We start from the raw sequence: 461,373 nt of genomic DNA, 5'->3' as shown, positions 1-461,373 counted from the left end.
ATACTTGATCACCAATGTCATGACCATAACTATCATTAAACTTTTTAAAATGATCGATATCGAGCATAGCCACGGTATATTTGCGACCTAACGATAACGCACGCTGATTAAGTGCCCGCCGCGAAGGCAAGCTAGTTAGTTCATCACGATAGGCTAAAAGGTATGAGTCTATAAACACCACGCACAAGTAATGCACCATTAACATGCTTAACAGTACGCTCCAAGGTAATGTGATCAACTGATAGTAATGACCTAGCCAAATACAATAGCTACTTAACAGTGCCGTTGTAACTAAGTTTTTTTCTCGTACGCCTCGCCACAATAACAGCAAAGTAAAGCACACTAACGACAACTCAATAGTTAAATATTGCAGATAAGGCGTCAACTGAGCAATATGCCCTAAGCGTGTTTTTAACATATCAACAATATCAAACCAATAATAACTGGCAACAGCTAGGCTAGATAGTAGTGCAAGACGATAAACACCATGAATAGACAGTAGGCCTCGGTCTTTAAGCACACTCAACAATGACAATATGCTTGCGCCAGTTAGCAGCAACCAATCACCATGAGATAACAACCATTGCTGCCAAGGAATAAAATTCGTTAGAACTAAATAAAATACACATAAGGCTATTGCCGCTAACGTTAGTCGGCTGCGGTTGAAGTAACTAGAAAGTATAATGGTGAGCGTAAATAAACCATAAAGTACTTGTTCAATAAGATTTATTCTTACTAACCAATAACTTGGGTACTGATAAACAAGGATGAAAAAAGCAGTAAAAACGCTCAAACTGATAATACTGCTTTTTAAGCCGCTGAAAAAATGAATCAAGCGTAACTCCGAAATAAAATGTTGACCAATTCAACGCTTTTCTGCTTAGTCGTTGTGCATTTTATAGCAACTGCTGGCAAAGTTAGTACCAAAGAAGCGAAATAAGGTCTTAAGTGACTTTGCCTAGCAAGGTATAAGGTTAGCTAGTTTTTTTATCTGCAGATATAGCAAGGCTTTCATCTTCTTGTTTTAATTCAACTTGCTCTATTTTTTCAAAACGATTGCTAATTTTATCAGCCGAGGTATGAATTTGTTTAACGTCACTTGCCGCTTGATCAATATGTTTAGCTAAATTAGCAAAACGGCCTTTAAAGCGAGAAAAGTCAGCCGACAAGTGCGACAAATGCGCCTGAATGACATGAATTTGCTTACGGGTTGCCTCGTCTTTTAACACTGAACGGGCGGTAGTTAAAATAGCCATTAAGGTGGTTGGCGATGCTAACCAAACACGCTTTTTATTGGCATAATCAACTAAGTCACTGTGATGAGCATGAATTTCCGCGAAAATAGCTTCTGCTGGAATAAACATTACCGCACCATCTGCCGTCTCTTTTTCAATTAAATATTTATCACTAATGTCATTAATATGCTTTTTAATATCGAGCTTGAATTGTCGCTCTGCCGCTTTGCGTTCAAATTCACCTAAGCTATTGTCAGCCATTTTTTTATAACTTTCGAGCGGAAACTTAGAATCAACCACGACATTACCGGTTGGCTCAGGTAAGAATAAAATACAGTCAGCAATTTTACCATTGGATAGCGTGTGTTGCAGTGAGAAATGCTGTTCAGGCAAAACATTGCGAATTAAAGCGTTTAACTGCACTTCGCCAAAGGCACCACGCGAGCGTTTATCTGATAGCACTTCTTGTAAGCTGACAACATTACTGGAAAGCTCAGTAATTTTTTTCTGTGCATCATCAATAAGCGCCAAACGCTGTAAAATATCGTTGAATGTTTTCGTTGTTTTCTCAAAGCCGTCAGCTAAACGTTTTTCAACTTGACCGCTAATATCTTTTAGTCGGTTATCGGTTGAAACCGTTAATTCATCAATTCTTTTTGCCACTTGTTGACTGGATAAATGCAACGATTTGGCCATTTCTTCACGACCTAACTTAGATGTTGCAGTAAGTTGTGTTGTCAGTTGTTCGGCGGCTTTACGTTGGTTATCGCTGAAAGTAACGTGGTGTTCATATAAGGTTTTTTTAAGCTGTTCACTGTTACTAGAAAGTTGCTGTGCTTGTTTTTCACCTTGCTCGCCATGTTGACGCAATAACTTCAACTTAAAGTCGGATATTTGCTGCTCAAAGTAAGTTTTTAACTCGCTTTGCTGGTTGGCGAGTTGTTGATGATTAAAGCTTAACTGTTGCTGAAGTTGTTGCTGATTACTGGCATTAACTTCATAACTCAAATTCACTTTTTCAGCTAACTGCTGCAAAAGTTGTTGTTGAGTAATAAAAGATGAGCGATTTTTCACCACTTGGCGAAGTAACGCCAATGTAATAAGAATTAGGCTAATGAGTAACACTAATGCTATTGCGATTAAGGTCGGAAAGTTATCTAGAGCTAACCAAGGAAAATTAAGTAATGAATTCATAGTAACGCCAAATACTGTAAATATTAACAGTTATTAGAGCATATTTTACTGATAAGGTTAATCATTTTTTAAAACTCCACATCAGCTAGTTATGATATTTATCAAAAGCTAAATGCTGCTTGTCATTTTCTATTTTAATTCTTTGAGGTTTTTTGTTATCAATAGTCGTAGCTCAAGCGCATGCAGAGAAACGACAACTGCAATTTTAGTCATTTTTTAATCATTTATACGATATTCGCCTCAAATAAATGTGCTTGTTCATTCAGCAATAAGCGTTGACGGTAGGCTAGAGCTACCATAGAATAATTGTAATTAAAATGTTAACAGAATATCAATAACATACTCACTTAGGGAAAAGTAATGCGATTAAAAAACATAGTTCGTTGTTTGAGTTTATCCGTCATATTAATTATAACGACTGCATGTGGAGGCGGAGGCGACGCATCAACTAAAAAGGTAGTAGAGCCTATACCTGTTCCAACACCGATACCGGATCCAACACCTGTGCCTGAGCCTGAGCCAACCCCGCCAGTAACACATGTTTTTTCAGGTAAAGTGATTGACGGTTATGTCTCAGGTGCTAGTGTGTGGCTTGATCTTAATGGCGATAAACAACATAACAATGATGAGCCTATTACCGTATCAGGTGATGCTGGCGACTATACATTAGAGCTTAGCGATGATGAAAAAGAATGCCTAACCTATGCTACTTTATATGTTGATATACCTGTTGGCGCAATTGATGAAGACTTAGGTGAAGTAACGCAAGCTTATCAGATGTCGAAACCACCAACATTATTGCCGATCACTGATATTGACTTACTACATATTTCGCCTCTCACAACAGTGCTTTGGCAACAGCTGCAAGATAAATTATCTGCAAGTAGCAAATCAGCTATGAGCTGTGAAATATTGAAAAATAATTATAGTTTACGAACAGAATTAGCCACAGAAATCAACTCAGTGATCAGAAATTTAGTTAGTCATTATAATATCTCTGCACAGGATATTTATGCTGACTTTATTGCCTCGGAAAATGCAGAAGCGTATCAAGCAGCACAAAATATTGTCACGGGATTAAAAACCTCATATGCCCATCAGTTAGATCTTGAAACACAGTACCCGAACGCTATCGAAATTAGAGTCACGGTGTACCAGAATGAATTCTATGATCAAGGCACTGGTTTCCCTGACGCTTGGTATCGAGAAAGTATTATTTTTCTCCCGACAGGTTATCTCATTGAAACTGTTAGACTTAATGATGATCATAGTGCGATTGATCTGGTTATTTATGACCGAGAAGAAACTGTTTCACCATGGAACGACGGTATATTAAGCATACAAAAAGACATTTATACCAGTAACGGTGGTCAAGAGTATATTTGTATCAATAACGAGTCTGCATCATTCACCGAAGATGGCGTAAAGTACCAGTTATCAAACAGCAGTCCGTATAGCATCACGGCTGATTTTGAGACTTGTAATAGCCAAGGTTTCGACAACTCGGACAGAAAATATTACGCGATCACTTATCAAGTGTCGAATATCAGCTACGATGCTAATTTTACTATCTATGACGATTTAGCTGAATTTGATACCTTGAGTCACTGGAAGTCATTAGCAGATAAAACGAACGACCTTGATAGCACAGAATTAATCACTCACCTAAAACAACTACCTTATCTGTTTGATGATGAAGTAACCGTAGAGGTTACTGACTGGCATAAACGAATTACTGATGATAGTAAAGCAACCCGAGTGCAAACAGATAAGTACTCTAGTGGTCTTTGGGAACGTCTTACATACAGTGAAGATTATACCTATATTAAGGAATGTAGTACTGATGGCGTTGACTGGCAGGAGTGTAATTAGATTAATTAACGCCATAGAAACTAAAAATTTATGGCTTATTGATAAATATGCCTTATTGAACGTTACTCATTAAGTGTAGTTGCATACTAGTATCAGCACTACACTGACTAACCAGTAAAGCGCTCTTTTATATAGCTGATATTGCAGCCTAGCACCATAATGAAACACCATAATGAAACACCATAAGGCATAATAAATGGGCTAGTACTGCTTATTCAAGACATAAAAAACGGCAATGCTTGCAATAGCATTACCGTTTTTTTACCTTACAAGCTCTTCATTTAACACCAAGTCTATTAACTTTGTTCGCTGAGAGGGAAACTTAGTAGAATTGGTATAAGATTAATGCAGAGTTTAGTAGTCATAACGGTGCTATATGCACCGCCCCCCGTGATAAGATATTTTACTTAGTATACTTTTTCATCCAGTTAAACACTTCTTGATACCATACTTTCAAGTTATCCGGATTGCGAATATGATGATCTTCATCTGGAAACATCACCAAACGACTTGGAATGCTTTGACGTTGTAAAGCGGTAAACGCTCCTAAGCTTTGCGCGTAAGGTACACGATAATCTAGCTCACCTTGAATGACTAACATCGGCGTTTGCCAGTTTTTAACTAAAGCCGCAGGGTTAAATTTATTATAGTCTTCACTACCTTGCCAAACGGGGCCGCCCATATCGTGTTCAGGGAACCAAAGCTCTTCTGTTGAGCCGTAAAAGCTTGGCATATCATACAAACCAGCATGATTAACAATACATTTAAAACCATCAGACCAATTACCTTGGATCCAGTTCATCATGTAACCACCATACGATGCTCCGAGTGCGCAAGCGTTATCAGCATCCATCCAAGGTTCTTGACTGGTGATATCAGCAAGGCCTTTTTGTAAGTCTTCTAGTGGCTTTCCGCCCCAATCACGCGCGATTGAATCGGTAAATTGTTGTCCATAACCAATGGAGCCATGAAAATCGATCATCACAACAGCATAGCCTTGCGCCGCCCATAACTGTGCATTCCAACGATAATGAAACATATTACCGAAACTGCCTTGTGGTCCACCATGCACTAAAAAAGCAATAGGGTATTTGTTACCCTCTTGGAAGTTTGCTGGCTTTAACCAGTAACCATGTACCTCTTCATCGTTCCAGCCTTTAAAATTGAACTGTTCAAACTCTGAAAGTGAAATATTACTCAGTTTATCGGCATTGACTTGCGTTAGCTGCTTTAACTGCTGACCGTCACGGTCAATGGCGAAGATATCGGTTGGCGCATCAAGCGCGTGACGAGTAAAAAACACTTTCTCTGCTGATACAGCTATTTTCCCTGCCGTGCCATCATTATATACGCGACGAACATCACCAAACTCTGGGTTTATTTCAAAAATGCTTTTTTGACCCATATCATTGGCGGTAACATACAAAGTACGGTTATCATCAGCAAAAACTAACTCGCTCACCGAGCGATCCCACTGTTTGGCAACAGCACGCGTTTTACCGGTTTTTCCATCACGGATCATCACCGTAAACTTATCTGATTCATAGCCAGGCACCGACATGGCTTTATAGGCTAAATAACGACCATTAGGAGAATAAACCGGTTTTGCATCCCAAGCGGTATTTTCTTCGGTAATATTAGTGAGTTCTTTAGTGGTTAAATCGACTTCAAAAATATCGAAGTTAGTATTCCACGCTTGTTTTTTGCTTGGCAGCTTTGCTGAAAAGCTTAAGCTTTTACCGTCAGGATGAAAACTCACCTCACCTGCGCCGGCAATATCGCCCTGCCATGAAGGTATTAAATCAGTCGCTTGTGTAAACGCACCACTGTCATTTTTTTCTGCCACAAATAAATGTGACTTATAAGCGCTATTCCATGTATCCCAGTGACGAATCATTAATTGCTCGTACACTCTAATATTATGCTTTTTCTTGGCGTCAGTAGCTTTGGCATCAAGCGTACACTGCATAGTTTCACAGCCCGGCATAACCGTTAGCTCAACGGCAAAACGTTTACCATCATTAGACATTTGAAAACCGTTAATATCAAGAGGCAACGCTGATACTTGCTGAGCTTCACCACCGCTCAGTGGTAATTGCCATATTTGTGAGCTACCACTGCGCGCAGAAAGAAAATAAATACTTTTTCCATCTTGTGCGTACATGACATTGCTTTCACCACTTGAGTTGCTGGTCAGCTGCTGCGCCTTATTTGAATTTACGTTTTGCAAATAAAGGTGGTTATCTGTAGAGCGAATGCCTTTTTTTAGGCGATATATAAAGCTGTCACCTTGCGGAGAAACGACAAAATCATGAATTTGATTAAACTCTGTTAATGCCGTGACATCTAACACCTTTGACTCGACTGTGCTCGCAGCACTTGTCGCACTGGCAAAGGCCAACGTAGTAAGCGTTGCCATGCTGCCTATTTTTTTATTCATAACATCCTACTTTTGTTTATATGCTTTTATTAATATTTTTACTATACATTCTGAACATACACGCGCTTTCACATCGACATATAAGGATATATTAATGCGTGATGCCATGGGTGGCAAGGAACGACCATGTGACCGCGACATACCGTACATCCTGTACATACACGCTCTTTCACATCCATGTGACCGCGACATACCGTACATCCTGTACATAAAAAAACGCCCGGATGGGCGTTTTAATAACAGTGAATTACTCGCCTTTTAATTTACTATCGAGTTCTGCAATCTTCGCTTGCCAGATAGCAGGCCCAGTAACATGTGCTGATTCACCTAAGCTATCAACGGCAACCGTAACGGGCATATCTTCGACAACGAATTCGTAAATCGCTTCCATACCCATATCTTCAAAAGCCACAACTTTGGCTTTTTTAATGGCTTTAGACACTAAGTATGCCGCGCCACCGACGGCCATTAAATAAACTGACTTATGATTTTTAATGCACTCAACCGTTTCAGGGCCACGTTCAGCTTTACCGATAGTACCTAATAAACCTGTTTTCGATAGCATCATTTCAGTAAATTTATCCATACGTGTTGCTGTTGTTGGTCCAGCTGGGCCTACAGCTTCATCACCAATAGCATCAACAGGACCTACGTAGTAAATAAATTTGTCAGTAAAGTCTACCGGTAATTCTTCACCTGCGGCTAGCATATCCTGAATACGTTTATGCGCAGCATCGCGACCAGTTAAAATTGTGCCACTTAACAGTACCGTTTCACCTGTTTTCCATGAACTAACATCAGCTTTTGATAATTCATCAACATTAACACGACGCACATTTTCACCAACTTCCCAAGTAATCTCAGGCCAATCTTCAAGTTTTGGCGGCGTTAAATCAGCAGAGCCTGAGCCATCAAGATGGAAATGCACATGACGAGTCGCAGCACAATTTGGGATCATCACTACGGGTTTTGAAGCGGCGTGGGTTGGTACTGAATTAATTTTAATATCAACCACCGTGGTTAAACCACCTAGACCTTGCGCACCGATACCTAGCTTATTAACACGGTCATAGATTTCTAAACGTAACTCTTCTTCTGCACTTTCAGGGCCTCGGTCAATCAGATCCTGAATATTGACGGGATCCATCAAACTTTCTTTTGCTAATACGCCTGCTTTTTCAGCCGTACCACCAATGCCTATACCTAACATGCCTGGTGGACACCAGCCTGCACCCATTGTTGGTAAGGTTTTCACCACCCAATCAGCAATAGAGTCACTTGGATTTAGCATGGCCATTTTAGATTTGTTTTCGCTTCCGCCGCCTTTAGCAGCAATCATCACTTCAATGTGATCGCCAGGCACCATATCAATATGAACTACTGACGGTGTATTATCTTTGGTATTAATTCGCTTGCCAGCAGGATCAGCAACAATTGACGCGCGTAATGGATTATCAGGGTTTAAATATGCACGACGCGTACCTTCGTCTACCATTTGTTGCACCGTCATGTCAGTCTTATCCCACTGCACAGCCATACCAATTTTGACAAAACAGGTAACAATACCCGTATCTTGGCAAATTGGACGTTTACCGTGTGCCGACATACGCGAATTAATCAGAATTTGCGCAATAGCGTCTTTCGCCGCCTGGCTTTCTTCTTTGTGATAAGCCTTTTCAAGTGCTTGAATAAAATCTAACGGATGATAGAAGGAAATATATTGTAGCGCGTCTGCAACGCTTTCGATTAGGTCTTGCTGTTTTATAATAGCCATAACGGTCTCTTTTTTTATCAATTGGGCGAGAGATAAGTTGAAAGTTATAAATTTGCCGATATCATACATCGGTTGTTAAATCCCTACCAGTATCAAATGGTCTAATATAGTGACCCAGATACAGAGACCTTGACTTAATTTCTATCGATTAAATAGTGTGAGAATACTTTGCCAACAAATTCCAGAAGACGACTGTCCGCACAATTACTGCAATTAGACACGCCATATGATAGCCAAAGCTTATTCTCGCTTATTGCTGAGCAGCCTTGGGCAATGTGGTTAGATTCTTGTGAGAGTACGCATATTGATAGCCGTTATGACATTATGGTCTGGCAACCCAGTATTACGTTAACCACCTTGGGTGATACCACTAGCGTTAAACATATGCGCGATAACAGCCAATATCAAAGTAATGAAGACCCACTGTTACTCTTAAAGCAACAGCAAAAAGCTTGTTTTGAGGATGTTGATATTGCCCCTTGTGCATTACCCTTCAAAGGTGGCGCGGTTGGCTATTTCGCTTACGATTTAGGTAAACGTTTTGAGGTTATCAAGCAGCAAACGCATAAAGATATCGCCATTCCTGAAATGGCCATTGGCATTTACCAACACGCGGTTATTTGTGATCGAAAATTACAACAATACTGGTTACTATGTTTTGATGAACACAGAGCATCATTTATTGACTTTTTTAATCATGCGTTAACAAAAAAATCGTCACAAGCCACTGTCGCTAATGATTTAAATTTAGAAACAAGTACCGGAGCAACAAAAAATTTCAAATTAACCACACCATGGCAATCTAATATGCCACAGGCACAATATCGTGAAAAATTTCAACAAGTGCATGATTATTTATTGTCTGGCGATTGCTATCAAATTAATTTAGCTCAACGTTTTAGCGCACAATATAGTGGTTGTGAATATCAGGCTTATTGTGCCTTGAGAGCCGAAAACAAAGCGCCTTTTTCTGCTTTTTTGCGTTTTGATGATAGTGCGATCTTGAGTATTTCACCTGAACGTTTTCTGCAAAAAGTCGGCAATAAAATACAAAGTAAGCCGATTAAAGGCACCCGACCTCGCAGTCAAGACCCCGTGACAGATCAGGCCAATGCCAATGAATTACGACAAGCGAGTAAAGATAGAGCAGAGAACTTAATGATTGTTGATCTGCTGCGTAACGATATTAGCCGCGTGTGTGTACCAGGTTCAGTAACTGTGCCAGCATTATTTGCCATTGAAAGCTTTCCAGCCGTGCACCACTTAGTCAGTACCGTTGAAGGAGAGATAGCAGCACAATACGATGGTAGTGATTTATTGCGTGCGGCGTTTCCTGGAGGCTCCATCACTGGCGCGCCAAAAATTAGAGCCATGGATATTATTGAAGAATTAGAACCAAACCAACGAAGTGTCTATTGTGGCTCTATCGGTTACTTATCTGCTTGCGGTAATATGGATACCAGTATCACCATCAGAACCTTAGTTTGTCACAAGGAAAAAATACACTGTTGGGCGGGTGGTGGCCTCGTTGCTGATTCAAACGTTGACAGCGAGTATCAAGAAACTTACGATAAAGTGAATAAAATCTTACCGGTATTAAGCAAGCTAAACGCAACTAAAATATCTAACAGTTGATCTAGCACTTAGCCTTTGACAAATAACTTTTGAAGGTATGTATGACTAAAGAAGAATTTATACAGCGCTTTCAAATGCGAGCTTTACCTGCCTCTGTGCATAATTTTAGCTATCCGCAACAACTTAAAAGTGCCGCGGTATTGATCCCCATTATTAGCTATCAAAATCAGCTTGATGTTTTATTGACTAAGCGCGCAAGCCATCTTACCCATCACCCAGGACAAATCAGTTTTCCGGGCGGTAAAGCCGAGCCATTTGATAGTGACTTGACCGCCACGGCATTACGTGAAACTGAAGAGGAAATTGGTCTTCGAGCTCCTTTTATTAATGTCCTTGGCCAACTAAACCCTTACCAGACCATTTCAGGCTATGAAGTAACCCCCATTGTTGCTATCGTACCTAACAGTAAAAGTTATCAAATTGATGAAAATGAGGTTTCTGAAGTATTTCAAGTCCCTCTGACACATTTTTTACAACGTCAACACCATATTCAAGTGCCCTTTTACCACAAAGGCAAGCACCACAATGTCCATTTCATGCCTTATCAACAATATAATATTTGGGGAGCAACAGCCGCTATGTTGCATGACCTGAGTGTGTTGCTAAATTAATTTATACCTTGGTGAGTTACTGGCTATAATAATAGCGAAGTAAGTAATATTTTGTTTTGCATGCTGAAAGCTTTCAGCTACAATCACCGAACAAAATTTTACTTTCACCTACATTTAACAGTGTTTATTCAGGTTTTCTTATGATTAGTGTATTTGATATGTTTTCGATTGGAATTGGCCCTTCCAGTTCTCATACCGTTGGCCCGATGAAAGCTGCTAAGCTATTTGTTGAAAATCTTATAGCAGCAGGTAAATTAACCAACACAGATCGGGTTAAATGCGAGCTGTTTGGGTCACTAGGGCAAACAGGAATAGGTCATGGCACAGGTAAAGCTGTGATATTAGGGTTAACAGGGCAAAGTCCGGAAACAATCCCTGTTGACTCTATCGAATCAACCTTAGCTGAAGTTGTTGCCAGTGAAAAAATAAAACTTAATATGCAGCACCTTATCGCGTTTCCAAAGACGAACGCGATTATATATCATCGGAGGAAAACACTACCTGCGCATGCTAACGCTATGACCCTGTTTGCTTACTCTGATGACACAGTGATCTTCGAAGAAACCTACTACTCTATCGGTGGCGGATTTATTGTTAAAGATTGTGATTTTGAAAAAGAAAAAGATAAAGCTTTATCAACACATGCCAACATTGACCGGCCTCATCGCTTTACTAGCGCTGACGAATTATTGCAAATAGCCAATGAAAAAGGCTTGAGCATAAGTAGCATCATGATGGATAACGAAAAGTGTTTGCAAGCTGAAACAGATATCCGCTCTGGTTTGATAGATATATGGGAGGCAATGAAAGCCAGTATTGCTCGCGGCATAGTCACTGAAGGTATTTTGCCAGGCGGTTTAAAAGTCACCCGCAGAGCGCCCGCTTTACACCGAGCACTATCGGTTGAAAAAAGTAACGATCCGCTTTCAGCTATGGATTGGGTTAACTTATTTGCCTTAGCAGTAAATGAAGAGAACGCTGCCGGTAGCCGAGTCGTCACCGCGCCAACCAATGGTGCTGCTGGTATCCTGCCAGCGGTTTTATCTTACTATGATAAGTTTATTAAACCTGTCGATGAAGAAGACTGTATTCGTTACTTATTAACTGCCGCTGCTATTGGTATCTTATATAAAACTAACGCGACCATTTCAGGTGCCGAAGGTGGCTGCCAAGCAGAAGTAGGCGTTGCCTGTTCGATGGCTGCGGGGGCATTAACTGAAATTATGGGTGGCTCACCGGTACAAGTAGAGAACGCCGCAGAAATTGGTATGGAACATAACTTAGGTCTTACTTGTGACCCTGTCGGCGGTTTAGTGCAAGTACCTTGTATTGAGCGTAATGCCATGGGCTCAGTTAAAGCCATTAATGCTTCACGTTTAGCGTTACGCGGTACAGGCAAGCAGAAAGTGTCATTAGATAAAGTGATAAAAACTATGTGGGATACTGGTAATGACATGAAAACCAAATATAAAGAAACCTCTCGTGGCGGTTTAGCGGTTAATATTATTGAGTGTTAATAAGCTGTTACTCTGAATATTGTAAAAGCAAAAAGCCGTATTAAAATTAATACGGCTTTTTATTATCTGTTTGATAAAAGCTAGATGGAAGAAACTAAGACTAACGAATAGGTAATTTGATATTAGCGAACATTTCATCTATTTCAGCGTTGTTTTTCAATAAAATAGCTCTGGTAACCAAATCACGGTTTAAGTGCGGAGCGAAGCGTTCGATAAAATCAAACATATAGCCACGTAAGAAGGTGCCGCGTCTAAAGCCAATTTTAGTCGTGCTTGGGCTAAATAAATGGCTCGCATCAATAGTGACGAGATCATGATCAATTTTTGGATCCATCGCCATCGTCGCAATAACGCCAACACCGACGCCTAATCTGACATAGGTTTTAATCACATCAGCATCTGTCGCAGTAAAAGCAATCTTAGGCTCAACACCGACTTGATTAAAGGCTGCATCTAACTCTGAACGGCCAGTAAAACCAAAAACGTAAGTCACTAAAGAGTATTTCGCAATATCTTCAATAGTAATATTTTGTTTGCTCGCTAAAGGGTGATCGGCTTTAACAATAATACTACGGTTCCAGTGATAACAAGGTAACATCACTAAGTCGTTATAGAGGTGCAAAGACTCGGTGGCAATAGCAAAGTCAGCTTCACCTTTACTTGAGGCATCGCTAATTTGTGCAGGCGTCCCTTGATACATATGTAGCGATACTTTTGAATATTTCTTCATGAAGCCTTGAATAACTTCCGGTAAAGCATAACGCGCTTGCGTATGCGTGGTAGCAATACGTAACTTACCTTCATCGGGTTGCGTGTGTTCACGAGCAACGGCTTTAATTGCTTCAACCTTTGATAATATTTCTGTCGCTATGTTTATCACTTCATTGCCCGCGGACGTAACATGAGTGAGATGTTTGCCACTGCGGCCAAAAATTTGAATGCCCAGCTCATCTTCTAGCATTCGTACTTGTTTGCTAATACCAGGCTGTGAAGTAAAAAGACTTTCAGCGGTAGCGGAAACATTTAAGTTATTATTCAGTACTTCGACGATATAGCGGAGTTGTTGCAGCTTCATAATTATAATTCAGAGGTTTCTTATTCGAAAAATATATACTTATAATAACATTTATACCATATTAATTTTTGAATTGTGGGGAAATTAGCGACTAATTAACAATTTAAACGATTATTTTTACAGCAAAAATGTCATCTTTAGCTATTACATATCAGCAAATACATGAAAACTCGGAAAAGAAAACGCTTTATCCTTTGCTTCATCGAACAATTTTTGTAGACTGCTACATTAGCAATTAATATTTTTCATAATAGAGAATTAAACATGGGCATTATCATCGCTTTAATTATCGCTTTAATTATCATTGTCGTGGTAGTCAATGCAATACAACAGCATAAAGAAAAATTAGAACATGAAAAACGTGCTAGAGCAGCAAAGCAAAAAGCTATAATTGATGAAACAGAAGAATTACTGTTAAGTTTAGGTAATTTACCTAACAATCCGAGTTTAATAAAAATTCTCAATAACCGCAGTTTAAATGCCGCGAAATCTATGGCAAAAATATTGCCAGAAAACAAGTCTTTAGTTAAACGTGTGCAAGAAATGGAAGCGCGAGTAAATGCTAGTAATGATAACAATAGCCAAACAGCAAGTGAGCAAAGCTTTACTTTACCTGATAACGAACAACATTTAGTCGGCATTTTACAGTGTATAAAAAAATTACGTGCAACATTAAAGTCAGAGCAAACTAAAGGTAATTTAGATGCCCAAACCTTTACCCAAGAAGATCATAAATTAGCAGCAATGCAGCTAAAGATTGGCGTAGAAAGCCTGCAAAAACGTGGCATGATGGCTTATCAAAAAGAAATGTTAGGCTCTGCTAGACAGTACCTTGAAAAAGCATTACAAACCATATCAGAAAGCCCCGTTCAAACAGAGTACTGTACCAGTAAACGTGAAGAAGTCGAAAATATACTAGAAGACATTACTTCGTCACTAAAAAATACCAATGCAAAGGATGCGGCTAAAAAAGCTAAAGCGGAAGAAGATGATTTAGATTTATTATTTCAACCGAAGAAAAAATGGTAACCTAACCTCTAAACGACTAAACCAGCTGCAATGCTGGTTTTTAGTTTCTATAAGTAATGAAAACAGCCAAAAATAAAACACCCAATATTACCCTACCTGCTTTTTTACGTCGTGTACTAAAATCCTCCGTACTTAAATCTCTGATCCGCGAACAAGGTGGGGAGCTTAACCGTATTGGTCGTTCTCGCAATTGGCAACTCAACGCTAGCTTTGAACAAATAGAAGCAATAATAACGGCAATTGAGGCTAGTGAAGAGCAAAGTTGGCAGTGGTTGGTCACACACTTGTCTAAGCAACACAAAAACTTAAGCTTTGATATGTTGATCAGCATTGTGGACAAAAAGCCGGGGATAACCGTGTCTGAGCTCATGCTTCGCACTGACTGCACCATCGCTGAGGCACGAAGAGTGATAGATACACTAGAATTTGCTGATTAACCTCAGCTCGGGATAAGAATTAATTAAATTGAACTAAGTGCCCGTTCCACGATCCGATCTTTCGACCAAGAAAAAACAGAAAGATAATAAGGAACGGGCATGAATAAACTAGTTGAAATATTCTGTGATGTCGATGATTTTTGTCGCGTATTTATCCCACAATGGGAGAAACAATTAATTGCTGATGGAAGTATCAAGCGAAATCGTCCATGCCGTATGGCTATGAGTGAGATAATCACTATATTAATTGCTTTTCATACATCAAATCATCGCGACTTTAAAAATTATTATAAAGGTTATATTGCTAAGTTTTATCGTTCACATTTCCCTAGCTTATTGAGCTACACTCGATTTTTAGAAGTGATGCCTAAAGCGGTCGTTCCACTTTCTAGCTACTTTTCAATACTTAAAGGTGAGTCTACAGGTATTGAGTTTATTGACTCTACAAGCATAAAAGTATGCCATAACTTAAGAATTCCTAGACATAAAACATTTGACGGTATAGCCGAACGGGGCAAAGGAACAATGGGTTGGTTTTATGGGTTCAAACTACATTTAGTCACTAACTTTAGAGGTGAAATAGTTGAGGCTAAATTAACTACTGGCAATGTTCACGACACAAAGCCCGTATTAGCCTTAGCTAAAAACTTAAAAGGGAAGTTATATGCAGATAAAGGCTATATAAGCAAAAAAATTAACAGTTGGTTTGAAGGAAAAAGGAGTTGATTTGATAACAACCGTGCGCCGTAATATGAAAGCCAAAGCTATGTCGTTATGGGATAGAGCAATGTTATCTAGACGGTTTATTATTGAAACGATAAATGATCAATTGAAGAATATATCTCAAATAGAGCATTCGCGTCATCGTAGCCCTAATAGTTTTATGTTGAATTTACTGGCAGGTTTAGTGGCTTATTGCCTTAAAGAAAATAAGCCAACCCTTAATATTAGTGACGTAGAGAAGAATGCTATGGTTAGGGCTTAACCCGATCTGAGGTTGATTAATACTATTTAGACAACGTTACTCAGCTGCTTCCAACTCAATGTAATTTAATCGCTTGAAGATTATCAAACCGCTGCAGATAAACAATCGATATAACGCTAAGTTATTCTGAAACATTAGCAATAAAAAAAGCGCTCAAGAGCGCTTTTATTCTATCAACTTGCCCATACTAGAATGGGCAAGCTAAGTTAGGCTGACTTTTTTTCTTTCGGCTTTGCTTTTGGTTTCGCTTTAGCTTTTGCCTTAGGGGCTTTTTTCTTCGCTAACTCTTCGACCCACTTGCCTTCAATATATTTAGCATTCCAGCCAGTCGCTTTACCTTCAACTTCCGTCATTACATACTGTGATTTAGTTTTTCGGCTATAACGTACTACAGCAAGGTTACCCTCAGGATCTTCTGCTGGAGCATCGGCAAGATAATAGAATTTTTCTGAAATTCTATCGCGAAAACGCGCCAACTCAACCACTTTCGGTGCCCGTGTTTCTCGTGACTTGGGAAACGTATTTGCCGCTAAGAAAATACCTGCCGCACCATCACGTAAAACAAAGTGCGCTTCAGATTTTTCACATGGCAATTCAGGTAATTGTACCGGATCTTCTTTCGGTGGCGCAGCTTCACCACTAGCCAATAGCTTACGGGTATTTTTACATTCGCTATTCGTACAATCAAAATACTTACCAAAACGGCCAGACTTAAGCTCCATTTCGGCTTCACAACGATCACATTCTAAAATAGGACCATCGTAGCCTTTGAGCTTAAATTCACCTTTTTCTAACTCTAAACCATCGCAGACAGGGTTATTACCACAAACATGTAACTTGCGCGTTTCATCGATCAAGTAACTGTCCATAGCCGTGCCGCATTTGTTACAACGGTGCATAGCACGTAGCGCTTCAGTTTCTTGGTCTTCAGCTAAAACGCTAACCGCTTCTTCACCTGGCGTTAAGTTCATGGTGGTTGTGCAGCGCTCTTTTGGCGGTAATGCATAACCAGAACAACCTAAGAATACGCCAGTAGAACCGGTTCTGATACCCATTTTACGACCACAGGTTGGACAATCAATATCAGTAACAATAGGTTCATTATTACGCATACCACCTTCATCAGAAGGCTTGTCCGCAAGCTCTAACTGCTGAGTAAAGTTTTTATAGAAACCGTTTAATACGTCTTTCCAGTTACTTTTTCCTTCAGCAACTTCATCCAGCTCCTGCTCCATATTGGCAGTGAAGTCATAATTCATTAGCTTTTGAAAGCTGCCGGATAAACTATCCGTAACGATTTCACCCATTTTTTCGGCATAAAAACGTTTTTTATCTAAACGTACATAACCGCGATCTTGAATAGTTGAAATAATTGACGCATACGTTGATGGGCGACCAATTGAGCGTTTTTCGAGTTCTTTTACTAATGATGCCTCACCAAAGCGAGCCGGTGGCTTAGTAAAGTGCTGAGCAGGATTCAATTGTTGTAACGTTAACGCTTCACCCACGGCTAAGTCAGGTAAATGTTTATCATCACCTTTTGATAATTGCGGATGAACACGGGTCCAACCATCAAACTGCATTACACGCCCTTTAGCTTTTAAATCAAAACCAGAAGCATCAACGGTAATCGTACTTACTGTATAACGTGCAGCGGTCATTTGACAGGCGACAAATTGGCGCCAAATTAACTCATACAATTTTTTCGCATCAGCATCAACATCAGTGATAAAAGCAGCTTCAAGTTTAACATTCGATGGACGAATAGCCTCATGCGCCTCTTGAGCATTACCTTTACTGCTATATATCTTAGCGTTTTCTGGTAAGTAGTTATCACCAAAGCTATCACTAATATAAGCACGACAAGCTTCAACCGCATCTTTACTTAAATTAGTTGAGTCAGTACGCATATAAGTAATATGCCCAGCTTCATACAAGCGCTGTGCTAAGCCCATAGTACGTTTAACACCAAAGCCTAATTTAGTACTCGCAGCCTGCTGTAATGTCGAAGTAATAAACGGTGCAGATGGTGTACTCTTTGATGGTTTATCTTCACGTTTACTGACGGTATAGGCTGACGATTTTAGAACCGCTAGGGCTTTATTCGTATCAGCTTCATTCGTTGGCTTAAATGGTTTCCCCTTTTCATGAGTAACATCAAGTGCGAAATCATTACCGGCAGCAGTGTGTGTATCGGCACTAACTTCCCAATACTCTTTCGGATCAAAGGCTTTAATTTCACGTTCTTTTTCAACCACAAGTTTTACCGCAACCGATTGTACTCGACCTGCAGATAAACCTCTGGCAACTTTTTTCCATAACAATGGGCTAACCATAAAACCAACAACACGGTCAAGAAAGCGTCGTGCTTGCTGAGCATTAACCCCTGGCATACTCAATTCACCGGGTGAAGAGAAGGCCTGTTGAATTGCATTTTCAGTGATTTCATTGAAAACAACACGTTTAAATTTCGCGTCATCACCACCGATGATCTCTTTTAAATGCCAAGCTATCGCCTCTCCCTCTCTATCCAAATCGGTTGCGAGATAGATGGTGTCGGCGGTACTAGCAAGCTTGGTTAATTCACTAACCACTTTTTCTTTGCCGGGTAATATTTGATAATTCGCTTCCCAATTATTATCAGGATCGATTCCCATACGGTTAACCAGTGCAAGCTTATCGCGCTTCTGCTTATATTTGGCTTTCGCCGCAGGTGCCATTTTTCTCACTTCAGCAGGAGATTTAGCTGCCACTTTTTTACCGGTACTGCCATGGGGTAGATCACGTACGTGACCAACACTCGATTTTACAATAAAATCTTTACCAAGGTACTTGTTAATTGTTTTCGCTTTGGCTGGCGATTCCACAATTACCAGAGATTTTGCCATATTATTTTATATTCCTACTAAGCTGACTATTGCCAGTTTCGTCACAGTTAGTTGCGCTGAATTACTTGATATTGCGCGAGCAAAATATTAAGTAAAAATTGTATGTATCAATAAAACTGAGACTTAAAATTAAATTTGAGACTAAAATTACTATTAGATATATCTGTAAATTAGCAAGCTGACAAGCAAAAAATTTTTATATATGTGCCTTTTTACAACTTTTAGCTATAATGATGCGAATTTTTCGGCGCCATCATAATCGACTTTATGATAAAACTTAAGGGCTGAGACCGAAATAACTTCAGTTTATCATCAGTAATAACAATTTATTACCATCACTCCAGGTAGTTTGCGTTCATTTAAGTGAATTTCAATACCTTTTAATAGGAAGAGAATATACATGACAATCTCATGGTCAACATTTAAAAATAAAATCAGCCAGTGCTTATGTCCACCAGGCAACGGAGTTTTTACCGTTAACACCGCAAAAGAACGTAAAGAGCGTTTGCACCAAGCGTTATTTGGCCAATCAGATAATATTGAAGCCCTATGGCAGCAAAGTATTGAAAAGCTGCCAGAATCGACTAATGCGGTTATTCTAGGTGTTGCTTCAGATTGTGGTGGTGGTATTTTACGTGGCGCAAACTGGGGACCGTTATTTGTTCGCTCGACATTGCTAGAGCAGTATCCTGATTTAACCGCCTTTGATTTAGGTGACGTACGCGTTATTCCGCATTTATTACACGATAAGTATTTAAATGAGGCCACTATTGCCAATTGTCGTAAAGCACTCTACCAAGATGAGAATAGTAAATTCGCGGTTAGCCCTTTAACGATAACAGAAGACGTTTTACACGACTTTTATGCTGAATTTCCAAACAAAGGTATTTTTGGTATTGGCGGTGATCATTCGGTAAGTTACCCATTAACAAAAGCCTATTTACAGGCAAAGAAAAAGCAAGGCGTACGTGCCGCAATTGTTCATTTTGACGCTCATACTGATTTGCTCGTCGAACGTTTAGGTATCGATCTTTGCTTTGGCTCTTGGTGTACACACATTTTAGATGATTTAACTGAGCATCGTGATTTGATTCAAGTTGGAATTCGCTCAAGCGGCAAGCCTAAGTCACATTGGGAAAGCACCTTTGGAGTTAAACAACATTGGGCTCATGAAGTTAAAGAGCAAGGTGTTGAAGCGGTTATTAAAAAAATTATTACTCAGTTAAAGGCTGATAATATTGATGAAGTTTATGTCAGCTTTGATATTGACGCACTTGACGAAACTTATGCTTCGGCAACAGGTACGCCAGAGCCTGACGGTTTGTCACCAGATGAAGCAATGCAAATACTACGTGCTGTTGCAACTCAATGTCCGATCACAGGTGCCGACATGATGGAAATAGCCCCATTTACTGACAGCACTGGTTTAGGTGAAGTTAGCCGTGACAGAACGTTAGCGGCTGGCGCTGAAATTTCAGCATTCTTAATTAAAGAAATGAATAAGTAATATAAGAATATACGATTTAGCCTACAGTGTAGTATATATGATCCATCCTAGCATGTGGCAATAGCCGAAAACAAAAAAGCCGCTAATTTTGCGGCTTTTTTATTCTGCAATTTGACAACTAATTTACATCAGTACAGTCATTTGAAAATCCAAATGGGCTTAAACCTTGAGGCGGTGGCGCATCCTCATTTAATACATCCTCCAATAGCGCAGGTAGTATAAAAGTCGTCTGTCTTAAGCTTTCTGTTCCGCCTACTTTCGCGCTAACAACCAAATTGATGTTTATCCACCCACCAAAATTTTGTGGATATTTAATGTCTATTAATGCACTACCTTGATCATCAGTAGTAACTTCGCCAATCACAGCAGCTACATTCCCTGGAGTTAATTGACTATCACCGTTAGTGTCTTCACCTACGTCTAACACACCATCAACGTTTAAATCTTCGTTACCGCATGTAGCAGTTACATTGGTAAACCAACTTTCGAAACTACCATTTTCATCTAGTGCCTGGCTCCAAACTCCTTTTCTATATCCCTGAGGTACTGCCGAGATAGTTAATACAGTATTCTTTGCAGGAGATGCAGAGTCAACATCAGTAACAAATGCCACATATTGCTTATTAAACGTTGTGCTATCTACTTCTATTAACTCGTTTCCTGTTCCTAAAGTAATAAATAAATCTCGATCTGCAACCGTTAATGTCACAGTATCAGAAATAGATGGCTCTTCTTTTACTGTTGCAGTAATAGATATACCATTTTGAGATGACACGGTATTAGAGGTATAAACCGTACTGGCACTACCATTACTGTCTGTTACAGCACTTGCTGGCAAAATATCACCGCCACTAGTGCCAGTTAAAGAAAAATCAATTGTTTTTCCTTTCACTAGATTACCATTTACATCTTTAACAATAACGGAAATAGTTGAGGTATCACCGTTAGGCGCAATTGAGCTTGGTGATGCTTGTGCATCTATCGTAGCAACGTCCTCAGCAATAAACTCAAACTCTAGCTGATTACTTAATGTCACTCCATTATCATTCCCCGTCACTGTCACCAATGCTTTACCTGCATTAGAAGAACTAATAGTGGCCGTTATTTTCCCATCTTGGGTGGTGTTAGAGTCTTGGACCACTGTTCCGCGTGTTGAGGTAAAGCTGACAATAGTACCATCAGCAATCGGTGTATTGGATTGCGTCCAAGTTAACTCTATAGTTGCAGAATCGGATAAAAAGACATCTGGTAATGTAGAGTCAGGAACGACATCCCCCTGTCCACTTCCATTATTAAAGCGACTGAATAAAAACGAATCGGCTTGAACTGTCATTGGATGTTCAGAGGAAACTCCCACTGCCGTTGCAATCAATGTATTAGAACCACCACTGGTCCCTGTTACAGTGAAGTTTGCTTGACCGGTCATATCAGTTACAACTGAGCTTACAATAGTAAGAGCGGCCGCGGTACCTGTCGTAGGAGGTGACAACGTCAAATCAACAGTTGCATTAGAAATACCTACACCGTCAGAGTTAAGCACTTGAATAAAAAAGTTATTAGCATCATTAATGGCTAATGACGACGAGCCAGTAAGGTTAATTGATGTACCTATTACCTGAACATCAACCGTATCGTTAATTTCCCCACTAATTGAGGTAACTGAAATAGTCCGATTTGTCGGCTCATTATTTGTTTTTAATACTGCCGTTGCTTGACCATCAGCACCAGTTACAGCATTAACAACTTCTATCTGTCCGGATGTAGCACTAAAGGTGATTGTAACCCCTTCAACAAGGTTATTGTTTTTATCTTTAGCAATAGTCGTCAAATTAACAGTATCACTGCCACTTGATGCAATTTGTTGGCTACTGGCAAATAAACTTATCGCTGCTGCAGTAGGCTCTCCAACGTCACCACCATCACCGGCACTATTAAAGTTAACAAAAACAAAATTAGTATTATTGATAGTCGCAGAAACCTGACCTGCACCACTACTAGAGCCTGCCAACAAACCAATACTCGCTTTACCTTCTACGTCGGTTATGCTTGTACTGATATCTGTTGCAAAGCTAGCTAAATCCTCATTATCAATAGAGAATGTAACAAGTACACCTGGTACAGGAGTACTTCCTTGCATCAAAGTTAAAACTAAAGTTGCTGGTGTTGCTCGTGCTACATCAATATTCGATATTGCCAAATTAAGTGTAACTTGATTAGAGCTACCATCATCACCATCACCTGCGCTCGTAAAGGTAACAGCATTTGAATCTATACCGTCCACGGTTGCAGTAATACTACCCGAACCACTACTTAAGCCCGCTAATAATATTATTTCAGCTTGGCCGTCAGTATTTGTAGCACTTGAACTTACATCTGTTTCAAAGTTTGCAAGTTCAGCCTTATCAATAGAAAAAGTGACCAATTTACCTGATAATGGCGTTGTTCCTTGCATAACAGTTGCCGTTAAAGTAGCAGGAACTGCTTTTTCCACATTAACATTTGATATTGATAAAGTTATTGTAACTGGTTCAGGTGTACCTTCACCCTCATCTGGGGTTTCATCAAAGCCACCACTACTACCGCCACAACCGGTCAAAGTTGCAAACAGTAAAATAAAACTAAAGCGTTGAAGTAGCGCCATAAAAAGCATCTCCCTGGTAATTTTTATCATCAACTTATCTCATCTTAACCGAATTTTTCAGAAAAGGTCAGTGATTAAGAAAAAAAACATACTTTGCTTGATAACGGTTATTTTTCAGCAGGATAATTTATTTAAAACTTAGTGATTTTAATCACAATCGCAAGTGTTTCAAACCTTTACGGGACATATATGGACGCTTCCTTGATGTCAACCCAAGTGAATACGAAAACATAACAAAACGGGCTTATGTTTTTGATTACTGAGCATTACTCTTTTCATACTTTTGTTCATGATGACAGGCGCTTTCGCTTGCTTAAAGCAAACTGTACTGACATATATTCGAGCTATGGTTTGTTATCCATGCTCCAGATAAGTTGCGAACTAGAAATACCTTAAAACATTGTTCACCCAAACGTGATAGATACACTTGTCCTCTCACAGGCTTTGTTCTAGTTGGCTAGTGCCTTTTTTTTTCATCTTATCAACAACAGTCTTGAAAAGTTTTCTGGATAAATTAAGTCCCCTCTAGCAGCCTAAACACCCACACAGACTCATGGCCTTTGTCCTGCACAGGCTTACTAGAGGGTAAAACGGGTCGTCAATCATGTGATTACCTTAACCGGTTGAGGCGTGTAATGGCATTGCTTTTGTAACAATGTCCACATGATGCGTGCTAACTTGTGCGCAGTGGCAACCGCGGTACAATTGAACGGTTTTCGTGCACTTAACTGGGTTATCCACACACTCAATGCATCGTGTTTCTTTCTGGCATGAACGATGATGGCACGCGCACCATGGATAAGCTGTTTACGCAGGTATTGGTCTCCACGTTTACTGATGCCGCCCATCACGCTTTTATTGCCTGAGGCAAATTGTTTGGGTGTAATGCCTAGCCAAACAGCAAAGTCGCGTGCACTGGTGAAGGCTTGTCCACTGCCTATAGAGGCAATAAAGGCAGAAGCATTGAGGTAACCAATGCCAGGGATACTCAATAGTATTTGCCCTAATGAATTGGCTTCAATGTCAGTTTTTAATTGTTTTTCAATCGCTTTAATACGTAGGTTTAAGGTTTTGAATTCTTGATAAACATCGTTAACTAGCCACTGAACTGATACCGATAACGTGGTATCAAGTGATAATGCTTGCATACTTTCATTAAAAGCAGGTATGCCTAACGGGAAAACAAGGCCAATGTCAGCTAATAAACCACGTAGTTGATTAGTGACCGCTGTACGTGTTTTAAGTAACCTTTCTCGCAAGCGATGTAGCATTAACGTTTCTTGCTGAGTTTGGGTTTTGATGGGGACAAACCGAATGAAAGGTCGCCTACTTGCTTCGAATATGGCCAGTGTATCGTTACTGTCATTCTTGTTTCCTCGCACAAAAGGTGTCACGTGTTGCGCAGGAATTAAGTGCACAGTGTGACCGATGGATTCAAACAACCGGCCCCAATAATGAGAAGAATAACAGGCCTCCATCACAACACGACATGGGGGTTGCATTTGCATAAAATGCTTCAGTTGAGCGCGGTTCAAGCGCTTATTAAAAACGCCTTTATTAGCCTCAGTAAACCCCATGAGTTGAAAAACGTTTTTTGCTAAATCAATTGATATTGTGCTAACTTTCATGACGGACGTTCCTTAAATTAACTGATTGTTTTTAACCAGTTTGGCGCATTGACGCCGTAATTGGGAGCGTCCATCACATCACCCAGCGTAATGAAAAATAAAACCCAGTTTAAAGCTAAGTAACGATAGTATTCATTTAACATATAATCATGACATATTATCAATCTTGCCTGACTATAAAATAAACCTTGGTAAAATAATCTCTAAAATCAACAATCCCAAGCCCTTAATCATTTGATTTATACTCCTAGCAACAACATAATAAGTCATCGTTTAATAAAACTAGAATAATATGACTGAAAAAAAGCAAGCAAGTTTAACCACCAGAATTGTTACCGGTATGGTTGCAGGTATTCTCGTTGGTGCCATTTTACAGTGGTTAATGCCCGACGGCTCTGATGCCGTCATTCCTTTATATCTCTTTGACCTTTCATTACGTGGTTTTTTAGTTGATGGTGTTTTTGAGGTTGGTGGGCAAGTATTTATCTCCAGTTTACAAATGTTAGTTGTGCCTCTGGTCTTTGTTTCATTAATTTGTGGTACCTGCTCGTTAAAAGATACCACTAAGCTTGGCAGAATAGGCGGAAAAGCCATTGGGTTATATCTATTAACAACCGCAATTGCCATTAGCTTTGCCATGTCACTGGCTTTACTGATCAGCCCTGGTGAAGGGGTAGATATGGTTGCCGGCACTACATTTACTAGCCGTGAAGCACCGTCACTTGCACAAGTGCTTATTCAAATGTTTCCAAGTAACCCATTTGCCGCTTTCGCTAAAGGTAATATGCTACAAGTCATTATTTTCGCTTTATTGTTTGGCATCGCTATCGCGCTTTCAGGTAAAGCGGGTGAGCGTATTGCTTCATTATTCGAAGATTTAAGCGAAGTTATTATGCGCCTTGTAACAATATTAATGAACATTGCACCTTATGGCGTATTTTGTTTATTAGCGGGTTTATTTACTGACGTTTCTCTCAGCACTTTTGGCAATTTATTAAAATATTTTTTTGTTGTGGTATTTGCCTTATTACTACATGCTTTTGTTACTTACCCGGTATTACTTAAATTATTAACCGGCTTAAACCCAATAATCTTCTTAAAGAAAATGCGTGATACCGCCATTTTTGCTTTTTCAACCTCAAGCAGTAATGCAACATTACCTATCACCATGGAAACTACGACGAAAAAAATGGGGGTGAAAAATTCTATCGCCTCATTTACCGTACCATTAGGTGCCACCATCAACATGGATGGAACCGCAATAATGCAGGGTGTTGCTACGGTTTTTATCGCACAAGTATTTAGTCAAGACTTAACACTCGCTGATTATTTAATGGTAATTCTTACGGCAACGTTAGCTTCCATTGGCACCGCCGGAGTACCGGGTGTTGGCTTAATAATGTTAGCGATGGTGTTAGAACAAGTTGGTTTACCTGTCGAGGGCATTGCCTTGATTATTGGTGTTGACCGTTTATTAGATATGACCCGAACAGCAGTAAATGTTACTGGTGATAGCATGGTCACCGTGATTGTTGGTAAGTCTGAACAGCAGTTTGACGAAGCCGTATTTAACGATCCTAACGCCGGTAAAAATATCGAAGATATCGACTTCCATCATTTAAACAAACAATAATAACGATAATGTGCCGTATTGTTTCATTAACAATACGGCATGTACCATAATCCCCTCTCTAGCTCTATCAAATACTTTCAATATCTCTCAAAGGTTTGTATTTAATGATGGATATCTAAACCGTTATACCAAGTTTATTAAGTTTGATCCCACTCAGAGCTTAGTAAAATTGGTATTAGTTTTCCGATATTTAAAACAAATAGTAATAACAAAAAAGGCGCTAATTAGCGCCTTTTTATTAATCCGTTATCATATAACACGTTTTTATGTTACCCAGTAATTAATGGCTCAAAACCTTTAACTAACTCATCAATAGCTTTCATTTGCACTAAGTAAGGCTCAAGCTTATCTAGTGGTAGTGCACAAGGACCATCACACTTCGCCGTTAATGGATCGGGGTGGGATTCAATAAATAACCCTGCTAAGCCAAGTGCCATACCACTACGGGCTAACTGCGCAGCTTTAGCGCGACGTCCATCAGCAGAGTCAGCACGACCACCCGGTTGTTGTAATGCGTGGGTAGCATCAAACATCACCGGGGCATAGTCTTTCATCTCATCCATCGCTAACATATCAACAATTAAATTGTTGTAGCCGAAACAGCTACCACGTTCACAAAGAATGATGTCTTCGTTGCCTGCTTCAGCAAATTTATTGATGATATGGCGCATTTCATGAGCAGCAAGAAACTGTGGCTTTTTAACGTTAATAATTACACCGGTTTTTGCCATGGCAACAACCAGATCAGTTTGACGGGCTAAAAAAGCAGGTAACTGAATAATATCAGCAACTTCAGCAACAGGAGCTGCTTGATAAGGTTCATGTACATCGGTAATGATCGGCACATTAAAAGTTGATTTTATTTCTTGAAAAATCTTTAAACCTTCATCTAAGCCAGGACCACGATAGGAGCTAACAGATGAGCGATTAGCTTTATCAAATGAGGCCTTAAATACATAAGGAATATTGAGCTTTTGTGTCACTTCAACATAGTGCTCTGCAATGGTCATTGCTAGATCACGTGATTCCAGTACATTCATACCACCAAACAGTACGAAAGGCTTATCGTTTGCGATCTCAATATCGCCCAGTGAAATTAATTGCTTTGTCATAATATTTCCAAATGTATTTCCAGGTTATCGCTTTAGCTACCTACAATTCTCAATAACTGCCCACATAACCATGCCATGTAAGTGCCAAGCGCATAACCAAATACCGCCAATAAAACGCCAACAGGAGCAAGTGACGGATGAAATGCTGAAGCAATAACAGGAGCAGATGCTGCACCACCAATATTAGCTTTACTGCCCACTGCTAAATAAAATACCGGCGCCTTGATAAATTTGCCAACAGCAAAGAGTAAGATGACATGTACTGCCATCCAAATTAAACCAATAACCATATATTTAGGCGCTTCAACAATTTGCGTAATATCCATATGCAAACCAATAGTCGCTACTAACACATAAAGGAAACTACTACCCACTTTAGAGGCACCAACCGCTTCTAGCTTTCTTACTTTTGTGAAAGAAAGTGCTAAGCCTATAGTAGTAACAAGCACAATAATCCAAAAGAGTTTGCTGTGTAAACTAAATTTCTTTAAGTCAGGATAGTTATTTTGAAAGAATGGTACTAAATAATCAGCGGCTAAATGTGCCATACCTGCAGCACCTAAGCCAACAGCTAAAATAAGCATATAGTCTTTTAGCTCAGGCTGTTTTGAGTTCGCGCGGCTTTCCGCTTCTACCTTTTCAACCAGTCGATCGATACTCGTGGTATCAGCACCATTTTTGGCATCAATACGTTTATGATTTGCCGCCATATAAAGCAAAGCAGCCATCCAAATATTTGCCACTACAATATCAACCGTCACCATGATGGTAAATATTTTACCATCAGCACCATAGATTTCTTTCATCGCTAACATATTAGCGCCACCGCCAATCCAGCTCCCCGCAAGAGCGGCCATACCACGCCATACGGCATCAGGACCAGAGACACCAATTAACTCAGGCCAAATAGCTGAAACGATAAGTAGCGCTAATGGCCCACCGATGATAACACCCGCGGTACCGGTTAAAAACATAATAACGGCTTTACTACCAAGCCCAGCAATCGCTTTGATGTCAATACTTAAGGTTAATAAAACCAAACAGGCAGGTAACAAATAATACTTTGCAACTTCATCAACGTGGCTAACTTCTGCACTAACAATACCAAAAGTGTTTAACAGTGATGGTAGTAAGTAACACATAAGTAGTGCAGGCACATATTTATAAAACGAACGACAGGCAGCATTACTGCTATTAGAGGTATAAAATACTAAACCTAAAATTAGTGCTAAAATACCGAGTACAGTTGCATCGTTAGTGATCAATGGCACGCTAGCCATAACAGAATCTTGCATTATTTATCCTTTTAATTCTCAAACTTATTTATTATTTTTATAATTTTTAAAACTATTTGTGGTATTTCGTTTACTCAATTTTTATTAATGTAATACCGTATCTGCAATTGAAATTTTATCTAATTGTAACTTTAATAACTGTGCTGCGGGATCTTTTGGGCATTGCTCAACAAAATATTGATAGTCATCATAAGCCACTTTAAAACAATCAAGCTGATGTAATAAAAAGCCACGGTCACGGCGTTCAAACGGATCATTGGGGTTTAATGCCAGTAGCATATCAACACATTTTAACGCATTATCGTATGCTTGTTCTTGTATAAATGCCGTTTTTAGACTAGTGATATGCTCAAGCACTAGGCTTTCTTGATTCATCGTATCTAAGGTTATTTCAAACGGATCGCCAGACATTTCATTCATACGACTATCTAACTCGTGCCAATTCAACGATTCACCGGTGACGGGATCAAAAATAATGGCGTAATTTTCGTCGCAAACAATTCTTAACATGGCTTTTTCTGGCACAAAAACAATATCTGCCTGACAATCACAGGCGTTAGCTACATAAGCAATCAACACTGCTTTTAAGGTCGGTGAAATTAACTTATGCGCTAATGCTGACGATACTTGATGTGAAATAACTGGCCAATTTTGCTGCTGTTTATCGATAAATAACTGATCAATAAACAAAGCATTAATTAACACTTCTGCGCGTTCTACAGGCTCTGGAACTTCGTCAGTTTCAGCTTGGCAATATGCCACCAGATCGTCCAGTTCACTTTGGGTATCGGTTGCTTTACCAAAAATATACTCTTCTACTAATAAAAAAGTTTGTAATAACTCATTTTTTTCAGACTTTATTTCTGACAACAACAGATCGTTCATGAATACTCTATTAATATTAAATCTTTAATTTCTACTACAAACCGGCAAAAAATACCGTTTCTTTACTCATAGCGATACGGACAATTAACATGATCCAGCCCATAGCACCCAAAAAGCCAATAATTTGCATGGTACGGTTACGCGCTAATTTCAAGGTGTAATAACCGGTGAAAATATACGCAACAACAGCAAATAATTTTTCAGCTAGCCATAATTGCTCAGCAGGGTTTATCGCTAACTTAATCGATAAAGCAATACCAAGGCCAAGCAATAAGGTATCGACAATATGTGGGGCAATTTTCAACCATTTCAATGTTAATTTTTCTGAATTAACTAAAGTTAAAGCAAAACGAAAAGTAAAAAGCAAAATACTGATCGCAGCAACGGTCATGTGTAAATGTTTAAGCACGATAAACTCCATTAAATTATTATTGGTATTACGGTTATTTAAATTGAATAACAAGCCCAAGTAACTCGGTCGTTATCACTATAATCTTTTATTGTTTGAATTTCGCTATAAGCTAAATCGGTTAAAATGGCTTGCACAGCATGACTTTGTTCAAAACCGTGCTCAATATACAAGAATCCACCGAGCTTTAAAAATTTAAGCGCCTGGCGGGCAATTATTTTAATATCAGCTAAACCATTATCGAGTGCAACCAGAGCCGTTTTTGGCTCAAACTGAACATCGCCCTCATTAAGGTGATGATCATTTTCATCGATATACGGTGGGTTACTGACAATAACATCAAAGCATTTTTCACCAGATACTTGACTAAACCAATCACTTTGATAAATATTCACCTGAGTTAAATTCAAGTTATCAGCATTGCGCTTGGCAAGCGCTACCGCCTCATGACTATAATCTACCGCCTCTATCTGCCATTGAGGATGTTCAGACGCTAACGCCAAAGCAATAGCGCCTGTGCCGGTACCTAAATCTAAACAGCGAATAATCTGATCTTGATGATGACTTAATACCAGTTCAACTAATACTTCAGTATCTGGACGCGGAATTAAGGTAGCAGGTGAAACTTGCAGTGGCAATGACCAAAACTCACGTATTTTGACGATGTAAGCAATGGGTTCGCCTTGAGCTCGGCGTTGTATTAACGCCGAAAATTGCTGTGATTGCTGCGGTGTTAACTTATGCTCTGGCCAAGTTAATAAGAAACTTGCTGACTTATTCATCACAAAGCAAAGTAAAATTTCAGTGTCTAACTTCGCGCTGTCAGAATGAGGCAGCAGAAATTGCTGACCAAAAGCAATTAACTTAGCAATGGTCAGCGATGATAATTTTTCAAATGATAGTAATGGTGTTACGGCAGGTTCAGACACTAATGTTGCTCAGATAACTCTGCTAATAAATCAGCCTGACTCTCTTGCATAATAGGCTCAAGTACCAAATGTAAATTACCTTCCATAATTTCATTCAAACGATAAAGCGTTAAGTTAATACGATGATCACTCATCCGTCCTTGTGGGAAATTATAGGTACGAATACGCTCAGAGCGATCACCACTAGCCACCAAATTACGTCGTGAAGACTCTTCAGCACTTCGACGCTTTTCATCTTCAGCTTGTTGTAAGCGTGCTTGCAATACTGACATCGCTTGTGCACGGTTCTTATGTTGCGAACGCTGATCTTGACATTCAACCACCACACCACTTGGGATATGAGTAATACGAATGGCGGAATCAGTTTTGTTAACATGCTGACCACCAGCGCCTGAAGCACGGAAAGTATCCACTTTTAAATCCGCTTTATTAATTTCGATGGCTTGTGATTCTGGAATTTCAGGCATAACAACCACAGTACAAGCTGAGGTATGAACTCGCCCTTGTGATTCAGTTTCTGGTACACGTTGTACTCGATGACCGCCAGACTCATATTTCATCTGACCATAAACACCCGCACCGTTAATTTTAGCAACTATCTCTTTAAAACCGCCCTGCTCACTCTCATTGGAATTCATCAATTCAATTTTCCAACCTTGCTTTTCAGCATAACGGCTATACATACGGAATAAATCACCAGCAAAAATAGCCGCTTCATCACCGCCAGCACCAGCACGAATTTCAACGAAACAGTTATTATCGTCTTTCGGATCACGAGGCAAGAGCAATATCTGTAGCTCTGCAGTCATATTCTCTACGGCTTTTTTGGCTTCTTTGAATTCTTCTTGCGCCATTTCACGCATATCAGGATCATCATCTTTAAGCATTTCTTCAGCGGTAGCAAAATCACTTTCAGCTTCTTGATAAGCATGAAAGGCTGAAGTGACCACTTCTAATTGTGAGAATTCTTTCGATAAAGCTTGGAACTTTTCTTGATCAGAAATGGTTTCAGGATCAGAAAGCAACGCTTGCACTTCTTCAAAGCGTTCGACAAGTATTTCAAGTTTTTGGTAAACAGATTTATTCATTAAATGATCTTATATAGTCAATAATTGATGAATTACCCGCGCATTATATTCGACTCGGCTGATAATTAGCAGTAGTTTATAGCAAATGGAATAAATAATTACTCACAGCAGGCAAATTAAAAGCTTTAGAGACGTAGATTCATGCCTCTAAAGTCGTGCGGAACAACATTAAATAACCGCAAGATAGACAAGTCATGGACAGGTTAAGGACGGCTGGTTAGCTAGGCAGATCCATATACAGGCTTGATAAAACGGAAGAGTTATTGATACAGATGGTTAATTTTTATCCTCACTATGCTTGGTGATCAATGTCGAAAATATCACGCAAGTAAACGAGTCTATCTAACTGACCACCTTGTGCCGCTGATTGAATGGCACTGGTCGGGGCATGCATAAATTTATTGGTTAATTTAGTAGCAAGTTCAGCGATGACAGCTTCAGGCTTTTTATTTGCTGCTAATTGTTGCATCGCTTTTTCGAGCAATAAATCACGATTTTCTAGACACTGTTTACGGTAAGAAATCACCGTATCCTGAGTATTTAAGCCTCGTAGCCATGACATAAAACTCGTTGATTGCTCAGAAACGATGCCTTCAGCTAATACCGCTTCTTTACGACGATTATCGAGATTTTTGGCAATAATGTTTTGCAGGTCATCAACGGTATATAGAAAAACATCTTCAAGATCAGAAACTTGCTCTTCAATATCTCGCGGAACCGCTAAATCAACCATAAACATTGGGCGATGCTTTCTTTTCGTTAAGGCTTTCTCCACCATACCTTTGCCGATAATAGGCAAAGTACTACCGGTCGAGCTGATCACGATGTCGGCATTAGCCATCATTTCTGGAATTTGCGCTAGAGTGATAACATCAGCACCAAATTGCTTCGCCATATTCTCCGCACGACTTATAGTACGGTTAGCGACAGTAATATGACCAACATTATTTTCGTATAAATGTTTAGCAACCAACTCAATAGTTTCTCCTGCTCCAACGAGTAGAACGCGGGCTTTATCCAAACTGGCGAAAATATGTTTTGCAAGATTAACGGCTGCGAAAGCAACTGAAACAGCACTTGCACCTATTTCGGTATCGGTTCTAACTTGTTTAGCAACACCAAAAGTTCGTTGAAAAAGTCGATCCATCACCAAGGCCATAGAACCAGCCGCTTTTGCTTGATTATAAGCTTGCTTCATTTGTCCTAGAATTTGCGGCTCGCCAAGTACTAATGAATCTAGGCCACAAGCCACACGCATCATGTGATTTACTGCTTGTTGATCTTGATGCCAATATAAACTTGGGGTAATGATTGATGCAGGTACATTATGATGCTGCTCTAACCAACGCACGACACGCTCTTGCGTTAACCTTACATCGCCTTCTTGCACTATATAAAGTTCGGTTCTATTACAGGTAGATAAAATCGCGGCTTCTTTGCAGTCGGCTGAATCTAATAGCTCTTGCAAAGCCATACTCAGGTTATCAGGGTTAAAAGATATTTTTTCCCTAACGGCAACCGGAGCGGTTTTATGATTGATACCTACTGCAACTATTGACATATGAGTATATTAAATCCAAAAAATTTAAATGGCAGGCAAAGTCTGCTGCGAATAACCCAGTTTATTTACGTATATTATACGCAGTTAATGACGGGTTAGCTCTATTATCAGCCAGACAATGAAAAAAACCTATGATCTGTGACAAAAAATCGCGATAATTTTACGAAATATCACATTAAATTGAAAGCGCCGAGTGAATGATTAGCTATATGTTTTGGTTATTTGTTATTATTTTCATTCGTGAAGTCAGCTTTTTAATGTAATTACTCAGGAATGCTATGCTCAGCAAGTCTCTCATTGTTCTATTTTTTGCCAGTATACTAAGTGCTTGTAGTAGCATTAGCGACAGGCCAGTAGAAAACAATAAAGCAAAACAAGATATTGACAGCCGTAATAAACAAATATCACTACTTACGCGCTGGACCATTAATGGCAAAATCGCTTTTATCAATAATCAAGCACGCCAAAGTGCAACACTGCATTGGCAAAAAAACGAAGCTAAAAAAACAGAATCATTAAATTTATCCACCTTGTTTGGTATTAAAGTTTTAGAACTTAACCAACAACAAGACAACTTCACCTTAGAAGTTGATGGCGAACATTACCAGACTCAAGACTTAGACTATTTGATCTATTCATTAACCGGCTTGGATTTACCGACACGTGCGATGAGCCATTGGTTAAAAGGCATTGCATTTTTACCGACCGATCAACTGACATATCATAAAACCACTCAACTACCTGAGTCTTTAACCAGTTTCTATAACAATAAAGAATGGCTAATTAAATACAGTAAATATCACCATATTGGTCAATATCAATTGGCTAAGCAACTGACGATCACGCAAGGCGATTTACGGATAAAAATAGCCATTCATTCATGGAAAATTTAACGAGGCCGTTTTGAATAAACACGTATTTCATTCATTTCCTTCACCAGCAAAACTGAACTTGTTCTTACATATCGTTGGTAGAATGGACAATGGTTACCACCAGCTAGAAACCGTTTTTCAATTTCTTGACTATCATGACACCCTAGATTTAAAAGTCACCAAAGATAAAACAATAACGTTATTAACGCCAATCCCGGGGGTCGAGAATAGCGATAATTTAATCGTCAAAGCGGCCTTACTTTTACAAGACCATAGCCAATGTCAGCAAGGCGTAGAAATTAAGCTAGAAAAATTACTCCCTATGGGTGGTGGCTTAGGTGGCGGTTCATCAAATGCTGCAACAATATTATTAGCACTCAATGCACTTTGGCAGACCCAACTTACGGTTGTTGAGCTTGCAGAGCTAGGCATTACCTTAGGTGCTGACGTACCTATTTTTGTCCATGGTTTTGCTGCCTTTGCTCAAGGAATTGGCGAACAACTTACCCCGGCTTCACCAAAAACTTATTGGTATTTAGTTGCTAAACCTAATTGCAGTATTTCTACACAAAATGTTTTCACTGCCAAAGATTTAACCCGTGACACACCCGCTATACGTTACAACGATGCCGATATCGAAAATTATCATAATGATTGTCAAACTTGGGTAATAAAACACTACCCCGAGGTTGCCAAACTACTGGCTTGGTTGGTAGAATACGCGCCGTCCCAAATGACTGGAACTGGTGCGTGCATATTTTCACGTTTTAGCTCTAAACAAGACGCGTGCTACGTACAATCTTTACTGCCAAACGGCATAGAGTCATTCGTAGCAGAAGGACTCAATCAATCGCCCTTACATGCTGCAATTGCGGCAGTAAACGAAAATTAAGTTCGGATGAAATTTCATATATATGCCATTAAAACTGGCAAAAATAAAATAATTTGCTGATATTTAACTTACCGTTTAATTCAGTATCGTAATTTAGATGTCAAAAATTTCTGAGGAACTGACAGTGCCTGACATGAAGATTTTTGCGGGTAACGCCACCCCTGAACTGGCCAAACAAATAGCTAATCGCTTATACATCACCTTAGGCGAAGCCAAAATTGGTAGTTTTAGTGATGGTGAAATTAGTGTTGAAATTACTGAAAACGTGCGTGGTGCCGATGTTTTTATTATTCAATCAACCTGTGCCCCTACTAACGATAATTTAATGGAACTAATCGTGATGATTGATGCGCTACGTCGTGCATCAGCCGGACGTATTACTGCCGTTATGCCTTATTTTGGTTATGCGCGTCAAGACCGTCGTGTACGCAGCGCTCGTGTGCCAATCACTGCGAAGGTTGTTGCTGACTTCTTATCAAGTGTAGGTGTTGACCGTGTCTTAACGGTTGATTTACACGCAGAGCAAATTCAAGGCTTTTTTGATGTACCAGTAGATAACGTTTTTGGTACACCTATCTTACTTGAAGATATGTTAGAGCGTAACATTGAAAATCCTGTGGTGGTTTCTCCTGATATTGGTGGTGTTGTACGTGCGCGTGCCGTCGCTAAATTATTAGATGATGCTGACCTTGCGATTATCGATAAACGTCGCCCTAAAGCGAACGTAGCTCAAGTTATGCATATTATTGGTGATGTTAAAGGTCGCGACTGTTTCATCGTTGATGACATGATTGATACCGGTGGCACGTTGGCAAAAGCTGCTGAAGCTTTAAAAGAACACGGTGCTAAACGCGTATTTGCTTATGCTACTCATCCGGTCCTTTCTGGTAATGCTGCTGAAAACTTGAAAAACTCAGTTATTGATGAAGTGGTAGTCACTGACTCAATTCCATTATCTGATGAAATTAAAGCACTAGGGAAAGTTCGTCAACTTACCTTAAGTGGCATGTTGTCAGAAGCGATTCGTCGTGTTTGTAACGAAGAATCAATTTCTGCCATGTTTGATGCCTAATCAAATTTAGCAAATTTCTGCACAGCATGAAAAAAGCACCCTAGGGTGCTTTTTTATTACCCACATATTTTGTCATCATACAGCTGATGACACCAATGTAGTGTCAGTTAAATTACTGCAACATTGTTGCTATCTCAAGTCCAGCATGACGACTATGCTGCGTTATCATATTAGCAAGTTCAGGCTTACAAGAGCCACAATTAGTACCACATTTTAAGCTTTCCCCCAATTGTTCAACGGTCGTCGCTCCTGCCTTTATCGCGTCAACAATGGTGTTTTGTGCAACATTAAAGCAGGAACAAACTTGCTTACCTAGACTAAACTCACTGCTTGCTTGACCAATCAACAACGCCTGTATATCACTAAAATCTAAAGTCTCTTTGCTAAACAAGTGCTGAAACCAAGCATTTTCAAATTCAGGCCATTGCGTTGAAACATAACAAGCAAATAGCAATTTTTTATCCGCTAACAAAATAATGTACTGGGTTGCGGCATCACCAAAACTCAACCACTCTAGATTTAACGACAATGTCGGCGCCGCGGCTTTTGTCGTAGCTGTTTTACCGTCAATTTTCTCGCTAATCAATTGCTGACACCATAACATTAAATCAGTTATTGGGGCCTTATTCGCCAGGCTTAATTGCATACCATAATTGGTCTTATTTTTTAGCCAGAAATCCATATTGTGCAATCTTGACTTAACATCAACCTGAGCTAAAAGTGCATCATCAAGATGACATTCAATAAACTGCTTGAACTGAGTGCTCTTAATTGCTATCGGCACTTGTTTACTTTCCGGTTGCCCAGATATAGCGTCAACAATACTTGGATACAAACGGCTAGCATTAGCATGAGAAGCAAATTGTTCATTCCAATGGATCGGCATAAAACACTCGTTATCACGTATGCCCTCATCCGCCTGAATTTGCAGTAAAACAGGTTCATTTCCAGAGCAAACTGAGTGTATCGCTACGATGTCATTTTCCATGACATCAAGTGCGGTGAGATCACGTGGGTTAAGGTATAAATACGGCTTAGTGGTATGTTGAGTTAATTCTGATGCTAAACCTGTGCGCGTCATACTATGCCAGTGATCTCGTAAACGACCGCTATTTAAGCTAAAAGGGAAGTCTTTATCGGTTGCTAGTGCGGAGAATTGGGGCGTAACAGCAAAGAGCTGTGCTTTTTGGCTCTTAGTAGCAAAACATCCATTTTCAAACACTTGTGAACACCCTGCTGGATAGTCACGATTGATTGGCCATTGCATCGGTCTGAGCTTATCGTATGCCTCAGGAGATAAACTCGCTAAGCCGGAAATATCAAAAATACGATTTGACTGTTGATTGACGGCAGTTAGGCCGGCAAACTCAGTGAATACATCGCTAACATGCTGATAGTCAAAGCCTGAAAATCCCATACTCTTTGCAACATCAGCTATAATTTGCCAATCATGGCGAGCTTGACCCTTCGGTGCTTGCACCGATCTTTGTCGAGAAATACGACGCTCGGAGTTAGTCACAGTGCCATTTTTTTCTAACCAAGGCGTGGCTGGTAATTTAATATCAGCAAGTGCTAACGTGTCATTATCACTAACACAATCAGAAACTACCACCAATGGACATTGGCTTAGCGCGCGCTTGATTTTATCACGCTCTGGTAAGCTCACCATAGGATTTGTCGCCATGATCCAGACGGCCTTGATTTCACCTTGTTCGATTGCATCAAACATCGCGACTGCACTTTTACCTGCCGAGGTCACCATGGTCGGCGATTGCCAATAGCTTTGCACATGGTCACGATGAGCTTTATTGTCAATATCAAGGTGTGCCGTTAACTGGTTAGCTAAGCCGCCAACCTCTCGACCGCCCATGGCATTGGGCTGGCCAGTAATAGAAAATGGCCCACAGCCCGGTTTGGCTATTTTTCCACTGGCTAAATGACAATTAATAATACTCTGGCATTTATCAACCCCGCTACTGGATTGGTTAATACCCATTGAATACAGCGTGATAGCCGAATAACTGTCAACAAATAATTGATAAACCTGCACAAGCTGACTTTGCTTAATATCACAATAACGAGCAACACGCTCTACCGGCCATAATGATGCTTGAGCTAGGGCATCATCAAAGCCTTCAGTATGATCAGCTAAATAGTTTTGATCTACGCCGCCATGCTGAGATAAGTAAGATAATAAACCATTAAAAAATGCCGCGTCGGTGCCGGGTTTAATAGCAAGATGATAATCTGCCGCGCCACTGGTTGCTGTAGCACGCGGGTCAATAACCACTAATTTCATATTAGGGTTAATTTTTCTCGCTCGCTCAATACGTTGAAATAAAACAGGATGTGTCCACGCGGCATTTGAACCGGTGATTAATAGCAGCTCAGTAGTTTCTAAATCACGATAATTACACGGCACAACATCTTCGCCAAAGCTGCGTTTATAAGCAGCAACCGCAGATGACATACAAAGCCGTGAATTAGTGTCAATATTGCCCGAGCCGATATAACCTTTCATGAGTTTATTGGCGAGATAATAATCTTCGGTTAATAATTGCCCTGAGACATAAAACGCCACTGAGTTTTTACCGTACTTTTTAATGGTGTCAGCAAAACCTCTGGCAACTTGCTCAATAGCATCAGACCAAGGCACTTGTTGACCATTTATCTCAGGCACAAGTAAGCGCCCGCTCTCGCTGATCGTATTGAGTAGATTACTACCTTTAACACAAAGCCGACCAAAATTTGCTGGATGATCTGCGCTGGCTTGCAGCTTCTTAGCTTTTTCGCCTTGCTTAGTAATATCAATGCCACAACCGACGCCACAATAAGCACAGGTACTTTCGATGATTTGCTCAGCTTGCACTACTATCCCCTAAAAGGCATTGTGCTTTCACAATGCCTGCTTACCTATGAATTACATGACTGCGCTTAACCAGCGCTACTTAGAAAGCTTGTTAATAAACTCAAACCAACAACTGTACTTGCTGTTCCATAATCCTTACGGGGTAATGCTTTACACTGATATCTTGCTGTAAACACTGGCCAGTTTGCAGTGAAAAATGCTGTTTAAACAATGGTGAGGCGACAACAAGATGCTCACCAATGCTGCCAACAATACCGCGATAAAGCACATTAGCTTTGCCAATAGGGTCATAATTACCAATAGCATAGACTTGTTGCTCAGTATTCGGCAAATGAAAAATAGCCACCTGTTCATCAACGATTGCTTTATCACTTTGCTCAATAAGCGCACAAACGCCGGAGTTGGTAATCAAGTCTGCCATCTGACAAACCGTTTGCCATTGCTGACCTTCTGCTGAATTCGACCATTGAGTTGCTGTTTTTAACGACATATATTTCTCCTTATGCAGGTTCAACAATTTTAGGGCTTTGTGTTGCTGAACTTTCAGACATTTTCACTGCGATACGTTCGTGCTGATAAGCTGGTCTAATTTGTTGACGCTCCTCAACAAATTGAATATTTGTATCCGGCTTGTCAGAATTTACAAAAGGTTTAAAACGTTTTAAGGCTTGCGGATCAGCCAATGTCGTTTTCCACTCACATTGATAGCTACCGACGATAAGCTGCATTTGTTTTTCAAGTTCATCAGCAATTTGCAAACTGTCGTCAATAACAACATTTTGTAAATAACTCAACCCGCCTTCTAAGTTATCCATCCACACAGAGGTACGTTGCAACCTGTCACCGGTATTAACATAAAACATCAAAATTCGGTCGATATATTTAATCAATGTTTCGTCATCTAAATCTGTGGTAAATAAATCACCATGACGCGGTTTCATACCACCGTTGCCGCAAACATAAAGGTTCCAACCTTTCTCTGTGGCAATAATGCCAATGTCCTTACTTTGTGCCTCAGCGCACTCTCTTGTACAACCTGATACGGCAAATTTAATTTTATGTGGGGCACGTAAACCTTTGTAACGATTTTCCAATAATATCGCCATACCAATACTGTCTTGTACACCGTATCGACACCAACTCGAGCCAACACAAGACTTTACGGTTCTTAGCGACTTGCCATAGGCATGGCCAGTTTCAAAACCGGCGTCAATGAGTTCTTGCCAAATAGGCGGTAACTGCTCTACGCGTGCGCCAAATAAATCAACGCGCTGACCACCGGTAATCTTGGTATATAAATTATATTTTTTTGCTACCTCACCCAACACTATCAACTTATCGGGCGTAATTTCACCACCGGCAATACGCGGAACAACCGAGTAAGTGCCGTCTTTTTGCATGTTAGCAAGATAGTTATCGTTGGTATCTTGTAGACCGACATGAGACTTTTCTAAAATATAATCATTCCAAACGGAAGCTAAAATAGATGCCGTTAATGGTTTACACACTTCACAGCCCAAACCTTGACCGTGTGACGATAATAATTGTTCAAAGGTGGTGATTTTCTCTACTTTGACAATATCGAACAACTCTCGGCGTGAATGAGCAAAGTGCTCACAGATATCTTTTTTAACCTCAACGCCACGTTGCTCAAGTAAGCTGTCGGTGACATTTTTCACTAGCGCGGTACAACCACCGCAGCCCGAGCTCGCTTTGGTACAAGTTTTAATATCGCCAACACTACAAGCACCGTTATCAATAGCACTGACAATGTCGCCTTTAGTGACGTTATGACAAGAACAAATGGTCGCGCTATCTGGTAAAGCATCAACCCCTAAGGCCGGTTTATCAGCCGCCATCGGCAAAATCAACGACTCTGGTGACGCCGGTAAATCAATAGCATTGAGCATGTATTGTAACAAGGTGTCGTATTCACTGGTGTCACCAATAAGGACCGCACCGAGTAGCTTAGTTTTTTCGGCATTAACAACAATTTTTTTGTAAACACCATTCGGCTGATTTTCATAGGTATAACAGAGTGAGCCTGATGTTTTCGCATGGGCGTCACCAATGGAGCCAACGTCTACCCCCATTAGCTTAAGCTTGGTACTCATATCAGCACCGGTGAAATGTTGCTCTTCACCCAGAATATGTTTTGCCGTTACTTTTGCCATGGCATAACCAGGCGCAACTAAACCAAAAATAAAGTTGCTCCACAACGCACACTCACCAATAGCGTAGATATTATTATCAGAAGTTTGACATTGATTATTAATAACAATGCCGCCACGTTCACCAATAGCGAGATCAAAGTCACGAGCGAGGTTATCAAAGGGCCTGATACCGGCTGAAAATAAAATCAAATCAGTTTCTAGTTCACTGCCATCACTAAAACAAAGCTTGTAGCGACAATGATCACCATCAACAATTTCATTGGTGGCTTTTGACGTATGCACTTGCACACCTAACTGTTCAATTTTACTTTTCAGTAATCGTCCACCGCCTGCATCAACTTGCACCCCCATCAATTGTGGGGCAAATTCAACTACATGAGTTTTTAAGCCTAATTGTTTCAGAGCATTAGCAGCTTCTAAACCAAGCAGCCCGCCACCAATAACAACGCCAACCTTACTTTTATCGGCACTTGCTTGAATAGCATCAAGATCATCAATGGTACGATACACTAAGCAATGTTCGCGATCTTTACCTGGGATAGGTGGCACAAAAGGATACGAGCCCGTAGCAAGCACTAATTTATCATAGTGATAGCGCTCTCCTTGCTCTGTTTCAACGAAGCCTTGCGCTTTGTCGATATGACTAACCTTAGCATCAACGGCGAAATTCACTTGCCATTGTTGATAGGTTTTTTCGTCTGTCATGGCTAAATCTGCCGCCGATTTACCGGCAAAATACTCCGACAGATGTACGCGGTCGTAAGCCAGTCTCGATTCAGCACAGAGTACGGTTATCTCTACCGCTTGTTCGCTATTACTTAGCTCAACAAGTTGTTCAACAAAGTGATGACCAACCATACCATTGCCAACAACAACAACTTTTGTTTTTACCACTGCCTGATTATCTATATCCATCAACCTACACCTACTTATTTATGACTCGTGTTAAACCGAAAAACTTACTTTTAGTCAGATGACCGCCAAAGAAAAATCACTTATCTTAAGTGCTTTTAATTTACCTTGGCTGAACTTAATAGATCTAGTTGCAAAGCTGGTGCCAGTTAACTTTTAACTTTAAAAACAATAACTAAAATATTTATCAAACAATTATGGCGTGCTAATGCACTAGTATGATGATGCAGCCGCACCACTGCTGTGCAGTTAATCGCCCTTGTTATATTGATGCAGTAATGTACTACGATTAAAAAGCGATAACGCCTAGCAGTGTGATCAACAAAATAAATGTCGTCGCTTGCCAAAATTGAATTGGGTAACGTTTTATAAACGGTAGGTTTTGATATGCTTGCAACACATCAAGGTTAGGCTTATTAAGATCAGTGAGAAATTCAGAAAAGGCATGATAACGATCCTTTGGATTGGCTTGTAAGGCTTTTTTCAAGGTTAAATCTAGCCACAAAGGTAATTCATTACGGTAATCTTTAATACTGCGATATTGCCATAAAGGGTAGGCTTTTACTTTTTCATGGCTCGACGCCATCGGCTTATAAGGTAATGCTCCCGAAAGCATTTCATAACAAACAACAGCAAGTGAAAATAAATCACTTTGGTGGTCGGCATGCATCGTCAGTAATGTTTCAGGTGCAATGTAATTCAGCGTACCTTGCGGCACCGTTTCTGGCAGGCCAGTTGTTACTTCATCTTGCGCGGCAATTAAAACCGTACCGTAGTCAATTAGCGTGATCTGCCCAGAGGCATTAATCATAATGTTGTCAGGCTTTAGGTCTCGATGAACTAAATCAAGACGCTGAAATGCCCGCAGCGCACTCACTATTTGACTAACGATATCACGTACCTGAGCAATAGTTGGTTTGGGATTATCGTGCATCCATTCACTTAAGGGTTGGCCATCAATAAACTGACAGACATGATATAACGCCTTGCTAGGATTCGGGTTAGTAATAACCTGCATAACATTACGATGCTTTATCCGCTCCCCCACCCAACCTTCTCGTAAAAAGCCCTGAATATAGATAGCGTCGTCGATAAAGTTCATCGAAGGCACTTTTAACACTAATGGCTGTTCGTGATCTGCATGTTCGACTAAATACAAGTGCGATCGCACACTGGCATGCAATATTTTCTTTACCTTATAGCCATCGAGTTTCTGCCCAACTTGCAGCGCTGGAGGTATTATTCTCGTCAACAAGTCTTGTTCAATTTCGGCTAATTCTCGCTTAGGTGTAGCATCAATATAAACCAGCACACAACTTACGTTGTCCTCACTACCCGCGGCAATTGCTTGTGTAACAATTTGCAAACTCACTTGCTCAAGCATGACTTTATTGGGCTGCTTTGGTATTGCAGATAATATCTTGGTCAGTTGTTGTCCAGGTATATGTTCATGGACACCATCACTGGTCAACATAAAAATATCACCGACATTGACGCCGAGCTGATATTGGTCCACTTTTAAATGGCTATCAGCCCCCAACGCTCGGGTAAGTAAACTGCCACTGAGCCCTTGTTTTTGATTATGATCACGAGTAATAACGTGATATTCGCCATGACGATATTTACCTACACGTGTGTCGCCAACGTGGAAAATATAAGCACTAGATGATTTAACAATTAATGCCGTGAAGGTGGTTAACCATTGTGCAGTTTGCTGTTGAGTATTTTCATGGTGACATTTAGAGTCAGTAACAGACCCAGTTACTCCTTGAGAAAATAACCACTGGTTTAAACTTTTTAGTACTTTAGCTGCTGATTTATTCGTTGACCAAGATGCTGTTGTCGCATAATACTCTTGAATAAACTGTGTGACCGACAATTGTGCAGCTTGCGCCGCATGGCTAGCACTTGAAACGCCATCGGCAATCGCAACAACGATGCCTTTTGACTCTCGTTCAGCGACACTCGGTTGCAAGGCAGCAAAAGCATCTTGGTTTTCAGCTTTTGTACCGGCTTGAGATGCGCCGCCAATAACAACGGCTAAAATAACAGGTAGCTTGGAGCGCGCCACACTGGTTTGCGTTGCGCTACTAGCTTTTACTGGCTTATTATCTATTGGGCTTTTCATCATTTGACTAGCTGACACTAATAAGCTCTACCGTACCATCTTCATGGACCTCAGCAATACTGCCTTTAGGTTCTTCCATAAATAATAAAGCGACAAAGCCTATCACCGCGGTTGCTGCAATGACTAAAAAGAATTGGCTATACGGTACAAAAGTTAACACCGTTAAATAGACAACAGCGCCAACATTACCATAAGCACCAGTCATGCCAGCAATTTGTCCGGTTAAGCTACGTTTGATTAATGGTACCGCCGCAAAAACAGCCCCTTCACCCGCTTGCACAAAGAATGAACATAGCATCGCTGTTACTACCGCTAATGCTAGTGGCCAAGCCCCTGAAATCAACGACATAGCAAAATAGCCACAGGCTAAACCCGCCGTCAGAATTAATAAGGTTTTCTTGCGACCAAATTTATCGCTTAGCCAACCACCACCAGGACGTGACATTAAATTCATAAAGGCATAAGTTGACGCCAACATGGCGGCAAACACCATATCTAAAGCAAAGGTTTCAGCAAAAAATAATGGCAACATAGAAATCACCGCAAGCTCAGAGCCAAAAGTAGCAAAATATAAAACATTCAGTACCGCAACTTGTTTAAATTTATACTGTTGCGCAGATGGTATAGTTGACTCAAAAACCTTGATATTCACTTTATAGGTTTGAATTAACTCGATAATGAATAAAGCAAATAGTGCTAAATAAACCAAAATAGCACTTTGCTCTGACAGTAAGCTCACACCACTTGGCGACAACTTCCATGTAAGCAGCGCTAACGCACCATACATAGGTAGTTTCATTAAAATTAGAAGATAAAAGTCATTGCGACTAGTGACCAACATTGCACCACTACTTTTAGGCTTAAAATAAGTAGAGCCTTGCGGAGTATCCCTAACATTAACATACCAGATAACACTAAAAACTAAACTCAGCACGCCCGTCAATGCCACGGCGTAGCGCCATCCATCTTCACCACCAAAAAATAACGCTAAACTAGGGAGTAACATAGCTGCAGCGGCTGAACCAAAGTTGCCCCAACCACCATAAATCCCCTCAGCTGTGCCGAGTTCATTGGCTGGAAACCACTCACTGACCATGCGAATACCGATAACAAAACCGGCACCAATAAAGCCCAGTAAAAACCGTGATAACGCCGCTTGCTCAAAATCGGAAGCGAGTGCAAACATAAAACAAGGAATGCTACACAATGCCAACAATATTGCATAAACAAGCCGTGGACCATACTTGTCAGTTAGCATACCGATAATGACTCGCGCAGGAATGGTCAATGCGACATTTAATAATAATAACGTTTTGATTTCAGCACTGGATAAATTAAGGCTATCCGCTATGACAGAAAGTAATGGCGCGTGGTTAAACCACACGGCAAAGGTAATAAAAAATGCCATCCAACTTAGGTGCAGCACTTTCATCTTACCGACAAATGAAAATATTTTAATCCCTGCAGGATCCGACATGTAAAATTCCTTGAGTAACTGAGCAAAATGAACCTAGGGCTAAGCAATCTTAATACCAGTAAGGAAATAAAAAATTAAACTATAAAATTCAGTACGATAAAGAATACCTTGGGTTGCAACGTTAAAGGTACAATAATCATTAATCCCCTTAATAGGGCTTATTGCACATCCAAGGTGCAGGCCGTTACTCTAAAAACATTCAATTTTTATGCTTTTATTAGCAGCCAACAAACAATTAAATTAGCATTTTGTCATAAGCCTTAGCGATAATATTGGATCTCCATTAGTGGGGGTGTTATCATGCCGCGCCTTTTTTAGCTAATTATTATCGGTTAGAAATAGGAACAGGTTGTTTTTGGTCGCAAAAAACAACAACTTTTAATTATTAAATAATGGATATTACCATGACTGATTTATTTACATTGGATGCTGAAGTACGTACAGATTTAGGGAAAGGTGCGAGCCGCCGCCTACGTCACGCGAACAAAGTTCCAGCGATTTTATACGGTGAAGGCCAAGAGCCTGTTTCTTTAACGTTAGAGCACAAAAATGTTTTCCGTGCACAACAAGAAGAAGCATTTTACTCACACGTTTTAACGATCAACATTGACGGCAAGCCTGTTGAATGTCTTTTAAAAGACATGCAACGTCACCCGTTCAAGCAAGTTGTAATGCACTTAGATTTCTTACGTGTTGATGCAAAACACGCTGTGCAAGTTAACGCTCCAATTCACTTCATCAACGAAGATGTTGCAGAGAAGTTAGGTGGCACTATGGCTCACCACGTGAATGAAATTGCAGTAACATGTTTACCTGCTAACATTCCAGAGTTTATCGAAATTGATGTTGCTAACTTAGAAGTTGGTCAAACATTGCATTTATCAGACGTTACTTTACCGAAAGGCGTAACATCTGACGAATTAGCAAAAGGCGAGAGCCATGACCAAGCTGTTGCTACATTGAATGCGCCTAAAGGTGTAAGCGATGACAGTGCAGAAGAAGCAACAGAAGAAGCTTCAGCCGAGTAAGTATTAATTTACTCCTGATGATAAAGCTTAAAGGGACAATGTTTTTACAACATACCCTTTAAGCTTTTTAGATTTATAGCAAATAGATTAATTGTTCTTAAGTTTGTATAACAAGAGTAAACTATTAGATGACGATTCAATTAGTAGTCGGCTTAGGTAATCCAGGTGCTGAATACAGTAAAACCCGTCATAATGCCGGTGATTGGTTCGTCCAAGAGCTTGCATCACGTTACAACATTTCACTAAAGCCAGAAAAAAAATACTCAGGTCTCTACGGTAAAGGATTAATTGCCGGACAATTAGTTCATCTTCTTATACCAAGCACTTTTATGAATTGTAGTGGTAAAGCCGTCGCACCATTAGCCAACTTTTTTCGTATTCCCGTTGAAAATATTTTAGTCGCTCACGATGAGCTTGATATGTTGCCTGGTGTTTGCAAAATCAAACAAGGTGGCGGACACGGTGGCCACAATGGCTTGCGCGATATTATTTCCTGTCTAGCAAATAACAAAGAATTTTATCGGTTACGCATTGGTATTGATCATCCAGGTCATCGCGATCGCGTCACTGGGCATGTGCTTGGTAAAGCACCTGCCAATGAACAAAACTTAATTGACCAAGCGATAGACGAAGCTGCGCGCTGTTTTGAAATTTGGCAGAAAGACGATATTAAAAAAGCTCAAAATCGTCTACATTCTTTTAAAGCGCAATAATCGCTATTGCGCCAACATTATAGGGTAACATCATGGGATTTAAATGTGGTATTGTTGGCTTGCCCAACGTCGGGAAATCAACACTTTTCAACGCGCTAACTAAAGCGGGTATTGAAGCTGCTAACTTCCCTTTTTGTACAATTGAACCTAATACAGGTGTTGTACCCGTACCGGATCCTCGCTTAGATGCGCTAGAAAAAATTGTTAATCCTGAACGCGTTTTAGCAACTACAATGGAATTTGTTGATATTGCTGGATTAGTTGCCGGTGCATCTAAAGGTGAAGGTTTAGGTAATAAATTTCTAGCCAACATTCGCGAAACTGATGCTATTGGTCATGTGGTGCGTTGTTTTGATAATGAAAATATTATTCATGTTGCTAATAAAGTCAGTCCTGCTGACGATATTGATGTTATCAATACTGAATTAGCCCTGTCGGATATGGATACTGCAGAACGTGCTATTTTCCGCTTAGCTAAAAAAGCTAAAGGCGGAGATAAAGACGCTAAATTTGAAATGCCCGTATTAGAGAAAATATTAAAGCATGTTGAAGATGGCCACATGGTGCGTTCTTTAGCGTTAACTAAAGAAGAAAAAGCAGCCGTTGACTACTTAAATTTTTTAACCCTCAAACCAACCATGTACATTGCCAATGTTAATGATGATGGCTTTGAAAATAACCCTTATCTTGATGCTGTACAAAAAATTGCCGATGAAGAAGGTGCTATCGTGGTTGCGGTTTGTGCTGAAATTGAAAGCGAGTTATCTGAAATGGATGACGAAGACCGTGTTGAGTTTATGGCTGATCTTGGTTTAGAAGAACCTGGCTTAAATCGTGTTATCAATGCTGGTTACTCTTTACTTCACTTGCAAACTTACTTTACCGCTGGTGTAAAAGAAGTACGTGCGTGGACAGTAAAACAAAATGCTACCGCACCACAAGCTGCCGGTGTTATTCATACAGACTTTGAGAAAGGCTTTATTCGTGCTGAAGTCATCGCTTATGAAGACTTTATCGAATTTAATGGTGAGTCTGGCGCTAAAGAAGCTGGTAAATGGCGTTTAGAAGGTAAAGAATATCGCGTAAAAGATGGTGATGTTGTTCACTTTAGATTTAACGTTTAAATCTTCTACATAAAAACAACAAACCAAAGAGAGCTAAGGCTCTCTTTTTTATTAGCACTGTTCCCCACCTTGACTATAAAAACTTAACCTACGAGAATTATCGTAATAAAGCTATTCTGATAAGCCTAACTACCTTAAAATAGCACTCAGTTTTATTCGGCACGAACAATCATTCACCAATAATACTGGCAAAGTTTACCTTTCAGGTTAGACTTTTCTAAAACAACAATATAAATATTTTAGGAATACGATGAAAACAACTATTTTAGCTTCAGTAGTACTTGCAACAGCAATGTTTTATGCCCCACAAAGTTTAGCTTTTGATCAAAGTATGTCATTACGTATCTGTGAATACGTATCAATTAATGATAAAAAACGCTTACGTAATTATTTAAAGTCAAATAAAGTTAAAATTCGCTCTATATTTGACAGTGTTCAATGTAATGGCAGCAACTTACTTGAATTTGCCGCCACTTCAAATGCGCTAGATGTTGGAGAATACTTAATAGGTAAACTTCCGGTAAAAACAGTAACAGAGAATTTAGCTGCTATTAAGACAAGCTCAGCTCACTTAGCAAAAGTAGCAAACGAAAGAATTAAATAAAGTCATAGCAACAATAATAAGCTCATTAGGTGATAACCTTAATGAGCTTATTATTTTAGGGTTATTTTTGTGCAGATATCCGACAAATTGCACAGTGAATAAGCAAACAAACAAAAAGTCTTATTTTTTTGATAAAAACGGTTGACGTAGCTCAATCAGATTTGCATAATACGCGCCACTTGCTGAGAGGCGAGATGGAAAGGCTACATAGCTCAGCTGGTTAGAGCACATCACTCATAATGATGGGGTCCCAGGTTCAAATCCCGGTGTAGCCACCAATCTATCTCTAAGTAAGAATTGAAATGCGGGGTTGGCGGAATTGGTAGACGCGCTGGATTTAGGTTCCAGTATCGCAAGATGTGAGAGTTCAAGTCTCTCACCCCGTACCATTTCAATGTAACTAGTTATGAAAGTAAATAGTTACGAAAGTAAGTACATTGCTGGGGTATAGCCAAGCGGTAAGGCAGCGGGTTTTGATCCCGTCATTCTGAGGTTCAAATCCTCATACCCCAGCCACTTTCTTTTATTCTCTGTATTATTCGAAAGTCCTCAATGTTACTCACTTTGTCATAGAATATCCTGTTGGGGTATAGCCAAGCGGTAAGGCAGCGGGTTTTGATCCCGTCATTCTGAGGTTCAAATCCTCATACCCCAGCCACTTTCTTTTGATTACATTACAACTCATTATTTATGAGATTACTACCTGGTATGCGGGGTTGGCGGAATTGGTAGACGCGCTGGATTTAGGTTCCAGTATCGCAAGATGTGAGAGTTCAAGTCTCTCACCCCGTACCATTTGTTATCTCTTTATCTGCATAACTAAACTTCATTAAAATATCTTTTAATATCCTCTAAAAATTATCTTTTTATTTTTTCTTCGTTTATTCATATAAACAATGCTTAACTTCAATGCGATTTTATATGAACTTAAGAGACCTGGTATAAAGTAGCTGAACCCGAGTTGGGGGAAAGTGAAGTTCTATAGCATAAATGATGAGGCAGACTTAAATACCACAAGCATAAGCCAGTGCTTTGTTCTTTAACTTTGGTAGCTTATTTACCATAGTCAAACCGGCATTACGAGCTAACTTGACTAAAGGTGAAACATGACCAAATGATAAATATAATGCATCCATTGCCGTCATCATCAATAAATTATCTGTCCGTCTCTTTTGCTGGTAACGAGCCAAAACATCTGCTTGTTGCCATGATTCGCCGTTCCCAATAGCTTGTGCAATAACATGCTGCAAGGCTTTAACATCTTTAAAACCTAAATTAACGCCTTGACCGGCCATAGGGTTTATCGTATGTGCGGCATCACCAAGCAGCAAAACACGACCTTTATGGTATTGATTGGCGTGACGCCTAGTTAATGGGAATGCGGCTTTATTAATAACTTCAATACGACCCAGTTTACTAGGGAAATGTTGCATGACTTCCTGTTCTAAACTGCTATTAGCTAATGCTGATAGACGCTTTATCTCATCTTTAGTTTGATACCAAACCAGTGAGGCAAAACTTCCTGGCATAGGCAACATAGCAAGCGGACCTGTTTGGAAAAATTGCTGCCAAGTAATATCTTGTTGTGATTTTTCAGTGCGAACATTAATTAGCATGGCTGATTGCGCATAACCCCAACCTGTTGTACCAATATTAGCTAACTTACGAACATAGGAGTTCGCACCATCAGCGCCAATAACAATTTTACTCCGTAATTTTTTTGAGGTTAAGGTTAGCTCAACTTCAGTTGCGTGTTGCTCAAGTTTAATTAAGCTTTCAGGACATAATAACGTTATATTGCTGTGTTGTTGTAATCTTTGCCACAAGGAAAGCTGTATCAATCGATTCTCAATGATATGACCTAAATGCGCTTGTCCGATGTCACTAGCATCAAATTCAGTATAACTGGACTGACATTCCGACACTCCTAGACGCTTATATGGGCACATGCGCCACTGTTGCAGTTGCTGCCACGCACCTAATTGCTGTAATAACTGCTCTGAAGCTAATGAAATAGCAGATACTCTTAAATCAAATGCTTGCTCAGCAGAGAAAGCGACGGGGGTGTGTTTTTCGATAACGGCAACTTTCAGGCCTAATTCAGCCAATGACAAAGCACTCGCTGCCCCGACCATTCCTGCACCAACAACAACACAATCAAATTGCTTCATAATGATTTTCATAACCTTGTTTACATAAGGTCATTCTACCCAACCTGATATAGTAATTCGATGTTTATATACTGGATTATTCAGCAACCTGACGCTATGCGGCATCGGGTGCGATAACTTTAAAATAGTCAGGGTACTAAATTTGGGGGTTATAACTCGCTTATAGAATTTGATCTTTCTTGGATAAAGTTCTAATTGGCCACCAAACCGCTCTTGCCATCCTATTGATAATTGATAAATAAAAGCATATTTTCCAGCACCTCCGTCAGTATGGTAGCTGATAAATTGCCCTTTATTAAATAACGCAAAAAATGAATCCTGCAGCTCCCCCGCTATTAAATCACAGCTTTTAAGCAGTTCAATAACTTTATTACCAATGGTTTGATGACAAAGTGACTGACCATGCTGCTGTTGATGTTTGTTACTTGAACGATAAAATGAGAAAGAAAATCGCCTTCGCTTCAGTGCTTTAATTGCTTGCACATGTTTACTTTTATCAATTACCTTAGTAGAAATATTATTTTTTATTCGACTAAGCGGTTGAGATGGAGCGGTTAACAGATTCCATTTTTTAATATGATGAAGCTTAATAATTTCATTTCTTAATTGTAAGGCTTCATTGTAAGGCTTCATTGTAAGGTAAAAAATTATTACATATCACAAAACCATTCTTTGCTAACTTTTCAAGCCATGGCATTAATAACAGACCTCAATAACATTACAGAACCCTAGACAACTATCGGCTACGAATAAACTTAGTGCGAAAAGATATCTTGAATTGACTAAATAGTAGCAATTGGCAACTATTTAATATTAACACAACCTAGTCGCGTGCCTATCGAACCAGAGATAGTTCAAATTTATCTAACACTACTTTATACCAAGTTTATTCCCACTCAGAAAACTTAGTAAAATTGGTATTACAAGCTATCAAGTGCCAATGAATGGCTCTCAATAGTTTAATAATAATGTTAATACTAGCATTAACACTTTTGTTCGTTATAATCAAAAAGTCATTAACAGTAAATTATATAAAAATACAACTAAAACAAGGGAATGATTATGTCTGCATTACAAAAAGAAAGACGTGTTGCTAAAGATATTAACTTAGTCTATGACTTATCGGAAAAACCTAATTTAAGCCAACTTAAAGCGCATCAAGATCGAGCTGTTGTTGCTAAGTTAAAGGCGGATCTGGTATTACCTAACGATAAGATTTTAACTGTTGATATAGATTTTGATAGCACAAGTGGCTACCATGACAATGCCATCATGGTGATGGATGATTTTGGGGTCGAAATAATTGCCACGGCATTTGAAGTAAAATATGGAAAAGAGCATGCGAAAAAAGTGCGTAAAGCATGGGCAAATAAACAGCATGATAGCGACCCTCGCAAGCCTACTTATCTGTTGGTACAAAAGCCTGAATCTGTTGAGAAAATACCAAAAATCTATGCTTCATGTGGCCAAGAGCGCCACCCGCCTAAAGAAGCGCCAGCAAGTATTACCTAATAAAACAAGTAAATCCTTAGTGATTAAGCCTAGACAGTGGCAATTATCATTGCTACTGCCTTGGGTTTTATGCTGTTTATTAACAACAGTTTCAAGTGCACAAGAGCTAACTAAGCGCTTAATCACTAGCAATGCCATTATACAGGATAGCAAAGGCTTTATTTGGTTATCAACAACAAATGGATTAATTCGCTATGACAGCGAAGATAAGATCATTTTCAATAGCAATAATAAAAATTGGCCTTTACCCTTTAATTGGATAAATGATATTTATCCCATTGATGATGACAAATTATTAGTCGCTACTGAAACCCATAAATTATGGTTGTTTAACACCTCAAACGGCAGTGCTACGCAAATTGCTCTAGATATTGAGGAAAATAGTATTTATCAACTGATTGAGCACTATGGTTATTACTATCTTTCTGTTAAAGATAAGCTCTATCAAGTTAATTCAAGGTCACTAAAACCCCAATTACTTTCAGCCAACATTGATATAAAAAAAATAAAAAAAACTAAAAAAAACATCTACTTTTCAACAACAAAAGGTGTTTACAAGCTACTTGATGGCAAGTTGTTTTTAATTGAAGCTGGTAGTGCTACCGCAATTACATCATCTGAAAATACTGTAGTTATTGCCAAAAACAGTAAGCTAATAACTATAAATGATCAGAATAATCGTCAAGAGGTTTCCGTTGATAGTCCCATTTCGACCTTAGCTATTGCTAATAGTCGTAATAGTATTTTCGCGATCAATGAACTAGGTTATATTGAGCATTATGCCCTAAGTGATTTCACTAAATTATCACATGCATTCCCAAATAATAAGTTACCTTTTGTTGATGAATTATTTCATGATAATACCGGTGTTTTATGGCTTTTAACCAGTCAAGGAGTGAAAAGAATGACACCGTCATTCAATAGAAATCATCGTAAGATATTTAATACTTCAATTAATTCTCTCGCTTTAACCGCTCACAATGAACAAATTTTTATAGGCAGCTACGGGACAGGTTTACATGAACTGATTAAAAATAAGTCGGTACTACCTAAAGATATTAATAAGAGCTTTAGCGCTAAAGGTAAAATAATTACCGACCTCTATAGTCATAAAAATAATATCTATATCGCAACTTTTGATGGTTTATGGCAATACAGTGTTAATAAAAAATTACTCGCACGAGTCAACTTTCCAGATAACAATATGCTATTACTTGATCTTAGTTTTAAAGATAATAAACTTTATTTAGCAAGTGATAATCAGGGCGTCTATATTTACGATTTAAGCTCAAAAACTATCGTAAAACATCTAGCCGATAGTCATTTAAGATCAAACGAAGCGATTAATTCTCTACCACTAGCAAATGACATGGTATGGGTTGCAACACCCGCCGGCATAGATATCGTTAACACCCGTAATAATCTTAGTCAAAAGATACAAAATTTAGGTGAAAACAAAGTAATATCTTTATTGGCTTATAACAATAAAGTTTATGTTGCCACTAAAGGTGATGGTTTTTTTGTTTATAATTTATCTGGTGAGCTATTGGCCCATTTTGCCAAAAACATCATTTTTGGCTATATGAGTGTTATTAATGATGAAATTTGGATATCAGGTCGACCTGGTTTATATCAACTCAATCCTGATAGCTATGAACTAAAAATGGTTGCTAATACTGAGCAATACACTTTCACTAAGAAACCCATACTACTGGATAACATGGTTTATGCTGCCCATTATGGCGGGGTATTAGAAGTTTCTTTACTACAAGAAGAAGCCATTAATCCTAACATTTATATCAGTAAAACTATCGCATCAGGTAAATCACAGCTATTAAGTCACACTATTGAAATAGATTCATCAAATGATGTTGTTACATTAGAGCTTGCTAGTTTAGATTTTAGACCCGGACAAGAAAAACAGTTTAAATATCAACTTAACAACGGTAAGTGGCATGGTATTAATGGCAACCAGTTAACATTAACGGGCTTGTCTTCCGGTAACTATCACATTGAAATCATGGGAACCAATAGTTTAGGGCAATGGAGTAATTTTAAAGCCTATACCGATATAAAAGTTGCTTATCCTTGGTATTGGCACCCGAATAGTAGAATAATCTACTTCACGCTTTTTACCTTAAGTTTATTATTCATTATCTGGTTATTGTATCTACGTAGCCGTTCAATCAGTCATATCCATCAACTATTAAATGAAGAGATACAAACCCATGGTCAATCTACTGCACTCATCCGCCGTAAATTAAAGAAAATTAAAACATTAATTGATCAAGACATTAAAGCACAAACCATTATAAATAATGAGCTAAAGCAGCCAAGTAGCGATCATAGTCTGGAAACATTAACCCTGATAAATGATTGCCTAAAGGAACTTAAAGTACATCATAGCCACACTGAGCCTAGCAATCTATCTGGCAGCTCTTTAACGGTAGCCTTGCCTTATCTAGCCGATTACTTTCATCAGCAGTATCATGTGCTAGTGTCGGTACAACTGGGGATTGCCTGTGAAAAGATCGATTATGCAATTCAGAGCGCTATTTATAGTATTATTTACGAAGCGATATTAGCCGCGATAAACAATGGTGATGGTGGGATTTTCGCGATACATATTAATGAAACTAAAGATAAAGTTTGGTTAAAAATAACTGACAACGAGCAAAGTTTTGCACAGTTTAATAGCAAAATTAATTTTGACATGGCGATGTATTATATTCGTCAAGTTGCGAAAAAATTTAATGCGACATTTCACACTTATGATAATCAAGAGCACGGCAGTGAAATTATCATCTCTATTCCATTAATGGCTCTCAATTCAGCATAAACACCTTCATTAAAGCGAGTGAAAAATCGACTAACAATAACCTAACGCTCACGGCATATTTTTCACTAATATTTTCTAAGCTAGCATCAAAGGCAAAGAAAGAGTAAAATACGCCCCCTTAAATTCTCTAGCAAAAACTAGAATCAATTTCATAGAAAAGATTAGGCGCGAATAAATGAGTAAAAAGCTATACATCAAAACTTGGGGCTGTCAAATGAACGAGTATGACTCGCAGAAGATGGCTGAACTTTTAGACTCTACCCACGGGTTTGAGCTGGCTGAAGAGGCTGAAGACGCAGATGTGATCTTGCTAAATACTTGTTCTATTCGCGAAAAAGCCCAAGAAAAGGTCTTTCATCAATTAGGTCGTTGGAAAAACTTAAAAAACGACAAACCTGAGCTTATTATCGGTGTTGGTGGCTGTGTTGCCTCTCAAGAAGGCGAGGCAATTCGCAAGCGTGCTCCTTATGTTGATATGGTTTTTGGCCCACAAACCTTGCACCGTTTACCTGAAATGATCCAGCAAGTGACCGGTAATAAAGGTTCAGTCGTTGATGTCAGCTTCCCAGAAATTGAAAAGTTTGACCGTTTGCCTGAGCCAAAAGCCGATGGCGCAACCGCCTTTGTTTCTATTATGGAAGGTTGTAGTAAATATTGTACCTTCTGCGTAGTGCCTTACACTCGTGGTGAAGAAGTTAGTCGCCCGCTAGATGATGTTTTATATGAAATTGCGCAATTAGCAGAACAAGGGGTTCGCGAAGTCAACCTATTGGGACAAAACGTTAATGGTTACCGTGGTGATTCGCATGACGGCAGTATTTGTCGTTTCTCAGAGTTATTACGTTTAATTGCCACTATTGATGGTATTGACCGTATTCGTTACACCACTTCTCATCCGATTGAGTTTACTGATGACATCATTGATGTTTATGCCGATGTGCCTGAGCTAGTCAGCCATTTACATTTGCCAGTACAAAGTGGCTCTGACCGTATTTTAACGCAAATGAAGCGTGGTCATACGGCAATAGAGTATAAATCTCAAATTCGTAAATTGAAGAAAGTACGTCCTGATATTTGTATGTCATCTGACTTTATTATTGGTTTCCCCGGTGAAACCGATGCAGATTTTGAAGCAACAATGAACTTAATCAAAGCCGTTGATTTTGATTTAAGTTTTAGCTTTATTTATAGTGCCCGCCCAGGTACGCCTGCGGCCGATATGATTGACGATATTAGTGATGATGTTAAAAAGCAGCGTTTACAAATATTACAAGACCGCATCAGCCAACAAGCGTTACATATTGCTCGTCAAATGCTCGATACCGAGCAACGTATTTTAGTTGAAGGGCCGTCAAAGAAAAATCCGATGGAGCTACGTGGTCGTACTGAAAACAACCGCATTGTAAACTTTGTTGCACCACACACCGTTATTGGTCAATTTGTAGATGTAAAAATCACTGATGTTTATGCTAATTCACTACGTGGCGAGTTAGTACGCCAAGAAAGTGAAATGGGTTTACGTATAGCACATTCTCCAGCCGATATATTAGCAAATAGCCATCACCAGCCAGGTGAAGTTTCAGTAGGCGAAAGACCAGCCGATGAATTAGGTGTTGCCACCTATATCCCTTAACGATGATAACAACGGTAAATGGATAACTTATTTACCGCTTTCAGTCGATATTACACACAGCAGGAATAACTTTTGAGTAAAAATACCAACATTAATTTTGAGCTTTCTCCGGCTGATAATAATCGATTAGCCAATTTATGTGGCGCTATCGATGACAACTTAAAAACTATCGAGCGCCGCATGGGCGTTGAAATCAGTTATAGAGGCCATGAATTTAAAATTACCGGCAAAATATTACATTGTCAGGCGGTTAAGAAACTCTTAATCGACTTATACCTTGAAACAGAAACCGTTAAAGGTAAAAGCAATAGTATTTCTGCTGAAATGGTACATTTAGCTATAGTTGATGCCGGTGTGTTAGCCGTCGCCCCAAGTAAAATTGATGCTAAATACGATGACATGGTGACGATAAAAACCAAGCGGGGCTTGATAAAGCCCCGTAACGAAAATCAGCAAAGCTACGTGCAAAATGTTATTACCAACGATATTAGTTTCGGTGTTGGCGTTGCCGGTACAGGTAAAACTTACCTTGCAGTTGCTTGTGCCGTAGACGCCCTAGAACGTCAAGAAATTAGACGCATTTTATTGACTCGCCCGGCTGTAGAAGCAGGTGAGAAATTAGGTTTTTTACCCGGTGATTTGTCGCAGAAAGTCGATCCTTATCTGCGCCCACTATACGACGCCTTATTTGAAATGCTTGGCTTTGAAAAAGTTGAAAAACTGATCGAACGTAATGTTATTGAAGTGGCACCGTTAGCCTATATGCGCGGTAGAACACTAAACGATGCCTTTATTATTCTTGATGAAAGTCAAAATACTACCGTAGAGCAAATGAAAATGTTCTTGACACGTATTGGTTTTAACTCACGCGCCGTGATCACAGGTGATATTACGCAAGTTGATTTACCACGTGGACAAAAATCAGGCTTACGCCATGCCATTGAAGTATTGGTAGATATTCCAGGTGTTAGTTTTAACTTTTTTCAAGCAAAAGATGTCGTACGTCATCCTGTTGTAGCACACATCGTTGAAGCATATGAAGCTTTTGAGCAAAAAGAAAATATTTTGAAAAAAGAAAAACAACAACAGCGCGAACAGCAGCAAGCACAGCTATTAATTCAAGCGAGTGAAAGTAATAATGATCAGTAACGGTCCTACTATTACCGTTGATTTACAAGTTGCTTGTGATAATAAAGTCGTGCCTGAAAGTCATGATTTTCAGCGCTGGGCCGAGGCTGCACTTACGCCTTATCAAAAACCCTTTGAGCTAACTATTAGATTAGTCAATAACGATGAAGGCCGCCAACTTAATCATCAATATCGCGGTAAAGACAAAGCCACCAATGTTTTATCATTTCCATTTGAAGTACCCGATGGCATTGAGCTTGATCTATTAGGTGATTTAGTTATTTGTGTTGACGTTGTAGAGCAAGAAACCATTGAACAAAATAAAACCGCCAATGCACACTGGGCACATATGGTTGTTCATGGCTGCTTACATTTATTAGGTTTTGATCATATTGAAGATGATGAAGCAGAAGAAATGGAAGCACTAGAAACAAAAATAATAACTGCTTTAGGTTTTGCTGCACCTTATGATGTCAATTAGCCGTAAATGTGTATATCATCCAGAGCATTATTTGATCTACTTCAGTAAAATGCTTACTGAAGAGAGTAAACAACAATTTAGTACTTGAAATTAACCCTGTTCGGTTACAAACTAACCAAATAATTAAATACAACTAAATTAAACTAACAAGGAATTAAAAAGGCTCTATGAGCGACGACCAACCCCACTCTAGTAACGGTTCTTCAAACAAGTCAATCTTGGATAAAATTATGCAAGTATTTACTGGGGAACCGAGAAGCATAGACCAACTCGCTGATGCATTAAATGATGCTGAAGACCGTGAACTTATTAATCCTGAAATTAAGCAAATGATCGAAGGTGTGCTCGAAGTATCTGATATGCGAGTACGTGATATCATGATCCCTCGCTCACAAATGGTCACGCTAGATATTAATGACCCGTTAGAGAAATCTCTCGCCATCATCGTAGATTCGGGACATTCAAGATTCCCAGTGATCAATGATGATATTGACGATGTTGAAGGTATTCTATTAGCAAAAGATTTATTGGCATACGGCTTTAATCAAGTTGAAGAAGAATTCACTATCGCACAAGTGATCCGTCCGGCGATTATCGTGCCTGAAAGTAAAAAAGTTGATCCGCTATTAAAAGAGTTTCGTCAGCAACGTTATCATATGGCTATTGTGGTTGATGAATACGGTGGCGTTTCTGGTGTTGTTACCATAGAAGATATCTTAGAGTTGATTGTGGGTGAAATTGAAGACGAAACCGATGACGCGATGGAAGAAGATATAAAATACCTTGCCGGCCAAGTTTATCAAGTAAAGGCTTTAACCGACTTAGCTGATTTTAACAGTTACTTTAATTTTCAATTTAATGAAAGTGACGCTGACACCATAGGTGGTATTGTTATACAACACTTTGGTCACATGCCGAAGAAAGGCGAAAAAATCACCATCAATAAAGTTATATTTAAGGTCACTGCAGCAGACAAACGACGTATTCAAACCTTGCAAATAACACTATCAAAAGAACACGTTGTAACAGGCAAAGTTACTGATTAAACTTTATGCTAAACAACATTGCTAAACGAATTTATCAAAATATAACCCATAAAGAAAATGTGCTCAGTTTTATCTTGGGACTGGCATTAGTTCTGTGTTACGCACCGTTTTCTTATTACTGGTTAGTGGTGATAATATTGCCAACTTGGTTATATTCGTTGCAAGGCAAATCAAGCAAAGATGCCACTAAGCAAGGCTTTATCTTTGCTTTTGGCTGGTTTTCTGCTGGTATCAGCTGGGTACATGTCAGTATCGACCAGTTTGGTGGTTTACCCTTAGCAGTATCATTACTATTAATGGTACTACTATGCCTATATTTAGCATCATTTCTTGCACTTGCCTGCTATTTAGCCGCTCGTTTTTCTTATCAAAAACAACTCAACCTTTGGCTTTTGCTGCCATTCTGGTTGCTTAGCGAATTTTTACGTGGTGTATTGCTGACCGGCTTCCCTTGGTTAACCTTAGGTTACAGCCAAATTGATGGGCCTTTAGCAACCTTTGCTCCAATTATTGGTGAAAAAGGCCTGAGTGCTTTGATTCTCATTGTCAGTATTGCGGTGGTTTATATTATTAAACGCCGTCGAGTTATGGTTAACATTGCCTTACTTATTGCGATTAGCAGTACCTACCTAGCGTTACATAATGCCACTTGGGTTTCTCTCACCGGTAAATCAGTGAAGGTTATGATGGTGCAAGGTAATATAAAGCAGGAAATGAAATGGGCGCCAGAACTCACTTGGTCATCGATGTTAAGCTACTTAGATCTCACCCGTCAACACTACCCTGCTGATCTTATTATTTGGCCTGAGTCTGCTATTACCGCAGTAGAGCCCAGTAAACAAGCACAAGATTTTTTACAAATAGCGCAAAGTTCAGCCGTGCTTAATAACAGTGCTATTATTACCGGTATTATTGATTACAACATCAATAGCAAAAATTACTACAATAATTTAATTGTGCTCGGAAAAGGCTCAGCAGATGATCAACAGGGTAATTATCAATATAATAATTTGAATCGTTATAGTAAACATCACTTACTACCCATCGGGGAGTTTGTCCCCTTTGCTGACTGGTTAAGACCCTTAGCACCGTTTTTTAATTTGCCGATGTCATCTTTTAGCCGTGGTGCATACGTGCAAAAAAACCTAATTGCCAATGGTTATCACTTACTACCATTAATTTGTTTCGAAGTTGCCTTTTCAGAGCAACTTAGTGCTAACTTTTCTAACCAAACAGACTTACTGTTAACCGTCAGTAATGACGCTTGGTTTGGTGACTCACACGGTCCACATCAACATTTAGACATTGTCAGAATGCGTGCACTAGAATTTGGTCGACCATTTCTGCGTGCAACAAATAATGGCATCACTGCTGCAATTGATCACCAAGGTAAAATAATCAAACGAATACCACAATTTGAAGAAGCGGTATTGAATGTTCAGATCCCGCTCACTACCGGGCTAACGCCTTATGCTAGTTACAACCGAATTATCGATTTTACTATTCCTTTGCTACTTTTAGTATTAGCACTAATGCGTCAATGGTTTTATAAAAGTCGTCAGTGTTAGGCCTTTGGCTATAAATATTCGCGATTAAAAGCACAAGAATACCTCGCTTCTCTCTACCTTCCATTATCACTTTTAGCACGTAGAGTTCCTTAGATATCTGCATAAACTAAACCGGCTTAACAATTTAGAATGACCTGAAATTTGCCACCTGAGTACTACAGTTATTCAAAATATTGCTCTAACCAGAAAAATAATATTAATTGCTTTTAAACCTTTTTCGTTTTTCACACGACTTAGTTTATATCAGTGCACTTTAGCAAAAGGTTTTGCAAAGCGCTGATTTGACATTCGGGGGAAAAGTCATGTCGATCAAAGATACCAGTGCACAAGACAGTAAAGTAATAATAAAAAAATCAGCCAGTAAACGCTGGGCAATCATCACATTAATCCTAGTAATAAGCGCTTGTGTTATCTGGCAAGTGGCACCTTCGGCATCTCGTTGGAGTAAAGCAGAGCAATCAATAGCATTAGACAGAGTTCGCATCGCAACAATTAACCAAGGAGACTTCACGCGCGATATTTCCGTGTTAGGACGAGTTGTTGCTGCGGTAAGTCCTACCGTTTACAGCCCTGCTGATGGCACCATTACCTTAATGATCGAAGCTGGGCATGAAGTTAAAAAAGGGCAAGTTATTGCAAAACTCGAAAGTCCTGAACTTAATAGCCGTTTATTTCAACAGCAAGCAAGCTTAGAGGGATTACAATCAAGTTTTGACCGGCAAAAAATTCAAGCAAAGAAACAACGACTGATTGACCAAAAGGCGGTTGACTTAGCCAATGTAAAACTGGTCACAGCTAACAGAGAGAAACGTCGTGCTGATTTGGGTTTCGAAAAAAGTGCCATTAGCCAAATTGACTATGAAAAAGCTCAGGATGAGCTCGAACAAGCAAACTTACAGCATAAGCATGCCGTACAAGATGCCGCCTTAAACACCGAAAGTTTAGACTTTGATAGTCAGTCCTTACTGTTAGATATTAGACGCCAAACGTTACTCGTTAAAGAGTTACAGCGTCAGGTTGATGGTTTACATATCACATCTCCAGTCAAGGGGATTGTTGGTAACCTTAGTGCAGATAACAAAACCTTTTTAAGTAAAAACCAAGCAATTTTAACCATTGTAGATTTATCACAGTTTGAAGTTGAAATTGAAATTCCTGAAAGTTATGCCGATGATTTAGCCATAGGCATGGATGTCAATATTCAATTTGAACAGCAACCTTTTCGTGCTCGCCTCGTCACGATTTCCCCCGAAATACTGAATAATCAGGTGACTGGGCGAGTGCGCTTTATTAGTAATATTCCCAAAAAACTACGCCAAAACCAACGTTTAAATAGCCAAATTATTCTTGAGCATAAAGAAAACGTTTTACAAGTACAGCGTGGGCAGTTTTTAGAAAGCAGTGGTGGTCGATTTGCTTATAAAATTGTTAATGGCTTAGCCGTAAAAACCCCAATAACTACCGGAGCGCGAAGCCTCAGCCATGTTGAAATATTACAAGGCCTTAACGTTGGCGACCAAATCATTATTTCAGGGACAGACACCTTTAATGCCGCCGAACAAGTATTACTTAGTGAGTAAATATCACTGTAGTAAACAAAATCTCAATGGCGTTACTTGGCCAATAAAAATTTAACAATAGAACAGAAAACTGTTCATTAGATACAAGGGAATTAGCTATGTTGATCATGAAAAATATTAATAAAATTTTCCAAACTGCAGATATTCAAACCCATGCGTTACGCGACTTTTGTTTACAGGTCAACGAGGGCGACTTTGTCAGTGTAACTGGGCCTTCCGGCTCAGGAAAAACAACTTTTCTGAACATTGCAGGATTGTTAGAAACTTATAGCAACGGCGAGTTCTTATTAGATGGCGAAGATGTCGGTAAACTCAACGACAATGGCCGTTCGCGGATGCGAAATGAAAAAATAGGTTTTATCTTTCAAGGTTTTAATTTAATTCCTGACCTCAATCTTTACGACAATGTTGATGTTCCGCTACGTTACCGTGGTTTTAATGCCAAAGAGCGTAAGCGTCGCATTGAACAGAACCTTGAGCGTGTTGGCCTTGCATCTCGTATGAAACATTTACCAAGTCAGCTCTCAGGCGGACAACAACAACGTGTCGCCATTGCACGAGCTTTAGCTACCGACCCAAGGTTTTTATTAGCTGATGAGCCAACAGGGAATTTAGATTCTGAGATGGCACAAAGTGTCATGAGTTTACTTGAAGACATCAATCAACAAGGTACCACCATCATTATGGTGACGCATGATGCAAAATTAGCGCAACGAGCTAAACGAACCATACAAGTGAAAGACGGAAAAGTCAGTGAGTTAGGATGCGTTGACTCACAACTTAAACAAGCCATTGCTTAAGATAATCAAACGCTAACGTACAAAAAAAGGACACATATGTTTAGTTATTATTTACGACTCGCTTGGATAAGTATTCTCAGACACTGGGGCTTAAGTCTATTAATGATTTGTGCCATCGGTTTAGGCATTGGTGCCGCCATGACGACTGTTACCGTAAACTATTTAATGTCAGCAAATCCGATCCCAGAAAAAAGCGCGCAATTATACTATGTTCAACTCGACAGTTGGGATGTTAACGATCCGTTTAATGACGGTTTAAGCCCTCCAGATCAGCTAACGTATACTGACTCCACTAACTTGATGCGCACGAAACAAGCTTTTCGCCAAAATGTGCAAGCTCAAGCTTTTGGTGTTATTGAGCCTGACGATCCTGAAATTCTGCCATTAATTGTTAATGGCAGAGCCAATTCAGCGGACTTTTTCCCAATGTTCAACGTACCTTTCATTTATGGCAGTGGTTGGTCAAACGAAAGTGATGACAGTAAAGAGTTGGTTGTAGTGCTGAGTAAAGAAACCAATGACAAACTTTTTGGTGGCACAGACTCGGTTGGTCAGTCAATTAAGCTTGAAGGTAACATGTTTCGAGTAGTGGGTGTCATTGATACTTGGCAACCCAAACCGCGATTCTATGACATAACCACCGGAGCATTTAATGACTCTGAAGATATTTTTGTGCCCTTTCATTTAATTGCCGACGAAAAAATATCGCGCTCAGGCAATACCAATTGTTGGAAACCAAGCGGAGATGGCTTTCAAGCTTTTCTAGCATCCGAATGTATTTGGACACAATTTTGGGTGGAATTAAAAACTGAACAAGATAAAGCTGATTACCAGCAGTTTCTCAATGCTTATGTACAAGAGCAGAAACAATTTGGTCGTTTTCAACGCCCGCTTGATAATCGCTTAAGTCATGTAATGCAATGGCTAGAATCACAAGAAGTAGTGGCTGATGACGCGCAAATGATGATGGCGATGTCATTGATGTTTTTACTGGTTTGCTTACTTAATACCGTTGGTTTATTACTGGCAAAATTTTTAGGTAAAGCACCAGAAATAGGGTTGCGACAAGCCTTAGGCGCCAGTAAGCGTACATTATTCAGCCAGTACATTATTGAATCTGCATGTATAGGCATATTAGGCGGCATTCTGGGTTTAATACTCGCTTATATCGGCTTAAAAGGCGTAGAAGGTCTTTATGGTGATTATATGAAAGGACTCGCAAGCCTAGACACTACCATGGCCATGTCTGCCGTAGTATTGGCACTGATATCCACCATATTCGCCGGCATATATCCCACTTGGCGTGCATGTAATATTCAGCCCGCTCAACAACTGAAAAGCCAATAAGCTTAGTAGATAAAGTAGGAAATGATTATGTTAGAAACAGGACTGATACTGCGTGCATTAGCACGTAATAAAATCGGGGCATTGCTTATCGCGTTGCAAATAGCATTAACCATGACCATTATGGTTAATGCAATATTTATGATCCAAGACCGTCAGCAACAAATGCAGCGCAAAAGCGGTTTAGATGAAGCCAACAGCTTTTATCTTACCAATACCGTTTTTGGTCAAAATTATAATATTCAAGCACACTTACAAACCGACCTACATACTATTCGTAACACCCCTGGTGTTGTCGATGCTATCCAAATCAATGCCATCCCTTTAAGTAGCAGTGGTTGGTCGATGGCCTTACAACACGAGTCCGGTGAAGATAAAGATGCTGTAGGCACAGCAATATACATGGTTGATGATCATGCCATTAACAGCATGGGCTTAACCTTGATTGCGGGTAGTAATTTTACGCCAGAAGACGTTGAATTACGTAAAGAAGGACAATCAACTTGGCCAGCAAAAACCATCATCACTCAAGCTTTTGCAGAAAATTTATATCCTGATAACTGGCAATCTGCTGTTGGAAAAACCGTTTATATATCACAAACACAACCAATACAAATTATCGGCATTATCGAGGCATTACAAGCACCATGGAATGGCTGGAATGGCGTTGAGCGTAGTATGTTAGTGCCCTTTCAACGCGAATCTAAAGGTAGTTATTATTTTATTCGCACCGAAGCAGGACGTCGTGATGAGTTAATGCCAGTAATTGAAAAAGCCTTAGCCGAGAACGATAAAGAACGTATTATTCGTCGGGTAACAACGGTTGAAGACACCCGCGAGCGTAGCTATCGTCAACATAACGCTACTAATAAAATCTTAACCACGGTAGTGATAACCTTAACCTTAATTACCGGTTTTGGCATTGTTGGGCTTGCTATTTTTAGTATCAATCGTCGTACGAAGCAAATAGGTACTCGCCGAGCTCTTGGCGCGACCAAAGGACAAATAATGCGCTACTTTATGATGGAGAACTTCATTATTTCAACGTTTGGCATCATTATTGGTTGCTTTGGTGCCGTTGCACTGAATATGTGGCTAGTTAACACTTTTAACTTATCGCCTATCAGTTTTCAGTTAGTCGCTTTTGGTGTTATCACGCTGTTTATTGTTGGGCAATTAGCTGTGCTATATCCGGCACGAAAAGCCGCAATGATCGCGCCAGCAACGGCAACCAGAACGATATAAACAATAACGTTCAAATTATAAGGGCCCTATCGGGCCTTTTATTTTTTCCTTACAACATGCCGCATTTTTACCAAAACTAAAGTTTTCATTGTTTTTCATGCTAATATTCAAAGAAAAAGGAAGCCTGATGAAAACCTTATCCTACGCAATAAAAGCCGTACTATTATTAGCGGCAATAAGCCCGACAATAGTTTTAGCAAAAACCACCTTAATTAAAAATATTCAAGGCTATACAATCACCAACAATGCCTTGGAGCGCTTTACCGCTATTACTTTTACTGACGATAAAATTGATCAGCTTTACACTGGGGCAGACCCACTACCCACAAGTAAAAATATAAACATTATTGATGGCCAAGGAAAAACCTTACTCCCTGGTTTGATTGACTCCCATGGCCATATCTTAAACTACGGCTTAAGCTTACTACGCGCAGACTTAGTTAATAGCATTTCAGAACAAGATGCGGTTAATAGAACCTTTAGCTATGCAAAATCCAACACTGAATTAACCTGGATACAAGGCCGGGGTTGGAACCAGACACAATGGCCGAGTAATACTTTTCCCAGCGCCAAAAGTTTAGATGTTTTATTTCCAAATCAGCCGGTTTGGTTAAAGCGTATTGATGGTCATGCCGGTTGGGCCAACTCAAAAGCTATGGCGATAGCTGGCATCAATAAAGCCACCTTATCACCTGAAGGTGGTGAGATTATCAAAGATGAAAATGGTCTCCCTACGGGGGTTTTCATCGATAATGCTATGGCACTTATTGACAACAGTATTGCTCCACTTAGTATCAAACAACAAAAGCAAGTATTAATCAAAGCCATGGATTCACTGGCAAGTTATGGCCTAACGAGCGTGCATGATGCCGGTATTGATACTGATAATTTAAATGCTTTTAAAGAACTTAGCCAAGAAAATGCCATGAGTATTAGGGTTAATGCCATGTTGTATTTACCGTCAGCTAATTGGCAAGAAACCTTAACAAAAGGCCAATTCCGCAGTAAAGACGATATGTTCACGTTCAACAGCGTAAAAATTCAAGCTGATGGTGCGCTAGGCAGTCGTGGCGCGGCACTCATTGAAGATTATTCTGATCATTCGGGTCATAAAGGCCTATTACTAAACACACCAAAAGAGTTTCAACAGCTAGTTAACACCTCAATGAAGCTGGGTTTTCAAGTGAATAGCCATGCCATTGGCGATAATGCAAATAAATTAGTACTCGATACTTATGAAGCGCAAATTAAAGCAACTGACACCAAAGCGCTTCGACACCGTGTTGAACATGCACAAGTATTGCGATTAGAAGATATTCCAAGGTTTTCAGAGCTTGGAGTCATTGCAGCCATGCAGGCAACACATGCCACTAGTGATAAAAACATGGCTCAAGATCGAATAGGCCCAAGTAGAATACTAGGTGCTTATGCTTGGAGAAAACTGCTTGCTGCTAATGCGATTATTGCGGCAGGTTCAGATTTTCCCGTGGAGTCACCCAACCCATTTTATGGCTTACATGCTTCGATTACTCGCCAAGATCATAGTAATAGCCCGAAAGATGGATGGTTTGCTGATGAAAAAATGACACCACTAGAAGCTTTTAGAAGCTTTACCTTAGATGCTGCTTATGCCGGTCATCAAGAACAAATCATTGGTAGTCTTGCCACAGGTAAAAAAGCAGATTTTGTTTTACTAGAGCAAAATTTATTTACCATGCCTGAGCAGGATATTTGGAAAATTACCGTCAATAAAACCTGGGTAAATGGCAAATTAGTATATAAAAAATAATTATGGTGCTTTCAATAACAAACTTTATTAAACAATTTTGGCAAGCAATAACGGTGATTATTTTAATATTAATCACCGTAGGCTCATTATTTCCGGTCGAACATCTGCCGGCAGCACCCGGTAGCGACAAAACCCATCATTTTATTGCCTACTGCGCCTTAATGCTCCCCACGGCATTACGTCGTCCTAAATACTGGCTAGCATTTGCCTTGTTTTTTATCCTATGGAGCGGATTAATCGAGTTAATTCAGCCCTATGTTAATCGCTATGGTGAATGGTTAGATATGCTGGCAAATACCGGTGGCGTATTTTTAGCGGTAATAATAGCGCAAGCCATATTGTGGTTGGCACCGACAAAGCATCAAGGTGCTTAAATTGGTCTTTGAAATGAAACATGATTTTTTAAAGTCAATTAAAAAGCCCTTACGGGCTTTTTTTGTTTTCTTTATGATTTTTTATGTACGGTGACCCTATTACGGCCATTTTCTTTTGATTTATATAAAGCATCATCAGCATGTTCAAGCCAATGTGATACCGTACTAAATGATGATTCAACCTCTGCAATACCTAAGCTAATGGTATATTTAATTTCAATATCATTATAAATAACCACAGATTCTTCAACTGTTTTACGCAGACGTTCAGCAAAGACAACCGCATCATCAAGAGCAGTATCAGCTAATAGCACGACAAACTCTTCCCCCCCATAACGCCCTGAGATATCAGTTTCTCGTACTTGTTCACGGATAAGCTTTGCTAAATGGCGTATAACATCATCCCCTACCAAATGGCCATAACTATCATTAACCGCCTTAAAGTGGTCAATATCTAGCATCACTAAACTGCTTGAGTGTTGGCTACGAGCATAGCGCTTAAACTCAGCTTCAAGGCAATGCTGCCAATGGTTACGATTGAACAATTGCGTCAAACCATCGGTTTGGCTCAAAATAGCTAAATCAGCATTAACTTTTTCTAACTGTTTCTTATGAGTGGCATTATCTGTAACATCGTAAACTAACAAGCATAAGTGAGAAACTTGCCCCGTTGTCGACATCAAAGGAATAAAGGTGGTGTTCTGATACATAAAGTCAGCGGTACCGGTGATCGGGCGATAGTTATTAAACTTAAAAACATATGGGCGTTGTTCCCAAATAGTAAAAGCTTTGTTCTTTAATAAAAAGACCGACTCTGCTTTACGACGAAACCAGTCTTCAGGGATCTCATCAAAAAGATCAAATAATACTTGGCCTTTAACCTCACGTGGCAACAAGCCACTATGGTTTTCCATAAAACCATTCCATATTTGAATACTATAATCACGATCAAGTACGACCAAGCCAACATCAATGGTATGGAGCATTTCCATTAACCAATGTAATTCATTTAACTGTTCTGTTTGCATTGACATGATTAATCCAACAAATAAGCAATTTTATTATTAAGGGTAGTGACTGACTCTTCAGTAAAGAGTAATAACAGTTCACATTTAATTGGGTAATTTTCGATACTATAGCTAATTTCTATCGCGAGAGTTTTTTTCCACTTATTGGTATTCGTGGCAATTAATTCAGCAATTTTTCTATGTTGTCCTAATACAACTGGATGGCCTTGGCTAAATGACATATCAAGTTGTGCAGAAATACCACTTAAACAAGCACCAATCAGTAAATTAGCTAAATCCATTAGTAGCTCTAATTCAATATTATTATCAAGTGCTTGATCATATTTCATTAGTGATGCGACATCTTTAAAACTTGAATCATTAAGAATAAGTAATGCCTCTCCTGAGATCCCAGCCCCGATAAACCCTTGGCAGATACCAGAGGTTTTCTCTTTACTTTCAACATCTGAAAGTGCCATGGTTAGTTCGCTAACTTCAATAAAATTAACATTAGGGATTGGAAGAACAACAAAAACATCCAGTAAACGCGCCAGTAGATCGCCGGCTCGTCCCATCGCAACATTTGCAATTTCTTGATAACAATCAAGCATATCACTATCAATTTTAATCGTTGATTGCTCAGGCTTATCCAGTTCTTCAAGCTTAATTTTATCTTTAGCCTGCTCTACTTTCGTCTCAGGGGCCAGTACCGATATAAGGTCATCGTTTACCGAACTAATGCTTTTAAGCTCAGAAGCTTGGGCTTGGGCTTGGGCTTGGGCTTGGCGAATAATAAGATCATTTTTATTAAATACCCCATAAGTAGTTAATATTTCAGTGAGCTTATTTTTATCGACTGGTTTTTTAATGAAATCTAAAGCACCTAAACTTTTCACCCGTTGATGTGCTTCTGGCTGAATATCACCAGATATAACAATAACTAAGGTTGGCAAGTCTTGTTGCAATATTGTTTCTAATACTTGATAGCCATCCATTTCTGGCATGTTTAAATCAAGCAACAGTACATCGCCTTTACCTTCCTTAATTGCCGCTATTCCCTCAACACCATTACTGGCAAAAGTTATCTCGACATCCCAACCATCAGGGAGTGAGCGCGCGACTTGTTTTCGCGCCATATTGGAATCATCACAAATGAGTAAAGCTGTTGGCATAGAGGAAAAACCCTAGGTTGCTATGTAAAAAGAGTGTTCAATCGATTTTCCCAGCAAGATATATTTAGCAATACATACGCTCGATAGGTAATGGCGCTATTATAATCAAAAATAGTACCATTTTAAAAATAAAACACCTTTTATTCGCATTTTTTATTACACAAAGGTAAGCTTGAACAATATTTTACCCTCAGTAAACTATCTAATGATGAATATTTCAAAACTACCGACAATTATACTACTTAGCGCGTTATTTATGTTTTCGGCTTCAGCCGAAGAGCTAACAGAAACCACCAATTTAGTGATGGCAGGCAATAAGTTCGTTACCTTACTTGGTAATCAAGTAAATTTAGGCGATATCGCACCTAATTTTAAAGTAGTCACTGAGTCATTTTCTCCGGTAACTTTGGCCGAATTTAAAGATAAAGCCGTATTAATTTCAGTCGTGCCGAGTTTAGATACTGGTGTTTGTTCTATTCAGACTAAACGCTTTAATGAAGAAGTCACAAATTTACCCACAGATGTAGTTATGCTAACCATTAGTAACGACCTACCTTTTGCTCAAAAGCGATTTTGTAAAACCGAAAAAGTCGAAAATATAAAAGTTTTATCTGATGCCGTATGGCGTAGTTTTGGCCAAAATTATGGCTTGCTGATTAAAGATATGGGCTTGTTAACTCGGGCAATATTTATCATAGATACTGATGGCAAAATTGCTTATAAAGAATTAGTCAGCAATATTTCTCAACACCCAGATTACGACACCGCTTTAACAAAATTAAAATCATTAAGTCAGCTAGTAGCACCTACTGAAGATGCAACGATAGAAGCATTAAATTAACTATTTAATGCTGCTATAACACAATAAGAGCTAATACAAACATTGGCTCTTACTACTAAAAAATACACTCACAAAAACAATAACTTAAAAATAATATTTGATTTATTTTAGCATTTCTCTTGAATTTAAATCCATCAATCCCATCTTTAATAGTGTAGTCGCCAATAGGGTCTACATTAACCGCCTGTTCAATATTGAAAGGCATTTTAACACTCTGAGCATTATAAATTTCAGATGTATTAATTCGCAGCATAAGCTGGTTTTAGCATCACGAACTATTGACAGAGACAACATATTGCTAAACTTTAATAGGATATGAATTATGCGTACAACTACAGATTTCAGCCCACTTTACCGCTCATTTATTGGCTTTGATCACTTAGCTGGATTAATCGATAAAGCTTCAAGAGCAGACAAACAATCTTCTTATCCTCCGTATAACGTTGAGTTACTCGCGGAAGATCAATACCGTATAACCATGGCAATAGCTGGGTTTGCAGAAGAAGAGCTTGATATTGAATCAAAGCAAGACACCCTTATTGTTACAGGTACAAAATCGAGTGATAGTAACAATACAGAACGTAAGTTTTTGCATCAAGGCATTGCCGAGCGCAACTTTGAACGCAGATTTCAATTAGGCGACCATGTAAAAGTCATCGGGGCTTTTATAAAACATGGTTTATTACACATAGATTTAGAGCGAGAAATACCGGAAGCGTTAAAGCCAAGAAAAATAGCTATTAATGGTAAAAGCCTTATGCAGCCAAAAGGCATAGAGCAAAAGAGTTAAGGCTATTATGTAATTACTTCCCTCCTTTATTTTGCCCAGTCTTTGACTGGGCTTTTTTTTTATGATTAACTGCTGTTGGTACTGATTAACGATGTATTTGCTAAATACTCTAACGATAACTCGCTATAATCTGCTCGTTTACGATTATTAAAGCTTAATGCCAAGGGATTTTTGTTTGTTCAGAACAGTCAAAAATAAACTCATCAATAGTTTTGTGTTATCGGTAATATTTTTTTGCAACAGTGTGGTTTCAGCAAATATAAATATTGTGACCGAGCATTTAGCCCCTTTTCAAATCGTCAATGGCAAAAACATTGCTGGCTTATCAACCGAGATAATTAAGGCGGTGTTAAAAGAAGCAAAGCTTCCTTATAGTTTAACTGCTAACCCTTGGTCATTGTCATATAACAGCGCATTGCACGAAAAAAACAGCTGTATTTATTCGCTTGCACATATCCCACAACGTAAAGCACTTTTTCAATGGATTGGTCATATTGCTACAAGTACTGCTTCATTATATGCTTTAAAAAGTAACAAAATTGTAGTCACCAATTTGACACAAGCCAAAAATTATAAAATTGCCGTCATAAAGGATGATGTTAGCCATCATTTCTTATTATCAAAAGGCTTTGTAGAAAATAAAAATCTTTATGTGATGAATAACTACGATTCACTACTAAAGTTACTCGAAATACCCAGTAGACAGATTGATTTAGTCGTACTTAATGACGACCTGTTGAATAATAGAGTGCAGAACTCAACCGAAGCAGCTAAATACAAAAATCAACTTTTTTTAAAAGAGTTGGCATTAGATTTTTACTTTGCATGTAGCTTAAATACGGACAAAAGCACCGTCAATATCCTGATCAATGCCATGAAAAAATTAGAGCAAAGGGGTGAAATTACGGCTATTAAAAATAAATGGCGGCCAATGATGATTAACCTTATTTAATCATCAGGCAAGCCTGACACTTACAGCAAAATAACAGAATAATCACCAGAGCAGCGCGTAAAACCTGTTTACGCGCTTAAATACAATGCCCTTATATTTGTAATCCCTCACTTACTTCACTTTGCCATCACATCCAATAAAGCATGAACCGTGGCTTCAACACCCGACTTAATCGCTGGTTCAGGGGTAATTTTAAATTGTGGACTATGGTGACTAGGCACGGCTGCACCACCGGCTTCTGCACGTTCAAAGTCTGCTTTTGGTGTGCCGCCCACTTTAAAGTAAACGCTAGGAATATAAGGATCCGAGGTGAAAAAACCAAAGTCTTCCGCGCCCATACCGGTTTCAGCGGGCTCTAGTAATGCATCAGCCCCCATTTTTTCACTCAACACACCTTTTAAACGTTTAGCGAGCTTTTGATCATTGAAAGTCGGAGGGAAAGAAAATTCACTTACCACCACTTCAGGCAAATTATCTTCTGCGATACCCGCCGTACGAGCGGTGCCAATGGCAACGCGTTTTATCGCCGATAATAGTTGCTCACGCACTGCTGGCGTTAAACTCCGTACCGTTAGCTGTAATTTAGCTTGGTCTGAAATAATATTATGCTTAGTGCCGGCATGAAATGCACCGACGGTAATAACACCGGCATAACGTGGTGCTAATTCACGACTAATAATAGTTTGCAGGTTATTAACAATTTGCGCGCCGATCACGATAGGATCCTTGCCTTGATGCGGCGATGCGCCATGCGCGCCAATTCCGTGCACCGTTATATCAACAGTATCTGCTCCAGCATAAGGCGAGCCTTCATCAACAATAATTTTACCTGCTTCTGAGTTGGCACTAACGTGAAAAGCAAAAGCGTAATCCGGTTGGCCAAAGCGTTGCCATATGTTATCGGCCATCATTGCCGAAGCGCCAGGGCCTTTTTCTTCAGCTGGCTGCCCTATCAGCATTAAAGTACCTGACCATTTATCTTTATTTTCAGCCATATAACGAGCTGTTCCTACAAGGCTGGTGATATGAACATCATGGCCACAAGCATGCATAACACCGACGGTTTCGCCATTCCAATCTTGCATTTTAACTTTTGAAGCATTCGCCAAGCCTGATTGCTCAACAACCGGTAAGCCGTCCATGTCAGCTCGCACCATCACCATAGGGCCAGCGCCGTTTTTCATAATTGCAACAACACCGGTACCACCAACCCCATGAGTCACATCAAAACCGACCGCTTTGAGTTCTTGGCCTAAACGTTTTGCCGTTTTAGTTTCCATTAATGATAATTCTGGATTGCGATGGAAATGATCCCATAACGGCGCTAAATGCTGCTGATAATCTTTAGCAATATAGTCTGTTGTAGCTTGCTCAAATGCTAAAACGGTATTCGGGATAAACGATGATATTGCCAACGTTGAGGCAATTAAAACAGCAAGTGCTTTACGATTCATTTCAGGCTTCTTATGTGGTTTATTATGGTGAACTTAATTTACCTAGCCTGAGCGTTAATGTCTTGCTGTTTTCGTTAGTCTGTATGCATTCAACGATAAGTAACGTTAATTATTGATCATTTTTTGCTTAAGTTTCACTATATATCTGCTGATAGTTAGTTCGATTATTCACTGCATAATGCTTCATCAAATAGTACGTACAATAGCCATTTCGCCTATTGAATATGCGACTACAGCACTATTTGCTTACTTATTGATTTATGAATCTCGGGGATAAGATTTTTTTAACAACAAATAAAGCTCAATAAATTAGCGGCAATTAAAGCTGACAACAACTGAGGTTATTGGGCTAATTTTTGTCAAGATTTTACTGACATTAAATTTTCTATTATGCTAAAAAAGTGTCTAAAATAAAAACAATAAGGTCAGTCATGGATATTAATTTAGCCTCTAAGAGAGCATTAGTTTGTGGTAGTAGTCAAGGCATTGGGCGCGCTTGTGCAATAGAGCTTGCCAATTTGGGTGCCAGTGTGACGTTATTTTCACGCAACCTTACTAGGTTAGAAAGCGTGAAAAATGAACTGTGCACAACACATGGTCAACAACACCAAGTGCTTATTGCTGATTTTTTTCAGCCAACAGAAGTCAATCGCATTATTCTTGACGATGTTGCGGCAAATGGTGGTTATGACATTCTGATCAACAATACCGGCGGTCCAGCGCCCGGTCCAGCAAATACAAGCGATGTTAGCGCCTTTATTGAAGCGTTTAATTTACACCTAGTGACCAATCATCATTTAGTACAAGCATTGTTACCAGCAATGAAGAAAAAGCAATATGGTCGTATCATTAACGTTATCTCTACTTCAGTGAAACAACCTATTCCTGGCTTAGGCGTGTCAAATACTATTCGTGGTGCTGTGGCGAGTTGGTCAAAAACACTGGCCAATGAGCTTGGCGCTTTTGGTATCACGGTCAACAATGTATTACCTGGCGCAACCGCAACCGCAAGATTAGACGCCATTATTGCTGGTAAAGCGAAAAAACAAGATATCTCGATAGAGCAAGCAATCATCAACGAAAAGGCCCAGATCCCAATGCGCCGTTTTGCAGCGCCTGAAGAATTTGCCGCCGCAGCGGCGTTTTTAGCGTCGCCGGCAGCCGGTTATATTACCGGAATTAACTTACCCGTTGATGGCGGTCGCACCAGCTGTTTGTAGAGGAATAATCGATGGATATCATTGCAAACTTTATTGATGGTCAATATCAAGCGCCGTGTCAGCAACAATATATTGATAATATCGAGCCAGCGACAGGCCAGGTGTATGGTCAAATACCTGACAGCGGAGATGACGATGTTGAGCTAGCGGTTGCTGCTGCAAGAAAAGCCCTACCTGCATGGCAATTGATGCCATTGGAGCAAAGAGCTGACTATTTAATCGCTATTGCGCAAGAAATTGAGCGACGTATCGATGAGTTAGCAACGGCGGAAACAATTGATAACGGAAAGCCAATATCATTAGCCCGCGAAGTTGATATTCCGCGCGCAGCCAGCAACTTTAAATTTTTTGCTCACGCCTGTTCACAATTTGCCAGTGAATCTCATGCGATGGCGGGCAATGCCATTAACTATACCCTTAGACAACCCGTTGGCATCGTTGGCTGTATTTCACCGTGGAATTTACCGCTGTATCTTTTTACTTGGAAAATAGCGCCCGCGTTAGCTGCCGGTAATTGTGTTATTGCTAAACCTTCAGAAGTCACGCCTAAAACGGCGGCATTACTCGGTGAAATATGCCAAAAAGTCGGCTTACCTAACGGAGTATTAAATATTTTGCATGGCACTGGCGCAATGGTCGGTCAAGCCATTTGCCAACATGAGGAAGTAAAAGCTATTTCTTTTACTGGAGGCACCAGTACAGGCGCCGCTATTGCACAACTTTTAGCACCAAAATTTAAAAAATTATCCTTAGAGCTGGGTGGAAAAAATCCCGCGTTGATTTTTGCGGATTGTGATTTTGACAGCACACTTGAACAGGTATTTCGCGCCAGTTTTGCCAATCAAGGGCAAATTTGTTTATGTGCTTCGCGCCTTTATATTGAGCGCCCGATTTATGAAAAGTTTAAACAGGCATTAATCGCTAAAGCACAGGCTTTACAAGTAAGTGACCCTTTATTAGAAACTAGCAAAATGGGCGCATTAGTATCAAAGGCACACTTACAAAAAGTACTGAGCTACATAGCAGCTGCGAAAAGCGAAGGCGGTGTGGTTTTAACCGGTGGCGAACAAATACAACTTAGCGGACGTTGCCAACAAGGCTACTTTTTGCAAGCAACCCTTATTGAAAATTTAGCTAATAGTGCCCGTTGTAATCAAGAAGAAATATTTGGCCCAGTGATCACACTACAGCCCTTTGATAACGACCAAGAAGCCTTAACATTAGCCAACGACAGTCAATACGGCCTAGCGGCAACGGTATGGACAAATCATTTAGCCCGCGCTCATCAACTAGCTGAAAACTTAAACACCGGTATTGTTTGGATAAACTGCTGGTTACTCAGAGATTTACGCACGCCCTTTGGCGGTATGAATCACTCTGGTCTTGGCCGTGAAGGTGGCGTAGAAGCCATGCGATTTTTTACTGAAAGTAAAAATGTCTGTGTTAAATACTAGCGTGAACTTAAGCTGAGAGCTTTATGAATCAAACCTGGACAAAGTTTAAATCATCAGGAGCAATATTTGCCAGCGCGTTAGGCTGCAAATGGAGCTTAACCTGATCCTTCCCCGCTAGGTTTTCAATTTGCTTGCTCTGTGCGCTAGCCAGTTTTTATTCACTAATAAACTGTTCTGCTCAATAACAGTGACTAAACTTACTTGCTATCAGCCGCTGTATAACGGTAGCAATTAACCAAAAAATAAGTAACAAAAACAAAAAATGGATAACATTATGTCAGAAGTATTTAATGCCGATCAGGCACCAAAATCGGTTGGTTTATACCCGCACGCAAGGCGGGTAGGAAATTTATTATTCTTATCCGGCGTCGGGCCTCGACAAGCGGGGAGTTCGGATATTCCAGGTGTAGTACTTGATGAAAATAATGATGTACTCAGTTACGACATTGAAGCCCAATGTCATAGTGTTTTCCAAAATGTCAGCACCATATTAGCCTCAGCAGGTGCTGATTGGATGGATCTGGTTGATGTCACGGTTTTTTTAACCAATATGAAAGATGACTTTGTCATTTATAATCGAATTTATGCTGAGTACTTTGCTGAAAACATGCCTTGTCGTACCACAGTTGAAGTCAATAAATTACCGACCCCCATTGCGATTGAATTAAAGTGCATCGCAGCGTTTCCTGCTAGCTCAGGTAAAGAAGGAGCATAAATCATGGCCAAATTTTCTATGCCTTTTAACTTACAAAAATGGATTGATGAACACCGCGAGCAACTTAAACCGCCAGTGTGCAACAAGCAAATATTTCAGCAAGATGATTATATCGTCATGGTGGTGGGCGGACCAAATAATCGCAGCGACTATCATTACAACGAAACCCCTGAGCTATTTTATCAACTTGAAGGTGAAATGGTGCTCTGTGTTGTTAACGAAGATATCAATAATGAAGCAGCAAGTAGCCAAACACCAAGCTTTAGCGATATCCCGATTAAAACCGGAGAGATATTCCTCTTACCGCCGAAAGTACTGCACTCTCCGCAACGCTTTGAAAATAGCGTTGGTCTCGTTGTCGAACAAAAACGGGCACAAGGCCAACAAGACGCACTGTTTTGGTTTTGTCAGCAATGTAACGCTCAGTTATACACTGAAAAATTCTGCTTAGAAAATATCGAAACGGATTTACCGAAAGTGTTCAGTAATTTTTATGACAATAACGCAAACTGCCAATGTAAAAGTTGCGGTTATCTCGCTGAAAAATAATTGGGGGCATAATGCTGAAAATAGATATTCATACCCATATTCTGCCAAAAACTTGGCCAAACTTACGTGAAAAATATGGTTATGGTGGCTTTGTCAGTTTAGATCATCATAAGTGCGGTTGTGCTCGCATGATGGTTGACGAAAAGTTTTTTCGCGAAATAGAGCACAATTGCTGGGATCCAAAGGTTCGATTACAAGACTGTCAGCAATATAATGTCGATGTGCAAGTGTTATCTACCGTGCCTGTCATGTTTAATTACTGGGCAAAACCCAAAGATACCTTAGACTTATCAAAATATTTAAATGATCACATTGCCGGCATCGTTAACGATCACCCCAAGCGCTTTATTGGCTTAGGTACATTACCAATGCAAGCACCTGATTTAGCCATAAAAGAACTAGAGCGTTGTGTAAATGATATTGGTTTAGCTGGTGTGCAAATAGGGTCGCACATTAATGATTGGAACTTAGATCACGAGCAACTCTTTCCTATTTTTGAGGCCGCCCAAGATCTTGGCGCCGCAGTGTTTGTTCATCCTTGGGACATGATGGCAAAAGAAAAAATGCCAAAATACTGGTTACCTTGGTTAGTGGGCATGCCCGCGGAGTCTAGCTTAGCTATTTGTTCAATGATCTTTGGCGGTGTACTACAACGCCTACCTAAGTTAAAAGTGGCCTTCGCCCATGGTGGCGGTTCGTTTCCAGCAACAATTGGCCGAATCGAACATGGTTTTAATGTTCGCCCCGACTTATGTGCGGTTGATTGCCCAATAAACCCACGCGATTTTCTCAAGCAAATTTATCTCGACTCATTAGTACATGACCCATTAGCACTGAAATACTTAGTCGATTTAATGGGAGCAAACAATATTGCTCTTGGCACAGATTACCCCTTCCCTTTAGGTGAGCTTAGCCCTGGTAAATTGATTGAAGATAGCCACTTTAACGATGATATTAAAGCCAAACTATTACATGGCAGTGCGCTTAATTGGCTTGGTTTAAGCAAGGAGCAGTTTTTATGATCATCGACGCTCCGCAATTAAATATCAGGAATGGAAAATGAAAATATCCATCACGCTTGGTGAACAACAGTATAATGTCAATACTGACTTTGGCCATTCGTTAGCCATCGCACTAGACTTTGACCGTAGTGAAAATCAGCCAAATCACTTTGGCGCTGCCCCTGCATTAGCAAAACCTATGCAAGCAAGCGGTTTTATTGGCGACACCACTCAAGGCGGCAGTTGCAATGTGTTTGAATTAAGCTTCAACCCACATTGCAATGGCACTCATACCGAAACTATCGGCCACATTTGCGATCAAGACAATGCCTTAGCGTTAAGTATTTCAGCACTAGAATTACCACCACTAATGCCCTGTGCGTTAATTTCACTTACCCCGATAAAGGCAAGCGACACCACTGACCAATATAGCCCAAGTTTTAGCGTGCACGACAAGGTGATCAGTCGCCAGCAACTTGAGCAAAGTTTAGCTACTTATCCTGATATTCAATTGCAAAGCGTAGTGGTAAGAACCTTACCTAATAGCGCTGATAAATGTCAGGCAAATTATAACCAGGCTAATCAACCGGCATTTTTCACTCGTGACGCTGTGCTTTATCTTAACGAACGCGGCGTTGAGCACTTAGTACTCGACCTACCGTCGTTAGACAGACTTAATGACGATGGCCTGCTGACTTGCCACCATATTTTTTGGCAAGTGAAGGAAGGGGTTCATCAACCTAGTTCCAATAGTTTGATCAATAAAACCATCACTGAAATGGCTTATATCAACAACAGTTTACACGATGGTTTTTATTTTATGAGCCTACAAATACCGGCTTTCGTAAATGACGCAGCGCCTAGTCGGCCGATGTTATATCAGGCCGAACGATTAAGTTAGCAACACAGTTTGAAGCACTGAACGGGCTAAAAAATCGATGCAATAATAATTAAAATGAGTACAAGATGAGCAACGACATTAATTCAACACCACATACTGACATGAGCACTGAAATAAGCGCTGAGACAAATATATTTTCTTTAGCTTACGCGCAGAATTTAGATCAAAACGATCCACTTGCCGCCATGCGTGAGCATTTCTCCATCCCTAAACAAGCGGATGGCTCCAATGAATACTATTTCACTGGCAACTCGTTGGGCTTGCAGCCTAAGCTCGCTCGCGCCGCGGTGATTGAGCTACTTGATGCTTGGCAAACACGAGGCGTAAAAGGTCATTTTGAAGGCGAATTCCCTTGGCTGCCTTATCATGAATTTTTAACTGAACAAGCGGCTGAAATCGTTGGTGCATTGCCACAAGAAGTTGTGATGATGAATTCACTCACCGCCAACTTACATTTTATGATGGCGAGTTTTTATCAACCGACAGCAAAGCGCTCGAAAATATTAATTGAGCATCATGCCTTTCCCTCAGATCATTATGCGGTTGAGTCGCAACTAAAACATCATGGTAAAAGTGTCGACGACAATTTACTGTTATGGACACCAAGAGCACATGAAGAGTTACTAAACTATCAAGACCTTTGGCAATTGATTGAGCAACATGGTGATGAAATTGCCTTAATATTATTACCTGGCGTACAGTATTATACCGGCCAAGTTCTGGATATGGCTGGTATTACAGAAGTTGCGCATGCCAAAGGTATAAAGGTTGGTTTTGATCTTGCTCATGCCGCTGGCAATATAGAATTATCCCTGCACCAATGGCAAGTCGACTTTGCTTGTTGGTGTAGCTATAAATACCTTAACAGCGGTGCCGGCTCTGTCGCCGGCTGTTTTGTTCACCAAAGGCATGTTGAAAATACCGAACTTAATCGCTTCGCCGGTTGGTGGGGTCATGACAAATCTAGCCGCTTTAAAATGGAAAATACTTTTAAGCCCATCCCTACCGCAGAAGGTTGGCAATTATCCAATCCGCCAGTACTTTCACTTGCTGCTGTACGCGGATCTTTTGATACCATTAGCCTTGCCGGAGGCATGCCGGCACTGCGTAAAAAATCTTTGTTATTAACAGATTATATGATGAGATTAATCAAAGCTGAGTTGGGCGAAAAAATTCGTATTATCACCCCACAAGCGCCAGCAGAACGTGGCTGCCAATTATCATTAATGCTGAATGTCGACGGACTTGACGGCAAAGCTATGTTTAATGCCTTAGAAGAAAATGGCGTAACTACCGATTGGCGCGAGCCTAATGTTATTCGAGTCGCCCCCGTACCTTTATACAATAACTTTCAAGATGTTTATCATTTTGTCAGAATATTAAAGGAGTGCCTGTAATGTCGCCTAGAGAAAAAATAACCATTGCCGGGGCGGGACCCGTTGGTACCTTACTAGCGATTATTTTAGCCAGACATGGCTATCGCGTTAACTTATTTGAATCGCGGCCCGATTCACGGGTAAAGAGCATTTATCAAGGTAAATCCATTAACATTGCCCTTTCAGATAGAGGTTGGTTGGCGTTAGCATCAGTCGGTCTCAAGCAACAAGTAAAACAGCAAGCCATTGCCATGCATAAACGTGTTATGCACGCTATTGACGGTAACATTACCGAACAAGCATATGGCACACCAGAGCAAGCGATTTGGTCGGTTTCTCGTGCCGGTATTAACGAACAATTGCTTGATTTAGCTGAGCAAGAACCATTAATTAGCATAAAGTTTGATCAGCGCTTAGTCGACGTTAACTTTGACAATGCCTGCGCCAGTTTTTTACACGAACATAATATTGAAAAAGTATCTGCAGATATATTATTTGGCGCCGACGGCGCTTATTCAAAAGTACGGCGTTTAGCACAAGAAACACCACGTTTTAGCTACAGCCAGTCTTATATGCCGCAAAGCTATATTGAGCTACATATTCCAGCCAATGATGACGGTTCATTTAAGATGGCGAAAGATGCCTTACACATCTGGCCACGAAAAAAGTTTATGTTGATCGCCTTACCAAACCCTGACGGTTCGTTCACTTGTACATTATTTCTCGACTTTCAAGGTGAGGTGTCATTTTCATCATTAACTCAGCGTGATGACGTTGAACAGTTTTTCCAAGCTAACTTTGCCGATGCTATGGCTTTATTGGAGAACCCAATTGATGAGTTTATGGCAAAAACGGCTAATCCACTGTTTCTGGTTAACATTGATCCTTGGGTGATCAACGAAAAAGTTGCACTTATTGGTGATGCCGCTCATGCCATGGTACCGTTTTATGGCCAAGGCATGAACTGCGGCTTTGAAGATTGCCGTGAGCTAGGGCAATTAATTACTAAGCATAACTACGACTGGTCAAGAATATTTCTCGGCTATCAAGCGCAAAGAAAAATAAATGCCGATGCTATCACTGAACTAGCCAAACGTAACTTTGTTGAGATGAGCGAACGCTCAGGTCAAGCCAGTTTTTTACTACAAAAGCAGATTGAAGCAAACTTTCATCAGCGCCACCCAGAACTTTGGACGCCTCTGTATTCAATGGTAACCTTTTCGCCAAGCTTGCCCTATTCACAAGCCTTAGCCATTGGTGATATTCAACAAGAAATTATGCAACAAATTATGCAAATCCCCAATATTGAAAGCTGTTGGCAAGAAGACTTCGTTTATGCAAAATTACAAGAATTAGCACAAGCATCTGCTAGCGATAATAACAATGATTTATCGGCTGATAGAAAAACTGGAGAGCAAAAACATGACTAAATCCAGCGACAGTAAAGCTAAGTCGGCAAAGCTTGATTCGAAAAATACCACGGACAATCAGCGCAATGCAACTGGCTGCCCTTTTCACCAACAAACACCTAATATTGATAATAACTCTCGAGAGCTAGAACAAGACATTCATCAGGATTTCAATAATGAAATGTCTTATGGGGATTACTTGCAATTGGGACAGGTATTATCTGCGCAGAAGCCGTTAAGCGGTGAACATGATGAAATGCTCTTTATTATTATTCATCAAACCAGTGAATTATGGCTAAAGCTTGCCGGACACGAATTGCAAAGTGCCATTGCTTATATAAAGGCTGAAGATTTTGGCCCGGCATTTAAAGTCATTGCCCGGGTAAAACAAATATTTATGCAATTGACACAATCTTGGAATATTTTATCTACCCTTACCCCCAGTGATTACCTAAAATTTCGTGATGACTTAGGTCACTCATCAGGTTTTCAGTCATGCGGCTATCGAAAACTGGAATTTCTGCTCGGCAATAAAAACGCGGACATGCTTAAAATTCATCAAGCGAACAGCACAGCCTATCAAGAATTAGATACGCTGCTGAAACAAAATAGCCTATATGATGAAGTGATTATTGCCTTAGCAAAAGCTGGGTTTGACATTGACAGTACCGTCAGAGAACGTGATGTTACTCAGGCCTATCAGCGCAATGACAGCGTATTAGCTGCTTGGCTTAATGTCTATCAGCAACCAGGAATCTATTTTGAACTCTATGAGCTAGCGGAAAAATTAGTCGACATAGAAGATGCTTTTCAGCAATGGCGCTTCAAACATATGTATACAGTACAACGTATCATAGGCTATAAAAAAGGTACCGGTGGCTCGTCTGGTGTTGGTTTTTTGAAAAAGGCCTTAGATGTGAGCTTTTTTCCTGAGCTTTTTGAAGTGCGCACGCATTTATAAATCAAATTTGTAAGCCAGTAATTGTTAAACCGTCATGTAAAATTGTCATGACGGGGGACGCTCTACTGTTTTAGTGCGAACATGCGTTTTTTGAAAAGTTAACCTTCTAAAACAAATAATAATTCAGCCAAATCGGGCTGCCATTGAAAGTCTTTTAATTTAATTTTGCCGCCAATAACCACAACTTGCTCATCTTGCAGCAAGTCTCGTTGGCGCTGAAAGTTTTCTGTACCTGGCGAAAAAGAAATTTTCCCTTGAGAATTGACCACTCGATACCATGGCACAGCCTGACCACGCCAGCCATTTTTAGGTACAGAGCCTAACGCTTTACCCACTAATCGCGCACGACCAGGCAAACCGGCTAAATCAGCAATTTGACCATAATAGGCAATTTTTCCAAGCGGAATAGCCTGCACCGCCTGCCATATTTTTATATGCTTATCATTAAACTTTATTGGTGAAATTAATTGAGTGACCATCATTCATTAAAGAGTAAATTAATTATTAACTCTGCCTCGTATAGTAAATTTTGTTCTCCATCTTCCCCAAAAAATAAAGATAGACGGTATGCTTCAGAGGTTATTTTGACTTCATCACTTAAGATAAAAGCATCTGTTGAAAAGTACTCGCTAAGTTCACAAGCGCTATCTCTTGACAACAGTCCCTAAGCATTCATTAGATTAAAAGAGCTTTATCTCTCTTTAATTTTGCTAATAGTGCATTAATACTGGGAAATTGGCTTGTGAACTGCGCTTTATCATAAAATTCGTCTTTAATACTTGGCGGTGATTTAGCATTATTATCGCGAATAACCTGTTCGATGTTGTTGATACTTTGCTTAACTTTGACTGGGTAATTGGCAAAACTCTCATCTGCTTCAAGCACGTTTAATACTGTTTTTTCCCAACCTGTGTACCAACTAGCATGAATATCCTGACGGCTTGAGTTCTCTGCTAACGATATATTTTCCATTACCTGCTGATAGAGGGCATATTCATCTTTTGCCTTGATAAAAGAGCGCTGTGTAGCGTCTTTAGCCATGCTTGGGCGTACCAGAGATAACAACTCTAGACTTTCATCAGCCAGTGATTTAGCCAACGATAACAAAACTTTCGCACTGCGATGGCGAGCAAGATCAGGGAAGTAATCACGGACTTGCTGCAACTCAGTTAATTGTCTTGCAATTGCCTTTTCCCACAACAGCACTTCTGGCATTTCATTTTGCAAACCACTGTCTTGAATATACTCAAAAGCGCGATGTAATTCAGTTGTGCTTTGATTGAGTTTACTCACCAAGTTATTCGCTTGAATTAAATCCCAATCAATAACCGCTGATTGATAAAAACGTTCAAATAATGAAGTTAACCTTAATTGCCGGTATTGATATGAACGAGCAATACTTTCTTGGGCTTTTAATAAAATTAACAACTGACTGCCAGATTCAATCAATACTTTTTTACTATCTAAACTAGGAAAACTTCGATAAGAATCATGACTAGCAAGATAAGCGGCGTAATAATTATGAGTAGCAAGTGCGCGCTGTGAGGATATTAATTTCGCCTGCGAATTTTCAGCGTTCACTAATTGCTGTTGATAAGTTTCTGGCTCTAACTGTGCCAATTTTTTCAATGCTAAAGTTAATGATGAAAGCTTCTGAGATTTTTGAGCCTCTTCATAAGCACTTACTGCTTGGCTGTAATCTGTAGGTGAACACGACACAACATAAAAAAGTAACAGAATTAAAACAATTACGCTGTAATTAAAATTCACTTTTAAAAACCCTTTTATTTGGTCATTACTTAATATTAAAGCAATGACCATGTAAACACGAGAACTATAGAATTAAAAAACCACTTCAAGTGAAGTGGTTTCTAATAGCAATCAAATGAGAACGCTTAGCTACTGAGGGTAACTTTATTCACCACATTTGCCTTTGGCTTCACCTTTCATTTTACTTTCGCCACATTTACCTTTGGCTTCACCTTTCATTTTACTTTCACCACATTTACCTTTGGCTTCACCTTTCATTTTACTTTCGCCGCACTTACCTTCACCACATTTACCTTTGGCTTTATCTTTCATTTTACTTTCGCCGCACTTGCCTTCACCACACTTGCCTTTGGCTTTGTCTTTCATTTTACTTTCACCGCATTTACCTTCACCACATTTGCCTTTCTCGTGATCATCAGCGGAAACAATCGTCATGACATTTTGCACAGCAAATGGATTAGTTTCGGCTTTTACAGGCATAGTTGCCGCAACAGTTAATGCAAACAAGCCTAATAAAGCTGCTATTGAAGATTTTTTGATTAATTTCATTACTTTTTCCTTTTAATTTTTCAATTTGACACTACATCATATAAGTATAGCTATTTACAAAGACCATATTGGCTGTAAATAAATTTCAAGCGCTATAAATTTTTCTAAATTAATTTAAAGAAATTATTCATTTCTCCAACATAATTGAGCCTAGCTTTATCTTCATGAAACCACAAGTTAAAAAAATCATTCTGGCGCCGATGGAAGGTGTTGCAGACCAATTAATGCGCCAATTACTGACATCATTAAATAGCTATGACTTTTGCATCACTGAATTTGTTCGGGTGGTTGACTCATTAGTACCTAAACATGTGTTTAGAAAAACTTGTCCTGAAATCGCCAATCATTGCTACACCGAGAATGGCACGCCATTAAGAATGCAGTTACTCGGCCAAGAGCCCGATTGGATGGCAGAAAATGCGATCAGAGCAATTGAGTTAGGCTCACATGGCATTGATGTGAATTTTGGCTGTCCTGCCAAAGCCGTTAATAAAAGTAAAGGTGGCGCTGTTTTATTGAATGAGCCAGAAAAAATTTATCAGATATTAACCAGGGTCAGAGCGGCCATAGGGGAAAGCACAATATTATCAGCAAAAATTAGACTCGGCTTTAATGATGCATCAAAACTTAATGAAATTGTCAGTGCCGTTGAATCTGCCAATGCTGGTCAACTAACCATTCATGCACGTACCAAACTCGATGGCTATCGCCCTCCTGCTTATTGGCACTTTATCGCTGAATTAACGCAAAAACATAAGATTGAAATATTTGCTAATGGTGAAATATGGAGTAAAAATGATGCAATAAACTGCCTAAATCAAAGCAAAACAACTAACTTAATGCTCGGTCGAGGTGCATTAGCACTCCCTAATTTAGCCAATGTAATTAAATTTGATGAAACGCCAATGCCTTGGTCTGATCTCAGCTTATTATTAAAGCGTTATAGTGAATTAGAATTGCATGGTAATAAAAGTTTCTACTTCTCAAGCCGTTTAAAACAATGGCTACGCTACTTAAAATTACAATACATTCAAGCTGAACAATTATTTAATGCCATTAAGCTATTAAAAAATAAAGCAGATATTCTGCAGCAAATTGACCTCATCACGTCCGTACAGTCAAGTTAAGAACATTTATTCTCAAGATTCGAGTTTCAGCTGGATCCTGCATCTTGAAGTGGCATGGGTATACTTATGAGTAATAAGCATAATGTCGTAGAAATAATTATTAAACTAACGCAGCTTTTTAATATTTAACAAGGTAATATAATTCGTCTAAAAGATAATTAATCTGATGAAATAAGAAGTAATAATAGTGAAAAAAGGTTCAGAGTTAAGGGCTCGTTATAACGACATCAATCGTGGTGTATACTTTATTGGTACAACCCCACCGAAAAATGATACGCCAATTGAGCAAGTATCGGCTATTGCCGATAAATTACTTGAACGAGTCAGTGATGTCGACTTTGATGGTTTAATTGTTTATGACATACAAGATGAAGATTCTCGTACCTCACAACCGCGTCCGTTTCCTTTTAAAACCACACACGATCCTCGGCTTTACTCGTCACTTTTAAATAAAAAGTCCGCAAGACCTGTGATCACCTATAAAAGTGTTGTGCAGTCAAATGCTGATGATTTTGAACAATGGGCTAATGATGCATGGCATGACTATGGTGTTCGCGATATTGTGCTTGTTGGTAGCCCATCTAAGCAAAATAATATTAGCTTACCTTTAACTGACGCCTATAAAACCTTAGTAGCCAATGAAAATGACTTTTTTGTTGGTGGTATCACGATTGCTGAACGCCATGCAAACAAAGGCAATGAGCATGCTAAGTTAATTGAAAAGCACCAGCAAGGTTGCAACTTTTTTATCTCACAAGCTATCTACAATGCCCAGGCTACAATCGATATGTTGACCCGCTATGCTATTGAGTGTCAACAACAAGGGCTAAAACCACAACGTATTATTCTAACCTTCTCACCCTGTGGCAGCAAAAAAACTTTAGAATTTATTGAATGGCTTGGTGTTAGTGTACCTGAAGCGACAAGTTTACGCATTTTAAATGCCGAACGACCGTTATATGAATCGATTAGAATTTGCAGTAATACCTTAGTACAAATACTTGATGCCGTATTGCCATACAAGTTACCCCTAGGGCTTAATATTGAAAGCTTAACCAACCGAAAAGAAGAAATTGACGGTTCAATACTCCTTTATAAATTATTGCGCTCAACTATGGATAATTATTTAGCTAAACAAGAACTAACCGCTCTTGCCTCTGATAAATAAGCATTATTTATTTTTATTTTTATACGCTATGCTTATTTATAATGATAACTAAATTCAATATTTAATATTTAATCAATATAGTAAAGAAAATAAAAATGAGGATAAGGTATGTCTGGTACAGCAATGGTGGTAGCAATAGTATTTATTTCAGTAGGTTTCGGGGTGATATTCGACATGTATAAAAAGCATTTAGAATTTAAAGAAAAAACCTTAAACCATAACAGTCAAAGTACTGAGCAAGTTATTGCCATGAAAAAACAAGTACAAACACTGGAAGAGCGCATGCAAGTGTTAGAAAAAATTGTTACTGATGAAGGATACGATGTTCGAAAAGAAATAAATAAATTATGATACCGCTATAAGCTTTCAAAAGGCACAGTCGTAAGCTATCAGTAAAAAAATTCGAACTCCGAACTCATATTATATTTTTTTATTTTACTAGCAGCTGATAGCTTCAAACTTATCGTTATCTTTTCACTTAAAACTAACACCTGTATTTGATATGAAATTAATCATGAGATCAGCGTTTGACAACTTACGACTTAATCCATTACATGGCTTTGAAATTGATGTAAATGGTGACAAGCAAGTGGTTAAAATATTTCGAAACGAACAGTTAATTGCAAAAAAAATCACTCTCAAAAAATCAATACGTTACTTTGCCGTTAAAGGCTATCTGCGATACTTAACGGCAGAAGAAATCTAGCTTTAAACCATAGGTAAACATCAATCCAAACAAAAACCTCAAACTAATCTCGAGTGTTTAAAAGCTATCTGACAGTGACTCTAGAGTTTTTCCATGTGGAATGGGTAGCTTAGTCTCAGGATCAACTTGTACAAAAACAATATCATCAGCCAAACAGATGGTTTTTTTTGTCACCTTATTACGCATCATACAAGTAATGGTAATTGAGGTTTTTCCTACCGCTTTAGTGGTTAAACCAAATTCAACGACATCGCCCTGTTGCGCTGGCGACTCAAAGTTTATAGCGCCAATATGTTTAGTTACCAAACAATTGGTTTCAAGTTGACAAATAGCATATATCGCAGCTTCTTCATCGATCCACGCTAGTGCTCTGCCACCAAATAATGAGTTGGCATAATTTAAATCATTAGGCAAAATTAGCCGGCGAGATAGAAAGCGCATAAGTAACCTTATTTATAAGTATAAAAGATACTCAGCCAAGCTGATCTAGCATTGGCTGATAATATGAAGATAATATTTTTAAACTGATTTAGCGGCAATAATATCGTTAACCAGTTCGAGGCCGGTTTTATTGCATTTAGGTAGCTCAACATCAGACGTTGCCAAAGCGTGGGTTCTTTCACCCCATTTAACAACATGGGCGCTCCAGGTTAAACCACCGCCAAAAGCCGGTAATAGTACATAAGATTGCTTAGCAATAAAGCCTTCTTCTATTGCTTCAACAAAAGCAACCAAGGTAGTGGCCGCTGACATATTGCCGTATTTATGAATATTGACAAACACTTTGTTTTTGTCCATTTTCAAACGTTTTATCAAGGTATCTATAATACGTAAATTCGCTTGGTGGGGAACAACACTTGCCATTTGATCTGCACTAAGTTGTGCTTGTGCAAGTGCTTTTTCACACGCTTGTGCCATACCTGAAACAGCTTTTTTGAAAATTTCCTGTCCTAAAAACGCCCAGTTACTTTGGCCAAGCATACGACCTTTGTTCGCATACTTCATACCCCAACCTTGCACTGAAAGAATATCACGAGATTCACCGTAGCAACCTAAAGCTTGCGTGATAACACCAGTTTCTTCTTCACTTTCTTCCAAGTACAGCGCTGCAGAGCCATCACCAAAGAGCACCGCAACATCGCGATTATCCCAGTCCATAATCGGTGAAATAGTTTCAGCACCAATAACTAATGCCGACTTAACCACGCCACTTTTTATCATAGCTGTTGCAACACTAAGGCTATACATACCACCAGTACATGCAGTACTAACATCCATACAAGCGGCATTATCAGCCCCTAGTAGTCGTTGTACGTTAGACGCAGCATTGGGACAAAGTTCGTCAAAAGTCGTACTACCAAAGACAATCAAGTCGACATCTTTCGCGGTTTTTCCGGCTGCTGCTAATGCTCGTTCACAAGCTACATAAGCCAATTCACTGACAGAGACATGAGAAATTCTGCGTTCTTTCATGCCGGTTCTGGAAGTAATCCACTCATCATCTGTTGCTAAAAACGTTGCTAAATCATCATTACTAAGAATAGCGGGCGGTAAACATTTCCCCCACCCGGTGATTGCTGCATATGTCATATTAAACCTTACTCTGCTATTACTTTTACTTCCAACCAGTAAAAATAGTTTGTTCTTTATGACAATATCATACTACAAAAAAACACCATCTTATCGGCAATTTATCTGATTTATCGTTAATATTAGGCATTTATCTTGTCAAAATTAAATTTTTGCCATAATTATATCAAAGCTTTTGCGCCAATCTTTATAATCAACAGGTATAGATGTGAAAACTTGCTCTTTGACCAAAACTAATGCCGGAAAACCATTGATAGGCATAGATCTCATTTTACTGATCTCAGCCTTTAGCGCATCATCTACTGACTGGCTATTCATTTTCTGGAGAAAGTCATTATCATCCAAGCCAATGTCATTCGCCAGTAATTGCAAAGTATCAATATTCGAAGGATTTCTTGCTTGCAAATAATAAGCATGTTGAATAGCGGCAAGCATTTCTTGCTCTTTGCCGAACTCTCTTGCCACCAATGCGGCTCGACAAGCAGGAAAAGTTGAACGTCTTGGCTGACAATACAGCCAAAAATCAAAATTAAATTCAGTACCAAGTTGCTGAGCTATTTTGCGCCAGGTTTGCTGTAAAAATGCCTGCATTGCTTTTGGCATGATCACATCGGAATCTTCGGCTAAGCCACCAAGGCCATAGATAATATCGACGTCCGAGCCGAGTTCCTTTTGTAAACGTTGCCAAGTCGGCGTATAACCCCAGCACCAACTGCACATAGGATCGTAAATATAATATAGTTGAGCTCCCAAAAAATTATCCTTATCAAATTTGATTAATTAAGCAATCTACGTTTTATCAGGAAAGTGCCGATATAAAAAACAAAAAACCCAGCGTAGCTGAGTTTTATTAAAGTATAACGTCGAACGCTATGCTTTTATCCCTTGGATAGAGCTAAAACGGCATTTTCATCCCTGGAGGCATTTGCATTCCGCCAGTTAAAGCCCCCATTTTTTCTTTATTTTGCTCTTCAACACGACGTACCGCATCATTCATTGCTGCTGCGACTAGGTCTTCAAGCATATCTTTATCATCAGCCATTAAGCTATCATCGATAGCAACACGTCGAACGTTATGATTACCAGTCATAGTGACCTTAACCATACCAGCACCAGACTCACCAGTAACTTCCATATTGGCTAGCTCTTCTTGCGCTTTAGCCATTTTTGCTTGCATTTGTTGGGCTTGTTTCATTAAGTTGCCCATGCCACCTTTCATCATAATTTTCACTCCAAAAGTAATATGCCGCCAAAGATAGTGCTTAACGGCTAAAAATTCAAGTAGCGATTAACGCGCTACGATAGTTTCTTGATCAAGCTCAGCCTGAAATTGTTGTTGCAATGCCATAACTATTTCATCTTCTGCTAACACTCGTTTTGCATATTCATAGCGCTTAGCATTAATATTAGCTTGAATCTGATAAGGATCAGCGACAGTTCTTTCAACAATATTCAATTCAACGGTAATTTTTCGTTGTAAATATTCAGAAATCTTTGTCTCTAATTGCTTATGTGCTGCATCACTATTTAAATGCTTAATTGATTGATCTAGCTGTAGGATCAATAAATCAGCGGTCGAGTTTTCATCAATGGTTGCATGAATAGCCAGTTGTCGAAGACGAGCAGCTAAGGACATACTATCAATCATATGCGCCCATTTATCGACTTGGTTCGCCAGTTTTATTGTCGCTGGGTCAATAAAATCTTCGCTATAAGGTTGTTCTGGTACCGTTGTAAGCTCAGATTTTTTAGCCACTTCAGGTTCAGTCGTCGCACTTTTATCACTGCTATCATCAACTAAGCCAACGCGTGGACGCTCAATAGCGTCACTAAACTTTTTTCCACCTTTCTCCAAAGCTTTTTTTCGGCTTCTGAGCATGTTTCGGGTCGCAATTGCAGCAGCGACTGGCGATAGTTTTTTTGTATCCTGGTGTTCAGTATCCAAAACATCAGCGACATTACTCTCAATAGGCAACGGAGTATTCTTTTCAGTACCCTGAACATTTTGGCTGGGGCTATTAATACTCACTTGATAATTATGCTCAACGCTAGGTTCTGGACTTAGCTTTTGCTCTTCAGAACTTACTTGAGAACCGGTTTGTGGGCTTTCGTTATACTGTTCAGTTTTAGATGAAGAAAGCTGTTCATGAGGCATTGGATCTATAAGTGCGTCCGCTTGACGTTCAATCGCTAACATCTCGTCCGCTAATAATGAATTGCTATCAAGATTATTGGCAAAACCACTATCAAGCCCATTATCATCTTGATTAGCTTGCGTTTGTACACTAAGGCCACTATCCGAGCCACTATTACTACTGATATTTTCGCTGCTATCATCAGATGATGGCAAAGCTTGAGTTAAATCAGGTACTGCGGTTGAAGTCGGTGATACTTTATCAGACCCCATACTTTTATTCTTATTTGGAGCTGCGTGTGCCAATTCTGTCATTGATAAATGATCAAGACCTTTCTCAACATCCAATATTTCTTTAGTCGACTGAGCTAAATTATTACTATTGACCAAAGGCTTAAAGGCTAACAATCTTAACAGCATCATATCAAATGCAGCTTGTTCATCATCAGCATACGGTAAATCTTTTCTAGCAGTTAAAACAATTTGATAATAAAGCTGTACGTCTTCAGGCGACATAAGTTGGCAGAATTGTGTCAACATTTGTTGATGTTCGACCGGTAAGCTAAAGTTAGTTTCAACGACTTGTGCCATAGCCACTTGATGAAGTAATTGGATCAACTCTGCAGATAACCGACTATAACTAGGTGCATATGATGCTATAGCAAGTGATAGTTGCATTAATACCGCGGCATCTTGCTTTAATAAGGCAATTAAAATTTTGAAGACCCAATCTCGATCCACACCGCCCAGCATTTGCTGAACATTGTCCCGCGATATATTGCCATTACCTTGGGCAATGCTTTGATCTGTTAAGCTTAAGCAGTCGCGCATACTGCCACGTGCGGCCTTAGCTAAAAGCGTAATAGCTTCATCCTCAAATGAAACGCTTTCTTTTCCAAGAATTTCAGTAACTTTATCACTGATTTGCTTCACTGTTAGTGCTTTTAAATGAAACTGTAAACAGCGAGATAAAACCGTAACCGGAAGCTTTTGTGGATCCGTCGTGGCGAGAATAAATTTAACGTGTTCCGGCGGTTCTTCAAGTGTCTTCAATAGGGCATTGAAACTACTACGCGATAACATATGAACTTCATCGATCAAGTAGACCTTATATCGGCCACGTGTCGGAGCATATTGTACATTGTCTAATATTTCGCGAGTATCATCTACTTTAGTGCGAGAAGCCGCATCAATTTCAAGTAAATCAACAAATTTACCTGAGTCTATATCAACACATGCCTCACATACTCCACATGGATGAGCAGTTATGCCTTGTTCGCAATTCAGGCTTTTAGCAAAAATCCTGGCGATGGTTGTCTTACCAACCCCACGAGTACCGGTAAATAAATAAGCATGGTGCAACCTCTGCTGCGTTAATGCATTAACCAATACGGTAACAACATGTTCTTGGCCAACTAATTCACTAAAGGACTTTGGTCGCCATTTTCTTGCTAAAACCTGATAACTCATTCTTTAGCCTCATTCACCTGCATATTGCAGTAAAGAGAATACGGATAAGCCCATATCTTGGATTTTTACTTCACCGCCTAAATCTGGTAACGAAATAACAAATGCTGCATCTGTTACTTTAGCGCCTAAGCGTCTTATAAGTTTTGTGGTCGCTTCAATAGTGCCACCAGTAGCCAAAAGATCATCGATGATCAAGACATTATCGTCTTTAGTTAAGGCATCTTGATGAATCTCTAAAGTGTCATGGCCATACTCTAGCTGATAGTCTTGTGCATATGTCGCGCGCGGAAGTTTACCGGGTTTACGAACAGGCACAAAGCCTAAGCCCATAGCGAGTGCTAATGGTGCGCCAAAGAGGAAACCACGCGCTTCGGTGCCAACAATTTTTGTAAAACCACCATCTTTAAATTTATTTGCTAAAATTTCGATCGTAAGTTGAAATGCCTCTGCATCATCTAATATGCCGGTTACGTCTCTAAACATAATGCCGGCTTTTGGGTAGTCTGGAATGCTATGAATTGCGGATCTGAGTGTATCGATTTGTGTTTCAGTCATGTTCTAAAAGTCAAAAAAAATTTTAGTTACAGAATAAAGCAATTCAACTAGAAATTATAGTGACTGACAGCGAGTATTTGATGTTAGTAGAGCATTTATCGATTTAAGCAGATTTTCTTCATCTATCGGCTTATCGATTATTGTCGAAAATAATTGACTATCACCAAGTGACTCGACCAAGCTTTTTCCTTGAGTCGTCATAAATATTACTGGCGTATGGGCATAGATGTCGTGTTGTCGTATCTGCTTAGTTAACTGAATTCCATTCATGACAGGCATTAAATGGTCGACAATAAACAAATCATAGCCCGAATTTTGCAACTTTTCAGATGCAGCTAAACCATTACATGCCGTATCTACAAGGTAGCCATGCGTAGTTAATAGCTCATCTAAACTATCTAATATTATTTGTTTATCATCAACAACAAGAATTTGCATATTTTTCTAAACAACTTGAATTTAATTTGCTAGAACTGTAAACCAACCAGCTAGCATTGGCAATAAAGGTGCCGAAAACATGGCCAATATTGCGATGAATAAATGGCGTTTAGATGAACTATCTTTAAAATTTTCTTCTGACATTAGGCTTCCTATCGACATCGAGTAATTAAACCGCGCGGATTGTAGACTAAAAAGTCTATCAAAGGTAGCTTTATTTGACCTAGATCAAGCAACCTTTCAATACTTTGTCTTAACTACAAGGAAACTAACTTTTTATTGATACGAATTACTTTATCTGGCCAAAATATCTGACTGTTAATATCAAACTATCTCTTTCTTGATAAAAACAGTGATACCCGCTGATATTAAATATATATCACCTAACAATTATTACAAACATAAAAAAAAACCAGCCTAGATGGCTGGTTTTTAAGGCTTTTATACTAATAAATTAGATAGAAACTTTTTTACGTCTGGCTGTATCTTTAATGAAATCCACCCAACCTTTAGCCGATCTTTTGGTTTTAGGGTCTTTCATTGCGAGATTAATTGCCTTGTAAGCTTGCTTATACTCTTCTAAATAAAAGTGTGATTCTGCAATACTCATTTGCAGTCTACCTTTATTCTTAGCACCAAGATCTAAAGCTTTATTTAAAGCTACAATAGCCGCTTTAAATTGTTCGTCTTGCTTTAACAACATCCCTTGCTTGCTATAGTGCTTAGCACTATTTGTCATTTTAGCCAACTCACCATAATACTTTGCAGCTTTATCAATATGTTGAGATGCATGCCATGCATTAGCTAAAGAAGACAAGTTTTTATCATCACGCTTAACTAGACCTGAATCAATATACTTTTCGAGTAAGACAGCAGCTTTATACGGCACTTGATTCTGTGAATATAAACTCGCTAACGTTTTAATTTCAGATTCTTTATCAAGGAAACCTTGTTTATAAGCAAGGTCTAATGTTGCCAAACCTTTCTTATAATCTTCAATCAGCAAATAAAACATGCCAAGCTGAGTCCACCAAGTTTTATCCTCTGGAAATATTTGAATAACAGTTTCAAGCGTTTTAACAGCATCTTTAAACTTTTTACTTTCATAATAGGAAGTAACTTTTAAAATATAAGGATTTTTGTTTTGCTTGTCACCATAAGCTGCAATGGCATTATTCGCTGGTACAATCATTTTATCTAATTGTTTTAAAGCATAATGAGCATTAGCTATTTTAGTCCAAGTATCACCATCTGATTTCCCAGTAAAGTCCATCCAAGCCTTGTAATTAACTAAGGCTTCTTCATAAGACTTTGTTTGCATCTGCAAATCAGCTAACAATTTTAAAGATTGATCTTGATCGCCTTCATTAAGGATATCAGGTTCTACCGCTGCTTTTAAATATTGAATTGCTTTTGCTTCTTCATTACCCATTTGAGCATACATAATGGCAATAAAACGAGAAACATAAGCTTTATCATATTTTTTACTGGCATCAATATCCAATAATATAGCTAAAGCACCTGGAATATCGTCCGCAGAGTAGGCTTCAAAAGCTTTAGCCACTTTTTTACCTACAGTAGGACCAACTAATTGCGTTTTACGTTCAGGCTTATCAGACTCTGCCGCAGAAGCATCTACAGCAATAGGTAACTGAATTAGAACAACTGAAACTATTAATAGTAAAGATGAAAAAATCTTATTCATTCTTAATTCCCTCCGTCCATATTAAAGTCAAGTCTCACTGTCAAACCAGGCTGCTTCATGGCTTTACCATCAACAACTTTAGGTTTGTACTTCCATTTACGTAATGCACGCTTAGCTTCTTTATCGAAAACACGTTTAGGATCAGCATCGATAACATCAACATCCTCAACACCGCCAATTTCGTTAATAGTAAAAGAAAGTGTTACCCAACCTTCTTTACCATCACGAGCAGCTTGTATCGGATACTTAGGCTCAATACGTACTATCGGAGTTGCATCACCATCTCGACCAAAACCGGCGCCTGGTGCTGATATACCTGCATTAGCTCCAGCTAATTGTACACCCGGCATATTAAACGTTAATCCACCAGTGTCAGCATTAGTCTCAGGCTCAGGAGCTTGAGGCTTAGGTGGCGTTTTAGGCGGTGGCGGTGGCGGTGGCGGCACACGCTGACGCCTCTCTGCCTGCGACTTAGGTGGCGTCGTATTAACTTCAACAATTATATTCTCTAACTGCTCTTCCTTGTTTCTATCACCGCTAGAAACAAGAAATGCCATAAAAGAAAATAATGCAAAAGTTACTGCGGCGCCTAGTAGTATAGATACTAAAAAGCGAACCATAGACTACCCCTTAGCTGCAGCAATAGATATTCTGTCTATGCCCGCTTCTTTAATTGCATCCATTACTTTAACAACTACGCCATGTTTGGCATCTTTGTCAGCTTGAATGATTACAACGTCAGTTGGTTGTTCAGCCAATAATTTTTCAATATTAGCCGCTACGCGTTCAACATCTACACGACGTTTATCTAACCAAATTTCACCATTATCTTTAACTGCAATAAAGATATTAGCTGATTTTTGTTTAGATTGATTTGCCGCTTTTGGCTTATTAACTTCAATACCGGCTTCTTTTACAAAAGAAGTAGTAACGATAAAGAAGATCAACATGATAAATACGATGTCTAGCATCGGTGTCATATCAATTGCTGCTTCTTCGTCTTCACGAATACGTTTACGTGCCATTCGAATATCTCTCTAGTGATGAGGTAAACTGTCAACCAGTTTAGCCTTTGCTAGTTTAACTTTAGCGTCTAACCTTGAACTGAAAAACACACCTGATAATGCAGCAACCATACCCGCCATTGTCGGAATTGTTGCCATTGATATACCAGACGCCATCAGACGCGGATTACCTGTACCTTGTTGTGCCATAACTTCAAACACACCGATCATGCCGGTTACGGTTCCAAGTAGTCCAATCAGTGGACACATTGCCACTAAGGTTCTAATTGTGAGCATACGCTGCTCTAGTAGTTCTGTCGCTTCGGAGATCCAAGTATCTCTAATTCGATGTGCATACCAAGAAGTTGTATCTTCTCTCGCATCCCAACGTCCGACAATATCGTCTTTCATTTTAGGATAAGTTTTAGATAGAAACCAATAACGCTCTATCATCATTATCCACATCAATAAGAGAGCGAAGGCAACAACGTATAATACGTTACCGCCAGTCGCAATAAAACTCCTGACAGATTCCCAAAGCTCTATCAGGAATAACATTATTTAGACTCCTTCTCTGCGATCGCAGCGATTAAGCCAGCACTTTGCTCATCTAGTTTCTGTAGTACAGATTTACTCTTACCAGCAACAATACTGTGGATTAAGATAAGTGGTAATGCACAAATCAAACCTAATGCTGTTGTTACAAGTGCTAGAGAGATGTTACCCGCCATGATTTTCGGGTCACCAGTACCAAATAATGTAATCGTTTGGAAAGTCATAATCATACCGATTACTGTACCTAATAGACCCATCAATGGTGCAATTGCAGCGAACATTTTGATTAAGTTAATACCACGGTCCACTTTTGGTGTCTCGCGTAAAATAGCTTCATCAAGTTTAAGTTCAAGTGTTTCAGCGTCAACCGACTTATTGTCGAAGTAAACTTTTAATAAGCGACCAAGAGGGTTGTTCTCGTTCGGCTGATCAAGATTCTTCGTTTGAGCATTGATTTTAGCACTCATGCTACCAAGAACAACCATACGCTCTAATGCAATCAAAAGGCCAATAACAAGAAGCACTGTGATGGCATAACCAACTTCTTTACCTTCATGATAGAATTCCATCAATGTTTTCTTACGCGTTTCTAGCGTTAAGATAGCACCACGAGATGGATCGACATAAAGAGGGGCATAACCAGAAGTTTCGCCAAAGAAAGAAGCCGCTGCACCAGCAATAAAGCCAGCAGGTTGTTTAGCTAGTGGCTGAACTTGACCGACTTCATCATTGTAGTTTAAGTAACCATCTTCAGATACTAAGTTAAACGTACCAATACGTGTTACCGATTGAGTCGACTTTGAACCATCTAAGTTAGTTACTTCCGTAGTAAACTTAGATACTTCACCTGATTGCGTCATTTCAGTTTGCAAAGCAAACCATAATTCTTCAAGTTGCTCAAGTTCTGGGATCGCCTTAGAGTTAGCAATAACATCTAATACTTCGCCACGCCCGGGATATTCAGCTGAAACAATTGACGTAGCAATTGAACCATAAGCATTAGCTGCAGCTGCACGACTTACACCGAACATTTCACCTAACGTACCTTTAGCGTTATCTAACTCAACAGCTTTTTGTGCTAGTGTAATTTCATTAGCAGCATACTCTTTAGTTAAACGTTTATTACGTGCTTGTTGGTTCGCTAATTCTTTTTTCGCTTTGTTTAATAAGGCTTGCTTATCTGCACGAGCGGAAGTGAATTCAGCTTCACGTTTGCTATCAATCTTAGCTTCAGAAATACGATCAGATTTTACTTGCTTTAACAAGTCATCTAATTGATTCGCTGATGCTGATGTTGCTACTGCCATTGACGCAGCAAGTAAGACAAAATTAATTACTTTTTTCATTATTTTGCCTCCTGCTGCAAATACTGGAAGTTTAGCTAAATCAAGTGGTAATTGCTTACGTGCCATACGAACGGCATCCGTAACAGGTTTTAAGTATTCATCACCTAAAGCATCCCAAGCACGTTTATCATTGTTCCAAACCCAAGCATTTTTCATGTCAAGTGATTGTGCAACAAATGAAATACGACCCATATGAACGAAATCAGCAGTGATCATGCGATCACCTAAGTCAAGCTCACCTTGATACACACCGAAAATAGTGCCGTAACTAGCTTCAATTTCATATGCTTCAAGTACTAAGCGAAACTGCTCAGAAACAGAAACATCTGAATCACCCATTACATCACGTAAACCAGCAATACGCTCTTTACGTGCATCAATGTTCATAGGAACATCAAGGTCAACAAACTTTTCTAAAGTATCAATCATTTTGTACATCAACGGCACGACACCTTGCTTGGTTTTATCAATCCCAGCAATTTGAGTTTCTAATGATTTAATATTAGCTTTTTGATCGTCAACCATCAGTTGAACGTGATCGTTATAGCCGCTAAGCACTTCAGCTTCATCAACCGTATTACGATACTCAGCTAAAAGCTCTTGAGTTTGCTCGTAAATATTGTTGATTTTACTTTGTGATTTACTTGAAGCTTTAAAAATTTGAGCTTCTGCTTTTTGTAGTTCTGTCAATGCATCTGCAGCAGCGAAGTTACTTGCTGAAAATGCTAATGCGCCAATTATCGTCGATGCGATAAGGCTTTTCTTGCTTAATTTGGACATATTTCCCAACCAATTGCTATTGAATTTTGATAACAAGCTTATTGTTAACGCAAATTTAATAATCTGCCATTTTAAGTTTTAATTTCTCTAGAATAAAACCATGCAATATTCCCAGACCACAGCCAAGCTGTCAACTAAGACCATTAAAAAGTCGGTTTATTTCACTCAGAAGAGAGAAATAACCTTATTTGCAACGAGAATTGAAAATAATATTTAGTTAATTAATTAAAAAACATTATCGCTAATCTTCGTTATTACAAACACTCCTTTTAATAGTAACAATATATGCTATCTATGTTTTACTAACTCTTTCGTAGTAAGTCAATTTTAATTGTCTAATTGCGAGGCTATATTGTAAATTAGATGAAGAATTAAGCAGTAGTTAATCAATTTTACATCATCACTCAAATTTCTCAGATACTTAAACAAAGTAATTATTGCCATATTTGTTTAAAAAAACACGAACTTTCCCCCAATAAGCAACAAATTATTTATCACCAATTGAACTTTATAACAAAACAATAAGATTTATGAGTACATTATAAGTGCAGTTTCGGCCTATTATGCTTAATAATGTCACCATGTAGTAATGCAATAGGCATTTCTAAGCTTCAAACTAAAGCAGCGAATAAGATTAAACTTTGATGATTTAACCATTGAGATTAAATTATGGCTAATTGATATAGCCCTACTAAAACTACCTTTCTAGTCACTTTTTATTTAATTGATGATCACGTTATAAAATTAATGCAAATTAATTTCGTTAAAATAATATCAAGCTATAATCTTACTATTTATGACTATTGATGTAGTACATAACTATTGATGTAGTACATAACTATTCAAAACAATAGAAGTTGAAAATTTCGTTATTATGTCGTTATGGCTGCTTATAAAGGCCTCAAAGTCTTGAAGCATGTATAACGATAAACACTGCACAGTTGCCCCATCAATACTTGCTACCAAGGTATTAAGTACTTAAGCTCACATGCCTACATAGGCTGCAATAGACATTCAATCTGAGTCATACATTGCTTTTAAATAGGCTGACGAAATATACCAATAAAAGTGCAAGCCTAAGTGACAAACAATCTATCCATTGCTATTTGACAACTTTCTTGGCTTTGCTTTTAAATGTGCATTGTCATTGATTATCGGTGACATAAATAATCGTCTCAAAAACCAGAAATTAACGTTCACTCTTCGTCAACGATCTTCTAACGCCTTAATGGTATATGTTAGTGCTTTTTTAGTGAAGCTTGAACATAGATAAACCTTTGATTTAAAAATTTAATACTTCATAATATCAATCATATCGATTATGTTTAGTTTACATACCAAAATAAGCACAGTAGCCCCCGTTATGTTGTATTAATTCCATACTTTTCTGTAAATTAATCCATCTCGATCACTTGGGCTAGAGTGTCTATTTATAATACGATGGGATAAGTTTTTTTGTTCTGTTAGTGGTTAGTTTTATGAGATTCTTAATTTTTAAAAAAATCATCATTTTTACTTAGAATAGAGGATTGCAAAAAATAAAGGCTTCTGAATAAATTCAGAAGCCTTTATCAATTAATTAGAAAGTAACACTAGAAAATTACTACTATAGTATTAATTCCTTAACTACGTTTATATCTAAGATTAGCTGAAATTAAAACTTAACGTTAGCTTTTACAAAGAAGTAACGACCTAAAACATCATATGTATACGGGTCAGTATTCGCATCATTATTACCAGTGTAGTAAGGTGGTTGTTTATCTAACAAATTATTCACACCTGCTGACAAAGTAACATTTTCATTTAAGAAGTATGCACCTGACAAGTCATGGTACACCACTGAACCTACAGTAGGTGCATAACAACTTGATGGATCATCTTTACATGATAATGAGTCCATACCTGAAATATAACGACCTTCATAAGTTGCTTGCCAGCTATCACCTTTAACATTTAAAGTTAAATTAGACTTGATATCAGCATAAGCGCCACTACCTGAAGTAACAAAGCCAGTATAATCAATAATAGTTCCATCTTGATCAGACTCTTCAAAATTATCTAAAATTGTTGTATCTAAGCTTACTCGCCAATCTAAACCAGCACTTTCAAAAACGTAAGTTGCATTAATATCGTAACCTGACGTTTTTTGACCGCCAATATTTTGCAAGCCATTGTTGAATTTAATTCTTCCAGTACCATCCATTGAGATACTAGCAGATTGACATACAGCAGAGCCGTTGTTTTGTGTATTGCCATCAGCATCTAAACAAAGGTTAGCAATATAGTTGTCATCGACTGAACCAATAGCATTTGTTAATTCAATGTCATAATAATCTAACGTCAAAGACAAACCAGGCATAAAGTCAGGTTCTAGTACAACACCTAAGGTCATAATATCAGCTTCTTCTGGTGTCAATAATGCATTACCACCAACAGTAACTTCTGCTTGAGTTTGTGTAGATGCTGGATGCGTAATTTGTTCAAATGATGGAGACTCACCACCATATAATTCATCTACTGTAGGAGCTCTGAATGCTGTAGAAGCTACACCACGAAGCATAACTTGTTCATTGATTTTCCAAGTTAAGCCTAGCTTCCAAGTAGTGTCATCGCCAAACGTGCTGTAATCAAAATAACGCATTGCTGCACTTAATTCGACATGTTCTGCAAAGTCCATGTCACTTAATAATGGAATAGCAAATTCAACATATGCTTCATTGACATTAAACGAACCAGATGTCGCCTCGACACGAGGATCATTCGCCAAACCTTGTGCAGTCAAAGAATCAGGTGTGTAGTAAGCTGACTCTAAACGATGCTCATAACCAGCAGCAAAGCCGACAACACCGGCAGGAACTTCCATTAGCTCACCCGATATAGAAGCAGCAAAAATATCCATTTCACTACCACCAGCATTTAATTCAGTATAAACGTAAGGTGAAATTGAATCTCCTTGCCAAGATGTTTGAGTGAATGGGTCAAATTGCTTATTTTGTACCGCATCATTGATTGAACCAATATTATGTAAGTTTGAAAGTGTGTCTACAGAGTCGTTACGACCTTTGTTATATGACATATCCCAAGTGTAACCATTGTCAAACTCACCTTCTAAACCAACTACGATACGCACAGTATCCACTACTTGTGAAAAGTCACGTGTACCAGAGTCTGTCATACGACGACCATAGTCTAACGCCTCACCATCTTGTACGCCATTGGCAAGTAGAGCAGGGTTCATCCAACTTGAATCATAGACCCAAGCTTCACTGTTCCAAATTGGTTGTGGTGCCATTTGCTGCTCAGACCAGCGCTTGGTGTACATTGCTTCTGAGAAAAAAGTTAGATCATCAGAAAGCTCATAAGTACCGTTAACTGTCAGGTTTAAACGCTGCATTGGTGTAAATAAGTAGCTATCTTTTGAGTAGTTATACTTATCATCGTTAGTAAAATCATGGTACTCGCTACCAAGACCACTTAAGTCTGCTTCAGTCGTATCATTACCCGCCGCATCTTTAAAATACTCAAATGCCGGTTTTACAACTCCATCATCGCCGGTTTTCGCAACATAATGACCGTATTGACCACTATCACCAACAGCGTAAATTGCGTTACCCTCGTCATCTACACCTGACTTCACAATACCGTGGTTAGCATTACCCCAAACATGTCCACCTTCAGAGTATGAGCTACCCGCACAAAATATTTCAGCGCCGCCTGCTGATTCATCAATAGGACAGTTAGAGAAATCACGATCAGCTTGACTTGCTTCACCACGGTCTGTGTATTGTACGCCAATAACAATATTACCTTTGTCGCTTGAGGCACCTAAGGTAAAATCAATACTTGACTCTTCCGCATCGCCCTCACCTGACATACCTGTTTGTACGTTCATTTCAAAGCCTTCATAATCACGCTTTAAAATAACGTTAACAACGCCAGACACAGCATCTGTACCGTAAACAGCAGAGGCACCATCTTTTAAAATTTCAATACGTTGAATCATCGAAACAGGAATTGTGTTTAAATCAACAGAAGCTGCAGCACCAGTACCTGAAGCAATCATTCTGCGACCATTTACAAGTACCAATGTACGTGCAGAACCTAAACCACGTAAGTTAACACGAGCATTACCACCTGAGCCATTGTTAATACCTGGGTTAGTCATTGCGCCGCCAGCAGCCGTAATACTCTGTAAAACGCCATCAATTGATGTAGCACCGGTTGCCAAAATTGCTGCGGCATCGATAATAGTTACAGGGCTAGCTGTTTCCATATCCGCACGCTTAATACGCGAACCTGTTACTTCAATGCGTTCGACTGACTCTGCACCATCTTCAGCTGAAAATGCTTGTGTTGAAATTGTTGCTGTTGCACCTGCGCCAACCATCATCGCGATGCGCACTGCCTTAGCTACTTTGCTATTACTATACATATTTTACTCCCTGGACCACTTTCGTGATACTAGTGTTTAAATTCAAGACTATATTGCCTTGTTGTTAATAATTTTGATCATAGACCCAAACTGTAGGTCAAGATATTAAACCTAATCTTGTTATTTGGTCAACACGAATAGTTACGTTCTAATTACATTATTCACAGTTAATGCTTAAACGCAATACCAAAGCAGGACAAGAACGATTAATTACAATAGGATAAGTAAACAACATTTTTACATAACATGCTTATAACAATACAGTTACAATCCAACACCCCCTCAATACATAGCAATAATTAACCAAATAAAAACAATAACTTAACACTATTAGTGTTTGATAAAATTAGACGCTATTCAATAAACACCTATTTTTTAATAAAACGAAAAATATCTACAACGTACAAAAAACTATAAAAACAACAACTTAAAAACCACTTTTTTAGCGTAAACAAAATGAAACAGTTTTCATTATTTTTGAATACTTATTTTGTAACCAAGCGATCAACTGATGTTTTTCAAGCGCACTAGAGCAGTTAATTTGTCATATTCGAAATATCACGCAACACTTAATATACAGAATTAAATGTAACTAAGGCCCCCCCCCATAGAATGAGTTATTTTATATCCCTCAAAAAAAACCATAAACGGGATTAAAGAAAATCTTGCATTTAAGTATTAAGTATTAAGTATTAAGTATCATGATAGTTAGCACAGTAGTATGTTGAGATACTCAATATATTACTGTTAAAATATTGTACTAATAGTTGCATGGATAGGGTTTTATTTGCTTATTTATATGCAAACAGCTAGGTCAACAATTATATTTTTAGAGCCGACTTTATCTGTACTTCAGATGATTAAGTTCTTTGATACAGCAAAAAAAACTATCCTCCTTTGCAACTCCTTTTATCGAAGAACAAATAAAAAATCACCTTTTAAAAACAACACCTTACCTAACGCCTTGTAAAGTTAAGTCTATTCAAGTATTTATATTGATACTCAGATTCAATCCAATTGTTAAAAATCAACGAACCAGAGGAATAAATGTCGACAAGATTAAGGATTGCCTATGATATAATAGCCGTCTAATTTTAAAGGCAAAAACTCTATGGTTATTGATCCCGTCCTAGACCTCAGTTTATGGATAACTTTATGCAGTGTCGGATTTATTGCTGGACTAATTGACGCTATTGCTGGTGGCGGCGGCATGCTGACAGTTCCAACATTGTTGACTTCTGGTTTACCACCTCATGTTGCTTTAGGCACTAATAAACTTGCAGCATCTTTTGGTTCATTAACGGCATCTATTACTTTTTATAGAAAAAAACTTTTCGATCCAAAATATTGGAAACTTGCGATTATTGCTACCGCTATCGGCGCTATCTCGGGCACTGTAATTGTTAACTTTCTCTCCGTTGAGTTTTTAGATAAATACATCCCTGTATTAGTTCTGTTGACGGCAGTATATACGCTATTTTCTCGTTCAAAAATTAACAAGGTGCAAGGTCTTCCGCTAAAAACGACCTATATAAAGACTAAACAGATCATTCAGGGCTTAATTCTCGGCTTTTATGATGGTATCGCAGGTCCTGGCACAGGTGCATTTTGGGTAAGTTCTTCAAATGTACTCTATAAAATAGATATTTTATTAAGTTCTGGCTTAGCCCGTTCGACCAATTTTGTCAGTAACTTTTTCAGCTTATTAACCTTTATCTATCTAGGTCACGTAAACTTTATTTTAGGTATTTCTATGGGAATATTTATTATGCTAGGTGCTTGGGTAGGTGCACACTGGGCGATTAAATTTGGCGGGAAATTTATTCGACCAGTTTTTATCACCGTGGTAATTATCATGTCACTTAACTTAGGTTATCAAGCTTGGCTAAGCTAATAGAGATTATTTATGCATAGTGCAATTAATAAAATCCAGGCTATTATTGAACAGCTTAACCAACAAGCTATACTGGTTGATCAACATAATAAGCATTCTAAATCTCATAAAATCATTCAAGAAAATGATATTTTTTCTGAAGCGTTATTTCTCACTCACAGTGACTTGTTTCAACCTTATATTGCAGAAGTTAAAAATAAAACCAATGAATTATCAAGGTTACTTTCCGCCAATAAAAATATGCTTGCCCATAGTCGCCTCTTGTTAATAGAACAGCAAATATCTGCTTTGCGTAACGCGTTAAATGCCAATAGCGAGTTACATAAAGAACCCGCGCAGCGACTTGAGGCAATAAAAGCTCGACGCTATAAGAAAGCAGCGCAAGCCGTTATGCAATCAAGTCATAATTTACATAAAAAACTCAATGAAACTTTTGAATTTGAACGCCGATTGCTCGAAATGGTCCAAGCCCGTGAATTAGAACGACAACATGCAAACGTCAAACGAAGTAAGCAGCTCTTAGAAGAAGTACTAGTACTTCATCAGCGACTTGGCCGTTGTCGCCAAGCAATTTCTAAACTTGAGCGAGAAATAGCACAAGCTGAAAAATTTTGATCAATCTCTTCCTTCAAGCTAATTTTTTTTATAAAAAGAACTTATACCAAGTCTATTAAGTTTGTTCCCACCCAAGAACTTAGTAGAATTAGTATTAACAAATAAAAAAGGTTGGTGTTTTCATTGCACTAGCATTACGCTTAACGACATAGCTATGATAAGAGGATTGTATACATGAAAATTTCTGATGATATTCACAACTACTATGAAAAATTAGTTTCTCAGCATTTTACCGCATTAAAATTAGAAGATAAGTATGATGCTGAATTTATTGCTGATTTGGTTTGCGTAGTATTAAACCAATTACCTACACGCTATATCCGTCATGAAGTTGACATGGCCTTTTACTTACCTGCATCCGAACGTTTTGAAATGGAAAACAATGTCAAGGTCGCGGTAGCAAAAGCTTTAGAGTTCATGAAAGAGCATAGCTAGCAGCCTGATTAAGTATATTTTGTTCAAGGCTATAAACTCTCACGATCAATTGACCTTGTTTACTCTGCCAATATGAATGGCCACCTTCAAGCTAATATTTATAATATAAGCTTGAAGTTGAATTGTTCTAAAAGTAAACAATCGAGTTATAGTGACTTATAATATTTGAGGCTCAATAACTCAATTAACTTGGTATTGCCATTTGAATATTCCCGAACTCCCGAACTATCACGCCTTAGCGGTGTTATTAATTACCGTGCTAGCGTTGTATTTATTCCGCAGAGAAGATACCCCCTTAGAAACCTCTTCATTAGCTGTCATAGCAATACTTTGCTTAATGTTTGCCTTATTCCCATTTTACAAGGAAGGTGTGCACTTTGAGGCAAGTTCCTTATTTTTTGGCTTTGGACATGAAGCCTTAGTAACGGTTTGTTCATTAATGATCATTGGCCATGGTATTGTACGTACAGGAGCTCTAGAGCCTATTGGTCGATACTTAGCTAAATTATGGAAAATAAGTCCGACTCTATCTTTATTAATAACCTTAGTACTTGCTGGGGCGTTAAGTGCTTTCATCAACAATACACCTGTTGTTGTGTTATTGCTGCCTATTTTAATCAGTGTTTCATTACGCACTAAAACAGACTCATCTCCAATGTTACTGCCGATGGGACTAGCCACTTTAGTCGGCGGAATGGCTACGACAATAGGCACTTCGACAAATTTATTAGTGGTAAGTATTGCAAAAAATATGGGCGCCGCTGAGTTTGGCTTATTTGACTTTGCTCAGCCAGCACTTATCGCAGCTGTTGTTGCGGCGCTCTACTTATGGCTTATTGCACCAAAACTTTTACCCAGTAGAACATCTTCAATGCCTGACACTTCGCCACGTTTATTCAGTGCTTACCTCAATATTAACGAAGAAAGTACGGTTAACGACAAAACTATTACTGAAGTAATCGCCTTAACCGATGGCCAGTTAAAAATAGAAGGCATACAACGAGGACCTGATTATCGCAGTATTATGCCCTTACCTGATACTGTACTTGTCGAGGGTGATAGGTTGAAAGTTCATGATTATCCAGACAAGCTAAAAGAATATGAAACCGTATTAGGAGCTACTTTGTTTTCTGGTTTGCATAAAGTAAGTGACGAACACCCGTTAAAAGCTGAAAAACAAACACTAGCAGAGATCGTCATTATTGCCGGCTCAGGCATTGAAGGCAAAACACTACAACAGGCAAATTTCATCAATAAACATGCTATTTCTGTCGTGGCATTACACCGGGCAGGTAAAGCAATGGAGATTGGTCGCAGCGGTATAGGAAAAACCCGTTTACTAATCGGCGATGTCTTGCTAGTGCAAGGTGAGTCAGAACAAATAGATTTACTTAAATTAAAACCCGGTCTGTTGATCATTGATGGTGCTGAAGCTTTACCGCAAACAAAAAAAGCACCATTAGCCTTGGGCACTTTACTTGCGGTAGTTGTAACGTCAGCACTCGGTATTGTACCGATTGAAATTAGCTCAATCTGTGGGGTATTAATATTATTACTGACTAAATGTTTAGATTGGCAAGAAGCATCCTCAGCATTGAGTACTCAAGTTATCTTAATAGTTGCTGCATCTTTAGCCTTAGGCTCTGCAATGATGATAACAGGTGGCGCAGAATATATCGCACAGGTATTTGTTGCATTATCCTACGGGCTACCTCCTGGAGGTGTTTTATCCGCTTTAATGCTGTTATTAGCCATCTTAACGAATATTGTTTCTAACAATGCTGCTGCTGTTATCGGTACACCAATTGCGATCTCAGTTGCCAGTCAGTTAAACCTTTCACCTGAGCCATTTATTTTAGCGGTATTGTTTGGCGCTAATTTAAGTTATGCCACTCCTATGGCTTATAAAACCAATTTATTAGTGATGAATGCCGGTGGCTACAAGTTTTCTGACTTTATGCGCATTGGTATTCCGCTAATTATATTAATGTGGATAACACTGTCACTATTGTTAAATTGGTTGTATTTATAATCTAAAATAACTCACAGGCCAAAATTATCTAAACTGGTGGTTAGTCAATAGCAGCTAACCACCATTGAATTTCTGCTCGATACGGCTAATTCACCGCAAAAATATAATCAAAATAATAATGATTAGCCGCTAAGCAAATAAGTTAATCGATGATGGCTAAGCTACTCAGTGTCAACTTTGTGAAATTAAAACTAAAGATAACAAAATATAGTCTAGTATTGTCCATAGACCTCCGCGATTAAAGGACCGTACTATGGTGACGTTTACGTTAAACGGCAAAAACGTTGAATCCAACTCCCCTGAAGATACCCCACTACTTTGGATTATTCGTGATGAATTAGGGTTTAAAGGCACTAAATTTGGCTGTGGTATCGCCATGTGTGGCGCCTGTACCATTCATATTGACGAACAAGCGGTGCGTTCTTGTAATTTCCCACTGAAGCAAGCGCAAGGTAAAGCTATAACCACTATAGAAGGGCTTAACAATTCCCACCCGCTGCAAAAAGCTTGGATAGCAGAGCAAGTACCCCAATGCGGTTACTGCCAGTCTGGACAAATTATGCAAGCAGCTACGTTACTTAAATATTATCCGTCACCTAGCGATGAGCAAATAGTTACCCACATGAATGGTAATTTATGTCGTTGTATGGCTTATCTTCGCATTAAAAAAGCCATCAAACGCGCAGCAAAAGATACATCAACAGTCGCCAATGCAGGGGTTAATATTTTCACTGCCACTGAACAGAAGGTGCAATCATGAGCATCTCAGATAACAGCAATGACAAGATAGATCTGTCACGACGCAATCTGCTTATTGGTTCAGTTGGAGCAGCATTTGTTGTTGCTTTTGCACCTACGCTGCTAGCGCAAAAAATATCAGTCAACAAAATGCTTGCTGAGCATAACTTTTCGCCAACGCTTTGGTACGAAATAGATCAACATGGTGTGATTAAAGTTAATATTGCGCGCGCTGAAATGGGTCAGCATGTCGGTACTGCATTAGCTAAAATAGTGGCTGAAGAATTAGGTGCCAATTGGAACGATGTCATTATTGAACACGTTGATACTGACCCTAAGTGGGGCATGATGGTAACCGGCGGCTCTTGGTCGGTGTTCCAAAGCTATGAACCGTTATCACGTGCTGGTGCCGCAGGCAGAGCAATTTTAATTGAGGCTGGCGCCAAAGTCTTGAACAAGCCAATAAAAAACTGTCGTACAGACAATGGCTTTGTCATTTGTGGCGAGCAACGAGTCAGCTTTGCTGACTTAATTAAAAGCCAACAATTCAGTAAAACCATTCCTGTTGATGAACTTAAAAACCTCGCCATTAAATCACGCAAGCACCACACGATTATCGGTAAACCGAGTCAAGCACTCGATATACCCGCTAAAGTCAATGGCAGCGCCGTTTATGGTATCGATGTGGAAGTTCCGGGTATGCTTTACGCTCGGCCAGTAGTTCCCCCAACGAGATATGGTAATAAGGTTAAAGGCGTTGACGAAAGCGCGGCAAAAAAAATAAAAGGTTACCAAGGTTATAAAGAGCTATCCGACCCAAGTGGCTGGCTTGAAGGCTGGGTAGTGGTTTTTGCTGACAGTTACCCGGTGGCAATACAAGCAGCAGAACAGATAAAGGTCAGCTATTTCAACAATGATGCCTTGAGTATTTCTGAAGCGAACATTCAGCAGCACGGACAAGCGCTGATATCTGATCCTGATGCCGGTGCATTGCTGGTTGATGTTGGCAATACCACTAAGGCACAAAAAAGTGCTGCTAGCCAAATTAATGCCACTTACACAACATCGACAGCGATGCACTTTCAGCTTGAACCGGTTAATGCCGTGGTAGAATTTAAAGACGATGTTTGGCACATTCATAGTGGTAATCAATGGCAATCGCTAACGTTACCTGAGGTAGCTAAAGCCCTTGAGGTCGATAGTTCAAAAGTTATTATTCATCAATATTATCTAGGCGGCGGCTTCGGTAGACGGCTCTTTGGTGATTATATGATTCCAGCAGCACTTGCGGCCAAAGCGATAGGTAAACCGGTAAAAATGATTTTTACTCGCGAAGACGATTCACATTTTGATCAACCTCGTTCACCTAGTGTTAGCCATTTAAACGCAACATTTGATGACAATAATAAACTGGTTAGCGTTGAACACAGATTCACCTCTGGCTGGCCAACTAAAGCCATGGCACCAGGTTTTTTAGCACCAAGCAAAGATGGCAAAAAGAAAATTGATATGTTCTCCGCTAGTGGTTCAGACCACTGGTACTCACTACCTAATCACAAAGTGTTAGTTTATAACAATGACCTTGCGCAAAAAACATTTGTACCGGGTTGGTTAAGATCAGTAGGACCCGGCTGGATCCAATGGAGTGTCGAGTCATTTATGGATGAGTTGGCTCATAAAAGTGGTCAGGATCCGACCCAGTTCCGCCTAGCTTTACTTGATGCCCAAGGCCGACAATCAGGCAGCGCACCACACTCAGTTGGAGGTGCTAAACGCTTAAAAAATGTTTTAACAACATTAGCTGAAAAAGTAGATACCGCGCAAGTGTTACCTAAAAATCAAGGCATCGGAATTGCGCTCAGCTTCGGTCAAGAGCGTTCTATGCCAACTTGGGTCGCACTAGCTGCGCATATTGAAGTCGATCCTGACTCAGGTAAAGTCACAGTCAAAAAATTAACTTGTGTGGTTGATTGCGGTGTAGTTGTTCATCCTGATGGCGCACTAGCACAACTGGAAGGTTCATTACTTTGGGGCGTCAGTTTAGCACTGCACGAAGGTACTGAATTTAAACACGGACAAGTTGCGAGTAACAATTTACATAACTACTTTCCTTTACGTATGAAAGATGTTCCTGAAATGGATATTTCCTTTATTAAAAGCGACGAGTTTCCAGTCGGCCTTGGTGAGCCAGGCACTACGGTAGTAGCGCCAGCCATTGGTAATGCTATTTTTAACGCCATGGGAATTAGACTTAGAGCACTGCCAATGACGCCAAAAAGTGTACAAGCCATGTTAAAACCTAAGCAAGGAGCTAGCGCATGAACTGCCTAAGTAAAGTCGGTATATCTGCTTTAACACTCGCGATAAGTGCTCTATCATTACCGGCTGCAGCCGAAGATCCTTATCAAGCGTTTATTAAGCAACCCAATGCCGATACTGCATTTCAATATATACACCAAGTTGCCATACATCCTCGCTGTCAAAATTGCCATGGCGAGGTCGATAAAAACGGCAGTTTTTATCCAACGGTTGGCGAGCAACGCCGCCCTCATCCAATGAATATTACCATCGCCAATAATGTCGTACTGTTTAAAGATGCTGAAACATTTAAGCAAGTACCGGGTGTTGCGCTCAACTGTAGCTCCTGCCATCAGCACCAAAATGGTGATAAAAAGGGTATGCCGCCAGGTAATATCACAGCAGAAATGCCAGGTTTTGTTTGGCATATGCCACAAAAAAATATGGTTATTTCTAATGGTATTACCGCTCAGCAATTATGTAACAAATGGCTAGATCCCACGCACAATAGTAGCCACTTAGCCCAGCGAGGTGGCAAAGATGATCTTGTCACCTTTAAAAAAGAATTTCACCAGCACCATGTTACACTTGATCCGCTCGTGGCATGGAGCTGGTCTCCAGGCCCAGGAAGAGAGAAAGCCCCTGGCCAGCATCAAGACTTTATCCGCGCGGTAGGTCTATGGATAGATGCAGGCGCACCTTGCCCGCAATAAATAATTACAACAAAAATCAAAAATTTCGCAACTAATACCAATTCTAATAAGTTGGTATAAACTTTCTTGATATTTTGAGTTAGCTAGCGAAAATGTTTGTAAAGCCAATTAAGATATTCTCAAACAACTTAATTTAGTACCAATTCTACTAAGTTTCTTCCCACTCAGTGCAGTTTAAAAGGTTTAGCGACACAGGTTCGCAGTTCCAGACTGAACCTCAGATCAGTACCTACATCCATGTAAGTAGGCATTGATTAAAGATAATGGTTATTCCCTTGTCGAAATCAATAACGCGGCCTGTAAGCCTTTTAAAATCACCCTTCAGGAGCTCTGAGTGGGAACAAACTTAATAGACTTGGTATAAGATAATGACGGAAGATAATTGCAACATAAATTCAAAAACGATGTATAAATACTTAACGGTGAACGCTAAAAGTCAAAATTTAATCACCAATAGTGTAATGCGATATTAAAGCCTGTTTTTGAGGAAGTATAATATTGAACAATTAGATAGACTTTTAAGATTGGGTGGCGACCCTAATAGCCACACTCCGGCACATGAGTCGTCTGCTGCGGTTGCTTCCTTCCGGATCTGGCCGAGTTCACAGAGTATCATTGCGAAGGGACCAAAAGGGTCACCATAGTAGCGCTTAAGAATATCTTTAGCGCGGCGCGAATTATCGCTAATCAATTGCTCAGTTGCAAGCGCTAGTTGCTAAAATCAAACTGCTTGGGGATTTTTTGCACAAACTTCAGAAAACACTTGCTTAAAGTCAATTAATTCTTGCTCGATCTCCCCGGTTATGCTGACCGCTAGATGAAATCGTACTTCTTTTTTAATAAAATCAAAACTCACAGGTATGACAGGTACATTTGCTTGTTTGGCTATATGTAGAAACCCCGTTCTCCATTCAACCGTTTTGCTGCGAGTACCTTCTGGTGCTAAGCCTAAAATGAATGCATCACTTTGCTTAAATTTTTCGACTATCTGGCCAACAACACCACGGCTGTGACTACGATCAACAGCAATGCCACCAATTGCTTTTAATAATGTTTTCACTGGCCAACGAAAAATACTCGCCTTACCAAAAAAAGATACTTTGAGGTTTAATGAAAACATCGCAGCAATACCGATAAAGAAATCCCAATTTGAAGTATGCGGGGCAACTGCCAGAATAAATTTATCTTGCGGTGGTAACTCTCCACAAATTTTCCAGCCATTGAGCAGTAGCATTTTTCTCGCTAAGCGTCCCAAGACGCCATAATCTCGTCTTGGAACGCTTGTTGGAACCATTGGCATTTTCAATTTCTTGCTCAATGTTAACGCGCTTTAGCTAGCTTTTCATTAATCTCTAATAACACTGACTTGATGACAAGCAGGTTTTCTTTGCCTAACCTAAGTAAAAGTTTCTCTGCGTCATCTAAAGATTCTAAAGATTCATCTTTATATTTATACATAACACTAGGTCGCTCTAATTCGGGTTGATTTTTAGGGATTTCCATATCCAAAACCTTCGTTATTGCCCCATGCAAAACTTCCGTAAAGTCATCATCGGGATAGCCTAATTCAGCATAAGCTTGATCAATTAATGGTTTTAACTCGACGTACCATTGGATAAGCATTTCACTATCCATCGAGCGCAATAAGTCAACATAAAGACTAAAACGACGCGTATTGCTTTCATCCCACTGCCATTTAACACCATTATCAGCTTGTGATTCTATTGCCGTGAATTTTGCATTAGGCGTAACTAATGGCGTGTGTTCATAAGCTAAAGTGCCTTGACTGAAGTTATCAGTAAAAACTACAAAGCGGCGAATCATATCGTCAGTTACCATTAATTTGACTAACTCCTTACGCCAGGTTAAATCTGGCAGTTTAGCCGTAAACCAGCTATCGCTTTCATCCAAGGTCGGTAATATAATCTCTGGTTCGGGCTCAACAACGTCTTCAATAACCAGCTCATCTAGAACTTCAGGCTCAATTATCTCAGGTGTAGCTTCAACTACAAGTTCTGGCTCTGTCACCGTGGTTGAAATCGCCGGAACATCTATTTTATCATCTTCAGCAATGACATAGTAATAGACGACAAATGCCATAATAGCGGCAATGATTATCGCAATAATAGCCCAAGGTGTTTGTTTCTGTTCAGCATTTTGAGTTGACATAATAACCTTTATTTTTTGTAGTTAATGACATAACAAATGGTAAGTATTGACACACTAACCTTAAGAAAAATTTTATATTAATGTTGTGCATCTGCCTGATTTTCGGGTAATGCTGCAATAAATGCTGCGTGCTGATTACAATTATCAGCCACTCGACAAATATTTGGGAACTCGCTCATATCAAGATTAAATCGATAAGCATTATAAACTTGTGGTACTAAACAAATATCAGCCATAGTAATATTATCACCAAAACAGTATTTACCCGAGTTTACTTTTAACTGCTGTTCTATAGCGTGGAAACCTATCCTCATCCAATGATGGCTCCAAGCCAATTTATCACTCTCTTGTGCCGATAAATGTTTAGCCAAATATTGTTGCACTCGCAAATTATTAACCGGATGAATTTCACAGGCAATATCAAGTGCTAATGCTTTCACTTTCGCTTTAACAACGACATCTTCAGGATAAAGTACTGATACAGGGTACTTCTCATCTAGATACTCAATAATAGCAATTGACTGATGTAACACCACATCTTCATCAACAAAAGTTGGTACTAAATGTGTTGGATTCAGTTGGGTATACATAGCATCATGCTGCTCGCCACCATTCTTAACCAAATGTACCGGAATAGATTCAAATTCTAAACCTTTTAAGTGCAGTACGATTCTAACCCTATAGGCCGCAGATGAACGCCAATAACCATATAATTTCATTTTTAATACTCAAATCATTTTATCGTAAGGCTAATATCAGCATATTAGCCTGCTCTGTATTAAATTTTAACGGTTTTTTTATTAATATCGTAGTCACGCAGTTTGTTGGCAATAGCCGTATGGCTAAGGCCTAACTTTTTGGCTAATTGTCGTGTACTCGGGTAAGCTGGATACAATTTACGCAATAAATCTGCTTCAAAATTTTTCACTGCCGCATCCAAAGTACCTTCAAAATCTTGTTCTAAATAACCATGCTCACGCGTATATGCGGGTAATTGTAAATGAGAAGTCATGATGATATTACCCTCAATTAACGACACGGCTCTGATCAAAACGTTCTCAAGTTGCCTAACATTGCCCGGCCAAGGGTAATGCTCAATAAACTCAAGACATTCTTTATCAAAAGAAATATGCGTTTTACCAATACGTTGACCAAATTTAGCAACAAAAAGTTCCGCTAGAGGAACAATATCTGCACGCCGTTCTCTCAAAGAAGGAATGTTAAGGCCTAAGACATTTAAACGATAATATAAGTCTTCTCGAAATTCACCAAGTGAGACCATGCTAAGTAAATCACGATTGGTCGAGCCAATAATACGGACATTAACTTTAATTTCTTTCTCGTCATCAATACGCCTAAATGTACCATCTTGAATTACACGCAAAACTTTGGTCTGTAATTTTGCCGACATTTCACCGACTTCATCAAAAAATATCGTGCCGCCATCAGCTGATTCAAAAATGCCACGCTTGCTGTTTACTGCGCCGGCCGTGCCTGAGCCAAACAATTCAGTTTCGGCAGCATCATCGGGTAATGCTGCACAACTTAGCGTCATAAAAGGTTTATCAGTTCGATCACTCGCGGCATGACAAGCTCGAGCCAATAGCTCTTTACCGGTACCTGTTTCTCCAACAATCAACATAGAAGAATCAAGTAAAGCCATACGCTTAGCTTCACGTATCAATTTACGCATTGAGCTACTGTTCGCTTGAATACCAGTAAAGTTATTTTCATTGGCTTTCTTAAAAGCACTTATTTGTTGGCCTAATCTCGCTTCCGACTTTAATATCAATACTGCACCAGCCAGTACTTGTGCTTCATTGCCTTCAGCAACATGAATAGGAATTATATCAGCAACAAAATCATCTTCTTGAAATTTAATGCGACGTGTTTGCGCCAATACTTCTTCTCCATCGAGCCAGCGAGTAAAATTAAAGCCTTTTAGCCACTGCCCAACATTCTCGCCAACAATATGTTCAAGCGAATTACACATAATTTGCGCTGCAGCATTATTGACCATACGTATTTGCCCTTTACTATCAACTGAAATAAAAGGATCAGGAAAAGTTTTAACTAAAGTTTCAAATTCATTTCGCTCACGCTCAGACGGCATATAGGGTGTGGTTTTTACATCTAAAACGCCGTCAATTAAACGTAATTGTGGCATAAAATCCTGTAACTCAGAAAATTCTAAGTCTGGTATATTTATAAAGATTTTTCCGGGTTGTTTCAATTCAATACCGCGCAGATCAATGTCGCGGTCAACAAATATTGCCAAAACACTTTGTGCGATACCAACTCGGTCGTGACAACCAATTTCTAAACGCATTTATTAACCTCAAGCAAACAACAAAACCTAGTAATGCTATTGTAAACTATTTTTTACAACAAAAAAAAAAGCCCCCTGTAATAGGAGGCTAGTCGATATTGTTGTAAGCAAACGTTACAGAAGCTGATCAGTTTTTGCTGCACAGATAAAGTCATTTTTATGCAGCCCTTTGATAGCATGGGTCCACCAAGTAACTTTTACTTTACCCCACTCTAATAAAATAGCTGGATGGTGGAACTCCTCTTCGGCTAATTCTGAAACTTTATTTGCAAACGCCCAAGCTAGTTTATAATTTTTAAACTTATAAACCCTTTCTAGCATCATAACGCCATTATTTACTGCCGGTACCCAGTCAGGTATTTGCGCTAAAAGACTTGCTAGCTCGTCGTCACTCACTTTAGGTGCGTCAACTTGGCATGCTTCACATTGTTGATTGGATAATTCACCGCTCATAAAAAATTCCTTTAACTCGCTTTTGAGGTTGTTTTTAATTCAAATTTAGCTGGATGTAAGCCCATTACTTTTGCTTGTTCTACTAATGCCATAATATCTTCTACTTCTAATTTTCGTATATCATCAAGATCACTGACTTTGGTAAGCATAAAGTAAATAGGTTGCATAATATCAATACGATATTGTGTTCGTAAAACATCTAAAACATCGAGTGGCTTTCTTTCGACATTTTTATCATTTAGCGCATATTCTGTCTCACTTGGTGAAGACAAGATACCACCGCCATATACACGTAAGCCTTTGGGCGTATTTAATAAACCAAACTCAACAGTAAACCAGTATAAGCGTGCTAAGAACACGCGATCTTCTTTCGATGCATTTAACCCCATCATGCCATAGGCTTGGGTGTAATTAGCGAAAGATTCATTAGTCAATAATGGACAGTGACCATATATTTCATGAAATATATCGGGCTCCTGTAAATAATCAAACTCTTCCTGCGAACGGATAAATGTCGCAACCGGAAACTTTCGCTCTGATAGCAAACGAAAAAACTCACCAAAACCAATCAGTGCCGGTACAGGTTCACAGCTCCAACCGGTTGTAGATCTCAATACCATACTAACTTCTTCTAATTGAGGGATATGGTCTTGCGGAAGCTTTAACTTGCTTAAACCTTCAATAAATTCGTCACATGCAGTATCATGCACCGTTGACAATTGTCGGGTAATTAATGCTTGCCAAATTTTGTTTTCTGCTACAGACCAAGCAATATTACCCTGTTCATCTGCAACTTTTGAAACATACTTAGTCGCCTTCGCCATTATGTTAACCTTACTTAGTGAATATCAATTTTTTTAATGTTATTTTGATATTTAGAACAACTGTTGTGCTTCAATAGTAAGGCAACAACAGTAGAAAAAGCACGACTTTCAAAGTGGCTATTTTTCAAGCAGAACAAAAGAGTGTAAAATTTGTGTTACATCTAAATGTACAAATGAAAAATTAGTGTTTATTTTCAATGATATATTATGGTTTCTTTATCAACTGTTGTACTTGACTAACTATTTTTTGGCGTATATGACCAAGTCTAGGAGCATCATCAGCAAAAGGGATTGGTCGACACAAATGCATAGCTTTTAGCCCTAATCTGGCCGTTAGCATGCCTGCCCCTAGGCCTTGTGCCATACGTGTAGACAATTTCCCTAAGAGCTCAGCACCGAGTAAATCTGCACCTAAATCTGCTACTAATTCACTTGCGCCGGCATAAGCCATATTGACAATAACTTGCTTAATTAACTTTACCCGACTCCAATAACTTAGCTTTAAACCATATAAAGCCGCTATTTTATTTACTAAGCGTAAATTTCGCCACAGCATCAGCAGCATATCAAGAATAGCAATAGGACTGAGTGCGACTAAAACGACTGATTCGGAGGAAAACTTGGCTATTTCTTTTAGGGCTTTTTGATCAACTTGAGACAACACATTACGTGAATATAATTGCATAATTTCAACATCATTGTATTCCTCAAGCTTTAAGTTTTGCCATGCACCATGGTCAAACTCAGCTAGATCGCTCGGTAAACGTTGAGAAATTTTTTCACAGAGGCTCGCGGCATCAACATCATCAGTTTCAGTTTCATTGATAATATTTTGTGCTTGTTGCTTAAGATTCTGCTGAGATTTAAATTGTCTCAACCCTGACCACTCGCGCCAAATACTACGCCCACAAACAAGTGATAAACCAGCCAATAAAATAGCATATAAACTAGCAATTATTGGTGACTGGCTAAAACCATTCATAAAGAATTGTACCGTTTCAACACCAACTAAAGTGATAAAAACAATACCGAGCGTACGCCAAAGCCAACTTGGTTTCTTACTTTCTATGACTAAGTTATCATCGACTTGTTCTATTTGTTCATCACTTACCCAATCTTGCTCATTAACAATAATTTGCGAGGTATTTTCTTTGATAGCCTCGTCAGTAATATCAACCGCATCAAACAATATTTGTTGTTGATATTTCTCTTTATTCTCAATCATTTTAATTTATCTCCCAACAAAAACTGTAACATTTGATCCATGCGAAGGTGTGGTAAACACTCTTCTTTATTGGCTGAGCTTATTGGTGAAAAAGCGATATAGTTAAATGCTTGCTTTTGCCAATAATCAAGCTCTGGAATACTCGCAGGCACGGTACCCGGAAATAAAGTGATCATTTTATCATTAGTTAATTGTCGGCCTTTAATAACAGGAATGGTGCGCCCTTGGTATTGGCTTTTACCAACTTGCGTTGCTTTAACGGAAGCAATAGCAATGGTTTTCATCTTGATAGCATCAAAGCTTAATTGTTGCTTAGTTTGAAAAACTAGCTTATTTAACAGTGAAACCAAGTTACCATGTTGTTCAGGTGTAACATGGTCAGCCTTAGTTGCAGCAAATAATAGTCGATCAATTTTCGGTGAAAATAAGCGAGAAAATATACTCGATTGTCCATATTGAAAGCTTTCCATGATCATCGCCATAGCATTTTGTAAATCAGCAAAGCTCTCAGGGCCATTATTTAATGGCGTTAAACATTCGGCAAGGACAATTTGTCGATCAAAGTTAATAAAGTGCTCTTTGTAAAAGCGACGAACAACACGTTCTTTGTATTCAATAAATCGTGCTCGTAACATGCCAATATAACAATCGTCCTTGGCATTTTGGTAGTTATTGCTGTCAATCTCATCAAAGCCGCTGTAAGGAAAAAACTGTAATATTGGCGCATCTTCTAACTCGCCGGGTAAAATAAAACGACCCGGTTGAATAACTGATAAACCTAGCTGATGGCGAAAAATCAGTAACAGTTCGGTGTACTCTTTTGACAATTGCGCTAATACGCTTTCGTCGACACTGGCAAAAGGATCAAAGTCGGCTAATTTATCGAGAAATGTCTGTGCATGTGCATTTCTGGGTGCTTGACTAAGTAACGCTGTGGTTTGTTTGGACCATTCTTCAAAGGTCAGTGATAACATCGGTAAATCAAGCAACCACTCACCAGGATAGTCGGTGATATCAATATACAGCGTTGCTGATCCCGTGGCATATTTTAACAAAGAGTCTTTCGGTTGATAACGCACAGCTAGACGTAGTTCACTAATACCATTGGTTGGTTTTGGCCATTGTGGCGGTGACTGACACAATGCTGAAAACGCGCCATCATATTCAAACCTCGGGATATGAAGGTGCTTTTGTGGCACTCGTTTCGCAGCAATATAACGCCCCTCATGAACAACATTAAAAAAACTTAATTGTGAATTATTGCCTTCATTTAATAATTGATTAACCAGTGAGGTAATGAAAGCTGTTTTACCACTACGACTTAAACCAGTCACAGCAAGTGTTATATGTTGATCGATAGAGCGATTAACGAGATCACTAGCTTTTTGTTTTAATTTTTTTAATCGAGCTTTATTAATAAATGCCATAGTTGGGTGCTATTTTGGATTTTACATACGTTGAAGATAATCACTGTCCGCTACGTGTAGCACATTAGGAAGTAGTCGACTAAAGTCAGCGTATCAATACTATTATTAGCATTGATACTAGCGGTTTTTAAGTTTTGATAACAGTACTTTATCGGACTTACTGATAAATTTTTGCCAATAAAAAAGCGGCTTAACCGCTTTTTTTATAACTTATTTATTTCTCGTGAAACCGTGAACTCGGGCGATGTTACATAACGTTCAATAACCTGTAATTCTAGCTCTAAGGTTTTAAATTTACGTCTAATGTCATGAAAAGCTTGCTTTGGTGGCTCTCCTGCTTGCCAAACCCTTGACTTCACTTTAATCGATTCATTAGTAATATCTTCATCAAAGCGCTGTTGCTTTGCCGTTCGTTGCTGCGCCGTTTGTGCTTGAGCATTATTAGCTTGTTGCCCATTACGATGAATATTAGCCGCATTGCCAGATTTTTTATCCAAGATAAACCATGCAGCAATATAGATAACAATAAACCATCCCATGCCTAACAATACACCTGAAACTACCAATATACGCACCAGCCAAGTTTCCCAGCCAAAGTAATCGGCAATACCTGCACAAACTCCGGCTAATTTTCCTTGGCTCGTATTTCTATATAACTCACCTCGGCCTTTACTGGTCATAATTTATTTCTCCACTCCGGCGTTTCAGCATCCAAAATAGCTTCTAAAGTTTTAATTCTATCAGCCATTTTATCAGCGAGTTCAGACAGCTCTGATAACTGAATATACTCTTCTTCACTAAAGCCCTGACTAATTTGTCGTTTACTACGATAGTGTAAAATCAACCAGATAGGTGCTACGACTATCATAAATATAATAACTGGAGCGACAATAATCTCTTCCACAATACTTCCCCTTACTTGCACCTAATTCCAGGCATGCGTTGTTAACGGCTAATTATTTACTTTTTAGCTTCTGATTTCATTTTAGCTTTTAATGCGGCTAATTCATCATCAACTTTTTCATCAGAGGCTAAATCAGCAATTTCATCAGCTAACGACTTACTGCCCATATCATAAGACTCGACTTGTGCTTCGATATCATCAATTTTACGTTCATAGCGATCAAAACGACTTAAAGCATCATTAACACGATCACTGTCGATATTCTTTTTCACTTTCAATCGAGAGCTAGCAGTTTTTTCACGCATAATAATTGCTTTTTGACGTGATTTTGCATCTGCTAACTTATCTTGTAACTGCGATATTTCATCTTGAAGTTTTGCTATATGGCCATCTACGTGTTCTAGTTCATCACGTAGAGTCCCTGCACTTTCAAGACATTTTTTCTTTTCCATTAATGCTGCACGTGCTAAATCTTCACGATCTTTACTTAGCGCTAACTCAGCTTTATCTTGCCATTGCGCGGCATCAGATTCAAAGCGATTGGCTTGACGTGCTAATTCTTTTTTATCTGCTAATGTTTTTGCTGATGAAGAACGTACTTCAACTAGCGTGTCTTCCATTTCTTGTATGATCAAGCGCACCATTTTTGCAGGATCTTCTGCTTTGTCTAATAAGTTGTTAATATTAGAATTAATGATATCTGTGAACCTTGAAAAAACACCCATAATTACTTCCTCGTTCAAAAAATTACGTTAATTGTCTTGCCTTTTACTATTCATGTTTTGCGCCAAGTTTTTAAAACATAGTAACAATATGAATAATAAAGCTTTATTAATATTTAAAAAAAGACTTCTATCTCAGCTGTTAATAAAATACACTATTTGTTAGTGAAAAAAACCAATTATTAGGTCAGTAAATGGCACGTTTCAATCAACAAGATAACCTCATTGGTCAATCTAATAACTTTTTAGAAGTTTTAGAGCAAATTTCTCAGATCGCCCCCTTAAGTAAACCGGTACTCATTATTGGTGAACGCGGTACCGGTAAAGAGCTGGTCGCTGCGCGCTTACATTATTTGTCAAGGCGCTGGGATCAAAATTATCTTAAACTCAATTGTGCCGCATTAAATGAAAATTTATTAGAAAGTGAGTTATTTGGTTATGACAGTGGCGCTTTTACTGGTGCAAGTAAGCGCCATGAAGGTCGTTTTGAACGTGCAGATAACGGCACATTATTTTTAGATGAAATTGCCAATACCTCAGGGTTAATTCAAGAAAAACTATTGCGCGTTGTTGAATATGGTGAATTTGAACGTGTTGGTGGCTCAAGAACTATTAAAACCAATGCTCGACTCGTCGCTGCAACCAATGAAGACTTGCCATCAATGGCAGCAGCAGGGGAATTTCGAGCTGATCTTTTAGATAGATTAGCCTTTGATGTTATAACACTACCGCCGTTGCGTGAACGTTTAGACGATATACTGGTATTAGCTGAACACTTTGCCATTAATATGGCACGTGAACTCGAGTTTGAACTTTTCAGCGGCTTTACCGAAAAAGCTAAGCGCGCCCTGCTTGAATATCACTGGCCGGGAAACATTCGTGAATTAAAAAATGTGGTTGAACGTAGTGTTTATCGCTGTAACAACCCACACTTACCAGTGCACGAGCTAGTGATTGACCCATTTGAATCTCCTTATCGCCCATCTAAACGCATTAAAACTCAAGATCGAATTATTGCCACACCAACAAGCGATATTGCTGAACAGAGCATTGAAACACCAAAAAAACTAGTACAGAAAATCCAACCTATGGCCAAAGCTTTGCAATTCCCATTGTCGTTAAAAACCTTGTCACAGGACTATGAAGTCGATTTGATCAAGTCAGCACTGGCTAATTGCCAATATAATCAAAAGAAAACAGCTGATGCCTTAGAATTAACCTATCATCAATTAAGAGGCTACTTAAAAAAATATAATTTACTTGATTCAAGTAGTGCAGACGAAGAATAAGTATTCACTATGACTTACTGTAAATTCAACTATTACAACTATTTGGCACTATTTATCATAGTGCTATCGGGCTGTGACTCAAACGAAACGCTTTCTTTAAGTAAAAAAAGTATTATTTACTGCAGTGAAGGCGCACCTGAAAGTTTTAATCCCCAAACCGTTACCTCTGGTACTACCATAGATGCAACAGCCAATCAGTTGTATAACCGTTTAATAGAATTTAACCCTACTGATAATTCAATTATTCCAGCTATCGCAAAATCATGGCATGTCACACGCGATGGTAAAATGGTAACTTTCTATTTACGCAAAGATATTGAGTTTCATCAAACAACCTACTTTTCGCCAACACGCACTCTCAACGCTGATGACGTATTGTTTAGCTTTAACCGTATGCTTGATGAAAATCATCAATATCACCCCATTTCTGGCGGTAAATATCCTTTCTTTCAGAATGCCCAACTAGTTAATTTGATTGATAGTATAGAAAAAATCAACGACTACACCATTCGCTTTCAATTAACACATTCTGATAGCTCATTTCTCGCCAATATTGGTGGTAATTCAGCCGTTATCTTGTCAAAAGAATATGCTGATGAATTAGTTGAACTGAACACTATGCAAGAAATAGATATGCTGCCAATTGGCACAGGGCCATTTAAATTTAAACAATATAGCTCTGGTGCGTTTATTCGCTATGAACCTCATGCCAATTATTGGCGTGGTAAGTCTGAACTTAAACAATTAGTGTTTGATATCACACCACGAGATACCGGACGCTTAACGAAATTATTAGCCGGTGAATGTGACATTATTGCCTACCCAATCGCCCATGAAAAAATTAAGCAGCACCCCAACCTCACTTTGGAGTCGGTCACTTCCTTTAATGTCGGCTATTTTGGTTTTAATACCAGTAAGCCCCCATTTAACGACCCGTTAGTTAGAAAAGCGCTATCTTACGCGATAAATAAACAAGCAATTCTAGAAACCGTTTATACCGGACAAGCTGAAATTGCAGATGGTTTGATCCCAAACTCTTCTTGGGCCTATGATTCATCAATAACAAGTCAAGAGTATTCAATAACTAAAGCTCAAGCATTGCTAGCGGAAGCTGGCTATAGCGAAGGTTTTTCAATGGACTTATGGGCGATGCCGGTACAGCGAGCTTATAACCCTGACGCTGTGACTATGGCAAAACTTATCCAAGCTGACTTACAAAAAATAGGTGTCGATGTAGAAATAGTTTTTGACTATGAATGGGCTACTTTTTTACGAAAAATCTCCGAGGGTGAACACCAAAGCGTGTTATTAGGTTGGTCTGCTGATCACCCAGATCCAGACAACTTTTTTTCAACATTACTCAGCTGCGCATCAGCAATTACCGGTAGTAATAGAACCTTTTGGTGTAATGAAGAGTTCGATCAACTTATCCAAAGCGCATTGCAGACCAGTAATATTAACCGTAGAAAAGCCTATTATTCTAAGGCGTTAAAATTAATTAATGAAGAGGTACCATTAATTCCTATTGCTCATTCTAAAAGGTATCAAGCAAGAGCGAACAACATTAACGGTAGTCTATTACGCTCAATAGGTGGCATCGACTTCAATGGGGTGACCAAAAACTAATATGCTAATTTTTACTCTACGACGTTTTAGTTTATTCTTTTTTACTATGTGGCTATTAACAATATTATCCTTTAGCTTGAGCTTTTTATTTCCTGGTGAACAATTAATTAATCTGACAGGGCAAATAAACGCCTCAGCTGAGCAATTAACTGCTTTAGCTAATGAATATCAGCAACAAGCAAGTTTATTGACACAATATTTCAGTTACGTCAGTCATCTATTTCACGGTGAAATGGGCTATTCAATGACCAGTCACCTACCGATAATGACAGAAATTATGAACCGTTTACCCGCGACAGTCGAATTAACCTGTGTCGCACTGCTCGTTGCTATGTTTTTTGGTATTCCTATTGGTTTCTGTGCGGCTATTTATCACAGAAAAGCGGCTGACAACGTTATATTAGCCATTGCAATGATTGGTTATTCAATCCCCGTTTTCTGGCTAGGGATCTTAGCTATCTTGGTATTTTCTATTCAATTAGGTTGGTTACCATCGGCAGGTCAGATAAGTCTATTATTCGAAATACCACATGTAACCGGTTTGCAGTTGATCGATATCTTACTCAGCGATAGTGAGTATAAATGGCAAGCCTTTCAAGATGCTACACGTCACCTAATCTTACCCGTTATTGTTGTTGCCTTAGCACCTGCAACTATTTTTATGCGCTTAGCCCGAACAGCCATGCTGGAGGTTCTAGACACCCATTACATTAAAGCAGCAAAAGCCAAGGGCTTAACTTTTAGTCAAATTATTTATCGACATGCCATGCGTAATGCGGTAATTAAAGTTATTCGGGACGTTGGTTTACAGTTTGCTCACCTTATAACCATTGCCATGGTTACCGAAGTGATTTTTAGTTGGCCAGGCATTGGCCGCTGGTTAATAGAAAGCATATATCAGCGCGACTATACGGCGATTCAGGGGGGACTTATTGTGCTATCAAGCTTTATATTTATTGTCCATATTATTATTGATTTTTTCTATGCGGCGCTTAACCCCTTAGCTCGGGAGCCTAATCATGGCACGTGATAAGATTTATCTCGAAGAAGAGTTCCCTACACCATTAATGCAGTTATGGCATAACTTCAAACAACCACCGGTGGTTTTGATTGGTTTTGGTTGTTTTTTATTTCTCATTGCTTTGGCCGTATTGGCGAGTGTCATCACGCCATACTCTTCTGTAGAGAACCACCTAGATCACTTGTTATTGCCACCAGCATGGAGTGATGAAGGTAATGTTAGCTTTTTACTGGGCACAGATAACCTAGGTAGAGATATGTTATCGCGTTTAATGCACGGTGCCTCATTAACCTTTGGTTTAAGTATTATTGTCGTTATGGCGTCATTAATAATTGGCGTGATTATTGGCTCACTATCAGCCTTAACTAGCGGGATTAAATCAAGCATTCTAAATCACTTTCTCGATGTTATTTTGTCCATACCGTCGCTACTGCTAGCCATTATCATTGTTGCAATATTAGGCCCAGGTTTAGAAAATACTTTATGGGCAATTATTATGGTGCTCATTCCGCAATTCGTCCATATAACTCGCAACGCAGTAAAAGAAGAGTTTGCTAAGGATTATGTCTTAGCATCACGCCTTGATGGTGCTAGCTCAATTAGAATATTGTGGTATTCAATTTTCCCTAATATTATCGAAAAATTAATTAGCCAAGCAACACTTGCTCAATCAACAGCAATTCTCGAAATTGCCGCATTAGGATTTTTAGGTTTAGGCGCTCCTATTCCTATGCCTGAATGGGGCGCAATGTTAGCCAATGGTATTGACTTCTTTTATATTGCCCCTTGGACCGTTTATCTACCGGGTTTAGCAATTTTATTTTCAGTTATTGCAACAAACCTCGTCGGTGAAGGCATGCGTCATGCGCTTAAAGTGCGCAAGGAAAATTAATGAATTTAATTGATATTCGAAACCTTTCCATTGAACTGCAGACGACAACACAACCAATCCTTGCTGTCGACAGGGTCAATTTAACCATGAAAGAAGGCGAAGTTAGAGGTTTGGTTGGCGAATCAGGCTCTGGAAAGTCATTATTAGCACAAGCCATTGTTGGCGTGCTCGACGAAAAGTGGAAAGTTGATGCCGACCGTTTTCACTGGCGAGGTAATGATTTAATGCGACTTTCGCCTGAAGAAAGAAAAGCCATTATATCCAAAGATGTTGCAATGATTTTTCAAGAACCTATGGCCTGTTTAGATCCGACCACCACCATAGGAGAGCAACTAGAGGAAGCTGTAGATGTTGAGCAGTTAACCGGATTTTTTTGGCAAAAGCGACAACAACGCAAACTTGCTGCTATTAATTTATTGCACAAAGTGGGCATTAAGCAGCACGAGGTTTGTGTTAAAAGCTTTCCACATCAATTAACCGATGCACTATGTCAGCGAGTTATGATAGCCATGGCCTTAGCACGCCGTCCTATGCTGCTCATTGCTGATGAACCTACTGCTGCAATGGAAAGTACTAATCAAGGGCAAATATTTCGCCTACTCGCCAGTCTAAATCAACTGAAAAATATGTCGATATTATTGATCAGCCATGACTTAGAAAATGTTACCCATTGGACTAACGCGATCACCGTAATGTACAGTGGCCAATTTGTTGAAGCTGGCACAACCGAACAAATATTTAATCAACCTTATCACCCCTATACTAGAGCATTGGTTGACAGTAGTCCGAAAGCCAATAGAATGATACCCAATAAGTCCAGATTGATGACCTTACCTGGCAGTATTCCAATTTTGCAACATTTACCTATCGGTTGTCGCTTAGGCCCTAGATGTCCACGTGCGCAACAAAAATGCGTGCACGCACCGAAAATTACAAACTTTCATGGTCATCAAGTGAGTTGCCATTTCCCATTAAAGGATAGTTACTCGTGAGTAATGTGCTATTACAAGTTATTAATTTAAGTAAAACCTATAAAGATAAAAATTACTGGTTTAACCGTAAATGCGTGGCCGCATTAGAGCCACTATCTTTTGATATTATGGCGCATAAAACTTTGGCCATTGTTGGAGAAACTGGCTCAGGTAAATCCACTTTAGCCAAGTTACTGGTTGGTGCTGAATTGCCGACGACCGGTCACATTCGTTTAAATGGTCAAACGCTAGCACCAGGAAATTTTAAGCAACGTTGCCAACATATTCGTATGATATTTCAAGACTCAGGCACAACCTTAAATCCCAGTCTGACTATTGAGCAGCTATTAGATGAGCCCCTGCAACTCAATACCGATCTTGATGAAACCGAACGTCATCAATTGATCCGTGACACTTTAAAGAAAGTAGGTTTACTGGCTGAACATATGAGTTTTTACCCTCATATGTTTTCTGGTGGTCAAAAGCAGCGTATTTCATTAGCACGAGCGATTATCTTGAAACCGCAAGTGATCATTCTTGATGAAGCATTAGCCTCACTTGATCCCTCACTACGCTCTCAAATAATAAATTTGCTGTTAGATTTACAGCAGCAGATGGGATTAGCATTTATATTGATTTCTCATAACCTAGGCATTGTCAGGCACTTCAGTGACGACATGATGGTGTTATGTAAAGGTAAAGTCTTAGAGGTTGGTAAAACGACTGATATATTGCAAAAGCCTCAGCACAAATATACTAAAAAGCTCATCATGAGCCAGCGTTTCCAACTTTTACACCGTTAACTAAAATAACCCCAGTTCGGGTTAAGCTACTTTACCCAACAATGCTATTTAAACGCCTATCAGCGTTATTTTTACGCCCAATAGCTCGCTGTTGGTTTGTAAAAATTCCTTGCTAAGCGCCTAAATTCCATCATTGCGCTTTTTTTAATCTTTCACTTAAAAAATATCGTGAATAATTTAGCCAATAACACTATGAATCAACAGGTTATAAAGTCCATTAACCCGAACTTAGGTTAAATAGTGAAATTTTGATAATAAAAAACCAGCCTGTTGGCTGGTTTTTTTGAATTGAGCTCTTAAAAGCTAGTATTGAGAACTTGGTGCTGCTATTTCTCGACGAACAATATCCGCATCTGCTTTTAGCGATTCTATGTAACTTAAATAGGCCGCTTGTGCTAATTGCTGGGTTAATTGCTGTGATAAATTAGCTGACGCTGTTACTTCACCATCGTTCACCGCTTGTACTTCTAATAATGCTAAGTTGCCATTACTTAAGTTAACGGTTGTTGCTGAAACAGTGTCTTCGTTAGGACGAGGTAATTTGAATGCTTCTCTAGCTAAACTTGCATCTAAACCACTACCAACGCGAGCAACCGAAGCTTTAACTTCCATTGTTGCACCAATCTCTGCTAATTGCTCCGTAATATCAGTACCCGCTTTAAATGCAACTAATAGCTCATCTGCAACAGTTAGTGCTTTTTCTGAAGCTTTTTGCGCAATAAGCATATCTCTAATTTGCGGGCTAACTTCAGCTAATGGTTTAACGCTGGCTCCTTGATATTCATTCAAGCGCATTACAATCGCTAAGTTGTCACTTACTTCAACAATGTCAGAGTTTAATTGTTCATTAATTACAAGGTCAGAAAAGGCAATATCGACAACAGCGCTAACATTAAACGGTGCAATATTATTGCCACGAGTTAACCAGTCAGAAGTTTTTACTGTGGTATTTATCGCACCAGCAGCGTCTTCTAAACTATCTGGAAACTCAAAGCTTAAACGTGCAATTTCTTGCTGTAGCTCAAAAAATTTATCTTGTGCTTTTTCATTTTTCGCTTTAGCAACTAAGACATCACGAACGTCTGCGAGGCTCTGGACATTTTCAGCTTTATAATCAGTTAATTTAATAATGTGAAAACCAAAATCTGTTTTAACCACATCACTAACACTGCCAATATCCGTTAAAGCAAACGCTGCTTCATCAAAGGCTGCATCCATAACACCAGCATCAATCCAATCAAGATCACCGCCATTTTCACCACTGAAGGTATCATCTGAATTTTCTTTTGCTAATGTAGCAAAGTCTTCACCTGCATGAACTTTTACCAGTAATGCATCGGCACGGGTTTTAGCACTCGCTTCATCATCACCAAATTCAACTAAAATATGGGCAACACGGCGTTGTTCTTCATCACGGTATTGACTTATGTTCGTTTGATAATAAGCTTCGATATCGGCATCGGTTAACACTATTGTCTTGGCAATATCATTAACATCAAGCGTGATGTAATTAACCTTGACTTGCTCTTGATTTTCAAAACGCGTTTGATTAGCAAGGTAATAGTCATTAATTTCTTCGTCGCTTAATTCCACCGTCGCTTTAAATTGCTCAGCATCAATGGTTGCAAAACGAATATCACGTTGCTGGTTTTGTAGCGCAGTATATATGTCTTCTTGATAAGGCAAGCTAAATTCACTGGCAACTAACGCTTGCGTCAGTTGTCGACGCGTCATTTCTGTACGTAAATAATCACGAAAATCAGACGACTGATAAAAGCCAGCTTGATTGATCATCGCTAAATAGCGATTATTATCAAAAATACCATCAATTTGAAATTCTGGCATATTACGAATAGTACTTTTAATACGTTGGTCCGCCACACGAATAGCAAGCGAGGCTGAGTTTTGGTCAACAAGTTTTTGATTAATTAAACTGTCAACTACACCATCACGAAAGTTTTTCATGTAGCCAGGGTCAGCCGATAATGTTTCAAACATATCACCAAATTGCTGCGCCATGCGATTACGCTGTGCTTGATAAGCTTTATTAAACTCATCTTGTGATATTTTTTCACCATTAACATCTGCAACAGAAGTGTCAACAGAGTTGTTGTAGCTACCAATGCCAGCAACAGCGAAGGTTAAAATAATAAAACCAAGAATAATCTTAGCGGTTAATCCTTGAGAGCTTTCTCGAATATTTTCTAACATCTTTATCTCTTTACACGAGGGTATGGTACTTTCGGTGTGATTTTTGAGGTTTTAACTTACCCCTATTATACGTTTTAGTTGTTCCGTAACCCTGCCAATGAACAAGTGAATTTCACTCCAATAACAAACTAACAAGGTTATTTTACCAACTTACACGCTTTAAAATCACAATTTGAACGGGCATGTTAGCCCAATAATAATGAAAATGAAACTCTTTTACTCTGGCGATGAAATAACGGTCAAATAACCACCAACTTGCTTTGAAAATAGACTTTCACAATTTCAGCTTTTAGATCAAAAAAGAGTAAGCGTTACTGTAACACTTACTCTATTTTTGCATCGAAGTAGCGGGATTAATTTTTATTTCTTATTAAGAATATCATCCAAATTAGCTTGCTCGCTCGACGATAGATTAAGCTCACTTGCCTTAAGTTTGCTACGTCGACGTAAAACAAATATTAAACTGACAATAAAGCCCATCAGAATGACCAGGGGTCCAAACCATAAAATATAGGTTTGCTTGGTTAATTGTGGACGATATAACACAAAATCTCCGTAGCGATAAACCATAAAATCGATAATTTCCTGATCGCTCTTGCCCTCTTGTAAGAGGTTATACAAGTTTTTCCTTAGATCGACAGCTATTTTAGAGTTTGAATCGGCTAAATTTTGGTTTTGGCACTTAGGACAACGTAACTCTTTCGATAAAACTTGAAAGCGTACTTTAGTTGCTTCATCTTTGAACTGAAAAGTGTCAACAGGACTTGCATTAGCACTACTTATCGACAAGAAACTCAACAATATAATACTGACTGCAAAGCCAATCGTTTTTTGCAACCTAGCTATATAATTGTGTTTTGCTTGATGCTTCATTAAGATGCCCCTTGTGCCATTTCAGCTACTATAACCTCAATTAACGGCAAGAACTCTTTTTTCCATACCATATCATTAATTGGCCCAGCAAAACGCTTACGTATAATGCCTTTATGATCAATCACAAAAGTTTCAGGCGCACCAAAAACACCAATATCTAAACCTAAAGCCCCTTGCTCATCAAAAATAGATAGCACATAGGGATCTTTGTATTGCTTCAACCACTGTAAGGCAGCATTACGATCATCAGTAAAATTAAGGCCATAGAGCTTAATACGTGGATCTTGAGCAATATTGAGTAAATATGGGTGTTCATATTTACACTGTATACACCAAGTAGCCCAGACGTTAAGTAAGACAATATCACCTTGTAAATCATCACGGCCCAACATTTGCTCTGGTGCTGTTAAGCTTGGTAATTCGAACTCAGGTAGAGGTTTACCTATCATAGCCGACGGCATCGATTGAGGATTAAGAAACAAGCCTCTATAAAGTAAAACCCCTAATAAAATAAATAAAATTAATGGTATAAAACGGATAATACTTTTCATTAATTTATGCCTCTTGTAAAACGACAGGGTTAGATTGTTTAAGCTTTTCTTCTGTAGCTAATACGCGCTTGCGATAACGTTTACTCAATATCGCTAAAAAGCCACCTATTGCCATGAAGAACCCACCTAACCAAATCCAGACAATGAACGGCTTATAATATAAACGCATTGACCAAGAGTTTTGGCCCAATGGGTCACCTAACGCCACATAAATATCACGTAATAAGTTGGTATGTATACCCGCTTCTGTCATGCCCATGCTTTCGACCGTATAAGTGCGCTGTTCAGGTTTTAATAGCGTTATAAACTCACCATCAAGTAAGACATTAACTTGACCTTGAATGGCACTATAGTTAGGGCCTAAAACATTTTTTGTACCTGCAAATTCAATGGTATAGCCTGATAACTTTACACTTTCACCTGGTGACATTTTAACATTAATTTCTTTTTCATAAGAAGACACCATAGTGACACCAATAACGGTAATCGCAATACCAGCATGAGCAACAGCCATACCTATATGATTAAGCGGAACAGCTGAAAACTTCCAACGTCCATCCGCTTGTTTAGCGTTATTAAATACGTCTTTTAATACTGCTAATACAATCCAGCAACCTAAGGTCATACCAACAAAGACCATAAAGTTGAATTCACCGGCAAACAGAAATGGCCAAATAATACCGAACAAGACACTAAAAATAGAAATAAAGTTCAAGTGTTTAGATAGCTCGCCTTTGCGGGCTTTTTTCCAGCGAATAAGTGGCCCTATGCCCATAAAAACAAATAACGCGATCATCATCGGAATAAATACCGCATTGAAGTAAGGGGCACCAACTGAAATTTTGCCCAATCCCATGGCATCAATAATCAGCGGATATAATGTGCCTAATAAAATGGTCACGGTTGCCGTAATTAAAATCGACATAGCAACTAAAATAGTATTTTCACGTGAATATAGCGTAAAGCGATTAGGGCTGCTGACATTAGAGGCTCTAATAGCATATAAGGTTAATGAACCGCCCACCGCTATCGCTAACAAGACTAATAAGTACATACCTCGCCCTGGATCAACAGCGAAAGAGTGTACTGAGGTAATAACCCCTGAGCGTACCAAGAAGGCACCAAGTAAATTCAATGAAAATGTAAATATCGCCAGTAATAAAGTCCAGTGTTTAAAAGTATTACGTTGCTCTGTTACCGCCAGTGCATGTATTAACGCTGTACCTGCAAGCCAAGGCATAAATGAAACGTTCTCTACAGGATCCCAGAACCACCAACCGCCCCAACCAAGTTCATAATAAGCCCACCAACTACCTAGGGCGATACCAACCGATAGAAATGACCAAGCAGCTACGGTCCAAGGGCGTGACCAACGAGCCCAAGCCGCGTCCATTTTTCCCGCCATTAAAGCCGCAATAGCAAAGGCAAAAGCAACAGAAAAACCAACATAGCCCATATACAACATTGGTGGATGAATAATTAAACCAATATCTTGTAATAATGGGTTTAAATCTCGCCCTTCCATTGGAAAATTAGGCAGCAAACGTTCAAATGGATTAGAAGTGAGCAAGGTAAATAAAATAAAACCGACAGCGATCATGCCCATGACCGCTAAAACGCGTGCAACAAACTCTCGCTCTAATTGTTTACTAAAAACACCAACGGCAAAGGTCCAACCAGTTAAAGCGAATACCCAAAATAACATTGAGCCTTCATGCCCCCCCCACACCGCACTAATTTTAAAATAGTAAGGTAAGAGGCTGTTCGAATGATTGGCAATATATTTAACTGAAAAATCATCGACGGTAAAACTATAAGCTAATAAACAAATACTAATGCCGACAAAGAAAAATAAACCAAAGCTTAAAGGTTTGGCACTATTGATTAATTGTTGATTGTTCTGCGCAACACCTATTAGCGGCACTATGCTTAAACATAAAGCAAAAGCTAATCCGATAATGAGGGCGAAATGGCCGAGCTCTGGGATCATGATAATTCCTGTAAATCAATGTTAAAACATTATTAAAACTAAACTCAATTTAACTCACACAGCTAAAGTTAACGTTAGTTAATTTCAAATCTTCTCTAAGCCTATGCTACGGTAACTACCGCTAGTGAACATAATTACTGCAGCACAGAATCAATTATCTCTTATGGTACTTGCGCCGATATTTGCATGTTAATCGGACTTTTTTCCATCACATCTATATCAAGCACTTCAACTTTGAAGTCACCTGGCTTAATGCCAACATTGCCTTGCATAGATACCACCGCGTAGATATGAACTTTATCAACACTACTCAAGCGCATTTGCGGCGTCATCGCTTGCTTATCATCTAAAACAATACTTAATGGTAAATCACTGGCTTTAATTTTTACCGCAGCCAAAGGCATACGAGGACCATCTGCTGCAATAGCATAAATAAATACCGTTTTGTCTTCACTGTTCATTAATGCCTTTTGAACATTTGACGCTAAAGAAACATTAACATTAAGTCGAGGTAATGTCGGGTCAACTCCTTGTGCAGTTTCTGTTAATGCACCGCCATCACTACTCATACGTAATTGATTTTTAGCTTCTTCTACCGCCCCTATTAAAGCTTGCTTGCTGATACCTGGACGGTCACTGTTTAAAACAGTTTCCCAGTACTTTACTGCTTTTGCAAAGTCTCGATTACTAAAACTGTCCATACCTAACAGGATGTTGGTAGAGGCATCAAGTGAATCTAAAGCTAAAGCTTTATCTATAACTAATTGAATATCGTCATTTATCACTTGATTATTTTTATAATACATCGCCTGAGCCTTCGGCCCTAGCAACTCGGCATGCTCACCTACTTGCGTTATAACACCGTCAAAGGCTTCAATAGCATTATCAAACTCACCAACTGAAATATAAGCCTGACCTAAACTAAATAGTGCTTGGGAATTCGTTGGATCATTTGCGATTTCTTGCTGAAGTTGTTGTAAGCGATAAGCAAGCATTTGCTCTGGAGACAATTCACTGTGAGCGTCACTTTCATTCAGCGCAGCAGGTGAGTTTAATTGTGGGTAAGCACCAAGGATCATATAGCTATAGAAGCTCAGACTAACAATGGCAAAAGCAATACCAACCGGCCATAGCCAAGACTTTTGTTGCTGCTCTGTAATATTGTTTTCGCTTGAGTTAGCATCTTGTAAAAGTGTTTTGTCTAGTTCGGCTTTCAATTGCAGAAAACTGTCTTGTTCAATACTGCCTTCTGCTAGGTCATGCTCTAACTGTGATAAATGCTCATGATAAAGTGTCACATTAGTTTCTTGTCGAATATTCCCATTTTCCGCACCAATAGCATTATTTGCTGCAGTAAAAATTCGCCATACAATAAGTAATGCTATTACGATTAGTAATAAAATTGCCAGCCAAAATGTAGTCATATTATTTAATTTATACCTATAATTGTCGAATAAGACGCGTTAATTAAATTTATTAAAACGAATACCTAATGTTCTACGATGTTGCTTTTAAGCGCGGTAAGATTAACAATTATGGGCAGCTTTTCCTAGCTATATCACTCGGAAAAATGTCACTTTCATTTCAGTAACAACGCAAAGTTCATATACCCGAAAGCAAAAACGACATAACCTGTCTATAGCTCGCACTATTGGTGGTTAATATATCACAAAATATTCAGTCACCGCGCCATATTCAACAGTAGTAACGGAAAACTTGATTAAGGTCAAAAATAAGATAAATTGATTAATGTCACAAGTCGCTAGTACTCAATTCAGCTCTTGAGGATTTATCTAGCTGGGTATTTCACAGAATAATTGAACTTCAATACGTAAGCGCTGAGAGAAAAAAAACTTAATAGGTTTGGTATTATAAGTTTGAGAAAGCCGCTAAGTTGAGAATTAAGATAGCTTAAATACGGAAATATAGAACGTTTTAGGTTTACTTTATAAAGCAGCTTTGTCTTGATCAGGTGAGTGAGCTTTAGAAACAATTAAGCCGCTTATAAAAGCGGCCTAATCAGCAATCATTAGCAAAAGCTATTGATTAGCCATTACATGCATCTTTCAATATATCTATAAGAATTCGTTTCACTATGTGAGTGAGTGAGTGAGTCCTATGTAAATAATAGGGTTGCTTAGTACCAAGTCAGCAATACTATAACAATCGTTTCAAAACACCTATAATCTGTCTTAAATAAGATGCGCAAAACGATTGTTGGATAATAAATGAAACAATTTTTTAAAGCTACTTATATTTCCTTTATCAAAACAATGAAACAAAGAAGATAAAAACCTTCTACTTTATATATTCTTTGTATCATTGCTTTGGATAAATTAACCATGCCACTAAAGCTTTCTATAGAGATAGTTGACTAAAACCTCAAATAAAGGTCATAAATAGGCAAGCGCTGATAAGCGCACAGAGAAAAATAATACAAGAAAGGTCAATAGATAAGGTCATGGAATAGATGCATCACCATTTCCTAGCTACGCTAGGGGCGATTTAAACCCGTGGTACGCATATTTGTCATGCGACATTGATGGCAATACCTTTTGTAGATTTGATAGCCGTGAAAGAGAAGTATTGCCTCATTTATATTTACCGCGAGCACCGCCTAAACGGTTAAATTAGATGTGACAGATAAGTAAGGTTAAATTATCGGCAATGGGGATAAGGGATAGCTTTGGTTTGTTTATTCCCCATCGATAAATATTCGCTATAATAAAGCGATACCAGTGGAAAATATCATGATGAAAAGTACAGTAGAACCGATAAAATGAGTATCGACAAAGAATTCCCTCCATATTTTACTCACGAAGACCCAAAGACAATAAAGCAATCCCCATAATACAGCGTTAACTTCCCGCGGTTTCCACTTTGAGGGCCTTTTAGACATCAGCCGCTGGTGATGAGCTATTGAGAGGTTTTGTGGCGTGGCTGATATCTAAAAACCTTAACATAGACGACCTTTTTATTAATAAAGAATCGACCTTAAAACAGTCAGCAAAGATACGAAAGCGGACATTAGCCTTGGCTTATCAAGCGATAAGTGAACCGACAAATAATACTTAAGTGAATTCAAAATATCAGACGCTAATGAGGTAAACAACATTGCTGGCATTTCAACGAACCTGACCCCACAGGTTTTAATTCACAATATCTAAGGCGGAACAATAAATAGTCGGTTAGCAACTTTTACCATGTTCTATGTGATAAGAAATCACAACTGAGTTAGTAGCTCTATTAATAAATAGCTCAGCAGCTTTAATGCCTTTCTCTTCACTATTTTGATGCACAGTAGTTATTGATGGAGTTGAGCGTAAAGCTTCATCAATGCCGTCAAAGCCAACCACTCTAATATCTTCAGGTACTTTAAGTCCCATTGCGTGAATTTCTTTAACTGCCGCCAAGGCAATAATATCACTCATGCAAAGTAAAACATCAGGACGAGGAGTTGATGTTAGCGCTTCTTTAGCCGCAATTACTGCAAAATGATGGTTACTTTTAGGAAGATTCCAAACACGATCCGACCTTAAATTAACATTCGAATCTTTAAGTGCTTGTCTGTAACCATTTAAACGCTGATGAGAGATAGAACACAAGGCATTACTCGTCATAGGTAATTCATATACACGACACGTTAGATCAGATTCTAGTAGCCTTAAGCCTAAAATGGCAACTTCATCATTGGTTGATTTAATGGCCAGCTTTGCGATCTCATAAGCCGCTTTTTCATTGTCTATTCCAACAGAGGCATTACGGTCTATATCAAAATCGGCAGTGACGACTTTTTTCGAGGTTACTCTCAGCTGTTCTATTAATTCAGGATTTCTCGGTGAGCCATAACAAATAAAGCCATCAACAAAATCAGCAACAGTATTAATGTTATCTGATATACCTGAAAACAAAAGTAAGTTGACTTTACTCTTCTCTAAAACCGACGAAACCCCCTTCACAAAGTCACTTGCTACCGGGTCTGTTACCATATATTCAAGGCTGTCTGGCAGCACCAAAGCCACAATATTCGACTGACCTTTTCTTAACGATTGGGCGGCTTTATTTGGACCTGTATAGCCTAATTTTTTGCACGATTCAAGAATATCAATGCGTTTATTTTTGGATAGTTGGTCAGGTCTATTGAATGCATTTGAAACGGTGGCATTTGATACCCCCAGTTCTTTAGCAACACTTTTAAGCGTCCAAACTTTCTTGTCAGTCATGTTTACCTTTTACCGTTATTTTAATAAAAACCAGCAATTATAGAGTTGCTGATTATTATACTACTGATTTTACTATATAAAAAACGCTGTATTAATATCTATTTAGCATTATATGTAATACATCATTGCTTACGACAAGTTCAACAGGTTATTTAAACTGATAGTACGAGAGCTATTATCTTCATTTATTTCAATATGTGCGACATTTTCTACTAAATCAACCATTAGCGTGATGCTCTGCTGCTCGTATTTCCAAGACATTTTTAATGTAGATTTTTCACTAACAATCGAAAATTCACCATTAAAAGCTGAACAATCATTACGTAATTTAATAAGTTCGATCATCGCTTTGGTAAACGGTTTCTTTAGCGCTGCTTCAATATTGGCACTATCAAGGTATGGACGGTTTATATCTCTGCCAACGTTCGAGTTTGATAATAATTCCATAGCATTCTTCTGAGCCAACAAACCTGCGTAATATACCTGCGGGATTCCTGGTGCAAAAAATTGAATAGCTCGGGCGACTAAATAGTCAAAATCACTTTGGCCAAGTGCATCGTAATAAGTACAATTTACTTGATATAAATCGACATTACTCGCGGCGGCTCCTGTTGCTTTTTGGCTTTCACCAGCGCTGTTAACATGAATAGTTTCCACGAGATTATCAATTTCATCATTATTAAGTAAGCCAGGTTTTCCATTCATAGGGCCCACATCAATGATACCAATGCCATCGTGTGTATCTAACACGGTAATACAATTTTTGGGTGAAATATTTAACCATTTTGTTAGTGCGGTAAAGTCTTTAGTAAAAATGCTATTTAACACTAAAGGCGGTAAAGCAAAGTCATAAACTCGATCAACGCGTTCTGCAATTTCAATTTGAGTTTGATAATAAGAGTGAATTTCTACCAGTGTTTCAATGCCTAAATCATTTGCTGCCTTACTTAGCTCATCAATGAACTCAAAGGTTTCATCTAGCATAAAGCAACTGGTTCCTGCTTTTTTAAGCGCATAACCTGCCGCATCTAAGCGGATCATTTTAATATTATTTTCAGAAAATGTTTTTAAAATACGATTTAAATATTCTTTACCTTTGTCTGATGTAATATCTATATCTATTTGATTATCAGTAAACGTTGTCCAAAAGTCGGCACTTTCATTATTAGGTAACGCAAAGTTGGTAAAGCAACTACCTGGTCTAGGGCGGTATATTTTGTCAGCATCACTTTTACTTAAGCCGTCAGGGAATACTTTATCTTTTGTTAAAAACAGATCCCAATACGGAGATTCTTTACCATACTGTAATACACTTTGAAATTCTTTAGACTTAGCCGACATATGATTAACGATAAGGTCGGCCATTAATTCATGTCCTTCACCTAATACTTTTATATCGTTCCAATTACCTAATCGGCTGTCAACTTGGGTGTGATCTATCGGGTCGAAACCTGCGTCACTACCGTCAATAGGGTAATAAAATGGTAATAAATGAATGCCAGAGAATAAATCTGCCAGTTGATCATTTAAAATATTGTTTAATGTTTTAGTATCTGAACCGGTTAACCTATCAATGTAGGTGATTAGCTGAACATTATTTTTCATAACTTTACCATTTAATTTCAAGTTGCATCTTAATCGATTAAGGCTTATGTTTATATACTATGCAACTTTAATCAAGAATAATTTTTACTTTTTAAGTTGTTAAGACGATAAGAATTGAATACGGTGTTAATTTTTTAGCTATTATTTTGCTAAAAGCCCTTTATTAAATAAATAGGATGTAGCGAGTCTATATGCATTTGCCTCTTTATTTGATAAAGCGCTTTAAATTTGTGGCTCAGTTAGCTTAAAAAACATCAACAAAAAAAATCAATCGTATTGCATGGTCAAATATACACACTACAAAACGTTAACTGTGTGGTTAACCTTTATTTAAAGTGTTGTTTAGTTTGGTGTTAAGGGTGTAGTTTGGGGGAATTATAATTATGAAAACAAGATTTAATACGGAGCCATTATCTTTTAAAGAAAAGGTAGGTTATGGCATGGGGGATATGGCTTCAAACTTCTATATGGGGTTCTTTGCGCTGTTCCTGCTTTATTATTACACGGATGTGTACGGTATTTCTGCTGCTGCTGCGGCAAGCATGTTATTGGTGACAAAAGTAATTGATGCCATTAGTGATCCTGCTATGGGCTTACTTGCAGATCGCACAACCACTAAGTGGGGCAAGTACCGACCTTACTTGCTTTGGATGGCAATTCCTTATGCATTGCTTGGTTACCTTTTATTTTTAGGTCCTGAATTTGGTGACACAGGTAAATTAATTTTTGCCTACGTATCTTATTCATTGGTCATGCTCGCTTATACCGCGATTAATGTTCCTTATTCAGGGCTCATGGCAGTTATTCATCCTGAATCAGGCGAGCGGACTAAAGCAGCACAATTTAGATTTATTTTTGCTTCAATAGGGTCGCTAGTGGTTGGAGCTTCCGCTAAACCTTTAGTTGAGTTTTTAGGTGGTGGTGATGAACTACTTGGTTTTCGCTTAACTATCATTTTATTTGCAGTGCTTTCCGTCGCCGTTTTTTGGTATACCTTTGCAGTTACTAGAGAAAGAGTAATGCCTAAAAAGCATGAGGCTAGTATCAAGGATGATCTGTCGACTTTACTGAAGAACAAGTCTTGGTTGATACTGGTTGGCACTGGGGTTTTTGTTGTTGTTGGCTTGGTTGCACGTTTTGCGTCAATCGCTTATTACACAAAATACTATATGAATGACGACGGAAGCAATGTGTTTTTGTGGATGGATCAAACCACATTTATTATTTCATGTGGTTTACTAGGCCAGCTATTTGGTGCCCTGATTACCCCTATGCTAGTCGCACGCTTTGAGAAACATAAATTAATGTTTGTTACTAATTTCTTCCATGCAATATTATTATTTTTTGGTTTTACAATCTCACCAGATAATGTCGCACTTACGACTATAGTTCACACGCTAGGGATTATTACCTTTGGTATTGCAATCACCTTATTATTCACCATGTATACCGATTGTGTGGAGTATGGAGAGTGGAAAACAGGTAACAATAGTGCAGGTTTAACGGTGTCAGCTTCTATGTTTTCATTGAAGTTTGGCTCTGCTGTAGGTGGTGCATTACCGGGTTTTATTCTTGCTGCATTTGGCTTTGTTGCTAATCAAACCCAAACACCTGAATCAATTGAAGGTATTCGTTATATGTTTAACATATTGCCCGCGGTATTCTTTTTTCTGGGAGCCGTGTTGATACTTTTCTATAAAATTGACCGTGCTCAATTAACACAAATTGAATGTGATTTAGCTGAGCGTCGTAGCTAAGCTAGCAAGGCTATGTAATATAAAGGGCAGAAGTGAAAATTTACTTATATCCTTTATTCGTTAACAGCTTAAGCAATCAATAAGCTGGTATAGGAGAAGAACTTTATAGGGATAAGCTCCCCAGGCATATACGGAGTTAAGTCGTATAGCTATTCAAAATTGATCTACAGCTAATAAACTAACAATAGCTGCTAGTTGCTCTATCTAAAAATCATCTTAGTTATCAATAAATAATAAAAATAAATAAATAAAATTTAAAAAGTGCTTGCAAAGTAATCATATTTTAAATAATAATCAAGCTTAATCGATTAAGTTGATTGCAGTATAAAACATAACTATTTTAATAATTAAAAACATACTATAAAAGCAACATGGGGTGACCAAATGCAACAGTTCACATATAAAAAATTACTATTGAGCACATTAACTTTAGCTATATGCTCAAGCTTAAGTGCCGCAGAAATAACCGATGAAGCCGCAGTAGAAAAAAAAGGCTTAGATTTTGAACGAATAGTTATAACGGGTGCTGCAGGTAAAGGCTCTACTGTTATGGCATCAAGTGTCTCGGTAAGTAGCTTGTCTGCTGATCAAATTGAAGTAACAACACCGAGAAGTTCAGCCGAAGCTTTTAGATCAATCCCTGGTATTCGCTCTGAATCGTCTGGTGGTGAAGGTAACGCAAATATTGCTGTACGTGGTCTTCCTGTGGCAGCTGGTGGCGCAAAATTCTTACAATTACAAGAAGATGGATTACCCATTTTACAATTTGGTGATATAGCTTTTGGTAATGCCGATATTTTCCTTAGACTCGATAGCACAATGTCATCAATCGAATCAATTCGTGGTGGTTCGGCTTCTACTCTCGCCACAAATGCTCCGGGCGGCATCATTAATATTATCAGTAAAACCGGTGAGTCTGATTCTGGTAGCATAGCAACAACCATTGGTTTAGATTACGATCATACCCGTACAGATTTTGAGTTTGGCGGCGAGCTAAACGACAGCACGTATTTCCATCTTGGTGGTTTCTATCGTCAAGGTGAAGGACCAAGAGAAGCGGGTTATACCGGTAATAAAGGCGGACAAATTAAAGCCAACATTACCAAAGAATTTGATAAAGGTTACGTGAGACTTTATTACAAGCATTTGGATGATAAAACCATTGCTTACTTACCCATGCCAGCCAGTTCAAATGGCAAGTCAGTGGGTAGTTTCGATCCTTCGTCTGATACGCCTCATTCAGCATATTTCACCTCAATATTAAGCACTGACGGTGATGGTAATCTTCGTCGTGCAGACATGCGTGATGGTATGAACCCAACGGTTGACTCTATTGGTTTAGAGGCTGTATTTGACTTAGGTAATGACTGGTCGATTGAAAACAGATTTAGAACGTCAAGCACGAAAGGTAGTTTTACCTCGCCATTTCCAGAAAGCATTCAAGATAGCCAAACGCTTGCTGATAGTTTAGCGGGTACAGGCGCGCAATTGACTTATGCTAATGGACCTCAACAAGGTAGTGCTTATACTGGCGCTAACTTAATGCGTATTCATACCTTTGATGTTGAAATGAGCAACTTAGATTTTATGGTTAACGACTTAAAAATCTTAAAAACTATTGGTGATACCAACATCACTTTTGGTTATTACAAGTCATTACAAAATATCGAGCAATCATGGCTTTGGAATTCTTACTTATCAGAAGTTAAAGGCGACAACGCAGCACTTGTTAATGTTGCAGCGGCTGACGGTACAAGCTTTTCTGATAGTGGTTTAATTGCTTATGGTGTTCCAGCGTGGGGCAATTGTTGTACACGTAACTACGACCTTCAATATGATGTAACAGCACCTTATATTGCCATTAACTCAGTTTTTGGTGATTTTACTATCGATGCAAGTGTTCGTCATGACAGCGGTGAAGCCACAGGTACATATGCTGGTGCAGTGCAATCTGAAATAGACATGAACAGAGATGGCGAGATATCAGTGCCTGAAATGAGCGTATCTTCAGTAAATAATAGTGCACCTTCTATTGTTAATTACGATTGGAGCTACACATCTTACTCAATTGGTGCTAACTACATTGTCAATGACGATTTAGCTGTTTTTGGCCGACTAAGCCATGGCGGTACCGCTAATGCTGACCGTTTAGCTTTTGGTAAAATTGCCGCTGATGGCTCAGTAGCCGATGAAGATGCTGTTGATGAAGTTGATCAGTTCGAAGCCGGCATTAAGTTTCGCCAAGATAAACTATCAGTATTTGCGACGGCTTTCTTTGCTGAAACACAAGAACAAAATTTTGAAGCAACAAGCCAAAAATTCTTTGACCGTGTATATGAATCATATGGTCTTGAGTTAGAAAGTGCTTACTACATCGGTAATTTTGACATTCGCGGTAACGTTACTTGGACTGATGCAGAAATTACCAAAGATGGCGTAAATGCAGCCTCAGTGGGAAATACACCAAGAAGACAAGCTGACTTTGTTTATTCACTAACTACCCGTTATAACTTTGAACAAGGCTCTGCGGGTCTTAGTTTAATAGGTACCTCAGAAGCTTATGCGCAAGATGGTGGTGATCAAAGTGCAGATGACATCCTTAAATTTGATGGCTACACGCAAGTAAATGCCTTCGCTCAATATTACCTTTCAGACACGTTTAGCATTGCTTTAAATGTTAATAACCTGTTTGACACTACAGGTATAACAGAAGCTGAAGAAGGTAACATTCCTGCGAATGATATTATCAGAGCAAGAACGATTAACGGCAGAACAAGTAGTATTACGCTTAAATACGACTTTTAATTTGTCATTAACAACGTAAGTAACAGTACAGTATGAACAAGCCCATTTTATATGGGCTTTTTTTCAAGGTGAATCTATGTTTTCTTTACTCAGTTATGGCGAAGTGTTGGTCGATTTTCTGCCAACGTCAGTCAATGACCCAAGTTATATTCCGTTAGCTGGAGGCGCGCCTGCCAATGTCGCAGTAGCCTATGCTAAGTTAGGTGGAACAGGATACTTTGCTGGAGGTATTAGCGAAGACAATTTTGGTAACATGCTCATGCAATCGCTAGAAAATGAAGGCGTTAATACCGATTTCGTTAAAAGAATAGAAGGCGCAAATACCGCATTAGTATTAGTTAGCTTAGACTCTCGTGGTGAGAGAACATTTAATTTCTATCGACATAATACTGCCGACATGCAATATGGCATATCTCAAGTTGATAAAATTAACTGGCAAAACATTGGTTTTTTTCATTTTTGTTCAAACACATTAACTAGCCAGCCAATGTATAGTGATACACTTTACGCGATAAGAAATGCTAAGAGAAATAACGTATTAATTAGCTTTGATGTAAATTTACGTCAACAGCTTTGGCATGACTTATCCCTATTGATGTCCCGAGTTGAAGCATGTATCGAAGCGAGCGATATAGTCAAATTGAGTAAAGACGAAGCCGAATACTTAGCAGAAATAAAGCAGGTTGATGTCAATTTTTATGTACAACAATTACTATTACTTGGCGCTAAACTTATTGTCATCACTGATGGTCCAAACCCTGTTCAAGTAACTTGCGCTAGTTTTTCAATAATGCTTACAGTACCTAAAATATCTCCCGTTGATACTACTGGAGCCGGTGATAGCTTTATTTCAGGATTTCTATTTTCACTCGCCAAATCTCTGGGAGAACATGAAAATATAAATTCATTATATGAAATTATTGAGCAACGTGAACACGTTTCTTCTGCGGTGTTATTTGGTGCTAACTGTGGTGCTTTTACCTGTCAGAAAAAAGGGGCCTTCACGGCATTACCACACTTAACTGATATCTAATATTCGACATAACTTATTGATACTTACCTAGGATCGACATGCAATCTAGAGAAAATCTTAATAGTTGGCAACAATTAACCAAACATGCGCAACTAATGAAAAATCAACAAATGAAGGACTTATTCGCCAAAGATAGCCAGCGATTTAGTAAATTTTCAATAAAACTGCCCTCTATACTATTAGATTATTCTAAAAATGCGATCACAGAAGAAACTATTACGCTATTAACCGATCTAGCCAAAGAGTGTGAAGTAGAAAAATGGCGTGAAAAAATGTTCAGCGGTGAACGTATCAACAAAACTGAAGATCGTGCTGTTTTGCATACAGCATTAAGGGATCATTCTAAAAGACCACTTTGGGTAGATGGCAAAAATATTTCAGAAGACATCGAAAAAACACTAGAACAAGTTAAAAAGTTTAGTGAAGATATTCGTCAAGGTTTATGGCGAGGATATTCGGGTAAGCGTATCACCGATATAGTAAATATTGGCGTTGGTGGTTCTAATTTGGGACCTCAAATGGTGACGGAGGCATTAAAAAGGTTTAGTGATAACTGCGTTAACGTCCATTATGTGTCGAATGTTGATGGTACTCAAATAGCTGAAGTACTACGGCCATTAAATCCAGAAAAAGTGCTATTTATTGTGTCGAGTAAAACATTTACTACGACAGAGACCATGTTAAACGCTAAAACAGCGATAAAGTGGCTAACGGCGTCTTCATTTGATCATTCCGTAATTGAAAAACATTTTATCGCCGTTACTGCCAATAAAGAAAACGCTATGAAATATGGCATATCTGCAGCAAACATCTTTGATATGTGGGATTGGGTGGGCGGACGATTTTCATTATGGTCTGCTATCGGCCTTCCTATTGCGATCAACCTTGGTTTTGATAATTTCAAAGCGCTATTAGATGGTGCTTATGAAATGGATTGCCATTTTTGTAATACACCAATAGAAAAGAATATTCCGGTAATATTAGCGTTATTAAGCCTATGGAATTGCACTTTTTTAGGTGCGCAATCCCAAGCTATTTTACCTTACGATCAATCCTTACACATGCTATCTGCTTATCTGCAACAAGCTGAGATGGAAAGTAATGGTAAATCGGTTAATTGGGATGGTGAAGCGATCACTTATCCAACCGTTCCTTCAATATGGGGAGAATTAGGTATTAATGGTCAACATGCTTTTTATCAATATTTACATCAAAGTAATAATATTGTTCCGGCCGACTTTATTGGTTCTGTAGAAAGTGTCACGCCTATTGAAGGGCACCATGAAGCACTTATGTCTAATTTTTTCGCGCAAACTCAAGCTTTAATGCTTGGTGTTAATGAACAACAAGTTAGGGACGATTTAATAGTAAAAGGACGCACACCTAGCTACATAGATAAAGTCGCACCACATAAAGTTCACAAAGGTAACCGGCCAACCAATACTTTATTAATGAATAAAATTTCGCCATTTACCCTTGGTAGTTTAATTGCTATTTACGAACATAAAATATTTGTTCAAGGCATTATTTTGCAAATATGCTCTTTTGACCAATGGGGAGTAGAACTGGGTAAAGGTTTAGCCAGTAGAGTTGAAAAAGAGCTTCATAATAACTCTATTGCCTCCACTCACGATAGCTCTACCTATAATCTTATGATGCATTATGAAGAAGTAAAAAATCGCACCAAATAGAAAAACATCTAAGTTCTGTTGATCTTTCGCGGTTAAATTTCGTTCGAGATAAAAGCGTTTTAATCGCGTCGGATAGTATGCAGCCTAGTCACTCTAAGCAAATACTACTCAACAAAGAGTAAAACGTTTTTAGCCGAAACCTTCGGACAGCGTTTGTTGGCTATTTTTACAGCGTTATCGCCTTTTTTATGTGGAATAACCACATTACAAAGGCTCTGTCTTTTATAAATCCCCAGCAAACGAATGTAAACTAATCTCGAAAGATCAACAGACCCTATTATTACCCAAAACAGTTTTTGCTTTAGATACAGAAGTCTTATGAATAAACACCCTTACTACTCGATATATATAGAAAATGGAGCACGAATTATTTTAACACCGTGTCCAGGAACAAAAAGCGTTGAGTTAAACGAATCGCTAAAAGACCTGAAACAGGCAGGTACAACAGTATTGTTGACACTGATGTCTGATGAAGAGATGACAGAAAATCAAATAGAGTTCATTCCTCAATTGTGCAAACAGCAACAAATTACTTGGTTACAGTTACCTATAGTCGATGATGATGTGCCAAATAAAGTATTTGAAAATAAATGGAAGCAATATCAAGCACTCATATTAGCCACGATTATCAATGGAGGCTGTCTAACAATTCACTGCAAAGGTGGTAAAGGAAGGACCGGATTAGTCGCGGCAATGATTTTAACTTGCTACGGCTGGCCAATTGAAAAGGTAATTAGCTGTATTCAAAATGTTCGGCCTGAAGCCTTAAAAGTCAAAGAACAATTAGCTTATCTCCGATATTTCTCAGAACAGAAAGAATGGAACCTTTATAAAAGCTGATTCATTCGATCATTATTTTAATCTCTGTGGGTTTAATTCCTCGCCGCTTACGGCGTAAGGAATTTACATTCACTAATTAGGATACCCCTCTTCGCATAGCTAATTAGAGCCTAAGCGAAGCTTGTTATAAACTCTATCTTCAAACAATATAACATTTTGCTTCGACCATGCTTCATCTGTGGGCGTTAGTCGGGGAGTGATAATCCCCTTAATTTTTTTGCGAAGTTTATTATATGAAATTACCACATACAAAGATCAACAGACCTCAATATAGGATAAATAATATGGAAAGTTTCACTTGGAACTTCGGGGTCAGGTTCTTTGCAATGTCGGATCAAACGACAAAATCATTAGGTCGGATTGAGGCTCTGAACTGTCGTTAGTAACTCAAGAGCTTAGGTCAGCTATTGGCTAGGAGCCGAAGTACCAATTTAGCCACTCGAAGCTTCCGCTTAGCGCATGTAGGGGTTAAATAAATGGTTTATTCTTCTTGAACTATAATAAACTTATGTGTGTCTCTATTTTATAATAGTCACCATAAATGAGTAATATGGCGACTTTTCAAGTTTTATTTAAAGTATTTGTCTGACAGAAAGCCTCATGTAATTGTTTGACTTAAGCTTCTTTGATATTTCATTTAGTTGCTGTCAGTATAGTTACTTATTCAATTCAATGCATGGTACTTTCTTGCCATAAACCCTGCTTATCTACAGGCAATTCTTCTTTAGTCATAAATACTCGTATCTTGAGAATTTCACCATCTTTTCTCGAACATTCACAAACCATAAGGCCTAAGGTATCCATTGACGCTGTTTCCCAGTTCATAAAACTGCCATGTGACTTTCTCTTTCGCGTTAACCGTTTATCATCTGCTCGTAGTTTTATCATTTGCAGAGCAAATTCAAAACTCATATCACAAATCTTAGCAAGGCGATGAATTCGAGTGTAATAAGCTTTATGTTTCCTGAGCATTCTTTTCATATTTATTATTCTTTTATCTTATTAAATGCTTAATAATTAACTAGTTAGGATCATGAGAACTGCTTAAGTTTTTCAGCCAATACATTATCTTCAACATGAAAAAGTTCAGGGCATGGCTGTTGAAGGTTGATGGCATTTATTAGTAACTGTCCCAGCCGTAATTCAGGGTATTTAGCCTGCACATTGGCAATACTTTCTAGCAGGTGATTGGCATCATCAAGGTTACTATCAGCCAAAGCAGAATCTCTCGAACTCTCATCATCAATATTTGTATTGATAGCTATGCTGGATAACATGCCACTCGCAGTTTGTTCTTCGTCACAAGTAAACTTGGATTTAAAACTTAACCGGTGAGGCATAAAATCATCATCCGCTAAGGGCGCTTCTTCAAAAAAACTGTTCCAATCTTTTTTCTCATAAACACAAATCAGGTCGGCAAGTTGATGAAGCTCATTACCTTCAGCTGATTCATACTGCGCATCCCAAAGTTGTTCTACACGTTTCAGTGCAACCGTTAACTCATTATTATTGGTGATTTTATTTTTCAATAATAACTCCTGTGCTGCCAACCTTAAGTCGCAGTTATCTTTTAGCTGACCTGCTTTAGTCTTTGATTGGCAAATTACATCAAAAATATTGCTATATTCAAGCTGTTCTTTATCACTACTTTCACTGTATTCAGTAGGAGCATTGCTTTCATCCGTTACCCTGAGAGTGTCGCCACACATATCCGCAAAACATTGTTGGCATAAATCGATTTCAATCTGTTTACCATCGCCATGAATCGAGCTATAGCCGCAATGATGCGCTATTGAAATAAACTCATGAAACTCATAGTCCCCGTCAGCACTTGCTTGTAACCCACAACCATCACAAACCACAGCTGTTAGTTCTTGCGTAGTGACCGTTTTAAACGTTCTCATCACTGCTCCTATTGATTATTGTTAATATTCCCCATGATTAATGGCATTAAGTTTATTAACTATTTATTTTTTTTGACCCAATCGGTTTTGCCAAAACTGCTCTGAAACGCCCGTGACCTCTGCAAGCTTATTAATTAAATATTGAGTGATTGCTAATTCATCCTCTCTAAACAGATGAAATTCTTTTGCAGTCAAACCGAGCATTTCTTGAGCTTGCTTATCGGATAGTTGATGAGTTCTTTGCCAACGAATAAACAAACTAGAAAAATAAATACTTCGGGAGCCCTTAGCTGCTTGTGGTAAATCCTCATCTAATTTTAGTGTATAGCAATAAATACTATGCCCTTGTCCAATGCGAAGTGACTTTCCATCGGGTTTTAAATACAGCAGCTCCTGAGTAATCATCTCTCGGGCGCAATTTTTTATTTCTGCCACATATTGTTCAATAGGAGCACAATTTATATTGCCCATACCACCATTAACAATGATGTATAGTTGGCTTTCATCTATTGTATCAACACCGACATGTAACCAATCAGGATGGTTGGGTCGCTCTAATCGAGCCTTAAATTTTTCGACCGTTAACATAACTACCTCAATTCACTCAGCCCCAAAGCGATAGACTCTTGTTGAAATCGACCAAATATATTAACGACTTTTTCATATGAGCTTGTTAAAAAATGTTCTTCAACAATATCACTAGTTTCGTCAAATATTTGATGATCATTAACAGTATCAAATCCATTAAGCTTTAATTTTGCTTTAGAGCTAACGTCCGATACCTTACCGAATATAATAGTACCTGAAGTCTCACCATCTACATCCTCTTCAACACTAGCTTTCATCTTTTCAAACTTAACTACATCAGCTTCAAATGGTACATCTTGCTTAACTCGATACGCATACTCCAAGAGCTTAGGTTCAGCCGGCATATACATAACCGCTTCTTGATTCTTTGAGCCAGTCATTCTGAGTATTCTCCCCAATATCTGTCTAAAGTGCATTTCAGTTTTGATATTGGTGAGGTGGCAACAAACCTGTAATCGAGGGATATTAGTTCCCTCACTTATCATCCCTACTGAAATGACCCATTTAGTTTGTGCATATCTAAACTGTTGAATAATATTGGTTGGCTCATTTTCTCTGTAAGTAACTACAACGGCATCTTCGTTAAAGCAGACTTTCATTAACATTGAAATCTGTTTTGCATGCTCAACAGATGACGCAACAATTAATCCTGCGGCGTCAGCGTTTTTAGCTCTAATCGCACTTAGTTTTTTCTGTGCAGACGAAATTACGTATTTAATAACTTTTTCATTTTCAATAATATCCTGATACGGAATGATTGATTGCGATAATAAACACTTAAAGCTAGTAAACGTTTTCGTCTCATCGTCATCAACAACAGAAATATTATTATTATCTACAGCAATTATCTGCGGTATACGGCAAACATCATCTTGAATAGCCTCAGCAAGCCCATAAACGTAATCACATGATATTTTGTTGCTAGGATGCATATAGTTTGAAAGAACGATAGGAGCAGCATCTGAGCGCCAGGGTGTACCTGTTAACGCCAATGTATATTTAGCTTTATCTTGAATGTTTAATATTATTTGTTCTCCCCATGCATTCGCATTATCAATATTAGAACCCGCACAATGGTGGATCTCATCAAAGATCACGAATACTCGATACCTATGGAATAGCTGCCAAAAATTATTATCGAGATACTGTAAGTTTTGGTAGGTAAGAGAATGTCCTTTAGCCCCAAGTAAACCATCGAATCGTTCATTAATTCTCAACTGCAAACTTTGACTGAAATCTTGAGAAACAATGGAAGAAGGTGAAAAACAAATAATTAAATCAATCAGGCTGTTTTTTAATAACTGATCAGCTAATTCAGATGCCATCAAAGTTTTACCGGCACCAGGTGTTGCTAAGGCTAAAAAGTGGCTATTGCCACTCAGATATTGGTTCATTGCTAAATCGACACATTCTGTTTGCCACTTTCTTAGTTTCATTTTTTCTCTATCTTTTTATTTTCATTAATCAGGTTTTCTACCGCTTTTATTTTTCCAAGTAATCTAGAGTTATGTTCTCGAGCACTATTATATTGAGGTTGCAAAAGCTCATGTAGGTTAGGAAAGTCATTGAAAAGCTGTTTATATTCACCTGACTCTCCATAACTAATCAGTAATTCGCTTTTATATTGATTCAAACGATCTAATAGAATTTTTTGAATGTTTTTTGATGGCAGATGTACTGTATCATTTGTATTTTCCTCATTGGTCTCTTTGCAAGTAATTGCATTTACATTAAAGAGTTCTGTTTTAATGAAAGTAGCAATTTCTTTCTTCTTTGAAACTGTTTTTCTCAGCCATCTCTTTTTTAATAACTTAACTATCTCCGCATAAACAAACCGACGGGCGAAACTAGGATCTAAGTTTTTATCAGGGTGCAGGGTAATATATGCTGCTCTTAACTCTACTGCCGAAAAATGGTCAAAGTTAGGTGCTGAAATTATTTGGCCCAGCAATCTGTTTAGTTTCATTTTGTATCCAAGGGAGGTATTAAAGTAAAGTTATTGAAGCTTCAGGTTTTAGATATTTCAGTATATCACTAAAATACCGATTATATTCGGTGGAGTTACTAACTTCAACTCTAGATAGTTTGTCTTCTCTTTGGAGGAGATTAATGGAAAGTAAAAAATTAGCTATCGAGTTTGGTAATAAAGTAAGAAACAAGCGCAAATCCCTTGGAATTACTCAAGAGAATTTAGCGCTTCGTTGTAAATTTGATCGTACTTATGGTGGAATAATTGAGCGAGGCGAAGTTAATATTACACTTGAAAAAGTTTACCGACTTGCAGCTGTTTTAGAGTGTGATGTAAAAGAATTGCTCCCATGATATTTGGCATTCTATGTCTTTTAATAGTCAACATCCTTTATCGTATACACAAAAAATTATTGCTAACCATTCAATTGCACTCAAAAGTACCACTTTAAAAACGACAGGAATTCGCTATCAAGTTGACATTGTGTGTAAATATGAATTGCTAACTTTTGCCACGAAGTCATTAGGATTCGATGGCTATCACTTTAAAACAGCATCCATATACGGGAAAAAGAAGCAATATCCCTGAAATCATTCTTGTTAAGGGGGCAGAAAGAGCGACTTCAGAAATAGAGGACATCCTAAGCCTTGAAGCATTGTTGCAAATGAAAATGCAAAGCATACTTAGGAGTCGTATGTACAGGTAGGAGCATTTCAGCTTAAACTCATTTAAAATAGTATTCCTGCAAAGCTAGTTACTATTAATAATGCAAGCTTCAAATACTCTCCAGTCGCAATATTTGCAACAGATGAAAGCCTCCCAAATATTAAAACTTTGCAGTTTAGCGGTCTGTCCCCTTTCAAAATGTATGAACAAAAAACAGAAAAGAAAGTTGGCTATATCATCTAATAGGGTAGCCAGAGGTATCTAGCCTCCAGACCACCGTACATATGATTCCACACAGGCCGTTTATTCTAGATAAACGAATTGACCTTACTTGATCACCATATCTTTAAACGGTAAAGACATTTTTTGTCGGATAGTTAAGCTGTGACATGGTCAACTAAATTCAGACACCCTAGTTAAGCAACCATTTTTAAATCCACATTCATTAACTCAAAATTATTAGGACTGTGGTAATCCAAGTAAGAATGAAGTCGATAGCTGTTGTACCACATCGTTATGTAATTCAATATATCTTGCTGTGCCTCTGAGCGCGTTTGGTAACTTTTCCAATGTACTCGTTCTTGCTTTAAGCTTCCGAAGAAGCTTTCGGCTACCGCATTATCCCAACAGCAGCCTTTTTTGCTCATACTACCAACCAACCCGTGAGACGTTAATAATCGACGATATTCATCACTGGCATACTGAACTCCCTGATCTGAATGAACGATCAGACCAGCTTTTAGGCTGTCGCTGCCATAACGCCATCGTTAATGCATCACAAACAAGCTTAGCTTTCATTCTAGAGCCCATGCTCCAACCAACAACCTTGCGAGAATATAAATCAATTACAACGGCAAGGTATAGCCAACCTTCGGATGTCCAAACGTAGGTGATGTCCTGAACCCACCCTTGATTAGGCTTTTCTAGGTTGAAATTCTGTTCAAGTTTATTTTCATATACAGGCTTTTTATGTTTACTGTTCGTGGTCGCCTTGTACTTTTTTTTGTAACGAACCCAAACATCAGCTTCCTTCATCAACTGAGCAGCTTTTCTTCGACTCACAGGAAAGCTAAGCGCGTTCAATACCTTTTGCATGCGACGAGAGCCATACGTATTGTCACTATACTCAGCCGCACTTCTAATCCATTCAAGCATTTCTTCATGCTCAGGATCTACAACATTATCTTGATTCCGTTTTTGATAACTGTAGTAATTACTGCTGGTTACCCCCAGCAACGGACACATTACCGCCACTGGCCAGGTCTTCTTATATTGGGTGATAAACGAATATATTACTTCGTTTCGTTTGCAAAGAAGACCGTCGCTTTTTTTAATATATCGCGCTCCATTTTAAGGCGCTTATTTTCTTCTCGTAATTGACGAAGCTCTAACTGTTCAGGGGTTAACTTGCCATTACCACGAAAAGCTTGACCATCATCACTTTCTGATTCTTTGATCCAGCGACCAAGCATATTAGGGTTAAGTCCCAAATTTCTTGCTGCTTCTGCTTGGTTGTAACCTTGCTCTTTGACTAAAGCAATGGCATCTAATTTAAATTCTTTTGAATATTTTTTACGTTTTGTCATTTTCGATCTCCAGTTAAGTTCATTATCTCTTAACTGGGGTAGTCGAATCTATTAAACCACGTCACTGAGCCGTCCGAGACAACTAGAGACCGTATTGCTAGCACGTACCTGTACATGGATGATGTTTACAAGCGATATATATATTAATCATATGTTCATATATTATAGGTGTTTAGTGACTCTTTAAGCATATAAAGGAATATAGCATGACTACTATTGTTGAATTGAACGTGAATAATTATCGCGGGATAAAAAAGCTAAACTTAGTTCTTGAACATGATAAACGATTGGTATGTATTATAGGGCGTGGCGATAGTGGTAAGACAACAATTCTTGAAGCTATTTCATCCGTACTTTCTCCTAATTGGAATCTAACCTTTTCAGATGAAGACTTTTACATTAGTGATTTAACTAATAATATTGAAATAACTCTATCTATGATCGGTTTTCCAGATAAATATTTAGCCGATAATAGTTACGGTTTATATGTCAGAGCCTTAGATTTAGAAACAGGAAAACTCGAAGATGATGTGACCTTACCTGAGGAGGAGGGGTTTCTGCCCGCACTTACTATAAAGCTGACGGTTGATTCTTCACTAGAACCTCATTGGGTAGTCACTTGCAATAGAGAGATCGAAGATAAGCCTATTTCTGCGAAAGATAGAGCTAATCTAAATTGCTTTTTGATATCTGACTATATCGATAGACACTTTTCTTGGAAGCGGGGTAATCCGTTGAATGCCATATTAAACCTTAGTAAAATTGAAGGTAAAGTTGAAGATGGTATTGATAACAATATAGTAATTGAACAACTCCGTAAGGCTAAAGCTGAGATAGATAAAAATAATTTTAGCGAGTTAGATGACGCCACTAAACGCATTATTGAGCAAGCTGAACTTCTCGGTATTGATGCATCCAATATTAGAACTACATTAGATTCAAAAGACCTACTGATTAAGAGTGGGATGATAGCTCTACACGACGAATCAGTGCCGTATAGACTTAAAGGTAAAGGCTCAAAGCGACTAACATCTATAGCGATTCAATCGATATTGGTTCGAGAGGGTGGAATCATGCTAATCGACGAAATCGAACAGGGGTTGGAGCCAGACAGAGTAAAACAGGCTGTGAGAGCTTTAAGTGCACATGGTGCAGGTCAAATATTCCTCACCACACATTCAAGAGAAGTAATCACTGAACTAGGTTCTCAACCTCTATTACTTGTTCTACGGAATGAACAGGATGACAGTGTCGTTGCGCGTTTCTTTTCAGAGCGTGAAATCAATTTGCAGAAAACAGTCAGAGCATGTCCAGAGGCGTTCTTCGCTAAGAAAGTCATTGTATGTGAAGGAGCAACGGAAATTGGTATCTGTAGAGCTATAGATAAATGGCGAGGGAGTAAAGGGCAAAAGTATATGGCGCTGTTAGATTGCGCTTATGTAGATGGTACAGGAAGTACGATAGATGTAAGAGTAGATGAGATTGAGCTGTCTGGTATTAAAACTGCAATATTCTGTGATTCTGATTTAAGTAAAATTAATAATAAAAAACCAGACTGGAAATTGAGAGATATTAGTGTGTTTGATTGCGAGGAAGATCTGTGTATTGAACAGCAAATATTTAAAGATTTGCCATGGGAAGGTGTTTTAGAACTTCTCAACTATGCTTCGAATCAGGCACCCAGTTCATTCAATAATGTATTCTCAGAGCAAAAACATGTTGAAATTGATTCATGGGAGAATACCATGGAATTAAGAGAAACGATCATGTCTAAGTTTACTCCTAAAGCTGGTGAAGTAAAAAGAGACTGGTTTAAACAACAGCATCATGGTGAAAAGATTGGAGAAGTGATTTTCAAAAATTTTGACAAGCTTTGTATTGAAAGTTCACTTTATAAAGCAATCAACGGAATTTCCGAGTGGATAGGCTCATAAGACATTATGGATTACAAATCATTTGTAGAAAAGGAAAGGTCTTTGCTCATTGCTCCTGCGGGGTATGGCAAAACACATACGATTGCAGAGTGTTTAAAGTATACCGAAGGTAGACAGCTGATTTTAACTCACACTCATGCTGGTGTAGCTTCTATCAAACAAAAGCTAACAGACATGAAGATAAGTTCTGGTCTTTATTCTGTCGAAACCATAAGTAGCTTTTGCCGAAAATATGTACATTCATTTTGGCCTAATGACGAAATACCACCGCAGGGAGTGAATAGTAAATTAGACCAATGTTACCACTCTTTCATCGTTGATAAAGCCAGTTATATTGTTGGCCTTAGCTTAGTTCAGAAAGTTATTAGGTCATCTTATCAAGGGCTTTTCGTTGATGAATATCAGGATTGTTCCCTAGCTCAACATTTGGTGATTCTTTCCCTCTCAAAGTGTATGCCTACTAGATTATTAGGAGATCCTCTACAGGGAATTTTCGACTTTAAAGATACACTTGCATATTCTCATGCATCGCGATCACCTAATACCATCTAAGCCGATCACTTAATACTATCCATCGCGATCACTCAATACCATCGATGCAGATCACTTTTTGGTCAAAATGGTATTGAGTGATCGGCTTGAATGGTATCGTTCAATTTATACTCATTTTTGTCTATCCAGTAGGTGTTTCTAACCGTTATTCTTTTCATTTTTGATGATGAGAATAACCATGCCAACGGCACCTATTTCAATGCGTAAACTTAAAGAGATTTTAAGACTAAAAATACGACTGTAAACTCAGTCATCGAAAGATAGCAAACAGCTTATCTATTTCACCTTCAATTGTTTCTAAATATGCCTGTAAATCAGCAGAGTTAGGTATCACTTGCTGGCCGCTTGATGAAAAATGGGATGATCATTCTCTGCAACGAGCATTCTTCAAAACAAAGCCCCGACTAAAAGGCTTTAGTATTCCTGACTGGTTGTTAGTTCAGCAGGAGCTGCGACCCAAAACCATGACGCTATTGCTGCTTTGGCAAGAATACAAAGAGCGACACGAGGAAGGATTTTACAGTTACACCCACTTCTGCCGACAGTACAAGGCATGGCTTAAATGTCAAAAACCGTCCATGCGACAAAACCATAAAGCAGGTGAAAAACTGTTTGTTGATTACTGCGGCCCAACTATGAATATTGTTGATGCTAGTACAGGTGAATACCGTACAGCTCAAGTGTTTGTCGCAGTTATGGGCGCATCTAATTATACGTATGCGGAGGCAACGTATAGCCAAAAGCTAGAAGATTGGGTGATGAGTCATGCTCGCTGTTTTGAGTTTCTTGGTGGTGTGCCAGAGCTGGTAATCCCTGACAACTTAAAAAGTGCGGTAACTAAACCTTGTCGATATGAGCCTGATTTAAATCCAACCTACCAACAATTGGCGACACATTATGATACGGTCATTGTGCCTGCTAGACCTTATAAGCCCAAGGATAAAGCCAAAGCAGAAGTGGGTGTGCAAATTGTCGAACGCTGGATAATGGCACGGCTTCGCAATGAAAGCTTCTTTAGCTTGCGCCAATTAAACCTAAAGATACAAAAACTGCTTGTCGACTTAAACCAGCGGAAAATGAAGAAGCACCCTGGTTCAAGGCTCAGTCAGTTTGAATCCATTGATAAACCTGCTCTCAAACCACTACCCACACAGGCTTACAGTTACACCTTAGTCAAACAAGTAAGCGTGCATATTGATTATCATGTCGAAGTTGAAAAACACTACTACTCAGTACCTCATACCTTGATCAAACAAAAGCTTGAAGCCCATGCCACAGGTCAACTGGTGACACTTTACCATCAGGGTGTTCAAGTAGCCGTTCACCCAAGATCACACCGAGAAGGTGCACACACCACGCTTGATCTACATATGCCAATAGCTCATCAAAAGCAGCAGCAATGGTCACCACAACGGTTCGAACGTTGGGCAGCTAAGTTCGGTGGTTCAACGGAGCAGTTTGTTATGCAATTGATGCAAGCTAAAAAGCATCCAGAGCAAAGCTACCGTGCTTGTATGGGGTTATTAAGCCTAGGTAAGAAGTTTACTGACCAACGTCTTGAAGCAGCCTGTCATCGCGCATTAGCCACAGGTGTTACTCGCGTAAAACAAGTAAAAAACATTTTAGAAAAGGGCTTGGATAAGCAACCCTTGCCACAAGCTCAAGGTGATTTACTACAAGATATTGATCATAAAAATATCCGCGGCAACAACTATTACCATTAATCAAAACTAACAAACCAAAGGAAATCTTATGCAAAATATCAATCAACAAGTCAATAACCAGTTAAGTAACTTAAAGCTAAGCGGTATACGTGATGCACTATTGCAGCAATATGAGCAACCCAATCTCTACGTTGAACAAAGCTTCGAAGAGCGACTAAGCTTATTGCTTGACCATGAAATAACTCAGCGTGATCAGCGTAAAATTGACCGCCTAACTCGACAAGCAAAGTTCAGAGTTGGCGGTACGCTTGCTCAACTCAACTATGGCGCAGCACGACAACTAGATAAAACTCAGATCCGTTCATTAGCACAAGGTGAATGGCTACGCCTTCACCAAAACATTTTGATCACGGGAGCAACGGGGTGTGGCAAAACTTACCTCGCTTGTGCTCTTGGTCAAAACCACTGCCAACAAGGGAGTAGCGTTTATTATTTTAGGCTTAAAGAGCTATTAGAAAAGATGTTCTTAGCGCAAGCCGATGGTAGTTATCGAAAACTGATCAACAAGCTTAGCTCTGCCAATTTACTGATCCTAGATGATTGGGGATTAGAGCCATTAACAGCTCAACAACGCAGTGATTTACTGGAATTAATTGATGCGAGATATGACACAAAATCGACCTTAATTGCCAGCCAATTACCGATAGAAAATTGGTATGAAATGATCGGAGAATCGACACATGCTGATGCGATCCTAGATCGGCTTGTTCACGGAGCAATAAAGTTGGAATTAAAAGGCGAATCGATGCGAAAAAAACTAAATTCCTTGACTGATGGCGATCACTCAAGTTAGATTTTACTAAGGTCTACTGGCAGACAAAAAAGTGATCGGCTTGAATAGTATTGACCGATCGGCTTCATGATATTACGCAACACTGGTTGATTTTGATAAAGACCTATCTAATTTTGAACTTGCTGCGGAACTTGATATTCCATTTCGATGGCGAAAAAAGGGAAATAATTATGCTTTAGGCGACATAATTAAAAGTTTTAGAGAGCCTCTGTCCAAGTCCGAAGCCATCACTTGTGAAATGAATACAAAGGCTGCTTTTTATGTAATCAAAGTTAAAGACGGTGATTTAAATAGGAAAGATAGCAACTATAGAGAGCGACTTTCTAATTTAATCGCGAATAAGAATTCAAATCCTGATTTCGACAATCTACTAATAATTACCCCTGAATACATAGAGGAAGTAAATGGAAAAATGGTAAAGAAGGGAGGCATCAAAGATAGACTTGATATCCTTAGTAAAGTTGACTTTACAAAGTCCGTAAATTTACTCGAAGCCATTGATGACAAGACTTTCTATAGTTTAGCTATAGAAATAGATAGTTTTATATCATCTGTAAAACGTTCACCGAAGCCTTTGAAGAAAATATTCAATATATTGTGTGGCCTTTTTTACAAAACTAGCCCTACCAACAATAAGAATAAAGGGCTTAGTGATTGGTTTAGTGTGAAGCCTTCTTCGATTAAGGAGGACTTCAATATCAAAAACAAACAGGGTGCAGAGAAAGAACTATCTTCCAAATTAACTACTATAATATCAACGCTATTGGATAATCCTAGTTCTGAATCTTTCTATAATTTAATCCAGTTCCTTCGATATGATCTGCGCTTAAGATCTTCAAGACGTAGGGAGTTAGTGAACAGCATAACTAAGTCGTTGAAGGATTCTTATCGGCAAGATATTTCTGTACACGAATCGATGCTGGCACATAAAAACTTGATGCGTAGGGTCGGCAGGAAAACTGAAGGAAAATGTATAGGCACAACCCTTCTTACGAAGGGATTAGAGTTTGATACTGTCGCAATTCTTGATGCTCATAAGTTCGATTGTCCCAAAAATTTCTATGTAGCTTTGACACGGTGTTGTAAGAACTTAGTGATTTTCACTAGCTCCAATGTCTTATTTGACAAGTAAAAAAAGTAGCGTGTTTTTATGAAATACAATGACAAAAATTCTGATCGCCAATTATTGAGGCTTGCTCTTACTTTTTCTAACCCCGCCCCTACAATGCAAGGTAAATACTTTAATCCTTTTCGTCCAGGAGCTAGTTACAAATGAGTGCACAATTAATTTTTTATGGTCATTCAACTACAGGCACATCTTGCTACGCAAGAACCCAGAATAAGATGTGGATAACGCTTCGCGTTAACACACAACTTATCTCCGCTTGTACACGTAGTCACTCCCCAATGTAACAAATTTTATTTTTATCTTTATCTTTTTAAAAGCTCAACAAGATAACTATTACGCCGATGTGAATGACTTGGTGCCTCAGTGATTGCTCTAAAATCATCTTCTGAGCCAACGATATGGATTTCACTTTCAGCCCTAGTGATAGCCGTATATAACCATGCTCTGTCTACAATGCGTCCTTTTTGTAGCGCAATGATAATGCGTGGAAACTGAGAGCCTTGTGCTTTGTGGAGCGTTATCGCATAACCCAGCTCCATACAATCAAGCACGGCTTGAGTAACTTCAATCTTATCTCCGGTATCGAGTGTCACTTCACCATAAGCCTCTCCAGATGACTCAACACTTGTGAGTGTACCAAGCGAGCCGTTCTGAATGCCTTTATCATAGTGATTCTGCGTAAATAAAATAGTGTCATTAAGGCGCAGATTTTGAAATAATTTTTCACCATTCATTTCAAACTCAAGCCTGCTGCCACTGTGATTAACAGCCTCTTGAGTGAGCTTATTGATTTCAGCAACCAGTGCTTTGGTTGGTGCCATAATTCGGCTATTTCCAGGAGATTGTTGATACAATTCACAGCAAACTTGAGATATCTCTTTCTTATTTGTTTCGTGGAAATGAATTGCGCCAGTAGTGAGTTGCTCTGGTACTTTTCCTTGATTAATTAGTTTCGAATACTCAGGGATACCCGTAGAGCCTTCCTGACGTTTCACGATGTCGAGCATTGTGTTTGAAATAGCTTTAGATGCAACAATATCCGCTAGCACTTTACCGCAGCCAATTGGTGGAAGCTGGTCGGGGTCACCAGTAAAGATAATTCGCACTGAGGGGTGAATGTGATTTACCAGGCGGTACATGATCGGTAAATCAATCATGCTAGCTTCATCAATAACGAGCAGATGTTTTTGTTTATCTGAATCAATCGGTTCATTTCTCAGTAACTTGGCAATTGTTAAAGTGATAAAACCAATTGACTCATGCAAGCGCATTGCCGCACGACCACTTAAGGCTACTGCATGTATTTCGAACCCCATTGAATTATAGGCACGCAATGCTGTTCTAAGCACTGTCGTTTTTCCTGTGCCAGCGCCACCTGTAATACAGCTTACTGCGTTATCTAGGCATGTAGTGACCGCCTCGACTTGCTTCTTTGTTAGTTCATAAGGTAATTCACCAACCGCAGAGCAATATGCAGAATTTGCATATTCGTCATACAAGTTATTTTGACTGGCAAGCGCCTTGAGTCGTTTGGCAACGACATTTTCCATCAATAGTTGAGCCGTTGGATGGTAGGTGCCAGTTGCGTAGTTTAATAGATACTGGGCTTTGTCATATCCAGCTTTAAAGGCTTTAGCGATAAGTTCTTTGTCTTTGAGTAACTTGGTTAAATAAGTCCGTAAATCAGCTTGTATCGTGTAGGTATGGCCTTTCTCAATCTCTTTGCGTATTGCTATTTCAAGCGCTGCGCTCAATCGTCTGTCATCATTTGTTGTAACCTCAAGTTGTGCTTGAGAAAGAGCGTCCACCTCTGTAAAACTCATGCCGAAACCAATTAGCACATAAGGATTCTGTTTAATTGCTTCAATGGATTGCTCAGTGTGATACTTCAGCAAACGCTGCTGAACACTGGCAGGTATCTTGTGTTCAGACATCCAATTGCAGTAAGCTAGATTCTTGTATTTAGCATAGCCCTCAAACAATGCGATAATGGAATCTTCGCTCAGAACGGTTCTAAGTTTCGCTCTTGACTCTGGTGTGTCTTTTCTTAAGGTTGCATGAAAACTCTTACCTAAAAGCTCCCAGAGTGCCCTCGCTTTACTTTCACCAATACCTTTAAAGGCACTTTCTCTGGTGATGAATCGGATTAGCTGTTCACCTGTTTCTGGTAAAGTACATTCAACATGCTCAGGTGACTCGTAGGTATGCTGCTGCATCACGTAATCGCCTATGTCCACACTTCCGACTTTTCGACTTCCTTTGACTGACCAATACTGTCCGATAGTAGGTTGTACAGGCAATGTATTAGGGTCTGTCTTTATAGTGACATAATATTTACCGCTGTTGGATCTGTAAGAGCTTTTCTTTAGCGGTGTACCGCTGAATATCACCATCTTTGATGAGGTATAGGGGATACTGGTGACGCGTAATTGGTCTTCGTGTAAGGCGGCATTCATCGTGGCATGAATCCCATTTCTGACAAGGTTTCTGACAATTCACCAAAGCGCTCAAGTTTACCTTCAAGCTCTTTCACTTTGGTTTTTAATTCAATGTTTTCAGCCTCCAGTGCTGATAAGCGTTTTGAATCAAGTGACTTGCGATTCGACGTATTATCGTATTGCTTTGGCTTGTCTGCTTCTTTTTTTGCGGTGACGGTCAGTGGTGGCAGCACACCTTTGTTGCGCAGGTTATCTTCTAATTGTTGTAAGGATTCTCGTAACTCAGGATTTTGATTTAACGCTGACTTACCACAGCCTACGGCTTTAGCCACTTCAATACGATTTAGCTTGCCTCTGAAAGCAATTTGTTTAAAGTCATCATCCTGTTGAGTTGCTACCCAAGACTGAAACGCATCGAGGTTTTGCTGAGCTTTTTGTTGACCATTAGCCATGTTTTTTTCGCCTCGCAATTGCGCCTATTAGAGGGCTCGATTCTTCAAACATTGTTGGATCTATATTTTCTCTTCTAGCCACTACAGCGGCATAAGCAAGCCTTTCTCTTTCACGACTTAGTTGCTCTTTAAGTAGGCATACTTCTTCTTTTAACTTTTTAATCTCCGCATCTTTTAAGGATTCTTGGGATGTTACCAAGTCAAATACAACGTCACCTTCCTTATAGCTTTTAACAAGCTTTTTCACTCTGTCATATTCATCTCGAAATTCTATATTACGCCATAATGTCGGTTTTGATGGTTCTACACGATCAGTAATATATTCCCAACAAAAATCCTCTGTAGGTATTAACTGCCTTTCGAACTGACTCAAGATCCTAAATGCTTTTTCAAATTCCTCTTTAGAAGTTGCCACTATTCATCCCCTCCGCATTGAAATGGACAATCATCTGGATATGATCCGTCTTTTTTAAATGGCATGAAATCTTGCAAATCTTCAAGTTGACCATCACTTAAAATCATCTCAGCATTATCCAATATAGATGTGGTGTTACGTAGGACACACATATGATGCTCAATGTGCATTTTCGCAGCCTCAACACCTCTTTCATAAACCTCAAACAGTCGTGATAACTCTAGCGAAGACCGATCTCTTTCAACAGATATTTTTTCTCTATGCGATGGATCGTGTAAGTCATAGATATAATGCTTACAACCTTTCCCTTCATTACCTGTCAAACACCTCAAATTAAACTCACAAGGCTTAAGATATAAGTCTCTTGTACAGTATCCAAGAGGACTATATTGAACGGATTTTAAGCTATCACTTAAGTGTTGAGACAAGTTACTGACAGGGATGTCGTGCTCCTTCCAGCTTTTGATTTTTTCAGGCACCGCACCAAGAAAACGTTCGGTATCTTGAAGCATGGCACCACCTACAACTTTTGCGCGTTCGCTACCAGTATTGTGATCATAGTGTTCGCCTTGACCCGTCGTTCTGCCCATCCACTTGTTTACCACTAACTCGGCAAGTCCTGATCTAAACAAGCTAGTTGTCTGCCAATGGCGTCCTTTATGACTTTGCCACGATTCTGTAATGTGATTATCAATATCGATACCATACCGTCTAAAAGCACCATCGTACTTATCGTTACCCATAAAGAAGTACCTTATCGCGTGATACCCCATAATTTGAGGAAGGTGTTCATAGAACTTACCCCCACGCATACCACCTCTTAAGAATAAATATTCTGAAGGATGCTGCTTAATGCTGAATGACTTTGAACTGATTTCAATACCATCTTGTTCATATTCGGCCTTAGCACACTCAAGTAACTCTTTTTCAACGCCATAATTCATTCGTTCATATTCAGACACAAAGAACGCTTTCACCTTTTCAATATCAGCCAAATAGCCTTTAACCTTAACGAAGTCCCTAGAGCCACTGGAAGGCTTATAAAACGAGAACTGCTTATTGCCACAAAGCTTCTTTACATAATCCTTAGATGCTGATTTTTGGTTGAATAACTCAGGTAATAATTCTTCTAGATCTTTGATAGGAATTAGTTTTTTATTGTCATACCCCCCTCGAATATAGCGTTGTAAAATATCTAGGGCACTCTTTCTACTCAAAACAGCAGTTTTGCTAGCACTTTTCAGTTCATACTCACTAAAGAAAGTAGCGCGATTTAAACGTCCTGTTAGAGACTCTACTGACTGGTTAATCAACTCATCTTTTGACCTTTTAGAGGTTGTATGAAAAGAATTACATATTGGTAAAAACTCTCTTGTAGTCACATAATGGGCTCTATTTTCAATTAACTTCTCGACCATTGACGTTATTGCAGTACCCGTAGCGTAATGTCTGCTTTTTTTAGCTCCAGTAGGTTTAGTTGTAATCTCCAACCCGTTTGTCTTATAAAATTTTACTAAGCTAACAGCGTCTAAAGATGAAGATGCTACTGGCAATATATTGTGCAGGTCTTTGAGTTCATAAAGCGCGTCAGCAATAACATGCTGTTTGAGCTGCCAGAATTTAATCGCTTCCTGCTTTTTTTCTTGTAAAATGGTATCTAATTGTCCTACTCTCTGTGTTAATAATTCTTCTCTTTCATTTACTAATGCAGACAGTCTATTCTCTAAAAAACCCAGTGTACCCTGTTCCTCTAATAACTTTGCATTCTCTCGGTAAGGCTTGGTAATTCTCTGGATTATCTCTACCGCTTCGGATAATGCCTGACGCCAAATTAAAGGAACATATCGAGCCATAGGCATTGAACCTTTTTCCGTCCAAACCAAACAAAAAGTTTCACCATCCATTTTAATAAGAGGGTTTTGAGGTAATCGCAACACCTCCCCAATTCGTAAGCCTAAACCAAATTGAAATACCTGAGTTAAGATACAAAGCTTGTCGTTAATGGCATTTATACTGCTATCAAAATTATCGTCAACAGCCCACTTTAAATGAATTATCGCCTTTACCAATTCGGGCAGGGGCATCTTCTCTTTCTTAGCTAGCACTCTACCGTATTCGTCAGCATTCCCTAACACCTTCCTGATTACGTTGGTGTCAACATTCGCATTCAGCAAATTGCATTCGTTTAGGTATTTAACAGTTTTGTTCAACAGCACACCATTAGTCTCAGGTTCTGCATACTTTTCTCTCAGGTAAACTATTGTTGCATCATACAAATTTTGATTTATTTGGGATAATGTCTCAACGTCCATTTCAGCCCATATTTTAACCGTGTTCGTTAGGGTTGTTATATAGGAATGGGAATATGGTTCAGATCGAAACCTTTGCCTCCACAGCACATCGACTAAAAATACTTTACACAGTGTTTCTAACTCTTCAGGCAGGTCTCCACTACCAAGCTTTTCAAATAAAATTTTCTGATTCTTCTTTAGGTATAACCAATAGGAGTCTTCCCATTTAGAGTCAAGCAGTAGATTCATTGTTTCGAAGCGCTCTTTGGCTTGACTCTCAAGTTCACGCAATCCAGCGCTATCTGCATCACGCTTTAATCTAATTAAGTTGACGACATCATTCATCACGTCCTCCTTGGTAAATGTTCACTACTTCCACGCCTTCTGAATAGGCTATTGCTGCTTCACACCCAGCGATTGCCTCATCTAGATGTTTTGACAAGGAATCAGTAGATTTGGATGCCACTACCTCCTTGCGGTCTTTCAGTGATGTGAGCGCGTTCTTATGAGAGTTAGTCTCTTTGTTTGGGCAAAATTTATCACAGTTATAACAAGCCACCGCAGGCTCCAAATAACACGCAGCTTCCTTTTGGCATTTACCTATTGCTGTAAATGCATGCAACTCGATTATTTCTTTTCCGTATATGTTCCCGCTAAGATCGTCTTCACGATTCCATGCAGCAGTAAAATGCTGTTGTTCTGTACGGTTTGCGGTAGCATTTTCGAGTAATTCCCACATTTCACGTGTGTATCTAAAGTAATGTTTTATACAAAGAATTGAACTATGATCTAGTAAATCTGCAACTTCTTCTTCAGTCATCCCCTCCATAACAGCGTTAGTACCTACGGTGTATCTAAATCGATAGGGTGTCAGATGAAAGGGTTTTCCTGTTCTTGGTGAAAGCGGATGCGTATTCTCATGACTTTGATCACCGATTCTCATCAGCTTTGATCACTTGATTTATCATTTTGTAGAGCCATTCTTAAACTAACTTAACTGATCATCATCAGTCAATTTATTTAACTGTTTTCGTATCGATTCTCCTTTTAAATTCACCTTGATTGCACCATGAATAAGCCTGTCTAAAATAGCATCAGCGTGCGTTGATTCTCCGATCATTTCATGCCAGTTTTCCTGTGGTAACTGACTAATAATGATGTGTGATTTATAACCATACCTCGCATCAATTAATTCAAGTAAGTCACTTCTCTGTTGAGCACTGAGTGGCTCAAGCCCCCAATCATCTAAAATAAGTAAGTCGACTTTAATGAGTTTACTCAGTAACTTTCGATAACTGCCATCGGCCTGTGCTAGGAATAGACTTTCAAGTAATTCTTTTAGCCGAATATAAAAAACGCTTTTTACCTTGTAGGCAATGTTCATGGCCTAAGGCACACGCTAGGTATGTTTTGCCACAACCTGTTGCGCCCGTGATTAATATATTCTGATGTAAACTCAGCCAGGTACTTTGGCTGAGACTACGTATTTGCGTTTTATCTAGGTTGCGCTTCGGCGAGTAAATGAGTTGGTTTAATTGACCCGGTAACCTGAATTTAGCTTGTCGTACAAGTCGATCGATTTTTCTTTCATCACGTGTATCAATTTCATGTGTGAGCAATAAACTGATGCGCTCTATAAAGCTTTTGCTCTTGATATAGGTTTGGCTGTTCAAGCTGTTGCTTGAGTGCTTGCTTTATACCCGATAACTTGAGCAGTTGAAGTTGCTGATTAATGGTGTCTATCATGTTGGTATTCCTTAATGGTAGTAATCTGTGCCACGTATGTTGCTATGTTTGACTGATTTTTCTGGCTCTGTTTGCTGTGTGGGTAAGGGTTGCTGATCTAACCCTTTTTTTAATATCTGTTTAATTGATCTAAGCGTGGTCGTATTCATACTGATTGCCCGATAACATGCTTGTTCGAGGCGTGGTTTTGAGTAGGTTTTAGCTAAACTCAACACGCCTAAACAGCTGCGGTAAGCTTGCTCAGGATGGCGTTTTCTATTAAGCAGTAATTCAACAACCTGATGGGTATAATCACCGATACTCAATGCCCATGAGCGTAAGTTTATTGGTGACTGCTCATGCTGTTTTTGATGCGCCTTTGGCATATGATGTGCCTGTGTTGTATGTCCGCCTAAACGGTTCGACCTTGGATGTTGCGCAATCAAGGTATCGTGATGATAAAGCTGTACGAGTTGATTGGTGATGTGTGCACGCAATTGTTTCTTAACCCATTGATGTGGCACGCTGTAGTAGTGTTTTTCTATGTCAACATGATAATCAATGTGTACACGCACCGTTTTGATTTGTGTGTATTGATAAGGGTTCTCAGGCAATGGTTTTAATGCATTTTTATCGACTAAATCAAATAGCTGCTTGCGTGATTGTTGGTATTGCTTCATCACCTTATTGTTCATCACGTCAAGTAACTTTGCTATTTCATGATTTAATTGCGCTAAACTATAAAAGGTTTGGTGACGCAAACGCGCCATGATCCAACGCTCTACAATTTGTACACCGACCTCAGCTTTGGATTTATCTTTGGGTTTATAAGGTCTAGCGGGTATGACAGCGACATTAAAGTACTCTGCTAGCTGGTGGTATGTCGGGTTTAGGTCAGGCTCGTAGCGACAAGTTTTACTCACCGCACTTCTGAGGTTGTCGGGAATAACAACGTCAGGAACACCACCTAAAAACTCAAAGCAACGGGCATGACTCATCACCCAATCTTCAAGTTGTTGACTATAGGTTGCCTCAGCATAGGTATAATTTGATGCGCCTAGTACAGCAACAAATACCTGAGCGGTACGTTTTTCCTGTGTCGTAGGGCAAGTGATGGCAATTGTGGGACCACAATAATCGACAAACAGTTTTTCACCGCCTTTATGCTGCTGACGCATGGATAGCCGCTGCGTACCTAACCACTGCTTATAAGCACGGCAGAAGTGACTGTAGCTGTAATAAGGCTCGCCCACTTTTTCAAGTAACTCATCAAACACGAGCTGCAATGTTAAGAGTTTATGTTGTTTTAAATCCTTATTGATACTTAACCAATCAGGCGTTGGGTATCTTTTTCTTACGTGTTGAGAAGCGCCTTAGTTTGGTATTGAGAAACGAATTTTGTTGCTGCTCCTCTGGAATTGGCCATTGATTAAAGCCTAATTCATTCGCCTTTTTAACATAATTTGCGACGGTGCCAGGCGAAATATTTAAGCTTCTTGCGATCTCTCGATGAGATAACTTTGCTGAGTACTTCAGCCGTAAAATAGAATGTAATTTACTCATAGATATAGGTTTTGTTGCCATTATTGTTATCCTCACCAAACGATTTAGATAACGGTTTAACATACCTACAAAAATTGATAAAACATGAACTCAGTGACGAGTGGTATTAAGCTTTGATCGGCAAAATCATTAAGAGCACAAAAGTGATCATTTACAAGTGATTTTAGTGATCAAAGCTTAATGAGAATAAGCGATCAAAGTTAATGCCATTGGGTGATCAAAGCTGGAGAGAATATGCAAGCGGAAGCTTTTTCGATAATGGACTCAGCCTATTGCCTATAACACTCGGTGAAATGTGGTGAGCGTAGTGTATCTTTTCCACTTCCGAGTATTTATCTAAATTCTTTGGTTGAGGGAACTTTTCTAGATTATTCACTTGCGAACGTTTCCTATAAAACAAAGGAGGTGAAGAAAGACCAAGTTTTCCATACTTTTTAAAATTATCTTTGAGAACGGACTTTATTAACGTCGATAATTCATCATCAACAAAACGTTTTGAAAATTCAGTACGACGAAACTGAGCTCCTTGTTTTACTCTAGGGACATTCAGGTAACAAACACCCAGTGTTTCATCCTCAATAAAATCTGATTCTTTAAGTAGTGATATTTGAATACGCCTCAACCCAAACTGTAAGCACAGCGTTAATAGCAACCTATCGGCTACTTCAATTTCAGTGTTTTTGGTTACTTCGTTTAATATTCTCAGCTCTTCTCGTGTAAACGGCCCCATTTCATCATCTAAGGTGAATAGGTTCAGGTAGCCATTCGTATTGACAGAATACCCTTCCAACATAAGAATTTCTTCCGCTTTGTCATAGGATAAACCTTCGTATTCATTCAGAATGAGAAATTGAGCGAATGACTTCATTACATTGACATTCATAGCAGGATTGACATTCATGGCAATTTCTATAGCGCCTTCCAATATTTCCCCTTCACCCACAGCAGATATAACAAGCTTAATTGCATCGTGGTAATGCCTCATAGTTCCTGGTAGATAACGTGGCAAAAGATAAATGTAAAAGTTCTTTAGGTGCTCTTTTAATTCAGATTCCAATGAACTGAAACCATCGAAATACAAATAACTAACTCCGCTAGTATCGTCAGCTAATTTTACGGATGAATTAAACTCACCAGACTCATCCAGTAGCTCCACTTTATAACCAAGCCTACTTGTGAATGTGCGTTCCTCAATCGTAAGTGGTTCTGCTTTAAAATTAGTAAAACCAATATCAAAAACTGTGTTATTAGAAATCATTATCTATTCGCCCACGCTTGAAATTCTGCGTCCATCTCATCTATCTCTTCCTGCCTTTTGCTATTAGCATAATCGGTTGGTGATAATATTTTTTGCTGAATTATCTGGTGAACCTGAGCAACTTCTCGCTGTATAGAGCCTTTAGGGTAGCGATGAGTTTGCTCACTTCCGCGTTTCCAACCACCTGCATACTCTTGTATCGGAGCCTTGTTCAATTTTCTACTAAGCGATGACTCTCCAATGTTCTGCACATTAAGCGCATCGTTAAGTACATCATGAAAGGTATTCCTAAGACGGTGAGGTGATAAATGCCCCTCATACTCAGGGTGTTTTTTGATCAGTTCATTGAGAATGGCATTTGGCGTTTGAACACTTAGCGGTTGACCATCCCTAGCTGATAGAAACATATACATACTCTTATCGGCGTTGCTGAACTTCTTGCGCCAAACGGATATATAATGCTCAAAAACATCGGCCATAATGTCGATAAGTTCCACTTCTCTACCTAGTGTTTTTACTGAAGGAGCTTCACTTCTTGGATAATCGATATCTCCTGATTTAAGGATCTCAAAATATTTACGACGACCTGATAGCGAAAAGTGATTTAGCTTGAGTAAAAGTGATTCGCCTTTACGATTCCCACCAAGCACCATAGTTAATAACAACGCGTAGTTGCGCCATTTAATCTTATCGGACTTCCAAGGGTTCAGATCGTTCTCCGGTAATGGATTAATAATGTTAAAGAACTTATTGCGAAGTTCGGGGCTTAACCCTTGTTTATCAATCTTATCGGTCTTAAAAGGAGCTTTCAGATACAAGTTAAAGCCTGCCTCCATTCCAGAAAACTGCATCTTAGCCGCTTTTAGCTTATCTAATTCGTTCTTTGTCCTGTTCTGGTAAAACAACCACAGCCATTTAATAAACGCCCAGCTAATCCGCATACGCTGCTCATAATGCTTATGGCCTATTTGCTCACCTGTTTTGACGTCGATTGAACAAAAAACTGAGTATGATTCAATCTGTCCCATTGAAAATGGCGATTGAGAAGATATAAGTCGATGTATGTTAATTCCGCTCTTAATACAGAAACGATAAAAGTGCTGTATGGCTTGAGTATCTTTTTTAATAGTGTTTGGTTTGCTACCACTATCATAACGTTGCAGAAAATACCCCGCACTTAGCATTTCTAGCTCGCCATTAACTTCGAGTAGATTAAGTTTTATGTTACCAAGCTTTGAGAAAGTGATATTAACTGTTTTAACAGACATTAAGAATGAAACACTTTTTTTATTTATGTATATTTTTCAGTATAAAGAAGAAAAAATCAAAGTCAATTATGAAACACTTATTTGTATATAGGTATATTTTTATGGAAGAGGAAGGAATGAAACGTTTATTTTGTTGTTATAAAAGTTTGGATACAAAAAAGCCATTGATAAACAATGGCTTTTTTTAGTTATCCACAGAATTTAAAACTAGTGGTTAGTTATTGCAGGCATCTTTAAGCGCTTTGCCTGCTTTAAAAGATGGAATTTTAGCTGCTGCGATTTCAATAGTCGCGCCAGTTTGTGGGTTGCGGCCTGTGCGTGCTGCACGGTCACGTACTGAGAAAGTACCAAAACCAACTAATGCGACTTGTTCGCCACCTTTTAACTCTTCTGTAACTGCTTCGATAAATGAATCTAAAGCACGACCAGCCGCAGCTTTAGAAATGTCAGCACCAGCAGCAATTTTCTCGATTAATTGAGATTTATTCACAGTGTATTCCCCTTCAATTGTTATTATTCAGCGCTATCATTTGTTTTAGCGTCCTGCAGAAACTTTTATATCAAGCTTCTTTTTGAACATCAAGCGCTGAGTTAAAGAAAACTAAAAATATTGATAATTATTTTTATCTCGACTAGACCCCTTATGTATAGGGGTTCTAGCGTTATCAGCGTCATTAACTTACCATAGTTTCAGCGTTTGAAAAGCGTTAATTACGTTTTTTGTCAACTTTTTGCTGTTTTTCTATCTTTTTCAGTAAAAACAGCTGTTTTTATACCCATTTAACGATCTGATTGCCACTTTTCAACCGGATGTTCTAAAGCAATTTTCAGTACTTCATCTATCCACTTCACCGGATAGATAGCTAAATCCGCTTTAACATTGTCAGGGATTTCTTCCAGATCACGCTCATTATCTTTAGGAATAATCACCGTTTTAATACCACCACGATGCGCTGCAAGCAGTTTTTCTTTCAAACCACCAATAGCTAACACTTCACCACGTAAAGTTATTTCACCGGTCATCGCAACATCTGCTCTTACGGGGTTACCGGTTAAACTTGACACTAATGCAGTACACATACCAATACCTGCACTTGGACCATCTTTAGGCGTAGCTCCTTCAGGTACATGGACATGAATATCACGTTTTTCATGAAAATCTTCATTAATACGTAACTTCTCAGTACGACTTCTTACCACGGTCATGGCTGCTTGAATAGACTCTTGCATAACATCGCCAAGCGAACCGGTATAACTTAACTTGCCTTTACCTGGCACTGAAGCTGTTTCTATAGTCAGTAACTCGCCACCAACTTGCGTCCAGGCAAGACCTGTGACTAAACCAATACGGTTTTCATCATCAGCTTTACCATAATCAAAACGTTGCACGCCAAGAAATTCTGATAAATTATCTTGGTTTATGGTGACTTTCTTTAATTTCTTATCTAAAAGAATTGATTTAACCGCTTTACGACATAACTTAGAAATATCACGTTCAAGTGCTCGCACACCGGCTTCACGAGTGTAGTAGCGAATAATACCAATAATGGCACTATCCTCTATTTCAATTTCGCTACTCTTTAAACCGTTACGCTCGATTTGTTTATCAAGTAGATGATTTTTTGCAATATTGAGCTTTTCATCTTCGGTATAGCCCGATAAACGAATAACCTCCATACGATCCAGCAACGGACCTGGAATATCCATGCTGTTTGAGGTGGCAACAAACATTACATCTGATAAGTCATAATCCACTTCTAAGTAATGATCATTAAAGCTACTATTTTGCTCTGGATCTAACACTTCTAATAAAGCTGAAGCTGGATCGCCACGCATATCAGAGGCCATTTTATCGATTTCATCTAATAAAAATAATGGATTCTTCACACCAACCTTAGCTATTTTCTGAATCAGTTTACCCGGCAGTGAACCAATATAAGTTTTTCTATGACCACGAATTTCTGCTTCATCACGGACACCACCTAAAGCCATACGCACATACTTACGTCCGGTTGATTTAGCAATGGACTGCCCTAATGACGTTTTACCGACGCCAGGAGGCCCAACTAAACACAATATCGGCCCTTTTAGCTGACTAACCCGTTGTTGTACGGCCAAGTACTCTAATATGCGCTCTTTAACTTTATCTAAACCATAATGATCTTTATCTAAGACCTCTTGTGCTAATTTAAGATTACGCTTTAATTTGCTGCGTTTTTTCCAAGGAACACTGATCATCCAATCAATGTAACTGCGCACAACAGTCGCTTCAGCAGACATTGGCGACATCATTTTCAATTTCTTTAATTCCGTTAAGGTTTTGTCTTTCGCTTCTTTTGGCATTTGAGCAGCTTCAATTTGCTTCTCTATTTGCTCAACTTCATTTGTGCCTTCTTCATCATCACCTAGCTCTTTTTGAATAGCTTTCATTTGCTCATTCAAATAGTACTCACGCTGACTTTTTTCCATTTGCTTTTTAACACGGGTACGAATTTTTTTCTCAACTTGCAGTAAATCAATCTCCCCTTCCATTAGCGCCATTAAAAATTCAAGGCGCTCTGAAACATGGGTGATCTCTAATACTTTTTGTTTATCAACCAATTTAAGTGGCATATGCGCTGCCATGGTATCTGCTAGTTGTTCAGCATCATCAATGCCTGAAACTGAGGTTAATACTTCAGGTGGTATTTTTTTGTTTAACTTAACGTAACCTTCAAACTGAGAAATAGCTGAACGAATTAACACCTCAGTGCTATCGTCAGGAACTCCTTCAATATTCAAAAAATCAGCATTAGCGGTAAAATATTCATCAATTTCAACAAATTCGCTGATATGGGCACGGCGCACCCCTTCAACTAATACTTTGACAGTACCATCCGGTAATTTAAGCATTTGCAAAATTGTGGCTATAGTTCCAGTTTGGTATAGATCGTCTTGTGTCGGATCATCAACCGCAGCATCTTTTTGCGCAACAAGGAAAATTTGTTTATCGTTTTCATTGGCAATATCTAGACAGCGAATAGATTTTTCGCGACCAACAAATAATGGGATAACCATTTGTGGATAGACTACAACATCACGTAAGGCTAATACGGGAATTTCAACTACGCCAGATAACTCTTTAGTCATTGGTTACTCTCTCGGTGATAGTATGATGTGATTTTATAATACCAACGACACTTTTTCAGCCATTTGGTATTAGGATATGTATTTGTATATGGGGCGTTTGCAAATACTTTCAACAGATGAACAAAAAAAAGTGACGTTAATCACTCAGATTAACGCCACTTTTTGTTGTTTTAGGTAAGGATTTTTATTCTGAAGACGCTTTATCTTGCTGCGTTTCATAAATAATAATCGGCTGAGATTCACCTTTAATAACGGTTTCATCAACCACTACTTTCGTAGCATTTTCCATTGAAGGTAATTCATACATAGTTTCAAGTAATACCCCTTCAACAATAGAACGCAAGCCACGAGCACCGGTTTTACGTTCCATCGCTTTATGTGCAATTGCTTTTAACGCATCTTCTCTAAACTCAAGTTCAACGTTTTCCATATCGAAAAGCGCAGTAAATTGTTTAGTTAAGGCATTTTTTGGCTCTTGTAATATTTGAATCAAGGCAACTTCATCAAGTTCAGTTAAGGTAGCTACTACAGGTAAACGGCCAATAAATTCAGGGATCAAACCATATTTAACTAAATCTTCAGGCTCTACATCTTGAAAACGTTGAGTTAAGGTTTTTTCATCTTCTTTACCACGAACCGTGGCACCAAAGCCGATACCCGTACCGGTATGACAACGTTGCTCAACAACCTTATCCAAGCCAGCAAATGCACCACCACAAATAAAGAGGATCTTAGAGGTATCAACCTGTAAAAACTCTTGTTGTGGATGCTTACGCCCACCTTGCGGCGGTACAGAAGCAATCGTACCTTCAATCAGCTTTAACAACGCTTGCTGCACACCTTCACCCGAAACATCACGCGTGATCGATGGGTTGTCTGACTTACGAGAAATCTTGTCGATTTCATCAATATAAACAATACCACGCTGCGCTTTTTCAACGTCATAGTCACATTTCTGTAATAACTTTTGAATGATGTTTTCAACATCTTCACCAACATAACCGGCTTCAGTTAATGTCGTGGCATCAGCCATAGTGAATGGCACATCTAACAAGCGTGCTAGTGTCTGTGCTAAAAGTGTTTTACCACTACCGGTTGGGCCGATGAGCAAAATATTACTTTTGCTTAGCTCAACACCGTTATGTGAATCACCATTGCGCAAACGCTTATAATGATTGTACACCGCCACAGCGAGTACTTTCTTAGCGTGCTCTTGCCCAATAACATAGTCATCTAAGCTTTCACGAATTTCAATTGGCGTTGGTAAGCTTTCTTTATCTTGCTTTGGTGCGATTTCTTTAATTTCTTCACGGATAATGTCGTTACAAAGCTCAACACATTCATCGCAAACAAAGACAGAAGGTCCGGCAATTAACTTACGCACTTCATGCTGGCTTTTACCACAAAATGAGCAATACAGTAACTTACCGTCATCACCGTCACCTGTTTTCATATCGGTCATACGGTACCTCTAATATTTAAAATTTTACAAACTAATACTGACAAGTATTTCATAAATTGCGCAAATAACAATGCGCATAACAAAGTAGACCGTTATTTATCGATTCTTTGTTCTAATATGGCATCAACTAAACCATATTCAACCGCACTTTCAGCACTCAAGAAGTTATCACGGTCAGTATCACCCGATACTTTCTTTAATGATTGTCCTGTGTGCTCTGCCATTAAACGATTAAGCTTTTCTTTGATATACAAAATTTCTTTTGCATGTATTTCAAAATCTGATGCTTGACCTTGAAAGCCGCCTAGAGGCTGATGGATCATCACACGAGCATTAGGTAAACAGTAACGTTTGCCTTTTGCTCCACCTGAAAGCAAAAAGGCTCCCATACTCGCTGCTTGACCAATACAAACCGTACTAACATTTGGCTTGATAAACTTCATCGTATCGTAAATAGCCATGCCTGCAGTAACAGAGCCACCAGGTGAATTGATATATAAATAAATATCTTTATCTGGGCTTTCTGACTCTAAAAATAGCATTTGGGCAACGATTAAATTGGCCATATGGTCTTCAACTTGACCACATAGGAAAATAACGCGTTCTTTTAGCAGTCGAGAATAAATATCGTAAGAGCGTTCACCTTTGGCGGTTTGCTCAACAACCATTGGCACTAAAGCACTGTCGATATTATTTGTTAAATCGTGAGAATTATTGTGAGAAGTAAACAACTAACTTTCCTTTTGATAAAAAAATGGCTCATATGTCCCCATATAAGCCATTTAAGCGATTGCTCAAGAGAATGTCAATCTAAAAGGCCTATTTACCTTCAGGATTCATAATATCTTTGAAACTTACTTTTTTGTCAGTCACTTTTGCACTCTTAAGTAACAATTCTACTGCTTGCTCTTCTAATGCAACATTTTGCATTTGTTGAGCAAGTTCTTTGTTAGTTTTGTAGTACTCAATAACTTCAGCTGGATCTTCATATGCAGAAGCGGCTGATTCAATTAACTCAGTTACTTTTGCTTCGTCAACTTTTAATTCGTTAACTTTAATCACTTCACCTAAAAGCAAACCAGTTTTTACACGACGTTTAGCTTGCTCTTCAAACATTTCAGCCGGTAACTCAGGTAAGTTGTTTGGATCCATTTGACCAGCAAAACGCTGCATAGCTTGCTTGCGCAATACGTCAACTTCTTGAGCGACTAGTGCCGTAGGGATTTCTACTTCGCTAACTTCAAGTAAACCTTCAATCACTTGCTCTTTAACCTTAGCTTTAACGGCTTGGTTAAGTTCACGCGTCATGTTTTTGCCAACTTCTTCACGAAGTGCTGCAACACCACCTTCTTCGACACCGAATAATTTCGCAAATTCTTCATCAATTTCAGGTAAAACTGGACCTTCAGTTTTATGAACAACAATATCGAACTCAGCGTCTTTACCTTTGAGCTTTTCAGCATGGTAATCTTCTGGGAAAGTCACCGTGATGGTTTGTTCATCGCCAGCTTTCATGCCGATAATGTCTTTTTCAAAACCTGGGATCATACGCTCAGAACCTAATTCAAGTTCAAAAGCTTCAGCTTTGCCACCTTCAAATTCTTCACCGTCAACACGACCGTTAAAGTCGATAGTTAACTTATCGCCTTTCTTGCTTTTACGCTTATTCTCTTTCCACGTTTTATGCTGGTTTTGTAATGTTTCAAACATCTCATCAAGGTCAGCATCAGTCACGTCAACAGCTGGACGTTCAACGGCAATTTTATCTAAATCTTTCAAAGCAACTTCAGGGTAAATCTCAAAGGTTGCTTCAAACTCTAAGGCCTTGCCATCTTCATTGCTTTTTGCAACGAATGCTGGACGACCTGCAGGGTTTAATTTTTCAGCAACAATCGCATCAACAAAGTTACGTTGCATTAATTCACCAGCAACTTCTTGACGAACAGACTGACCATAGCGTTTTTGAATAACTGATGGTGGCACTTTGCCTGGACGGAAACCATTTATACGCTGAGTCTTGCCAATGTGGCGAAGACGATTTTTAACTTCAACATCTACTGTTTCGGCAGGAACAGAAATCGTTAAACGACGCTCCAAACCTTGTGTAGTCTCAACTGAAACTTGCATTTAATTACCTCAAAAAACTTAGCGTATGCACGCTTTCTATAACGCATCTAAATATAGTCAACATTACTTTAAGCAAAGTAATGTATTCAGCTTAATTAGCATAAACTAACAGAGCCCGGAAAAACCCGAATAAAGATGTTCAGATTAAAATAATGACGCGAAATTATAGCGGTGCTTTAAACAAGAGTCGAGTGTAGAACGCAAATAAATTGAAAATTATATAGCGAGAGTTGACTTTAATGAATATTTTGATGTTTTTTAAAGGAAACTTTAAGAAAATAGAGAGATAAGAAAGTGGTCGGTGATGCAAGATTCGAACTTGCGACCCCTTGGACCCAAACCAAGTGCGCTACCAAGCTGCGCTAATCACCGATATACTTTTTACTTAACCATACAAAAAATGGGGTGGCTAAAGGGACTTGAACCCTCGACAACCGGAATCACAATCCGGGGCTCTACCAACTGAGCTATAGCCACCATTGTATGGCGCGCCCTGCAGGATTCGAACCTGCGACCCACGCCTTAGAAGGGCGTTGCTCTATCCAGCTGAGCTAAGGGCGCACATTTACCTACAGATGCTGAACAAACTTAACTATATATAAAGTTTATTCCTTTTTCACTTAAAAAGTAAAAAAGTGGTCATGATGAAAAATTCAAACTTACGACTGAACTCTAGAACACCCAAACCAACACTTGCTCTTCCAAGTTACTTAAAATATTAAGAAAGAAAAAGTGGTCGGTGATGCAAGATTCGAACTTGCGACCCCTTGGACCCAAACCAAGTGCGCTACCAAGCTGCGCTAATCACCGACATATTGTTAAATACACTTGCGTTCTCAACGGGTGCGGATATTACCTAGTTGCCCGTTGCGCGTCAAACACTTTTTATAAAAAAAAGTTTGTTCGCTCACTTTTACAGCATCATGGTCAAAAAAACAGTCATATTGCGATTAAAAAGCAAATTATGCCAAAAAACACAGTAAACTGATAATTTAACAGTATTCATTACTCTTTAGTGTTCTTTTCTATAAATACCTATTTTTATGTGCGAAAATACTCCTGTTTTTAACCTTTTTGTGAAGTAATATGACTGCAGCGCTTATTGACGGTAAGTTGATCGCCCAACAACTACGCCATTCTATTAAAGATAAAGTAAAACTACGCATAGATAAGGGCTTGCGTGCCCCAGGATTAGCAGTAATTTTGGTCGGTTCAGATCCCGCATCACAAGTGTATGTTGGTAGTAAAAGAAAAGCCTGCGAAGAAGTCGGCTTTGTTTCACGCTCATACGACTTACCACCAAGTACTTCGCAAGACGAGTTATTTAACTTAATTGATGAGTTGAATAACGATAGTGCTATTGATGGTATTCTCGTGCAACTGCCCTTACCTGAAGGTTTAGATGCAAATTTAATTATTGAACATATTAACCCACTAAAAGACGTTGATGGCTTTCATCCCAACAATGTCGGCAAATTGGCGTTGCGTCAACCGGGTCTGCGCCCATGTACGCCAAAAGGTATTATGACATTAATTGCCTCAACGGGTGTTGATCCACACGGTTTAGAAGCCGTAGTCGTTGGCGCTTCAAATATTGTTGGTCGACCAATGACCTTAGAGCTATTACTTGCAGGTTGCACAGTAACAACAACCCATAGATTTACTAAAAATTTAGAAACAAAAATAAGAAATGCTGATCTGTTAGTTGTTGCGGTAGGAAAACCAGAGTTTATTCCTGGCGAATGGATTAAAACCGGCGCTATTGTTATCGATGTCGGCATTAACCGCTTAGATAACGGTAAATTGGTTGGCGATGTAGGTTTTGCCAAAGCAAAAGACAGTGCCAGCCATATCACTCCTGTACCTGGCGGTGTTGGCCCTATGACAGTAGCAAGCCTTATAGAGAATACTTTAATTGCTTGTGAAGAATTTCATAATAAATAAGCTATTGCTGAATAAAAAATTTATTCACATCAACATTAATATAGCGATATATTAATGTTGTGATGCTATCTCTATATAAAGGTTGCTAATTAAAATAAGCTCTTAGTGTAATACCAAGTTTATTAAGTTGATTCCCACTCAGCGCTTAGTAAAATTGGTATAATTGCTGGTAGGCAAAAGTGAGCACAAGCAATTCCTTATATTGATCTGACAACTTAGTTTATCTTGACTGAGTAAATATCAGTTATATTAAAGACAACCGTTCAATGAAACGATAGAACTCCGAAATAAATATCACCATTCATTTAAATACGCTTAACTGAATGGTGTCGACTATAATCAAGCTTGTATTGTCTTTATGAGTTGCTAATAGACGTAGCACTAGTAGCACTAATAATTAGCACTAGAACGTGTATTCAATGCCCGCAGCTAAGTAATCTTGGTCTGCAGCACTGTCCATATCGAAACTAGTATAAAATGTGTATAACTTAGTGCTTTTAGCTAAAGCATAATCAGCCCCGAGTGTAATACCCGATTTGTCATCACCCTCTTTAAAATCAGCTGCTTGATACTGACCTTTAAACGTAACTCTATCCATTTTATAGCTAGCAGACACCATAAAACCATTCATTTCAGCGCTGCCATCTATTTTTTCTTGTTTTTGCACCATAGCACCTAAAACAACACCAGCGACCTTACCTTGTAGAGTTGCACGCGTTATATCATAGCCATTGACTTCCGAATCTATCGCCACTGAAGCAAACATTTTTGATTTCTTTAATTTTGCATCGCCATAAAATACCGCAACAGAAATGCCATCTTCAGCATCAACTGAATCTTCAGCAATATAAGTAACACCGAGTTGAAAATCATTAAACTTAGGTGATTTATAAGAAACCGTGTCCGCCAAACGGTTTTCACCTTTCCATAAATTTTTAATATCAGCATTTAAATCACTAAACAAATCAACTTTGCCTTGTGACTGTTTAAGCATAGTGTCATTTTTACCCAGTAACACTTCACCAAAGCTACCCGCCAGACCGATATACTGGTTACGTGCTTCAAAAGTATCGACTGATTTTTCTTTAGTGCCGTAACCTTTCTGACCATCGCCATCTAAATCAACTTCAAACTCCGCTTTAAAGATAACCGTTAAGCCATCATCCAAATCATGCGCCCCCTTAAAGCCGATGCGAGAGGCATTACTCGTTATTTCAGTAAAAGATCCTTCTCCAAAATCTGAAGACTGTAATGACAGGTTTGCTTTGCCATAAATGTCAACATCTGCTGCAAATGCCGGCAAAGATAAAGAAGACAATAAAGCGACAGCGATTTTGTTGTACGTATGTTTCATGTTAATACCTTTAAAAATTAAGTATGCCTAAAAATTCATGGTGACTATTTTGCCAAACCTTTATGACAATTTTGTGACATCGGGAGATTTTTCTCTAAGAATTATGACAACATGACATGTTTTTGTTGATTTTTTTATGACATTCTTATGGTTTAAGTATTGAAATCACTCAACAAATCAACCCTAAACCTTACTTTTAAGTAATATTTACTAGCTAATGGTAGGATAGCTTTATTCTTAATAACGGCTAGGCTAGGTTAGGTTTAATAGCAAGCTGACATTCAAATCTCAATTATTGAATACTTTTGCTATTAAAAGTAGCGTAATTTAAAAAAAGCTTTTAACCTTATATAATCTAGCTAAAATTAAGAAAAGCGAAATAAAAGAAATATTTAATGAAAACAACTAGCCTGTCACGAAAATTACTTACGCGAGTGTTATCTTTTTATTTTGTTCTGACATTTCTCGTTACTTGTGTGCAAATTGGTGCTGAATACATCAATACTAAAAGCCATATTACCAGTGAACTATTAACCCTTGAGAAAACTTTTAGTGGCAGTTTAACTCGCGCAGTCTGGGAGCTTAATACGCAACAAGCAATAGATATTGCCGATGGCTTAGTCGCTATTCCGATGATTAAAGGTATAACGGTGCTAGATGAAAATAGCCAGATCATTGCGCAACTAGGCTTAGTTGCAGATGAAGGAGCACTTAATCTTGAGTCAATTGATGCTGACTATGACGGCAATGAATATTTTAATGTCACCTCCGGCATCGACGGTTTATTCGGCCACTCCTTCCCACTAATCTTTGAGTTTTCCGGACGTACAACTAAAGTTGGCTCAGTCACTTTATTATCGAGTAATGAAGTTATTTTTAACCGCATACAAGTGGGTATTTATTTTCTCATCGGTAATGCCATGGTTAAGACAGCCGCATTGGTATTATTATTTTCCATTGCCTTTTCAAACTTACTCACTAACCCACTTAATGAGCTTACAGAACAAATTAACCAATTCGACTTAGATGATCCTGAAGCATCAAAATTACATGTAATTAACTATGAAAATAACGAATTAAATATTCTGCAAAACGCCTATAATAATTTGATTGATGAGTTAATTATATATAAAGAGCGGTTGGCACTAGCACAAAGTAAAATTATATCCGCTAACAGCAAGCTTGATGAACAAAACCTAATGCTTGAGCAAGAAGTAGCACGTAAAACCTCATCACTTAGTACCACTATGCTAAAAATGGAAATGCAACAACGTGAATTACTTGAACAACAAGAAAAATTACAAGCTGAAAATAATCACCGAAGCAGCACCGAAAAAACCCTGATAGCAACAAACCATGAGTTAAAAACTTATATTCTTGAACTAAACAAGGCGCAAGAACGTTTACTCGATGCAGAAAAAATGGCTGCTTTAGGTAAGCTGTCAGCAGAAGTTTCCCATGAAGTTAACACGCCTATTGGCGTCAGTATCACCTCAACATCATATTTAGCTGACTTATTGGCTAAACTTAAAATCGATATTAAGGATAATAAACTCTCGAAACGTGTACTCAATGATTTCACCGAAAACTCAGCGCAAGGCCTTAACTTGCTATTAAAGAATTTAGAGCGCGCATCAGAGCTAGTGACGAGTTACAAACAGGTTGCCGTAGATCAAATAAGTGACAAAATTCGCAAAGTTAATATCAACAAATACCTTAAAGATATTATCCATTCATTACATCCAAAATTAAAAAGAACGAATCACATCATTAAAATTGATTGCCCAGACAGCTCTGAAGTGTATTGTCATGCGGGTGCTATTTCGCAAATATTTACCAACCTAATAATTAATTCGATTACCCATGGCTTTAAAGATATAAGTAACGGAGAAATTAGCATAGCGGTCCGACTTAATGGCGAGCATGTTCACATAATTTATCAAGATAATGGCCATGGTTTATCTGAAGAACAATTAAAACATCTATTTGATGCCTTTTATACGACCTCAGAAAACCAAGGTGGCACTGGCCTAGGCACTCATATAGTTCATGAACTTGTTAACGACACCTTAAATGGTAGCGTAACAGCTAGCTCAACGCCTGGAATGGGTCTGCGGTACGATATCAAGTTCGATAATATGCAAAGAATGACTTCTTAAGTCATGCCCTCAATCTAAGACGTGCGTGACTGTGCTAAGTACGGTAATATAACGCTCGTTTTTCAATTATTAGCCCACTTTTATAGGGCATAGGATTATCTTAATGTGGTTTAAAAACCTATACTTTTTTGCCTTTACCCGTCCTTTTGAATGTTCTGAAGAAGATTTAGAAAAACAACTATCTGAAAACTTGTTCACACCTTGTGCTTCAACTGAGCAATCACACTTTGGCTGGGTCGACGCATTAGGCAAGCACGGCAGCTCAACGGTGCATTGCGTTAACGATAATTACTTATTATGCGCCCGTAAAGAAGAAAAAATTCTGCCTGCACCGGTTGTTAAAGACATGCTTGAACAAAAAATAGCACAGTTAGAAGCAGAACAATCACGCGGCGCCACCAAAAAAGAAAAAGAGCAATTTAAAGAAGATATTATTTTTGAATTATTACCACGGGCATTCTCTCGTTTCAGTGATACACGCGCGTATATCAATCCTGCTCATAATATTATTGTTATCGATACCAGTAGTCGCGGCAAAGCCGAAGATTTTTTAGCTTTATTACGTAAATCGCTTGGTACATTACCTGTGACCAGTGCCTCACCAGAAAAAGCCCCCGATGAAATTATGACGGATTGGTTGGTCGAAAGTAACTTAGGCGCTAATTTTCAACTGGGTATGGAAGCTGAATTTAATGCGTTAGGTGATGATGGTGCTGTGGTTAGAGTTAAAAACCAAGATCTCACTAGCGAAGAAATTAAAGCTCACTTAGATGCTGACAAGTATGTTGTTAAAGTTGCGCTAGAATGGGATGAATCGCTATCATTTATCTTATGCGACGATCTTGCCGTTAAACGCCTTAAGTTTTATGACGTTATCCAAGAGCAAAATGATGATATTGACAGTGACGATGTAGTAGCCAAACTTGATGCTGACTTTGCCTTAATGGCCGGTGAATTAAATCGTTTTATCGACCACTTACTAGCTGAGTTTTCACTCAAAGCGAGTGATTATTTGGAAGCATAATTTATAACTCAACTTTTAATTGAAACAGGCGCTGTTCAGCGCCTTTTTACATGAAGCTACGTTAACTGCTGTTTAATCAAACATGGTTTTCACTTGCGCTACAAGCTCATTGAACTCGGCAGTTTGCAAAAAGTCCACATCGGGTAAAATACCTTTGGTGACATAGCTTTTTAGTAAAATATCGCGTGTAGAAGCACTTTTAAATATTTCATGATAAATTGCTCCCGCGCGAATAAAGTCAAGATAATGCGCTTCTTTAGGCAGTAAAGTTAAGTCACTCCAAGAAGTAACTAATTCGGTAAACTCTGCAGGAAAGTCCCAAGCTTTAGTCACTTCACCGCCAATTTTATTAGCAAGATTTATGATCGCTTGTTGTAAAAATATCGGCTTGGCAAACACCTCAGGATGGTTTTCTGCCTCGGTTAAAATCGGTAAAGCACCAATATTATGAATCAGCGCGGCTAATGTAAGGGTATCAAGTGTAAATGCGGTATGTTTATTTTTTTGTAAATACCGTGTCATAAGAGCTATTGCAATAGAAGCAACATCGACAGTTTTCCGCCATGTTATATGCATATATTCAGAAACTACTTCGTTATTTGAAATAAACATCTGTTCAACCGCCATTGCCGTGGCAATGCTTTTAATCTGTCTAAGACCAATGCGCGTAACCGCTTGAGTTACCGATTCAACCTTAACGGCTCGACCAAAGACGACACTATTAGCTACTTTTAGTATACCTAACGATAATGCTGGGTCTTGGGCTATAATATCGCTCATTTTTCCTAAATCGATATCGGGGTCATCTGCTGCTTTCCTAACTTTTAGCGCTATTGCAGGCAAGGTTGGTAGTACTAATGCATCTTGTTTAATTTTTTCGACAAGTATGGTGTAAAGTGCATTTTCTGCGCTCATAAAAGTCCTTTGTTATAGTGTTGTAATATACATAAAGCTAGCACAAAATATTGAAATTTCAGTAATTAAAAGTTTATTTGTAATGTTTTTTCGTTTTTAACAATAGGCGCCAAAGTAGTAAAGAGCTCAGTAACTAAAAACTAGCGACAAAGTCATTGATTAAGATCAAGCTTTGACAACAAAAACCAACACTAAAAACGAGATTAAATTATAATTCGCGGCCAATTTTACTACCCTGACTGTTGATATGCTAAAGCCTGAATTACTCTCTCCCGCGGGAAGCCTGAAAAATATGCGCTACGCTTTTGCCTATGGTGCCGATGCGGTATACGCAGGCCAGCCTAGGTACTCACTAAGAGTTCGCAACAACGAATTTAGCTTAGAAAACATCAAAATTGGTATTGATGAAGCACATGCTTTAGGTAAAAAATTCTATTTGGTCAATAACATTGCCCCACACAACAGCAAATTAACCACTTTTCTTCGTGATATAAAACCTGTAATTGCCATGGGACCTGATGCGTTAATTATGTCTGATCCAGGCTTGATTATGATGGTACGAGAAAACTTTCCTGATATGCCTATTCATCTATCAGTGCAAGCTAATGCGGTAAACTGGTCAACAGTAAAATTTTGGTATCAACAAGGCATTGAACGTGTGATTCTTTCCCGCGAACTCTCACTTGATGAAATTGAAGAAATACGCTTTCGCTGTCCAGAGGTAGAGCTAGAAGTTTTTGTCCATGGCGCACTGTGTATGGCCTATTCTGGTCGTTGCTTATTATCAGGTTACATGACTAAGCGGGATCCGAATCAAGGTACTTGTACTAACTCTTGCCGCTGGAAGTATGACAGTCATCCAGCAAAAGAAACCGAAACCGGTGACATTATTGCCAAGCAGCCTGCCGAGATATATCTGCCGGAACAAAAACCATTTGAAGACGTGGTGTTATTACAAGAGCAAGGCCGCCCAGGTGAATATATGCCGGCTTTTGAAGATGAACACGGCACATACATCATGAATTCAAAAGACTTACGTGCTGTCGAGCATGTAGAGCGCTTAGTAAAAATGGGTGTGCATTCGTTAAAAATTGAAGGCCGTACTAAATCATTTTACTATTGTGCTCGTACTGCACAAATTTATCACCAAGCGATGTTAGATGCGGTAGATAACAAACCCTTTAATCAACATTTAAATAGCGATTTAGAGCATTTAGCACATCGGGGTTATACTGAAGGCTTTTTAAAGCGTCATCGCCCTAGTGAAACACAAAATTATGATTACGGTTATTCCAAAAGTGATACTCAACAATTTGTCGGCGAAGTTATCGGCCGTAATCATGAGACCGGGTTAATCGAAATTGACGTTAAAAATAAATTTTTGCTTGGTGACGAACTCGAGCTAATGACGCCAAAAGGTAACAAAAGCTTTACCTTAACTCGCATGGAAAACTTTAAAGGTGAAGCTGTCGATGATGCTAAAGGCTCGGGGCATAAAGTAGCTATTGCCATTGATAGCGATGTAGATTTATCATTTGGTATTATTATGCGTTACTTAACTGACGGTGGTACTACCCGTCACCCATTTACATAAAATCAGGATAAATAAGCGTGGCATTACTGATTGAAAACAGCTGTATTAACTGTGACATGTGCGATCCAGAGTGTCCTAATGAGGCGATTTCAATGGGTGATGATGTCTATGAAATTGATGTCGAAAAATGCACAGAATGTGTTGGTCATTATGACAAACCGACCTGTGTCTCGGTTTGCCCAATCGATTGTATAAAACCTGATCCTGAAAAAGTAGAGGATGAAGATACCTTATTAGCTAAGTTTCTGCGCATGCATGGTTAAAAGCTTAGGTTCATAATTGCTGATAGTAACTTCACTTACAAAAGGTAAAAAAGGAGACTATTTCGTCTCCTTTTTGATATTCACCACGCCATGCTATTAAAGTATCACACTGAAATAGCCGCTTTAATATGCGGATGAGCCTGATAGTTTTGTAATTCAAAATCTTCAAAGGTAAAATCAAAAATGCTTTTCACCTCCGGGTTAATCCACATACTTGGCAATGCTAAAGGCTCACGAGATAGTTGTTCATCAACTTGTTCAAGATGATTCAAGTATAAATGTGCGTCACCAAAAGTATGAACGAAGTCGCCTAACGCTAAATCACAAACTTGTGCAATCATCATAGTAAACAGTGCATAGCTGGCAATATTAAACGGAACACCAAGAAATATATCAGCACTTCGCTGATACAGCTGACAGCTTAATTTGCCATTTAAGACATAAAATTGGAACAAAGTATGACAGGGTGGTAAGGCTTGCTTACCTATTGCGGCATTAGCCTTTGGACTAATTGATGTATCGGGTAATAATGCAGGGTTCCACGCAGTAATAATATGTCGACGTGAGTCTGGATTATTTTTCAAGTCAGCAATTAACTGCGCTAATTGATCAATTGTTTCACCATTTTGTGCTGGCCAATTACGCCATTGCACACCGTAAACAGGTCCTAGTTCACCCTCTTCAGTTGCCCAATCATCCCAAATTTTCACACCATTTTTCTTTAAATAAGCAATATTTGATTCACCTTTAATAAACCATAGTAGCTCATGAATGATTGACTTAAGATGACACTTCTTCGTGGTCACTAATGGAAAACCTTTAGCAAGATCAAAACGCATTTGATGGCCAAATATACTTTTAGTGCCGGTACCGGTACGATCCGATTTTTCAACACCTTCATCTCTGACATGTCGCATTAAGTCTAGATATGCTTTCACTAGGATTTCCTTTAATATTATTTATGAGAACCGCTGTATTGTGCCAAATGTCTTGCTGCAATTACAGTGAATTTAACCCTTAGTAGCACATCATTTTAATCGCCACTAACATCAAAAATACAGCGAAGCCTTTTTTCAAATACCTTAAAGGCAATTTGGCACCCGCTTTTACCCCTAAGGGTGCAAATAATGACGAGGTTGAAACAATACCTAATAGCGCCGGCAAATAGATATAGCCGATACTCCATGCCGGTAGTTCACTCTGTCCAAAACCAATCACCACATAACCCAAAGCACCGAATAAAGCGACAATAATGCCACTAGCGGTAGCCACGCCAATAGCCTGGCGCATAGATAATGAACAATACATTAAAATGGGTACCAGTATCGCCCCACCAGCAATGCCCATTAGACTTGCCAGTATGCCGGTAAAAAGCCCAATAAATTGCAGTGCCCAATTCGTCGGTAGCGCCACGCTGCGTTCAATTTTAATCGATAAAAGCATGTAAGCAGCTAAAATAAGCACTGCACTGGCGAATAAAATGGTTAACGCTTGTAACGACAATAGTCCCGCAATAACAGCCCCTAACATAGCTCCCATAGCCACAGAGAGTGCTAAACGCTTTGCTACTGGCCAAGGAATGTTACCATTTTTATGGTGAGCAAAAGCAGCAGAAGATGAAGTGAAAATAATCGATGCTAGCGATGTTGCCAGTGCCATTGGAAAGGCGAGTTCTGCACTTATGCCAAGCAAAGGTAATAAATAAACTAACACCGGCACAATGATCAGCCCACCACCGATGCCCAATAAGCCGGCAAAAAAACCAACTACTGCCCCCATTATCGCACAAGCGAAAAAAACACTAATAAACATGGCAATAACTTATATTAAAATGAAGATTTAATGTGGCTGAACAAACATTATTGTTATCTGGCATGGACAAAGTCTCCTAAGCCTAATTCAACTAACTGTTCATGCATATAACTATGCACACTCACCGTATTTTTTAGGCTCAATACTTTAGTTAAAATTTGCTGTAACTTTTGGTACTCAACATGCCGTATCACCCATTTTACTTTCGCAATACTATGAGCACTCATACTTAGCTTTTTATAGCCCATAGCCATCAGTAACAAAGCTCCTGTGGCCTCATTAGCTAACTCTCCACAAATACTTAATGGCACATTTCGCTTGTGACTTATTTGCGCAATATACTGCAGTGCACGTAAAACAGCCGGATGGTAAAAGTCATACAAACTAGCCACTCGACTATTATTACGATCAACCGCGAGTAAGTATTGTGTTAAATCATTACTACCAACCGAGAAAAAATCAACTTTATCGGCTAAGTCTTCTAACTGAAAAATCACGCTGGGTACTTCAATCATCACCCCAATTTTTGGTCTAACTAAAGCTTCACGTTCATGACTAGATAGTTCAGAGCTTAGTTCATAATACGCTTGATTAATCAATCTTATCGCCTCATCGACCTCGGTGATACTAGAGATCATTGGTAACATAATAGCCAAATTACCCAAACCGTAATTTGCCCTCAGCATTGCACGAATTTGTACTAAAAATATCTCTGGATGATCTAAGGTAATACGAATGCCACGCCAGCCAAGAAAAGGATTAGCTTCGATAATGGGAAAATAAGGCAATGATTTATCACCACCAACATCTAAAGTCCGCATAGTAACGGGTTTACCAGAAAATGACTCTAACACTTGCCGATATAATGCGGTTTGTTCTAATTCAGATGGGAAGCAGCTGCGATTCATAAAGGGAATTTCGGTGCGATACAAACCAACCCCCTCAGCGCCCACATTTTGAGAATACTCAAAGCCCGAAGACAAGCCCGCATTGACCAATAAACTCATACTATGACCATCTTTTGTCAACGCTGGTAAGTGTTCAACCTCTTTAACTTGTGCTTGTAGTTGGTGCTCTGCCGCTAATATATAGTGATATTCACTAATTAACGCCTCACCTGGTGTCACATAGAGTTGATAAGCATAACCATCTAAAATAGCATGTTTTTGATGTAGCTGACGAATCGCCAAGTACTCAACGCCCATGATAGCGGGAATATTTAATGCTTTCGCTAAAATTGCCGTATGCGAATTATTCGAGCCGGTTAAGGAAACAATACCTAGTAGCCCAAGGTGCTGATGCTCCGCTAACATTGCCGCACTGACATCTTCAGCAACTAAAATAAACTTTTCCGGTAGCTGTTGATCATGTTCAGCTAAATTTTGAATATTATTCAGTAAACGATTACCTAAATCTTTGATATCGTAGGCACGTTCACGGAGATATTCATCATCTAAGGCTTCAAACTTTACCACATAGCTATCGACAATTAATTTTAATGCACTTTCAGCATTCCAACCCTGTTTTATTTTAGCAATAACTTCGACTTTAAAATTATCACTGCCCAGTAGTTGTTTATAGACATCAAAAATATCGAGGCTACTGTCTGATATGATCTTTTTAAGTTTCTCACTCATTTGAGAAAATTCAGCAAAAGTTCGATCAACAGCATTATCAAAAATAATTAACTGCTGTGCAATATTCCCGTCTTTGGTAAGGGCAATCGTGGTCAAATCAGCTTTCGGATGCACCACAATCATCTGGCCTATAGCAACACCAGGTGCGCCACCAATGCCCTTATGATGTTGGCCAATACTTTGCTTACCATGATATTCAAGCAAACCTTGTGCTTCAACATTAACTAAAGCGTTAGCAAGTTGGGCAGATAGTGTCACCAAAAACGCTTCTTCATTTTCAGTAAACACACGAGCATGTTCTTGTTGAACCGTCAGTATCCCTAGCACTTTACGTTGATGAATAATTGGCGTACCTAAAAAAGCTTGAAAATGATCTTCTTGCACCTCAGGTGCATGAATAAAATCAGGATGTTGCTGAGCGTTAGCAATATTAATCGGCTCTTCTCGTTGTCCAACAAGACCAACAAGTCCTTCAGTAAAACCAATACTGGTTCGGCCAAAAGCATCTTGTGCTAGGCCATTAGATGCCATTAATAAGAAATGTTGTTTTTGATGATCAGCTAAATATACCGAACAGCATTGAGTAGCTAGTGCTTCTTTAACTTGACTAACCAAGTGCATTAAAGCTTGATCAAGCTCTGATGCTTGGCTAAATTCTAAGACAATTCGGCGCAAAATCGTAAGCATTATAATCCCTATAATAAAGTTATTTACTGTACATTTAACAATGCAGGTTATGTAAGGCTGCTAGCTAATCAGCTGATAGTATTAGGAGCAGTTATGTCATCCATGCTCATAACGCTAATATTGATACCAAGGATATTATAAAAATGGGTATTACGGCAATAATTTCAAACTAAATAGCTCACCGAAGTGAGCTATTTTACAAGACATAATAATAATCTAAAGTACCATCGTTAAGCACGTCGTCGACGACGTTCTTGGCGATAACTTGGCATTGCTGCTAAAGCAAATTCTTTCATCACCTTGCGATAAACTTCACGTTTAAATGACACAACTTGTCTTACTGGGTACCAGTAAGACACCCAACGCCAGTCGTCAAATTCAGGATGATTTGAATGTAATAAATCAACCGCTGACTCTGGTGCCGTCAATTTCAGTAAAAACCATTTCTGCTTTTGACCAATACAAACCGGCAAGCTCTCGTGTCTAATTAACCTTTTTGGTAATTTATATCTTAACCAATGCTTAGTGGTAGCCACAATTTTAACATGCTCAGGTTTTAAACCGACTTCTTCGTCTAATTCCCGATACATAGTTTGCTCTGCGGATTCACCCTCATCAACGCCACCTTGTGGATATTGCCAAGAATGCTGACCAAAACGCCTTGCCCAAAATACTTGTCCCCTATCATTGATTATTACTATGCCGACATTGGCTCGATAGCCTTCGGCATCTATCAAAGGAACTCCTGACAGCATTAAATAATGCTTTGATTCTTCCACACTCTGCACTTTTGGGCAAATACTTATTAACAGAAATATTGCGAATATATCTGTATCGATGGTTGTTTGCTATTAACATTGCGTGGTTTGCCAATAACAAAAAAATAATTGCCTTGCTCAAAGCCTCATTGCTGACTGATAATAAGTTAAATCAAATTAATTGAAGGGTCAGTGTTGAGCACCACAATACCTAAAAGCGAAGCCGAGTTGCTAAAACGAGCACAAAACCTTGCCGGTATGACGCTAGGAGAAGTTGCACGATCAATTAATGTTGCAGTACCTAAAGATCTGAAGCGAGAAAAAGGCTGGATAGGTCTGTTATTAGAGCAAGTACTTGGCGCAAGTGCAGGCTCTCGGCCAGAGCCCGACTTTCCACATTTAGGTATTGAGCTAAAATCATTGCCAATTAACTACCAAGGCAAACCTTTAGAAACAACTTTTGTTTGCGTTGCGCCACTCACTGGCTTAGTTGGTGCAAGCTGGCAAACCAGCCACATCCGTAATAAGCTAGCGCGTGTATTGTGGATCCCCGTAGTATCTGAACGTAGTATTCCAGTAGCAGAACGCATCGTCGGCAGCGCTTTTATTTGGTCACCGTCACCAGAAGAAGAACATTTACTTGCTTTAGACTGGCAAGAGCTGACCGATATGATAGTACTTGGTAATGTGGAGAATATTCATGGTCGACATGGTCAAGTATTACAGTTACGGCCCAAAGCAGCCAACAGCCAAGCAAAAACTCAAGCATTTAATCGCCATGGTCAACCCTTTATGACTTTACCACGTGGCTTTTATTTAAAAACCGGCTTTACACAAGCACTATTAAACAAATATTTACGAATAAATTAATTAAAAATCCAATATAAAAAATTGTTTTGACCAGATAACAATAAAAATATAATCATCTAAGCGTAGATAAAACTTTCTAAGCAGGCTATAAATTACATAACATTCAATACTGTTTTTCTTATATGAAGTTTGGCAATAAGTTTGATCGTTACATTGCAGTTATATTTTTCGTTACTATTGTTACGGTTATTCTAGCATCCTATTTAACTCTAAAAGATGTAATAAATACTCATAACAAACAAGTACAAAGCGCTATAACGCCATTATTTTCATTAGTCACCAGTGAAATACTTCGCCCGTTAGGTGTTGCCAATTTTATGGCTAACAATCAATTTATTATCGACTACGCTAGCCAGCAAGCAATAGAAAAAGATTACATAGTTACTTATCTTAGAAAAATTTCCGACTCATATAATATGATGGCCTTTATTGCCTTAGAAAAGCATAATGTCATGCTCGATTCCAATGGCAAAGAATCAACATTACAAAGTGAGGATACAGAATGGTTTCATCGCCTTAAAAACCTATCTGGCAATCAATTTAGCGATATAGGCAATGCGCAAAATCCTCACTTATATTTTGATAATAGAATTTTTAATCAGCAAGGCGAATTCATTGGTTTTACCGGTGTTGGCATTGACCTAAATTATTTTGCCAGTAAATTTCAAGAATACAATGACCGTTTTGGTTTTGAATTATTTTTTGTTGATGAAAATGGTGTTATCACCCTATCATCAAGTAACATTATGAAATCAGAAAGCCTCCATCGCAAAGGATTAATCACCCGATTAAGTGACTTACCTTGGCACCGTTCACTTATCAAAAATAATCAAGCTGATGCAAGCTTAAGCGCAGAAGTCATGTATACCACTGAGGATGGTTTGTTAATATCTCAAATGCCAATTCAAGAGTTAAATTGGCGCATGTTTATTGTTTCACCACCGGCAGCGCACCAAAATGAATATTGGAAAATATTTATTGGTCGATTTTTACTGTTTCTTTTTATTGCGATTATTTTTTACTTGATACTTTTAAACAGCATTAATTATTTAAAATCACGTTTAATTAAGCACTCTGAAACAGATTTCCTGACCCAATTACCTAATCGTAGCCATATTCATTGGCGCTTTGATGATCTAGCCAAAGCGAACAAAAATCTTTGTGTTGTTTTAGCTGACATTGATAATTTCAAACATATAAATGACACCTATGGACATTTAGTTGGCGATGATGTCTTACGCATTATTTCAGAACAACTATCAAAAACCTTACGCAAAATAGACGTTGTTGGACGCTGGGGCGGCGAAGAGTTTGTCATGCTATTACCTGAGACTACAGCAAACCAAGCACACACTATTGTCGAACGAATAAGGGAAAATATTGCATGTATTTCTTTCCCAATATCAACCACCAGTGGTTCATTCAGCACGACCATCAGTTTTGGCATTTGCCAATTGCCATTACAAGATAAAACCATCGAAGACTACATTGAAGGTGCTGATAAAGCCTTATACGAAGCTAAAAGCAGCGGAAAAAATCAAAGTGTGATTTTTAATTAAAATTAATATGATTTAGTGGTATTTATTTCTTAGCATGAAGTGTAATGGTTTGGCTCATACTAGCATTGCTTTTGCTCGCAATGGTTTGCCAATGTGTATTGGCGGCTTCTAAGCAAACAAATTCATTTTCACCTTGATCATGAACATCCAACATTTTTTCAGCATCTTTGCCAGGATTCCATAATACCCACTGCTGGCAACCTTGGCTTGATACTTCAATCTCCCGCAGCCAATTATGATCAACAATCGTTACACTGTCGCTGCGGTGATAAATGCGGTCAATCGGACCTGTACAATGCCTTAATAACGACTGTTGATCATCAATACCACTCAATTTATCATCAAAGCTAGTATTATTTAGCGCAGAAATTTCAACATGTTGTGGGTTACTGACACAAAAATAACTATGTAATGCACCAGTATAATCCACCGCTTGGGCTGATAAGTTTTTCATAGTTAAGTGCTGTTCAAATGACTTACCAAACACCAATGATTGGCTTAGTTCAAAAGCTGCTGGCCAATCAGGAGAAAGTTTATCACCCGAGAAAGATAAAACTATTTTAACGTTTGATGATGACATATGAATATCAGTTAGCTGCCACTGACTTTGTCGAGCAAAACCATGATTAGCCGCTTTACTAATATCGCCATTTGCTAACTTAACCTCACCACCAAACCACGGCCAGCAAAGCGGTATGCCACCTCGTATAGCTTTGCCTTCACTGTATTGGCTATCATCACTCAGCCAAAATACTGCTTGCTCATCCTTTGGCTGCCAAGTAAGTACTTGCCCACCATATAGACTCAGTGAACCTTGGCCATGTTGATGAAAAAATCGTAACCCTTGCAAACCATCACTAAGCTCAAAGCATTCAACTCGACCAAACTCGTTCTCTAGTATTACGCCTAATTGTAGCTTGTCTATCATGTCATTCTATCTCGCAGTTAATCTTGCTGCTATGGCTTGAGTACCAAACAATATTAGTTATTTTAGGTAATTAAAGTGCTGGATGATAGCACTAAAGTATTCATCACAACTTACAGGTAACGCTAAACTAGAGTGTTTTGGGATGAAAATATAGTGCTGTGAATACTTAGTACTATAAAGACATGGCTCAGTGAAGGAATAATCGAATAAAAACATAATCTAGTGAGGGCATAGTCTAAGGAGAAAACAATTTACTAAAACATAAAAAAGCCACGTATTAACGTGGCTTTTAAAGTATTACTCGCCTATGCGAGTTAAATTATTTCACGTAAGCTTTCGGCATATCACTTTTTGTTGTATAGCGGTCACGTAAAGCATCTTGACGACTTTCGGTTGAATACTCTTTACCGGCAATCCAAATTTTACTGACCTTAGAGCTTAATTCGAATGGGTCAGCACTCCACAACACTAAATCAGCCGTTTTCCCAATGGCTATTTTTCCGCTATCAAGATTGAATGCGTCAGCAACATTTGCCGTTACTGATGCCAATGCTGCGCTGCGTGTTAAGCCATTGGCAATGGCATTACCAGCATGAAAACGCAATTGATAAAGATTGTGAGTATCACCATTAACGGTCAAAGCTACCTTAACGCCAGCCTGAGTTAATTTACCGGCATTTTCTAATGAAGCATGTAAAGAGTCAAAACTGCCCGGTAAGTTATCTAGTGCGGCCACCACAACCGGTACTTCTGCTGCAGCTATTTTATCAGCAACTAAAACCGCATCCGCAGCACCGACTAACACAAGCTCTAATGAAAATGTTTCTTTAAGCTTTAGTAATGCTAATAAATCCGTGGCACGGTCAGCATAAGCGATCAAGGCTTTTTCACCATTGAGTAAAGCATTAACTACTTGTGCTTTACGACTCGGCTCTTTTGCTTCTTTTTTATCTTTGGTATTTTTCTTTTTAGCTTTCGCTAACGCTTTTGTCGCATCTTCTAGTTGCTCATGCAAATTTTGCAGTGATAACGCTCGAGAGCCTTTACTTTTAGCACCTAAATCAATAACCACATTATTATTGCTAATACGCACGCTGTTAAATTCTCCAGAGAGATCAGCAACAAAAGTTTGGCCTTTGAACATATCATCACCACCATGAGGCGCAACAACATTACTGGTAATACCGCCCTTACGACTGTATGGGATAACTGTCGAACGTGGATTAAACGCTAAGCTTGCATCAAAGGTAATATCGGCTTTTTTATCAGCGCCATCACGACTACGAGAAACCGCACCAACTTCAACTAAACCAAGTTGGTTCATAGAGCCAATAAATCCAGGTGTTAGAATTCGTCCTTTAGCATCAATAGTGACATCAGCGGTAATTTTTTCAGGATTAATAGCAATCACTTTGCCATTTTCAATAACCACAGTAGCATTCTCAAGCACACCTTGGTCAGTTACGGTATGCACGGTGGCATTAGTAATAGCAAAGCTTTCGGCAAAGCTTGCTGTTGAACTCGCTAGCGCCAGAGCAATCAGCGATGATTTAAATAGTTTAAAATTCGTCATTATTTTCACCTTATCTCTGACCTAACAGGAAATCACTTTTTGCTTGGTACTTTTCGTCAAAACGGTCGAAAATTTTCGCACCATCAACAAATACTTGCTCAGCTTGCGCATAAACACTAAATGGATTTTGATTCCAAATAACCACATCAGCATTTTTTCCTGCTTCTAAGCTACCGGTTTTATCTGCTAAACCAAGTGATTTAGCGGCATTGGCGGTGATCCACGTAATCGCTAATTCAGGCGCTATAGCAAAGCCATTTTCATTAGCACGGTACATAACCTTACCCGCTTCTTGGTTCAAGCGTTGAATAGTATTAGCAGAGTCTGAATGCACGATTGCACACGAATTTTTGACTGCATTCACAATCGCTACATTTTCATGCACCATGTCATAAGCTTCCATTTTAAAGCCCCACCAGTCTGGCCACATGGCAGCACAATTACCGTTTTCAGCTAAGCTGTCAGCGATTTTATATGCTTCTATCGCATGATGGAATGTCCCCGAGTTATAGTTAAACTCTTTACCCAGATCGATCATCATCGCCATTTCTTCAGCTTTATAACAATGGTTATGAATTAAAATATCACCATCTAACACACCTTTTAAGGTGTCTAGCTCTATATCACGAACAGGTGCAATTGGATTTTTGCCAGCGGCATAATCACGGTCATATTTTTCCCATGCCCGTTTATATTCAGTAGCTTCTGCCCATGCCATTCTATAACCGGCCATATTACCCATACGCGTTGATGGTAATACTTTACGACTGCCATAAACTCGCTTGGGATTTTCACCACAAGCCATTTTTAAGCCATAGGGTGCATCCGTAAATTTCATACCTTGCATCGTTGGGCTAGGTACATTGTGTAAAGTAACCCCACGACCACCGAATAAATTGGCTGAGCCTGGTAGAATTTGCAAGGTCGTAATACCACCAGCACGTGCTGCTTCAAAACCTGGGTCTTGTGGCCAAACACTATGCTCAGCCCATACTTCAGACGTATTAGGCGAAGTCATTTCATTGCCATCAGAATGCGACTCAACCGACGGGCTTGGATAAACCCCTAAATGTGAATGTACATCAATAATACCCGGCGTTATCCATTTACCATTTGCATCAATTTCAACCGCCCCATCAGCACTTAAATTTTTACCAATTTTATTGATTTTACCGTCGACCATCAAAACATCAGCATTATCCATACGAGTCCCCGTACCTGTCAGTACGGTAGCATTTTTAATCAGTGTTGTTTGTAGCGGTAATACTTGATAAGTACTTGGGTATGGGTTTTTATTTATCACCACTTTTTCATCTTGCTGTTCGTTTTGCAAACAACCGGTTAAGGCAACAGAAAGTGCTGCCATCACTAGCGATGGGAGAAATTTTTGCATAAGATATTTCCTGTATTACTGCATAAATTGCAAAAAACATTATGTCATTTTGGCAATTTTTTATATGAGTTTATTATTAACGTGAACTACTGACGTAATTTATAATTATTAATACTACAGTATTATGAAATGTCTCTGACAACAAGCCAGAGATAAAGGGGAGTTATGCAATTGCGTTGAACTGTCAGCTATCTGCGATAAATGGGCTAAGCAGTAGGCTATAATTCAAAATCATCAAAGTCAAAATCACTGCTGTTATCAATTCGCGGCTTACTCGGTGCATCAAGTAGAGACGCTTGTTTATTTTCAACAATTACTTCCGCAAGCTTAACTTTAACAGGTTGGTTTTTACGCTTCTTACGTTGCTGACAGCGCTTAATAATTTTCTGACGCTGAACAGAATCTGATGACAGCCAATTTAAGCGTTCGTCTCGGGTACGAAAACAGCCTAAGCATTGGCCTTTATCATCAGACTGACAAACACCAATGCAAGGACTAGGCACATCAAAAAATTCTAATTGCATTTATTTATACTTAAATTAAATTGCCTTATTAAACAGATACGATAAGTATAGCTTATCGCATCTTATCGCCTATTTAACCTAGTTTATCTGTCGCAATATGGTAATCAGGATCTTCAATGACATTGATTTCCACTAAGCTACCCGCTTTAGTTAACAGCTGCGTACATTCTTTACTTAAATGTCTTAAATGCATTTGCTTACCACGGTTAATATAACGCTCCGCTAAAGTATCAATCGCTTCTATAGCTGAATGATCGGCTACGCGAGAGTTTTTAAACTCAACAATGACATCATTGCTATCGTTTTCCATATCAAATTGCTCTAAAAAGCTTGATACCGAGCCGAAAAATAAAGGGCCATTGACGTCATAAACTGTTGAGCCTTTACCATCAACTGAACGATGAACAATAACGTGTTTAGCATGTTCCCAAGCAAAAACTAGTGCTGAAACAATAACGCCTACCACAACCGCGATAGCTAAATCAGTTGCCACAGTAACCGCTGAAACTAAGATGATAACAAAAGCATCTGCTTTGGGTACTTTACCTAATATACGTATGCTCGACCATTCGAACGTGCCAATCACGACAATAAACATCACGCCAACCAGTGCCGCTAGAGGGATTTGCTCAATAAGACTTGAAGCAAATAAAATAAAGCCCAGTAAGGCAAGTGCCGCTGTAACACCTGACATACGGCCGCGACCACCAGAGTTTACATTGATCATTGATTGACCAATCATCGCACAACCACCCATACCTCCAAAGAAGCCAGTAACTGTATTCGCTGCACCTTGAGCAACACATTCTTTATTACCATGACCACGAGTACCGGTTAGTTCGTCGATTAATGTCAATGTTAATAACGACTCAATCAAACCAATCGCAGCTAAAATAAACGCAAAAGGTAAAATAACGTATAACGTTTCTAAGTTAAATGGCACATTAGGAATATTAAATTGTGGTAAACCACCGGCAATAGATGCCATCGGATCATTGGTCATATCACGAACAAAATCAACTACGGTACGTGCATCCAAATCAAGACTTTGCACTAAAATAGTAACAACGACTATCGCCACAAGTGATGACGGTACTGCTTTGGTTAGTTTTGGTAAAAAGTGGATAATAGCCATAGTTAACGCGATTAAACCCACCATAATCATTAATTGACTGCCTTGCATCCAAGCTAATACGCCATTCTCATCAGTAACTTTAAATTGCCCTAACTGAGCAAGGAAAATAACAATAGCTAAGCCGTTAACAAAACCTAACATAACGGGGTGAGGTACTAAGCGGATAAACTTACCCAGCTTAAATATACCAGCCAGTATTTGTAGCAGACCTGTTAGCACCACGGTGGCAAATAGGTACTCAACACCATGAATAGCCACCAAGCTCACCATCACAACCGCCATAGCACCTGTGGCACCAGAAATCATACCTGGACGCCCACCAAAGATAGAGGTAATTAACCCCACCATAAAAGCAGCATACAAACCAACAAGAGGCTCAACTCCGGCGACAAAGGCAAAAGCAACAGCTTCAGGTACTAATGCTAAGGCGACTGTAAAGCCCGACAAGACATCATTTTTTAAATTTGCCACTTTACTGGCGTGTAATTCAAACATTATTTTCTCAACTTTGATTAGAACATCAAAAGTACAAGCCCAAATTTATTAACTTGGCTTGTACTTAAATACTTTAGGTATAGACCCGAAACCACCTAATGACAGGTAATCTAAACAAAAATCGTTATCTTTCGGGGCTTGAAGGCGCGGGAATACTATAGATATATAGCTAAAAAGTCAATATATGCTCAAAATTACATCAAGATTTTCAAGCAAATAACAAGTCTATGCCAAAGCATAAAATTGATTTTTAGCGCAGAACATTTCTTAACTCAAATAGTGCCAGTTAGTTAGAATTAACCACTAATAATTGATTCCCGTTCATTTAAAAAGGCTTTAATTTCATCACGAGAGCCCAAAATATGTTGTTGCAACAAGGCAACTGCTTTTTCAACGTTACGTGCTTTACATAGCGCTAAAATTTCATTGTGTTCCGATTCTGCTTTAGAAATACCACCAGCCCAAAGTAAATGCATACGAATATAACGGTCAGCATTTTTATTGAGCATATTAACTAAAACTTGAGTTTGTGGACGTTCTGCCTCGGAGTATAAGCAATTATGGTAATCTGAATTAAGTTCACTCCAGGTGTTAGCCGCATTTTCTTTGCCAAGTGCTTTATCAAGCCTTTTCAGTAATTGTGTTGCTTCTTCCAATTTTTCATTGCTAAGACGTGGCAATGAGTTTGCCAATAAATCAGCTTCTAGCATCGCACGTAACTCAAACAGCTCATCTACCTGATCAGCATTTAGCTCGGTTGCCGTTGCCCCTTTATGTGGTTCAAAAACCACTAAACCTTCACCCTCAAGTTGTAGTAAAGCTTCTCTTACTGGAATTCGGCTAACATTTAACTCGCTTGCAAGCGCAGCTTGTCTTAAAGGTTGCCCCGCTTGAATCTCACCACTTAAGATTTTCTCTCTCAGTGTTTCCACAACTAATTGCGTTCTGGTTTTATATACTATGCTCATACTGGGCTTCCTGAAAATATTGCCGCTATTATAAATAACCACACGTTAAACACAAAAAAGGCCGATATTAATCAATCAACTTCAAATTTGGACTTAGCTGTTCGGTATTACTTCCTTGTTCTGTTTGCAAAGGCACTTTAACAACAAAGCAGCAGCCATGATCGCTTGCAACAACTTTAATACTCCCGCCCAACTTAGTGTTGACTAAATTGTAAACTATATTCATACCTAAGCCTGAGCCACCGAAGCCACGTTTAGTAGTGACAAAAGGGTCAAATATTTTATCTTTTATTTTCTCATCCAAACCTTTGCCATTATCCTGATATATTAATATTAGGCTTTCTTTATTCACTTGAAATTCAATGGATATTTCACCTTCCATACGATTTTCAAAGCCATGGATATGTGAGTTGGTCAAAAAATTTGTCAGTATTTGATTCCATGCACTTGGAAAAGTAAACACATTCAATGCTTCATCAATTTTTATCTTAATCGTATAGTTTTTTTGTTTAAATAAGGTTTTAACAGTATTTACAACGTCATTAACATGTCGGTACAAATTTATATTGATCTTGGGATCAGTGTGATGCTCAACCGCGACAGATTTAAAGCTTCGAATTAAATCAACCGCTTTATTTAAACTACGTTCAATAATTTGCTCGTATTCAACGAACAGATTTAAAATTGAGGTTAATTGTTTTCTTGTCAGCTTCTCATCAATAAGTGATTGATTCAATTCTGATATCTTTTCCTTTAAAGCACTGACTGACGTTACGCAAATACCTAAAGGGGTATTAACCTCATGGGCAACTCCGGCAACTAATTGCCCAAGTGAAGCCATTTTTTCTGACTGTACCAGCTGATCTTTTGCTAAGGTTAATTCATTTAAAGATTGTTGTAAGTGTTGATTGATTTCAGCGAGTTTGGCTGTACGCTCATAAACTTTTATCTCTAAATCACCATTGAGATTAATTAAGGCATTTTCAGCATCTTCTAGCTGAATAATATCGTCCTTGAGTGTCAAGCGCATATCATTAATGGCTGATACGAGTTCATCAAGCTCATCGGTTCTTTCACCACAATTTTCGAGTATTAAAGGAGTGTCTATACTTTGCCCTGTCATCGCTTTCGAATATAGGGTGATGCGATATAGGTGGCGAGTAATAAGCCAATGAACAATAAAAAAAGTACAGAAGGCAACAATAAAAATCTTAATAAATTCTGAAACTACAATAAAGCCAGCTCTCTGTTGTAGCTCTTGATAAATATCTTGATAATCAGCAGATATGACCATATTGCCAATACTGTTACCTTCAAAAATAATCGGATAGCTTTCTGTTTTTTTAAGCGCATCGGTAGTATCACCAACTTGATATACTTTACCGAAGCTCGTGGTTATTTTTACATGACGAATATCAGCTAAACGTAAAATCCCATCAATTTGTTGTCGAACTAAAGGTTCATTAAAGTCCCACAAACTGGTTGATATTGATTGATTAAAACTAAGTTCAATATCATTAAAGCGCTCATCAAGCTTAGAGACACCGCTTTGAAAGTCCACATATAGCTGAATCATAGTTGAGCACACAGACAGCAAAGCACTGCAGAGGAAAATATAAATAAAGACTCGTCGACTTAATTTACTATTAAAAGCACCCTTATTATCCATTACTTCATCCACGCAATGTTTTTTATCACAGATAAAACCTATAAGAATTATCTAAGCACATGTATATATCCTTAAATCGTAACACTATTTAAATAATAGTGGGCAATAATGTCAAATAACAAACTCATTAATTTTTATCAATATTATGTACAACGCCGAAGCTAAAGGCCTTCTTTAGCATAATGAATAAATCACTATGATTAAAAAGTAACTTTCACTAGATAAAAAATAATACAACTGAGTTTACCGTAGAATTAAAAAACCAACCTTGAGCTAAGTTATCTGTTATTGAAGTACTGTGTTGTAGAAGTATTAACTCTTTGGACATTATTATATTTTAGGTCTTGTCCGATTACCGCTAGTTATTTACATTGCCTAGCGTATCATCAAAGAAAAATTTGCCAAAGTAATAAAGGTATCACTATGACTAAAAATAAAATATGTTAAATGTTGCGGTTTGTGAAAAAGCACGCTTAAGCCGTGATGCTCGTTTTGATGGCAAATTTTTTACTGCCGTTTTCACTACTGGCATTTTTTGTCGTCCGGTGTGCCCCGCTAGAGCTCCAAAGCCTGAAAATGTAACCTATTACGAAAGTGCGGAATTAGCGCAACAATCGGGTTTTCGTCCCTGTAAACGTTGTTTTCCTCAACTGGCACCAAGCTTACCGCTACCAAGAAAAATAAAGCAAATTAGCCAAGCCTATTATGAAAACAATTACAGTTTACAAAAATGCGCTCAACAACTAGATATGAGTGAAAGGCAAATTCATCGTATTTTTATAAAATATTATGGCTTACCGCCGAGTGAATTCTTTCATCAACAACGTTTATTGCTTGCCCATAAACTACTTATTTCGACATCATTAAGTATGACCAACATCGCTTTTGCCTCTGGTTTTAATAGCATACGACGTTTTAATGAAGTCATTATGCAAACTTACAAAACCACACCCAGTGATATCAGAGGTAAAAAAGTCATCAGCGCTGAAAACCAAGTTACTATATTATTGCCATATAAAGCACCTTTTGACTGGCCGCTTATGCTGAGTTTTTTCCAAACAAGAAAAATGAGTAATATTGAAGAGATTAATACTGAGCATTATTTTCGTACCCTAGCGTTGGATGACTGCAGAGGCTGGCTAAAAGTTAGTCATCACGAAAGTAAGAATGCTTTGAACTTAACCGTTAAGTTAACTGACTACAGTTATTTGCACCAAGTCATTGTACGGGTTCGCCGTATGTTTGACTTAGATGCTGACATGCAAATCATTCATCAGCACTTAATAAAACATCCCAAGCTAGCAGCTGTTATCGAACAGTTTCCTGGTTTGCGTTTACCTGGCTGCTGGGATATTTTTGAATTTTCTATACGAGCGATATTAGGTCAGCAAATCTCGGTAAAAGGCGCAACGACTCTTGCTCAACGTATTGCTGAAAAATATGGTGATGATATTGCCAATAGTGAGTTAATAGGCAATGACAAACCGTCAAAATATTTTCCGAGTATTAACGCATTACTAAATGCAGATTACCAAGACATAGGTTTAACTCGCTCTCGCATCACCACTTTACAAACTTGGGTAACCTACTTTCAAGCCCAGCAAAGCATATTCGCAAAAGGTTTAACAATTGAAGAGCTTGAAATAGCACTAACAAAACTTAAAGGTATTGGCCCTTGGACAGTCAATTATATTGCTATGCGTGGCTTAAGCGATCCAGACGCCTTTCCAAGTGCTGATTTAGGTATCATTAAAGCCTTAACTTACGATGAAATTAAACCCAAAAATAAAGCCATATTAGCTTTAGCGGAAAGTTGGCGGCCTTGGCGTGCTTACGCTGCTATTTATTTATGGCAATCTCTAGCAGCTAAAACCTAAAATATCCCATGTCTATTTACGCTAATGATCAGGAACCTTAAAAATGTATTACTGTACGTACCAATCACCCTTAGGTGAAATAGCCTTAACAGCCAATGTTCATGGTTTAAGCGCGCTAGCATTTCAAGCGGGAAAGTCACCGATAGCCTTTGCAGGGTTAAGCCACGATAACAGCAAGTTTACGGAGGTTATCCAACAGTTATCTGAATATTTCACAGGCAGTAGAAAGCACTTCGACATCCCCTTAGCACCCACAGGAACGAATTTTCAAAAACAAGTTTGGCAGGCATTAACTGAAATTCCCTGCGGTGAAACAAAAAGCTATGCTTGGATTGCTAAAAGCATTAATAATGAAAAAGCGGTTCGTGCGGTTGGTACGGCAAATGGCGCTAACCCGATTGCGCTTATTGTGCCGTGTCATCGTGTTATTGGTAGTAATGGTAAATTAACCGGTTATGCCGGTGGTTTAGCTTTAAAAGCAAAATTATTAATGCACGAAGGTGCACAGTTCAAACCTTAGTCGTTTACTGATGATGATATTAGCTACCCTAGATATACGGCTGTATAAGATATTAACTGCTGAGCCATTGCACCATTGAGTCACTGCAAGTGTTTTAACCCGTATTTAAAATCACTTATGCTAAGATGATTTAGGCTTTTTCTTTAGCTAAATAAAGTAAATTAATCGCCATTAAAAACCTTAACCGTAAGCAAAGAATACTGTTATCATGACGCGTTATTTTTTGACTTTATTTGGGTATTATTGTTTTGGAAATCATTGTTATAATCGCAGCTTTATTCTTAATTTGGCTAATATGGCAGTTGATGCGTGCCAAACGCTTCACCCAATTTAAACGGCAAATTATTCAAGAGTTAAAACCTAAAGTTATTGAAAATATTATTACAGAAATGGCTGAAACTCGTGACGAACTGTTACCAAATACCCCAGCACACCAAGAAGCGACAATTCATTATTGGAGTGCATCGGTAGGTCGAATTTTACAAGCAGCGTTAAGACGAGAAATTATTGATGAACAATGGTTAAAAGAAACCGGGAATTTACGTAATAGTCAGCACTTATTTCATATTGAACGCGACAAGTTGCACCGATAAACGGCGATAGGTATTATCATAACCGCAGAATTAAACCACAAATGAATAAAGGTGGTAGATTATACCACCTTAACAAACCTGAGCTGAAATTAACTAATGCGACTAAATTGCAAATCCCAAACACCATGCCCTAAGTTCTGACCACGGTTTTCAAATTTAGTTAACGGGCGAGAGTCTGGGCGTGGCACATAATCATCGTTTGATGATAAGTTTTTATAACCAGGTGAAGATTTCATATCTTCTAGCATACATTCCGCATAGTTTTCCCAGTCAGTCGCCATATGAAAAACGCCACCCATTTTAAGCTTTTGGCGAATAACTTCAACAAAGCTCGCTTGTACAATGCGACGTTTATGATGCTTCTTTTTATGCCATGGATCAGGAAAAAACAATTGCACAGTTGTTAGCGACTCAGCGGGAATACAGTCAGCTAAAACCTCAATGGCGTCATGTTCATATACTTTAAGGTTGTTAACGCCCTCTTCTTGCGCTAAGCCGATACACGCCCCTACTCCTGGACGATGTACTTCGACACCAATAAAGTTAAGTTCAGGGGCATTTTTAGCCATTTCGACTAATGACTTACCCATGCCAAAACCAATTTCAAGCACAACAGGATTGTCATTACCAAACAATGCGCTAGGATCAATCAACCCATCTTGATGGTTCAAACCCATGGTGTCCCAAAACTGCTCTAGGGCTTTGGCTTGACCATTAGTAAGGCGGCCTTCACGTTTAACAAAGCTACGAACTTTTCTAATGTACTTGCCTTCTTGCTCTGCTTGTTCAACGGTTTTGTGGCTTCTGTCTGTCATAATGCTATCTATTATTTAGTTGTGTCATCGAAATTAGGGCGCGTATTATCCTTGTTTAAAGACTGAAATTCAATCACGGCATTCTGCCTATCAAGATATAAGTCAACGCCCCTATATTTACATATCAAGTTAAATGAATTAACTCAGAACTATTCTGCCCACCAAACATCGTACAATGGTCCAACGGTAACAGCAGTTGCACCATTATCTGTTAACCATTTTTCGACTAATTGGCGGTGCTCTTCTGTACATTTCCCCAATTGCTGCGTACAAATTAAACCGTGCCATAAGGTATCACCCTCGCCGCCAAAGCCTAAACCATTTGGATCAATAGCTTCATCAAAAAATTTCGTTAAAAAAGCATCAACAGCCTCATTGTCAGCACCTTCATCAAGTTGCCAAGCAATATCAAAACCTAACTCTTGATATTCATCAACGCGTAATTTTTTACGTAAACGATTACTACGATTTTTTGCATCTACTTTCATGTTTAATTCCTTACGGCTTGGTTCAAACCAAACACTGGCTGGTTACTATGTGCGAGAGCATAGTGGCAATAGAAATTTTTGCAATGAAAATCTGAGCTTTATTCGCTACACTGTCGCCGTTATGACAAATAAAACTACTATATCAGCCAAATCTGCCCAAGCATTCAGCGACCAAGTATTATCATGGTTTCAGTTGCAAGGCAGAAAACACTTGCCATGGCAGCAAGATAAAAGCCCTTACCGTGTCTGGATTTCAGAAATTATGCTACAGCAAACGCAGGTAGCAACGGTGATCCCTTATTACTTACGATTTATGGCAAGCTTTCCTAATATTACCGCTTTAGCTGATGCTGATGAAGACACGGTACTTCACCACTGGACCGGCTTAGGTTACTACGCTCGAGCACGAAATTTACATAAAACCGCAAAAACTATTAGAGCTAACTACCAAGGAAGGTTTCCTGAAAATATTGATGAAGTTATCGCACTTCCCGGCATAGGTCGTTCAACCGCAGGTGCGATATTAAGTTTGGCCTTAAATAAGCACCACGCTATTCTAGATGGTAATGTCAAAAGAGTATTAGCCCGTTGCTATAAAGTACAAGGCCATGCTGGCCAAGCCATTTACGAAAAAACCTTATGGCCAATTACTGAGACCTTAACCCCCAAAGTTGGTGTAGCACAGTTTAATCAAGCCATGATGGACTTAGGTGCTATGGTTTGCACACGCTCTAAACCTAAATGTGAAATTTGTCCTATTAATGCAAGCTGTTTGGCCTTTGCTAGCGACGAACAAGCAAGCTATCCTCAAAAAAAGCCAAAAAAAACTATCCCAGAAAAAAGCACCATTATGGTAATACCCCGTGTTAACCAGCAAGTATTAATGGAAAAACGCCCTCCTGCTGGTATTTGGGGTGGTTTATGGTGCTTTTTAGAGATATCAGATACTGATGAGCTAGCTGAATTATTGAGCAAATTAAATCTTGCCCAAACGGCAACATTTGCTTTAGATAAATTTCGCCATACCTTTAGTCACTTTCATCTCGATATAGAAGCTATAGTAATTGATTGTGAGCTATTACCAGCAAAAGAAATTAGCGAAAATAGCACATTGCAGTGGTATAATTTAGCCACAACAGCGTCGGTGGGGTTAGCGGCATCAACGCAGAAATTAATTAAACAGCTTGAGCAATTACCTGTTTAATTTCATCACTTATACAAACCTTTATACAAAGAGAATTTATTATGAGCCGTATCGTTTTTTGTCAAAACTTACAAAAAGAAGCCGAAGGTCTAGGCTTTCAACTTTACCCAGGTGAAGTAGGCAAACGTATTTTTGATAACATTTCTAAAGAAGCATGGGGCCATTGGCAAAAAAAGCAAACCATGCTGATTAACGAAAAAAAAATGAACATGATGAACCCTGATGATCGTGCGTTTTTAGAAGCCGCCATGGTTGCCTATTTATTTGACGGTAAAGAGCCTGAGATTGAAGGTTATACACCCGAGAAAAAATAACAGAACTCGACAGTATTTTTTGTTTCAGTATTTATTACTGAGTTCAGCAATAAAGCTCAGCTTACTATGTGCTGTCAATAAATGAATTTTGTGCTTCCATCTCAGCCGTTTTAATTATTGCAACGGCTGCAGAGGTGCTTAATGGTAGCTTTTTATCCATTTAATATTACCCAATTTATCGCTGGAAGATGCTTTATTACACCGCCAGCGACAAATTTATCATCATAGGCATCGGCACTTTATATGGCCATTAAAAATAACAAATGACCATCAAAGTAGAAAAACTTCGGCTAAATTGTTCCATAAAAGCACAATCAGCTGAAAAAAGCGGCAAACAAACATTTATTTAAAAAAAAGGGTTGACGGGATAAACGAAAAACAGTTTAATACGCCCCGTCTTCAAGGCACAGCCAAGAAGACAATGTACAAGACAATCATTATGGTTGTTAATGTGCCTCGATAGCTCAGTCGGTAGAGCAGAGGATTGAAAATCCTCGTGTCCCTGGTTCGATTCCGGGTCGAGGCACCATTTACACTTTTAGCTTTTAAATTTTAAATAAGCTAAATGTAGGATCAACAAGTTCCGATGTTGATTCGGTGCCAAGATAATTAGTTCAATGCATATAATTATCGCACACATTTTCGTGTGCCGACTTAGCTCAGTTGGTAGAGCAACTGACTTGTAATCAGTAGGTCGCCAGTTCGACTCCGGCAGTCGGCACCATTCCTTCGTAGGAAGCAATAAGCCCTAACTTTGTTAGGGCTTTTTTGTGTCTGTCGTTTGGGTAAATTCTTTAATAGATTTCAATAGCACCAATAAACTCCCCTACCCCACCTATTCTGCGTCCTATACGTGATTTAACTCTGTTGTATCAAAATACTAATAGGTACGAAACACACGCCATTTTGCATTACCCTAACTAGGGCCCTAATTTAACCTAGGGTAAATGAATTGGGTTTGGTTGCTTTATCGATTGATAGAACGTTTATTTGGTAATTTGGGCGAGTAAAAAAGGATTTAATCCGTTGCTTAGGGTATTGACGTTGATCTATAAGCCACTAAAACTGCGGGTGTAATTTATTAGGGTAAGTTAATTGATGATGTAAATATCCGAACTGGGTATTAACACCAGTGATAGCCGTTGGTTTATGTTCATCATAGACAATCTAAACACTCTCTTTAAACCATTTAATAACAATAATTTACCTCTCTATATGCAAACAATATGATATTGTATTTCCATCAAATTCCCATGGACGATGAGAACGACAATAAATGGCATCAATTAACCTTAAAGATAAAAAATTATTTGGAAATGAAGCTGGTGAAGACGAATCACTAGAAGTGCTGAATTCATACTATATAGATCACCGTGACTTTGAATGCTTCTTTGACGTAGACGAAAAGCTTTCAATTGTCAGTGCACGAAAAGGCATGGGTAAATCGGCCTTATTGTCTCGACTTCAATATAAGCTGCAAAGAGATGCTTGTTACAACTCTCCAATAATCATCAGGGTTAAAGGAAATGCTCTACTAGGGCTTGGAAACTTTAAAGGTGACGATCACTCTTACTTGGAAAATTATTGGAAACAAATCATCTGCAAAAGAATTATTGTAGAGATAGGGAATCGTATTGGTTGTGCTTTAACCAGTAACGAAATGTCAATGGTTGAATTATCGGAACTAGACGGTTTAAAAAGCAAAAACCTTATCGGTGGTTTGATCTCTAGAGTTAAAGGAAAGATCCCATTAGTAGGTGCTGAAATTAAGAGTTCTTTACCCGAAAACCTCGATGCTCTACTTCAAAATTATCAAGATGAAAATGCTAATTCAAATGTTTGGTTATTAATTGACGATATTGATGCTAAATTTGAAAATACACCAGAGAACCAAGCTAAAGTTGGCTCTTTTTTTAGCGCTATCAGAGCACTTTCCTTTGAATTGAAAAATTTAAACATTCGAACTACTGTGCGTAGTGATGTATGGTCGTGTCTTCGTCATCTTGAAGATCTAGATAAACTACAACAATACATAATAGAAATATTTTGGAGCAAAAAGCATATGCAAGATATGCTTGCACAAAAGATTCTCGTTTACGTACAAAAGCACTATCCCAAGTCAAAGGCGGCTAAATATAAGCTTAAAGGTGATTATAATAAAATACTTGATTTAGTATTTAAATCCCCTATTGAGTGGCGTAATAACAAAGAAGCTAGGCTTTTCGATGCTATAAGTGCTTTTTCGAATAGAAGACCGAGATGGATGGGGCAGTTATGTAGAATGGCAGGGAAAAAAGCCGATGAAACACTTTATGCTAATAAAATTGCTCTTGATCATATCAATTACATCCTTTCAGATTTTGGTGGTCACCGTCGAGATGATTTAATCAAGGAACATAATCACCAATTTTCTGAATTAAAAATACTAATAGACTCTTTAAGAGCTACTAAGAAAGAGTTTACTTATTCTGAGCTGCACTCAGTTTTAAAAAATAATTACATTAGATCTCGGGAGTTAGAAAGTATTCCAGTTATTGACGGTAAACCCTATGAAGAACATGAAGATCTAGGTGATTTTTTATATAAACTAGGTTTGATTTCTCGTATACACGATGATAGTAAAACCTTTACTCATTTCACAGATGACCCCGATTTATACAGATCGATAGAAAATAGAAATGACAATATTGTTTGGTCAATTCACCCTGCTTATAGAACATTCTTAAATATTCGCTAAGAGCCCACAAGATAGCTAGCAATTACAAACATCCTCTTTGCTAGTTATCTTTCATAAAATAAGAAATTATCGATTCATTATCTCAGTCAGTAAAAACAAATCATCAATAAGTTAATCATTAAACCGATCAATCACTGCTTTCATTTTCTCAGCCACCTGATTCTTCTCAAGATGCGCATAGCGCATGGTGGTTGCGATATTTGAATGCCCTAAAATATGTGCTGTTTCCTGAACCGTCATACCATTTTGTACTAATCGACTAGCACACGTATGACGAAAATCATGTACTCGAAAATCTTCTATGCCAGCATTTAGAATTGCTCGACGAATGGCGATAGTTGAATGCTTACGTGGATTATTACCGCTTTTATCAGTCCCATTTATTAGATTAAGTCATTTATGATGCAGCTTCTTATCGTTTGTAGGTTTCAGCATCTGATATGCGCGATTCTATATATATATACATTTCATAAAAAAAAGCGGCAATATTAGCTCAATATTTTTCTTGTTATTTATGAAGGCCTCGACGATACTGTATATAAATACAGTATACCTTGAGTGTTATGAAAGTTATTCCAATCTATATAGAAGCAGGGGTTTCTGGTTTTGAATCACCCGCAGCAGAATACAAAGAACTAGGATTATCACTTGATAAACTCCTGATCCGTCACCCTAATGCTACTTTTATTGGTCAAGCTTCAGGTGTTTCAATGCAGGATGTGGGGATCTTTGATGGTGATTTATTAATTGTTGATAGAGCGCTTACTGCGCGAAATGGTGATGTTATTGTCGCTAATTATAACGGCTGCTTTGTTTGCAAGATCATTGATAAGCAACAAGCTCGTTTACTGTCAGCATCTAAACATCATCAACCGATAGCAATTTTACCAAGTGATGACTTTCAACTAGAAGGGGTTGTTACTCGTTCAATTCGACTACATCACCAAGCACCAGAATTAAAAGCATGTATGGCTTAGTTGATGCTACCTCTTTTTATGCCTCGGCTGAAAAAGTATTCGACCCTAGTATTCGCAATAAACCCGTTGTAGTTTTAACCAATAACGACGGTTGCATTTGCGCTGCTTGCCCCATTGCTGAGCGCCTTGGTATTCCTAAATTTACACCTTATTTTCAAATTAAAGATTTATTACACAAACATGGGGTTATTATTCGTTCATCAAATTACGAACTGTATGCTGACTTGTCAGAGCGTATGATGACAGTGATCAGTCGATTTTGTGATAACCAATACATTTACTCTATCGATGAATCCTTTTTATACTTTGATAACTTTCATAAAGCGATTACTAATTGGTATGAATACGGCCACCAAATACGTAAAGCTATATGGAAAGAAACTCGCTTACCTGTTGGCGTTGGTTTTGGTACAACGGCAACATTAGCCAAAGCAGCTAATCATGCTGCTAAAAAGTTATCAGGGTTCGATGGTGTGGCAGTTATTGACACAAAAGACAGTGCATCAGCAATTTTACAACGTATGAATACAGCTGACGTATGGGGTATCGGTAATCGCATAACGAAAAAACTCGCCCTACAAAATATTCATACCGCATTAGATTTAGCGAAGCAAAACCCTAAAAATATTCGTCAGCAATTTAGTGTGGTAACCGAACGCACCGTAAGTGAGTTAAATGGTACTAGCTGCCTATCATGGGATGAAGTTAAAACGCCTAAAAAAGAGATATTTTCAACCCGTAGCTTTGGCCAACGAATAAGTGATTACAACCTGCTTAATGCCGCATTAGCAAGCCATGCTAGCATTGTTGCTAAAAAGCTGCGCCAACAGTCATCACAAGTTAAAAAGCTAATGGTGTTTGCAGCAAATTCACCACACGATAATGATTACTATAAACAAGCGCTTGTTTACCCTTTTGCTATTCCCACCGATAATACTAGCCAACTTGCACAAGCGGTTTCATTAGTTTTACCGAAAATATATCAATCGGGTGTTAACTTTTATCGTTGTGGTGTGGGCGCTATCGAGTTGGCCAGTAATACATTTCAGCAAGGTGATTTATTTGATGTTGATAATAACAATCCTGCACTGATGAAATGTGTTGATAATATTAACAAACGTTACGGTGCTGGTAGTATTAATGTTGCGAGTGCAGGACAAACTCAAAAGTGGAATATGAAGCGGCACTTTCTTAGCCGACAATTCACCACTAATTGGCAGCATATCCCTAAAATAACCTGCTAAAATAGTTTATTAGTATCCAGAGAGGATAAATTATGTGCGGCAGATTTAATGCGACTTTTGATGGTGGAGTGAGAAAGCTCTATACCAGTTTAAAAATCAATAAAATGGTTGATAGACCCATCAACAAGCATTTTGTCAAAGCGACTGATACTGTTGCTATTGTTAGAGAAAAAGCTAATAGCCGTGTTGTTGAAAATGCTATTTGGTGGTTATTACTAGATAGCACTGAAAATGGCTTTAAACCTTCAAAGTACACCTCATTTAATACCCGATACGATAAGTTAAACACACCGAACAGTGCTGGCTATCAAGCCTACCGACATTCACGCTGTGTTATTGCGGTAAAAGGTTTCGGTGAAACTGAATTTATCAATAAAAAGCCGGTACATTATTTTGATATGCAAGCCGAACATGGAGGGCTATTGCTGGGTGGTTTATCTCGAGATTGGATTAATAACCGAACAGGTGAAGTAAAAACCTCATGCTCAGTGATCACCTTACCTGCACATAAGAAACTACAACATATTCACAGTAAAGCCATGCCGCTAATACTGCCTCAAGATGAGAATATCATTGATCATTGGCTTGATAGCACATTAACCGATGTTGAGCTGTTTGTGCCTTTGTTACAGCCTCATATTCCACAAAACTTAATCGCTCAGCAAATAGATAAACCAATGAGCCATAAGCCAATCAATAAAGCTGAATTGATTACATTAGATACCTAACAGCCTAAGAGCACTTTGTGCTAAATCCCCCCCCCACTAATCAAGTATCGTATGGTACAACTAATAAGTGCAACAAGCTAAATTACGCAAAAAAAAACACCAATGGTTACCATTGGTGTTTTTTAGCATTTAGCGATTTAATATCCCCATTCAAGCAAATATTCTAGCTATTGAATAGGTATCAATTATTAAAATTGTTTTTTAAATCGACGTGATGCTAAAGCGATCATTCCTAAGCCAAAAATAACAAGTGTAGTCGGCTCAGATACAGTAACTGCTGATAACGTAGGAGTTGTTACTTCCAATGATATGTTGTTAAAACCTGCTCCTTGAAAAACCGGTGCTGCACCATACACAACAAAGCCATTATTTACTGACGTTCCACTTACCCAACTACGAACAATTGCAGTTACATCAAGAGAGTAGGTGCCAAAATCGCCATCTTTAATATTATCTACTAATGAAGCCGAATTTGCTGACAATCCCGCCATTTCAAATAAAGGTAAAGTTCCTGCCACATTATTCCAAACACTGCCCACTTCTCCTAACATCACACTCATGTTATTAATGGTATTTAAACGTTCGGTAAAGTCTGCTTCAAATAAGGCTGAAAAACCTGAAGCGTTAACTAACTCTAATGTAAATAAACTCATATCAAACTGGATAAAAGAAGCAATGCGCATATCTTCTTGAGATTGAACTAGACGTTCTCGGGCAATAACTTCATTACCAACTAAGCCATTCACTGTACCGGCTGAATTATGATCACCGTCAAGTGACACATTAACTATATAGTCAGAAGAAAGACTAATGAGACCTGCATAAGTGTTTGGAACAATTGATACCGAAAGCACTAATAGGCTAGCCTTTAAAACGGCAATAATTTTTTTAGAGTACAACATGGGTTTTCCTTTAAACTTTTCATTAATTTTAATCTATAGCAATACAAATAGCGACACACTACAGATAAGCAAAAATCACACCAAGATAAAATAAACAATAAATTTCAATAAATTTCAATAAATTTCAATAAATTAAAAATACCAACTACCTCCTATAAAACATAGTGCAAAGAATTCTGACAAAAAAAACTCATCAACCACTTGAATCTATTGCAGTATATTAAAAGCACTCATTTAAATAAGTTTCAGCATCAAAGCATAATGAAACAGTAGTAATTGACTCATAACTATTAATAATACATCCGTAAGGTCACATAAAACTCACTAAAATAGCACTTTCAACACATTATTTGATTAAAGCAGCACAACTGAGCGCTATATCGCTCCTATAGCGAACAAATAGCAACTGACTTATAACAAATACTTCGCCAGCTTAACTGTCCAGTCAGTCTTATTTAGAACAGGTCATCGCTATAAGACAAAAAAGCCTCACATTACGGTGAGGCTTAGTTATTGCTTTTGAAAAATTACAATTGAAAAACAGAGACAGATTGAAATCCGACAGTATATTAGCTCAACAGCCCACTGCTAAATTAAACGCTAGCAATGTGCCTTAATTAAGGGTTCGCAGCCGTGTTTAGACAATTAACACTTTCAGTATCTTGTGCTTTCGTACATTCAGTGCCTGCACTTAGTGTTGTATTATCTAATGCTACTGGGCTTGCATCATCTAACGTCACTAGCTTGGTTTTATCTCGTATCTCTGGTTTTGCATCCATCGATGATCTAATTTCTACATTCAAACTCAAGCAAGTTAACATAGTTAAAATGATTATCACCAATGCTAAATCTTTCATATTTTTTCCTACTAGAAAATGGGAGTGTTAATAGCTTCAACAGTTTAATGCTAACAAAGGCCGTTAATTCAATGAAGTTAGCGAGATAATGTCACTAAATATCAAAGAATCAAAATGAAAAAAATTCAGGTCTTCAATCAATATTTTTCATTAACTTAACGTTAAGGCTCTGCTGAGCAGTTATTTGAGAACAATCGCTGTACGCATCCTATTTGAACCAAACACCGACATTCGCTCAAAGTCTTGATGCGCAATAGGAAGATATTGACAATCAACCTGATCTTGGTCGTGTTCATTAGGATCAGGATCATGAAGATAAAAACACTTTTCATCATAACCACTCACCACAACCCAGTGTGGTGCTTTTTTTTTGTCCATGCGGTAAGTGCTAATTAATATCATGGTAAAAGCCCCTTCATTGCAGGCTTTTTTAATAATATCTGTACTAATGTTTTCATAGTGTATAGGTAGTTTTGCATTGACAGACTGCCGAACAAAATGATGGTGCACTGTTGTAATAATGTTTTTTTTATCTTCATTACGAACACCGTCAACAAATAAGGGCTCGGTACTGTTTATCCATACCTGCGCTTCAACACCTCGTGCTTTAGCTGCTAATGCTAAGCCTAATGGGTGGCAACCACCATGCCCTGAGGTCATGTAAATAGTGGTTGCTTCACGCCATATTGCTAACTCTTCTTCAAGTGAGAATGTATAGCCTTTTTTTAATCCCGCAATTGCCATCATCAGTGACGCTGGGCCACAAGTAAATGGTGTGCTTTGAGCAAACCAAGGAATAACGGTGTGAACACTTGAACGTTGATAATATCGAATACGCTTTTGCATTCGCAGCGCATCGGTATGATCTTGATAGTATTGCTTGATCAGTTTGAATTCTTTAAAGCCCAACGAATGATAAAGGTTAATTGCTAAGGTATTTTCAGTACTTACTTCTAAGCGATAATAGTGTGCGCCTTTTTCTTCTGCTGCCAATTCACCTTTTTTCATCAATGAACGCGCAATACCTCGCCCTCGATACTGAGGCGATACCGCCATAGAATATAGCCGAGCTAAACGTGTACCACGATGAAATATTGTGAGTAAATAGCCAACAACTTCATCAGCCATTAGTACCACGAAAAAAACACTTTGAGCATTAGTAATGAAGCGTTTAAAACTTCGACGACTTAATTTATCTGAGCTAAAGCACGTATTTTCTAGGCTTATTAAGGCGTCTAAATGCGTTAATGATGCGGGCACAATGTTTATTGTTTCAACAGGTGAATGGGTATTGAGGTTCATTACTTTTAAACTCACTAATGCACAATTAATTTCATAGTAAATAAGTTGGCAATTAACACCGTATGCAAACAGTTATATTTACCAGAGTGACTATATTAAGGGCTATAAGCGCGAATAATATACTGTTCATCTTATAAAGTTATACGTAATTTTTTTTATCAATAACAACAAAATAATACGTTTGATATTTTTTTGTTGACGCTCATACTGCAGGAAATTTTTATTGGTCTTTATTATGCCAAACACCATGATAGTTATTGATAGTCAAGCAGATTGGGAGTGCCATTTAAACCCTGAACAGGTTATAACTTTTGAGCAATTTCTTGCTCATCAGTATCCAATAAACCTTACCGCTAAAGCAGGCAAAAAATCACGCTTAAGAGTGATAAATTTATGTAAAAGCCACGCGTATTTATCGCTAGGTTACTATTGCTCACTGATAGCTGAAGCCCGAGGCCATAATGTTATTCCGTCAATTAGCACGCTAAATGATCTCAGCCAGCAGGAATTGACCCATCTCACATTAAGCTTTATGCCAAAGTTGCTCTCTAAAGCAGCCTTTAATTGGCAAGTGCCTGATGTTACGCCGTTAATGCCAATTCATTTGGTTAGTTATTTTGGTAGAACAGCTCAATCTGAATATGAGGAATTGGCGCGTAAGGTGTTCGAACATTTTCCATATCCTATTTTGCGTATTACGTTGAACTTTAATGGTGGCTGGCAAGTACAAGCTATTGATGCGGTAAGCCCTGATTCATTAAACGAACGAGAAGCTGAGGAATTTGCTGATGCCTTAGATAACTTTAGTGGAAAAGTATGGCGTAAAAAACCTGCAAGTAAAAACTATCGTTTTGACTTAGCTATTTTAGTCGATCCTCAAGAGAAACTACCACCTTCTGATAACTCGGCATTAAAAAAATTTATTGCTGCTGGTAAATCATTAGGTATTGATTGTGAATTGATAACACAGCAAGACTACCTGCGCTTACCTGAATTTGATGGCCTTTTTATTCGCACCACGACATCCATTGATAACTTTAGCTATCGATTTGCCAAAAAAGCCGAGTTAGAAGGTTTGGTGGTTATTGATGATCCTACTTCAATTTTGCATTGTACGAACAAAGTCTACCTTGCTGATTTATTTGCGGTAAACAAAGTAAATGCCCCTAAAACTTTTATACTCAGTATTGCAGAGCAAGACCAGATTGACAGTAAAGTAGCCATTTTAGGCTACCCACTTGTACTAAAAATACCTGATGGTGCTTTTTCTATTGGAGTAGAAAAAGTCAAAAATAAAACCGAGCTTGATAACGCCCTACAACGGTTATTTCAACGCTCGTCTTTATTGCTGGCTCAAGAGTATTTGTACACCGAGTTTGACTGGCGCATTGGCATTTTAAACCACAAGCCAATTTATGCCTGTAAATATTTTATGGTGCGCAATCATTGGCAGATATATCAACACGGCAAGTCACGAGTTGCTTCTGGAAACTTCACAACATTACCGACATTTGAAGTGCCTAAAGTTGTTATCGAGGCGGCAATAAAGTCGACCAAGTTAATTGGTGATGGTTTTTATGGTGTCGATATAAAAGAAATAAACAACCAAGGCTATGTCATCGAAATTAATGACAACCCAAGCATTGATAGTGGTGTTGAGGATGGATATTCAGGTGATGAATTATACCGAATAATTATGAATGAATTTTTGCGCAAAATGGAACGCCGCAAAAATACCGTAAATTAACAACAAAAATAAACTGTAAAATGAGTATAAACATGAGTACCAATAGCTTAACCCTGACATCTGAAGAAACGGCTTCTTTCAGTCACGATAGATTATCCGTTTACAACCTTAATGACGACGCATCTGCTGAATTAATTTCAGCGGATAAATCGATTAGTGAACGCGCTGTTCGATACAGAGATGCCATTCAAGTTGCTTTACCAACAGGTGAATACTGGTTATTTGATTATGGCGTCATTGTTTTTTGGGCTGTCGATGAAGATGAACGTCAAGCGTTAATCAATCGCTTGTTACGCCAAGAAAATAGCCAACTACAGAATATAGAAGAGCATTTTCGTTTTGCCTTCAGCGCTGACATAAAAATCAGTAAAGACACTATCAATGTACCTGACAAAAATCCGCTTACACGATTAGCCATCAGTCATGCGTTGGCGCAATCAATAAAGCTGATGGAGTATGAATTAAAAGCACAAAATACCATTACTGATTATTCACATTTGCCAGAAGCATTGGCTAAGACGGGAAAAATAGCCTTAAACCGTAAAGATATTGCGAAAATAAGAGGCACGCTATTTAGTACTAAAAGCGATATTATTTTGCATTATGGTTTATTAGATACCCCTGATTTTTTCTGGGAATATCCAGAGTTTGAATCAGTTTATAATGCCGTTGTTCGTTATCTAGAAATTCATCAACGTGTTGATTTATTATCTAAAAAGCTCGCTACGATTCATGAATTATTCGAAATGTTAGCTGATGAGCAAAAGCATCAACATTCGTCATTTTTGGAATGGATTATTATTGTCTTGATCGCTATTGAAATCGTTATATATTTTACGGAAGAGATCAGAAAAATAACTTAAGTATCATCGTTATGCTTAAATCCAATTTAAATTGCTAGGTATTAGTTAGGTTTTGGTCATAACATTAGGTGTTTGATAATAAACAGCGCAATTAAATGTATTGCGCTGTTTATTAAATTGATTTGAGCTTATATTGCTGTTTGATATTGTGTGTCGCAGCTTAGCTTAGGCTACTATTTTGCTATTTAACTATTTATTCACGCTTTTATGCGCTAATTTATGCTTAGTTGTCCACAAGTGCATCAACTCAACGCCTATGGTTGCCGCAGCTAACGCAGTAACGTCGCTATTATCATAGCTTGGTGCTACTTCAACAACGTCCATGCCAATAATATTGAGCCCTGATAAACCTCTTAATATTTTCAGCACTTTATCGGTTGTTAAGCCACCGCACACCGGCGTACCGGTACCAGGTGCAAATGCAGGGTCTAAACAGTCAATATCAAAGGTTAAATACACCGGTAAATTTTTTACGCGCTCGCGTATCCGCTGCGTTATTTCTTCCACACCAAGATCATTGGCTTGTGGTGCATCTATCACCTCAAAGCCATGATCTTTCTTTTTGTAGTTGGTGCGAATACCAATTTGAATGGAAGCATCTTTATCAATAATGCCTTCATTAGGGGCATGAAAAAACATGGTGCCATGATCATATTTGCTGCCATTACTATAAGTATCGGTATGCGCATCAAAATGAATTAAGGCCATTTTACCAAATTTTTTTGCGTAAGCTCTCAATAGCGGCAAGGTGACAAAGTGATCGCCACCAAGCGCTAAAATGGTTTTATTCGCAGCCAGTAATTGCGAAGCTGCAGCTTCAACCAAATCACAAAATTGTGCAGCATCACCACAGCTATAAACTAAATCACCCGCATCAACAATGTTGGTATGGCGCGTTAAACTAAACGGCCAAGGAAAACGTTTTCCTTCCCACGCTAAGTTCACTGAGGCCTGTCTAATCGCGGTAGGTCCCATGCGGGCGCCTGAGCGCCCTGTTGTAGCCATATCAAATGGCAGCCCTAATATTACAATATCAGCATCACTATTGACCGGATTAGTTGACAGTGGCTGACGTAAAAACGTCATCGCATTGGAATATATTGAATTATCTACTTGCTGAAAAATATTTTTCATCTGCTTTCCTGCTACAAGTCTTCCAAATAAGTATAGCCGTTTAAACCGGCAACTAACTCAGCATATATCTCTTCTCGCTCACTTTCAGGCAACTTAGCATTCACTAACATTTCATAAGTTTTCTTGAAATCTTCAGCATCTAAATGCACATAATTGAGCATATCTTCAACCATATCTCCTTCATTAATTTCAGAAATATTAATTTCCCCGTCTTCCTCTAAAAACACGACAGCACTGTGCGTATCACCAAAAAGATTATGCATATCGCCTAAAATCTCTTGATAAGCTCCAACCAGGAAAAATCCCATATAATATGGTTCATCTTGTTGCCACTGAGGAACCAATAAGGTGCTTTCTATACCTTGACCATCAACGTAATGATCAATCGTACCGTCAGAGTCACAAGTAATATCCAGCAAAATAGCGCGCTTTTTATCTTTGCTATCTAATCGATTTAACGGCAATACGGGAAATACTTGATCGATTCCCCACGCATCCGGTAATGATTGAAATAAGGAAAAATTAACAAAGTACTTCGCGGCTAATTTTTCCATTAAATCGTCCACTATCGGACGATGAAAGCGATTTTTAACATCCATTAACTGATTTAATTCATAACAAATACGCAAATTAATTTGCTCAGCCCATGCGCGTTGAGACAAATTGACCAGCCCTAACGCAAATTGATGATGCACTTCACTAACATCATTTTGGGTGTCATGATAAATTTCAATTAACGCTCTATCATCAATCCCTTCATGTAACTGTTGCCATGACTTCCACATGTTATTTAACAAGGTATTATCAGTGCTTTCTGGTGTGACTAATGTTTCAGGCTCGTAGCTTTCCGCGCCGATGACATTCGAAATCAACACCGCATGATGAGCTGTCAATGAGCGCCCCGATTCAGAAATAATCATCGGCATAGGTTGCTCATACGCCTTACAAATATCACCTATGGTGTATACGATGTTATTGGCATACTCAGCTAAACTATAATTCATCGAATTATGAGATTGACTGCGTGTGCCGTCATAATCAACCGCCAAGCCGCCGCCAACATCCATACACGTAATATGTGCACCAAGTTGGCGTAATTCACAATAAAATCTAGCCGCTTCGCTGACGCCAAGTCTTACATCTCTAATATTCGCAATTTGCGAGCCTAAGTGAAAATGTACCAAGGTCAAGGTATCTAGCTTGTCTTCTTGTTTTAAAACATCTATCACTTTAATAATTTGCGAGGCTGATAAACCAAATTTAGATTTTTCTCCACCACTTGCTTGCCACTTGCCTTTTCCTTGTGAAGCCAAGCGTACACGCAGCCCTAATCGAGGTTTAACATTAAGCTTTTCTGCTTCAGTTAAGACCATTTCAAGTTCAGACATTTTTTCTAAAACGATATGAACTTTGTGCCCTAGCTTTTCACCAATTAACGCAAGACGAACGTATTCTCTGTCTTTATAGCCATTACAGACAATAACAGAAGATACTTTGTCAGCCAGAGCCAAAACCGCCAGTAATTCTGCTTTACTGCCGGCCTCTAAACCCAGCTGTTTTACTTCTTTATCATACTGACTGGCTAATATCTCGTTAACAACTTCACGTTGCTGATTAACTTTAATCGGATAAACTAAGAGATACTTTTCTTTGTAACCATATTGCGCAATGGCATGATTAAACGCTTCACACAAGCTATTAACCCGATGATGAAGAATTTGTGGAAAACGCACCAACACCGGTAATGTTAAGCCTTTATCTTGAATTCTTTCAACAATAGTACTCAAATTAACCGTCAGAGCTTTATTGTCATGAACTGGTGATACGTAAACATCGCCGCCGTCATTAATGCCAAAATATCCTTGGCTCCAATGGCGTACGTTGTAACATGCTCTCACATCATCAAGTGGCGAGGTTTCCTTCATTTCTTTTCCTTTAATTGGGTAATAAGTATCTAGATAACTTAGTCAGTATGTAATTGACGCGCATTAAAATAAAGTCGGCCCCGAAAGTCCAACAAATAAAAAAAGCCAATGTGATAAATTTTTTTGAACCAACCCTACAGTGTGATGAATTAAAAGGAATTAAATCGATTTACATCACTTGCTCTGTAAAAAAAGACAAATATTGTTTCTATTGGGTTTGAAACCAGCGCTTATAGCAATTTTTGGCGATTAAAAATTAACTCTATCGAAAAGTTTGCCCATAAAAACTGATATTTCTCGCTAAATGGCTCACTTAAGTGATAAATGAAAATAATTCACTTATTAAATGAATTTTTCTCGTTTGCTAGCAATAAAAAATCACCTTAAGATGAACTTGTTTTTGAGTCTCCCCGATTCTACAAACGTTTTTTATATTAGTTAATTTGTTTCACTTCAAGGACATCAATTGATGTCCTTTTTTTTTCTTTAGGTTTTGACCATAATATTATTTTGGTGCAAAAACACCATTATGGTGCAACCAATCAGATCCCTCAGCTTTAAAATTAAAATAAAACTATAAGAATCAATTGATTAAATTTCGGCTTAAGTATTGCTATTGCTGTTTGTCGTTCTTAAAAAATAGTACCTATGTCAATACAAACACCTATACGTGGCCTGCGCTCTTTTTGCGTAGCGTCAAAATGTTTAAGTTTCAAACATGCAGCATCACAATTATTTTTAACACCATCAGCCGTCAGTCACCAGATAAAACAACTGGAAGCACAATTAGACACCAGCCTCTTTAAACGCGGCACTCGAACCATTGAACTTACCAGTGCTGGTAAGCAATTTTATCAGGCAATTCAGCCAATAATTCATCAATTAGAATCAACCATAACGGAGTTTACACAAAAACAACAAAATCAAACTATTGTCATAAGCTTGCCAGAGTTTTTTGCCAGTGAGTTGTTTGTTCCAAGCCTATCGTTATGGTCTGAGAACAACCCAACCATTAACCTTCAACTCGAAACAGTAAAATCCAGTAGTGAGCAATCACAGTCTGCTGATTTATCAATTGTACTTGCTAACGGCAAGCCCAATGCCAACATAGTTCACGAACTATTCCCTATTCGTTATGCGCCAGCGTGTAATAAAAAATTGTACAAAAAATTAAAGAACACAGGATTTGAGGCTTTAAAATCAACTCCGTTAATTCTGCACAGTTCACGCCCATGGTCTTGGCACCAATGGGCTGACAAGGTAGGTGTTGATGACTTTGATCCAAAACAGATTATCCAGTTCGACAGCATGTTTGGTGTCGCACGAGCAGCGCAACAAGGTATGGGCATAGCATTAGTGCCCTTACCAATGAGTAAAACTTGGTTCAGTGAGCAACTGTTGGTAAAACTATTTGACGAAGAATTAAATACCAATGATAAATATTTCCTTATTCAACATGAAAATATGGATAACCGTCCTGAGCTAACCTTGTTTGCTGAATGGGTAAAAGACACTTTTGTTGCTTAATGATTTATCACGCTAATCTGCCACTAAAACCTGTATAGGTGAAAATAATTCACTTAATGAATTTATTTTAATCGTTTGTCAGTAATGCGGCTTATTTCTATAGTAGTTATGTACCGATTTGGTACTTAACTGATGGAGAAAATAAAGATGAAAAAAGCTATTTTTATCAGCTCAATATTAGCGACTTTATTGCTAACTACGACTAATTCAGCCTCAGCAGCTGAAGCAAAATTTAAAGTTGCGGTAGTAAAAGGTGCTATTGGTAGCGTAGACATTGCCAAAGGTGAGTTAGCCTCAAGCATAGAGAAGCTAACAACGAATAAAAAGGATAATGACTTCTACGCCAGTAAAATGAGTTTATGTGTAGCCTATTTACAAGCAAGCTATAACACTGAATCTGAATCGACCTGCACCTCAGCAATTAACAGCTTAGAATCTCTGGGACATGCAAACAGCAAAGTACGCTATTTAACGGCGTTAAATTACAGTAACCGTGGTGTTGCCCGCTACAGAAAAAACCAGCTAACAGCGGCCTTAAAAGATTTTGAAGTAGCTGTTGCCATTGATCAAAACCCCATTACTAGCGCTAATTTAGCCAGTATAAGAAAACTATTACCAATAACAAGCGTAGATACTGTCACTGAGCTATCTGATTAATATTTACTTCATATTTAATGATGAGAAAAGGAATAAAAGCATGCTAAACAGCATTATTAATTCAATTAGTTCAACAGTAAATTTTTTCATTGAAATTAAACACATTTCAGTCAGTCAATGGGACGTTGAGCATAAAGAGCACATGATGTGTTGCGAACATTTACAGCAACAAAATAGGTAACTCGAACATGCATTTAGACAACCATCAATACAGCTAAATAATGGTAAAACTTAATAATAAACATTATTTAGCTGATGCATTAAATGAGTTCTACTTTAGCTTTAAAATCCTCAACATGCCTCCCTTTAGATAGACAAACTTAGCCAGCATTAATCTACCCCAACAAAGCACTGGGCAAGTCGCACTTTTTGTGCATAATGGACAACCATTTATATTTTATTGCTGGTCAATAAAACCATAAAAGTTCGTCATATGATTAAAGATATCGCCAATTTGCATGCTAAATTGCAAATTTTACTCGCCAGACAAAAAAATTTATATAATCAAGGCCGTGTCACTAACTACATCCCCGCGCTCGCAGAAGTTTGCCCGAAAAAAATGGCCGCTTGCGTCGCAACAATCGATGGCAGTAGTGTTGGTGCAGGCGATTATCAAGAAGCTTTTTCAATTCAAAGCATTTCGAAAGTATTTGGCTTAGTGATGGCGATGAATCGAATTGGTGATGACTTATGGCAACGGGTTAATATGGAGCCATCAGGGCAACCATTTAATTCAATTATCCAGCTAGAATGGGAAAAGGGCATTCCTCGTAACCCAGTGATCAATGCCGGAGCATTGTTAGTCGCAGATGTGCTCACCAGTCACTTCTCTGCCAGTAAGTTAGCTTTTTTAAGCTTTATGCGCACTTTAGCCCATGATGACACTATTTTTATTGACAACCATGTTTATCAATCAGAGCTATCTCATGGCAACCGCAATGCTGCACTAGCTTATCTTATGAAAAGTTTTGGCAATATTGAGTCCGAAATTCCTGATGTGCTCAGCCATTACTTCACGCAATGCTCAATCGCTATGACTTGTGAGCAATTAGCCACAAGCTTGCTGTTTCTGGCTAACAAAGGTGTAGACCCAATCACGAAAAAAGTTATCTGTACGCCACGAGATGCTCACCGAGTTAATGCGATATTATCGACCAGTGGTATGTATGACCAATCGGGTGAGTTTGCCTTCTCAATTGGCTTGCCAGCTAAAAGTGGTGTTGGCGGAGGTGTTGTCGCTATAGTGCCTAACTATGGGGTAATTTGCACTTGGAGCCCACCGTTAAATTCTTTTGGCAACTCAGTTATCGGGACAAATTTATTGGCTAATTTGGCCGAAGAGCTTGGCTTGTCAATTTATCATTAAGACGGCAACAATATAGATAAGCAAAAAATACGACACTAGCACTATCGCTAATGTTGTATTTATCGCTCAAATAATAAGTAGAATTGGTATAAACCTATTTTTTATCTTGCATACGACGGTTTTTAAAATCCGAGTCGGCTTTCCATTGTGGCCAATGCTCGCTATTTGCCAATGTGCTAGCAATGTCAGCAATCAATTTTATGTCTTGCTCCATGCCGCCCAACGACCAAAGTGGCGAGTAATCATCTTCTTCTTTATGATAACGGTGCGCAATGTAATCAGGGTCGGTATCACCTAAACTCATAAACAATAAGCTAGGCACCCCTTGTTTTGCTAATGAAAAATGGTCTGAGCGAAAGAACAAACCATTTTGCGGTCGCGGATCCATTTTTACTTTACGCTGTTGTTTATTTGTCGCATCTGCCAAGTAGTCTTCCATTTCAGACAAGCCTTGGCCGTACTGCAAAATATAATCAACCGCATCTAAGGCATTCATACCATCAATATTTAGCATTGCCACCATATTTTTAGTCGGCACAACCGAGCCTAAAGCGAATAACTCAGAGCCAATCATACCGGTTTCTTCGGCGGTGAAATTAACAAATAAAATAGAGCGCTGAAATGGTTTAATTTTATGTTGCTGCATAAGAATGCGCGCAAGTTCAACGGTTGCCGCACTACCGGTGGCATTATCAATGGCGCCGTTATATATTTTCGGGCCATTAGCGGTTTGCTTAGTACCAAAATGGTCCCAATGCGCACTAATAACTATATATTCATCCGCGCGACTTTCGCCTTTGATCATCGCAACAACATTATTCGACTCAGCATTTTTAATGGCGCTATTTAAGGTCAGATTAGCTGTTTGTTGTAAGCTGACTGCTTTAAAGTCAGTGCTCAGGGCGTAGCGTTGCATTTCATCAAATGACAATCCGGCATCGGTAAAAATTGTTTTTGCAACCGCATGTTGTATCCAGCCCATAATAGGTAACTTGCTAGCATTATTGTCACTGTCGACTAAGGTGTATTTACTGCCAGTATTTGAATTTTCCACCACACTCCACGGATAGGCAGCAGGTGCGGTTTGATGGACAATAAGCACCGCTTTAGCACCTTGTCGGGCAGCTTCTTCATACTTATAAGTCCAGCGGCCATAGTAAGTCATGGCATTACCGGTAAATAGCGCCTCATTTTGAGTTGCAAAACCTGGGTCATTAACTAGCACTACTACGGTTTTATCTTTTACATCAACATTAGCGTAGTCATTCCATTGATATTCAGGGGCGTTAATACCGTAACCAACAAATACCAGTTCAGAGTTATCTAATGTCACCGAGCCATCAACTTGCTGTGTGCGAGCGGTAAAATCTTGACCGGCTTTAAACTTATGCTCGCCAATCACTAATTGCATATTTTGATCTGGTGTTACTTTTGCCATAGGCACCGATTGATAAAAGCTGGTTTTATTACCCGGCATGAGCCCTATCGCTTGATATTGCTTTGCTAAATACTCAATCGTTAGTTTTTCCCCAGTGGTTAGTGGACCACGGCCTTCAAACTCATCTGAAGCAAGTACTTTAATATCTTGATGTAGTTTTTTTAAATCGACGTTAACGCTACTTGTTGCTTGTTCAACTGTTTTCTCAGTCGTTTGCTGACAAGCAGTAAAACCAAGCAATGCTAACAAAGCACAGGGCAATATTATTTTTATTTTCATGAGTTTAATCTGTTATTTAAAGCGACAAGCCAAGTAATATACACGCTCATTAAAGAAAATAAAGCTTTAGGGCTAACCGAAACGAATATTATGGTTTTAGCTGTGACACGAGTTCAGCTAGTCGCTTAATATAATACTGATAACCATCACTATCATAATTCGTTGATAGCTGATTCATAAAACCATGCAAAAAATGACTTTGCTCGATAGTAACTACTGACTTATCTTGTAGCGCCTTTTGAAATTCAGTAATACAGAAGTGCGATTCTGAGACCGGTAAGATGAGTTGGGTCGATACCTTGGGTGTTAACTGCGTCATATGACGAATTTGACTACTATAAAAACAAATAGCCCCTAGACATTGCTCAACGGTGTTTTCTGAGCACAGCTGCCAAATAGCACTACCGCCAACACTAAAACCGATCAGCAGCTTATGACCTGATATTACCGATAATTGCTGAGCAATAGCTTCAACATAATCGGCTAAGCCAACATGTTTGGTAAAATATTGATAGGCCGCTTGTTCTGAATCGAATGACATTTGCTGTTGTTGGTACGGACCAAGTATATGGCATTCAACATTAAGTGTTTGCTCAAGACTTAACGTGATTTTTTTACATAAGTTTTTAAACTCATGAGTCATGCCAAAAATATCGGCCACGAAAATGATATGTAATTTATCACTCATAAAAGTACCTTCTTCTTAATAACTCATTAATCGCATCAATTCGTGACTTTTACGCTATTAACTCAATCACAATCTTACCTTGATTTATGCAAATTTTTGCATGCTTTATTAAAATTTAAAAGTTCAAATGCTCCCAACACTAGAAATAGCCGGCGCTACCCGTTAGAATCTAGCGCATAGAAATTTTATTCATCAGCAACGAGACGTATTCAGATGGGCAGAGCATATCAAAACCGCAAATTATCTATGGCCAAAACTGCTGGCCAAAAAACTAAAGTCTATTCAAAGTACGGAAAAGAAATTTACGTACTAGCGAAAAATGGTGGCGTAGACCCCGATGGCAACCTTGCTTTACGTCGTACTATTGAAAAAGCAAAAAAAGACCAAGTTCCGTCACATGTTATTGAAAAAGCGATAGAAAAAGCTAGAGGTACCGGTGGAGAAGATTACGTAGAGTCACGTTACGAAGGCTTTGGTCCTGGCAACTGTATGGTCATTATTGATTGCTTAACTGATAACGGCAACAGAACAATTAAAGATGTTCGTCAGTGTTTTACTAAAACCCATTCAAAAATTGGTTCATCAGGCACAGTTTCACATATGTTTGATCACCAAGCTGTATTCGCTTTTAAAGGCGAAGATGATGAGAGTGTATTAGAAAACTTGATGATGGCTGACATTGATGTTACTGATGTTGAACTTGAAGATGGCATTATTACTGTTTATGCACCGCACACTGAATTCTTCAAAATAAAAACTGAATTTGCTGAAAGCATGCCTGAGTACGAATTAGAAGTGGAAGAGATCACTTGGGTACCACAAACCTATACTGAAATTTCAGCTGAAGATGATTTAGCCAACTTTGAGAAATTCATCAATATGCTAGAAGATTGTGACGACGTACAAAATGTTTATCACAATGCTGATATAGCAGAGTAACAACAACCAGTAATAATTAAAGGCATCGAATCAGATGCCTTTTTTAGTTTCCCTAAACCATAAAAGGCACACCATGATTGATTTTCGCTCAGATACCGTAACAAGACCTAGTAAAGCAATGCGAACAGCGATGGCAAACGCGGAAGTCGGCGATGACGTTTATGGTGATGACCCAACAGTGAATGAACTAGAATTTTGGGCTGCAAAACGACATGGTTTTGCAAGCGCTATGTTCTGCAGTTCAGGTACTCAAGCCAATTTATTAGCACTGATGGCACATTGTCAACGCGGCGACGAATACCTTTGTGGCCAACAAGCACACAATTATAAGTTCGAAGGCGGTGGGGCCGCTATTTTGGGTTCAATTCAACCGCAGCCAATCGCTAACGAGAATGATGGTACATTATGCTTTAAAAAGCTCACTGCTGCGATAAAGCCTGATGATGCTCATTTTGCTCGTACCACTTTACTGAGTATCGAAAATACCATTAACGGTAAAGTGCTACCGCTGAGCTATATGGCCGAAGCTCGTGATTTTACTACCCGTAATAACCTCGCCTTACATTTAGACGGGGCTAGAGTTTACAATGCTGCTAGTGCCTTAAATGTTGATATTACCGAGATTTGTCAGCATGTTGATTCAGTGTCTATTTGTTTGTCGAAAGGACTGGGCGCACCAATAGGCTCATTATTGCTTGGCTCTGAAGCATTAATTAAAAGTGCTAAACGTTGGCGAAAAGTGGTTGGCGGCGGTATGCGTCAAGCGGGTATTATTGCCGCAGCAGCTAAAATAGCCATTGAACAAAACCCGGCAAAGTTACAACAAGACCATGATAACGCAAAATATTTAGCTATGGCTTTAAATCAGTTACCTGAAGTTAGCGTTAACTTGAGTCATGTTGAAACTAATATGGTTTTTGCAATATTTTCTGATCGGGTTGATATCGTGAATTTAGTTGAAAAACTTAAAAGCAAAAACATCTTGCTAACAACCGGTAGTCCAATGCGCTTAGTAACGCATTTAGATATTAATCAAGCTGATATTGACTACTTTATACAGCAACTAACCAATGTCTTGAACGCTAACACTAAGGCATAAAATAGCAACTATAAAAATAGCTTATTTTGCAAGTTTCTCGATCATCGTGTTCACGGCAGTTAAATGCTCAGGATTGTTATGACACATGCCCTGAAAAACCGCACATATATCAAGAAAATCAGGTAACTCTGTACGTTGTGCTAATTTCATTAAACGTTTAGTTAAACGCAAAGAAGCTACAGGTTTAGTGGCTATTTCACTGGCAAGTTGATTGACTCGCTCGAGTAAACTCTCAGGAGCGACGACATCAAGTACGATACCGATTTCTTTTGCTTCAATAACATCGATAACACGACCCGTAAAGGTTAACTCGGCGGCCTTTTGATAGCCAATTAAGCGCTGCATAAACCATGCACCACCATCGCCGGGAATAATACCTAAGTTGACAAAAGTCTCGCCGAATTTAGCTTTCGTTGAAGCAATACGGATATCGCACATGTTAGCAATATCAAAGCCTGCACCTATTGCCGGACCATTTACAGCAGCTATAACGGGCACTTCTAATTTGTGCAAAGCTAAAGGAATGCGCTGAATGCCCTCTCGGTAACGTCTTTCTAAGGTTTGCACATCACCAGCAAAATCACCTGCTCGCTCTGCCATATCTTTTATGTTACCACCAGAAGAAAACGCTGAGCCATCACCAGTAATAATCAGCACCGCAATTTCAGCTGTACGATTAATCCACTCAACAACATTAACTATATCATCTGCAATCGCAGTCCCCGTTAAAGCATTGCGAACATCATGTCGATTGAAAGTCAGGGTCACAATATTATTGTTAAGTGTTATTATACTGTCGACCAGTAATGGCATTGAGCTCATATTTACCTCTACTTTTTTTATTAGCATATTTGCGTTAGCTGATTTCAATATTTTTCAGCAATTTTCACTTGTTGCCAAAATGCTTCAAGTTCATCTAAGGTGTGTTGCTGAAAGCTTTTTTCGCTATTATTAACTTGCGCTTCAACACCTTGAAATCGCTTAGTAAACTTTTGATTTGCTTGTCGTAATATGGCTTCAGGATCTTGCTTGGCATGTCGGCATAAATTGACAACAGCAAACATTAAATCACCCAACTCTTCGGCTAAAGCACTGTCATCACGATGCAACTCTGCTTTGACTTCTAAAACTTCTTCTTCAACTTTGGCAAAAACATCATCAATATTGTGCCAATCAAAACCAACATGTGCACAACGTTTTTGAATTTTTGCCGCTTGTGATAACGCCGGCAAATTGCGAGGAATATCGGCTAACATACTGAGGCTTTCATCATTATTTTTTTGTTGCCGCTCTTTGGACTTTTCATTTTCCCAATTAGCCTTAATTTCAGCATCTGAGGTAAAGTCACTGCTGGCAAAAACATGTGGATGACGACGGATCAATTTTTCACAAATGGCGCTTAATACGCTGTCAAAATCAAAACGTTTTTCTTCCGCTCCTAATTGGCTATAAAATACTACTTGAAACAATAAATCACCAAGCTCTTTTTCCAACTCAGTAAAGTCTTCTTGTTCTATGGCATCTGCAACTTCATATGCCTCCTCAATGGTATGCGGAATTATTGAAGCAAAGGTTTGTTTTAAATCCCACGGACAACCCGTATTAGGGTCGCGTAATTGGCTCATGATCCAACGAAGTTTTTCAATTGAGGGGTTATCAGTCAGCATAGTTAATTATCAAGTCCATGTACTACATATTGCAAGTTGACAAGCAATTTAGCAAAAACAGGACTCATTTTATATTAATAATCGTTGTAATTGGTTTTTGTATACATTTTATACTACATTTATTTTGTACAAAAAACATACAAACGAAAAGGAAAAATCATGAAAACGATTATATTAAGTTTGTCTTTGGTATTCTCTCTAGCTTCATTTATCGCTCATGCTGAAGAGCTAAAAGCTAAGAAATTAGAAAACGTCGAGTTTCTCTCAATATCTTATACAGATTTCAAACCAGGTAAAGCCGATAGAGCGATGGAGATTATTCGTGATCACTATTTTCCAGCCTCGAAAAAAGCCGGAACTCAAGTGCCCTATATTGTACAGCTGCACAGCGGTGAGTGGGACATGATAACAGCATGGAAATTAAAAGATGGTTATTCGTCGATGGAATGGGAGTTGACAGAAGATGGAGTAAAATGGATGAGCGCATTTATGAAGCAAGAAGGTAAAGAAAAATCAAAAGAAATTAGGGATGAGTTTAATAGTTTAATTCAAAGATCTAGCCATGTAATTGGTTATCATCCTACGGATATTAAAGAGTAATAGCAATTCTACTAAGTTTCTTCCCACTCAGTGAAATTTAAAAGGCTTAGAGGCACAGGTTCACAGTGCCAGACTGAACCTAAGCACCTATATCCATGTAGGCAAGGCATTGAATTAATTGAAGATGATAGTTTATTTTAGACAACTACTCTTGCGTTGTTCTAATGACTCACATCCCTGTGAGAACCTTATCGAAATCAATAGCGCGGCCTGTAAGCCTTTTAAAATCACTCTTCGGGAGCTTAATATACTTGGTATAACTCATAATCATTACCCATCTACCTTAGTGGGTTTAAGATGGCTAAGTTATTGCCAAACAATGAACTTTCATTACCACGACAAACGACAAAACGCCTTGCTTAAAGTCTTAAAACCTCAGCTTTTACTTGTCTTGTCGCCATTTCGGCATGTTTTCCTATAACCTTTTAACTTCAACAACATCATCTAGTTGTTTTAATTTCGCCAATAGCCGGCTTAACACTTCATGATTAGCGACTTCTACCTTAATGGTCATGCTCATACTTTGTTTAGCATGATCGGTATGACTTTCAATACCAATAATACTTACCCGCTCGTTAGAAATAATGGTCGAGATATCCCTGAGTAAACCTTGACGATCGCCACCAATAATATTAATACTGACTTGGTAACTTTTATTGTTATCAGAGCCCCACTGCACTTCCACTTCACGCTCGGGTTGTTGTTCTAGCGCATTAGCCAGTTGTTCACAGTCAAGGCGATGCACTGAAATACCGCGCCCTTGAGTGATAAAACCTGAAATTTCATCACCGGGTACCGGATGACAACATTTCGCCATATGGGTTAGTAAGTTACCAACACCTGAAACCGTAATACCATTATTGTCTCCGCTTTGATCATCGGCTTGCTGAGGTTGTTTAATTAAACTCTGAGGGTCAATTTCTTCTTTCGGTTTTAACTTTTCATTTTGCTGCTGTAAAAAGTTTACCACTTGCAATAAGCGTGCATTACCTGAGCCAATGGCGGCAAATAAATCATCATTGGTGGTTAAATTAAAACGCTCTGTTGCCGCTGATAAATCCACTTTAGCTAGAGACAACTGTAACTTCGCTAGAGCCGTTTCTAGCATCTCTTTACCGGCAGCAAGGTTTTTATCTCGATCGAGTAAGCGAAAGAAATGCTGAACCTTAGCCCGAGCACGTGAGGTATGAAGATAATTTAGGCTTGGGTTAAGCCAATCTCGACTAGGGTTGAGGGTCTTACTACGTAAAATTTCAACTTTATCACCCGTTTGCAGGGTATGAGTAAAAGGTACAATACGACCAAATACTTTGGCACCAATACAACTATGGCCGACATTAGAGTGAATATAGTAGGCAAAATCTAACGGTGTCGAGCCACTAGGTAAATCGACCACATCACCACTGGGGGTAAAAACATAAATACGATCTTCAAATACTTGGCTGCGTAGTTCATCAAGTAGCTCGCCACTTTCTGAAACATCTTCTTGCCATTGTAGTATTTTTCTTAACCAACTCACTTTTTCATCAAAGCCGGAAGTTTTACCGCTGGCATTACCTTCTTTGTATCGCCAATGCGCTGCAACCCCTAACTCGGCATCATCATGCATTTGTTGCGTTCTAATTTGCACTTCAATTGCTTTACCTTCGGGGCCCAGAACGACAGTATGAATTGACTGATAACCATTGCTTTTCGGTGTAGCAACATAATCATCAAATTCTTTCGATAAATGTTTCCAACTGGTATGTACTAGGCCTAATGCGCCATAACAACCTTGAAGTTCATCAACAATAATACGTACGGCACGGACATCGAATAACTGTTCAAAATCCAGCGACTTTTGCTGCATTTTTTTCCAGATACTATAAATATGCTTTGGACGCCCATAGACCACGCCTTTAATACCCGACGATTGTAACTGTTGAGATATATTACCAACAAAATCAGCCATATAACGTTCTCTTTCGAGACGAGTTTCATCAAGCTGTTTAGCTATTTTTTTATAAACATCGGGGTGAAGATAGCGAAATGACAGGTCTTCTAACTCCCACTTTAATTGCCCTATACCTAACCGGTTAGCGAGTGGCGCGTAGATATTACTGGTTTCTTTGGCGGCTAAAACACGAGTTTCTTCATCACTATTTTTAACTAGACGTAGGTGACATAAGCGTTCAGCTAATTTGATAACGACTGCGCGCACATCTTCGACCATAGCCAAAAGCATACGGCGGATATTATCAATTTGGTTAGCACTAACTTTGCTGGACTGTGATTGCTGTAAAGCCTTAATCGCTTCCATTTGGCCTACACCTTTGCACAATAAATAGATTTGTTGTGAAAAGTTTTCTTCAATATATTCTAAGCTTATACAATTATATTCATATAATGGACAAATGAATGCTGCGCATAATGAGTCAGTATCGAGATTCAAAGCCGAGAGAATTTCTACCATCTCTAAAGATTTAGTCTGGCAAGGCGTCGCATCATCAAATAAATCATTCACTTGATGATATAGCTTTTCTAATGCAATTTTTTTATCGTGTTCTAATTCGAGCCGACCTAACCATTGCTCAAAACTTGCTTCCGACATTTGATGTGACTTACGCACAGAAACCATGAAATTCACTACCTCCGATTCAATTTTAACCGTTTATTTTGATAAAACAGCAACCGACTTATAAGCTAAACATTACCATAGTTTCAACATGCTTTGTTTGCGAAAACATATCCATTAAGGCAATTTTTTCAATTTTATAACCGTGGTCAATAAGTAACTTAGCATCTCGCGCCAATGATGCTGGGTCACAACTAACATAAAGCACTTTTTCAATATTAAAGTTCAGTAGTTGCAATAAGGCTTGGTATGCTCCTGCCCTAGCTGGGTCGAGTAACACTTTAGTATATTTTTGCTTAGCCCAGTGATGCGCTTGCCAATCACTGTTCAAATCAGCTTGATGAAATTGACAATTAGTCATGCCATTCTTTTCGGCATTATCTTGGGCTTTATCAACCATAGATTGAACACCTTCAATACCAACCAACTGACTGACTTGCTGTGCGATAGGTAAACTAAAATTACCTAAACCACAAAATAAATCCAAAACAATATCTTGAGCATTTAAAGCTAGCCATGCTTGCGCCTGTTCAACCATCTGCTTATTGACACCATGATTAACCTGAATAAAGTTATTAACCGAAAATTCAATCTTGATAGTATCGGTTAATTGATAAAATAGTACGCTATATTCACCCAACGCGGAAATGCTTTTACCGTCATCGATATAGATTAAATAACTATTTTTGTTAGCAAAATTTTGCCATTGTTTTTTATCTTCAGCAGTTAATTTAACTAATTGGCGTACCACAACAACATTTTTATTGCCGGCAATAACTTCAATATGACCAACGGCATTTTTTCCAGACAAGGACGGTAAAAGTAATTTCAATTCAGTAAAAATATTAGCAAAAGCAGCCACGAGTACTGGACAAGATTTAATTTCTGTTAGGTGGCTGCTCTCACGCTGACGAAAACCAATGATCGGCGTACCACGTTTATCATATTGCACCCCTATTCTTGCTTTACGACGATATTGCCAAGGCTGACTAACAATATGGTTTTGCCAAGGTAAATCTTGGTTTAAAGCTTGGCGTGCAAACAATTGCTTAATTTTATCTTGTTTATATGTCAGTTGATGCGGGTAATCTATATGTTGTAGGTTACAGCCGCCACATTGAAAGTAATGCCGACATTTAACTTCAGCGCGGGCTTCACTGGCGGTAATAATATTGATTAACTTGGCTTTTGAAAATTTACTTTTTTGCTGATAAACCTTCACCTCCACCGTTTCATTAGGCAATACGCCTTCAATAAAAATGGGCTTTTTATGATGAAATGCAACGCCACAGCCCTGCTGATCAAGACGGGCAACGGTTACGGTTAAGTTTTGTGGTATTGTTGTTTTTTTAGCGCTTGCTTTAAAAAAATTTGCCATAGCTATCTTAGTTTGCCATCAAAGAGCGGCATAAATGATTCATTTGCCGCCATAGTGAACGATTATCTATTTGGTATTAGTCTAATATGTGCCATTATAGAGTTATTAACCCAATGATTTTACACTAAAGCTCAACAAAAAATGCATAAAATAAGCCTGAAAGATTGGGTAATTTTACTTACGATCGTACCAACGACCATAATCAGTTTAATTGTTGCAGGTTACTTATCTTATAGTCGCTATAGCGAGCTCGATCAGTTCATTTATCAACGAGCCACAAGCATAATAGCACCGCTTGCTATCAGCAGTGCGACACCATTATTAGAAAAACAACGCGATAATTTAAGAACACTGATTGGTTTTAGCCATCGTAGTCAATCTGATATCATCAAAAGTATTGCTATATTCACCAAAGACAACCAAGTTTTCGTCACCAGTGCTTATCACGGCGATGCCCATACCCTGCGGGTAAAGGCTGGCCAAAGCCTACCCAACCGAATCATTTATGATGACTATGATGATTACCTTATTTATCGCGCCCCGATTATTGATGAATTTACCGCACAAACTAACAACTCAAGATTGAATACTGATATTAACAGTGATGTTATTGGCTATATCGCCATACAAATTGATAAAAGCAGTATTAAATATGCGCAGCAGCAACTATTAGTCAATGCTTTTTTTATTGTTTTAGTGGGTATAATCATCAGTGCCTTATTTGCCTACAAGCTCATTAAAAGTGTTACTCGTCCGATTTCATCTATGGTATTGGCGATAGATCGTATTAGAGAAGGAAAAATAGAAAGCCGTATCAGTGGCCAGTTATTTGGTGAGCTGAATTTTTTAAAAAATGGTGTCAATGCCATGGCACAATCTCTAGGGGATTACCAAGATGAGATGCAGCGTAGTATTGATCAAGCCACTATCGATCTGCGCGAAAGTTTAGAGCAATTTGAAATTCAAAACGTTGAACTCGACATAGCAAAACGCAAGGCTCAGGATGCAAACAAGGTAAAATCTGAATTTTTAGCTAACATGAGCCATGAACTACGCACGCCGCTTAACGGTGTTATTGGCTTTACGCGGCAAGTATTGAAAACACCTTTGAGCGACACCCAGCGCGATCACTTACAAACTATTGAACGTTCAGCAGGTAACTTGCTATCAATTATTAATGATATTTTAGACTTTTCTAAACTTGATGCCGGTAAAATGGTCATTGAAAATATTCCATTCTCAATTCGCGAGTCTGTAGAAGAAACCTTAACGTTACTTGCACCCAGTGCCCATAAAAAGAATATCGAGTTATCTTTACGCGTTAGTCCTCTGTTACCCGACTCACTTATTGGTGACGCGATGCGTGTTAAGCAAGTCATGGTTAACTTAGCGAGTAATGCGATTAAGTTCACCGATAAAGGCTCTGTTGATATTAATATTGAAGGTAGTGTTATTGCCCAAAACCTTTATAAAATAAAAGTTACGGTCCAAGACACTGGCATAGGTATTCCGAACCAACAACAACATTCTATCTTTGAAGCTTTTGGTCAAGGGGATAAAAGTGTTACCCGTATCTATGGTGGAACAGGGCTAGGTTTAGTTATTTCACAACGATTAGTATTAGAACTACGTGGCAGTATTGGTTTTGAAAGTATCGAACATAAAGGCTCAACTTTTTGGTTTACTTTCCAATGTGAAGTCAATCCAATACCCACTTTACAATTACCTACTCCAGAATGCCTAAAAGATAAAACAATTTTATATTATGAGCCTCATGCGGCAAGTCGATTAGCCACAGCTGAAATCTTAGCTAGTTGGAAAATGAAAATGACCTGCATTTCTCAAGCTGATGAAATAGATGACTTACTGACCAATAAAGAACAATTATCGTCATTTGATTTTGCCCTCATTGGTCATGATGTAACACCATCAGCCCTTAATGACGTGAAAAAGCTAATTTTTACCATTAAAGAGCTTATTCCTTCAATACATCTCGCCATTAATAGCAACTCTCCAAGTTTACACGAAGCCTTAATTTCCAGTGGCGCAAAAACCTGTATTAGTAAACCGATAACAATACAACGTTTGAGTAAAACCCTAGTACCGAAAGCCACAGCAGAGCCTACTAACATAATTCAGCTACCAGAGCATAAAGTGCCGATAAAAGTGCTGGCTGTTGATGATAATGAAGCAAATTTAAAGCTTATCCGTGAGTTATTGCTCGAACAAGTAACTGAAGTTGTCACGGCGACAGACGGCGCTCAAGCAGTAGAATTATGTCGACATGAAAAATTTGCCCTGATATTTATGGATATACAAATGCCAGTACTTGATGGTATTTCCGCCTTGGCTATTATTCGTCAACAAACACTTAATGAGCACAGTCCAATAATCGCCGTGACTGCACATGTTTTCGGGGAAGAAAAAGACAAACTACTCGACAATGGTTTTGACTCATTTGTAACTAAACCTATTGATGAGGCTATGTTACACCATAGTATTTATGAGTATTGTGATTCAACCTTACTCGCCAATCGTCCTAAAGTCATTACGCCGTCTGCAGAGCCTATTATCAATTCAAGGGTTAAAATTATTGATTGGACATTAGCACTACAAAGAGCGGGACAAAAAGCAGCTTTGGCTAAGGATATGTTTGTTGGCTTGGTTAACAGCTTACCTGAAAGCAAAGCAAATATTTCAGAAGCTCTTATCTCTCAAGATATTGAACAACTAAAAGTATTAATCCACAAACTTAATGGCGCATGCTGTTATTCTGGCGTACCAAATTTAGCTAAAGTAACTCATGAGCTTGAAACAGAGTTGAAACGTGGTATTGCCTTAGATGATTTGGAGCCAGAGTTTTTTGAATTTTTTGAACAAATAGATTTAGTACTTGAAGATGCTGATGCTTTTATTAAAAAACTCGAAGCTGAACAGCCGAAATTCAGATAGGTATACCGGTAAGTATGTGTTTTGCAGAAGTTAGCGAATCTTGATATTTGGTGAAGTATTAATATCACCATCTTCAGTGATCACGGCAACACCTGAATTACAGGTTAACACCGCTAAACTGTGGCCATGCTCATTACGAACAAAACAAAGCTCATAACCAAACTTACCTAAGCTACTTGCAGAAAACTTTTGTGCTAGTGAAAGCTTAGACCACCATAGCGATTGTTCGGGTGGCTCTTGGCGTCTTTCGACAATAGGTTGCTTTTGCGATTGCATATCTACTCCTAAATTCAAATTTGCTAACTAACAATTTCACTAAGCTTCATTTAAGTATAGAACAGATATTATTTCTAGTGTTTAATTTTTATTAAAGCGAGTTTAAATCCGACAATTCAACCGCTAACTTAACACTCATTACTGTGATAAAACGACAAAGGCAGTGGCATATTTAACTTCATCAGAAAGTGAAATATGCCAAGTATTAGCCCCTAAGTTTTTAGCTAAAGTTAAGGCTTGTGAACTCAATTCAAGTGTAGGTTGGCCACTAGCTAAAGAAACAATATCAAAATATTGAAATGATACGCCTGCTGCAATACCTGTACCGAGCGCCTTAGCCGCAGCTTCTTTACCAGCCCATCGTTTCGCGAGGAAACGTTCAGGCTGTTTTAAAGTAATGTAAAGTTGGTATTCTCGCGTCGTTAAAATGCGTTTTGCTAGGCGCTGCTGAGCATTATCAGACATTTTCGCAATGCGCCTAATATCAACAATATCAGTACCAATACCAACTACAGACAAACTTAAATCCTTACTATAATTAACTTACACTAAACCACGCGCTTCAAGCATTAGTCGTTTCATGTCTCGAATGGCTTTATCTAAACCATCAATGACCGCACGAGCGATAATTGCATGACCAATATTAAGCTCAATAATTTCAGGTATCGCAGCAATGGGCTTAACGTTAAAGTAATTAAGTCCATGACCGGCATTAACCTTCAAACCTAAAAAGTGAGCATATTCAATGCCCTCAACTAAGCGTGCAAGTTCTTGCTGCTGCTCTGCTTCATTTTTTGCTTCAGCATATTGGCCGGTATGAATTTCAATATAGGTAGCTTTACTGATCACTGCAGCATCAATTTGCTTTTTGTCAGCATCAATAAACAAGCTAGTTTGTATACCAGCCTCAGCTAAGCGAGCTACAGCTGCATTAATTTTATCCTGCTGCCCAGCAACATCTAAGCCACCTTCGGTGGTTAATTCTTCACGCTTTTCTGGCACCAAACAACAAAACATCGGTTTTACTTCACAGGCTATATCCAACATTTCATCGGTAACAGCCATTTCAAAATTCATCCGTGTATGTAAAGTCTGCTTTAATAGATAAATATCTCTATCTTGGATATGACGGCGATCTTCACGTAAATGGACGGTAATACCATCTGCACCGGCATGTTCTGCTACTGAGGCAGCATAAACAGGATCCGGGTAGTTTGTGCCGCGTGCTTGTCGTAAGGTGGCAATATGGTCTACATTTACGCCTAGTAAAATATCTTTCATACTCAATCTCTCATCTTGTTAACTACGCAACTTACTATCATAGCCTGCGCTAAAGATTGTCAATGCTTCTCTAGCGGCTATTTTTCCTTATTTCTACGTTTAATTCATTTGTAATAGACCCGCTATTGACGTCTAAATTAAGCAAAACTATCAAGCTAGAAATATAACTCACTATTTTGAATTGTAATTAATTTTTATAAAACAATCAGGTTAGCATAAATTTTCTTAAAACATCGGCTTCAGCACAACTACACTTTCTTGCTAAATAATTTTCGACTATTTAACGGCACACCACCAAGCAAATGATTAATAACTTGTCTCATCAAACTCTTAAAGGTCATTAAAACTGCTGCCTGAGATAAGTCTCGTTCTGCAATAGCTTGTAAATGCCAACGACTATAACAAGGCTGTTTTAATTTCGTGTAGGCAGGAATAAAACCGTCATCAGGTAGATAATAAAAGCTTTCGGCACTATGTTCAAAAACTAATGAAAAATCAAAGGATACACCCAGCTCCTCCATTAGCATCAATTCAAATTCTCGCAAGCAAACTTCAATGTTACTTGCTTGTGCTAATAATTTTAAACTGGTTTGATATTGTTGAAAAAGCTCGCCGCAGGCAATATTGTCTCCGAGTAATTTAACCAAGAGTTCATTAATGTAAAAACCACTAAAAAGCGCATTCTGCTTTAATAGAAAAGATTTTCCTATCGGCTCTACTCGGCTTAGGTTTTTTAAACTGTAATTGCCTTTCAACGTAACGTTAATCGGTAAAAAGGGTTGTAATAGCGCCTTTCGACTCGACTTAGTGGAATGACCAATGTAACTTAACGCCGCTATTTTTCCGTCATGCTCCGTTAACAAATCAATAAGCAACTGATTTTCTCGATAAGGTCGAGTATGGAGCACAAAAGCTGATTGCGTAATTTCTTGCATTTAAGTTACATTTTCACCTAGAAGCACAAGCTGACGCTTGGAGAAAGCTCCAGCTTGTTATAGCAACTAACCAGAGTAGTCATCGCCGTAGCCTAAGCTTCTTAATGCTCTTTCGTCATCTGCCCAGCCCGATTTGACTTTCACCCACGTTTCTAAGAAAACTTTACGTTCAAATAAACTTTCCATATCACGTCTTGCTTCTTGACCAATGACTTTTAGTTTTTCGCCTTTGTTACCAATAACCATGCGTTTTTGGCTGTTTCTTTCAACAAGCACTAAAGCATTAATATGCAAAATACCTTTTTCATCAATTTTAAATTGTTCTATTTCAACGGTGGTTGAATAAGGTAATTCATCACCGGTAAAGCGAATAAGCTTTTCACGGACAATTTCTGAAGCCATAAAACGGCTAGAGCGATCGGTAATATAATCTTCAGGAAACCAAAAGTCACCTTCAGGTAGTGCGTTAAAACAGATCTTTTTAATCGCATCGACGTTTTCACCTTTACTGGCTGAAATAGGCACAATATCAGCAAAGTTGTGCATAGCACCTAGCTTTTGTAGATGTGGCAACAAACTATCTCTATCTTGTATATTGTCAATTTTATTAACCACTAACACACAAGGCGCACCACTATTTTTAATTTTAGTCAGTACCATTTCATCATCACTGGTCCAGTGCGTACCTTCAACGAGAAATACAATGGTTTCCACTTCTGCCAAAGTACTACTTGCCGCACGGTTCATCAGACGATTAATTGCGCGCTTTTCTTCTGAATGTAAGCCTGGAGTATCCACTAAAACCGCTTGGTTATTAGCTTCAGTTAGAATACCTAAAATTCGATGGCGTGTCGTTTGTGGCTTGCGTGAGGTAATGCTCACTTTCTGTCCAAGCAAACTATTCAATAATGTAGATTTACCAACGTTTGGGCGGCCAACAATAGCGATAAGACCGCAATGATTTTGTTTTGTTGTCATGATTTAATTATCAACTTAAATGTCGAACAAGCTATTTAGCTTGTTCGATTAATGCTAAAACCTGCAAAGCAGCAGATTGCTCAGCTTTGCGTCGGCTACTGCCTTTAGTAATCACTTCCTTCTCAAGTACGCTTGTTGTACAACGTACAGTGAACTGCTGATTATGTGATTGCCCCGTGGTGTTAATTACGTCATATTGCGGCAAAGGTATTTTTCGCCCTTGCAAATATTCTTGTAAGCGTGTTTTTGGGTCTTTTTGTTCATTGCCTGGTTTGATATCAGCTAAACGCTGTTCGAACCAATTAAGTATAAGCGCCTGACATGTTGCTAAGTCAGAATCTAAATAGACCGCACCAATAATCGCTTCAATAGCATCTTCGAGAATAGAGTCTCTTCGATGACCACCACTTTTTAATTCACCAGGTCCGAGAATCAAGTATTGACCTAACTCAAAACCACGACCAACCTCAGCTAAAGTAACACCTTTAACTAAACTTGAACGCATACGAGTTAAATCACCTTCGGCATGCTTTGGAAATTTTTGATACAAAGAATCAGCAATAACAAAGCCTAAGATCGAATCCCCTAAGAATTCTAGACGCTCGTTATGAGACCCTTTAGCGCTTCGATGTGTCAACGCTTGTAATAATAGCTTAGGCTCTTTAAAGCTATAGCCTATTTTTTTAGTTAATCGCGCGATGGCTGCTGGGTTGTGTAACACGGTTATTCAATTCCACCAATTCTAGAAAGGCGTACGCCGGTTGGGATCCAAGTAGGCAAGAAGTCAGCTTCGGTACGTTCAAAGTCAAAACTCATCCAAATCGCTACTGCTTCACCTACTAAATTTTCTTCTGGTATAAAGCCCCAGAAACGACCATCGGAACTATTGTCTCGGTTATCACCAAAAGCTAAATAATGTCCTTTAGGAACCAAAAACTCATCTTGTTTAGTGCCTGATTGAAAACAGATATTTCCTTCAGCTACACTACAAAAGTATGCTGCTTGCTGTTGTGCAGATACAGTATCATCAAGCAAAATATCATGAGTTTTATTTGGCATTTTAGCGGTATAACGTGTTAATCCGTATGCTTCATCTTCACTATTCAGTTCTTGAATCACTTGTTCAAATTTAGGGCATTCTTTGTCAGCATCTTGACAGGCGGCCTGAATATATAGCTTTTTATTACGATAAACAATTTTATCACCAGGTAAACCAACAACGCGTTTTATAAAATCGATTTTTGGTTGTACCGGATACTTAAAGACAATAACATCACCGCGTTCTGGTAAACCCACTTCAACAAACTTATGTCGAGCGACCGGATCGCGTAAACCATAGTTAAATTTATTCACTAAAATAAAGTCACCATCAAGTAACGTTGGCATCATAGAGCCAGACGGTATTTGAAACGGTTCATAAATAAACGAGCGTAAGATCAAAACAAAAGCGATAACCGGAAAAATTTGTACTGGTGTATCAATGTAAACAGGAGCTTCAAGAATTTTTTCAACGACTCCTTCGCTTAAATCACTTTCACATTGTGCTTGCGCAGCAACCAGTTTAAGTTGTCGTTGTGGTGCTAAATAAAATTTATCGGCCAGCCAAATAATACCGCTAATTGCGGTAACTATGACTAAAAGTATCGAAAAGTAAACTGCCATATTATTCCTACTGTCTTTTTAATTAACTAAATTCGCTTAACTGCATATACATAAATATGCTTAGTTAATTAATTTTCTAATTTAAGTACGGCTAAAAACGCTTCTTGTGGAACTTCTACATTACCGACTTGTTTCATACGTTTTTTCCCATCTTTTTGTTTTTGTAGTAATTTTTTCTTACGAGAAATATCACCACCGTAACATTTAGCCGTTACGTTCTTACGAAGTTGCTTAACCGTAGTACGAGCAATTACGTTGTTACCGATAGCTGCTTGAATAGCAATATCGAACATTTGACGATGAATAAGCTCTTTAAGCTTTTCAACTAACATGCGACCACGTGGTACTGAATTCGCGCGATGCGTGATCATAGCTAGCGCGTCAACACGATCACCATTGATCATCACATCAACACGTACCATATCTGCCGCTTCAAAACGGACAAAATGATAATCAAGCGAAGCATAGCCACGACTGGTTGATTTTAATTTATCAAAGAAATCCATCACCACTTCAGCCATCGGTAACTCATAAGTTACTGCCACCTGATTACCGTGATAAATAATATCTTTTTGTACACCACGTTTTTCAATACATAAGGTAATAACATTACCTAAGTGCTCTTGAGGTACCAAAATATTGGCTTGCACAATCGGTTCACGAATTTCTTCGATATTGTTTGTCGCAGGCAAGTCACTCGGGTTATCAATTGAAATAATATCGCCATTGGTACAAGCTATTTCATAATTTACCGTTGGTGCTGTCGTGATCAAATCAAGATCGTATTCACGGGCGAGACGCTCTTGAACAATCTCCATATGCAACATGCCCAAGAAACCAATACGGAAACCAAAACCCAGTGCAGAAGAGTTTTCTGGCTCAAAAAATAGCGACGCGTCATTTAAACTTAATTTATTTAAGGCATCACGAAAGTTCTCATAATCATCTGAACTGATCGGAAAAATGCCGGCATAAACTTGCGGCTGAACTTTTTTAAAGCCTGGTAAGGCTTTATCTGCTTCTTTTTTAAGAATAGTAATAGTGTCACCCACTGGTGCACCATGAATTTCTTTAATACCGGCAATAATAAAACCTACTTCACCCGCTTTTAATATGCCCGTATCCGTTTGCTTCGGCGTAAAAATGCCGACTTTGTCAATAATATGGTTTTGTCCGGTCGACATCACCACCATTTTATCGCCTTTTTTCACCTGACCGTTCATGATTCTAACCAATGACACTACACCTTGGTAGTTATCAAACCATGAATCAATAATAAGCGCTTGTAGTGGCGCATCTGGATCACCTTCTGGTGCAGGAATATTTTCCACTATAGTTTCTAAAACATCTTCAATACCGATACCGGTTTTAGCTGAACACTGCACAGCGCCGGTTGCATCAATACCAATGATATTTTCAATTTCTTCACTAACGCGTTCAGGGTCTGCTTGTGGCAAATCGATTTTATTCAAAATAGGAATGACTTCCAATTCCATTTCAATCGCGGTGTAACAGTTCGCTACAGTTTGTGCCTCAACCCCTTGTCCGGCATCAACAACAAGCAAAGCACCTTCACATGATGCTAAAGAGCGAGATACTTCATAAGAAAAATCAACATGGCCTGGTGTATCGATAAAGTTTAATTGATAAATTTCACCATCTTTCGCTTTATAGTCCAAAGTAACACTTTGCGCTTTAATGGTGATGCCACGCTCACGTTCAATATCCATTGAATCAAGTACTTGGGCTTCCATTTCACGTTCTTGTAGACCACCACAATGTTGAATTAGACGATCAGACAATGTTGATTTACCATGGTCAATATGGGCAATGATTGAAAAGTTACGTATGTGCTTCATTTTTAAAGGTTTCTTCCGTCATTGTAGCAGATTTATTCTCTGAGGAGCCTGCTAGAGTACCACAAAGCAGCTTCTATACTTTGATTAGCATTTGATGGCTTTTGAATGGTTTAATAAAATTCTTAGCATTATAATCGAAATGATTGGCGATTGCTCGCCTTTGTTTTATGTCACTAGATAAGCGTTCAAATGAAGGATTTTATCGTATTAAAAGACATTTTTGAGACCTTTATTTCTTAAACGGCATAATTAATAACATCAGTAATGAAGCGTTCGAATTTTTCGCTGGCCACTCTTTAAGACCAATATCTAAGTCTTCATCACTTTTTTGCGCTTGTGACTTATAACTGCCAAACATTCTGTCCCACCAACTAACGCTAAAACCATAGTTACTATTGGTTTCGTTTACGACCTGGCTATGATGAATACGATGCAATACTTGGGTAATAAGTATGGTGCGAAGTGGCAGCTCTAACCAACGTGGTAGTCGAATATTCGCATGATTGAACAGGGCGAAACCATTAAGGGCAACTTCAAAGATAATCACCGCAGTAGCGGGCACACCTAGTATCAGCACAGCTAAAGCTTTCAATATAATACTTAAGGCTATTTCAACCGGATGGAAGCGTAAGCCCGTGCTGGCATCGATATGACTGTCAGCATGATGAACCTTGTGAAAACGCCATAGCATAGGCACAAGATGAAAAATTCGATGCTGCCAATAAATCATTAAATCTAATAACAAAACACTGAACGTAATACTGAGCCAGGTCGGTAAGTTAATGATATTAAAAAGGCCTATGCCCTCTGTCGAGGCATATAAGGCGATACCGGCAACGCCAATAGGAATTAATAATCGGGCGACGATAGACGATAAAATTAATAGCGAAAAATTGCCTAACCAACGTACAGGTTTCGTTAGTTTACTTTTTCGCGCTGGAAAACAGCTTTCCAGCACGAGCATGACTAATAAAATAGTGAAGAATATACTGAGACGAAAACTGGCATCGGTCATTTATTTATCTGCTCCAGATATTTCTGTGTCAGTACTTGGGCTGGCAACGTCGGCTTGGTCTAGATTGTGCGCTTTTAGCGTGTGATAGCCGCCATAAACTCGTGTAACAATAGTGATGCCAGCAAAGAAAGCAAAAGCATAAGCGAGTTCAGAAAAATACTGCGGCCATAAACAAAAGGCGACAAAGATAAGAATGGTTTCGGTGCCTTCGGTCAAGCCGTTTAAATAGTAAAAACTTTTGTAAGCGAATTGTGGTTTGTCTAAATTGAATTTTTCTGCCGGAATTGCAAACGCTAAAAAGCTTGAACCTGTGCCAATAAATACCGCTAATAATACGGCAGCAGCTAAAGCATTTTGCTCAGGGTTCGCCAAAGCAAAACCTAATGGGATGGCAGCGTAGAATAAAAAATCTAGGCAAATATCTAAAAAGCCACCGGCACTGGTACTGTTGTTTTGATGGCGAGCTAGCGCGCCGTCTAAACCATCGAGTATGCGGTTTAAAACAATAGCGGTTAAGGCGAAATACCATAGATTTAAAGCCAATAAAGGCACCGCTAACATGCCAATGATAAAGCCAAATACCGTTAGTTGATCTGCAGTTACTTGGCGTTTATCTAATAAACTCACGATAGGTTGTAATAAGGGTCTTATAACGGGAGTGATATATTTATCTAGCATAGATCTTCTTCTTACTTATGTTGTGCTTCTATTGTGTTTAAATTTAAATCTAGGACTAAAACTAAAACCTGAGCTACGTTCATGCTGTCATTAAGTTGCCGACAAATGAATAACTTTACCATTAGCCGCTATAGCGTCTGATTCATCATGGGTCACCATAATAGCAGGTAATTGGTATTGTTTGATTTGCTCAAATACTAACTGACGAGTTTCTTGGCGTAATTGGCTATCTAATTTACTAAAGGGTTCGTCCAATAGTATCGCCTTAGGCTCACTAAGTAATACCCGTAATAGTGCGACACGTGCTTGTTGTCCACCAGATAAACTGTCAGGTTGACGGTTGTCTAAACCGGCTAAACCAACTTCAGCCAGTGCAAAACTAATTTTTAGCGCACGTGCTTTTTTATCACCTTTGGGCATCGCAAAAGCAATATTCTCGGCTACTGACAAGTGCGGAAACAATAAAGCGTCTTGATACAATAAACCGATGTGGCGCTGGTAACTCGCCACTTGTGTTATATCACGGCCATTGAGATGAACACTGCCCTCAGCTTGAAAACCTTTCGGTAGCATACCGGTAAGCCAATTGAGCAATGTTGATTTTCCGCTACCAGAAGGACCCATGATGGTTAATACTTCCCCACCTTTTATCGTTTCATTTAGTGATAATAACGCGGCTTTATCGCGCATTATGGTTAGGTTTTCTAACTGGAGACTGTTGGTCTCAAAAGAATTGCTCATAGGTTAGCCTTGCTGATATATCTTGCTGTTTTATTATCGCGATTTGCCTGCGCTTTTTGTCTTTTTTGCCGTGTCGATACTAACCAAATAATAGAAAAAGCTATTGCGGGTAATAACATTTGTATTAGTGCATAAACCGCACTTGTCCGGCGACTGTCGCCATTGGCTAAGCTAACGGCTTCTGTGGTCACGGTATTAATTCGGCCTCCACCAACTAACAATGTAGGTAAATATTGGCTAAAACTAATGGCCAGCCCTAAGGCGCTCGCCATTAAAATTGGCATTAACAATTGCGGTAAACTCACCTGTAAAAATATTTTAACTGGTGAGGCACCTAAACTTGCGGCTACTTGTGCGTAGCGTGGATCAAGTCGACGATAACTGGTAGCCAAAGACAAAAATACGTAAGGTAAAACAAACAATAAATGTGCTAAAGCCACATTAATGAAAGTGGTTTTGCTGTGCAAGGTTTCTTGTAGCCAAACTAAGCCAAATAGAAAAGCAATACTGGGGATCATTAGCGGCAGATATATAATTAAACTGCTAAAGCGTGAAAGTTGAATGCCGTTTTGTTTTTCATATTCTAGGCTCAGCAAGGTTAAAATAACAGCTATGCTTGTGGCGACTAAACCTATAGACAGTGAATTTATCATTGGCGTTTGTACTTGCAACAAGGCTGATTGCCAATGTAACAATACCCATTGTTCAGGTAAGGCTAAGGGGAACTGCCAGTAGCCAGCAAATGACCAAAATACCAAACCAAGTAATGCTAAAGCAATCGAGCTGATCAGCAAAACAGTAAAAACATTGATGATTTTAGCCCATAAGGCATCACCATAGCTGCGCTGGCCATTACTTAAGCTTTTACAGCTTATCGCAAGTGTTAACCTTTCTAATAACCACCAAGTGATCAGCACAGACACGGTCACCAGCAATTGTAATAAGGCACCAGCAGATGCTTTGATACGCAAGCTTAAATCAACATCATGAAACCAATTCATAATTGCTACCGCTAAAGTTGGCGGCGTATTAGGACCAAGTATTAAAGGCATTTCTACACTGGCACTGCCGTAGGCGAGTATGGCTAATAGGGGCAAACGCATTAACGGATAAATGTTCGGAAATACCGCTTTGAAAAATGCAGTCATGGGATAGTAACCTAAGCTAAGCGCAAGACGGTATTGTGCGCGTAGTTTGATATTGAGATCTGGCTGAGCAATCGCACTTAAGGTCATTAGTAATAAAAAGGGTAACTCTTTTAACGTTAAGCCCATGATAATACTGATACCGTAGGGGTCGTGAGGCAATAACCAATCAATGGGGCTTTGCCAGCCACTTAACCAAGGTGAAAATAAGCGGGCGATCATGCCAGATGGCGTGATCAAAAAGGCAATCGCAATGGCTGCTGCCGCATGAGGAATAACTAAAATAGGTCCTAACAAACGCTGAATGCGTGCTAACCAAGGGCTATCAAAGTAATTCGCTAACAATAACAGTGTGATAGTAAAAGCAAGCAAGCCACTGATAAGGCTACTGAAAAAACTCAAGCCTATCATTTGTGTTATGCCCGGTGATTGCATTAATTGCTGAAAGCCTTGTACGCCAAATTGAGTTTTATCTAATGCTGGTAACCAACCAAATGCCGGTAAAATCACACCAAGCAAGCCGCCTAGTACTGGCAACACTAATATAGCGACCAATAATTTGGGACTGAAGCTTACGATGGCATTAAAAAGCCTGTCGTGCATTTTCGTGTTGCTGGTTAATGGTTTATTCATGCGTTATTGCGCCCCATAACGTTTTAGCCATTCACGGCTTATGAGCTTTGACCAACTAGGATGTGGCTCACTTAACGCGATGATTTTGCTGCTGACAGGCAGTGCACTCGGATGTTGTTGATCAGTGCGAAACATTAATTGTTGTTGTGGACTTAATTGTGATACATCCAATACCGTGCTGTCGCCCCACATTGTCGCTTGTTGCTTTTTAGCTTGTGCCTCAACACTGAGCATAAAATTGGCCACGACTTTCGCAGCATGGCTATTACTCGCGTTATAGGGAATAGCGACAAAATGGATATTACTTAAGCTACCATCTTCCATAACAAAGCTGCGGGTATTTTCAGGTAAGTTATAGCGATCAACTGATGCAGGGATTTGCGCAGCAGCAAAAGTAAAACCGAGATTTATCTCACCGTCACCAACTAGCCTTTGTAATGCCGTGCCACTGGCCGCAAAATATTGTCCTTGATGCCATAAATTTGGATGTAATTCATCTAAAAATGACCAGAGAGCAGGTAATAAATCATCTTGGCTTTGCGGCGTTACTGCTTGATATAAAGTCGATTTCACTTGTTCACTTTTATCTTGGTTTAATGTGATCAACGCATACTTTAAAAAACTCAGTGATAAGAAATCTGGTGGTTTTGGGTAAGTAAAACGCCCTGGGTTTTTCTTTGTCCAAGTGAGCAACTGTTTAATATTTTTAGGCGCGTGACGAATACTGTTTTGATAAGAAACGGTTGGGGTTGCTAAGTTTTCGGCATTGCTACTCTTATCTGTTGCACTACTCTGATTGCGTGCAATGACTGGCGTATAATAAAAGGTTAACGATGCTTGTCCCCAAGGTGCTTCCATACCTTGAGTCGGCAAACCAAAATCACGGGTCATTGCCTCATTCTCACTTGGGTTTGTTAACGAGAAATTAGGCAATTGTGCAACCCAACCTTGCGCTAATAGTTGATACTTTGCCATAGATGCAAAGTTTTCGCCGTTGATCCAGACTAAATCGACTTGTCCTTGCTGATGATTGTCGGCAGATTTTTCTGCTAAAACACGACTAACGGCTTCACTGGTGTCGGTGAGTTTTACATGTTGTAATTGAATGTTATATTCTTGCTTTACTCGTTTAGCAAGCCATTGAATGTAGCTATTTATTTGTGGATCACCGCCCCAAGCGTGAAAGTAAACGGCCTTGTTTTTTGCTAGCTTTTCGAGCGAGTGCCACTCTTTTTGTGTCAGAGAATTATTAGCACTAGTTACTTCAGCCACAATATATTGTGCTTTGTTTTTATCCGCTGTAGCTTCTGCTTTATTTTCAGTGCTAATGCTAACATCTGTTGTAGAAACGCTCTTAAGCGAGTTGTTGGCGTAGCTTAATGATGCTGTCGACAACAAGGTAATAAACATTAAGGCAAAGCACAGACTAAGCCGTGTGGAAAGTTTTAATGTCGGCAGAAATAAGTTAGCCAAAAGTGCTTTTAAATCATGAGTTTTTTTTGTTTTTGGCATAAGCTTATCGATAGATTGAAGGGTTAAGCCAATGATGCTTTGATATGAACAACGCTGAAAAAGGCGAGTCGCCAAAGACGTCGAAAAACGACTCTTTTGGCGACTCAAACATCGATTAGAAAAATGCGGCGCTTTACCTAACGGCATTTAACGCCCAATCATAATTCAAGAAATTGGTATCGATATCTTCTGACGTTAATCGTGCTTGTTGCGCTGGTGTTAAGTTCAATGCTTCACCGTAGAGCAATACAAAAGCAGGTAAAGAGTTACTACCACGAAAGCCTTGTCTGAAGTCATCGCCATACCACTTAAAAATAGCGGAAAGCTCCATTGTATCTTCATTAAAACGATTCCGGCTTTTGTCGCTTAAAAAGCGTGTCGTTTGCTCAGTCAGCTGTTGCTCTAGTTCGTCAGCGCTATACGCTTCTTCACGCAAAGCAGGACAGCCAATGCTGGCGCAGTTAACGGCAAAATGAATACGTGGGTCAGCATATTTATTATCACCACGAATTAACTCATGCTCAATATTATCTAAGCTGCGTGTTTCACCAAGTAACACAATAAACTTCTTACTCCATGGCGAACTAAAAAAACTACCCAGATCTTTTATCGACTTAATATCAGGGTAAGCCGTTAAAATAAGCTCAACTGTCCATGCATTGTAAGCGTTGATCAAAAACGACAATTGCTGAGGTGCAGGCCATTGCTGAAATGTCTGCTTATCAATATTACCAAGCGCTGTTAAATAAGCCGTTAGCTTTGCATGATCTGTTTTCATGCCGGCATAATTTACTTGGCTTGAATGACCGTCATTAATTGGCAAAACGTGTTGAGTTAATAAAGCCTGCCATGGTTGATGCAAGGCTTCTTGCGCCGTTGTAACGGCGCTAAAAACGGTGCTCAGCAGCAACAACACAGCTAATGATAAAGATTTAGCCCTTGTCATTGCTAGTATTGCTGTTGACCGTGCTTTGTTTAAGTTAACCTTCGCTATTAAACTCTTCATGGCTATTAACCTCTTCTCCACGTGTGGAACTTCTCTAACCAGCTTAAAACGGTTTCTGGTGCATGATTACGCTTCCATTCACCTGCGGCGTATTTATTGCCTTCAGCCCACGTTGGGTAGCTGTGAATCGTGCCTAAAATTTTATTTAAGCCTAAACCATGCTTCATGGCTAATACGAATTCAGCAATTAAATCACCGGCATGTTCAGAGACAATAGTAACGCCAAGTATTTTATCTTTACCTTTAGGTGTGATCACTTTAATAAAACCATTGGCCGCACTATCGGTAATTGCTCGGTCCAACTCTTCAAAGTCAAAACGGGTAATTTCATAATCGATACCTTGTTCAATGGCTTCTTGTTCGTTAATGCCTACACGTGCAACTTCTGGGTCAATAAAGGTTGCCCATGGAATAACACGGTAATCGACCTTAAACTTCTTAAAGGTGCCAAATAAAGCATTAACTGCAGCGTACCAACCTTGATGAGCGGCAACATGGGTAAATTGGTAAGGACCAACAATGTCACCTGCGGCAAAGATGTTCGGGTATAAGGTTTCTAAATATTCATTGGTTTGAATAGTACGGTTAGTTTCTATTCCTAGCTCTTCAAGACCGTAGCCTTTCAAGCGCGCAGAGCGGCCAACAGCACATAGTAACTGGTCGTATTCAATGGCCATTTCTTCTTCTTGATCTGAACCTTGTTCGTGCTTAAGGTTTTTCACCATGATGAATTTTTTACCGTCACGTTGTTCACAACGCAAAGCTTGGTGCGAAGTTAAAATATTCACGCCACTTTTTTGTAATGATTGGCTAGCAAATTCAGAGACTTCAAGGTCTTCTCTGATCATGATGCGCTCAGCCATTTCAATTTGTATTACTTGTGAGCCCAAACGAGCGAAACTTTGCGCAAGTTCACTACCAATAGGACCGCCGCCTAAGACCACTAGTTTTTTCGGTGCAGTATCAAGTTTGGCAAATTCTGTCCATAAAGTGTCACTAGTCACATAACCACTAGTTTCAATACCTGGTAATGGTGGCACAAATGGACGAGCACCGGTGGCAATAACAATACTGCGAGCGGTTAATGTTTGCATGGTGCCATCGTTAAGCTTAATTTCTACCGTCCACGGATTAATTAATTTTCCGTAGCCTTTGATCACTTCTACACCTAAGTCTGTGTAACGTTCAACACTGTCGTGTGGTGCAATATCGGCAATCACTTGATGTACACGTGCCATCACTTTCTTAAAAGAAAACTGTGGCGTAGCGTTCTCTAAACCATAGTGTTCGCCATGGGTAATTTGGTCGACTATTTTTGCACTTTTAATGATTGCCTTACTCGGTACACAACCATAATTTAAACAGTCTCCGCCCATTTCGCCGGCTTCAATTAGCGTTACTTTTGCTTTAACGGCCGCAGCGATATAGCTTGTTACCAAACCACCAGCACCCGCACCAATCACCAATAGGTTACGGTCAAAGCTTTTTGGTTTTTGCCATTTTTTATAAACTTTACGTTGTTTAATTTTGTTAACAATCGCTTTACCAATAAGGGGTAATAGCCCAAGTAACACAAAAGAGAAAATGAGTTTAGCTGACAATATGCCAGATAAGCTGTTTATTTCTGCTAACTGTGTACCCGCGTTCACATATACCACCGTACCAGCGAGCATACCTATTTGACTAACCCAGTAAAACGTCCAAGCTTTTATGCCAGTAACGCCCATCAGTAAGTTAACTAAAAAGAACGGAAAAACAGGCACTAAACGTAAAGTAAATAGGTAGAAAGCGCCTTCTTTTTGCACGCCTTCATCAATGGCTTTTAAGCGCTCAGGGAATTTGCTTTTAATGCTATCGCGTAATAAGTAACGCGAGACTAAAAAGGCTAATAGCGCGCCAAGGCTTGAAGCGAACGATACCACGACAAAGCCTTCCACTAAGCCAAATAAAGCGCCTGCAGCTAAGGTTAAAATAGCGGCACCAGGTAATGACAGTGCCGCGACTAAAACATAAAGGGCAAAAAAGCCACCAACAACTAATAATGGTGATTGTTCGCGCCACTGGCCGAACTGATCCATTGAGCCTTTCAATCCCTCTAATGTCAGTAATTGATTAAGATCATAATGAAAAAACAAAGCCACAAGCATGATGGCAATAACTAATAATAGTATTTTCTTAAACATGAAAATTGTCCTTAGAAACTGTGTGTTAAAGTAAGTTTGGCATGAACAGGTAGTTCAGGAAAAACTAAGGTAGAGCCGAAATATCCGCCTTCAAATACCGGGCGCCAATTTTTCTGGTTAGTGACATTAGCAATATCGAAACGTAATTTAGTTTGTTCATTAATACGGTAACTCGTATTAATACCTAGTGTGTATTGATCACGTATATTGACCGTGGCTAAAAAATCCAGTGGATAACTTGAAGTATATAAAGCGGCAAAACCAGCTTGCCATGATTCCGTAAGGTAAATACCGCCGTTAACACTTAATGTTTGCTCAGGAATGCCTTGTACTCGTCGATCAGACGGAGCAAAGGCGGTAAAGTTTGGTGCACCTACGCTAGAACCTTGAATAATATCAGGGCGAGAGTTATCAAACGCATCAGCAATTTGGCCGGAGTTTTGACTGCTCGAAGAGTTATCGTAGCGAGCATCAAGGTAGCTATATCCTATGTTAAACCAATAAGGTGCAGCGTCATAAAACACTTGCAGTTCAACACCTTTGGTTTTTATACCGGTATTGCTGCCATCGCGATTACGTAAACTACGGCGTTGATTGAACACTGAACCATCAATGTACCAAGCGCTGTCATTTGGAATGTATTTAATGCCAACCTCATTTAGTGTGTTTTCAGTGGCAAAGTTTTGCTCACTAATTAAGTTATCAGCGCCAAGTGACGTGCCACCGGCCATACTATTTGAAGTTGCTTCGTTGTAACTTGTTGCTGCATAAACGGTTAAGTCAGCATTTAGCTTGTAATTAATGCTCGCTTGGCCAGAATGCAAGGTTTCATTGATGCTATCTCGTGCCGCTATTTGTCCGTTAGGAGCAATAGGATCGCGGGCTTCAACATCATAAAAATCAATACGGTAACCAAAGTTTGTCCGTAAGCGCTCGCTCCACTGGCTATCTTGCTGAATGGCAAAACCGGTTTGCCAGCTAGTTGAGTCAGTGGTATCTGATAACGAAAAATCGCCGGCGTTGTCATTATTAATATCATACTGACCACCCGGTGAGACAAATAAGCCAGGACGAAGTTCTACTAGTCTAGATTGCTGTTCAGCGGTCAATGGGATACGACGGTTTTCAAGTGAACCGATTAAATCAATAGGATCATCAGCTTCAGTGGTGAATTGGCTATAACCGCGTACTTTATTGTAACGCACGTCAAAAGCTAACGTGGTTTGCTGTTGGTTATTCCAGTCATTAATGAGTTCAAGACGGTTTTGCGCGGTATCAGCACCATCTATAATTTCTACAAAGCTATTTTGCGCAATTTCATCACGCGTTAAATGTTGATAATAGCTGGTGTTTTTTAAACGTATTTGGTCTGTTAATTCACGGGTATATATACTGTGAAGTAAGAAGGTCTTCGCTTCGTTTTCATTATCAGGATCGGTTAATACCGTACTACGAGCAATTTTTACTTGCCCTGTCGGTGATATTACAGCACCAACGCCAGGTACAGTACTACCATTAGGTTGTACACCTTGGCCTGTAATATAAAGTCCGTGGTCAATTAATGCTTGTGTTGGTCTATTAATCCCCGCATTGTCAGTAAATTCAACTTGGTATACTTCAAAGTTGATATCCCATGTACTTTGGCTGTCGGGTAATAAGCGAAATGCGGCATAAAAGCTGTCACTTTTAAAACTTGAATAATCATAAAAACTGCCATTATCAACATGTTCAGCGCTAATTCTAAAGCCACTTTCACCTTCAACAATCGGGGCAGCAATATCAAGTTGTGCACTGTATTGGTCCCAACGACCAGCGGTAAGTTTTACTTTCGCTAAGCTTTTGTCAGTTGATGCGCGTTTAGATTGTAGATTTACAAAGCCACCATTGCGTTGGCTACTACCAAACAATACCGGTGGCGCACCTTTGATCACGTCAAGTTGAGCTACTGAGTTAAATGATAGCGGTACACCAAAACCGTTATTACCAGCTTGACGGCGCATACCGTCTTGAAAAAGTTCACCTAATTGACCACGCAAAGTAGGTAAGCTTGGCGCGCCAAAGCCGCTGGCTGCATAACTACTTGGCGTAACCGCTAAAATGTCTTGTAAGTCAGTTATGTTTAACTGCTCCATCATTTCGCTAGTGATCGGCGTCATTGAACGCGCGATATCGGCTAAGCCTAAATCATCGCCAAATGGCCCATTGATCGCAGTATTTTTTGGAGAAAAACCATGATTGATAATACGTTGACCTGAAACCTCAATCACCTCAACATCCGTTTCTTCTGCACTGACAACTTGTCCGTAAAAAATAAGATAAATGCCAATAGTGATTGAACGGTATTTGCCATAAGAAAGAGAATTGATTTTCAATCTATCCATAAAAAACTGTTACTTTTGCCGTAATAAATATGATGATAGTTAAGACCAAGCTACATTGAAGTAAATTTCATTTTTTATACTAACGAGTAAAAATAAAATTATTGTTAAAAGCTAACTGACGCTACTCTGCTTTAGTTAAGACTAGCAACAATATCATTGAAAGTAGCTATCAGCCTTAGTTTAAATAATAGTAATATATGTTAATTGTGGCTTTTTTAAGAAAGGTATAAACGAGAAGAGCAAGCTAAGAGTCGAAATCAAGCTTGCTAACATTAGTTAATATTAACAACGCTAATTTTTTGTTCATCAACACGCAGAATTTTAGGTGCTAACTTTGTACAGTTTTCTGATTTATTTTGTTGTTTTTTAGCCAGCAGAAAACCAACAACACCACCCACTATAGCGAATAAAATAGCAAAAGCTTCATGGGCTAAATAATTTATATTGATCAAATACTGACCGCACCATGCAGCGATAATTAGCCCAAATAATGGCCATAAATATACTTGCAGTGCCGATGATAATAAAGCTGACTCATTTAAGCCAATAATAACTTTGTCACCTAATTGCAACGGCAGTGTTGAAATTAAATTCATCGAGAGTTTTTTTTGTGGAAATGCTTTTGCCACTTGACCACTGCCACAATTATCAACTTGCTGACAACCACTACAAGCAGATTTAATATCGCTAGTAACCGTAACCTTATTATCATTAATCGCCACAACAGTAGCTTGTTCTTCGATCATGGTGCAACCTGTGGTGTAAGCACAACTGAGTCGGCAATAGCTTTGGCCGTTTTCGCTGGAATTTTACCAACAACACTGACTTCAAAGCCATTAATAACTTGATTCAAAACAACTGTCGCACCATCCATCACATAGTCAGTCGCTCGTTGACTGCCTTCACTTGGGTTTACGTAAACTGAAACATCTATTAAACCATCAGTAAAAAGCATAAATTCAACGGCTTTCTTTGTCGCTGACATACGATGGCGATTAGCATTAATGCGATGAAAACCTTCTGGCAACCATTTCACTTGCCATTGTAATTCTTGCTCTTGATAACCCTCTGGAATTTCAATGGTTTTTGGCAATATTGTTTGCTGTAATTGCACTAAACTTTCGCCCAATCCTGCTGTTATATCCAGATGAGTAAATTGTATTTGTTCAAGTAATTGTCCAGTACGATTAACTAAGGCAAGCTTTAATAGCATGCCGGTCTTTTGATCTAACCACAACCAGTGTCCATAACGGTATGGGTCTTTAGAGACAATACGAATCAGTTGTGCTGGCCGACCTAATACCCGGCTACGGCCGACGGAAATAAAGTCATATGTTTGAGCGAGCTCACCAACATCACCACGTAAAATAGCCGGAATAGGACCGGTTATTTGTTGTGAGGTAACAGAATAAGGAGGTAACTCTGGTTCGATATAACTAACGGTATTTTTCTTACGTAATACGTCCCTGCGAGGGCCATTGAGTAAAGATAAAATTTCTAACTCATCACCATTTTCATCAACACCATGAAACCAATGGTAAGGCTCAGCTTGATTGTTTTTAACAACCACAAAAGACGTGCTAAAATTAAGCGTTTGTAATGAATTGGCTAGACGTTCAAGCCAAGGTTCAGCGGGTTCATTTTCAGCAGCTGCTACTGATGTGCTAATGGTAACCATTAGCAACAGACTAGATATTAATTTCATTTAGCTGGATCTTCAGCCTTATCTTGTTGAACTGTGTTATTAACATCAACTGAGCTTAGTTTTATTTGCTGTTGATGATCAGATAATAGTGCTTGAAAACGTCGTTGTTGCTCGACAAATGCTTGTTTTTCACTAGTACGACTAGTCGGTTCAAAGTTTAAACTTACAGGTTCTGCAATACCACCAAAAGGCATTGGTTTAACGACTTGGTTGATGGGTAATACATCATTGCTATCAACCGTACTCTGTTGTACGCCCATCACCATCAAACCTGCGGCAGAGGCCGCAATCGCCATTTGGCCAAACGGTTTTGCAAACTGCACCACTTTCGCTTTTAGCTTACGGGCAAAATTATTAGTGACACGAGGTGCTAAAATAGTAGGTTCATCTGCAATAGCAGTAGCAATTTTCGATGAGAGATCTAAATTAATTACATCAGAATTTTCACCACGCATTACATCACCCATTAAATGGTAACGTCCCCACGTCGCCGACAAGTCAGAGTCATTGAGCAATTCTTCAAATAATTCATCATTGGCCTGATAATTATCAACAACCGACGACACTGTCTCAAACTTATTTTCACTCATAATGACACCTTAAAAACTAACATTTCATTAATTACGACTGACCAATAAAAACTATTTATTAAGCAGTGCTATTCATATTATTGCTGCAACAATGGTTTGATTTTTTTATCTACGGCATCACGTGCCCTAAATATTCTCGAACGTACGGTCCCAACAGGGCAGTCCATAACCGTTGCAATTTCTTCGTAACTTAAGCCTTCTAACTCTCGTAGATTAATTGCCGTACGTAAGTCTTCTGGCAATTGCTCTATAGTCTTAAATACGAGCTCTTTAATTTCATTAGTCAGCAATAATTTTTCTGGTGAAGCATTTTCTCGCAACGCATCACCAGAGTCATACATTTCTGCATCTTCGACTTCAATATCTGAACCCGGTGGCTTACGCCCTCCAGCAACTAAATGGTTTTTCGCACAATTAACAGCTATGCGGTATAACCAGGTATAAAAAGCACTATCACCTCGAAAGTTTGGTAAAGCTCGATAAGCTTTAATAAATGCTTCTTGTACTATATCGGGTACATCACTATGGTTTTTAACATAGCGTGAAACCAAATTTGCTACTTTATGTTGGTATTTAATTACCAGCAGGTTAAATGCGTTTTTATCACCACGTTGTACCCGCTCAACCAACTTTTGGTCAACGTTCTGTTCGCTCATTTGAGCCGTATCTCCTACTCACCATTATTTAACTTATCTACATCTGGTTTACATCTGGCTCATGGCAAACGCAACAAGTAGGACTAGCCTTGTGTTAAAAAGTTCGATAAATATTGAAAAAAATTAAATTTTATTTATAAAAATAGTTTTCTGCTGTTCTGTAACTGCAATAAAAGTTAGTATTGAGTTATCAACTATTGTACCTCAATTTCAAGAATATATGAATCAACAACACAATTGTGACGTTTTAATTATTGGTAGTGGCGCAGCTGGATTATCGCTTGCACTGCATTTGGCAAAAAATGCCGATGTTATTATCATCAGTAAAGGCCAAATTAACGATGGCTCAACATTTTATGCGCAAGGTGGCGTTGCGGCTGTATTTGATGAAAATGATAGCGTTGCCTCACATGTAGCCGACACCTTAGTCGCGGGTGCCGGATTATGTGATGAAGCTGCAGTGCAATATACGGCTGAGAATGCTAAAAGTTGCTTAGAGTGGTTAATTGGTAAAGGCGTTAATTTTGATCAAGATGTGCCGACAAAAAATGGTGATATTCGCTATCATTTAACCAGAGAAGGTGGTCATAGCCATCGTAGAATTCTACACTCCGCAGATGCTACCGGTGCAGCCATTCAAACCACACTGGTGTCACAGGTCAAAAACCACCGTCGTATTCGTATTTTTGAGCGTTATAACGCCATTGATCTGGTTTATCAGGAAAACCAAGCAACTACTGAACGAGCATGTATCGGTGCTTATGTCTGGAACCGAAATGACGAACACGTCGAAAGTGTCTTTGCACAAAAAACAATTTTAGCAACCGGTGGCGCAAGTAAAGTTTATCAATACACTTCAAATCCCGATGTGGCTAGCGGTGATGGTATTGCCATGGCATGGCGCGCCGGTTGTCGTGTTGCCAATATGGAGTTTAATCAATTCCATCCTACCTGCTTATTTCACCCTGACGCTGGTACTTTCTTATTGACAGAAGCCTTAAGAGGCGAAGGTGCGGTATTACTGCGTCCTGACGGTAGTCGCTTTATGCCGAGCTTTGATGAGCGTGCTGAATTAGCTCCTCGTGATATTGTTGCGCGGGCAATCGATTTCGAAATGAAACGCTTAGGCGCCGATTGTATGTATTTAGATATCAGCCATAAATCAAGTGACTTTATTAAACAGCACTTCCCGACTATTTACGAAAGAACACTGGCACTTGGTATCGACATCACCAAACAACCGATGCCGGTTGTACCTGCAGCTCACTATACCTGTGGTGGTGTGATGATTAACCAACAAGGTAAAACCGATATTGATAACTTATATGCCATAGGCGAAGTTGCATATACTGGCTTACATGGTGCTAATCGCATGGCAAGTAACTCGTTGCTTGAATGTTTGGTTTACGCGCGAGCGGCAGCCATTGATATCGAAAAAGGCCTAGCAACGAAACAAGCTTGTATTAAGCTACCCCTATGGGATGAAAGTAGAGTCACTGATTCTGATGAAGAAGTGGTTATTCAACATAATTGGCATGAACTACGGTTATTTATGTGGGATTTCGTCGGTATTGTCAGAACTACAAAGCGTCTAGAAAGAGCCTTACATCGCGTAGAATTATTACAAAGTGAAATTGACGAATATTACTGTAACTTTAGAGTTAGTAATAACCTGTTAGAATTAAGAAACTTAGTACAAGTTGCTGAACTGATTATTCGCTCAGCCTTAGCTCGTAAAGAAAGTCGTGGTTTACATTACACTCTTGATTACCCCGAGCTACTTACCGAGGCTAAAATAACCATTCTTAGCCCTTAAGGTACTTTGCACGCATGATTGTGCGCGCCAAGCGCGCTTGATCTTGAGCCGACAAACTATCTTTGAAAATAAACCGTTGAGATAAATCACTATCATTAGCTGTAAAAACCAGCCAGTATCCCCACAAATTAATTTGTGAACTCGCCGATAACTGCACCGTTTGTTGAGCCACAAATTGACACTCACCAGTTTGAAGTAGCACAAAATCATCTCCTGTTTGGTACTTACTTGATGTTAGTAACGTCAAGTATTGCTTTGCTTGTGAGTTTGGCAGCTGTCGATATAAAAAAATAATCAGACAGAAGAAAAGCCCAATAATAGCAAAAAGCCAAAGTTTAAATCCGATGAATATCGCTAAAAAAAGGTAAGCAAATGCTAAATAGAATAGTAAGTTAAATATCGCCCTATGCAAAGAAGGCGATATTTTAATATTATACTTTAACTCGCTGTAATATAAACTGCACCATGGCGTTGAGGTCTTTATCTTCACAAGCTTCATGTCCCATAAACCATGCGAATAATTCAGGGTCTTGACATGCTAATAAACGTTCGAAAATAGCTTTATTTTCAATAGATAAATCATCATATGCCTCTTCAACAAATGGCATAAAAAGCACATCTAACTCTAGCATTCCACGTCGACAAGCCCAACGAAGTCGAGGTTTATTATCCGTTAATGTCATACATCACCCTAATTTAGTAAAATCTCGCCGTATTCTAACAAATCAGAAGTAAAAATAGCCACGAATTGATCATAAAATTAATCAACACTCATCTAGTAAAGTAGCAGAAAAAACCAGATATTGGCTTGTAATTTGAATAAATGTCCTCATTTATGATGGTAATAGCCTTTTTTCAGCAATATTGCCGGATGACCAACATGATAAATAATAGTTTACCTAGTTATAGCGAATTGCCAGCAGCATTTGCCATTAACCTTGATAATTTAGCTGCGATCACCCTTTCAGGTGAAGAACAAGTAAAGTACTTACAAGGTCAGGTAACTTGCGATGTCGACAACTTGGCAGAAAAGAAGCTGCTTAATGGCGCGCACTGTAATGCTAAAGGTAAAGTATTTTCTGCTTTTCGTTTACTCGAACATCAAAGCAAATTTCTGCTTTTACAACCAAAAAGTTCAATTGCACAATCATTAGCTGAACTGAAAAAATTTGGCGTTTTTGCTAAAGTAGAAATAAACCAAGATAGTGACAACGCTTATTTAGCCGTTGCCGGTGAACAAGCGGCAACTAAATTAGCCGAAGTATTTCAACAAATACCTGACTCATTAACTCCTGTTGTGCAAGTTAATAATACAACCTTAGTTTACCTTGCTGGTAATATCAGTCGCTACCTTATTATTGATAACCCAGAAACCATCGCAACAATTTCTACCCAGCTTAACTTGCCAATATATAGCAATGCAGTATGGGATTTACTCGAAATTACTCAAGGTTTTCCATTACTTTCTTCACACTATGTTGCGGAATATGTACCACAAATGCTAAACCTACAAGCAATCAACGGCATTAGTTTTACTAAAGGTTGTTACTTAGGGCAAGAAACCGTTGCCCGTATGCAGTATTTAGGTAAAAACAAACGAGCACTGTTTGCCCTTGAAGGCAAAGATATGATTGCAAATATTGGTGATATTATTGAAAAGAAACTTGGCGAAAATTGGCGTAAAGCTGGTGATGTACTCGCTGTTTATCAAGCAGATAATAAACACAACTATATTCAAGGTGTTTTAGCCAATGATATCGACGATAACACAGAGCTACGCATTAAGTCTCAAGATGCAACTTTAGCCATACTTGCCTTACCTTATAAATTAAACACAGACATTGACTAGGACATAATATGAAAATTACCGACGACAAAGTTGTTGTACTACATTACGCCGTATCTGATAACGAAGATACTTTAATTGATAGTTCATACGATCATAGCCCTTTATCAGTAATTCAAGGCTCTCATTACCTTATTCCTGGCTTAGAAGAAGCCTTAGTAGAACATCAAGCTGGAGATAAGTTTGAAGTTGAAGTAAGTGCTGAAAACGCTTACGGCCAACGTGAAGATGGCTTTGTGCAAACCGTACCTAAAGATATGTTTGGCGGTATTGAAGATTTAGCCGTGGGTAGCCAACTGCGTGCAACTACCGATGAAGGCGAACAAACCGTTATTGTTATTGACGTAACTGAAGACGACATCACTGTTGATGGTAATCACCCTCTAGCAGGTATCGACTTAAAATTTGATGTTGAAATATTAGCAGTACGTGACGCGACTGAAGAAGAGTTAGCTCATGGCCATGTACACGCTGAAGGCGGTTGTGGTCATAGCCACTAATCTAAAAACAGGCATAAGTCTGTAGCACTCGCTGAACATCGTCATTCCTTGCCATCCATGGCATCACGGCATACCGTTCGCCCTGAACATAAAGGCACTGAATAGTGCCTTTTTTGATGTGCTTATTTACGCTAAGTAGTTCACAACTTGTGCTTTAATCTCGGCATAACGCATATGTTGGCAAACACCAAAGTAACTCAACTTGCGTACTTTAGCACGAGTAAATAACGGTACACTCATGCCGGACAAAAATCGACAAATGGTCTCAAGAGACAAGGCTTCAGGTGATCCTGTATTAGTGTTTTTTAAGGTCGAAAAATGCTGCTGTAATTGCGTAATTGCCAATGCAATCATTTCACTGCTAACATTTTGTTGATTGCTTGAATACGGTAGTATCGCTACCTGACCGCGACAAACTGAGCAATGCCCACAATTTTCAGGTGCTAGCTTATCATCAAAGTAATTTGACAACTGTTTGGTTAAGCAACGATCACTTTGAAAAAATTGCACTAAACGACTAATACGTTTAATTTCTGACTGTTCTTTTTCTACAAAATAGTGATAAAGCCGTGCAACTAAGTCACGACTATCTAAAGCCATGCTATTAATACTAAACACTTCTGTGGCTTTTTTCGTTTCCAAAACAATATGCTGTTGATCAGCTAAATACTCAAGTGCTGAGACAATTCTTTTTCTCGGCGCATTATATCGGTTATGCATTAACTCAAAATCAGGCTCCCCCCAGATTTTTTTCATTTTTGCACAACTAAAAACTTGCGTTAAAAACTCCGCTCGTTCGGCATTAAAGCTATTAATAATTTGCTCTTTAGGCGTGACAAACTTGAATTTAAAATCGGCAAAATAACTAAATTTAGCATCAATAACACCAAGTAACTCTAGTTGCACAAGTAAGGTTTTTAATGGCAACTGTTTGATGTTACTAGCGTTTGACAACGATAGTACTTGTAATTCCCATTGACCATTTTGCATTTCACTACGAATATTTTGCAAAACATAATCAATACTGGAACGTTCAGGAGTATCCGCATAAACAAAGTTCTCTACCGTATGCAAGCCATCAAGGTTCGCCAAAGTAAAACAGGCAGAGTTTTGTTTATCTCTGCCAGCACGACCAATTTCTTGGCTATAATTTTCGATTGATTTCGGCAAATCATAGTGGATAACAAAACGAATATCAGCTTTGTCGATGCCCATACCAAAAGCAATCGTTGCCACCACAATACGTACTTTACCTTGCATAAAGTCTTGCTGAACGCTCTGCCTAACATCATCTTTAAAGCCTGCATGATAAGCCTGTGCTTGCAGTCCTTGCTGCTGTAGAAAATCAGCCACCTTTTCCGCACTGTGCTGCAAAGTAACATAAACAATGCCGCTACCGTCATATTGGCGTATAACATTAAGTAAGGTTTGATGCTTTTGATTTTCATCAACCGGTAAAACTGATAGATCGAGGTTATTGCGATAAAAGCCAGTTTGGACAATGTGCTGCTCAGATATCGCAAATTTATTGGCCATATCTTGTTTAACTTCTTTCGTCGCCGTTGCCGTTAATAGCAGTACTAGAGGAATATTTAATTCTTGGCGATAACGCGGTAGCTTGAGATAATCAGGTCGAAAATTGTGGCCCCATTCAGAAATACAATGCGCTTCATCTACCACCAGCATAGAGATGGCTATTGATTCAATAAACTGACGAAAACGTTCGTTTTTGAAACGCTCAACTGACACCATTAAAACCTTAATTTTCCCTGAGCGCACATCTCGGGTAATTTGCTGACTTTGCTCAAATGATAATGTTGAGTCGATACTAGCGGCAGGGATACCTTTGGTATGTAAAAATGCCAACTGATCTTTCATCAAAGCCAGTAACGGAGAAACGACTAAGGTTAAATGCGGTAAGTTTATTGCGGCTAATTGATAACACAATGATTTCCCCGCGCCGGTAGGGAATATTGCTAATGAAGAGTCACCATTAAGTAACTGAGTAACAGTTTGCTCTTGTCCTGTTCTAAAGTTGTCAAAACCAAAAGTAGTTTTTAATGATTGCTGTAACGTCGACATATTTAGCCTATTTATTCGGTATCAAACTAGTTTACTGTATTAACGCTGCGACAACACTTATTTCAACAAGCAGTACATCTCTTGCCATTGCAGCTTGCACGCAAGCACGAGCAGGCGCAAACCCTTCGGGTACCCATGCATCCCAGACAGTATTCATCGCAGCAAAGTCAGCCATAGTTTTTAAATATATCGTTGCTGATAACAAATGCTTCTTTGAGCTACCCGCCTCTAACAATAAAGCTTCAACCTTATCTAGCATAGTTTGCGTTTGCTCAGTAATACTTTGGCTAGCATCTGCACAAACCTGTCCACACAAGTACACTGTGTTATTGTGCTTTACTATCCGGCTCATGCGGGTTTTGGTTTCTAATCTTTCGATGGTCATGATCTCATCCTCATTTAAAAGAAAACCCCAAGGTTTTGCAACATTGAGGTTTTATAATATTTATTAAGCACTAACTGAACGCTAAGCATAAGTTGAATATTACAACCCGCTTAAAGGAGGATTACTCCCATTCGATAGTCGCAGGTGGTTTCCCTGAAATATCGTAAACTACCCGAGAAATACCATCAATTTCGTTAATAATTCGGTTAGACACTAAACCTAAGAAATCATACGGTAAGTGTGACCAACGGGCAGTCATGAAATCAATCGTTTCAACACAACGTAGTGATACAACCCAGTCATATTTACGGGCATCACCCATCACGCCAACAGAGCGTACCGGTAAAAACACGGTAAACGCTTGACTAACTTTTTTATATAAGTCGTGTTTGTGTAATTCTTCAATAAAAATATGATCAGCACGACGTAACAAGTCAGCGTATTCCTTTTTCACTTCACCAAGAATTCGTACACCTAAGCCAGGCCCTGGGAACGGATGACGATAAAGCATGTCGTAAGGTAAGCCAAGCTCTAAGCCTATTTTACGTACTTCATCTTTGAATAGCTCACGTAATGGCTCAACTAGGCCCAGCTCCATATCTTCAGGTAGGCCACCCACATTGTGATGAGATTTAATCACATGGGCTTTACCAGTAGCGGATGCTGCTGATTCAATGACATCAGGATAGATAGTGCCTTGTGCTAACCATTTTGCATTGGCTAATTTGCTGGCTTCTTCATCAAAGATTTCAACAAAAACATTACCAATAATTTTGCGTTTTTTCTCAGGATCATTCTCATCTGCTAAACGGTCTAAGAAACGATTTTCAGCATTAACATGAATAATATTCAGACCAAAATGGTCACCAAACATATCCATCACTTGCTGACCTTCATTCAAACGTAATAAGCCGTTATCGACAAAAACACAAGTTAATTTATCACCGATAGCGCGATGTAAAAGCATAGCAACTACAGATGAATCAACACCACCCGATAAGCCAAGCACGACTTCGTCATCACCCACTTGTGCTTTCATTTTTTCAATTGCGTCTTCAATAATTGACGCTGGGGTCCACAATTTTTCACATTGACAAATATCAACAACAAAGTGCTCTAAAATACGCAAACCTTGCTTAGTGTGAGTAACTTCAGGATGAAACTGAACGCCATAAAATTGCTTTTCTTCATTCACCATAGCGGCATATTTACAACTCGGTGTTTGTGCAACCGTCACAAAACCTTCAGGGATCGCTGAAACTTTATCGCCGTGACTCATCCAAACATCTAATAAAGCATTACCGTTAGCACTAACGTTGTCTTCAATAGCATTAAAAAGTGCCGACTTAGCGATAACTTCAACAGCGGCATAGCCAAACTCTTTATGTTCAGAGCCTTGAACACCACCACCTAATTGCTCAGCCATAGTTTGCATGCCGTAACAAATACCTAAAACCGGTACACCGGCATTGAAAACATATTCAGGTGCACGTGGAGAGTTAAGCTCGGTAACTGACTCAGGTCCGCCAGCTAAAATAATACCTGTCGGGTTAAAAGCTTCAATTTGTTCTTGCGTTACATCCCACGCCCATAATTCACAATAAACGCCTATTTCACGCACACGACGAGCGATCAATTGAGTGTATTGTGAACCAAAATCTAATATCAGTATTCGGTGATCATGAATGTCTTTACTCATGGTTGTTTTCCTACTTTTTACCAACAAAGGTATTGTTTATAAATAACAACACCCTGAACTTAATACCAGTACAGGGCGTTTGAATTTTTCATCTTTGACAATATTAAGTTTTGTTAAAGATTAATATTGTTTCTAGCGATACTACGTTGTGAATATTTTAGCTCAAGTCAAGGCTCTAGCGCGGAGTTGACGCTAGTCAATGAGCACTTCTGATGCCGCTATTACGTTAAATAGCCAAGTAATAAAATATTCTTCTAGCCCATACGATAATTAGGGGCTTCTTTGGTGATGGTAACGTCATGTACATGTGACTCGCCCATGCCCGCAGAAGTGATCTTCATAAACTCAGGTTTAGTACGCATGATTTCAATTGTTGCAGAGCCAGTTAAACCCATTGATGAACGCAAACCGCCCATCTGCTGATGAATAATAGCGGCAACAGGGCCTTTATAAGCAACACGGCCTTCAATACCTTCAGGCACTAACTTATCAGCTTCGCCATCAGATTTTTGGAAGTAACGATCGCTTGAGCCTTCTTTTTGGCTCATAGCGCCAAGTGAACCCATACCACGATAAGATTTGTAATAACGACCTTGATACAGTTCAACTTCACCCGGTGCTTCTTCTGTACCGGCAAACATGCTACCAACCATGACACAATGTGCGCCAGCAACTAGTGCTTTAGCGATATCACCAGAAAAACGAATACCACCATCAGCAATAACCGGAATACCCGTGCCTTTTAAGGCTTCAACAGCATTCGAAATAGCCGTTAGTTGTGGTACTCCAACACCGGTAACGATACGAGTAGTACAAATTGAACCTGGGCCGATACCTACTTTTACTGCATCAACGCCAACATCAGCTAATGCTTTAGCACCGGCGCCCGTAGCAACGTTACCGGCAATAATTTGTAAGTCTGGGTATTTATTGCGAGTTTCAGCAACACGGTCAATAACACCTTGTGAATGACCATGAGAAGTATCAATCAATAATACATCAACACCAGCGGCAACGAGTGCGTCGATACGTTCATCTGTACCTGCACCAACACCAACAGCAGCACCAACACGTAAGCGACCTAATTCGTCTTTACAGGCGTTAGGCTTGCTTTCAGCTTTTTGATAATCTTTAACGGTAATTAAGCCTTTTAAGGTAAAAGCGTTATCAATCATCAGGATTTTTTCAATGCGATGTTCGTGCATCAAGCCTAAAATCTCAGCACGTGATGCGCCTTCTTTAACGGTAACTAATTTATCTTTTTTGGTCATTAAGGCCGAAACAGGTTTAGTTAAATCGGTTTCAAAGCGTAAATCACGACCGGTAATAATACCGACGAGCTTATTTCCTTCATCAACAACAGGAAAACCAGAAAAACCCAGTTCATCCGCTAAGCGCATGGTATCTAAAATACTTGCACTCGGGTTGACGGTTACGGGGTCGGAAACAATACCACTTTCAAATTTCTTAACTTTAGAAACATTTTTGGCTTGTTCAGCAATAGTCATGTTTTTATGAATAAAACCTAAACCGCCCTCTTGCGCTAAAGTAATGGCTAAACGTGCTTCTGTTACTGTGTCCATCGACGCAGAAATCATAGGAACATTTAAATTGATCTTTCGAGTTAATTTTGTTTTTAAGTCGGCAGTATGAGGCAGTACCGTAGAATGGGCTGGTACTAGTAAAACATCGTCAAAGGTTAACGCTTCTTGGGCAATTCTTAACATCGCAACATCTCTCTAAAATGAGTGGTTAGGGAGGAAATATTGCGGCAGAATTTTAACCGCTTTCCCTGCGAAGGTAAACTTATAAATGCAATAAAACGAAAATAAACTGTCGATGATCACCGAAACAAATATATAATAGCGCGTAACTATTCCATTATTACGCCTTAACAATAAAAAAAGTAACACATTTATGGCTCAACAGCATATTCTACAAGTAAGTGAACTAACGAAAAAAGTACGTTTTATCTTAGAAAGTGAGTTAAATACCGTCTGGTTATGTGGCGAAATATCTAATTTTATTGCTGCCAGCTCCGGACATTGGTATTTATCACTAAAAGATCAAAAGTCACAAGTTCGCTGTGCGATGTTTAAAGGTAATAATCGCCGCGTTAGAATAGCCCCACAAAATGGCCAACAAGTATTAGTACGCGCTAAAGTATCACTTTATGAACCACGAGGTGACTTTCAGCTCATTATTGAGCAAATGGAACCTGCTGGTGAAGGACTATTACGTCAGCAGTATCAATTATTAAAAGATAAACTGCATGGAGAAGGCTTATTTGAATTACATCATAAGCAGGCAATTCCTAAGCTCATTCAAACCGTAGGTATTGTAACTTCTCCTACCGGTGCTGCGGTAAAAGACATCATCACAGTACTAAAAAGAAGAAACCCATTATTAAAAGTCATTATCTACCCAGCATTGGTACAAGGTGAACAAGCTAAATACGATATAGCTCAGGCCATTACTATCGCCAACCAACGCAATGAAGTTGATGTGCTATTAGTCGGGCGTGGCGGTGGTTCGCTAGAAGATTTATGGGCTTTTAATGAAGAGATGGTTGCTCGTGCTATTTTCCAGTCGACAATACCAACCATTAGTGCCGTAGGCCATGAGATTGATACGACACTATCTGATTATGTCGCCGATTTAAGAGCCCCTACCCCCTCAGCCGCCGCAGAAATAGTTTCTGCTGATATCGATGAGCGTATTAATAAAGTAGTTGAATTACTCAAGCGCGGACAGTTTGCTCTAAAACAGCAATTAAAACGCTCAAGTCACCTATCAAATACCTTAGGTCATAGATTAAGCCAAGTACATCCTGAACAACAGTTACAAAATAAACAACAAAAATCTGATCAGCTGACCATGCGCTTACAAAGCTTAATTTCTCGAGGGTTTAATCAGCTTAAACAAAAGCCTAAATATCTTGAACAGCGACTTCTCAATGCCGCACCAACACAGACAATAAAGCAGCATCAACAGCAACTGACTCAGCTTAAGAGTCAGCTTATCGGCGCGCAACAACGATTATTAATCGCCAAACAAGAAAGCTTCTCTCATCAATGCGAACAACTACATATCGTCAGCCCACTAGCCACTATCGCCCGAGGCTATAGCATTGCACGTGATGAACAGCAAAAACTAATCAAAAGTATTAAAGATATTAGTGTCGAAGATAATATAAAACTAGAAGTTTCAGACGGAATAATAGCCGCTCGTATTATCGCAATCGAGAAAATTAATGCGGTGAAATAACCGCTTGTTGTAAGAGCTTGGTAACTTCTAATTTACTTGAGTCATCAAATTTAACCCCTAACATAATGCCATCACTTTGCACTTTGCTGTTACAGATTTCAGCTTCTAGCTTAAGGTTTTTCAAGCCTTGGAAGTCTTCAATGATAATTTCTATCGGTTTGTCATCGCTCAAGGTTAATTTTTCGCCATTATTAATCATAAGCTGGCAACCTGTAACTGAAATATCTGATATCACTGAGCCCCAGTATTCATCTTTAACTTTAACTTTTGCTTTAATGTAAGTTTCAATTCGTACGGAAGAGCGTAAGTTTTGTAAACTAACCTCGCGCGGAAATTCCAGCACAATAATACGTGAAGGTATTTGAATGGTTTGTTTAATGTTAGAAACAAAAGCGACGACGGCACCTTCATGACCTTCAATAAGTCCGCGGACAGTTACGCCCATGCCCTGAGCAATGTATTGGGAAAAATTACCTAATTTTGAACTATCAGGATATTGTACTAAAACGTAATTTTTTGGCATATAACCAATAAAAAATGAACGGAACTTACCCCGCTGACCAGCAGGTGTAGACATATCCAACGTCACTGTAGCTCCTGGCTGTAATAAAGCTAAATTGCGATTTAATCGCCCTATTATTTCCATTTTTACCGGGGTATCAGACATGATTTTCCAAAATATTTAGCCTAAAATAATCAAAAAAATATAAATTTATTAGCAATTTTACAGTAGCGGAATACTGGCCTGAAAGCAATATCCTTTGTTGGCTATGTCGCTATAATTGCCTATAAAAAAAGCTGATTTTATCAATCAGCTTTTCATTAGTAGCATGGTATTTTACTTAACTAACCTCAGCTCGGGATAAGAATTAATTAAATTGAACTAAGTGCCCGTTCCACGATCCGATCTTTCGACCAAGAAAAAACAGAAAGATAATAAGGAACGGGCATGAATAAACTAGTTGAAATATTCTGTGATGTCGATGATTTTTGTCGCGTATTTATCCCACAATGGGAGAAACAATTAATTGCTGATGGAAGTATCAAGCGAAATCGTCCATGCCGTATGGCTATGAGTGAGATAATCACTATATTAATTGCTTTTCATACATCAAATCATCGCGACTTTAAAAATTATTATAAAGGTTATATTGCTAAGTTTTATCGTTCACATTTCCCTAGCTTATTGAGCTACACTCGATTTTTAGAAGTGATGCCTAAAGCGGTCGTTCCACTTTCTAGCTACTTTTCAATACTTAAAGGTGAGTCTACAGGTATTGAGTTTATTGACTCTACAAGCATAAAAGTATGCCATAACTTAAGAATTCCTAGACATAAAACATTTGACGGTATAGCCGAACGGGGCAAAGGAACAATGGGTTGGTTTTATGGGTTCAAACTACATTTAGTCACTAACTTTAGAGGTGAAATAGTTGAGGCTAAATTAACTACTGGCAATGTTCACGACACAAAGCCCGTATTAGCCTTAGCTAAAAACTTAAAAGGGAAGTTATATGCAGATAAAGGCTATATAAGCAAAAAATTAACAGTTGGTTTGAAGGAAAAAGGAGTTGATTTGATAACAACCGTGCGCCGTAATATGAAAGCCAAAGCTATGTCGTTATGGGATAGAGCAATGTTATCTAGACGGTTTATTATTGAAACGATAAATGATCAATTGAAGAATATATCTCAAATAGAGCATTCGCGTCATCGTAGCCCTAATAGTTTTATGTTGAATTTACTGGCAGGTTTAGTGGCTTATTGCCTTAAAGAAAATAAGCCAACCCTTAATATTAGTGACGTAGAGAAGAATGCTATGGTTAGGGCTTAACCCGATCTGAGGTTAACTAGTCTTTCTTATAACCTTGTGTTGCCCGCGCCATTTTCTTTTGCTCGGTATAGGTCAACTTTTTCTTACCAGCAAATGGATTAGAGGTTTCTCTAAACTCAATTCTGATTGGTGTGCCCATAATTTTTAATGATTTACGGTAGTAGTTCATCAAATAGCGCTTGTAAGAAATCGGTAAGTTCTTCGCTAAATTACCATGGATAACAATAATTGGCGGGTTATAACCACCGGCATGAGCATATTTTAATTTAATACGGCGACCTTGATGCATTGGTGGCTGATGATCAAACACCGCCATATCTAGAATCTTAGTTACCATAGAAGTAGAAATACGTTTCGTCGCTGAAACAAATGCTTCTTCGACTGACTCATATAAATGACCAACACCTGTACCATGTAGCGCTGAAATAAAATGAATACGGGCAAAATCAATAAAGCCTAAACGACGGTCTAACTCAGATTTAATACGATCTTTAACATGATCATCTAAACCATCCCATTTATTTACCGCTAACACTAAAGAGCGTCCGGCTTCTAAAATAAAGCCAAGCAAACTTAAGTCTTGATCGCTAATGCCTTCTTGGGCATCAATAATCAGTAAACAAACATTGGCATCTTCTATCGCACGTAAGGTTTTAATCACTGAAAACTTTTCAACAATATCAGTGACATTTTTACGGCGACGAATACCTGCGGTGTCAATCAGTGTATATGGTCGACCATTGTGTTCCATTGGGATATAAACACTATCTCGCGTGGTACCGGGCATATCAAATACCACAACTCGGTCTTCACCCAAAATGCGATTAGTTAGCGTTGATTTACCAACATTAGGCTTACCAATAATAGCCAGTTTAATGGTGTCGGTTTCTTCTGGCGCTTCATCGATATTTTTCTGATCTAATGCTTCATTATTAATGTTTTCGTCATACTCACCATCAAACTCATCATTTTCTTGTGCTTGTGGTCTGCCCAGCTCTTCAATATGAGGCGTTAATGCCAGCGTTAATAGTTGGGTAACACCACGACCGTGTGCAGCCGCAATCTGGTGTACTGCATCACCTAAACCAAGCGAGTAAAAATCAGCAACGGCAGAGTCGGCATCAATACCATCAACCTTATTGGCGACCAAAAATACTTTTTTATCTTGCTTACGTAAATGACTAGCAATACCTTGATCGGCAGAAGTTAAACCTGCTCTGGCATCAACCATAAACAAAACCGCATCGGCTTCATCAATGGCGATCAGTGACTGTTCAGCCATTAAAGCATCAATACCTTTTTCATCACCTTCAATACCACCGGTATCAATAACGATAAAAGGGTGCTCTTCAACTTCCGCTTTGCCGTATTGGCGATCACGAGTTAAGCCAGGATAGTCTGCAACTAACGCATCTCGACTGCGCGTTAATCGATTAAATAATGTTGACTTACCGACATTAGGTCGCCCAACAAGTGCTACTACAGGAAGCATGTTCACCTCAAATTTTTCATTCAACTCAATATAATCTAAAAAATTATATCCGTTTTATTAATAAACAACGGCTCCAGTGCACTTTACACTGGAGCCGTTTATAATTTTAGTCTAAATATTCAATCAGCCAATAAATTAACCGCTTAATTGAATAATTTATTCTGGGATAGTTATCGCTTCTAAATCGCCATCGCGCGATTGAGCATATAAAACACCATTGGCAACGGTTGGTGTTGTATAAATGCCACTACTATCGACATGATGGCGTGCAACCACTTCACCGGTTGCTTGATCTAGCCAATGTAGATAACCTTCAAAATCGCCAACTACTACATAATTACCGATCGGAACCGGTCCTGTCACACTTCGGTTCATAAACGATAGTTGGCTCCATAGCTCTAAACCATTATTACGATCGATGGCATAAACATGGCCTTTAACATCCGTTAAAAATAAGCTATTACCGCTAATCGAAATTTCACGATACGATGAATATTGGCGTTGCCATAACACGCGACCTGAACGTAATTCAACCGCACTTAAGTTGCCGCGCGAAGACACAGTGTAAATATTTTCGCCATAAACTAATGGTGTTGAGTCAACATCAACCACGCGTTCTAATTCTGTTGAGCCTGTTGCCTCGCCAATATCAGCCGTCCAACCTTGACGACCTTGTTCAAGGATATAAACAGACAAAGAACCATCAGCGGAGCCAACAATAACACCACCACCAGAAATAACCGGCGCACTGATACCTCGTAGTGATAATGGCGGTACATCTTGCTCAACTTGCCAATCATCTTGACCATTTGACGCATTAAATGCCTTCATTACACCCGAAGCGGTATTAACCACTAACTTGCCAGAGTCAAGTGCTGGGGCTGCAATAACTTCGCCCTTAACTTTACTTTGCCACGATAACTCACCACTCTCAGCTTCAAGCGCAATAACAGCACCATTTTCACTGCCATAGAATACTTTATTGATACCAGCAACCACACCACCACTGATCAACGCCGGCTCTTTATCATCAAAAAAGCCACGTTTGTTATCAATATCGCTTAAGTCTACATGCCAAATTTGCTCGCCACTATTTTCATCAAATGCGTATGCTTCACCGGCACGGCTAACACTAAAAACTTTTCCATAAGCAACCGCGGGTTTGATACGAGAAAAGTAATCACCCACACCACTACCAATACTAGCGTCCCATTTAACTACAGGGTCAAATAAAGCTGTAATTTCGGTTAACTCCGCAACCTTTAATTCTTCGTTTTCGTCATCAGTTGATGAACACGCAGAAATCCCTACCGCCAAAAAGCAGATAGCAAGGAGCTTTTTGTTAAAGCGTTTACTCATAAACATGCTTACACCACTCTCTATTTGCTTAAGTCAATGACTTGCGCTAAGTCGTCTAATTTCATTTGTAATGCCGGGTTACTGCCTTCGCTTGCTTCATCAATTGCTGCTTGATAGGCAGTACGAGCCAATTCCGACTTACCTTGTTTAAAATAAATATCGCCCTTCACTTCTTCAACGTCAGCATTAAATGAAGCTGGTAATTTTGCTGATAATGTCGCTAACGCTTGTTGGTATTTCTCTAACTGTAACTGCACTCGCGCCAAACGTACTGTCGCAATGGCTTTAATGCCATCATCAACAGATTTGGCAATTGCTGTGGTTAAATAAGTTTCAGCTTGTGCCCAATCTTGTGTTTCCGCAGCTTCTTTTGCTAAAGCAATAGCCGTTAGCATGCTATAAGTTGAATTTTCGTTCTCAGCAATAAAAGTCTCACCTGCAGCTGCAAAAGCAGCGCCATCTAACGACGCCTCTTCAAGCATAGTTTGGTAAGCCTCTGAAGCATTCACTTCTTGTTGCAGTTTGTGGTCATTGTAGTAATTAAGACCTATAAAGCCTGCAAAACCAATGGCTAAACCTGCGATAATCGCATTACCATTATTACTCCAAAACGTTTTGATTGCTTCGACTTGTTGTTCTTCTGTTTGATGTATATCCAAAACTAACCCTTAAAGTAAATTTGTTAAAAGACTTGGCACTTGCTCAAGTGGCAAACTTTGTTGTTCTTGTTGTCCACGCAGATATTTTACCGTTACCATATTTTGAGCTATTTCATCTTCACCAAGAATCAATGCAATTTGGGCTCCCGATTTATCCGCACGCTTCATTTGTTTTTTCATATTGCCGCCACCACAATGGCTTTGTAAGCGAATGTCAGGCACTTGATCTCGCCATTGTTCTGCTAAGCCGTTAGCGGTAATTTCAACGTCAGTGCCGAGCATAATAACGTAAGCATCAACTTGTGCTCTAATATTATTTGCTTTTTCCAAACTGGTTAGCATCAGCACTAAGCGCTCAATACCCAAAGCAAAGCCAAAACCTGGCGTTGACTTACCACCAAGTTGCTCAACTAAACCATCATAACGGCCACCAGCGCAGATAGTACCTTGTGCCCCCAAGCTAGACGTTACCCATTCAAAGACAGTGCGATTGTAATAATCTAAACCGCGTACTAAGCGGTCATTGACCACATACTTGACGCCTGCAGCGTCTAAACGCTGACATACTGAAGCAAAATGAGCACTCGATTCTTCACCAAAATAATCGGCTAATTTAGGTGCACCTATCAATGCTGCTTGCACATCAGGGTTTTTACTATCTAAAACCCTCAGTGGGTTGGTGTGCATACGACGTTTACTATCTTCATCTAAAAGCTGTTCTTTTTCAGTTAGAAACGCGACTAAGGCATCACGATATTGGGCTCGTTCTTCGTTCGAACCTAAAGAATTTAGCTCTAGTGTGACAAATTCATTGATGCCAAGTTCCCGCCAAAGTCGAGAAGTTAACAAAATGATTTCAGCGTCAATATCCGGTGTCGCAATACCAAAGGCTTCTAAGCCAAATTGGTGAAATTGACGATAACGCCCCTTTTGTGGACGCTCATGACGAAACATAGGCCCCATATACCACAAGCGTTGCTCTTGGTTATAAAGTAAGCCATGTTGATTACCTGCACGTACACAACTTGCCGTTCCCTCTGGGCGTAGGGTTAAACTATCACCATTACGGTCTTCAAAGGTGTACATTTCCTTTTCAACTATATCGGTTACTTCACCAATAGAGCGTTTAAATAAGGCTGTAGACTCAACGATCGGCATACGTATTTCAGCAAAACCATAATTACTAGCTACTCGGCGCAATACAGTTTCTACCATTTGCCAAATACCTGTTTCAGAAGGTAGGCAGTCGTTCATACCTCTAATTGCTTGAATTGCTTTACTCACGTAGTTTTTCCCGCATGTTTATCTATTCAGTAATTTATTCATTGCTTTAACAAAGAATAACTTTATTGTTCATATTTTTTTATCGCGTGCATTATAGGCAGTTTGCTGTCAAACGTAAATAACAGCAAAGCCTACGACCGAGTTAATGATGATTATTCGACTTCTTTTATCTCAATCTTATTACTGGCATCTAATAACTTGGCTTTAGCACGTATACGCTGCTCAAGTTGGTCAACAAGGTTATTATTATCAAAACGCTCTTTTTGACGGATACCATCAAGGTAATAGCCACTTTTTTTACTGCTGCCGGTTAAACCGAGATCAGAAACGATTGCTTCCCCCGGACCGTTAACGATACAGCCAATGATAGATACATCCATCGGCGTCATAATGTCTTCAATGCGCTGCTCTAGTGCATTTACCGTCGAGATAACATCGAACTCTTGACGAGAGCAGCTTGGACACGCAATAAGATTAATACCACGACTGCGCAATTTTAATGATTTTAAAATATCAAAACCAACTTTAATTTCTTCGATAGGATCAGCAGCCAATGAAATACGCAAGGTATCTCCAATGCCTTCTGCTAATAATAACCCTAGGCCTACCGATGATTTAACAGAGCCAGAGCGTAAGCCGCCAGCTTCAGTAATGCCTAAATGCAAAGGATTATCTATTTGCTTCGCCAGTAAACGGTAGGCGCCAACAGCAAGAAATACATCAGAAGCTTTGACGCTGACTTTAAATTCATGAAAATTTAAACGATCAAGAATATCAACATGACGCATCGCCGACTCTAACAAAGCTTCCGGTGTCGGTTCACGGTAGCGTTCTTGAATATCTTTTTCTAAAGAGCCGCCATTAACACCGATTCTAATCGGAATATTGTTATCACGCGCGCACTCAACCACCGAGCGAACTCTGTCTTCACGGCCGATATTGCCGGGGTTAATCCGCAAACAATCAACACCGTACTCCGCTACCTTTAAAGCAATACGGTAGTCAAAATGAATATCAGCAACTAACGGAATATTGGTTTGGCGCTTTATTTCACGAAAAGCTTCAGCAGCGTCCATTGTCGGTACACTGACTCGAACAATATCAGCACCAACAGCTTCAAGAGCTTTAATTTGTCCGACAGTTGCCGCAACATCTGTGGTCAAGGTATTAGTCATTGACTGGACAGTAATAGGGGCATCGCCGCCAACAGGTACATTACCCACCATGATCTGACGGGATTTTCGACGAATAATAGGAGATTCTTTAAACATAATAAAAATTCAATATTGTTACGTTAATTAAACGGGATGTTACCGTATTAAGGCGCTAGTGGTAATGAAAACTTGGCAATATTTCCGGCGTTAAAAGTCGTCATATCAACCGAAACGTCATTGTAATCTATTTGCACCAATTCAGGCTTACCTAAGGTAACAGAAAATGGCGCTTGACCAGAAATACGCATAATATAACCTGATTTTTTAACGCCCCAAGCAATTCTTTCACCTGTAGCATCATAAATATTAACCCAACAATCACCAGAAAAAGTAAACACCACATCCGCTAAAGGTACGGTTAATTCATCATCATTAGCCATTATTTCATTATCAGAGACTACTTGAAGCGTAGTTGACGCTTCAACTACTGGGGATTGTTCAGCGTTAAGCGGTTCAATTGTGACCTTAACACTATCATCTACTGTTGTTGGTAGAGTGCTTGCTGGCGCTGTCACAGTGTCTATAGTATTGTCGAGTGCATTCGCTAAAGTTTCTTGCTGCTCAGTACTAACTTCATTATTTAGCTCAATTGCACTGGCACTATCAGATAAGTTGCTGGGCTCAGTGTTATTATTATCTGCCACTGCTAATTCAGCCGTTTCAGTTAATATCGGCTCTGGCTGTTCTGAAGGTGATTGCAACCACCAAACTACCGTTGCCGTCACTAGAATGGCTAAAATAAGATAAGAAATCCACATTAGCATATTGTGCTCAGCTTGTTTTTCAGTACCTTTAGAAAAGCTTTGCATTTCAGCACATTGACGCTGTGAACCCCCCAGTTGGTCATAACTATTCAAGATATCTTCTTGGGAAATATTAACTAGCTTAGCGTAACTTTTTAAATAGCCACGGTTGAAGGCCGAAGGTAAGCTAAGATCAAATTGCTCAACTTCAATGTTTTCAACGAGTGATATTCTAAAGTTTAATTTGTCTGCCACTTGCTGCTGGCTTAAGCCCTTAATTTTTCGTGCTTCTTTAAGCATACGACCAGGGCCAACAATTTCAATATCATCAGATATTTCTGATAATTGCTCTTCTTCATTTTTCAATATTATATGCTCTTGCTTCATCAAGCGTTACTCTTAGTGTTTCGCAGCTAATTTAGGGTCTGCGAGATAAAGTACATCACCGATTTTTAAAATATAAGGACTACGCAGCTTATTCCAGCGTTTTAACCTATTCACCGCAATATTGTGTTGTTTAGCAACAGTAAATAAACTATCGCCTTGTTCCACAGTATGAATAGGTAATGACACCATAGTTGGTTTATTGTTTTCTCTAGCTATTTTTTCTTGCGATTCAAGCTTTTGTTTCACTGTTGGCATAACTGAATTTACCATCATTGGCTTGAGGCCTTGACTACTCAAGTCTGATTTTTCTGAAATCGCGACAACTTTCGGTGACAATACCACAACGCGCTTTTTCTTTGTTGTCTTTTTACCATTAGCAAGTGAATCTCGGTATTGTTCAGCTAGTTTGTCAGCATCAAGCCGATATAGTTCATTTAAAATGTATTGCTTTGCCTCAAAAGAATGAGGAAACATTTTTACCAGCATATTGCCATAATTTTCAGCAATAGCTTTGTTGCCCTGTTTGGTAAATATTTTAAAGGCTAAGGCTAATGCCTCGGCACTAAAACGACGCGTTGATTTTTCATAGCGATATAAATAGCTTTGTGCTGACGTATAGTTACTTTTCGCGTATTGTAGACGCATCATTTGATATAACGAACTTGCGCTATTGGGACTATGCGCAATGGCTTTTTCAAGATATATTTCCGCTTTATTAAACTGTTTAGCTTTGAGCTGACATAGTGCTAAATTTTCATAACTTTGTGCAACTAAGATATAGCTAGGGATCGCTATAGCTTTTAAGATCTGTTGTTCGGCAGCAGCATATTTTTCTTGGCGACACAAAAATACACCATAATTATTCAAGGTATCGGCATCATCACTATTAAGGCTTAAAGCATGCTCAAAAGCCTCTATCGCTAAATCAGCTTCTCCAACCGTTTCATAATAATGAGCGAATGCTGTGTGCACTTGCACTAAATTAGGCGCAAAACGTTTAGCTTTCGCTAAATTGAGTTTCGCCTGCTGAGTATTGCCCATTTTTAAATAGCCTAAGCCGAGAGAAATTCGGGTCATGGCTATTTCATTATTACTTGCTTCATTTTCAATTAACGGAGTACTTTTATCATGGCCATAATTTTGCGTCACACAAGCGGTTAAACTCATCGTACTTAGCAACACGATAAAAATCGTTGATAATTTTGCCATCATAAAAGTGTCGTCACTTAGTCAGTAATGATTTAACGTTGGAATTAAACCATTTTTACTGAAATTGATTCAGCTTTCACCTCTTTTTTTCCTGTTCGCTTAGTTCTATCTAAAACATCACCCGCTAACTGTCCACATGCGGCATCAATATCATCACCACGCGTGCGGCGAGTGATCACTGTCAGGCCGTAGCTTTGCAGTACTTTATCGAAACGGTCGATACGTGAATTACTTGAACGAGTGTAAGGTGACCCCGGATAAGGATTAAATGGGATCAAATTGATTTTACTCGGTAAATCTTTCAAAGCATGAGCTAATTCATGTGCTTGTTCAGTACTATCGTTAACATGGTCAAGCATGACATATTCAATGGTTGCCTGTTTATTAGCTTTTGAACCCTCAATATAACGCCCCGCAGCGGCTAAAAACTCTTCTAGCGGATATTTTTTATTTATTGGCACTAATTCATCACGTAACTTATTGTTTGGCGCATGAATTGATATTGCTAACGCACAATCAATTTTTTCTTTTAGCATATCAAGCGCAGGTACTACGCCAGAAGTACTAACCGTAACACGACGCTTTGACAGACCATAACCTAAATCATTTAACATAGTATCTAATGCAGGAATAAGGTTTTTCATATTCAGTAACGGCTCACCCATCCCCATCATAACAATGTTGGTAATTGGACGAGTACCGGCAATACGAGTGGCACCAATATCATTAGCAACTCGCCATACTTGGCCAATAATTTCAGCCATTGAGAGGTTACGGTTGAAACCTTGTTGCGCAGTTGAACAGAAAGTACACTCTAAAGCACAACCCACTTGCGATGAAACACAAAGGGTTGCGCGACCATTTTCAGGGATCCACACCGTTTCAACTTCCTGACCACCTTCTAAACGTAGAGCATATTTAATCGTGCCATCGTTTGACACTTGTTTTTCAGAAATTTCAGGCGCTTTAATTTCAGTATCACGTTGTAACTTCTCACGTAACTTTTTATTCAGGTTAGTCATCAAGTCAAAGTCATCATAACCAAAGTGATACATCCATTTCATAATTTGATCGGCACGAAATGGCTTTTCGCCGATGGAAGCAAAATATTCCCTCATTCCTTGATGGTCAAGGTTCAGTAAATTAATTTTATGCTTTACAGGGGTTACTACTTCGGTTACATCACTCATGATAAAAAGTTTCTCAACACTACAAAATTACAGAATAAATTGTACGCTTTTTGCGCAAAACAAACAATTTAGTGGATCTATTTCAAACCTTAAAAAAGTTTAAACTAAATAAAAGTCAATGTTCTCAGTAGTCTGTGCTCTGCAAAAACATTCAATTTTCTATAGCCTTAAAATAGACAAAAGGATTTTACCGATTAACGGTAAAATCCTTCAAATTAATTCTTAAACAATACTAAGCAACCTGTTGTGCAGATAGCTTATGATATAAGCTTTAAAATTAACGAGTACGTGGACAGATTTCTTCATCAGCGAAGAAGTATGCAATTTCACGTGCTGCTGATTCTAAAGCGTCAGAGCCGTGAGCTGCATTTTCGTCGATTGAGTCAGCAAGATCGGCACGGATAGTACCAGCAAGTGCTTCAGCAGGGTTAGTAGCACCCATGATTTCACGGTTTTTAAGAACAGCGTTTTCGCCTTCTAAAACTTGTACCATTACTGGGCCAGAAGTCATGAATTCAACTAAAGCGCCGAAGAAAGGACGTTCGCTGTGCTCAGCGTAAAAACCTTCTGCTTTTTCTTTTGATAAGTGAATCATTTTAGAAGCAACGATTTTTAAACCAGCAGTTTCAAAACGGTTATAGATTTGACCGATAAAGTTTTTAGCAACTGCGTCAGGTTTTACGATAGAAAAAGTACGTTCGATAGCCATGATAGCCCTCTCAATAAAATTAGAATTAAATACGGTATAAATTTTGGCGCGATTATAGACGAATTAAAAGCAAATGCCTAGGCTTATCACTTTTCATCAGCACAGTAATAATTTGAGGGATTTTCTTAACTAGGGCCGCTGCCACTGATGATATTGCATTAAAGCCTAAAAGCAGCTTGACCATTGTTGCTTCAGTAAAACATAAAACGCCCATCAAGATGGGCGTTTTGCAGTCGACACTATTATGTTAAAGCCATTGGCTCATGGCTTAAATACTAATGCGGCGGTACTGACGATATTGCGGTGTCCAAAAGTTAGCCTCAATCTTCTCTGCTAATTGTTCATCAGAAAGTGGCAACGCATGCCCTTGCTCATAAGCAACTTTAGCAACAGCAAAAGCTATTCTTTTACTTAGGCCGGCAATTTCAACTAATGGTGGTAGCAACTCTCCCTTGGCGGTATTCGCCAAAGGTGAAGCTTGTGCTAACATTTCACTTGCGGCCATTAACATTTTATCAGTGATACGAGCTATATTGGCAGAAACTACCCCTAAGCCGATACCAGGGAAAACATAACTATTGTTGCACTGGGCGATAGGAAAAAGTTCGCCTTTATATTCAACAGCTTCAAACGGGCTGCCGGTAGCAATAATAACCTCACCTTCAGTCCAGTTAATAACCTGTTCTGGCGTTGCTTCGACTTGACGACTTGGATTACTCAGTGGGAATATTATAGGTCTAGCACAATGCGACTTCATCGCTTTGATGACTTCCTCAGTGAATAAGCCAGGCACGCCAGAAACACCGATTAAAATCGTTGGTTTTGCGCCGTGCATGACTTCTAACAACGAAGCGTATTCACCGGCGGCATTCCATGTTGCAGTGGCAGACTGTTTTTGTGCCAGTTTCGCTTGAAAGTCACGTAAACCCGTCATACCTTCAGTTAATAAACCGAAACGGTCGATCATAAATATTTGGCTGCGAGCTTGTTGTTCAGAAATTCCTTCACTAACCATTTGTGCAATAATTTGTTCGGCAATACCGCAACCGGCAGAGCCTGCGCCAACAAAGGCAACTCGTTGTGCTGACAATGGTACATTTTTGGTGCGACAAGCCGCTAATAACGTGCCAACCGTTACTGACGCTGTGCCTTGAATATCATCGTTAAAACAACATATTTCATCACGGTAACGGTTTAGTAATGGTGTGGCATTAGGTTGCGCAAAATCTTCAAACTGCAATAACACATGTGGCCAACGACGTTTAACAGCATTGATAAACATTGCTAAAAACTCATCGTACTTTTCTTGCTCAATACGAGGATGGCGCCAGCCCATATACATAGGATCGTTTAACAGTTTTTCATTATTGGTACCAACATCAAGCATAACCGGCAAAGTATATGCTGGGCTAATACCACCACAAGCCGTATAAAGCGAGAGCTTACCAATTGGAATGCCCATACCGCCAATACCTTGATCGCCTAAACCCAGAATACGCTCACCATCGGTAACGACGATAACTTTAACTTTATTTTTCGTGGCATTACGCAAAATGTCATCAAGCTGATGACGTTGGTCATAAGAAACAAACAAACCTCGTGAACTACGATAAATATCAGAAAATTGTTCACAAGCATCACCAACGGTTGGGGTATAAATAATTGGCATCATTTCAGCCAGGTGCGCTTGCACTAACTTAAAAAATAAAGTTTCATTATTATCATGAATCGCACGTAAATATATGTGTTTATTCAAGTTAGTATCAAAAGTACGATACTGCATATAAGCACGTTCAACTTGCTCATCGATACTTTCAAAACGCGGCGGTAACAAGCCGGTTAAATTAAAATGTGAGCGTTCCTCTTCACTAAATGCACTACCTTTATTGAGTAGAGGTGTTTCTAATAAGCTAGGACCCGCATATGGGATATATAATGGACGTTGATTAGTTTCAGATGTCATAGTTGAAGTATATTCTTTATATTTTTAGTGAATGGTGAAAATTCACCACAATAATAATCGAGCGCATATTATAGCCAAATATCGGCTTTTGAAAAGTGATATAGATTAATCATTCAACATTAATCTGCTCTAAATAAAATAGAAGAGAAATTTAATCCGCTTCTGATATCCAAGCCAACTGAATTGCTTCAAGTACCCGTTCACCACAATGCTTGGGATCATCATCAAAGTTTTCTAATGCCAAAACCCATTGCATTAATTCAGGAAAATGTAATGTCATAGGATCGACATCAGGATGCTCTTCGATCAGGTCGAGTGCAATATCAAGTGAATCAGTCCAGCGATAACTCATGGTCTACCTCTTTTTGTTTATCTAATTAGTGAATGATCAAACCAAACCAAAGTGCATCAGCAGCTAACATCAAAATTAACCAAAAAATGATCATTCTAGCTTTACGGCAAAACTGACAATCGGTATGCCACCATTGTTTAAACGATGATTTATTCACAGCAATTACTTAACTTAAAATTTATATGGAACAGTATAATAGTATATTTGTCATTAGGTTATTCATTAAGCAAAAAATAATGATACTAAATGAGTATAATAATACCAAGTCTATTAAGTTTGTTCACTGAGTGGGAAGAAACTTAGTAGAATTGGTATAAATCATTCTAAACTTACTAGGACTGGAAACCAATCAATGTCACCGATAAAATTCACGGCCAATGAAAAGTCATTGTTAATCGACAAATTACAACGCTATTTTCTGAAAGAACTAGAGCAAGAATTGGAGCAATTTGATGCTGATTTTTTACTTGATTTCTTTACTAAGGAATTAGGTGCCGTTTATTACAACCGTGGCTTGTATGACGCCCAAGCCTTAATGTCAGAAAAACTTGAATTAATTTCTGAACAAATTGTTGAGTTAGAGTTACCAATTACTTAACATCGCTTGAGTATAAAAAGCTAACTCAAGACTAAATTATTTGATATATGGCAAAGTAATTATTCTTGATTGCTTTATGATCGCCACAATATAAACACCTAAGGTTGCAGCTATGATGCAAATTACCGATTTAAAAAAAGAACAACAAATAACGCCGCTATTTAGATTAGGTTTTCGGCCTTTCTTTTTGGCTGGCGCACTTTTTAGTGTTATCGCTATTTTCTTATGGATTATGCTGTATCGAGGAGCTTTAGACATTCAACCTTTAGGTGGCGGCTACTGGTGGCATATTCACGAAATGATTTTTGGTTTTGGCTGTGCCATCATTGCAGGTTTTCTGTTAACAGCCGTACAAAATTGGACTGGACTTCCGGGTGTTAAAGGTAAGCTTTTAGCGGCTTTATTTCTCCTCTGGTTATTAGGCCGAGTGAGTTTATTGTTACCCAATATCTTTGGCCCAGCCCTAAGCACAGTAATAGATTTAGCATTTTTACCTTGTGTTGCTTTTATCTTGGCAAAACCAATATTAGCGATTAAACAATATCGCAATTTATTTTTTGTGCCTTTGTTAACTATTTTCACTCTCGCTAATGCAGAAATGCACGCCAGCATTTATTATCCGGCATCAATCTCTACGCAATATGCTGGTTATGCTGGTGTTATGTTAATTACCTTACTGATCTCGGTTATGGTTGGCCGCGTAGTGCCTATGTTTACCGCCAATGGCACAAAAACCACAAAAACTACGCCACTGCCTTGGCTTGATAAGTTAACTAATGGTTCACTGGCTTTGCTCACCATACTACTGCTATTACATCCGATCATTGGCGTAAATAACTTTTATATCGGTATTATTTTAATCTTCGCCGGTATTTTTCAAGCTATCCGTTGGCTGAGATGGCGCCCTTGGATAACCCTAGGCGTGCCACTACTATGGTCATTACACTTTTCAATTAAAGCGCTGGCTTTTGGCTTAACATTACTCGGTTTCAGTTATTTAATACCTGAAATACCGAGCAATCATATTTGGCATTTAATCACTATTGGTGGCATTGGCGGTGTTATTCTCGCGATGATTTCGCGCGTATCATTAGGTCATACAGGTAGAACTTTACAGCCCCCAATGCTGATGTCACTGGCTTTTGCTGCCATGGTACTAGCCAGCTTAATCAGAAGTTTTGGCCCTTGGGGCTTGCCAGAAAAAACCATGATATTTATCGATATCAGTGGTTTGCTTTGGCTGATCAGCTTCGGATTATTTGTTATCTTCTATGGTCCAATGCTGTTAAAGTCTCGCGCTGATGGCCGCCCAGGATAAACGTTTGGCACGCTCATTAATGACCATAACCAAGTTTTAATTTCTTCAATATTAACGTCTTTACAGTCCACACTGTTAAGACGTTAATATTTCAATTCGATATTCTCCAAAATATCCAAAAATGCCATCGACCCATTGACAGCTTTACGATAAGCTTGGCAAAATTTTTCTAATGAGTCTCTTCCATGCGAGCTGTATTTTTAGATTATCAAACCTTTAGCCAATCCTTAGATTTATCAACTATTAATCAGGTAGTCAGTAACCTTAACCTACACGCAACAACATCTCCCTCACAAGTCGTGCAACATAGTGCTAATGCAGAAATTATATTAACTAACAAAGTAGAACTAAGCCGTGAAACATTAAGTCAGCTACCTGATTTAAAACTAATATGTGTCACCGCTACCGGCATTAATAATGTCGATATTGCAGCAGCGAAAGCACTCGGTATAGCGGTGACTAATGTCAGTGGTTATGCAAAAAATACCCTTGTCCAATATATTTTTGCTCAGTTACTGGCTCACTTTAGTCAAATTGAGCATCACAACCGCAATACCCAACAGGGTTTATGGCAGAAAAGTGAGACCTTTTGTCTGCACGGTAATGGCAGTATCGAACTAGCAGGCAAGTCTATCGCTATTATTGGTTACGGGGCTTTGGGACAAAAAGTTGCCGATATTGCTAAAGCTTTTGACATGACGGTACTGATTGCAGAAAGACCTGGTGCTACAACGATTAGACCTGAGCGAATGGCGTTTTTAGCCGCTATCGAGCAAGCAGATATTATCAGCTTACATTGCCCGCAAACGCCAGAAACACAAGGTATGTTTAATGCGGAGTTATTTGCTCGTATGAAAACAAGCGCGATACTGATTAATACCGCACGCGGTGCTTTAATTAATAACCAAGATTTGCTCAGTGCCTTAAATAACGATGAAATTGCCTGCGCGATTTTAGATGTACTTGAACAAGAGCCACCACCAAAAGATCATATACTTTTAGCTGCGCAGTCACCTAAGTTAAAAATTACCGCTCATATCGCTTGGGCAAGCCAACAAGCACAGCAGGCCTTACTTAATTTGGTCGCCAGGAATATAACGGCATTTAAGCAAGGTGAACACACAAATCGTGTTGATTAATACTGAGTAAAACAACAAGTAGAAGGCCCGTATTTTAAAACCACTGGTCTTTTACTTTCCCATAATGAAAATAGCCCCACTGCCCTACTCGTCGTAATGAACGCGCAAATCGTGTTGATTAAGGCTGAGTAAAGCAACAAGTAGAAGGCCCGTATTTTAAAACCACTGGTCTTTTACTTTACCGTAATGAAAATAGCCCCACTGCCCTACTCGTCGCAATGGAGCAAATGGAAACTTAGGCAAAGCTTTATTGTACAACGGCAAATCAGGTACCGGTTTTTCAGCCACTTTTTCAGCTAAACGCTTGCCCGCTTGTACCGAAAATGAAACGCCACTACCGCAGTAGCCCATGCTGTAAAATACCGACTTTTCATCATTTTGATAAATGTGCGGTAAATCATCTAACGCCATACAAATCCAGCCAGACCAAGCATAACTGTAGTTGATGTTGCTCAGCGCAGGAAAACTGCTTTTGAGTACCGACAGTAGACGTTGTGCGTAATAAGGATCTTCTGCACTTTTGCCGGTGATCGCTCCTCTACCGCCAAACAATATTCTATTATCGGGTAACTTACGGTAATAATACTTCAATGCTCGCGTGTCCATAACCACATTAGAGGTTAAGAAATTACAAGCAGCAAGTTGTGCTTCATTTAATGGTTCAGTAACAATAATTTGTGACAATACTGGCAATGTTCGATCGGTGGTTAAGTCGTGAAAACCTTTTGGCGTATAGCCATTAGTTGCAATAACCACTTTTTGCGCACTAACAATACCATTAGGCGTGTGCAGCTTCTGCTTATTGTCACCTGACAGCCATTGGGTTACTGGAGAAGCACAATGTACTTTCGCGCCAGCTTGACGGGCTAATTTTTGATAGCCCCAAGCCAGTTTTAAAGGATTTAAACCAAAACCGTCTTGATAACGAATCGCGCCATAAGCATTGCGGTCATCCATATATTGTTGACGTACTTCAGCTTGTGAAAGAATTTCAACGTCATAACCAAACATTTTCTGTTGAAGCTTGGCCAACTCAACCAGCTCTTTCAATTTATTAGGCTTATGCGCAACCTTGATATAACCAGCACTCTGGCGATCGCAGTCGATGCCTTCGCCGATCAAGCTATTTACCGTGTCGACACCTGCCGCCATTTCCTGATAAATACCGCGCATCACTTCTTCGCCCCATTGCTTAGCCATTTGGCCATAGGACTTGCGACCGGAAGATTTCAAAATAAAACCGGCATTACGCCCACTACAACCCCAGGCAGTTTGATTAGCTTCTAAAACATGCGCTTTAATACCATGTTCTCGAGCCAAATGCAGCGCACAAGATAATCCGGTATAGCCTGCACCAATAATGGCGACATCAACATCAATATCACCGCTAACCGCACCATCGTGTTCTGGTGCGACTCCGGAAACATTTGCCCAGTAACTTTCAGGATACTTTTCATTACAACCTGGCGATAAATCGTGCAAAGGATCGTACATTTTCACTTCCAAAATTAGCTAACACAACAAGGTTAATTTTAATAACTGACACACTTAAAGTATCTCAGAAAAAACAGTACAATGCTGCAATAACTAATTCAATAAAAACAACTTTATGGGCATAACGCTTAACTATCAACAATTAACCCCGGCCGACTTTGACCAGGTTATTCACTTAGCAACTACAGTGCACGGTGAAGGCTATATTGATCAAACCAGCATGCAAGCTTGGTATGAAAAAGGTTTGAAAAACAACATCAACGCAGGTTTTGTTGTTTACCATAATGAAAAGCTAGTCGGCTTTCGCATTACCTACGCGGCACAGCAATGGCAAATAGATCAATGGTGTACAACCCAATTATGGTCAGTAGCCCCTGAGCAAGTGTGTTATTTTAAATGTAATACGGTTGACGAAGATTATCGTGGTCATGGTATTGGCGGCGAACTACTGCAACGCTCAATTACCGCAGCAAAACAACAAGGCGCCATTGCTGGCGTTAGTCATTTATGGAAACAAAGCCCAGGCAATAGCGCGGTAAAATATTTTACAAAATGCGGCGGCATACTCATTAAAGAGCATCCGGACCGATGGCATGAATTGAGTTTAGCGGGTTACGACTGTCCGATATGTCATTTTAATTGTCACTGTGAAGCGGCTGAAATGATGGTTATGTTTGACTGATTAAGTGAATTAATGCCTGAGTGACTAACTGACTAACTGACTAACATTGCTGATTAATCTATCCATTCATCTGCACTTACCTATTCTATTTATTGGCTATTAAAATCGTTAATAGCCAATAAACCTTCAGTCCTGATTAGTTAACAGTTAGATAATACTTAGATAATAGTTAAGTAACCATTAAGCAATCATTCGACCTCTAGCCAAATAATTTACGTAAAATTGAAGGGTTCGCTCCTACTTTTTTCACCGCTACTGACGAAACTTCCGGTAAAGCATCGAAACTGGATAACGTTGGAAACTGAACCGAAAAGTTACTATGTTCGTAATCGCCAATGGCCGGATTAAAACGATATTCTTTACGCCACAGTGCCAAGTTTTCAGTCACTTGCTTAATAGCATCAACCACAAAAGCCACTTCTTTATCAGACGTCGTCGGATGAAACGAAGCCCGTATCCAACCCGGCTTTTCAGCATAATCACCGGCATCTATTTGCTCAGTAATTTTTGATGACGTGCTTTGATCCACATTTAATAAAATATGACCATAGGTACCAGCACAAGAACAGCCACCGCGAGTTTGTACGCCAAATTTATCGTTCAGCAAGCGCACCACTAAATTATAATGTGCGCTGGGAATGTAAAAAGACACTATGGCTAGACGATCACGAAGTGTAGGTTCAAGCATAACAACCTGCTCATTTTGCGCTAATGCATCCATCACATAATCCGTTATTTCAGCCTCACGTTGACGAATATTTTCCACACCCATTGCATCTTTAAGCTTTATTGCCAAAGCAGTTTTAATACATTGTAAAAACCCCGGTGTACCGCCGTCTTCTCGCATTTCAATGTTATGAAAAAAACTATGCTTGCCCCAAGGATTAGTCCAAGTAACCGTACCGCCACCCGGATGATCTGGCACTTTATTTTTGTACAATGCTTTGTTAAACACCAAAACGCCAGAACTACCAGGTCCGCCCAAAAACTTGTGCGGCGAAAAGTAAATAGCATCTAGCGCTTGCTTTGGATTGCTTGGGTGCATATCAATATCAACATAAGGAGCAGAAGCAGCAAAATCAACAAAACACAGACCACCATGTTGATGCATCAACTCTGCGAGTTGATAATAAGGCGTTTTAATCCCCGTGACATTTGAACAAGCAGAAAATGATCCTATTTTAACCTCTCGATCTTTGTACTTTTCCAGCAGAATAGCTAAGTGATCTAATGAGGGTAAACCATGACTATCAGGCTCAACAATTTCCAGCGTAACATCACATTCGTACCAAGAAGTTTGGTTCGAATGATGTTCCATGTGGGTAATAAAAACCACCGGTCTTTCATGCTCTGCAAATGCGACTTGTGCCTGCATACGTTCAGGAATACGTAAACCCAAAATACGTTGAAATTTATTCACAACAGCGGTCATGCCTGCGCCAGCCGTGATCAAAATATCGTTATCACAAGCGTTTACATGGCGTTTAATAACATGTTGCGCTTCATGATAAGCATGTGTCATCGCACTACCGGTAAGATTTGTCTCGGTATGCGTGTTGGCAACATAAGGCCCAAGTTCATTAGTTAAGTAATCTTCAATCGGTTGATAAAGCCGGCCACTGGCAGTCCAATCAGCATAAATAATATCGAGCGTTTTACCGTTGATTTGATGTTGCAGGTTTTGCCCAATAATGTGCTGACGAAAAGGTAAGAAATAGTTTTCCAATGACATGATGTCAGCTCTTAATGCTCTAGAATAAAAACAGACTAACAGCTATCATTTTTTGAGCAATATAAAACCAACAAATAACCATAAGTAGCAAACTCATTCCAAAAAAGCGATATGCATTAAAAATAACAACCTTTAGCCGTCAATTTTGAACCTGAGATGAAAATACATTTTATTAATCACGATAAATTGAAATATTTTTCTAAAATGCGCTGTTTTTTAGATAATAGTAATACTGATTATCGAAGTAGTGAATTTAGCTCTGCGGAGTGCTTGAGACTAGAAATCACTAGATAAGATTGCCTTATAATGTTCACTTTTGCCAGCAAGGCACTCAGTCAAGTAGTTGAATATCGATATTGGCATCAGAACTAATTTAGAGTGAGTGTCCGTTTAATTTTTGATAACTTAGCCAAGGTGTTTCGAGGACAATTCATCGCGCTACTGTGTGCGTCTGGTTATTATCTCCCGGCTAAAACCTCTAGTTCGTGGGTAGCTGATTGTCAGCACGTAGGGAAAGGCGATAGTGCGTTAACCTACCTTGCTAGATACCTCTATCGTGGGGTGGTGAATGAAAACAACCTACTCTCGATTAAGCATGACCGAGTGACGTTTCAATATAAAGAAAGCAAAACGAAACAGTTTAAAACCATCACCGAGCACGCTACGGCCTTTTTATGGCGAGTACTACAACATGTGCTGCCTAGCGGTTTTCGACGAGCACGCAATTATGGTTTTTTACATGGCAATGCTAACCGTACGTTAAAGCGGTTACAGTTACTGCTTAACGTGGTGTTAGTGCCCAGTGAAACATTACCTAAAAAAGGCGTTTGTTGCCCTAATTGTGCCACTCAAATGACGCTATACCTAATGCGACGAGGTCATCGCGTCATTAGGGGTCATACGATATAAAACAAGGAAGTGCCTAAGCAAAAGGAATTGTTGCGCCCTAAACAGTCACAAAGTGAGGATAATAAATATAAGAAAAAACAAATTGTTGCGTTACTATATTACCAAACTCTGTTTAGTGATAGTAGCTGCGCTTGGCCTGAAAATCACCGCTTAGAGGCACCGCCAACAGACAACCCATCTTAGTTTTATTTATTTACTTATAAAGAGTACGCACCAACACCGGGCTTGTTCAACAACAGGATTAAGTTGCGGCTGCGCGCAACCTATCCTTTATTTATTATGAATACTACCCTCGCAATTGCGACGTTATAGAAGCTTTAATTGATTGCTCATAATCACCAACTAGATCAAGACAAACTTCTTTTGTACAATAAGAAACAAACTTTTGAGGATTGCCTTTCGAGTCCATTGCTGATATCTCATAAAATGTATATGACTTAAATTGACTTTCATTAACAATAACATCGGTTGAGCTTCGTTTAAAGTCGGCGACTAAATCTAAATCATTTAAGCGAAAATCCATGAAATATTTTCCACCTTCTGAATTCTTGCAAGTATAGAGAACCGAAGCCTTTTCTACTAGCAAGTTTGCTTTCGCTTCGCAGTCTATAGATAAAACTAATTTGTCAGGAAGTATTTTTACAACAACTCCTTTTTCTGACTTTGCAGAGGAGTTAAAAGTAATAAGTATTAATATTATGCCTAAAATTTTCATGGAACCATCCTTTGTATTTATAACGCCGTTTTAAGCGGCTAAGTAAAGTTGGCTAAAATGTGAGGAACGAACACAGCCAACTTTATGTGTCCGACTTGAAAACACTTATTAAGTGTACAGGCCACTTACAGTAGCTTTTTAAGCCACCTTGGTTCCTTTCCATTTAAAAAATAATGGATCATAGCAATGGCGGCTTGTGGAAAAATATCACAATCTTTACTTAAAAATTGAAAATATAATGACTCTGTATCAACTGCCTGCTGATCTATATTTTTCATGTGGATAGTTGAATCTCTGGCCTCTTTTAGTTTTTTAAATGCTTCCCAAGGCCTTTTACCTTTTGGCGTAGGGAGTCCTTTAATTTTAGGTAAAATTAAAGATATTTTTTCTTCTGTAGATAACTGTCGTTCAAGTTCAAGAGGAGAAAGAATAACCCTTTTTTTTCTGCGTTTTACTTCTGTTGCCTCTTTAATTTCTCTTGCAATTGTATGGTTACAGAAGACTTCGATAGCTTGGTAAGAAAAGGTTACAGCAATCATGCATTGTTCAAAGTAATTAAACAAACACTCATCACTATCATGATTAACAGCAAGCCCAGAACCTTGAGGGGTAGCGACTTTCCCGTATGCAATTCTAGATTTGAAGTCTTTTGCACTTTTAGCGGCATTTATGGCAATATTTAAAGCCATAGCTGTTGAACTAGGTAGAGTAAAACCTATATTTTGTTTATCTTCTGTTTGAACTAAAGTTGATTGATATATCGGTGTTCCTGCTTTATGAGATGGTCCTCCAGGGTACGCCGCTGGGATATCCTCTTTTATAGTGCCAACAGCTGAAATCCTCCAATCTCCGAATTCATCTTCCATGCTTACTCCGTACACTTAACGAGCCTGTAGAATTACTCGTTTTTATTAAAATTAAATAATGAAAATACTCTAACTGGATTATTTTCTTTTAACAATCAAAAACGTTTACGTTTTTGCCGATTTTAATTTTGCATCGTTAAACATTTATTAATGGTGATGACTAAGTTGTTAATGTAGTTTTTAGGCTATTTTTGTGCTGTGATGTTAGGGTTTTAGGCCCTAATGCAGGCGACTTCTTAACTTTTCAATGTTATGAACAAGGCAATACATTTGCCATTGGGTGTTCACTTTATCTTGCCCGCGCAAGGTGAATTTATTCATGCCTTTGTTGACAGTAATATTGCCAAATATGGGTTCTATTGCGCCTAATCTTTTACTGTATTGCCGTCGCCCAATTGAACTGTCTATTTTTACCTTCATTCGGTCACTGTGACTGATATTTTGCGCTAGGTTTGTTAAGAACTGGACTTGTCGACCGGTTGATTTAGGGGGCTTTCGCATACATTGCCTTTGTAATGGACAAACGCGACAGTCTTTTAAATATCCCGTAAATCGACTGTAGCTTCTGCCATCAGTGATAATGCCCGCACTTTGTCGCCATAGGGGTTTGCCCGCAGGGCAAACACAGGTATTAGTTGTGGGGTCAAAATGAAAACTCTCGCGCGTGAATAATCGAGGCCTGCCTTTACTGCGTTTTAATCGCCGTTTCTCTTGCGCTGTATGATAGGTTTCACTGGTTTTAAAAAGCGGGTTTCGGCTTCTAAATTGTGTATCCGCGATATAACTGTCTAACCCGGTTGTGGCGATATATTCAAGGTTAGCTTCACTATGAAAGCCGCTGTCTGCGGTAAATTTAGCGGTTTCAAAAGCGTTTGGCGTACCGAGTTTTTCTAATTGATGATGAAGTTGTTCTATGGCAGGTTTTAAGGTTTGTTGCTCGCCAACACTGCCCCATGTTTGCGCTTGAAGAATGATTTGATGCCGGTCGTCGTTAATGGCAATACCGTTATAACCTTGAATGGTGCCTTTGCTGGTGGTCATTTTAGCGCTGTCGTTATCGGTAATATTGCTTTTCACGGGTTTACCTCGGCTACCGAGTTTTTCCTGATGAGTAGCCATGAACTCGCTGATTTTACTGGCGCTATTATCAAGTTTCGCTTTTTGCTTTAAGTCATGGCTGACTTCATCACCGCTCATGCCATCTTGTGCTTGATGCCTCGCCAATATACGTTGGCTGGCTTTACGTAATTTCACTTCCTTACGCTTTAGCTCTTCAAACGTGCCACTGTATTCCTTACTCGCGTTTGATTTGATTTTACAACCATCGATAGCAAACATATGGCGACCAATGAGGCCTTCTTTATCACATATCATTAATACTTGGGTAAATAGCGGTTCAATTTGGTCTTTCATCCGCGCGACGAATGCGGCAATCGATGTGTAATGTGGCTGAACATCACCCGATAAACTCATAAAGGTAATGTTGGTTTCACAGGCGTTGGCAATGCGGCGACTACTGATAAAGCCACGAGAATAACCAAAGAGGATTATTTTTAGCATCACGGACGGAGAATAGGCGGCTGCGCCGCCTTTATCGTTACAATACCATTGTTCAAAGCCCGATAAATCAAGATGGTTATCAACAATATGCGCAAGCGCATATTCAAAGGTGCCGGGGATTATTTGCTGTGAAAAATCAATGGGAATGAATTTACTTTGACAGGATAAATCAGGTTTATAGTTAGCCATGTGAATTCACTTTCGCCGGATAATATCTATTAGATCACAGACCAGAATATCGCGCAAGGTTAAAAAACAAACAAATCACAAAATATAAAAAAAGACGTAAAAACGTCTTTTTTGGAGAAATTCTACAGCCTCAACGCCCACTTAAGCGGACAAAAATAGTTGGTTAAAATGTGTAGCGAAGCGGAACCTAACCAACTGTTTTTGTTCCGTTTGAAGTGCTTGTTGAACGAAGCCGCTTTGCGGCAGAAAAAACAAAAGTAATCTGTACTTACCTTAACTGTCAATATCGGCAGTCTTGAGGAGTACCTTATGAATATCATCGAGCAAGCTCGTTTCAATTTATTGGTTCAATCTTACCTTAACGAACTGACCTTACAAGGAAAAAGTGACAAAACTATTGACTGTTACAGTCGATGTTTTAGGCAAACAGCCACTTTCTTTGATACCTGCCCAGACGACTTGACGGTTGAAGCGCTGAAAACTTACTTCCTGTACCTCGTTGAGAATAAATCATGGAGTCACGTTAAAATCACCCGTTGTGCTATTCAGTTTTTATACACACATGTGCTACAGCGCCCTTGGCAATGGGTTGATATTGTTAAGCCCCCTAAAGTTCAAGCACTTCAGGATGTTTTATCCTTATCTGAAGTCGCTGCAATTATTAATACCACGCGTCAATTACGATACCAAGTGTATTACTTAACCACTTATAGTTTAGGGTTACGCTTATCTGAAACCTTAAATTTAACGATTGCTGATATTGATCGTCATTTAATGCAAGTGCATTTACGTTATACCAAAAACAAAAAAGACCGTTTCGTTCCTTTGCCACAAGCAACCTTGTTGGCATTACGTCATTATTGGAAAACACACCGTCATCCCAGTTTGTTGTTTCCTGGGGGGAAGCCACCACATAGTCGACAAGACAAAACGCTGGTCATGGACAAAGGCGGTATACAAAAAACCATTAAACTTGTCGCTAACGCCTGTGGCATAACTAAAAATGTTCACGTGCATACGCTGAGACACTCTATTGCCACTCATATGCTTGAGCGTGGCGCGAGTTTACGCTCTATTCAAGTTTTTCTAGGTCACGCTTGCCCCAAAACAACCGCGCTTTATACCCGCATGACAGAGGAAGTCGCGCAAAACAGTACACTTATGCTCAATGATATCGTTGACTCGCTTAACATTACTTGGCGGGAGCAGCGTGATGATTGAACTCGCCCAGATAGCCAGACAGTATCAAGATGAATTTACCCAAAAATACGCGAAACAAATGAAAGGAGTACACCATCAGGCACTCACAAAAATCATGGCGTGCCATACCCCACAAGCAGGGGCAATGTTGTATCATTGTGATGATTGTCAAACCAACAGCACCTTTCATCCTTCATGTGGCCATCGACACTGTCCGGCTTGCCAACATAAGAGCAATAGTGATTGGTTAACGTTGCAACAACAAAAATTGTTGCCTGTAGATTATTATTTAGTAACGTTCACGTTACCCTATCAATGTCGTCATTTTATTTGGACTCACCAAAAGTGGGCTTATCAAGCGATGTTCACTGCCGCTAAACAAACCCTAGACGCTTTTTTTAAACGAGATAAACAGCTTGGGGAAAATAATGGCCTCATTGCGGTGTTGCACACGCACTCCAGGCGACTTGAGTTTCACCCTCACATTCATCTTGTGGTACCCGCAGGCGGGTTAGATAAATCGAGAAAACAGTGGCAAACAAAATCAGGGAAATACCTTTTTAAAGCCGATAACTTAGCCAAGGTGTTTCGAGGAAAATTCATCGCGCTACTGTGTGCGTCTGGTTATTATCTCCCGGCTAAAACCTCTAGTTCGTGGGTAGCTGATTGTCAGCACGTAGGGAAAGGCGATAGTGCGTTAACCTACCTTGCTAGATACCTCTATCGTGGGGTGGTGAATGAAAACAACCTACTCTCGATTAAGCATGACCGAGTGACGTTTCAATATAAAGAAAGTAAAACGAAACAGTTTAAAACCATCACCGAGCACGCTACGGCCTTTTTATGGCGAGTACTACAACATGTACTGCCTAGCGGTTTTCGACGAGCACGCAATTATGGTTTTTTACATGGCAATGCTAACCGTACGTTAAAGCGGTTACAGTTACTGCTTAACGTGGTGTTAGCGCCCAGTGAAACATTACCTAAAAAGGCGTTTGTTGCCCCTAATTGTGCCACTCAAATGACGCTATACCTAATGCGACGAGGTCATCGCGTCATTATGGGTCATACGATATAAAACAAGGAAGTGCCTAAGCAAAAGGAATTGTTGCGCCCTAAACAGTCACAAAGTGAGGATAATAAATATAAGAAAAAACAAATTGTTGCGTTACTATATTACCAAACTCTGTTTAGTGATAGTAGCTGCGCTTGGCCTGAAAATCACCGCTTAGAGGCACCGCCAACAGACAACCCATCTTAGTTTTATTTATTTACTTATAAAGAGTACGCACCAACACCGGGCTTGTTCAACAACAGGATTAAGTTGCGGCTGCGCGCAACCTATCCTTTATTTATTAGCAGGTTGTTTACACCCAACTTATTAGTTATTGAACACCCGCCATTTTATACAGAAATAATGCAAGTCCACCAAAAAAAATGATACCAACGATTACCATGACTGTTAATGTTTTGGATTGTTTCATTGAATCTGATAAATCTTTTGCTGGCACTAGTCCTAACGCCATTAGAATATTTACAATAAAATCCATTTAATACTCCTTGTTGATTAACCTGCTAACAGCTTATTAAACGGAAAAATTCCGCCTTTCCACAAGCAAGATCACACTACTTGTGAATATTTATTCAAATCAATATACATAACTTAATATTACCATTCAATAAGTTATTGTCAGCTCTTGAATAACCTGATGTAAAAAGGCAGATTTAATCTGTCTCTCTACAAAAAAGCGGGAAATGCGACAATACTGTATGAACAACCAGCAGTAACTTTAAAATTTGCAACAATATAATTAGTGCTTTAAAAATATAACAACACGCTCTCAGATTGACTGTAGAAAAATAACAAACAAAACTTAGCTACTCACTAACCTGCCAATTTATAGCGCTTTTATTTTGTGCTGCTAGCCATTGATTGGCCTTTGAAAAGTGTTGGCAACCAAAAAAGCCTCGGTAAGCTGACAGTGGCGATGGGTGCGGCCCATTCAAGACTAAATGCTTTTGCTGATTAATATTCTTACCTTTCTTTTGCGCGTGGCTACCCCACAGTAAAAATACACAGCCTTCGTTACGCTCATTGAGCTCAGCAATAATGTTATCGGTAAAGGTTTCCCAGCCCAATTTAGCATGTGAATGCGCATTTGCTTGCTTAACGGTCAGTACGGTATTGAGCAACAACACGCCTTGCTCAGCCCATTCCATTAAATAACCATGTTTCGGGGTTTTAAAGCCAGCAATATCTTGCGTCAGTTCTTTGTATATATTGACTAATGAAGGAGGAATTTTAATGCCTTTACGTACAGAAAACGCTAAACCATGCGCTTGTGACTCACCGTTAGCACCTAAGCCGTGGTATGGATCCTGGCCTAAAATTACCACTTTTACTTCAGGTAAATCGACGGTTGAAAAAGCCGTAAAAACATCCGCTTCGTTTGGCAATATAACGTCGCCATTAGCTCGCTGCTGCTCGATTTCTTGAGATAGTTCTTGGAAGTAATCTTGTTGCTGTTCATTGGCAATTATTTTTTGCCACTGCGGTTTTAACTTATTCATATCACGGCTCTTATTCAATATCATCTGTACATTATGCGGCATTGGCTACGTAAATGTCATTAACGCACTACCATAACAAGTTAGATGCAATATTTTAGCGATCACTCATAGCTATTTCACCGCACAATTTCAGACAGCCTGGGGTTTTCTCTTCGCACTGCGGAGACAAAAAAGGCAGTAAAAACTGCCTTTAATTTCTTATAAGCTGTTGTTCACTTTAACTAAGCTAATAGATAGGCTCTTAGTTCCGAAAAATCTGTCGAGCTTGTTGTTGATAAAATAGTTTCGCTTGCACAATCGGCTAGTTCTTTCGGTAAACCTATCGGCTGCCCTAAAGTACTTTCAACAATATCTTTAAATTTAGCCGGATGCGCTGTGCCCAAAAATACGCCAAATTCGTTATCAAGGGCATTATATTGTAATGCTCGATAAGCAACAGCAGCATGAGGTTCACTAATGTAGCCAAGTTTTGCTAGCTGAATCATGGTCATCTGTGTTTGCTCTTCATCAATAGAGACAGAGCTGACACAATCTTTGTCAACTAAACCCGCTTTTAGCATATGTTCAACACGTGGCCAGTTATTTGGATTACTTACATCCATGGCATTAGAAATAGTTGCCACGGTCTCATTCGGTGACCATTCACCGGTTTGTAAATAGCGCGGTACCGTGTCATTAGCATTCGTTGCGGCAATAAAGCGCTTGATCGGTAAACCTAAGGCTTTAGCAAAAAGTCCAGCGGTGAGATTACCAAAATTACCACTCGGAATTGAGAACACAATTTCTTTTAAGGCTTCAGCGCCTTTTTGGCGATACAACTGTGCAACGGCTTCAAAGTAATAACAAATTTGAGCTAACAATCGACTGATGTTAATTGAGTTAGCTGAGTTTAAGCCGATAGCTTCTTTTAGCTCTTGATCATCAAAAGACTGTTTAACCAAAGACTGACAATCATCAAACGTTCCCTCTACCGCGATAGTGCGAATATTTCCGCCAAGCGTCGTAAACATTTTTTCCTGTAATAAACTGATCTTACCTTTCGGATATAAAATCACTACATCAATGTTATCAATACCATGAAAGGCATGTGCAACGGCAGCGCCAGTATCACCAGAGGTCGCCGTTAATATCGTGACTTTTTTGTTCTCACTAAATGCTTGTAAACATTTAGCCATAAAGCGAGCACCAAAATCTTTAAACGCTAATGTTGGACCATGAAACAGTTCTAAAATGGCTCTTTTTTCACTGATTGGCTGCATTTGCGCTGGAAAGTTAAAGGCATCAGTGACAATTTTAGTCAGCTGAGCTTCGGTTAAATCATCGCTAACAAATGGGTAAAGTACTTTTACGCTGCGCTCAACCATTGGCAATGCCAATAAGGCTTCAATATCATCAAAACGAGGGATTGCTTCTGGGAAGAATAAGCCTTGATTACGTCCTAAACCTTGCTTTACTGCGCCAGCAAAGCTGACTTGTTCATCATTTTCTTTTAAATTATAAAATTTCACACTCAATTCCTATATAGGTTTATCTTGTGGCTTAATAGCCAACAGACCAAACATTAGAATAATTCTCTAAGGTAAGCTTACCGCACCTTCAGTATCCGCTCGGCAAACATGAACAAATCCGTCACTTGTGCCGTTAGTCGATGTTTGTAAATAATTTTCTGTTAACCAGTTGGCAAACTTTTCAGCTTTTCCTGCATCGTCAGTAACACAAAAAAGTGTCGGACCTGAGCCAGAAATACCAACCGCTAAACATCCTTCCGCTCTTAAGTGGCTGGCAGCTGCGCTATAACCCGGTAAAATTGACTCGCGATAAGGTTCTGCGACTACATCAGTTAATACGCCGAACGCTTGTGCTTTATCACCACGATGACAAGCGTCAACAAAGGTCGCTAAATTCTGACCAAAACTGATCAAATCAGCTCGCGAATAACTCGTTGGCAAGATATCTCTGGCGGCTTTTGTGGATATTTCAATACCAGGATAAGCCATGACAAAGTAGCAATCGTCAAATTGCGGTAAATTACGGGTGATAATCTCTGGGTTTGGCACCATTAATTGCATGCCACCTAAGAAGCACGGCGCGACATTATCATAATGTAAACTACCACTAATTTGTGCTTCCATTTGTCCCATCATTTTTAACAACGCTTGCTCTGAAAAACTAAATTCATGATACTTTTCATAGAAAGCATTTAAACCTGCAAGCGCCGCCACTACAGAACAAGCACTAGAGCCTAAACCGCTGCCTACAGGCATGCGTTTATCTAGCGTAACTTTCACGGCAACCACCGCTTGTTTACTTGCTAGAAGTTGTTCATTAAAAAGCAGTAAACAGTGCCAAACAATATTTTGCTTAACGTCACTAGGTAATTTTTTCGCAAAACTGCCGGTAACTTCTAATTGGTCGTCGCCATTACTGTGCGTGACAGTAACTACATCGCCAAGTAATGTACCGTCGAGTGGCTTAACCGCTAAACCTAAAACATCAAAACCGACATTAACATTGCCAATTGATGCTGGTGCAAAGACTGAAACGCTCATTAATGTTGTTGCTCCCATGCTAACGTTCTTAATACATCACCGAAAACACCGGCAGCAGTTACGGCCGCCCCTGCGCCATAGCCACGTAAAACAAAAGGTAATGGTTGATAATAACGGCTATGAATCGCTAATGCGTTTTCGCCATCTTTAATACTATATAATGGATGGTCGGCACTTACCGCTTCAATAGCGACCTGACACTTTCCATCAACAATATTACCAATATATCTTAATACTTTTCCTTCTGCTTTAGCGGCATCAATACGCTCAGCGAAAGCTTTATCTAATTGAGGTAAGTTAGCCATAAAAGTAGCCACATCGCCGCTAGCATCAAATGAATCAGCTAAAACAGGCTCTATAGTAATATCAGTAAGCTCTAATGGCATTCCTGCCTCTCTAGCCATGATCAACAATTTACGGGCAACGTCCATACCACTCAAATCGTCTCTAGGATCCGGCTCAGTAAAACCTTGCTCTTTGGCTAATGCTGTCGCTTGAGATAATGTCATACCTTCATCAAGCTTACCAAAAATATAAGATAATGAACCAGATAATACGCCTTCAAAACGTTGCAGCTCATCTCCAGCTTTTAGCAAGTTCTGTAAAGTATCAATAACCGGTAAACCAGCGCCAACGGTTGTCTCATATAAAAATCGACGGTTAGTTTTTTGCGCCGCTGTGCGCAATGCTTGATAATATTGCCAAGAATCTGTGTTAGCTTTCTTATTCGGCGTCACGACATTAAAGCCGGCTTCTAAATAATCAACGTATTGCAAAGCCAATTCTTCGTTTGAAGTACAGTCGACTAATACCGGGTTAATTAAGTGGTTCTCTCGAACAAAATGTTTAATATTTTCGACGGTAACAGCTACAGGTTGTTGGTTGAGATTTTCCTGCCAATTAGCAACATCGATACCTTCACTGTTAAATACCATACCTTTACTGTTCGCTAAGCCATAAACTTTTAAAGAAATATTATCGGCTTTAAGTTTTGTCTGCTGACGCGCTATTTGAGCAAGTAGCTCGCTACCGACAACACCACAGCCAACTAAGAAAACGTCGATAGTAGGTTTATGCGAAAAGAAGTTTTGATGACTCACTTTCATGGCATCAGTGCACTTTCTACTTTCAATCACCACTGAAATACTACGCTCAGACGAGTCTTGTGCAATGGCAACCACATTGACTCGAGCTTGCGCTAACGAACCAAAGAATTTAGCGGCAACACCTTGTTGATGATGCATACCATCGCCAACTAACGACACAATAGATAATTGATGCGTTAACGTTAACGGTTCTAATAAACCATTTAACAGCTCTAGTTCAAATTCTTCTTGCAGGCTTTGCTCTGCTTTATCAGCGTCAGACGAGTAAATACAAAAACTGATACAGTATTCACTAGAAGATTGGCTAATAAGAATTAATGAGATTTTTTCACGGCTCATGGTCGCGAAAACACGGCTTGCCATCCCCACCATACCTTTCATGCCTGGGCCTGAAACATTAACCATCGTTAAGTCATCAAGGTTTGAAATCGCTTTCACTCGTTTACTTTGATCATTTTCATTAGCAATTAAAGTCCCTGGCGCATCTGGGTTGCCGGTATTTTTAATTAAACAAGGGATATGATGCTGAGCAATGGGACCAATAGTTTTAGGGTGTAAAACACTGGCGCCAAAATAAGATAGCTCCATTGCTTCTTGGTAAGACAAGTAATCTAATAACTTAGCTTCTTTGATCAAACGAGGATCGGCGTTATACACACCATCAACATCCGTCCAAATTTCACAATATTCTGCTTCACTACATACCGCTAATACCGCTGCTGAATAATCTGAGCCATTTCTACCTAGCGTAGTGACATTATCTTGGCTATCAACACCGATAAAACCCGGCATAAGGGCAATGTTGTTAAGGTCACTATAAACGGCTTGAAACTTCTCTTTACATAGCACGAGATCTGCAACAGCATTCATCGATACGTCGTTGGTACGCAAGAAGCGTTCTGGCTCTATAACACTAGCGTCATAATCATCAGCAGCTAACACCGACTGTAGCAATGCCACACTCAAGCGTTCACCAATACTGATGATGCGTGCACGGACATGTTCTGGACAAAATGATAACAATGTTGCGCCATGCAAATAACGACTAAGCTGCTGCTCCCAAGTTACCAGTACTTGTTCACTATGTAATGGGCAAAACTTTGGTAGGGTCGCGGATAAGTCTTCAATAATATTTTTAATTGCGTGCTTAAAATGTAGCAAGTCACCTTTAAGCTTTTCTTCGTTAGAAATGTTCTCTGCCATCGCTACAAGATGATTGGTTACCCCTTGTGGCGCAGAAACAACAACAGCAAGACGAGACGACTGACTTTTGTTTTTGATGATATTCGCCACTTCGATAAAACGTTGACCCGAAGCCAAAGAAGAACCACCAAACTTTAATACACGCATTTTTACTCCCCTAAAAACAAAAAAAGCCCGTAACCTTTAATAGGTCACGGGCTTGATAAAATTGATAAACTTTACTCGTCAGCCAATGACCACCATCCCAATGAGGGTGGTAGTGGTAATAATAATGATTCGGCTAAGTAAATTATTCATGAGTTATAAAGTGCCTGATATGTTTTTTTCTGTCAACCCATTTTTATGAATAAAACAAACTAATATATGGATAAAATATCAGAAGATTGAATATTTTAGTAAAATATTCAGGCAACAACTGTTTTTTGCGTGAGAGATGGGGTCGCTAAACAAACGCGATCACGGCCCATAGACTTGGCTTCATACAATGCAATATCCGCATTGCTGATCAAATCTTCATAGCGAGTATCTTTTGCATCAATTACTGCAACGCCAATACTGACAGTGACGTTAATGCTGTGTCCTTGATAGTCAACAGTATTGCTAGCTATAGTTTGACGTATCCGCTCAGCCACTTCTTCTGCGCCTACCAGATCGGTATTAGGCAATATCACTGCAAACTCTTCACCACCATAACGACCAAACATATCGCCCATACGCAGCAAATCATTGATAGACTTTGCCGTCTCAACAAGCACTTTATCACCACCTTGATGGCCAAAGGTATCATTCAATGCTTTAAATTGATCTAAATCGAGCATCACTAACGCAAGCTCATAACTATAACGGCGTGCCCGTGAGAATTCACTGGCTAAACACTCTTCCCAATGTTTACGATTAAATGCTTGAGTCAAACCATCAATACGATTAGATAAAGCTAACTCTTCTAGTGCCTTATTTAATTGTGTTTGATAATGGCAAATATCAGTAACATCTTCAATTAAAAGACAAACATGCTCAACTTCCCCTTCAACTTCAACCGGCAGAAAGGTACAATTTTGCGCCATAAAATCACTATCCGTTGTTATCGGACGAGAATGAGAAAGCTCAAACAGGTGATGACGTTGCTCCCAACCGCAAAAGGACTGATTTTTTAGCTGGATAACACTGGATAATTTCCGCTCAAACCACTTTTTGGGTAATTCAGGAAAAACAGTAAAAATACTTTTCCCAATAACATTGTTGTCTTTTTTATTGGCATGTACTTCTAAAAATCGATTCCACATAACAATATTAAAATTACTATCGAGAATCAAAATTCCAGTATTTAACCGGTTGGTAATATTATGATAAAGCGCATCTAACATAATTAAAACTCTTCCAATATACGGTCGATAACGGTCTTAATGTTAATAATGGCTTGCTCAGGGATCAATAACACCATATCACAGTTAAAAGAGTAGTCGGTTACTTGATAACTAATACGCACTTTCAAGGCTAAATCCCAATTAAATGATTGCTGTTGTAAGTGTTGAGTTACAGCGCCGAGGTTAGGCGACAACAACCGAGGCGCACTATATGACATCTGATTATCTATTTGACTAGCAAACACATTCAAAAATGTCGTGGTTAAAATAGAGCTTAAATCGATAATTTGCTCATCAAAAGTTAACTCATCAGCTTCATAACCAAGTAAGTCAGCCAAACGGTTTGAGTCTTGTGGCTGGTACATCAAGAGTGCCTCGCCACGTATACCTTCATAACCAAAAAAGCCTTGGCTAACCACCGCCGTTGCCTTTAAATCTTGATTAAGCGTAACAAAAAGTTGTTCTGACTTTACTTGTTCAATTTTAGGCACTTTCAAATACACAAAGGTATCTAAATAGCGGGCAAGCTGATCACTTGCCTGTCCCATCGCGACATTAATCAGCTCTTGTAAACAATCTTGCTGATCTTCAGTTAAGTCAAATGCATTCATAAAAAACCGTGAGTTTTCAAATTTTCATTTAAGATATCTAATTGTACAGGTTTACGTAGAAATGCTTTTGCGCCTAAATCCATGACTCGGCTTTGCATTTCAGGCTGAACATCGGCAGAAATAACAAATACCGCTAATTCAATATTGTCATCTTTTAATGCTTGTAAAACCCCTAAACCATCGATGACAGGCATAGTTAAATCAAGAAATAAGATATCAATATTTTTATCACGTAAAATCTCTAAGGCTTCTTGACCATTTTGGGCTAATTGCACATGAGTGGATAAACTTTCGGGAAGGCTTCTAAATACTTGCTTTCGAGCTAAGTTAGAGTCATCACAAATAAGAACATTTGTACTCATTTGATACTAATCCTTTATTATTTTTTTTATTAGCTGTTAATTTACCCTAATTTTGTGCTGCTGTTAATTACTAATACGAAGAAAAGTGACGTTTATTTCAACTTAATTGCTTAAAAGTGCAGGTAAATGCCATTATCAGGCTATCAATATAGTACGAAAAGACAATTATAAGAATAAATAATACCAACACTTAATGTAAGCTTTAAAGCTTTCACTATAAACTTAGCAACAATTCGATAATGCCTAATGACATTGCCGCAGATAAAAAATAAATGATGCTAGCTTTCCAACTATAACGAGTGAGTTTCATATTTATCTCCTTTATATACCAATTAAACCGATTGATTGCGCAAAACTAATAAACTTAATAAACTTAATAGACTTAATAGACTTGGTATCATTAATAGAACTTTTTACCGTCAATAAAAAGCAGAGAACAATTAGCAGTTCTCATGCCAACTAGTTAAAAACCATATGGATTTTATCGAGGGTATGACAAGAATTCATTACTAGATAAGGACTAGCGGGCAACACTTACCATCGTAAGTAAGGTTGATGCTCTGATAGCCAGTTTTTGGCTAATTGATATTCAGGACAGTGGGTGGCAACTAATTGCCAAAATTTTGTCGAATGATTCATATGCTTAAGGTGACATAGTTCATGAATTATCACGTAGTCAATCACCCAGCTAGGCAACATTTTCAGTAAGTAATTAAAACTTAGCTCACCACGATTGTTGCAGCTTCCCCAACGCGCCTTATATTTTCTGACTTTAAAAGCCGTGGGGTTGAGTGCTAATTGCTTGGAAAATATTAATAGGTTTTGTGCAATATAATTTTCGATATGCGCTTTAAACCAACAGTCTATTTGCGACTTCACTTGCGCTAGAGTCGCAGCTGAGTTTAGATCATCCTGACGATACCTTTCAGTCAGAACAACAGTCAGGCTTTGCCTACTGGCATTATGCAGCACATGCTTACGCCCAAACTCAATATTGATACTATGTGGTAAGCCATCAAGATATACGGTTGGGTTGTTCGTTAATTTTTCACCAACAAACTGTAAAGTAAAATGGGGGTTTGATCGTGATTTTTGCTTTTGCTCTGCTACCTTTTGTTGCAGCCATTGCAATTTAGCCTGTATTAAGTTTTCAACGTAAGTGGTTTTAACAAACGTTGGTGCTCTAACAATAACTTGCGCATTACTTACCTGCAAAGCAATAGTTTTTCTTCGCGCACTACGGATCAATTGATATTCCAAAACGCCCCACAATAAGCTTCTTTACTGATCATCACACTTTGTATATTTTTATCACTAAACATGGCCTTAAGATATTTCAGCTTTGGCCTTACTCGTTGCTTTCACGCTGGCTACTTTAGTTTTTTTCGCTTTTTCTGTTAGCGGTGGCTCGCTTGCTTTTATCGGTTCGGTACTTTTAGTTGCCGTTTTATTGGTAACCGCTTTGGCTTTTTTAGCTTGTAAAGCTACCAATACATCTTCACGGTTTTGTGCCAAATAAACACTCAGTTCTTCACGGATACTCTCAGAAAGCTCGACAGGTGCTTGTTCAAACATTTCAGATAAACTATCTGCCATATCGAGCATTTTATCGTATTCATCTGCGGCTTTTTTATCCATGAATGTTTCTACCTCCACACCTTGTCTTATCACGACAAATCGACTTTCAACTGCCATTGTTATCCCTTATATCACTGTTTACCAAATTCGAATCATAGTCATTATGTCTTAAAATCACAGAAGTAGTGACTGTACATAATCCCAGTATCATACCTTGATTATTATAAATTACCAGAAATTGTTAGCTCATAGCTCGGTTTAATGGCAGTTCGTCGCACGATATATGCCCTTAGTGTGCTCCAAAATGTCTAGAAGGATGAATAGATGTAAAAATTAATGTCGAAAAGCTATGTTATCAAGCTAGTTTTATTAAATATAAACAATAAATTACCCTCGAAATTTGCTATACCCACTTCTGTTTAATATTTACATTCAGTCAGCGCTTGCTTACAACTTTTTATCATATTTAGCTCACTATTAAGAGGTAACAACACGCTATTATTTTCAAATAGCCATTAACGTTTAATTGGAGAATAAAATGAAAAGTTTAAAATTGTTCGCAACCGCAACTTTCACTGGTGTAATGTTGTCTGCTTTAAGTTTTAGTAGTCATGCCATGGATAAATATACTGAAAGTGCTCTTATTGATGTTTGTAAAACAACGTTAACCAATAATGTCTCTAGATTTAAAAAAACGGTTAAGTCTTATAACCTACGGGATAAAACTATCGCCATGAAAGTCATGTGCAATGGAGACGATATTATCGCTTTTGCACAAAAGCATGGTGCCAATAAAACCGCTGCTCGCTTAGAGCACAGCATTAATAGTAGTGTTAACATTATTGATGTTGCAGCCGTTGAAAAAATAAAGCTTAACTTTTAGTTGAATGGATATTGGTTTTAACGGATATGGTAGGAATTTTAAGTGGTAATTAGCAATCAACAAAGAGGTACTCAGCAATAGGGTACCTCGTTGATCATCTAACGCTATAGTATTTACAGCTTATTTTAATTCTCTTACTCTAAATGTGCGCCCTTTAAGTTTACCATGAGTGAGCTTATTTAGTGCTTTTCTAGCCACCATTTTCTCTACCGCAACATAAGCCCAATTAGCCCCAAGTTGAATTTTACCTACTTGCTCAAAAGTAATACCATTTTCGCTGGTCAATGCTCCAACAATATCACCAGGTCTAACTTTTTGCTTTTTACCGCCATCAATTTGAATGGTGGTCATTTTAGGTGAATAAACATTGCGTTCTAATACTTCACGATTAGGTAACTCTTCACCTTCAATTGTACGTTCTAGATAATCTTCTAATAAACCGACTTTGTAGCGATCTTTGTCACTAAATAAAGAGAAAGCAAAACCAGTGCTGCCTGCACGTCCTGTGCGACCAATACGATGAATATGCACTTCACTATCATGGGCAATATCATAGTTAAATACAGCATCAAGCGCTTCAATGTCTAAGCCACGAGCAGCAACATCAGTAGCAACCAGTACCGAGGCACTTTTATTAGCAAAACGTACTAAGGTTTGATCTCTATCTCTTTGCTCTAAATCACCATGTAATGCCACAACACCAAAGCCATAAGCTGCCAATTTATTGGCAACATTCTGCGTAGCAATTTTGGTATTACAAAATATCACACTCGACTCAGGCTGATGGCTTAACAGTAATAATCGAATCGCCGTTAAACGTTCTTCGTCACTTTCTACACGGTAGAAGTGTTGAGCGATAGTGCTACTTTCATGACTAGATTCAACCTTGATCACCGCAGGTGTTTGTAAGTAACGATTGGCTATTTTTTGAATTTGTTGAGGAAAGGTCGCACTGAACAATAAGGTTTGTCTTTGCTGCGGTATTTTATCAACAATGTTATCTAAAGCTGCTTGAAAGCCCATATCAAGCATACGATCTGCTTCATCTAACACTAAGGTATCAACATACTCCAATGACAATGTTCCACGGCCGAGATGATCTTCAATGCGGCCAGGTGTACCGACAATAATATGGGCGCCATGCTCTAGTGAGCCCACTTGTGGACCAAAAGGCGTGCCACCACATAAAGTTAATACTTTAATGTTGTGAACAGCTCTGGCTAGCTTTCTGATTTCTTTAGCTACTTGATCGGCTAATTCACGTGTTGGGCAAAGTACTAAAGTTTGAATTCTAAACTTTTTAACTTGTAGCTTATTTAATAATCCAAGACCAAAAGCAGCAGTTTTACCTGAGCCTGTCTTACCCTGAGCAATCACATCTTGCCCCGCTAAAATAGCCGGTAGGCTTTTAGCTTGTATTTCTGTCATCTCGTGGTAACCCAGTGATGAAAGGTTATCTAAAATTGCCGGTTGTAAGCTAAGTGATGAAAATTTGCTGTCGCTCAACGTTAAGTCCTAAGGTAAAATATAATTGTCGCTATTTTACACGCTTTCACGCAAGCAAGCACAGCTTTACGGAACTTTATTATTAACCGCAATAAATTAAGCGCTAATAGCCTTAGTTGTTTAAAAAACAAACCAGCATTGATGCTAGCGCTTGCGGAGATTCTAGAGGCAACATATGACCTGTCTTCGCAATTTCCTTCAACGCAATATTATTTTTGCCTTGTAGCTCTGCTCGCAACACACTAAGTTCTACCAAACTATCAGTATCGCCAACAAGAAAAGTAACAGGTAGTGCCAACTGACCTAACAAAGGCAATAAATTAGGTCGATACATAGAAACATGTAATTGATGTAATAATACTTCGACGCCAAGAATCCTATCCATAGTGACGATGGTATTTTTAATCTTTTGATAGCCAGAGGGGTTAAGCTGTTCGATTTCAGGGTGCAACAAGTCATTAATACGCTTATTTGGAATACCTGAATAACCCCGTTGATTTATCCAATCTATAGTACGTTTTCTTTGTTTAATTTCAGCTGGTGGTAAATTTTTTGGAAAATTAGACACTATCAATAATTGTTGCAACTTATTGCCAAGTTTTAATGCTATTGCGCTAGCAATATAGCCACCTAATGAAAAGCCAACTAATATCGCTTTATCGGCAATAATTTGCTCTGATAAGACATTAACAATTTCATCCATGCTACCGGTACTGGGGATCATTAAAGCTATTAATTGGTAGTCTTGATGACACTGTTGACGCAGCAGCTGCCACACGGGCAGCCACAAACTTTCATTGCACATAGTGCCGGGAATAAAATATAGTGCTTTTGACACGTTATCTCTTTGTTATATCAATAAGGTCAGTCATCAACCATTAAGAGTAAAAGCGCTCAAATAAACGCACATTAACGCTTTCTCCGGCTTTAACTCGACCTTGTTCAGTCGGTAGCACAATATAACAGTTAGCTGAAGCAATACTGGTTAGAATACCCGAACCTTGGCTACCGGTGCTATTAACCATTAACGCCCCGTCATTATTATAAGATAAAACACCGCGTTGAAAATCCATGCGACCCGGTGATTTCCTTAACTCAGTCAAGGTTGTTGCTTTCAGTGTTATCGCCGGCGCACTATGACAATTTTGTAGTTTCAGCAAGGCCGGCATAGCAAGTAGATCAGCAGTCACCATGGCTGATACCGGATTACCCGGCAAACCAAAAAACAAGCTATTCGGCAGTTTGCCAAAAGCAAAGGGCTTACCTGGCTTCATGGCAATTTTCCAAAAAGCGATTTCACCAATTTGCTCAAGTACCAACTTGGTATAATCAGCATCGCCCACCGAGACACCGCCAGAAGAAATTACCGCATCAGCTTGCTCATCGGCTTGCATAAACGCTGTTCGAATAGCGTTCTCATCATCAACAATAACGCCAAAGTCAATAATATTAACATTAAGATTTTTTAACATGCCGGCGAGTGCATAACTGTTACTCTCGTAAATATCACCATCACCTAGCGGCTCACCTAAACTTTTCAGCTCATCGCCCGTGGCGATGAGTGCAACCTTAAGTTTACGAAACACCTTAAGGTCATCAATACCCAGTGAAGCCAAAACACCAATATCAATAGCAGATAGGCGTCGACCTTTCGCAAAAACCTCATGACCCTGATTAATATCTTCACCAGCGTAACGTACGTTATCGCCTTTATTACGTTGCGCTAAAAATCTTACGCTTTCGTTCTCTGCTTGACAGTTTTCTTGCATTTCTACCGTATCACAGCCCTCTGGCATTTTAGCTCCGGTCATAATACGAACACACTGCCCTTCACCACAAATACCTTGATAAGGCTGACCCGCCATAGAGCGACCAACTAAATGTAAACTTGATTGAGCAACTAAACTAGCTTGTGCAAAAGCGTAGCCATCCATTGCAGAATTATTATGTGGAGGCACATTAATTGGACTAGTAATATCGTTGGATAAAACTCTCCCTAAACCTTCAGATAAGGTAATATTTTCAATTTCGGTGATCGGAGAAATAGCGGCAAGCATTGTTTCTAGTGCTTGAGCAAAAGGCATTAATCCGGGAGCAGAACAACAATCAACCATAATATACTCTTCCAATTTATATTGTGTTTTTATCACTGTAGCCAAACATATCAATACGCAATCAAAGTTAGTTTTTTAACTTAATTTGGCTATCCGATATTAAAAAAACCTTAATTACACTATTTTTTGAACATCAAATAATATAACTAGATTCTGTTATATTGATCATAATCATACTATGCTTGTGATTATATGATATAAAACAATAAATCATAAAGCCTGTTGAATTTTCATTTTTAAATTAAAACTTCAATAAGGCTAATTTTCGCCGAGCTATCTCAGCTAAATTGGTTGCTATGCAACGAACATGCTGCTGTAGCCGTAAACCAAAATAGACTTTTGTGTTTACCAGGGTTAACAAGGAAACTTGTTTACCTCCCGACATTGGAAAGGTGACATGTTAACAGACAACTTCGGACGCAAGTTTTATTACTTGCGGCTATCGATCACAGACGTATGTAATTTTCGTTGTAACTATTGTTTACCTGACGGTTATCAATGTGAGCACGACAGAAAATTTCTCACCCTGCCTGAAATTACCCGTTTAGCTTCGGCATTTTCTCAAATGGGCACGGAAAAAATTCGTATTACTGGCGGTGAGCCCTCTTTGCGCAAAGACTTACCTGAAATTATTGCCGCCTGTAAGCAAACACCCGGCATTAAAAGAGTCGCAATCACCAGTAATGGTTACAAACTTCCTGAGCATTTACCGGCTTGGTTAGATGCAGGTATTGATGCAATCAATATCAGTATTGATAGTTTAGACCCTCGACAATTTCATGCAATTACTGGCCATGACAAACTCAACCATATTCTCAAAGGTGTCGATATGGCACTTGCTGCAGGTAATACCGATATTAAAATTAATACCGTATTAATGCGTGAGTACAATGGTTACGATATTGCGAGTTATTTGGCTTGGTTAAAAGATACGCCGGTAACCTTGCGCTTTATTGAGTTGATGCAAACCGGTGACAATCAAGCATTCTTTGACGCACAACACGTGCAAGGCTCACGGATAAAACAAAACCTGATCTTAGATGGTTGGTTACCGGTGATTAATGATAAAGCCGCCGGTCCTGCACAAGAATTCTACCATCCTGATTATGCTGGTAAAATTGGTTTGATCATGCCGTATTCAAAAGATTTTTGTAATAGCTGTAACCGCTTACGCATTAGCTCATTAGGTAAATTACATTTATGCTTATTTACTGAGCAAGGATTGTCATTAAAAGATTACTTACAGACTGATGATGTCGAACCGCTTAAAGCAGCAATTAGCCACATGATGACTGATAAAAAGCAGACGCACTTTTTGCATGAAAAACTCACCGGTGCCACGAAGAACTTGGCGATGTTGGGCGGCTAATGAGTGCGGTAAATAACTTATTTCAACCTTGTTTAGGTGTGGTGCTAGCAGGCGGTAGGTCATCTCGTATGGGACAAGACAAAGCTAGCTTACAACGCAATAAACAAGATATGCTTAGTTATAGCAAAGCTTTACTCAAAGCTGCTGGCAGTTCACAGGTAATTGTTAGTGGTGGCAAACATGGTATTGACGATCTCGTTGCTGATATGGGTCCGCTAGGTGGTATTCAAAGTATTCTCCGTCAATTTAAACCACAAGCGCTGTTAATATTACCGATAGATTTACCCTTAATGACCTCAGCTGAACTTTCATCATTAAAGCGCGCAGGCGAATTAAGCCAGCGAGCATGTTATTTTACTGATAATTATCTGCCGTTATATTTACCTATTAACGCCTATGTTGAACAGTTTTTTCAACAACCTTTACAGCAAATGAACGCAAATAAAAGCATGGCACATCAGCTAAGCGGAATAAAGAAAACGGTAAGTAAGCGAAATTTATCAGGACCTTCAGTACGCAGTTTATTAAAGCAAGTGCCACATAACGTCATTACCCCCAAAAATAGCGGCTGTTTATTTAACACCAATACGCCTGAGCAATGGCAACAGGCACAACATTTATTATCTTTACCAAGGAAATCTCATGTCTAGTACTTCTTCTGTTCATTGTGGCGATGACTTCGTTGCCTTAAATATCGCGGTGTTAACTGTTTCAGATACTCGCGAAGAACATAACGACACCTCCGGCCAAGCCCTTGTTGAACGATTGCAAGCAGTAGGCCATAAGCTGGCAGCGAAAGAAATATCAAAAGACGATGTTTACCAACTGCGCGCTGTCGTGTCTAAATGGATTGCTGACGACAGTATCCATATAATATTAACCACTGGCGGCACTGGATTTACCGCAAGAGACAATACACCAGAAGCGCTACTGCCTCTATTTGACAAAGATATTGAAGGCTTTGGCGAAGTGTTTAGAACTATTTCATTAGCAGAAATAGGTACCTCGACTATTCAATCTCGAGCTTTTGGAGGCATGGCAAATGGCACGGTTATTTTATCTGTGCCTGGCTCAACCAATGCTTGTAAAACGGCATGGGACAAATTAATTGTTGAGCAACTTGATGCCAGCCATCGTCCATGTAACTTTGTGCCACATTTAAACTTTAAATAAACGAATTTTTCGATAGTACCATGCCTAGATTGCTGACCACGCGACTGCAAAAACTACTCACTCTAGCGACTATTTGGCTGGCCCTGCAAGCCAGCCACGTTTATGCTAGCGAGCAAACATTAGCACAGCAACGCCCTTTGCGTATTGCCGTCGCGGCAAACTTTGCTCCTGCCTTAAAAGTTTTGCTCGCTGATTTACCGAATAGAACACAAATAGATTATCAAATTATTAGTGCCGCAACCGGTACGCTATATCAGCAAATTAGACATGGTGCGCCATTTGATTTGTTTTTATCAGCTGACTCAATTCGTCCTGCGCTGTTGGAACAAGAGCATCTGATCATTAAAGATAGTCGAAAAAGCTATGCCTATGGCCAAATTGCTTTATGGTCTGCAACGCAACACTTAACCAGCTTAAATGTACTTAAGGATTATTCAGGAAATTTAGCCATTGCCAATCCAGATACTGCACCTTATGGCAAAGCCGCTAAGCAAGCTTTAAAGCATTTATCACTTTGGTCGCAAAGCAAAAATAAATTAGTTACTGGTATCAATATTAGCCAAACCTTTCAGCAAATGCGCAGCCAAGCCGTGCCATTAGGGTTCGTTGCGTATAGCCAATTAAAAATGAATCAATATCAAGGTTTACTTATTCCTGAGCAGTTTTATCAGCCAATCGAGCAACAATTGGTAATTATAAAAACCAGCAAACAAGTCGCTATCGCGCAAAAAGTCAGTGACTTTATTTTACAAATAAGCAGCCAAGGAAAGTTAAAACAATTGGGTTATTTACCGGTAAAGGCAGAAAATGACTGATATCTCGGCTGACATACTGGCACTCACCACCACCTTAAAGATGGCAGCGATCACCACCATGATCCTATTATTATTAGGTACACCGTTGGCTTGGTATCTCGCTAAGTGGCAAAGTCGATTAAAAGTATTTTTTGAAGCCATAGTCGCTTTACCTTTAGTGTTGCCACCCACAGTATTAGGTTTTTACTTACTACTGGCATTTTCACCAACATCATTACCTGGGCAATTATGGCAAAGCGCCACCGGCAGCCAATTAGCCTTTAGTTTTAGCGCGATTGTCATCGGCTCAGTGCTTTATTCTTTGCCTTTTGTTGTACAACCATTGCAAAAAGCTTTCGAGCAATTAGGCGAACATCACCTAGAAGCTGCGGCTATGCTGGGTGCTGGGCCTATAGATCGCTTTTTTAGTGTTGTTTTACCCTTAACAAAAGCCAGTTTTATCACTGCAACCACATTAGGTTTTGCTCATACCGTTGGTGAATTTGGTGTGGTATTAATGATTGGCGGCAATATCCCTGGTGAAACACGGGTATTATCGATTGCTTTGTTTGATCATGTTGAGGCTTTTAACTACGCTAATGCGCACATACTCTCTGCCGGACTATTAATTGCTTCATTACTGTTGTTATCTATGGTTTATTTATTAGGCAATAACGTCAATAAAACTCAACAGAGTTTAACTAAGTCATGAGTGCAATGTCTGGATCAAATAACATTACACAACATAGTCAACCCCATGGTGAGCAAATAGTTGTTGATGATAACCCGCATGTAACATCTTTAGCGCTCGCTTTTAAGCTAGCCTTTAATAGCTTTGTTATCGCTGTTGAACAAGAAATTCATATTTCAGCTGTTACAGGTATTTATGGTGATTCTGGCTCTGGTAAATCAACATTATTGCGTATTATTGCCGGCCTTGAGCAACAAGCAATAGGCCAAGTATCCTTGAATGGCACACCATTACAAGATAGTGATAAAAAGCAATTTATTAAAGCAGAAAAAAGACAAGTAGGTTTGGTGTTTCAAGACAGTCGCTTATTTCCACATCTTAGTGTTTATCAAAATTTAGCCTATGGTGCTAAGCGACAAAAAAACAGCCTACTTAGCATAGAAAAAGTCCTGACATTAACAAAGCTAAAATCCTTACAGCACCAAAATGTCACCCAACTTTCTGGTGGTGAAAAACAAAGAGTCTCCATTGCTAGAGCCTTACTCGCTGAGCCAAAACTGCTTTTATTGGATGAACCTTTTAGTGCCCTAGATAAAAGCACTAAATCGCAAATGCTCACCATCTTAAAAGACATTCAACAACAACTGCAATTACCGATGCTTTATGTCAGCCACAGTTTAAGTGAATTACAATATATCGCCGATCAACTTATTGTCGTTTCAGCCGGAAAAGTCAGCCCTGCATCCCCTATCCATCAAGCGATTCATCAATTAAATAACGCTGGAGAAGCTAGCCCTAAAACCAGTTTATCGTTAACCGTTACAGAGCATTTACCTGACTATGGTTTGACGCGATTATCCCTACCGACAACACAGGGGAAAGCTGCTAGCATATATTTACCACTACTAGAGCAAACGATAGCGCCGCGTTTAATTGGCCAAAAACTGCCGTGTATGATTTATGCACGTGATATTAGTATCAGTATCACTAAGCCTGAACATAGCTCGATTGTAAATCATTTATCAGCAACGATCACCGCAATAAAGCACGGTAAAACCAATGTCCTAGTAGCACTGAAAGCTGGCGAACAACAGTTTTTTGCTCAAATCAGCTTATGGTCAAAAAAACGTCTAGCATTAACAACACAAAGCACTGTTTATATTCAATTTAAAGCTAATGCGGTACATAGTTATCATTATACGGAGCCGTCAAACCATGCTTAGTCAGCAAGAACAACTTCGCTTTAGCCGTCAAACCATGCTCAAAGGTATTGGTGAGCAAGGCCAGCAAGCGCTAAAAAATGCACGCATATTAATTGTTGGTGTTGGCGGCTTAGGTAACCCAGTAAGCCTTTATTTAAACGCCGCCGGTGTCGGTAACATTTATCTAGCTGACGGTGACAATATTGATATCAGTAATTTACATCGACAAATACTGTTCAATGAGTCAGACCTTGCAAAAAATAAAGCGGATACCAGTGCTGAAAAACTACAGCAACTCAATACTAGTACTAATATCGAAGTACTTGATGAAATGCTCGATGCAGAGCTTGCCGATTACTACTTCCCTTTAGTAGACCTGATACTTGACTGTACTGACAATATCAGTACTCGTTACCTCATTAATCAAAAGTGTCTTGAGCACCGCAAACCTTTAGTGATCGGCGCAGCAACCGGCTTTGACGGTCAGCATATGTTTGTTGATCCTAATGAGCCTGATAGTGCATGTTATCAATGCTTGTTCCCCGCGAATAAAAAGGCCCCGGAAAATAATTGCCAAACATTAGGCATTTTAGGCCCTGTGCTCGCCATTATTGGTGGCATGCAAGCATTGCAAGCAATCAAGTTTTTAACCGGTCATAAGGTAGCCACTAACCAGCTGAATATTTTTGATGGTTTGAATAACTCATGGCAACAATTAACACTTAAAAAACAAGCTAAATGCCTTGCTTGCTCAACTTTATAATCAATCAAAAACACACTAAGTCACCTCCTGACCAATAAAGCAGCTATAAAAAAGCCCTCAAGGTTGAGGGCTTAGTCAGAAAACTTTATTCATCAATCGGAGCTCAGGTTATTTAAACAAGCCCATACTTCTATCGGTTAAGGCTTCTCGCCAACCTCCAAGCCATTCTGATTTCGTATCAGTATTTTGATAAGGACATTTTTCTTTAGTTCTGCCACAAAGCCCAGCTTGATAACCATTTGAGTGTGCTCTGCCTAATTTGTCTCTTTTCTGTCTTCTCATGAATAACACCTCTACATTTTACTATTTAATAAGTATTTGATAATTATTAATAATTGACCTTAATTAACGAGAGAAGCATACTACCAACCACAACATGGTATCACTTCAATCCCAATTAATTTAAGGACAAGCAAACGCTGAAAGCAAGTTGTTTTTCTGACGAAGTGGGTACTTTTTTTATTTTTTTAGGGAAAATAAACAACGAATAAAAACAACTTTAAACTAAGTATTACAAAACAATTTGTTAGCAAAAGGCTATATAGCAAAGCAGACTTAAAAAAATAAATTCAAGAACAAATCAGTTTGAAAAGTTAAGCTCTTAACAAAGGCCTTAACATCTCTTCTAAGCCATTAAGTTTAACTTCATAAATTAACGCTAATTGCTGGCCTAACTTTCCTTCAGGGAACCCCTTAGCATGAAACCAAACTAAATAAGGCTCAGGCAATTGTAGTAGCTTTCTTCCACTATATTTACCAAATGGCATAACTTGATTAATGGCTGCAATTAACTCTGCATTATTGTTTATCGACATTTGTTATACATCTCTACGTGGTTTCCTCGGTTTACATTGGCGAAATATTATTTTTTAAATTTAGCTGTCAAAAATTAACTTTTATGACGACCAATAGCACATCTTATCAATATTTTTAATTGGCTTTTACACGACATAAAAATGTCACAAGCACTGCGTATAATCGCTGACATACCAAAACTTAAATTGGGATCAAGATGATACCAAGTTCTTTCAGGGAATTGTTATGTCAATAGTTAGAAAACGTAGCGCAGCAACAAAAGCCTACATACCGGATAATGCTCGTGATAATCAATACATTTTGGCTGAATTTACCTTAACAGAGCAACTACTTTCACAATTACCGAGTCATTCTACTAATGATGGCAGTGCAAATTATTATGCTTGTTACCAAGCCTTAGCTGAACTGCTATTTAATCTCAGTAATAGCAACGGCATCACAAACAGCCTACTTGTTGCTAACGATAAATTAGTACGGGTACGCTATAGCCAAGAAATGCATCAGTGGCAAACCAAACAGCAAATCATCTTCTATTATGATCCACAACAACATGTGCTACAAAATTCATTTTTTAATGCCAGTATTAGAGCCAAAAAAATTACCTTAGTATTTTTGGCATCGGGCAGCGAGATCCGAGTTGAGGCGGCAAAATTTCATCAAAAAGTAAAAGCGCTGCTAGCTAATTTCTCACAACAAATAAAGCTGCCCATGACGAGCATCCGAATGCGTGATCATCAGCATTTAACCTACGACATATTTGCTAAAAATAAAGGTTGTTGTACTAGCCAAGCACACAAGTTTAGACCTATCGCCCAAAGGTATGCGAGCCAGAATGTTAACTTGGCTGAAAATATGTCATCCATCACTTATGCGATTGTTAATTTACCCCTTAACCACAGGATCTCTCAGTTAGTTGATATTGATCCTGCTTCAGCAGATCCCTACAACCCTTTATTCACCTATCTAACTGATACCTTCTCACTCGTAGCAAAGCGCTTTAACTTAAATAATGGCGCACTGATTGCCAATGGCTTGGTGCCTATTGTAAGGCATAGTTTGCATGAATTGGTTTCGAAAGTTGGCGAGTTACAAATGTTAGGCTACAACCCTAAGCAAAGCCCATGTGGTATTGTCAGTAAATGGCAGGCTGACGTACTGGTTGATAATGTGCAGTTAATCTTTGTTGCTAACTGCCATAATGGCGTAGAACAAAACTATGCAAAATTTGTCAACCAAATAGAGCAAGCGATACGTTTATTTGCCACTGAACTTGAAATTGTGACTGAAAAAGACGAATTAACCTTACGCTTTCATCAGCATGTTGCTTATAACTTGCCATTAGTTGATTAATATATTGTTCAACTTACTCGGCCATACCACCTAGAGCTGACTAATCAGCACTAGGTGGTCTACTTATTAATAGCTTCATCAAGCAAGTTATTTAGTCACCTGATCATTTACCATAAACCATCAAAAAACATATAGACATCTAAACGTCCGAGTGATACATTCTGCTTATAAACATATAGACGTCTATACGTTTTAAAACTTAAACTATAAAACGTCATTTAATATTAAGAATTTTTCAAAGGAAAAAGCGATGAGCATCGAGAAAATAACATTAGGCGCAGGTTGCTTTTGGTGCGTTGAAAATATTTTTGCCCGAATTGAAGGTATCGTTTCAGTGGTCAGTGGTTACGCTGATGGTGATATTATCAACCCAAGCTACGAGCAAGTTTGTAATGGGACAGCTAATCATGCCGAAGTGGTGCAAATAACTTTTGATACGACATTACTGGATATAGAAACGATATTAACGGTATTTTTTGCTATTCATGATCCAACAAGCTTAAATCGTCAAGGTGATGATATTGGTAGCCAATATCGCTCAACGATTCTGTTCCATACTACTGAGCAGCAGGAGATTGCCGAAGCGAGAATTGCGCAATTAAATAGCACAGAAGAATTTGAGCAAGCGATAGTCACCACGGTCAAAGCCGTGAATAATTTCTCTAGTGCCGAAAGTTATCATCAAGATTATGTCACTAACAACCCTGAAAATAAGTACTGCCAGTTAGTGGTCGCGAGAAAAATCCAAAAATTTCTCAGCGAGTTTTCACATTTACTCAAGAGCGAAGAACAAGCTATTTCTGCTGCGTAATAGCAATTCTAATAAATGTCTTCTCACTCAGTGAAACTTAAAATCTTTGCTACAGCGGCTGCAAATCAAAAAAGCATAACAATCTACTGTTATGCTTTTTATTTAACCTGAGTTCGGGATAATGGATGTGCGAAGAAATTAGTATAGTGCAATGGTTACAATCACTTTAGTCAATTATAAAATTAGTCGCATAATTTATTATCAATGTGATAAGTTTTACGTGAATCAAGGCTGATTTGTATACCTAATAGCGAGCTATTAGTCGCAAATTTAATGCTGTTTCACGCAGAAATCGTAGCATTGACGGACTTAGCTTATCTAGGACTCAGGTTATTTAAAACCCTAGAAGTATTAATACATCAAAGTGTAAAGTTTACGGCGGTATTTGCTTGCTAACGCATCACCATCAGGTAAGGACTTCAAGACATCAAGCAATAAATCTTTGCTCGCAATATCAGCACCATTGTTTTGCACTAAGCGAAACAGAATAGCGAGTGCATCTTCATAACGGTTAACTTGGCTATACTGTGCCGCCAATTTCTGCTGTAACTCAACATTCTCCGGTTCATTAAGCAACTGCTGTTCAAGTGCTTGAATTTCAGGAGAGTCCGCAGCTTGGCTTGCTAATTCCAACTTTGCTATTAAGGATTGATAATCACTGTCTTGATCAATCATTTTGATACTTTTCAGTAACAACTCTGCCTCAGTGATCTTACCCGTTTGAATATAAACATTGGCTAACACTAACTTAATGTCAGCCCGCTCATTATCGAGTTGATAAGCTTGGCTGATAATAGGAAATGCCTCAGCAACGTTACCTTCAGCTAATAAATCTTTAGCTTGCACTAACAGTAAGTCTTGCTCTTTGGGTAAATATTTAGCTAAAAACTCATTAATGCTTGCATCAGTTTGTGGACCAGTTAAGCCATCAAGTGGCTGACCATCTTTGACTAAAACCGCCGTTGGTAAACCTTGAATACCAAACTGCTGAGCAATTTGCCCCTGCGTCTCACAGTCAACCGTTGCAAACAGTATCGTATCACCATGATTAGCTAATGCTGTTGTTAACTTATCTCGCAGTTCGGTACTTTCAGGGATTTGTTGGGCCCAAAAATCAACCAATACAAGTTGGTTTTTTGATTCTTCAATAATAACTTGTTGAAAGTTTTCTAAGGTGATCGCAATAGAGTTCATCATCAATGCAGTTCCAATAATAAGATATATGATTTTAAAGTGGGGCCAAACCCTGAAGATACAAGCCGCTAATTATAATTGAGAGAAATAATCGTTAAATTTTATTTTAAAAAGTCTTAAAAATATCACAAAAAAACGGACATCAGCTCAGCCAATGTCCGTTTAAATAAGTGGGCTATCTCAAGATATACGCCCTACACTTTTTGTAATAATTCTCGAGCAATAATCACTTTTTGAATTTCACTCGTACCTTCATAAATTGAAGTTACGCGCACATCACGCGCCATACGCTCAAGTGGGTATTCTCGAATATAGCCCGCACCGCCCATTAACTGCAAAGCGTCATAACAGGCTTTATTTGCATTCTCAGTAGCAAATAATTTGGCCATTGACGCTGCCATACCAAAAGGTTGGCCTTGCTCTTTGGTATATGCTGCTTGCATTAACAATAAACGCGCCGCTTCCATTTCAGTATAACGTTCAGCAAGCTTCCACTGCAGTCCTTGAAAATTAGCCAATGACTGACCAAATTGTTTACGCTCAACAATGTGAGCTTTAGCGTAATCAAGTGCAGCAAGACCAACGCCCAGTGCTAACGAGCCAATACCAATACGGCCACCGGCAAGTTCACCTACCGCAACGCCAAAACCTTTGTTTTCAGCACCCATCAAGGCTGAAGCTGGTACACGGCAATTGTCAAAGTGCACTTCATTGGTTGGTGACGCCTTCTGGCCCATTTTACCTTCAGCTTTACCAATAGTAATACCGGCAGTGTTGGCTTCAACAATAAAACACGAGATACCTTTACCTTTTTTCGCTGCTGGGTCAGTAACTGCCCAAACCACAAAAACATCAGCGAATGAACCACTGGTGATATAAAGTTTACTGCCGCTAATAAGGTAATCATCTCCGTCTTTAACTGCTTGAGTTTTCATCCCTGCGGGATCAGAACCTGCAGTTGCTTCCGTTAAACAAAAGCCACCGGCGCGATACTCACCACTACAAAGCTTTGGTAAATGCTTTTGCTTTTGCTCTTCATTACCAACGGCCTGAATCACCTCAGCGACCATATTGGTCACCGATGTTGTTACCGCAGTTGAAGCACAAGCACGAGCAAGTTCGGTAATAGCTAAACTAAAGGCAACACTGCCGGCTTCAACGCCGCCATATTCAGCTTTGATGTTTAAGCCCATAAAACCTAGTTCGGTCAATTGTGCTAAATTAGCCAAAAATAGCTTTTGATCCATCGTTTCATCAAGCTGCGCAGCTACCGGTGCGAGTTCACTTTCGGCAAATTTTTTCGCCATATCTTGAATCATCATTTGTTCTTCAGTTAAAGACAAATCCATCAAAAATCTCACTTTTAATCAGGTGAATATCTACCATATTCGGTTCAGAAGCCAAGTTTACCTAGGCTTTTTAGAAAGCCCAATAGTCCATTAGTACTGCCTGAGTAGATAAAATAATGCTCGCGTATCACGCTTGGCATCAGTATATGTATAACAAAAACGCGCCAAAGCGCGTTTTAAAATTGGCTATAGTGTAGCAATTATCCCAGTACAAACCAAAGCAGACCAGCGCCAAGAATTAAACGATAAATCACGAATGGCATCATACCTACTTTACTGACTAAAATTAAAAAGTAGTGAATACAGGCATAAGCACTAAAGAATGCCAAGATGCTGCCTAAACCTAATGTACTCCAGTCAACCGGCTCAGCCGATGATATTAATTTATAGGTTAAATAACCGCCGCTCATCACGATGGCAGGAATTGATAACAAAAATGAAAAACGTGCGGCATTTTCTTTATTTAACCCTAACATTAAGCCTAAAGTCATGGTGATGCCAGAACGTGAAGTACCGGGTATTAATGCCAGCACTTGCGCTAAGCCAATAATCATTGCACCTTTAAAACCCAGCTTTTCAACGCTGACATTTTCTTTGGCTTTTATATCAGCAAAACCTAATAAGATACCAAACACTAAAGTAGTAATAGCAATAACAGCAGCTGAGCGCAGGTTTGCTTCAATAAAGTCTTTGCCCAATAATCCCACAATACCTAATGGAATTGATGCCAGTATAATCCACCATGCAAGCTTGCCGTCAAAGCTGTTATATTTTTTTTCTGGGCCAACGCCAACCGTACCAAACCATGCCACAGTCATACTGCCAACTTCTTTACGAAAATAAAGCACAACGGCAAGCAAGGTACCAACATGTAGCGCAACATCTAAAGCTTGACCTTGATCTTGCCAGCCAAAAACGGCCGATGGTAAAATTAAATGTGCGGAACTCGATATCGGTAAAAATTCCGTTAAGCCTTGAATTATCGCTAAAATAAATACATCAATTGTACTCATACTGGTTATCTTTCCCTATTTTCATTTGCCCAAACTAAAGGGACTTTTTTTAATTTTTGTTGATTCTTGTCGTATTGTTGCCATAACTCGTTGTAGCTTTTAGCCATAGTTGGGTGAGTTAATTGCCCCGCAAGTTCAGCTAAAGGCCATAATACGAAAGCGTTTTTTGTAATTTCATCTCGAGGGATTTGTGCTGGAGTATCAGTAATAACATCGCCATAAAGTAGCAAGTCTAAGTCTAATGTGCGCGGACTAAATTTTTTCGCATCTTGGCTGCGACCATAGGAAAATTCTATTGTTCTTAGTATAGTAGCGACTTCAGCTAAGCTCAGTTCAGTCTTAACAGCAACCACCATATTGTAAAATGCTTTACCAGCAAAACCAACAGCCTCACTTTCAAATAATGACGATAAGGTCAGTAAACCAAAGGCATCAGTTAACGCATTAAGTCCCTGTTCAATATGATATTGACGATTAATATTGCTACCAAGAGAAATATAAATGTCAGCCATTACAATGCTTGACCTGATGGCTCTCGACTACGTTCAATCTCAACGCCGACAGTGATTGCATTATGTACTGCCGTTGGTTTCATTAACTTTAAACGCAACCAAGGAATTTGATAGGTATCAATAAGGAAAGCAGCAATACGTTCAGCAAGCGTTTCAATTAAATCAACAGGATTAGCATTAGCAAATTCAACCACGGCTTCAGAGATTGCAGCATAATCAAGTGTTTTAGCTAACTCATCATTTTCTGCTGCTTGTGCTGTATTCCAGCCCATCGCGAGATCAATCACCAGTGTTTGTTTTATTTCTTTTTCCCACTGATAAAAACCGATCGTTGTTTGAAAGGTTAATCCTTCAATATAGACTTTATCCACATTAAGACCCTTTATATGGTTTGCTATGGCGCTAATCGAAAATAGTACAAACAATCGCCACTAGCTGATTTAGAAAATAAATGGCGAGTTTACCTGTGCAGGTCTAGAAAAACTAGTAATCAACGCGCTACAATGAGAAAAAGCGCTAAAGAAATTTTTTTTTATACTTTTACCGAACGAAACTCAAAAGGAACTTTGTATTAGTAGTTTACTTATTACAGGTGTAATGGTCGTATTGGCTTACTTAGTAGGTTCAATTTCGAGTGCCATATTACTTTGTAAACTTTTGAATTTACCCGATCCTCGTTCCACTGGCTCAAAAAACCCCGGCGCTACCAACGTATTACGTATCAGCAATAAATTTGTTGCTGCATCAGTGCTACTCTTTGACATACTAAAAGGCACCTTACCGGTATGGGGCGGCTACTTCTTAGGTTTAGAGCCGGTATACTTAGGTATTATTGCTGTTGCAGCTTGTTTAGGGCACATGTATCCAATATTTTTCAACTTTAATGGTGGTAAAGCAGTTGCTACGGCATTTGGTGTCTTGTTGCCTATTGGTTTAGATTTGGGCGGGCTATTGATCTTAACGTGGTTATTGGTCGCGAAAGTCACTCGCTATTCAAGCTTGGCCGCCATTGTTACTGTAGCTGTGGCGCCGTTATATACTTGGCTATTAAAACCAATCTATGTCTATCCGGTATTAATGTTGTCTGGATTGATTATATTTAGGCACAAAGAGAACATTATTAGATTACTGCAAGGCAAAGAACCCAAGATATCCTTCAGCAAAAAGTAATCATGACTTGCTGCTATATTGCTTCTAAAGTATCTAATGGCCAACGCGGAGTTGCTTTAAAAGTTAAGTCAGTATCAACACCCGCCTTTAAACGTTGTAAACCTGCGTAGGCAATCATAGCGCCATTATCAGTACAAAATTCAGGTCGAGGGTAGAAGACTTCGCCGCCGAGTTTTTTAGTTATCTCTGCTAACTTTTCTCTTAACGCGGTATTAGCACTAACGCCGCCCGCAATCACTAAACGATTTAAATCACATTGTTTTAAGGCTCTTTTACATTTGATGGCAAGCGTATCAACGACTGCTTCTTGGAAAGCATAAGCAATATCAGCTTGTGTTTGTGCTTTTTGCTCAGCAGTTAATTCATCATGACTTTCTTTGCGAATGGTATTAGCAGCTGACGTTTTCAAACCACTAAAACTAAAATCTAGCCCAGGTCTATCGGTCATTGGCCTCGGAAATTTAAAGCGCCCTTTTCTACCACTTTCTGCCATTTTCGCTAATACTGGGCCACCAGGATAATCCAAGCCTAATAACTTAGCCGTTTTGTCGAAGGCTTCACCGGCGGCATCATCTACTGATTCACCCAGTAATTCATAATGACCAATGCCATCAACACGCACTAACATGGTATGACCGCCCGACACTAATAAGGCGACAAAAGGAAATTCAGGTATATTTTCTTCTAACATTGGGGCTAATAAATGCCCTTCCATATGATGTACAGGTACTGCGGGTAAATCCCAGCCATAAGCTAAGCTGCGACCAATTGAACACCCCACAAGTAAAGCACCGATTAAACCAGGCCCTGCTGTATAGGCTACGCCATCTAAATCAGCAGGTGTCAAATTAGCTTCAGCAAGTACTTCTTTAATTAACGGAATAGTTTTACGCACATGATCACGTGACGCTAACTCTGGCACTACGCCACCATAATCGGCATGAACGGCAATTTGACTATATAGTCGATGTGCAACTATGCCTTTAGGTAGATCCCCTTGGCCATCATCATAGATCGCAATACCGGTTTCATCACAAGAAGTTTCAATACCTAAAATTCGCATAGTTTTTTATTTACCTAGAACTAAAATAGCTCTGCTGTCAAAGAAGTCGAAAACTGCAACATTAAGTCAGCAGTTACATTTGGCCGATGATTTTACCTATCGAGCCCGCAACTTTCAATTTATAGTGCATATAATGACAACTAAAATATTTTCGTTTTCATTTAACGTCCTTTTAAAATAACCAAAGCAAGTCAGTCTTTGCTTTGTCAAATAACCGAATTTAAAGCGCAATGACACTAAAACTGCACGAAATAATGATTACTCCTTTACATTACCGTAGTGTTCGCTTTAGAATACGGCACCAATTTTTAATAGAGTGGGTGAAGATGAGGCTATTTAGCTGAAATCAGACACCGATTTATATAGATTTCTAACTAAGGTAAAACAGTACATGCCAGTAATTAAAGTAAGAGAAAACGAACCATTTGACGTTGCATTACGTCGTTTCAAACGTTCATGTGAAAAAGCAGGTATCCTTTCTGAGGTTCGCCGTCGCGAATCTTACGAAAAGCCAACTTGGGAACGTAAGCGTAAGAAAGCAGCAGCAGTTAAACGTGCAGCTAAAAAAGTTTCTCGTGAGAACGCTCGTCGCGTTCGCATGTACTAAGATACCTTAGTAAATCCTAGGTCAACTGAGTTAACTTAAGAGTAAATTAAATCATGAGTCTACTTAGCCAACTTAAAGATGAAATGAAAATTGCCATGCGTGCTAAAGACAAAATTCGTCTTGGTGTAATTCGTATGGCATTATCTGCGATAAAGCAGGCAGAAATTGATCACAACACAGAAGCAACTGATGACAATATCATTGCCTTGTTAACCAAAATGGTTAAACAACGTAAAGAGTCTATCAAAATGTTTACTGACGGTGGTCGCGATGAATTAGCAGCTAAAGAAGCTGCAGAAATCAGCGCCATAGAAGATTTTCTCCCGCAACCATTATCAGCAGATGAAATTAACCAATTGATCACAAAAGCAATTGCCGACACCGGTGCAACCTCAATGGCTGATATGGGTAAAGTAATGGCGGTGTTGAAACCGTTAATGCAAGGTAAGGCTGATATGGGCGCTGTAAGCGGTCAAATTAAAGCAGTTTTAAACAGTTAGTTAATCTTCCATTCGAACTTCAATGTTCATTCTAAATAAAAACCGCGATAGCCTTGGCCTCGCGGTTTTATTTTAATTAGAATGCAATAACTTTCTATGACACTAATTTTATTAGTGTAGAATAATGTTTTATCTGGATGTAATGAACTTTATGGCTGGTATGATCCCTCGACAATTTATTGATGACTTATTAGCAAGAGCCGATATTGTCGAATTAATAGATTCTCGCGTACCATTAAAAAAAGCCGGTAAAAATTACCAAGCTTGTTGCCCATTTCATACCGAAAAATCGCCTTCATTTAGCGTTAGTCAAGATAAACAATTTTATCACTGCTTCGGTTGTGGTGAACATGGTAATGCTATTTCGTTTTTGATGGAGTTCGAACGTTTAGAGTTTCCTGATGCCGTAGAAGAATTAGCTTCCCATTACAATATGGAAGTGCCACGCGAACAAAGCAATCGCTCACCTGCACAACAGAAACAAGATCAAAAAGCCTATAGTCAAAAACAAGACGACTATGAATTAATGGCGCAAATCAGCCGTTTTTTTCAGCAGCAATTAAAGGTTGCCAGCGATAAAGATGTCGCCATTGATTATTTAAAAGGCCGAGGTTTAAGCGGTGCAATAGTTAAACGCTTCGGTATAGGTTATATCAGTGATGCTTGGGATGGCATGATGAAAGTATTTGGCCGTAGTGGTCAAATAAATCAGCAGCTTGTTGATTTAGGTATGGCTATTCAAGGTGATAAAAATAAACCCTATGATAGATTCAGAGGTCGGATACAATTTCCCATTCGTGATAAACGTGGTCGCGTCATAGGTTTTGGTGGACGTGTCCTTGGTGATGGTACGCCAAAATATCTTAACTCACCAGAAACACGTATTTATCATAAAGGCCAAGAACTTTATGGTTTATACGAAGCAAAACAAGCTAATAAGCAATTAACCCGTCTAGTTGTTGTTGAAGGTTATATGGATGTGGTCGCGCTAGCGCAACATGGTGTTGACTATGCCGTTGCCTCACTCGGCACCGCAACAACGCCCGAACAACTGCAAACCTTATTTAGAACAGTAAAAGAAGTTATTTGCTGCTATGACGGTGACCGAGCAGGTCGTGATGCAGCATGGCGAGCAATGGACAATGCGCTGCCGATGATTCAAGACGGCTATAGTCTTAAGTTTGTTTTCTTGCCTGATGGTCAAGATCCTGACTCGATGATCAGAGAGCAAGGGCAAGCCGCTTTCGAAACAATATTAGATAATGCCACACCATTATCACAATTTTTATTTGAGCACCTATTAACACAAATTGATATGAGTTCTCCTGAAGGAAAAGGCGCTGCCGTCGGCGCTTTTCAGCCTTATTTAGCTAAGCTTCCAGAGAGTAACCTTAAAGATGCCATGGTCACTAAGTTAGCCAATCAGTTTGGTGCAAGTAACGAAATACAATTAAAAAAACTCCATAAAAATTTTGCTAATACCACTGAAAGTACCACCAAAACTAAGCGAACAAAAATCACACCGATCAGACTCGCTATTGCATTATTACTTGAGCATCCCCATATAGTAGAAATATTACCCGACCCTGCAATTTTAAGTGAATTGAATATGCCGGGTATTCCTTTGTTGAACACCTTGCTAGCCTTATGCAAGCAAAACCCAAAGGTAAATGGTGCGCAATTAATCGAGCATTTTAGAGGTCAAGAAGCAGAAAAACAGTTAAACAAAATTATGTGTATAGAACATCATATTGAAGCTGCAAATGCTGAAAATACGTTTCTTGATATCATAGAAAGTTTTCTAAATAAATTTTTAGAAAACCGTTGCAATGAGCTGTTTGAAAAACAACGTACCGTTGGACTGACTAATACTGAAATAGGCGAATTGCACGGTCTATTAAGTGAACAGAAATAATATTTATTGTTGAATTTATCTCAGCATAAAATTAACAAACACGAGAACAGTTTACCGCTGGTAATTTAGTAAATATTTCGCTATAATTTCCGGCTTACTGTTGTAATTTTGATAGCCATAAATAGGTGGACACTCGTCAATGGATCAAGCCCCACAATCTAGACTTAAAGAGTTAATAACCAAAGGTAAAGAGCAAGGTTATTTAACTTTTGCAGAAGTTAACGATCATCTCCCTCAGGATATTATCGATTCCGATCAAGTTGAAGACATCATTCGAATGATTAACGACATGGGTATTCAGGTGTTTGAAAACGCACCGGATAACGACACGTTAATGATGAGTGAAGCAAATACTGATGAGGATGCTGCTGAAGCTGCAGCACAAGCACTTGCTACCGTTGAAAGTGAAATCGGTCGTACTACAGACCCTGTGCGTATGTATATGCGTGAAATGGGTACCGTAGAACTACTGACTCGTAAAGGCGAAATTGTTATCGCCAAGCGCATCGAAGAAGGTATCAAAGAAGTACAACGCAGCGTTTCAGAATACCCACCAGCAATTAATTACTTGCTTGAGCAGTGGGATAATTTTGAAGCTGAAGAAGTACGCTTAAGCGATATTATCGTTGGCTTTTTAGACCCAGATGCTGAAGACGAAGAAATTCCTGCGGCAGCAACTCATATCGGTTCTGAATTATCGAAAGAAGACTTAGAAGATGAAGATAAGTCTGACGATGATGATGAAGATGAGGAAGAAGAAGATACCGGTCCTTGTCCTGAAGAAGCCCGTGAAAAATTCAATGCCTTACGTGCGGCATACGAACATGCCAATAGTGTAATTAAAGCTAAAGGCCGCGGTCATACTAGTGCACAAGCGGCAATCGATGAGTTAGCTGAAGTATTTAAAGAATTCAGAATCGTACCAAAAGTATTTGACCGACTAGTGAAAAACATGCGTAGTGTTATGGACCGTTTACGTGTTCAAGAACGCTTGATCATGAAACACTGTGTGGTTGGTGCTGGTATGCCAAAAACAACCTTCATCAAAATCTTCCCAGGTAATGAAACCTCGAAAGATTGGTTTGAAGAGCAAAAGTCAGCCGGTTTACCTCATTCAAAAAGAATGTCGGATATCGAGTTAGATGTTGAACGCTGCATCTATAAACTGAACATGTTAGAAGAAGAGACTTATCTCAATGTTCACGGCATTAAAGACATTAACCGTCGTATGTCGATCGGCGAAGCGAAAGCTCGTCGTGCGAAAAAAGAAATGGTCGAAGCTAACTTACGTTTAGTTATCTCAATTGCGAAAAAATACACTAACCGTGGTTTACAGTTCTTGGATCTTATTCAAGAAGGTAACATCGGCTTAATGAAAGCCGTTGATAAGTTTGAATATCGTCGTGGTTATAAGTTCTCAACTTATGCTACGTGGTGGATACGCCAAGCAATAACTCGTTCAATTGCCGATCAGGCCCGTACTATTCGTATTCCAGTACACATGATTGAAACGATTAACAAACTTAACCGTATTTCACGTCAGATGTTACAAGAAATGGGTCGTGAGCCAACACCTGAAGAATTAGCTGAACGCATGATCATGCCGGAAGATAAAATTCGTAAAGTGTTGAAAATCGCTAAAGAGCCAATTTCAATGGAAACGCCAATTGGTGACGATGAAGATTCGCACTTAGGTGACTTTATTGAAGACGGTAGCGGTGAATTACCTGTTGACTCAGCAACCTCTGAAAACTTGAAAGACGCAACACATGAAGTACTAGCTGGTTTAACCGCTCGTGAAGCTAAAGTGTTAAGAATGCGTTTTGGTATCGATATGAACACCGATCATACCTTGGAAGAAGTAGGTAAACAATTTGATGTAACACGTGAACGTATTCGTCAAATTGAAGCAAAAGCATTACGTAAATTGCGTCATCCTTCACGCTCAGAGCAACTGAAAAGTTTCTTAGACGGCGAGTAATTTTACAGTAGCTTTATGCTTACATACTGTCAAAATATAAAATCCAGCTAGTTGCTGGATTTTTTTTATCTTAAGTTTATGCTGAAAATTGCAACAAAAGTTGAAACAGAAATTAAAATAAAATGTCGAGAGCATTGAACAACCTCACTTATCTAAAGCACTTACACTTTACTCACTTAGCTGATGCTTTGACGAGGTCAAAAACGCTTGATCTGTTAATGTATCAAGGAATGCCAATAAGTCCTGCTTCTCTTCTGCTGTTAGTTCGAAACCTTTAATGAACTGACTTTTTAATGGGTTAGCTCGGCCATCTCCTTGATATAAACCATGCGCAATATTGCGTCCGCCAGCTGCATAAATATCAATAACCTCTGATAATGTTGCAACACTACCATCATGCATATAGGGCCCAGAGTAACGAATATTGCGTAGCGTTGGGGCACGAAAACGGCCATTGTCTTTTGCCAGAGTAGATATTTCAGCTAGCCCGATATCTTTTTGAGGGTATCCAGCACTACTGCCCTCGACGTTATATAAGCCCGTGTTATGAAATGGTCTACGATCGAGTAATTGTTGTTCATGACCAGTAGACTGAGTAAAATTAAATCCACCATGACAATGGTGACACTCTAAACGCTCAGAAAAAAACAAATCCATACCGCGAATAGCAGATGCAGAAATAGCATCATCATCACCGAAATAAGCATAGCGATCGAAAGGAGAATTCAAGGAAATAAGGCTACGTACATAACTGGCCAATGCTTTTACTATCAGCTCAAAACTTAGCGGCTGTCCATCAAATGCCTGCTCAAATAATGCTTGATAAACTTGGCTATCAAATCGAGCCAATACTTTTGCTTCATGCCCAGTGATCCCAAGCTCAATTGGTGACTCACCAAACATCGGTATTAATATCTGTCGCTCAAGGGTGGTAATACCATCATGTGCCCAGGTCAGGGTTTTATTGTAAGCGATATTAACTAGCGCAGGCGCATTTCGTCTATGTATTTCACCGGTAGAGCCTTGTGAAACACTCCGATTTTCGGCAAATGCAAACGCTTGAAAATGACATGACTCACATGACTGCTGCTGATTAGCTGATAAGCTTTTATCAAAAAATAATTTTTTCCCGAGTAATACCTTTGCCTCACTCATAGGGTTATCTTTAGGTACTTGAGGTTTAGGAAAGCCTTCGATAATAGGCCATTGGTAACTCGTTTGAGTGTTATTTGCCGTATCACAACTTAAAAGCATTGCACTTAATGCTATTAATATGGCGACAAAAACTAATTTATTCAACATCAACTCCTCTGTCAAAATGCTTAGTATTACCGGCATTAAATACCCCTGCCCCTATCGCTTCAGTTGAACTGTTGGTTGTTGATAAATTAAGAAATAATTGCTGACAGCTTTCACTATCTCTTGCTGACTGGCAGCTCGATGATGAGTCTAACGTTACTTTATTAAGTAGTTCAGCCAAGTTCAAATTGAGCACAAATTGCTTGCTATTGTTTTTAATGGCAGGCACTTCAAAATGAAAAACATTGGAATAACGGCAGCGCTCTTTCGGCGCTCTCATAACACTCGCGGATTGGCACCCTGTTGACCCTAAATGAAATAACCATTGCTCATTACTACTAGCAAGCTCAAGACGCATAAACTTGTGTCCTGTTTGCCAAACCCAGAACATTGACGGTAAATTGAGCGGGCTTTTTTGACTAATAGGATTTAAGTGATTACTTGCAAAAGGCAGCCCTAGGGTAAACTTCATACGGCTATTAGCTGTTATCTTGGTATCAGAGTGAAACTCAACCTGCCAATTTCCAGCACTATCTAAGCTACTAGCTGGCTTCGTTTGTCGACAGTTTTTCCCTAACAAAACGCTATTGTCAACTTGATAGAAGTTTGGTAATAAATTAACTTTTTCCCAAGCGGAGTTTTCTGAGCTAAATTGAATATCATGAATAAAAAACTGTAATTGCTCAACAAACCAAGTTTTTTTATCTTCTCCCGCAATAAATGTACTTTGGCAATCTAACGTATCATTTTGCCATAATAATTGTACTTTAATCTGTTGATTGCTATCAGGTGCTAAACTAAAGAAGTAGCCCACAGCACCGGTTAAAAATATCAGCATTGCTATAAATATATACTGTTTGTTACGTAACATAGGTTCCGCTCAATAATTTTTAAGCCTAAAAGTTAAAAAATTTCATCAAAGATAAAGCCACAACTAAAGAGCAAAAATATAAAAAGCAATTTAAATGCGCTAAAGTGATATATATAACACTTTATTAACATAAGGACTATCTGATGTTACGGTTAACATGGATAACTTTTGTTTTATTGACAATAGTAAATAGCCAGCTAACATTTGCCCACTCTGAACATGACAAAGCTCGCTTTGTTGCTGAAACAGGCAAAGATATTGGTAAATGCGAGCAAGTATTAAGACCTTGCCAAACTATTGCTTACGCTGTTCAACAAGCGAATAAAGGCGATAAAATACTTGTTGCAGCTGGTGAGTACAGCGTTAGCTCAAGTGAAGAACTATTTTATTTAAAAAGTGCTTTAGTGCCTATTTTTGGTGGCTACAACCGTTTCGATCATTTTCAGAGCCAAAGCCCAAACACCAACCCAACAGAACTCAAAAATATTCCAGTTGATATGGCAGAGCCTTTGCGTCAGCAAGGCTTTGTTGTATTGGCGGATGGTAAGTCACTATTTGCCGAGAATAGTCAAGAAAGTAAGACCTTACAAAGTAAGCTTGATAGTTACTACACCTTAAGTGAAGCACAAAGCGGTGTCGAGTGTGCTGATGGAGCCGCGGGGGATTTTGCTTGTAACAATATAGATTTACTTGCCCATATGCCATTAAATGCATTTTCTAGTCGTCCTAATACCGCCAATGACATTTGGGGCCATGTTGATTTAAATACAGGTGATGAATATGCACTTATTGGTTTACGCAATGGCGTAGCTGTAGTTAATGTTACTGATCCTGAAAATCCGATAGAAGTTGATACAATAGACGGAGCTAACTCAACATGGCGTGACATTAAAGTGTACCAGTACTTTGATAGTAGTATCAACGCTTGGCAAGCCTATGCTTACGCCACTATTGATAGCCCAAATAACCACGTTAGCATTATTAACCTCAATCAACTGCCTAACTCGGTAAGTTTGACCGAAAATAATCAAGAAGTAAGAAAAGCCCATAACGTTTATATCTCCAATGTTGATCACAGCCTTAACATTGCTTTGCCGGGTTTAACGCCAAGTTTACAGCTGATCGGCAGTGACAAATTTGGTGGTGCATTTATTAGTTACTCTTTAAAAACACCATCGACATTAACTAGGATGTCTAACAGTTATTTTGGCTCAGGTTATACACATGATGGTGCATCGATTAACATTACCGATAGCCGAAAAGACAACCAGTGTAATAGCCAAAGTGATAGCTGCACTATTTTTCTTGACTTCAACGCAGGAGCAATGAAACTTTGGAATATTTCTGATCCCAATAACATAAGCCAGCTGGCTAGCGTTTCCTACCCTAACGTTGCGTATACACACTCAGGTTGGGGCGGAGAACGTCAGCAGTCTGTATTTCTTCACGACGAATTGGATGAAAAGAACTTTGCTTTAAATACCACTGTTAGAGTATTTTCCATTGCTGACTTGAGTAATCCAGTTCTCGTAGGGCAATGGACAGGCCCTACGCGTGCCATTGACCACAATGGTTTTGTACGTGGCAACCGCTATTACCTATCAAACTATGAACGTGGCTTAACGGTACTCGATATCACTGATCCTGCAAGTCCTGTGGAAATAGGTTTTTTTGACACTTATACTCCTTCAGACAATTCTGGCTTTAATGGCGCTTGGGGCGTTTATCCTTTTTTACCCTCTGGCAATATATTAGTCAGTGATATTAACAGTGGTTTGTATATTTTAAAGGACCGCACTCAAGAGTCCAGCCAAGGTAAAATCAGCTTCGTCGACAATGTTATCAACGCTAATCAAGGCGAAACGTTAACGGTTAATGTACAACGCAGTAGCGCTAGTGCGCCAGATCAAGCCATCAGTGTTGCTTATCAACTACTACCAGGCAGTGCACGAGAAAACAGTGATTATACCCCTGTATCTGGCACATTAACTTGGGCAGCAAATGATGTTACAGATAAAACGATTGATATTAATATCGCAAGCGATCCAAGTGGGCAGGAGTTTAAAGAAACATTTTATGTGCGTCTAAGCCAACCTAGCAATAGCGCTACATTAGGCAGCAACAGCTATTTAACTGTTAATATTGATGGCCGCGATAACACAGGTTCATTAGCCTTCACTGCAACCAAAACCACGGTACCTGAGAACCAAGGCACGCTCGATATAACCATTGCACGTCAAGGCAGCGCTTTAGGTGCAGTATCTGTATCTTATTTATTAAGTTCTGGTACTGCTCTTATTGGTGAAGATGTTGAATCAGCTTCCGGAACGGTAAATTGGGCAGATGGTGACTCAGCAGAAAAGAGCATTAGCATCACTATTATTGATGATGTAGACAATGAAGCTAATGAAAGCTTTACCGTTGCCTTATCCCCAGTTGCCGGCAGTAACTTAGGTGCCATCACGCAGCATACCGTCACTATTTCAGATGATGATAGTAATTCGGCGCCTATTATAACGTTGTCAGAAAATAGAGAGGTAAACACTGGTGCTACAGTTAACGTAACCGCAACAGCAACGGACAATGAAAATGATCCAATGACCTATTTATGGCGACAAACATCAGGTACGAGCATAACACTCAATACTGCTAATACCTTAACAACAAATTTTGTTGCTCCCGCCAGCGAAGGTAATGTAGTACTTTCATTTACAGCAACCGACTCTAAGGGTCTATCGAGCGAAGAAAGCATAACATTGACTGTGATTGCCGTGCCTGTAGCACTCCCGATACCAAAAGAGGATAAGTCATCAGGTAGTGGCTCATTAAGCTATTTAATTCTGATCCTAGCTTCAGTATTTATTAGAAGGCAGTATAAACAAGCTACTTTTTATTGTTGAACGGCTAAGTTAATGCTTTAATCGTTCAACTAATGAACTATCAGACTCATTTATCAGGTTTTTTATCGTTATAGTGGTGACAACAAAATAAAAAATGCTTATACTTCTCGCCGCTTTGATAGACCTTTCGCGTTTATTAATGCAAAGTAGAGAAATGGCCCCTTAGCTCAGTTGGTTAGAGCATCCGACTCATAATCGGCAGGTCCCCTGTTCAAGTCAGGGAGGGGCCACCATTTTTAAAGACTTCTCTAGTAATAACCTACTAACACATACTCGCTTGTGCTACCTCTGTGCTACTAAATACCAAAAATTGATATTTCTTAATTATCACATAAGTAATTTATTCGATAAAGAGTGATTTTTCTACATTTAGCTTTTCATTGCCAATGATAATAATTCTAAGTCACAGGCCAATGAACTTTTTCATATTCATTAATGCCACAAATCAGACCTAATATTGACGAACGTTAATCTTAGTGAATGGCCTGCTAAGCCACTAAAGCGGGCATACACTTTTGAATTGTTAACGATCACTTTGTGCGCATTGCGGACTCTAGCAGTTTTTATTCTAACGTCCGCTTAACTAATAAAGCGGTCATTAGCATCGAAGATAACCTTGTGACTTCTGTTAGCCAAAAGCGGAAGTTAGCTTTTGAGCTAATAACAGCAGAGCAGAGATTCTAAAACTTCCTTTTCATTCAAAATTCACATCCATTCACAACTAAAATTATGACTAAAATTTTTGCATGGCGTTAGGTCTCAAATCCCCAAAGCAGACATTGGAATTATTTAAGTTTTGAATAAATAAGAGTATTAAGTCTAAGGCGCAATCGCCCCCAAAGCGGCACAGGAAGGTTATTATAGAATTACCCAATGACTACCTTTCAATTAAAAACAGGAGCTTTAACATATTCATTAAGGTATTGAAAAAAACAGTTTAATCAAAAGAAAAAAACGGCACATAAGTCAACTCTCAGCATTTAAATAAACTCATGATTTTGTTGGGTTTAATTTTTATGATGTTTATTCAAATGACAGATTCATACCTCGACCTAACCTCCATAACGAGATAGTTCTATCCGTCAGTCTTGTCACATTACGGACATTAAGTTCAGTATATTAATAAGCATGTTATGTCCGTTATAAGCCCTCATTGCCGACATTCATGTTCAATTTTAATGTTGACTATGAGCTTTAAAAAACAAACCTTTTATATAGGGGTTCTCACGACTTCAATTTTAATGATAACAAAGATGCTATAGCCACAAATATACTTGATATCCATAAACAGGCTTCTAGTCCATAATTTTGATATACCCAACCTGAAAGCACTGTTCCAATCAATCTCCCCATGGCATTAGCCATATAGTAAAAACCAACGTCAAGCGATACACCATCATTACCTGCATAACTGACAATTAAATAGCTATGCAAAGAAGAGTTAACAGCAAAAACAGCACCAAATATTAATAATCCTATAATGATTGAAGCTTGAATGTGAAAATTAAAGTGCAACGCTAAAGCTATAGCAGCAGGTATCACGGTTAGGTAGCTTGCCCACAAAAATGCAGATCTACCTGTTGGTACTTTGCCCTGATTTTTACCCGTAAAATAAGGCGCAAAGGATTGTACTATGCCATAGCCGATGACCCAACTCGCCATAAAACCGCCAACCCACCAATGATCCCAATTAAAGGTTACAGCTAAAAACACAGGTAATGCCACCACAAACCAAACATCTCTTGCGCCAAACAAAAACATTCGTGCCGCAGAAAGTATGTTGATTGATGAACTTTTCGAGAAAATATCTTTAAATTTTGGTTTGTTTTTCGCTTTACCTAAATCTTCTTTTAAAGTGATTAAACTAAATACCCATACGATGGCTAAAAGTGAAGCCATTAAGATGATTGCACCTTTAAATTCTAGTAAGGTTAATAGCAACCCTCCCAAAAAGAATCCAACTCCTTTTAGTGCATTTTTAGATCCAGTAAGTATAGCAACCCACTGGTATAGCTTACCTTCAGATCCTTCTGGCACTAGTAACTTAATAGAGCTTTTCGCACTCATTTTATTTAAATCTTTGGCAATACCTGATAATGCCTGTGCGACCATCACATAGATCACTGTTAGCATTTCAGCAGGAACAGCTAACATAGCAAGAGCGACTATCTGCATTCCTAAGCCAATATTCATGGTTTTATTTAAGCCAAGTTTTGCACCTAACCAACCACCAACAAGGTTAGTGATAACACCAAAGATTTCATAAAATAAAAACAGCATAGCAATATTTAAAGGGCTGTATCCTAATTGATGAAAATACAGCACTACGAGCATACGTAGCGCACCATCTGTTAAGGTAAACGCCCAATAATTACCTGTTATCACCAAGTATTGTTTTATTGATGGAGATAACGCTTTTAGTGATGAAAGCTCCATATTAATTAACCTTTATCTTCCAAGCCAACCATACGGGCTAATTCTGCGGTTCTATTGGCATAGCCCCATTCATTGTCATACCAAACATAAAGTTTTACTTGTGTACCATTTACCACCATCGTTGATAAGGCATCAATGATGCTAGAACGAGGATCAGTTTTATAATCAATTGATACTAGTGGTCGCTCTTCATATCCCATGATATTTTTTAACTGACCTTGGGATGCTTGTTTAAGTAATTGGTTTACTTCTTCAACCGTAGTGCCACGTTTAACTTCAAATACACAGTCGGTAATTGATGCATTCGTTAAAGGAACCCGTATTGCATGACCATTTAATTTTCCTTTTAATTCAGGAAAAATATGAGTAATTGCCGTAGCAGAACCTGTTGTTGTTGGTATTAAACTTGTGCCACAAGAACGTGCTCTACGTAAATCTTTATGCGGAGCATCTATGATCGTTTGGGTATTGGTGATGTTATGAATGGTCGTCATTGAGCCATGTTTAATACCTATTTTTTCATGAATAACTTTAACTACTGGTGCTAAACAATTAGTGGTACATGAAGCTGCGGTAACAATAGGATGAATAGCTTTATCGTATAGTTCATCATTGACACCCATAACGATATTCAATACACCATCCTCTTTTACAGGGGCTGTAACCACCACTCGCTTTACACCTTGATCTAAATAGGCTTGTAACAACGCTTTAGTTTTTATTTTTCCTGATGCCTCAATAACCACATCACAGTCAGACCAATCAGTGTCTTGAGTGGCTTTGTTTTGCGTGCAAGGTATAGCGCTGCCATTGATGATTATTGAATCCCCCTCATGAGTAGCCTCATGATGCCAACGACCATGTACTGAATCAAACGTCATTAAGTGTGCAAGTGTTTCTGCATTTCCCGCAGGATCATTGATTTGAATAATCTCTATATCATCCCAATCAAATGCCGCTCGCATTGATAAACGTCCCATACGGCCAAAACCGTTAATGCCAATTTTAATCGTCATAAGTGTGTCCTAAAATTATAAATATGAATTAAAGTAATCGAGTTGAACTGGATGTTTTAGAGCTTTATGTCGTATTTTTTGAACTTCTTCAATAACCTTTTCACCAGACCAACCAAACGCTAATAAAATAAGTCCAATCACTAATCCTGTTCTGCCAGAGCCACCTTTGCAGTGAACTGCAATGATGCCCTTGTTATTTATCACGTCTAAGATGTTAGCCTTTTGAGCATTCCACTGTGATTCAAAGGCTTGGCTTGGAGCTGCATCATCTAAAATAGGTAGTTGAACCCATTCAATGCCTTGCCTTTCACATTCAGTTGGTAAAGAGAGTGCATTATTTTTTTCCATTTCTTCATCAAACATCAAAGTAATAAGCATGTTTGTACCTGCATCTTTAAGTGTTGAAATAGAGCCTGATAAAATAACTTCTTTCGTGCCAGGGCAAGGGGTAAATATAAGTTGAGCACCATTTTCAAGTGCTAAAATATCAAATGGATGTGTTTGCATATTATTTCCTAAAGGATGAATTTATAGAGCTATGTTTTTATCTAAACCAATTTTGTGTACGATTAATGATATAAACTAATGACAACATAACAGGCACTTCCACAAGTACACCTACGACTGTTGCGAGTGCAGCTCCTGAATGTAATCCGAAAAGTGATATTGCTACAGCAACAGCCATTTCAAAAAAGTTAGATGTTCCGATTAACGATGCTGGTGCGGCAATGTTATGGGGTAATTTCATCCATTTTGCAGCTAAATATGCAATACCGAAAATACCGTATGTTTGAATCATTAAGGGAATAGCGATTAAACCGATGATTTCAGGCTCAGAAAGAATAGTATTCGCTTGAAAGCCAAATAATAAAACTACAGTGCCTAACAAGCCGATAACTGACCAAGGCTTTAACGTAGATAAAAAGGTATTTAGCTCTACTTCGCCATGGCCTTTATTCAATATTTTACGTGTTACGACACCAGCAATTAATGGCAGGAGTACATAAAGTACAACAGAAATTACCAAGGTCTCCCAAGGGACTTGAATATCGCTCACGCCAAGTAAAAATGCAGTAATAGGCGCAAAAGCAAATATCATGATAACGTCATTTACTGATACTTGAACCAAGGTATAGTTCGGATCACCTTTAGTTAGCTGTGACCATACAAATACCATTGCAGTACATGGGGCTACCCCTAATAAAATCATCCCTGCGATATATTCTTGAGCAGAAGCAGGATCAACTAGATCAGCAAAAAGGAAATTAAAGAATATCCAGCCTAAACCAGCCATGGTGAAAGGCTTAATCAACCAGTTTATGACAATAGTTAACACAAGTCCTTTAGGGTTTTTACCAACATCTTTGATCGCTGAAAAGTCAATTTGAACCATCATGGGATAAATCATCACCCAAATAAAAACAGCGACCACAATATTTACGTGTGCAATCTCAAAGTTGGCAATCACTTGAAAAGCATCAGGTTGCCATAAGCCTAATACCACACCAAGCACAATGCTTAAGCCAACCCAAACTAATAAATAACGTTCAAAAATACCCATTATTAAATCCTTTATTCATTCTTTATAGAAAATTTATTTACAGAAACTTGCTCGATCAGGTCTATTTTGCATGTTAGCTAAACGCTGAAGTTCGTTACTGATCATAGGAATATTATTTTCTGTAGTTTGTGCAATAACTGACTTAGCCCATAGTGGAAGTTCAGGGTTAATACGATAAAACACCCATTGACCATGTTTTCTATCGGTTATCACCTTAGCTTTCTTTAGAACAGCAAGGTTACGTGACACCTTAGGTTGGCTATCTTCATCCATAGCTTCCATTAGTTCGCAAACACAAAGTTCACCGTGGTAATGAGTCAACATTAGCGTTTTCAGTCTAATATTATCGGTTAGGCTTTTATAAAAAGAGAGGGGTTCAAAGCCATTAAGTTGATCATTTTGTGTGTTAACTAATGTTTCTGTAGCACCACTACTGATATTTTTTTCTTCAACCAAAAGAAACATAGATAAGCGGTTATTAAGCTCATTTAATGTAGTAGAAAAAGGGTTACTGCCAGAACGTTCTTTTGGATCAGGAAAATCCCATGCTAATTGCTTAACGGCATTGGGGTAGCTGCGACATTCATTATTGGCTTTGTCACATAGAGTAATAACATAATCAAAAACTTGACCTTTAAAGACATTCATATTTTTAGAAACTAAATTATTAGTATCTAAACCAAACTTCCCTAACGCATCAATAGCACGAGGATCAACTGTATCAGGCTGAGTACCTGCACTATAAACATCATACTTATCACCAGCTTTATGTCTTAGTAAGGCTTCCGCCATTTGAGACCTAGCCGAGTTTCCAGTACATAGAAAAAGGACTTTTTGTTTACTTATATTTTTCATGAGAAATCAACAACAACAAAACATACGAATAATTATATATACGAAAAACAATATATACAATACCATTGTTATATTTTACTAATTCATGAGGCTAGAAAACAACGATGAAATATTAGGTGGATTAATTTTAATAGGTATTGGTTTTAAAAGCTTATACCTGTAATTTATATGTTTACCATTTGACTAAAAGCGAGAAGTATATGATTACAATAGGTAAATTAGCTAAAAAGCTAAATGTCAATATTGAAACTATTCGATTTTATGAAAAAAAAGGACTTATTTCGCAACCACTAAAACCTGAAAGTGGTTACAGGTTATACAGCGAAGCCATAGCAAACCAGCTTCAGTTTATTTTTAAAGCCAAAGCGTTAGGCTTTACGCTGAACGAAATATCTTCACTAATGTCAATGGACGGAGACTGTAAACAAGTCGAATCATTTGGTTTACAAAAATTAGATATTATTCGACATAAAATAGCTGATTTACAACGTCTAGAAAGTGTTATTAGCGAAATGACTAATTCATGTAAAACCAACCGAGACCAATCATCTTGCCCTATTATTGATTCATTAAAGTAGCTGTTGACTCCGTACTTATATACGGAGTTTATCGTAAGTATAAATTACTTAGGAATGATTATTAATGATAAACAAGTTACTCGATAAAATTGGCTCTGGTGGCGTTTGGCTAGCAGCTCTTAGCTGTACTGCCTGCTTTCCAGCATTAGGTTCTTTAACTTCAGCACTTGGCTTGGGATTTCTTTCGTCTTTCGAAGGTATTGCAGTAAATACATTACTACCTATTTTCGCTTCACTTGCGTTACTCGTAAATATCTATAATTGGTATCACAAGAAAAACCATTTAAGAGGATCGTTAAGCATTATTGGTCCTATCGCTGTTTTACTAACGCTATACCCTTTGTGGCAATATGGTTGGAGTACCTATTTATTCTACTTTGGCATAAGTTTAATGGTCGTAATGTCAGTATTAGATATTGTAAAACCTATAAAGGAGCGAATATGCAAAGTGTAAAATTAAACTCAACAATAACTTGTCCTGAGTGTGGTCATAGTAAAACAGAAAACATGCCAACCAATGCCTGTCAGTGGTTCTATGAATGTGAATCATGCAAAGTATTATTAAAGCCTTTAAAAGGTGATTGCTGCGTTTTTTGTTCTTATGGAGCTGTTAAATGTCCACCAATTCAAGAAGGACAAGATTGCTGTAATAGCTAACCACCATAGTCATCCGTCAGATTTGAGCGAACATAAAATAAATCCGTAGCATGCTACTGTAGTAGCTCTAAAGTCTTCCACACTAATAAGAGAAGATGTTCTCTCAAAACAACGAGCCTTTAACAGGTTTAGTTAAAATGTCTTTTCATCTTTGAAAGTATTTCTAATTGTTTTTTGAGTCTCTACATATTTCGTCTACGAACTCAAATTCCAGTGTGGTATGTTCAAGATGAAAAGGGCTAAGTCGTGTTGATATTTCATGCTTTATTGCCATATACTCTTGTTGATCAAAATAATGATTCACAACTAAATGAGCAGTAAGTACATGCCTTTCTCCATCAAGGGACCATAAATGGAAATGATGAATATCTTCAATATACTTCAATGATGATAATTCAATTTTTATTTTTTCTTGAATGGCTTGCTCAGGTGTTGCTTGTAAAAACAGACGTATTGCAGTATGGAGGTTTTTTAAGACATTAAAAAGAATAAATAAGGTAAATCCGATTGAAAGTATCGGATCAAGTATTGGCAGTTCGATAAACATTAGAACGATAGAAACAATTAATACGGCTACCCAACCTAAAACGTCTTCCAGTAAATGCCAATTAAGTACACGTTCGTTTAATGTTTTCCCGTCACTTAATTTGAAAGCAGCATAACCATTAACAATCACCCCTAATATCGCTAACCATAACATGCCTTGAGCATCAGGCATCTCTGGCGATAGCAATCGAGGGAATGAGATGGTTAACACCCAAATCGATCCAGCGATTAAGACAACACCATTAATAAGTGCGCCTAATAGAGAGAAGCGATGGTAGCCGTAACTAAACATTTTATCATGGCTTTTCTTGCTGAGTTTATTTAATCCCCATGCGAGACCGATGGATAAACTATCTCCTAAATCGTGAACCGCATCTGCCATTATTGCGGTGCTGTTGGTTAACCAGCCGCCAATAAATTCGATAATAGTAAAACAAACATTTAATATAAATGCCCAGCCAATACGACTTGAAGACATATCTTTAGGAATATGACTGTGTCCATGGCTAGTTGAGTGTTGATGTAAATTGTCGGACATTACTTTCTCCTATAAATTGATATCCCGTAGCGAATACCTACGGGATATCTAGTTAAAGCAAACAGTTATATTTACTTTAACCAAGCAGAACTACCTTCTCATTTCTTCAATCCTACCTTTAGAAAACCAACCATAAAGTACGGGGAGGACAAATAAAGTAAGGAAGGTCGCGGTGACCAAACCACCAACAATTACCGTGGCTAATGGTCGTTGTATCTCAGAGCCGACACCACTTGACATGATAATAGGAATCAAACCAAGGGCGGAAGTAATCGCTGTCATCAGTACAGGGCGAAGTCTTGATATAGCGCCTTCGTAAACGGCTTTGGCAATACTTTCCGTACCTGTCTGAATGCGTAAATTAATCGCTTCAACCATAACCACGCCATTAAGAACAGCAACACCAAATAAGGTAATAAAACCAATCGAGCTAGGTACAGATAGGTATTGACCAGAAATATACAAGGCGACAATCCCACCAATCATAGCTAAAGGTAAATTAACGAGGATGAGCATGGCTTGACCAACGCTGGAAAAAGCAAAATATAATAACAACGCAATAATGCCAATAGAAAGTGGAACAACAATAGTGAGGCGTTGTTGTGCTCGTTGTTGATTTTCAAATTGACCACCAATATCAACAGAATAACCGGGAGGTAAATCAACCTTACTTGCAATTGCTTCTCGAATATCTTTTACGACACTACCCATGTCTCGCCCTTGTACATTGGCTTGAATAACAACGCGTCGTTGGACATCATCTCGGCGTACCTGAGGAGGGCCTGATTCAATGGCAATATCTGCAACATCACCTAATCGCACCCATGCACCTGTTGGAGCTTGTAGTCGTAAATCAGCAATAGTTTGTTGCTGATCTCTAAACTCTTTGCCTATCCGCAGATAAATATCATAACGTTCATTACCATTAATGACTTGTCCTACTTCCTGACCACCGATACCATTTCGAACTAATCTCATGACATCACCAATCGATAAACCATATCTAGACAATTGACGACGGTTTGGTCTGACGACTAACTGAGATTCACCTGCTATTGGTTCCATAGCTACATCCCTTGCACCATCAACCCCTTGAATAGCATTAACAATAGCCTGACCTTGCTGAGCAAGAATATCGAGATCTGCACCAAATAGTTTTATTGCTAACTGTGCTTTAACACCAGAAAGTAATTCATCTACTCTTGTTGCGATAGGTTGAGAGAAATTCAGTAGTAAGCCAGGGAATTGCTCAAGTTTTATTTCCATCAAACCTTGTAGTTCATGGCGTGTTTTTGCACTCGTCCACTCTGCTGTAGGCTTGAGACCAATATAGATTTCAATATTACTCACTGGCTCAGGATCACCACCAATTTCTGCTCGACCTATACGACTGGTAGCATAAATTACTTCAGGAAATTCAAGTAATATTTTTTCCAATTTAGGTGAAACGGAGAGGGCAGTAGCTAAGCTGGTTGAAGGAGCCATTGTTACACGTAAATTAATAGTGCCTTCTTCAAGCTCAGGTACAAATTCAGTGCCTAAATTTGGCACTAGAAATAAGGTACCAACAAGTAAGACTCCAGCCCCCATTAGAACTACTTTTTTGGCGTTCATCGCTTTTGTTAAACTAATGCGGTAAATATTTTCTAGCAGACTAACGATAGGGCTGGTTCGTGCTTTAAAACCTCGTTGAAACAGGTAACTTGCCAAGGCAGGTACAACAATGAGTGATACGGCTAAAGACGCCACCATAGCAATCATAATACTAATCGCCATCGGTTGAAATAGTTTACCTTCGACTCCTTCTAAGCTAAACAAAGGTGCAAAAACCACCATGATAATTGTTACCGCAAAAAATACAGGTTTAGCTACTTCTCTTGCTGCAATTTGTATACGCAAACTAACATCGGTATCTTTTTCGACATCAAAAGGGTTCTCACTGTCATGCATTCCTTCATGACGACGGTCTGGCTGACTAAGATGTTTGAAAATATTTTCCATCATCACCACCGCACCATCGACCATCATACCAATAGCAACCGCTAAACCACCCAGTGACATTAAATTTGCAGACAAACCATTGTAAGCCATTAGCATTAAGGCCATACCAACAGAAAGTGGAATAGAAATAAGAACCAGTAAAACTGCGCGTACATTCAGTAAAAAAAGTACCAATACAATAACAATAAAGATAAAAGCCATTGTCAATGCTTCAGCTACCGTGCTAACTGCTTTTTCAATTAAATCCGCTTGGTCATAAATAGGTTCAAACGTTACACCTTTTGGCAGGGCTTGTTGAATGAGCGGGATTCTGTCTTTTATGCCATCAATGGCAACTTTAGTATTTGCGCCCATACGTTTTAAAACAATACCGGAAACAACTTCACCTAGGAATTTACTATCATTAGTACCGACACGTTTAGTCATTGTGACAGCGCCTTGTCTAATTTCGCTTCCAAATTCAATAGTTGCCACATCAGCAAGGTAAACAACAGTACCTGCAATCGTTTTGACAGGAATTTGTTTTAGTTCTTCTATGCCTTTTTCATCACTACTTAACCAACCGACACCTCGAATAATAAGTTGTTCTTGGCCTCTATCCATATACCAGCCACCAGCGTTATCATTATTATCTTCTAATGCATTAGCGATATCTTCTTGGGTCAATTGGTAAGCAAGTAAACGTGATGGATTAATATTTACTTGGTATTGTTTAACATTTCCACCAAAGGCTAAGACATCAGTAACTCCGTCTACTGGCATCAATAATAATTTAACCACCCAATCGTTTAGACTTCTAAGTGACATACTGTCATACCCAGAGTCTTCATCAGCGAGTAGTAAGTATTGATATACTTGCCCTAAGCCAGAGGTGTTTGGACCAATTTCAGGTGTACCAACACCTTCAGGTATTAATTCTTTTGCTGATTGCAATCGCTCAAAAACCAATTGACGAGCAAAATAAATATCGGTACCTTCTTTGAAGACAACCGTAATACCAGACAGCCCTGTTTTAGAAATAGAACGTACTTCTTCAACATCAGGTAATGCATACATTACGGCTTCAATGGGGAAAGTAATGAGTTGCTCTACTTCTTCCGAAGCTAAACCAGGTGCTTCAGTATTAATGGCCACCTGCACGTTGGTCACATCTGGAAATGCGTCCAAATTCAAACGTGGAATAGTAAAAAAGGCCGAAGCCGTTAACGCAATCAAGGCAAATATCACCAATAATCGGTTAGTGACAGACCAGTCAATCAAACGATTTAACATGTGTTAGTTCTCCAATTATCAATTAATGGTTATGAGCATCGAAACTGCCTTTGGCAATTTCTGCCGCGACATAAAAAGCACCCGTTGTAACGACTCTGGTGCCTGCTGGTAAACCCTTAATTTCACGTGATTTTCCCAGTTGTCGTCCCAATTCAACTTCGACACCTTTAAATTCGCCATTTTCTTCAACAAACACCATCCAATCACCATCACTACCACGCATTAATGCTTCTTCAGGCACAGTCAGAACTTTTTTGTCAGTTTCAAGGGCAAAATAGATATCAGCAAATAAACCGGGATGAAGCTTATGGCCGTCATTTTGAACCTGTAAACGTATAATGCGTGTGCGTGTTACTGGGTCTATGGTATGAGCTTTTTGAGTGACCGTAGCTATGTATGTATTGTTACCTACATTTACTTGCGCCTTTGAATTTTTGGGTAAGTCCAATTCCATTGATGGAGCTAAACGTGCTTCAACCCATAACGTATCCTCATCAGCCAGATCAAATAAAGTACCGCCGGATTCTATGCGTTGTCCTTGACGGAAATTATCAGATAATACAGCGCCAGAAGTCTCTGCGTTGAGGGTGTATTGTCCAAGTTTTTTAGTGCTGGTAGCCAAAGAGGTAATAGCGTCAGCAGATAAGCCAAACGCATACAATCGTCCTAAGTCAGCCTCAAAATCGGTCTGAGCTTCTATAAAGCGTTTATCACCTACCGCTTTTCGACCAAGTTTTTGAACCCTTTTCCATTCTGAATCAGCGAGCCTATAGCTGGCTTGTGCTTCAGCCATTGACTCACTAAATAGGGTGACTAACGGTTGATTGATTTCGACATGATCACCTAAAGCAACATAGCGTTTTAGTATCACTGAGTCGACTCTTGGCGAGACTAAATAACTGGTATAGTCATTCGCTTTTATCTCTCCTTGAGCATAAATACTGTAAGTCATCGCCTGAGGCTCTAGTACGGTTATGTTAATTTCAGCTAAATTTAATTGTTCCTTTGAAAGTTTAACTCCCGCACTTTCTTCTTCGTGTTCATTTTTACCTTCATGTCCATGCCCATCGTCTTTTTCTTCTTCGTGTTCATTTTTACCTTCATGTCCATGCCCATCGTCTTTTTCTTCTTTGTGTTCATTTTTAGCTTCATGTCCATGTCCATCATCTTTTTCTTCAACATGCTTTTCGGCTTTTTCAGATGATTGAACATTTGCAAATGTCGCAGTAGTTATGGTTGTTATCCCACAAAAAAGTGCGGCCAGCGTTATTAATTTAATTTGCTTATTCATATGTTTTTTCCAAAATTGGTTCATTGACTATTAATTGATTCTTGATAATGCCTTTAATATTCAAAGCTGAGATAATTGCAGAGTCGCGGCCTTAATTTGGCCTACCTGTAATAGCCAGTCGATTTGGCTTAATTGAAATTGACTTTGTAATTCAATACCAGCATTAAGACCTTCAGCACGTTGTTGTAATGCAAGTAAATATTCGGTAGTACTTACATCACCGCTTTGCCATTGCTTTTGCAGTAAATCGCCACTACGTTTTCCTCTTCCATCCATCAATTGTTGCCAACGTTGATAGTTTTTTTGATAAGTGATTAAGGTGTCAGTGCTTGATTGGATAGCAAATCTCTGTTTGCGCATAACGGAGCGAAAATTTGCTTCAGCAGCTATTGCTTGTTGATTCGCAGCTCTTGCTTGTGCTGAATAATTGTTACGGATATTCAAAGGCATTGAAAAAGTTACGCCTAGTACATTTTCCCTATCATTTTTGCCTGCGTTAAAACCTATAGTTGGGTCAGCTTTAGTTTCTAACAAAGCGAGTTGAGCATCACTTCTAGTTATTTGCCATTGTGCTTTTGCCGCTAAGACTAAGGGATGTTGTTCAAGCCATTGAGGTGAAAGTTGATAATTAGTGATAGTTAAACCTTGCGCAGGTATAACCTCTTTATCTGGCGTCCAATCTCGCAATAGCTCTTTGGTTTGGGCTTCGGCTTGTTTTAATTGAACTTGTACCTTTGCGGTAACATTCAACATTTGGGATAAACTTAAAAAAGTAAGTTCGGCATCTACTTGCCCTAGATCACCTGCTTTTTGACGGTCTTTAACTATATCAAGTAAGGTTTCTAACTGCTTTTCTTGTTCTTGGGCAATAACAGCTTGTTTTTTAGCTGCTTGCCAAGTAACTAACGCTTGTAAAGCTTGCGCTGTCTTTTCTTGAACAAGAAAGTCAAAGTGTTTGCTTGCTTGAGTTAAGCTAAAGTTAGCTTGTTGCTCTTTCGTTTCTCGCTTATCCCACCAATCAATCGTTTGATTAATACCAATAGAATAATTATTAGCGTCACCTTCTCGTTCATAACCTGTCTCTAATTCAGGATTATAAAGTGGTTGCTTGTTTCCTTCAGCATTTGAAAAAACAGCATTCATTTCTTCTTTGGCGGCAATAATATCGGGATGTTTGTTTATTTGCATCGATAACCAAGATGTCGATGTTGTTTGTGCATTTACGCTTTGTATATTAATTAAAATAGCCAAAGACATACTGACGCATAGCACAGCGCCAATATTTTTTTGAAAAAATATTTTCATAAATTAAACTCATATTTATTTAAATAGTGTTAACTAACGACAGTGAAATCGTAGTAGACACGAATATAAAGATGCTCAGCTAAACTGAGCTATTCTAATAGAGTTAACTTATAGGGGGGATTATTGGGTTATCGTGAAGAGGGCTTGAATATTGAAATAAATACCCATACTGATGTCCTATTTGATTTGGACGCTCGGTAAAAATTTGAGTTTGAACGAGCCACTGAGTATGAAATCCATGACAGTGTCCACAGTGATGGCAATCTTTAACGTTATGTTCATTGTCTGTAGATAGGTCGTTATCAACCACTTGATCATCAGATTCATGTGAATGTTCTATTTGGATATGCTGTACATCTAATTCATGAATTTCTTGTGAATTTGCAATAGCTACAAATGATTGTAATACAATCAAAATGACTAAAGTAAAATTCAGAAGCTTATTTTTCACAGCAAAACCTTTAATAATGAACATTCGTTACGTAATTCGTTAATTTAATATTGAAGTACTAAGATAATCATTTAACTTAAAAGTTATAAATATCCGACCTCAACAATTAAACATTATATTCCCTATAGTGACTATAGAGTCAATAGAATTGTTAAAATTAATTAGATAAAACGAGCATTTATCATTAATGGACAATATTTACTCGCTATAAGTCTATAGGCTAACACGAATGATTGGAGCTGTGCTGCCTGTTTAAATTGTAAAAGCTTAAGTTAAGTAGACTACGATTATAAAAATATTTTTAAATACTTTACTCTATAGTAACTATAGGTATTACAATTGATAATAATTATCATTTGGGCTGTAATATTTAAGGGCCATAGTATGCAATTTTGTTGGAACGTGCGATTAATAAGTCAAAAACATATCGGAATACAATCATTATTTTGTTTAGTGTTAATGGCGACTCTTTTATTTTCGAAGTTGAGTGTAGCTTCAACGGTTGATGAGGTTGCTCAACTACGCCAAATAGCACAATTGGCAGAGTATGTGGGGGTTGATTACGCATCAGCGGTTGAGAATGGTCAAGTAATTAACAATGATGAATACCAGGAAATGCTTGAATTCTCTCAATTGATAGTTGATAAAACGTCAAGTGATAATTATGTTATGCACTCTCTCAATGAGAAAGCATCGGCCTTACAAAGGGCTATTTCAACTAAAGAAAATGTAAATATTGTCAGGCAATTTGCTTCTGAACTACGAATTTCATTATTGGCTATGATGCCTGAGTTATCTATCCCTAAAAGATTACTGTCTAAAGAAGCTATGTTTTCTTTATTTGAAAATAACTGTGCGAGTTGTCATGGTATTTTAGGTCAAGGAAATGGTGTTTTAGCATCGGGATTAGAGCCTGCACCTACCGATTTTACCGATAAAAACCGTGCAGAAAACCGTTCACTTTTAGGGTTGTTTGATGCCATATCTAATGGGCTTGATGATACGGCTATGCCTGCCTTTACACAACTAAAAGAACAGCAGAAATGGTCCCTTGCATTTTATGTCGGTGGTTTTGCATTCCAATCATCAAGCGAATTCATCAAACCATCACAATCAATTTCATTACAAAACTGGATAAATTATAGTCCATTAAAATTATCTACAGAAACTGACGGATTAACGAAAAATGAAATTGAAGGGTTAAGAGCCGATCCAAAATTATTGTTTACCAATCAAAGTGGTCCTTTAGCTATAACCAAAACTCAATTAGCTGCCGCAAGCATTGCGTATAAAAATGAAGAGTATGAGAAGGCCAAAACACTTGCTGTGAGTGCTTATCTAGATGGTTTTGAATTAATTGAAAATAGTTTGGATGCACGAGACAAAAATTTACGTAAAAGCATCGAAGGAAACTTGATTAAGCTTCGTCAAGTGTTAAGTAACGCACAACAGATTAATCAACTTGAAAGCCTTATGGAAATTACTGTGAGGCAACTCAATGACGCGGAAGAACTTCTGACAGAAACTACTTTATCAAATGAGGCTCTTTTTACTGCAAGCTTAGTTATTTTGCTAAGAGAAGGTTTAGAAGCCTTGCTGGTTGTACTGGCTTTGATAACAGTATTAATTCGAACTAAACGTCATGATGTCTTAAAATATGTTCATTTTGGCTGGCTAAGTGCGCTATTAGCGGGTTTTGCTACTTGGGCGGCAGCCCAGTCAATGATCAGTATCAGTGGTGCAAGTCGAGAAGTCATGGAAGGTATTGCTGCAATGCTTGCAGCGTTAATGTTGTTCTATGTGGGGATCTGGATGCATAGCAAAACGAATGCTGAACATTGGCAGGCATACATTCAAAAGCACATTAATACACAATTAGAAGCAGGTACACTTTGGGGGTTAGCCGTGCTCTCATTTATCGCTGTTTACCGAGAGGTTTTTGAAACGGTTTTATTCTATCAATCACTGTTAACACAAGCTTCAACGACTCAATACTCATTTGTTATCGGTGGATTTTTATTCGGGATAGCTGTGTTATCGATTATTGCATGGGGAATGTTTAAATATTCTGTAAAATTGCCAATTGCTCGTTTCTTTTCAACAACAACATATCTCTTATTAGCACTGTCATTTATATTGATGGGAAAAGCAGTTTCAGCATTACAAGAGGCTGCCATTATTGGAATTTCTCCATTGCCAATTACTGTAGAGGTTGATTGGATTGGTGTTGGGTCTACTTGGGAAGGCATAATGGCACAGTTAACGATATTGGTTTTATTTATAGCCTATATGTATAGATCTAGAAGAAAACAAATATTGATTTAAGATAAATATGGTATCTAAACATTTTTAGCTACGTCACTGGTAAGCTTTTGTAAAATACCACACTGCTCAATTGTTCCATTATTTGAGCAGGTGTTACTTAAGTCATTTAACTGTTCTTTTAGGCTATTAAGTTCTTTAATACGTTGTTCAACTTGCTGAATATGACTATCGATCATGTTGTTAACTGAGTTGCATTGAATCGAGGGTGAACTTTGTAACTCAAGCAGTTGACGAATTTCCGATAAGGCTAAATCGAGCGTTCTGCATTGTTTAATAAACATCAATTGTTTAAGTGACGATTTATTATATAAACGAAAATTTCCTTCACTTCGCTCTGGGGATTTCAAGAGTTGTTCTTTTTCATAATAACGGATCGTTTGTACTGAACAATCTGTTAATTTTGCTAGTTCGCCAATTTTCATAATATTAAATTTCTTTGTTGACTCTATAGTTACCATAGACTTTATACTTTGTAAAAATGTGTTTAACAAGGTTTTTTATGTCAAATAAATGTAGTGGCCAATGTGAGTCAGTTGTTACTGACTCTAGTATTAAAGAACTTAAAAATACTGATGCTTTTGATGGGCGTTTCACAACTGATTATAAAGTGCCTAAGATGGATTGTCCTTCTGAAGAACGATTGATAAGGTTAGCGCTCGACGGTATTGAACCACCTGTTGGATTAAAATTTGATATTCCTAATCGGCTAGTTAAAGTTTTTCATGATGCTCATTTGGATGAGATAACTACGAAGCTTCAATCATTGAATTTAGGTGCTACGTTAGAAATAACCAGAGAAAGTTGCAGTGTTGAAGCAACCCAAGCCAAAGTATCTGCTAAAGAAAATGAAGGGAAAGAAACCATTATTCTTAAGTGGTTACTGATCATTAACGGGTTCATGTTTTTTTGTGAATTCATCGCGGGTTGGATTGCTCAATCCGCTGGACTGATTGCTGACTCTTTAGATATGTTTGCAGATGCTGCTGTATATGGATTAGCGATATATGCGGTTGGGAAAAGTATTAAGATGAAACTCAAAGCAGCCCACATATCGGGATTGCTACAAGTTATCCTTGCGTTAGGTGCTTTAAGTGAAGTGTTAAGGCGATTTATATACGGAAGTGAACCCGTATCAAATTTAATGATGATTTTTGGTGCACTTGCGTTAATTGCCAATGTTACATGTTTGTTTTTAATATCCGATAGTAAAGAAAATGGCGCTCATATGAAGGCTAGTTGGATTTTTTCAGCTAATGATGTTATCGCAAATGTTGGCGTTATATTAGCAGGACTACTGGTAACACTGACAGGATCGCGTTATCCAGATCTTGTTATTGGATTTATAATTGCCCTTGTAGTATTAAACGGTGCTCGTCGAATCTTACAGTTAAAAGCTTAGTATAAATGTAATAATAAAGTATCTGTCTCAACTAATAAGCATCAACACTCAAATATCTAGTATTAACTCGATATATTATTAGCCAAAGTGTCCTGCTCAAGTGGCATAAGTTATGGTGTAGTAAAAACTCACTGCACCAACATCAATTGTGCCTTTAAATTGTTTCCCTTTGATTATTAAATGAATATTTTAAGCCGTTTATTTCAAACCGATTTTAGGAACGTCTGCTTTCCCAGTAATTTTCAATTCTGCTGACGGTTATATTAGGTCTGCGTAATATCATGAAGCCGATCGGTCAATACTATTCAAGCCGATCACTTTTTTGTCTGCCAGTAGACCTTAGTAAAATCTAACTTGAGTGATCGCCATCAGTCAAGGAATTTAGTTTTTTTCGCATCGATTCGCCTTTTAATTCCAACTTTATTGCTCCGTGAACAAGCCGATCTAGGATCGCATCAGCATGTGTCGATTCTCCGATCATTTCATACCAATTTTCTATCGGTAATTGGCTGGCAATTAAGGTCGATTTTGTGTCATATCTCGCATCAATTAATTCCAGTAAATCACTGCGTTGTTGAGCTGTTAATGGCTCTAATCCCCAATCATCTAGGATCAGTAAATTGGCAGAGCTAAGCTTGTTGATCAGTTTTCGATAACTACCATCGGCTTGCGCTAAGAACATCTTTTCTAATAGCTCTTTAAGCCTAAAATAATAAACGCTACTCCCTTGTTGGCAGTGGTTTTGACCAAGAGCACAAGCGAGGTAAGTTTTGCCACACCCCGTTGCTCCCGTGATCAAAATGTTTTGGTGAAGGCGTAGCCATTCACCTTGTGCTAATGAACGGATCTGAGTTTTATCTAGTTGTCGTGCTGCGCCATAGTTGAGTTGAGCAAGCGTACCGCCAACTCTGAACTTTGCTTGTCGAGTTAGGCGGTCAATTTTACGCTGATCACGCTGAGTTATTTCATGGTCAAGCAATAAGCTTAGTCGCTCTTCGAAGCTTTGTTCAACGTAGAGATTGGGTTGCTCATATTGCTGCAATAGTGCATCACGTATACCGCTTAGCTTTAAGTTACTTAACTGGTTATTGACTTGTTGATTGATATTTTGCATAAGATTTCCTTTGGTTTGTTAGTTTTGATTAATGGTAATAGTTGTTGCCGCGGATATTTTTATGATCAATATCTTGTAGTAAATCACCTTGAGCTTGTGGCAAGGGTTGCTTATCCAAGCCCTTTTCTAAAATGTTTTTTACTTGTTTTACGCGAGTAACACCTGTGGCTAATGCGCGATGACAGGCTGCTTCAAGACGTTGGTCAGTAAACTTCTTACCTAGGCTTAATAACCCCATACAAGCACGGTAGCTTTGCTCTGGATGCTTTTTAGCTTGCATCAATTGCATAACAAACTGCTCCGTTGAACCACCGAACTTAGCTGCCCAACGTTCGAACCGTTGTGGTGACCATTGCTGCTGCTTTTGATGAGCTATTGGCATATGTAGATCAAGCGTGGTGTGTGCACCTTCTCGGTGTGATCTTGGGTGAACGGCTACTTGAACACCCTGATGGTAAAGTGTCACCAGTTGACCTGTGGCATGGGCTTCAAGCTTTTGTTTGATCAAGGTATGAGGTACTGAGTAGTAGTGTTTTTCAACTTCGACATGATAATCAATATGCACGCTTACTTGTTTGACTAAGGTGTAACTGTAAGCCTGTGTGGGTAGTGGTTTGAGAGCAGGTTTATCAATGGATTCAAACTGACTGAGCCTTGAACCAGGGTGCTTCTTCATTTTCCGCTGGTTTAAGTCGACAAGCAGTTTTTGTATCTTTAGGTTTAATTGGCGCAAGCTAAAGAAGCTTTCATTGCGAAGCCGTGCCATTATCCAGCGTTCGACAATTTGCACACCCACTTCTGCTTTGGCTTTATCCTTGGGCTTATAAGGTCTAGCAGGCACAATGACCGTATTGTAGTGTGTCGCCAATTGTTGGTAGGTTGGATTTAAATCAGGCTCATATCGACAAGGTTTAGTTACCGCACTTTTTAAGTTGTCAGGGATTACCAGCTCTGGCACACCACCAAGAAACTCAAAACAACGAGCATGACTCATCACCCAATCTTCTAGCTTTTGGCTATACGTTGCCTCCGCATACGTATAATTAGATGCGCCCATAACTGCGACAAACACTTGAGCTGTACGGTATTCACCTGTACTAGCATCAACAATATTCATAGTTGGGCCGCAGTAATCAACAAACAGTTTTTCACCTGCTTTATGGTTTTGTCGCATGGACGGTTTTTGACATTTAAGCCATGCCTTGTACTGTCGGCAGAAGTGGGTGTAACTGTAAAATCCTTCCTCGTGTCGCTCTTTGTATTCTTGCCAAAGCAGCAATAGCGTCATGGTTTTGGGTCGCAGCTCCTGCTGAACTAACAACCAGTCAGGAATACTAAAGCCTTTTAGTCGGGGCTTTGTTTTGAAGAATGCTCGTTGCAGAGAATGATCATCCCATTTTTCATCAAGCGGCCAGCAAGTGATACCTAACTCTGCTGATTTACAGGCATATTTAGAAACAATTGAAGGTGAAATAGATAAGCTGTTTGCTATCTTTCGATGACTGAGTTTACAGTCGTATTTTAGTCTTAAAATCTCTTTAAGTTTACGCATTGAAATAGGTGCCGTTGGCATGGTTATTCTCATCATCAAAAATGAAAAGAATAACGGTTAAAAACACCTACTGGATAGACAAAAATGAGTATAAATTGAACGATACCATTCAAGCCGATCACTCAATACCATTTTGACCAAAAAGTGATCTGCATCGATGGTATTGAGTGATCGCGATGGATAGTATTAAGTGATCGGCTTAGATGGTATTAGGTGATCGCGATGCATGAGAATATGCACACCATGAATGCAATAGCTGTAGAAGAACAAAATGCAGAGCTAGTGTTTGATCTAAACAAAGCAAAAATAATCGATCTAAATCAGCTGGATACACCCCGTGCTTTAAATTCAGAAGGCGGTATCGATGCTTTCGCTTCTGCTGGAGCATGGACTGACGTTGTCTATAATCCCAATATTACCACAGCTGGACAATGGGTATTTGGTCCGTTGATGGACGCACCTTCAGGAACATCTTCCACTGCTACAGTTCAAAATATTACTTGGCAATGGAATATATGGAATATATGGAATATATGGAATTACAACACTAATTTAACAACTTATTTATGTGAGAGCACATTAAATGTCTGTTTTGATATAAGTGGTAATTTTGGTGCAGGAGGTAATACAAGTTCTTATAATATACCAGCCAACCAATCTTGGAGATATGCTTTTTATTACGCAGGCAGCGGTAGTATTAGCCCCGCATTACTCGGACAAAATGGCTCTATCGCTGTAACATATCAATAAAAAGAAAACATTATTTTAGCGGTTTTAAATTCAACCCGAAACCGCTATTTATCAAGCATAATAATTTACATAATTAGGGGTTAATTTCACTAATTTTTCATAATTTTCAGGAGAGCTAAGTCCCTTATTTCCCCAGTTCATCGACATCTTATAAAGATCTGATTGTTCGTCTTGCATGTTTGCAATACTTATTAAAATATCTTTAGCGCTTTTCCCTTCGGCTCGCCCCAGACTAATTAAATCTTGCTCTTGATTCAAAACACTACGACTTTCTTGTTCTATTTGACCCTTTAAACGACCTATTCTTCCAACTAATTCATTCTCATTGTCAGAGTTCATAATTTCTCTTAAATTAATGCTAGCCATTGATGGCTCCCTTCCGACTAATGAATTAACTTTTGCTTCAAGCTCTTCTGGAGTAGCGTTTTCAATAAAGGAAAGAGCATTTTGTCGTGTATCAAGATTATTTGTATTTTCCGACGATTTTGATGTGGTTATCGCTGTCTGTTCAACTTTACCAACATTAGAACGGGTTTGTTGTACAGCATAGCTCTGTGAACCAATAGAATTTATCATGTCATTATCCTTAATTTTTTTAATAAAAAACTACATTTTTTAGTAATGTAAACATCAATACTTATCCATATCTTAAAGCAAGTAACATACCAAAAATATTATCTACTATTTTTAAAGCATTAAGTATGAAAGTACACCCTAAAGTAGAAATATCAGTAATCTTGGTCGATAAAAACGGCAAATAAGGGGCGCTGTATAATTTCAAGTTGGCAAGTTATTGCCGCTTAATAAGAGGGTCAACAGGCAGGGCAACCGCATGAATGCTCAATATTCAAACATCCTACCGAGTCCCGCCTGTAGCACGGCTTCCAGATAGTCGGTCTTCATCCACACGCGTTTTTGTTTTCTAGGAATACTGGCTTGAGTGGATTCTGCTCTGAGCATATTGAGGGCTATTTGTCTCAGTGTCGCGAGATTCTCAGCACCATGGTTTTGATAAATCTGACAGTCGTCCTCGCTCATGCTGACATCCAGCACCCAATGCAGGTTGTTCTCTATCGCCCAATGGCTGCGCACTGCACTGGCCAATTGCTGCTCAGTGAGCGGCGCTGAACTGATGTGGTAGCGATAGGTCAGTTCGGGGGCTTTTCCAGGTGCCTGGCGAAAGGACAAGGACATGCCTAAGGTCTTGAGCTGGGGGCATTGGGGAAATGCGGCAGCTATCTCATCTACTGGTAGTGTGTAGCACGCTCCCCTTCAACACGACCTCGGTTTTTCTCAATCTGTATTGGCCCCAGTGGCGCTTGTCGTATAGCTGTAAATGTCTCTTTTACCGCGTCGTACAGGTTTCCTTGATTGGCTTTGAGGGTAAATAAATAGTCCCCGTCTTTGTCTACAATCGTTTCTGCGATTGCGGTTTGACAGCCCATGGCATCAATGGAAACCAGTGTTCCTTGAATATCCAACAGGTCAATCAACTCAGGAATGGCGGTAATTTCATTCGATTTATCGGCCGTTTTGAGCTGCCCTAAAACTAACTTATTGGCGCAAGCAAAGGCGTTCACCATGTGGATGGTGGCTTGACGATCATCACGTGAATAAGAGCCTCGGAGTGTTTTTCCATCAATGGCGATAACGTCTCCTTCGCTGTTCTCATACACACTTCGCATCCAGCCGATAAAACAGTCGCCGAATTGCTCGGGGTCGACACGTGAAATGATGCGAGCGATGGTGTCATCGACGGGGACGCCATCCACCAGAAAACCGTGCTGTTTAAACCAGTCATGGTGACCTTCGGCATATAAACGGATGTCGGCCCACCCTTCTGCGCCAGCGAGGACACCGCATAGCGTAACAAACAGCACATCATGTAAAGGATAGGTGTGCATATTCCGGCCCATAGGGATCACCTTTTCTGGCTAGTCGGGATCATCGATTCTGGTTTCATCGGGATCACCTATTCCGGTTTCATCATGATCACTTTTGGGATATCACCAGAATGATGACATCAACCTAATCGAGTCTTAATTGACGCATTGATATTCAACATATTTGCTAGCCTAGTTCCTTTTTGTTTGGAGCAATCATGGCTACAAAGAGGTTAACAATGCGTAATATCAGAGAAATTCTACGACTTCATTTTGAAGCCAAACTCAGTCTACGAAAAATCAGTATCTGCACTAAAGCCAGCATTGGCGGTGTGCAAAAGCTGCTTGTTAAAGTAAACCAGTGCGAACTCACTTGGCCGTTACCGGAAGATATGGATGACGTAGCATTGGCAAAATTGCTGTATCCACAATCAGATCCAAGGCCGTCACGCCACTATCAACTGCCCACGTGGATAGAGGTACATCAAGAACTGAAGCGTAAGGGGGTGACCAAACATCTGCTGTGGGAGGAATACACCCAACAGTATCCAAATCGCAGTTACAGCTACTCGCAGTATTGCCATCATTATGATGTATGGAAAAGCAAACAACGCCGCTCCATGCGCCAAGTCCATAAAGCCGGTGAGATTCTGTTTATCGATTACGCAGGGCAGACTGTGCCGATTGTCAGCGGCAGCACCGGTGAGGTGCGCACCGCGCAGATATTCGTAGCGGTGATGGGCGCATCCAACTATACCTTTGCTGAAGCCACTTACTCGCAAAGCTTACCGGACTGGTTAGGTAGCCATGCCAGAGCCTTTGACTTCTTAGGCGGCCTACCGCAGTTGGTGGTGCCGGATAACCTAAAAAGTGGGATCACTAAAGCTTGTCGCTACGACCCTGATGTCAATCCGTCCTACCAGCAACTGGCGGCTCACTATGGTGTGGCGATTATGCCTGCCAGACCCTATAAACCTAAAGATAAAGCCAAGGCTGAGGTGGGCGTACAGGTTATTGAACGCTGGATATTGGCCAGGTTACGCCATCACACCTTCTTCTCACTGGCGGAGCTCAACATCTGCATCAAGGCCTTGCTGGTTGAGGTCAACAACAAGCCCTTTAAGCAGTTCAAAGGCTCTCGCCTAACCTGGTTCGAGTCCATCGACAAACCGGCTCTTAAGCCACTGCCTAAGCATCCTTACCAGTACACTGATATCAAACAGGTAAAAGTGAACATTGATTACCATGTTCAGTATGAGGATCATTTGTACTCAGTACCGCATCATTTGGTCGGTGAGCGCATTGAATTGCATGCCAAGGCCAATGTGGTCGAAATGCTCTTCCACAATCACTTAGTTGCCAGCTATGCCAGACAATACCGCACCGGCATGAGTACCACGCCCAGCCACATGCCAACAAAGCATGAAAAACACCACCAATGGTCAGCCGGTCGTTTAATGAACTGGGCAAAGGATATTGGTGATGAGGTACTTATCTGGGTCAAAGCCCAACTCAACAACAAAACCCATGAGCAGCAAGCCTATCGGGTCTGTTTAGGTTTACTCAATCTGTCTCGGCAATATCCACAGAGCAGACTTAATAAAGCCTGTGCCATTGCTAATAAGCACAGTCTTTATAGGCTCAAACACATCAAAGATATCCTCAGCAGTAATCAGGACAAACTGCATCCGGACACCCAAACACAGCCTTCACTACTGCCCCAAACCCACGAGAATATCCGTGGCCCAAAAAGCTTCCATTAAAAGGACAACACCATGATAAATCAGACCTTAACTCAATTGCGCCAGCTTAAACTTAATGGCATGGCAACCGCCCTTGCTATGCAAACGGAACAGCCGGGTAACTACGACAATCTCAGCTTCGAAGAGCGCATTGGATTGTTGACCGACAGCGAACAACATGAGCGTGAGCAACGCAAACAACAGCGCCTGCTCAAGTCCGCCAAACTGAAAATCCACGCACACGCACGGGACATCGACTACGCCCAGCCCAGAGGCTTAAAACAAGCCATGATGGCCTCCCTGTTGCAATGTGACTGGATAAACAAACATCAGAATCTGTTACTTACCGGCCCTTGCGGCAGTGGTAAAACCTATCTGGCCTGTGCACTGGCGCACACGGTCTGTACCAAAGGCTACAGCGCAAAATACTATCGAATATCCAGGCTAATGTTGGAACTGGCACAAGGCAAAGCCGATGGTACTTACAGTAAAGCCCTGCAACAGCTCGCCAGGCTCGACATGCTTATTCTGGATGACTGGGGGTTGGAACCCCTTAACTCGGCTCAGCGCAACGATCTGATGGAGATCATGGACGACAGAAACGGCAGCTCATCCACAGTGATCATCAGCCAATTGCCAACTGACCAATGGTATCAATCTATCGGCGACAACACCCTAGCAGATGCGATCCTCGACAGGCTGATGCACAACGCTCACAGGATCAATTTAAAAGGAGAATCGATGCGAAAATTACAGTCTGAGTTGACTCATCGGGATCACTTAGGGTAAAACACGGACTCGTCCAATGCGTCAAAGATTAGTGATCCTGATGAAATCAGAATGACTGATCCCCATCACCGGAATATGCAAGGTGATTTTGGCAGACTGACGGTGGTCAACTAAGGCACTAAAATGGGTGGTGAAGGCTTCTAAAAACACAGGTAACTCTCCCAAAAGAGAGTATAAGATCATAGCGGATTCAAATCGTCAAACTGTTTGTTTTTGGTTGAAAAACGTTCGCGATCTTGCCCTGGGTCAACAGGTATTCAATTATAAGACGTACTCTAATCAGGCAAAGTTGTTATTTCAGTTGATACTTTTTCAGATACATCGTTCAATATTCTATAAATAGTTGCTGGCCCCAAACCATAATTTTTTGCTAATTGACCAATTGATACACCTTCTTTTCGTTTAGTATAAATTTCAACATCTATTTCCGCTGTTCTTTTTGTTGGCCGACCAAATTTAACTCCGTGCTCTTTCGCTTTAGCAATACCTTCTAATTGTCGCTCAGAGCGTAAATCTGTTTCAAACTCTGCGATGGCTGCTAACATGTTAAACATTAACCTTCCAGTGGGAGTAGATGTATCAATTGCTTGGTCAATGACTACTAGATCAATATTTTCAGCCTGAAAGCGTTCAGCTACTTGCGATAAATGAATAACGGAACGCGCGAGGCGATCTAATCGAGTGATCACAAAAACATCGCCTTCTCTAAGATAATTCATGCATTTTTGAAATTCAGGCCGCGAAGCTGTTTTGCCACTTTGTTTTTCATGATAAATTTTATCGCAGCCAACTTGATTTAATTTATCAAGTTGAACCTCTAAACTTTGACCTGTCGAACTGACTCTTGCGTATCCAATTTTAGACATTTTTTTATCGTATATCTTAAGATGTTTTGAGAAAAACATTATGAGAGTAGTTTTGATAATAGTCAAATGTAGTTATCATAAAGTATACTTTATGATAACCGTTATTTTGGTTTTCAATTGATACTATCAAGTGTTTCAATACCATTTAGTAAACCGATTAAATCAATTTCCTTACGGTCTTTATTAAAGGCATATTCACCATTCAAATTTATATGCTGCCAAGCGACAGGTGATAATCTTGAAATAATATCAACAACGTCTTGCCTACCATTCTTTTCTTGAATTTGCAGAAATGCCGACAGTAACGCAGAATTATAATAAATAATACAGTTTGAAATAAGTCGGGCGCAGTCGTTCCATTGTGATACTTGGTAATCATTACCGCCACGAAATTTATTACCATTAACGGAAGTTATAGCTCGTTTTAATTGGTGGTACGCTTCACCTCTGTTCAAGGCTTGCTGAACATAATGGCGTAGCGTGGAATTATCAACGTATTCCAAAACATAAATTGATTTTATCAAACGGTCGTATTCATGAATGGCTGCCAATGTGCGACTCTTGCCATTACTCAACTTTCTAATGATAGTGCTTTGTGTGGTAGTCTTTCGGCTCAATGAACACAAGATATGTTGAATGTCATCCCACTCTTCAGTAATGAGTTTATGATTGATTTCTTTTATCAATTGAATACGTCCACCATCTTCTTCAGACACTTCAAATAAATTAAAAAATATTTTTTTCATTTTTGCGTATCGAGGGGCGAACGTATAGCCAAAGAAGTCCAAAATAGCGAAGTTGACATTGTTGGTACCAGATGTCGGTTGAGAGGACATCTGGCTTAAGATCACTAGTATTAGATTGTAGTAAGTCGTAAATATAATGGGACTCATGCTCATTAGATCCTATGATACGGGCATTTAACGCACTATGATTGGCAACTAACGTCATGGCCGTAATACCTTTGTTGGTGCCGAAGTATTTCGAGGAGTAGCGAGTTTTAAAAGTCTCAAGGTGAGTTTCAAATTTTTGCCCATCGGTACTGGCGTGCAGGACGTCTTCTTGGATGTGATAGTGGCGGAAAATAGGGAGTGCCGCTACTGCGTTATTGATGATATCACTAGCCTCTTGCAAGGTTTCAGGCCTAATATAATTAGCTTGTATAGTGCTTAGATGCTCATAACTGCGATCAGATATTTGTGCCATCCCATATACGCCGCGATGTGTCGCATTCGCAATTAGAATAGCCAATAAATCATCCTGATTGGCGCCTACTTGTTTTTGTATTGGCAGCACGTGTGCGAAGCATTGCATAAAGTTGGTTTCTTGTTCAACATAACGCAACACATCAGCAATACTGACGGGGATCATTTGTTTAAAGAAAGGGTTGTTGACAAGTGATTGGGAGCCTTTAACTGGCAGTCGCCATCGTGTGCCACTTCGGCTCTTCATGATCACATTGCGGTTATCACCATTATCAATGTGACGAGCAACATCTTCTAGGGATGTTGTTAAGCGTATTTGTTTTACTTGCAGTAGCTTCTGAATCGGCTGCTTTAGCTTTTCCAATGTTGATGATGCCAATAGATCAGGCTGTATTGACGATGCAATTAAGTCGTCTTCTAGCGCACGATATTTAGTGACGTTTGATAAGTAAATTCGACCATTAAGCCGAGAAGCCAGTTGACGGTAAAGCAACCATTCGTATCGCTGTGGATGAACAACATCCTTGTTAATTAACCATGGACGATGTTTTTGTTGGATAAGTGTACTATCCATTGTTTGCAATGTATTACCTGCTAATAGTTCTGTTTTTGTGGTTTTGAGCTGGGTCACTAATGCTTCTGAGCCTTTACCTGCTTGGCATTCAAGACATAGAAACACGGGCCTTAATAACTGCTCAATTAACCCGTTTTGATCATCATAATATTGCCATTGATATTCTTCTACCGTGCGTTTTTGCTTTTTTAAGTACAGGCATAGCGTTTCTATATCTTGGTTATTCATTACACTTAATGCTTGTTGCCTAACCGTTGCAAATGGTTGATTATCGTCGATACTGTCATCAACAAACAGATGCAGTAATTCTGCGGCTTTGGTGACATTGTCTGCAGCTGACCTCCATGAGTCAAACACTGCCTGTTGGGCAAACGCATGCGCAGCTTCTTGTTGTTTACGGATATGATGAATAAACCCATCAGCCAATCGCTCTAGGCTTTGCCGTATGCGTTGAGTCAGAAAACACAGCAACCATAGGTGTTGCTGTGGACGCTTAAAGCGTTTTAGTTTACTGCCATAATAATCCACCATTTCACCGAAGTGTTGTTGGTTTTTAGACGATAAGGCTAAGCCCTTAACAGCATTATCAATCTGTCTTGTATAAGGCTGTAACTGATGATACACCGTCAGTTCTTTTTTTAGCTCTGTCACCATAACGCTTTTTGCACCGGCTCGAAGCTGGCTTAAGGAGAGCCCATCTTTGTCATCGATAATAGTATTTAGAAATCCGTGTAGTTCAGATGAAACATGAATACGAAGCTTATTATTTAACGCCTTCTTGACCTGTTGGATAACACGACTGATAAGCTTTTTGTAAGACAGTATATTTAGGGATGGCAATTCTATGCGTTGCTAGATATTCAGCGGCTGCATCGAATAGATAACGAGGCTCAAGCCAAGCTTTGCCGACCATAACAAGATGTTCGTACAGCGGCGCAAAGTGCAGACTTTCGTCCCATTTCTGATAGTTTAATAACCTCAGTATTCTTTGATATATACGGTCACGCTGCATCTTATTAATGCTGAAAGGCCTGATCCCTTTGCCTCCTTGAACTTGCGTTGAAATAAACTGCATATCGTCAAAGATGAGGTTAAAGCTAGGTGAAAGAATCACAGGCTTAGACTTAAAATACCCTAATAACGCAATGAAATAGCATCGGTGGTTCCTTAGGCGAATACTTTTCAACTCTGTTAACTCGATCTCGTTTGGCGTAAAATACAATCGTTGTTGTTCAAGTGATAATAGCGGCGGAGAATATAGATCAAGCTGCTCAGCTTTGGTAAGAATTGATAGTTCGTTTTTTATAGCCATAGGAATTAAATTAAGTTTAAGGGGTTGTTAACCTCATAATTTGCCATACTTTGGAGAAGTAACCCACCTTTGTATGCCTTTAAATATGGTGAGTATGGCGATTTATGTTACTTTAGAGGGGAAAATCCCTAGAACCCCTCTGTGCTGTAGATTGCTTCAATGATTTCATCTTTAGCAACTTTCATCTGATAGTCGTGATAGATACATATTCCATGACGCTTTGTGCGCACCACGGTCATATGGCAACCGCCGCATTCTGACATTTTGTCGGCTTGCGCGATCGCAACCGAAACGGCGGATTCTATTCGAGCACCAGCAACTGATTGCTGTACTTGTTCTTCAGTCATTACGAAATGTGTCATAGCGAATCTCCTAAATTTGATTGAATTTGAAGCCCACAGGCTCCCTAAAACGCTCTCAGCGAAAACGCTTTAGGGAAGCCTGCGAACCTCGCCTCCAATCAGGAGTACCCGCTATGTTTGGCTCCCTTGCTTACGGGCAAGCAAGCCGGAATTCTTGTCTGGTGTCCGATGGTGGACAAGTCAAATATTTGTACCCTGGGGCTACAAGCTCCCCAGGGCATCACACTTAAATTCACATATCAGAAGTAAGCAGATTTCACCGTAGTCACAACCTCACCAACATCCGTATTAACGAGTTCATCTTCAGACCTGCTGAAGCGAGACTCCTCACGAGACGCTTTGCGGTAGGACTCCAGTTCATCGGTTAGGTCTTTATCTGGGAACGTGTCCTTCAGATAAGAGCCATAATCGATACTGCCTGCGTATTCTCATGACTTTGATCACCGATTCTCATCAGCTTTGATCACTTGATTTATCATTTTGTAGAGCCATTCTTAAACTAACTTAACTGATCATCATCAGTCAATTTATTTAACTGTTTTCGTATCGATTCTCCTTTTAAATTCACCTTGATTGCACCATGAATAAGCCTGTCTAAAATAGCATCAGCGTGCGTTGATTCTCCGATCATTTCATGCCAGTTTTCCTGTGGTAACTGACTAATAATGATGTGTGATTTATAACCATACCTCGCATCAATTAATTCAAGTAAGTCACTTCTCTGTTGAGCACTGAGTGGCTCAAGCCCCCAATCATCTAAAAATAAGTAAGTCGACTTTAATGAGTTTACTCAGTAACTTTCGATAACTGCCATCGGCCTGTGCTAGGAATAGACTTTCAAGTAATTCTTTTAGCCGAATATAAAAAACGCTTTTACCTTGTAGGCAATGTTCATGGCCTAAGGCACACGCTAGGTATGTTTTGCCACAACCTGTTGCGCCCGTGATTAATATATTCTGATGTAAACTCAGCCAGGTACTTTGGCTGAGACTACGTATTTGCGTTTTATCTAGGTTGCGCTTCGGCGAGTAAATGAGTTGGTTTAATTGACCCGGTAACCTGAATTTAGCTTGTCGTACAAGTCGATCGATTTTTCTTTCATCACGTGTATCAATTTCATGTGTGAGCAATAAACTGATGCGCTCTATAAAGCTTTGCTCTTGATATAGGTTTGGCTGTTCAAGCTGTTGCTTGAGTGCTTGCTTTATACCCGATAACTTGAGCAGTTGAAGTTGCTGATTAATGGTGTCTATCATGTTGGTATTCCTTAATGGTAGTAATCTGTGCCACGTATGTTGCTATGTTTGACTGATTTTTCTGGCTCTGTTTGCTGTGTGGGTAAGGGTTGCTGATCTAACCCTTTTTTTAATATCTGTTTAATTGATCTAAGCGTGGTCGTATTCATACTGATTGCCCGATAACATGCTTGTTCGAGGCGTGGTTTTGAGTAGGTTTTAGCTAAACTCAACACGCCTAAACAGCTGCGGTAAGCTTGCTCAGGATGGCGTTTTCTATTAAGCAGTAATTCAACAACCTGATGGGTATAATCACCGATACTCAATGCCCATGAGCGTAAGTTTATTGGTGACTGCTCATGCTGTTTTTGATGCGCCTTTGGCATATGATGTGCCTGTGTTGTATGTCCGCCTAAACGGTTCGACCTTGGATGTTGCGCAATCAAGGTATCGTGATGATAAAGCTGTACGAGTTGATTGGTGATGTGTGCACGCAATTGTTTCTTAACCCATTGATGTGGCACGCTGTAGTAGTGTTTTTCTATGTCAACATGATAATCAATGTGTACACGCACCGTTTTGATTTGTGTGTATTGATAAGGGTTCTCAGGCAATGGTTTTAATGCATTTTTATCGACTAAATCAAATAGCTGCTTGCGTGATTGTTGGTATTGCTTCATCACCTTATTGTTCATCACGTCAAGTAACTTTGCTATTTCATGATTTAATTGCGCTAAACTATAAAAGGTTTGGTGACGCAAACGCGCCATGATCCAACGCTCTACAATTTGTACACCGACCTCAGCTTTGGATTTATCTTTGGGTTTATAAGGTCTAGCGGGTATGACAGCGACATTAAAGTACTCTGCTAGCTGGTGGTATGTCGGGTTTAGGTCAGGCTCGTAGCGACAAGTTTTACTCACCGCACTTCTGAGGTTGTCGGGAATAACAACGTCAGGAACACCACCTAAAAACTCAAAGCAACGGGCATGACTCATCACCCAATCTTCAAGTTGTTGACTATAGGTTGCCTCAGCATAGGTATAATTTGATGCGCCTAGTACAGCAACAAATACCTGAGCGGTACGTTTTTCCTGTGTCGTAGGGCAAGTGATGGCAATTGTGGGACCACAATAATCGACAAACAGTTTTTCACCGCCTTTATGCTGCTGACGCATGGATAGCCGCTGCGTACCTAACCACTGCTTATAAGCACGGCAGAAGTGACTGTAGCTGTAATAAGGCTCGCCCACTTTTTCAAGTAACTCATCAAACACGAGCTGCAATGTTAAGAGTTTATGTTGTTTTAAATCCTTATTGATACTTAACCAATCAGGCGTTGGGTATCTTTTCTTACGTGTTGAGAAGCGCCTTAGTTTGGTATTGAGAAACGAATTTTGTTGCTGCTCCTCTGGAATTGGCCATTGATTAAAGCCTAATTCATTCGCCTTTTTAACATAATTTGCGACGGTGCCAGGCGAAATATTTAAGCTTCTTGCGATCTCTCGATGAGATAACTTTGCTGAGTACTTCAGCCGTAAAATAGAATGTAATTTACTCATAGATATAGGTTTTGTTGCCATTATTGTTATCCTCACCAAACGATTTAGATAACGGTTTAACATACCTACAAAAATTGATAAAACATGAACTCAGTGACGAGTGGTATTAAGCTTTGATCGGCAAAATCATTAAGAGCACAAAAGTGATCATTTACAAGTGATTTTAGTGATCAAAGCTTAATGAGAATAAGCGATCAAAGTTAATGCCATTGGGTGATCAAAGCTGGAGAGAATATGCATACTGCCCTTCTTCATGAATCGGGTAACTTTCACGCCACCAATGTCCGCCTGCATAAACGGACCCATCAACGTGATCATTGCCTTCTGAATCCCCTTCTGCTCTTTTTCAAGAACTTTCAGTTCATCTTTAAGTGCTTGTATGCGATGGTGCTGCGTGCGCCATGCATCAGCATACGCATCCCACTTGAACTGCTGATCTCCAGATTCCGGTATATACCAGTCTCTTTCAGGATCAGGCTCAGGGGGCGTATTGGTTACTACGTGCTCCCAAAAGAGCTTTGCCGCCTCAAGGATTTCATTCTCCCTTTCAGGTGTTAACGTGACAGAAAAATCCAGGTCCTGACCGCCTTCTTTGTAAAAAATCAGGCGACCGGTTGTCGTCCCAGCAACGGTACATTGAGCATGGACTTGCGCCTCATACAATTTGTACGTACTGGACTCGACACCTTTCTTTTCGATGTCATCCCACACCGATTCACTGGGGGCCTTGAACTCAAATGGTTGCATTGCTGAATCAAGCCCATCAAAGCTCGCACGCAACACATCCCATCGAGCGCATTCCCCACAGAGCGGAAGCAGAACCTCACCATAACGACCTTCGGCCAATTGGCGAGCTTCATCTTCAAGGCGAACACCACGTTTTACATTGGGGTTGTTGGATATATCAGGAGCATTAATACGCCCGACTTTTTCCGCCCAAAGTTGCCAACGTGTCTTGTATGGACTGAGCCCAAGGATGATCGGAATATCCGATGCCGTAACTCCCTTAGACCGCCATTGCAACCACTCGTCTGAACGCTGATTAAGATCAACTACTTTCATATTTGACATTACTGATTCCTCTAAATAGAGGTAATGCCATCTCCACTGGAGTAAGCATTACCCCAGTGGGTTGAGTGATAGATTGGTTAATCTCAGGCTGTTAAGGCTTGAGACTGAAGAGCTTTTGTCAGTGTTTTGGTTGAAGCACTGTCAGGTGTACTGCTGACCAGTTGACGACACAGTTGTGCGAACAGGTTTGCGTAAAGCTCTGTGGGTAAATCAGCTACCGGGAAAGAAGGGCTTTGGTTCGCTCGCGCTTGCTCAGCCTTATAAATTCCGATGACACACCAGTAATCCGCTTTATCAGCTTCAGTATCTGGAATGTGCTGACCAGCGTGGACAGGGCAGATTTTGAAGGACTCAAAATCACGAAGCTGATCCACATTGTTGAAGTAGAACAGAGTTGTTCTGTAGTTAGAGTTGGAAGTGATCATTGCTATTCCTTGTAAAAAAAGGGGCAATGCACCTCCACTGGAGTAAGCATCACCCCAGCAGGTTGAGTGTTAGTTGAAATTAGGCGTTAACGATTTTCTGCTCGTGCATTTTCGCTTCAGACTGAGCCTTGGCCTTATCCAGTTCGCTATATGCAAAAGACAGTTCAGCAGGATTCTTGATCCGGCTTTCCATTAACTCCCGACACGCTTCAAAAGCATTTTGCTTAACCGCACGGTCTACCAGTTGTTTCACGGTATTCTGTACAGTAAGCGGCACTTCATCACGACTCGGCGGAGGCGGTAACATTCCTACGGTTGCCATATCTTTCGACAGGACGGCGAGGCCTTCTCCATTTTCCTCATTGAGGATCTGAAGGGCTTTAGCCAGTCGAGGCGTAGACTTGGGCCACCATTTGGAAGCTCGCTTCACTACCGATTTCAGTTGCATCTGATCTTCCCAATCGACCCAAGGACCAAGACCTTTCTTGAAGGCCTCTGAGACATCCCGAATCTTGTCCATGTCCGCTTTGGACATAGGCTCGACCAGGACACCCCCAGAAGGAAGTTCCGCGATACAGTAACCACCTCGAACGGCTCCTCTTTCCGTAGAAAAAGGGTCGCAAAAGTGGTCTGGTTTCTCGGCTGGACCTTTGTAGGTGAACTGATCTTTCTCATAGACAAGTTCAGCTTTGGCCCAGCGAATTGCACCCGTTTCAACACCGATAGTGATTAATCCCCGGTAGGAGATGTCGAGCATCACTTTCGGGTCTTCGTTCTTGCGTAATCGTCGCGGTACCAGATAGGCCAGACCCTGGTTAGGGTTCAGCGTCAATCCGACTGCCGCTACGTTGTACATCGCCAGGCGAAGACTCGATGGGTTTTTCTTGGCGACATCCAGCAAGTAGCTGTTATTCATCAAGAGTTGGGTGGCAAAGATCTGCTCCTGAAAGAAGTCCAGACCGGAACCAGAGAATTTGTCCTTGGCGGACTCAATTGCCTGGTGCCATTGGTTAGTGGGCTTTTGCGCCACTTGGTTTTGCGGTTGATTCATAGGATTGCTCCAGGTTGCTAGTTGAGTATGTGAGGTATAATGACCCCAGGAGGTATTGAGATATGCAAACCCAAGACTACATCGTGGATGACCAAGGTAATTTCAGGTTTACAAGGGTTGGTCTCGACAATCAGGCTCCGTTACTGGCAAAAGCCGGCATCGATGCCAAAGCTATCAAGACGTATGCGGAGTACATCCAGGCAAGACAGGCGGCGAGCCCGTACTTTATGGAGTATCTGCAAGAGGAGACCGATAAACGATTGAAAGGCAAGCCTGACACATTAGAGTGGCAAGCAATACGATCCATCGCTTTTGGTACTCCAGAAGAGCAAGACCAGTTGCTCGAAAAGTTAAAACGCAAACAAAGCTTTAAGCTTGTTTAGCTTCTCTTCGGGCATTAATTTCTTCGATGATTTTGGCGCGAAGCCATTTCAACGATGAAACCTGTTCTTTGTCGGTGAGCATACTGAGCATATCTTTCGACGTGTTCAGCATGTGCTGAAGTTGTTCATCGCTCGCTGTTTCCAGCCAGAAATAAACCTCTTTTCGTGAAAAGCCCATAGTCATTCTCCATAGAGAAAATGATGGGGCTTACCCTGTAGGGGAAAGTCCCCATCAGGGTGAAACAAGCTTTAAATCAGTTCATTCAGAAAGGAATGTCCATGTCATCGAACGAGTCGAATGATGGTCCCTGAGCCATGAACTCCTGACCGGCAGCTTGTGCCATTGGTTGTGACGGTTGTCGCTGAGGAGCCTGCTGTTGTGCAGGTGCAGCTTGACCATCTCGGTTGTAGTAGCGAGGCAGTTTCTTCGGAAAATCATTCACCACAATTTCAGTGGTATAACGATCGGTACCACTTTGATCCTGCCATTTGCGTGTGCGCAGTTCGCCTTCTACTTGAATGAGATCTCCAGGCTCAAGCTTGTTGTTCACATGCTCGGCGCACTGGTTGAATGAGACCAAACGGTGCCATTCAGTATGCTCATTCCAATCGCCAGTTTGCTTGTCCTTGAAGGACTTCGTTGTTGCCAACGAGTATTGCGCGACCGGCTTTTGTGTTTTGGTGTAACCCAATTGCTTTTGACCTACACGGCCAATAAGAATGACTTTCTGATACATGATGTATCTCCTATTTAGTCTGTTGTGGAGGATGTTCAATCAGTACAGGTTGGCGCTTTCCTGATTGAAGGAGGTTGTTGTTACGCATGTGCTGAAGTTCCAGCGGTGTAACAGCGAAGATCGGCTTGATCGTGACTTCTTGAGGCTTGTTCTTCATCAATCGCTTGATGAGGTGTTTGCCTGCAAAGCAGATCAACTTGAAAGCTATCTTGAAAGGCAGCTTTACCAATTTACCGGAGGCTTCCAGAGCTTTATCGCCTACGCGAAATCCAAACTCTATGGCCTGCATGGCAATAACCGACCCAAAGAAGAAAACAAACAGCGCTATGCAAAGCATAATAAGTTCCATTTGTTGTCCCCTTAGTTTGATGAAGTTTTGAAGCTATAACCGTGGTCCGTGTCGTACACGATCTCGGCAATATCATCCCTCATCAGAACAGAGAATTCCGGCAGAACCAGAACATCACCTGCTGTAGTTACGCACACTTTGAAATTGCCCATATGAGCTTTTTCATTTGCTTTTTCGATAGCCTGCTGAACATCGTTCTTAGGACTTCCGGAAAGCTGCTGATGCGCATTGAAATCGAAGTTATACATAATGTGTCTCCAATTATTTGGTTGAGTATTTAGCCAAAACGCCGCAGCGTTCGTACCCGTTTCATGGCTAGATTGGGGGTACTTATCAGGTGCCATTGTCAAAACAACAACAGCAACAAGATTCGGAGACACACGAAGGTGGTTTAGGGCTGTTCTCTATGGACGTGCAGAGAACACGCCTAAACGCCCTGGAAAAAGGTGTGAAACGAAATAGTTGGAGTAAAAGGTGAAAACCTTGAAGGTAAAATGCTTGGAGCTTTAGGAGGTAGACTTGATGTTGATACAGCCGTAAATGCTACGGCAGAGGAAGGTTGTTCAGTTGGAGCCAAGCTTTTCAGCTCGGTGCCGTCTATGTGACTCGATAAGGCACCTTTGATTGAAATATGGACGCTATACGACCACACGATAAAAGTTACATCAAATATCCACTCTTCGCAAGGCTTTAAAGGGACCCCGCCCTTTGACCCATTTATTGCGGCATTTGAGTCCTCTTCTCGTTATGTTGAACATCAATAATTATTTATTTAGTGGTGTTTTATATGACGACCAAGCGGAAAGCTGCTCTCATCCTGCTCCTTGAGGGGCTGGCCAGCTCCGGATTGCAGATGATCACCATCCGCCAGACAGTACCCTTCGTTGGCAGCTCGGTGCTTTGCACTTCAATCATCATCAGTTGTTTCCTGGGTGCTCTGGCATTGGGTTACTACTGGGGTGGCCAACAGGCTTCTGAGCGGTATGCCAAGTCCCTGGTAATGAACCTGGTTGGTAGCATCGCCCTGTTTGGTATTGGGCTGTCTTACAGCTTTGTGAGCTTCTTTTTTCTGTCCATCGCAGACATCACCCAAGGAACGCCCTATTTGGGCAATCCCCTGATCCACCTATTCCTGTTCAGCCTGCTGATAATGTCTCCACTGGTGTTTTTTCTTGGGCAAACCGTCCCATTACTGCTCAACACCGCAGACCACGACACCCGCAAGAGCGAAGCCACGGGCAATGCCACGGCGCTAAGTACGATTGGTAACGTGCTTGGATGTTTGATCACATCCTTGCTGCTCATGTACTTCCTTGGAGTTGGGTACTCCATTTTCATAAATTGCCTGATCCTCGCGGTATGCCTCTGTTTCTTGGTTGATTGGAACAACAGCAAAACGAAGTATGTGGTTGGTGCAACTTTTTCTGGGTATCCGGAATTTCTGGTTGATAAAATGCCAAAGATGTAAAGAAGAAAATCTTTCTCAGCGGATTATCTGATTGATCCTCTTCAGCCTACTCTACTGCCAATTTTCTGTTTCCACCTTCGCCTGAGTCTTCATAGCGATGCTGACTAGGGAGGACAGCGAGAGCTGGGCAAGCGTCAAAGCGGTTCTGGTTCATGCGCAATCCGGACACCTGCACAACATTCCTCTTGTAAGAAACCGATCAAATTCTCTAGGTGCCCATACTCGGATATACAGACAATCGTGCGGCTATGTTTCTCCTGCCGGATCAGCCCTACCTTGGCCATGCGCGCAAGGTGATGTGATAGCGTCGAAGCAGGAATACCCAGCCCCTTCTGGATATCTCCGACCGAAGCCCCATCATGGCCAGCTTTGACCAGAAAGCGGAACACGGACAGTCGGTGACTATTCCCTAGCTCAGCTAAGCTGGCTGCAACCTTTTCGTGATCCATAGCACGCCCCAATAATTCGATGTTTCTAGAATTATAGTTGACAGGTCGGATAAACGCAAGTAGGCTGCGTACATCATTTCGACAATACTAGAAATATAGGAGTAATATTGAATGTCATCTCAACTCCAAGACGCTCTAGGCATGTTCGCCTTTCTCGCTATCGAGCTATCGGTTTTATTCATTGGCATTAGCTTGCTGGTCGGAGTTCTTCAACGTCACATCCCACCATCCAAGGTGGAAGCGTTACTGACTTCCAGTGGGAAGCGAGGCTATTTTCTTGCTGCTGGTTTAGGAGCTATAACGCCCTTCTGTAGTTGCTCGACTATCCCCATGTTGAAAGGGTTGATTCGGGCACGGGCCGGTTTTGGGCCGATGATGGTGTTTCTTTTCTCATCTCCGTTGCTGAATCCTATCGTCGTCGGCCTGCTGGTTGCCACGTTTGGATGGACACTTACTGCTATCTATGTGCTCGCCGCTTTGGTGGTCGCGGTAGGTGCCGGATGGCTGCTTCACACGCTTGGCTTCGAGCGTTATGTGCGCCGGACGGCGACACAAGAGAGCAGTGGATGTAGTTCATCAGCAAGCCCGTGCAGTGCTACATCGACCGCATCGAGTTGCGGCACCAACAGCTGCGACACCACTCCGAAGACGGCTTCTTGCGGGGCTGATAGGAAGACAACAGTCTCTACGTCTAGCGAATGCTGTGACAGTCAACCCACTGTCACGGTTAAGAAAGAAGGGAAGTACAGTGGTGTGTGGCGGGAAGCTTGGTCGGACTTTATCGATGTGTTGCCTTACCTGCTCATCGGTATTGCGATTGGCAGCGTGATCTATGGTTTCATGCCCACTGACTTATTGGAGCAGTATGCAGGCCCAGATAATCCCTTTGCCATTCCAGTTGCCGCTGTCATCGGCGTGCCGTTGTATATTCGCGCTGAAGCCGTCATACCTCTGGCAGCGGCTCTGATGGCCAAAGGCGTGGGTGCCGGGACGGTGCTAGCGTTGATCATCGGCAGTGCCGGAGCCAGCCTGACTGAGCTCATTCTGTTGCGCTCTTTGTTCACGCTGAAGCTTTTAGCGGCGTTTTTAGCAGTCATTTTTGCTATGGCGATGATTGCCGGTTACGCCACCTACCTGTTTTTCTGATCAAGGCGGGAGATGATTAATTCGTTAAGCCTTCCTGGGTACCAGTTGGTGGATTCTGATGAGCAGAATGAAGACATACATTTTCGGCTTGAAGCACCTACACCAGTAGCCTGCGAGGGGTGCGGCGTGCAGGGTGAGTTCGTGCGGTTCGGCAAGCGTGACGTTCCCTATCGTGATCTGCCCATCCACGGCAAGCGGGTCACTCTCTGGGTGGTCCGCCGCCGATACACCTGCCGGGCCTGCAAGACAACATTCAGGCCCCAGCTACCGGAGATGGTGGACGGATTCCGTATGACACTGCGGCTGCATGAGTACGTGGAGAAGGAATCCTTCAACCACCCCTACACCTTTGTGGCGGCACAGACCGGCCTGGACGAGAAGACGGTGCGCGACATCTTCAACGCCCGCGCCGAGTTCCTGGGGCGCTGGCACCGCTTCGAGACGCCCCGCATCCTGGGCATTGACGAGCTATACCTGAACAAGCGCTACCGCTGCATTCTGACCAACATTGAGGAGCGAACCCTGCTCGACCTGCTGGCCACCCGCCGCCAGGACGTGGTGACCAACTACCTGATGAAGCTGAAAGACCGGCAGAAGGTCGAGATCGTCAGCATGGACATGTGGAACCCCTACCGGGCAGCGGTCAAGGCTGTGCTGCCCCAGGCCCGTATCGTGGTCGATAAGTTCCATGTGGTGCGCATGGCCAACGATGCCCTAGAGAGAGTGCGCAAGGGCCTCAGAAAGGAGCTGAAACCGTCCCAGAGCCGGACTCTCAAGGGAGACCGGAAAATCCTGCTGAAACGCGCTCACGAAGTCTCAGACCGGGAGCGCCTCATCATGGAGACCTGGACAGGCGCGTTCCCGCAACTGCTGGCCGCCTACGAGCACAAGGAGCGCTTCTACGGCATCTGGGACGCCACCACACGGCTCCAGGCAGAAGCCGCCCTGGACGAGTGGATAGCCACCATCCCGAAGGGCCAAAAGGAAGTCTGGAGCGATCTGGTCAGGGCAGTGGGAAACTGGCGCGAAGAGACCATGACCTACTTCGAGACGGACATGCCCGTCACCAACGCTTACACGGAGTCCATCAACCGACTGGCCAAGGACAAGAACCGTGAAGGGCGCGGTTACTCCTTCGAGGTGATGCGGGCACGAATGCTCTACACCACGAAGCACAAGAAGAAGGCACCGACTGCGAAGGTCTCTCCTTTCTACAAGAAAACCATCGGTTACGGACTGCCGGACTTCGCAGAGGAACTCAACTACGGAGTCGATCTATCAACCATCTGATAATGGTATCAGGTTGGTGGGGTAAAGGTGCCCCATCAACCATTAAATCCGTATACCCAAAAATCTTAAGCCACAGGTTATAAATCTTCTTAGTTCTTTAGTAATACCTGTGATGATTCATCCTCGGGATTCACGAGGAACGATTATTTTCAATGAAAACAAATTGGCTGTACCAAAGTTTATGGCCCAAATAATGTACTCGGGTGAGATAGATAAATTAACTAATTTATCTTTTATTCTTACACATACTTCTGGAATACACCGAGACCTCATTGATTCAATGGGTATGTTGTTTTATTTGCGAAAAGATGGATGGAAAATGGTTCGGTTTATTTTTGACTATTTTTTTAGACGAAAATTGAAAGGAGAAGCCATTTTGAATGATGCCATTTGGGATTGATACAGATTTTATATGATCGTTAAAAAAATAAAAGTCTATCCTTATAGAGAAAAAAACTGTTTTCTTAATTTAACAAGAATCTTTCTTAAGTTTTCCCTTATCTTTATAGTGTTTTTTAAAATGGCTTCAAGTAAAGCTGAGATTCATTTTAATGAATTGAAAGATGAATATAATAAGCTTTTAGAAAAAAAATACGTACTTTTACCACATAAAGGAACTTATCTGTTGCCTTTTTCTCATAATGATAATCCAAACTCGAATACATTTAAAACGATCGAAGATGAAAATAAAGACCGAGGAACTTTTTATGAAAGAACGGAGACAGAATTTCAAATAAGCTTTTTAATTTTAACAAATAAAAATATTTTTAATACTAATTTCAATACATTCATTGGCTATACACATCGGGCTTATTGGCAAGTTTACAATAAAGATTGGTCTAGGCCTTTTAGGGAAACTAACTATATGCCGGAAATATTTGCCAGATATGTTTTTGATAAGCCACCAAAAATATTAAATGCACATTATATTGGATACGATATTGGTTTTGTTCATCAGTCAAATGGTCAGGTTCAAGAGCTATCTAGAAGTTGGAATAGAATTTTTAGTAGGTTCACATTTTTAGCGGGAAGTACATTTTTTAATTTTACTTTGTGGTATCGTCTTCCTGAATCAAAAGATGAAAATGAAAATCCGTATATGTATAAATATAGGGGGTATGGAGAAATAGATATGAGGCACGAATTTGGAGAATTAGATTTACGACTGAGAATCTTGCCAGGGACAGAGCATATAAGTGGAGAATTTGCTTTGAGTTACCCGTGGAAAGAAGGCATTAGATTTTACAGTAAAATCTCTTATGGCTATGGTATTTCTCTTCAAGACTACGACCATGAAAGTAGAAGAATAGGCCTAGGACTTATTCTATCTGATCCTATTTCTAGTACAGATTGATTTAGTAGTTCTGTAAATAGACTAAAAATAATACCTGATTCTAGTGAAAATGGTAGAAGGAACAGAACCAAACTCTGATTCTAAAATTTGAGTATTATCAGATGTTTTACCCAGCGTAATAAAAGAGCCTAAGTTGAAATAGAAATTTTCCTTTGCATTCCATTCCCATGACAAATTGAGGAATAGTGATTTGTCATCAAAGTTAGTCATAATGATAGAATCAAGTCTATGTAAAGGTGTTATCTGAATTGAGCTTCCGGCGTTTAGATAGTTTTTTCCGAGTAAAAAAACACCTCCTTTTTGATACGCAAAATTATTTTGTAAATTATAATACTCAGAAGGACTGGTTTCTCCAGCTCCATTATAGTGATATTCAATAAACATTGAGGTATCAGGTGTAATCTGTCGTTCTCCACCTAACACTGATCGAAAATATCCACTTTCATTTTTAGGATCAACCCAGGCATTTTCAAACCATATACTTGCACCAAGAAGTGATGTTTCTAAATCAAGTCCTACCATGTGGGCTTCTTGAAAAACTGCGACCATTGGCTTAATTTCGTATTTATCCACGGAGAATTTTATCAACCCGTATGCTGCTGAATTTTTCCTGTCAGCGTTCTCACCTAAAACCACACCAACATCGTATTGTCCCATTTCTCCAAGTTGATGACGAAAGCGGAAAGCATCAACGCCATTTCTAACCTCAGTGTCGATGGCCGTAAAGCTGAACGGTGTAAAAATGTCAGTTGGGTTAACTGTTTTGGCACTACCAAATGCTAATTGTTGCCTACCAAAAACTACACTTGAAGTATCTCCATTCCAAGTAACGGTAGCTCGATCAAAATTATGATTTAAGTAATAGTTGTCATTTTTCTTAATCACGGTTGAGTTAAAATCATCAATTCTGTAAACACGTTTTTGATTATCATAGTTTCTTAACACCTCAGAAGAGTTTATATTGCTATAAATCTGAATGACTTGATAAGAACCCTCAAGAGTGATGTTATCATTTATAGGGCTTAAAATTGAAACCCTGTTTACTTGAAATATTTCATTATTTGTCTCAGAATCAAATTTGCTCTGATAATTCAAATAGTTTAATTTTATAAACCCACTAATATCTGTCTCTGCATAAACAGTATTTGAGATAAAATAAATCAAACAAATAACACTACTTAGTTTCATCGCTTACAATCTGACCATCTTTTAGAGTAATTAATCTCTTTGCCTTTTTCATAATGATAGGGTCGTGGGTTGAGAAAATAAAAGTTGTTCCAAATTTTTCATTCAATTCAAGCATCATATCAATAAGGTCTGTGCCTGTTTTAGAATCGAGATTTGCAGTTGGTTCGTCCGCAATAACAATATCAGGATTTGAAACCATTGCTCTGGCCACGGCCACTCGTTGCTGTTGACCACCACTCAATTGTGAAGGATAACGATTTTCCTTCCCTTCGAGACCCACACTTTTTAAATATTGTGAAACCTTACGATCTCGTTCATCTTTGTCTATATTCTGCAAAGTCATAACATATTCAACATTCTCTTTAACCGTTAATACTGGAATTAGATTGTAGGATTGAAAGATAAAACCAATATGGTCTCTTCTAAAATTTGATAACTCATTACCCGACATCTTATCAATTTCCTTATTTGATAGAAAAACGTGACCAGATGACGGAGTATCAAACCCACTCATAACATTTAAAAGAGTTGACTTTCCAGAGCCAGAAGGCCCAACAAATGCGGTAAATTCACCCCGATGAATTTCTAACTTAACATTTTTGAGTGCATTTACTTTTGTTTCCTCAGTCTCTCCAAATATTTTAGTTACATTTTTAACATCAAATATTATTTCATCCATTATAGGCTCCTTTTCATCGCTTCACTCATCTTTATACGACTGGCGTGTATTGCTGGATAAAATCCAACAATAAGAGTGAAAATAAATGTTGCTATCGGAAAAATGACAAATTGTGAGTATGTGAAAACAAAATAGATAGGCTCCTTAAAAGTAACCTGGGCAAGATCAATTCCCGTAAAATCAACGCCCCAAATTTTTAATGGAATAGCAATAAAAAGAGCTATTATTATACCTGCAATAATACTTACTAAGGAGAGTGAACCAGCTTCAGATACAATCATCAAAATAATCTCTCGTCCTTTTGTGCCTAATGCTCTAAGAACTGAAAACTCAAACATTCGCTCATAGAGGGCCATAAAAAGAGTATTAATAATTCCAAGAGCAACCAAAACAATCAGAATCATTGCAATGAGTCCTTTAAGCTGATCGACAAGGCTCATCATCCCGACAAAGCTAGAAACAATATTTTCCCAACTTTCTCCTAAATTTCCTGTCACATTAATCTTCTCCCAAAGTGAACTATGATCTTTCTGTTTTTGGCTAATATTTTTAAATTTCACTGCGATTTCATGGATATTATCTTCGATACCTAAAAGCCTTTGCCCTCTTGAAATATGGATGAATGCTGATTTTTCATCCATTTCTTTTGATCCGGCTTTAATAATTCCTGTAATACGGAAAAGCTCCTGGGAAATTTCACCAGACTTGGCTTTCGCCACCGTCACAACAACTTTATCACCCAATCTTACTGAAAGTCGTTTTTGTAAGGTGTCTCCAATAACAAGTGAGTTTTCATTGCTTACAAAATCTCCTTCAATTATTTGTTTATTAATATTGGAGACTAAAATTTCTTTATCAGGCTCAATACCGTATAGAGACACATTTTTCATGGCCCTTGGAGAAGAAATCATGGCAAATGAAATTGTTCGTTGTGAATAGGCCTTTACGTCAACGTCTGAATCTAATATTTCTTTTACTTTAGAAATATTTTGAATTTGATCTTCTATTTTCATAGAGTCACGAAATTTCGGATGATGAATTTGTCCTTCACCAACTAAGCTATTGGTGATAATTTTTATCATATTTTCATTCATTCCAGATAAAAAGCCATCAGTTATTATCATTGCCGCCAGTCCGAGACCAATAATAATGCTTGTTAGTAATGACCTTCTTTTGTTTCTAAAAATATTACGATATCCTATTTTAATGAACATCATATCAAATCTCCCTCAAGGCTTCTGAAACTCCGATTTTGGAAGACTTAATTCCTGGGTATAGAGTCGCTAGTAATGTTGTTAAAATAATAAGCAATGTTGGATAAAGGTAACTATCGAGCGAAATTTGTGCCCTTAATTCTGAGATTGTCGTTCCTTCAAATGGGATGGGCTCGGAAAAAACAATTCCATTTTTCGTTAGGTAATAGTTAAGACTCAGGGAAAAAATTAGTCCAACGGCTGTGCAAATAAGTGAAAGAAAAATTCCTTCCATTAGTATTAAACTAAATAGCTGTTTTGGAAGAGTACCAAGTGCTTTTAAAACTCCAAACTCTCTAGTTCTTTCAAGAGTGGACATAAGGATGGTATTTAATATTCCAACGCCAACCATTAATATTAAAATAAAGATACTAATATTATTTCCTCTTTGATCGGCGTTCATAGCTCGATAAAAGTCAGATTCGACAATTTGCCAAGGGCGAGCAATTAAATTTTTATCCGTGAAATGAAGATTTTGGGCAAAGTTTCTTGCCTTATTGAAATCTTTTAAATGAATTGAAAGTTCGTGGACTCGACCATATAAAGTGTAAAATTCTGCTGCTGTTTTTAATGGTAAATAAACGCGATAGTCATCTTTTCCTTCTTGCTCTGTCCCAATGATTCCGACTATTTTAAAAATATCATTTGCAATGGAACCATCGGCCCCTTGAGAAATCAGAACAATATCTTCTCCAATTTTTGCACTTAAAATTTTTGCAATTTTTTTTCCAATTATGGCCTTATAATTTGTATCGTCTTTGTCAAATGGTATGCCTTCAAATATTCTCTTATCATAGTGGGTTGCATCCATTTCCCTTTTAGGATCAATTCCCACAATCTCGGCCCCAAATGTTTTATTTTTTGAATATAGCAATGCTTCGCTATATATCCTTGGCGCAACAATACGAACTAAGTCATTTTTTTCAATTTCATTTATTCTATCATTGTAATGAGCGATAGTTTTTTGAAGAGAAGGGTTTTCAACAAAATCATTGTTAGCAACCTGGACATGGCCAGTATATTGTTCAGTGAACGCTGAGATAATTTGTCCGAAAGAACCATTAACAAGAGCTAAACTCATCGAAATAAATGTATACCCACCAATCATCATCAGGGATGTCAGCAGAGTTCTTCGTTTATTCCTCAACAGATTTCTAAATGCCATTTTAAAAAGCATGACCTACCTTCTTTTTTGAAGATTGGTTAATGTAAATGTCGTGGCAGGCACATTGGTATCAAATTCAACTTCTTTGTATCGTATAATAGTTTTGTGACCTTTTTTTGTTAAAGGTTGCAACTCCATTGTTGCGGGTATTGTCCTGTTTCCAAATTTTTTGACATCCTTATAGAATAAAATTCTTATTTTTTCGTTTCTTTCGTCAAAATATTCTTGTCTTAGAGGAAGTTCAGATTTTTTCTCAACTACTAATAAAATTTTGCCCCATAGACTTACTGTGTTTTTATGAGGAACAAGAGTTATTTCGATATTTCCATCAGACTCTTTTACATTAGTGGTTTTATAGTCTTTTATGAGCGAAGACTCTTTGACTAAATCATCGTTCGTAAAATCAGAACCCATCCATGATCCCATCATCATTGATGGTGGGACTTTTATGACTTTGTTAATTTTTGGGAAAAAGTTCCAAACATCATCTTCTCTTTTGAGCGAACTTACACCCTTGTCTTTTCTGGGCTCTTTTATTCTGATGAATGTATAATCCATTCCCTTTGTCCACATATCCATTTTCATAGTACGAGACCAGTCGGGCGTAATAACTTCCATCTCTATTTTCCCTTGACTGCCCTTGCTTCGATACAGTTCGTCTATGTTTTTTAAAATCTTATTTACGGATTCATCGGCCATTACATAATTTGACAGCACAAAAAAAGTTAAAAATATAAACGATATTGCTTTCATTTTTCTTCCTCCTCAATTGCTTGAGTTAGCATAGTTCCAAATTTTTTGGTTATGTTTCGATACGTTTTTTTATCTTTAAAAGTAAGATAGTGAACGCTTAGGCCAATAAAGTAGAGATCAATGACTCTTACGATGTTTTTTAATTTTGCTGGAGTTAGCTTTAAATTAAAAAAATGTGTCATTTTTTCTGACCAAGCAGTAAAACTATTCTCAAATAAATTCTTGATTCGAGTTTTGTATTCTTCTTTATGGTTGCTTTGAAGTATAAAATAAAAGAGCGTCGTTACTATTTCAGGAGCTTCATCAAGAAGTTGCATTGTGTACTTACCCGTGTATTCAATATATCCTTTAAAGGATTTAAAAGCAGTTGGGTCTAAATCTTCTTCAAATTGAAGAATTAAAGTGTCAAGCATAAAGAGATAAAGGTCATCCATCTGTGAGAAGTGATGAAAAATAACACCTTTGCTGACGCTTGCAACTTGAGCAATTTTATTAGCCGATAGTTCAGAGAACCCCTCTTCACGAATAATTTTAAATGCTGCTTCGAAAATAAGCTTTTTGGTCTTTTCAGACTTATCTTTTCTTAAACTCATTTGTCTAGAATAAAACAAACCGACCGGATGGTCAATAAAATATTCTGTATTTTTTTGAGGGTAAGCGGATTAAATGGTTGATCTTACCTTTGCATGAGAGTGAGACAGACCGGCATCTCATCGGATTATCTGGTTGATGCTTCACCTACTGCTGGTGCATGTTTCCTTCGCTAATTCCAGCAAGAACCCCACACGCCTCAACTTCCCGGTCATCGTTGCAACTCGCTCTCAGTGAAACGAGTTGTTTCTCAAGCGCTTGCAGAGCGGTTATCTGCGACCGCACATGAGAGATGTGATCATCGAGCAAGGCGTTGACGGCGGTACAAGGCTGATGAGGGTCGTCCTGATAGCTCTGTAGTTCGTGAATCTCAGCCAGTGACAGGCCCAGGATTCTGCAGCGACGGATGAAGGCCAGCCCCTCACCATGCTTCTCGGTATAGACACGGTAACCGTTGTCCTGCCGATCAGGCGGCGGCAACAAGCCCTGCTGTTCATAGAAGCGGATCGTCTGTGTTTCGACCCCTACCAACTGCGCCAACTGACCAATGCGCATCAGCCTCCTCCCCAACGGATTCTTTACTCTATTGACCTTATAGTAGCTTTATAGTTTTAAATGGTACCACAACATTGTTCAAGTGGAGTCGTATCATGAGCAAATCCTGTGGTGGCGCCTGTGGCGGTGATGCAACGTCCGCAGCGGATACCGATATACAGGCCTCCTCCGAGGCGCCAGGGAGATGGGTCAGTGTTTATGCCGTGCCGAAGATGGACTGTCCATCAGAAGAACGAATGATTCGCCTAGCCCTGAACGGCTTTGAGGAGATTCGGGCGCTGTCCTTCGACTTGTCGAACCGCCGGCTGAAGGTCGTGCATGACGGCGAGGTCGAGCCCGTCACCTCGAAACTGAAGACCTTGGGGCTAGGCGCCTCGCTTCAGGAAACCGTCGCTGCAAATCCGGAGACCATCAAGGCCGCCGAGTTTTCGGCAGCTTCTGCTAAGCAAGAATCCGGGACCCTGCGCTGGTTGCTCGGCATCAATGCACTTCTGTTCGTGGTGGAAATGACTGCCGGTCTGATCGCCCAGTCCACCGGCCTGATTGGAGAATCCCTGGACAATTTTGCCGATGCGGCGGTGTACGGGCTTGCCCTTTATGCGGTTGGACATAGCGTGAAAATGCAGGTACGTGCCGCGCATCTTGCTGGTGTACTGCAACTGATCTTGGCTGTGGGCGTGCTCGTAGAGGTGGTGAGACGCTTTGTATTCGGTAGTGAGCCTGAATCGCTGGTGATGATGGCTATCGCATTCGTCGCATTGATTGCCAATACCAGTTGTCTGCTGCTCATATCCAAACATCGGGAAGGCGGGGCGCACATGAAGGCAAGCTGGATATTCTCGGCCAACGACGTGGTGATCAACCTGGGGGTCATCACCGCCGGCGCCCTGGTCGCGTGGTCCGGTTCCAATTATCCGGATCTGATTATCGGCACCATCGCGGGGGGCATTGTACTTAACGGTGCCAGACGCATTTTGGCGTTGAAGGGTTAAATAATGCTCATTATTGGCAAAAAGCTCTCGCCGTATGCCCTATTGTCCATATCGGGCCTGCTGGCAGCGTCTGATCAGGCTGTAAAGTGGCTGGTGCAGCAATCAATGGCCTATGGCGAGTATGTTTCGGTGACCCCGTTCTTTAACTGGGTGCACCTATGGAACACCGGTGCCGCATTCAGTCTTTTTGCGAATGGTGGAGGCTGGCAGCGCTACTTATTTATCGGAATCGCGGTAGTGGTCTCGATTTTTCTGATCAAGCTGATCCTTGAAAATCGTCATAAAGGAGAAGCCATCGCTTACAGTCTTATCCTCGGTGGCGCCATGGGCAACCTGATTGACCGGGTCTTTCGCGGCTATGTTGTGGATTCCTTTGATTTCTATTGGCGAGACTGGCATTGGCCGGCCTTCAACCTGGCTGATATTGCAATTGTCCTCGGTGCCTTACTTTTCGTTTCCAGCAGCTTGTTGGGTAAAAAAGCAAACACCAATGCCGAGCCGGATGGATCTGACTGACACCTACGCCTATACAACACCATGACCGAACTTCCCGACAACATCCTTCACCTGCCGCAATACCAAGTACTGGGCTGCAAATCAACCGACGACGAAATGCACTTCCAGGTGGACGTGCCCGATCCCATCGCCTGCGAGGAATGCGGCGTGCAGGGTGAGTTCGTACGGTTCGGCAAGCGTGACGTTCCCTATCGTGATCTGCCCATCCACGGCAAGCGGGTCACTCTCTGGGTGGTCCGCCGCCGATACACCTGCCGGGCCTGCAAGACAACATTCAGGCCCCAGCTACCGGAGATGGTGGACGGATTCCGTATGACACTGCGGCTGCATGAGTACGTGGAGAAGGAATCCTTCAACCACCCCTACACCTTTGTGGCGGCACAGACCGGCCTGGACGAGAAGACGGTGCGCGACATCTTCAACGCCCGCGCCGAGTTCCTGGGGCGCTGGCACCGCTTCGAGACGCCCCGCATCCTGGGCATTGACGAGCTATACCTGAACAAGCGCTACCGCTGCATTCTGACCAACATTGAGGAGCGAACCCTGCTCGACCTGCTGGCCACCCGCCGCCAGGACGTGGTGACCAACTACCTGATGAAGCTGAAAGACCGGCAGAAGGTCGAGATCGTCAGCATGGACATGTGGAACCCCTACCGGGCAGCGGTCAAGGCTGTGCTGCCCCAGGCCCGTATCGTGGTCGATAAGTTCCATGTGGTGCGCATGGCCAACGATGCCCTAGAGAGAGTGCGCAAGGGCCTCAGAAAGGAGCTGAAACCGTCCCAGAGCCGGACTCTCAAGGGAGACCGGAAAATCCTGCTGAAACGCGCTCACGAAGTCTCAGACCGGGAGCGCCTCATCATGGAGACCTGGACAGGCGCGTTCCCGCAACTGCTGGCCGCCTACGAGCACAAGGAGCGCTTCTACGGCATCTGGGACGCCACCACACGGCTCCAGGCAGAAGCCGCCCTGGACGAGTGGATAGCCACCATCCCGAAGGGCCAAAAGGAAGTCTGGAGCGATCTGGTCAGGGCAGTGGGAAACTGGCGCGAAGAGACCATGACCTACTTCGAGACGGACATGCCCGTCACCAACGCTTACACGGAGTCCATCAACCGACTGGCCAAGGACAAGAACCGTGAAGGACGCGGTTACTCCTTCGAGGTGATGCGGGCACGAATGCTCCACACCACGAAGCACAAGAAGAAGGCACCGACTGCGAAGGTCTCTCCTTTCTACAAGAAAACCATCGGTTACGGACTGCCGGACTTCGCAGAGGAACTCAACTACGGAGTCGATCTATCAACCATCTGAGGGTGGTATCAGATTGATGGGGTGAAGGTGCCCCATCAACCATTAAATCCGTATACCCGATTTTTCATTGAATGTAAGGAATCACATCTTCTGGCATGACTGGCTTCTTAAAAAACCGGGTAGCGCCAGCGTTAATGGCTTTCTTTTCATTCGATGATCGTGAAGACATCGCAAGTACTGTCTGAAACGGGCACTCTGCCTTGATTCTCGCAATGACCTTATCCCCAGACATCACCGGCATTTCCATATCGGTGATAACAAGATCCGGCTTAACTCTGACATACTCTTTAATACCCAAAGCACCATTTTCGGCCCCGTAAACTTCAAAGCGATCTTCGCCCAATAACGCCCGAAATGCCTTGATGATCATTTCGTTGTCGTCAATGACTAAGATGGTTTTCTTGGCCATATTCACTTCCATCAATGGACAGTGGCATGGTTATAGTTCATAACGAAGCCATATGAACCACCGCCTTTCTGAAACTGCGTGCTCAACTCTCGATTGAGGTTGAGCACCAGCAAGTTGAAGGTTTCAAGCGTCATTCCATCCTGGACGTACCGGATCAAAACATCGATGTCGAGTTGATACCCAGACTCACAGTTGGCAGATACAGTATTAAGCATGACCTCCATTGATTCCTGGAGTAGGTCTTCATCAATACAGCCTGCTATATAGGGGTTCTAGGGATTTTCCCCTCTAAAGTAACATAAATCGCCACAACCCTCGCAGTTAATGGCTTGTGGAGCTGGGTTACCTTTCATTTTAGACTTCATTTTCAACAATAGGCCTAGTTATTTCCTGTAAATCAGGTAGTTTGCGGTTACTAGCGAACTGATAAGTGCCGCTCAGATTAATGTTCTGCCATGCAACGGGTGATACTTGTCGAGTTATTGCTGCTTTTTCCTCGTCACCAACTTCTTCAAAGTGCAGTAATAGATGACTTAGGATCATCGAGTTAAAGTAGATAATAGCATTTGCCGTCAAACGGGCACACTCGTTCCAGACGACTATTTCTGATTCGTTTTTTCCACGGAACTGGTCACGATTGACCGATGCAATAGCTCGCCTGAGGAAATGCCAGGCTTCGCCTCGGTTCAGTGCTCGTTGAACATATTGGCGCAGACTTGCATCATCAATATAATCAAGTAAATATTGGGCTTTGATGAGCCTATTATATTCCGTTAATGCTTGTAATATAGGGTGTCTAGATGGATAACCAGATAATTTGCGTACTAGCAATGCCTGTGTTGTGCGTTTTTCTTGAAGGGATAACACAATACGCTGAATATCCTGCCAGCCTTCTTCAATCACATTCATTTTTATCGGCTTTTTCAGCGCCAGATGCGTGTTTCCGTCGTCGCTTTCAGTTACGTTAAATAGGTCATTGATCACACTGGTGAACTGAGCATACCTAGGCGCAAAACTATAACCGCATAAATCCAATAAGGCATAATTAACATGATTAACACCATGCGTACTGTAAATATTTAGGAATACGGACATGCATACTTTCATAAAATCAAAGAGTTACAAAATAGATATGTGTCCGTATTTAGACTAAAAAATACGGACTATAGTGAGTGTAATGTCCATATCTAATAATTAGTAGTTCAGATATTATCTTACGATTCCAAGTATCAGGTTTTAACTAAATCTGACAGGCAGCTTCAGGCTCAGGCTGTGTGAAAACTCATCAAAAACTGTGCTGTTCGCGCACGATCTTTGTTCTGGTGTTAATAATAGCTACTTTTACAAGAATTTTAGGTTATTTACGATGACTAACGTGATGGGGAACCCTTTAGAGTGATTACGTTTATATTCGTGTTTGTGTCACTAATCGCGAAGTTTTTAGACCAAATTAGACCAACTATTGCCTGATTAACTTCATCAAACCAATAGTGCCTTTAATAGACATCATTCGTTTCAAATTATAAGCAAGTACGTGTAGGTTAGTCTCTGTACTTACATTTTTTAAACGCTTCGTTAAATAATGAGTCGCGCCCATCCACATCTTTATGGTGCCAAACGGATGCTCTACCGTTTGCTTGCGAATAAGCGGTGTGTCGGTCGCTTCCTTGAGCCGTTGGTGCATGGCATCAATTTCATTTTCATGCTCCCAACGTCGCATTTTCCTTGGCTCTTTACGTGAACGAGTACACTTAGCGCGAATTGCACAATCTCGGCAAGCGATATGGTTTACATAAACCCTTAGCTTTAAACCATCTTCCATGGCATTACGACGATAAGGCAATATATTCCCCGCAGGGCAAGTGTATTCGTCTTTTTCCTTGTCATACTTGAATAGATTTTTGTTGAATATCCCGGCTTTTGCAGCGCCCGACGTGTCTCCTTTAGGTACCAGCATTTCAGCGCCTGTATCGAGCACGTTTTTAATATCAACTCTGCTGTAATAACCTTTGTCTGCCACAAAGGTAATATTAGTGGTTTCAAGCGCTTCTTGTACTTGACTGGCGACTAAATGGAGTTTTCCTCTATCTGTTGTTTGCGTAACTTCATGGCTAATGATTAAGTGATGTTGGCTATCTACGGCGGATTGTACGTTGTAGCAAACTTGTCGCACCATGTTGCTCGTTTTCATGAGCCTTGAGTCAGGGTCGGTAAGTGATAATTGCTTGTCAGGATGCTCATTCACTTTTCTTTCAATATCGGCTAATTCAGCAAGCCTCTTCTTCATCCATACCACTTTCTCATGCATGACAGTGACATCTTCATCAGAATATTCCTGCTTATCTTTATCCGCTAAAATCGCTAAATAGTGAGCAACACTCGCGTCGAATCGAGCAATTAAGTCCTTTGCTTTTTTGGGCGTGTAGGTCTTTTTTTTACTGTTCACCGCTTTGAACTTACTACCATCAATGGCAACTATCACATTGGTAAACATATTCATTTCACGGCATAGCTGGATAAACTGACGACAGGTATTCTTAATGCCTGTGCTGTTGTCTTTTCTAAAGTCTGCGATGGTTGCGTAATATCATGAAGCCGATCGGTCAATACTATTCAAGCCGATCACTTTTTTGTCTGCCAGTAGACCTTAGTAAAATCTAACTTGAGTGATCGCCATCAGTCAAGGAATTTAGTTTTTTTCGCATCGATTCGCCTTTTAATTCCAACTTTATTGCTCCGTGAACAAGCCGATCTAGGATCGCATCAGCATGTGTCGATTCTCCGATCATTTCATACCAATTTTCTATCGGTAATTGGCTGGCAATTAAGGTCGATTTTGTGTCATATCTCGCATCAATTAATTCCAGTAAATCACTGCGTTGTTGAGCTGTTAATGGCTCTAATCCCCAATCATCTAGGATCAGTAAATTGGCAGAGCTAAGCTTGTTGATCAGTTTTCGATAACTACCATCGGCTTGCGCTAAGAACATCTTTTCTAATAGCTCTTTAAGCCTAAAATAATAAACGCTACTCCCTTGTTGGCAGTGGTTTTGACCAAGAGCACAAGCGAGGTAAGTTTTGCCACACCCCGTTGCTCCCGTGATCAAAATGTTTTGGTGAAGGCGTAGCCATTCACCTTGTGCTAATGAACGGATCTGAGTTTTATCTAGTTGTCGTGCTGCGCCATAGTTGAGTTGAGCAAGCGTACCGCCAACTCTGAACTTTGCTTGTCGAGTTAGGCGGTCAATTTTACGCTGATCACGCTGAGTTATTTCATGGTCAAGCAATAAGCTTAGTCGCTCTTCGAAGCTTTGTTCAACGTAGAGATTGGGTTGCTCATATTGCTGCAATAGTGCATCACGTATACCGCTTAGCTTTAAGTTACTTAACTGGTTATTGACTTGTTGATTGATATTTTGCATAAGATTTCCTTTGGTTTGTTAGTTTTGATTAATGGTAATAGTTGTTGCCGCGGATATTTTTATGATCAATATCTTGTAGTAAATCACCTTGAGCTTGTGGCAAGGGTTGCTTATCCAAGCCCTTTTCTAAAATGTTTTTTACTTGTTTTACGCGAGTAACACCTGTGGCTAATGCGCGATGACAGGCTGCTTCAAGACGTTGGTCAGTAAACTTCTTACCTAGGCTTAATAACCCCATACAAGCACGGTAGCTTTGCTCTGGATGCTTTTTAGCTTGCATCAATTGCATAACAAACTGCTCCGTTGAACCACCGAACTTAGCTGCCCAACGTTCGAACCGTTGTGGTGACCATTGCTGCTGCTTTTGATGAGCTATTGGCATATGTAGATCAAGCGTGGTGTGTGCACCTTCTCGGTGTGATCTTGGGTGAACGGCTACTTGAACACCCTGATGGTAAAGTGTCACCAGTTGACCTGTGGCATGGGCTTCAAGCTTTTGTTTGATCAAGGTATGAGGTACTGAGTAGTAGTGTTTTTCAACTTCGACATGATAATCAATATGCACGCTTACTTGTTTGACTAAGGTGTAACTGTAAGCCTGTGTGGGTAGTGGTTTGAGAGCAGGTTTATCAATGGATTCAAACTGACTGAGCCTTGAACCAGGGTGCTTCTTCATTTTCCGCTGGTTTAAGTCGACAAGCAGTTTTTGTATCTTTAGGGTTTAATTGGCGCAAGCTAAAGAAGCTTTCATTGCGAAGCCGTGCCATTATCCAGCGTTCGACAATTTGCACACCCACTTCTGCTTTGGCTTTATCCTTGGGCTTATAAGGTCTAGCAGGCACAATGACCGTATCATAATGTGTCGCCAATTGTTGGTAGGTTGGATTTAAATCAGGCTCATATCGACAAGGTTTAGTTACCGCACTTTTTAAGTTGTCAGGGATTACCAGCTCTGGCACACCACCAAGAAACTCAAAACAGCGAGCATGACTCATCACCCAATCTTCTAGCTTTTGGCTATACGTTGCCTCCGCATACGTATAATTAGATGCGCCCATAACTGCGACAAACACTTGAGCTGTACGGTATTCACCTGTACTAGCATCAACAATATTCATAGTTGGGCCGCAGTAATCAACAAACAGTTTTTCACCTGCTTTATGGTTTTGTCGCATGGACGGTTTTTGACATTTAAGCCATGCCTTGTACTGTCGGCAGAAGTGGGTGTAACTGTAAAATCCTTCCTCGTGTCGCTCTTTGTATTCTTGCCAAAGCAGCAATAGCGTCATGGTTTTGGGTCGCAGCTCCTGCTGAACTAACAACCAGTCAGGAATACTAAAGCCTTTTAGTCGGGGCTTTGTTTTGAAGAATGCTCGTTGCAGAGAATGATCATCCCATTTTTCATCAAGCGGCCAGCAAGTGATACCTAACTCTGCTGATTTACAGGCATATTTAGAAACAATTGAAGGTGAAATAGATAAGCTGTTTGCTATCTTTCGATGACTGAGTTTACAGTCGTATTTTAGTCTTAAAATCTCTTTAAGTTTACGCATTGAAATAGGTGCCGTTGGCATGGTTATTCTCATCATCAAAAATGAAAAGAATAACGGTTAGAAACACCTACTGGATAGACAAAAATGAGTATAAATTGAACGATACCATTCAAGCCGATCACTCAATACCATTTTGACCAAAAAGTGATCTGCATCGATGGTATTGAGTGATCGCGATGGATAGTATTAAGTGATCGGCTTAGATGGTATTAGGTGATCGCGATGCATGAGAATATGCAATGGTTTTAAAATCGGGAGTTAAGCGCCCTAGTAGCCACATTAATTCAACATTGCGGTGGGTTTCTTTTTCTAATCGACGAGATGATTGGATACGATTCAAATAACCATAAATATAGAGTTTGAGCATCGTACCTGGATGATAACATGGGCGGCCTGTTGCTTTGGTTTTGACTTTTTTAAACCCTAATGAAGCTAAGTCTACACTATCAACAAATGCATCAATGACTCTGACAGGGTTTTCATCGGTAACAAAGTCATCTAATGCCTCTGGGAACAGGGTAGATTGAGTTCTGGATTGGCCTTTTATGTGATGAGACATTGGCGGTAATCTCCTGCTTTGACTTACCGCTTTATTATACTAAATCCACTCGTTGACTTGGATCCCCTGCTAAGACCGATTGATCATATCAATTGTTTACTTAGTCCAAAAGGTGATCAAAACTGAGTTTTCACACAGCCTGGGCTCAAAGCAGTCGTTAGCTGAATCGTGTTGAAATCTACTTTTTCAACTTATAACTACAAGTTAAAAGCATAAATAAAATTATTGGACTTTATTTATTCATCTAATGCGAATATTGACTCTACAGGAACTTCGAAATACCTAGCAAGTTTTAGAGCAATAACAACTGATGGAGTAAAACGACCTGTTTCGACTGTACTAATTGTTTTTCTAGACACGCCAATTAAGTCAGCAAGTTGCTGTTGAGAAACCTTCCTTTTACTCCGTAATTTCGCAATATTATTATCTAATTGACTATTCATCTTCGCCTCGTAATAGAAGTAATATTGGTAAGCTATAACTGATAAATGACAGCCCAAGTGTAAACTCAGCAAAGTCACTAAAGGATAGATTAACTAAAAAGCTTTGAAAGTGATGACCGAAAACAGAAAAAAAAAAACACAAGGAAAGCACAGGAAGTATTGAATGAATATTTAAACCCTTTATTGTTAATATGATTAAAATACTCATCATTAAAATGACTATACCATATTGTATATCTATCCATATTTCCCATTGATTTTATTGTTTTAAATAATGTAAAAACAATAGATATACCTAAAACTATACTTAATAGACCTAAGGTTATGTATAACCAATCATATAGAGTAATAAAAGGCTCAAGTAATTTGTATAAGGGAGAAGATATAAACATTAACCCTACAAATATCCCTAATAGTGAATTTCTTTTTAAGAAAATCTGTTCGTTTATTGCTGTCGATATGATTTGAGTATTCATTGATTTATTCCATTAACACAAAAATGATACCTGTAGGTTACTTGTGATACCCTAAGTTGTCAATGGTAACCTTTAGGTATCAATAAGTATGAATGAAGATTATTATCAAAAGTTAGCCTGCTGCATAAGAATGGTATGACTATTTGATCGTCTCAACAGCCTCTTTTATTTAAAGTGTCTATGACTGCTTTGGTGGCTTTTGCGACTGTCAGGTTAGATTTGAACCTCTAACCCTTAAGTGTCAGATCGCGTTTAAGTTTCTATAACGAATCCAAGTGATATTGGTCAGTAATTGATAATTTATCACATGCGTCAAAGTTGAAACTGGTTAACAGGCATCAACCTTAGTTGTTTTTCCAATTCAGCCAGTCGTTTTACCAACATTAGTTCTCGATTTAATGATTCATGGTAAAGTGCTCGATAATGAGCTTTTTCGGACTTTATTTTATCTAAGTTATCCTTGGAATGCTCTGTAGGTTTACTTTGAATTGACGAGGCTAATTCAATTTCTGCTATTAAGTTTTCAAACTGAGGACGAGATTTCTTGATTGAACTACGTTTACGCCCAGCTTCCAATGCAACTGTATCTTTGGATATACGAGTTCCTTTGGGTAAAATGACCGGTGTATTATTCTTTAATCGCTCTAAAGCTGATATATAGTTTTCTAGGGCTCCCATTAAGTCATCCTCTTTTAACCATTTTATTTTGTTGTAATAATAGTGCTTCTAGTTCCATTTTTTTCAGTTCTGTATTCAATGCTATTTTGATCTAATGACTCTACGAATTTACTTTGATAGTTCATTACGTTTTGTACTTTTGATGGTTTTAAAACAGCATCAGTACACTTTATGCAAGCTGATATATGACCAAGTAGTTTCTTGTTGCAAGGAGAAGTAGTGGTACATGCCCCTAACGCTGTCTCTTGATAAGCTATTTCACCATTTTTAAATTTTTTAACGATATCGCCTCGATTGCTCAAAATTTTTATTTTTTCCTGTTCACTCTTTGGTTTATTAAATCTTTCAATATGATTACCATGACTCCCGTATAAAGTTTCTTCAGATAATAATAATTCCAACACGTACGCAAGCGTATCTACTTCAGGTCGGCTTCTATCATATTCTTTGTAAAAGTGTTCATTGGTATCAAAAAGCTCACTATATTCGTTTCCTTGAGCATAATATAAAGACATTTCACGAGTGATATGCTTGAGTTGTCTTTTTAATGTTGAGAGTTTTACTAGTCCACTTTGGCGGCAATAGTACGCAAGCGTTCGCCTAAATTGGTGAGAAGAAAAAGACCACCTTTCTCCAATTTTAAATTGTTCTTCCATTCTCCACGCTCGAGAGTCATCAACTATTTCAAGGAAGTTAAGGTCATCATTATTAATTTCAATTTCTTTAATATTAATAAAACGCCATAACGTTGAACTTGAATGTCCGTGTGGCAAACAAGCTGTTGAATTTCTTTTTGAACCAACAAACCCTAAATAGCTTGGAGATGGAAATAGAATTAGCTCTTCGGCAGTAAAGTCATGACCGAAGGTTACAAGTTTTGCGATAGATTGCAGTACTTCAACAATGGTTTCACTTTCTTTTGATGTGATCCAAGCTGCTGTTTTCCTTTGACCAACAAGTTTACTTGTTTTTCCTAACAGTCGAACTATTTTTCCATGTTTTGATTTCTCTATGGATAAACAATTCAACATTAAGCTAAGCAATTCACTATATCTCATGCCTGAATAAGTATGTAATAAATACCTGCCTGCATCTTGAATTGCTAAAATATAACCATGAAGATTAGTAACCCTTGTGATCCCCAAACTATCAAGTTCACTGGTTAATCCATGAAATTCGACGGCTTCTGCAAAATTGAGTTCAATGCCGTATATGTCAATATTTTTGAGGACTTGCCTCCGTCCATATCTTTTATTCTCAACACACTTTTCAACAAGTGATATTAGTGATACTTGGATTTTTTTAAAGGAAAATATCAATGACCAAAGCTCAGATAAAAAACCGCTAAATATACGAGGAGGTATGACGGGGTGTTGTTTTGAATCTTGAATAGATTCTCGTAGCGCTCGAATATCAGTGATTGCTTTTAACCCTAATGTAGGAACACCTGTTTGCGTTTCACCTAGTTCTAATAAATGCCCTAAAAAAGCGGTAAAGTAAATCAATATACTGCTGCTGTTAACTTTAGAGTTTATAAATTTGGTGACATTTTGTTCTGATGCTAAAACCTCAGTGATACTAATACTTTTTTCATTGGCGTAATGACACAGTTTTTTAATTACCTTGTGATAATTATATATAGTTCCAACTGTAAGAGCTCCTGAACGCCCCGTTTGAAACAAGATATATCATTATAAAAGTAAGCCATTTTGCTTCATCTACCGTTTGATATGGGATGTTATTCCAAAACAATTTTGTATCTTGTGACGCAGCGGTACGGTAAGGGGTTAAATCCCAATGTGTTGCGTCACCATAGGTTGATAACACTAGCCCGCCACTACTTCGTGATATCACAAATTTTTTAGAGGGGTAAGTTATATTCCCAGAGTTAAGTTGGAAATCGTCCGGTTTAGTTTGATCAATGGCAGTTTCAAATCTCGATTCATAAATTAATTGATAAGATTCATTCATTTGATTAGCTCCAGATTAATGAGAAATTGATATTTTCTACCCCAATAAGGAGAGAGTATTTCTTGCTCAGACACTTCAGAGCATACTCTATCAACAAGCCATTTTAGTTTTTCACTTTGATTTCTGAGAAGCATTAATATTTCATCAATACGGACAAGTATTTCGCCAAAATAGTTTTCAAAATGTGTTTCACTGCTTGCAAGTTGACGAGACTCAATAGAGATAAAGCGAAAGCTAACTAATTTCCTTATGTCTTCTTCATCTGCAATTATTCTATAGTGGGAACAATGTAAGCAACCAGGAGGTGTTGAACAGTCAGGTAAAATATTATTTTTAGCGCTAATGGGCTGTGGGGATTGGTATCGTTGACAATGACCTACGGGAACAGCTGTATACTGAGCTTTTTTAGCGCTAGAAGTATTAAATTGAATGGTAGAAAGGCTATCGTAGAATTTTGACATTTCGTCTGCGCTTTCAATTTCTGACCCTGTTGTGTAATGCTTTAACACTGTACGCTCGCTATTTTGTAACATCATAGCCGTGGTTTTAGGATCTGTATTAGTGACTAACCAGTCGGCTTTGTGAGCTCTCCATTCTCGCGCAGTTATTGTCGGTATTTCGATACCTATATTATTTCTTAATTTTTTATTGAAATTGGTAGAGAATCCTTTTGATAGTGGCTTGTGATTTAAAATTGAAGCATCAAAACCAAAGAATAGGAGTGAGCTATCTTCCACAAGTAAGTATTCTCGGAGTTTCAAATACTTTCTAAAGAGTGGTAAAAATGAGCTGGTAACAATAAAATGTTGTGTTTTTTTTCCCGCTCGAAGTTTGATCGTGCGATATCCTTGATGTTCTTTTCCAACATTATAATCGTCAGACCAATCTAACATTATCAATTGTGCTAAATTCATCGCCGTATTAGATATGAATAACATGGTAAAAGCTTCACTTGCAAGGGAAGCTAGGCGTCTTCGATAGTAATGATTGTTGTGTTCATTAGCTTCAGCTAGAACTTTTTGAGATGATTTCATAATATATCTAGCAGCATCTTTTTTTTTTGTTTTTTATCCCCACTGTAGTGCTTTATATAATGTTTTCTACTTTAGATAGACAACCATTTTCATAATCCCATGACCAAAAACCTCTGGTCCATTCACTACGCATTCTTAATTTAGATGCAGTGGCCATTGGACGGACTATTGGAAATACCCACAGATTTTCTTTAGGTAAAGTTAATTGAAATGGGTATTTCCCAAAACTAAGAACAAAATCAGTTATTTGGTTAAAAATACTCAAATATAGTTCAATAGACTGACGAGCTTCTGAATAAACAGGGACGGGGGTTGCGTTTGATGCCGCCTCACTTTTTCTGACAAGACGCAATCCTGCACTAATACTCCCTTCATCGTCATCAAAAATAAACTTTAGTATTTCTATTACATGGTTCTGATAACGACCTGCGGTGTTTACGTTGAGTTGACTACTTCGTACTAAGTGAAAAAGAGCAAGAATATATTCAGACAAACTTTCCCTAGCTCTCATTATTGAGTTCAATACATTTTCTTGTTGATTTAAATCACACCAAACTAAAAATTGGTTAAAGCTACTTGTATGACGCGATAAGGTTTGTGGACTTATACCTGTGCTATATCGGCTATGTAAATATTCGACAAAGCCTTTAATCGCTTTAATACGGCACTTATTGAATGAACTGACATCAACTAGGCTTATAGCATGGTCCGCATGATTTGAATTAGTATGTTTTGGCTTTCTCTTCGTAAAACACCAGGAACCGACATCTAAGTATTTTACTTGCCAAGGTACCTTTATCTGTAACTGTGAATAGTCAGCGGGATAAGTATTATCATCAAAATTAAGTGGGATATTTTCGAGTTCGAATACGATAGTTTTACGTTCTTTCCAGCAGGTATTATTTTCCTCCATAATTGTCACCCACTTGCATAAGGTATTTTTCAAACTCAGATTGAACGGTAAGTGCAATTGAGAAGTCTTTTCGAAATGTCAGATATCGTTCAGTTGTGGTAATACTTGAATGGCCCAATCTTTTTTGAACGACCATTAGAGCTGACCACAAAGCATCTCCACTCAATAACTCTCTCCCCATAATAGAATTATTACTAGTAGATTTAATTTTATCTTCAAGCAAATTCATACCAAAAGTGGCTCTGAGATCATGAAATCTAATGCTAAATATGTGACCTTTGCTAATGAGTTCGGGTAAAAGTTGCTGTCGTATAAATGCGTTTACAGATATTCCTCGAGGGGGATGACGATACAGAGATAAAAATGGATCTGTATTAGCCATATAATAAGATCGTCCGCTTTTAGTCAAAAATGCGTATTGATGATTATCAAATTCATAAACCAATTTTGATATCTTCTTCCTTGTTATGGCACGACTTGAGCCAAGATATAACTGAATACGCCGATATAGCCACGAAGGGATATGCAGAACAATATTCTTTCCGTATTTCGTATCAATTAAGGTACCGTTTCCAGTATTTATTCTCATGTTCTCTAAACTATCAGGTATTTTAGCTTCAAAATGACAATATCTTAATGTGAAAACCGTTTGAAGCCTTGCACCGGTCGTTAAAGCAAGCATAAATGATAAAGTCATTTCTGAATTAGCAATATTTCTTAATGCCTCAACTAACTGATATTGCTCATCTGTGGAAAGTGGCCTTAATTTCCCCCCATCTTGTATGTACTCACCGAAATCAGAGTTGTTATTAATTTGTTTAAAAGACAAATCAGTGGATATTTGTTTTTTACTCTGTGAGAAACCTTTATGGTCTTTAAAACTAATAAAAATTTCTTTTTCTCTCCATAATGGATACTCAAAAGTTACGCCTCCGCAACTCTTTAACCACCGGTAGAATGTTTGTACTGTACCCATTCGACGTTTAGCTGTACTAGATTTTATTTGACCATTTCTGATTAATTCATGAAGGTATGCACAGAATCGATAGGTTGGTCTTGCCATTATTCGCTTTGGGACAGCTAAATAATCAACTTCTTCAGTGTCTAGCCATCTTCTGAACATAACTAGATCAACAGATTTAGACTCTAGAGTTTTTCGCGAAACACGTTTCACCGATTTTAAACTATCGAGTAAAAATAAATTAGCTTGCTCCCAAAGGCTTCCATCTAAGTTAAGTATCATAGGGAAGTGATTATAATGATCTAAACTAAAATCATCATCTTGCTGAATTTGATACTTAAACGGTTCTTTAGTTTTGAGGCAAGTATTAGAAATCACGTCACCATCAATAACATGACTAGTAGGCTCAAATAATTTTAAGTGAGTTATAACTTCAAACTTTGCTTTAGGCATTTAGTTCTCCATTTTTAGATGTAAATGAAAAAATTAAAATTTGGATTATGAATAGTGATTTAAATAAATAGAAAGCTAAGGTAACTCAAAACGAATGTTTTTACAGGAAAAAATGTCCGTATTTCAATATATATACATCTGTGAAATATGACAGTTATATATACAGTACATGCGTATCGGTCGATAAAGTATTTGGCTGTATGTCTGATGAATTATTGTAAAGCAAATCGAAAGCAAAGTGACCTTCGTACTCATTAGCACCAATCACTTGCGTACTTACTGGCACATGATTTGAAACCAATGTGAGTGCAGAAACCCCTTTGCCTTTTGAAAAGTATTTAGATGAATAACGCGCTTTAAAAGTATTAATTCGGCACTCAAATTTTTGACCGTCAATACTTGAAAATAGCTGGTTATCGTCCACATGGTAGTAAGCAAATATAGGCAAGGTTGCGATAGCATTAGAAATATTATCATTCGATTGAGTCAGCGTTTCATATCGAATATAACTATCATCTACACTGCGTAATTTCCCCATTGAACGGTCAGAGATATTCGCCATTTTATATAAGCCGTAATTCGTGCCGTTTGCCAAAATACAAGCAATGAGATCTTCTTTATCTACCGGTGACTTTTCTTTTGATGCTGATATATGGGTAAACGAATTTAAGTAATCTGTTTTTTGATCGACAAATAGCATTAGTTCAACAATACCCATATGTTGAATTTGATTATAAAGCGGATTTTCAATGGTTTGTTGCCAACGGCTGTTAGGAATTGACCACTTAAGTTCGGCCTTACCAGGAATAAACTCAACGTACTTATTATCGCCACTAAAAATATGTTCACTTGCTTTCTTCAGCTTAATTTCTAATTGTTGGCTCTTATCGGCTAGCGTTTGATTAATGGGCGTAATTAACTTATCAAGGCCAGTATTTTCAATGATTTCAGCCTTGTGCTTCCATTCTTTAGGTTGAATTAAATCTGACGTTAAACTACGATTATTAACGCTTTCTCTAACTGTTAAGTTATTGCTATGAAATAGCTGCTCGGCTTTACGGTAAAGGAAATACTCAAAGCGATTAGCAATTAACTTGGTATTATCACCTTCAATATATTCACGTTCACTTTTAGATACCACATCGAGATTAATTGTTTTTATTGTTTTGAATGCGGTTAATTCTTCGTGAGCCTTGATGTATTGTTCACGCAATTCGTCTTTAAGATGAATGAATTCAATATCAATAGACATAAAAAGTGATCGGATAAGCTTTTTAATTTTACTGGATTGTTTATCGATGAATTGCCATTCGTACTGACGGCCATCAAAGTCGTTATTATCTAAATGATCACTTAACAGTTTAATGCTATTGGCTGGAATAAGCTCAAAAGCTTTTTTACGGACATCTCCAAAGCTTAAATTATCATCCATATCGGTATCGATGAAATACTTTAATAAACTACCCGCAGATTTTAATTTAGTTCTAACAATATTTACATCTTCGACAATACGTTGTTTGGCATAAACTTTAGCTGATTCGGTTAGCTTTCTCACTAAGTAAATAAAAGCGGCTACAAGGTTATCGTTAGTTTCTCGGTACCTGAAAAACAAATAGCAAACGAGGTATAAAATAGTTTGGCTGTCTGCATGTCTTCTGAGTTTATAAACTGTCTTGTGTTTAACTAATGACGCGTAGTATTCAAGGTTTTTGGGGGATAATTTGAGTTCAGCAATAGCACTTTAATTTCAGGGTAAAGTAAACGTATAGTTTTATGTGTCTTCAACTCTTGTGCTATTTGACTAGCCGAAAAATCTTTAGCCATTCTTTTCAATTTAGCTAGGTCAGTAAAGGTACTATTTGATTCAAGTAATTTAAGTAATATGGCTTTTGTGGATTGAGTTAAATTTTCATTGAGAATATGCTCAATACGGCTTCGTTCATTTGATAAAACGGTTGAGATAGTGTCTTGTAGTGTTGTATAACCAGCAAGCGCTATTCTGTTTTGACCAAAATAAGCAATACATTCATCGAAAACATACCTAGGCTCTAAGTTTATTTTTACGACATTATTAAGTCTTTTAAGAAGTAGTTCTTTATCTACTTTACTATGATAATTTGAAAAGCCAGTATAGTTAAGTAGCTTTTTGAACAACTTTGTTTTTGTTGTTCGAGGTAAGTCAGCCAACATCATATCTTTGCCATTGAAATATTTAGTTTTGACATAATCAAGGTCAACAACAACGTCATTCAAATGAAAAGTTAAAAATAATAGGGCGTGATCTAAAGTAGCCTAATAGCAGGATAAAATATACTCGGGTTTCTAATCGCCTTAGCTCATTAACCAGTTTTTGGGTTTCACTATCCAATGAAAAATAGTCTTCTCTGTCTGTATGATTAAAGTTAGGAAGAGCGTAAAGTTCGTTTATTTCAGACGATGTAAGTATTTGAATACGTTTAGTGGTTGGGCTAGTGATGATATTTGACCTTTATAGTTATTTTACACCATCATAACTTATGAATGGTCAATAAATAACCTTAAGGTTCATTTCGAGGGGATGGGCACAAAACCCCTTTTTATGATCAATATCTTGTAGTAAATCACCTTGAGCTTGTGGCAAGGGTTGCTTATCCAAGCCCTTTTCTAAAATGTTTTTTACTTGTTTTACGCGAGTAACACCTGTGGCTAATGCGCGATGACAGGCTGCTTCAAGACGTTGGTCAGTAAACTTCTTACCTAGGCTTAATAACCCCATACAAGCACGGTAGCTTTGCTCTGGATGCTTTTTAGCTTGCATCAATTGCATAACAAACTGCTCCGTTGAACCACCGAACTTAGCTGCCCAACGTTCGAACCGTTGTGGTGACCATTGCTGCTGCTTTTGATGAGCTATTGGCATATGTAGATCAAGCGTGGTGTGTGCACCTTCTCGGTGTGATCTTGGGTGAACGGCTACTTGAACACCCTGATGGTAAAGTGTCACCAGTTGACCTGTGGCATGGGCTTCAAGCTTTTGTTTGATCAAGGTATGAGGTACTGAGTAGTAGTGTTTTTCAACTTCGACATGATAATCAATATGCACGCTTACTTGTTTGACTAAGGTGTAACTGTAAGCCTGTGTGGGTAGTGGTTTGAGAGCAGGTTTATCAATGGATTCAAACTGACTGAGCCTTGAACCAGGGTGCTTCTTCATTTTCCGCTGGTTTAAGTCGACAAGCAGTTTTTGTATCTTTAGGTTTAATTGGCGCAAGCTAAAGAAGCTTTCATTGCGAAGCCGTGCCATTATCCAGCGTTCGACAATTTGCACACCCACTTCTGCTTTGGCTTTATCCTTGGGCTTATAAGGTCTAGCAGGCACAATGACCGTATTGTAGTGTGTCGCCAATTGTTGGTAGGTTGGATTTAAATCAGGCTCATATCGACAAGGTTTAGTTACCGCACTTTTTAAGTTGTCAGGGATTACCAGCTCTGGCACACCACCAAGAAACTCAAAACAACGAGCATGACTCATCACCCAATCTTCTAGCTTTTGGCTATACGTTGCCTCCGCATACGTATAATTAGATGCGCCCATAACTGCGACAAACACTTGAGCTGTACGGTATTCACCTGTACTAGCATCAACAATATTCATAGTTGGGCCGCAGTAATCAACAAACAGTTTTTCACCTGCTTTATGGTTTTGTCGCATGGACGGTTTTTTGACATTTAAGCCATGCCTTGTACTGTCGGCAGAAGTGGGTGTAACTGTAAAATCCTTCCTCGTGTCGCTCTTTGTATTCTTGCCAAAGCAGCAATAGCGTCATGGTTTTGGGTCGCAGCTCCTGCTGAACTAACAACCAGTCAGGAATACTAAAGCCTTTTAGTCGGGGCTTTGTTTTGAAGAATGCTCGTTGCAGAGAATGATCATCCCATTTTTCATCAAGCGGCCAGCAAGTGATACCTAACTCTGCTGATTTACAGGCATATTTAGAAACAATTGAAGGTGAAATAGATAAGCTGTTTGCTATCTTTCGATGACTGAGTTTACAGTCGTATTTTAGTCTTAAAATCTCTTTAAGTTTACGCATTGAAATAGGTGCCGTTGGCATGGTTATTCTCATCATCAAAAATGAAAAGAATAACGGTTAAAAACACCTACTGGATAGACAAAAATGAGTATAAATTGAACGATACCATTCAAGCCGATCACTCAATACCATTTTGACCAAAAAGTGATCTGCATCGATGGTATTGAGTGATCGCGATGGATAGTATTAAGTGATCGGCTTAGATGGTATTAGGTGATCGCGATGCATGAGAATATGCAAGGTCAACTAACTGGCACTCAATTGATTTCGACAAACACTCGAAATTTTAAACTCTTACTTCATCTTTGCGTACAAAGTGTGGACTAAATCCTGTGGCGCAATGTGCCCCACAGCGAGATAGAAATATAAAAATTTAATACCTAAAATCATATTAATCGAACGTCCGCTTTTGGTGTTTTTAATCAAATTAAAATTTTTGACTTTATAGATTTCTGATGAAACTTAAAACAATTCTCTTATCTAATGCAAGGATGATTTGTATCGGCTCAAATGTCGCTAGGTAAGCCAAGACTAATGTCCGGTTTCGTATCTTTGCTGACCTAATAAACTGTACGATTCGGTCAAATCCAAAATTGAAAAATGTTAGATAAAATATGAACTTCTACAGGGGGCGTTCAAAATTCTGTGTCCGATTAAATTCTTAAATATCGAGCACGCTGTCTAAACGCCCCTCAAAATAAATCGCTAACTGAGATAAACAGATTAAGCATGTACTTTTTAAACTAAGTGACTAGCTGTGAAATTAATTCCATTTTATCCTGCTTACTCATATTTACGATTAAATCCTTTATGGACTCAACCTTAGGAACTAAGGATATTTTTTTTAAACCCGCATATTCTTCAATTTTGTACGATATACGAATAGCTGGTTCTCGTAGCTCCTCAGCGGTCAAAACTGTATACCCAGCGGTGACATCATTACGAGCTGTTTTATGATTTAACAGACGCTTCATAGTGTATGTGCCTATCCCAATGCTTTCAGCGATGGAACAATAGGTACGGCGAAGATCATGTAAAGTAAATGACAACTCCGCTACATCATTAATACGGTGAATAATTTTCTTTGGCTCGATCACTCTGCCCTTTTTATTGTTAGCGCCAAATACAAACTTTGATATTTTGTACTGAGATCGCCTTTCTAGTATTTCGGTTAATTTTGGAGTTAACGGCAACTCTAGACCTGAGCCATTCTTCGTACGTTCTAACCAAAACAAGTTATCTTCTACATAAACGGCATCCCATTCAAGTTCTAGTAGCTCTGTCTTTCTTAAGCCTGTAAACGCCATGAACTCAACAAAATCACAAACAGTAACTGTAAAGTTTTCTCTGTATGTCATTGCTTCTGTTCTAATTTGTTCGATAGCTTCAATGAATGGTTTTAATTGAGATGGCCTCAGCCTTGTTTGCTTTCTAGCAACATTATTCCAAGCTCGCTTATCTGAAAGTATTGTGACTGGGTTATGTGGAAATAAGGTATAACGATCCGATGACTTATACTCCGATTTAGCAAAATTAAATAGTGCTCTAAGCGTACGCATAGCAAAATCAGCTTGTGCTGGACTGCTTTTAGTGAGGTGTGCATGCAGCTTGTAAATTGCATCTTCTGTAAGGTCTGCCATGCGTTTATTAAGCCAAGCTTTAAAATAACAACGCATAACTTGCTCATATCCTCGAAGAGTAGTATCCCTCAATTCTCTATTTAATTTATAAGTTTCATAAACCTCTTTTAGTGTAACTCCCGCAGCTCTGAATTGCCTTTTACTATCATTAGGATTAATACCATCGGCAATATCTGCCATCGCCTTTCGAGCAAGCTTTCTAGCTTGCTCGATAGATAGCGAAGGAAAGTTTCCTAGAGTTATTGATAATGGTGTTGTTTTGCCTGATAGCTTTTTATACACCCTAAATGCTTTTTGCCCTGAAAGTGTAATGTCCAACACTAGTCCAGGCATTTGAACATCATAAAATCGAGTGCGCTTTTTTGGAATTCGTAATTTAACTATAGCTTTTTCTGTAAATCTGAAGTGAGTATCTTTCATAATGGTGCTACCTCTGTGCTACTTTCAGCTCAAAAATTAGTGCGCTGATATACATAATGATTTATGCACGAGAGGTTCAACACAATCAATAACCCGTTGAATAACTTATAGAATCAAGTAATTCAACGGATAAATAAGTAAATATAAGTAAGTGTTACAAATAGGCCTCATAATCGGCAGGTCCCCTGTTCAAGTCAGGGAGGGGCCACCATTTACAAAGACCTTCCCCATTAGTAACTCTTAACAGTTATTATTTATTTAAGCTGCGGATCACTCACGGATCGCTATTTAGCATTTTTTTAATTTGGCCACATTTTTTCTAATCTAATTTCGCATAGTGACCAGTATTGTCGTTCAATACTTAAAATCTTATCTCGTTTAACTTCAAAGCTTTTCCATTTCATATATTTCGGCTTTTGAAAATACATAGTTGATTCTACTAGGTTATTAATTTCAGCAGAACTGCCCCATAGGTTTGTGCGTAGTTTTCTAATTCTCCTAGCTAACCTATCTTGCTTTCCCTCGCTTTGGCTTGCATAGCTAAGGTTTGTACACTCACGGCAAGCATATAGTTTTTTGAGCATGTATAAGTGTTGCCTTTGCTTCACGCAACAAGGGCAAATTAAATAAACTTTATTGCTGACACTTCTACTGTCTGTTTGTAGTGGTACTGATATTTTTTTCCTTGAATAGTAAATATCATTACACGCAGCCATTCTTCAGACTGAGTAAGTTCAAATTTAGAATGCCCCTCGCTAAAGTCTGCCCCCGGATTCTGCAGCAAAGAGGCAGGGTTAAAACAAAATAGGTAACCACTACATTATTTGCATATTTCTGCTTTGTCTACTATTTTGAGAATTACACGGATGATATAACTGACGAAGCATTGAATGTGCAACCCTTCTAAATCTTTCATCCTGCCTAGTGGCGCTTTTGCCAATTTAATATTTCGTGATAATGAGATTAATGATGAAAAACAAATACATCCTGTCATTAATAATGACAATATTTATGTTTGGCTGTACAGCAACGCCTGATTTGTCAAATTGGTCCAAAACTTCAGAAGATATCCGCGATAGTATGGTGAAATCTCAATCTGATATTAAAAGTAATTTAAGTCAGCTAGTTAGTATTTCAAAATTAGCCCAAAATGAAGGTTGGGACTCTACATGCGCAACGACCACATTTAATCCCGCAGTACATGTGAATTGGCAAACAGCTCAACAAGACTGGACAAGAAATCAGAAACTTTATGCAACAGCATCTGCAGATGTAGAGTTAGGCCTAAATGCAATGGTTTTATATGCTCAAGCCGTGAATGAACTGGCTGCTTCATCTGGTACAGGTGAAGAAGCAGCTGAGGGCATAGTAAAATCCATTAAAAGTATTGGTTCTCTCCTAGGTGCGGCTATCCCTGGAATTGATACTACAGGTAAAGTCTTCAAGCTTATATCCGAAAAATGGACAAATATTAAAGCGCAAGATTCTTTAGCTGAAACGATGACTGCAATGCAGTCAAATGTTGATACGTTAGCAACCGCTTTAAAAAATCAAACAAGCGTCCAAATTAGCGTAATTGATAAAATGTTTGATATGTCTAAGGCTGCCATACAAGGTCGGTACGGTAATGAACGCATGTGTTTTTATCAAAGAGTAGAAAATCGACTTTATAAAGAAGTGGAAGAGCCATTTAGGGTGTTTAATATTGAGTGGGATAACAAAGATGATGCTCAAAAAAAGGCAACAAAAACTGTTATTGCTAGCAATCTAATAATAGACCAATTTGGTGTCCCGATTTACCATAAATATCTAGAAGAAATTAGAGTATTGAAAGCGTGGGAAACAAAGAATAAGCAACAGGCAAAAATGATAGGAGAGGCTGCAACTGTATGGGCGAGTATACACAATACAGTAGCTAATGAAATGGCATCATGTGGTGGTTTACGTTCATTATACTCTCATTGTGGCAACTGGACATTGGAAAACATAAAAATAGTCAGAGATAGGCTGAAAAGCCTGTCAGATAGCGCTGATAACGAATAGCATTTGCGTTTAATAAATTGAAGGTACTTTTATCATGGCAAACAAACATGAACTAACTGCATTACGATATTTAAATGATTACGCTAAAGCATTAAATACCGATGATTTTCAAGATGATGATATTGCGGAAAATGGTTTTTTAGATGTAATTGATTTGGTACAACAGCCTAAAAGAGATGAGTTTATTACCATTTATGGAAACCTTAAAAGCGAAAATAAAGGGGATGTTTTTTCTGCTTATGCTAATGCTGCTAAGCAATTAGCTTCATTAAAGAAAGAATTTGAATTAGGAAAAATCAAAGCGAAAAAAGCCCAGTCGTCTTTGTTTTTTCCTGCATTGGCAAAAGATATGGCTGCTGTGGCGGCCTCATTATCCGCAGTCAAAAAAGCCGCGGAGGACATGTTAGACAATTTAGATGAAGCTAAAGCCGCATTTGATAGTGGAGATGTCCAAGCCTTATTTGACGAAGCTCAAGAATCAAAAAGTAGCCTTGATGCAATTCTAGATGCCCTATCTCAATTAAAGAGTTAGGGGCTGTTGATGTTTTATTTTAGTCTCAGCTATTAGCTAATTTTTGAGGTAATAAAGCGAAGAGTGTGCGATATAGTTATCTAATTTAACAATTTTAAACGATGTTAGGTTGAAATTAGCCATACCCCCTTGGGTTGCTTTGAAAAAACATCAATCTTTGTTGCTGCGGGTGTAGAGCTGTAGTTTGTACCCTGAGCGGCTGTGGTGGTTGCTGTACCTGTGATTGTTGGTGCATCGTTCGTGTTGGTTACTGTGATAGTAAACGCAGCCAAACTTGCACTCAAACCTGATTTGTCTGTCACTGTAATAACGCTTTTCTTGCTCGATATGCTTTCATTAAAATAACATCTTTATCAATTAGGGTTTTATCACAAGGAGTTAACGTGTCACGCATGACACCCTGATATTGTTCTTTGCCCATGATTAGCACTAGCTCTTCTAAGTAGTAGAAATGACGTTTGTTAGTAACAACTACTTCTTGAATATCTTGTGCGAAGTACGCTGTATATTGTTCATAAGATAAAAAAGCCCCTCGCTTATAAGAAATTATTTTATGCATTATGGCATTAAACATAATATACAAATAATGACGGTTTAATTGCGCATCAGGGGTTGATAGCCCAACAAAAGATTCATTACCATTAAATAGTATTCTTTTTGAGCGTGCTAACACCTCTTCTTCAAACTCAGCATAATCTGACAACTGCCTACCCCTTTTACATTAATCATGACAAGACTTTCGTCATTCAAATTTATTCGCTTCTTACTGAAATAAATGAAAGTAAGTGGGGTAAATCGAACCTTATACCAATTTTACTTTACTCGCTATAACTTCCACTTCGCCAACACACATCACAGCGCTTAGGCCTGAACAGCGATACTTAACAACACATTTTTAAGTCATTTCAACCGTATTTGACACTTTTGACTTTATGATGATATTTTTCACATAAGTACTATTGTCCATACCACCCGCTTTCGCCATTGACGAATATATACTCAATACTAAACGCTTCACTTTTTTTAGCATTACCTCCAAGCATCGAACCTAATGCCCCAAAATCAGCCGTAACAACACCTTCAACAGTACAAGTAAAAGTCGGCAACTCTCTGCCTGAAACTTCTTCACAGTCTTTAAGGTTAATTGCTGACAATTCGGTACTCAAAAAGCCACTTTCATCCTGCATTTCTGCGGCAATAATTTTTTCAACATCACGAGCAGAGGGCGCGGAGTTACCTGAGAAAAGAATAGCGACAACAAGAAAAATCATCACGGTACTGGTAACCATCAACAATTTTTTCTTGTTGCTTAAGCTTCGTAAGTTGTCCAATTGCACTTTATTGCCATCAGTACTTATTTGCTCAATCGAGTCATTAGCTTTTTGTACAACTAATTGCACATTAGCATTAACTTTACCCGTGAAAGCTTTTACATCTAAGGTGTGAGTAGGTTTTGTGTTAACGATATCAACCAAAGTTGGCCATAATTTTTTATTACTTTGGTACATTGGCAATATTAACAACAACACCAAAATCAAGAAACTACCTAGCCAAAGATATAAACCGTAACGTATTGACTGTAAGGCCATGCCTATCACGTCATCACTAAATTGAGCGCTATTGCCTCCGAGAAAACCTGCCATCATTTCTCGCATTTCATTTAACTGATACAGCACGACTAAGATTAAAACTATTGAGGCAAGCTTACTCAATATTCGTTTAACACCTAATGAATAAAGCGCTATCACCGTCAGCACTATCACCTGAAATAATGAAACATCAATCAATTGGTAAAGTGTTTGTGAGTTACCCAATAATTTAATGGCAGGCAAATAGCCAGAAGCAAAAAAGACGATTAAAACAAGCACCGTAAACTTATTACATAGTGTTAAAACAGGTAGTATTTTGTACCAAGGCTTGCTAATAAAATTAAGAATAACGCTCAATGCATTATCGACAATTGGCTTAACACTACGAGTAGCTTGAATCACAGTTTCACTTTCTGTAACCGTTCCATTGCCTACATTGACTTCTTCATGTTTTATCTTTATTTGCTCTGTCATCGTAACTTCCTGCTATTGGTTGTTGCAGTAAAGTTATCTTGAAGATTGATCGTGTTATAGCTACGAAGTTAAGGTTAAAAGCCGTAAAGATTATCAAAATAAATAACATAGAATATACCAGCACAGCTCTAACCAATATTTTCGATAAAAAGCCACTATTTAAAGTGACTTATCGGTTAAATGGTATGTCTTGTCTGAAATGTGTTTACACATTTCAAACTTTAAAATGAAAAATACTAACCTTCGTGATCGGCAAACGATTTTGCAAATCTATAACGTTAAGACTGTGATAAAAAATTACAGTGAGCCTGTAAAAACAGAGCTGCAGAAATAGCAAAGTCACCATCGGAGCCAATTATTGTGCCATAAGCTAACTTTTCTGCTTTTCACTATCAATAACTGAACCCACAAATGACTTATTTCATCATTCATAGCACCCAGTATAGGAAGTGGGGCTATGAATCAAATCAGGCATCATACGTATATTAAACTTATAAACGCTCAAAAACAGCATATCTTCCAGGTGCAAAGTATTTGTCAAAAATTTCATAAATAATAAATTTATTTTTATTTATCACATCAACATTAAGGCCATTACTCGCGTCCAAATAAAAGTCGTAATCAGGATTTTTATGTGCTCTACCAATGTAAAGGTACTGCCCGCATGATTTAAATGTTGTCGTATTATTTTCCGTTTTAATAAATGAAATAACTTTATGTGGATGCCTCTTCCACAGCCCTTTTCCCTTTCGACTAATGATCGAATTAAGTTCATCATTCGCCGCTTTCCATTCTTTAGAGCCTTCCTTAAGATCGGTGGGTATTTCACCTTGTAATTTTTTATTGGCGGCCCTACTGAATACTGAAAACAATTGCTTTTGAATATATTCATGTGCGAGAGTTGTGCAATAGAAAAGATCATCTTCTCTAGATTTGAAATTTTTGTATTTATTTTTAACTGAGGCTATAGCTTTCTCATCCGTCATAAAGAATTCAAAGGTAGAGTTTGCATTATCTTGAAAATATATGTCATTGTTATTGCCAGGGGTATTGCTATATAAAGACTGGCTTACTTTCCACTTTCCCATAAAAAAAGCAGGAGCTATTGAACTCATTTTTTCACCTTGATTTCCATTTTTGATAGTAAAAGGTGGTTTATTGCTTTCTATGTAATACTCTCTTTTAAGATCTGCCGATTTTCTCAAAGCTCTTTTAGCATTGTCTATCAGTTTATAAAGCTTTTGTTGCTCCTTTGCTAGTTCACCACTTTCACGTTTTTTTATTTTTAGTTCTTCAGCGCTCATCTTCTGTTTTTTTAAGCTGTTATTAAAGTCAGAAACTTTTTGGTCATGCGCTCTTTGTAGAGCTTCGGCATTACTGAGTTCTTTTTGTAAACTTTCTAATGTAGGGTACTCCCATTGTAAATTTTCAGCATAAGAAAAACTTGCAATAAAAATCATGGCTGTAATTAGTAAAAATTTCATATTAAGATAATGTATTTGTTATAGGTTGGACACAATCATATTTTATATTTATTAATAATCAACAGTTTATTCTATTCATATATTTCAACCACCAATACTTTAAGATCAAAAATTTGTAGATTAAGGTCTGTTGAGCTTTCACTTTATAGCTCTGTTGCACTTGAAAAACTTGGCAATCGAGGCGCTTGCTCTAAAGGCATATTAAGCACAGCTTACCGCGTCCAGCTCACGCTAAGTACCTACGTCCTGTAGCCAACAAATATTGACGATTTTTCAAGGCAACCCAAGGTGCTATGGCTAATTTTCAATCTAACATCGTTGAAAATTATTAAAGTAGCTAACGACATCACACACTTTTCGCCTTGTTAGCTAAAAAATTAGCTAACAAGGCGAAAATGAAAGATCTACAGCCCCTAACATGACTAAATTCATTCCCTTAATATGACCATGCAACCCCGTTCATGTTAATAATTTGTTTTGACATTTGTACAATTATATTTGATTATACCGTTGTAATAAATGAAATATTACTGTGGTAACTGATTGTTACTTTAACATAAATGGATTAATGGATATTAAATATGAAAAAAATTGCTTTATTAAGTGTAGTACTTTCTGCTTCGATTTTGTCAGGTTGTATGGCAACAGGGGAAGATTCTATAAATATTGCTGAGGTTGATTTTAATACACTATCTTGTGAGCAAATTGATACAGTTTTTAAAGATTATAAATCGAACGTTGATAGTGGTGACAATATGTCAAGCTTACTTGGATCTTTAAGCTCAGAAGCAGCTTCTGCAGCCAAAGCTGCAAAGTCAACGGCAATGACCGCATATTATTCAGCTAAAGAAGTTGCTGGACCAGCAATGAAAGTAAAAGGTTGTAACATTAACATTTAATACCATTCCAAGAAATTATCTATAAGTCCTAATATCGTTCAGTTAAACACTTCAAAACTTAATTAGTTTAGGCATGAAATACTAATCCGGTGATATCAATCACTAGATTAGTATTTTTAGTTAAAGCAAATGATTTTACTGAATTTACAAAGCTTCGCTGATACATCCTCTTCTGAAATAATGAATACCAAGCATTAGGGCTCTATCTTGGGTGCAAAAAAGCACTGAAATTGTCATCTATAATAGCGCATTTTATCACCCATCTCCGTGCTTTACGCTGGCTCTTTAAGATGCCAAATACCTGTAGGTGCGTATCACTTCTGACGTCAAACGCTTCAGCTAATGTTTGGTTCCTGCAAATGCATATTAAGCATAGCTTACCGCGTCCTGCTCATGCTAAGTACCTACGTCCTGTAGCCAACAAAGCTTGACACTTTTTCAAGGCAAGCCAAGGGGCCTATGACTAATTTTCAACCTAACATCATTGAAAATTATTAAAGTAGATAACATCGCACACTTTTCGCCTTGTTATCACAAAAATTAGCTAATAATACCAAACGGTTGAACTGCTTCGCTTATCAATATTACAGATTAAAAAAGTAACTTAAAAATACCATCACCTTTCTAGTGGTTATATTAGATCTTAAAGCTGCTAACGATTTTTGACATGTTATGACTACTTGATTTCAACTCTAAGCTAGCTCCGGTAAGTTTATCAGATGTTGATAAAGATTCGTCAGCCATATTAGCTAAGTCGTTAATACGTAAATTAACCTCATCTGCCGCTTGAGTTTGTTGTTCTGTCGCACGAGCTATCTGAGTATTCATATCAGAAATTAGCGCCATTAATTTATCTATTTCAGATAAAGAATTGTCTGCCTCACTTGTTTGCTCTGCCGTTTGGTTAGAAATTTCTTGACTAATTTTTACCGCATCTACCGCCTTTTGAGCACCCGCTTGTAGTTTTTGTATCATATGCTGGATTTCATTGGTGCTTTGTTCAGTTCTGTTGGCGAGGGTTCTAACTTCATCAGCAACAACAGCAAATCCTCGACCTTGCTCACCTGCCCTTGCCGCTTCAATAGCAGCATTTAGCGCCAGTAAATTGGTTTGCTCGGCAATGCCACGAATAACATCAAGTACTGAACCAATATTGTTACTTTCATCCGCGAGGCTAGCAACAACTTGGGAAACACTGTCAATATTGGATGATAAAGAGTTCATTTGAACAATGGTATTTGAAATTATTTCTTTACCCTGAGATGTATTATGTCTAGCGTCGTTTGCCGCTGTTTCAGCTGCTTTAGCATTGTTACTAACATCTCGAATTTGCGAGGTCATTTCTTCCATTGCCGTGGCAACTTGGGTAGTAATATCATTTTGATTTTGTGTTAATGCTTGCGCACTTTCACTAGAGTCTGCCACTGATTGTGCATGATTTAACACTAGCTCAGAGTTATCTGACACCTCTTTAAGAGAGTCACGCATTTTCTTGGTAAATTGATTAAAATAATGAGCTAACCGTGATACTTCATCACGAGCTCTGTGATCTAATGATCGTGTTAAGTCCCCTTCTCCTTGTGCGATATCTTTCATTAAATTCGACGCTTCAAGTGTTGGAATAATAATACTTTTACCGATAAAGTAGCCTAATAGGGTAATCAACATCATTAAAATCAATGCGTAAGCAATTAAGGTATTTCTCTGCGTTGCAAATATATCATCCACATCGTCAATGTAAGTACCAGAGCCAATAATCCACTGCCAAGGTGTAAAACCTTTTACGAAAGATATTTTATCAACCGGTTTATCAACGCCAGGCTTAGGCCATTTATATGGCACAAAGCCTTGGCCATTTTTTTGAACAATATTAAGCATATCTATAAACAGTGCCGTGCCATCAGGGTCTTTAATTCCAGCCATATCTTTGCCCTCTAATGCTGGATTAACCGGATGCATCAGCATAGTCGGGTTAAAATCATTTATCCAAAAGTAATTTTCTTCATCATACTTTAGTGATTTAATCACCTCGATAGCTTGTTTTTGTGCTTCTATCTCACTTAATACTCCGTCGTTTTGTTGCTGATAAAAATGCTCTACAACGCTAAATGCAACTTCGACCACCTGCTGATTCGCACTATGTTTTTGTTGTAACAAGGACTTATGAGCCTGTGTTAAGCTAACCCAACTTAGAATGACAAAACCAACTAACACTAATATTAACAGAATGAAAAAACGTCTTTGGATCGTATAATTTCTTAAAAATGTCATAAAATAACCCTAAAATACTCATTAATATTAATGAGTTTAGCCTAATTTTATACTATGACGATTTTTTAAATACAAGCTAGACTTTAGTCAAGTTAACTTAACTTGATTATCATCAAATAAACTAGGTATAAGCTAGCATTAGACAATGATGTGTTTAGTCATTTGTCGACATTGTTCTCATATTTATTCAAGTATCATAATTTAATATACCGCCTTTTTATCTAACGATTAAGATAAAATACAACTTCAACCTCGTTTTGCTATGAACAAGGAAAGTCAGCAATAAGTGTTTCAAATAGCACTTCTTTTAATGACTTATCAGCCAATTGTTTAATATCCATAGATTTTGCGATAGCAGACACGACAACTTTTCTGTCATATTCACGAGGAATACAAAACTGATAATCTTTATGATTATTTAAAAATGCTTGATCACTAACTCGTGTTTGATAAGCTCTTTTTAAATAAGCACTTTGTTCACTTGCTTGGCTTTCAATCATTGCTTTTGACTGAATAACAGCATCTTCTGTTAATAGCGCTGAATCAATAAAACCATCGATATATAACTTACATGCGTTAATTGCACTTTTATCTTCCCCTAACTGGTACGCAGAGCAAGATGCAATAATGTCAGATTTAAAATCGGCTAATACTTGTGTTGATGTAAGTAATAGCACTACGAGGATAGTTTTATGCATTAGATTTTTTAAATTGTTCATGATTATTTCCTTTATGGTTAAGTAATTTTTTTGATGATTTATGCAATAAGTAAGCTCCTGATGCTGCTGAAATAAACGAACCAAACAACACCCCAACTTTAACCTGTGTTTGATAGGCAAGCCCTTGCTCTTCAAACGCTAAAGAACCAATAAATAAACTCATTGTGAAACCAACACCACACAGTAAACACACACCATACAGCTGTATCCATGTCGCATCTTTAGGTAATTGACAAAGCTTTAACTTCACAGCGATAAAGCAAGTAATAAAAATACCAAGCTGCTTGCCAACAAATAAACCGCCAATAATACCCACAGAAATCGGAGTGATCAGCTCCCCTATCGTCACATTAGTTAAGCCAACACCGGCGTTCGCAAAAGCAAATAGCGGTAAGACAAAAAAGACAATCCAAGGGTGTAAACTATGCTCAATTTGGTAGGACATAGAACGGGTTTTATCACGTGCGATAGGGATAAACCAAGCAACAGCAAAGCCGGCTAAAGTGGCATGAACACCTGATTTTAATACTGCTGCCCAAACAATGATCGATACCAGAATAAATGGCGTTTTATTTTCTAGTTGTAAACGATTAAAAATAAACAACACCACAAGACCGATCGAGGCAACAATCAAAGAGTTAGTTGCCAATTCTTGAGAGTAGAAAATAGCAATAATGATCACGGCACCAATATCATCAATAATAGCTACCGATAATAAAAATAATTTCAAACTAGGTGGTAAGTGTTTGCCAAATAAAATAAAAGTACCAAGCGCAAAAGCAATATCGGTTGCAGAAGGAATTGCCCAACCATTCATTGCAACGGCATCTTGGTAATTAAAAGCAACATAAATTAAGGCTGGAAAGGCGATCCCACCTATAGCCGCCAAGAAAGGTAATACTACCTGATTTGGCTGAGAAAGCTGGCCGTGAAGCAGTTCGCGTTTAATCTCTAAACCCACCACGAAAAAAAATAATGCCATTAAACCGTCGTTAACCCAAAGCACCAAGGGTTTATTAATTTCAAATTGACCTAAGGTAATACTGACCGGAAACTCTAAAAATGCATTATAGCTTCCGCTAAAAAAACTATTCGCCATGATTAAAGCGAGTACGGCGGCAAATACCAAAATAATCCCTGAACTGGCATCAGTTTGTATAAATTGCTTCCATTGTTTGATGAGTTTATTTTCTGACATAGCAACCTCCTTAAACGTATAGAAGAAGTTATAGCCAAACTAATAAAACAATAAAAGTCGTATATACTTGTCTTATTAGCAACTTAAAGTTGATAATAAAAATTATATTAAAATCAAAAAATTTAAAAACCACCTAAATTAAGAGGTAATAATGGCCAAGCTAAATTATCATCATCTGCAATATTTTCATGCTATTGCTACTCATGGCAGCATAGCTAAAGCCTCTAAAAACATGCACATTACCCCACAAACATTGAGCGCACAGCTTAGCTTACTGGAGACTCAGTTAGGCTACAGTTTATTCGAACGCAAAGGCAAAAGATTGGTACTCAATGATATGGGGCATATCACGTTAAGTTATGCCCAAGAGATCTTTAGCCTAGGTGATGAATTACTACATTCGCTGAAAAATCATTCCACCAACTTTGCCTTTAGGTTTTCAATTGGTGTTACTGATGTTATCGCTAAAGTATTTTCATTTAACTTTTTAAAGACTATTTACGCTATGGACGATTCAATTAAACTCGTCTGTAAAGAAACCAATTTAGAAGTATTATTAGGAGAATTAGCAACCAATAAATTAGATGCAGTATTAAGTGACACCCCTTTACCTGTAGGCTCGCCGATAAAAGCTTATAGTCATTTGATCGGTAAATGTGGTTTGAGCTTTTTTGCTCATGAGGATTTAGCAGATAAGTTACGAGATAACTTTCCTCAGTCACTAGATAATAAACCTTTTTTTACCGCTGGTGAGGGCTCTAATCAACATTTGAGTGTGCATTCTTGGTTCGAGCAGATCAATATTTCCCCGTTAATTATTGGCGAATTTGATGACTCAGTACTAGCGACATATTTTGGCCAAGCTGGCTATGGCGTATTTTGCGCGCCGACAATTATTGAGCAACATATCATTGAACAGTTTGGCGTGAAATTAATTAAGAGTACAAAAGATATCACCGAACATTACTATTTAATTACCCCTGAACGTAAAGTGAAACACCCAGCCGTGCAACATTTGTTAGAAGAAGGTAAAAAGTTGTTCAAACAAAAAGTGATTTAATCGATGCTTGAACAGGTACTCATAATGTCGAGTATTTTTAGTCATATCGATAACAGCGATTACGTATATCGTTTTTTGTAAAATCTCATTAAAAGAAAATAAAAAGGAGCATTAACTGCTCCTTTGCTTATTTAACTATATCTCTGGTCATCAATGTATTTACACATTTCGATCTATCGAATAAGTTAATTTGCCACGCGATTTTTACTGGCTAATCTAAACACAATAGCGCTTAACGCTAGTGTAGCAACAATAGCGGCACCACTAGGTAAATCAAGACTTGCTGACAAATACAAACCTAATAAATAGCCAACCAATCCCACAGCATATGCCCAAAGCAATACATATTTACCTTTGAGCTTATGAATAGCCAATGCCGGTAAAATTAAACTACTAAAAACAAGATACACACCAACTAATTCAACTGATAATGTGATCACCAGCGCAAACAAGAGATAAAAAGCCGCGCCATTTAGTATTTTCGGCTTAACAAATATCAACGCCAAAATGGCGCTATAAACCCCAGCGGGTAGCAACAGTTGCTGCCAACTTACCCAGAGGATTTGACCTGACATCAATTGCTTCAATAGTTCAGCCCCGTGTGGGTCATTAGATAACAACAACATCGCGGTAACAGCCGATAATACATAAAAGCAACCGATCATGGCTTCTAACTCTTCAGCCATATGTTTAGCTAACCAAGCAATAATCCCTGCACCTGCCAAAGCAAATAATGCCGGCATCCAAACATAAGCATAAGCAAGTTCAGCAATATCGTGATCCATACGCACTACAATTGCCCCTAAAGCTGCAATTTGTGCAATAGCTAAATCGATAAAAATAATGCCCCGCTTTAATACTTGCTTACCCAAAACGACATGAGTTGACAGTACTAAAATTCCGGCAGCAAATGCCGGTAGCAAGATAGTGAGGAGTTCATAATCCATGGTTAGTTACCTATCACAATATCGACAATTTTTTCGCATTGTACTCTTGAGTTAATAAGCTAAGTACACTGTCATACAAGCTAAATAAATCAATACTTTGCTCATTGCCACCAACTGAAAGTGGTAAAACAATCACCGGCAGATTAGATTTTTCAGCCAGCCAAGTCGCACCGCGTTTATCTTGATAAGAAGCAATAACAATCGCCGTAACATCACCATTTTTAGCTTGTTTTAATAAACGAGCAAGGTGACCACTTGTTGGTGGTAAACCTGGCTTGGGTTCTAAATCTGCTACTTGCTCAATACTGGCAAAATCGAATAAATAACGAAAGCTTGAGTGGTAAGCAATAACTTTCATGCCAGCTAAGGTATTGGCTGCTTCTTGCCATTTTGAGCTGGCTATATTCCAACGGCTATTGAAGCTTTCAAATTGTTGTTGATAATGGTTACTATTATCGCCATCAAGCTGAATTAACTTTTCAGTTAGTGCTTTAGCAATAGCTAACATGCGCTGTGGCGAAAAATGAAGATGCGGATTACCTTGGCTATGCACATCCCCCATACTGCGATCAACATTACTCATTTGATCTAATGTTTCGACATGCTCGGCAGCAAAAAACAATCCCAAGTCGGTATTACGTACTTGAGCATTAGCGGCTTTCATTTGCAGCATAGGTAACCAGCCAACCTCTAATTCTGCACCGGCACAAACCACTAAATCGGCTTGGCGCATTTTAGCAATTAAACTAGGTCGAGCCTGAACTTGATGAGGATCTTGCATTGCTGTTGTTGCTGAGTATATTCGAGCATCAGGTGCAAGTTCTTTCGCTAATGCCGCATATTCTGGTTCACAAGTAAAGATATTGAATTGCGCAAATGCATGAGTACTAAACGTAAAAAGTACGCTGCTGACTATTAGCTTAAAATTGATGTGCACTGTGAGCTCCTAAAGACATAACATATTGAAGAGTAATAATATTATCATTCTGAGCTTGCTCAAAACCGACATTACTTTGATGACTCAGCTCTAAACGCACAGTCGAAAAATGACTGTTGTGCCAAGCTACACTTAGCTCAGTTTCTTTCAGCTCTTGTTGATCAAAATGCTCTTCATGTTGCAATTGACTGTCTAATTCACCATAACGTAACCCTGCCGACCAATTTGGTGAGAATTGATAAACACCGCTAACATACCAAGCTTGATGATAATCCTTAGTATTACTTACTTCATCTTGATGTGCTTCTGCTTCAGATTCATCATGAAGTTCAGCTAGCATAAAATCACTGACTCTAAAATATTCTGCACTTAAGGTTAAATGTTGGTATTTGTAGTTACCATTAGGTGCCCATTTGAAAACAAAATCAGTAATAAAGGTGTTCTTACCGGTATAACCTGCGGAGTGACTATCAGCATGTTCGTCTTCTTCATGCTCATCTTCGTCATGATCTTCTGCTGTAAGCTGACCATTCTCATTGCGCAAATAACTCAAGCCTAGTTGCCACGAGCTCTCGATACCAATATCACCACCTATTTTAGTAAAGGCAGTATAAACACCAGTGCTATCAAAATCTCGTTCTCCATCTTCATCCGCAGCGCGTAAGCTGTCACCTGAAAAGACTTCTGCCCCCATTAACCAGTAGGTATCGGTTGGTGCAATATAGCTAACACGTAGACCATCATCAAAGTAATGCCCGCCTAAAAAGGCTCGATAAGCACTCGGTCGACTGGTAAATGAATCGGTGTGTAAATGCTGGTTATTTAAATAACCAATATCTGATAAAAATCGACCGGCACGAACAGTGAAACCATTAGGTAATGCCATGGTTTGTATAAACGCTTCTTCGACATTGACTTCGCTCTCACCTTCATGTGATTCAAATACCGTGGTTAACTTGCCATAAAACATATCATCGATACTGGTACTCAATGCCAGTTCGGTTTCCCCCAAACCAAAGCCTTCAGCTCGTTCGGTCATTAAGCGATCATCACTTTGATAATAGCCATCTAAAATAACACTGATATTTGGATTTGACAGTGTTGGTGTTTGTGCCTGCGAAAGCATAGGAAATAAAGCAGACATAGCTAAAGCCGCGCTTACTTTTACAGACAAGCGAGTAGGAAAAAATTGAAAATTTTTCATGTTAAAAATCTCTAAAATAAATTAAATATATAAAGGCATTCCAAAGGCCAAATAAACCCATTGGATGCATAAAACTACAAATTGTTAATTAATATTTTTTAAAGAGAAGCTGGCGGGGCGCGACTAAGATAAGTAACACTATGAGAGAGTATTAATGTTGGTTGAACAGTAATAATTACATCATACTGTTGGTAAATAAATTCAAGATTGGCGTCTTGCTGCGGTAGTACTTGATCAAATTGATGCTGGTGAAAACACAAAGTACAGTGCGTTTTAGCACCTTCATCGATATGTTCAACACTGTGCGCAGAAGCAGCCACAGACATTATTAGCAATATAGCACTGAGCCATATTGCGATAAATCGCCTGTTAGTTACTGAAATATACATTTCTGCTGTCCAATGTGAGTGAATGAATCAAATTCGACATTAGTGTACGCGACTTGTAACTCCCCTTGCAAGGTGAGCTAAAGCCATTTAACACATAAAAGCGCACGTTTAACGCAAGTCTATTAAATCATGTCATTAATTTAAGGTTTAACATAGTACGCTTTTATTTGTTTTGCGCTGTGATCAATTCATAAGCTGCCTGAATGTCTTGCGCTTTTTGCTTAGCCATTTCCATCATTTCAGGCGGTAAACCTTTTGCTACCAATTTGTCCGGGTGATGCTGTGACATCAGTTTTCGATAAGCTTTTTTAATGTCACTGGCTGAATCTTGCTCTGTTACGCCCAAAACCTTATAAGCATTGGCAAGTTGCTGTCCTGATTGCGCGAAACTATTACTGCCACCGGTTTGACCTTGCTGATGAAAATTTGCACCGGCAATAATCATTTCTAATAATTTATCTAACTCTTTTGCTGAGTAACCTAAACCATTAGCAATTTGATGCAAAGCTTCACGTTCATCTTTATCAAGGTTTCCATCAGCAAAGGCAACCTGTATTTGAATTTCTAGAAACAACAGTAACAGATCTTGACGATTCGCAACTGCTGACTTCAATTTTGCTAATCGCTCCTCAAGTGGAAAGCCTGTAGTTTTTCCATCTCTAAATGCTTCTTGGGCTTGTTGGCGAAGTTCACCTCTAAGGCCTAACTTATCCATATAAGCGGTAGCAAAAGCGATTTCATGTTGGGTAACCTGACCATTGGCTTTTGCAATATAACCCATCACCGAAAAGGTACTATAAAAAAACGCGGCTTGGCGTTCGGTATCAGTTTTAGCGCCACCTAAGCCACTAAAATCTAGCCCGATACCTTTATCAAAACGATGACCAATCCATGCACCTAACAAAGCACCAATAATATTCTTACTCAGCATAAAACCAAATAAGAAACCTAAAATTTTACCCCAAATTCGCATGTTAAAACTCGATAATTAATTAACTGTAAAACTGTTTAAATAGTATTTAGCTTAGCTAAACGCTCTGGTGTACCAACATCAGTCCAGGCCGAATGCATAACACTAGCAGATACTTGTTGCTGGTCGGCTGCCGCTCTTAACATTGGCGCTAAGGGCTGTACTGCCCCTTGTGACATAACATTGTCGTATTTAGTTGCACTATGTTGTTTAAAAAATTGCTTAAAAAAGCTTTTTCGATAAAGCGCAATGCCACTAAAGGTATAAGTATTTTGCTTATTACCTTTAGGATTAACCAGCACACCACTTTCAAGCTGAAAATCGCCATTAAGATTGTGTTCAGGATTAGTAACCAAGATTAAATGCGCACTATACTTTGATGATAATATTGGTAAATGAGTAAAATTAAAATCACAATAAATATCGCCATTAATGACCAAAAATATCTCATCATCTTGTTCAGCTAACAGTGGTAAAGCTTTAATGATCCCGCCCGCAGTTTCCAATGCTAATGTTTCTTCACTGTAGCTAATATTTGCAGAAAGCTGTTTACCACAGCCCAAATAATCAACCAATTGTTGGCCAAGCCAAGCATGATTGATAACAATATCTTTTATACCCGCTGCCACTAAATTTTTAATATGATGTTCAATAAGTGCCACACCTTTAACTTTTAGTAAAGGCTTAGGGCAGTTATCTGTTAATGGTCGCATACGCTCACCACGCCCAGCTGCCAATATCATTGCTTTCATGAAAAATCCCCCACTCCGCCTAATGACTGACTAACAACCGACTAGCGAACATAGCGAAAATTTGAGCCATTAGCTTAATTTTTGCAGTGCTGGCATAACACGAACCGTCACCAAATCATGAAGAAACTCAAGTTTATCATACTGACGGCTAACATCTGCGATGTAGGTCAAGGTCAGTGGAATATCAGCTAAATATCCAGACTTATTATCTCTATGATGTAAACGAGCAAAAATACCACTGGCTTTTATATGGCGTTGCAAGCCGGTTAAATCAAACCAATATTGCCACTTTTCTTGCGAAATTTTTTCATTGGGTAGATAATTTAGCACCTGTTGTCGATAATCTTCGATGAGAGGCAGCAGTAATTCATCAGGCCAACGCACGTAACAATCTCTCAGTAGTGAAACTAAATCGTAAATTATCGGACCTTGAACCGCATCTTGAAAATCAATAATACCCAGTGTTTTATCATTTAACAGCATAATATTTCGACTGTGGTAATCTCGATGCATAAAAACTTTCGGTTGCTCGGTTATGGCAGCAACTAACAGTTCAAAACACGAGTTTAAGCGTGTTTTTTCATCAACAGTCAAATAAACCCCTAAATGTTTTTCCAGTAACCAATCATTAAATATAGCGAGTTCAGTATAAATGAAACCTTCATCATATAAAGGTAGGCTAGCAACTATTGTTTTTTTACAGGCAAGCACTTTGTTCAGCTCAGCTATTGCATAACGGTAATATTGATGCATATTTTCCTGACAAAGCTTTTCTGCCAATAAACAGTCACCAAAGTCACTTAGACAAAGAAAACCTTGCTTAAGATCGACAGCAATAATTTCTGGTACCTTAATACCCACTTGCCGCAAAGCTTTTTGCACATTAACAAAAGCAAGGTTATTCGATAAATTTACTGGTGCATCAACAGCAATATAATGTTGACCTTGATATTGAATGCGAAAATAGCGTCGAAAACCCGCGTCACCCGTTAGTGGTATTAAGCTAATATTTTCTGCTGAAAAATGACTGACTAGCCACTGATGCAACGCTTTAGTTCTTATATTGTTCAATGAGTGATATCTCTACAAATACAGATTATAATTATCAAGCAATGGAAAAGTACTGAATTATACCGCGTCAAAAACTGACTATCTTCATAGGGCTGTTTTAATGATTAATGGCTACTATCAATAAAAACATTACAACGATATCTACTTTCGATAAAATATTTTGCTTAACTTAAATAGATTGGTAATTTTAACTTAACTGGCGCTATATTTTGCTGCTTAAAGTTATTTCAGTATAACTAATTAGCAGGCTAATGAAAATTGCTATATTATTATTGCCTTTAGCGGTAAAATGCCGCTCTGAATCTAGGCTTTGTATTTTTTAAAGTTAATTATCCGGACCATAAATGCGTTTTCCCTTAAACAAAATATCCCTTGTCTTCTTGTTGCCTTGTACATTTACCAGCAATGCGAAAAACACTGAAATAAATACAAATAATGCTAGCCTATGTCCAATTCCTAATTACGCTAACATTGCCGATAAAAACGGTAGAGCCCCAAATAACAACTTTATTATTTTATCGTCGACCTCAAGTATAAAAAAAGGTGAATATGCCACGTTTACTGGTGGTGTAACCTTACTAAACCAAGATAAGTCTGTTGTAGCCGATGAACTATCGATTAATCGCACAACCTCAACGGTCAACGCTGATGGCGATATACATTTTCAAAATAAAGGTATCGATATTTTTGCTGACTCACTTAATATTAACCAACTACAGAAAACCACCTCTCTGACAGCGACGTCATATCAACTGAGCGACTCTCCGGGACATGGTAGCGCAGAAAAAATCAATATTAACGGCAACGGTAAAACCCTGAGCTTTATCGACTCCAGTTTTACTACTTGTTACGGCCCTGTACCTGACTGGCAGATGCGAGCGAGTGAAATTAATATTTCATCTGATGAAAAGTCATTAGAAGCTTACAACGCTCGTTTCAGTCTCTTTAATATACCAGTTTTATATGTTCCTTATTTAACAATGCCAATAGGTAACGACCGACAATCTGGCTTTTTATACCCCAAAATTAGCTCTTCTAACAATTCGGGGATAGAAATAGAAACCCCCTATTATATAAATATAGCGGAAAATATGGATGCGACAATAACTCCACGTTATATGTCAGATAGAGGGACACAGCTGATAACAGAGTTTAGATATTTAGAGGGCTTACAGTCTGGGAAAATTGATATTGAGTATCTGAACAAAGATAAGAAGCTCATCAATAATGATGACTCTCGCTATTTAGCACGCTTTCAGCATGTTGGTACATTTTCACAACGATTTAGAGCCCACGTTGATTACACTACGATCAGCGATGACAACTACCTCGTTGATTTAGGCAGCAGCCAATTTAACTCTAATGATTCTTATCTATATCAAGTCGGTGAAATTGCCTACTTCGCTGAAAACTGGCAATCGACCTTAAAGCTACAAGATTTCGAAGTATTAGGTAATCATCAACACAGTTATAAAACTTTGCCGCAAATTGAAATAAGCCGTCAACAGAAGCTCGCTAATTTTGATGGTATTCTTGACATATATTCAGAATTATCAAGCTTTGACACCGCCGATGAAACTCAACCGACCGCACAAAGATACCATGTAGAGGCTGGCCTGTTATATCCTATAGCAAGTCCTGCTTGGTTTTTGAACTCGGAAGTTAAAGTGCTTCAAACCAATTACCATCAAAACAACATTAGCGATGGCAGCCTTTTAGAAAAGAATGTTAGCCGGACGTTACCTAAAATACGTTTTCATGGCGGTGTTAATTTTGATCGAAACCTAACCTTGTTTAATAAAGGCTATAACCAGACCTTAGAACCACAATTACAGTACCTTTATATTCCAGAGAAAGATCAGAATAATATTGGTATTTACGACACGACAAATTTACAAGATGACTATAATGGTTTATTTCGTGACCGTCGTTTTAGTGGTATTGACCGTATAGCGCAAGCCAATCAAATATCTTGGGGGGTAACAAGCCGATTACTAACCGAAGAAAACAATGAAGTACTGCGCTTCAGTTTAGGTCGTATTGTTTACTTTAACGAAAGTAACTTTAATAGCAGTGAACAAGATACAGTCGTTGATAAGTCAGCTCTCGCTGCCGATATCTTTCTACATTTAAGTCGTAACTGGCAGTTTAGTTCTGATATTCAGTATAATACTGATTTAAGCGTTACTAATAAAAGTCAAACATCGTTGGATTATTTATTTTCTGATAATCAAACAATTCAATTGAACCATCGATATGCTCGCGATGTCTCAGGAGAGTCATTAGAGCAAATGTCATTGGCAACTAGCGTTAAAATTGCCAACCGCTGGCAGTTTGTAGGTCGATTTACCCAAGATCTAAAAGGAAAACGTAGTATCGAAAGTTACGCGGGCCTTGAATATAGTAGTTGTTGTTGGGGAATTCGCTTTACTTATCATCGCAATATTAATTCAAAGATTGACGATGCGGGTAACATAAATGAAAATCGAGATGCATTTGATAGCAGTTTTAACATTCAATTTGTATATAATGGTATAAATAGCAATAAATCGTCCAACAGTGTTGGAGATATGTTTAATTCAAGTATATTTGGCTATAAACGCCCTTACTTCCTCAATAACTAATAAAAGAAATTTACGTTACATGAAAAATTCATTGAAATTATTACTTCTTGGCTCGGTGTTTATTTTTAGTTCTCTTACCCAAGCGTTTGCCGCTGAAGTTGAACTAGACCGAGTAGCCGTCGTTGTTAATAGTGGTGTGGTATTAAAATCTGAAATACAAGATCTCATCCACTCAGTTACCGTACAAGCGAAAAAAAACAACCAAACTTTACCATCAGATACTGCCTTACGTACCCAAGTAACCGAGAAGTTAATTAATGATGCTATCATTTTACAACTTGGCGAACGTATGGGGATTCAAATTAGTGACGCTCAGCTTGATGAAACCCTGGCGAATATGGCAAAGGACAGTAAGCAATCACTTGAGGAATTTCGTCAAATGCTGGTCTCTGATGGCCTAGATTATGAAAAATACCGTGAAAACATTCGTAATGAATTAATTTCAGGTGAAGTTCGTCGTGCTAGTTTGCGCCGTCGCATTTACATTTCTCCGCAAGAAATAGCAAACTTACTGTCAGTCATGAAAGAACAAACCAATGCTGACATTGAATATCGTTTAGGCCATATTTTAATTGAATTTCCTAGTAACCCTAAACAAAGCGATATTAGTGCCGCTAAAACCCGCGCTGAGAAAGTACTAGAACTATTAAATAGTGGTAGTGACTTTACCAATATTGCTATGACCTCATCAGGTGGCGCTAATGCACTTGAAGGTGGTGACTTAGGCTGGAAAAGCATTAATGAAATGCCAACATTATTCTCTGAGTTAGTTGATGGACAAGAAAAAGGCAGTATTTTCGGCCCTATTCGTACCGGGCTAGGCTTTAGTATTGTAAAGTTAGTTGATGTTCGTGGCCGTCAGACCGTAGAAGTTGAAGAAGTTAAAGCCAGTCACATCTTAATTAAGCCCTCGATTATTTTAAGTGAAGCGAAAGCCAAAGCATTATTAGCAGGTTTCGTTGAAAAGCTTAATGCCGGTGAAGCTGACTTTGCTGAACTTGCCAAAGAGTATTCAGAAGGCCCGACATCAGTACGTGGTGGTGATTTAGGCTGGTCAGATCCAAGTAAATATGAAGCTGCATTTTCTGATGCGTTAGCCAGTTTAGATATTGATGAAATTCATAAACCATTTCGTTCATCTTATGGTTGGCACATTGCTAAACTAACCGGTCGAAGAACATTAGATGCTACTGAGCAAATGAATGAAAACCGTGTTTATCAACTACTTTATAATCGAAAATTTAGTATGGAAGGCGCACGCTGGATCAAAGAAATGCGTGATGAAGCCTATATAGAAATAATCGATACGGAACAGAAATAGTGTTAACAAGAATTGCTATAACACCAGGTGAGCCTGCAGGCGTCGGCCCTGATTTGATGATACAAATAGCTCAACAGGATTGGCCTACGCAAATTGTTGCTGTTGCCTCTCCAGAGCTGCTAAGTGAAAGAGCGAAACGATTAAATTTGCCGCTTAACATTAAATTATACAATCCCGATGATGAAGTTACCGCACATCAAGCAGGTACGTTAATTGTTTTGCCTGTAGCTTTAGAAGATACTTGCGAACCGGGTGTTCTTAACGCTAACAATGGCCACTATGTGGTTGAAACTTTACGTATTGCTAGTGAAAAAAACATTTCTGGTGAGTTTGATGCAGTTGTCACGGGCCCCGTTCATAAAGGTTTAATAAACCAAGCCGGCATCGCATTTAGTGGTCATACCGAGTACTTCGCTAATCAAGCCAATTGCTCTGACGTTGTTATGATGTTAGCAACAGAAGGCTTAAGAGTGGCGTTAGTCACAACGCATATTCCTTTAGCCTATGTTTCTAAAGCTATCACCCATGAGCGCCTACAAAAAGTAACTCGAATATTAAACCAAGATTTAATTAATAAGTTTGGTATACCTAAGCCTAAAATTTATGTTTGTGGTATCAATCCTCATGCGGGTGAAGACGGGCATTTAGGGCGAGAAGAGATTGATGTTATGATCCCTGCTTTAAACGAGTTACGTGCAGAAGGTATGAACCTTATTGGCCCTCTGCCTGCCGATACCATTTTTCAAGCAAAATATCTTAATGATGCCGATGCTATTTTAAGTATGTTTCATGATCAGGGTTTACCCGTACTTAAATTCAAAGGTTTTGGCGCTTCAGTAAACATTACGTTAGGACTCCCCTTTATTAGAACATCAGTTGATCATGGTACCGCCTTAGACTTAGCCGGTACTGATAAAGCTGATGTTGGTAGTTTTAATGAAGCCATAAACGCTGCAATAACATTAGCTAACAATCAAGTACAAGATTAATTCGAGCAATAAAAACTATGAGTAAAAACTCCCATTTAGGCCATCAAGCTAAAAAGCGTTTTGGACAGAACTTCTTGCATAATGATGCCATTATTAGCAATATTGTTGACGCTATCAATCCAGAGCCCAATGAAAACTTAATTGAAATTGGTCCTGGCTTAGGTGCACTTACTGAGCCTGTAGTCGAACGTGCTGGTCAACTGAGCGTAGTAGAGCTAGATAGAGATTTAGCGCACAGATTGCGTCATCATCCATTTTTAGCGCCTAAATTAACCATTTATGAAGAAGATGCGTTAAAATTTGATTTTGGACAATTAGCCAGCGATGAAAAACCGTTACGTATTTTTGGCAATTTACCTTATAACATTTCAACACCACTTATCTTTCATTTACTGACTTTTAAAGACAAAGTTAGAGATATGCACTTTATGCTGCAAAAAGAAGTTGTTCAGCGTATGGCATCAGGTGAGAACTGTAAGGCTTATGGCCGCTTATCAATCATGACCCAATACCAGTGTCAGGTTATTCCTGTCATGGAAATAGGGCCCGAAGCTTTTAAGCCTGCTCCTAAAGTTGACTCGGCAATTGTTCGATTGATACCACATAAAACCATCAAAAACCCAGTTAAAGACATCAATTCATTAAACAAGGTCTGTTTAGCCGCATTTAATCAACGCCGAAAAACTATCCGTAATAGCTTTAAAAAGCTAATTTCGGCTGAACAGTTAACAGCGTTAGGTATAGATCCTGGGCTTCGTCCTGAAAACTTAGCACTAGCAGACTTTGTTATGCTAGCCAACTTTGTCACCGACAACCCAATTGAAGCTAACGATGAGTGATGAAGGTAGCCTGTTGGCATCGGAAGTTTTAGTACTAGTTGCCAGTCAATACATTGCTCAGCAGTCGGTCGATGCCGAGCAACAATTTGTTTTTAGTTACACCATCACTATTAGCAATAATAGTGTTAAAACGGTACAACTTTTAAACCGATACTGGCTCATTACCGATGCAAATGGTGATACCAGTGAAGTATCAGGTGAAGGGGTTATTGGTCAACAGCCTTTTATTAAAGCCGGCGAGAGCTTTACTTATAGCAGTGGCTGCCTGTTAAAATCACCTTTAGGCTATATGCAGGGCCATTACCAAATGCAAGTAAGCTCGGGGGAAATAGTTAACATTGATATACCTGTATTTCGTTTAGTAAAACCCAACGTATTAAATTAACGAGCATTTATGGCTATTTATTTCGTCGGTGACATACAAGGCTGCTATAGCGAATTAAAGGCGCTATTAACTCAAGTTGCTTTTTCTCGTCAAAATGATCAACTTTATGTCGCTGGCGACTTAGTCGCTAGGGGGCCTAATTCTCTTGAAACCTTACGTTTTATTAAATCCTTAGGTAAGAGTGCAAAAGTCGTGCTCGGTAATCACGACTTACACCTACTCGCCGTTTATTACGGTATCAAAAAAGTTAAAAAACAGGACAAACTATCGGCATTATTATCCGCTCCTGATTTGACCTCTTTAATGACTTGGTTAATCCAACAACCACTAATTCAAAAATTACCAGATGAAGAAACTTATATGAGTCATGCTGGACTTTCCCCGCAATGGACGCCTAATCAGGCATTATTACAAGCGGAGATAGCGCAACAACATTTAAGGTCTTCAGAAGCAAAACATTGGTTGAGCCAAATGTATGGTGAGCAACCAATAGATTGGCAAAATGCCGACGACGATATTAGTCGTTTTAGGTTTACAATAAATTCCTTAACCCGTATGCGTTATTGCTACGCTGATGGAAGTTTGGACTTTAGCTGTAAAGAGAGTCCAAGTAACGCCCCTAAAACACTATCCCCTTGGTTTGAGTTTAGACATATTAACGAAAATACTCAGTGGGTATTTGGTCACTGGGCGGCATTAATGGGCTGCTGTCAGCCTAAAAACATATATGCACTTGATACCGGTTGCGTTTGGGGGCAACATTTGACCATACTAAGGTGGCATGATAAAAAGTTATTTACTGAACAGTCACATAAAAAGTTAAGATAAGGTATGACTTTGGTTTCAAAAGTGAGTCAGCTTGTTATACTAGCCACAAGACTTATTTACATTCCTTTGTAGTCTGATAATAATTAATGATTACCCGCATTAATAATAAAAGTTATTATTAATCTCGTAATCAACAAATGATTTAATTTATATATTGGTGGGATCTATGAAATTAACAGTAGCAATGAAAATAATTGGTGGCTTTACCATTATTTCACTTTTACTCTTTGTAACCAGCGCAATATCATGGAATAGTTTAAATACTATTGGCGATGCTACAAAACAGCAAAACGAGCTTGCAATACCAACATTAAAAGGTAGTAACAAGCTAGCTAACGATCTAACCGGTATTGGCAACTTAACACTTCGCGCTTATTACCAAACGGCGCTAGCACCACTTGCACAGAACCAAACAGCTTTTGACGCGAGTAAAAGTGATTTCAGAGCCCAACTAAAAAAGCTCAAAAGCCTAGTGCAAGACGAAGCAAGCTTAATCGCTAACTTACGCAAAGTTGACCCTGTTTATGAAAGTTTAGAAAGTGAAATTGACAGTGTTATTAATAGTCGTAAGTTTGCCATAGAGCAACATCTTGAACTGATTGAAAAAATAGATTTTATTGAAGAGAAAGCCGACGATACTGCTACTATTTTATTAGATCTTGCCGATCATAGACTTGCTGACACAAAGCTACAACGTGCAGTAAGTCTAGCTGAACGTTTAGAAACGTTACTAAATAGTATGGTCAGCTCATCGTTTGAATACCGTGAAATTAGTGACCAGCAATCAGCTGAGTTAGTCACGAGTGAAATCGAAAATTCATTTAATGATATTGAAAAATCAATTAATGATGTTGTGAGTGAGTTAAACACCCAGGGTGTGGCTGACATTGCTGACGAACTTATGGATAGTTTTTCAGCATTGCAGAATTACATCACAGGCAATGAAAAAATATTTACCAATAAAAATAACCAACTCAATGCGATTGCTGCAGCAACCGCGAGTTTAGCATTAGCTGAGAATGGTATCAGTAGCGCCAATGCTATCCTCGAAAAGCAGGTTAATCTCGCCAATAGCACAGCGATCACAACCGGTATTTTAGTGAAAGAGTCAGTCTCTGACGGCACACGTAACACCTTTTTTATTACCTTAGTATCTATTGTATTAGCGATAATTATTGCTTGGATCACATTAACCAGTATTACACGCCCATTACGCCGCGTGAATGAGATGCTAAATGTTGTTGCTTCTGGCGATTTATCTCGAAAATTAGATGAAAGTGGTAATGATGAATTTGCCCAACTTTCGCGTAATTGTAATTTATTGATTGATAGTCTGAGAAGTTTAATTCAAGGTATTGTCAGCCGTTCAATTCAGTTAGCTACAGCCGCAGAACAAATGTCGTCTGTAACAGCGCAAAGCACCAGCGCGATAGAAGAACAACGCAACCAGGTTGAACAGGCAGCCTCTGCAACAACAGAAATGAGTCAAACTTCTCAAACTGTACTATCAAGCGTGAATGATGCATTAGGTGGCATTAAATTAGCTGATGACGAAGCAGAACGTATTAAAATCATCTCAAAAAACAACTTAAGCACCATTAGATTACTCGCCAATGAAGTAGAGTCGGCATCACAAGTGATTAATAAGCTTCAAAGTGATAGTGCGTCAATTGGTGGCATTTTAGATGTTATTAGAAGTATTGCTGACCAAACTAACTTATTAGCACTAAACGCAGCTATTGAAGCAGCACGTGCAGGTGAGCATGGCCGAGGCTTCGCTGTTGTTGCTGACGAAGTAAGAACACTGGCAAGCAGAACGCAAGAATCGACCCAAGAAATTCAAAATATGATTGAAGTACTACAAGCCGGTGCTGAAGAAGCGGTTTCTGTGATGGATACCGGCAAGCAGCAAACAACCACTTGTGTAGAGCAAAGCATTGAATCAGAAAAAGCACTAGAGTCAGTTACCGAAGCAGTACATGACATATACGATCGTAGCTCACAAATAGCAACAGCTGCTGAAGAGCAAAGTGCTGTAGCTCATGAAATAAGTGAAAATCTAGAATCAATTGTTGCCATTGCTGAACAAACTACTGCCGGCTCTCAGCAAACCGCGGAGTCAAGTAGTGAAGTAGCGCGCTTAGCTGATGAACTACAACAGTCAGTACAAGAGTTTAAACTTTAACTTTTATTCACACTAAAAGTTAAACATTAAAAAAGAGCGCTTAGGCGCTCTTTTTGTATCAAGAGTATCAATATCTAACTTTTTTCATAGACCGTAAAATTTAATTGATACTGGTTTTTATCATCGCTAGGACGAAGTTCACTCGACATTTTTTTCCAAACATTGAAATCATATTCAGGAAAATAGGTATCACCATCGATATCGGCGTCTATATGAGTAATATACAGCCGCTGTGCCGCCGCTAAGCAATATTGATAGATTGCTCCTCCACCTATCACCATAACTTCTTCTACATCGTTTACTAAAGCTAATGCGGCATCGACAGAACTAACAACATCAACACCTTCAGCTTGATAGTTACCATCGCGTGAAATAACAATATTTTGTCGGCCTGGTAGAGGTCGACCAATAGACTCATAGGTTTTTCGTCCCATAATAATCGGCTTACCTAAAGTCGTTTTTTTAAAATAAGCTAAATCAGCTGGTAAGTGCCACGGCATAGCATTATTTTTTCCGATCACACGGTTATTGGCATGCGCCACTATCATTGAAAGTATGGTCATAAAGTTTATTTATTGTGAATATATGGCTAAATTTGGCAATATTATACGTTATTACAGACAACAAAAAAGGTGCAATTGTCTGACAACAAATGCACCTTCTAATTAACCTCAGTTCGGCTTATTTACGATACTCGACTTCAACATCGTAATCATCTTCATCCCAGTCTTCATCATCAAGATCATCTTCCAACTCTGCAATAGCGTCTTCATGATAAGTATCCCATTTAAATTCAACGGTTTTACCATCAATTGGTGTCTCTTCTTCTTCTGGTGGTAAGGCTTCAATAAAGCTCATTACCCCCTGACACAAGTCTTCAGTGCCAGTGCGATTGAAAGCAGAAATACTGCGAACTTCACCTTCCCAGCCTAAACCTTCAATAACACGGTCAGTAATTTCTTTTGCTTCTTCTTCAAGCAGTAAGTCTAACTTATTGAAAACCAGCCAACGTGGTTTCCCTGCAAGTTCTGCAGAATGTGTCTCTAGTTCAGCAGCAATAGTTCTAGCATTTTCTAATGGATCAGAACCATCTACCGGCATCACATCAACGACATGCAATAAAATACGACAACGCTCCAAGTGTTTAAGAAACTGTGTTCCTAAGCCTGCCCCCTCTGCCGCACCTTCTATTAAGCCTGGAATATCGGCAATAACAAAGCTACGTTGAGAATCTAAACGTACCACGCCTAGATTAGGCACTAAAGTGGTAAACGGGTAATCGGCTACTTTCGGCTTAGCAGCTGAAACACTGCGAATCAAAGTAGATTTACCTGCATTAGGTAAACCAAGTAAGCCAACATCGGCGAGCAATAACAACTCAAGTTTTAGGTTACGTATTTCGCCGGGTGTACCATCAGTTTTCTGACGTGGAGCACGGTTAGTACTACTTTTAAAGCGAGTATTACCTAAACCATGCCAGCCACCTTTAGCGACTAATAATTTTTGATCATGGTGAGTCAAATCACCTAATTGCTCGCCAGTGTCAACATCAGCAGCACGAGTACCAACGGGAACTTTTAGATATAAATCTTCAGAACCTTTACCCGTACAGTCTCGACTGCGGCCATTTTCACCACGTTTCGCGCGATGAAATCTTTCAAAACGGTAATCGATTAGTGTATTCCAGCTTTCATCAGCAATTAAGTACACATCGCCGCCATCACCGCCGTCGCCGCCGTTTGGTCCACCGAATTCAATATACTTTTCTTTACGAAAACTAACTAAACCATTGCCACCGTCGCCGGCTTCTACGCGAATCTCTACTTCATCTACGAATTTCATGGTGTTTTTAAACACTCCAAACTTTATTTTCTGCTACGTATTATAAATGATTTATTTCAATTAGGTTTGAACAATGTCATTTTTTATACAATTTGTAACGAATAGTCATAAATTCAACCAACATCATTAATTAACTGATCTACTTTACACGTAGGAAAACACTCAAATATAAGGCATTTATTTTAATAATTAGTCTATTAACTATTAAGCAACGCAGTAGTCGGCTGTTTCAACCAGTTGAAATGATCAGATAATTAGTTAGATTGGTATTAGTTGCAAAAAAAAACCCTGCGTAACAGCAGGGTTTTATAAGTTTGCGTATTACTACTCAGCGATAATGCTTACAAACTTGCGGTTTTTAGGACCTTTTACTTCAAATTGTACTTTACCGTCTGATAAAGCAAATAAAGTGTGGTCTTTACCGATACCCATGTTATCACCAGCGTGGAAACGAGTACCACGTTGACGAACAATGATGTTACCTGCTAAAACAGCTTCGCCACCAAAGCGTTTAACACCTAGGCGTTTAGCTTCTGAATCACGACCGTTACGTGTACTACCCGCAGCTTTCTTATGTGCCATTGTAAATCGCTCCTAGTTAGCCGTTGATGCCAGTAATTTTCACTTCAGTGAACCATTGACGATGGCCCGCTTCTTTACGTGAATGCTTACGACGTTTAAATTTAACAATTTTAACTTTGTCAGCGCGACCTTGGTTTACAACCTCAGCCACAACTTTACCACCAGCAATGTAAGGCGCGCCTACATTGATGCTCTCGCCATCGGCGATCATTAAAACGTTTTCGAATTCTACTGCAGCACCAATTTCAAGTTCAATTTTCTCTAAACGAACTGTTTGGCCTTCAGTTACACGATGCTGTTTACCACCGCTTTGGAATACCGCGTACATAGCTACTCCGTACTGCGCCATCATCTATGGACGACGCTTAAATTTAAAATTATAGGGCGCGAATTCTACGCGAAGAAATCGGCGAGGGCAAGTATAAAAGCAATGATTTATTATTATTTTTATATATCTTGAAACTTCTCGCTTGGAAAACTTCTATCGTCATGAATTTCGTGTAAAATTAGTCTGTGAAATCGCCAGTATTCTAACACTAAAGTCCATTTAAGGTAACTCGTTACGCTTTATGAATATCAAAAATATCCAAACATTAGCTCACCAAGACATGACAGCAGTCAACGATCTTATCTTTTGTAAACTGCATTCTGATGTTGCCCTTATAAATCAATTAGGCGTATATATTGTTAATGGTGGTGGTAAGCGTATGCGACCGTTGCTCACGGTACTTGCTGCTCGTGCAATAGGCTATCAAGGTAGTGAACACTTACAACTCGCTGCAATTGTTGAGTTTATTCATACCTCAACACTCTTGCATGATGATGTTGTTGATGAATCTAATATGCGTCGTGGTCGTGAAACCGCTAATGCTATGTTCGGTAACAGTGCCAGTGTACTCGTCGGTGATTTTTTATATTCACGTTCATTTCAAATGATGAGTGAGCTAAATAACCTAAGAATTATGGACATTCTATCAGATGCAACCAACATCATTGCTGAGGGTGAAGTATTACAATTAATGAATTGTAATGATCCAGACACCACTGAAGATAGCTATATGCAAGTTATTTACTGTAAAACAGCGAAGCTATTTGAAGCAGCAACACGACTTGCCGCCGTGATTGCCAATCAAGACCAAGCAACAGAATTAGCAATGTTAAATTACGGTAAACATTTAGGTACTGCTTTTCAGTTGGTTGATGACATTATGGATTACACCGCTGACGCACAAGAAATGGGCAAAAATGTCGGTGATGATTTAGCTGAAGGTAAACCAACATTACCGCTGTTATATGCCATGGAACATGGTAATGAGCAGCAAAAAATCATGATCCGCAACGCCATTGAACATGGTGATGGTATGGATCACCTTGATGATATTCTCGCAGCCATGAAGCAAACAGGCTCGTTAGTTTACACTCAGAAGAAAGCAGAACAAGAGGCTGATAAGGCGATTAATGCCATCGCTATGTTGCCGGAATCAGAACACAAGCAAGCCTTGATTGCCTTGGCACATATTGCTGCGAACCGTAGCCACTAAATCTGATAAGCAACAGTGAAGCTTTTCGCTTTCTGTTGCTTAATGCCATGCTATTCGTGCATAGCATGTTTATCTCGTTCGAGAATATCACTAGTAGCCCATTGCTATCTTCTGTAAATTATCCCCACTGAATTATTTTCATGTATGGAATAAAACATGACCGCCAAACCCAATACTCATTGCCTAAGCATCAACCAAAATAATTTTGGCCAATTAAGTAATGGCAAAAATGTACAACTTTTCACTTTATCCAATATCCAGGGCACTGCAGTTAAAATTACCAACTATGGCGGTATTATTGTCGCTCTAAACACACTCGATAAACACGGCATGTCAGCTGACATTGTGCTTGGTTATGATGATATTAGTGCTTATGAAACAGATCCCTACTACTTCGGTGCCATTATTGGTCGTTATGCTGGGCGGATTGATCAGGGGCTATTGTCAATTAATGGTAAAAACTATCAACTGAGTATTAATAATAGCGACAACCAACTCCATGGCGGTTTACAGGCATTAAACAAACAGCTATGGCAGGCAACAACACAAAGCACAACTGAAAAAGTTAGCCTAATACTGCAACATAGTAGCCCAGATGGTGATAATGGTTTTCCGGGCAACGTTGACTTCAAAGTCAAATACAGCCTAAACAATAACAATGAATTCTCCATTGAATATTTTGCCACGACAGATAAAACCACGGTAATCAATCTAACTCAGCATAGTTATTTTAATTTAGCTGGACACAATTCGGGGGAAATTTATCAACACCAAATTCAAATAAACGCGGATCACTTTTTACCCATGGATGAACGCGTTTACCCGACCGGCGAAATTCGAAACGTTAACAATACCCAGCATGACTTTCGTCAATTAACCGCTATTAATAAGCATATTAACAATGATGATGAGCAAATAACCATTGCCAAAGGTTTTGATAATTATTGGTTAAGTAATCATAACGCTATCACTAAAGCAGCATTTCTGGCCAAAGCATTTGAGCCAAAATCAGGCAGACAACTAACAGTCTATAGCGACCAACCTAGCTTAGTATTCTATACCGCTAATTACATTGATGGCAGCCAAATAGGTAAGGGAAACTTTATTTATCAAAAGCATGGGGCATTTTGTTTTGAGCCGCTTCGCTTAGCCACTCAGCGTTCCGGGGCAAATATTAACAACACCCTACTTCAGCCTGAAGCGCCTTTTTATAGTAAAACACGCTTTGTTTTTCAGACTCACTCTTAGCTGTAAACATATTAAGCGCTCAAGGTATTTATCTTTAACAAAGTGCAAGTACTAGACTTTTATCTCAGGCATAAAAAAGGCAAGCTTTACGCGCTTACCTTCAATGATCAAGACTATGTCAGTACTGATTTATTTAATCTTGTACTGAGACACCTAATAACAAACTAATATCTTTAGTGATCTCAGCAATACGATTAACATCCGTTGGTGCAATAAAAATGGTGTCATCGCCAGCTAGCGTACCGAGAATACCTGTTGATTCACCTAAACTATCTAACATTCTTGATATCAATGGCGCTCCACCAATACCTGTTTTCAAGATAATTTGCATATTATTATGTTTAACACTGATCACAACCGACTGGATCGCTTGCTTTGACTTAGGTACCGCCAATTCATCAGGTAGAATATACACCACCTGCTCACTTGCATTGCGCATTTTTACCGCGCCAAGTTTCGATAACAAGCGTGATATTTTCGCTTGCGACATATTTTTAAAGCCTTGCTCGGCAAGTGCATTCGCTAACTGACTTTGTGAACCATAGCATTGCTCTTTTAATAGCGCTTTAAATGCTAAGATTAATTCTGCTTCATTTTTTTTACGACTTGTGGTCATTATTTAGCTCAAAACGGAAATACCTAAGCTCTATTGTATAAAATAAAAAAAAATTCAGCCATTTTTTATTTTATCCCTCATCATTATTTAACAACTTGTCGGCGCTGCTCGGTTAATCCCATCGCTAAAATAAATGGATTTTGTTTTTGTTGAGCAATAAAATCAGCCTTAGTTTGTAAATTTAACCATTGATGCGAAATTAAACTTTGCGCTACGGCGCCCCCTAGCGTTGCGCCAGGACCTAAAATAATTAACTTATCAGGCGCAAACTCTTTAATCGCCACCTCTATCGCTTTAGAAAAATTGTAAGGCGCAACCACTTGGGTATCAAGTGTATAGTTATATAATTGCTCAGTGTCACAGCTATACGGTTGCCATACTTGTCCTAAACCATCAATTAATGGCACTTTCGGCGTAGTGAACATATCTGCTGACAGTTGAGCCAATGCTTGCTCAGAAATATCTTTTAGCAATGGTGTATGAAAAGCCGCATGATTAAATAAATTCATTGGGTATCTATCTTGCACCACAGGTAGTAATGCTTCTAGTGCTTTTAAGCCAAGCTTATTACCACCAAAAACAATATAACCACCTAAGTTAATCGAGACATAAACCTCACAGCCGCTTTGCTGATTAGCTTGAGCTAACCATTGCCTGACTTGTTGCTGCTTTTCGTTATCAATTTGCCAATCGTCATTAATAATAGGATAAATCATCTGACCACCGACTAAGCCGTCGGTCATCATGGAGCCCATAGTATTAATTAACTCAATGGCCTGCTTTGGTGCTAAAGCTTCAGCAACAGCCAAGGCGATATACCAGCCCATCGAGTTACCTGTCACTGCAACAATATCAAATTCATCTTGATTAATGGCTTGGTAGTCAGCTAAAGCACAGGCATAGATCAACGCAGAAGCGTTTTCACCGGCGGTGTGCACACGCATATTATAGTTTTCCATGTTATCAAGCTCTGACACTTTCACTTGCCCTTGACGGTCCCGGTAATCGTCAATTAGTGAAATTATTTCAGTTTTATCACTATGTAAACGCTGTAAATACCCAAGCTCTTCTTTATTGTAAGTACCGCGGCCGGGACAAATAACCACAGCACGCTGCTTAGTATTATTTACTGGTGTGTTTTTTGACAAACTCATTGGCATACCTCCATTGCAGCAGCAATAATTTTATCGACCGACGGCAACACTTCATAAGCCGCGGCGCCTAACGGAATAAAACTATCACTGGCAGTAACACGTTTTATTTTTGCCCCTGCGCTAGCTTGTTCATGAATTAAGGTCACCAAAGCTTCACTGATTGAACCCGTTTGACGGCATTCATCAACAATCAATACATGCTCGCAAGCATTCACTTGTGCCAAAATGCCTTGTTCATCAAGTGGTGCTAACCAACGTAAGTCCACCACTCGGGCATCAATGCCTTGCTGTGCTAATTTATATTGCGCTTGGCGAGATAAATAATTGCCATTACCATACGTTAAAATACATAATTGCTTACCTGAGCCAGCAACTTTAACCCCTAAATCCATATTATTACTTTGCAATGCCGGTCGTTGATACTCATACGTCCATAAGCCATCACCCTCTTGATGTAAATCTTTAGTCATATACAAAGCAATAGGCTCTAAAAAAACTACCATCCGCTGCTGCTCTTGGGCTAAACGTACGCTCGTTCGCATCATTTCAACCGCGTCAGCACCATTCGATGGACAAGCAATAATCAGACCTGGAATATCACGAAAAACAGCAAACGAATTATCATTATGAAAATGACCACCAAAACCCTTTTGATAAGCTAAACCAGCAATACGGATCACCATAGGGTTGGTAAACTGACCATTGGAGAAAAATGGCAATGTGGCGGCTTCACCACGAATTTGATCTTCCGCATTATGAACATAAGCCAGAAATTGAATTTCAGGTATTGGTAAAAAACCATTATGAGCTAAGCCAATAGCGGTACCTAAAATCGTTTGTTCATCTAATAAAGTATTAATTACTCGGTTTTTACCAAAGCGCTCGCATAATTTCGCGGTCACATTATACACACCACCTTTTTTGCCAATGTCCTCTCCACACATGACTATGTTTGGATACTCAGCCATTAGGTCCATCAGCGCCCAATTAATCAGCTTGGCTAAATGCTGTTTTTTAGCGAGGTTATGCTTTTCATGTTTAAAAATTTCTGCCCGTTTTTCTTCACTCACCACAATAGAGCTGCGCGCTTTGCTAATGTTTGGAACAATGCTAGCCATAACCGCATCAGCAGAGGTAAGTTTTTCTTTACTGGCAGCATTGTCAGCAATAACCGCAATTCGCTGTTCAATATGTTGATAAATTTCAATTAAAGCTTCTGAAGTTAAAATATTGTTTTCTAGTATAATACGCGCTGTGTGTAATAACGGATCCTGAAATTCTGTGGCACTAATATCAGCCAGTTCACGATAAACAAACTCGGCATCAGAGCCCGCATGTCCTAATAAACGTACCGTGCGAACATGCAAAAATACCGGTTTACGCATTTCACGTGCAATACGCTCTGCCTCTTTCGCAGTTTTATAAGTATCTAAAATATTTAAACCATCACAATAAAGATAAGTTAGACCGGCTCTATTTTTATAATTAGCCGCGATCCAACCTGTCGGTGTCGCCGTTGAAATACCAATACCGTTATCTTCACAAACAAAAACAATTGGCATAGGGATCGACTGATAAGCGGCCCAAGCCGTACTATTTATCGCTCCTTGTGTCGTCGAATGGTTTGATGAAGCATCGCCAAAGTTACAAATAATTACGCCGTCACTCGGAATTTCGCCTTGATGCGCTAAACGTTTCGCTAACGGAATACTGTAAGCTGCACCCATTGCTTTGGGTAAATGTGAGGCTATGGTACTGGTTTGTGGCGGTATCGATAGGGCTTTACTGCCCAACACTTTATGACGCCCGCCCGAAATAGGATCATCCTTTGAGGCCGCAAATGATAACAACATGTCATATAACGACGTTTGCCCTGGTACTTGCTTACCCCGTTGAATAACAAATGCGCCGCTACGATAATGTAAAAAAGCCATATCCGTGGCACGAAATGCCTTAGCATAAGCGGCATTACCCTCGTGACCAGAGCTACCAATGGTATAAAAGCTCTGACCTTTTTTTTGCATCACACGTGACTGCAAATCAAGGTGTCGGCTCATCACTTGCGTTTCAAATAAATCGATAACATCAGTAGCTGATAAGCCAACATCCGATGGCGTTAAGTTAATTGATGATTCAGGTAAAGTACGGGCACGGACAAAATTGATAAAGTTTTCTTTCACCAATTGATTACGATCAGACATCATAGCTCCACGAAGTGTTTTTACTTTTACTTTTACTGCGGTTAAAAATAACGTTGCTAGGCATTTTGTACCTAGCCAACAGGCAGAAAAAAAGGCGTATTTACAACGCCTTTTTTATTTAACTTAGAAGAAGGCTTGCAAGCCCGTTTGCGCTCTACCAAGAATCAAGGCATGAATGTCATGTGTGCCTTCGTAAGTGTTAACGGCTTCAAGGTTCATCATATGGCGAATCACATGAAATTCATCAGCAATACCATTACCGCCATGCATATCACGAGCAATACGAGCGATTTCTAACGCTTTACCACATGAGTTACGTTTGATCAGTGATATCGCTTCTGGTGCCAATTCGCCTGCATCCATTAAGCGTCCGACTTGTAAACAAGCAAATAGCCCCGTAGTAATATCCGTTTGCATATCCGCCAGTTTCTTCTGTACTAACTGTGTTGCCGCTAATGGGCGACCAAACTGTTCACGGTCTAAGGTATATTGGCGAGCAGCATGCCAACAAAACTCGGCCGCACCTAATGCGCCCCAAGCAATGCCATAACGCGCTTTATTCAAACAGCCAAAGGGTCCTGATAAGCCTTTTACATTGGGTAAAATATTTTCAGCAGGGACAAAAACATTATCCATCACGATTTCACCGGTAATCGACGCACGCAATGAGAACTTACCTTCAATTTTCGGCGCACTTAACCCTGCCATGCCCTTTTCTAGGACAAAGCCACGAATAACGCCATCAAGTTTGGCCCAAACAACAAAAATATCAGCTACCGGAGAGTTAGTGATCCACATTTTATTACCTGTCATGCGGTAACCTCCTTCAACAGCCTTAGCGTGAGTTGACATACTTGCAGGATCAGAGCCTGAATTTGGCTCTGTTAAGCCAAAACAACCAATGTATTCACCGGTTGCTAATTTCGGTAAATACTTCATGCGCTGCTCTTCACTACCATAAGCATAGATAGGATGCATAACCAGTGATGATTGCACACTCATGGCACTGCGATAACCACTATCAACACGCTCAACTTCACGGGCAACTAAACCATAAGTAACGTAATTTACGCCAGCACAGCCATATTTTTCTGGCAGCGTAGCGCCTAATAAGCCTAGTTCACCCAGTTCACGCATAATTTCAACATCAAACACTTCATTACGATTCGCCTCTAAAACGCGTGGCATGAGTTTTTCCTGGCAGTACTGATGAGCGCTATCACGGATCATGCGTTCTTCTTCTGACAATAAAGAATCAAATAAAAGTGGATCTTGCCATTTAAACGACGGACGGTTTACACTGCTTGAATTAGACATGAAATTACCTGTTATTAGCTGGTGAAAATGAAAGTGCCAAAATAATAAGCAAATATCAGCCAAAGTTAAAATATTCTTTTCCTTTATCTGCTATAGTTTAAAGCTATAGGAGAACCGATAAAGATAACTATGGATCTAAAATCACTCAATTATTTTATTTCAGTGTATGAACTTAAAAGCTTCAGTGCGGCGGCAAAAGCTTGTTTTATTGCTCAACCTTCAATCTCATCAGCAATAGCACAATTAGAGCAGCAACTTAATGTTCAGCTTTTTATTCGCCACGCACGCGGGGTTACGCCTTCTGAACAAGGTGAGAAACTTTTCCCATTGGCTAAACAGCTACTAGGTCAAGCCGGTGCAATTAAAAGCTTTTTTTCAGAAAAAACCAGCAAACAGCCATTTAATTTGGGCGTTACTCGTGGCTTAGGTGTTGAGCGTATGAGCTTATTACTGAAAGACTTTACCGCGGCAAAGCCTTTTGTTGAGCTCACCTTAGTGCCACATACCGAAAAAGTAGACGCACGTATTATTTTAAAAGATGAATTAAACGAGAATGAACAGTATATCGACATGTGGCAAGAAGATTACTTATTAGCTCTACCTTATGATCACATACTGGCATTTAGCGATAGCATCGCCTTGGAGCAGCTTGATGGCCTGCCCTTTATTCAGCGCACACCTTGCAGTGCTTGGAGTCATCTACAAGACACTTTAGCGTTAGCAGGCATCAGCCTTGACGTACGAGCCAAAATCACCACCATTGATTATGCATTGGGCTTAGTTCATGCGGGATTAGGCTGCGCATTTTTACCTGCACACAGTGAAATTATTAAGCAAAGTGATGTGGTTTTTCGACCAATAACCGGCTTACAATTGACCCGGGAAATTGTTTTAGCCTATTCAGAATCATCGAAAACTATTAATAGTTTAAAGCGCTTAGCACGTAAACATGCGAATTAAGCGCAGTCATACACTTGATAACTTACCTAAAAGATTAACTAATATGCTTACACTTTTTAAACACTTTATCGGCCTTTAGCTATGCCGCAATATCCTGACATTTGTTAACATAACACTTCAAAATAATAACAAGAATAAAATTATGATAACTGGCAAACGCAAACAACAAAGGTTTCATTATGCAAGCTAAGTGCTTCACCGTTCTCATAATGATAATGCTATCAACCAGTACTTTTTTTACTGTCGCCAATGAAAAAATTCCCGAAAATGAAACAACGGTATTTAACGAAACCTTTAGTTGGCAAGTGATGGCCAACGTATCTGCCATTTATAATCCGTCATTACTAAAAGGCCAAGATCAAGAAGATCCCTTTGATTATGTTCGCGCTTCATTATTACTTGATGTCTATTACAAAGGCTTTTTCATTCAGTCCAATCATCGCCGCGCTTCAGGATTACTGCAAGGCTCAGAGTTAGGTTATCAGCTGATAGTTACACCTGACTGGGAATTCGACATTATCAGCAAAACCTATATTTCAAGTTATAACCCAAAAGATATTATTGAAAATGCTAATAGAGATATCCCCACCCTAAGCAATCTTAAAGAACGCTCTTCGGGTGAAGGTGTTGGCATACGTTACTCTAGATATCATCGCAACTCGGTATTTTCGGTCGATTTTGCCACCTTAGCACCATTAAGTGATGCCAATGGCTGGATTGTCGATATTTTCTATAGCTATGTATTACCTTATCGCAATTGGGATATCTATTTAAATGCCGGTTATACCCATTATTCTGAAAAAGTCATGGATTACTATTACGGTGTTAATTCAGATGAGATTACTAGCGCACGGCCTTTTCATAAATCCGATGCCGGTAATCGCCTACAATTAGAACTATTTGCCCAACACCCTATTTCTGAAAAATGGTCTTTTTCAGGCGGTATAAGTCACAGTTATTACTCAAAAAGCACTATAGAAAGTCCATTGGTTGACACTCAACATATCACTCAAATCATGTTAGGAGTGATATATGTCTTCTAAATGGGACATAGGGATTGTCTTACTCATATACTTTTCCTGTACGACTGTTAATGCCGCAACTATAGAGAACTCAGCGACAATTAAGGTTAGCGGACTATCGGCCATGCCAACAAAATGCATCACACTCACGCAAGGACGACAATGTTTTGCTACCGTAACATTACGCTGGCAAGCGCCGGTCAAAGGTAATTATTGTATTTATCAGGTTGGGAAAAACAAAGCGCTAGACTGTTGGTATAATCAACAGCAAAATACCACCACTTTTGAGTTTGAATCCAGTAAAACGGTACAATATAAACTCGTTGCCTATGACCAAGAGCAAACAATAGCTTACACCCATATCGAAGTCAGTTGGGTGCATAAAGCTTCGCCAAGAAAACGTCGCTGGCGTTTGTTTTAAGAGAATGATTATGAATGATAAATCACAACGAATTTTATTAGTTGAAGACGACCTAACATTAGGCGATTGGATACGTGAATATCTCACCGAACAAGGCTTTACGGTCATGCATTGTACACGTGGTGATGAAGTATTGCCTTGCTTAGAAACATTTTCTGCCGACTTGGTATTACTTGATGTGATGTTACCGGGTTTAAATGGCATTGAAGTTTGTCGTCAAATCAGACAAAAAATGCCAATTCCTATCATTATGTTAACAGCACGCGCTGATGAGTTTGACGAAGTCATCGGTTTAGAAGCCGGTGCAAACGACTATGTTATCAAGCCGGTACGTCCACGTGCTTTATTAGCTCGTATTTCTGGCGCGTTAAAACAAAGTACTGTTACAGTTGAGACTTCTTCTGACATACAACACGGTGAACTGCTCATTAATATCGAATCTAATCGAGTTACCTACCAAGGAAATGAAATAGAATTATCAACGAGCTTATTCGCCTTCTTATGTTTTTTAGCTCGCCATGCTGGCGAAGTTGTTGATCGAGATACCGTATTTAAAGCATTGAAAAATAGAGAATATGACGGTCAAGACCGTCGATTTGATGTTATGTTATCCACACTACGTAAAATATTTAATGACGACCCGCAAAAGCCGCAGAAATTCAAAACAGTGTGGGGTAAAGGCTACCTATTTGTTGCTGATGCTTGGTGTGATAAAGAAGAGCAAACCAGTTAACTATGCGTCGTTTATACATTAGTATTATTTTAACAGTTATTGGCTCTCTTTTTATTATTACTTGGGGGCTCGACAAAATTGTTGCTAAACAAGAGCCTGAGCAAGTACCAAACGAATATGCAATCTATCACCAATTAATTGAAGGCTTTGATCAACAATTATCTGCCACTAATAGCACTGATCTAGTCGCTTTTAGCCAAGAGTTGAGCCAAGCCTATCAAATAGCCTTACAGTTAGATAAAAGTGAAAATATTGCCTTACCCAGTGAACTCAGTAAACAGTTAACACAAGTAGGTGGCTTATTGTTAGCCTCAGAAACTCATCCTTATTTATTAAAAAAATTGTCTCAACATCCTGATTATATTATTCAGCTAACACTGCCTGAAATAGAGCTAGAGAATCAAAATATTAATATCTTATTCACCGCGATACTCTATTTAGGTGTTTGTATTATTCTTCTTGCGTGGCTATTTCCGTTAACTCGTCGGCTGTACTTACTCACTAACACGGCAGCGAGTATTGGTGAAGGACACTTAAATGCTCGCATGCCAGCCAGTCGTTTCTCATATATCAGCCTATTGGAAAGTAGTTTTAATCGCATGGCAGGCCAAATTGAAAAACTAGTGGCTGATAATAAAATTCTTGCTCGCAGCATGTCACATGATATTCGTACCCCCATGTCGTGCTTACGTTTTGGTGTTGAAGCCGCAATCGACACTAAAGACATTATTAAAAAAGATCTTTATCTCGCGCGAATGGAAACCGAACTCACCCGTATGGAAGACATGACCACGGCTTTTTTAGAATACGCCGGTATGGAGCGCCAAGGCTTTCACCTCAAGTATGAGCTTGTCGATATTGATCATTTCTTACATACAATTAACGATGATTTTCAATCACTTGCCGAACAACATAAGGTTAAATTAACCTATCAAGCTAGCCCGGCATTTATCAATCAAAAAGTAACCTTGTCGCTTGATTTTCATTGGTGCTACCGTGCGATTCAAAACCTACTCAGTAACGCCATGCAATATGCGAACAACACGGTCGTCATTTCAGCTTATTGTCAGCATAATTTTTTACATATTAGTGTTGAAGATGATGGTAAAGGTATTGCCGGAGAAAACATCGAAAATATTTTCGCTCCGTTTGTCAAACTCGACGTTGATCGCTCTCGTGAGCTTGGGCATTTCGGCTTAGGGCTAGCCATATCCGCTAAAGTCGTTCATTGGCATAATGGCAGTATTCACGCGAGCAACATCTTAGCAACCAATAACAAAAACAGCGCTAAAACAACCAAACAAGTAAATAAAAACGCAACAATAACCGGAGCTCGCTTTACTATATCGCTACCTTTGCAAACTAAAAAAAACTAACCTTAATCATTTAACCGAGTGCGCTTGAGGCTATTTTGTTAGCAATATAATGAACACTTTTTATCTGCTAAACTATCCCCTAACATAGCAACCGCATTTGCCTAATAATGATGGACAGTAATCTGAGTCCGTCAGTGTAAGCGTGATAAATGCCGTCATTCTCTTAACAGTAAACAACAATCAAATGACTCAAAATTTACCTCACAATATACTGGCGTTAGTGTTAGCTCAGTTTGGCTATACACGAGAAGAGTGCAATATAAGCTTGCTCGGCAATGGTTTAATTAATCACACCTATTTGGTACAAACTCAGCATAAGACTTTTGTTTTACAATGCTTAAATCAACAGGTATTTACCGGACCAGAGCAAGTCACAGATAATGTTGACTTGATCAGCGAGCACTTACTAACGCAATCTAGCAATAAAAACTATGCCTTAATGCCTATTTGGCAACTGCGCAGCCAAAATAATAAAAACCATGTCAAAATACAAGGTCAATATTGGCGCGCTTTACACTACATTGAAGACTGTTATACGCTAGAGTCGATCACCACCTCAGAACAAGCAAGCTTTGTTGGTAATGCCTTTGCACAATTTACCAATGCCCTCGGTAATTTTAACAGCCAAAAATTAGCTGACATAATTCCACAATTTCATGATTTATCAACGCGAATAACTCAACTTAATCAAGCAGTAAAAAAAACCTCAAACACCTTACTGCTACAAGCTCATAGCAATATTAATTTTATAAAGTCGCAAAAAAACTTCATTGATGAAATTACCGCTATCACTAAAAATTTACCTCTGCGTGTTACTCATAACGACACTAAAATCAATAATCTACTTTTCAGTAATAAAACCAATAGGCCCATTGCCGTAGTTGATTTAGATACTTGCATGGCAGGTTATCTGATGCATGATTTTGGCGATATGGTACGAAGTTGCTGTGCATCAATTGCCGAAGACAGTGCTGAGTTAGACAAAATGTCGATAAATATTGACATATTAACCGCCCTAACCAAGGCCTATATTGCAGGCTTTAATGGCACATTAGCAAAAGTTGAAATAAACAGTTTATTACTCGGTATAAAGTTAATGCCATTAATGCTCGGCATACGATTTTTAACTGACTTTTTAAATGGCGATAACTACTTTAAAACCCGTTATGCCACCCACAATTTAGTCAGAGCAGAAAATCAATTACATCTGTATAAGTTGTTTTGTCAGCAAGAGAGTTTATTGGCTGATATAGTGCTGTCAACTTCAAGAACAACTGCGTGACCTATTGTCCTATTATTTGAATTAACAATTTAGGTTGGGTCCCACAAATTAGCTGATAATAAGGCGTATTCGCTAAACTAATTTGTTGCTTTCTGGCTTTTGTCATCATGTACTTGAGATAAATAAGAAAGGGCTATTTGAGCTTAGTACCCGACTAGGCTTGCTCAATTTAGAATAGGTGCCCTGTTAACCTTCCTTCCCGTTAACTTTTTTTAATTTTCGTCTCTTGTCTCTTTAGTTTGTAATAAAAACTAAGCTTAAAACCCGTTATGCCACCCACAATTTAGTCCGGGCAAATAACCAATTACATCTGTATAAATTACTTTGTCAGCATGAGAGTTTATTAGCTGATATAGTGCTGTCAACTTCAAGAACAACTGCGTGACCTATTGTCCTATTATTTGAATTAACAATTTAGGTTGGGTCCCACAAATTAGCTGATAATAAGGCGTATTCGCTAAACTAATTTGTTGCTTTCTGGCTTTTGTCATCATGTACTTGAGATAAATAAGAAAGGGCTATTTGAGCTTAGTACCCGACTAGGCTTGCTCAATTTAGAATAGGTGCCCTGTTAACCTTCCTTCCCGTTAACTTTTTTTAATTTTCGTCTCTTGTCTCTTGTCTCTTTAGTTTGTAATAAAAACTAAGCTAAATTTTTCACTATTAATCAGCAATCAACATTAGCAGCTGTTGGTGGCGTATAAGTTAAATAGCAACTCGTTCTTGTGATGGGAATATTATTATTGGTAATGCCACCAAAACCAGCAAGGGACGAATGAGATACAACGAAAGCCCCACCATTAAACCTATCGCCATAAGCCCAATCTTTGTCTAATGCTATAACATTAGCTATTCCTTTAGTTCTGTCGCCACTGGGATATCCGTATTTAACTTCAACATCATTATTGCCATCATTATCTATATCAATATTGGCTAGCTCTTGGCTTTGTACCCCTTGAATAATAGATTTGGCATACGCGAGTTTAGCGCCTGATAAAATAGTGCCTCCCATCGCCTCTAGTACAGACTTGTTAGCATCCGAAGTTAAATCAATGAATTTTGGTGCTGCAGTAGCGGCCAAAATGCCTAAAATAACAATCACCACTACCAACTCAATGAGGGTAGGAAATTATGC

Annotated in this window: 395 protein-coding genes, 12 tRNA genes, 1 other RNA gene, 14 pseudogenes and 1 riboswitch (1 of these 423 cut by a window edge); of the genes and pseudogenes, 166 read left to right on the top strand and 256 right to left on the bottom strand. The window is 39.1% G+C overall.

Annotated elements, in window-relative coordinates; genetic code table 11:
- Together FGD67_RS17450 and FGD67_RS17445 are read right to left on the bottom strand one after the other, a co-directional pair.
- Window positions 1-793, bottom strand: partial view of a diguanylate cyclase gene (locus FGD67_RS17450; protein ID WP_257172334.1) — the 5' portion only. It extends 356 nt beyond the left edge of the window; only the first 793 of its 1,149 coding nucleotides appear in the window; it begins with the start codon at window positions 791-793; its stop codon lies off the left edge, out of view.
- 181 nt (window positions 794-974) lie between these two features.
- Window positions 975-2,429 (bottom strand): DNA recombination protein RmuC, encoded by a 1,455-nt coding sequence (locus FGD67_RS17445; protein ID WP_257172333.1) that lies wholly within the window; start codon window positions 2,427-2,429, stop codon window positions 975-977.
- A gap of 360 nt (window positions 2,430-2,789) precedes the next feature.
- Between FGD67_RS17445 and FGD67_RS17440 the strand changes: the two genes are divergently transcribed.
- Entirely contained in the window at window positions 2,790-4,301 is a 1,512-nt protein-coding gene (locus FGD67_RS17440) for a hypothetical protein (protein WP_257172332.1), read from the top strand.
- A gap of 403 nt (window positions 4,302-4,704) precedes the next feature.
- On the opposite strand, the gene FGD67_RS17435 is transcribed toward FGD67_RS17440, so the two are convergent.
- Together FGD67_RS17435 and FGD67_RS17430 are read right to left on the bottom strand one after the other, a co-directional pair.
- On the bottom strand, window positions 4,705-6,741 hold the full coding sequence (locus tag FGD67_RS17435; protein ID WP_257172331.1) for a S9 family peptidase: 2,037 nt from the start codon (window positions 6,739-6,741) through the stop codon (window positions 4,705-4,707).
- Window positions 6,742-6,988: 247 nt separating this feature from the next.
- A complete protein-coding gene (locus tag FGD67_RS17430; protein ID WP_257172330.1) occupies window positions 6,989-8,515 on the bottom strand; it encodes a fumarate hydratase in 1,527 nt (508 codons plus the stop codon).
- 168 nt (window positions 8,516-8,683) lie between these two features.
- Between FGD67_RS17430 and pabB the strand changes: the two genes are divergently transcribed.
- The 3 genes from pabB to FGD67_RS17415 all read left to right on the top strand — a co-directional run bounded on the left by pabB (window position 8,684) and on the right by FGD67_RS17415 (window position 12,278).
- Complete coding sequence (gene pabB / locus FGD67_RS17425) at window positions 8,684-10,150, top strand: aminodeoxychorismate synthase component I (protein ID WP_257172329.1); 1,467 nt, start codon at window positions 8,684-8,686, stop codon at window positions 10,148-10,150.
- A 41-nt stretch (window positions 10,151-10,191) separates the two neighbouring features.
- Complete coding sequence (locus FGD67_RS17420; protein WP_257172328.1) at window positions 10,192-10,761, top strand: CoA pyrophosphatase; 570 nt, start codon at window positions 10,192-10,194, stop codon at window positions 10,759-10,761.
- A gap of 140 nt (window positions 10,762-10,901) precedes the next feature.
- On the top strand, window positions 10,902-12,278 hold the full coding sequence (locus FGD67_RS17415; RefSeq protein ID WP_257172327.1) for an L-serine ammonia-lyase: 1,377 nt from the start codon (window positions 10,902-10,904) through the stop codon (window positions 12,276-12,278).
- Window positions 12,279-12,378: 100 nt separating this feature from the next.
- On the opposite strand, the gene cysB is transcribed toward FGD67_RS17415, so the two are convergent.
- Window positions 12,379-13,353 (bottom strand): HTH-type transcriptional regulator CysB, encoded by a 975-nt coding sequence (gene cysB, locus FGD67_RS17410; protein WP_257172326.1) that lies wholly within the window; start codon window positions 13,351-13,353, stop codon window positions 12,379-12,381.
- Window positions 13,354-13,617: 264 nt separating this feature from the next.
- Here cysB and FGD67_RS17405 point away from each other — a divergent pair, with 264 nt between their 5' ends.
- The 3 genes and pseudogenes from FGD67_RS17405 (at window position 13,618) to FGD67_RS17395 (ending at window position 15,804) form a co-directional block, all read left to right on the top strand.
- Window positions 13,618-14,382 (top strand): hypothetical protein, encoded by a 765-nt coding sequence (locus FGD67_RS17405; protein WP_257172325.1) that lies wholly within the window; start codon window positions 13,618-13,620, stop codon window positions 14,380-14,382.
- 56 nt (window positions 14,383-14,438) lie between these two features.
- Entirely contained in the window at window positions 14,439-14,819 is a 381-nt protein-coding gene (locus FGD67_RS17400; protein WP_257172324.1) for a ribosome recycling factor family protein, read from the top strand.
- A 99-nt stretch (window positions 14,820-14,918) separates the two neighbouring features.
- Window positions 14,919-15,804, top strand: a pseudogene (locus FGD67_RS17395) (IS982 family transposase).
- A 206-nt stretch (window positions 15,805-16,010) separates the two neighbouring features.
- Here FGD67_RS17395 and topA read toward each other — a convergent pair.
- Window positions 16,011-18,692 (bottom strand): type I DNA topoisomerase, encoded by a 2,682-nt coding sequence (gene topA, locus FGD67_RS17390; RefSeq protein WP_257172323.1) that lies wholly within the window; start codon window positions 18,690-18,692, stop codon window positions 16,011-16,013.
- Window positions 18,693-19,092: 400 nt separating this feature from the next.
- On the opposite strand from topA, the gene FGD67_RS17385 reads away from it, so the two are divergent.
- Window positions 19,093-20,199: an arginase family protein gene (locus FGD67_RS17385; RefSeq protein WP_257172322.1), complete on the top strand. Its 1,107-nt coding sequence runs from the start codon at window positions 19,093-19,095 to the stop codon at window positions 20,197-20,199.
- 118 nt (window positions 20,200-20,317) lie between these two features.
- Here FGD67_RS17385 and FGD67_RS17380 read toward each other — a convergent pair whose 3' ends face one another.
- On the bottom strand, window positions 20,318-22,840 hold the full coding sequence (locus tag FGD67_RS17380; protein ID WP_257172321.1) for an Ig-like domain-containing protein: 2,523 nt from the start codon (window positions 22,838-22,840) through the stop codon (window positions 20,318-20,320).
- A gap of 602 nt (window positions 22,841-23,442) precedes the next feature.
- Entirely contained in the window at window positions 23,443-24,468 is a 1,026-nt protein-coding gene (locus FGD67_RS17375; protein WP_257171489.1) for an IS110 family transposase, read from the bottom strand.
- A 292-nt stretch (window positions 24,469-24,760) separates the two neighbouring features.
- Here FGD67_RS17375 and FGD67_RS17370 point away from each other — a divergent pair, with 292 nt between their 5' ends.
- Window positions 24,761-26,101: a dicarboxylate/amino acid:cation symporter gene (locus FGD67_RS17370; RefSeq protein ID WP_257172320.1), complete on the top strand. Its 1,341-nt coding sequence runs from the start codon at window positions 24,761-24,763 to the stop codon at window positions 26,099-26,101.
- Window positions 26,102-26,370: 269 nt separating this feature from the next.
- Here FGD67_RS17370 and kdsA read toward each other — a convergent pair whose 3' ends face one another.
- From kdsA to hemA, 7 genes are all read right to left on the bottom strand, one after another.
- Window positions 26,371-27,213 (bottom strand): 3-deoxy-8-phosphooctulonate synthase, encoded by an 843-nt coding sequence (gene kdsA / locus FGD67_RS17365; protein ID WP_257172319.1) that lies wholly within the window; start codon window positions 27,211-27,213, stop codon window positions 26,371-26,373.
- 32 nt (window positions 27,214-27,245) lie between these two features.
- Window positions 27,246-28,493 carry a DUF819 domain-containing protein gene (locus tag FGD67_RS17360; RefSeq protein WP_257175151.1) on the bottom strand — a complete coding sequence of 416 codons (1,248 nt, stop codon included), beginning with the start codon at window positions 28,491-28,493 and terminating at the stop codon, window positions 27,246-27,248.
- A 99-nt stretch (window positions 28,494-28,592) separates the two neighbouring features.
- Window positions 28,593-29,393, bottom strand: a complete 801-nt coding sequence (locus FGD67_RS17355) for a tetratricopeptide repeat protein (protein ID WP_257172318.1) — start codon at window positions 29,391-29,393, stop codon at window positions 28,593-28,595.
- A gap of 34 nt (window positions 29,394-29,427) precedes the next feature.
- On the bottom strand, window positions 29,428-29,802 hold the full coding sequence (locus FGD67_RS17350; protein ID WP_257172317.1) for a SirB2 family protein: 375 nt from the start codon (window positions 29,800-29,802) through the stop codon (window positions 29,428-29,430).
- 38 nt (window positions 29,803-29,840) lie between these two features.
- Entirely contained in the window at window positions 29,841-30,731 is an 891-nt protein-coding gene (prmC, locus tag FGD67_RS17345; RefSeq protein WP_306556764.1) for a peptide chain release factor N(5)-glutamine methyltransferase, read from the bottom strand.
- Window positions 30,731-31,819: a peptide chain release factor 1 gene (prfA, locus tag FGD67_RS17340; protein ID WP_257172316.1), complete on the bottom strand. Its 1,089-nt coding sequence runs from the start codon at window positions 31,817-31,819 to the stop codon at window positions 30,731-30,733. The genes prmC and prfA overlap by 1 nt, the downstream gene beginning before the upstream one ends.
- 292 nt (window positions 31,820-32,111) lie before the next feature.
- On the bottom strand, window positions 32,112-33,380 hold the full coding sequence (gene hemA / locus FGD67_RS17335; protein ID WP_257172315.1) for a glutamyl-tRNA reductase: 1,269 nt from the start codon (window positions 33,378-33,380) through the stop codon (window positions 32,112-32,114).
- 278 nt (window positions 33,381-33,658) lie between these two features.
- On the opposite strand from hemA, the gene lolB reads away from it, so the two are divergent.
- The 3 genes from lolB to FGD67_RS17320 all read left to right on the top strand — a co-directional run bounded on the left by lolB (window position 33,659) and on the right by FGD67_RS17320 (window position 36,216).
- Window positions 33,659-34,273 (top strand): lipoprotein insertase outer membrane protein LolB, encoded by a 615-nt coding sequence (lolB, locus tag FGD67_RS17330; RefSeq protein WP_257172314.1) that lies wholly within the window; start codon window positions 33,659-33,661, stop codon window positions 34,271-34,273.
- Window positions 34,274-34,283: 10 nt separating this feature from the next.
- Window positions 34,284-35,144 (top strand): 4-(cytidine 5'-diphospho)-2-C-methyl-D-erythritol kinase, encoded by an 861-nt coding sequence (gene ispE / locus FGD67_RS17325; RefSeq protein WP_257172313.1) that lies wholly within the window; start codon window positions 34,284-34,286, stop codon window positions 35,142-35,144.
- Between the two features lie 124 nt (window positions 35,145-35,268).
- Window positions 35,269-36,216, top strand: a complete 948-nt coding sequence (locus FGD67_RS17320; RefSeq protein ID WP_257172312.1) for a ribose-phosphate pyrophosphokinase — start codon at window positions 35,269-35,271, stop codon at window positions 36,214-36,216.
- Between the two features lie 112 nt (window positions 36,217-36,328).
- Here the strand turns inward: FGD67_RS17320 and FGD67_RS17315 are convergent, their stop codons facing one another.
- The 5 genes from FGD67_RS17315 to FGD67_RS17295 all read right to left on the bottom strand — a co-directional run bounded on the left by FGD67_RS17315 (window position 36,329) and on the right by FGD67_RS17295 (window position 45,776).
- Window positions 36,329-39,085, bottom strand: coding sequence for a nitrate reductase (locus FGD67_RS17315; RefSeq protein WP_257172311.1), 2,757 nt, complete (start codon window positions 39,083-39,085; stop codon window positions 36,329-36,331).
- A 100-nt stretch (window positions 39,086-39,185) separates the two neighbouring features.
- Window positions 39,186-39,575 carry a nitrite reductase small subunit NirD gene (nirD, locus tag FGD67_RS17310; protein ID WP_257172310.1) on the bottom strand — a complete coding sequence of 130 codons (390 nt, stop codon included), beginning with the start codon at window positions 39,573-39,575 and terminating at the stop codon, window positions 39,186-39,188.
- Window positions 39,576-39,585: 10 nt separating this feature from the next.
- Window positions 39,586-42,174, bottom strand: a complete 2,589-nt coding sequence (gene nirB / locus FGD67_RS17305; RefSeq protein ID WP_306556763.1) for a nitrite reductase large subunit NirB — start codon at window positions 42,172-42,174, stop codon at window positions 39,586-39,588.
- Window positions 42,175-42,460: 286 nt separating this feature from the next.
- Window positions 42,461-44,302, bottom strand: a complete 1,842-nt coding sequence (locus FGD67_RS17300) for a protein kinase (RefSeq protein WP_257172309.1) — start codon at window positions 44,300-44,302, stop codon at window positions 42,461-42,463.
- 4 nt (window positions 44,303-44,306) lie between these two features.
- Window positions 44,307-45,776 (bottom strand): NarK family nitrate/nitrite MFS transporter, encoded by a 1,470-nt coding sequence (locus FGD67_RS17295; RefSeq protein ID WP_257172308.1) that lies wholly within the window; start codon window positions 45,774-45,776, stop codon window positions 44,307-44,309.
- Between the two features lie 404 nt (window positions 45,777-46,180).
- On the opposite strand from FGD67_RS17295, the gene FGD67_RS17290 reads away from it, so the two are divergent.
- From FGD67_RS17290 to FGD67_RS17250, 9 genes are all read left to right on the top strand, one after another.
- Window positions 46,181-46,804, top strand: coding sequence for a 50S ribosomal protein L25/general stress protein Ctc (locus tag FGD67_RS17290; RefSeq protein ID WP_257172307.1), 624 nt, complete (start codon window positions 46,181-46,183; stop codon window positions 46,802-46,804).
- A gap of 128 nt (window positions 46,805-46,932) precedes the next feature.
- On the top strand, window positions 46,933-47,517 hold the full coding sequence (gene pth, locus FGD67_RS17285; protein WP_257172306.1) for an aminoacyl-tRNA hydrolase: 585 nt from the start codon (window positions 46,933-46,935) through the stop codon (window positions 47,515-47,517).
- Window positions 47,518-47,549: 32 nt separating this feature from the next.
- On the top strand, window positions 47,550-48,641 hold the full coding sequence (ychF, locus tag FGD67_RS17280) for a redox-regulated ATPase YchF (protein ID WP_257172305.1): 1,092 nt from the start codon (window positions 47,550-47,552) through the stop codon (window positions 48,639-48,641).
- A gap of 250 nt (window positions 48,642-48,891) precedes the next feature.
- Window positions 48,892-49,245, top strand: a complete 354-nt coding sequence (locus tag FGD67_RS17275; RefSeq protein ID WP_257172304.1) for a DUF3718 domain-containing protein — start codon at window positions 48,892-48,894, stop codon at window positions 49,243-49,245.
- Window positions 49,246-49,446: 201 nt separating this feature from the next.
- Window positions 49,447-49,523, top strand: a tRNA-Met gene (locus tag FGD67_RS17270).
- Window positions 49,524-49,549: 26 nt separating this feature from the next.
- Window positions 49,550-49,634, top strand: a tRNA-Leu gene (locus FGD67_RS17265).
- A gap of 52 nt (window positions 49,635-49,686) precedes the next feature.
- A tRNA-Gln gene (locus FGD67_RS17260) sits at window positions 49,687-49,761 on the top strand.
- Window positions 49,762-49,828: 67 nt separating this feature from the next.
- Window positions 49,829-49,903 (top strand) — tRNA-Gln (locus FGD67_RS17255).
- Between the two features lie 52 nt (window positions 49,904-49,955).
- Window positions 49,956-50,040, top strand: a tRNA-Leu gene (locus tag FGD67_RS17250).
- A gap of 209 nt (window positions 50,041-50,249) precedes the next feature.
- Here the strand turns inward: FGD67_RS17250 and FGD67_RS17245 are convergent.
- On the bottom strand, window positions 50,250-51,416 hold the full coding sequence (locus tag FGD67_RS17245) for an FAD-dependent oxidoreductase (RefSeq protein ID WP_257172303.1): 1,167 nt from the start codon (window positions 51,414-51,416) through the stop codon (window positions 50,250-50,252).
- 30 nt (window positions 51,417-51,446) lie between these two features.
- Complete coding sequence (locus FGD67_RS17240) at window positions 51,447-52,049, bottom strand: 2OG-Fe(II) oxygenase family protein (protein WP_257172302.1); 603 nt, start codon at window positions 52,047-52,049, stop codon at window positions 51,447-51,449.
- Window positions 52,050-52,478: 429 nt separating this feature from the next.
- On the opposite strand from FGD67_RS17240, the gene FGD67_RS17235 reads away from it, so the two are divergent.
- The 13 genes from FGD67_RS17235 (at window position 52,479) to FGD67_RS17175 (ending at window position 68,755) form a co-directional block, all read left to right on the top strand.
- A complete protein-coding gene (locus FGD67_RS17235; RefSeq protein WP_257172301.1) occupies window positions 52,479-52,928 on the top strand; it encodes a hypothetical protein in 450 nt (149 codons plus the stop codon).
- A 19-nt stretch (window positions 52,929-52,947) separates the two neighbouring features.
- Entirely contained in the window at window positions 52,948-55,767 is a 2,820-nt protein-coding gene (locus FGD67_RS17230) for a hypothetical protein (protein WP_257172300.1), read from the top strand.
- 175 nt (window positions 55,768-55,942) lie between these two features.
- The gene (gene miaB / locus FGD67_RS17225; protein ID WP_257172299.1) at window positions 55,943-57,400 is read left to right on the top strand and encodes a tRNA (N6-isopentenyl adenosine(37)-C2)-methylthiotransferase MiaB; all 1,458 of its coding nucleotides are present in this window, start codon (window positions 55,943-55,945) and stop codon (window positions 57,398-57,400) included.
- A gap of 72 nt (window positions 57,401-57,472) precedes the next feature.
- The gene (locus FGD67_RS17220; protein ID WP_257172298.1) at window positions 57,473-58,549 is read left to right on the top strand and encodes a PhoH family protein; all 1,077 of its coding nucleotides are present in this window, start codon (window positions 57,473-57,475) and stop codon (window positions 58,547-58,549) included.
- Window positions 58,539-59,009 carry an rRNA maturation RNase YbeY gene (gene ybeY / locus FGD67_RS17215; protein ID WP_257172297.1) on the top strand — a complete coding sequence of 157 codons (471 nt, stop codon included), beginning with the start codon at window positions 58,539-58,541 and terminating at the stop codon, window positions 59,007-59,009. Before FGD67_RS17220 ends, ybeY begins: the two co-directional genes overlap by 11 nt.
- A 167-nt stretch (window positions 59,010-59,176) precedes the next feature.
- Entirely contained in the window at window positions 59,177-60,055 is an 879-nt protein-coding gene (locus tag FGD67_RS17210; protein WP_257172296.1) for an HlyC/CorC family transporter, read from the top strand.
- A 5-nt stretch (window positions 60,056-60,060) separates the two neighbouring features.
- Complete coding sequence (lnt, locus tag FGD67_RS17205; RefSeq protein ID WP_257172295.1) at window positions 60,061-61,623, top strand: apolipoprotein N-acyltransferase; 1,563 nt, start codon at window positions 60,061-60,063, stop codon at window positions 61,621-61,623.
- Window positions 61,624-61,925: 302 nt separating this feature from the next.
- On the top strand, window positions 61,926-63,203 hold the full coding sequence (locus FGD67_RS17200) for an efflux RND transporter periplasmic adaptor subunit (RefSeq protein ID WP_257172294.1): 1,278 nt from the start codon (window positions 61,926-61,928) through the stop codon (window positions 63,201-63,203).
- 98 nt (window positions 63,204-63,301) lie between these two features.
- Window positions 63,302-64,003: an ABC transporter ATP-binding protein gene (locus FGD67_RS17195; protein ID WP_257172293.1), complete on the top strand. Its 702-nt coding sequence runs from the start codon at window positions 63,302-63,304 to the stop codon at window positions 64,001-64,003.
- Between the two features lie 36 nt (window positions 64,004-64,039).
- Entirely contained in the window at window positions 64,040-65,350 is a 1,311-nt protein-coding gene (locus FGD67_RS17190; protein WP_257172292.1) for an ABC transporter permease, read from the top strand.
- A gap of 27 nt (window positions 65,351-65,377) precedes the next feature.
- Window positions 65,378-66,592 carry an ABC transporter permease gene (locus FGD67_RS17185; RefSeq protein WP_257172291.1) on the top strand — a complete coding sequence of 405 codons (1,215 nt, stop codon included), beginning with the start codon at window positions 65,378-65,380 and terminating at the stop codon, window positions 66,590-66,592.
- A gap of 127 nt (window positions 66,593-66,719) precedes the next feature.
- The gene (locus FGD67_RS17180) at window positions 66,720-68,381 is read left to right on the top strand and encodes an amidohydrolase (RefSeq protein WP_257172290.1); all 1,662 of its coding nucleotides are present in this window, start codon (window positions 66,720-66,722) and stop codon (window positions 68,379-68,381) included.
- A 2-nt stretch (window positions 68,382-68,383) separates the two neighbouring features.
- A complete protein-coding gene (locus FGD67_RS17175) occupies window positions 68,384-68,755 on the top strand; it encodes a VanZ family protein (protein ID WP_257172289.1) in 372 nt (123 codons plus the stop codon).
- A gap of 71 nt (window positions 68,756-68,826) precedes the next feature.
- On the opposite strand, the gene FGD67_RS17170 is transcribed toward FGD67_RS17175, so the two are convergent.
- Complete coding sequence (locus FGD67_RS17170) at window positions 68,827-69,789, bottom strand: diguanylate cyclase (RefSeq protein WP_257172288.1); 963 nt, start codon at window positions 69,787-69,789, stop codon at window positions 68,827-68,829.
- A gap of 2 nt (window positions 69,790-69,791) precedes the next feature.
- Window positions 69,792-70,934, bottom strand: a complete 1,143-nt coding sequence (locus tag FGD67_RS17165; protein WP_257172287.1) for a response regulator — start codon at window positions 70,932-70,934, stop codon at window positions 69,792-69,794.
- 205 nt (window positions 70,935-71,139) lie between these two features.
- Between FGD67_RS17165 and tpx the strand changes: the two genes are divergently transcribed.
- The 3 genes from tpx to FGD67_RS17150 all read left to right on the top strand — a co-directional run bounded on the left by tpx (window position 71,140) and on the right by FGD67_RS17150 (window position 73,517).
- Window positions 71,140-71,775 (top strand): thiol peroxidase, encoded by a 636-nt coding sequence (gene tpx / locus FGD67_RS17160; RefSeq protein ID WP_373567791.1) that lies wholly within the window; start codon window positions 71,140-71,142, stop codon window positions 71,773-71,775.
- 322 nt (window positions 71,776-72,097) lie between these two features.
- Complete coding sequence (locus FGD67_RS17155; RefSeq protein ID WP_257172286.1) at window positions 72,098-72,565, top strand: Hsp20 family protein; 468 nt, start codon at window positions 72,098-72,100, stop codon at window positions 72,563-72,565.
- A gap of 157 nt (window positions 72,566-72,722) precedes the next feature.
- Window positions 72,723-73,517, top strand: coding sequence for an ABC transporter substrate-binding protein (locus tag FGD67_RS17150; RefSeq protein WP_257172285.1), 795 nt, complete (start codon window positions 72,723-72,725; stop codon window positions 73,515-73,517).
- A gap of 116 nt (window positions 73,518-73,633) precedes the next feature.
- Here the strand turns inward: FGD67_RS17150 and FGD67_RS17145 are convergent, their stop codons facing one another.
- Window positions 73,634-74,971, bottom strand: a complete 1,338-nt coding sequence (locus FGD67_RS17145) for an amidohydrolase (protein ID WP_257172284.1) — start codon at window positions 74,969-74,971, stop codon at window positions 73,634-73,636.
- 431 nt (window positions 74,972-75,402) lie between these two features.
- Between FGD67_RS17145 and FGD67_RS17140 the strand changes: the two genes are divergently transcribed.
- From FGD67_RS17140 to kynA, 9 genes are all read left to right on the top strand, one after another.
- Window positions 75,403-76,191, top strand: coding sequence for an SDR family oxidoreductase (locus tag FGD67_RS17140; protein ID WP_257172283.1), 789 nt, complete (start codon window positions 75,403-75,405; stop codon window positions 76,189-76,191).
- A gap of 11 nt (window positions 76,192-76,202) precedes the next feature.
- The gene (locus FGD67_RS17135) at window positions 76,203-77,645 is read left to right on the top strand and encodes an aldehyde dehydrogenase (RefSeq protein WP_257172282.1); all 1,443 of its coding nucleotides are present in this window, start codon (window positions 76,203-76,205) and stop codon (window positions 77,643-77,645) included.
- Between the two features lie 274 nt (window positions 77,646-77,919).
- The gene (locus FGD67_RS17130; protein ID WP_257172281.1) at window positions 77,920-78,360 is read left to right on the top strand and encodes a RidA family protein; all 441 of its coding nucleotides are present in this window, start codon (window positions 77,920-77,922) and stop codon (window positions 78,358-78,360) included.
- A gap of 3 nt (window positions 78,361-78,363) precedes the next feature.
- A complete protein-coding gene (locus FGD67_RS17125) occupies window positions 78,364-78,909 on the top strand; it encodes a 3-hydroxyanthranilate 3,4-dioxygenase (RefSeq protein ID WP_257172280.1) in 546 nt (181 codons plus the stop codon).
- A gap of 11 nt (window positions 78,910-78,920) precedes the next feature.
- Window positions 78,921-79,931: an amidohydrolase family protein gene (locus tag FGD67_RS17120; RefSeq protein ID WP_257172279.1), complete on the top strand. Its 1,011-nt coding sequence runs from the start codon at window positions 78,921-78,923 to the stop codon at window positions 79,929-79,931.
- Between the two features lie 37 nt (window positions 79,932-79,968).
- On the top strand, window positions 79,969-80,811 hold the full coding sequence (locus FGD67_RS17115; protein ID WP_257172278.1) for a cyclase family protein: 843 nt from the start codon (window positions 79,969-79,971) through the stop codon (window positions 80,809-80,811).
- Window positions 80,812-80,876: 65 nt separating this feature from the next.
- Window positions 80,877-82,208, top strand: a complete 1,332-nt coding sequence (kynU, locus tag FGD67_RS17110) for a kynureninase (protein WP_257172277.1) — start codon at window positions 80,877-80,879, stop codon at window positions 82,206-82,208.
- The gene (locus FGD67_RS17105) at window positions 82,208-83,617 is read left to right on the top strand and encodes an NAD(P)/FAD-dependent oxidoreductase (protein WP_257172276.1); all 1,410 of its coding nucleotides are present in this window, start codon (window positions 82,208-82,210) and stop codon (window positions 83,615-83,617) included. Before kynU ends, FGD67_RS17105 begins: the two co-directional genes overlap by 1 nt.
- Entirely contained in the window at window positions 83,610-84,557 is a 948-nt protein-coding gene (kynA, locus tag FGD67_RS17100; protein WP_257172275.1) for a tryptophan 2,3-dioxygenase, read from the top strand. Before FGD67_RS17105 ends, kynA begins: the two co-directional genes overlap by 8 nt.
- Before the next feature lie 98 nt (window positions 84,558-84,655).
- On the opposite strand, the gene FGD67_RS17095 is transcribed toward kynA, so the two are convergent.
- The 3 genes from FGD67_RS17095 to FGD67_RS17085 form a co-directional block, all read right to left on the bottom strand.
- Window positions 84,656-85,039 carry an MGMT family protein gene (locus FGD67_RS17095; RefSeq protein ID WP_257172274.1) on the bottom strand — a complete coding sequence of 128 codons (384 nt, stop codon included), beginning with the start codon at window positions 85,037-85,039 and terminating at the stop codon, window positions 84,656-84,658.
- Between the two features lie 193 nt (window positions 85,040-85,232).
- A complete protein-coding gene (locus tag FGD67_RS17090; RefSeq protein ID WP_257172273.1) occupies window positions 85,233-86,327 on the bottom strand; it encodes a hypothetical protein in 1,095 nt (364 codons plus the stop codon).
- 144 nt (window positions 86,328-86,471) lie between these two features.
- Window positions 86,472-86,876 (bottom strand): hypothetical protein, encoded by a 405-nt coding sequence (locus FGD67_RS17085; RefSeq protein ID WP_257172271.1) that lies wholly within the window; start codon window positions 86,874-86,876, stop codon window positions 86,472-86,474.
- A gap of 164 nt (window positions 86,877-87,040) precedes the next feature.
- Between FGD67_RS17085 and FGD67_RS17080 the strand changes: the two genes are divergently transcribed.
- The 4 genes from FGD67_RS17080 (at window position 87,041) to FGD67_RS17065 (ending at window position 89,877) form a co-directional block, all read left to right on the top strand.
- Window positions 87,041-88,003, top strand: coding sequence for a tRNA-dihydrouridine synthase (locus FGD67_RS17080; protein ID WP_257172270.1), 963 nt, complete (start codon window positions 87,041-87,043; stop codon window positions 88,001-88,003).
- Between the two features lie 187 nt (window positions 88,004-88,190).
- Entirely contained in the window at window positions 88,191-89,171 is a 981-nt protein-coding gene (locus FGD67_RS17075) for a methylenetetrahydrofolate reductase (protein ID WP_257172269.1), read from the top strand.
- 108 nt (window positions 89,172-89,279) lie between these two features.
- A complete protein-coding gene (locus FGD67_RS17070; protein WP_257172268.1) occupies window positions 89,280-89,522 on the top strand; it encodes a hypothetical protein in 243 nt (80 codons plus the stop codon).
- A gap of 163 nt (window positions 89,523-89,685) precedes the next feature.
- Complete coding sequence (locus FGD67_RS17065) at window positions 89,686-89,877, top strand: hypothetical protein (protein WP_257172267.1); 192 nt, start codon at window positions 89,686-89,688, stop codon at window positions 89,875-89,877.
- A 57-nt stretch (window positions 89,878-89,934) separates the two neighbouring features.
- On the opposite strand, the gene FGD67_RS17060 is transcribed toward FGD67_RS17065, so the two are convergent.
- The 15 genes and pseudogenes from FGD67_RS17060 to FGD67_RS16990 form a co-directional block, all read right to left on the bottom strand.
- Window positions 89,935-90,318, bottom strand: coding sequence for an acyl-CoA thioesterase (locus tag FGD67_RS17060; protein ID WP_257172266.1), 384 nt, complete (start codon window positions 90,316-90,318; stop codon window positions 89,935-89,937).
- Window positions 90,319-90,396: 78 nt separating this feature from the next.
- Complete coding sequence (locus FGD67_RS17055; RefSeq protein ID WP_257172265.1) at window positions 90,397-91,467, bottom strand: ketoacyl-ACP synthase III; 1,071 nt, start codon at window positions 91,465-91,467, stop codon at window positions 90,397-90,399.
- Between the two features lie 144 nt (window positions 91,468-91,611).
- Window positions 91,612-92,220 carry a DsbA family protein gene (locus FGD67_RS17050; protein ID WP_257172264.1) on the bottom strand — a complete coding sequence of 203 codons (609 nt, stop codon included), beginning with the start codon at window positions 92,218-92,220 and terminating at the stop codon, window positions 91,612-91,614.
- A 142-nt stretch (window positions 92,221-92,362) separates the two neighbouring features.
- Window positions 92,363-92,692 (bottom strand): YbaB/EbfC family nucleoid-associated protein, encoded by a 330-nt coding sequence (locus tag FGD67_RS17045; protein WP_179143630.1) that lies wholly within the window; start codon window positions 92,690-92,692, stop codon window positions 92,363-92,365.
- Between the two features lie 63 nt (window positions 92,693-92,755).
- Window positions 92,756-95,071: a DNA polymerase III subunit gamma/tau gene (gene dnaX, locus FGD67_RS17040; RefSeq protein WP_257172263.1), complete on the bottom strand. Its 2,316-nt coding sequence runs from the start codon at window positions 95,069-95,071 to the stop codon at window positions 92,756-92,758.
- A gap of 9 nt (window positions 95,072-95,080) precedes the next feature.
- Entirely contained in the window at window positions 95,081-95,626 is a 546-nt protein-coding gene (apt, locus tag FGD67_RS17035) for an adenine phosphoribosyltransferase (protein WP_257172262.1), read from the bottom strand.
- A gap of 54 nt (window positions 95,627-95,680) precedes the next feature.
- Window positions 95,681-96,064, bottom strand: coding sequence for a response regulator (locus tag FGD67_RS17030; protein WP_257172261.1), 384 nt, complete (start codon window positions 96,062-96,064; stop codon window positions 95,681-95,683).
- A 21-nt stretch (window positions 96,065-96,085) separates the two neighbouring features.
- Entirely contained in the window at window positions 96,086-96,208 is a 123-nt protein-coding gene (locus tag FGD67_RS17025) for a hypothetical protein (RefSeq protein WP_257172260.1), read from the bottom strand.
- Between the two features lie 310 nt (window positions 96,209-96,518).
- Window positions 96,519-97,769, bottom strand: a complete 1,251-nt coding sequence (locus FGD67_RS17020; RefSeq protein ID WP_257172259.1) for a lipopolysaccharide assembly protein LapB — start codon at window positions 97,767-97,769, stop codon at window positions 96,519-96,521.
- A 2-nt stretch (window positions 97,770-97,771) separates the two neighbouring features.
- Window positions 97,772-98,389 carry an energy transducer TonB gene (locus FGD67_RS17015; RefSeq protein WP_257172258.1) on the bottom strand — a complete coding sequence of 206 codons (618 nt, stop codon included), beginning with the start codon at window positions 98,387-98,389 and terminating at the stop codon, window positions 97,772-97,774.
- 3 nt (window positions 98,390-98,392) lie between these two features.
- A complete protein-coding gene (locus FGD67_RS17010) occupies window positions 98,393-98,794 on the bottom strand; it encodes a biopolymer transporter ExbD (protein ID WP_077285343.1) in 402 nt (133 codons plus the stop codon).
- 12 nt (window positions 98,795-98,806) lie between these two features.
- Window positions 98,807-99,331, bottom strand: coding sequence for a MotA/TolQ/ExbB proton channel family protein (locus FGD67_RS17005; protein WP_257172257.1), 525 nt, complete (start codon window positions 99,329-99,331; stop codon window positions 98,807-98,809).
- Window positions 99,331-100,674 (bottom strand): MotA/TolQ/ExbB proton channel family protein, encoded by a 1,344-nt coding sequence (locus tag FGD67_RS17000; RefSeq protein ID WP_257175147.1) that lies wholly within the window; start codon window positions 100,672-100,674, stop codon window positions 99,331-99,333. Before FGD67_RS17000 ends, FGD67_RS17005 begins: the two co-directional genes overlap by 1 nt.
- A gap of 33 nt (window positions 100,675-100,707) precedes the next feature.
- Window positions 100,708-101,454 (bottom strand): annotated as a pseudogene (locus tag FGD67_RS16995) (DUF3450 domain-containing protein); the annotation flags it as partial.
- Window positions 101,455-103,108: 1,654 nt separating this feature from the next.
- Window positions 103,109-105,886 carry a TonB-dependent receptor gene (locus FGD67_RS16990; RefSeq protein ID WP_257172256.1) on the bottom strand — a complete coding sequence of 926 codons (2,778 nt, stop codon included), beginning with the start codon at window positions 105,884-105,886 and terminating at the stop codon, window positions 103,109-103,111.
- Between the two features lie 1,111 nt (window positions 105,887-106,997).
- Here FGD67_RS16990 and FGD67_RS16985 point away from each other — a divergent pair.
- From FGD67_RS16985 to FGD67_RS16955, 7 genes are all read left to right on the top strand, one after another.
- The gene (locus FGD67_RS16985) at window positions 106,998-107,780 is read left to right on the top strand and encodes a TSUP family transporter (protein ID WP_257172255.1); all 783 of its coding nucleotides are present in this window, start codon (window positions 106,998-107,000) and stop codon (window positions 107,778-107,780) included.
- A 12-nt stretch (window positions 107,781-107,792) separates the two neighbouring features.
- Window positions 107,793-108,395 carry a primosomal replication protein gene (locus tag FGD67_RS16980; RefSeq protein WP_257172254.1) on the top strand — a complete coding sequence of 201 codons (603 nt, stop codon included), beginning with the start codon at window positions 107,793-107,795 and terminating at the stop codon, window positions 108,393-108,395.
- Between the two features lie 174 nt (window positions 108,396-108,569).
- Window positions 108,570-108,830 (top strand): late competence development ComFB family protein, encoded by a 261-nt coding sequence (locus FGD67_RS16975; RefSeq protein WP_257172253.1) that lies wholly within the window; start codon window positions 108,570-108,572, stop codon window positions 108,828-108,830.
- A gap of 202 nt (window positions 108,831-109,032) precedes the next feature.
- Window positions 109,033-110,862 carry an SLC13 family permease gene (locus FGD67_RS16970; protein ID WP_257172252.1) on the top strand — a complete coding sequence of 610 codons (1,830 nt, stop codon included), beginning with the start codon at window positions 109,033-109,035 and terminating at the stop codon, window positions 110,860-110,862.
- A gap of 253 nt (window positions 110,863-111,115) precedes the next feature.
- The gene (locus FGD67_RS16965; RefSeq protein ID WP_257172251.1) at window positions 111,116-111,622 is read left to right on the top strand and encodes a (2Fe-2S)-binding protein; all 507 of its coding nucleotides are present in this window, start codon (window positions 111,116-111,118) and stop codon (window positions 111,620-111,622) included.
- Entirely contained in the window at window positions 111,619-113,922 is a 2,304-nt protein-coding gene (locus tag FGD67_RS16960) for a xanthine dehydrogenase family protein molybdopterin-binding subunit (protein WP_257172250.1), read from the top strand. The genes FGD67_RS16965 and FGD67_RS16960 overlap by 4 nt, the downstream gene beginning before the upstream one ends.
- Window positions 113,919-114,611, top strand: coding sequence for a hypothetical protein (locus FGD67_RS16955; protein ID WP_257172249.1), 693 nt, complete (start codon window positions 113,919-113,921; stop codon window positions 114,609-114,611). The genes FGD67_RS16960 and FGD67_RS16955 overlap by 4 nt, the downstream gene beginning before the upstream one ends.
- 535 nt (window positions 114,612-115,146) lie before the next feature.
- Here FGD67_RS16955 and ffs read toward each other — a convergent pair.
- From ffs to pspA, 12 genes are all read right to left on the bottom strand, one after another.
- Window positions 115,147-115,243, bottom strand: an RNA gene (gene ffs / locus FGD67_RS16950) — signal recognition particle sRNA small type.
- Window positions 115,244-115,332: 89 nt separating this feature from the next.
- Window positions 115,333-115,911: a 1-acyl-sn-glycerol-3-phosphate acyltransferase gene (locus tag FGD67_RS16945; RefSeq protein WP_257172248.1), complete on the bottom strand. Its 579-nt coding sequence runs from the start codon at window positions 115,909-115,911 to the stop codon at window positions 115,333-115,335.
- A gap of 20 nt (window positions 115,912-115,931) precedes the next feature.
- On the bottom strand, window positions 115,932-116,780 hold the full coding sequence (locus FGD67_RS16940) for a DUF3014 domain-containing protein (protein WP_257172247.1): 849 nt from the start codon (window positions 116,778-116,780) through the stop codon (window positions 115,932-115,934).
- A gap of 77 nt (window positions 116,781-116,857) precedes the next feature.
- The gene (maiA, locus tag FGD67_RS16935) at window positions 116,858-117,499 is read right to left on the bottom strand and encodes a maleylacetoacetate isomerase (RefSeq protein WP_257172246.1); all 642 of its coding nucleotides are present in this window, start codon (window positions 117,497-117,499) and stop codon (window positions 116,858-116,860) included.
- 59 nt (window positions 117,500-117,558) lie between these two features.
- Complete coding sequence (tyrR, locus tag FGD67_RS16930; protein ID WP_257172245.1) at window positions 117,559-119,109, bottom strand: transcriptional regulator TyrR; 1,551 nt, start codon at window positions 119,107-119,109, stop codon at window positions 117,559-117,561.
- Between the two features lie 114 nt (window positions 119,110-119,223).
- The gene (locus FGD67_RS16925) at window positions 119,224-119,562 is read right to left on the bottom strand and encodes a 4a-hydroxytetrahydrobiopterin dehydratase (protein WP_077285357.1); all 339 of its coding nucleotides are present in this window, start codon (window positions 119,560-119,562) and stop codon (window positions 119,224-119,226) included.
- A gap of 11 nt (window positions 119,563-119,573) precedes the next feature.
- Window positions 119,574-120,386 carry a phenylalanine 4-monooxygenase gene (gene phhA / locus FGD67_RS16920; RefSeq protein WP_257172244.1) on the bottom strand — a complete coding sequence of 271 codons (813 nt, stop codon included), beginning with the start codon at window positions 120,384-120,386 and terminating at the stop codon, window positions 119,574-119,576.
- A gap of 205 nt (window positions 120,387-120,591) precedes the next feature.
- Window positions 120,592-121,611, bottom strand: coding sequence for a YcjF family protein (locus FGD67_RS16915; protein WP_257172243.1), 1,020 nt, complete (start codon window positions 121,609-121,611; stop codon window positions 120,592-120,594).
- On the bottom strand, window positions 121,608-123,038 hold the full coding sequence (locus FGD67_RS16910) for a YcjX family protein (protein ID WP_257172242.1): 1,431 nt from the start codon (window positions 123,036-123,038) through the stop codon (window positions 121,608-121,610). Before FGD67_RS16910 ends, FGD67_RS16915 begins: the two co-directional genes overlap by 4 nt.
- Window positions 123,039-123,241: 203 nt before the next feature.
- The gene (locus tag FGD67_RS16905) at window positions 123,242-123,718 is read right to left on the bottom strand and encodes a PspC domain-containing protein (protein WP_257172241.1); all 477 of its coding nucleotides are present in this window, start codon (window positions 123,716-123,718) and stop codon (window positions 123,242-123,244) included.
- Window positions 123,715-123,942, bottom strand: coding sequence for an envelope stress response membrane protein PspB (gene pspB, locus FGD67_RS16900; protein ID WP_257172240.1), 228 nt, complete (start codon window positions 123,940-123,942; stop codon window positions 123,715-123,717). The genes FGD67_RS16905 and pspB overlap by 4 nt, the downstream gene beginning before the upstream one ends.
- Before the next feature lie 56 nt (window positions 123,943-123,998).
- Window positions 123,999-124,667 (bottom strand): phage shock protein PspA, encoded by a 669-nt coding sequence (gene pspA / locus FGD67_RS16895; RefSeq protein ID WP_257172239.1) that lies wholly within the window; start codon window positions 124,665-124,667, stop codon window positions 123,999-124,001.
- Between the two features lie 191 nt (window positions 124,668-124,858).
- On the opposite strand from pspA, the gene pspF reads away from it, so the two are divergent.
- Genes pspF through FGD67_RS16865 form a run of 6 tightly spaced genes read left to right on the top strand, consistent with a single transcriptional unit; the run spans window position 124,859 to window position 131,266 of the window.
- Entirely contained in the window at window positions 124,859-125,953 is a 1,095-nt protein-coding gene (pspF, locus tag FGD67_RS16890; RefSeq protein ID WP_257172238.1) for a phage shock protein operon transcriptional activator, read from the top strand.
- Window positions 125,954-125,962: 9 nt separating this feature from the next.
- Window positions 125,963-127,579 (top strand): ABC transporter substrate-binding protein, encoded by a 1,617-nt coding sequence (locus FGD67_RS16885; RefSeq protein WP_257172237.1) that lies wholly within the window; start codon window positions 125,963-125,965, stop codon window positions 127,577-127,579.
- Window position 127,580: 1 nt separating this feature from the next.
- The gene (locus tag FGD67_RS16880; protein ID WP_257172236.1) at window positions 127,581-128,609 is read left to right on the top strand and encodes an ABC transporter permease subunit; all 1,029 of its coding nucleotides are present in this window, start codon (window positions 127,581-127,583) and stop codon (window positions 128,607-128,609) included.
- A complete protein-coding gene (locus tag FGD67_RS16875; RefSeq protein ID WP_257172235.1) occupies window positions 128,599-129,492 on the top strand; it encodes an ABC transporter permease subunit in 894 nt (297 codons plus the stop codon). The genes FGD67_RS16880 and FGD67_RS16875 overlap by 11 nt, the downstream gene beginning before the upstream one ends.
- Entirely contained in the window at window positions 129,492-130,484 is a 993-nt protein-coding gene (locus FGD67_RS16870) for an oligopeptide/dipeptide ABC transporter ATP-binding protein (protein ID WP_257172234.1), read from the top strand. The genes FGD67_RS16875 and FGD67_RS16870 overlap by 1 nt, the downstream gene beginning before the upstream one ends.
- The gene (locus FGD67_RS16865) at window positions 130,481-131,266 is read left to right on the top strand and encodes an ATP-binding cassette domain-containing protein (protein WP_257172233.1); all 786 of its coding nucleotides are present in this window, start codon (window positions 130,481-130,483) and stop codon (window positions 131,264-131,266) included. Before FGD67_RS16870 ends, FGD67_RS16865 begins: the two co-directional genes overlap by 4 nt.
- Before the next feature lie 303 nt (window positions 131,267-131,569).
- Here FGD67_RS16865 and FGD67_RS16860 read toward each other — a convergent pair whose 3' ends face one another.
- The 7 genes from FGD67_RS16860 to gtfA form a co-directional block, all read right to left on the bottom strand.
- Window positions 131,570-133,477 (bottom strand): SurA N-terminal domain-containing protein, encoded by a 1,908-nt coding sequence (locus tag FGD67_RS16860; RefSeq protein ID WP_257172232.1) that lies wholly within the window; start codon window positions 133,475-133,477, stop codon window positions 131,570-131,572.
- 360 nt (window positions 133,478-133,837) lie between these two features.
- Window positions 133,838-134,350, bottom strand: a complete 513-nt coding sequence (locus tag FGD67_RS16855) for a cytochrome c-type biogenesis protein (RefSeq protein WP_257172231.1) — start codon at window positions 134,348-134,350, stop codon at window positions 133,838-133,840.
- Complete coding sequence (locus tag FGD67_RS16850; RefSeq protein ID WP_257172230.1) at window positions 134,350-134,901, bottom strand: DsbE family thiol:disulfide interchange protein; 552 nt, start codon at window positions 134,899-134,901, stop codon at window positions 134,350-134,352. Before FGD67_RS16850 ends, FGD67_RS16855 begins: the two co-directional genes overlap by 1 nt.
- A 4-nt stretch (window positions 134,902-134,905) precedes the next feature.
- The gene (locus FGD67_RS16845; protein WP_257172229.1) at window positions 134,906-136,891 is read right to left on the bottom strand and encodes a heme lyase CcmF/NrfE family subunit; all 1,986 of its coding nucleotides are present in this window, start codon (window positions 136,889-136,891) and stop codon (window positions 134,906-134,908) included.
- A 161-nt stretch (window positions 136,892-137,052) separates the two neighbouring features.
- On the bottom strand, window positions 137,053-138,315 hold the full coding sequence (gene ccmI, locus FGD67_RS16840; RefSeq protein ID WP_257172228.1) for a c-type cytochrome biogenesis protein CcmI: 1,263 nt from the start codon (window positions 138,313-138,315) through the stop codon (window positions 137,053-137,055).
- A 1,764-nt stretch (window positions 138,316-140,079) separates the two neighbouring features.
- Window positions 140,080-141,114, bottom strand: a complete 1,035-nt coding sequence (locus FGD67_RS16835; protein ID WP_257172227.1) for a LacI family DNA-binding transcriptional regulator — start codon at window positions 141,112-141,114, stop codon at window positions 140,080-140,082.
- 129 nt (window positions 141,115-141,243) lie between these two features.
- Window positions 141,244-142,719, bottom strand: a complete 1,476-nt coding sequence (gtfA, locus tag FGD67_RS16830) for a sucrose phosphorylase (RefSeq protein ID WP_257172226.1) — start codon at window positions 142,717-142,719, stop codon at window positions 141,244-141,246.
- Window positions 142,720-143,102: 383 nt separating this feature from the next.
- Here gtfA and FGD67_RS16825 point away from each other — a divergent pair, with 383 nt between their 5' ends.
- From FGD67_RS16825 to FGD67_RS16800, 5 genes are all read left to right on the top strand, one after another.
- Window positions 143,103-144,476, top strand: a complete 1,374-nt coding sequence (locus tag FGD67_RS16825; protein WP_085328971.1) for an MFS transporter — start codon at window positions 143,103-143,105, stop codon at window positions 144,474-144,476.
- A gap of 384 nt (window positions 144,477-144,860) precedes the next feature.
- A complete protein-coding gene (locus FGD67_RS16820; RefSeq protein ID WP_257172225.1) occupies window positions 144,861-147,281 on the top strand; it encodes a TonB-dependent receptor domain-containing protein in 2,421 nt (806 codons plus the stop codon).
- A gap of 76 nt (window positions 147,282-147,357) precedes the next feature.
- Window positions 147,358-148,314, top strand: a complete 957-nt coding sequence (locus FGD67_RS16815) for a carbohydrate kinase (protein ID WP_085328973.1) — start codon at window positions 147,358-147,360, stop codon at window positions 148,312-148,314.
- Window positions 148,315-148,352: 38 nt separating this feature from the next.
- Window positions 148,353-150,005: a glucose-6-phosphate isomerase gene (pgi, locus tag FGD67_RS16810; RefSeq protein WP_085328974.1), complete on the top strand. Its 1,653-nt coding sequence runs from the start codon at window positions 148,353-148,355 to the stop codon at window positions 150,003-150,005.
- Window positions 150,006-150,323: 318 nt separating this feature from the next.
- Window positions 150,324-150,845: a tyrosine-protein phosphatase gene (locus FGD67_RS16800; protein ID WP_257172224.1), complete on the top strand. Its 522-nt coding sequence runs from the start codon at window positions 150,324-150,326 to the stop codon at window positions 150,843-150,845.
- A gap of 669 nt (window positions 150,846-151,514) precedes the next feature.
- Here the strand turns inward: FGD67_RS16800 and FGD67_RS16795 are convergent.
- From FGD67_RS16795 to FGD67_RS16775, 5 genes are all read right to left on the bottom strand, one after another.
- A complete protein-coding gene (locus FGD67_RS16795; protein WP_257172223.1) occupies window positions 151,515-151,826 on the bottom strand; it encodes a hypothetical protein in 312 nt (103 codons plus the stop codon).
- Between the two features lie 50 nt (window positions 151,827-151,876).
- On the bottom strand, window positions 151,877-152,749 hold the full coding sequence (locus FGD67_RS16790; RefSeq protein WP_257172222.1) for a hypothetical protein: 873 nt from the start codon (window positions 152,747-152,749) through the stop codon (window positions 151,877-151,879).
- Window positions 152,750-152,812: 63 nt separating this feature from the next.
- Window positions 152,813-153,337, bottom strand: coding sequence for a hypothetical protein (locus FGD67_RS16785; protein ID WP_257172221.1), 525 nt, complete (start codon window positions 153,335-153,337; stop codon window positions 152,813-152,815).
- Between the two features lie 2 nt (window positions 153,338-153,339).
- Entirely contained in the window at window positions 153,340-154,773 is a 1,434-nt protein-coding gene (locus FGD67_RS16780; protein ID WP_257172220.1) for a DEAD/DEAH box helicase, read from the bottom strand.
- Entirely contained in the window at window positions 154,770-155,303 is a 534-nt protein-coding gene (locus FGD67_RS16775; RefSeq protein ID WP_257172219.1) for a hypothetical protein, read from the bottom strand. The genes FGD67_RS16780 and FGD67_RS16775 overlap by 4 nt, the downstream gene beginning before the upstream one ends.
- 143 nt (window positions 155,304-155,446) lie before the next feature.
- On the opposite strand from FGD67_RS16775, the gene FGD67_RS16770 reads away from it, so the two are divergent.
- Window positions 155,447-155,659: a helix-turn-helix domain-containing protein gene (locus FGD67_RS16770; RefSeq protein ID WP_257172218.1), complete on the top strand. Its 213-nt coding sequence runs from the start codon at window positions 155,447-155,449 to the stop codon at window positions 155,657-155,659.
- A gap of 729 nt (window positions 155,660-156,388) precedes the next feature.
- Here FGD67_RS16770 and FGD67_RS16765 read toward each other — a convergent pair.
- Window positions 156,389-157,558: pseudogene (locus FGD67_RS16765) on the bottom strand (IS3 family transposase).
- 206 nt (window positions 157,559-157,764) lie between these two features.
- Here FGD67_RS16765 and FGD67_RS16760 point away from each other — a divergent pair.
- The 5 genes and pseudogenes from FGD67_RS16760 to FGD67_RS16740 all read left to right on the top strand — a co-directional run bounded on the left by FGD67_RS16760 (window position 157,765) and on the right by FGD67_RS16740 (window position 163,693).
- A complete protein-coding gene (locus FGD67_RS16760; protein WP_257172217.1) occupies window positions 157,765-159,492 on the top strand; it encodes an ATP-dependent endonuclease in 1,728 nt (575 codons plus the stop codon).
- 6 nt (window positions 159,493-159,498) lie between these two features.
- Window positions 159,499-160,044: a UvrD-helicase domain-containing protein gene (locus tag FGD67_RS16755; protein WP_257172216.1), complete on the top strand. Its 546-nt coding sequence runs from the start codon at window positions 159,499-159,501 to the stop codon at window positions 160,042-160,044.
- Window positions 160,045-160,222: 178 nt separating this feature from the next.
- A pseudogene (istA, locus tag FGD67_RS16750) lies at window positions 160,223-161,768 on the top strand (IS21 family transposase).
- 28 nt (window positions 161,769-161,796) lie between these two features.
- Window positions 161,797-162,561: an IS21-like element ISShfr5 family helper ATPase IstB gene (gene istB, locus FGD67_RS16745; protein ID WP_257172029.1), complete on the top strand. Its 765-nt coding sequence runs from the start codon at window positions 161,797-161,799 to the stop codon at window positions 162,559-162,561.
- A gap of 238 nt (window positions 162,562-162,799) precedes the next feature.
- Window positions 162,800-163,693: a hypothetical protein gene (locus FGD67_RS16740; RefSeq protein WP_257172215.1), complete on the top strand. Its 894-nt coding sequence runs from the start codon at window positions 162,800-162,802 to the stop codon at window positions 163,691-163,693.
- Between the two features lie 299 nt (window positions 163,694-163,992).
- Here the strand turns inward: FGD67_RS16740 and FGD67_RS16735 are convergent, their stop codons facing one another.
- The 18 genes and pseudogenes from FGD67_RS16735 to FGD67_RS16650 form a co-directional block, all read right to left on the bottom strand.
- Window positions 163,993-166,146 carry an ATP-dependent RecD-like DNA helicase gene (locus FGD67_RS16735; RefSeq protein WP_257172214.1) on the bottom strand — a complete coding sequence of 718 codons (2,154 nt, stop codon included), beginning with the start codon at window positions 166,144-166,146 and terminating at the stop codon, window positions 163,993-163,995.
- Entirely contained in the window at window positions 166,143-166,580 is a 438-nt protein-coding gene (locus FGD67_RS16730) for a VPA1267 family protein (protein WP_257172213.1), read from the bottom strand. The genes FGD67_RS16735 and FGD67_RS16730 overlap by 4 nt, the downstream gene beginning before the upstream one ends.
- Entirely contained in the window at window positions 166,573-166,995 is a 423-nt protein-coding gene (locus FGD67_RS16725) for a hypothetical protein (RefSeq protein ID WP_257172212.1), read from the bottom strand. Before FGD67_RS16725 ends, FGD67_RS16730 begins: the two co-directional genes overlap by 8 nt.
- Window positions 166,995-169,631, bottom strand: coding sequence for a hypothetical protein (locus tag FGD67_RS16720; protein ID WP_257172211.1), 2,637 nt, complete (start codon window positions 169,629-169,631; stop codon window positions 166,995-166,997). The genes FGD67_RS16725 and FGD67_RS16720 overlap by 1 nt, the downstream gene beginning before the upstream one ends.
- Window positions 169,624-170,106, bottom strand: a complete 483-nt coding sequence (locus FGD67_RS16715) for a hypothetical protein (RefSeq protein WP_257172210.1) — start codon at window positions 170,104-170,106, stop codon at window positions 169,624-169,626. Before FGD67_RS16715 ends, FGD67_RS16720 begins: the two co-directional genes overlap by 8 nt.
- Window positions 170,107-170,274: 168 nt before the next feature.
- Window positions 170,275-171,032, bottom strand: a pseudogene (istB, locus tag FGD67_RS16710) (IS21-like element helper ATPase IstB).
- Between the two features lie 11 nt (window positions 171,033-171,043).
- Window positions 171,044-172,595 (bottom strand): annotated as a pseudogene (gene istA, locus FGD67_RS16705) (IS21 family transposase).
- Between the two features lie 196 nt (window positions 172,596-172,791).
- Window positions 172,792-173,832: a hypothetical protein gene (locus FGD67_RS16700; RefSeq protein ID WP_257172209.1), complete on the bottom strand. Its 1,041-nt coding sequence runs from the start codon at window positions 173,830-173,832 to the stop codon at window positions 172,792-172,794.
- Window positions 173,832-175,100, bottom strand: a complete 1,269-nt coding sequence (locus FGD67_RS16695) for a site-specific integrase (RefSeq protein WP_257172208.1) — start codon at window positions 175,098-175,100, stop codon at window positions 173,832-173,834. The genes FGD67_RS16700 and FGD67_RS16695 overlap by 1 nt, the downstream gene beginning before the upstream one ends.
- Before the next feature lie 214 nt (window positions 175,101-175,314).
- On the bottom strand, window positions 175,315-175,590 hold the full coding sequence (gene hupB, locus FGD67_RS16690; RefSeq protein ID WP_257172207.1) for a nucleoid-associated protein HU-beta: 276 nt from the start codon (window positions 175,588-175,590) through the stop codon (window positions 175,315-175,317).
- A gap of 290 nt (window positions 175,591-175,880) precedes the next feature.
- Complete coding sequence (gene lon, locus FGD67_RS16685) at window positions 175,881-178,229, bottom strand: endopeptidase La (protein WP_257172206.1); 2,349 nt, start codon at window positions 178,227-178,229, stop codon at window positions 175,881-175,883.
- A 184-nt stretch (window positions 178,230-178,413) separates the two neighbouring features.
- Window positions 178,414-179,691: an ATP-dependent protease ATP-binding subunit ClpX gene (gene clpX / locus FGD67_RS16680; protein ID WP_257172205.1), complete on the bottom strand. Its 1,278-nt coding sequence runs from the start codon at window positions 179,689-179,691 to the stop codon at window positions 178,414-178,416.
- 92 nt (window positions 179,692-179,783) lie between these two features.
- Window positions 179,784-180,422, bottom strand: coding sequence for an ATP-dependent Clp endopeptidase proteolytic subunit ClpP (gene clpP / locus FGD67_RS16675; RefSeq protein WP_373567789.1), 639 nt, complete (start codon window positions 180,420-180,422; stop codon window positions 179,784-179,786).
- Between the two features lie 88 nt (window positions 180,423-180,510).
- Window positions 180,511-181,818, bottom strand: coding sequence for a trigger factor (tig, locus tag FGD67_RS16670; protein ID WP_257172204.1), 1,308 nt, complete (start codon window positions 181,816-181,818; stop codon window positions 180,511-180,513).
- Between the two features lie 295 nt (window positions 181,819-182,113).
- Window positions 182,114-182,190: transfer RNA gene (locus FGD67_RS16665), tRNA-Pro, on the bottom strand.
- 29 nt (window positions 182,191-182,219) lie between these two features.
- Window positions 182,220-182,295, bottom strand: a tRNA-His gene (locus FGD67_RS16660).
- Between the two features lie 7 nt (window positions 182,296-182,302).
- A tRNA-Arg gene (locus FGD67_RS16655) sits at window positions 182,303-182,379 on the bottom strand.
- 172 nt (window positions 182,380-182,551) lie between these two features.
- A tRNA-Pro gene (locus tag FGD67_RS16650) sits at window positions 182,552-182,628 on the bottom strand.
- A 276-nt stretch (window positions 182,629-182,904) separates the two neighbouring features.
- Between FGD67_RS16650 and folD the strand changes: the two genes are divergently transcribed.
- A complete protein-coding gene (gene folD, locus FGD67_RS16645; protein ID WP_257172203.1) occupies window positions 182,905-183,762 on the top strand; it encodes a bifunctional methylenetetrahydrofolate dehydrogenase/methenyltetrahydrofolate cyclohydrolase FolD in 858 nt (285 codons plus the stop codon).
- Between the two features lie 403 nt (window positions 183,763-184,165).
- Here the strand turns inward: folD and FGD67_RS16640 are convergent, their stop codons facing one another.
- On the bottom strand, window positions 184,166-185,116 hold the full coding sequence (locus FGD67_RS16640) for a porin (RefSeq protein ID WP_257172202.1): 951 nt from the start codon (window positions 185,114-185,116) through the stop codon (window positions 184,166-184,168).
- Between the two features lie 395 nt (window positions 185,117-185,511).
- On the opposite strand from FGD67_RS16640, the gene FGD67_RS16635 reads away from it, so the two are divergent.
- Complete coding sequence (locus FGD67_RS16635; protein WP_257172201.1) at window positions 185,512-187,275, top strand: HAMP domain-containing sensor histidine kinase; 1,764 nt, start codon at window positions 185,512-185,514, stop codon at window positions 187,273-187,275.
- 103 nt (window positions 187,276-187,378) lie between these two features.
- Window positions 187,379-188,299: a recombination-associated protein RdgC gene (rdgC, locus tag FGD67_RS16630; protein ID WP_257172200.1), complete on the top strand. Its 921-nt coding sequence runs from the start codon at window positions 187,379-187,381 to the stop codon at window positions 188,297-188,299.
- A gap of 72 nt (window positions 188,300-188,371) precedes the next feature.
- Here rdgC and FGD67_RS16625 read toward each other — a convergent pair whose 3' ends face one another.
- Complete coding sequence (locus tag FGD67_RS16625; RefSeq protein ID WP_257172199.1) at window positions 188,372-189,214, bottom strand: HDOD domain-containing protein; 843 nt, start codon at window positions 189,212-189,214, stop codon at window positions 188,372-188,374.
- A gap of 247 nt (window positions 189,215-189,461) precedes the next feature.
- Here FGD67_RS16625 and yegQ point away from each other — a divergent pair, with 247 nt between their 5' ends.
- Both yegQ and FGD67_RS16615 read left to right on the top strand, forming a co-directional pair.
- Window positions 189,462-190,808, top strand: coding sequence for a tRNA 5-hydroxyuridine modification protein YegQ (gene yegQ, locus FGD67_RS16620; protein WP_257172198.1), 1,347 nt, complete (start codon window positions 189,462-189,464; stop codon window positions 190,806-190,808).
- 17 nt (window positions 190,809-190,825) lie between these two features.
- Window positions 190,826-191,071, top strand: a complete 246-nt coding sequence (locus FGD67_RS16615; protein WP_257172197.1) for a YfhL family 4Fe-4S dicluster ferredoxin — start codon at window positions 190,826-190,828, stop codon at window positions 191,069-191,071.
- Window positions 191,072-191,175: 104 nt separating this feature from the next.
- On the opposite strand, the gene FGD67_RS16610 is transcribed toward FGD67_RS16615, so the two are convergent.
- From FGD67_RS16610 to rppH, 4 genes are all read right to left on the bottom strand, one after another.
- Complete coding sequence (locus tag FGD67_RS16610; RefSeq protein ID WP_257172196.1) at window positions 191,176-192,009, bottom strand: thymidylate synthase; 834 nt, start codon at window positions 192,007-192,009, stop codon at window positions 191,176-191,178.
- 79 nt (window positions 192,010-192,088) lie between these two features.
- Window positions 192,089-192,883, bottom strand: coding sequence for a sulfite exporter TauE/SafE family protein (locus FGD67_RS16605; protein WP_257172195.1), 795 nt, complete (start codon window positions 192,881-192,883; stop codon window positions 192,089-192,091).
- Window positions 192,884-192,936: 53 nt separating this feature from the next.
- Window positions 192,937-195,207 carry a phosphoenolpyruvate--protein phosphotransferase gene (ptsP, locus tag FGD67_RS16600; RefSeq protein ID WP_257172194.1) on the bottom strand — a complete coding sequence of 757 codons (2,271 nt, stop codon included), beginning with the start codon at window positions 195,205-195,207 and terminating at the stop codon, window positions 192,937-192,939.
- A 230-nt stretch (window positions 195,208-195,437) separates the two neighbouring features.
- The gene (rppH, locus tag FGD67_RS16595) at window positions 195,438-195,944 is read right to left on the bottom strand and encodes an RNA pyrophosphohydrolase (RefSeq protein ID WP_077285574.1); all 507 of its coding nucleotides are present in this window, start codon (window positions 195,942-195,944) and stop codon (window positions 195,438-195,440) included.
- A gap of 213 nt (window positions 195,945-196,157) precedes the next feature.
- On the opposite strand from rppH, the gene mutH reads away from it, so the two are divergent.
- Both mutH and FGD67_RS16585 read left to right on the top strand, forming a co-directional pair.
- Window positions 196,158-196,835 carry a DNA mismatch repair endonuclease MutH gene (mutH, locus tag FGD67_RS16590; RefSeq protein WP_373567788.1) on the top strand — a complete coding sequence of 226 codons (678 nt, stop codon included), beginning with the start codon at window positions 196,158-196,160 and terminating at the stop codon, window positions 196,833-196,835.
- Between the two features lie 122 nt (window positions 196,836-196,957).
- Window positions 196,958-198,394, top strand: coding sequence for a sensor domain-containing diguanylate cyclase (locus FGD67_RS16585; RefSeq protein WP_257172192.1), 1,437 nt, complete (start codon window positions 196,958-196,960; stop codon window positions 198,392-198,394).
- Between the two features lie 22 nt (window positions 198,395-198,416).
- Here FGD67_RS16585 and FGD67_RS16580 read toward each other — a convergent pair whose 3' ends face one another.
- From FGD67_RS16580 to FGD67_RS16550, 7 genes are all read right to left on the bottom strand, one after another.
- Entirely contained in the window at window positions 198,417-199,322 is a 906-nt protein-coding gene (locus FGD67_RS16580; RefSeq protein ID WP_257172191.1) for a D-hexose-6-phosphate mutarotase, read from the bottom strand.
- Window positions 199,323-199,641: 319 nt separating this feature from the next.
- A complete protein-coding gene (locus FGD67_RS16575; protein WP_257172190.1) occupies window positions 199,642-200,895 on the bottom strand; it encodes an amidohydrolase family protein in 1,254 nt (417 codons plus the stop codon).
- 10 nt (window positions 200,896-200,905) lie between these two features.
- A complete protein-coding gene (locus FGD67_RS16570; RefSeq protein ID WP_257172189.1) occupies window positions 200,906-202,288 on the bottom strand; it encodes an amidohydrolase in 1,383 nt (460 codons plus the stop codon).
- A 218-nt stretch (window positions 202,289-202,506) separates the two neighbouring features.
- Entirely contained in the window at window positions 202,507-202,812 is a 306-nt protein-coding gene (locus tag FGD67_RS16565) for a DUF1289 domain-containing protein (protein ID WP_257172188.1), read from the bottom strand.
- 73 nt (window positions 202,813-202,885) lie between these two features.
- A complete protein-coding gene (locus tag FGD67_RS16560) occupies window positions 202,886-204,442 on the bottom strand; it encodes a SulP family inorganic anion transporter (protein ID WP_257172187.1) in 1,557 nt (518 codons plus the stop codon).
- Window positions 204,443-204,738: 296 nt separating this feature from the next.
- Window positions 204,739-205,410: a GntR family transcriptional regulator gene (locus FGD67_RS16555; protein WP_257172186.1), complete on the bottom strand. Its 672-nt coding sequence runs from the start codon at window positions 205,408-205,410 to the stop codon at window positions 204,739-204,741.
- Window positions 205,411-205,477: 67 nt separating this feature from the next.
- Window positions 205,478-207,079 carry an ATP-binding protein gene (locus tag FGD67_RS16550; RefSeq protein WP_257172185.1) on the bottom strand — a complete coding sequence of 534 codons (1,602 nt, stop codon included), beginning with the start codon at window positions 207,077-207,079 and terminating at the stop codon, window positions 205,478-205,480.
- A gap of 440 nt (window positions 207,080-207,519) precedes the next feature.
- On the opposite strand from FGD67_RS16550, the gene FGD67_RS16545 reads away from it, so the two are divergent.
- The 3 genes from FGD67_RS16545 to FGD67_RS16535 all read left to right on the top strand — a co-directional run bounded on the left by FGD67_RS16545 (window position 207,520) and on the right by FGD67_RS16535 (window position 210,069).
- The gene (locus FGD67_RS16545) at window positions 207,520-208,956 is read left to right on the top strand and encodes a DNA-3-methyladenine glycosylase 2 family protein (RefSeq protein WP_257172184.1); all 1,437 of its coding nucleotides are present in this window, start codon (window positions 207,520-207,522) and stop codon (window positions 208,954-208,956) included.
- A 43-nt stretch (window positions 208,957-208,999) separates the two neighbouring features.
- Window positions 209,000-209,476: a methylated-DNA--[protein]-cysteine S-methyltransferase gene (locus FGD67_RS16540; RefSeq protein ID WP_257172183.1), complete on the top strand. Its 477-nt coding sequence runs from the start codon at window positions 209,000-209,002 to the stop codon at window positions 209,474-209,476.
- Between the two features lie 248 nt (window positions 209,477-209,724).
- Window positions 209,725-210,069 carry a hypothetical protein gene (locus FGD67_RS16535; protein WP_257172182.1) on the top strand — a complete coding sequence of 115 codons (345 nt, stop codon included), beginning with the start codon at window positions 209,725-209,727 and terminating at the stop codon, window positions 210,067-210,069.
- 89 nt (window positions 210,070-210,158) lie between these two features.
- Here FGD67_RS16535 and trmB read toward each other — a convergent pair whose 3' ends face one another.
- Both trmB and FGD67_RS16525 read right to left on the bottom strand, forming a co-directional pair.
- Entirely contained in the window at window positions 210,159-210,884 is a 726-nt protein-coding gene (trmB, locus tag FGD67_RS16530) for a tRNA (guanosine(46)-N7)-methyltransferase TrmB (RefSeq protein ID WP_257172181.1), read from the bottom strand.
- A 149-nt stretch (window positions 210,885-211,033) separates the two neighbouring features.
- On the bottom strand, window positions 211,034-211,372 hold the full coding sequence (locus tag FGD67_RS16525; RefSeq protein ID WP_257172180.1) for a YggL family protein: 339 nt from the start codon (window positions 211,370-211,372) through the stop codon (window positions 211,034-211,036).
- Between FGD67_RS16525 and mutY the strand changes: the two genes are divergently transcribed.
- The 5 genes from mutY (at window position 211,371) to FGD67_RS16500 (ending at window position 215,627) form a co-directional block, all read left to right on the top strand.
- Window positions 211,371-212,576 carry an A/G-specific adenine glycosylase gene (mutY, locus tag FGD67_RS16520; RefSeq protein WP_373567787.1) on the top strand — a complete coding sequence of 402 codons (1,206 nt, stop codon included), beginning with the start codon at window positions 211,371-211,373 and terminating at the stop codon, window positions 212,574-212,576. The two genes, FGD67_RS16525 and mutY, sit on opposite strands and share 2 nt — an antisense overlap.
- 41 nt (window positions 212,577-212,617) lie before the next feature.
- Window positions 212,618-212,890 (top strand): oxidative damage protection protein, encoded by a 273-nt coding sequence (locus tag FGD67_RS16515; RefSeq protein WP_257172179.1) that lies wholly within the window; start codon window positions 212,618-212,620, stop codon window positions 212,888-212,890.
- 453 nt (window positions 212,891-213,343) lie between these two features.
- Window positions 213,344-213,419 (top strand) — tRNA-Phe (locus tag FGD67_RS16510).
- A gap of 119 nt (window positions 213,420-213,538) precedes the next feature.
- A tRNA-Thr gene (locus tag FGD67_RS16505) sits at window positions 213,539-213,614 on the top strand.
- 552 nt (window positions 213,615-214,166) lie between these two features.
- Entirely contained in the window at window positions 214,167-215,627 is a 1,461-nt protein-coding gene (locus FGD67_RS16500; protein ID WP_257172178.1) for a P-loop ATPase, Sll1717 family, read from the top strand.
- Window positions 215,628-215,738: 111 nt separating this feature from the next.
- Here the strand turns inward: FGD67_RS16500 and FGD67_RS16495 are convergent, their stop codons facing one another.
- Window positions 215,739-215,957, bottom strand: coding sequence for a tyrosine-type recombinase/integrase (locus FGD67_RS16495; protein ID WP_257175144.1), 219 nt, complete (start codon window positions 215,955-215,957; stop codon window positions 215,739-215,741).
- Between the two features lie 233 nt (window positions 215,958-216,190).
- Here FGD67_RS16495 and FGD67_RS16490 point away from each other — a divergent pair, with 233 nt between their 5' ends.
- From FGD67_RS16490 to FGD67_RS16480, 3 genes are read left to right on the top strand one after another with little or no spacing between them, the layout of a single operon-like run.
- On the top strand, window positions 216,191-216,604 hold the full coding sequence (locus FGD67_RS16490; protein WP_257172177.1) for a LexA family transcriptional regulator: 414 nt from the start codon (window positions 216,191-216,193) through the stop codon (window positions 216,602-216,604).
- Window positions 216,592-217,848: a Y-family DNA polymerase gene (locus FGD67_RS16485; protein ID WP_257172176.1), complete on the top strand. Its 1,257-nt coding sequence runs from the start codon at window positions 216,592-216,594 to the stop codon at window positions 217,846-217,848. Before FGD67_RS16490 ends, FGD67_RS16485 begins: the two co-directional genes overlap by 13 nt.
- Window positions 217,849-217,880: 32 nt before the next feature.
- Window positions 217,881-218,576: an SOS response-associated peptidase gene (locus tag FGD67_RS16480; protein ID WP_257172175.1), complete on the top strand. Its 696-nt coding sequence runs from the start codon at window positions 217,881-217,883 to the stop codon at window positions 218,574-218,576.
- Between the two features lie 188 nt (window positions 218,577-218,764).
- Here the strand turns inward: FGD67_RS16480 and FGD67_RS16475 are convergent, their stop codons facing one another.
- From FGD67_RS16475 to FGD67_RS16465, 3 genes are all read right to left on the bottom strand, one after another.
- On the bottom strand, window positions 218,765-219,478 hold the full coding sequence (locus tag FGD67_RS16475) for a PEP-CTERM sorting domain-containing protein (RefSeq protein WP_257172174.1): 714 nt from the start codon (window positions 219,476-219,478) through the stop codon (window positions 218,765-218,767).
- 617 nt (window positions 219,479-220,095) lie between these two features.
- On the bottom strand, window positions 220,096-220,335 hold the full coding sequence (locus tag FGD67_RS16470; protein ID WP_257172173.1) for a hypothetical protein: 240 nt from the start codon (window positions 220,333-220,335) through the stop codon (window positions 220,096-220,098).
- Window positions 220,336-220,515: 180 nt separating this feature from the next.
- The gene (locus tag FGD67_RS16465; protein ID WP_257172172.1) at window positions 220,516-221,652 is read right to left on the bottom strand and encodes a GNAT family N-acetyltransferase/peptidase C39 family protein; all 1,137 of its coding nucleotides are present in this window, start codon (window positions 221,650-221,652) and stop codon (window positions 220,516-220,518) included.
- Between the two features lie 220 nt (window positions 221,653-221,872).
- On the opposite strand from FGD67_RS16465, the gene FGD67_RS16460 reads away from it, so the two are divergent.
- Both FGD67_RS16460 and FGD67_RS16455 read left to right on the top strand, forming a co-directional pair.
- Window positions 221,873-223,384, top strand: coding sequence for a RimK family protein (locus tag FGD67_RS16460; protein WP_257172171.1), 1,512 nt, complete (start codon window positions 221,873-221,875; stop codon window positions 223,382-223,384).
- A 32-nt stretch (window positions 223,385-223,416) separates the two neighbouring features.
- Window positions 223,417-224,247, top strand: a complete 831-nt coding sequence (locus FGD67_RS16455; RefSeq protein ID WP_257172170.1) for an RMD1 family protein — start codon at window positions 223,417-223,419, stop codon at window positions 224,245-224,247.
- A gap of 189 nt (window positions 224,248-224,436) precedes the next feature.
- Here FGD67_RS16455 and speB read toward each other — a convergent pair whose 3' ends face one another.
- The gene (speB, locus tag FGD67_RS16450; protein WP_257172169.1) at window positions 224,437-225,381 is read right to left on the bottom strand and encodes an agmatinase; all 945 of its coding nucleotides are present in this window, start codon (window positions 225,379-225,381) and stop codon (window positions 224,437-224,439) included.
- Window positions 225,382-225,392: 11 nt separating this feature from the next.
- On the bottom strand, window positions 225,393-227,306 hold the full coding sequence (gene speA / locus FGD67_RS16445) for a biosynthetic arginine decarboxylase (protein ID WP_257172168.1): 1,914 nt from the start codon (window positions 227,304-227,306) through the stop codon (window positions 225,393-225,395).
- Between the two features lie 654 nt (window positions 227,307-227,960).
- Between speA and FGD67_RS16440 the strand changes: the two genes are divergently transcribed.
- The 4 genes from FGD67_RS16440 to glsB all read left to right on the top strand — a co-directional run bounded on the left by FGD67_RS16440 (window position 227,961) and on the right by glsB (window position 230,856).
- A complete protein-coding gene (locus FGD67_RS16440) occupies window positions 227,961-228,833 on the top strand; it encodes a LysR substrate-binding domain-containing protein (RefSeq protein ID WP_257175143.1) in 873 nt (290 codons plus the stop codon).
- 147 nt (window positions 228,834-228,980) lie between these two features.
- Complete coding sequence (locus FGD67_RS16435) at window positions 228,981-229,490, top strand: hypothetical protein (RefSeq protein ID WP_257172167.1); 510 nt, start codon at window positions 228,981-228,983, stop codon at window positions 229,488-229,490.
- Between the two features lie 40 nt (window positions 229,491-229,530).
- Window positions 229,531-229,671, top strand: a complete 141-nt coding sequence (locus FGD67_RS16430) for a hypothetical protein (protein WP_257172166.1) — start codon at window positions 229,531-229,533, stop codon at window positions 229,669-229,671.
- Between the two features lie 252 nt (window positions 229,672-229,923).
- On the top strand, window positions 229,924-230,856 hold the full coding sequence (glsB, locus tag FGD67_RS16425) for a glutaminase B (protein WP_257172165.1): 933 nt from the start codon (window positions 229,924-229,926) through the stop codon (window positions 230,854-230,856).
- Window positions 230,857-230,950: 94 nt separating this feature from the next.
- On the opposite strand, the gene FGD67_RS16420 is transcribed toward glsB, so the two are convergent.
- Together FGD67_RS16420 and FGD67_RS16415 are read right to left on the bottom strand one after the other, a co-directional pair.
- Window positions 230,951-232,573, bottom strand: coding sequence for a M28 family metallopeptidase (locus FGD67_RS16420; protein WP_257172164.1), 1,623 nt, complete (start codon window positions 232,571-232,573; stop codon window positions 230,951-230,953).
- Between the two features lie 88 nt (window positions 232,574-232,661).
- Entirely contained in the window at window positions 232,662-233,261 is a 600-nt protein-coding gene (locus tag FGD67_RS16415; RefSeq protein ID WP_257172163.1) for a dienelactone hydrolase family protein, read from the bottom strand.
- A gap of 213 nt (window positions 233,262-233,474) precedes the next feature.
- Between FGD67_RS16415 and FGD67_RS16410 the strand changes: the two genes are divergently transcribed.
- Both FGD67_RS16410 and ltaE read left to right on the top strand, forming a co-directional pair.
- Window positions 233,475-234,200, top strand: coding sequence for a YebC/PmpR family DNA-binding transcriptional regulator (locus FGD67_RS16410; protein WP_257172162.1), 726 nt, complete (start codon window positions 233,475-233,477; stop codon window positions 234,198-234,200).
- Window positions 234,201-234,273: 73 nt separating this feature from the next.
- Complete coding sequence (gene ltaE / locus FGD67_RS16405) at window positions 234,274-235,299, top strand: low-specificity L-threonine aldolase (RefSeq protein ID WP_257172161.1); 1,026 nt, start codon at window positions 234,274-234,276, stop codon at window positions 235,297-235,299.
- 21 nt (window positions 235,300-235,320) lie between these two features.
- Here the strand turns inward: ltaE and FGD67_RS16400 are convergent, their stop codons facing one another.
- On the bottom strand, window positions 235,321-236,121 hold the full coding sequence (locus FGD67_RS16400) for an enoyl-CoA hydratase-related protein (protein ID WP_257172160.1): 801 nt from the start codon (window positions 236,119-236,121) through the stop codon (window positions 235,321-235,323).
- 44 nt (window positions 236,122-236,165) lie between these two features.
- Entirely contained in the window at window positions 236,166-236,966 is an 801-nt protein-coding gene (gene mazG / locus FGD67_RS16395) for a nucleoside triphosphate pyrophosphohydrolase (protein WP_257172159.1), read from the bottom strand.
- A 159-nt stretch (window positions 236,967-237,125) separates the two neighbouring features.
- Here mazG and FGD67_RS16390 point away from each other — a divergent pair, with 159 nt between their 5' ends.
- On the top strand, window positions 237,126-237,566 hold the full coding sequence (locus FGD67_RS16390; RefSeq protein WP_257172158.1) for a hypothetical protein: 441 nt from the start codon (window positions 237,126-237,128) through the stop codon (window positions 237,564-237,566).
- Between the two features lie 415 nt (window positions 237,567-237,981).
- Here the strand turns inward: FGD67_RS16390 and relA are convergent, their stop codons facing one another.
- Window positions 237,982-240,183 carry a GTP diphosphokinase gene (gene relA, locus FGD67_RS16385; RefSeq protein ID WP_257172157.1) on the bottom strand — a complete coding sequence of 734 codons (2,202 nt, stop codon included), beginning with the start codon at window positions 240,181-240,183 and terminating at the stop codon, window positions 237,982-237,984.
- Window positions 240,184-240,241: 58 nt separating this feature from the next.
- Window positions 240,242-241,558 carry a 23S rRNA (uracil(1939)-C(5))-methyltransferase RlmD gene (gene rlmD / locus FGD67_RS16380; protein WP_257172156.1) on the bottom strand — a complete coding sequence of 439 codons (1,317 nt, stop codon included), beginning with the start codon at window positions 241,556-241,558 and terminating at the stop codon, window positions 240,242-240,244.
- A 141-nt stretch (window positions 241,559-241,699) separates the two neighbouring features.
- Between rlmD and barA the strand changes: the two genes are divergently transcribed.
- Window positions 241,700-244,510 carry a two-component sensor histidine kinase BarA gene (barA, locus tag FGD67_RS16375; protein ID WP_257172155.1) on the top strand — a complete coding sequence of 937 codons (2,811 nt, stop codon included), beginning with the start codon at window positions 241,700-241,702 and terminating at the stop codon, window positions 244,508-244,510.
- A gap of 30 nt (window positions 244,511-244,540) precedes the next feature.
- Here the strand turns inward: barA and FGD67_RS16370 are convergent, their stop codons facing one another.
- The 20 genes from FGD67_RS16370 to rpoE form a co-directional block, all read right to left on the bottom strand.
- The gene (locus FGD67_RS16370; RefSeq protein WP_257172154.1) at window positions 244,541-244,786 is read right to left on the bottom strand and encodes a hypothetical protein; all 246 of its coding nucleotides are present in this window, start codon (window positions 244,784-244,786) and stop codon (window positions 244,541-244,543) included.
- 138 nt (window positions 244,787-244,924) lie between these two features.
- Entirely contained in the window at window positions 244,925-245,305 is a 381-nt protein-coding gene (acpS, locus tag FGD67_RS16365; RefSeq protein WP_257172153.1) for a holo-ACP synthase, read from the bottom strand.
- Window positions 245,306-245,329: 24 nt separating this feature from the next.
- On the bottom strand, window positions 245,330-246,067 hold the full coding sequence (gene pdxJ / locus FGD67_RS16360) for a pyridoxine 5'-phosphate synthase (RefSeq protein WP_257172152.1): 738 nt from the start codon (window positions 246,065-246,067) through the stop codon (window positions 245,330-245,332).
- Between the two features lie 248 nt (window positions 246,068-246,315).
- Entirely contained in the window at window positions 246,316-247,002 is a 687-nt protein-coding gene (gene recO / locus FGD67_RS16355) for a DNA repair protein RecO (protein WP_257172151.1), read from the bottom strand.
- 66 nt (window positions 247,003-247,068) lie between these two features.
- Entirely contained in the window at window positions 247,069-247,980 is a 912-nt protein-coding gene (era, locus tag FGD67_RS16350; RefSeq protein WP_257172150.1) for a GTPase Era, read from the bottom strand.
- 31 nt (window positions 247,981-248,011) lie between these two features.
- On the bottom strand, window positions 248,012-248,701 hold the full coding sequence (rnc, locus tag FGD67_RS16345) for a ribonuclease III (RefSeq protein ID WP_257172149.1): 690 nt from the start codon (window positions 248,699-248,701) through the stop codon (window positions 248,012-248,014).
- Between the two features lie 2 nt (window positions 248,702-248,703).
- On the bottom strand, window positions 248,704-249,642 hold the full coding sequence (lepB, locus tag FGD67_RS16340) for a signal peptidase I (protein WP_257172148.1): 939 nt from the start codon (window positions 249,640-249,642) through the stop codon (window positions 248,704-248,706).
- Window positions 249,643-249,710: 68 nt separating this feature from the next.
- Window positions 249,711-251,501, bottom strand: a complete 1,791-nt coding sequence (lepA, locus tag FGD67_RS16335; RefSeq protein WP_257172147.1) for a translation elongation factor 4 — start codon at window positions 251,499-251,501, stop codon at window positions 249,711-249,713.
- A gap of 229 nt (window positions 251,502-251,730) precedes the next feature.
- Complete coding sequence (locus FGD67_RS16330) at window positions 251,731-252,516, bottom strand: sterol desaturase family protein (protein ID WP_257172146.1); 786 nt, start codon at window positions 252,514-252,516, stop codon at window positions 251,731-251,733.
- Window positions 252,517-253,194 (bottom strand): CDP-alcohol phosphatidyltransferase family protein, encoded by a 678-nt coding sequence (locus tag FGD67_RS16325; protein WP_257172145.1) that lies wholly within the window; start codon window positions 253,192-253,194, stop codon window positions 252,517-252,519.
- A gap of 90 nt (window positions 253,195-253,284) precedes the next feature.
- A complete protein-coding gene (locus FGD67_RS16320) occupies window positions 253,285-253,935 on the bottom strand; it encodes an ATP-binding cassette domain-containing protein (RefSeq protein ID WP_257172144.1) in 651 nt (216 codons plus the stop codon).
- Window positions 253,932-255,713: an ABC transporter permease gene (locus tag FGD67_RS16315; protein ID WP_257172143.1), complete on the bottom strand. Its 1,782-nt coding sequence runs from the start codon at window positions 255,711-255,713 to the stop codon at window positions 253,932-253,934. The genes FGD67_RS16320 and FGD67_RS16315 overlap by 4 nt, the downstream gene beginning before the upstream one ends.
- 3 nt (window positions 255,714-255,716) lie before the next feature.
- Window positions 255,717-257,372 (bottom strand): ABC transporter substrate-binding protein, encoded by a 1,656-nt coding sequence (locus tag FGD67_RS16310; protein WP_257172142.1) that lies wholly within the window; start codon window positions 257,370-257,372, stop codon window positions 255,717-255,719.
- The gene (locus tag FGD67_RS16305; protein WP_257175142.1) at window positions 257,359-258,171 is read right to left on the bottom strand and encodes a DUF547 domain-containing protein; all 813 of its coding nucleotides are present in this window, start codon (window positions 258,169-258,171) and stop codon (window positions 257,359-257,361) included. Before FGD67_RS16305 ends, FGD67_RS16310 begins: the two co-directional genes overlap by 14 nt.
- A gap of 65 nt (window positions 258,172-258,236) precedes the next feature.
- A complete protein-coding gene (locus tag FGD67_RS16300) occupies window positions 258,237-260,414 on the bottom strand; it encodes an FAD-dependent oxidoreductase (protein ID WP_257172141.1) in 2,178 nt (725 codons plus the stop codon).
- A gap of 11 nt (window positions 260,415-260,425) precedes the next feature.
- Window positions 260,426-262,795: a TonB-dependent siderophore receptor gene (locus FGD67_RS16295; protein WP_257172140.1), complete on the bottom strand. Its 2,370-nt coding sequence runs from the start codon at window positions 262,793-262,795 to the stop codon at window positions 260,426-260,428.
- A 272-nt stretch (window positions 262,796-263,067) separates the two neighbouring features.
- On the bottom strand, window positions 263,068-263,541 hold the full coding sequence (locus FGD67_RS16290) for a SoxR reducing system RseC family protein (RefSeq protein ID WP_257172139.1): 474 nt from the start codon (window positions 263,539-263,541) through the stop codon (window positions 263,068-263,070).
- Window positions 263,538-264,500, bottom strand: a complete 963-nt coding sequence (locus FGD67_RS16285) for a MucB/RseB C-terminal domain-containing protein (RefSeq protein ID WP_257172138.1) — start codon at window positions 264,498-264,500, stop codon at window positions 263,538-263,540. Before FGD67_RS16285 ends, FGD67_RS16290 begins: the two co-directional genes overlap by 4 nt.
- On the bottom strand, window positions 264,497-265,090 hold the full coding sequence (locus tag FGD67_RS16280) for a sigma-E factor negative regulatory protein (RefSeq protein WP_257172137.1): 594 nt from the start codon (window positions 265,088-265,090) through the stop codon (window positions 264,497-264,499). The genes FGD67_RS16285 and FGD67_RS16280 overlap by 4 nt, the downstream gene beginning before the upstream one ends.
- Window positions 265,091-265,167: 77 nt before the next feature.
- Window positions 265,168-265,746: an RNA polymerase sigma factor RpoE gene (gene rpoE / locus FGD67_RS16275; RefSeq protein WP_257172136.1), complete on the bottom strand. Its 579-nt coding sequence runs from the start codon at window positions 265,744-265,746 to the stop codon at window positions 265,168-265,170.
- 220 nt (window positions 265,747-265,966) lie between these two features.
- Here rpoE and nadB point away from each other — a divergent pair, with 220 nt between their 5' ends.
- Window positions 265,967-267,562, top strand: a complete 1,596-nt coding sequence (gene nadB, locus FGD67_RS16270; RefSeq protein ID WP_257172135.1) for an L-aspartate oxidase — start codon at window positions 265,967-265,969, stop codon at window positions 267,560-267,562.
- On the opposite strand, the gene FGD67_RS21840 is transcribed toward nadB, so the two are convergent.
- Window positions 267,552-268,061: a protein YgfX gene (locus FGD67_RS21840; RefSeq protein ID WP_306556762.1), complete on the bottom strand. Its 510-nt coding sequence runs from the start codon at window positions 268,059-268,061 to the stop codon at window positions 267,552-267,554. The genes nadB and FGD67_RS21840 overlap by 11 nt on opposite strands.
- Window positions 267,994-268,245, bottom strand: a complete 252-nt coding sequence (locus FGD67_RS16260; protein ID WP_257172133.1) for a succinate dehydrogenase assembly factor 2 — start codon at window positions 268,243-268,245, stop codon at window positions 267,994-267,996. The genes FGD67_RS21840 and FGD67_RS16260 overlap by 68 nt, the downstream gene beginning before the upstream one ends.
- Window positions 268,246-268,442: 197 nt before the next feature.
- Here FGD67_RS16260 and ygfZ point away from each other — a divergent pair, with 197 nt between their 5' ends.
- Window positions 268,443-269,411: a tRNA-modifying protein YgfZ gene (ygfZ, locus tag FGD67_RS16255; RefSeq protein WP_257172132.1), complete on the top strand. Its 969-nt coding sequence runs from the start codon at window positions 268,443-268,445 to the stop codon at window positions 269,409-269,411.
- An 8-nt stretch (window positions 269,412-269,419) separates the two neighbouring features.
- Complete coding sequence (locus tag FGD67_RS16250; RefSeq protein ID WP_257172131.1) at window positions 269,420-269,908, top strand: peptidylprolyl isomerase; 489 nt, start codon at window positions 269,420-269,422, stop codon at window positions 269,906-269,908.
- A gap of 126 nt (window positions 269,909-270,034) precedes the next feature.
- Here the strand turns inward: FGD67_RS16250 and FGD67_RS16245 are convergent, their stop codons facing one another.
- The 4 genes from FGD67_RS16245 to guaB all read right to left on the bottom strand — a co-directional run bounded on the left by FGD67_RS16245 (window position 270,035) and on the right by guaB (window position 275,801).
- Entirely contained in the window at window positions 270,035-271,990 is a 1,956-nt protein-coding gene (locus tag FGD67_RS16245; protein WP_257172130.1) for an ATP-dependent DNA helicase RecQ, read from the bottom strand.
- 31 nt (window positions 271,991-272,021) lie between these two features.
- Entirely contained in the window at window positions 272,022-272,375 is a 354-nt protein-coding gene (locus FGD67_RS16240) for a RidA family protein (RefSeq protein ID WP_257172129.1), read from the bottom strand.
- Window positions 272,376-272,496: 121 nt separating this feature from the next.
- Entirely contained in the window at window positions 272,497-274,074 is a 1,578-nt protein-coding gene (guaA, locus tag FGD67_RS16235) for a glutamine-hydrolyzing GMP synthase (RefSeq protein WP_257172128.1), read from the bottom strand.
- A 254-nt stretch (window positions 274,075-274,328) separates the two neighbouring features.
- Window positions 274,329-275,801: an IMP dehydrogenase gene (guaB, locus tag FGD67_RS16230; protein WP_257172127.1), complete on the bottom strand. Its 1,473-nt coding sequence runs from the start codon at window positions 275,799-275,801 to the stop codon at window positions 274,329-274,331.
- Between the two features lie 190 nt (window positions 275,802-275,991).
- Between guaB and xseA the strand changes: the two genes are divergently transcribed.
- A complete protein-coding gene (gene xseA / locus FGD67_RS16225; protein WP_257172126.1) occupies window positions 275,992-277,341 on the top strand; it encodes an exodeoxyribonuclease VII large subunit in 1,350 nt (449 codons plus the stop codon).
- Here the strand turns inward: xseA and FGD67_RS16220 are convergent.
- Window positions 277,325-278,008, bottom strand: a complete 684-nt coding sequence (locus tag FGD67_RS16220) for a PilZ domain-containing protein (protein WP_257172125.1) — start codon at window positions 278,006-278,008, stop codon at window positions 277,325-277,327. The genes xseA and FGD67_RS16220 overlap by 17 nt on opposite strands.
- Before the next feature lie 282 nt (window positions 278,009-278,290).
- On the opposite strand from FGD67_RS16220, the gene FGD67_RS16215 reads away from it, so the two are divergent.
- A complete protein-coding gene (locus FGD67_RS16215; RefSeq protein WP_257172124.1) occupies window positions 278,291-279,175 on the top strand; it encodes an IS982 family transposase in 885 nt (294 codons plus the stop codon).
- 16 nt (window positions 279,176-279,191) lie between these two features.
- Here FGD67_RS16215 and der read toward each other — a convergent pair whose 3' ends face one another.
- The 12 genes from der to FGD67_RS16155 form a co-directional block, all read right to left on the bottom strand.
- Window positions 279,192-280,667 carry a ribosome biogenesis GTPase Der gene (gene der / locus FGD67_RS16210; RefSeq protein ID WP_257172123.1) on the bottom strand — a complete coding sequence of 492 codons (1,476 nt, stop codon included), beginning with the start codon at window positions 280,665-280,667 and terminating at the stop codon, window positions 279,192-279,194.
- Window positions 280,668-280,823: 156 nt separating this feature from the next.
- Complete coding sequence (gene bamB / locus FGD67_RS16205; protein WP_257172122.1) at window positions 280,824-282,026, bottom strand: outer membrane protein assembly factor BamB; 1,203 nt, start codon at window positions 282,024-282,026, stop codon at window positions 280,824-280,826.
- Window positions 282,027-282,046: 20 nt separating this feature from the next.
- The gene (locus tag FGD67_RS16200; protein ID WP_257172121.1) at window positions 282,047-282,685 is read right to left on the bottom strand and encodes a tetratricopeptide repeat protein; all 639 of its coding nucleotides are present in this window, start codon (window positions 282,683-282,685) and stop codon (window positions 282,047-282,049) included.
- A gap of 9 nt (window positions 282,686-282,694) precedes the next feature.
- Window positions 282,695-283,969 carry a histidine--tRNA ligase gene (gene hisS, locus FGD67_RS16195; protein ID WP_257172120.1) on the bottom strand — a complete coding sequence of 425 codons (1,275 nt, stop codon included), beginning with the start codon at window positions 283,967-283,969 and terminating at the stop codon, window positions 282,695-282,697.
- A gap of 152 nt (window positions 283,970-284,121) precedes the next feature.
- Entirely contained in the window at window positions 284,122-285,240 is a 1,119-nt protein-coding gene (gene ispG / locus FGD67_RS16190) for a flavodoxin-dependent (E)-4-hydroxy-3-methylbut-2-enyl-diphosphate synthase (RefSeq protein WP_257172119.1), read from the bottom strand.
- Between the two features lie 47 nt (window positions 285,241-285,287).
- On the bottom strand, window positions 285,288-286,313 hold the full coding sequence (locus FGD67_RS16185) for a RodZ domain-containing protein (RefSeq protein ID WP_257172118.1): 1,026 nt from the start codon (window positions 286,311-286,313) through the stop codon (window positions 285,288-285,290).
- Window positions 286,314-286,325: 12 nt separating this feature from the next.
- A complete protein-coding gene (gene pilW, locus FGD67_RS16180) occupies window positions 286,326-287,525 on the bottom strand; it encodes a type IV pilus biogenesis/stability protein PilW (RefSeq protein ID WP_257172117.1) in 1,200 nt (399 codons plus the stop codon).
- Between the two features lie 41 nt (window positions 287,526-287,566).
- Entirely contained in the window at window positions 287,567-288,712 is a 1,146-nt protein-coding gene (locus tag FGD67_RS16175; protein WP_257172116.1) for a bifunctional tRNA (adenosine(37)-C2)-methyltransferase TrmG/ribosomal RNA large subunit methyltransferase RlmN, read from the bottom strand.
- Between the two features lie 277 nt (window positions 288,713-288,989).
- Complete coding sequence (gene ndk, locus FGD67_RS16170; RefSeq protein WP_126667789.1) at window positions 288,990-289,421, bottom strand: nucleoside-diphosphate kinase; 432 nt, start codon at window positions 289,419-289,421, stop codon at window positions 288,990-288,992.
- A gap of 268 nt (window positions 289,422-289,689) precedes the next feature.
- On the bottom strand, window positions 289,690-291,384 hold the full coding sequence (locus FGD67_RS16165) for an NAD-dependent malic enzyme (protein WP_257172115.1): 1,695 nt from the start codon (window positions 291,382-291,384) through the stop codon (window positions 289,690-289,692).
- Window positions 291,385-291,535: 151 nt separating this feature from the next.
- Window positions 291,536-291,736, bottom strand: coding sequence for a Fe-S cluster assembly protein IscX (gene iscX, locus FGD67_RS16160; protein ID WP_257172114.1), 201 nt, complete (start codon window positions 291,734-291,736; stop codon window positions 291,536-291,538).
- Between the two features lie 25 nt (window positions 291,737-291,761).
- On the bottom strand, window positions 291,762-291,893 hold the full coding sequence (locus tag FGD67_RS16155; protein ID WP_257172113.1) for a hypothetical protein: 132 nt from the start codon (window positions 291,891-291,893) through the stop codon (window positions 291,762-291,764).
- A 195-nt stretch (window positions 291,894-292,088) separates the two neighbouring features.
- Between FGD67_RS16155 and FGD67_RS16150 the strand changes: the two genes are divergently transcribed.
- From FGD67_RS16150 to FGD67_RS16140, 3 genes are all read left to right on the top strand, one after another.
- Window positions 292,089-292,334, top strand: coding sequence for a DUF2164 domain-containing protein (locus FGD67_RS16150; protein WP_257172112.1), 246 nt, complete (start codon window positions 292,089-292,091; stop codon window positions 292,332-292,334).
- A 112-nt stretch (window positions 292,335-292,446) separates the two neighbouring features.
- A complete protein-coding gene (locus FGD67_RS16145) occupies window positions 292,447-293,652 on the top strand; it encodes an NnrS family protein (RefSeq protein WP_257172111.1) in 1,206 nt (401 codons plus the stop codon).
- Between the two features lie 185 nt (window positions 293,653-293,837).
- On the top strand, window positions 293,838-294,791 hold the full coding sequence (locus tag FGD67_RS16140; RefSeq protein WP_257172110.1) for a D-2-hydroxyacid dehydrogenase: 954 nt from the start codon (window positions 293,838-293,840) through the stop codon (window positions 294,789-294,791).
- A 156-nt stretch (window positions 294,792-294,947) separates the two neighbouring features.
- Here the strand turns inward: FGD67_RS16140 and FGD67_RS16135 are convergent, their stop codons facing one another.
- Window positions 294,948-296,285: an FAD-binding oxidoreductase gene (locus FGD67_RS16135; RefSeq protein ID WP_257172109.1), complete on the bottom strand. Its 1,338-nt coding sequence runs from the start codon at window positions 296,283-296,285 to the stop codon at window positions 294,948-294,950.
- A 115-nt stretch (window positions 296,286-296,400) separates the two neighbouring features.
- On the opposite strand from FGD67_RS16135, the gene FGD67_RS16130 reads away from it, so the two are divergent.
- Window positions 296,401-296,967 (top strand): GNAT family N-acetyltransferase, encoded by a 567-nt coding sequence (locus FGD67_RS16130; RefSeq protein ID WP_257172108.1) that lies wholly within the window; start codon window positions 296,401-296,403, stop codon window positions 296,965-296,967.
- 199 nt (window positions 296,968-297,166) lie between these two features.
- Here FGD67_RS16130 and FGD67_RS16125 read toward each other — a convergent pair whose 3' ends face one another.
- Complete coding sequence (locus FGD67_RS16125) at window positions 297,167-298,699, bottom strand: aminotransferase class V-fold PLP-dependent enzyme (RefSeq protein WP_257172107.1); 1,533 nt, start codon at window positions 298,697-298,699, stop codon at window positions 297,167-297,169.
- Window positions 298,700-299,077: 378 nt separating this feature from the next.
- Between FGD67_RS16125 and FGD67_RS16120 the strand changes: the two genes are divergently transcribed.
- Complete coding sequence (locus tag FGD67_RS16120; RefSeq protein ID WP_257172106.1) at window positions 299,078-299,608, top strand: transposase; 531 nt, start codon at window positions 299,078-299,080, stop codon at window positions 299,606-299,608.
- A gap of 286 nt (window positions 299,609-299,894) precedes the next feature.
- On the opposite strand, the gene FGD67_RS16115 is transcribed toward FGD67_RS16120, so the two are convergent.
- From FGD67_RS16115 to FGD67_RS16105, 3 genes are all read right to left on the bottom strand, one after another.
- Complete coding sequence (locus FGD67_RS16115; protein ID WP_126667777.1) at window positions 299,895-300,323, bottom strand: hypothetical protein; 429 nt, start codon at window positions 300,321-300,323, stop codon at window positions 299,895-299,897.
- Window positions 300,324-300,448: 125 nt separating this feature from the next.
- Complete coding sequence (locus tag FGD67_RS16110) at window positions 300,449-301,189, bottom strand: hypothetical protein (RefSeq protein WP_126667776.1); 741 nt, start codon at window positions 301,187-301,189, stop codon at window positions 300,449-300,451.
- Window positions 301,190-301,408: 219 nt separating this feature from the next.
- Window positions 301,409-302,938 carry a transposase gene (locus FGD67_RS16105; RefSeq protein WP_257172105.1) on the bottom strand — a complete coding sequence of 510 codons (1,530 nt, stop codon included), beginning with the start codon at window positions 302,936-302,938 and terminating at the stop codon, window positions 301,409-301,411.
- Window positions 302,939-303,247: 309 nt separating this feature from the next.
- Between FGD67_RS16105 and FGD67_RS16100 the strand changes: the two genes are divergently transcribed.
- Both FGD67_RS16100 and FGD67_RS16095 read left to right on the top strand, forming a co-directional pair.
- Complete coding sequence (locus tag FGD67_RS16100) at window positions 303,248-304,159, top strand: site-specific integrase (RefSeq protein ID WP_257172104.1); 912 nt, start codon at window positions 303,248-303,250, stop codon at window positions 304,157-304,159.
- Complete coding sequence (locus FGD67_RS16095; RefSeq protein ID WP_257172103.1) at window positions 304,152-305,216, top strand: transposase; 1,065 nt, start codon at window positions 304,152-304,154, stop codon at window positions 305,214-305,216. The genes FGD67_RS16100 and FGD67_RS16095 overlap by 8 nt, the downstream gene beginning before the upstream one ends.
- Window positions 305,217-305,523: 307 nt before the next feature.
- Here FGD67_RS16095 and FGD67_RS16090 read toward each other — a convergent pair whose 3' ends face one another.
- The 10 genes from FGD67_RS16090 to FGD67_RS16045 form a co-directional block, all read right to left on the bottom strand.
- Window positions 305,524-305,688, bottom strand: a complete 165-nt coding sequence (locus FGD67_RS16090) for a hypothetical protein (RefSeq protein WP_257172102.1) — start codon at window positions 305,686-305,688, stop codon at window positions 305,524-305,526.
- Window positions 305,689-306,016: 328 nt separating this feature from the next.
- Window positions 306,017-306,709 (bottom strand): uracil-DNA glycosylase, encoded by a 693-nt coding sequence (gene ung, locus FGD67_RS16085; RefSeq protein ID WP_257172101.1) that lies wholly within the window; start codon window positions 306,707-306,709, stop codon window positions 306,017-306,019.
- Between the two features lie 221 nt (window positions 306,710-306,930).
- On the bottom strand, window positions 306,931-308,217 hold the full coding sequence (gene thrC / locus FGD67_RS16080) for a threonine synthase (RefSeq protein ID WP_257172100.1): 1,287 nt from the start codon (window positions 308,215-308,217) through the stop codon (window positions 306,931-306,933).
- 66 nt (window positions 308,218-308,283) lie between these two features.
- A complete protein-coding gene (gene thrB, locus FGD67_RS16075; RefSeq protein WP_257172099.1) occupies window positions 308,284-309,258 on the bottom strand; it encodes a homoserine kinase in 975 nt (324 codons plus the stop codon).
- Complete coding sequence (gene thrA, locus FGD67_RS16070; RefSeq protein WP_257172098.1) at window positions 309,258-311,714, bottom strand: bifunctional aspartate kinase/homoserine dehydrogenase I; 2,457 nt, start codon at window positions 311,712-311,714, stop codon at window positions 309,258-309,260. Before thrA ends, thrB begins: the two co-directional genes overlap by 1 nt.
- Before the next feature lie 257 nt (window positions 311,715-311,971).
- Window positions 311,972-312,931 (bottom strand): diguanylate cyclase, encoded by a 960-nt coding sequence (locus tag FGD67_RS16065; RefSeq protein WP_257172097.1) that lies wholly within the window; start codon window positions 312,929-312,931, stop codon window positions 311,972-311,974.
- A 2-nt stretch (window positions 312,932-312,933) separates the two neighbouring features.
- On the bottom strand, window positions 312,934-313,542 hold the full coding sequence (locus tag FGD67_RS16060) for a chemotaxis protein (protein WP_257172096.1): 609 nt from the start codon (window positions 313,540-313,542) through the stop codon (window positions 312,934-312,936).
- Window positions 313,539-313,904 carry a response regulator gene (locus FGD67_RS16055; protein ID WP_257172095.1) on the bottom strand — a complete coding sequence of 122 codons (366 nt, stop codon included), beginning with the start codon at window positions 313,902-313,904 and terminating at the stop codon, window positions 313,539-313,541. Before FGD67_RS16055 ends, FGD67_RS16060 begins: the two co-directional genes overlap by 4 nt.
- Before the next feature lie 534 nt (window positions 313,905-314,438).
- Window positions 314,439-315,152 carry a M48 family metallopeptidase gene (locus FGD67_RS16050; RefSeq protein WP_257172094.1) on the bottom strand — a complete coding sequence of 238 codons (714 nt, stop codon included), beginning with the start codon at window positions 315,150-315,152 and terminating at the stop codon, window positions 314,439-314,441.
- A gap of 78 nt (window positions 315,153-315,230) precedes the next feature.
- Window positions 315,231-315,599: a YebG family protein gene (locus FGD67_RS16045; RefSeq protein ID WP_257172093.1), complete on the bottom strand. Its 369-nt coding sequence runs from the start codon at window positions 315,597-315,599 to the stop codon at window positions 315,231-315,233.
- 421 nt (window positions 315,600-316,020) lie between these two features.
- Here FGD67_RS16045 and FGD67_RS16040 point away from each other — a divergent pair, with 421 nt between their 5' ends.
- The gene (locus FGD67_RS16040; protein WP_257172092.1) at window positions 316,021-316,365 is read left to right on the top strand and encodes a DUF3718 domain-containing protein; all 345 of its coding nucleotides are present in this window, start codon (window positions 316,021-316,023) and stop codon (window positions 316,363-316,365) included.
- 120 nt (window positions 316,366-316,485) lie between these two features.
- Here the strand turns inward: FGD67_RS16040 and dbpA are convergent, their stop codons facing one another.
- The 3 genes from dbpA to moeA all read right to left on the bottom strand — a co-directional run bounded on the left by dbpA (window position 316,486) and on the right by moeA (window position 319,985).
- Window positions 316,486-317,871, bottom strand: a complete 1,386-nt coding sequence (gene dbpA, locus FGD67_RS16035) for an ATP-dependent RNA helicase DbpA (protein ID WP_257172091.1) — start codon at window positions 317,869-317,871, stop codon at window positions 316,486-316,488.
- A gap of 112 nt (window positions 317,872-317,983) precedes the next feature.
- Window positions 317,984-318,709 carry an alpha/beta fold hydrolase gene (locus FGD67_RS16030; protein WP_257172090.1) on the bottom strand — a complete coding sequence of 242 codons (726 nt, stop codon included), beginning with the start codon at window positions 318,707-318,709 and terminating at the stop codon, window positions 317,984-317,986.
- Between the two features lie 40 nt (window positions 318,710-318,749).
- Window positions 318,750-319,985 (bottom strand): molybdopterin molybdotransferase MoeA, encoded by a 1,236-nt coding sequence (moeA, locus tag FGD67_RS16025; protein WP_257172089.1) that lies wholly within the window; start codon window positions 319,983-319,985, stop codon window positions 318,750-318,752.
- 254 nt (window positions 319,986-320,239) lie between these two features.
- Window positions 320,240-320,396: riboswitch (molybdenum cofactor riboswitch) on the top strand.
- Between moeA and moaA the strand changes: the two genes are divergently transcribed.
- From moaA to FGD67_RS15990, 7 genes are all read left to right on the top strand, one after another.
- Complete coding sequence (gene moaA / locus FGD67_RS16020) at window positions 320,383-321,354, top strand: GTP 3',8-cyclase MoaA (protein WP_257172088.1); 972 nt, start codon at window positions 320,383-320,385, stop codon at window positions 321,352-321,354. Its footprint overlaps the riboswitch before it by 14 nt.
- Entirely contained in the window at window positions 321,354-322,004 is a 651-nt protein-coding gene (locus tag FGD67_RS16015; RefSeq protein WP_257172087.1) for a molybdenum cofactor guanylyltransferase, read from the top strand. The genes moaA and FGD67_RS16015 overlap by 1 nt, the downstream gene beginning before the upstream one ends.
- Window positions 321,997-322,527, top strand: coding sequence for a molybdenum cofactor biosynthesis protein B (moaB, locus tag FGD67_RS16010; RefSeq protein WP_257172086.1), 531 nt, complete (start codon window positions 321,997-321,999; stop codon window positions 322,525-322,527). Before FGD67_RS16015 ends, moaB begins: the two co-directional genes overlap by 8 nt.
- A gap of 20 nt (window positions 322,528-322,547) precedes the next feature.
- Window positions 322,548-323,342 carry a molybdate ABC transporter substrate-binding protein gene (modA, locus tag FGD67_RS16005; protein ID WP_257172085.1) on the top strand — a complete coding sequence of 265 codons (795 nt, stop codon included), beginning with the start codon at window positions 322,548-322,550 and terminating at the stop codon, window positions 323,340-323,342.
- Window positions 323,335-324,033 carry a molybdate ABC transporter permease subunit gene (modB, locus tag FGD67_RS16000; protein WP_257172084.1) on the top strand — a complete coding sequence of 233 codons (699 nt, stop codon included), beginning with the start codon at window positions 323,335-323,337 and terminating at the stop codon, window positions 324,031-324,033. The genes modA and modB overlap by 8 nt, the downstream gene beginning before the upstream one ends.
- Window positions 324,034-324,038: 5 nt before the next feature.
- Window positions 324,039-325,235, top strand: a complete 1,197-nt coding sequence (gene modC, locus FGD67_RS15995; protein WP_257172083.1) for a molybdenum ABC transporter ATP-binding protein — start codon at window positions 324,039-324,041, stop codon at window positions 325,233-325,235.
- Window positions 325,228-325,977 (top strand): HesA/MoeB/ThiF family protein, encoded by a 750-nt coding sequence (locus FGD67_RS15990; RefSeq protein WP_257172082.1) that lies wholly within the window; start codon window positions 325,228-325,230, stop codon window positions 325,975-325,977. The genes modC and FGD67_RS15990 overlap by 8 nt, the downstream gene beginning before the upstream one ends.
- A gap of 108 nt (window positions 325,978-326,085) precedes the next feature.
- On the opposite strand, the gene rmf is transcribed toward FGD67_RS15990, so the two are convergent.
- Window positions 326,086-326,259, bottom strand: a complete 174-nt coding sequence (gene rmf / locus FGD67_RS15985; RefSeq protein ID WP_077285497.1) for a ribosome modulation factor — start codon at window positions 326,257-326,259, stop codon at window positions 326,086-326,088.
- Window positions 326,260-326,570: 311 nt separating this feature from the next.
- Window positions 326,571-326,792, bottom strand: a complete 222-nt coding sequence (locus FGD67_RS15980) for a DUF3820 family protein (RefSeq protein ID WP_077285498.1) — start codon at window positions 326,790-326,792, stop codon at window positions 326,571-326,573.
- A 226-nt stretch (window positions 326,793-327,018) separates the two neighbouring features.
- Here FGD67_RS15980 and FGD67_RS15975 point away from each other — a divergent pair, with 226 nt between their 5' ends.
- Both FGD67_RS15975 and msrA read left to right on the top strand, forming a co-directional pair.
- Complete coding sequence (locus FGD67_RS15975; RefSeq protein WP_257172081.1) at window positions 327,019-328,143, top strand: DUF3083 family protein; 1,125 nt, start codon at window positions 327,019-327,021, stop codon at window positions 328,141-328,143.
- Window positions 328,144-328,393: 250 nt separating this feature from the next.
- Window positions 328,394-328,954, top strand: a complete 561-nt coding sequence (gene msrA / locus FGD67_RS15970) for a peptide-methionine (S)-S-oxide reductase MsrA (protein ID WP_257172080.1) — start codon at window positions 328,394-328,396, stop codon at window positions 328,952-328,954.
- A 351-nt stretch (window positions 328,955-329,305) separates the two neighbouring features.
- On the opposite strand, the gene FGD67_RS15965 is transcribed toward msrA, so the two are convergent.
- The 5 genes from FGD67_RS15965 to folB all read right to left on the bottom strand — a co-directional run bounded on the left by FGD67_RS15965 (window position 329,306) and on the right by folB (window position 333,393).
- Window positions 329,306-330,151, bottom strand: a complete 846-nt coding sequence (locus tag FGD67_RS15965; RefSeq protein ID WP_257172079.1) for a tetratricopeptide repeat protein — start codon at window positions 330,149-330,151, stop codon at window positions 329,306-329,308.
- 191 nt (window positions 330,152-330,342) lie between these two features.
- Window positions 330,343-331,497, bottom strand: coding sequence for an acyl-CoA dehydrogenase family protein (locus tag FGD67_RS15960; protein WP_257172078.1), 1,155 nt, complete (start codon window positions 331,495-331,497; stop codon window positions 330,343-330,345).
- Between the two features lie 200 nt (window positions 331,498-331,697).
- Window positions 331,698-332,510, bottom strand: coding sequence for an undecaprenyl-diphosphate phosphatase (locus tag FGD67_RS15955; protein WP_257172077.1), 813 nt, complete (start codon window positions 332,508-332,510; stop codon window positions 331,698-331,700).
- A gap of 5 nt (window positions 332,511-332,515) precedes the next feature.
- The gene (folK, locus tag FGD67_RS15950) at window positions 332,516-333,022 is read right to left on the bottom strand and encodes a 2-amino-4-hydroxy-6-hydroxymethyldihydropteridine diphosphokinase (RefSeq protein ID WP_257172076.1); all 507 of its coding nucleotides are present in this window, start codon (window positions 333,020-333,022) and stop codon (window positions 332,516-332,518) included.
- Window positions 333,022-333,393, bottom strand: coding sequence for a dihydroneopterin aldolase (gene folB, locus FGD67_RS15945; protein WP_257172075.1), 372 nt, complete (start codon window positions 333,391-333,393; stop codon window positions 333,022-333,024). The genes folK and folB overlap by 1 nt, the downstream gene beginning before the upstream one ends.
- Window positions 333,394-333,607: 214 nt before the next feature.
- On the opposite strand from folB, the gene plsY reads away from it, so the two are divergent.
- Window positions 333,608-334,192: a glycerol-3-phosphate 1-O-acyltransferase PlsY gene (gene plsY, locus FGD67_RS15940; protein ID WP_373567888.1), complete on the top strand. Its 585-nt coding sequence runs from the start codon at window positions 333,608-333,610 to the stop codon at window positions 334,190-334,192.
- 13 nt (window positions 334,193-334,205) lie between these two features.
- Here plsY and tsaD read toward each other — a convergent pair whose 3' ends face one another.
- Window positions 334,206-335,255, bottom strand: a complete 1,050-nt coding sequence (gene tsaD, locus FGD67_RS15935; protein ID WP_257172074.1) for a tRNA (adenosine(37)-N6)-threonylcarbamoyltransferase complex transferase subunit TsaD — start codon at window positions 335,253-335,255, stop codon at window positions 334,206-334,208.
- A gap of 391 nt (window positions 335,256-335,646) precedes the next feature.
- Between tsaD and rpsU the strand changes: the two genes are divergently transcribed.
- The 4 genes from rpsU to rpoD all read left to right on the top strand — a co-directional run bounded on the left by rpsU (window position 335,647) and on the right by rpoD (window position 340,258).
- On the top strand, window positions 335,647-335,862 hold the full coding sequence (rpsU, locus tag FGD67_RS15930; protein WP_011045067.1) for a 30S ribosomal protein S21: 216 nt from the start codon (window positions 335,647-335,649) through the stop codon (window positions 335,860-335,862).
- 53 nt (window positions 335,863-335,915) lie between these two features.
- Window positions 335,916-336,362 (top strand): GatB/YqeY domain-containing protein, encoded by a 447-nt coding sequence (locus FGD67_RS15925; RefSeq protein WP_257172073.1) that lies wholly within the window; start codon window positions 335,916-335,918, stop codon window positions 336,360-336,362.
- Window positions 336,363-336,513: 151 nt separating this feature from the next.
- On the top strand, window positions 336,514-338,277 hold the full coding sequence (gene dnaG / locus FGD67_RS15920; protein ID WP_257175140.1) for a DNA primase: 1,764 nt from the start codon (window positions 336,514-336,516) through the stop codon (window positions 338,275-338,277).
- A 139-nt stretch (window positions 338,278-338,416) separates the two neighbouring features.
- Complete coding sequence (gene rpoD / locus FGD67_RS15915) at window positions 338,417-340,258, top strand: RNA polymerase sigma factor RpoD (protein ID WP_257172072.1); 1,842 nt, start codon at window positions 338,417-338,419, stop codon at window positions 340,256-340,258.
- Window positions 340,259-340,426: 168 nt separating this feature from the next.
- On the opposite strand, the gene FGD67_RS15910 is transcribed toward rpoD, so the two are convergent.
- Window positions 340,427-341,560: an MbnH family di-heme enzyme gene (locus FGD67_RS15910; protein WP_373567784.1), complete on the bottom strand. Its 1,134-nt coding sequence runs from the start codon at window positions 341,558-341,560 to the stop codon at window positions 340,427-340,429.
- Window positions 341,550-342,428, bottom strand: a complete 879-nt coding sequence (locus FGD67_RS15905) for an MbnP family copper-binding protein (protein ID WP_257172071.1) — start codon at window positions 342,426-342,428, stop codon at window positions 341,550-341,552. The genes FGD67_RS15910 and FGD67_RS15905 overlap by 11 nt, the downstream gene beginning before the upstream one ends.
- A gap of 143 nt (window positions 342,429-342,571) precedes the next feature.
- On the opposite strand from FGD67_RS15905, the gene FGD67_RS15900 reads away from it, so the two are divergent.
- Window positions 342,572-345,328 (top strand): choice-of-anchor B family protein, encoded by a 2,757-nt coding sequence (locus tag FGD67_RS15900; protein WP_257172070.1) that lies wholly within the window; start codon window positions 342,572-342,574, stop codon window positions 345,326-345,328.
- A gap of 156 nt (window positions 345,329-345,484) precedes the next feature.
- Window positions 345,485-345,561, top strand: a tRNA-Ile gene (locus FGD67_RS15895).
- A gap of 991 nt (window positions 345,562-346,552) precedes the next feature.
- Here the strand turns inward: FGD67_RS15895 and arsJ are convergent.
- Genes arsJ through FGD67_RS15870 form a run of 5 tightly spaced genes read right to left on the bottom strand, consistent with a single transcriptional unit; the run spans window position 346,553 to window position 351,133 of the window.
- Window positions 346,553-347,764: an organoarsenical effux MFS transporter ArsJ gene (arsJ, locus tag FGD67_RS15890; RefSeq protein WP_257172069.1), complete on the bottom strand. Its 1,212-nt coding sequence runs from the start codon at window positions 347,762-347,764 to the stop codon at window positions 346,553-346,555.
- A gap of 5 nt (window positions 347,765-347,769) precedes the next feature.
- Complete coding sequence (locus FGD67_RS15885; protein WP_257172068.1) at window positions 347,770-348,780, bottom strand: ArsJ-associated glyceraldehyde-3-phosphate dehydrogenase; 1,011 nt, start codon at window positions 348,778-348,780, stop codon at window positions 347,770-347,772.
- A 15-nt stretch (window positions 348,781-348,795) separates the two neighbouring features.
- Window positions 348,796-349,287 carry a tyrosine-protein phosphatase gene (locus tag FGD67_RS15880; protein ID WP_257172067.1) on the bottom strand — a complete coding sequence of 164 codons (492 nt, stop codon included), beginning with the start codon at window positions 349,285-349,287 and terminating at the stop codon, window positions 348,796-348,798.
- Window positions 349,288-349,324: 37 nt separating this feature from the next.
- Entirely contained in the window at window positions 349,325-350,341 is a 1,017-nt protein-coding gene (arsB, locus tag FGD67_RS15875; protein ID WP_257172066.1) for an ACR3 family arsenite efflux transporter, read from the bottom strand.
- A 33-nt stretch (window positions 350,342-350,374) separates the two neighbouring features.
- Window positions 350,375-351,133, bottom strand: a complete 759-nt coding sequence (locus FGD67_RS15870) for a metalloregulator ArsR/SmtB family transcription factor (RefSeq protein WP_373567783.1) — start codon at window positions 351,131-351,133, stop codon at window positions 350,375-350,377.
- Window positions 351,134-351,396: 263 nt separating this feature from the next.
- Between FGD67_RS15870 and FGD67_RS15865 the strand changes: the two genes are divergently transcribed.
- From FGD67_RS15865 to FGD67_RS15855, 3 genes are all read left to right on the top strand, one after another.
- Window positions 351,397-351,774 (top strand): MerR family transcriptional regulator, encoded by a 378-nt coding sequence (locus FGD67_RS15865; protein ID WP_257172064.1) that lies wholly within the window; start codon window positions 351,397-351,399, stop codon window positions 351,772-351,774.
- A gap of 64 nt (window positions 351,775-351,838) precedes the next feature.
- A complete protein-coding gene (gene merC / locus FGD67_RS15860; protein ID WP_257172063.1) occupies window positions 351,839-352,228 on the top strand; it encodes an organomercurial transporter MerC in 390 nt (129 codons plus the stop codon).
- Window positions 352,216-352,431 carry a GDCCVxC domain-containing (seleno)protein gene (locus FGD67_RS15855; protein ID WP_257172062.1) on the top strand — a complete coding sequence of 72 codons (216 nt, stop codon included), beginning with the start codon at window positions 352,216-352,218 and terminating at the stop codon, window positions 352,429-352,431. The genes merC and FGD67_RS15855 overlap by 13 nt, the downstream gene beginning before the upstream one ends.
- A 163-nt stretch (window positions 352,432-352,594) precedes the next feature.
- Here FGD67_RS15855 and FGD67_RS15850 read toward each other — a convergent pair whose 3' ends face one another.
- The 5 genes from FGD67_RS15850 to FGD67_RS15830 all read right to left on the bottom strand — a co-directional run bounded on the left by FGD67_RS15850 (window position 352,595) and on the right by FGD67_RS15830 (window position 359,835).
- Window positions 352,595-353,515 (bottom strand): cation diffusion facilitator family transporter, encoded by a 921-nt coding sequence (locus FGD67_RS15850; protein WP_257172061.1) that lies wholly within the window; start codon window positions 353,513-353,515, stop codon window positions 352,595-352,597.
- 90 nt (window positions 353,516-353,605) lie between these two features.
- Window positions 353,606-356,788 carry an efflux RND transporter permease subunit gene (locus tag FGD67_RS15845; protein WP_257172060.1) on the bottom strand — a complete coding sequence of 1,061 codons (3,183 nt, stop codon included), beginning with the start codon at window positions 356,786-356,788 and terminating at the stop codon, window positions 353,606-353,608.
- Between the two features lie 22 nt (window positions 356,789-356,810).
- Window positions 356,811-358,079, bottom strand: coding sequence for an efflux RND transporter periplasmic adaptor subunit (locus FGD67_RS15840; protein ID WP_257172059.1), 1,269 nt, complete (start codon window positions 358,077-358,079; stop codon window positions 356,811-356,813).
- Window positions 358,080-358,139: 60 nt separating this feature from the next.
- On the bottom strand, window positions 358,140-359,384 hold the full coding sequence (locus FGD67_RS15835) for a TolC family protein (protein WP_257172058.1): 1,245 nt from the start codon (window positions 359,382-359,384) through the stop codon (window positions 358,140-358,142).
- 103 nt (window positions 359,385-359,487) lie between these two features.
- Window positions 359,488-359,835 carry a DUF2946 domain-containing protein gene (locus FGD67_RS15830; RefSeq protein ID WP_257172057.1) on the bottom strand — a complete coding sequence of 116 codons (348 nt, stop codon included), beginning with the start codon at window positions 359,833-359,835 and terminating at the stop codon, window positions 359,488-359,490.
- A 384-nt stretch (window positions 359,836-360,219) separates the two neighbouring features.
- On the opposite strand from FGD67_RS15830, the gene FGD67_RS15825 reads away from it, so the two are divergent.
- Window positions 360,220-362,160 carry an FTR1 family protein gene (locus tag FGD67_RS15825; protein WP_257172056.1) on the top strand — a complete coding sequence of 647 codons (1,941 nt, stop codon included), beginning with the start codon at window positions 360,220-360,222 and terminating at the stop codon, window positions 362,158-362,160.
- Between the two features lie 14 nt (window positions 362,161-362,174).
- Here FGD67_RS15825 and cadR (FGD67_RS15820) read toward each other — a convergent pair whose 3' ends face one another.
- The gene (cadR, locus tag FGD67_RS15820; protein ID WP_257172055.1) at window positions 362,175-362,582 is read right to left on the bottom strand and encodes a Cd(II)/Pb(II)-responsive transcriptional regulator; all 408 of its coding nucleotides are present in this window, start codon (window positions 362,580-362,582) and stop codon (window positions 362,175-362,177) included.
- A gap of 77 nt (window positions 362,583-362,659) precedes the next feature.
- Here cadR (FGD67_RS15820) and FGD67_RS15815 point away from each other — a divergent pair, with 77 nt between their 5' ends.
- Window positions 362,660-363,559, top strand: a complete 900-nt coding sequence (locus FGD67_RS15815; RefSeq protein WP_257172054.1) for a cation transporter — start codon at window positions 362,660-362,662, stop codon at window positions 363,557-363,559.
- Window positions 363,560-363,908: 349 nt separating this feature from the next.
- Here the strand turns inward: FGD67_RS15815 and istB (FGD67_RS15810) are convergent, their stop codons facing one another.
- Window positions 363,909-364,673 (bottom strand): IS21-like element ISShfr5 family helper ATPase IstB, encoded by a 765-nt coding sequence (istB, locus tag FGD67_RS15810; protein ID WP_257172029.1) that lies wholly within the window; start codon window positions 364,671-364,673, stop codon window positions 363,909-363,911.
- Window positions 364,674-364,701: 28 nt separating this feature from the next.
- Complete coding sequence (gene istA / locus FGD67_RS15805; protein ID WP_257172053.1) at window positions 364,702-366,246, bottom strand: IS21 family transposase; 1,545 nt, start codon at window positions 366,244-366,246, stop codon at window positions 364,702-364,704.
- Window positions 366,247-366,447: 201 nt separating this feature from the next.
- Here istA (FGD67_RS15805) and FGD67_RS15800 point away from each other — a divergent pair, with 201 nt between their 5' ends.
- Window positions 366,448-366,975: a flagellar protein FlhE gene (locus FGD67_RS15800; protein ID WP_257172052.1), complete on the top strand. Its 528-nt coding sequence runs from the start codon at window positions 366,448-366,450 to the stop codon at window positions 366,973-366,975.
- A gap of 51 nt (window positions 366,976-367,026) precedes the next feature.
- On the opposite strand, the gene FGD67_RS15795 is transcribed toward FGD67_RS15800, so the two are convergent.
- Window positions 367,027-367,551, bottom strand: coding sequence for a hypothetical protein (locus FGD67_RS15795; RefSeq protein WP_257172051.1), 525 nt, complete (start codon window positions 367,549-367,551; stop codon window positions 367,027-367,029).
- A 264-nt stretch (window positions 367,552-367,815) separates the two neighbouring features.
- Window positions 367,816-368,873: pseudogene (locus tag FGD67_RS15790) on the bottom strand (ISAs1 family transposase); the annotation flags it as partial.
- Window positions 368,874-369,076: 203 nt separating this feature from the next.
- Between FGD67_RS15790 and istA (FGD67_RS15785) the strand changes: the two are divergent.
- Window positions 369,077-370,621, top strand: coding sequence for an IS21 family transposase (istA, locus tag FGD67_RS15785; protein ID WP_040515151.1), 1,545 nt, complete (start codon window positions 369,077-369,079; stop codon window positions 370,619-370,621).
- A 12-nt stretch (window positions 370,622-370,633) separates the two neighbouring features.
- Window positions 370,634-371,389, top strand: coding sequence for an IS21-like element helper ATPase IstB (gene istB / locus FGD67_RS15780; protein ID WP_007106097.1), 756 nt, complete (start codon window positions 370,634-370,636; stop codon window positions 371,387-371,389).
- Between the two features lie 21 nt (window positions 371,390-371,410).
- Here istB (FGD67_RS15780) and FGD67_RS15775 read toward each other — a convergent pair whose 3' ends face one another.
- The 9 genes and pseudogenes from FGD67_RS15775 to FGD67_RS15735 all read right to left on the bottom strand — a co-directional run bounded on the left by FGD67_RS15775 (window position 371,411) and on the right by FGD67_RS15735 (window position 381,052).
- Window positions 371,411-371,572, bottom strand: coding sequence for a hypothetical protein (locus tag FGD67_RS15775; protein ID WP_257172050.1), 162 nt, complete (start codon window positions 371,570-371,572; stop codon window positions 371,411-371,413).
- Between the two features lie 92 nt (window positions 371,573-371,664).
- Window positions 371,665-372,255, bottom strand: coding sequence for a recombinase family protein (locus tag FGD67_RS15770; protein ID WP_257172049.1), 591 nt, complete (start codon window positions 372,253-372,255; stop codon window positions 371,665-371,667).
- Window positions 372,256-372,368: 113 nt separating this feature from the next.
- Window positions 372,369-375,346 (bottom strand): annotated as a pseudogene (locus FGD67_RS15765) (Tn3 family transposase).
- A gap of 128 nt (window positions 375,347-375,474) precedes the next feature.
- Entirely contained in the window at window positions 375,475-375,708 is a 234-nt protein-coding gene (locus tag FGD67_RS15760) for a hypothetical protein (RefSeq protein WP_257172048.1), read from the bottom strand.
- A gap of 499 nt (window positions 375,709-376,207) precedes the next feature.
- Window positions 376,208-376,964 (bottom strand): annotated as a pseudogene (istB, locus tag FGD67_RS15755) (IS21-like element helper ATPase IstB).
- An 11-nt stretch (window positions 376,965-376,975) separates the two neighbouring features.
- Complete coding sequence (gene istA / locus FGD67_RS15750; protein WP_257172047.1) at window positions 376,976-378,526, bottom strand: IS21 family transposase; 1,551 nt, start codon at window positions 378,524-378,526, stop codon at window positions 376,976-376,978.
- A 156-nt stretch (window positions 378,527-378,682) separates the two neighbouring features.
- A complete protein-coding gene (locus FGD67_RS15745) occupies window positions 378,683-379,576 on the bottom strand; it encodes a YqaJ viral recombinase family protein (protein ID WP_257172046.1) in 894 nt (297 codons plus the stop codon).
- Between the two features lie 83 nt (window positions 379,577-379,659).
- Window positions 379,660-380,001, bottom strand: coding sequence for a hypothetical protein (locus FGD67_RS15740; protein WP_004748856.1), 342 nt, complete (start codon window positions 379,999-380,001; stop codon window positions 379,660-379,662).
- Window positions 380,002-380,080: 79 nt separating this feature from the next.
- Complete coding sequence (locus FGD67_RS15735) at window positions 380,081-381,052, bottom strand: recombinase RecT (RefSeq protein WP_257172045.1); 972 nt, start codon at window positions 381,050-381,052, stop codon at window positions 380,081-380,083.
- 62 nt (window positions 381,053-381,114) lie between these two features.
- Between FGD67_RS15735 and FGD67_RS15730 the strand changes: the two genes are divergently transcribed.
- On the top strand, window positions 381,115-381,435 hold the full coding sequence (locus FGD67_RS15730) for a hypothetical protein (RefSeq protein ID WP_004748854.1): 321 nt from the start codon (window positions 381,115-381,117) through the stop codon (window positions 381,433-381,435).
- On the opposite strand, the gene FGD67_RS15725 is transcribed toward FGD67_RS15730, so the two are convergent.
- The 4 genes from FGD67_RS15725 to FGD67_RS15710 all read right to left on the bottom strand — a co-directional run bounded on the left by FGD67_RS15725 (window position 381,422) and on the right by FGD67_RS15710 (window position 382,769).
- Window positions 381,422-381,613 carry a hypothetical protein gene (locus FGD67_RS15725; protein ID WP_004748853.1) on the bottom strand — a complete coding sequence of 64 codons (192 nt, stop codon included), beginning with the start codon at window positions 381,611-381,613 and terminating at the stop codon, window positions 381,422-381,424. The genes FGD67_RS15730 and FGD67_RS15725 overlap by 14 nt on opposite strands.
- A gap of 85 nt (window positions 381,614-381,698) precedes the next feature.
- Window positions 381,699-382,172 carry a single-stranded DNA-binding protein gene (gene ssb, locus FGD67_RS15720; RefSeq protein WP_257172044.1) on the bottom strand — a complete coding sequence of 158 codons (474 nt, stop codon included), beginning with the start codon at window positions 382,170-382,172 and terminating at the stop codon, window positions 381,699-381,701.
- A gap of 10 nt (window positions 382,173-382,182) precedes the next feature.
- Entirely contained in the window at window positions 382,183-382,521 is a 339-nt protein-coding gene (locus FGD67_RS15715; protein WP_004748851.1) for a hypothetical protein, read from the bottom strand.
- Window positions 382,522-382,532: 11 nt separating this feature from the next.
- Complete coding sequence (locus FGD67_RS15710) at window positions 382,533-382,769, bottom strand: hypothetical protein (RefSeq protein ID WP_257172043.1); 237 nt, start codon at window positions 382,767-382,769, stop codon at window positions 382,533-382,535.
- A gap of 539 nt (window positions 382,770-383,308) precedes the next feature.
- On the opposite strand from FGD67_RS15710, the gene FGD67_RS15705 reads away from it, so the two are divergent.
- The gene (locus FGD67_RS15705; RefSeq protein ID WP_257172042.1) at window positions 383,309-383,989 is read left to right on the top strand and encodes a fused MFS/spermidine synthase; all 681 of its coding nucleotides are present in this window, start codon (window positions 383,309-383,311) and stop codon (window positions 383,987-383,989) included.
- A gap of 134 nt (window positions 383,990-384,123) precedes the next feature.
- On the opposite strand, the gene FGD67_RS15700 is transcribed toward FGD67_RS15705, so the two are convergent.
- Complete coding sequence (locus FGD67_RS15700; protein WP_008294929.1) at window positions 384,124-384,438, bottom strand: helix-turn-helix transcriptional regulator; 315 nt, start codon at window positions 384,436-384,438, stop codon at window positions 384,124-384,126.
- A gap of 111 nt (window positions 384,439-384,549) precedes the next feature.
- Here FGD67_RS15700 and FGD67_RS15695 point away from each other — a divergent pair, with 111 nt between their 5' ends.
- From FGD67_RS15695 to FGD67_RS15685, 3 genes are all read left to right on the top strand, one after another.
- A complete protein-coding gene (locus FGD67_RS15695; RefSeq protein ID WP_000098298.1) occupies window positions 384,550-385,584 on the top strand; it encodes a permease in 1,035 nt (344 codons plus the stop codon).
- Window positions 385,585-385,596: 12 nt separating this feature from the next.
- Window positions 385,597-386,874 carry an ISL3 family transposase gene (locus tag FGD67_RS15690; RefSeq protein WP_000610830.1) on the top strand — a complete coding sequence of 426 codons (1,278 nt, stop codon included), beginning with the start codon at window positions 385,597-385,599 and terminating at the stop codon, window positions 386,872-386,874.
- Window positions 386,875-387,286: 412 nt separating this feature from the next.
- Complete coding sequence (locus FGD67_RS15685) at window positions 387,287-388,228, top strand: phospholipase A (protein ID WP_085286176.1); 942 nt, start codon at window positions 387,287-387,289, stop codon at window positions 388,226-388,228.
- Window positions 388,229-388,249: 21 nt separating this feature from the next.
- On the opposite strand, the gene FGD67_RS15680 is transcribed toward FGD67_RS15685, so the two are convergent.
- The 7 genes from FGD67_RS15680 to cadR (FGD67_RS15650) all read right to left on the bottom strand — a co-directional run bounded on the left by FGD67_RS15680 (window position 388,250) and on the right by cadR (FGD67_RS15650) (window position 394,412).
- Entirely contained in the window at window positions 388,250-389,416 is a 1,167-nt protein-coding gene (locus tag FGD67_RS15680) for a hypothetical protein (RefSeq protein WP_257172041.1), read from the bottom strand.
- On the bottom strand, window positions 389,403-390,095 hold the full coding sequence (locus FGD67_RS15675; protein WP_085286174.1) for an ABC transporter ATP-binding protein: 693 nt from the start codon (window positions 390,093-390,095) through the stop codon (window positions 389,403-389,405). Before FGD67_RS15675 ends, FGD67_RS15680 begins: the two co-directional genes overlap by 14 nt.
- Window positions 390,095-391,312 (bottom strand): FtsX-like permease family protein, encoded by a 1,218-nt coding sequence (locus tag FGD67_RS15670; RefSeq protein ID WP_085286173.1) that lies wholly within the window; start codon window positions 391,310-391,312, stop codon window positions 390,095-390,097. The genes FGD67_RS15675 and FGD67_RS15670 overlap by 1 nt, the downstream gene beginning before the upstream one ends.
- Before the next feature lies 1 nt (window position 391,313).
- A complete protein-coding gene (locus FGD67_RS15665; RefSeq protein WP_257172040.1) occupies window positions 391,314-392,525 on the bottom strand; it encodes an FtsX-like permease family protein in 1,212 nt (403 codons plus the stop codon).
- 3 nt (window positions 392,526-392,528) lie between these two features.
- A complete protein-coding gene (locus FGD67_RS15660; RefSeq protein WP_257172039.1) occupies window positions 392,529-393,266 on the bottom strand; it encodes an outer membrane lipoprotein-sorting protein in 738 nt (245 codons plus the stop codon).
- Window positions 393,263-393,859: a TetR/AcrR family transcriptional regulator gene (locus FGD67_RS15655; RefSeq protein ID WP_257172038.1), complete on the bottom strand. Its 597-nt coding sequence runs from the start codon at window positions 393,857-393,859 to the stop codon at window positions 393,263-393,265. Before FGD67_RS15655 ends, FGD67_RS15660 begins: the two co-directional genes overlap by 4 nt.
- A 145-nt stretch (window positions 393,860-394,004) precedes the next feature.
- Window positions 394,005-394,412 carry a Cd(II)/Pb(II)-responsive transcriptional regulator gene (cadR, locus tag FGD67_RS15650; RefSeq protein WP_004364961.1) on the bottom strand — a complete coding sequence of 136 codons (408 nt, stop codon included), beginning with the start codon at window positions 394,410-394,412 and terminating at the stop codon, window positions 394,005-394,007.
- Between the two features lie 95 nt (window positions 394,413-394,507).
- Here cadR (FGD67_RS15650) and FGD67_RS15645 point away from each other — a divergent pair, with 95 nt between their 5' ends.
- Genes FGD67_RS15645 through FGD67_RS15635 form a run of 3 tightly spaced genes read left to right on the top strand, consistent with a single transcriptional unit; the run spans window position 394,508 to window position 397,231 of the window.
- Complete coding sequence (locus FGD67_RS15645) at window positions 394,508-395,404, top strand: cation transporter (protein ID WP_257172032.1); 897 nt, start codon at window positions 394,508-394,510, stop codon at window positions 395,402-395,404.
- 3 nt (window positions 395,405-395,407) lie between these two features.
- Complete coding sequence (lspA, locus tag FGD67_RS15640) at window positions 395,408-395,920, top strand: signal peptidase II (RefSeq protein ID WP_008740521.1); 513 nt, start codon at window positions 395,408-395,410, stop codon at window positions 395,918-395,920.
- 21 nt (window positions 395,921-395,941) lie between these two features.
- Window positions 395,942-397,231, top strand: a complete 1,290-nt coding sequence (locus tag FGD67_RS15635; RefSeq protein ID WP_257172031.1) for an ISL3-like element ISPpu12 family transposase — start codon at window positions 395,942-395,944, stop codon at window positions 397,229-397,231.
- Between the two features lie 64 nt (window positions 397,232-397,295).
- Here FGD67_RS15635 and FGD67_RS15630 read toward each other — a convergent pair whose 3' ends face one another.
- The 17 genes and pseudogenes from FGD67_RS15630 to FGD67_RS15555 form a co-directional block, all read right to left on the bottom strand.
- Window positions 397,296-397,640 (bottom strand): response regulator, encoded by a 345-nt coding sequence (locus tag FGD67_RS15630; protein ID WP_257172030.1) that lies wholly within the window; start codon window positions 397,638-397,640, stop codon window positions 397,296-397,298.
- Between the two features lie 354 nt (window positions 397,641-397,994).
- A pseudogene (locus FGD67_RS15625) lies at window positions 397,995-398,708 on the bottom strand (Tn3 family transposase); the annotation flags it as partial.
- Window positions 398,709-399,099: 391 nt separating this feature from the next.
- Window positions 399,100-400,224 (bottom strand): annotated as a pseudogene (locus FGD67_RS15620) (IS1182 family transposase); the annotation flags it as partial.
- Window positions 400,225-400,297: 73 nt separating this feature from the next.
- Window positions 400,298-401,062 (bottom strand): IS21-like element ISShfr5 family helper ATPase IstB, encoded by a 765-nt coding sequence (gene istB, locus FGD67_RS15615; RefSeq protein WP_257172029.1) that lies wholly within the window; start codon window positions 401,060-401,062, stop codon window positions 400,298-400,300.
- Window positions 401,063-401,090: 28 nt separating this feature from the next.
- A pseudogene (istA, locus tag FGD67_RS15610) lies at window positions 401,091-402,636 on the bottom strand (IS21 family transposase).
- Window positions 402,637-402,850: 214 nt separating this feature from the next.
- A pseudogene (locus FGD67_RS15605) lies at window positions 402,851-403,174 on the bottom strand (transposase); the annotation flags it as partial.
- A gap of 236 nt (window positions 403,175-403,410) precedes the next feature.
- The gene (locus FGD67_RS15600) at window positions 403,411-403,617 is read right to left on the bottom strand and encodes a helix-turn-helix transcriptional regulator (protein WP_257172028.1); all 207 of its coding nucleotides are present in this window, start codon (window positions 403,615-403,617) and stop codon (window positions 403,411-403,413) included.
- A 788-nt stretch (window positions 403,618-404,405) separates the two neighbouring features.
- Entirely contained in the window at window positions 404,406-404,771 is a 366-nt protein-coding gene (locus tag FGD67_RS15595; RefSeq protein ID WP_257172027.1) for a hypothetical protein, read from the bottom strand.
- A 23-nt stretch (window positions 404,772-404,794) separates the two neighbouring features.
- A complete protein-coding gene (locus FGD67_RS15590; RefSeq protein WP_257172026.1) occupies window positions 404,795-406,453 on the bottom strand; it encodes a hypothetical protein in 1,659 nt (552 codons plus the stop codon).
- A 285-nt stretch (window positions 406,454-406,738) separates the two neighbouring features.
- On the bottom strand, window positions 406,739-407,776 hold the full coding sequence (locus FGD67_RS15585) for a hypothetical protein (protein ID WP_257172025.1): 1,038 nt from the start codon (window positions 407,774-407,776) through the stop codon (window positions 406,739-406,741).
- Between the two features lie 52 nt (window positions 407,777-407,828).
- Window positions 407,829-408,689, bottom strand: a complete 861-nt coding sequence (locus FGD67_RS15580; protein ID WP_257172024.1) for a hypothetical protein — start codon at window positions 408,687-408,689, stop codon at window positions 407,829-407,831.
- Window positions 408,676-410,103: a site-specific integrase gene (locus FGD67_RS15575; RefSeq protein WP_257172023.1), complete on the bottom strand. Its 1,428-nt coding sequence runs from the start codon at window positions 410,101-410,103 to the stop codon at window positions 408,676-408,678. Before FGD67_RS15575 ends, FGD67_RS15580 begins: the two co-directional genes overlap by 14 nt.
- 154 nt (window positions 410,104-410,257) lie before the next feature.
- Window positions 410,258-411,658, bottom strand: a complete 1,401-nt coding sequence (locus tag FGD67_RS15570; protein WP_257172022.1) for a Tn3 family transposase — start codon at window positions 411,656-411,658, stop codon at window positions 410,258-410,260.
- 128 nt (window positions 411,659-411,786) lie between these two features.
- Window positions 411,787-412,356 carry a DUF4158 domain-containing protein gene (locus FGD67_RS15565; protein WP_257172021.1) on the bottom strand — a complete coding sequence of 190 codons (570 nt, stop codon included), beginning with the start codon at window positions 412,354-412,356 and terminating at the stop codon, window positions 411,787-411,789.
- On the bottom strand, window positions 412,349-412,549 hold the full coding sequence (locus FGD67_RS21940) for a DUF4158 domain-containing protein (protein ID WP_373567887.1): 201 nt from the start codon (window positions 412,547-412,549) through the stop codon (window positions 412,349-412,351). The genes FGD67_RS15565 and FGD67_RS21940 overlap by 8 nt, the downstream gene beginning before the upstream one ends.
- A gap of 78 nt (window positions 412,550-412,627) precedes the next feature.
- Window positions 412,628-414,194: pseudogene (gene istA, locus FGD67_RS15560) on the bottom strand (IS21 family transposase).
- 722 nt (window positions 414,195-414,916) lie between these two features.
- Window positions 414,917-416,233 carry an integrase family protein gene (locus FGD67_RS15555; RefSeq protein ID WP_257172020.1) on the bottom strand — a complete coding sequence of 439 codons (1,317 nt, stop codon included), beginning with the start codon at window positions 416,231-416,233 and terminating at the stop codon, window positions 414,917-414,919.
- 966 nt (window positions 416,234-417,199) lie between these two features.
- Here FGD67_RS15555 and FGD67_RS15550 point away from each other — a divergent pair.
- Complete coding sequence (locus FGD67_RS15550) at window positions 417,200-418,276, top strand: hypothetical protein (protein ID WP_257172019.1); 1,077 nt, start codon at window positions 417,200-417,202, stop codon at window positions 418,274-418,276.
- A gap of 34 nt (window positions 418,277-418,310) precedes the next feature.
- A complete protein-coding gene (locus tag FGD67_RS15545; RefSeq protein ID WP_257172018.1) occupies window positions 418,311-418,808 on the top strand; it encodes a hypothetical protein in 498 nt (165 codons plus the stop codon).
- Window positions 418,809-418,912: 104 nt separating this feature from the next.
- Here the strand turns inward: FGD67_RS15545 and FGD67_RS15540 are convergent, their stop codons facing one another.
- The 4 genes from FGD67_RS15540 to FGD67_RS15525 form a co-directional block, all read right to left on the bottom strand.
- On the bottom strand, window positions 418,913-419,110 hold the full coding sequence (locus FGD67_RS15540) for a hypothetical protein (protein ID WP_257172017.1): 198 nt from the start codon (window positions 419,108-419,110) through the stop codon (window positions 418,913-418,915).
- Window positions 419,107-419,511 (bottom strand): hypothetical protein, encoded by a 405-nt coding sequence (locus FGD67_RS15535; RefSeq protein WP_257172016.1) that lies wholly within the window; start codon window positions 419,509-419,511, stop codon window positions 419,107-419,109. Before FGD67_RS15535 ends, FGD67_RS15540 begins: the two co-directional genes overlap by 4 nt.
- 253 nt (window positions 419,512-419,764) lie before the next feature.
- Window positions 419,765-420,871 (bottom strand): hypothetical protein, encoded by a 1,107-nt coding sequence (locus tag FGD67_RS15530; protein ID WP_257172015.1) that lies wholly within the window; start codon window positions 420,869-420,871, stop codon window positions 419,765-419,767.
- A gap of 491 nt (window positions 420,872-421,362) precedes the next feature.
- The gene (locus tag FGD67_RS15525; protein WP_257172014.1) at window positions 421,363-422,355 is read right to left on the bottom strand and encodes a hypothetical protein; all 993 of its coding nucleotides are present in this window, start codon (window positions 422,353-422,355) and stop codon (window positions 421,363-421,365) included.
- 581 nt (window positions 422,356-422,936) lie between these two features.
- On the opposite strand from FGD67_RS15525, the gene FGD67_RS15520 reads away from it, so the two are divergent.
- Entirely contained in the window at window positions 422,937-423,254 is a 318-nt protein-coding gene (locus FGD67_RS15520; RefSeq protein WP_257172013.1) for a hypothetical protein, read from the top strand.
- Window positions 423,255-423,890: 636 nt separating this feature from the next.
- On the opposite strand, the gene FGD67_RS15515 is transcribed toward FGD67_RS15520, so the two are convergent.
- From FGD67_RS15515 to nhaA, 3 genes are all read right to left on the bottom strand, one after another.
- Window positions 423,891-425,525: a methyl-accepting chemotaxis protein gene (locus FGD67_RS15515; RefSeq protein WP_257172012.1), complete on the bottom strand. Its 1,635-nt coding sequence runs from the start codon at window positions 425,523-425,525 to the stop codon at window positions 423,891-423,893.
- Window positions 425,526-425,785: 260 nt separating this feature from the next.
- Window positions 425,786-426,244, bottom strand: coding sequence for a Rap1a/Tai family immunity protein (locus FGD67_RS15510; RefSeq protein WP_257172011.1), 459 nt, complete (start codon window positions 426,242-426,244; stop codon window positions 425,786-425,788).
- Window positions 426,216-427,442, bottom strand: coding sequence for a Na+/H+ antiporter NhaA (nhaA, locus tag FGD67_RS15505; RefSeq protein WP_257172010.1), 1,227 nt, complete (start codon window positions 427,440-427,442; stop codon window positions 426,216-426,218). The genes FGD67_RS15510 and nhaA overlap by 29 nt, the downstream gene beginning before the upstream one ends.
- Window positions 427,443-427,593: 151 nt before the next feature.
- Between nhaA and nhaR the strand changes: the two genes are divergently transcribed.
- Window positions 427,594-428,502: a transcriptional activator NhaR gene (gene nhaR, locus FGD67_RS15500; protein ID WP_257172009.1), complete on the top strand. Its 909-nt coding sequence runs from the start codon at window positions 427,594-427,596 to the stop codon at window positions 428,500-428,502.
- Window positions 428,503-428,687: 185 nt separating this feature from the next.
- Here the strand turns inward: nhaR and FGD67_RS15495 are convergent, their stop codons facing one another.
- The 7 genes from FGD67_RS15495 to FGD67_RS15465 form a co-directional block, all read right to left on the bottom strand.
- Complete coding sequence (locus FGD67_RS15495) at window positions 428,688-429,449, bottom strand: metal ABC transporter permease (protein ID WP_257172008.1); 762 nt, start codon at window positions 429,447-429,449, stop codon at window positions 428,688-428,690.
- Between the two features lie 13 nt (window positions 429,450-429,462).
- Window positions 429,463-430,380, bottom strand: coding sequence for a metal ABC transporter solute-binding protein, Zn/Mn family (locus FGD67_RS15490; protein ID WP_373567886.1), 918 nt, complete (start codon window positions 430,378-430,380; stop codon window positions 429,463-429,465).
- Complete coding sequence (locus FGD67_RS15485) at window positions 430,370-431,590, bottom strand: hypothetical protein (protein ID WP_257172006.1); 1,221 nt, start codon at window positions 431,588-431,590, stop codon at window positions 430,370-430,372. The genes FGD67_RS15490 and FGD67_RS15485 overlap by 11 nt, the downstream gene beginning before the upstream one ends.
- A gap of 98 nt (window positions 431,591-431,688) precedes the next feature.
- Window positions 431,689-431,979, bottom strand: a complete 291-nt coding sequence (locus tag FGD67_RS15480; protein WP_257172005.1) for an ABC-type zinc uptake system zinc chaperone — start codon at window positions 431,977-431,979, stop codon at window positions 431,689-431,691.
- Between the two features lie 163 nt (window positions 431,980-432,142).
- Window positions 432,143-432,952, bottom strand: coding sequence for a co-chaperone DjlA (gene djlA / locus FGD67_RS15475; protein WP_257172004.1), 810 nt, complete (start codon window positions 432,950-432,952; stop codon window positions 432,143-432,145).
- Window positions 432,953-432,987: 35 nt separating this feature from the next.
- Window positions 432,988-433,701 (bottom strand): N-acetylmuramate alpha-1-phosphate uridylyltransferase MurU, encoded by a 714-nt coding sequence (gene murU, locus FGD67_RS15470; RefSeq protein WP_257172003.1) that lies wholly within the window; start codon window positions 433,699-433,701, stop codon window positions 432,988-432,990.
- 69 nt (window positions 433,702-433,770) lie between these two features.
- Complete coding sequence (locus FGD67_RS15465; RefSeq protein WP_257172002.1) at window positions 433,771-434,772, bottom strand: aminoglycoside phosphotransferase family protein; 1,002 nt, start codon at window positions 434,770-434,772, stop codon at window positions 433,771-433,773.
- A 344-nt stretch (window positions 434,773-435,116) separates the two neighbouring features.
- Between FGD67_RS15465 and lptD the strand changes: the two genes are divergently transcribed.
- The 7 genes from lptD (at window position 435,117) to FGD67_RS15430 (ending at window position 443,943) form a co-directional block, all read left to right on the top strand.
- Entirely contained in the window at window positions 435,117-437,396 is a 2,280-nt protein-coding gene (lptD, locus tag FGD67_RS15460; RefSeq protein WP_257172001.1) for an LPS assembly protein LptD, read from the top strand.
- A gap of 19 nt (window positions 437,397-437,415) precedes the next feature.
- Complete coding sequence (surA, locus tag FGD67_RS15455; RefSeq protein WP_257172000.1) at window positions 437,416-438,717, top strand: peptidylprolyl isomerase SurA; 1,302 nt, start codon at window positions 437,416-437,418, stop codon at window positions 438,715-438,717.
- On the top strand, window positions 438,714-439,706 hold the full coding sequence (gene pdxA, locus FGD67_RS15450) for a 4-hydroxythreonine-4-phosphate dehydrogenase PdxA (RefSeq protein WP_257175138.1): 993 nt from the start codon (window positions 438,714-438,716) through the stop codon (window positions 439,704-439,706). Before surA ends, pdxA begins: the two co-directional genes overlap by 4 nt.
- 17 nt (window positions 439,707-439,723) lie before the next feature.
- Window positions 439,724-440,545 (top strand): 16S rRNA (adenine(1518)-N(6)/adenine(1519)-N(6))-dimethyltransferase RsmA, encoded by an 822-nt coding sequence (rsmA, locus tag FGD67_RS15445; protein WP_257171999.1) that lies wholly within the window; start codon window positions 439,724-439,726, stop codon window positions 440,543-440,545.
- The gene (apaG, locus tag FGD67_RS15440; protein WP_257171998.1) at window positions 440,538-440,930 is read left to right on the top strand and encodes a Co2+/Mg2+ efflux protein ApaG; all 393 of its coding nucleotides are present in this window, start codon (window positions 440,538-440,540) and stop codon (window positions 440,928-440,930) included. Before rsmA ends, apaG begins: the two co-directional genes overlap by 8 nt.
- Window positions 440,931-440,939: 9 nt before the next feature.
- Window positions 440,940-441,758: a symmetrical bis(5'-nucleosyl)-tetraphosphatase gene (locus FGD67_RS15435; protein WP_257171997.1), complete on the top strand. Its 819-nt coding sequence runs from the start codon at window positions 440,940-440,942 to the stop codon at window positions 441,756-441,758.
- Window positions 441,759-441,924: 166 nt separating this feature from the next.
- Window positions 441,925-443,943 carry a methyl-accepting chemotaxis protein gene (locus FGD67_RS15430; RefSeq protein WP_257171996.1) on the top strand — a complete coding sequence of 673 codons (2,019 nt, stop codon included), beginning with the start codon at window positions 441,925-441,927 and terminating at the stop codon, window positions 443,941-443,943.
- A 74-nt stretch (window positions 443,944-444,017) separates the two neighbouring features.
- Here FGD67_RS15430 and folA read toward each other — a convergent pair whose 3' ends face one another.
- The 4 genes from folA to rplU all read right to left on the bottom strand — a co-directional run bounded on the left by folA (window position 444,018) and on the right by rplU (window position 446,695).
- Window positions 444,018-444,506, bottom strand: coding sequence for a type 3 dihydrofolate reductase (gene folA, locus FGD67_RS15425; RefSeq protein WP_373567781.1), 489 nt, complete (start codon window positions 444,504-444,506; stop codon window positions 444,018-444,020).
- Between the two features lie 118 nt (window positions 444,507-444,624).
- Window positions 444,625-445,785, bottom strand: a complete 1,161-nt coding sequence (gene cgtA, locus FGD67_RS15420; RefSeq protein WP_257171995.1) for an Obg family GTPase CgtA — start codon at window positions 445,783-445,785, stop codon at window positions 444,625-444,627.
- 324 nt (window positions 445,786-446,109) lie between these two features.
- Window positions 446,110-446,367, bottom strand: coding sequence for a 50S ribosomal protein L27 (gene rpmA, locus FGD67_RS15415; RefSeq protein ID WP_077285539.1), 258 nt, complete (start codon window positions 446,365-446,367; stop codon window positions 446,110-446,112).
- 16 nt (window positions 446,368-446,383) lie between these two features.
- A complete protein-coding gene (gene rplU / locus FGD67_RS15410; protein ID WP_077285540.1) occupies window positions 446,384-446,695 on the bottom strand; it encodes a 50S ribosomal protein L21 in 312 nt (103 codons plus the stop codon).
- A gap of 241 nt (window positions 446,696-446,936) precedes the next feature.
- Between rplU and ispB the strand changes: the two genes are divergently transcribed.
- Window positions 446,937-447,908 carry an octaprenyl diphosphate synthase gene (gene ispB / locus FGD67_RS15405; RefSeq protein ID WP_257171994.1) on the top strand — a complete coding sequence of 324 codons (972 nt, stop codon included), beginning with the start codon at window positions 446,937-446,939 and terminating at the stop codon, window positions 447,906-447,908.
- 156 nt (window positions 447,909-448,064) lie between these two features.
- Complete coding sequence (locus FGD67_RS15400; protein ID WP_257171993.1) at window positions 448,065-449,156, top strand: aldose epimerase family protein; 1,092 nt, start codon at window positions 448,065-448,067, stop codon at window positions 449,154-449,156.
- 133 nt (window positions 449,157-449,289) lie between these two features.
- On the opposite strand, the gene argR is transcribed toward FGD67_RS15400, so the two are convergent.
- The 4 genes from argR to FGD67_RS15380 all read right to left on the bottom strand — a co-directional run bounded on the left by argR (window position 449,290) and on the right by FGD67_RS15380 (window position 454,444).
- The gene (gene argR / locus FGD67_RS15395) at window positions 449,290-449,772 is read right to left on the bottom strand and encodes a transcriptional regulator ArgR (RefSeq protein WP_257171992.1); all 483 of its coding nucleotides are present in this window, start codon (window positions 449,770-449,772) and stop codon (window positions 449,290-449,292) included.
- A gap of 83 nt (window positions 449,773-449,855) precedes the next feature.
- Window positions 449,856-450,926 (bottom strand): ACP S-malonyltransferase, encoded by a 1,071-nt coding sequence (locus FGD67_RS15390; protein ID WP_257171991.1) that lies wholly within the window; start codon window positions 450,924-450,926, stop codon window positions 449,856-449,858.
- Window positions 450,923-453,127: a dehydrogenase E1 component subunit alpha/beta gene (locus FGD67_RS15385; RefSeq protein WP_373567780.1), complete on the bottom strand. Its 2,205-nt coding sequence runs from the start codon at window positions 453,125-453,127 to the stop codon at window positions 450,923-450,925. The genes FGD67_RS15390 and FGD67_RS15385 overlap by 4 nt, the downstream gene beginning before the upstream one ends.
- A gap of 123 nt (window positions 453,128-453,250) precedes the next feature.
- Entirely contained in the window at window positions 453,251-454,444 is a 1,194-nt protein-coding gene (locus FGD67_RS15380) for an acyl-CoA dehydrogenase (RefSeq protein ID WP_257171989.1), read from the bottom strand.
- Window positions 454,445-454,573: 129 nt separating this feature from the next.
- Between FGD67_RS15380 and FGD67_RS15375 the strand changes: the two genes are divergently transcribed.
- From FGD67_RS15375 to FGD67_RS15350, 6 genes are all read left to right on the top strand, one after another.
- Window positions 454,574-455,404, top strand: a complete 831-nt coding sequence (locus tag FGD67_RS15375) for a LysR family transcriptional regulator (protein ID WP_257171988.1) — start codon at window positions 454,574-454,576, stop codon at window positions 455,402-455,404.
- Between the two features lie 179 nt (window positions 455,405-455,583).
- Complete coding sequence (locus FGD67_RS15370) at window positions 455,584-456,447, top strand: MipA/OmpV family protein (protein ID WP_257171987.1); 864 nt, start codon at window positions 455,584-455,586, stop codon at window positions 456,445-456,447.
- Window positions 456,437-456,847, top strand: coding sequence for a DUF3019 domain-containing protein (locus FGD67_RS15365; protein WP_257171986.1), 411 nt, complete (start codon window positions 456,437-456,439; stop codon window positions 456,845-456,847). The genes FGD67_RS15370 and FGD67_RS15365 overlap by 11 nt, the downstream gene beginning before the upstream one ends.
- Before the next feature lie 10 nt (window positions 456,848-456,857).
- Window positions 456,858-457,580, top strand: a complete 723-nt coding sequence (locus FGD67_RS15360) for a response regulator transcription factor (protein ID WP_257171985.1) — start codon at window positions 456,858-456,860, stop codon at window positions 457,578-457,580.
- Between the two features lie 2 nt (window positions 457,581-457,582).
- The gene (locus tag FGD67_RS15355) at window positions 457,583-458,956 is read left to right on the top strand and encodes a cell wall metabolism sensor histidine kinase WalK (RefSeq protein WP_257171984.1); all 1,374 of its coding nucleotides are present in this window, start codon (window positions 457,583-457,585) and stop codon (window positions 458,954-458,956) included.
- Between the two features lie 184 nt (window positions 458,957-459,140).
- Window positions 459,141-460,238, top strand: a complete 1,098-nt coding sequence (locus FGD67_RS15350) for a phosphotransferase enzyme family protein (protein ID WP_257171983.1) — start codon at window positions 459,141-459,143, stop codon at window positions 460,236-460,238.
- A 667-nt stretch (window positions 460,239-460,905) separates the two neighbouring features.
- Here the strand turns inward: FGD67_RS15350 and FGD67_RS21835 are convergent.
- Complete coding sequence (locus FGD67_RS21835; protein WP_306556760.1) at window positions 460,906-461,343, bottom strand: Tfp pilus assembly protein FimT/FimU; 438 nt, start codon at window positions 461,341-461,343, stop codon at window positions 460,906-460,908.
- Window positions 461,344-461,373 lie beyond the last annotated feature (30 nt).

Source organism: Colwellia sp. M166, from assembly GCF_024585285.1.
GTDB lineage: Bacteria > Pseudomonadota > Gammaproteobacteria > Enterobacterales > Alteromonadaceae > Cognaticolwellia.
This window is presented reverse-complemented; position numbering and strand designations above follow the sequence as displayed.

Coding starts and splice junctions, on each gene's coding strand:
- FGD67_RS17445 (WP_257172333.1), bottom strand. CDS start 2,429: ATGAATTCATTACTTAATTTTCCTTGGTTAGCTCTAGATAACTTTCCG.
- FGD67_RS15670 (WP_085286173.1), bottom strand. CDS start 391,312: ATGATGTTCATTAAAATAGGATATCGTAATATTTTTAGAAACAAAAGA.
- FGD67_RS15655 (WP_257172038.1), bottom strand. CDS start 393,859: ATGAGTTTAAGAAAAGATAAGTCTGAAAAGACCAAAAAGCTTATTTTC.
- FGD67_RS16165 (WP_257172115.1), bottom strand. CDS start 291,384: ATGACATCTGAAACTAATCAACGTCCATTATATATCCCATATGCGGGT.
- istB (WP_257172029.1), bottom strand. CDS start 401,062: ATGCAAAATATCAATCAACAAGTCAATAACCAGTTAAGTAACTTAAAG.
- FGD67_RS16315 (WP_257172143.1), bottom strand. CDS start 255,713: ATGAATAAACCATTAACCAGCAACACGAAAATGCACGACAGGCTTTTT.
- rplU (WP_077285540.1), bottom strand. CDS start 446,695: ATGTACGCGGTATTCCAAAGCGGTGGTAAACAGCATCGTGTAACTGAA.
- FGD67_RS16135 (WP_257172109.1), bottom strand. CDS start 296,285: ATGTACGATCCTTTGCACGATTTATCGCCAGGTTGTAATGAAAAGTAT.
- FGD67_RS16325 (WP_257172145.1), bottom strand. CDS start 253,194: ATGCTAGATAAATATATCACTCCCGTTATAAGACCCTTATTACAACCT.
- FGD67_RS15845 (WP_257172060.1), bottom strand. CDS start 356,788: ATGTTAAATCGTTTGATTGACTGGTCTGTCACTAACCGATTATTGGTG.
- ispG (WP_257172119.1), bottom strand. CDS start 285,240: ATGTTTAAAGAATCTCCTATTATTCGTCGAAAATCCCGTCAGATCATG.
- FGD67_RS17175 (WP_257172289.1), top strand. CDS start 68,384: ATGGTGCTTTCAATAACAAACTTTATTAAACAATTTTGGCAAGCAATA.
- FGD67_RS17165 (WP_257172287.1), bottom strand. CDS start 70,934: ATGCCAACAGCTTTACTCATTTGTGATGATTCCAATATGGCGCGAAAA.
- bamB (WP_257172122.1), bottom strand. CDS start 282,026: ATGAGTAAACGCTTTAACAAAAAGCTCCTTGCTATCTGCTTTTTGGCG.
- FGD67_RS17360 (WP_257175151.1), bottom strand. CDS start 28,493: ATGGCTAGCGTGCCATTGATCACTAACGATGCAACTGTACTCGGTATT.
- FGD67_RS16640 (WP_257172202.1), bottom strand. CDS start 185,116: ATGAAACATACGTACAACAAAATCGCTGTCGCTTTATTGTCTTCTTTA.
- FGD67_RS17185 (WP_257172291.1), top strand. CDS start 65,378: ATGTTAGAAACAGGACTGATACTGCGTGCATTAGCACGTAATAAAATC.
- FGD67_RS15905 (WP_257172071.1), bottom strand. CDS start 342,428: ATGTTACGTAACAAACAGTATATATTTATAGCAATGCTGATATTTTTA.
- FGD67_RS16370 (WP_257172154.1), bottom strand. CDS start 244,786: ATGCAATCGCAAAAGCAACCTATTGTCGAAAGACGCCAAGAGCCACCC.
- FGD67_RS16560 (WP_257172187.1), bottom strand. CDS start 204,442: ATGTTTGAATTACACGCCAGTAAAGTGGCAAATTTAAAAAATGATGTC.
- FGD67_RS15910 (WP_373567784.1), bottom strand. CDS start 341,560: ATGTTGAATAAATTAGTTTTTGTCGCCATATTAATAGCATTAAGTGCA.
- FGD67_RS15520 (WP_257172013.1), top strand. CDS start 422,937: ATGAAAAAAATTGCTTTATTAAGTGTAGTACTTTCTGCTTCGATTTTG.
- FGD67_RS15705 (WP_257172042.1), top strand. CDS start 383,309: ATGACGACCAAGCGGAAAGCTGCTCTCATCCTGCTCCTTGAGGGGCTG.
- FGD67_RS17415 (WP_257172327.1), top strand. CDS start 10,902: ATGATTAGTGTATTTGATATGTTTTCGATTGGAATTGGCCCTTCCAGT.
- FGD67_RS16980 (WP_257172254.1), top strand. CDS start 107,793: ATGCATAGTGCAATTAATAAAATCCAGGCTATTATTGAACAGCTTAAC.
- FGD67_RS16880 (WP_257172236.1), top strand. CDS start 127,581: ATGCTAATTTTTACTCTACGACGTTTTAGTTTATTCTTTTTTACTATG.
- FGD67_RS16885 (WP_257172237.1), top strand. CDS start 125,963: ATGACTTACTGTAAATTCAACTATTACAACTATTTGGCACTATTTATC.
- FGD67_RS17150 (WP_257172285.1), top strand. CDS start 72,723: ATGCCAAGGGATTTTTGTTTGTTCAGAACAGTCAAAAATAAACTCATC.
- FGD67_RS15380 (WP_257171989.1), bottom strand. CDS start 454,444: ATGTCTAATTCAAGCAGTGTAAACCGTCCGTCGTTTAAATGGCAAGAT.
- hemA (WP_257172315.1), bottom strand. CDS start 33,380: ATGTCAATAGTTGCAGTAGGTATCAATCATAAAACCGCTCCGGTTGCC.
- apaG (WP_257171998.1), top strand. CDS start 440,538: ATGAGTGATGAAGGTAGCCTGTTGGCATCGGAAGTTTTAGTACTAGTT.
- FGD67_RS16985 (WP_257172255.1), top strand. CDS start 106,998: ATGGTTATTGATCCCGTCCTAGACCTCAGTTTATGGATAACTTTATGC.
- FGD67_RS16955 (WP_257172249.1), top strand. CDS start 113,919: ATGAACTGCCTAAGTAAAGTCGGTATATCTGCTTTAACACTCGCGATA.
- folK (WP_257172076.1), bottom strand. CDS start 333,022: ATGGCTGACATTTATATTTCTCTTGGTAGCAATATTAATCGTCAATAT.
- dnaG (WP_257175140.1), top strand. CDS start 336,514: ATGGCTGGTATGATCCCTCGACAATTTATTGATGACTTATTAGCAAGA.
- FGD67_RS15735 (WP_257172045.1), bottom strand. CDS start 381,052: ATGAATCAACCGCAAAACCAAGTGGCGCAAAAGCCCACTAACCAATGG.
- ndk (WP_126667789.1), bottom strand. CDS start 289,421: ATGGCTATCGAACGTACTTTTTCTATCGTAAAACCTGACGCAGTTGCT.
- FGD67_RS16040 (WP_257172092.1), top strand. CDS start 316,021: ATGAAAAGTTTAAAATTGTTCGCAACCGCAACTTTCACTGGTGTAATG.
- FGD67_RS15760 (WP_257172048.1), bottom strand. CDS start 375,708: ATGACACATTTCGTAATGACTGAAGAACAAGTACAGCAATCAGTTGCT.
- lspA (WP_008740521.1), top strand. CDS start 395,408: ATGCTCATTATTGGCAAAAAGCTCTCGCCGTATGCCCTATTGTCCATA.
- FGD67_RS15770 (WP_257172049.1), bottom strand. CDS start 372,255: ATGTCTAAAATTGGATACGCAAGAGTCAGTTCGACAGGTCAAAGTTTA.
- iscX (WP_257172114.1), bottom strand. CDS start 291,736: ATGAGTTATCGCTGGACTGATTCACTTGATATTGCACTCGACCTGATC.
- FGD67_RS17180 (WP_257172290.1), top strand. CDS start 66,720: ATGAAAACCTTATCCTACGCAATAAAAGCCGTACTATTATTAGCGGCA.
- tsaD (WP_257172074.1), bottom strand. CDS start 335,255: ATGCGAATTTTAGGTATTGAAACTTCTTGTGATGAAACCGGTATTGCG.
- nadB (WP_257172135.1), top strand. CDS start 265,967: ATGAATCAACAACACAATTGTGACGTTTTAATTATTGGTAGTGGCGCA.
- mutY (WP_373567787.1), top strand. CDS start 211,371: ATGTTTAATTCCTTACGGCTTGGTTCAAACCAAACACTGGCTGGTTAC.
- FGD67_RS16855 (WP_257172231.1), bottom strand. CDS start 134,350: ATGAAGCATCAAGCAAAACACAATTATATAGCTAGGTTGCAAAAAACG.
- FGD67_RS17430 (WP_257172330.1), bottom strand. CDS start 8,515: ATGGCTATTATAAAACAGCAAGACCTAATCGAAAGCGTTGCAGACGCG.
- apt (WP_257172262.1), bottom strand. CDS start 95,626: ATGACTGAAACACAAATCGATACACTCAGATCCGCAATTCATAGCATT.
- modA (WP_257172085.1), top strand. CDS start 322,548: ATGCCTAGATTGCTGACCACGCGACTGCAAAAACTACTCACTCTAGCG.
- FGD67_RS16545 (WP_257172184.1), top strand. CDS start 207,520: ATGTTAAATGTTGCGGTTTGTGAAAAAGCACGCTTAAGCCGTGATGCT.
- FGD67_RS15430 (WP_257171996.1), top strand. CDS start 441,925: ATGAAATTAACAGTAGCAATGAAAATAATTGGTGGCTTTACCATTATT.
- ispB (WP_257171994.1), top strand. CDS start 446,937: ATGAATATCAAAAATATCCAAACATTAGCTCACCAAGACATGACAGCA.
- FGD67_RS17295 (WP_257172308.1), bottom strand. CDS start 45,776: ATGTCGGATCCTGCAGGGATTAAAATATTTTCATTTGTCGGTAAGATG.
- istA (WP_040515151.1), top strand. CDS start 369,077: ATGGCTACAAAGAGGTTAACAATGCGTAATATCAGAGAAATTCTACGA.
- lptD (WP_257172001.1), top strand. CDS start 435,117: ATGCGTTTTCCCTTAAACAAAATATCCCTTGTCTTCTTGTTGCCTTGT.
- FGD67_RS17195 (WP_257172293.1), top strand. CDS start 63,302: ATGTTGATCATGAAAAATATTAATAAAATTTTCCAAACTGCAGATATT.
- FGD67_RS16215 (WP_257172124.1), top strand. CDS start 278,291: ATGAATAAACTAGTTGAAATATTCTGTGATGTCGATGATTTTTGTCGC.
- tig (WP_257172204.1), bottom strand. CDS start 181,818: ATGCAAGTTTCAGTTGAGACTACACAAGGTTTGGAGCGTCGTTTAACG.
- FGD67_RS17300 (WP_257172309.1), bottom strand. CDS start 44,302: ATGATGAAAAGCCCAATAGATAATAAGCCAGTAAAAGCTAGTAGCGCA.
- barA (WP_257172155.1), top strand. CDS start 241,700: ATGCATAAAATAAGCCTGAAAGATTGGGTAATTTTACTTACGATCGTA.
- rpsU (WP_011045067.1), top strand. CDS start 335,647: ATGCCAGTAATTAAAGTAAGAGAAAACGAACCATTTGACGTTGCATTA.
- FGD67_RS16960 (WP_257172250.1), top strand. CDS start 111,619: ATGAGCATCTCAGATAACAGCAATGACAAGATAGATCTGTCACGACGC.
- FGD67_RS17065 (WP_257172267.1), top strand. CDS start 89,686: ATGAGATCAGCGTTTGACAACTTACGACTTAATCCATTACATGGCTTT.
- clpX (WP_257172205.1), bottom strand. CDS start 179,691: ATGACCGATATGAAAACAGGTGACGGTGATGACGGTAAGTTACTGTAT.
- FGD67_RS17055 (WP_257172265.1), bottom strand. CDS start 91,467: ATGACATATGCAGCAATCACCGGGTGGGGGAAATGTTTACCGCCCGCT.
- guaB (WP_257172127.1), bottom strand. CDS start 275,801: ATGTTAAGAATTGCCCAAGAAGCGTTAACCTTTGACGATGTTTTACTA.
- FGD67_RS15960 (WP_257172078.1), bottom strand. CDS start 331,497: ATGGATTTGTCTTTAACTGAAGAACAAATGATGATTCAAGATATGGCG.
- FGD67_RS16790 (WP_257172222.1), bottom strand. CDS start 152,749: ATGAGAACGTTTAAAACGGTCACTACGCAAGAACTAACAGCTGTGGTT.
- FGD67_RS16905 (WP_257172241.1), bottom strand. CDS start 123,718: ATGACCAGTAAAGGCCGAGGTGAGTTATATAGAAATACGAGCCAAGGA.
- FGD67_RS16575 (WP_257172190.1), bottom strand. CDS start 200,895: ATGACGAATTTTAAACTATTTAAATCATCGCTGATTGCTCTGGCGCTA.
- prfA (WP_257172316.1), bottom strand. CDS start 31,819: ATGAATAAATCTGTTTACCAAAAACTTGAAATACTTGTCGAACGCTTT.
- moaA (WP_257172088.1), top strand. CDS start 320,383: ATGTTAACAGACAACTTCGGACGCAAGTTTTATTACTTGCGGCTATCG.
- rpmA (WP_077285539.1), bottom strand. CDS start 446,367: ATGGCACATAAGAAAGCTGCGGGTAGTACACGTAACGGTCGTGATTCA.
- FGD67_RS15350 (WP_257171983.1), top strand. CDS start 459,141: ATGACTCAAAATTTACCTCACAATATACTGGCGTTAGTGTTAGCTCAG.
- FGD67_RS21840 (WP_306556762.1), bottom strand. CDS start 268,061: ATGAAGCTTGTGAAGATAAAGACCTCAACGCCATGGTGCAGTTTATAT.
- FGD67_RS15550 (WP_257172019.1), top strand. CDS start 417,200: ATGATGAAAAACAAATACATCCTGTCATTAATAATGACAATATTTATG.
- trmB (WP_257172181.1), bottom strand. CDS start 210,884: ATGACAGACAGAAGCCACAAAACCGTTGAACAAGCAGAGCAAGAAGGC.
- FGD67_RS15485 (WP_257172006.1), bottom strand. CDS start 431,590: ATGAAAAATTTTCAATTTTTTCCTACTCGCTTGTCTGTAAAAGTAAGC.
- FGD67_RS16130 (WP_257172108.1), top strand. CDS start 296,401: ATGGGCATAACGCTTAACTATCAACAATTAACCCCGGCCGACTTTGAC.
- FGD67_RS16300 (WP_257172141.1), bottom strand. CDS start 260,414: ATGTTTAAGAAAATACTATTATTAGTTATTGCCATCATGCTTGTGGCT.
- merC (WP_257172063.1), top strand. CDS start 351,839: ATGATAAACAAGTTACTCGATAAAATTGGCTCTGGTGGCGTTTGGCTA.
- FGD67_RS17140 (WP_257172283.1), top strand. CDS start 75,403: ATGGATATTAATTTAGCCTCTAAGAGAGCATTAGTTTGTGGTAGTAGT.
- FGD67_RS16825 (WP_085328971.1), top strand. CDS start 143,103: ATGAAAACAAGATTTAATACGGAGCCATTATCTTTTAAAGAAAAGGTA.
- FGD67_RS15740 (WP_004748856.1), bottom strand. CDS start 380,001: ATGATCACTTCCAACTCTAACTACAGAACAACTCTGTTCTACTTCAAC.
- FGD67_RS15675 (WP_085286174.1), bottom strand. CDS start 390,095: ATGGATGAAATAATATTTGATGTTAAAAATGTAACTAAAATATTTGGA.
- FGD67_RS15575 (WP_257172023.1), bottom strand. CDS start 410,103: ATGCCTAAAGCAAAGTTTGAAGTTATAACTCACTTAAAATTATTTGAG.
- FGD67_RS15390 (WP_257171991.1), bottom strand. CDS start 450,926: ATGAGTTTGTCAAAAAACACACCAGTAAATAATACTAAGCAGCGTGCT.
- FGD67_RS16820 (WP_257172225.1), top strand. CDS start 144,861: ATGCAACAGTTCACATATAAAAAATTACTATTGAGCACATTAACTTTA.
- FGD67_RS15370 (WP_257171987.1), top strand. CDS start 455,584: ATGCAAGCTAAGTGCTTCACCGTTCTCATAATGATAATGCTATCAACC.
- FGD67_RS17210 (WP_257172296.1), top strand. CDS start 59,177: ATGAGCGACGACCAACCCCACTCTAGTAACGGTTCTTCAAACAAGTCA.
- FGD67_RS15680 (WP_257172041.1), bottom strand. CDS start 389,416: ATGAAACTAAGTAGTGTTATTTGTTTGATTTATTTTATCTCAAATACT.
- FGD67_RS17020 (WP_257172259.1), bottom strand. CDS start 97,769: ATGAATAAGATTTTTTCATCTTTACTATTAATAGTTTCAGTTGTTCTA.
- FGD67_RS16835 (WP_257172227.1), bottom strand. CDS start 141,114: ATGACTGACAAGAAAGTTTGGACGCTTAAAAGTGTTGCTAAAGAACTG.
- FGD67_RS16755 (WP_257172216.1), top strand. CDS start 159,499: ATGGATTACAAATCATTTGTAGAAAAGGAAAGGTCTTTGCTCATTGCT.
- FGD67_RS16975 (WP_257172253.1), top strand. CDS start 108,570: ATGAAAATTTCTGATGATATTCACAACTACTATGAAAAATTAGTTTCT.
- FGD67_RS15555 (WP_257172020.1), bottom strand. CDS start 416,233: ATGAAAGATACTCACTTCAGATTTACAGAAAAAGCTATAGTTAAATTA.
- FGD67_RS16095 (WP_257172103.1), top strand. CDS start 304,152: ATGATTGAACTCGCCCAGATAGCCAGACAGTATCAAGATGAATTTACC.
- FGD67_RS17190 (WP_257172292.1), top strand. CDS start 64,040: ATGTTTAGTTATTATTTACGACTCGCTTGGATAAGTATTCTCAGACAC.
- rmf (WP_077285497.1), bottom strand. CDS start 326,259: ATGAGAAGACAGAAAAGAGACAAATTAGGCAGAGCACACTCAAATGGT.
- gtfA (WP_257172226.1), bottom strand. CDS start 142,719: ATGAAAAATAATGTTCAGCTAATCACCTACATTGATAGGTTAACCGGT.
- FGD67_RS16310 (WP_257172142.1), bottom strand. CDS start 257,372: ATGCCGTTAGGTAAAGCGCCGCATTTTTCTAATCGATGTTTGAGTCGC.
- FGD67_RS16175 (WP_257172116.1), bottom strand. CDS start 288,712: ATGAGTGATGTAACCGAAGTAGTAACCCCTGTAAAGCATAAAATTAAT.
- lepA (WP_257172147.1), bottom strand. CDS start 251,501: ATGAAGCACATACGTAACTTTTCAATCATTGCCCATATTGACCATGGT.
- FGD67_RS17120 (WP_257172279.1), top strand. CDS start 78,921: ATGCTGAAAATAGATATTCATACCCATATTCTGCCAAAAACTTGGCCA.
- djlA (WP_257172004.1), bottom strand. CDS start 432,952: ATGCGAATTTGGGGTAAAATTTTAGGTTTCTTATTTGGTTTTATGCTG.
- FGD67_RS17130 (WP_257172281.1), top strand. CDS start 77,920: ATGTCAGAAGTATTTAATGCCGATCAGGCACCAAAATCGGTTGGTTTA.
- FGD67_RS17235 (WP_257172301.1), top strand. CDS start 52,479: ATGTCTGCATTACAAAAAGAAAGACGTGTTGCTAAAGATATTAACTTA.
- FGD67_RS16540 (WP_257172183.1), top strand. CDS start 209,000: ATGTATTACTGTACGTACCAATCACCCTTAGGTGAAATAGCCTTAACA.
- tyrR (WP_257172245.1), bottom strand. CDS start 119,109: ATGCGTTTAGAAATTGGTTGTCACGACCGAGTTGGTATCGCACAAAGT.
- FGD67_RS15855 (WP_257172062.1), top strand. CDS start 352,216: ATGCAAAGTGTAAAATTAAACTCAACAATAACTTGTCCTGAGTGTGGT.
- FGD67_RS15630 (WP_257172030.1), bottom strand. CDS start 397,640: ATGGCCAAGAAAACCATCTTAGTCATTGACGACAACGAAATGATCATC.
- FGD67_RS16290 (WP_257172139.1), bottom strand. CDS start 263,541: ATGATCGAAGAACAAGCTACTGTTGTGGCGATTAATGATAATAAGGTT.
- lnt (WP_257172295.1), top strand. CDS start 60,061: ATGCTAAACAACATTGCTAAACGAATTTATCAAAATATAACCCATAAA.
- folD (WP_257172203.1), top strand. CDS start 182,905: ATGACTGCAGCGCTTATTGACGGTAAGTTGATCGCCCAACAACTACGC.
- speB (WP_257172169.1), bottom strand. CDS start 225,381: ATGAAAAATATTTTTCAGCAAGTAGATAATTCAATATATTCCAATGCG.
- FGD67_RS16785 (WP_257172221.1), bottom strand. CDS start 153,337: ATGTTAACGGTCGAAAAATTTAAGGCTCGATTAGAGCGACCCAACCAT.
- FGD67_RS15975 (WP_257172081.1), top strand. CDS start 327,019: ATGTCAATAGTTAGAAAACGTAGCGCAGCAACAAAAGCCTACATACCG.
- nirD (WP_257172310.1), bottom strand. CDS start 39,575: ATGTCGTTAAAAACAGCAACTCAATGGTCGAATTCAGCAGAAGGTCAG.
- FGD67_RS17125 (WP_257172280.1), top strand. CDS start 78,364: ATGGCCAAATTTTCTATGCCTTTTAACTTACAAAAATGGATTGATGAA.
- FGD67_RS15980 (WP_077285498.1), bottom strand. CDS start 326,792: ATGTCGATAAACAATAATGCAGAGTTAATTGCAGCCATTAATCAAGTT.
- FGD67_RS16525 (WP_257172180.1), bottom strand. CDS start 211,372: ATGAAAGTAGATGCAAAAAATCGTAGTAATCGTTTACGTAAAAAATTA.
- FGD67_RS16485 (WP_257172176.1), top strand. CDS start 216,592: ATGTATGGCTTAGTTGATGCTACCTCTTTTTATGCCTCGGCTGAAAAA.
- FGD67_RS16875 (WP_257172235.1), top strand. CDS start 128,599: ATGGCACGTGATAAGATTTATCTCGAAGAAGAGTTCCCTACACCATTA.
- istA (WP_257172053.1), bottom strand. CDS start 366,246: ATGCCAACGGCACCTATTTCAATGCGTAAACTTAAAGAGATTTTAAGA.
- FGD67_RS16430 (WP_257172166.1), top strand. CDS start 229,531: ATGCTAAACAGCATTATTAATTCAATTAGTTCAACAGTAAATTTTTTC.
- folA (WP_373567781.1), bottom strand. CDS start 444,506: ATGACCATACTTTCAATGATAGTGGCGCATGCCAATAACCGTGTGATC.
- cadR (WP_257172055.1), bottom strand. CDS start 362,582: ATGAAAATTGGCGAACTAGCAAAATTAACAGATTGTTCAGTACAAACG.
- FGD67_RS15635 (WP_257172031.1), top strand. CDS start 395,942: ATGACCGAACTTCCCGACAACATCCTTCACCTGCCGCAATACCAAGTA.
- modC (WP_257172083.1), top strand. CDS start 324,039: ATGTCTGGATCAAATAACATTACACAACATAGTCAACCCCATGGTGAG.
- FGD67_RS15815 (WP_257172054.1), top strand. CDS start 362,660: ATGTCAAATAAATGTAGTGGCCAATGTGAGTCAGTTGTTACTGACTCT.
- ltaE (WP_257172161.1), top strand. CDS start 234,274: ATGATTGATTTTCGCTCAGATACCGTAACAAGACCTAGTAAAGCAATG.
- speA (WP_257172168.1), bottom strand. CDS start 227,306: ATGAAGGAAACCTCGCCACTTGATGATGTGAGAGCATGTTACAACGTA.
- rlmD (WP_257172156.1), bottom strand. CDS start 241,558: ATGGCAAATTTTTTTAAAGCAAGCGCTAAAAAAACAACAATACCACAA.
- FGD67_RS16580 (WP_257172191.1), bottom strand. CDS start 199,322: ATGATAGACAAGCTACAATTAGGCGTAATACTAGAGAACGAGTTTGGT.
- ssb (WP_257172044.1), bottom strand. CDS start 382,172: ATGTATCAGAAAGTCATTCTTATTGGCCGTGTAGGTCAAAAGCAATTG.
- cysB (WP_257172326.1), bottom strand. CDS start 13,353: ATGAAGCTGCAACAACTCCGCTATATCGTCGAAGTACTGAATAATAAC.
- FGD67_RS17275 (WP_257172304.1), top strand. CDS start 48,892: ATGAAAACAACTATTTTAGCTTCAGTAGTACTTGCAACAGCAATGTTT.
- FGD67_RS16945 (WP_257172248.1), bottom strand. CDS start 115,911: ATGCCAATGGTTCCAACAAGCGTTCCAAGACGAGATTATGGCGTCTTG.
- cadR (WP_004364961.1), bottom strand. CDS start 394,412: ATGCGCATTGGTCAGTTGGCGCAGTTGGTAGGGGTCGAAACACAGACG.
- FGD67_RS16735 (WP_257172214.1), bottom strand. CDS start 166,146: ATGAATGCCGCCTTACACGAAGACCAATTACGCGTCACCAGTATCCCC.
- FGD67_RS16245 (WP_257172130.1), bottom strand. CDS start 271,990: ATGTCGACGTTACAGCAATCATTAAAAACTACTTTTGGTTTTGACAAC.
- FGD67_RS15850 (WP_257172061.1), bottom strand. CDS start 353,515: ATGTCCGACAATTTACATCAACACTCAACTAGCCATGGACACAGTCAT.
- miaB (WP_257172299.1), top strand. CDS start 55,943: ATGAGTAAAAAGCTATACATCAAAACTTGGGGCTGTCAAATGAACGAG.
- relA (WP_257172157.1), bottom strand. CDS start 240,183: ATGGTTTCTGTGCGTAAGTCACATCAAATGTCGGAAGCAAGTTTTGAG.
- pdxJ (WP_257172152.1), bottom strand. CDS start 246,067: ATGAAAGATATTTTACTAGGCGTAAATGTAGACCATATTGCCACCTTA.
- era (WP_257172150.1), bottom strand. CDS start 247,980: ATGACAACAAAACAAAATCATTGCGGTCTTATCGCTATTGTTGGCCGC.
- FGD67_RS15525 (WP_257172014.1), bottom strand. CDS start 422,355: ATGAAATTTTTACTAATTACAGCCATGATTTTTATTGCAAGTTTTTCT.
- FGD67_RS17005 (WP_257172257.1), bottom strand. CDS start 99,331: ATGTTATTCCTGATAGAGCTTTGGGAATCTGTCAGGAGTTTTATTGCG.
- FGD67_RS17245 (WP_257172303.1), bottom strand. CDS start 51,416: ATGAAGCAATTTGATTGTGTTGTTGTTGGTGCAGGAATGGTCGGGGCA.
- msrA (WP_257172080.1), top strand. CDS start 328,394: ATGAGCATCGAGAAAATAACATTAGGCGCAGGTTGCTTTTGGTGCGTT.
- FGD67_RS17440 (WP_257172332.1), top strand. CDS start 2,790: ATGCGATTAAAAAACATAGTTCGTTGTTTGAGTTTATCCGTCATATTA.
- FGD67_RS17105 (WP_257172276.1), top strand. CDS start 82,208: ATGTCGCCTAGAGAAAAAATAACCATTGCCGGGGCGGGACCCGTTGGT.
- FGD67_RS17145 (WP_257172284.1), bottom strand. CDS start 74,971: ATGAATCGTAAAGCACTTGCTGTTTTAATTGCCTCAACGTTGGCAATA.
- FGD67_RS15990 (WP_257172082.1), top strand. CDS start 325,228: ATGCTTAGTCAGCAAGAACAACTTCGCTTTAGCCGTCAAACCATGCTC.
- FGD67_RS16060 (WP_257172096.1), bottom strand. CDS start 313,542: ATGAATGCATTTGACTTAACTGAAGATCAGCAAGATTGTTTACAAGAG.
- FGD67_RS16910 (WP_257172242.1), bottom strand. CDS start 123,038: ATGGCATTTATTAATAAAGCTCGATTAAAAAAATTAAAACAAAAAGCT.
- FGD67_RS17385 (WP_257172322.1), top strand. CDS start 19,093: ATGACAATCTCATGGTCAACATTTAAAAATAAAATCAGCCAGTGCTTA.
- FGD67_RS15825 (WP_257172056.1), top strand. CDS start 360,220: ATGCAATTTTGTTGGAACGTGCGATTAATAAGTCAAAAACATATCGGA.
- arsB (WP_257172066.1), bottom strand. CDS start 350,341: ATGGGTATTTTTGAACGTTATTTATTAGTTTGGGTTGGCTTAAGCATT.
- FGD67_RS15545 (WP_257172018.1), top strand. CDS start 418,311: ATGGCAAACAAACATGAACTAACTGCATTACGATATTTAAATGATTAC.
- FGD67_RS16695 (WP_257172208.1), bottom strand. CDS start 175,100: ATGTCTGTTAAAACAGTTAATATCACTTTCTCAAAGCTTGGTAACATA.
- FGD67_RS17435 (WP_257172331.1), bottom strand. CDS start 6,741: ATGAATAAAAAAATAGGCAGCATGGCAACGCTTACTACGTTGGCCTTT.
- FGD67_RS15660 (WP_257172039.1), bottom strand. CDS start 393,266: ATGAAAGCAATATCGTTTATATTTTTAACTTTTTTTGTGCTGTCAAAT.
- FGD67_RS16250 (WP_257172131.1), top strand. CDS start 269,420: ATGAAAATTACCGACGACAAAGTTGTTGTACTACATTACGCCGTATCT.
- FGD67_RS16915 (WP_257172243.1), bottom strand. CDS start 121,611: ATGATTGAGAATAAAGAGAAATATCAACAACAAATATTGTTTGATGCG.
- FGD67_RS15375 (WP_257171988.1), top strand. CDS start 454,574: ATGGATCTAAAATCACTCAATTATTTTATTTCAGTGTATGAACTTAAA.
- FGD67_RS15400 (WP_257171993.1), top strand. CDS start 448,065: ATGACCGCCAAACCCAATACTCATTGCCTAAGCATCAACCAAAATAAT.
- surA (WP_257172000.1), top strand. CDS start 437,416: ATGAAAAATTCATTGAAATTATTACTTCTTGGCTCGGTGTTTATTTTT.
- rpoE (WP_257172136.1), bottom strand. CDS start 265,746: ATGAGCGAACAGAACGTTGACCAAAAGTTGGTTGAGCGGGTACAACGT.
- lepB (WP_257172148.1), bottom strand. CDS start 249,642: ATGGCAGTTTACTTTTCGATACTTTTAGTCATAGTTACCGCAATTAGC.
- FGD67_RS16850 (WP_257172230.1), bottom strand. CDS start 134,901: ATGAAAAGTATTATCCGTTTTATACCATTAATTTTATTTATTTTATTA.
- maiA (WP_257172246.1), bottom strand. CDS start 117,499: ATGAAATTATATGGTTATTGGCGTTCATCTGCGGCCTATAGGGTTAGA.
- FGD67_RS16150 (WP_257172112.1), top strand. CDS start 292,089: ATGTCACCGATAAAATTCACGGCCAATGAAAAGTCATTGTTAATCGAC.
- kynU (WP_257172277.1), top strand. CDS start 80,877: ATGAGCAACGACATTAATTCAACACCACATACTGACATGAGCACTGAA.
- FGD67_RS17290 (WP_257172307.1), top strand. CDS start 46,181: ATGACTGATTTATTTACATTGGATGCTGAAGTACGTACAGATTTAGGG.
- FGD67_RS15710 (WP_257172043.1), bottom strand. CDS start 382,769: ATGTATAACTTCGATTTCAATGCGCATCAGCAGCTTTCCGGAAGTCCT.
- FGD67_RS16460 (WP_257172171.1), top strand. CDS start 221,873: ATGCCAAACACCATGATAGTTATTGATAGTCAAGCAGATTGGGAGTGC.
- ybeY (WP_257172297.1), top strand. CDS start 58,539: ATGATCAGTAACGGTCCTACTATTACCGTTGATTTACAAGTTGCTTGT.
- FGD67_RS16090 (WP_257172102.1), bottom strand. CDS start 305,688: ATGGATTTTATTGTAAATATTCTAATGGCGTTAGGACTAGTGCCAGCA.
- FGD67_RS17420 (WP_257172328.1), top strand. CDS start 10,192: ATGACTAAAGAAGAATTTATACAGCGCTTTCAAATGCGAGCTTTACCT.
- rpoD (WP_257172072.1), top strand. CDS start 338,417: ATGGATCAAGCCCCACAATCTAGACTTAAAGAGTTAATAACCAAAGGT.
- FGD67_RS17355 (WP_257172318.1), bottom strand. CDS start 29,393: ATGAACGATCTGTTGTTGTCAGAAATAAAGTCTGAAAAAAATGAGTTA.
- FGD67_RS16550 (WP_257172185.1), bottom strand. CDS start 207,079: ATGGATAATAAGGGTGCTTTTAATAGTAAATTAAGTCGACGAGTCTTT.
- FGD67_RS15715 (WP_004748851.1), bottom strand. CDS start 382,521: ATGGAACTTATTATGCTTTGCATAGCGCTGTTTGTTTTCTTCTTTGGG.
- FGD67_RS15800 (WP_257172052.1), top strand. CDS start 366,448: ATGCATGAGAATATGCACACCATGAATGCAATAGCTGTAGAAGAACAA.
- yegQ (WP_257172198.1), top strand. CDS start 189,462: ATGCTAAAGCCTGAATTACTCTCTCCCGCGGGAAGCCTGAAAAATATG.
- FGD67_RS16260 (WP_257172133.1), bottom strand. CDS start 268,245: ATGACATTAACGGATAATAAACCTCGACTTCGTTGGGCTTGTCGACGT.
- pilW (WP_257172117.1), bottom strand. CDS start 287,525: ATGATGGCAAAATTATCAACGATTTTTATCGTGTTGCTAAGTACGATG.
- FGD67_RS16760 (WP_257172217.1), top strand. CDS start 157,765: ATGACTACTATTGTTGAATTGAACGTGAATAATTATCGCGGGATAAAA.
- FGD67_RS16415 (WP_257172163.1), bottom strand. CDS start 233,261: ATGAGTGATAAATTACATATCATTTTCGTGGCCGATATTTTTGGCATG.
- FGD67_RS15510 (WP_257172011.1), bottom strand. CDS start 426,244: ATGAACAATTTAAAAAATCTAATGCATAAAACTATCCTCGTAGTGCTA.
- FGD67_RS17000 (WP_257175147.1), bottom strand. CDS start 100,674: ATGAAAAAAGTAATTAATTTTGTCTTACTTGCTGCGTCAATGGCAGTA.
- FGD67_RS16500 (WP_257172178.1), top strand. CDS start 214,167: ATGGCATCAATTAACCTTAAAGATAAAAAATTATTTGGAAATGAAGCT.
- FGD67_RS16105 (WP_257172105.1), bottom strand. CDS start 302,938: ATGGCTAACTATAAACCTGATTTATCCTGTCAAAGTAAATTCATTCCC.
- FGD67_RS16925 (WP_077285357.1), bottom strand. CDS start 119,562: ATGAGCGGTGAATTATCCAATCAACAATGTGAAGCATGCCAAGTTGAC.
- FGD67_RS17370 (WP_257172320.1), top strand. CDS start 24,761: ATGACTGAAAAAAAGCAAGCAAGTTTAACCACCAGAATTGTTACCGGT.
- thrA (WP_257172098.1), bottom strand. CDS start 311,714: ATGCGTGTATTAAAGTTTGGTGGTTCTTCTTTGGCTTCGGGTCAACGT.
- FGD67_RS16720 (WP_257172211.1), bottom strand. CDS start 169,631: ATGAATGATGTCGTCAACTTAATTAGATTAAAGCGTGATGCAGATAGC.
- FGD67_RS16110 (WP_126667776.1), bottom strand. CDS start 301,189: ATGGAAGATGAATTCGGAGATTGGAGGATTTCAGCTGTTGGCACTATA.
- FGD67_RS16940 (WP_257172247.1), bottom strand. CDS start 116,780: ATGTCAACTCAAAATGCTGAACAGAAACAAACACCTTGGGCTATTATT.
- FGD67_RS15955 (WP_257172077.1), bottom strand. CDS start 332,510: ATGAGTACAATTGATGTATTTATTTTAGCGATAATTCAAGGCTTAACG.
- istB (WP_007106097.1), top strand. CDS start 370,634: ATGATAAATCAGACCTTAACTCAATTGCGCCAGCTTAAACTTAATGGC.
- FGD67_RS16065 (WP_257172097.1), bottom strand. CDS start 312,931: ATGTTAGATGCGCTTTATCATAATATTACCAACCGGTTAAATACTGGA.
- FGD67_RS16730 (WP_257172213.1), bottom strand. CDS start 166,580: ATGGCTAATGGTCAACAAAAAGCTCAGCAAAACCTCGATGCGTTTCAG.
- FGD67_RS16780 (WP_257172220.1), bottom strand. CDS start 154,773: ATGAAACTAAGAAAGTGGCAAACAGAATGTGTCGATTTAGCAATGAAC.
- FGD67_RS16800 (WP_257172224.1), top strand. CDS start 150,324: ATGAATAAACACCCTTACTACTCGATATATATAGAAAATGGAGCACGA.
- modB (WP_257172084.1), top strand. CDS start 323,335: ATGACTGATATCTCGGCTGACATACTGGCACTCACCACCACCTTAAAG.
- FGD67_RS16845 (WP_257172229.1), bottom strand. CDS start 136,891: ATGATCCCAGAGCTCGGCCATTTCGCCCTCATTATCGGATTAGCTTTT.
- der (WP_257172123.1), bottom strand. CDS start 280,667: ATGCTTCCTGTAGTAGCACTTGTTGGGCGACCTAATGTCGGTAAGTCA.
- FGD67_RS15365 (WP_257171986.1), top strand. CDS start 456,437: ATGTCTTCTAAATGGGACATAGGGATTGTCTTACTCATATACTTTTCC.
- FGD67_RS16490 (WP_257172177.1), top strand. CDS start 216,191: ATGAAAGTTATTCCAATCTATATAGAAGCAGGGGTTTCTGGTTTTGAA.
- ygfZ (WP_257172132.1), top strand. CDS start 268,443: ATGATAAATAATAGTTTACCTAGTTATAGCGAATTGCCAGCAGCATTT.
- FGD67_RS16410 (WP_257172162.1), top strand. CDS start 233,475: ATGGGCAGAGCATATCAAAACCGCAAATTATCTATGGCCAAAACTGCT.
- kynA (WP_257172275.1), top strand. CDS start 83,610: ATGACTAAATCCAGCGACAGTAAAGCTAAGTCGGCAAAGCTTGATTCG.
- FGD67_RS15835 (WP_257172058.1), bottom strand. CDS start 359,384: ATGAAAATATTTTTTCAAAAAAATATTGGCGCTGTGCTATGCGTCAGT.
- FGD67_RS16700 (WP_257172209.1), bottom strand. CDS start 173,832: ATGATTTCTAATAACACAGTTTTTGATATTGGTTTTACTAATTTTAAA.
- pspF (WP_257172238.1), top strand. CDS start 124,859: ATGGCACGTTTCAATCAACAAGATAACCTCATTGGTCAATCTAATAAC.
- FGD67_RS16860 (WP_257172232.1), bottom strand. CDS start 133,477: ATGTTAGAAAATATTCGAGAAAGCTCTCAAGGATTAACCGCTAAGATT.
- FGD67_RS15885 (WP_257172068.1), bottom strand. CDS start 348,780: ATGACGATTAAAATTGGCATTAACGGTTTTGGCCGTATGGGACGTTTA.
- FGD67_RS15695 (WP_000098298.1), top strand. CDS start 384,550: ATGTCATCTCAACTCCAAGACGCTCTAGGCATGTTCGCCTTTCTCGCT.
- glsB (WP_257172165.1), top strand. CDS start 229,924: ATGATTAAAGATATCGCCAATTTGCATGCTAAATTGCAAATTTTACTC.
- FGD67_RS15360 (WP_257171985.1), top strand. CDS start 456,858: ATGAATGATAAATCACAACGAATTTTATTAGTTGAAGACGACCTAACA.
- FGD67_RS17030 (WP_257172261.1), bottom strand. CDS start 96,064: ATGCAAATTCTTGTTGTTGATGATAAACAAATAATATTAGATAGTTTA.
- nhaA (WP_257172010.1), bottom strand. CDS start 427,442: ATGTCAGAAAATAAACTCATCAAACAATGGAAGCAATTTATACAAACT.
- FGD67_RS16320 (WP_257172144.1), bottom strand. CDS start 253,935: ATGAGCAATTCTTTTGAGACCAACAGTCTCCAGTTAGAAAACCTAACC.
- FGD67_RS17200 (WP_257172294.1), top strand. CDS start 61,926: ATGTCGATCAAAGATACCAGTGCACAAGACAGTAAAGTAATAATAAAA.
- FGD67_RS16220 (WP_257172125.1), bottom strand. CDS start 278,008: ATGTCTGATACCCCGGTAAAAATGGAAATAATAGGGCGATTAAATCGC.
- FGD67_RS16295 (WP_257172140.1), bottom strand. CDS start 262,795: ATGGATAGATTGAAAATCAATTCTCTTTCTTATGGCAAATACCGTTCA.
- FGD67_RS17240 (WP_257172302.1), bottom strand. CDS start 52,049: ATGAAGCCTTACAATGAAGCCTTACAATTAAGAAATGAAATTATTAAG.
- FGD67_RS15925 (WP_257172073.1), top strand. CDS start 335,916: ATGAGTCTACTTAGCCAACTTAAAGATGAAATGAAAATTGCCATGCGT.
- FGD67_RS16555 (WP_257172186.1), bottom strand. CDS start 205,410: ATGAGCATAGTATATAAAACCAGAACGCAATTAGTTGTGGAAACACTG.
- nhaR (WP_257172009.1), top strand. CDS start 427,594: ATGGCCAAGCTAAATTATCATCATCTGCAATATTTTCATGCTATTGCT.
- dnaX (WP_257172263.1), bottom strand. CDS start 95,071: ATGAGTTATCAGGTTTTAGCAAGAAAATGGCGACCAAAGTCCTTTAGT.
- FGD67_RS16435 (WP_257172167.1), top strand. CDS start 228,981: ATGAAAAAAGCTATTTTTATCAGCTCAATATTAGCGACTTTATTGCTA.
- FGD67_RS15685 (WP_085286176.1), top strand. CDS start 387,287: ATGATCGTTAAAAAAATAAAAGTCTATCCTTATAGAGAAAAAAACTGT.
- FGD67_RS15595 (WP_257172027.1), bottom strand. CDS start 404,771: ATGGGAGCCCTAGAAAACTATATATCAGCTTTAGAGCGATTAAAGAAT.
- FGD67_RS16480 (WP_257172175.1), top strand. CDS start 217,881: ATGTGCGGCAGATTTAATGCGACTTTTGATGGTGGAGTGAGAAAGCTC.
- arsJ (WP_257172069.1), bottom strand. CDS start 347,764: ATGGAGCTTTCATCACTAAAAGCGTTATCTCCATCAATAAAACAATAC.
- FGD67_RS15355 (WP_257171984.1), top strand. CDS start 457,583: ATGCGTCGTTTATACATTAGTATTATTTTAACAGTTATTGGCTCTCTT.
- FGD67_RS15965 (WP_257172079.1), bottom strand. CDS start 330,151: ATGATGAACTCTATTGCGATCACCTTAGAAAACTTTCAACAAGTTATT.
- mazG (WP_257172159.1), bottom strand. CDS start 236,966: ATGCTGACTGATAACCCCTCAATTGAAAAACTTCGTTGGATCATGAGC.
- FGD67_RS15495 (WP_257172008.1), bottom strand. CDS start 429,449: ATGGATTATGAACTCCTCACTATCTTGCTACCGGCATTTGCTGCCGGA.
- pth (WP_257172306.1), top strand. CDS start 46,933: ATGACGATTCAATTAGTAGTCGGCTTAGGTAATCCAGGTGCTGAATAC.
- FGD67_RS15865 (WP_257172064.1), top strand. CDS start 351,397: ATGATTACAATAGGTAAATTAGCTAAAAAGCTAAATGTCAATATTGAA.
- FGD67_RS16475 (WP_257172174.1), bottom strand. CDS start 219,478: ATGTTGTACTCTAAAAAAATTATTGCCGTTTTAAAGGCTAGCCTATTA.
- FGD67_RS17060 (WP_257172266.1), bottom strand. CDS start 90,318: ATGCGCTTTCTATCTCGCCGGCTAATTTTGCCTAATGATTTAAATTAT.
- FGD67_RS15665 (WP_257172040.1), bottom strand. CDS start 392,525: ATGCTTTTTAAAATGGCATTTAGAAATCTGTTGAGGAATAAACGAAGA.
- FGD67_RS15795 (WP_257172051.1), bottom strand. CDS start 367,551: ATGATAAATTCTATTGGTTCACAGAGCTATGCTGTACAACAAACCCGT.
- xseA (WP_257172126.1), top strand. CDS start 275,992: ATGGCTCAACAGCATATTCTACAAGTAAGTGAACTAACGAAAAAAGTA.
- FGD67_RS16605 (WP_257172195.1), bottom strand. CDS start 192,883: ATGTTTATTAGTGTTTTTTTCGCTTGTGCGATAATGGGGGCAGTAGTT.
- FGD67_RS17095 (WP_257172274.1), bottom strand. CDS start 85,039: ATGATGGTCACTCAATTAATTTCACCAATAAAGTTTAATGATAAGCAT.
- istB (WP_257172029.1), bottom strand. CDS start 364,673: ATGCAAAATATCAATCAACAAGTCAATAACCAGTTAAGTAACTTAAAG.
- thrB (WP_257172099.1), bottom strand. CDS start 309,258: ATGAGCGTTTCAGTCTTTGCACCAGCATCAATTGGCAATGTTAATGTC.
- FGD67_RS16625 (WP_257172199.1), bottom strand. CDS start 189,214: ATGAGCGCAGAAAATGCACTTTACACCATACTTGTCGAAAAAATTAAA.
- FGD67_RS16715 (WP_257172210.1), bottom strand. CDS start 170,106: ATGACTGAAGAAGAAGTTGCAGATTTACTAGATCATAGTTCAATTCTT.
- recO (WP_257172151.1), bottom strand. CDS start 247,002: ATGCAAGAAATTACGCAATCAGCTTTTGTGCTCCATACTCGACCTTAT.
- FGD67_RS15880 (WP_257172067.1), bottom strand. CDS start 349,287: ATGCAAACACATCCATTTGATATTTTAGCACTTGAAAATGGTGCTCAA.
- FGD67_RS15900 (WP_257172070.1), top strand. CDS start 342,572: ATGTTACGGTTAACATGGATAACTTTTGTTTTATTGACAATAGTAAAT.
- murU (WP_257172003.1), bottom strand. CDS start 433,701: ATGAAAGCAATGATATTGGCAGCTGGGCGTGGTGAGCGTATGCGACCA.
- FGD67_RS16045 (WP_257172093.1), bottom strand. CDS start 315,599: ATGGCAGTTGAAAGTCGATTTGTCGTGATAAGACAAGGTGTGGAGGTA.
- FGD67_RS15385 (WP_373567780.1), bottom strand. CDS start 453,127: ATGTCTGATCGTAATCAATTGGTGAAAGAAAACTTTATCAATTTTGTC.
- FGD67_RS16145 (WP_257172111.1), top strand. CDS start 292,447: ATGATGCAAATTACCGATTTAAAAAAAGAACAACAAATAACGCCGCTA.
- FGD67_RS17115 (WP_257172278.1), top strand. CDS start 79,969: ATGAAAATATCCATCACGCTTGGTGAACAACAGTATAATGTCAATACT.
- FGD67_RS16635 (WP_257172201.1), top strand. CDS start 185,512: ATGAAAACAACTAGCCTGTCACGAAAATTACTTACGCGAGTGTTATCT.
- FGD67_RS15530 (WP_257172015.1), bottom strand. CDS start 420,871: ATGACAGAGCAAATAAAGATAAAACATGAAGAAGTCAATGTAGGCAAT.
- FGD67_RS16470 (WP_257172173.1), bottom strand. CDS start 220,335: ATGAAAGATTTAGCATTGGTGATAATCATTTTAACTATGTTAACTTGC.
- FGD67_RS17375 (WP_257171489.1), bottom strand. CDS start 24,468: ATGAAAGTTAGCACAATATCAATTGATTTAGCAAAAAACGTTTTTCAA.
- FGD67_RS16965 (WP_257172251.1), top strand. CDS start 111,116: ATGGTGACGTTTACGTTAAACGGCAAAAACGTTGAATCCAACTCCCCT.
- FGD67_RS15870 (WP_373567783.1), bottom strand. CDS start 351,133: ATGGCGGAAGCCTTACTAAGACATAAAGCTGGTGATAAGTATGATGTT.
- FGD67_RS16305 (WP_257175142.1), bottom strand. CDS start 258,171: ATGACAAGGGCTAAATCTTTATCATTAGCTGTGTTGTTGCTGCTGAGC.
- FGD67_RS16990 (WP_257172256.1), bottom strand. CDS start 105,886: ATGTATAGTAATAGCAAAGTAGCTAAGGCAGTGCGCATCGCGATGATG.
- FGD67_RS15690 (WP_000610830.1), top strand. CDS start 385,597: ATGATTAATTCGTTAAGCCTTCCTGGGTACCAGTTGGTGGATTCTGAT.
- FGD67_RS15725 (WP_004748853.1), bottom strand. CDS start 381,613: ATGGGCTTTTCACGAAAAGAGGTTTATTTCTGGCTGGAAACAGCGAGC.
- FGD67_RS15700 (WP_008294929.1), bottom strand. CDS start 384,438: ATGGATCACGAAAAGGTTGCAGCCAGCTTAGCTGAGCTAGGGAATAGT.
- cgtA (WP_257171995.1), bottom strand. CDS start 445,785: ATGAAATTCGTAGATGAAGTAGAGATTCGCGTAGAAGCCGGCGACGGT.
- FGD67_RS16420 (WP_257172164.1), bottom strand. CDS start 232,573: ATGAAAATAAAAATAATATTGCCCTGTGCTTTGTTAGCATTGCTTGGT.
- FGD67_RS16770 (WP_257172218.1), top strand. CDS start 155,447: ATGGAAAGTAAAAAATTAGCTATCGAGTTTGGTAATAAAGTAAGAAAC.
- FGD67_RS16240 (WP_257172129.1), bottom strand. CDS start 272,375: ATGACCATCGAAAGATTAGAAACCAAAACCCGCATGAGCCGGATAGTA.
- FGD67_RS17405 (WP_257172325.1), top strand. CDS start 13,618: ATGGGCATTATCATCGCTTTAATTATCGCTTTAATTATCATTGTCGTG.
- FGD67_RS17155 (WP_257172286.1), top strand. CDS start 72,098: ATGCGTACAACTACAGATTTCAGCCCACTTTACCGCTCATTTATTGGC.
- nirB (WP_306556763.1), bottom strand. CDS start 42,174: ATGGATATAGATAATCAGGCAGTGGTAAAAACAAAAGTTGTTGTTGTT.
- argR (WP_257171992.1), bottom strand. CDS start 449,772: ATGACCACAAGTCGTAAAAAAAATGAAGCAGAATTAATCTTAGCATTT.
- FGD67_RS16740 (WP_257172215.1), top strand. CDS start 162,800: ATGAATACAAAGGCTGCTTTTTATGTAATCAAAGTTAAAGACGGTGAT.
- FGD67_RS16280 (WP_257172137.1), bottom strand. CDS start 265,090: ATGAGTGAAAATAAGTTTGAGACAGTGTCGTCGGTTGTTGATAATTAT.
- FGD67_RS16115 (WP_126667777.1), bottom strand. CDS start 300,323: ATGAAAATTTTAGGCATAATATTAATACTTATTACTTTTAACTCCTCT.
- FGD67_RS17170 (WP_257172288.1), bottom strand. CDS start 69,789: ATGTCAATGCAAACAGAACAGTTAAATGAATTACATTGGTTAATGGAA.
- FGD67_RS16795 (WP_257172223.1), bottom strand. CDS start 151,826: ATGAAAAGAATGCTCAGGAAACATAAAGCTTATTACACTCGAATTCAT.
- FGD67_RS15585 (WP_257172025.1), bottom strand. CDS start 407,776: ATGAAATCATCTCAAAAAGTTCTAGCTGAAGCTAATGAACACAACAAT.
- FGD67_RS15840 (WP_257172059.1), bottom strand. CDS start 358,079: ATGAATAAGCAAATTAAATTAATAACGCTGGCCGCACTTTTTTGTGGG.
- FGD67_RS16515 (WP_257172179.1), top strand. CDS start 212,618: ATGAGCCGTATCGTTTTTTGTCAAAACTTACAAAAAGAAGCCGAAGGT.
- FGD67_RS15775 (WP_257172050.1), bottom strand. CDS start 371,572: ATGATCTTATACTCTCTTTTGGGAGAGTTACCTGTGTTTTTAGAAGCC.
- ung (WP_257172101.1), bottom strand. CDS start 306,709: ATGAATAAGTTAAAACCGCAGTGGCAAAAAATAATTGCCAATGAACAG.
- ychF (WP_257172305.1), top strand. CDS start 47,550: ATGGGATTTAAATGTGGTATTGTTGGCTTGCCCAACGTCGGGAAATCA.
- FGD67_RS15580 (WP_257172024.1), bottom strand. CDS start 408,689: ATGGAGGAAAATAATACCTGCTGGAAAGAACGTAAAACTATCGTATTC.
- FGD67_RS16400 (WP_257172160.1), bottom strand. CDS start 236,121: ATGAGCTCAATGCCATTACTGGTCGACAGTATAATAACACTTAACAAT.
- phhA (WP_257172244.1), bottom strand. CDS start 120,386: ATGGCGAAGGCGACTAAGTATGTTTCAAAAGTTGCAGATGAACAGGGT.
- lolB (WP_257172314.1), top strand. CDS start 33,659: ATGCTCAGCAAGTCTCTCATTGTTCTATTTTTTGCCAGTATACTAAGT.
- FGD67_RS17080 (WP_257172270.1), top strand. CDS start 87,041: ATGAAACCACAAGTTAAAAAAATCATTCTGGCGCCGATGGAAGGTGTT.
- FGD67_RS17025 (WP_257172260.1), bottom strand. CDS start 96,208: ATGTCAGAAGAAAATTTTAAAGATAGTTCATCTAAACGCCATTTATTC.
- FGD67_RS16125 (WP_257172107.1), bottom strand. CDS start 298,699: ATGTCATTGGAAAACTATTTCTTACCTTTTCGTCAGCACATTATTGGG.
- FGD67_RS17070 (WP_257172268.1), top strand. CDS start 89,280: ATGTCTGGTACAGCAATGGTGGTAGCAATAGTATTTATTTCAGTAGGT.
- FGD67_RS16140 (WP_257172110.1), top strand. CDS start 293,838: ATGCGAGCTGTATTTTTAGATTATCAAACCTTTAGCCAATCCTTAGAT.
- FGD67_RS16100 (WP_257172104.1), top strand. CDS start 303,248: ATGAATATCATCGAGCAAGCTCGTTTCAATTTATTGGTTCAATCTTAC.
- FGD67_RS16330 (WP_257172146.1), bottom strand. CDS start 252,516: ATGACCGATGCCAGTTTTCGTCTCAGTATATTCTTCACTATTTTATTA.
- istB (WP_257172029.1), top strand. CDS start 161,797: ATGCAAAATATCAATCAACAAGTCAATAACCAGTTAAGTAACTTAAAG.
- FGD67_RS16185 (WP_257172118.1), bottom strand. CDS start 286,313: ATGAAGCAAGAGCATATAATATTGAAAAATGAAGAAGAGCAATTATCA.
- FGD67_RS15745 (WP_257172046.1), bottom strand. CDS start 379,576: ATGTCAAATATGAAAGTAGTTGATCTTAATCAGCGTTCAGACGAGTGG.
- FGD67_RS16285 (WP_257172138.1), bottom strand. CDS start 264,500: ATGAAATTAATATCTAGTCTGTTGCTAATGGTTACCATTAGCACATCA.
- ccmI (WP_257172228.1), bottom strand. CDS start 138,315: ATGACTACATTTTGGCTGGCAATTTTATTACTAATCGTAATAGCATTA.
- topA (WP_257172323.1), bottom strand. CDS start 18,692: ATGGCAAAATCTCTGGTAATTGTGGAATCGCCAGCCAAAGCGAAAACA.
- FGD67_RS16565 (WP_257172188.1), bottom strand. CDS start 202,812: ATGCAATTAGAATTTTTTGATGTGCCTAGTCCTTGCATTGGTGTTTGT.
- FGD67_RS17135 (WP_257172282.1), top strand. CDS start 76,203: ATGGATATCATTGCAAACTTTATTGATGGTCAATATCAAGCGCCGTGT.
- lon (WP_257172206.1), bottom strand. CDS start 178,229: ATGACTAAAGAGTTATCTGGCGTAGTTGAAATTCCCGTATTAGCCTTA.
- moeA (WP_257172089.1), bottom strand. CDS start 319,985: ATGGTTGATTGTTGTTCTGCTCCCGGATTAATGCCTTTTGCTCAAGCA.
- FGD67_RS16815 (WP_085328973.1), top strand. CDS start 147,358: ATGTTTTCTTTACTCAGTTATGGCGAAGTGTTGGTCGATTTTCTGCCA.
- FGD67_RS15645 (WP_257172032.1), top strand. CDS start 394,508: ATGAGCAAATCCTGTGGTGGCGCCTGTGGCGGTGATGCAACGTCCGCA.
- FGD67_RS16055 (WP_257172095.1), bottom strand. CDS start 313,904: ATGAGTACAAATGTTCTTATTTGTGATGACTCTAACTTAGCTCGAAAG.
- FGD67_RS16390 (WP_257172158.1), top strand. CDS start 237,126: ATGAAAACGATTATATTAAGTTTGTCTTTGGTATTCTCTCTAGCTTCA.
- pgi (WP_085328974.1), top strand. CDS start 148,353: ATGCAATCTAGAGAAAATCTTAATAGTTGGCAACAATTAACCAAACAT.
- rsmA (WP_257171999.1), top strand. CDS start 439,724: ATGAGTAAAAACTCCCATTTAGGCCATCAAGCTAAAAAGCGTTTTGGA.
- FGD67_RS17380 (WP_257172321.1), bottom strand. CDS start 22,840: ATGGCGCTACTTCAACGCTTTAGTTTTATTTTACTGTTTGCAACTTTG.
- FGD67_RS16870 (WP_257172234.1), top strand. CDS start 129,492: ATGAATTTAATTGATATTCGAAACCTTTCCATTGAACTGCAGACGACA.
- kdsA (WP_257172319.1), bottom strand. CDS start 27,213: ATGACAAAGCAATTAATTTCACTGGGCGATATTGAGATCGCAAACGAT.
- FGD67_RS16570 (WP_257172189.1), bottom strand. CDS start 202,288: ATGCAAAAATTTCTCCCATCGCTAGTGATGGCAGCACTTTCTGTTGCC.
- FGD67_RS15600 (WP_257172028.1), bottom strand. CDS start 403,617: ATGAATAGTCAATTAGATAATAATATTGCGAAATTACGGAGTAAAAGG.
- rdgC (WP_257172200.1), top strand. CDS start 187,379: ATGTGGTTTAAAAACCTATACTTTTTTGCCTTTACCCGTCCTTTTGAA.
- FGD67_RS15435 (WP_257171997.1), top strand. CDS start 440,940: ATGGCTATTTATTTCGTCGGTGACATACAAGGCTGCTATAGCGAATTA.
- pspA (WP_257172239.1), bottom strand. CDS start 124,667: ATGGGTGTTTTTTCAAGGTTCACAGATATCATTAATTCTAATATTAAC.
- guaA (WP_257172128.1), bottom strand. CDS start 274,074: ATGAGTAAAGACATTCATGATCACCGAATACTGATATTAGATTTTGGT.
- FGD67_RS16585 (WP_257172192.1), top strand. CDS start 196,958: ATGAAGTTTGGCAATAAGTTTGATCGTTACATTGCAGTTATATTTTTC.
- FGD67_RS17085 (WP_257172271.1), bottom strand. CDS start 86,876: ATGAAATTAATCAAAAAATCTTCAATAGCAGCTTTATTAGGCTTGTTT.
- FGD67_RS17010 (WP_077285343.1), bottom strand. CDS start 98,794: ATGGCACGTAAACGTATTCGTGAAGACGAAGAAGCAGCAATTGATATG.
- FGD67_RS17400 (WP_257172324.1), top strand. CDS start 14,439: ATGAAAACAGCCAAAAATAAAACACCCAATATTACCCTACCTGCTTTT.
- FGD67_RS15480 (WP_257172005.1), bottom strand. CDS start 431,979: ATGTATATTTCAGTAACTAACAGGCGATTTATCGCAATATGGCTCAGT.
- FGD67_RS16015 (WP_257172087.1), top strand. CDS start 321,354: ATGAGTGCGGTAAATAACTTATTTCAACCTTGTTTAGGTGTGGTGCTA.
- FGD67_RS15730 (WP_004748854.1), top strand. CDS start 381,115: ATGCAAACCCAAGACTACATCGTGGATGACCAAGGTAATTTCAGGTTT.
- moaB (WP_257172086.1), top strand. CDS start 321,997: ATGTCTAGTACTTCTTCTGTTCATTGTGGCGATGACTTCGTTGCCTTA.
- ptsP (WP_257172194.1), bottom strand. CDS start 195,207: ATGCTTACGATTTTGCGCCGAATTGTCTTAGAATTTAGCCAAGCATCA.
- FGD67_RS15515 (WP_257172012.1), bottom strand. CDS start 425,525: ATGACATTTTTAAGAAATTATACGATCCAAAGACGTTTTTTCATTCTG.
- FGD67_RS17015 (WP_257172258.1), bottom strand. CDS start 98,389: ATGGTTCGCTTTTTAGTATCTATACTACTAGGCGCCGCAGTAACTTTT.
- istA (WP_257172047.1), bottom strand. CDS start 378,526: ATGGCAACAAAACCTATATCTATGAGTAAATTACATTCTATTTTACGG.
- FGD67_RS16775 (WP_257172219.1), bottom strand. CDS start 155,303: ATGAAACTAAACAGATTGCTGGGCCAAATAATTTCAGCACCTAACTTT.
- FGD67_RS16455 (WP_257172170.1), top strand. CDS start 223,417: ATGAGTACCAATAGCTTAACCCTGACATCTGAAGAAACGGCTTCTTTC.
- tpx (WP_373567791.1), top strand. CDS start 71,140: ATGATGAATATTTCAAAACTACCGACAATTATACTACTTAGCGCGTTA.